This window comes from Pseudomonas sp. D3-10, assembly GCF_051132175.1.
Taxonomy (GTDB): Bacteria; Pseudomonadota; Gammaproteobacteria; order Pseudomonadales; family Pseudomonadaceae; genus Aquipseudomonas.
This window is the reverse complement of the sequence record NZ_CP071668.1, coordinates 2,442,807-2,904,179: the sequence shown is the minus strand read 5'-3', so window position 1 is coordinate 2,904,179 and position 461,373 is coordinate 2,442,807. Positions and strand designations below refer to the sequence as shown.

General features: G+C 62.0%; 362 protein-coding genes and 7 pseudogenes (2 of these 369 running past the window's edge). 167 read left to right on the top strand and 202 right to left on the bottom strand.

The genetic code is table 11. The features are described 5' to 3' along the window. The 7 genes from J3P90_RS13125 to pssA all read right to left on the bottom strand — a co-directional run. Positions 1–596: the 5' portion of an enoyl-CoA hydratase gene (locus J3P90_RS13125; RefSeq protein WP_434674825.1), read on the bottom strand. It extends 178 nt beyond the left edge of the window; the window shows 596 of its 774 coding nt (coding positions 1–596); the start codon lies at positions 594–596; its stop codon lies off the left edge, out of view. Positions 597–610: 14 nt separating this feature from the next. Then, entirely contained in the window at positions 611–1,738 is a 1,128-nt protein-coding gene (locus tag J3P90_RS13120; RefSeq protein ID WP_420763944.1) for an acyl-CoA dehydrogenase, read from the bottom strand. 9 nt (positions 1,739–1,747) lie between these two features. After that, a complete protein-coding gene (locus tag J3P90_RS13115) occupies positions 1,748–2,935 on the bottom strand; it encodes an acetyl-CoA C-acyltransferase (protein ID WP_434611457.1) in 1,188 nt (395 codons plus the stop codon). Positions 2,936–2,946: 11 nt separating this feature from the next. Next, positions 2,947–3,708 carry an SDR family NAD(P)-dependent oxidoreductase gene (locus J3P90_RS13110; RefSeq protein WP_434564055.1) on the bottom strand — a complete coding sequence of 254 codons (762 nt, stop codon included), beginning with the start codon at positions 3,706–3,708 and terminating at the stop codon, positions 2,947–2,949. Positions 3,709–3,724: 16 nt separating this feature from the next. Continuing rightward, positions 3,725–5,389 (bottom strand): AMP-binding protein, encoded by a 1,665-nt coding sequence (locus J3P90_RS13105; protein WP_434674824.1) that lies wholly within the window; start codon positions 5,387–5,389, stop codon positions 3,725–3,727. A 153-nt stretch (positions 5,390–5,542) separates the two neighbouring features. Further along, entirely contained in the window at positions 5,543–6,559 is a 1,017-nt protein-coding gene (locus tag J3P90_RS13100; RefSeq protein ID WP_434674823.1) for an AraC family transcriptional regulator, read from the bottom strand. 11 nt (positions 6,560–6,570) lie between these two features. Next, positions 6,571–7,914, bottom strand: a complete 1,344-nt coding sequence (gene pssA, locus J3P90_RS13095) for a CDP-diacylglycerol--serine O-phosphatidyltransferase (protein WP_420763939.1) — start codon at positions 7,912–7,914, stop codon at positions 6,571–6,573. A 124-nt stretch (positions 7,915–8,038) separates the two neighbouring features. On the opposite strand from pssA, the gene J3P90_RS13090 reads away from it, so the two are divergent. Together J3P90_RS13090 and J3P90_RS13085 are read left to right on the top strand one after the other, a co-directional pair. Beyond that, positions 8,039–8,605, top strand: a complete 567-nt coding sequence (locus J3P90_RS13090; RefSeq protein ID WP_434674822.1) for a TetR/AcrR family transcriptional regulator — start codon at positions 8,039–8,041, stop codon at positions 8,603–8,605. Positions 8,606–8,692: 87 nt separating this feature from the next. Next, positions 8,693–9,172 carry a DUF1348 family protein gene (locus J3P90_RS13085; RefSeq protein WP_434611466.1) on the top strand — a complete coding sequence of 160 codons (480 nt, stop codon included), beginning with the start codon at positions 8,693–8,695 and terminating at the stop codon, positions 9,170–9,172. A 113-nt stretch (positions 9,173–9,285) separates the two neighbouring features. On the opposite strand, the gene J3P90_RS13080 is transcribed toward J3P90_RS13085, so the two are convergent. After that, complete coding sequence (locus J3P90_RS13080; RefSeq protein ID WP_434674821.1) at positions 9,286–10,356, bottom strand: M28 family peptidase; 1,071 nt, start codon at positions 10,354–10,356, stop codon at positions 9,286–9,288. 245 nt (positions 10,357–10,601) lie between these two features. Between J3P90_RS13080 and J3P90_RS13075 the strand changes: the two genes are divergently transcribed. Beyond that, positions 10,602–11,003, top strand: coding sequence for a hypothetical protein (locus J3P90_RS13075; protein WP_420763936.1), 402 nt, complete (start codon positions 10,602–10,604; stop codon positions 11,001–11,003). A 266-nt stretch (positions 11,004–11,269) separates the two neighbouring features. Here J3P90_RS13075 and J3P90_RS13070 read toward each other — a convergent pair whose 3' ends face one another. Then, positions 11,270–11,791, bottom strand: coding sequence for an SgcJ/EcaC family oxidoreductase (locus J3P90_RS13070; RefSeq protein ID WP_420763935.1), 522 nt, complete (start codon positions 11,789–11,791; stop codon positions 11,270–11,272). Positions 11,792–11,965: 174 nt separating this feature from the next. Between J3P90_RS13070 and J3P90_RS13065 the strand changes: the two genes are divergently transcribed. The 5 genes and pseudogenes from J3P90_RS13065 to J3P90_RS13045 all read left to right on the top strand — a co-directional run bounded on the left by J3P90_RS13065 (position 11,966) and on the right by J3P90_RS13045 (position 16,602). Continuing rightward, positions 11,966–13,150, top strand: a complete 1,185-nt coding sequence (locus tag J3P90_RS13065; protein ID WP_434674820.1) for a sensor histidine kinase — start codon at positions 11,966–11,968, stop codon at positions 13,148–13,150. Continuing rightward, positions 13,147–13,815, top strand: a complete 669-nt coding sequence (locus J3P90_RS13060) for a response regulator (RefSeq protein WP_434564062.1) — start codon at positions 13,147–13,149, stop codon at positions 13,813–13,815. Before J3P90_RS13065 ends, J3P90_RS13060 begins: the two co-directional genes overlap by 4 nt. Next, positions 13,806–14,138 (top strand): annotated as a pseudogene (locus tag J3P90_RS13055) (CHASE3 domain-containing protein); the annotation flags it as partial. The gene J3P90_RS13060 and the pseudogene J3P90_RS13055, both read left to right, overlap by 10 nt. A 164-nt stretch (positions 14,139–14,302) precedes the next feature. Next, complete coding sequence (locus J3P90_RS13050; RefSeq protein WP_434674819.1) at positions 14,303–16,123, top strand: ATP-binding protein; 1,821 nt, start codon at positions 14,303–14,305, stop codon at positions 16,121–16,123. Next, complete coding sequence (locus J3P90_RS13045; RefSeq protein WP_434674818.1) at positions 16,120–16,602, top strand: response regulator; 483 nt, start codon at positions 16,120–16,122, stop codon at positions 16,600–16,602. Before J3P90_RS13050 ends, J3P90_RS13045 begins: the two co-directional genes overlap by 4 nt. A 41-nt stretch (positions 16,603–16,643) precedes the next feature. Here J3P90_RS13045 and J3P90_RS13040 read toward each other — a convergent pair whose 3' ends face one another. The 3 genes from J3P90_RS13040 to nirB form a co-directional block, all read right to left on the bottom strand. Beyond that, positions 16,644–17,084: a CBS domain-containing protein gene (locus J3P90_RS13040; RefSeq protein ID WP_434647400.1), complete on the bottom strand. Its 441-nt coding sequence runs from the start codon at positions 17,082–17,084 to the stop codon at positions 16,644–16,646. A 144-nt stretch (positions 17,085–17,228) separates the two neighbouring features. Then, positions 17,229–17,600 carry a nitrite reductase small subunit NirD gene (nirD, locus tag J3P90_RS13035; RefSeq protein ID WP_420763929.1) on the bottom strand — a complete coding sequence of 124 codons (372 nt, stop codon included), beginning with the start codon at positions 17,598–17,600 and terminating at the stop codon, positions 17,229–17,231. Further along, entirely contained in the window at positions 17,600–20,161 is a 2,562-nt protein-coding gene (nirB, locus tag J3P90_RS13030) for a nitrite reductase large subunit NirB (protein ID WP_434564067.1), read from the bottom strand. The genes nirD and nirB overlap by 1 nt, the downstream gene beginning before the upstream one ends. A gap of 501 nt (positions 20,162–20,662) precedes the next feature. On the opposite strand from nirB, the gene J3P90_RS13025 reads away from it, so the two are divergent. Then, entirely contained in the window at positions 20,663–21,646 is a 984-nt protein-coding gene (locus J3P90_RS13025; RefSeq protein WP_434674817.1) for an SDR family oxidoreductase, read from the top strand. On the opposite strand, the gene J3P90_RS13020 is transcribed toward J3P90_RS13025, so the two are convergent. The 3 genes from J3P90_RS13020 to J3P90_RS13010 form a co-directional block, all read right to left on the bottom strand. Beyond that, entirely contained in the window at positions 21,635–23,242 is a 1,608-nt protein-coding gene (locus J3P90_RS13020) for an alpha-amylase family protein (RefSeq protein ID WP_434676528.1), read from the bottom strand. The two genes, J3P90_RS13025 and J3P90_RS13020, sit on opposite strands and share 12 nt — an antisense overlap. Before the next feature lie 10 nt (positions 23,243–23,252). Next, positions 23,253–24,779 carry an alpha-amylase family glycosyl hydrolase gene (locus J3P90_RS13015; RefSeq protein ID WP_434676527.1) on the bottom strand — a complete coding sequence of 509 codons (1,527 nt, stop codon included), beginning with the start codon at positions 24,777–24,779 and terminating at the stop codon, positions 23,253–23,255. A 236-nt stretch (positions 24,780–25,015) separates the two neighbouring features. After that, the gene (locus J3P90_RS13010; protein ID WP_434676526.1) at positions 25,016–25,645 is read right to left on the bottom strand and encodes a TetR/AcrR family transcriptional regulator; all 630 of its coding nucleotides are present in this window, start codon (positions 25,643–25,645) and stop codon (positions 25,016–25,018) included. Between the two features lie 84 nt (positions 25,646–25,729). On the opposite strand from J3P90_RS13010, the gene J3P90_RS13005 reads away from it, so the two are divergent. Then, the gene (locus J3P90_RS13005; protein ID WP_434611488.1) at positions 25,730–26,362 is read left to right on the top strand and encodes an NAD(P)H-dependent oxidoreductase; all 633 of its coding nucleotides are present in this window, start codon (positions 25,730–25,732) and stop codon (positions 26,360–26,362) included. 11 nt (positions 26,363–26,373) lie between these two features. Here J3P90_RS13005 and J3P90_RS13000 read toward each other — a convergent pair whose 3' ends face one another. Then, positions 26,374–27,936 (bottom strand): L,D-transpeptidase family protein, encoded by a 1,563-nt coding sequence (locus tag J3P90_RS13000; protein ID WP_434676525.1) that lies wholly within the window; start codon positions 27,934–27,936, stop codon positions 26,374–26,376. A gap of 163 nt (positions 27,937–28,099) precedes the next feature. On the opposite strand from J3P90_RS13000, the gene J3P90_RS12995 reads away from it, so the two are divergent. Together J3P90_RS12995 and J3P90_RS12990 are read left to right on the top strand one after the other, a co-directional pair. Then, complete coding sequence (locus J3P90_RS12995; RefSeq protein ID WP_434564106.1) at positions 28,100–28,780, top strand: murein L,D-transpeptidase catalytic domain family protein; 681 nt, start codon at positions 28,100–28,102, stop codon at positions 28,778–28,780. Between the two features lie 123 nt (positions 28,781–28,903). After that, entirely contained in the window at positions 28,904–29,905 is a 1,002-nt protein-coding gene (locus tag J3P90_RS12990; RefSeq protein WP_434647419.1) for a class I SAM-dependent methyltransferase, read from the top strand. Here J3P90_RS12990 and J3P90_RS12985 read toward each other — a convergent pair. From J3P90_RS12985 to J3P90_RS12975, 3 genes are all read right to left on the bottom strand, one after another. Continuing rightward, positions 29,862–30,422 carry a hypothetical protein gene (locus J3P90_RS12985; RefSeq protein ID WP_434676524.1) on the bottom strand — a complete coding sequence of 187 codons (561 nt, stop codon included), beginning with the start codon at positions 30,420–30,422 and terminating at the stop codon, positions 29,862–29,864. The two genes, J3P90_RS12990 and J3P90_RS12985, sit on opposite strands and share 44 nt — an antisense overlap. Before the next feature lie 144 nt (positions 30,423–30,566). After that, entirely contained in the window at positions 30,567–34,967 is a 4,401-nt protein-coding gene (locus tag J3P90_RS12980; RefSeq protein ID WP_434676523.1) for a dermonecrotic toxin domain-containing protein, read from the bottom strand. Between the two features lie 225 nt (positions 34,968–35,192). Then, on the bottom strand, positions 35,193–35,795 hold the full coding sequence (locus J3P90_RS12975; RefSeq protein ID WP_434676522.1) for a LysE family translocator: 603 nt from the start codon (positions 35,793–35,795) through the stop codon (positions 35,193–35,195). A gap of 294 nt (positions 35,796–36,089) precedes the next feature. Between J3P90_RS12975 and J3P90_RS12970 the strand changes: the two genes are divergently transcribed. Next, entirely contained in the window at positions 36,090–37,625 is a 1,536-nt protein-coding gene (locus J3P90_RS12970) for a family 10 glycosylhydrolase (RefSeq protein WP_434676521.1), read from the top strand. Between the two features lie 6 nt (positions 37,626–37,631). Here the strand turns inward: J3P90_RS12970 and J3P90_RS12965 are convergent, their stop codons facing one another. The 7 genes from J3P90_RS12965 to J3P90_RS12935 all read right to left on the bottom strand — a co-directional run bounded on the left by J3P90_RS12965 (position 37,632) and on the right by J3P90_RS12935 (position 43,133). After that, positions 37,632–38,465 carry an AraC family transcriptional regulator gene (locus J3P90_RS12965; RefSeq protein ID WP_420763917.1) on the bottom strand — a complete coding sequence of 278 codons (834 nt, stop codon included), beginning with the start codon at positions 38,463–38,465 and terminating at the stop codon, positions 37,632–37,634. 91 nt (positions 38,466–38,556) lie between these two features. Then, positions 38,557–38,982, bottom strand: coding sequence for a GlcG/HbpS family heme-binding protein (locus tag J3P90_RS12960; protein WP_420763916.1), 426 nt, complete (start codon positions 38,980–38,982; stop codon positions 38,557–38,559). Positions 38,983–39,050: 68 nt separating this feature from the next. Next, a complete protein-coding gene (locus J3P90_RS12955; protein WP_420763915.1) occupies positions 39,051–39,833 on the bottom strand; it encodes an ABC transporter substrate-binding protein in 783 nt (260 codons plus the stop codon). Positions 39,834–39,976: 143 nt separating this feature from the next. Next, on the bottom strand, positions 39,977–40,327 hold the full coding sequence (locus tag J3P90_RS12950; RefSeq protein ID WP_434605750.1) for a RidA family protein: 351 nt from the start codon (positions 40,325–40,327) through the stop codon (positions 39,977–39,979). Then, the gene (locus J3P90_RS12945) at positions 40,324–41,697 is read right to left on the bottom strand and encodes an FAD-dependent oxidoreductase (protein WP_434605752.1); all 1,374 of its coding nucleotides are present in this window, start codon (positions 41,695–41,697) and stop codon (positions 40,324–40,326) included. The genes J3P90_RS12950 and J3P90_RS12945 overlap by 4 nt, the downstream gene beginning before the upstream one ends. Beyond that, complete coding sequence (locus tag J3P90_RS12940; protein WP_420763912.1) at positions 41,690–42,019, bottom strand: (2Fe-2S)-binding protein; 330 nt, start codon at positions 42,017–42,019, stop codon at positions 41,690–41,692. The genes J3P90_RS12945 and J3P90_RS12940 overlap by 8 nt, the downstream gene beginning before the upstream one ends. Continuing rightward, a complete protein-coding gene (locus J3P90_RS12935; RefSeq protein ID WP_420763911.1) occupies positions 42,009–43,133 on the bottom strand; it encodes an NAD(P)/FAD-dependent oxidoreductase in 1,125 nt (374 codons plus the stop codon). The genes J3P90_RS12940 and J3P90_RS12935 overlap by 11 nt, the downstream gene beginning before the upstream one ends. 155 nt (positions 43,134–43,288) lie before the next feature. On the opposite strand from J3P90_RS12935, the gene J3P90_RS12930 reads away from it, so the two are divergent. Then, positions 43,289–44,194 carry a LysR substrate-binding domain-containing protein gene (locus J3P90_RS12930; RefSeq protein ID WP_420763910.1) on the top strand — a complete coding sequence of 302 codons (906 nt, stop codon included), beginning with the start codon at positions 43,289–43,291 and terminating at the stop codon, positions 44,192–44,194. A gap of 243 nt (positions 44,195–44,437) precedes the next feature. Here the strand turns inward: J3P90_RS12930 and J3P90_RS12925 are convergent, their stop codons facing one another. The 3 genes from J3P90_RS12925 to J3P90_RS12915 form a co-directional block, all read right to left on the bottom strand. Further along, positions 44,438–45,073, bottom strand: a complete 636-nt coding sequence (locus tag J3P90_RS12925) for a hypothetical protein (protein WP_434676520.1) — start codon at positions 45,071–45,073, stop codon at positions 44,438–44,440. 11 nt (positions 45,074–45,084) lie between these two features. After that, positions 45,085–46,311 (bottom strand): RtcB family protein, encoded by a 1,227-nt coding sequence (locus J3P90_RS12920; RefSeq protein ID WP_434605758.1) that lies wholly within the window; start codon positions 46,309–46,311, stop codon positions 45,085–45,087. A 75-nt stretch (positions 46,312–46,386) separates the two neighbouring features. Then, positions 46,387–47,328: an AraC family transcriptional regulator gene (locus tag J3P90_RS12915; protein WP_434676519.1), complete on the bottom strand. Its 942-nt coding sequence runs from the start codon at positions 47,326–47,328 to the stop codon at positions 46,387–46,389. A 213-nt stretch (positions 47,329–47,541) separates the two neighbouring features. Between J3P90_RS12915 and J3P90_RS12910 the strand changes: the two genes are divergently transcribed. Continuing rightward, the gene (locus J3P90_RS12910) at positions 47,542–48,315 is read left to right on the top strand and encodes an L-iditol 2-dehydrogenase (RefSeq protein ID WP_434676518.1); all 774 of its coding nucleotides are present in this window, start codon (positions 47,542–47,544) and stop codon (positions 48,313–48,315) included. Between the two features lie 195 nt (positions 48,316–48,510). Continuing rightward, positions 48,511–49,362, top strand: coding sequence for a CAP domain-containing protein (locus J3P90_RS12905; RefSeq protein ID WP_420763905.1), 852 nt, complete (start codon positions 48,511–48,513; stop codon positions 49,360–49,362). A 104-nt stretch (positions 49,363–49,466) separates the two neighbouring features. Here J3P90_RS12905 and J3P90_RS12900 read toward each other — a convergent pair whose 3' ends face one another. Next, complete coding sequence (locus tag J3P90_RS12900; protein ID WP_434676517.1) at positions 49,467–50,333, bottom strand: LysR family transcriptional regulator; 867 nt, start codon at positions 50,331–50,333, stop codon at positions 49,467–49,469. Positions 50,334–50,434: 101 nt separating this feature from the next. Here J3P90_RS12900 and J3P90_RS12895 point away from each other — a divergent pair, with 101 nt between their 5' ends. Genes J3P90_RS12895 through J3P90_RS12885 form a run of 3 tightly spaced genes read left to right on the top strand, consistent with a single transcriptional unit; the run spans position 50,435 to position 53,466 of the window. Next, positions 50,435–51,781 carry an acyclic terpene utilization AtuA family protein gene (locus J3P90_RS12895; protein ID WP_434676516.1) on the top strand — a complete coding sequence of 449 codons (1,347 nt, stop codon included), beginning with the start codon at positions 50,435–50,437 and terminating at the stop codon, positions 51,779–51,781. Beyond that, entirely contained in the window at positions 51,781–52,104 is a 324-nt protein-coding gene (locus J3P90_RS12890) for an AtuA-related protein (protein WP_420763902.1), read from the top strand. Before J3P90_RS12895 ends, J3P90_RS12890 begins: the two co-directional genes overlap by 1 nt. A 54-nt stretch (positions 52,105–52,158) precedes the next feature. Further along, positions 52,159–53,466 carry a CitMHS family transporter gene (locus J3P90_RS12885; RefSeq protein WP_434647449.1) on the top strand — a complete coding sequence of 436 codons (1,308 nt, stop codon included), beginning with the start codon at positions 52,159–52,161 and terminating at the stop codon, positions 53,464–53,466. Positions 53,467–53,469: 3 nt separating this feature from the next. Here the strand turns inward: J3P90_RS12885 and J3P90_RS12880 are convergent, their stop codons facing one another. After that, positions 53,470–54,369 carry an NAD(P)/FAD-dependent oxidoreductase gene (locus J3P90_RS12880; protein ID WP_434676515.1) on the bottom strand — a complete coding sequence of 300 codons (900 nt, stop codon included), beginning with the start codon at positions 54,367–54,369 and terminating at the stop codon, positions 53,470–53,472. Between the two features lie 135 nt (positions 54,370–54,504). On the opposite strand from J3P90_RS12880, the gene J3P90_RS12875 reads away from it, so the two are divergent. After that, positions 54,505–54,954 (top strand): Rrf2 family transcriptional regulator, encoded by a 450-nt coding sequence (locus J3P90_RS12875; protein WP_434605773.1) that lies wholly within the window; start codon positions 54,505–54,507, stop codon positions 54,952–54,954. Positions 54,955–55,027: 73 nt separating this feature from the next. On the opposite strand, the gene mqo (J3P90_RS12870) is transcribed toward J3P90_RS12875, so the two are convergent. From mqo (J3P90_RS12870) to pedF, 11 genes are all read right to left on the bottom strand, one after another. Beyond that, a complete protein-coding gene (gene mqo / locus J3P90_RS12870) occupies positions 55,028–56,671 on the bottom strand; it encodes a malate dehydrogenase (quinone) (protein WP_434605775.1) in 1,644 nt (547 codons plus the stop codon). A 378-nt stretch (positions 56,672–57,049) separates the two neighbouring features. Continuing rightward, positions 57,050–58,255 (bottom strand): DUF1624 domain-containing protein, encoded by a 1,206-nt coding sequence (locus J3P90_RS12865; RefSeq protein ID WP_434558872.1) that lies wholly within the window; start codon positions 58,253–58,255, stop codon positions 57,050–57,052. Between the two features lie 186 nt (positions 58,256–58,441). After that, positions 58,442–59,812 (bottom strand): ATP-binding response regulator, encoded by a 1,371-nt coding sequence (locus J3P90_RS12860; protein ID WP_434676514.1) that lies wholly within the window; start codon positions 59,810–59,812, stop codon positions 58,442–58,444. Then, a complete protein-coding gene (gene ercA / locus J3P90_RS12855; protein WP_420764037.1) occupies positions 59,796–60,953 on the bottom strand; it encodes an alcohol dehydrogenase-like regulatory protein ErcA in 1,158 nt (385 codons plus the stop codon). The genes J3P90_RS12860 and ercA overlap by 17 nt, the downstream gene beginning before the upstream one ends. Before the next feature lie 130 nt (positions 60,954–61,083). Beyond that, positions 61,084–61,155, bottom strand: coding sequence for a pyrroloquinoline quinone precursor peptide PqqA (gene pqqA, locus J3P90_RS12850; protein WP_003243383.1), 72 nt, complete (start codon positions 61,153–61,155; stop codon positions 61,084–61,086). A gap of 280 nt (positions 61,156–61,435) precedes the next feature. Then, positions 61,436–62,956, bottom strand: coding sequence for an acetaldehyde dehydrogenase ExaC (gene exaC, locus J3P90_RS12845; RefSeq protein WP_434676513.1), 1,521 nt, complete (start codon positions 62,954–62,956; stop codon positions 61,436–61,438). A 270-nt stretch (positions 62,957–63,226) separates the two neighbouring features. Further along, a complete protein-coding gene (locus J3P90_RS12840; RefSeq protein WP_434647458.1) occupies positions 63,227–65,002 on the bottom strand; it encodes a PQQ-dependent methanol/ethanol family dehydrogenase in 1,776 nt (591 codons plus the stop codon). Between the two features lie 280 nt (positions 65,003–65,282). After that, complete coding sequence (locus J3P90_RS12835; RefSeq protein ID WP_434676512.1) at positions 65,283–66,218, bottom strand: quinoprotein relay system zinc metallohydrolase 1; 936 nt, start codon at positions 66,216–66,218, stop codon at positions 65,283–65,285. A gap of 16 nt (positions 66,219–66,234) precedes the next feature. Beyond that, entirely contained in the window at positions 66,235–66,990 is a 756-nt protein-coding gene (locus J3P90_RS12830; protein ID WP_434676511.1) for a quinoprotein dehydrogenase-associated SoxYZ-like carrier, read from the bottom strand. Between the two features lie 9 nt (positions 66,991–66,999). After that, on the bottom strand, positions 67,000–67,875 hold the full coding sequence (locus tag J3P90_RS12825) for a substrate-binding periplasmic protein (protein WP_434676510.1): 876 nt from the start codon (positions 67,873–67,875) through the stop codon (positions 67,000–67,002). 5 nt (positions 67,876–67,880) lie between these two features. Next, complete coding sequence (gene pedF / locus J3P90_RS12820) at positions 67,881–68,342, bottom strand: cytochrome c-550 PedF (RefSeq protein ID WP_420763890.1); 462 nt, start codon at positions 68,340–68,342, stop codon at positions 67,881–67,883. Between the two features lie 251 nt (positions 68,343–68,593). On the opposite strand from pedF, the gene exaA reads away from it, so the two are divergent. Both exaA and J3P90_RS12810 read left to right on the top strand, forming a co-directional pair. Further along, positions 68,594–70,450 (top strand): quinoprotein ethanol dehydrogenase, encoded by a 1,857-nt coding sequence (exaA, locus tag J3P90_RS12815; RefSeq protein WP_434676509.1) that lies wholly within the window; start codon positions 68,594–68,596, stop codon positions 70,448–70,450. A 146-nt stretch (positions 70,451–70,596) separates the two neighbouring features. Further along, entirely contained in the window at positions 70,597–71,241 is a 645-nt protein-coding gene (locus J3P90_RS12810; RefSeq protein ID WP_434676508.1) for a pentapeptide repeat-containing protein, read from the top strand. Between the two features lie 163 nt (positions 71,242–71,404). On the opposite strand, the gene J3P90_RS12805 is transcribed toward J3P90_RS12810, so the two are convergent. Together J3P90_RS12805 and J3P90_RS12800 are read right to left on the bottom strand one after the other, a co-directional pair. Continuing rightward, the gene (locus J3P90_RS12805) at positions 71,405–72,043 is read right to left on the bottom strand and encodes a response regulator (protein WP_434605787.1); all 639 of its coding nucleotides are present in this window, start codon (positions 72,041–72,043) and stop codon (positions 71,405–71,407) included. Further along, entirely contained in the window at positions 72,040–73,296 is a 1,257-nt protein-coding gene (locus J3P90_RS12800) for a histidine kinase (RefSeq protein ID WP_434605789.1), read from the bottom strand. The genes J3P90_RS12805 and J3P90_RS12800 overlap by 4 nt, the downstream gene beginning before the upstream one ends. Positions 73,297–73,659: 363 nt before the next feature. Here J3P90_RS12800 and J3P90_RS12795 point away from each other — a divergent pair, with 363 nt between their 5' ends. The 6 genes from J3P90_RS12795 (at position 73,660) to J3P90_RS12770 (ending at position 78,844) form a co-directional block, all read left to right on the top strand. Continuing rightward, positions 73,660–74,826, top strand: coding sequence for an ABC transporter substrate-binding protein (locus J3P90_RS12795; protein WP_434676507.1), 1,167 nt, complete (start codon positions 73,660–73,662; stop codon positions 74,824–74,826). 26 nt (positions 74,827–74,852) lie between these two features. Next, positions 74,853–75,842, top strand: coding sequence for a YVTN family beta-propeller repeat protein (locus J3P90_RS12790; protein ID WP_434676506.1), 990 nt, complete (start codon positions 74,853–74,855; stop codon positions 75,840–75,842). Continuing rightward, positions 75,839–76,570, top strand: coding sequence for an ABC transporter ATP-binding protein (locus tag J3P90_RS12785; protein WP_434676505.1), 732 nt, complete (start codon positions 75,839–75,841; stop codon positions 76,568–76,570). Before J3P90_RS12790 ends, J3P90_RS12785 begins: the two co-directional genes overlap by 4 nt. Then, the gene (locus J3P90_RS12780; RefSeq protein ID WP_434676504.1) at positions 76,567–77,358 is read left to right on the top strand and encodes an ABC transporter permease; all 792 of its coding nucleotides are present in this window, start codon (positions 76,567–76,569) and stop codon (positions 77,356–77,358) included. Before J3P90_RS12785 ends, J3P90_RS12780 begins: the two co-directional genes overlap by 4 nt. Before the next feature lie 233 nt (positions 77,359–77,591). Continuing rightward, complete coding sequence (locus J3P90_RS12775) at positions 77,592–78,125, top strand: PQQ-dependent catabolism-associated CXXCW motif protein (RefSeq protein WP_434605800.1); 534 nt, start codon at positions 77,592–77,594, stop codon at positions 78,123–78,125. A gap of 53 nt (positions 78,126–78,178) precedes the next feature. Next, a complete protein-coding gene (locus J3P90_RS12770) occupies positions 78,179–78,844 on the top strand; it encodes a response regulator transcription factor (protein ID WP_039588789.1) in 666 nt (221 codons plus the stop codon). A gap of 160 nt (positions 78,845–79,004) precedes the next feature. Here J3P90_RS12770 and nahK read toward each other — a convergent pair whose 3' ends face one another. From nahK to J3P90_RS12750, 4 genes are all read right to left on the bottom strand, one after another. Further along, on the bottom strand, positions 79,005–81,647 hold the full coding sequence (nahK, locus tag J3P90_RS12765; protein ID WP_434676503.1) for a hybrid sensor histidine kinase/response regulator NahK/ErcS': 2,643 nt from the start codon (positions 81,645–81,647) through the stop codon (positions 79,005–79,007). After that, on the bottom strand, positions 81,577–82,740 hold the full coding sequence (gene nosP, locus J3P90_RS12760) for a nitric oxide-sensing protein NosP (protein ID WP_420763879.1): 1,164 nt from the start codon (positions 82,738–82,740) through the stop codon (positions 81,577–81,579). The genes nahK and nosP overlap by 71 nt, the downstream gene beginning before the upstream one ends. A 216-nt stretch (positions 82,741–82,956) precedes the next feature. Further along, positions 82,957–84,141: a porin gene (locus tag J3P90_RS12755; RefSeq protein WP_434676502.1), complete on the bottom strand. Its 1,185-nt coding sequence runs from the start codon at positions 84,139–84,141 to the stop codon at positions 82,957–82,959. Between the two features lie 362 nt (positions 84,142–84,503). Then, positions 84,504–85,778, bottom strand: coding sequence for a glucarate dehydratase family protein (locus J3P90_RS12750; RefSeq protein ID WP_434558906.1), 1,275 nt, complete (start codon positions 85,776–85,778; stop codon positions 84,504–84,506). 96 nt (positions 85,779–85,874) lie between these two features. On the opposite strand from J3P90_RS12750, the gene J3P90_RS12745 reads away from it, so the two are divergent. Together J3P90_RS12745 and J3P90_RS12740 are read left to right on the top strand one after the other, a co-directional pair. Then, complete coding sequence (locus J3P90_RS12745) at positions 85,875–86,771, top strand: LysR substrate-binding domain-containing protein (RefSeq protein ID WP_420763876.1); 897 nt, start codon at positions 85,875–85,877, stop codon at positions 86,769–86,771. Between the two features lie 150 nt (positions 86,772–86,921). Next, positions 86,922–87,350 (top strand): nuclear transport factor 2 family protein, encoded by a 429-nt coding sequence (locus J3P90_RS12740; protein WP_420763875.1) that lies wholly within the window; start codon positions 86,922–86,924, stop codon positions 87,348–87,350. A 203-nt stretch (positions 87,351–87,553) separates the two neighbouring features. On the opposite strand, the gene J3P90_RS12735 is transcribed toward J3P90_RS12740, so the two are convergent. Further along, positions 87,554–88,477 carry a LysR substrate-binding domain-containing protein gene (locus tag J3P90_RS12735; protein WP_434647479.1) on the bottom strand — a complete coding sequence of 308 codons (924 nt, stop codon included), beginning with the start codon at positions 88,475–88,477 and terminating at the stop codon, positions 87,554–87,556. A 127-nt stretch (positions 88,478–88,604) separates the two neighbouring features. Here J3P90_RS12735 and J3P90_RS12730 point away from each other — a divergent pair, with 127 nt between their 5' ends. Together J3P90_RS12730 and J3P90_RS12725 are read left to right on the top strand one after the other, a co-directional pair. Further along, positions 88,605–88,811, top strand: a complete 207-nt coding sequence (locus tag J3P90_RS12730) for a tautomerase family protein (RefSeq protein WP_030140737.1) — start codon at positions 88,605–88,607, stop codon at positions 88,809–88,811. A gap of 309 nt (positions 88,812–89,120) precedes the next feature. Next, complete coding sequence (locus J3P90_RS12725; RefSeq protein ID WP_420763873.1) at positions 89,121–89,855, top strand: SDR family NAD(P)-dependent oxidoreductase; 735 nt, start codon at positions 89,121–89,123, stop codon at positions 89,853–89,855. 52 nt (positions 89,856–89,907) lie between these two features. Here J3P90_RS12725 and J3P90_RS12720 read toward each other — a convergent pair whose 3' ends face one another. Both J3P90_RS12720 and J3P90_RS12715 read right to left on the bottom strand, forming a co-directional pair. Beyond that, the gene (locus J3P90_RS12720) at positions 89,908–92,049 is read right to left on the bottom strand and encodes a TonB-dependent siderophore receptor (RefSeq protein ID WP_434676501.1); all 2,142 of its coding nucleotides are present in this window, start codon (positions 92,047–92,049) and stop codon (positions 89,908–89,910) included. Between the two features lie 69 nt (positions 92,050–92,118). Then, positions 92,119–93,540: a PLP-dependent aminotransferase family protein gene (locus J3P90_RS12715; protein ID WP_434676500.1), complete on the bottom strand. Its 1,422-nt coding sequence runs from the start codon at positions 93,538–93,540 to the stop codon at positions 92,119–92,121. 133 nt (positions 93,541–93,673) lie between these two features. Here J3P90_RS12715 and J3P90_RS12710 point away from each other — a divergent pair, with 133 nt between their 5' ends. From J3P90_RS12710 to J3P90_RS12625, 18 genes are all read left to right on the top strand, one after another. Continuing rightward, the gene (locus J3P90_RS12710) at positions 93,674–94,840 is read left to right on the top strand and encodes an MFS transporter (RefSeq protein WP_434676499.1); all 1,167 of its coding nucleotides are present in this window, start codon (positions 93,674–93,676) and stop codon (positions 94,838–94,840) included. Positions 94,841–94,931: 91 nt separating this feature from the next. Beyond that, a complete protein-coding gene (locus J3P90_RS12705) occupies positions 94,932–95,603 on the top strand; it encodes a GntR family transcriptional regulator (RefSeq protein WP_420763869.1) in 672 nt (223 codons plus the stop codon). 118 nt (positions 95,604–95,721) lie between these two features. Further along, positions 95,722–96,732, top strand: coding sequence for a hypothetical protein (locus tag J3P90_RS12700; protein ID WP_434676498.1), 1,011 nt, complete (start codon positions 95,722–95,724; stop codon positions 96,730–96,732). Between the two features lie 124 nt (positions 96,733–96,856). Further along, complete coding sequence (locus J3P90_RS12695; RefSeq protein ID WP_434676497.1) at positions 96,857–97,789, top strand: 4-hydroxyproline epimerase; 933 nt, start codon at positions 96,857–96,859, stop codon at positions 97,787–97,789. Continuing rightward, on the top strand, positions 97,786–98,901 hold the full coding sequence (locus J3P90_RS12690) for an NAD(P)/FAD-dependent oxidoreductase (RefSeq protein ID WP_434676496.1): 1,116 nt from the start codon (positions 97,786–97,788) through the stop codon (positions 98,899–98,901). The genes J3P90_RS12695 and J3P90_RS12690 overlap by 4 nt, the downstream gene beginning before the upstream one ends. Beyond that, complete coding sequence (locus J3P90_RS12685; RefSeq protein WP_420763865.1) at positions 98,894–99,130, top strand: 2Fe-2S iron-sulfur cluster-binding protein; 237 nt, start codon at positions 98,894–98,896, stop codon at positions 99,128–99,130. Before J3P90_RS12690 ends, J3P90_RS12685 begins: the two co-directional genes overlap by 8 nt. After that, complete coding sequence (locus J3P90_RS12680) at positions 99,127–100,374, top strand: FAD-dependent oxidoreductase (protein ID WP_434676495.1); 1,248 nt, start codon at positions 99,127–99,129, stop codon at positions 100,372–100,374. The genes J3P90_RS12685 and J3P90_RS12680 overlap by 4 nt, the downstream gene beginning before the upstream one ends. 72 nt (positions 100,375–100,446) lie before the next feature. Next, complete coding sequence (locus J3P90_RS12675) at positions 100,447–101,196, top strand: helix-turn-helix domain-containing protein (RefSeq protein WP_434605824.1); 750 nt, start codon at positions 100,447–100,449, stop codon at positions 101,194–101,196. Between the two features lie 231 nt (positions 101,197–101,427). After that, the gene (locus J3P90_RS12670) at positions 101,428–102,246 is read left to right on the top strand and encodes an ABC transporter substrate-binding protein (RefSeq protein WP_420763862.1); all 819 of its coding nucleotides are present in this window, start codon (positions 101,428–101,430) and stop codon (positions 102,244–102,246) included. A 10-nt stretch (positions 102,247–102,256) separates the two neighbouring features. Next, positions 102,257–104,035 (top strand): cis-3-hydroxy-L-proline dehydratase, encoded by a 1,779-nt coding sequence (gene lhpI / locus J3P90_RS12665; RefSeq protein WP_434676494.1) that lies wholly within the window; start codon positions 102,257–102,259, stop codon positions 104,033–104,035. Next, positions 104,028–104,693: an amino acid ABC transporter permease gene (locus J3P90_RS12660; protein WP_434558928.1), complete on the top strand. Its 666-nt coding sequence runs from the start codon at positions 104,028–104,030 to the stop codon at positions 104,691–104,693. Before lhpI ends, J3P90_RS12660 begins: the two co-directional genes overlap by 8 nt. 9 nt (positions 104,694–104,702) lie before the next feature. Beyond that, positions 104,703–105,353, top strand: coding sequence for an amino acid ABC transporter permease (locus tag J3P90_RS12655; protein ID WP_420763859.1), 651 nt, complete (start codon positions 104,703–104,705; stop codon positions 105,351–105,353). Then, positions 105,346–106,068, top strand: coding sequence for an amino acid ABC transporter ATP-binding protein (locus tag J3P90_RS12650; RefSeq protein WP_434647500.1), 723 nt, complete (start codon positions 105,346–105,348; stop codon positions 106,066–106,068). The genes J3P90_RS12655 and J3P90_RS12650 overlap by 8 nt, the downstream gene beginning before the upstream one ends. A gap of 151 nt (positions 106,069–106,219) precedes the next feature. Beyond that, the gene (locus tag J3P90_RS12645) at positions 106,220–107,248 is read left to right on the top strand and encodes a trans-3-hydroxy-L-proline dehydratase (protein ID WP_434676493.1); all 1,029 of its coding nucleotides are present in this window, start codon (positions 106,220–106,222) and stop codon (positions 107,246–107,248) included. Between the two features lie 77 nt (positions 107,249–107,325). Next, positions 107,326–108,243, top strand: a complete 918-nt coding sequence (locus J3P90_RS12640) for a dihydrodipicolinate synthase family protein (RefSeq protein WP_434676492.1) — start codon at positions 107,326–107,328, stop codon at positions 108,241–108,243. Between the two features lie 226 nt (positions 108,244–108,469). Continuing rightward, complete coding sequence (locus J3P90_RS12635) at positions 108,470–109,024, top strand: DinB family protein (RefSeq protein WP_434605830.1); 555 nt, start codon at positions 108,470–108,472, stop codon at positions 109,022–109,024. Between the two features lie 24 nt (positions 109,025–109,048). Next, entirely contained in the window at positions 109,049–109,399 is a 351-nt protein-coding gene (locus J3P90_RS12630) for a DUF6152 family protein (protein WP_434647504.1), read from the top strand. Beyond that, the gene (locus tag J3P90_RS12625) at positions 109,399–109,899 is read left to right on the top strand and encodes a DUF6644 family protein (RefSeq protein ID WP_420763853.1); all 501 of its coding nucleotides are present in this window, start codon (positions 109,399–109,401) and stop codon (positions 109,897–109,899) included. Before J3P90_RS12630 ends, J3P90_RS12625 begins: the two co-directional genes overlap by 1 nt. Positions 109,900–109,964: 65 nt before the next feature. Here J3P90_RS12625 and J3P90_RS12620 read toward each other — a convergent pair whose 3' ends face one another. The 5 genes from J3P90_RS12620 to J3P90_RS12600 all read right to left on the bottom strand — a co-directional run bounded on the left by J3P90_RS12620 (position 109,965) and on the right by J3P90_RS12600 (position 115,329). After that, a complete protein-coding gene (locus J3P90_RS12620) occupies positions 109,965–111,029 on the bottom strand; it encodes a 2,3-butanediol dehydrogenase (RefSeq protein ID WP_434564108.1) in 1,065 nt (354 codons plus the stop codon). Between the two features lie 84 nt (positions 111,030–111,113). Next, positions 111,114–112,226 (bottom strand): acetoin dehydrogenase dihydrolipoyllysine-residue acetyltransferase subunit, encoded by a 1,113-nt coding sequence (locus tag J3P90_RS12615; protein ID WP_434605834.1) that lies wholly within the window; start codon positions 112,224–112,226, stop codon positions 111,114–111,116. Beyond that, a complete protein-coding gene (locus tag J3P90_RS12610; protein ID WP_434558936.1) occupies positions 112,226–113,242 on the bottom strand; it encodes an alpha-ketoacid dehydrogenase subunit beta in 1,017 nt (338 codons plus the stop codon). Before J3P90_RS12610 ends, J3P90_RS12615 begins: the two co-directional genes overlap by 1 nt. A 33-nt stretch (positions 113,243–113,275) precedes the next feature. Beyond that, the gene (locus J3P90_RS12605; protein ID WP_434647506.1) at positions 113,276–114,253 is read right to left on the bottom strand and encodes a thiamine pyrophosphate-dependent dehydrogenase E1 component subunit alpha; all 978 of its coding nucleotides are present in this window, start codon (positions 114,251–114,253) and stop codon (positions 113,276–113,278) included. Between the two features lie 2 nt (positions 114,254–114,255). Further along, on the bottom strand, positions 114,256–115,329 hold the full coding sequence (locus tag J3P90_RS12600) for an ATP-NAD kinase family protein (RefSeq protein WP_434676491.1): 1,074 nt from the start codon (positions 115,327–115,329) through the stop codon (positions 114,256–114,258). Between the two features lie 341 nt (positions 115,330–115,670). Here J3P90_RS12600 and J3P90_RS12595 point away from each other — a divergent pair, with 341 nt between their 5' ends. Next, positions 115,671–117,545: a sigma-54-dependent Fis family transcriptional regulator gene (locus J3P90_RS12595; RefSeq protein WP_434605840.1), complete on the top strand. Its 1,875-nt coding sequence runs from the start codon at positions 115,671–115,673 to the stop codon at positions 117,543–117,545. 202 nt (positions 117,546–117,747) lie between these two features. On the opposite strand, the gene J3P90_RS12590 is transcribed toward J3P90_RS12595, so the two are convergent. The 3 genes from J3P90_RS12590 to J3P90_RS12580 form a co-directional block, all read right to left on the bottom strand. Continuing rightward, positions 117,748–118,041 (bottom strand): hypothetical protein, encoded by a 294-nt coding sequence (locus J3P90_RS12590; protein ID WP_420764035.1) that lies wholly within the window; start codon positions 118,039–118,041, stop codon positions 117,748–117,750. Positions 118,042–118,225: 184 nt separating this feature from the next. Then, positions 118,226–119,434, bottom strand: coding sequence for a cytochrome c biogenesis protein DipZ (locus J3P90_RS12585; RefSeq protein WP_434605842.1), 1,209 nt, complete (start codon positions 119,432–119,434; stop codon positions 118,226–118,228). Between the two features lie 31 nt (positions 119,435–119,465). Continuing rightward, complete coding sequence (locus tag J3P90_RS12580; RefSeq protein ID WP_434676490.1) at positions 119,466–119,729, bottom strand: DUF2790 domain-containing protein; 264 nt, start codon at positions 119,727–119,729, stop codon at positions 119,466–119,468. Between the two features lie 225 nt (positions 119,730–119,954). On the opposite strand from J3P90_RS12580, the gene J3P90_RS12575 reads away from it, so the two are divergent. The 6 genes from J3P90_RS12575 (at position 119,955) to J3P90_RS12550 (ending at position 128,158) form a co-directional block, all read left to right on the top strand. Further along, entirely contained in the window at positions 119,955–120,695 is a 741-nt protein-coding gene (locus J3P90_RS12575; protein ID WP_123344949.1) for a response regulator, read from the top strand. Next, positions 120,692–122,008, top strand: a complete 1,317-nt coding sequence (locus tag J3P90_RS12570; protein WP_420763844.1) for an ATP-binding protein — start codon at positions 120,692–120,694, stop codon at positions 122,006–122,008. Before J3P90_RS12575 ends, J3P90_RS12570 begins: the two co-directional genes overlap by 4 nt. A 290-nt stretch (positions 122,009–122,298) precedes the next feature. Then, positions 122,299–122,937, top strand: coding sequence for a ferric reductase-like transmembrane domain-containing protein (locus J3P90_RS12565; protein WP_434676489.1), 639 nt, complete (start codon positions 122,299–122,301; stop codon positions 122,935–122,937). Between the two features lie 16 nt (positions 122,938–122,953). Continuing rightward, positions 122,954–123,472, top strand: coding sequence for an HvfX family Cu-binding RiPP maturation protein (locus tag J3P90_RS12560; protein ID WP_434676488.1), 519 nt, complete (start codon positions 122,954–122,956; stop codon positions 123,470–123,472). A gap of 99 nt (positions 123,473–123,571) precedes the next feature. Further along, positions 123,572–125,371: a thiamine pyrophosphate-requiring protein gene (locus tag J3P90_RS12555; RefSeq protein ID WP_434676487.1), complete on the top strand. Its 1,800-nt coding sequence runs from the start codon at positions 123,572–123,574 to the stop codon at positions 125,369–125,371. A gap of 213 nt (positions 125,372–125,584) precedes the next feature. Beyond that, positions 125,585–128,158, top strand: coding sequence for a bifunctional diguanylate cyclase/phosphodiesterase (locus J3P90_RS12550; RefSeq protein WP_434676486.1), 2,574 nt, complete (start codon positions 125,585–125,587; stop codon positions 128,156–128,158). 72 nt (positions 128,159–128,230) lie between these two features. Here J3P90_RS12550 and J3P90_RS12545 read toward each other — a convergent pair whose 3' ends face one another. Next, entirely contained in the window at positions 128,231–128,671 is a 441-nt protein-coding gene (locus tag J3P90_RS12545) for a carboxymuconolactone decarboxylase family protein (protein ID WP_420763839.1), read from the bottom strand. A 165-nt stretch (positions 128,672–128,836) separates the two neighbouring features. Between J3P90_RS12545 and J3P90_RS12540 the strand changes: the two genes are divergently transcribed. The 4 genes from J3P90_RS12540 to J3P90_RS12525 all read left to right on the top strand — a co-directional run bounded on the left by J3P90_RS12540 (position 128,837) and on the right by J3P90_RS12525 (position 132,361). Then, the gene (locus tag J3P90_RS12540) at positions 128,837–130,270 is read left to right on the top strand and encodes a PLP-dependent aminotransferase family protein (protein ID WP_434676485.1); all 1,434 of its coding nucleotides are present in this window, start codon (positions 128,837–128,839) and stop codon (positions 130,268–130,270) included. Between the two features lie 112 nt (positions 130,271–130,382). Then, complete coding sequence (locus tag J3P90_RS12535) at positions 130,383–130,676, top strand: putative quinol monooxygenase (RefSeq protein WP_420763837.1); 294 nt, start codon at positions 130,383–130,385, stop codon at positions 130,674–130,676. Positions 130,677–130,820: 144 nt separating this feature from the next. Next, a complete protein-coding gene (locus tag J3P90_RS12530) occupies positions 130,821–131,225 on the top strand; it encodes a cupin domain-containing protein (RefSeq protein WP_420763836.1) in 405 nt (134 codons plus the stop codon). A gap of 116 nt (positions 131,226–131,341) precedes the next feature. After that, complete coding sequence (locus J3P90_RS12525; protein ID WP_420763835.1) at positions 131,342–132,361, top strand: GlxA family transcriptional regulator; 1,020 nt, start codon at positions 131,342–131,344, stop codon at positions 132,359–132,361. A gap of 19 nt (positions 132,362–132,380) precedes the next feature. Here the strand turns inward: J3P90_RS12525 and J3P90_RS12520 are convergent, their stop codons facing one another. Then, positions 132,381–133,322 carry a LysR family transcriptional regulator gene (locus J3P90_RS12520; protein ID WP_434676484.1) on the bottom strand — a complete coding sequence of 314 codons (942 nt, stop codon included), beginning with the start codon at positions 133,320–133,322 and terminating at the stop codon, positions 132,381–132,383. A 389-nt stretch (positions 133,323–133,711) separates the two neighbouring features. Here J3P90_RS12520 and J3P90_RS12515 point away from each other — a divergent pair, with 389 nt between their 5' ends. From J3P90_RS12515 to J3P90_RS12495, 5 genes are all read left to right on the top strand, one after another. After that, positions 133,712–134,887 carry a sensor histidine kinase gene (locus J3P90_RS12515; RefSeq protein WP_434676575.1) on the top strand — a complete coding sequence of 392 codons (1,176 nt, stop codon included), beginning with the start codon at positions 133,712–133,714 and terminating at the stop codon, positions 134,885–134,887. After that, positions 134,847–135,497: a response regulator transcription factor gene (locus tag J3P90_RS12510; protein ID WP_434676483.1), complete on the top strand. Its 651-nt coding sequence runs from the start codon at positions 134,847–134,849 to the stop codon at positions 135,495–135,497. Before J3P90_RS12515 ends, J3P90_RS12510 begins: the two co-directional genes overlap by 41 nt. A gap of 100 nt (positions 135,498–135,597) precedes the next feature. Beyond that, positions 135,598–135,972, top strand: coding sequence for a response regulator transcription factor (locus tag J3P90_RS12505; RefSeq protein ID WP_434676482.1), 375 nt, complete (start codon positions 135,598–135,600; stop codon positions 135,970–135,972). A gap of 324 nt (positions 135,973–136,296) precedes the next feature. After that, on the top strand, positions 136,297–137,499 hold the full coding sequence (locus J3P90_RS12500; protein WP_434676481.1) for an NAD(P)/FAD-dependent oxidoreductase: 1,203 nt from the start codon (positions 136,297–136,299) through the stop codon (positions 137,497–137,499). Between the two features lie 220 nt (positions 137,500–137,719). Beyond that, positions 137,720–138,631, top strand: a complete 912-nt coding sequence (locus J3P90_RS12495) for a LysR family transcriptional regulator (RefSeq protein WP_420763830.1) — start codon at positions 137,720–137,722, stop codon at positions 138,629–138,631. Positions 138,632–138,824: 193 nt separating this feature from the next. Here J3P90_RS12495 and J3P90_RS12490 read toward each other — a convergent pair whose 3' ends face one another. The 9 genes and pseudogenes from J3P90_RS12490 to J3P90_RS12450 form a co-directional block, all read right to left on the bottom strand. Further along, positions 138,825–139,841: an ABC transporter substrate-binding protein gene (locus tag J3P90_RS12490; RefSeq protein ID WP_434564110.1), complete on the bottom strand. Its 1,017-nt coding sequence runs from the start codon at positions 139,839–139,841 to the stop codon at positions 138,825–138,827. Between the two features lie 74 nt (positions 139,842–139,915). Next, complete coding sequence (locus J3P90_RS12485) at positions 139,916–141,298, bottom strand: aspartate aminotransferase family protein (RefSeq protein WP_434558970.1); 1,383 nt, start codon at positions 141,296–141,298, stop codon at positions 139,916–139,918. Beyond that, positions 141,298–142,740 (bottom strand): APC family permease, encoded by a 1,443-nt coding sequence (locus J3P90_RS12480; protein ID WP_434676480.1) that lies wholly within the window; start codon positions 142,738–142,740, stop codon positions 141,298–141,300. The genes J3P90_RS12485 and J3P90_RS12480 overlap by 1 nt, the downstream gene beginning before the upstream one ends. 64 nt (positions 142,741–142,804) lie before the next feature. Next, positions 142,805–144,298: an aldehyde dehydrogenase gene (locus J3P90_RS12475; RefSeq protein ID WP_434676479.1), complete on the bottom strand. Its 1,494-nt coding sequence runs from the start codon at positions 144,296–144,298 to the stop codon at positions 142,805–142,807. Positions 144,299–144,313: 15 nt separating this feature from the next. Further along, a complete protein-coding gene (gene argE / locus J3P90_RS12470; protein WP_434605870.1) occupies positions 144,314–145,483 on the bottom strand; it encodes an acetylornithine deacetylase in 1,170 nt (389 codons plus the stop codon). After that, the gene (locus J3P90_RS12465; RefSeq protein ID WP_434676478.1) at positions 145,476–146,150 is read right to left on the bottom strand and encodes a DUF1028 domain-containing protein; all 675 of its coding nucleotides are present in this window, start codon (positions 146,148–146,150) and stop codon (positions 145,476–145,478) included. The genes argE and J3P90_RS12465 overlap by 8 nt, the downstream gene beginning before the upstream one ends. A 10-nt stretch (positions 146,151–146,160) precedes the next feature. After that, entirely contained in the window at positions 146,161–146,571 is a 411-nt protein-coding gene (locus J3P90_RS12460) for a RidA family protein (RefSeq protein ID WP_003201555.1), read from the bottom strand. Further along, the gene (locus J3P90_RS12455) at positions 146,571–147,875 is read right to left on the bottom strand and encodes a flavin-containing monooxygenase (protein ID WP_434676574.1); all 1,305 of its coding nucleotides are present in this window, start codon (positions 147,873–147,875) and stop codon (positions 146,571–146,573) included. The genes J3P90_RS12460 and J3P90_RS12455 overlap by 1 nt, the downstream gene beginning before the upstream one ends. A 228-nt stretch (positions 147,876–148,103) precedes the next feature. Then, positions 148,104–148,339 (bottom strand): annotated as a pseudogene (locus J3P90_RS12450) (LysR substrate-binding domain-containing protein); the annotation flags it as partial. On the opposite strand from J3P90_RS12450, the pseudogene J3P90_RS12445 reads away from it, so the two are divergent. After that, positions 148,284–148,397, top strand: a pseudogene (locus tag J3P90_RS12445) (hypothetical protein); the annotation flags it as partial. The pseudogenes J3P90_RS12450 and J3P90_RS12445 sit on opposite strands and share 56 nt — an antisense overlap. 97 nt (positions 148,398–148,494) lie before the next feature. Continuing rightward, a complete protein-coding gene (locus J3P90_RS12440; protein WP_434611699.1) occupies positions 148,495–148,836 on the top strand; it encodes a hypothetical protein in 342 nt (113 codons plus the stop codon). Between the two features lie 29 nt (positions 148,837–148,865). Here J3P90_RS12440 and J3P90_RS12435 read toward each other — a convergent pair whose 3' ends face one another. Both J3P90_RS12435 and J3P90_RS12430 read right to left on the bottom strand, forming a co-directional pair. Then, positions 148,866–149,798 carry a hypothetical protein gene (locus tag J3P90_RS12435; RefSeq protein ID WP_434605873.1) on the bottom strand — a complete coding sequence of 311 codons (933 nt, stop codon included), beginning with the start codon at positions 149,796–149,798 and terminating at the stop codon, positions 148,866–148,868. A gap of 143 nt (positions 149,799–149,941) precedes the next feature. Further along, positions 149,942–150,997, bottom strand: coding sequence for a LacI family DNA-binding transcriptional regulator (locus J3P90_RS12430; RefSeq protein WP_434676477.1), 1,056 nt, complete (start codon positions 150,995–150,997; stop codon positions 149,942–149,944). Between the two features lie 128 nt (positions 150,998–151,125). Between J3P90_RS12430 and J3P90_RS12425 the strand changes: the two genes are divergently transcribed. From J3P90_RS12425 to J3P90_RS12415, 3 genes are read left to right on the top strand one after another with little or no spacing between them, the layout of a single operon-like run. Next, entirely contained in the window at positions 151,126–152,049 is a 924-nt protein-coding gene (locus tag J3P90_RS12425) for a TIM barrel protein (RefSeq protein WP_434676476.1), read from the top strand. A 19-nt stretch (positions 152,050–152,068) separates the two neighbouring features. Further along, entirely contained in the window at positions 152,069–153,238 is a 1,170-nt protein-coding gene (locus J3P90_RS12420) for a Gfo/Idh/MocA family protein (protein WP_434676475.1), read from the top strand. Between the two features lie 43 nt (positions 153,239–153,281). Next, on the top strand, positions 153,282–154,184 hold the full coding sequence (locus J3P90_RS12415) for a sugar phosphate isomerase/epimerase family protein (protein WP_434558988.1): 903 nt from the start codon (positions 153,282–153,284) through the stop codon (positions 154,182–154,184). A 10-nt stretch (positions 154,185–154,194) separates the two neighbouring features. Here J3P90_RS12415 and J3P90_RS12410 read toward each other — a convergent pair whose 3' ends face one another. Further along, on the bottom strand, positions 154,195–154,653 hold the full coding sequence (locus J3P90_RS12410) for a metallophosphoesterase family protein (RefSeq protein WP_434647547.1): 459 nt from the start codon (positions 154,651–154,653) through the stop codon (positions 154,195–154,197). 128 nt (positions 154,654–154,781) lie between these two features. On the opposite strand from J3P90_RS12410, the gene J3P90_RS12405 reads away from it, so the two are divergent. The 5 genes from J3P90_RS12405 to J3P90_RS12385 all read left to right on the top strand — a co-directional run bounded on the left by J3P90_RS12405 (position 154,782) and on the right by J3P90_RS12385 (position 169,013). Further along, positions 154,782–156,347, top strand: a complete 1,566-nt coding sequence (locus tag J3P90_RS12405; protein ID WP_434676474.1) for a sensor domain-containing diguanylate cyclase — start codon at positions 154,782–154,784, stop codon at positions 156,345–156,347. 105 nt (positions 156,348–156,452) lie between these two features. Continuing rightward, a complete protein-coding gene (locus J3P90_RS12400; RefSeq protein WP_434676473.1) occupies positions 156,453–158,456 on the top strand; it encodes a peptidase U32 family protein in 2,004 nt (667 codons plus the stop codon). A 194-nt stretch (positions 158,457–158,650) separates the two neighbouring features. Next, positions 158,651–160,390 (top strand): dipeptidase, encoded by a 1,740-nt coding sequence (locus J3P90_RS12395; protein WP_434676472.1) that lies wholly within the window; start codon positions 158,651–158,653, stop codon positions 160,388–160,390. A 52-nt stretch (positions 160,391–160,442) separates the two neighbouring features. After that, on the top strand, positions 160,443–163,079 hold the full coding sequence (locus J3P90_RS12390) for an excinuclease ABC subunit A (protein ID WP_434605890.1): 2,637 nt from the start codon (positions 160,443–160,445) through the stop codon (positions 163,077–163,079). Positions 163,080–163,400: 321 nt separating this feature from the next. Beyond that, positions 163,401–169,013, top strand: coding sequence for a putative Ig domain-containing protein (locus J3P90_RS12385; protein WP_434676471.1), 5,613 nt, complete (start codon positions 163,401–163,403; stop codon positions 169,011–169,013). 193 nt (positions 169,014–169,206) lie between these two features. Here J3P90_RS12385 and J3P90_RS12380 read toward each other — a convergent pair whose 3' ends face one another. The 6 genes from J3P90_RS12380 to J3P90_RS12355 all read right to left on the bottom strand — a co-directional run bounded on the left by J3P90_RS12380 (position 169,207) and on the right by J3P90_RS12355 (position 180,898). Then, on the bottom strand, positions 169,207–170,556 hold the full coding sequence (locus J3P90_RS12380) for a TolC family outer membrane protein (protein WP_420763813.1): 1,350 nt from the start codon (positions 170,554–170,556) through the stop codon (positions 169,207–169,209). A 2-nt stretch (positions 170,557–170,558) separates the two neighbouring features. Beyond that, positions 170,559–171,929 (bottom strand): HlyD family type I secretion periplasmic adaptor subunit, encoded by a 1,371-nt coding sequence (locus J3P90_RS12375; protein ID WP_434676470.1) that lies wholly within the window; start codon positions 171,927–171,929, stop codon positions 170,559–170,561. Continuing rightward, positions 171,922–173,643 (bottom strand): type I secretion system permease/ATPase, encoded by a 1,722-nt coding sequence (locus J3P90_RS12370; RefSeq protein ID WP_420763811.1) that lies wholly within the window; start codon positions 173,641–173,643, stop codon positions 171,922–171,924. The genes J3P90_RS12375 and J3P90_RS12370 overlap by 8 nt, the downstream gene beginning before the upstream one ends. A 332-nt stretch (positions 173,644–173,975) precedes the next feature. Continuing rightward, positions 173,976–174,623, bottom strand: coding sequence for a response regulator transcription factor (locus tag J3P90_RS12365; protein ID WP_434559002.1), 648 nt, complete (start codon positions 174,621–174,623; stop codon positions 173,976–173,978). A gap of 87 nt (positions 174,624–174,710) precedes the next feature. Further along, positions 174,711–175,310, bottom strand: a complete 600-nt coding sequence (locus tag J3P90_RS12360; protein WP_434559004.1) for a lecithin retinol acyltransferase family protein — start codon at positions 175,308–175,310, stop codon at positions 174,711–174,713. A gap of 113 nt (positions 175,311–175,423) precedes the next feature. Beyond that, positions 175,424–180,898 carry a trifunctional serine/threonine-protein kinase/ATP-binding protein/sensor histidine kinase gene (locus tag J3P90_RS12355; RefSeq protein WP_434676469.1) on the bottom strand — a complete coding sequence of 1,825 codons (5,475 nt, stop codon included), beginning with the start codon at positions 180,896–180,898 and terminating at the stop codon, positions 175,424–175,426. Between the two features lie 463 nt (positions 180,899–181,361). Between J3P90_RS12355 and J3P90_RS12350 the strand changes: the two genes are divergently transcribed. The 4 genes from J3P90_RS12350 (at position 181,362) to J3P90_RS12335 (ending at position 185,983) form a co-directional block, all read left to right on the top strand. Further along, the gene (locus J3P90_RS12350; protein WP_434559008.1) at positions 181,362–181,736 is read left to right on the top strand and encodes a response regulator transcription factor; all 375 of its coding nucleotides are present in this window, start codon (positions 181,362–181,364) and stop codon (positions 181,734–181,736) included. Between the two features lie 177 nt (positions 181,737–181,913). Continuing rightward, a complete protein-coding gene (locus tag J3P90_RS12345) occupies positions 181,914–183,383 on the top strand; it encodes an efflux transporter outer membrane subunit (protein ID WP_434676468.1) in 1,470 nt (489 codons plus the stop codon). Continuing rightward, entirely contained in the window at positions 183,380–184,945 is a 1,566-nt protein-coding gene (locus J3P90_RS12340; RefSeq protein WP_434676467.1) for an MFS transporter, read from the top strand. The genes J3P90_RS12345 and J3P90_RS12340 overlap by 4 nt, the downstream gene beginning before the upstream one ends. Positions 184,946–184,951: 6 nt before the next feature. Next, positions 184,952–185,983, top strand: a complete 1,032-nt coding sequence (locus J3P90_RS12335; RefSeq protein WP_434676466.1) for an HlyD family secretion protein — start codon at positions 184,952–184,954, stop codon at positions 185,981–185,983. A gap of 16 nt (positions 185,984–185,999) precedes the next feature. Here the strand turns inward: J3P90_RS12335 and tspO are convergent, their stop codons facing one another. Further along, entirely contained in the window at positions 186,000–186,440 is a 441-nt protein-coding gene (gene tspO, locus J3P90_RS12330) for a tryptophan-rich sensory protein TspO (RefSeq protein WP_434605905.1), read from the bottom strand. A gap of 146 nt (positions 186,441–186,586) precedes the next feature. Here tspO and J3P90_RS12325 point away from each other — a divergent pair, with 146 nt between their 5' ends. Next, positions 186,587–187,726 (top strand): epoxide hydrolase family protein, encoded by a 1,140-nt coding sequence (locus J3P90_RS12325; protein WP_434676465.1) that lies wholly within the window; start codon positions 186,587–186,589, stop codon positions 187,724–187,726. Between the two features lie 907 nt (positions 187,727–188,633). On the opposite strand, the gene J3P90_RS12320 is transcribed toward J3P90_RS12325, so the two are convergent. Genes J3P90_RS12320 through J3P90_RS12305 form a run of 4 tightly spaced genes read right to left on the bottom strand, consistent with a single transcriptional unit; the run spans position 188,634 to position 193,760 of the window. After that, complete coding sequence (locus tag J3P90_RS12320) at positions 188,634–188,855, bottom strand: formate dehydrogenase subunit delta (RefSeq protein ID WP_434676464.1); 222 nt, start codon at positions 188,853–188,855, stop codon at positions 188,634–188,636. Continuing rightward, positions 188,852–191,728, bottom strand: a complete 2,877-nt coding sequence (fdhF, locus tag J3P90_RS12315; protein ID WP_434676463.1) for a formate dehydrogenase subunit alpha — start codon at positions 191,726–191,728, stop codon at positions 188,852–188,854. The genes J3P90_RS12320 and fdhF overlap by 4 nt, the downstream gene beginning before the upstream one ends. Further along, positions 191,725–193,284: a formate dehydrogenase beta subunit gene (locus J3P90_RS12310; RefSeq protein WP_434676462.1), complete on the bottom strand. Its 1,560-nt coding sequence runs from the start codon at positions 193,282–193,284 to the stop codon at positions 191,725–191,727. The genes fdhF and J3P90_RS12310 overlap by 4 nt, the downstream gene beginning before the upstream one ends. After that, positions 193,278–193,760 carry a formate dehydrogenase subunit gamma gene (locus J3P90_RS12305; protein ID WP_420763805.1) on the bottom strand — a complete coding sequence of 161 codons (483 nt, stop codon included), beginning with the start codon at positions 193,758–193,760 and terminating at the stop codon, positions 193,278–193,280. The genes J3P90_RS12310 and J3P90_RS12305 overlap by 7 nt, the downstream gene beginning before the upstream one ends. 303 nt (positions 193,761–194,063) lie before the next feature. Here J3P90_RS12305 and J3P90_RS12300 point away from each other — a divergent pair, with 303 nt between their 5' ends. Then, on the top strand, positions 194,064–195,953 hold the full coding sequence (locus J3P90_RS12300; protein ID WP_434676461.1) for an RHS repeat domain-containing protein: 1,890 nt from the start codon (positions 194,064–194,066) through the stop codon (positions 195,951–195,953). Next, positions 195,940–196,470: a hypothetical protein gene (locus tag J3P90_RS12295; RefSeq protein WP_434605916.1), complete on the top strand. Its 531-nt coding sequence runs from the start codon at positions 195,940–195,942 to the stop codon at positions 196,468–196,470. Before J3P90_RS12300 ends, J3P90_RS12295 begins: the two co-directional genes overlap by 14 nt. A 247-nt stretch (positions 196,471–196,717) precedes the next feature. Here J3P90_RS12295 and J3P90_RS12290 read toward each other — a convergent pair whose 3' ends face one another. After that, on the bottom strand, positions 196,718–197,608 hold the full coding sequence (locus J3P90_RS12290) for a LysR family transcriptional regulator (RefSeq protein WP_434605918.1): 891 nt from the start codon (positions 197,606–197,608) through the stop codon (positions 196,718–196,720). A gap of 230 nt (positions 197,609–197,838) precedes the next feature. Here J3P90_RS12290 and J3P90_RS12285 point away from each other — a divergent pair, with 230 nt between their 5' ends. The 4 genes from J3P90_RS12285 (at position 197,839) to J3P90_RS12270 (ending at position 200,565) form a co-directional block, all read left to right on the top strand. Continuing rightward, positions 197,839–198,180, top strand: coding sequence for a cyclophilin-like fold protein (locus tag J3P90_RS12285; RefSeq protein WP_434676460.1), 342 nt, complete (start codon positions 197,839–197,841; stop codon positions 198,178–198,180). A gap of 24 nt (positions 198,181–198,204) precedes the next feature. Beyond that, entirely contained in the window at positions 198,205–199,233 is a 1,029-nt protein-coding gene (locus J3P90_RS12280; RefSeq protein WP_434647607.1) for an alpha/beta hydrolase, read from the top strand. Between the two features lie 28 nt (positions 199,234–199,261). Then, positions 199,262–199,555 carry a hypothetical protein gene (locus J3P90_RS12275; RefSeq protein WP_434605924.1) on the top strand — a complete coding sequence of 98 codons (294 nt, stop codon included), beginning with the start codon at positions 199,262–199,264 and terminating at the stop codon, positions 199,553–199,555. Between the two features lie 140 nt (positions 199,556–199,695). Further along, entirely contained in the window at positions 199,696–200,565 is an 870-nt protein-coding gene (locus tag J3P90_RS12270) for an AraC family transcriptional regulator (RefSeq protein ID WP_434676459.1), read from the top strand. A gap of 19 nt (positions 200,566–200,584) precedes the next feature. Here J3P90_RS12270 and J3P90_RS12265 read toward each other — a convergent pair whose 3' ends face one another. The 6 genes from J3P90_RS12265 to J3P90_RS12240 form a co-directional block, all read right to left on the bottom strand. After that, positions 200,585–201,028: an HIT family protein gene (locus J3P90_RS12265; RefSeq protein WP_434605928.1), complete on the bottom strand. Its 444-nt coding sequence runs from the start codon at positions 201,026–201,028 to the stop codon at positions 200,585–200,587. After that, positions 201,025–201,354, bottom strand: coding sequence for a response regulator (locus J3P90_RS12260; RefSeq protein WP_434605930.1), 330 nt, complete (start codon positions 201,352–201,354; stop codon positions 201,025–201,027). The genes J3P90_RS12265 and J3P90_RS12260 overlap by 4 nt, the downstream gene beginning before the upstream one ends. A gap of 53 nt (positions 201,355–201,407) precedes the next feature. After that, positions 201,408–203,591, bottom strand: a complete 2,184-nt coding sequence (locus tag J3P90_RS12255; RefSeq protein WP_434605932.1) for a PAS domain-containing sensor histidine kinase — start codon at positions 203,589–203,591, stop codon at positions 201,408–201,410. Between the two features lie 190 nt (positions 203,592–203,781). Next, positions 203,782–204,612 (bottom strand): amidohydrolase family protein, encoded by an 831-nt coding sequence (locus J3P90_RS12250; protein ID WP_434676458.1) that lies wholly within the window; start codon positions 204,610–204,612, stop codon positions 203,782–203,784. Positions 204,613–204,642: 30 nt separating this feature from the next. Then, on the bottom strand, positions 204,643–205,932 hold the full coding sequence (locus J3P90_RS12245; protein WP_434605936.1) for an MFS transporter: 1,290 nt from the start codon (positions 205,930–205,932) through the stop codon (positions 204,643–204,645). 130 nt (positions 205,933–206,062) lie between these two features. Further along, positions 206,063–206,794 carry a GntR family transcriptional regulator gene (locus J3P90_RS12240; protein WP_420763790.1) on the bottom strand — a complete coding sequence of 244 codons (732 nt, stop codon included), beginning with the start codon at positions 206,792–206,794 and terminating at the stop codon, positions 206,063–206,065. Positions 206,795–207,074: 280 nt separating this feature from the next. Here J3P90_RS12240 and J3P90_RS12235 point away from each other — a divergent pair, with 280 nt between their 5' ends. Beyond that, positions 207,075–208,775, top strand: a complete 1,701-nt coding sequence (locus J3P90_RS12235; protein ID WP_434676457.1) for an amidase — start codon at positions 207,075–207,077, stop codon at positions 208,773–208,775. A 74-nt stretch (positions 208,776–208,849) separates the two neighbouring features. On the opposite strand, the gene J3P90_RS12230 is transcribed toward J3P90_RS12235, so the two are convergent. Then, complete coding sequence (locus J3P90_RS12230; protein ID WP_434605940.1) at positions 208,850–209,629, bottom strand: EAL domain-containing protein; 780 nt, start codon at positions 209,627–209,629, stop codon at positions 208,850–208,852. Positions 209,630–209,917: 288 nt separating this feature from the next. Between J3P90_RS12230 and J3P90_RS12225 the strand changes: the two genes are divergently transcribed. After that, positions 209,918–210,340 (top strand): AraC family transcriptional regulator, encoded by a 423-nt coding sequence (locus tag J3P90_RS12225; RefSeq protein ID WP_434676456.1) that lies wholly within the window; start codon positions 209,918–209,920, stop codon positions 210,338–210,340. 32 nt (positions 210,341–210,372) lie between these two features. Beyond that, positions 210,373–211,713 (top strand): OprD family porin, encoded by a 1,341-nt coding sequence (locus J3P90_RS12220; protein WP_434676455.1) that lies wholly within the window; start codon positions 210,373–210,375, stop codon positions 211,711–211,713. 85 nt (positions 211,714–211,798) lie between these two features. On the opposite strand, the gene J3P90_RS12215 is transcribed toward J3P90_RS12220, so the two are convergent. From J3P90_RS12215 to J3P90_RS12200, 4 genes are all read right to left on the bottom strand, one after another. Continuing rightward, on the bottom strand, positions 211,799–213,091 hold the full coding sequence (locus J3P90_RS12215) for a PQQ-dependent sugar dehydrogenase (protein WP_434676454.1): 1,293 nt from the start codon (positions 213,089–213,091) through the stop codon (positions 211,799–211,801). After that, a complete protein-coding gene (locus J3P90_RS12210; RefSeq protein WP_420763786.1) occupies positions 213,088–213,516 on the bottom strand; it encodes a DUF2231 domain-containing protein in 429 nt (142 codons plus the stop codon). Before J3P90_RS12210 ends, J3P90_RS12215 begins: the two co-directional genes overlap by 4 nt. A 92-nt stretch (positions 213,517–213,608) precedes the next feature. Beyond that, positions 213,609–215,609, bottom strand: a complete 2,001-nt coding sequence (locus J3P90_RS12205; protein ID WP_420763785.1) for a M10 family metallopeptidase C-terminal domain-containing protein — start codon at positions 215,607–215,609, stop codon at positions 213,609–213,611. Positions 215,610–215,733: 124 nt separating this feature from the next. After that, on the bottom strand, positions 215,734–216,657 hold the full coding sequence (locus J3P90_RS12200; RefSeq protein WP_434605948.1) for a LysR family transcriptional regulator: 924 nt from the start codon (positions 216,655–216,657) through the stop codon (positions 215,734–215,736). A gap of 114 nt (positions 216,658–216,771) precedes the next feature. On the opposite strand from J3P90_RS12200, the gene J3P90_RS12195 reads away from it, so the two are divergent. The 3 genes from J3P90_RS12195 (at position 216,772) to J3P90_RS12185 (ending at position 221,712) form a co-directional block, all read left to right on the top strand. Continuing rightward, positions 216,772–217,767, top strand: a complete 996-nt coding sequence (locus J3P90_RS12195) for an aldo/keto reductase (RefSeq protein WP_434676453.1) — start codon at positions 216,772–216,774, stop codon at positions 217,765–217,767. 235 nt (positions 217,768–218,002) lie between these two features. After that, positions 218,003–219,412, top strand: a complete 1,410-nt coding sequence (potE, locus tag J3P90_RS12190; RefSeq protein ID WP_434676452.1) for a putrescine-ornithine antiporter — start codon at positions 218,003–218,005, stop codon at positions 219,410–219,412. Continuing rightward, positions 219,409–221,712, top strand: coding sequence for an Orn/Lys/Arg decarboxylase N-terminal domain-containing protein (locus tag J3P90_RS12185; protein WP_434559075.1), 2,304 nt, complete (start codon positions 219,409–219,411; stop codon positions 221,710–221,712). The genes potE and J3P90_RS12185 overlap by 4 nt, the downstream gene beginning before the upstream one ends. A gap of 37 nt (positions 221,713–221,749) precedes the next feature. Here the strand turns inward: J3P90_RS12185 and J3P90_RS12180 are convergent, their stop codons facing one another. After that, positions 221,750–222,445, bottom strand: coding sequence for a tRNA (adenine(22)-N(1))-methyltransferase (locus tag J3P90_RS12180; protein ID WP_434676451.1), 696 nt, complete (start codon positions 222,443–222,445; stop codon positions 221,750–221,752). A 217-nt stretch (positions 222,446–222,662) separates the two neighbouring features. Between J3P90_RS12180 and J3P90_RS12175 the strand changes: the two genes are divergently transcribed. After that, on the top strand, positions 222,663–223,409 hold the full coding sequence (locus J3P90_RS12175) for a substrate-binding periplasmic protein (RefSeq protein WP_434605956.1): 747 nt from the start codon (positions 222,663–222,665) through the stop codon (positions 223,407–223,409). Between the two features lie 15 nt (positions 223,410–223,424). On the opposite strand, the gene J3P90_RS12170 is transcribed toward J3P90_RS12175, so the two are convergent. Next, positions 223,425–223,883 carry a winged helix-turn-helix transcriptional regulator gene (locus J3P90_RS12170; RefSeq protein ID WP_420763778.1) on the bottom strand — a complete coding sequence of 153 codons (459 nt, stop codon included), beginning with the start codon at positions 223,881–223,883 and terminating at the stop codon, positions 223,425–223,427. A gap of 116 nt (positions 223,884–223,999) precedes the next feature. Here J3P90_RS12170 and J3P90_RS12165 point away from each other — a divergent pair, with 116 nt between their 5' ends. Both J3P90_RS12165 and J3P90_RS12160 read left to right on the top strand, forming a co-directional pair. Continuing rightward, complete coding sequence (locus J3P90_RS12165; protein ID WP_434676450.1) at positions 224,000–225,208, top strand: MFS transporter; 1,209 nt, start codon at positions 224,000–224,002, stop codon at positions 225,206–225,208. Next, the gene (locus J3P90_RS12160) at positions 225,205–225,582 is read left to right on the top strand and encodes a YceK/YidQ family lipoprotein (RefSeq protein WP_434605960.1); all 378 of its coding nucleotides are present in this window, start codon (positions 225,205–225,207) and stop codon (positions 225,580–225,582) included. The genes J3P90_RS12165 and J3P90_RS12160 overlap by 4 nt, the downstream gene beginning before the upstream one ends. 19 nt (positions 225,583–225,601) lie before the next feature. On the opposite strand, the gene J3P90_RS12155 is transcribed toward J3P90_RS12160, so the two are convergent. Next, positions 225,602–226,456: a LysR family transcriptional regulator gene (locus J3P90_RS12155; protein WP_434559087.1), complete on the bottom strand. Its 855-nt coding sequence runs from the start codon at positions 226,454–226,456 to the stop codon at positions 225,602–225,604. 74 nt (positions 226,457–226,530) lie between these two features. On the opposite strand from J3P90_RS12155, the gene J3P90_RS12150 reads away from it, so the two are divergent. Continuing rightward, positions 226,531–227,502, top strand: coding sequence for a DMT family transporter (locus J3P90_RS12150; protein WP_434559089.1), 972 nt, complete (start codon positions 226,531–226,533; stop codon positions 227,500–227,502). Here the strand turns inward: J3P90_RS12150 and J3P90_RS12145 are convergent. Together J3P90_RS12145 and J3P90_RS12140 are read right to left on the bottom strand one after the other, a co-directional pair. After that, on the bottom strand, positions 227,466–228,020 hold the full coding sequence (locus J3P90_RS12145; protein WP_434559091.1) for a DUF488 domain-containing protein: 555 nt from the start codon (positions 228,018–228,020) through the stop codon (positions 227,466–227,468). The two genes, J3P90_RS12150 and J3P90_RS12145, sit on opposite strands and share 37 nt — an antisense overlap. Before the next feature lie 122 nt (positions 228,021–228,142). Further along, entirely contained in the window at positions 228,143–228,490 is a 348-nt protein-coding gene (locus J3P90_RS12140; RefSeq protein WP_030140590.1) for a carboxymuconolactone decarboxylase family protein, read from the bottom strand. Positions 228,491–228,600: 110 nt separating this feature from the next. Between J3P90_RS12140 and J3P90_RS12135 the strand changes: the two genes are divergently transcribed. Next, entirely contained in the window at positions 228,601–229,506 is a 906-nt protein-coding gene (locus J3P90_RS12135) for an AraC family transcriptional regulator (RefSeq protein WP_434676449.1), read from the top strand. 19 nt (positions 229,507–229,525) lie between these two features. Here the strand turns inward: J3P90_RS12135 and J3P90_RS12130 are convergent, their stop codons facing one another. Beyond that, on the bottom strand, positions 229,526–231,580 hold the full coding sequence (locus J3P90_RS12130; RefSeq protein ID WP_434676448.1) for a 2Fe-2S iron-sulfur cluster-binding protein: 2,055 nt from the start codon (positions 231,578–231,580) through the stop codon (positions 229,526–229,528). Positions 231,581–231,912: 332 nt separating this feature from the next. Here J3P90_RS12130 and yghU point away from each other — a divergent pair, with 332 nt between their 5' ends. Then, entirely contained in the window at positions 231,913–232,752 is an 840-nt protein-coding gene (yghU, locus tag J3P90_RS12125) for a glutathione-dependent disulfide-bond oxidoreductase (protein ID WP_434605972.1), read from the top strand. 71 nt (positions 232,753–232,823) lie between these two features. Here yghU and J3P90_RS12120 read toward each other — a convergent pair whose 3' ends face one another. Beyond that, the gene (locus J3P90_RS12120; RefSeq protein ID WP_434605974.1) at positions 232,824–233,750 is read right to left on the bottom strand and encodes a Gfo/Idh/MocA family protein; all 927 of its coding nucleotides are present in this window, start codon (positions 233,748–233,750) and stop codon (positions 232,824–232,826) included. Between the two features lie 91 nt (positions 233,751–233,841). Further along, the gene (locus J3P90_RS12115) at positions 233,842–234,627 is read right to left on the bottom strand and encodes a DeoR/GlpR family DNA-binding transcription regulator (protein WP_420763770.1); all 786 of its coding nucleotides are present in this window, start codon (positions 234,625–234,627) and stop codon (positions 233,842–233,844) included. A gap of 220 nt (positions 234,628–234,847) precedes the next feature. Here J3P90_RS12115 and mqo (J3P90_RS12110) point away from each other — a divergent pair, with 220 nt between their 5' ends. Further along, on the top strand, positions 234,848–236,497 hold the full coding sequence (gene mqo, locus J3P90_RS12110; protein WP_420763769.1) for a malate dehydrogenase (quinone): 1,650 nt from the start codon (positions 234,848–234,850) through the stop codon (positions 236,495–236,497). Positions 236,498–236,518: 21 nt separating this feature from the next. Here mqo (J3P90_RS12110) and J3P90_RS12105 read toward each other — a convergent pair whose 3' ends face one another. From J3P90_RS12105 to gspG, 19 genes are all read right to left on the bottom strand, one after another. Continuing rightward, positions 236,519–237,478: a LysR substrate-binding domain-containing protein gene (locus tag J3P90_RS12105; RefSeq protein WP_434605979.1), complete on the bottom strand. Its 960-nt coding sequence runs from the start codon at positions 237,476–237,478 to the stop codon at positions 236,519–236,521. 41 nt (positions 237,479–237,519) lie between these two features. Beyond that, positions 237,520–238,485 carry a peptidylprolyl isomerase gene (locus J3P90_RS12100; RefSeq protein WP_434676447.1) on the bottom strand — a complete coding sequence of 322 codons (966 nt, stop codon included), beginning with the start codon at positions 238,483–238,485 and terminating at the stop codon, positions 237,520–237,522. A gap of 5 nt (positions 238,486–238,490) precedes the next feature. Beyond that, positions 238,491–238,973, bottom strand: a complete 483-nt coding sequence (locus tag J3P90_RS12095) for a YbjN domain-containing protein (protein WP_434676446.1) — start codon at positions 238,971–238,973, stop codon at positions 238,491–238,493. Positions 238,974–239,007: 34 nt separating this feature from the next. Beyond that, positions 239,008–239,655 (bottom strand): DNA repair protein, encoded by a 648-nt coding sequence (locus J3P90_RS12090; RefSeq protein ID WP_434559109.1) that lies wholly within the window; start codon positions 239,653–239,655, stop codon positions 239,008–239,010. A 16-nt stretch (positions 239,656–239,671) separates the two neighbouring features. Next, positions 239,672–241,363, bottom strand: a complete 1,692-nt coding sequence (locus J3P90_RS12085) for a putative porin (RefSeq protein ID WP_434605985.1) — start codon at positions 241,361–241,363, stop codon at positions 239,672–239,674. A 35-nt stretch (positions 241,364–241,398) separates the two neighbouring features. Further along, entirely contained in the window at positions 241,399–242,121 is a 723-nt protein-coding gene (locus J3P90_RS12080; protein ID WP_434605987.1) for an energy transducer TonB family protein, read from the bottom strand. A gap of 3 nt (positions 242,122–242,124) precedes the next feature. Next, on the bottom strand, positions 242,125–242,550 hold the full coding sequence (locus J3P90_RS12075) for an ExbD/TolR family protein (RefSeq protein WP_434559115.1): 426 nt from the start codon (positions 242,548–242,550) through the stop codon (positions 242,125–242,127). 10 nt (positions 242,551–242,560) lie between these two features. After that, complete coding sequence (locus J3P90_RS12070; protein WP_434676445.1) at positions 242,561–244,393, bottom strand: DUF2341 domain-containing protein; 1,833 nt, start codon at positions 244,391–244,393, stop codon at positions 242,561–242,563. Between the two features lie 31 nt (positions 244,394–244,424). Further along, positions 244,425–246,014, bottom strand: coding sequence for a ShlB/FhaC/HecB family hemolysin secretion/activation protein (locus J3P90_RS12065; protein WP_434676444.1), 1,590 nt, complete (start codon positions 246,012–246,014; stop codon positions 244,425–244,427). 146 nt (positions 246,015–246,160) lie between these two features. Beyond that, positions 246,161–246,760, bottom strand: coding sequence for a transposase (locus J3P90_RS12060; protein ID WP_420763758.1), 600 nt, complete (start codon positions 246,758–246,760; stop codon positions 246,161–246,163). 253 nt (positions 246,761–247,013) lie between these two features. Then, positions 247,014–259,526 (bottom strand): filamentous haemagglutinin family protein, encoded by a 12,513-nt coding sequence (locus tag J3P90_RS12055; protein ID WP_434676443.1) that lies wholly within the window; start codon positions 259,524–259,526, stop codon positions 247,014–247,016. 203 nt (positions 259,527–259,729) lie between these two features. Continuing rightward, a complete protein-coding gene (locus J3P90_RS12050) occupies positions 259,730–260,962 on the bottom strand; it encodes a substrate-binding domain-containing protein (RefSeq protein ID WP_434676442.1) in 1,233 nt (410 codons plus the stop codon). A gap of 339 nt (positions 260,963–261,301) precedes the next feature. Further along, positions 261,302–262,513, bottom strand: coding sequence for a type II secretion system inner membrane protein GspF (gene gspF / locus J3P90_RS12045; protein WP_434676441.1), 1,212 nt, complete (start codon positions 262,511–262,513; stop codon positions 261,302–261,304). Next, complete coding sequence (gene gspE / locus J3P90_RS12040) at positions 262,513–263,955, bottom strand: type II secretion system ATPase GspE (protein ID WP_434605997.1); 1,443 nt, start codon at positions 263,953–263,955, stop codon at positions 262,513–262,515. Before gspE ends, gspF begins: the two co-directional genes overlap by 1 nt. Continuing rightward, entirely contained in the window at positions 263,952–266,324 is a 2,373-nt protein-coding gene (gene gspD / locus J3P90_RS12035; RefSeq protein ID WP_434676440.1) for a type II secretion system secretin GspD, read from the bottom strand. Before gspD ends, gspE begins: the two co-directional genes overlap by 4 nt. Beyond that, complete coding sequence (gene gspM / locus J3P90_RS12030; protein ID WP_434606001.1) at positions 266,321–266,875, bottom strand: type II secretion system protein GspM; 555 nt, start codon at positions 266,873–266,875, stop codon at positions 266,321–266,323. The genes gspD and gspM overlap by 4 nt, the downstream gene beginning before the upstream one ends. Further along, positions 266,868–268,031: a type II secretion system protein GspL gene (gene gspL / locus J3P90_RS12025; RefSeq protein WP_434676439.1), complete on the bottom strand. Its 1,164-nt coding sequence runs from the start codon at positions 268,029–268,031 to the stop codon at positions 266,868–266,870. The genes gspM and gspL overlap by 8 nt, the downstream gene beginning before the upstream one ends. After that, complete coding sequence (gene gspK, locus J3P90_RS12020; protein WP_434611588.1) at positions 268,028–269,011, bottom strand: type II secretion system minor pseudopilin GspK; 984 nt, start codon at positions 269,009–269,011, stop codon at positions 268,028–268,030. The genes gspL and gspK overlap by 4 nt, the downstream gene beginning before the upstream one ends. Then, a complete protein-coding gene (gene gspG / locus J3P90_RS12015) occupies positions 268,999–269,448 on the bottom strand; it encodes a type II secretion system major pseudopilin GspG (protein WP_434606005.1) in 450 nt (149 codons plus the stop codon). Before gspG ends, gspK begins: the two co-directional genes overlap by 13 nt. A 173-nt stretch (positions 269,449–269,621) precedes the next feature. Between gspG and gspI the strand changes: the two genes are divergently transcribed. After that, positions 269,622–270,002 (top strand): type II secretion system minor pseudopilin GspI, encoded by a 381-nt coding sequence (gspI, locus tag J3P90_RS12010; protein WP_420763749.1) that lies wholly within the window; start codon positions 269,622–269,624, stop codon positions 270,000–270,002. Between the two features lies 1 nt (position 270,003). On the opposite strand, the gene J3P90_RS12005 is transcribed toward gspI, so the two are convergent. Beyond that, the gene (locus tag J3P90_RS12005; RefSeq protein WP_420763748.1) at positions 270,004–270,432 is read right to left on the bottom strand and encodes a type II secretion system protein N; all 429 of its coding nucleotides are present in this window, start codon (positions 270,430–270,432) and stop codon (positions 270,004–270,006) included. Between the two features lie 92 nt (positions 270,433–270,524). Between J3P90_RS12005 and gspH the strand changes: the two genes are divergently transcribed. Together gspH and J3P90_RS11995 are read left to right on the top strand one after the other, a co-directional pair. After that, positions 270,525–270,983 carry a type II secretion system minor pseudopilin GspH gene (gene gspH / locus J3P90_RS12000; protein WP_434606007.1) on the top strand — a complete coding sequence of 153 codons (459 nt, stop codon included), beginning with the start codon at positions 270,525–270,527 and terminating at the stop codon, positions 270,981–270,983. Then, entirely contained in the window at positions 270,983–271,594 is a 612-nt protein-coding gene (locus J3P90_RS11995; RefSeq protein WP_434606009.1) for a prepilin-type N-terminal cleavage/methylation domain-containing protein, read from the top strand. Before gspH ends, J3P90_RS11995 begins: the two co-directional genes overlap by 1 nt. A gap of 22 nt (positions 271,595–271,616) precedes the next feature. Here J3P90_RS11995 and J3P90_RS11990 read toward each other — a convergent pair whose 3' ends face one another. From J3P90_RS11990 to J3P90_RS11980, 3 genes are read right to left on the bottom strand one after another with little or no spacing between them, the layout of a single operon-like run. Beyond that, entirely contained in the window at positions 271,617–272,573 is a 957-nt protein-coding gene (locus J3P90_RS11990; RefSeq protein ID WP_434606011.1) for a FecR family protein, read from the bottom strand. A 54-nt stretch (positions 272,574–272,627) separates the two neighbouring features. Continuing rightward, positions 272,628–273,173, bottom strand: a complete 546-nt coding sequence (locus J3P90_RS11985; protein WP_420763744.1) for an RNA polymerase sigma factor — start codon at positions 273,171–273,173, stop codon at positions 272,628–272,630. After that, positions 273,170–273,898, bottom strand: a complete 729-nt coding sequence (locus tag J3P90_RS11980) for an STN domain-containing protein (protein ID WP_434606015.1) — start codon at positions 273,896–273,898, stop codon at positions 273,170–273,172. Before J3P90_RS11980 ends, J3P90_RS11985 begins: the two co-directional genes overlap by 4 nt. A gap of 160 nt (positions 273,899–274,058) precedes the next feature. Here J3P90_RS11980 and J3P90_RS11975 point away from each other — a divergent pair, with 160 nt between their 5' ends. Then, entirely contained in the window at positions 274,059–274,367 is a 309-nt protein-coding gene (locus J3P90_RS11975; protein WP_434676438.1) for a hypothetical protein, read from the top strand. Between the two features lie 9 nt (positions 274,368–274,376). Here the strand turns inward: J3P90_RS11975 and J3P90_RS11970 are convergent. Continuing rightward, positions 274,377–275,301, bottom strand: a pseudogene (locus tag J3P90_RS11970) (transcriptional regulator GcvA). A 114-nt stretch (positions 275,302–275,415) separates the two neighbouring features. Between J3P90_RS11970 and gstA the strand changes: the two are divergent. Continuing rightward, on the top strand, positions 275,416–276,027 hold the full coding sequence (gene gstA / locus J3P90_RS11965) for a glutathione transferase GstA (protein ID WP_434676437.1): 612 nt from the start codon (positions 275,416–275,418) through the stop codon (positions 276,025–276,027). Here the strand turns inward: gstA and J3P90_RS11960 are convergent, their stop codons facing one another. The 3 genes from J3P90_RS11960 to J3P90_RS11950 form a co-directional block, all read right to left on the bottom strand. Then, a complete protein-coding gene (locus J3P90_RS11960) occupies positions 276,028–276,405 on the bottom strand; it encodes a hypothetical protein (RefSeq protein WP_434676436.1) in 378 nt (125 codons plus the stop codon). Between the two features lie 165 nt (positions 276,406–276,570). Beyond that, positions 276,571–276,912, bottom strand: coding sequence for a hypothetical protein (locus J3P90_RS11955; protein WP_434606017.1), 342 nt, complete (start codon positions 276,910–276,912; stop codon positions 276,571–276,573). 218 nt (positions 276,913–277,130) lie between these two features. Further along, positions 277,131–278,318, bottom strand: coding sequence for a XylR family transcriptional regulator (locus J3P90_RS11950; RefSeq protein WP_420763739.1), 1,188 nt, complete (start codon positions 278,316–278,318; stop codon positions 277,131–277,133). Positions 278,319–278,472: 154 nt separating this feature from the next. Between J3P90_RS11950 and xylA the strand changes: the two genes are divergently transcribed. The 6 genes from xylA to leuD all read left to right on the top strand — a co-directional run bounded on the left by xylA (position 278,473) and on the right by leuD (position 285,980). Next, positions 278,473–279,789 (top strand): xylose isomerase, encoded by a 1,317-nt coding sequence (gene xylA / locus J3P90_RS11945; protein WP_434647708.1) that lies wholly within the window; start codon positions 278,473–278,475, stop codon positions 279,787–279,789. Positions 279,790–279,936: 147 nt separating this feature from the next. Beyond that, positions 279,937–280,938 (top strand): D-xylose ABC transporter substrate-binding protein, encoded by a 1,002-nt coding sequence (xylF, locus tag J3P90_RS11940; protein WP_305494967.1) that lies wholly within the window; start codon positions 279,937–279,939, stop codon positions 280,936–280,938. Positions 280,939–281,101: 163 nt separating this feature from the next. Next, positions 281,102–282,658, top strand: coding sequence for a D-xylose ABC transporter ATP-binding protein (gene xylG, locus J3P90_RS11935; RefSeq protein ID WP_420763737.1), 1,557 nt, complete (start codon positions 281,102–281,104; stop codon positions 282,656–282,658). Next, complete coding sequence (locus J3P90_RS11930) at positions 282,659–283,795, top strand: sugar ABC transporter permease (RefSeq protein WP_420763736.1); 1,137 nt, start codon at positions 282,659–282,661, stop codon at positions 283,793–283,795. Positions 283,796–283,949: 154 nt separating this feature from the next. Next, on the top strand, positions 283,950–285,371 hold the full coding sequence (gene leuC, locus J3P90_RS11925; RefSeq protein WP_434676435.1) for a 3-isopropylmalate dehydratase large subunit: 1,422 nt from the start codon (positions 283,950–283,952) through the stop codon (positions 285,369–285,371). A gap of 3 nt (positions 285,372–285,374) precedes the next feature. Beyond that, complete coding sequence (gene leuD, locus J3P90_RS11920; RefSeq protein ID WP_434676434.1) at positions 285,375–285,980, top strand: 3-isopropylmalate dehydratase small subunit; 606 nt, start codon at positions 285,375–285,377, stop codon at positions 285,978–285,980. A gap of 65 nt (positions 285,981–286,045) precedes the next feature. Here the strand turns inward: leuD and J3P90_RS11915 are convergent, their stop codons facing one another. After that, complete coding sequence (locus tag J3P90_RS11915; RefSeq protein ID WP_434606026.1) at positions 286,046–286,963, bottom strand: LysR substrate-binding domain-containing protein; 918 nt, start codon at positions 286,961–286,963, stop codon at positions 286,046–286,048. Between the two features lie 61 nt (positions 286,964–287,024). Beyond that, positions 287,025–288,629, bottom strand: coding sequence for an alpha,alpha-trehalase TreA (gene treA, locus J3P90_RS11910; RefSeq protein WP_434676433.1), 1,605 nt, complete (start codon positions 288,627–288,629; stop codon positions 287,025–287,027). Positions 288,630–288,776: 147 nt separating this feature from the next. Here treA and J3P90_RS11905 point away from each other — a divergent pair, with 147 nt between their 5' ends. Continuing rightward, positions 288,777–290,078, top strand: coding sequence for an SDR family oxidoreductase (locus J3P90_RS11905; protein WP_434647723.1), 1,302 nt, complete (start codon positions 288,777–288,779; stop codon positions 290,076–290,078). Between the two features lie 20 nt (positions 290,079–290,098). Here J3P90_RS11905 and J3P90_RS11900 read toward each other — a convergent pair whose 3' ends face one another. Then, positions 290,099–292,099: a sigma-54 interaction domain-containing protein gene (locus J3P90_RS11900; RefSeq protein ID WP_434606032.1), complete on the bottom strand. Its 2,001-nt coding sequence runs from the start codon at positions 292,097–292,099 to the stop codon at positions 290,099–290,101. A 179-nt stretch (positions 292,100–292,278) separates the two neighbouring features. Between J3P90_RS11900 and J3P90_RS11895 the strand changes: the two genes are divergently transcribed. From J3P90_RS11895 to J3P90_RS11885, 3 genes are read left to right on the top strand one after another with little or no spacing between them, the layout of a single operon-like run. Further along, positions 292,279–293,301 carry a Gfo/Idh/MocA family oxidoreductase gene (locus J3P90_RS11895; RefSeq protein ID WP_434606034.1) on the top strand — a complete coding sequence of 341 codons (1,023 nt, stop codon included), beginning with the start codon at positions 292,279–292,281 and terminating at the stop codon, positions 293,299–293,301. Further along, on the top strand, positions 293,298–294,089 hold the full coding sequence (locus tag J3P90_RS11890; RefSeq protein ID WP_420763728.1) for a TIM barrel protein: 792 nt from the start codon (positions 293,298–293,300) through the stop codon (positions 294,087–294,089). The genes J3P90_RS11895 and J3P90_RS11890 overlap by 4 nt, the downstream gene beginning before the upstream one ends. 59 nt (positions 294,090–294,148) lie before the next feature. After that, on the top strand, positions 294,149–295,075 hold the full coding sequence (locus J3P90_RS11885) for a sugar ABC transporter substrate-binding protein (RefSeq protein WP_420763727.1): 927 nt from the start codon (positions 294,149–294,151) through the stop codon (positions 295,073–295,075). Between the two features lie 154 nt (positions 295,076–295,229). On the opposite strand, the gene J3P90_RS11880 is transcribed toward J3P90_RS11885, so the two are convergent. Both J3P90_RS11880 and J3P90_RS11875 read right to left on the bottom strand, forming a co-directional pair. Then, a complete protein-coding gene (locus J3P90_RS11880; RefSeq protein WP_420763726.1) occupies positions 295,230–296,660 on the bottom strand; it encodes a diaminobutyrate--2-oxoglutarate transaminase in 1,431 nt (476 codons plus the stop codon). 48 nt (positions 296,661–296,708) lie between these two features. Next, positions 296,709–296,912, bottom strand: a complete 204-nt coding sequence (locus tag J3P90_RS11875) for an MbtH family protein (protein ID WP_420763725.1) — start codon at positions 296,910–296,912, stop codon at positions 296,709–296,711. Between the two features lie 199 nt (positions 296,913–297,111). Here J3P90_RS11875 and fhuF point away from each other — a divergent pair, with 199 nt between their 5' ends. Beyond that, positions 297,112–297,840 carry a siderophore-iron reductase FhuF gene (fhuF, locus tag J3P90_RS11870; RefSeq protein WP_434676432.1) on the top strand — a complete coding sequence of 243 codons (729 nt, stop codon included), beginning with the start codon at positions 297,112–297,114 and terminating at the stop codon, positions 297,838–297,840. An 18-nt stretch (positions 297,841–297,858) separates the two neighbouring features. On the opposite strand, the gene J3P90_RS11865 is transcribed toward fhuF, so the two are convergent. From J3P90_RS11865 to J3P90_RS11820, 10 genes are all read right to left on the bottom strand, one after another. Next, on the bottom strand, positions 297,859–299,502 hold the full coding sequence (locus J3P90_RS11865; RefSeq protein ID WP_420763723.1) for a cyclic peptide export ABC transporter: 1,644 nt from the start codon (positions 299,500–299,502) through the stop codon (positions 297,859–297,861). After that, the gene (locus tag J3P90_RS11860) at positions 299,499–303,281 is read right to left on the bottom strand and encodes a non-ribosomal peptide synthetase (RefSeq protein WP_434676431.1); all 3,783 of its coding nucleotides are present in this window, start codon (positions 303,279–303,281) and stop codon (positions 299,499–299,501) included. Before J3P90_RS11860 ends, J3P90_RS11865 begins: the two co-directional genes overlap by 4 nt. Next, on the bottom strand, positions 303,278–312,295 hold the full coding sequence (locus tag J3P90_RS11855; protein WP_434676430.1) for an amino acid adenylation domain-containing protein: 9,018 nt from the start codon (positions 312,293–312,295) through the stop codon (positions 303,278–303,280). The genes J3P90_RS11860 and J3P90_RS11855 overlap by 4 nt, the downstream gene beginning before the upstream one ends. Positions 312,296–312,306: 11 nt before the next feature. Continuing rightward, positions 312,307–321,771, bottom strand: a complete 9,465-nt coding sequence (locus J3P90_RS11850; RefSeq protein WP_434676429.1) for an amino acid adenylation domain-containing protein — start codon at positions 321,769–321,771, stop codon at positions 312,307–312,309. 41 nt (positions 321,772–321,812) lie between these two features. Further along, positions 321,813–326,627, bottom strand: coding sequence for an amino acid adenylation domain-containing protein (locus J3P90_RS11845; RefSeq protein WP_434676428.1), 4,815 nt, complete (start codon positions 326,625–326,627; stop codon positions 321,813–321,815). A gap of 70 nt (positions 326,628–326,697) precedes the next feature. After that, the gene (locus J3P90_RS11840; RefSeq protein ID WP_434564112.1) at positions 326,698–327,651 is read right to left on the bottom strand and encodes a TauD/TfdA family dioxygenase; all 954 of its coding nucleotides are present in this window, start codon (positions 327,649–327,651) and stop codon (positions 326,698–326,700) included. Between the two features lie 157 nt (positions 327,652–327,808). After that, positions 327,809–328,738 (bottom strand): iron-siderophore ABC transporter substrate-binding protein, encoded by a 930-nt coding sequence (locus tag J3P90_RS11835; protein WP_434559177.1) that lies wholly within the window; start codon positions 328,736–328,738, stop codon positions 327,809–327,811. Between the two features lie 63 nt (positions 328,739–328,801). Continuing rightward, complete coding sequence (locus J3P90_RS11830; RefSeq protein WP_434676427.1) at positions 328,802–329,851, bottom strand: FecCD family ABC transporter permease; 1,050 nt, start codon at positions 329,849–329,851, stop codon at positions 328,802–328,804. Then, positions 329,848–330,831: a FecCD family ABC transporter permease gene (locus tag J3P90_RS11825; protein ID WP_420763716.1), complete on the bottom strand. Its 984-nt coding sequence runs from the start codon at positions 330,829–330,831 to the stop codon at positions 329,848–329,850. The genes J3P90_RS11830 and J3P90_RS11825 overlap by 4 nt, the downstream gene beginning before the upstream one ends. Then, complete coding sequence (locus J3P90_RS11820; RefSeq protein ID WP_420763715.1) at positions 330,828–331,631, bottom strand: ABC transporter ATP-binding protein; 804 nt, start codon at positions 331,629–331,631, stop codon at positions 330,828–330,830. The genes J3P90_RS11825 and J3P90_RS11820 overlap by 4 nt, the downstream gene beginning before the upstream one ends. A 289-nt stretch (positions 331,632–331,920) precedes the next feature. Between J3P90_RS11820 and J3P90_RS11815 the strand changes: the two genes are divergently transcribed. Together J3P90_RS11815 and J3P90_RS11810 are read left to right on the top strand one after the other, a co-directional pair. After that, positions 331,921–334,146 (top strand): TonB-dependent siderophore receptor, encoded by a 2,226-nt coding sequence (locus J3P90_RS11815; protein ID WP_434676426.1) that lies wholly within the window; start codon positions 331,921–331,923, stop codon positions 334,144–334,146. Positions 334,147–334,342: 196 nt separating this feature from the next. Continuing rightward, on the top strand, positions 334,343–335,557 hold the full coding sequence (locus J3P90_RS11810; RefSeq protein WP_434676425.1) for a multidrug effflux MFS transporter: 1,215 nt from the start codon (positions 334,343–334,345) through the stop codon (positions 335,555–335,557). Between the two features lie 7 nt (positions 335,558–335,564). Here J3P90_RS11810 and fabF read toward each other — a convergent pair whose 3' ends face one another. From fabF to J3P90_RS11795, 3 genes are read right to left on the bottom strand one after another with little or no spacing between them, the layout of a single operon-like run. Continuing rightward, a complete protein-coding gene (gene fabF, locus J3P90_RS11805) occupies positions 335,565–336,863 on the bottom strand; it encodes a beta-ketoacyl-ACP synthase II (protein ID WP_434606059.1) in 1,299 nt (432 codons plus the stop codon). Continuing rightward, entirely contained in the window at positions 336,860–339,922 is a 3,063-nt protein-coding gene (locus J3P90_RS11800; RefSeq protein WP_434676424.1) for an efflux RND transporter permease subunit, read from the bottom strand. The genes fabF and J3P90_RS11800 overlap by 4 nt, the downstream gene beginning before the upstream one ends. Then, positions 339,919–341,028 (bottom strand): efflux RND transporter periplasmic adaptor subunit, encoded by a 1,110-nt coding sequence (locus J3P90_RS11795; protein WP_434676423.1) that lies wholly within the window; start codon positions 341,026–341,028, stop codon positions 339,919–339,921. Before J3P90_RS11795 ends, J3P90_RS11800 begins: the two co-directional genes overlap by 4 nt. A gap of 211 nt (positions 341,029–341,239) precedes the next feature. Here J3P90_RS11795 and J3P90_RS11790 point away from each other — a divergent pair, with 211 nt between their 5' ends. Next, on the top strand, positions 341,240–342,700 hold the full coding sequence (locus tag J3P90_RS11790) for an efflux transporter outer membrane subunit (RefSeq protein WP_434676422.1): 1,461 nt from the start codon (positions 341,240–341,242) through the stop codon (positions 342,698–342,700). Between the two features lie 53 nt (positions 342,701–342,753). Here the strand turns inward: J3P90_RS11790 and J3P90_RS11785 are convergent, their stop codons facing one another. Further along, positions 342,754–343,374 (bottom strand): TetR/AcrR family transcriptional regulator, encoded by a 621-nt coding sequence (locus tag J3P90_RS11785; RefSeq protein WP_420763708.1) that lies wholly within the window; start codon positions 343,372–343,374, stop codon positions 342,754–342,756. A gap of 88 nt (positions 343,375–343,462) precedes the next feature. Next, positions 343,463–344,419, bottom strand: coding sequence for a threonine dehydratase (locus J3P90_RS11780; protein ID WP_434676421.1), 957 nt, complete (start codon positions 344,417–344,419; stop codon positions 343,463–343,465). A gap of 103 nt (positions 344,420–344,522) precedes the next feature. Here J3P90_RS11780 and J3P90_RS11775 point away from each other — a divergent pair, with 103 nt between their 5' ends. From J3P90_RS11775 to J3P90_RS11765, 3 genes are all read left to right on the top strand, one after another. After that, complete coding sequence (locus tag J3P90_RS11775; RefSeq protein ID WP_434627440.1) at positions 344,523–345,335, top strand: helix-turn-helix transcriptional regulator; 813 nt, start codon at positions 344,523–344,525, stop codon at positions 345,333–345,335. A 168-nt stretch (positions 345,336–345,503) separates the two neighbouring features. Then, positions 345,504–346,463 carry a response regulator gene (locus tag J3P90_RS11770; protein ID WP_434676573.1) on the top strand — a complete coding sequence of 320 codons (960 nt, stop codon included), beginning with the start codon at positions 345,504–345,506 and terminating at the stop codon, positions 346,461–346,463. A 3-nt stretch (positions 346,464–346,466) separates the two neighbouring features. Next, complete coding sequence (locus J3P90_RS11765) at positions 346,467–347,420, top strand: diguanylate cyclase (protein WP_434676420.1); 954 nt, start codon at positions 346,467–346,469, stop codon at positions 347,418–347,420. Positions 347,421–347,543: 123 nt separating this feature from the next. Here the strand turns inward: J3P90_RS11765 and J3P90_RS11760 are convergent, their stop codons facing one another. After that, complete coding sequence (locus J3P90_RS11760; protein WP_434606075.1) at positions 347,544–347,969, bottom strand: VOC family protein; 426 nt, start codon at positions 347,967–347,969, stop codon at positions 347,544–347,546. A gap of 116 nt (positions 347,970–348,085) precedes the next feature. Here J3P90_RS11760 and J3P90_RS11755 point away from each other — a divergent pair, with 116 nt between their 5' ends. Beyond that, positions 348,086–349,012, top strand: a complete 927-nt coding sequence (locus J3P90_RS11755; RefSeq protein WP_434647772.1) for a LysR substrate-binding domain-containing protein — start codon at positions 348,086–348,088, stop codon at positions 349,010–349,012. 12 nt (positions 349,013–349,024) lie between these two features. Here J3P90_RS11755 and J3P90_RS11750 read toward each other — a convergent pair whose 3' ends face one another. The 4 genes from J3P90_RS11750 to J3P90_RS11735 all read right to left on the bottom strand — a co-directional run bounded on the left by J3P90_RS11750 (position 349,025) and on the right by J3P90_RS11735 (position 353,201). Then, on the bottom strand, positions 349,025–349,873 hold the full coding sequence (locus J3P90_RS11750; protein WP_434676419.1) for an ureidoglycolate lyase: 849 nt from the start codon (positions 349,871–349,873) through the stop codon (positions 349,025–349,027). Between the two features lie 25 nt (positions 349,874–349,898). Continuing rightward, positions 349,899–350,639, bottom strand: a complete 741-nt coding sequence (locus tag J3P90_RS11745; RefSeq protein WP_420763700.1) for an SDR family oxidoreductase — start codon at positions 350,637–350,639, stop codon at positions 349,899–349,901. Next, a complete protein-coding gene (locus J3P90_RS11740) occupies positions 350,636–352,018 on the bottom strand; it encodes an MFS transporter (protein ID WP_434676418.1) in 1,383 nt (460 codons plus the stop codon). The genes J3P90_RS11745 and J3P90_RS11740 overlap by 4 nt, the downstream gene beginning before the upstream one ends. A gap of 244 nt (positions 352,019–352,262) precedes the next feature. Continuing rightward, the gene (locus tag J3P90_RS11735) at positions 352,263–353,201 is read right to left on the bottom strand and encodes a LysR family transcriptional regulator (RefSeq protein WP_434559205.1); all 939 of its coding nucleotides are present in this window, start codon (positions 353,199–353,201) and stop codon (positions 352,263–352,265) included. 114 nt (positions 353,202–353,315) lie between these two features. Here J3P90_RS11735 and J3P90_RS11730 point away from each other — a divergent pair, with 114 nt between their 5' ends. Together J3P90_RS11730 and J3P90_RS11725 are read left to right on the top strand one after the other, a co-directional pair. Then, complete coding sequence (locus J3P90_RS11730) at positions 353,316–354,497, top strand: fumarylacetoacetate hydrolase family protein (protein WP_434559207.1); 1,182 nt, start codon at positions 353,316–353,318, stop codon at positions 354,495–354,497. Positions 354,498–354,543: 46 nt separating this feature from the next. Further along, complete coding sequence (locus J3P90_RS11725; protein ID WP_434676417.1) at positions 354,544–356,328, top strand: IlvD/Edd family dehydratase; 1,785 nt, start codon at positions 354,544–354,546, stop codon at positions 356,326–356,328. A gap of 57 nt (positions 356,329–356,385) precedes the next feature. Here the strand turns inward: J3P90_RS11725 and J3P90_RS11720 are convergent, their stop codons facing one another. Then, positions 356,386–358,122: an OPT family oligopeptide transporter gene (locus tag J3P90_RS11720; protein WP_434606085.1), complete on the bottom strand. Its 1,737-nt coding sequence runs from the start codon at positions 358,120–358,122 to the stop codon at positions 356,386–356,388. Positions 358,123–358,351: 229 nt separating this feature from the next. Here J3P90_RS11720 and J3P90_RS11715 point away from each other — a divergent pair, with 229 nt between their 5' ends. The 4 genes from J3P90_RS11715 (at position 358,352) to J3P90_RS11700 (ending at position 361,839) form a co-directional block, all read left to right on the top strand. Beyond that, positions 358,352–359,122 carry a substrate-binding periplasmic protein gene (locus J3P90_RS11715; RefSeq protein ID WP_434606088.1) on the top strand — a complete coding sequence of 257 codons (771 nt, stop codon included), beginning with the start codon at positions 358,352–358,354 and terminating at the stop codon, positions 359,120–359,122. 1 nt (position 359,123) lies between these two features. Next, on the top strand, positions 359,124–360,467 hold the full coding sequence (locus J3P90_RS11710; RefSeq protein WP_434676572.1) for a GGDEF domain-containing protein: 1,344 nt from the start codon (positions 359,124–359,126) through the stop codon (positions 360,465–360,467). 23 nt (positions 360,468–360,490) lie between these two features. Continuing rightward, positions 360,491–361,225, top strand: coding sequence for a substrate-binding periplasmic protein (locus J3P90_RS11705; RefSeq protein WP_434647786.1), 735 nt, complete (start codon positions 360,491–360,493; stop codon positions 361,223–361,225). 83 nt (positions 361,226–361,308) lie between these two features. Further along, positions 361,309–361,839, top strand: coding sequence for a cupin domain-containing protein (locus tag J3P90_RS11700; protein WP_434676416.1), 531 nt, complete (start codon positions 361,309–361,311; stop codon positions 361,837–361,839). A 23-nt stretch (positions 361,840–361,862) separates the two neighbouring features. On the opposite strand, the gene J3P90_RS11695 is transcribed toward J3P90_RS11700, so the two are convergent. The 8 genes from J3P90_RS11695 to J3P90_RS11660 all read right to left on the bottom strand — a co-directional run bounded on the left by J3P90_RS11695 (position 361,863) and on the right by J3P90_RS11660 (position 371,889). Further along, positions 361,863–362,771, bottom strand: coding sequence for a hypothetical protein (locus J3P90_RS11695; protein WP_434627443.1), 909 nt, complete (start codon positions 362,769–362,771; stop codon positions 361,863–361,865). After that, positions 362,768–363,463 carry a hypothetical protein gene (locus J3P90_RS11690; protein WP_420763689.1) on the bottom strand — a complete coding sequence of 232 codons (696 nt, stop codon included), beginning with the start codon at positions 363,461–363,463 and terminating at the stop codon, positions 362,768–362,770. The genes J3P90_RS11695 and J3P90_RS11690 overlap by 4 nt, the downstream gene beginning before the upstream one ends. Positions 363,464–363,583: 120 nt before the next feature. Beyond that, on the bottom strand, positions 363,584–365,650 hold the full coding sequence (treS, locus tag J3P90_RS11685) for a maltose alpha-D-glucosyltransferase (protein WP_434676415.1): 2,067 nt from the start codon (positions 365,648–365,650) through the stop codon (positions 363,584–363,586). A 179-nt stretch (positions 365,651–365,829) separates the two neighbouring features. Next, the gene (locus tag J3P90_RS11680) at positions 365,830–367,083 is read right to left on the bottom strand and encodes a lipase family protein (protein WP_434676414.1); all 1,254 of its coding nucleotides are present in this window, start codon (positions 367,081–367,083) and stop codon (positions 365,830–365,832) included. Continuing rightward, positions 367,080–368,063, bottom strand: a complete 984-nt coding sequence (locus J3P90_RS11675) for an alpha/beta hydrolase (protein WP_434676413.1) — start codon at positions 368,061–368,063, stop codon at positions 367,080–367,082. The genes J3P90_RS11680 and J3P90_RS11675 overlap by 4 nt, the downstream gene beginning before the upstream one ends. After that, the gene (locus J3P90_RS11670; RefSeq protein WP_434676412.1) at positions 368,060–369,088 is read right to left on the bottom strand and encodes a phosphoglycerate dehydrogenase; all 1,029 of its coding nucleotides are present in this window, start codon (positions 369,086–369,088) and stop codon (positions 368,060–368,062) included. Before J3P90_RS11670 ends, J3P90_RS11675 begins: the two co-directional genes overlap by 4 nt. 30 nt (positions 369,089–369,118) lie before the next feature. After that, positions 369,119–370,516 (bottom strand): OprD family outer membrane porin, encoded by a 1,398-nt coding sequence (locus tag J3P90_RS11665; protein ID WP_434647807.1) that lies wholly within the window; start codon positions 370,514–370,516, stop codon positions 369,119–369,121. An 83-nt stretch (positions 370,517–370,599) separates the two neighbouring features. After that, positions 370,600–371,889 (bottom strand): CitMHS family transporter, encoded by a 1,290-nt coding sequence (locus J3P90_RS11660; RefSeq protein ID WP_420763683.1) that lies wholly within the window; start codon positions 371,887–371,889, stop codon positions 370,600–370,602. A 259-nt stretch (positions 371,890–372,148) separates the two neighbouring features. On the opposite strand from J3P90_RS11660, the gene J3P90_RS11655 reads away from it, so the two are divergent. Beyond that, positions 372,149–373,354 (top strand): citrate synthase, encoded by a 1,206-nt coding sequence (locus J3P90_RS11655; protein ID WP_434676411.1) that lies wholly within the window; start codon positions 372,149–372,151, stop codon positions 373,352–373,354. A 41-nt stretch (positions 373,355–373,395) separates the two neighbouring features. Here J3P90_RS11655 and J3P90_RS11650 read toward each other — a convergent pair whose 3' ends face one another. From J3P90_RS11650 to J3P90_RS11640, 3 genes are all read right to left on the bottom strand, one after another. Beyond that, a complete protein-coding gene (locus J3P90_RS11650) occupies positions 373,396–374,769 on the bottom strand; it encodes an MmgE/PrpD family protein (protein WP_434606110.1) in 1,374 nt (457 codons plus the stop codon). 75 nt (positions 374,770–374,844) lie between these two features. After that, positions 374,845–375,153: a DUF4387 domain-containing protein gene (locus J3P90_RS11645; protein ID WP_420763680.1), complete on the bottom strand. Its 309-nt coding sequence runs from the start codon at positions 375,151–375,153 to the stop codon at positions 374,845–374,847. After that, positions 375,150–376,565, bottom strand: a complete 1,416-nt coding sequence (locus J3P90_RS11640; protein WP_434676410.1) for an acyclic terpene utilization AtuA family protein — start codon at positions 376,563–376,565, stop codon at positions 375,150–375,152. The genes J3P90_RS11645 and J3P90_RS11640 overlap by 4 nt, the downstream gene beginning before the upstream one ends. A gap of 405 nt (positions 376,566–376,970) precedes the next feature. Here J3P90_RS11640 and J3P90_RS11635 point away from each other — a divergent pair, with 405 nt between their 5' ends. After that, a complete protein-coding gene (locus J3P90_RS11635) occupies positions 376,971–377,324 on the top strand; it encodes a hypothetical protein (protein WP_434676409.1) in 354 nt (117 codons plus the stop codon). A 19-nt stretch (positions 377,325–377,343) separates the two neighbouring features. Here J3P90_RS11635 and J3P90_RS11630 read toward each other — a convergent pair whose 3' ends face one another. Next, the gene (locus J3P90_RS11630; protein ID WP_434606115.1) at positions 377,344–378,219 is read right to left on the bottom strand and encodes a LysR family transcriptional regulator; all 876 of its coding nucleotides are present in this window, start codon (positions 378,217–378,219) and stop codon (positions 377,344–377,346) included. Between the two features lie 117 nt (positions 378,220–378,336). On the opposite strand from J3P90_RS11630, the gene J3P90_RS11625 reads away from it, so the two are divergent. From J3P90_RS11625 to J3P90_RS11615, 3 genes are all read left to right on the top strand, one after another. Next, positions 378,337–379,206: an NmrA/HSCARG family protein gene (locus tag J3P90_RS11625; RefSeq protein ID WP_434559239.1), complete on the top strand. Its 870-nt coding sequence runs from the start codon at positions 378,337–378,339 to the stop codon at positions 379,204–379,206. Between the two features lie 113 nt (positions 379,207–379,319). Further along, on the top strand, positions 379,320–380,681 hold the full coding sequence (gene chrA / locus J3P90_RS11620; RefSeq protein WP_434676408.1) for a chromate efflux transporter: 1,362 nt from the start codon (positions 379,320–379,322) through the stop codon (positions 380,679–380,681). Between the two features lie 271 nt (positions 380,682–380,952). Next, a complete protein-coding gene (locus J3P90_RS11615) occupies positions 380,953–382,509 on the top strand; it encodes a TerC family protein (RefSeq protein ID WP_420763674.1) in 1,557 nt (518 codons plus the stop codon). Positions 382,510–382,589: 80 nt separating this feature from the next. Here the strand turns inward: J3P90_RS11615 and J3P90_RS11610 are convergent, their stop codons facing one another. Continuing rightward, the gene (locus J3P90_RS11610) at positions 382,590–383,492 is read right to left on the bottom strand and encodes a LysR family transcriptional regulator (protein ID WP_420764030.1); all 903 of its coding nucleotides are present in this window, start codon (positions 383,490–383,492) and stop codon (positions 382,590–382,592) included. Between the two features lie 27 nt (positions 383,493–383,519). Beyond that, entirely contained in the window at positions 383,520–384,092 is a 573-nt protein-coding gene (locus J3P90_RS11605) for a TetR/AcrR family transcriptional regulator (RefSeq protein ID WP_434559245.1), read from the bottom strand. A gap of 116 nt (positions 384,093–384,208) precedes the next feature. Between J3P90_RS11605 and J3P90_RS11600 the strand changes: the two genes are divergently transcribed. Beyond that, positions 384,209–385,645 (top strand): amidase, encoded by a 1,437-nt coding sequence (locus tag J3P90_RS11600; RefSeq protein ID WP_434676407.1) that lies wholly within the window; start codon positions 384,209–384,211, stop codon positions 385,643–385,645. Positions 385,646–385,746: 101 nt separating this feature from the next. Here the strand turns inward: J3P90_RS11600 and J3P90_RS11595 are convergent, their stop codons facing one another. Together J3P90_RS11595 and J3P90_RS11590 are read right to left on the bottom strand one after the other, a co-directional pair. Then, a complete protein-coding gene (locus tag J3P90_RS11595; RefSeq protein ID WP_434676406.1) occupies positions 385,747–386,154 on the bottom strand; it encodes a VOC family protein in 408 nt (135 codons plus the stop codon). 23 nt (positions 386,155–386,177) lie between these two features. Then, the gene (locus J3P90_RS11590; protein ID WP_434559249.1) at positions 386,178–386,603 is read right to left on the bottom strand and encodes a YciI family protein; all 426 of its coding nucleotides are present in this window, start codon (positions 386,601–386,603) and stop codon (positions 386,178–386,180) included. 52 nt (positions 386,604–386,655) lie between these two features. On the opposite strand from J3P90_RS11590, the gene J3P90_RS11585 reads away from it, so the two are divergent. From J3P90_RS11585 to J3P90_RS11575, 3 genes are all read left to right on the top strand, one after another. Continuing rightward, the gene (locus J3P90_RS11585) at positions 386,656–387,225 is read left to right on the top strand and encodes a hypothetical protein (RefSeq protein WP_434676405.1); all 570 of its coding nucleotides are present in this window, start codon (positions 386,656–386,658) and stop codon (positions 387,223–387,225) included. Positions 387,226–387,297: 72 nt separating this feature from the next. Continuing rightward, positions 387,298–388,245 (top strand): glycosyltransferase family 2 protein, encoded by a 948-nt coding sequence (locus J3P90_RS11580; RefSeq protein WP_434676404.1) that lies wholly within the window; start codon positions 387,298–387,300, stop codon positions 388,243–388,245. Positions 388,246–388,309: 64 nt separating this feature from the next. Next, entirely contained in the window at positions 388,310–389,107 is a 798-nt protein-coding gene (locus J3P90_RS11575; protein WP_434676403.1) for an NAD-dependent epimerase/dehydratase family protein, read from the top strand. On the opposite strand, the gene J3P90_RS11570 is transcribed toward J3P90_RS11575, so the two are convergent. The 4 genes and pseudogenes from J3P90_RS11570 to J3P90_RS11555 form a co-directional block, all read right to left on the bottom strand. Continuing rightward, on the bottom strand, positions 389,074–391,233 hold the full coding sequence (locus J3P90_RS11570) for a glycosyltransferase (RefSeq protein ID WP_434676402.1): 2,160 nt from the start codon (positions 391,231–391,233) through the stop codon (positions 389,074–389,076). The two genes, J3P90_RS11575 and J3P90_RS11570, sit on opposite strands and share 34 nt — an antisense overlap. After that, positions 391,226–391,912, bottom strand: coding sequence for a 2OG-Fe(II) oxygenase (locus J3P90_RS11565; protein ID WP_434647836.1), 687 nt, complete (start codon positions 391,910–391,912; stop codon positions 391,226–391,228). Before J3P90_RS11565 ends, J3P90_RS11570 begins: the two co-directional genes overlap by 8 nt. Then, positions 391,906–393,219 (bottom strand): annotated as a pseudogene (locus tag J3P90_RS11560) (polysaccharide pyruvyl transferase family protein); the annotation flags it as partial. The gene J3P90_RS11565 and the pseudogene J3P90_RS11560, both read right to left, overlap by 7 nt. Positions 393,220–393,372: 153 nt before the next feature. After that, a pseudogene (locus tag J3P90_RS11555) lies at positions 393,373–394,629 on the bottom strand (ABC transporter ATP-binding protein); the annotation flags it as partial. 181 nt (positions 394,630–394,810) lie between these two features. On the opposite strand from J3P90_RS11555, the gene J3P90_RS11550 reads away from it, so the two are divergent. From J3P90_RS11550 to J3P90_RS11505, 10 genes are all read left to right on the top strand, one after another. Continuing rightward, positions 394,811–395,629: an ABC transporter permease gene (locus J3P90_RS11550; RefSeq protein ID WP_434676401.1), complete on the top strand. Its 819-nt coding sequence runs from the start codon at positions 394,811–394,813 to the stop codon at positions 395,627–395,629. A 122-nt stretch (positions 395,630–395,751) separates the two neighbouring features. Beyond that, positions 395,752–398,226: a glycosyltransferase gene (locus J3P90_RS11545; RefSeq protein ID WP_434676400.1), complete on the top strand. Its 2,475-nt coding sequence runs from the start codon at positions 395,752–395,754 to the stop codon at positions 398,224–398,226. A 287-nt stretch (positions 398,227–398,513) separates the two neighbouring features. After that, positions 398,514–400,823 (top strand): phospholipid carrier-dependent glycosyltransferase, encoded by a 2,310-nt coding sequence (locus J3P90_RS11540; protein WP_434676399.1) that lies wholly within the window; start codon positions 398,514–398,516, stop codon positions 400,821–400,823. Between the two features lie 12 nt (positions 400,824–400,835). Next, on the top strand, positions 400,836–401,858 hold the full coding sequence (locus J3P90_RS11535; RefSeq protein ID WP_434676398.1) for a glycosyltransferase family 2 protein: 1,023 nt from the start codon (positions 400,836–400,838) through the stop codon (positions 401,856–401,858). A gap of 92 nt (positions 401,859–401,950) precedes the next feature. Then, positions 401,951–402,637, top strand: a complete 687-nt coding sequence (locus J3P90_RS11530; RefSeq protein WP_434676397.1) for a class I SAM-dependent methyltransferase — start codon at positions 401,951–401,953, stop codon at positions 402,635–402,637. Continuing rightward, positions 402,634–403,035 carry a GtrA family protein gene (locus J3P90_RS11525; RefSeq protein WP_420763660.1) on the top strand — a complete coding sequence of 134 codons (402 nt, stop codon included), beginning with the start codon at positions 402,634–402,636 and terminating at the stop codon, positions 403,033–403,035. Before J3P90_RS11530 ends, J3P90_RS11525 begins: the two co-directional genes overlap by 4 nt. A 3-nt stretch (positions 403,036–403,038) precedes the next feature. Further along, a complete protein-coding gene (locus J3P90_RS11520; protein WP_434676396.1) occupies positions 403,039–404,313 on the top strand; it encodes an NAD-dependent epimerase/dehydratase family protein in 1,275 nt (424 codons plus the stop codon). Further along, positions 404,303–405,889, top strand: coding sequence for an FAD-dependent oxidoreductase (locus tag J3P90_RS11515; protein ID WP_434676395.1), 1,587 nt, complete (start codon positions 404,303–404,305; stop codon positions 405,887–405,889). Before J3P90_RS11520 ends, J3P90_RS11515 begins: the two co-directional genes overlap by 11 nt. Further along, entirely contained in the window at positions 405,886–406,995 is a 1,110-nt protein-coding gene (gene wecB, locus J3P90_RS11510; protein ID WP_434676394.1) for a non-hydrolyzing UDP-N-acetylglucosamine 2-epimerase, read from the top strand. The genes J3P90_RS11515 and wecB overlap by 4 nt, the downstream gene beginning before the upstream one ends. Next, positions 406,986–408,113 (top strand): glycosyl transferase, encoded by a 1,128-nt coding sequence (locus J3P90_RS11505; protein WP_434676393.1) that lies wholly within the window; start codon positions 406,986–406,988, stop codon positions 408,111–408,113. Before wecB ends, J3P90_RS11505 begins: the two co-directional genes overlap by 10 nt. 66 nt (positions 408,114–408,179) lie before the next feature. Here the strand turns inward: J3P90_RS11505 and J3P90_RS11500 are convergent, their stop codons facing one another. Continuing rightward, positions 408,180–409,097: a LysR substrate-binding domain-containing protein gene (locus tag J3P90_RS11500; protein ID WP_434676392.1), complete on the bottom strand. Its 918-nt coding sequence runs from the start codon at positions 409,095–409,097 to the stop codon at positions 408,180–408,182. A 195-nt stretch (positions 409,098–409,292) separates the two neighbouring features. On the opposite strand from J3P90_RS11500, the gene J3P90_RS11495 reads away from it, so the two are divergent. The 6 genes from J3P90_RS11495 to J3P90_RS11470 all read left to right on the top strand — a co-directional run bounded on the left by J3P90_RS11495 (position 409,293) and on the right by J3P90_RS11470 (position 416,413). Then, entirely contained in the window at positions 409,293–410,042 is a 750-nt protein-coding gene (locus tag J3P90_RS11495) for an SDR family NAD(P)-dependent oxidoreductase (protein WP_420763654.1), read from the top strand. A gap of 99 nt (positions 410,043–410,141) precedes the next feature. Then, the gene (locus tag J3P90_RS11490; protein WP_420763653.1) at positions 410,142–411,440 is read left to right on the top strand and encodes an MFS transporter; all 1,299 of its coding nucleotides are present in this window, start codon (positions 410,142–410,144) and stop codon (positions 411,438–411,440) included. A gap of 17 nt (positions 411,441–411,457) precedes the next feature. After that, a complete protein-coding gene (locus tag J3P90_RS11485; protein ID WP_434647861.1) occupies positions 411,458–412,306 on the top strand; it encodes a transketolase in 849 nt (282 codons plus the stop codon). Continuing rightward, positions 412,303–413,325 (top strand): transketolase family protein, encoded by a 1,023-nt coding sequence (locus J3P90_RS11480; protein WP_434647864.1) that lies wholly within the window; start codon positions 412,303–412,305, stop codon positions 413,323–413,325. The genes J3P90_RS11485 and J3P90_RS11480 overlap by 4 nt, the downstream gene beginning before the upstream one ends. Positions 413,326–413,389: 64 nt before the next feature. After that, complete coding sequence (locus tag J3P90_RS11475) at positions 413,390–414,331, top strand: alpha/beta hydrolase (RefSeq protein ID WP_434676391.1); 942 nt, start codon at positions 413,390–413,392, stop codon at positions 414,329–414,331. A 138-nt stretch (positions 414,332–414,469) separates the two neighbouring features. After that, positions 414,470–416,413 (top strand): sigma-54-dependent Fis family transcriptional regulator, encoded by a 1,944-nt coding sequence (locus J3P90_RS11470; RefSeq protein ID WP_434676390.1) that lies wholly within the window; start codon positions 414,470–414,472, stop codon positions 416,411–416,413. A gap of 55 nt (positions 416,414–416,468) precedes the next feature. Here J3P90_RS11470 and aldA read toward each other — a convergent pair whose 3' ends face one another. Both aldA and J3P90_RS11460 read right to left on the bottom strand, forming a co-directional pair. After that, positions 416,469–417,905, bottom strand: a complete 1,437-nt coding sequence (gene aldA, locus J3P90_RS11465) for an aldehyde dehydrogenase (RefSeq protein ID WP_434559261.1) — start codon at positions 417,903–417,905, stop codon at positions 416,469–416,471. A 41-nt stretch (positions 417,906–417,946) separates the two neighbouring features. Then, positions 417,947–420,124: a PQQ-dependent dehydrogenase, methanol/ethanol family gene (locus J3P90_RS11460; protein WP_434676389.1), complete on the bottom strand. Its 2,178-nt coding sequence runs from the start codon at positions 420,122–420,124 to the stop codon at positions 417,947–417,949. A 290-nt stretch (positions 420,125–420,414) separates the two neighbouring features. Between J3P90_RS11460 and J3P90_RS11455 the strand changes: the two genes are divergently transcribed. Both J3P90_RS11455 and J3P90_RS11450 read left to right on the top strand, forming a co-directional pair. Then, complete coding sequence (locus tag J3P90_RS11455; RefSeq protein ID WP_434676388.1) at positions 420,415–421,311, top strand: alpha/beta fold hydrolase; 897 nt, start codon at positions 420,415–420,417, stop codon at positions 421,309–421,311. Between the two features lie 67 nt (positions 421,312–421,378). Then, a pseudogene (locus J3P90_RS11450) lies at positions 421,379–421,495 on the top strand (ACT domain-containing protein); the annotation flags it as partial. Positions 421,496–421,552: 57 nt separating this feature from the next. Here the strand turns inward: J3P90_RS11450 and glcC are convergent. Then, on the bottom strand, positions 421,553–422,320 hold the full coding sequence (gene glcC, locus J3P90_RS11445) for a transcriptional regulator GlcC (protein WP_434676387.1): 768 nt from the start codon (positions 422,318–422,320) through the stop codon (positions 421,553–421,555). Positions 422,321–422,552: 232 nt separating this feature from the next. Between glcC and glcD the strand changes: the two genes are divergently transcribed. The 3 genes from glcD to glcF are packed head-to-tail and all read left to right on the top strand — an operon-like array spanning position 422,553 to position 426,337. Beyond that, positions 422,553–424,052 (top strand): glycolate oxidase subunit GlcD, encoded by a 1,500-nt coding sequence (glcD, locus tag J3P90_RS11440; protein WP_434647880.1) that lies wholly within the window; start codon positions 422,553–422,555, stop codon positions 424,050–424,052. After that, on the top strand, positions 424,052–425,116 hold the full coding sequence (gene glcE, locus J3P90_RS11435; RefSeq protein ID WP_434559271.1) for a glycolate oxidase subunit GlcE: 1,065 nt from the start codon (positions 424,052–424,054) through the stop codon (positions 425,114–425,116). Before glcD ends, glcE begins: the two co-directional genes overlap by 1 nt. 3 nt (positions 425,117–425,119) lie before the next feature. Further along, positions 425,120–426,337 carry a glycolate oxidase subunit GlcF gene (gene glcF / locus J3P90_RS11430; RefSeq protein WP_434676386.1) on the top strand — a complete coding sequence of 406 codons (1,218 nt, stop codon included), beginning with the start codon at positions 425,120–425,122 and terminating at the stop codon, positions 426,335–426,337. Positions 426,338–426,389: 52 nt separating this feature from the next. On the opposite strand, the gene J3P90_RS11425 is transcribed toward glcF, so the two are convergent. Further along, complete coding sequence (locus J3P90_RS11425; protein ID WP_434676385.1) at positions 426,390–427,556, bottom strand: MFS transporter; 1,167 nt, start codon at positions 427,554–427,556, stop codon at positions 426,390–426,392. A 94-nt stretch (positions 427,557–427,650) separates the two neighbouring features. Here J3P90_RS11425 and J3P90_RS11420 point away from each other — a divergent pair, with 94 nt between their 5' ends. Further along, positions 427,651–428,544 (top strand): LysR family transcriptional regulator, encoded by an 894-nt coding sequence (locus J3P90_RS11420; protein WP_420763640.1) that lies wholly within the window; start codon positions 427,651–427,653, stop codon positions 428,542–428,544. Between the two features lie 25 nt (positions 428,545–428,569). Here the strand turns inward: J3P90_RS11420 and J3P90_RS11415 are convergent, their stop codons facing one another. The 3 genes from J3P90_RS11415 to J3P90_RS11405 form a co-directional block, all read right to left on the bottom strand. Next, positions 428,570–429,115 carry a cytochrome b gene (locus J3P90_RS11415; RefSeq protein WP_420763639.1) on the bottom strand — a complete coding sequence of 182 codons (546 nt, stop codon included), beginning with the start codon at positions 429,113–429,115 and terminating at the stop codon, positions 428,570–428,572. A 130-nt stretch (positions 429,116–429,245) separates the two neighbouring features. After that, on the bottom strand, positions 429,246–430,568 hold the full coding sequence (locus J3P90_RS11410; RefSeq protein ID WP_434647887.1) for an APC family permease: 1,323 nt from the start codon (positions 430,566–430,568) through the stop codon (positions 429,246–429,248). Between the two features lie 161 nt (positions 430,569–430,729). After that, positions 430,730–431,548 carry a DMT family transporter gene (locus tag J3P90_RS11405; protein WP_434676384.1) on the bottom strand — a complete coding sequence of 273 codons (819 nt, stop codon included), beginning with the start codon at positions 431,546–431,548 and terminating at the stop codon, positions 430,730–430,732. Positions 431,549–431,746: 198 nt separating this feature from the next. Here J3P90_RS11405 and J3P90_RS11400 point away from each other — a divergent pair, with 198 nt between their 5' ends. The 3 genes from J3P90_RS11400 to J3P90_RS11390 all read left to right on the top strand — a co-directional run bounded on the left by J3P90_RS11400 (position 431,747) and on the right by J3P90_RS11390 (position 435,139). Continuing rightward, positions 431,747–432,454, top strand: coding sequence for a TetR/AcrR family transcriptional regulator (locus tag J3P90_RS11400; protein ID WP_434676383.1), 708 nt, complete (start codon positions 431,747–431,749; stop codon positions 432,452–432,454). A 73-nt stretch (positions 432,455–432,527) separates the two neighbouring features. After that, positions 432,528–432,917 carry a DUF2946 family protein gene (locus tag J3P90_RS11395; RefSeq protein WP_434606155.1) on the top strand — a complete coding sequence of 130 codons (390 nt, stop codon included), beginning with the start codon at positions 432,528–432,530 and terminating at the stop codon, positions 432,915–432,917. Positions 432,918–432,988: 71 nt separating this feature from the next. Then, the gene (locus J3P90_RS11390) at positions 432,989–435,139 is read left to right on the top strand and encodes a TonB-dependent receptor (protein WP_434676382.1); all 2,151 of its coding nucleotides are present in this window, start codon (positions 432,989–432,991) and stop codon (positions 435,137–435,139) included. 111 nt (positions 435,140–435,250) lie between these two features. Here J3P90_RS11390 and J3P90_RS11385 read toward each other — a convergent pair whose 3' ends face one another. From J3P90_RS11385 to peaA, 9 genes are all read right to left on the bottom strand, one after another. After that, positions 435,251–436,177, bottom strand: a complete 927-nt coding sequence (locus tag J3P90_RS11385; protein WP_434676381.1) for an AEC family transporter — start codon at positions 436,175–436,177, stop codon at positions 435,251–435,253. A gap of 188 nt (positions 436,178–436,365) precedes the next feature. Continuing rightward, positions 436,366–437,244, bottom strand: coding sequence for a LysR substrate-binding domain-containing protein (locus J3P90_RS11380; protein ID WP_434559287.1), 879 nt, complete (start codon positions 437,242–437,244; stop codon positions 436,366–436,368). Between the two features lie 45 nt (positions 437,245–437,289). Beyond that, positions 437,290–437,658 carry a RidA family protein gene (locus tag J3P90_RS11375; RefSeq protein ID WP_434651133.1) on the bottom strand — a complete coding sequence of 123 codons (369 nt, stop codon included), beginning with the start codon at positions 437,656–437,658 and terminating at the stop codon, positions 437,290–437,292. A gap of 164 nt (positions 437,659–437,822) precedes the next feature. Next, the gene (locus J3P90_RS11370; protein WP_434676380.1) at positions 437,823–439,808 is read right to left on the bottom strand and encodes a M10 family metallopeptidase C-terminal domain-containing protein; all 1,986 of its coding nucleotides are present in this window, start codon (positions 439,806–439,808) and stop codon (positions 437,823–437,825) included. A gap of 73 nt (positions 439,809–439,881) precedes the next feature. Further along, entirely contained in the window at positions 439,882–441,582 is a 1,701-nt protein-coding gene (locus J3P90_RS11365) for an AMP-binding protein (protein ID WP_434676379.1), read from the bottom strand. Between the two features lie 80 nt (positions 441,583–441,662). Continuing rightward, the gene (gene peaD / locus J3P90_RS11360) at positions 441,663–442,781 is read right to left on the bottom strand and encodes a quinohemoprotein amine dehydrogenase subunit beta (protein WP_434676378.1); all 1,119 of its coding nucleotides are present in this window, start codon (positions 442,779–442,781) and stop codon (positions 441,663–441,665) included. Between the two features lie 24 nt (positions 442,782–442,805). Further along, positions 442,806–443,129: a quinohemoprotein amine dehydrogenase subunit gamma gene (gene qhpC, locus J3P90_RS11355; RefSeq protein ID WP_007933151.1), complete on the bottom strand. Its 324-nt coding sequence runs from the start codon at positions 443,127–443,129 to the stop codon at positions 442,806–442,808. A gap of 1 nt (position 443,130) precedes the next feature. Further along, positions 443,131–444,561 carry a quinohemoprotein amine dehydrogenase maturation protein gene (peaB, locus tag J3P90_RS11350; protein ID WP_434606170.1) on the bottom strand — a complete coding sequence of 477 codons (1,431 nt, stop codon included), beginning with the start codon at positions 444,559–444,561 and terminating at the stop codon, positions 443,131–443,133. Positions 444,562–444,642: 81 nt separating this feature from the next. Then, the gene (peaA, locus tag J3P90_RS11345; protein ID WP_420763627.1) at positions 444,643–446,223 is read right to left on the bottom strand and encodes a quinohemoprotein amine dehydrogenase subunit alpha; all 1,581 of its coding nucleotides are present in this window, start codon (positions 446,221–446,223) and stop codon (positions 444,643–444,645) included. Between the two features lie 476 nt (positions 446,224–446,699). Between peaA and J3P90_RS11340 the strand changes: the two genes are divergently transcribed. Further along, on the top strand, positions 446,700–448,190 hold the full coding sequence (locus J3P90_RS11340; RefSeq protein WP_420763626.1) for an aldehyde dehydrogenase family protein: 1,491 nt from the start codon (positions 446,700–446,702) through the stop codon (positions 448,188–448,190). Positions 448,191–448,311: 121 nt separating this feature from the next. Here J3P90_RS11340 and qhpG read toward each other — a convergent pair whose 3' ends face one another. From qhpG to J3P90_RS11320, 4 genes are read right to left on the bottom strand one after another with little or no spacing between them, the layout of a single operon-like run. Then, entirely contained in the window at positions 448,312–449,607 is a 1,296-nt protein-coding gene (qhpG, locus tag J3P90_RS11335) for a flavin-dependent monooxygenase QhpG (RefSeq protein WP_434676377.1), read from the bottom strand. Further along, positions 449,604–450,281 carry a subtilisin-like serine protease QhpE gene (gene qhpE, locus J3P90_RS11330; RefSeq protein ID WP_434647920.1) on the bottom strand — a complete coding sequence of 226 codons (678 nt, stop codon included), beginning with the start codon at positions 450,279–450,281 and terminating at the stop codon, positions 449,604–449,606. Before qhpE ends, qhpG begins: the two co-directional genes overlap by 4 nt. After that, positions 450,271–451,989 (bottom strand): ABC transporter ATP-binding protein, encoded by a 1,719-nt coding sequence (locus J3P90_RS11325; RefSeq protein WP_434606178.1) that lies wholly within the window; start codon positions 451,987–451,989, stop codon positions 450,271–450,273. The genes qhpE and J3P90_RS11325 overlap by 11 nt, the downstream gene beginning before the upstream one ends. Continuing rightward, entirely contained in the window at positions 451,989–453,893 is a 1,905-nt protein-coding gene (locus tag J3P90_RS11320; RefSeq protein ID WP_434676571.1) for a sigma-54-dependent Fis family transcriptional regulator, read from the bottom strand. Before J3P90_RS11320 ends, J3P90_RS11325 begins: the two co-directional genes overlap by 1 nt. A 367-nt stretch (positions 453,894–454,260) precedes the next feature. On the opposite strand from J3P90_RS11320, the gene J3P90_RS11315 reads away from it, so the two are divergent. Next, positions 454,261–455,256 carry a lipase family protein gene (locus tag J3P90_RS11315; RefSeq protein ID WP_434647926.1) on the top strand — a complete coding sequence of 332 codons (996 nt, stop codon included), beginning with the start codon at positions 454,261–454,263 and terminating at the stop codon, positions 455,254–455,256. A 143-nt stretch (positions 455,257–455,399) separates the two neighbouring features. On the opposite strand, the gene J3P90_RS11310 is transcribed toward J3P90_RS11315, so the two are convergent. Both J3P90_RS11310 and J3P90_RS11305 read right to left on the bottom strand, forming a co-directional pair. Then, positions 455,400–456,644 (bottom strand): cation:proton antiporter, encoded by a 1,245-nt coding sequence (locus J3P90_RS11310; protein ID WP_434606181.1) that lies wholly within the window; start codon positions 456,642–456,644, stop codon positions 455,400–455,402. A 28-nt stretch (positions 456,645–456,672) separates the two neighbouring features. Beyond that, a complete protein-coding gene (locus tag J3P90_RS11305; protein ID WP_434606183.1) occupies positions 456,673–457,485 on the bottom strand; it encodes a DUF1206 domain-containing protein in 813 nt (270 codons plus the stop codon). 188 nt (positions 457,486–457,673) lie between these two features. Here J3P90_RS11305 and J3P90_RS11300 point away from each other — a divergent pair, with 188 nt between their 5' ends. Further along, positions 457,674–458,186, top strand: a complete 513-nt coding sequence (locus J3P90_RS11300) for a MarR family winged helix-turn-helix transcriptional regulator (protein WP_434606185.1) — start codon at positions 457,674–457,676, stop codon at positions 458,184–458,186. Positions 458,187–458,346: 160 nt separating this feature from the next. Here J3P90_RS11300 and J3P90_RS11295 read toward each other — a convergent pair whose 3' ends face one another. Continuing rightward, positions 458,347–458,850 (bottom strand): YkgB family protein, encoded by a 504-nt coding sequence (locus J3P90_RS11295; RefSeq protein WP_434676376.1) that lies wholly within the window; start codon positions 458,848–458,850, stop codon positions 458,347–458,349. Positions 458,851–459,085: 235 nt separating this feature from the next. Here J3P90_RS11295 and J3P90_RS11290 point away from each other — a divergent pair, with 235 nt between their 5' ends. Next, complete coding sequence (locus J3P90_RS11290; RefSeq protein ID WP_434676375.1) at positions 459,086–460,081, top strand: MBL fold metallo-hydrolase; 996 nt, start codon at positions 459,086–459,088, stop codon at positions 460,079–460,081. Positions 460,082–460,186: 105 nt separating this feature from the next. On the opposite strand, the gene J3P90_RS11285 is transcribed toward J3P90_RS11290, so the two are convergent. Beyond that, positions 460,187–461,373, bottom strand: partial view of a serine hydrolase domain-containing protein gene (locus J3P90_RS11285; RefSeq protein WP_434676374.1) — the 3' portion only. 64 nt of this gene lie beyond the right edge of the window; 1,187 of the gene's 1,251 nt are visible here — the last part of the coding sequence; its start codon lies off the right edge, out of view; the stop codon is at positions 460,187–460,189.

Sequence of the window (461,373 nt, the reverse complement as noted above, 5' to 3'; positions counted from 1 at the left end):
TTGGAGGCGATCAGTGCCGCCGTCTTCATTGCATCGTCCAGCAGCTCATCAGCCGGCACGATCCGCGCAACGATGCCGCAACGCTCGGCCTCGACCGCATCGATAAAACGCCCGGTGAGGCACATTTCCATAGCCTTGGCCTTGCCCACGGCGCGGGTCAGACGCTGGGTGCCGCCCATGCCCGGCAGCACGCCGAGGTTGATTTCCGGCTGGCCGAACTTGGCGTTGTCACCCGCCAGGATGAAGTCGCACATCAACGCCAATTCACACCCGCCGCCCAAGGCAAAACCGTTCACCGCCGCAATGATCGGCTTTCGGCGATTGGCAACGCGGTCGCTGTCGCTGAACAGATCGTCCAAATAGATTTGCGGGTAGGTCAGCTCGGCCATCTCTTTGATGTCGGCGCCGGCAGCGAAGGCTTTTTTCGAGCCGGTCAGCACGATGCAACCGATCTGCGGGTCCGCCTCCAGGCTGTCCAGCGCCTGGTTTAGCTCGCTGACAATCCGCGCGTTGAGCGCATTCAGCGCCTGAGGACGGTTTAGCGTGATCAGGCCGACGCGGTCCTTGATCTCCAACAAAATCGTTTCGTAATTCATGCAGGATTCCTTGTTCAAAGATTGCGCGAAATGACCATGCGTTGGATATCGCTGGTGCCTTCGTAAATCTGGCAGACCCGCACGTCGCGGTAGATGCGCTCCAGCGGGAAATCGTTGAGGTAACCGTAGCCGCCCAGGGTTTGCAGCGCCATGGAGCAGACCTTCTCGGCCATTTCCGAGGCGAACAGTTTGGCCATGGATGCTTCCACCAGCGCCGGCTGGCCGCCATCGCGCAGGGCTGCGGCATGATGAACCATCTGCCGTGCCACGGCGATCTGAGTCGCCATGTCGGCCAGGCGGAACGCCACGGCCTGATGTTCGATAATCGGTTTGCCGAAACTCTGGCGCTCACGGGCATAGTCGCGCGCCGCTTCGAATGCCGCGCGGGCCATGCCCACCGACTGCGCGGCAATGCCAACCCGCCCGCCTTCCAGGTTCGCCAGGGCGATCTTGTAGCCCTCGCCCTCTTCTCCCAGGCGATTGGCGACGGGCACCTTCAGGTCCTCGAAGAGGATCTGGCAAGTGTCGGAGGCGTGCTGGCCGAGTTTGTCTTCGACCCGCGCAACGCTGTAGCCCGGCGAGTCGGTGGGCACGATGAAAGCACTGATACCGCGCTTGCCGGCGCTCGGATCGGTGACCGCAAACACGATGACCACCCCAGCGTTCTGCCCGGACGTGATGAACTGCTTGCTGCCGTTGAGCACGTAATGGTCGCCCTCCAACCGCGCCCGGGTCTTCAAGCTGCTGGCGTCGGAGCCGGCCTGAGGCTCGGTCAGGGCAAAGGCGCCGAGCATCGTGCCGCTGGCCAGGGGTGTGAGGAACCTGGCTTTCTGCTCGTCAGTGCCGAACTTCAGGATCGGCACGCAACCCACCGAGTTGTGCACACTCATGATGGTCGAGCACGCGCCGTCGCCGGCGGCGATTTCTTCCAGCGTCATCGCGTAGGCCAGGTAACCGGTGTCGCAGCCGCCCCACTGTTCCGGCACCAACATGCCGAAAAAGCCCAGCTCGGCCATTTCACCAATGGCCTCCTTGGGAAAACGATGCTCGCGGTCCCATTCAGCCGAGAACGGTTTCAAACGCTCCTGGGCGAATTGCCGAGCCATGTCGCGGATTTGTGTCTGTTCTTCAGTCGGGAGCATGGGAGTTCCTTAGTACAGGCATTCAACGGCCATGGCCGTGGCTTCGCCGCCGCCGATGCAGATGGCCGCGACGCCGCGCTTGAGGCCCTTCTGGCGCAGGGCCGACAACAAGGTCACCAGGATCCGTGCGCCGGATGCACCGATCGGATGGCCCAGGGCGCAGGCGCCCCCATGGACGTTGACCTTGTCATGGGGGATTTCCAGCTTGTCCATCGTTACCACGCCCACCACGGCAAAAGCTTCGTTGACTTCGAACAGATCAACCTCGTCCAGCGACCAGCCAGTCTTGCCCATCAGCTTCTTGACCGCGCCAATCGGCGCCGTGGGAAACAGGCCCGGGGCGTCGGCAAAGGCCGCATGGCCATGGATGACCGCCAGCGGTTTGAGGCCGCGCTGTTGCGCCTGGCTCTGGCGCATCATCACCAGGGCTGCGGCGCCATCGGAAATCGAGCTGGAGTTGGCCGCCGTCACGCTACCGCCTTCGCGGAACGCCGGTTTGAGCGTGGGGATCTTGTCGATGCGTGCCTTGGGCGGTTGCTCGTCGTGGCGAACGGTGACCTGTTCCTTGCCGACCATGACCTGCAACGGCACGATTTCGGCATCGAAACTGCCATCCTCGATTGCCTGTTGCGCGCGGGTGGTGGACGCGATGGCGAAGGCATCCTGGGCCTCACGGCTGTAGCCGTTGGCCTCGGCGCAGTCTTCGGCAAAGGTGCCCATCAGGCGCCCCTTGTCGTAGGCATCTTCGAGGCCGTCGAGGAACATGTGGTCCAGCACCTTGCCGTGGCCCATGCGCAAGCCGGCGCGAGCACGGTCCAGCAGGTACGGGGCGTTGGACATGCTTTCCATGCCGCCCGCCACCACGACGTCGGCGCTGCCGGCGACGAGCATGTCATGGGCGAGGATCGCTGCTTCCATGCCCGAACCGCACATCTTGTTGAGTGTGGTGCAACGGGTCGATTTGTCGAGCCCGGCGCCGAGGGCTGCCTGCCGTGCCGGCGCCTGGCCTTGGCCTGCGGCGAGCACACACCCGAACAACACTTCTTCGACCGCGTCCGGTGCGATGCCGGCACGCTCCACGGCAGCCTTGATGGCGGCGGAACCCAGCTGCGGCGCGGTCAGACTTTTGAGTTCGCCCTGGAAGCCGCCCATCGGGGTGCGGACAGCGCTGACGATGACAATTGGATCATGGGACATGACAAATCCTCCTATTTGGCGGCCATGCGCAAGGCGCCGTCGAGACGGATCACCTCGCCGTTGAGCATGCTGTTTTCAATGATATGCCGGACCAGCGCCGCGTACTCGGCGGGTTTGCCCAGGCGCGGCGGGAACGGCACGCCGGCGGCCAGGGAGTCGCGCACTTCCGGGGTCATGCCGGCCATCATCGGGGTTTCGAAAATGCCCGGCGCGATGGTCATCACACGGATGCCGAAGCGTGCCAGCTCACGGGCGGCCGGCAGGGTCAGGCTGGCGATCGCGCCCTTGGATGCGGCATAGGCTGCCTGGCCGATCTGGCCGTCGAAGGCCGCCACCGACGCGGTATTGATGATCACACCGCGCTCGCCGTCGGCGTTGGCTTCGGTTTCGGCAATGGCCGCAGCGGCCAGGCGCAACAGGTTGAAACTGCCGATCAGGTTGACGTTGATCACCTGGCTGAAACTGGCGAGGGCGTGAGGACCGTTCTTGCCGAGGATCTTCTCGCCGCGCACGATCCCTGCACAGTTGACCAAGCCGTTGAGGCCACCAAACGCATCGACCGTGGCCTTGACCGCCGCTTCGGCGGCTGCTTCGTTGCTGATGTCCGCGACCACGCTCTGGCAGCCAAGCTTTTGCGCCTGGGCGGCCACGGCGTCGGCGTTGAGGTCCAGCAGCATCACCTTGGCGCCGGCCTTGACCAGCATTTCACCGGTGGCCGCGCCGAGGCCGGAAGCGCCACCGCTGACGAGGAATATCTTGTTGTCGATCTGCATCATGGTTTCCTTGGATTCAAGCTGAAACGTTCTTCGCCGCAGCCTCTTGAGCTTTGGCGATTTCCTGGTTGCGCAAGATAAAGCGCTGCAATTTGCCGCTTGGGGTTTTCGGCAAGTCGCTGACAAATTCGATCTCTCGCGGATACGCATGGGCAGCGAGGCGCTTGCGCACGTGCAGCCGCAGTTCTTCGGCCAGCTCTGGCGCGGCGCGGTACTGGGCGCTGAGCACCACAAAGGCTTTGACCAGCTCGGTACGTTCCGGATCGGGCTTGCCGACCACGGCAGCTTCGACCACAGCCGGATGCTCGATCAACGCGCTTTCCACATCGAACGGGCCAACGCGATAGCCGGACGTGGTGATCACGTCATCGCTGCGCCCGACGAAGCTGATGCTGCCGTCCGGATTGAACTCGACGGTGTCGCCACTCAGGTAATAATCGCCGACGAAGGCCTTGGTCGGCCCGCCCTGGTAGCCGGCGAACCAACACATGGGTGACTGGCTACGGTCGACCGCAAGAATGCCCGGTTGGCCGACGCCCAACTCCTGATGGCTTTCATCCAGCACCACGATGCGATGGCCCGGCGAGGCAAAACCCGCGGCGCCCTGGTGCACCGGATGCTTGAGGCCGTGGTGATTGCACAGCACCATGCCCAGTTCAGTCTGGCCGTAATGGTCGTGGATCACCACATCCAGGTTGTCGGCGAACCAGCGGATCACTTCCGGATTCAGCGGCTCGCCGGCGCTGCTGACGATGCGCAGCTTGCCTTTGATTGAGCGGGCGAACTGCTCGCCGCCAGCGATCAGCAGGCGATAGGCCGTTGGCGAGCCCGCGAGGTTGGTGATCCCGTATTTATTGATGACCCGGCAGGTGCTGTCCAGGGTGAACGGGCCGTCGTAGAACGTGATCGGATGCCCCATCGCCAAAGGCCCGGTCACGCCAAAATAGATGCCGTAGGCCCAGCCGGGATCGGCAACGTTCCAGAACGCGTCTTCGGGGCGCAGGTCCACGGCGTCGCGCATGTAGCTCTGGAACGCCACGATCGCCTTGAGCGGCACCGACAACGCCTTGGCCGGGCCGGTGGTGCCGGAGGTGAACATCAGCAGGAACGGGTCTTCGCCAGTCAGCATCAGGGGTTCGCACTGGTTGGGCTGATTGGCGACTTCGGCCCAGAAGCTGAAATCGCCACGAACGATGCCCTCGCCCTTTTTCCCGCCGACCGTGACGACGATGGGGCAATCGGCAACCTCAATGAGTTTTGGACGGTTGACGGCGTCAGTGACCACAACCCGTGCCCCGGAGCTGCCGAGGCGGTGTTCGATGGCTTTTGGGCCGAACGCGGTGAACAGCGGCTGGTATACCGCGCCGATGCGCCAGGTGGCGAGTACCACGATCAGTAATTCGGCAGTGCGCGGCAACAGGCCGGCCACCCTGTCACCCTTGCCGACGCCCTGGGCGCGCAGGAAATTGGCGAAGCGCGCCGCGTTGTCCTGCAGGTCACGGTAAGTCCAGGTCGCGTCACTGCCGTCACGGCCCTCCCAAAACAAGGCGATGCGCCCCGGCAAGGTGTGCCTGTCGCAGCATTCGACGCAGGCATTGAGCGCTTCGAGCGAGCCGTGCAACGAGGCATTGACGGTGTTCAGGTAATCGAACTGCGACGTGGCGGACGAATAATCGCGCATGACCAGAATCCCTCTGTACTTTTTATTGGTGGGGGGAACCGTGAATAGCAGGGAAATACTCGCGCCGAAGAGGCGGCGCGGCAATGGTCAAAGCCTTCAAGTTGCTTGACTGGTTTGGCCATGGACCAAAGTAGGCGTTGGCTGTGCGGGCCGTCAGCCCGCCTCGTTGAGAATCAAGCTGCGATAGTGCCCAGGATTGGACCCGGACCACTTGCGAAACGCCTTGTAGAACGAACTGGCGTCGGCGAACCCCAGGCGCGAGGCGATTTCCACGAAACTGATGGAAGGTTCGGCCAGCCAGGCAATGGCCAGCTCCTTGCGGACGCCGTCCTTGAGGCCCTGGTAGGTTTGCCCCTCCTCTGCCAGGCGTCGGCGCAGGGTCGAGGCGGAAACGCATAACCGCTGGGCCAGGGCCTCGGTTTCCGGCCACTGCTCGGCGGGCAGCTGGCGCAGGTCATGGCGGATGCGGCTGGAGAGGCTTTGCGGGTCGCGGTACTTGACCAGGATATTCGCCGGTGCCTGGGCCAGGAAGCGCTTGAGCTCCTCGGGACTGCGGCGGATGGGCAGGTCCAGGCAGTCGGCGGAAAAGATCATCCGCGTACGGGGCCGGTCGAAGCGCAGGTTCTGGGAGAACATGACGCGGTAATCATCACAGAAGTCAGGCTGCGGGCACCGCAACTCGATGGACAGGATCGGAATGCGTCGCCCGGCCAGCCAGCAGGCCACGCCATGGACGATCATCCAATAGGTGAAATACGTGAAGGCCCGGCGCGGTGTCTGGTCTTCTTCGAGCAGGACAATTTCCGCCAGGCTTTGTTGGCGAGCCCATTGCGCCGGCAGGTGTTCGAGCATCAGCGAAAGGAACCCCAGCCCCGCCGTCAGCCCGGACGCCAATGTCGGCTGGGCCATGGCGCAGCGGCACAGAAAGGCCAGGCTGCCGGACTTGAGCTTGCGCGGGTCCATGCCGAAAAATTCATCATCCAGGCGCCTCGCCAGCAGGCGCCAAAGCTGCGCATAGGCATGGGCCGGGACCCGCGCCAGGGCATCGCCGAGCAACGCCGGGTCGATGCCGACTTTGCGCAGCACCTCGTCGGTCGCAGCGCCAGGGGCACAGCTTTGCAGCAGTGCTTCGCGCACCAACTGGACCGAGATGGTGTCTTTTTCCGACATGGCCTGGGTTTTCACAGGATCCGGTAAAGCAGACGCTCTATTCGCACCCGGCTGACGCGCTTTAGGAACTTGCCCACCGCTGCGGGGTAATCCGGCAGGGTTTCCAGGTCCAGGTAGCGTTCGATTCGCTGGGTGTGCCGATAGATCCGCTCGAGCTCGGCCTGGCGCGGTCCCGACAACTCGCCCTTGGGATCGTCCAGCAACAGGGCATTTTCCAGGTCCAGGCGAAACGCCCGTGGGTTGAGGTTGTTGCCGGTGAGCAAGGTATAGCGCTCGTCCACCCACATGCCCTTGAGGTGGTAGGTATTGTCGCCGTCTCGCCACAGGTGCAGGTTCAACTGGCCGCTGTCGATGTAGCGCTGGTGCCGCTTGGCAAAGCGACGCAGGCTGATTTCGTACAGGTAGGGCAACGCAGCGATGATCTTGAACGGCTCGCTCGCAGGAATATAAAAATCGTTGGCGGTCTTGTCGCCAACGATGATGTCGATTCGCACGCCGCGAGCCAGGGCACGGTTGATTTCCCGCGTCACAGCCAATGGCAGGTTGAAATACGGCGTGCAGATGGTCAGTTGCTTGCGGCTGCCGGCGATCAGTTCACCGATCACCCTGCTCAGCGGGTTGTTCTTGCCGACGCCCAGCAACGGGCTCACCGACAGGCCATTCTTGTCGAGGCTGCCCGCCGTGGTGTCGTAGGCCGCGTACTTGAGGCGGCTGCGCAGGTCGCCGATGTCCTTGCGCAAACTGCGGGTGCTGGGCAGGTCCGGCAGGTCAAGGCGATGCACGGCCCTGGAGGCGATCAGGCCATGTTGCACCAGATGATGCATCGAATCGGCCAGCGGGGCGTTCTGCAGCAGGTGATAACGGTCGTAGCGGTACTTGTCGAACTTGTGCAGGTAGACGTTGTTGAGGCTCGCACCGCTGTAGAGCACACAGTCGTCGATCACGAAGCCTTTGAGGTGCAGTACCCCGAACAGCTCGCGGGTCTGCACCGGCACGCCGTAGATCGGCACTTCGCTGGCATGGGCGCGGGTCTGTTTTTGATACCACGCCGAGTTGCCCGGCTGTTTTTTGGCCCCGATCAGCCCACGTTGCGCCCGCAACCAGTCCACCACCACCGCAATGTCCAGTTCGGGACGTGCGGTTTTGGCGGCATGCAAGGCATCGAGGATTTCCTGGCCGGCCTCGTCCTCTTGCAGGTAGAGGGCGACGATGTAGATGCGCTGGGTGGCCTGGGCGATTTTCTCAAGCAGGCAACGGCGAAACTCGGCGGCACCGTCGAGGATCGTCACGGCGTCGGCGGTGAGTGGAAAGCTGCGCAGCTTGGGCAGCAAGGAACGTTTGAAAAGCGACGGCATAGGGCTCGCAAAAAGTCGATTCCGAAGAACCGATGAGCTTACACCATGACGCGTGGCTTGGGGTCTCCCCGTCGAGATGAAAAAATATTTGACCAAGGAGAATGACCGTTCTACTTTAAGTCGCATGAACGAAATCACTGGCACTGAAACACGAGACATCATCCTTGATGTCGCCGAAAAGTTGATCTACAGAAGTGGCATCGCGGCCACCGGCATGGATCTTCTGGTAAAAACCGCCGGCGTCTCCAGGAAGAGTATCTACCGCTACTTCGCCAACAAGGAGGAGCTCGTCGTCGCGGCGCTCAAGCGCCGTGATGAACGCTGGATGCAGTGGTTCAGCAGCGAAGTGGGCAAGGCGCCGACGCCCCTCGCACGTTTGCTCAGCCTGTTTCCCGTGCTCAAGGGCTGGTTCCAGAGCGAAGGCTTCCGTGGTTGTGCATTCATCAACACAAGCGGCGAAACCGGCGACCCTCAGGATCCGGTCCGCCAGGTTGCGAAAATGCACAAACAGGCATTGCTCGACTATGTGACCCGCTTGTGTACCGAACAGGGTATTGAGCAGCCGCACGTGCTTGCCCGACGCCTGCTCATCCTGATTGATGGCGCCATTACCCTCGCGCTCGTCATGGGCGATCACGATGCTGCCGATCAGGCCCAAGACGTCCTGAAGATGTTGTTGGCGATTGAATAAGCAACACGTGTAAACCGCAGGACCGCTCGTAAAGACCCTCGCTGTAAAGCAATCGTGCAACCCACGTTCATTATCTGGAGATTGGCCATGTCGTCCTCTGCCGAAGTTCGCCCACCGCTGCCACCTTTCACCCGTGAAACTGCTATCGAAAAAGTTCGCCTGGCCGAAGACGGCTGGAACGGTCGTGACCCGCAGAAAGTATCGCTGGCCTACACTCTCGATACTCAATGGCGTAACCGCGCTGAATTCGCCCATAACCGGGAAGAAGCGAAGGCCTTTTTGACCCGCAAGTGGGCCAAGGAACTCGACTACCGGCTTATCAAGGAGCTCTGGGCCTTTACTGGCAACCGTATTGCCGTGCGCTACGCCTATGAATGGCACGACGACTCGGGCAACTGGTTCCGCTCCTACGGCAATGAAAACTGGGAATTCGATGAGAACGGCCTGATGGCCAACCGCTACGCCTGCATCAATGACATGCCGATCAAGGAAAGCGAACGTAAATTCCATTGGCCGCTGGGCCGTCGGCCGGACGATCACCCAGGCCTTTCTGAGCTGGGGCTGTAACCAAACCCTTGTGGGAGCGAGCCTGCTCGTGAATGCGGTGTATCAGCCAATGCAATATTGGATGGGCCGCCGCCTTCGCGAGCAGGTTCGTTCCCACATTGATCCCCGTGGCGTCAGGCACCACATCGATTCAACAAGAATTCCAGCAATGTCACCGCGCAAGCCTCGATACTGCCTTCGACGATCAGCTCATAGCCGTGGGTATTTTCGGTCGGGATTGCGATACAACCGCCTTGGGCGGACGCCCCGCTGCTCATGATCGCACTGGCGTCGCTGGCGAAATCCGCCAACAAGGCAAATTGTGGTGTCAGCCCGCTGCGTTTACCGGCCTGGTACAGCTGGTCGACGAGCCCACGGTGGTAACAGCCATTCTTGTCACCCGTGTTGATGATCGGATCGACGCCCAATCGGGTGGCATATTCCGCGACCACGGGGCCGACCTCGACCGCCACCGTGGCGTCCCCGGGCAAATGGCTGGCGGCATAAAGGGCGCCGGCATTGGACTCTTCTTCCTGGGTGGTAAAAACAAAATAAACGTCGTGCGGCAGCTCTTTACGGCGCTCGGCCAAGAGGGTGGCGGCCTGGAGCGCAGCCACCATGGGCGCACGGTCGTCCAGGAAATGCGCGGCGATGGCGTCGCCGACCCGGAACGGTCGTCGCCAGTGCTGGCTCAACACCACCCGCGTGCCGGGGCGTACCCCATGGGCCTGCAATTGCTCGCTCGTGCGACGGGTAATCACATGGACGTCACCCCAATTCACGTTTCCCGACAACACGTCCGCGCCCTGGTGGGTTTCACCGGTGCTGTGCATCGACCCGAACGACAACACGCCAGGAATGAAATCCTGGTCGCCAAGAATGTCCACTGGGCAGACCCCGAAGTTGATCGGATTGGCACCGCCCAGGGCCACCACTCGCAACGTGCCGTCAGACTCGATGCGCTTGACCAGCATGGCGATCTCGTCCAGGTGCGCCATGATCCGGATCGACTGATGCGGCTTCGTGTCCGGCCGGGCGCCCTTGATCAGCCCGATGACATTGCCTGCCGGGTCGACCCAGGTTTCGTCGCAATGCGGTTTCAGCTCCCGAAGGCAGATGTCGCGCACTTCATGCTCCTGCCCGCCGGGCCCACGGGCCATCAGTAGCTCCTCCAGCAGCGGCAAGGTAGACGGATTGGGTTGCATCAAATGGGTTCTCCTTTTTTCCAGGCGCGGCCCGCTGACGAAGCGGGCCGCGACGTGTCTGTCTTCTTGAACACGCCTGGCCTTGGAAAATTTGATCGGATCCTGGCGAAACTGACGAGCGGCCCCCATGGAGTGCGGACAGGCGGCCTTCCCGAAGGGTTGACCGACACGCCGTCAGGCATCACATTGCCTGGATCGTCCCTACGCCGAAGGCGGTTTGTCGTGTTGCAGAGCTTGTGGAGCCCATGACCGCGTCGATGCCCATCCGTCCCCCCTGCCCGCCTGGTGTCTGTGATTGCGGGCGTGATGCGTTGCTGCAAACGCCGGGCAGCGATCTGCGCATCCTTTGCCTGAATCGCCAGGAAGAGAAACGCCTGCTTGAGCGACTGGAAAATATCCAGAGCCTGGACGAGCTTGAACGGTTGCAGCAGCGGCTGTTCGAGAACCTGGGTGTGCGGGTAACCATCGAGCCCGGCTATAACGAGGTTCGGACGATGCGCGGTATTGCCATCGAATTCCAGGAGCAGCCGGGGCTGTGCCGCAAGATTCGCCAGTCGATCCCGGCTGCGATTCGCCGGGGGCTGGAGAAGCGGCCTGAAATTGCCTGGCGGTTGCTGGACTCGCGGGATCTGTTTCGGGGTGGTTGAGGCTGCTCTTGGCCGGTTTGTATATCCGTCATCCTGGTAACGGATATGCCTCCACTTCAGAGAACCACATTCAAAAATCCACGGTCGCCGAAACCGAATAAGTCCGAGGCGTCGCAGCGTCAACCCCGGCTCACTGTCATCCGAACCCCCGCCGAACTTCAATACCGTTTATCCGCGACGTTCTCGACATTGGCGCGCATACCTTGGCGCAGAGTGGGATGTGCCGACGGTGCCGGGGCTGACATATGACAAAGGCACCGGCGGTCTCAATGGCTGGCGTGGAGGGTCTTGGGCACTTCAGGCATGGCCGATGAGTGATGGTTGATGATTTTCCACTGCCCGTCGAGTCGTTCATAGAGGAAGGTGTACCGCGCCTGGACCTCTCGCTTGGAACCGTCGGCCTGGGTCAGCGTGAACGTGTAGACCCCGCTGTCCATCGCAGCGTCGGCGCCCAGGTGACGGATCTCCCGGTAGTTGATTACCCCGACCGGCTTGGCCGCCAGGAAGTGCACGAAGTAATCCTGGATCTGGTCCGGTGTGCTGCGCACCTTGTTGGAAACAGTCGGTTGCAATACCGCATCCGGCGCGTAGAGGGCGGTCACCGCGCTGGCGCTGCCGGTTTGCAGTGCTGCGTTCCAGCGGTCGAAAAGCCCCGCTATTTCCCGGTCGGTTTGCTTTTGCGGTTGCTCGACGACGGTGCGATAGACGAACGGCGCGGTCTCCGCAGCCTGGACAAAGGGAGCAGCCAGCACGAAAAAAGCGGCGATGGCACAGGTTTTCATTTTCATCGTTGTGGTCCTTTGGGTTTCAATGGCCCCACTTTGCCGATCCCCGCAGCGCTCGCCATCGGCCAACCGGTGTTGATCGCCTATGCCATTCGGCAGATAGGCCAGGTGCCGATCCCAAGGTCTAATGTCGCCATCGCGAACCAGGCCGGTTCACGTCCACGCTGGAGTTCCCCCATGCAAAGCCCACCCCACGACCCTGGCAGCGCCCTGGCGATCCGCAGCCAATACCGCCAGTCGCAAAGCCGCGCGGCACGTTTGGGCCTTCTGTTGGGCACCGGGCACGAATTGACCCGCCTGCCCTTGGCGCAAATGCGCGAGCGCGCGGTGCAGCGAGCGTGCGCATTCGTCGCCATGGACCATGGCTTGCTGCTGGAGTGGACGCCGCAAGCCACGTTGCAAACCGTTGCCAGTCACGGCAGCGGCGATGGGCTCGATTTGCTTGCCCAGCTCGCGCAGCCGTCGGCGCCCGAACCGCAGTGGTTGGACTGTCCGGGGAAAACCCTGGCGCAGGTTCTGCGCGTGCCGCTGCGAGGCGCGGACGGCATCGTGTTCGGTGCCCTGCTGCTGGGTAACAGCGTGCCCCTCGGGGCCCCCGACAACGAGGACATCGAGTCGCTGCAATTGCTTGCGACGCTGCTGGCGGCGCACCTGGAAAACAGCCGGCTGCTCCAGGCGCTGCAAGCCCGTGAGCGGACCATGTCCGAGCTGGTCCATCGGCTATTCAGCGCCCAGGAAGACGAACGCAAGCGCGTGGCCTATGACCTTCACGATGGCCTTGCGCAGAACCTCGCGGGGCTGCATCAGCGCCTGCAAGGTTTCGCCGGCCGCTGCCCGCCGCTGTCGTCGACGCTGGACAGCGAACACCAGGCCATCCTCGACCTGGCCCAGCGTTGCGTCGGCGAGAGCCGGCAGTTGATCGGCGGCCTTCGCCCCCATGTACTGGACGATTTTGGCTTGTACACCGCCATCGACAAGGAAGCCGATCGCCTGCGTGACGCCGGGCTGACGGTGGACTGGGTCGAGCACAGCGCTGCGCGGCTGTCGGGAAACGCCGAGATTGCCCTGTTCCGCATCGCCCAGGAAGGCATCAACAATATCCTCAAGCATGCCCAGGCCAGGCATGTTTGCCTTGGCTTGGTGGTGCGTGACGGACGGGCAACGTTGCGGGTCGAGGACGATGGCCGCGGGTTTGCCCTCGAACCGCCCATCGAAAGCCATGGCTCCAGCCACCTGGGCCTGGCGGCCATGCAGGAACGTGCCAGCCTCCTGGGAGGCCATCTGGACTGTCGCAGCGAACGCAACGGTGGTACTCGCCTGTTGGCCAGCGTGCCCCTGCCAACCCATGGAGGCCAATCATGAACCGTCCTCTGCGCGTGCTGTTGGCCGATGATCACGAAGTGACCCGTACCGGTTTCATTTCAATGCTTTGCGGTATCGAGGGCTTCGAGGTGGTCGGCCAGGCCAGAGACGGCCAGGAGGCACTCGATTTGTGCCAGCAGCTGCAACCGGACATCGCGATCCTGGATATTCGCATGCCGGTGCTCAATGGCCTCGGCGCGGCGCGCATCCTGAAACAACGCCAGCCGCAGCTCAAGGTCATGATTTTCACCATGGACGACAGCCCCGACCACCTGGAAGCGGCCATCGGCGCGGGCGCCGTCGGTTATCTGCTCAAGGATGCCAGTCGCGCCGAGTTGATCGACGCGCTCAGAAGGGTCGCCCAGGGAGAGGAAGCCTTGAACAGCTCGGTCAGCGCCCGCCTCTTGCGGCGCATGGCCGAGCGCGGCGCCGGAGGTACGGCTCAGGTCCAGGCCCTGACCGCCCGTGAGCGGCAGGTGCTCGGCCTGGTCGCCAGTGGTTTCAGCAATCGTGAAATCGGCGAAAAACTCGGCATCGCCCCCGGCACCGCAAAGGCCCATGTCGAGCGGGTCATCGGCAAGCTTGGCGCCGCCGACCGCACCCAGGCCGCGGTGCGCGGTGTCGCCCTGGGGTTGGTCGCGCAACCGTCGGGGCAATGGCCATGAAGATCCTCGCGGCCCGTCGCTGGGCCGACCTGCCCTTGCGGGGCAAGGCATTGGTGGTGATTTCCCTGCCGCTGGTTGTCCTGTTGCTGTCACTGGTGCTGATCTACATCACCGAGCGCCAGACCGCACGCGCCGAAGAGGATGTGCGCCGGGTGCTGCTGGTACAGGGCGACATCCAGGCGGTGCACACCCTACTGGCCGAAGCAGCCGCCAGCGTGCGCGGTTACCTGCTGACCCGCCGCGAAGATTTCCTGCCCGGCTACGAACAGGCCACCCCAAAGATCCAGGCCGCCCTGCAACGCCTGGATCATAATATCCGCGACGCCAGGATGCGCGAGCACCTCAAGACCATCACGCCGCTGATCACTGAAAAGCTCAACGGACTGGTCTCCCTGCGCACCGGCAAAGGCGACGACACCGCGACCATCACCGCCATCCTGATCGAAACAAACAAGTGCTGGACGTGCTGCGCGAGCAGATCAGCGCCATGCGTATCCGTGAGGACGCCCTGCTCACCGACCGCAGCGCCGCCGCTTCCGCTACGCGCATGCGCCTGTTGTTCGCGACTCTGCTGGCGGCGCTGTGCGGACTGTTCGGCGCCATCGTTGCAGTGCTGTTCCTGTCCAAGGGCATCGTCGCCCGGGTCCAGAAGGTGCAAGGCAACGCCCAGCGTCTGGCGCTGGGCCAACCGCTGTTGCCACAACCACCGGAGCGCGATGAGATCGGCCAGTTGGGCACGCGCCTGGTGGAGGCTGGGCAATTATTGGCCGAGCGGGAACGAGCCTTGCGCGACAACGAAGAACGCCTGCGGCTGATCATCGATGGGGTGAAGGACTACGGGATCTTCGCCCTGGACGCCCAAGGCCACGTGATCACTTGGAACGTCGGCGCCGAACGGATCAAGGGCTATACCGAACAGGAAGTGCTCGGCCGGCATTTCTCGTTGTTCTACCTGGCCGAAGAATGCCCGGCGCATCCGGACATGGCCTTGCTCGCGGCCACCCGCGAAGGTCATTACATGGAAGAAGGCTGGCGATGCCGCAAGGACGGCAGTCGTTTCTGGGCCAGCGTGGTGATTACCGCCCAATACGACAGCACCGGCGCCCTGCGAGGCTTCTCCAAGATCACCCGGGACATCACCGACCGACGGGCCGCCGAGATAGCCCTGCGCACGGCCCGTGAAGAAGCCGAAAGCGCCAGTCGCGCCAAGAGTGAGTTCTTGTCGCGCATGAGTCATGAACTGCGCACGCCGTTGAATTCAATCCTGGGCTTCGCGCAACTGCTGGACATGGATTCCATTGCCGGCCAGCGCCCGCAAGTCAGCCACATCCTGCGAGCCGGTCAGCACTTGTTGGCGTTGATCAACGAGGTACTCGACATCGCCCGAATCGAAGCCGGCCGCCTGCCCCTGAACATCGAACCGATCGGATTGCCGGCGGTGCTGCACGAAGCGTTGACGCTGGTGTCGCCGATGGCGGCCGACGCCGGGATCCATCTGGCCGAGCTTGCATCGCTGCCCGAGGGCAGCGGCGTGCTTGCCGATCGCCAGCGCCTGGTGCAGGTATTGCTGAACCTGCTGTCCAATGCCATCAAATACAACCAGCCGGGTGGCGAAGTACGCATTGAGGTCACGGCTGAAGCTCCCAATGTCAGTATCGCCATCAGCGACACCGGGCGTGGCATCGCCCCCGAGCTGTTGGATCAGCTGTTCAAGCCATTCGAGCGCCTCGGCGCGGATCCCCAGGTCGAAGGCACCGGGCTCGGCCTTTCGCTGAGCAAGAGCCTGCTGGAGATGATGCAAGGCAGCCTGCAAGTACGCAGCGATCCGGGACAAGGCTGTTGCTTCACCTTGCGACTGCCCGGCGCCCGGGTATCCGGCGCTCACCTGCCGCCCATGGTTGCGCTGGAAGTGGCACGCCCACGCACCGAATTCGACGGCAAGGTGCTGTGCATCGAGGACAACCTGTCTAGCCTCGCCCTGATCGAGACCCTGATGCAACGCCGTCCAGGCATTCAGTTGCTGTCCAGCATGCAAGGCCAGATGGGCCTCGACCTGGCTCGCCAGCACGCGCCGCAATTGATCCTGCTGGACGTGACATTGCCCGATCTGGATGGCCTTGAAGTTCTTCGCCGCCTGCGCCAATCCCCGACCACGGCCTACACGCCGGTGTTGATGATCACCGCCGATGCCAGCGACCTGTCCCACCGCGCCCTGCTTGACGCCGGCGCCACGGCGATCCTCACCAAACCCATTCATATCCAGGCCTTTCTTGGCCACCTTGAGCGTTATCTACCGGAGTCCGCATGAATCGCGACCTGCGCATCCTGATCATCGACGATCAGCGCCCCAACCTGGATCTGATGGAGCAATTGCTCGCCCGCGAAGGGCTGCACAATGTACTGAGCAGCACCGAACCGCTGCGCACCCTTGACCTGTTCAACAGTTTCGAGCCGGACCTGGTCATCCTGGACCTGCACATGCCTGCGTTCGATGGCTTCGCAGTGCTGGAGCAGCTCGACCGGCGGATCCCGGCCAATGATTACCTGCCGATCCTGGTCCTGACGGCCGACGCGACCCGCGACACCCGCCTGCGTGCCCTGGCGCTGGGCGCGCGCGACTTCATCAGCAAACCCCTCGATGCGCTGGAAACCATGTTGCGCGTGTGGAACCTGTTGGAAACCCGCGCCCTCTATAAATCCTTGCGCACCTTGATTCCCGCCCAACAAATCGAATTGTTGCGCCAGCACCGGCCAAGCGCTGATGCGGCCCAGCACGGAAGCGATTGAATGGCTTTCAGGCTCTCTTGCCACAAGGGCACAGCAGGTGCTCAATGCCCGCGAATGTAATGCTCCAACTGCCGGATCAGGTCCGCTTGTTCGACGATCGCTTCCTTGACCAGGTCGCCAATGGACAACAGCCCGATCAGCTCGCCGTTTTCCAGCACCGGCAAATGCCGCAGGTGGCTGTCGGTCATGACCGCCATGCAGCGGTCGATGCTCTGCTGGCTGTCGGCGGTGATCACCGGCGTGCTCATGATGGTGCGCACCGCAGTGCCCACGGATGAACGGCCCTTGAGGACCATCTTGCGCGCATAGTCCCGCTCGCTGAACACCCCCACCACCTGCCCGCCTTCGATCACCGGCAGCGCACCGACATTTTTCTCGGCCATGATCTGCAACGCTTCGAGCACGGTCTGATCCGGTGCGATGCTGTGGACCTGCTGGTTCTGTACGCTCTTGAGTCTTACCAGTTGCGCGGCGGTCTTCATTACTAATCCCCAATCTCAAACAAAGTGGCCGCTGTCGTGGCGAGGGAGCTTGCTCCCGCTGGGCTGCGCAGCGGCCCAAAAAATCTTACGGTCGCTACGCAACCGAGCGGGGATAAATCCCCTCGCCACAATCAGGCAAGCTAATCAGCCCTCGCCTATTTCCACCACATCGCCATTCAAACGCACCGGCCAGACGCGCAAGCGCTGCTCCGGGTACTCCAGGCAAAGGCCGTCTTCCAGGCGGAAATGCTGTTTGTACATCGGCGAGGCAATGACCAGTTCGCCCTTGATATTGCCCAACAGGCCGCGGCCGATGACGTTGGCGCCGGACTTCGGATCGCGATTATCGACGGCGTACAGTGGCTTGTCCGCATGCTCTGGGAGATAGAGCAGCGCCACTTGGCTGCCGTCGTGCCAGGCGACCACGCCGGAGTTGGGCACCAGGTCCTCGCGGCTGCACAGGGCACGCCATTGCACGGATTCTTGGGCGATACGAACGACGTTTGGCTGGCTCATCAGAGCACCTCCTCGGTGACGGGAATCAGGTGAAGTTCGCCGGCATGCACCGGCCGGCGCTGGCCGCGTTCGCGGACGAAATGAACGTCTGGATCGCCGCGCTTGTCGTTGACGAAGGTGCGGAAGCGCTTGAGCTTTTCCGGGTCCTTCAGGGCGTTGGCCCATTCGCATTCGTAGCGATCGACCACCAGTTGCATCTGCGCTTCGAGCTCGGCGCCCAGGCCCAGGCTGTCGTGAATGATCACGTCCTTGAGATAGTCCAGGCCACCTTCCAGGCTCTCGCGCCACACCGAGGTGCGTTGCAGCTTGTCGGCGGTGCGGATGTAGAACATCAGGAAGCGGTCGATGTAACGGATCAGCGTCGCATCGTCCAGGTCGGTGGCGAACAGTTCGGCGTGACGCGGACGCATACCGCCATTTCCGGCCACATAGAGGTTCCAGCCCTTTTCAGTGGCGATCACGCCGACGTCCTTGCTCTGGGCTTCGGCGCACTCACGGGTGCAGCCAGACACCGCGAACTTGAGCTTGTGGGGCGAGCGCAGGCCTTTGTAGCGATCCTCGATGGTCAGGGCCATTTGCACGCTGTCCTGCACGCCGTAGCGGCACCAGGTGCTGCCCACGCAGGATTTTACCGTGCGCGTGGATTTGCCGTAGGCGTGGCCGGTTTCGAACCCGGCTTCGATCAATTCCGCCCAGATGTCCGGCAACTGGTGCAGCTGCGCGCCGAACAGGTCGATGCGCTGGCCGCCAGTGATCTTGGTGTAAAGGTCGTATTTCTTGGCAACCACGCCGATGGCGATCAGTTTGTCGGCGGTGATTTCTCCACCGGCGATGCGCGGCACCACCGAATAGGTGCCGTTCTTCTGCATGTTCGCCATGAAGGTGTCGTTGGTGTCCTGCAACGGCACCAGGTGCGGGTCCATGATCGGCTGGTTCCAGCACGACGCCAGGATCGAGCCCACGGCCGGTTTGCACAGGTCGCAACCGGTGTGGCCACGACCGTGTTTGGCGAGCAATTCTTCGAAACTGATGATGCCTTCCACGCGCACCAGGGCATACAGTTCCTGGCGGGTATAGGCGAAGTGTTCGCACAGGCTCTTGTCGACGCTGACGCCGCGGGCGATCAGTTCGTGCTCGAAGACTTGCTTGACCAGCGCCGCGCAGCCGCCGCAACCGGTGCCGGCCTTGGTGTCGCACTTGAGCTGGCCGAGATCGGTGCAGCCGCCGTCGATGGCCGAGCAGACCGCCCCCTTGGTGACGTTGTGGCACGAGCAGAGGGTGGCGGTTTCGGGTAAAGCCGCCGGGCCCAGTGTCGGGGCGCCTTCGGACGATGGCAGGATCAGGCTGGCGGCGTCCTTGGGCAACGCGATGCCGTTCTGCATGTACTGCAGCAAGGTGTCGTAGTAGCTGTTGTCGCCTACCAGCACCGCGCCGATCACGCGCTTGCCGTCAGCGTCGATTACCAGGCGACGGTAGCTGGCGCTGGTTTCGTCGATGAACTGGAAGCTGCGCGAACCCGGCGTGTTGCCGTGTGCGTCGCCGATGGAGCCGACGTCCACGCCCAGCAGTTTGAGCTTGGTGGACATGTCCGCGCCGGTAAACGCCTCGCCGGCTTCGCCGCACAGGCGCGACGCGACGTTGCGGGCCATCTGGTAGCCCGGCGCGACCAGGCCAAAAATGCTGCCGTTCCACGCCGCACATTCGCCGATGGCGTAAATGTCCGGGTCGCTGCTCTGGCAATGGTCGTCGATTACCACGCCACCGCGGGGGCCGATCGGCAATTGGCATTGACGGGCCAACGCATCCTGGGCGCGAATACCGGCGGAAAACACGATCAAGTCGGTTTCGAGGAAATCGTCGTTGCCGAAGTTCATCCGATAACGGTACTGCTCGCCCGCGCTGATCGATTGGGTGCCCTTGGACAAATGCACGCCAACGCCCAGTTTCTCGATGCGCGCCTTGAGTGCCAGGCCGCCTTGCTCGTCCAATTGCACGGGCATCAACCGGGGGGCAAATTCCACGACGTGAGCTTCCAGGCCGAGGCTCTTCAAGGCATTGGCCGCTTCCAGGCCCAACAATCCGCCACCGACCACCACGCCACGACGGGCGTTGCTGGCGGCGGCGCGGATCGCATCGAGGTCTTCGAGGGTGCGGTAGACCAGGCAAGAATCACCCTCGGCGCCCTGGATCGGCGGCACGAACGGATAGGAACCGGTGGCGAGCACCAGCTTGTCATAGCCGAGGCGTTCAGTGGCGGTGACCACCTCACGCGCCTGGCGGTCGATTTCCAATACCGGCACGCCCAGGTGCAACGTCACACCCGGCGTCTGGTACAACGTCGCTTCGCCAAGGGCCAGGGATTCGGCGTCTCGCCCAGAAAAATATTCGGACAGATGCACGCGGTCGTAGGCCCGCATCGGCTCTTCGCTGAAGACATGCACGCGGTAATGGTTGAGGGCACCGCGCTCGATCAGTTGCTCGACGCAGTGATGGCCGACCATGCCATTGCCGATCACGATCAGCGTTTGCAGTTTGTTCAGGGAAGCAACGTTGGAATTCATAAAAGCACCCGACAAAAGCCCATCACGGTTTTTTGAAAGCAAAAAAAAGACGCCTGAAACCTTGCGGTTCCAGGCGTCTTTGCCTGTTCTGTGCGGTATCGACCCGGCGGCTGCGCCCTGATCTACCGTTATCCCCCGGCCTGCTGGCGCTCGATCTTCGTTGACCGACGGGGCTGCCCACTCGATTGTGTTCACGGTGGGCCTGGACAAGGTCTTGCAGCGAGCGTGCCAAACCTCATCAACAATCGCATATTCGCCGCCAGCCCCTTGTGGGAGCGGGCTAGCTCGCGAAGGGGTCAGCTCGGCTACCCGAAACCCGTGGGCGACATCCGCCTGTTCCTTTGCCTTGCGATGGTGCGATCGGGCACCGACGGCTTCATATAAGTGCAACCCTGAGAGCCCGACCGCAAAAAATCCTGAACCTACGCCAGCCGGGATTTTCACAATAATTGGAAACCAACAGCGCCAGAGGGCGCAGGCTATTGATCGGATGTGAACGCAATGGATGAGCGAAACCCACCTGTCGTTGTCATCAGTGGATCCACCGCCGGCGTCGGTCGTGCGACCGCCCACCGGTTTGCCGCGGCGGGCTACCGCGTCGGGTTGCTGGCCCGGGGCGAACAAGCCTTGGCGGCTACCGCAGAAGAACTGAACCAATTGGGTACGACGTGCCTGGCGATCAGCGTCGATGTCGCCGACGCCGATGCAGTCTTCGAAGCGGCCCAGCGGATGGAGCGCGAACTGGGACCTGTCGATGTGTGGATCAACTGCGCAATGGTCACGGTGTTTTCGCCGATCCGTCAGTTGAGCGCCGAAGAAATCCACCGAGTCACGAAGGTGACTTACCTGGGCACCGTCCACGGCACCCTCGCAGCGCTGGACCTGATGGGACGACGTAATCGCGGGGTGATCATCCAGGTCGGCTCGGCGCTGTCCTACCGCGCGATTCCCCTGCAAGCCGCTTATTGCGGGGCCAAGTTCGCGGTGCGTGGCTTTACCGATTCATTGCGCTGCGAACTGCTTCATGAGCACAGCAAAATCAAGGTCTGCATGGTGCAACTGCCGGCGATCAACACGCCGCAGTTCGATTGGGCCCGGAACAAGCTGGGCAAGCGCCCGCAACCGGTGCCACCGATTCATGATCCGGACGTGGCCGCCCGGGCGATATTGAGCGTGGTCAAGCGCACGCCCAGGGAATTGTGGCTGGGTGCGGCGTCGCTCAAAGCCATTGTCGGCACGTGTCTGATGCCTGGGCTGCTCGATCGCCTGTTGGCCCGCAACGCCTGGTCGGGGCAAATGACCAACGAGGATGACGACAATCAGCGCCCGGACAATCTGTTCGAGCCACAGGAGTCCATGCATCGTACCCGCGGCCGCTTCAACGGCCGCTCCCGGGACTCTGCGCTGGCCCTGAGCTCGACACAGGTGTCGGCCCTGCTGTTGGCCTGTGGCGGGTTGTTGGCGCTCGTGCTGCTACTGTTCTGAGCCACTGCGCCGGAACCAGCGATACCCGTATCCGTTCAGCGCCAGCTTCGATTGCGCCGGGGCCGGGTACGGGCTGTCCGAGAGCACTTCCTCGAAACCCTCCAGGTCCAGCTCGCGCAACTGCACGGTGACCGCGTCGGTGCCGAGATTCGCCAGCATCACCGAGGTGGCTCTGCATTCATGCGCGATGGCGAACACCGCTGGATGATCGACCGTCAACAGGCGCGCCTTGCCGTCGCCCACTTCACCCAACCGCCTGCGCGCCAACAGCAATCGACGGGCGCGAGCCAGCAGCGAATCGGGGTCATCCAGCTGCGCTTCCACGTTCAGTCGCGTATAGGCGAACGGCCCTTCGTCGATCAGCGGCGCGGCCAGGCGCTGGGCCGATGAGAACCCGGCATTGGCCTCGTCGCTCCATTGCATGGGCGTGCGCACCGAAAGGCGCTCGGGACGGGACAAGTCCTCGCCCATGCCGATTTCTTCGCCGTAGCGCACGATCGGCGTCCCGGGCAGTGACAACAACAATGCCTGGGCCAAGGCCTGGCGCTGGACATCGCCGCCGAGCATCGGCGCCAGGCGCCGGCGGATGCCTCGGCCGTACAGGCGCATGTCCGGTTCCGGGGCGAACGCCTGCATCACTTCCTCGCGTTCCTGCTCACTCAAGCGCTCCAGATCGAGTTCGTCATGGTTGCGCAGCCAGACCGCGTAATTCGCACCATCCGGTGGCGCCGGACGCCGGATGATGGCCCGCTGCAAAGGCTCGGCCTCGCCACGGGCCAGTGCCAGGAATAGATGATTGTTGACCCAGAAATCCAAGACCAGGCCCAAGCGTTCCCCAGTACCGAAATAGTGGCTGAAGCGCTCCGGCTCGACATCCACTTCGCCCATCAGCACGCCTTCGGGGTTGATGCGGGTCATGCATTTGTAGAATCGGTCGAGCACCCAGACGCCCTGCTCTTCATCGCCGCCGCCAGCCTGCTCCACCAGGTGTGAAGCGGCATCGAGACGAAAGCCGGCGATGCCCAGCTCGAGCCAATGGACCATGATGCGCTCGATCTCCTCGACCACGCGAGGGTTCGCCAGGTTGAGGTCCGGCTCATGGCGGTAGAACAGGTGTCGATAGTACTGTCCGGCCTGTTCGTCCCAGCGCCAGATACTGTCCTCCACCGATGGGAAGATTGGCTGGTTGCCATCGTCCACCGGCGTGTCGGACCACAGATAATAATCTCGATAGACGCTGTCCTTGTCCCGCCGCGCGCGAAGGAACCAGGGGTGCTGATCGCTGGTGTGCTGCACCACCAATTCAAGGATCACTCGAATGCCGCGCTCACCGGCCTGGACGATCAACTGGCGCAAGTCTTCTTCGCTGCCAAAGCGCGGGTCCAGTGCCATGAAATCGCTGACGTCATAACCGGCGTCCTTGAACGGTGACCGATACAGCGGCATCAGCCAGAGCGCACCGACGCCCAACGCCTGAAGGTAGTCGAGCTGGCGAATGATGCCCTTAAGGTCGCCCCGGCCATCGCCGTTGCTGTCGTAGAACAAGGATGGATCGATCTGATAGATCAAAGTGTTTCGGTGCCAATTGGCTTTCATTGATCACTCCTTATCGACACAGGATCACGGCCTGCTCGGCAGCCAGAAGACCGCTGAACGGCTGGCCTTCGTCCGCCCCATCACTGGCGACTTCCACCCGCCAGGGATCGGCCAAAGGAAAGGTGTGTTCGTTGTCGGCAAAGTTGATGCAGACCAGGCGCTCGTCGCCTTCACAATGGCGACGATAGGCCAGCACTTGTGGATGGGACGGCAGTTCTTCCCAGCCGCCCAGGCGCAGCGCCAGGCTATTGCGACGGCAGGCGAGCAAACGGCGATAAAGGGCCAACACCGAATCGGCGGCACGTTCCTGCGACTCCACCGACAACGCGCCGGCGTCTGCTGCAAATGGCAACCACGGCGCCTGCCCCGACCAACCGTGCGGCGCCTGGGACGTCCACGGCAACGGTGCCCGGCTGCCGTCCCGCCCGCCAGGATCGACGCGGGTCTGGGCGGTTACTTGGGTGTCTTCCAGCCCCAATTCCTCGCCCTGGTAGATGAAGGGTGTGCCCCGCAGCGTCAGCAGCATCACTGCCGCGGCCCTCGCCCGGCGCAACGAGCCACCATAGCGACTGCGGTGACGGCTGTTGTCGTGGTTGGACAGTACCCACGTGGGCCAGGCCTGCAAGGGGCCGAGGTCGTTTTCCACCTCGCGGATGCACATGCGAAACACCACCGGGTCCCAGGGGGCGTCCAGGGGTGGAAAATTGAATGACATGTGCAATTCGTCACTGGCGCCGTAATAGGCCGCCACCTGCGCCGTGGAGCGAATGTTCACCTCACCGATCAGCACCCGCTCGCCGGGGTAGCTGTCAACGAGGCGTCGCAACCCTCGCAACACTTCATGGCTATAGGGCTGGTCGTTGATCTTGACCATCGTTTCACCGGCCATGCAGCGCGGGTCGTCGGCGAAACTCGGGTCCTTGCCGACGCAATGCACCACGTCGACGCGAAACCCGTCCACGCCGCGCTCGAGCCAGAAGTGCAGGACTTGGTGCATGGCGGCCACGGCTTCGGGATTGTGCCAATTGAGATCCGGTTGTTGCGGCAAAAAGAAGTGCAAGTAGTACTGCTGGCTGGTCTCGTCCCAGGTCCATGCGCTGCCGCCATCGATCGAGGCCCGCCAGTTGTTGGGCTGGTCGCGCCAGATGTACCAGTCGCGCTTGGGGTTGTCGCGGCTGGAACGTGATTCGAGGAACCAGGGATGCTGGTCGGACGTATGGTTGGGCACGAAGTCGAGTAGGACCTTCAAGCCTCGTTCGTGGGCCTGGGCAATCAATGCGTCGAGGTCGGCCAGGTTGCCGAAGAGCGGATCGACATCGGTGTAGTCGCAGATGTCGTAGCCTGCGTCACACATCGGCGAGCGGTACACCGGCGACAGCCACAATGCATCGACGCCCAGACGTTGCAGATGGTCCAGACGTGCCGTCAAACCGGGAAGATCGCCAATGCCATCGCCGTTGGCATCGGCAAAAGAGCGAGGATAAACCTGGTAGATCACAGCGTTCTTCCACCAGGGCGAATGGAAGGAGTTGGGCATGTCGCCTCCTTTGATCGCAGTGTTTGGTGGGCAAGACCGCGGCCCCGCCTGATGTCCCTGTTATCAAGGGACATCAGTTAAGAACCGAAAAAGGAGCCTGGGGTTCGTTTTTTCTTGGTGGAGAATCCTTGGAGAGAGGTTGAATATGTTGCCGCCATCGCGAGCGGGCTCGCTCCCACATGGGGTTGTTCCGTTCACAAGACTTTGAAAGCGAGCCTGCTCGCGATAGCGGTTGATCAGTTTGAGGCATTTCCGGCAGCCCGCTCGACCATCGCAACGATGGTCAGGAACAACTCCCGCTTGGCCTCCTCCGCGCTGACCTCTGCATTGGCCGCCGCATCGGACAACGCTTCCGCCGCCCCCAGCATCGCCCGCAGGCTCGCTTGGGAAAGGCGTCCGGTTCCGGCGAAGGGTTCGAGGACCGATCGGCATTTTTCCAGGAAGCTTCGTTCACATTCCCTTTTTATGGACTCAAGTTCAGGCGTGCCGCTCAGCGCCGCGCTGACGCCCGGTATGTCCCTTCCCTGAAGCAGCACGCAATCCACAAAGGAGCCAGCAATCACCTGCGCGCGGCTTTCCAGATCCGGCTCGCTGGCGTCGATCGCGGCACCTATCAACGCGGTCTGACGGACATCGAAATCCTGATAAAGCGCGGCCAGTAGCCCTGATCGCGTGATGAAGTGGTTGTAGACGATGGGTTTGGTCACGCCAGCCTGTTCCGCCAGGCGGCCCAGGGTCAGCGCCTCGCTGCCTTCTTCGCGCACCATGCGCCAGGCGACTTCCAACAGCTGCCGTTGCCTGTCGGCGCGCGATAGCCGCCGCCGGGGTGCACCGCCGGGGGGCCCATTTTCTTCGTGGGTTGACATGTTAACTATACCAACGGTAACTTACGTTCAGTAACTTAGCTGATCATACGCGCTTGTTAATGCGCGATACCAGAGGAAATCCATATGCATGCCGTTATCGTTGTTGCTCACCATAACCCGGGTTCTTTGACCCATGCCCTCGCCCAAGCCATTGGCAACGGGATCAATCAAGCCAATCCGACGGATACGTTCGAGATAGCCGATTTGGCGGCCGAAGGATTCGACCCACGCTTTGATTACGCCGACGGTGCGGTTCATCGCCGCGTTGCAGCACCGCCCGCCGATGTTCTGGCCGAGCAGGCCCGGATCGACCGTGCCGACGCATTGGTCGTGGTGTACCCGATCTACTGGTGGTCGATGCCGGCATTGCTCAAGGGATGGATCGATCGGGTATTTTCCAACGGCTGGGCGTTCGATTACATCCCCGGTCAACCATTTGTCCAGAAACTCCAGCGGCTGCGGGTTCATTTGGTGGGCGTAGGCGGCGCAGATGCCGGCAGTTTCGAACGCCACGGCTACGACAAGGCGATGGTCACGCAAATCGAACACGGCATCTTCGACTACTGCGGCGCCCACGTCGTGAGCTCCGACAGATTGCTCGAATCGGAAAGCCTCGATCCGAAGCTACATCTGCAAACGGCAGAGGCCCTTGGCCAACGGCTCTTTTCGACAACTGACGAGACAGCCCATGTAACGGGCGAAGCGGCCTGCGCCTGAGCCCCCTGTGCTCAGAGCGCACGGCGGTCAGCGGCAGACAGGGCGATATCGCGTTGGTAGATATCCGGGATATACACCGCCCGGCCCTGGCTGTCCGCTTGCACTGTCCAATAGCCCAGCAGGATCGGCACGGGCTTGGCCAGCCTGAATTCATGGGTCAGCTCGCTTGCCAGCAGCGTGTCGGTCCGCTTGCGTTCGGCCGGGGTTACGAGCAAGTCCCGCATGTGCATGACCTGCTCGATGCGCACACAGCCAGAGCTGAAGGCCCGCGGGCCTTTGCTAAACAAAGCCTGGCTGGGCGTGTCGTGCAGGTACACGGAAAACGGGTTGGGAAAGCGCACGACCAGTTTGCCCAAGGGATTCTTCGAGCCGGCATCCTGGCGCAGCATGAGATCGCCGGGGTGCTCCCAGTCGATACTCTCCGCTGCCACCGGCAAGCCGTCCCGATCGAGCACACGGAGATTGTGCCGAGTGAGAAATTCCGGGTCGCGACGGATTTCGGGCAGTTTGTCCTCGCGCATGATGGTCGGCGGGATCGTCCAGGTGGGGTTCAGCGTCAGGCGGGTGATACGCGATTTGATCAGCGGCGTCTGGCGTTCGGCACGCCCCACCTGGGTGCGGGTTTGCCACACTGGAGCGCCGCCCTGGTAAACCGTCAGTTGCGCCGCCGCCACGTTGACCAGCACGCTGTCCGGCTCCAGGTCCTGGGCCAACCAACGCATGCGCTCCAGGTTGATGCGCAACTGCTCGCGACGCATGGCCGGGCTGATGTTGAGCTCGGAGACGGTCCAGGGGCCCACTACCCCATCCGCTTGTAGCGAATGGTCAAGTTGGAAATTCTTCATCGCGTCCACGAGGCTCGGGCTGTAATGCTCATCGGCATCGAGTGGCGGCACGCTCAGGTAGCCTTCGTTGAACAAGCGCCGGGCGAGTGCCGGGACGCGGGCGTCGCGCTTGTCTGGCTGCAAAAGCGGACCACCGGGCACCGATTGCCAGTCCGCCAGGGGTTGCTGCCGCTGCCGGACGTAAAGCTCGCGCAGGTTGCGATAGAGCGTCAGGCTCGGCCGAGCCAGTTCGAAAGCCTCTGCCGGATTGTGCAGGCCCGCGATGGCGAAGTGCAGCACCATGGATCGACGATCCGGCGCTTGCGGATTGGCTTTCCAGATCGGCTCCAGGCGGTTCTGTGGCAGATAACCGAAGCGCAAATCATGCAGGGCTTGCAGGTAGCGTTGGCTGATGGCGATGTCGGTACACGCCGCATTCGAATAGGCGCCCTGGCCCGGTAGGCTGTAGCGGGCCGGATCCATTCCATCATCCGCCAGTTGTTGCAATTGGATTTGTAGCGCCTGTAACCGCTCATCGTCCATCCAGATCGCCTGGCCTGCGTTTTGCTGGTACAGGGACTGCAAGCTCATGACTGTCGGAAAATCAACGCTTGCAGCCAACTCAGGGCAGTTGACCGACAGCTGCGCCAGCGTGGTTTGCGCCTGCCCCGGATCGCCGTCATCGGCCGTAGCGACCAATGGCGCAACGAGCAATAAAAGGCTCAGGTAACATGCGGGCTTTTTAAACAACTGCTTTACTCCAATCCATGGCCGTCTCGTTGACGGTGAATTTTTGCGACAGGTACGACCCGCCATCATGCAGACAAACGAAACCGGACGGGATGCCGCAAACGAACGCCACCATAAGCTGTTTTCGCCTGTATCGGCCTACTTGCGCCGACTTTGCCTGGTCATGACCAGCCTGGGCGTCGTGTGCAGCCCCGCGCTGGCCGAAAAACCCAAGACCCAGCCTCTTTACAACAGCCTCGCCCACGCCGCGCCGGAACTCAATCCCCAGGCGCTGAAAAGTGCCCTGAGTGCGATGCAGTGCGCAGTTGCCAACGGCGCTGGACAGGCCCGCCACCTGGCGGTGATCGACTATTCGCAACCGTCCACGGCCCGCCGGCTATGGATTTTCGACCTGCGCCAGAAAAAGCTGGTGCTGCGCGACCTGGTGGCCCACGGGCAGAAATCCGGGGAAAACTTCGCCACGCAGTTCTCTAATCGCCTGGGCAGTTATCAGTCCAGCCTCGGGTTGTTCCGTACCCAGGAAAGCTACCAGGGCGCCCATGGCTACTCCCTGCGCATGGACGGCCTCGAACCCGGTTTCAACGACTTGGCCCGGGACCGGGCGATCGTGATCCACGCCGCCGATTATGTGAATCCGCTGTGGAGCGCGCGCCAGGGTCGCATCGGCCGCAGCCTCGGCTGCCCCGCCGTACGCCCGCAAGTGGCGCGCCAGGTGATCGACAAGCTCAAGGGTGGGCAATTCATGTTTTCCTGGTACCCCGACCCGGCGTGGCTCAAGCGTTCGGCCTATCTCAATTGCCAGCCGCAACAGGTGGCGAGCATCCTGGCGACCAGCGGCGGCTAGCAGCAGCCCCAATCGTGTGAGCGTTTCGCACTCAAGCGCGAGCAAGCTTGCTCGCCATAGGGATTGCACCCGGTTCGCCGGTGGTTAAAATGCCGGCCTTTCGAGTCGCTGGCGTTTTTCCTGATGAATCCTCAAGCCCTTCAAACATTGCAGAGCCACTTGTCGACGGCGCTGGGATCGGTGCCCGACGAAACCCGTCGCCTATTCCACGGCCGCGGGCGCTGCTGGCCAGGGCTGGAGCAAATCACTGTCGACTGGCTGCAAGGCGTGGTGCTGGTTTCGCTGTTCAAGGAGCCCGATCCAACGCAACTGGATGACTTGTTCACCATGCTGCGCGCCCTCGCCGCCTCGCCCGCCTGGCAACACAGCGGCGCCCATACCCTCGCCGTGCAGTATCGATACCTGCCCGACAGTCTCACCCAGTGGCTGATAGGCGAACCGATCGATGAATGGACCCTGACCGAAGGCGGCCTGCGCTACCGAATCGATCTGGGAAGGAAGCAGAACAACGGCCTGTTCCTCGACATGCGCTACGGGCGCGACTGGGTGCGGGCCAATGCCTCTGGCATGCGGGTGCTGAACCTCTTCGCCTACACCTGCGGTTTTTCGGTAGCGGCCATTGCCGGCGGTGCGCACCACGTGGTCAACCTGGATATGTCCCGCGCGGCCTTGAGCCGTGGACGCGACAATCACCGGTTGAATGGCCATGACCTGGGCCAGGTCAGTTTCCTCGGCCACGACTTGTTCAAGTCCTGGGGCAAGGTCATCAACAACGGGCCGTACGACCTTGTCATCATCGATCCACCCACTTTCCAGAAAGGCAGCTTTCTGCTGACCAAGGACTATCAGCGTGTACTGCGCCGCCTGCCGGAACTGTTGACGCCTGCCGGAACCGTCCTGGCTTGCAGCAACGATCCGGCCACCGGCCCGGACTTCCTCATCGACGGTGTCATGCGCGAAGCGCCGGGGCTGTTATTTGCAGAGCGGCTGGCCAATCCCCCGGAGTTTCCAGACGCTGACCCGGCCTGTGGCCTCAAGGCCCTGGTATTCAGGCGACAGGCCTCAGGCAAGGGTATGGACGCTATTGAGGCCGCAACGGCCACCATGGATCGACCAGATCGGTAGTCACGCGACGAACCAGGGCGTCGATCTCCCGAGTCCTCACCGAGCGGTAGATCGCCATGGTGCGCCGGAACTGATCATCATTGAGTGCCACCGGCTGGCCAGCAGTCCAGTCCACATCGTTCACGGCCTCCAGGTTCGCTCGGCGCCAAACCATCTGGCCATCCACCGGAGCGTGCTCCCAGGCACTCGGTAGATCGGCGGCTGGATGCCTGAGGTTGTCCAGCAGCGCTTGCGGCCAGCCGGCCGCGTCCACCGGTTCGCTGAAGGCATCCGACAGCTTCTCGTCCACGCTTTCCCAAATGGTCGCTCCTTCAGTCCAGTCCCGGGACATCAGGCCAAGGTACGGCCGCCAAGTGGTTTCCCCTACGCAAGCGACTTGATCAGCATCGTTGAAAATGTCCTGGGCCGTGCAAAGCCAGTCGATGAACGCCTCCCGGCTCATCAGTGCGGCACGCTCGGCAACAGTGAGCGGCCTGAGCGATAGCGAGTAATTCCAGAAGTCGTATTGAATTCTCATGAAACTGGCAAAAGGCACTGGCTCATTCAAAAGGCGGGCGCGCTGTACCGTAATGAACATGGATATGTGTACTTCAAGCTCTGACAAATCAGGCGATACCCTGTCCAGGATGCGCGCCTGCAACCGGCTGCGCAGCGCTGCCAGTTATGGATCAAAGTCTGTCAGTCGGCTCGGTAGCTCGGCATAGATGTCCTCGAAATTCGTGTAATGCTGAAGCACGGCGGCTCCCCTGGAACGAGCATTGGACGGCAGCCCCGGGTCGGCACTGTTGATATCGCTGGTCATCCGGACTGAAAACCAGTCAATGAACCGCCTGTTCCCGGGCTCATCGCGCGCCGCCTCCAGGGAGCCTCGAAAAGAGTCAAAGCCCTCCAACCAATCATCGGCCGTGTAGCGAAAGGCCTCCGGTCGCAAGACGCGAAGCGCTTGGATCTGGGCGCTCGGCAACGGATTGTTCTGAAGGAGTATTGCCAGCACCTCAGGTGTTGGCTCACCGCCCAATAGAGGCAGCAGGTCATCCTGGATATTGCTGATCCGATTATTCATGAGGTCAAGGGTGATATGCGCGGCGGATGGATTGGACAGCATCGCCAGGGCCGCCGGGGGCACCGTATCGAGCCCGGTATTGGCCAGTCCCAGGTCCCGCAACAGTCTGAGCTCGGGCAGGCTTGGCAGATGGGTGCAATTGTTGCCGTTCAAGGCGAGCTCCTCCAGCCCGGTCGCCGTGCGCAGGAATGCGCTGCCTTCCTCATCGAGCCTCAGGCCACAGCGCGACAGGTTCAAGATGCGCAGCTCCGGCAAGGCGGCGATGGCTCGCAGCTGCTCGGGAGTGAAATGCAGATTATCAGCCCATACCAGGTCCTGCAGCGAAGGCAGCTCGGCGAGGCGACCGATGGCCTCGACCGTGGCGGCACTCATCGACGGCCCTACCCCACTGCTGACTCCCGACAGGTTCAGGATATGCAGGTTGCTCGCCGAATCGCCGCCAAGCAGAGGTACGAAGACATCGGCGGTCATCAACAAGGGATTGTCTTTCATTGACAACTCCAGCAGCCCGCGCAACTCGCCGGCAGCCACGGGTATCGTATTCAGCTGGTTGCCCCGCAGGTGCAAGGTATCGATGTTGGGAAACAACCGGAGGAAATCAGATGGGTCCTCATCCAGGCTCAGATTCGTCAACATCAACTCTTCGATGTGCTCGAAATTTGCGCTGATGGTCGGTAATCGGCCGAGGTAGTGCCCCGACAGCTTCAACCGCACCTCGCTCCCCTCCTGGCCCGGAACCGGGGTGCGTCGCCAGGCACGGCGGATTTCCCCGCCGACGATCCTGCGCTGCTCGGCACGCGCCTGCGGGTCGAGCAGGTTCTCGGCGGGGTGATGCACGTCTCCATGGGATTCCCAGTGATGCAGCTCTTGGTCAAGTGCCGTCCACTGGGCTTGCAGCCGGTCGACCAACACCTCCAGCGTCGTGCCCGCCCGCCTCGCCTGCTGGCTCAGATCCAGCCGAAGCTGGACCATGGCATCACCGGCATGACCGGGATAAAGCTGTTCGATCCGATGGTCCAGGCCGTTGCGCCACGCCGATAGAGGAAGGCGTCCACGCCCGCTGAGCGGGTAACCCATGCGGCCGTTGAGCGATTGCAGGCCGGGCCCGTCATCACCGATGCGCTTCATCTGTAGGAAACCACGGAGTGCCTGCCGATCATCCAAGGCCTGGTCGAGCAAACGGGTGCGCAGCTTCGTCGCTTCCCATATATCCAGGCCGAGCACCTTGCGCGCGTCATCGGGCATGGCCCTGAGCAGCGCTTCCTCCAACGGGAGAGGGCCCGCCAGTTCTTCACCTTGTTCATCGAAAGGCTGGTATCGCTCACCTTCCTGGCGGATGGTCTTCATCGGCCCTTCTCCTTCCAGCTCAAGCGGAGTCCGGAGTTCCCGCGACCACAGGCGAAGATGCAAACGCCCCTTGGCCAGCGGCGACTGGTCGAGCAGGCCCATGACCAGGCGATCCCGGTCGCCGGTGCTTTCACCGCGTTCCAATGCGCCCAGCGCGCGGGTCAGGCGCAACTCACGCAACGCTTCGGCGCATTGGTCACCCAAGTCCCCGGCCACACGCCCTTGGACCAAGCGCAACCGTTCGACCCCCGTCGTTTGACGGGCAAGCTCGTTGGCGATGGACTCCGGCATACCGGGAAAAGCACGCTTGATCGGCGCGGCCAACGGATCCAGCTCGACACCGCGACGCATGCCATCGGTCACCCGTGCCGCGTTGCGCTCCAACAGGTCGGCCCAGCGGTCCGCCAACAGCCGACTACGCTCTGCTGGGCGCAGGCCGATGCTGCGTTGCCCGAGTATCTCGGTCTGTTCTTCCCTGCCCAAATTCGAGAGCACATAGTTGGCCCAGGCATCGCTCTGCAAATCTGTGCTGGTCAATCGGATAAACCGCACGTCGCCCGCACGCCCAATGGGGTAGACCCTGACGCCATCGTCGTAGCGCAGCGTGGCGCCTCTCGGCCAGCCTGGAAGATCGACAAGGGTCTGGACGATCCGAAAGTGCGCGCCCCCCATCGACTCATTGCGGCGCAGTCGTGCGACGGCCTGTTTCAGGTCCTGCCAGTTCCTCGCGTCATCCAGACTGTCGGCGAGTATTGCCGGCAATGGCTGGCCCTCGACCTGCAAATAGCGTAGATGTTCCTCGTTGATACCTGTCTGGCGCTGCAATGAGAGGATTGTCTGGTCATCCAGCTCGGAGGGTGTTTCGGCGAAGGATCGCAGCAGCTCCAGGTTGCCCTGCCGCATCGGATCGCGATGGGCCCACTGCCAACCACGGGCACGGTTCCACTTCAGGGGCGGTCGGATACCACGATGGTCGGCAGGCAAGCGCAGGTCGAGCGCGTCGCCGGCTCCCTGGACTTCGAAGTAGTCATCGTCGATTCGAACCCAGGCCTGCTCCGGTGTGCGCCAGACGCCCCACGCGTCCTGTTCGGCTTCTGCCGGCGGCACGCCTTGCGCCCGGAAACTACGCACATCGCCGTTCCACAAGCGCGTGCTACCGTCATGGGCGGACATCGGCTCGAGGGTCCCGCCCACGAATCCCAGATAGGCACCTTGGGCGATCCCGAACAAGACATTGAAGATATGGTCGATGCCCTCCTGGGCCTGGCCTTCGTTGAACGCCTGGATGCCTTCAAAAATCTCATACACCATCTGCGCGCCCCCGACCGCCGCCGCGGTCATGCCAACCGGTGCGTAGAAGGGGAACAGCATGGCCGTGACCATCAACGCACGCTCGGCAAGGCTTTCCCAGTAGGCAAACCGCGCCATCCGCGCCTGCCAGTCCTTCTCCTCGGTGGGAACCATCAGCGTAGCCGCGTTGGCCAATACATGGCCGCGCCACTCGCGATAGCAAGCGGGCCAGGGCTGCTCGCGCAGATCACCCAGGCCCCAGGCAACCTTTGGCATCGGCACCCGGATGCGTTCCCGCGTCCCGTCCTCGCCCCGCTCACCCTCGCGCCAGCCGGTGATGCGGCCGTAGATCTCCTGCATCACGTTAGGGTGGGCATCCACCCGCCATTCCACCTGATCGTGCAACGCGGTCCCCAACGAGGCCTGCAAGCGCAACGGGAAGTAATGCATCAGGCTCTGGCGATAACTGCGTTTACGTACCCGTTCGATCAGCTCGGCAGACATGGCTTGCAGGCTTTTGAATTGCTTGAGGGGCGCCACCGCATCATGGGGCATGTGCAGGACGACTGGCCGAACGCCTTCGGCGTTGCCTTGCACGCCCCAGTAAACCCGTGCACCGAACAACGGCACCGACAGCAGCTCAAGGGACTTGACCTCGCAAGCCAGCGGCACGGCAGGTCGCTCTTCCAGGTGCACACCGACGTGGGCCAGCATCCGCTCGCCGGTTTCATCCAGGCGCCCGTCCAGCTTCGCTTCATAGGCATCGTAGGCGAGACGGCTGCGTGCATAGCTCATGTAGACATGCGCAATGGCGAGGACTTCGGCGCCGAGGTGCGGCAACCTGCTTTCGAGCACCTGGCGGTAAGCCCCGCCTGCGTTGATCCGGCGACAAAGACGCGCAAATTCGGCGGGTGACATGGGCAATGCCGCGGTATCCGATCGTTCTTCGGCGCCCAGGAACTCCAGGCTGCGACCTTGAATGTAGAGCACGCCGTCCCTATCGAAGTCGCTGCCTGTCACAGCATCGGCGGGCGGGAAATTTTGCATCGCGGCTTTCACCACCGTCAGGGCGGGGTCACGGATGTAGTGGGTGCGACTCACCCTTGCCCTGCTCACCGCATCGACAGCCGTGCCAAAGCCGTTTACCGCAATCCAGCGTTGTATCTGTGGCTCGGCTTGCAGCAGGTTGGTTGCGAAAACCGCTGGTTTCGGCAGGTCGGCAACCAACGCGTTGAGTGCGTCGCTGTCGCTCTGTAACTGCTTCATGAGGGCTTTCAAGCGCGTCTGATGAGGGCGCGCGGCTCGCTTCAACCAGCCGGGCAGCTTGGCCTCGATGATGGCGACATGAGTTTGAATGGACATGATGGACCTCCTTCCTTGGGGTCGTTCGAGCGTTCGAAGTGGTGAGCACGCTCAGCTCAGGGTTGGGCGATGCTGTCGAAATCGGACGCTTTTTGAAACCGGCGAAGCGTTGCAAGGGGTTGCGAGACTGGGGCACAGGCTCGCGGCTAATCGCACCCGGCGCCTGGGTGCGTGCAGCGAACCCGTTGCCCCTTCGCGTCAGGCCGCCATCTAAGCGGCTCTCGACTAGACAACCAACGTCAACCACGCCGAGACCAGCAGCAACACCGCCATGGCCCGATTGAAGCGGCCCATCGCAACGGCGGAACGGCAAAACCTCGCCGCGCCACGCCCCAAGCAGGCCCAGGCAGTCATGCAGGGGATCGAAATCGCGAAGAATGCGAGGGACAGCCACAGCACCCGCGCCGTACGGTCGGACTCGGACCCGGCGAACACGCTGACCACCGCCAACGCCATCATCCAGGTCTTGGGATTCACCAGCTGCAACCCGGCGGCGCCCGCCAGGCCGAGTCGGGGCCCGTCCACAGGTCGGTCCGGGTCGATGGCTTCAGCCGGTGCGCTGTAGATCTGCCAAGCCATCCAGCTGAGCCAGGCGATGCCGGCCCATGACAGCGCCGTTTGAACCGTGCCATGCCGGGCCAGCACGTCCCCCAGCCCGGTGCCCACCAATAGCACCAACATGGCGGCGGCTGCGCAAGCGCCGAGGATTATCGGCCAAGTGGTCGCCAGGCCGTAGCGTGAGCTGTGGCTCAGTACGAGGATATTGGTCGGGCCCGGCGTGATGGAGGCGACGAAGGCAAACAAGGCAAACGGCAGTAATTGGTCCATGGAGCGACTTCTCATTGGTGATCGTAGAGCTGATCATCCCGATGCCGCCGTATTGAGTCTGGAACAATTGAGCAGCGCTTGCGCTAGTCCACCGGGCTCAGTGCATTACTGTAAAAACCGACCCTTGAAGCTACTCGAGAACCCTGTTACCGGACGCATATGGCAATGCCAAGTTACACACTTTGATCATGCAATATCTCGCCGCAAAATTGACAGCACGCTGAACAACCAACCCTGACTACTTCATTTATATTCCTGTCCGCACACATCATATTTTCTGCGGGGAGTAATACTTTGACTAACATCAAGCGCCATCTTCGAGGCACGTGGATCTCGACAGTAATCAATCTCGACTGGCCGTCAAAAAACTCCCTCTCGCTTGTTGATCCTCAGGCACGCATCAACCAACAAAAGAACGAACTCAAAAACCTGCTGGACGAGGCAGTCAAGCTGCGGCTCAATGCGGTGTTCTTTCAGGTCAAACCGGCTTGCGATGCCTTCTACCGTTCGCAAGTACTGCCTTGGTCGGCCTATCTTACTGGCACTTTGGGCCAGGATCCCGGTTACGATCCATTGCAGTTCGCCATCGAGCAGGCACACCTGCGCAACTTGGAGCTGCACGCATGGTTCAACCCATACAGAGTCTCCATGAATACAAGACAAAGCACTGTCGACGCGTTGAGTAACGTGCCCCCCGCCTCGCCCGTCAGTGTTTACTCGTCGAATCATGACTGGGTCCGCATCGCCGCGCAGCGATTCGTGCTGGACCCAGGGGTTCCAGAGGCAAGGGATTGGGTTATTCAAGGCATCATGGAAGTGGTCGACAACTACGACCTCGATGGCGTTCATCTCGATGATTATTTCTATTACGAAACGCCAGACTCGCCACTTGATGATGCGGACACTTTTGCGAAGTATGGTAATGCCTTTCAAGACAAGGGCGATTGGCGCCGAAATAACATCACCGAGATGATAGCCCTGCTTTCCAGGCGAATACGAGCCTCGAAATCACATGTCAAGTTCGGTGTCAGTCCCGCAGGAGTATGGCGCAACCAAAGAGACGATATAGAGGGGTCGGATACCACGGCCGGCAGTCCCACCTACGATAAGCAGTTCGCTGATACGAGACAGTGGGTATTGGATGAACTGCTCGACTATATCGCGCCTCAAGTGTATTGGCCGCTGACGCGCAGAATAGTGCAGTACGACATTATTTCGAACTGGTGGGCAAGTGTCGTTCGCGGCAAAAGTGTGCATCTATATATCGGCATGGCACTCTATAAAGTAGGAGTCGCCAGCAGTGCGGAACCACAGTGGCTCGTGGAAAATGGCACGACTGAAATCGGTAACCAACTCCTGTGGAACCTCACATCGGAGGGCGTTCACGGAAGTGTTCTTTTTCGAGCGTCATTCTTCCATGCCCCGGCGGTGCTGCCCGCGACAGGTGTGATCAAGCAAAGTATATGGCCAACCCTGGCGCTCGTTCCTTCCATGCCGTGGAAAGGCACAAAGCCCCCCGCCCCACCCATAGAGCCGGAATGCCGCACGGCGTCGCAAGGGGTTGAACTTCGATGGGTGGATGGAAATGACGAGGGGACCGTGTACTACGCGATTTACAGATTCGCGTGCAATCAGTCAGTCATGATCGACAATCCTGAAAATCTGATCGCTACGGTGCGTAGGGCGGGAACACAACAGTGTTGGGTGGATACGTCACCGTCGAGTTCCGAGGGGATGATGTATGCCGTGACAGCACTTGATCGCAACCACAATGAAAGCGCCATGGCGCTCGCCCGTTGGAGCGCCCTTGTACCGCAACAAAGCGAATGAACCGGTTCATTGGTTCCGGAGTGCTCGCTTGCGATAGTCCGCCGGGCTCATGCGATAGGCACGCTGGAACCAACGGCCGAGGTGGCTCTGGTCGGCAAAACCGAGCATCGCAGCCACCGCCACGGCGCTTTCGCCACGAGCCAGCAGACGTCGCGCCCGAGCCAGGCGCAGCTGGATCAGGTAAGCATGGGGCGCCAGGCCGAAAGCGGTTTTGAACGCGCGGCTCAGGCGAAAGCGATCCACACCGGTGGCCCGCGCGAGGTCGTCGAGGCCGATGTCCTCGCTCAAATGACTATGCAGGTAGTCGCGGGCCTGCTGCGCCACCAGCGGCAAGCGCGGGTCGGGATTGATCCGCGCGCGCCAGTGCAGGTGTTGGGTGAGGTTGGACAGCAGCATGTCGAGGGCGGTTTGGCGCACGATCAAGATGTCCTGTTCATGCAAGCTCTGGAAAGCCGTGGCGGTGGCGCGCGCCAGTTGTGCGTCGTCGTTGAGGGTTGCGGCGAAGCCCAGGCGGGCGTTGTCCGGCGCTTCTTCGAACAGCGAGCGCAGTTCGCGCTCCAGCCATTGCGGTTCGAGATACAACGTGCGGTAGGTGAAACCGTGTTCGTGAGGGGCGTTACCGTCATGCAGTTCGCCGGGCTCGAGCAGGAACACTTTGCCCGGCGTGCTGGTGTGTTGTTGTCGGCGACAATGGAACTGCTGCACGCCCTGCTCCGTCACGCCCACCAGGTAGGCGTCGTGCCAATGCGGATCGTAGGCATGCCCCTCGAAATGCGCGCGCACGGTCTCGATGCCGGACGTGGCGTCCTGCTTGAGATCGATCCAGTTGCGCGCTGTCATGTTTCTTTCCGTCTAGTCGATGTGCTCCGGCAGATTAACGGCTGCTCGGGCCTCTGTCTGGAAGATTTGTGCAGACCGAGGGGAAATAGCATCACGCATCGGGCGTGATTACCGGCAGCACCGTCTCCACCGCCAACCGCGCCAGCTCCGCATCTTCCTCGGCCTTCACACCGGAAACTCCGATGGCGCCGATGCATTGGCCGTCATGGCGGATCGTCACGCCGCCCTCGAGCATGCCCTGCAAGTGCGGCGCGCTCAAGAAGGCCAGGCGGCCGCCGTTGATCATGTCCTCGAAGGCCTTGCTGTCACGCCGTCCCATGGCGGCGGTGCGGGCTTTTTCGGTGGCGATGTAGGTCGACAAGGGCGACGCGCCGTCCAGGCGCAGCAGCCCGAGGGGATGCCCGCCATCGTCCACCACACACACCGACACCGCCCATTGGCGCTGGTGAGCAAGCTCCTTGGCCGCCACCAGTAGTTGTGCAACGTCCTGTTCCGTGAGTACCGCTTTGGTTTTCATGAATCACCCCGAGTTATGGAACATGAGGCCTGCCGGCCAGCGCCTACAGGCCGTGGGCAATGCGCTGATTATTCACCGTAGATATCGAAATCGAAATATTTTTGGCGAATCCGATCGTACGTGCCATTGGCGCGAATGGTTGCCAGGGCCCGGTTGAAGCGGCTCGCCAGCGGATCGTTTTTGCGCACCGCGATACCGATGCCCGTGCCGAAGTATTGTTCTTCGACGAAATTGGGTCCGACAAATTCAAAATCCTTGCCTTCCGGCCGCTTGAGCAAGCTTTCGTCGATGACGACCGAACTGGCCATCGTCGCGTCCAGACGGCCGCCCAGCAGGTCGAGGAAGATCTCGTTCTGCGAACCGTAGCGGATGACTTCGGCGCCGGCCGGGGCAAGCTTGTCGGTGACGTAGCGATCGAAGTTGGTCGCCCGTTGCACGCCGATTCGCTTGCCCTTGAGCTGCGCGGGAATCGCGTTGATGCCGCTGCCCTTGCGAAACACCAGGCGAGCCGGGATTCGGTAGTAACGGTCGGTAAAGTCGACCGATTTCATCCGCTCCGGCGTGATCGACATGGAGGAAATCACCGCGTCGACTTTCTTCACTTTGAGCGCCGGGATCAAGCCATCGAACTCCTGCTCTTTCCATTCACAACGGACCTTCATCTCGGCGCACAAGGCCTGGCCGATATCGTAGTCGAAACCCACGATGGCGTTGTCCGGGGTTTTAGAGGCGAACGGTGGATAGGCCGCTTCGATGCCGATGCGCAACGAAGTCTGCGCGGCCTGCAGGTTGGCGCCGAACGCCAGCAACGAGACGATGCCCAGGTTAAGTGCAATGCGTTTGATGTTCATTCATTAGCTCCGGATGCGATGTTATTGATTTCGGACGCTCCGGGGGGAAGCCGTCCGTTATGGCAGCAGCAACGTGAACAAGCGCGGGCGACGGCTCTGGTGGTCGTCTTGCCCGGGGACGGCAGCACAGCGGTCCGGCGGTGCTACACCGCCGCGGTGACGATCAGTTCCAGCAGGATCTGCGGGTCATCGAACGCCACCTGTGCGGTGGCCCGCGCCGGGGTATGCGCGGCCTCGACCCAATCACTCCACAGCGCATTCATCGCGGCGAAATCGCGCCCCATGTCTTTCATCCAGATTTGCACGCTGAGCAGCCGACGTTTATCGCTACCCGACGCGGCGAGCAGTTCATCGACCCGTTGCAGCACCTGGCGGGTCTGGCCCTCGATGTCCTGGCTACAATCGGCGGCGACGATGCCGCTGAGCCAGGCCACGCCGTTGTGCACGACGCTACGGCTCAGGCGCGGGTTGCTTTCGATACGTTGGATGGTCATGACAGTTGCTCCAATGAGTGGCTTTCGCCGGCCAGTTGGGCCAGCGTGATGGGTTTGAGGGGCGCACGGATGCGGTAGTCGCCGACCTCGGCGGGTGAAACCCGGCGATGGGCGGCGATGATCTGCGTGACAGTCAAGCCACACTGGCGGCCCTGGCACGGGCCCATGCCGCAGCGGCCGAAGGCCTTGGTCTGGTTGGGCCCCAGGCAGCCGAGGTCGACATGACGGCGGATATCACCGGCGCTGACTTCTTCGCAGCGGCACACCGTGACGTCATCGGCGGGAACGCAGCTCTGCGTCGATGGGCGATAAAGGGCATCGATCAATGGCCGCGCCGCACGGGCGCGGCGTAATGCCTTCTGGACGCGACGCGCGGGCTCCTGACATCCGGCCACGGCCAGCGCCGCCAACCGCCCTTCGAGTCGCGCCACCTGGGCGCCGCCGATGCCACCGCCGTCACCGGCAATGAAGATGCCAGGAGCACTGGTTTCGCCAAAGCCATTGCGGCGCGGGACCCAGCACAGCTGCGACTCGCTCCAGTCATGTTCCAGGCGCAGCGACCGGCTGACCTGCGTATGAGGGACCACGCCCTGGTGCAACAAAATCAGCTCGGCACCTACCTGGTGATGCCGCCCGCCACTGTCGAAACTCAACGCCCTGGCACGATCCTCGCCCTCGATGCGCAAATGAGCGGCACCGCGAAAATGGCGGATACCGGCACGCTTCAATTCAGCCAGTAACCCCGCCCCCTTGAGCAAGTCACGCCAACCACGGAGCGCCCCGGGTATCTCACGCCAGGCCTTGATGAGATCGCGCCGATGGCTGGTATCGACCAGCGCGTCGATGACGATCCCGGCCCGCAGGTACTGCACTGCCAGCAGGTACAACAGCGGACCACAACCTGCCAGGACCACGGGCCCGGCCGGAACCATCGCCGCGCTCTTGAGCAAGATCTGCCCCGCGCCGGCGGTCATCACCCCGGGCAAGGTCCAGCCGGGAATCGGCATCGGCCGTTCGAGGGCGCCGGTGGCAATCAGCAGATGGCGCCCCTGCAAGACTCGCGCACGGCCGTCGATCAGGTAATGAACCGCGCGCTGCGGTGTGACTTGCCAGATTGCCGCGTTGGGCAAATAGCGGGCTCCACACTGCATGAATTCCGCCGCCAATCCAGCGCCCACGCGGTAATCCTCACCCAGGACCGCGCGGCTGCAGGCATCGGCGTGAAGGACCTGGCGATAGATCTGCCCGCCGGGGCTGGCCTGTTCGTCCAGTACCACCACTGACAATCCACGGGACCGGGCTTCGAGCGCCGCGCTCATGCCGGCAGGTCCGGCGCCGATGATGACCAGATCGATCGCGACGTTACTCATCGCTTTGCTCCCGGCCCGTTACCAGGCTGGCGGCGCCACATTGACGGCGCACGCGCATGCCGGCGCGCACGGCCACCAGGCAGGATTGGACGTTGGCCTGGTCATCCACCTGCACCAGGCATTCGAAGCACACGCCCATCATGCAATACGGCGCCCCGGGCCTGCCGTTGATGGCGCTTTCGCGGGTATGGCGGACGCCGCTGGCGAGCAAGGCGGCCGCCAGCGAGACATTCCCCGGCACGCTCAACGGTTGGCCTTCGAATTCGATCAACACATTGTGCTGCGCAGCGGCCAAAGGTCTGAAAAGGCTGTCAGCCAGCATGGCGTACCTCCACGGATGAGCTAAAGCGGTGCAAGCCGAATGGCTTCACGGCCGGGTCATCGAATTCACCGGCAATCCACGGGGCCAGGCGCAGGGCATGAGCGGCGGCCAACGTCACACCACTGTGGCAACTGACGACCGACAGCCCGGGGCAGCCCTGGTACATTTCGTAGATGGGGAACCCGTCCGCGCTCATCACCCGCAACGCGCCCCAGGCACGCACCAGCCGCACGTCACCCAACAGCGGGAAACACTGCACCGCGCGCCTCGCGATAGCAGCCATGACTTGGCTACCGGTGCCATCGTCGAAACCTGCCGATTCATGGGAATCGCCCAATTGCACGGTGCCCTCGTCGGTCTGACGCACGTAAGTGGTGGGGTAATCGAGAAAGGGCTTGAGGCGCTCGGTCACCAGGATCTGCCCTCGGTTCGGTTGCACGGGCACATCCAGACCAACCATTTCACCCAAGCTCCGATTGCCCAGGCCAGCGGCCAGGACAACCTGCCGGGCCGACCAGTGCTGGTCGCCGGCACGTAGCCGAAAACCACTGGCATCGGGTTCGATTGCATCGACGTGATGACCATTGATCAACGTTACGCCCCGGGCCTGGCATGCGGCGTAGAGCGAACGCAACAGTTTCAACGGATTCACATGACCGTCCATGGGCGAGAAGCAACCGCCCACCACGTCTGGCCCGATGCCGGGCAGACGGCTGCGCAGTTGTGCCGGTGCCAGCAGTTCGTAGGGGTAATCGCCGTCAAGGGCTTCGCGCAGCCAGCCAAGGCGCGCGGCCTCCTCGGCCATTTCCGCGTCGCTCAGGCACAGTTGGAAACCGCCCTGCTGGCGCAGGTGGATATCGATGCCGGTATCGGCCTGCAACGCAGCGGCGAAGCGTGGCCACAGCGCCACGGACTCACGGGTCCATTGCGCATAAGGACTCATCCCAAAACCCTTGCCCTGGACCCAGAGCAAACCGAAGTTGCCCCGGGCGGCGCGTATGGCATCGTCGCCCTCGTCGAGCACACTCACCTGGCGTCCGAGCAGGGCCAGGCCATAAGCGATGGACATACCTACCAACCCACCGCCGACGATGATGACATCAGTTTTTTGCATGGCAGCTCTTTACCGTGGAGGTGCTTCTCGCAGGGGGCACAGGCCTTTATTTCGGACACATGCTTTGATGGACAAGATGCTAGGGCGCTGCCGCGCTCGTGAAAAATGCTTTATTTTGTCCAGTTCATGTCTTTTTGTTATGGATAGGTAAGCCCATGAACCTTCGTCAGCTCGAAGCCTTTCGCGCGGTGATCCTGGGGCAGACGGTGACCCGCGCCGCCGAGATGCTGCACATTTCCCAGCCCGCCGCGACCCGGCTGATCGCCAGCCTGGAAGAAGACATCGGCTTCAGCCTGTTCGACCGGATCAAGGGGCGGCTGCAACCCACCGCCGAAGCCATGACGCTTTATCAGGAGGTGCAGCGGTCGCTGCTGGGCGTGGAACGCATCGCGCGGACCGCACAGGACATCCGCAACCTCAAGCGCGGATCGCTGCACATCGCCTGCGCGCCGGCCATGGGCTTGTCGTTCCTGCCACGGGCCATCGCCGCGTTCATGGCCGAGCATGACCAGGTGCAGGTTTCCCTGGTGGTGCAATCCTCGCGGGAAGTCGTGGACCTGGTGGTGGGCCAGCGTTGCGACCTGGGCTTGATCGTCCTGCCCAACACCTACCCGAGTCCCCGCGCTGAAAAACTGCTGGCGACACGGATGCTCTGCGCCCTTCCCGCTGGCCATCGTCTGACGGATCGCCGGATGATCGTGCCGCAAGACCTGCACGGTGAGCGGTTCATCTCCTATCCGCAGTCCATTGGTTCTCGCCAGCACATCGACGCGATCTTCGCCGCACACGGCGTGGAACGTGAATTGCGCCTGGAGACGCAGCTTTCCCAGCCCATGTGCACGTTCGTCGAGCAAGGCCTGGGCGTTGCGTTGGTGGACGCCATCAGCGCGGTCGAATACCGGGGCAACGGCATCGTCTTCCGCGCCTTCGAGCCGGCGATTGAAATGGACTTCAGCATGTTGCTGCCGATTCAGGGACCCTTGTCGAAATTGCAGGCGTGCTTTCTGGAACACATGCAGCGATTCATCGAGGCGCAGGTGCCGGCGGCGTATCGGTTTTAGCTGGTTCAACGGATCCATTGGGCAAATCAGTGAAGACTTGATGGATCACTTGACCAAAACTGAACTGCCGCAAAACCCGTGGCGAGGGAGCTTGCTGCCGATGGCCTGCGAAGCAAGCCCCTTAATGGAATCAAGGTAAAGCTCACTCGCCGTTTTGTGGCTGCTATGTAGCCGAGTGGGAGCAAGCTCCCTCGCCACGGGTTTTGTATAGGCTCGACTATCGGGACGTGTCTCTCCTGGGCCTCAATCCGTCGTGCTCGCCGCCAGCACCCCCAGCGTGCAACGCTCGGGGTTCCAGATACTCAGGCACCAAACGCCCCACCATTCCATGCCATCGTCGAAATAATCACTCCAGGGGTCCCGGGCCGGGTCGGGCTCGTCGCTGGCCAACCCGTTGAAGTTGAAATTATCGACCCAGTCCACCACCACCACGCGGGCATCCGGTGCAAGCCCCAACAGGTCAAGCCATTCCTTGAACAGCGCCTGGGGCGTGTCGTCAACGAAGCGAGTGCCATAGGGTGGCTCGCAGAACGCGTCGTACAAAGCGAAGGATTCCGGGTTTCGCCCGGTCTTTTCAACACGCACCAGTTGAAGGATCTCATCGCGCCCTAGCGCTCTGGGCCGGGCTTTGGCCAAGTCCCAGTTCATGTTTGGAGGCGGGACGTCGGCAACGGACGGATCCACGACCAACTGACGGTGCTGTTCGAGCCATTGAGCCTTGATGTACTGGAACAGCCGGTCTACCGCCTGGCCATGCAGCGCTTGGTCGACGGTATCAACCGCCTCGGGCGCGAAGACCAGGAAATCAAACGCGCAACCGGCTTTCTCCATCCGCTGGCGCAACGCATCACTGGTCGACTGTTCAACGATCCTCAACATGACGAGCTCCGCTAACCCTTGACGCACACCACTTGACGCAGTGTATGCAGCACTTCGACGAGTTCACGTTGTGCATGCATTACCTTTTCTATGTCTTTGTAAGCCATGGGGATTTCATCTATCACGGCGACGTCCTTGCGGCACTCCACATGGGCGGTGGCGCGCACTTGGTCGTCGACGGTGAAACGCTTTTTCGCTTCGGTGCGGCTCATGACCCGACCGGCCCCGTGGCTGCACGAACAGAACGATTGCTCGTTGCCCAGGCCCCGGACGATGAAACTTTTGGCGCCCATCGAGCCGGGAATGATGCCCAGTTCGCCTTTTTGCGCCGATACCGCGCCTTTGCGGGTCACCAGCACCTCGCGTCCGAAGTGTCGCTCCCTCTGCACATAGTTGTGATGGCAGTTCACCGCTTCCAAAGCCACTTCGAACGGTTTGCTGATCACCTGTCGCGTGGCCTGTATCACGGCGTCCATCATCAACGCCCGGTTCTGCCGGGCGAAATCCTGAGCCCAGCCCACCGCTTCGACGTAGTCATCGAAATGCCGGCTGCCTTCTTCAAAATAGGCCAGGTCTCGATCCGGCAGATTGGCGAGGTGTTGGCGCATATCGGCCTGGGCCAGCTGGATGAACAGGTTGCCGATGGCGTTGCCCACGCCCCGGGAGCCACTGTGCAACATGAGCCAGACCCGATTGGCCTCATCCAGGCACACCTCGATGAAATGATTACCGCTGCCCAGGGTCCCGAGGTGCTGGCGATTGTTGGTGCGGGCCAGCTTCGGGTATTTGTCGGTAATCGCCTTGAACCGCGCGGCCAGCGCGGACCACGCCTGGTCCGCGTGCCGTGGGACGTTGCTCCAGGCGCCTTTGTCGCGCCCGCCATGGCTGAGGCTGCGGCCATGGGGCACGGCTTTTTCAATGGCGCTACGCAGGGCGTGGAGGTTGTCGGGCAGATCGGCGGCATCCAGTGAAGTACGGGCCGCAATCATGCCGCAACCGATGTCCACCCCCACCGCAGCGGGAATGATTGCCCCCACGGTCGGGATCACGCTGCCTATGGTCGAGCCCTTGCCGAGGTGGACATCGGGCATCACCGCCAAGTGCTTGAAGATAAACGGCATCTTCGCGGTGTTCATCAATTGCTGTCGGGCCTCGGGCTCCACCGGGACGCTCTGGGTCCAGAGCTTGATGGGCTTGCCGTTGGCGACTTCCAGCAGGTCGTAGGTGTTTTCTTGCATGACCGGAGCACTGTCTATAGGCGAACCGGCTTGATTGCCGGCTCATGATTTTCGACACCGGCCATGAACGCAGATTCAGGTGCGGTCTGTCGAATGCGATTGCATGACGGGATGTGGCGAGCCTGCCTCGAGGCTGTGCCGATACTCGCTGGGCGTCTGGTTCATCTCGACGCGAAAGTGCCGATTGAAGTTGGACAGGTTGTTGTAACCGACTTCAAAACAGATATCGGTCACCGCCATTTCGCTCTGCGACAGCAACCGACAGGCGCGCTGGACCCGGAGCTTGCGCGTCAGGTCGATGAACCCGTGCCCGGTGATGCGCTTGAAGAACCGAGAGAACCCGGGCTCGCTCATGCCCAGTTGCTGGGCGATCTCTGACACTCTCAGGTCGCCTGTGAGTTCGGCTTGCAGGTATTCGAACGCTTTTTGGATGCGCTCCGAGCTGCGCGCGTCAAGGACCGGCGCATAGCAAGGACTGGCCAGGCATGAGGCCTCGCCGTCGCCGGCATGGCCAAGGGTGTCGAGCAGTTCGAGAAACAGCGCCAGTCGCGCCAGCCCCCTGGCCGGGCCGATCGCTTCGAGCAGTTGCGCGGCACGGCGCGCAGTGCCGCCGCTAAAGGCCAGGCCACGTCTGGCCCGCTCGAACAATCGCTGCAGATCCCCCAGTTCAGGTAAGGTCCGGCGCAACGACAACAGCGTGGCACCGTCGAACTGCAACACCACGTCGCGCCCGACCAACTGCTCCCCGGGTGCGACATCGCCGATCCAGTCGTGAGGCAAATCCGGCCCGATCATCGCCACATGGCCTGGCCCGAAAGGGCCCATGTAGTCACCGACCAGCAATCTGCCGCTGCCCTGGCGGATCAGGTGGATTTCAAACTCCGGATGATGGTTCCAGCGTGCCAGCGGATAGGGATAGTCGTGCTCGTACCAGCGAAAACTGTGCTCGGGCTCGGTCAGGATGACTTCCAGCTCGGCAGGCCGGTGATCGTACAGCAGCGTTCGGTGGTCAGGCATGTCGCGCCTCTTTCTCGTTATTGCGGGCACCTTACGCCGAGTGCCTAGGGCCTCGCCAGCCTCGTCGCGACCGCGTACCGATACTTTTTTAACACGGGCGCTGGGGTAGTCGATCGCGTTAAAAAAGTATCAGCTTTCAGCCCCACTGGCGTTTGTCGGCTTCCGCCCGCGCTGCTGTAATCGGTCTGCCCCTAACAATGACAGGACTTCCCCATGAAACGACTGGAAGGAAAAAGCGCCCTGGTGACCGGCGCCGCCCGCGGCATCGGACGCACGTTTGCCCAGGCCTATATCAACGAAGGCGCGACGGTGGCGATTGCCGATATCGACCTCAAGCGTGCCAAAGCCACCGCCACTGAACTGGGCGACAGCGCCTTTGCGGTCAAGATGGACGTGACTGACCAGGCGTCAATCGATGGCGCCATCGACGCAGTCGTGGCCCGTGCGGGCAAGCTGGATATCCTGATCAACAACGCGGCCCTGTTCGACCTCGCGCCCGTCGTCGAAATCACGCGCCAGAGCTACGAACGGCTGTTTTCCATCAATGTCGCCGGCACCTTGTTCACCTTGCAGGCCGCCGCTCGGCAGATGATCAGCCAGGGCCACGGCGGCAAGATTATCAACATGGCAAGCCAGGCCGGCCGGCGCGGCGAGGCCCTGGTGGCGGTCTATTGTGCCTCCAAGGCTGCCGTAATCAGCCTGACCCAGTCCGCCGGGCTGGACTTGATCAAGCACCGGATCAACGTCAACGCCATCGCCCCTGGCGTGGTGGACGGCGACCATTGGGACGGCGTCGACGCGCTGTTCGCGCGCCATGAGAACCTGCCGTTGGGAGAAAAGAAGCGGCTGGTCGGGCAACAGGTCCCGTATGGCCGGATGGGCACGGCCCAGGACCTGGTCGGCATGGCGATTTTCCTGGCGTCGGCGGAAAGCGAATACGTGGTGGCACAGACCTATAACGTCGACGGAGGCAACTGGATGAGCTGACGCGCTGGAAGTTTTATGGCCTTGAGACGACGAAAATGGACCTAATCGCCTGAAAATTGATCCGACTACTTGAGGATCGTCCCAAACGGTACCAAACGGTGCCGTTGAAAGGGATTTGAAGAGAGCGTGAATACCGTTGCCCCAGCGGGGCAAAAATTGCGCATCATAGGCGCCGTCCGCTCAAGGGAGATTTACATGCGTGCCATTTTTTCCGTCATGCGTCTTGCCGCGCTGTCGCTGGGACTGGCGTTTGCCACCAGCGCCGCAGCCACCGAGGAGACGCAACTGGTCGAGTCCATCAACCTCTACCGCAGCCAGTCCCAAAGCTGCGCGGGCCAGGCGTCCCTGGAATTGCCACCGCTGGCGATGGATTCGCGGTTGATCCTGTCGGCCAATGGCATTGGCGATCTGCAACAGGCGTTGGCGCGGGCGGCCTATCCGATGGTCAACGTGCAGGCCATCAGCCTGTCCGGGCCGCGCGACGCCCAAGCGGCAATGAAGGCTGTACAGGAAAGCTTCTGCCAAGTTGTGCTGGACCCACAATTTGTCGATATCGGCGTCAGTCGCCTGGACCGTGAGTGGCGCATCGTGCTCGCCCGCCCGCTGTTATCGGCGCGCCTGGGTGATTGGCAAGCCGAAGGGCAGAAATTGCTCAAACTGATCAACAGCGCCCGCGCACAGCCACGCCGCTGCGGCACCGATGCGTTCAGCGCCACGACGCCGCTGGCCTGGAACGCCACGCTGGCCCTGGCCGCTGTCAATCACACCCGGGCCATGGCGAACAACAATTTCTTCGATCACAAGGACCGTGACGGACGCATGCCGGGCGATCGCGCTGAATTGGCGGGTTACCTGGGCCAGGCCATCGGCGAAAACATCGCCGCCGGCCAGGACACCGCGCTGAAGGTAGTGGACGGCTGGCTGGCAAGTCCGGGGCACTGCGCCAACCTGATGAATCCGCAATATCGCGAACTGGGCGCCGGGTATGCGGTGGACCCGAAGAGCGATGCGGGGATCTATTGGACGGCGATGTTTGGCACTCAGTAATTGTATTGATCGACCTTGCGCCTTCGCGAGCAGGCTCGCTCCCACATGGATTGCGGTTTTCCCGTGTGGAAGCGAGCCTGCTCGCGAAGGCCGCGCATCGGCCCTCATTGCAGCCGCAATACCTGCCGCACATGCCCCATGAACTGGCTCAACGACGGTGACGGGGCTACTGGCTTGCGCTGCAGCAGGCCAATCGAACGTTTTGCCGGTTGATCGATGGCGGTGACGGCGCATTGCTCGCCGATGTTGAATACCGCCGTGCAACTGGCCGGCAACAGCGAAAATCCCAGCCCTTCCCGCACCAAGGCCGTGGCGGTGCTCATATGCGCCACTTCCCAGGCGGGCAACGGATCGACATTCAGGTAACGCAACGCAGCGTCAGCCAACGGCCGGATGCTGGTGTCCGGCGTCAGGGCGATATAAGGCTGCTGCGTCCAATCGCGTTGATGATCCTTGTGGCTCAGCAGCACAAGGTTGTCATCCAACAGGCGCTCGAAGCTCAAGCCAGACAGGTCGTCCGGCAGTGAACTGATGCCGGCATCCACCTCGCCACGCTGCACCCAGCCCATGATTTCCCCCGCTCGGCCATCCAGCAGATGCACGTTCACGCCCGGATGCTCACGCTGGAAAGAAGCGATGACCACCGGCAGGAACGACGCGGCAGCGGTCGGCAACGCTGCGAGCCTGAGCGTGCCCCGGCTCAAGCTGAGGGTGTCGCGGGCGTCGCGCACGGCATCGTCCATGTCCCGAAGCATGCGCCGGGCCTGGGGCAGGAAATGCTCGCCGGCCGGGGTCAGCTCGACGCTGCGGGTGTTTCGCGCGAGCAATTGCAGGCCCATGCTTTCTTCGAGTTTGCGGATGCTGTAGCTCAGCGCCGGCTGGGACAGGTGCAGCTGTTCGGCGGTGCGGGTAAAGCTGGACGTTTCAGCGATCAGGATAAACGCACGCAGTTGGCGGAAGGATACGTTCATGGCCCGCTCATAAAATTATTGGATCAATTGATTCTACCTTTAAAATTCACAGAACAATCCAGCCTCTCCACTATAGGGCCACCCTTCAGTGGAAAACGGACATGACAAAAACAATTCTCGTCGGGTGTGGCGCCGGTTTCGCCAATGACCGGCCAGACGCGGCCCTGCGACTGGCCCAGGACCTGGCACAACGCAGCGGCCAGCGGTACATCATGCTTGAGCTGCTGGCGGAGCGGACCCTGGCCGAAGCGCAACTGCGCAAGCGCCTCGATCCACAGGCCGGTTATTCCGCCCGGTTGTTCGATTTTCTCGAGCCCATGCTGGACCTTTGCATCGAAGCCGGGATCCCGATCATCACCAACGGCGGCGCCGCCAACCCGAGGGCGGCCGCCCAGCGACTGCGCGGTGCATTGGCCGGTCGTTTCCCTGGGCTGAAAATTGCCTGCGTGCTCGGCGACGACCTGCTTGAAGAAACACCGCCGCGCTATGAGCGATGGCTGTCGTCCGATACTCAACAGCCTGTCTCCGTGAACGTCTACACCGGCGCCGACGGTATCGTCCAGGCGTTGACCGACGGTGCCGGCATCGTTCTTTGTGGCCGTGTCGCCGACCCTTCGCTGGCGGTAGGCGCGATCCGTCATGGGTTGGGTTGGAGCGCCGACGATTGGCAGAAAATCGCCGTCGCCACGGCGGCCGGCCATCTGTTGGAGTGCTGCACCCAGGTCACCGGCGGTTATTTTGCGCATCCCGGGATGAAAGACATTCCAGACCCGGTCAATCTCGGTTGTCCGATCGCCGAAATCCACGAGGACGGCCGCTTGATCCTGGGCAAGACCCGCCACAGCGGCGGCCGGGTCAGCGAGCAGACCGTGAAGGAGCAGCTTCTTTACGAAGTCCACGACCCTCGCCGCTACCTGACGCCGGATGTTGTACTGGATCTGGGCGAAGCACGCGTGCAGGACCTGGGCGACGACCGTGTGGAGATCAGCGGCCTGCTCGGCCATCCGCGTCCTGACACGCTCAAAGGATTGGCGGGCGTGCGTGGCCTCTGGTTCGGCGAGGCGGAAATATCCTATGCCGGCCCCGGCGCCGTGGCGCGTGCGGCATTGGCGCGAGAAATCCTGCTAGAGCGTTTCGACCGGTTGGCGCCAGGCGTACAGCCCTGGATCGATCTTTCCGGCGTCGCCAGCCTGTTCAACGACCAGGGCGGTCGCTATCTGCAAAAGCAACTCGCCCAGGCACCAGCCCTCGAAGATGTGCGCGTGCGCATCGGCCTGACCCACACCGACCGGTCGTTGCTCGAAGTGCTGTTGGCCGAGGTGGAATCGCTCTACACCAACGGGCCAGCCGGCGGCGGTGGCGTTCGGCGACACCTCGTCGAGGCCGTCACCACTCGCAGTTTCCTGCTGCCGTGCGGTGAAATCCATACAACCCTGGAGTGGTACTGATGAACCTCGTCACGCTCGCCGATTTTGCCCACGCCCGTGCCGGCGACAAAGGCAACATTCTCAGCATCGCGGTGTTTCCCCATGACGCGGCCCACTACGCCTGGTTGCTGCGGGAGCTGACCTGCGAACGGGTGGCCGAGCAATTCGCCACGCGGCGGCCTTCCATGGTGCATCGCTATGAACTGCCGAACCTCAATGCACTGAATTTTGTCCTTGAAGACGCCCTGGAGGGCGGCGTGAACCGCAGTTGCGGCCTGGACCGCCACGGCAAGAGCTTGAGCTATCTGCTGTTGGCCCTGCACCTGCCAGGCCCGGGAGACTGATCGATCCTTCGCCCGCCCGAACCATCCGACAAGAATAAAAAGAGAGGCTGCAACATGATTACAACCCTGGGTTTTTTGATGATGCTTGCCATCATCGGACTGATATTGCTGCGCAGGATCAGCCCGGTGGTGGCGTTCACCACCCTCCCCGTGATCGTTTGTCTGCTCGCGGGGTTCAACCTCGGGCAGATCGGCGAATTCATCAAGGCGGGCCTGATCACGGTTGCGCCGACTGCCGCGCTCTTCCTGTTTGCCATCCTGTTCTTTGGCATCATGCGTGACCGGGGGTTGTTCGATCCTCTGGTCAACCTGCTGATCCGCAGCACGGGCGGCAAACCCCTGGCTGTGGCGTTGGTGACCGTATTGGTGACGTCGGTGGTGCACCTGGATGGCGTGGGCGCCGCCACGTTCCTACTGACCATCCCGGCGCTACTGCCGTTGTACAAACGCTTGAACATGAGCCCGGCGATGTTGCTGTGTCTGGTGGGCACCACGGCGGGCGTCATCAATATGGTGCCTTGGGGCGGCACGACCGCCCGCGCCGCCGCGGTGTCGGGCCTGGACGCCACCGAGCTGTGGCTGGGCTTGCTGCCGGTGCAGATGGTGGGCCTGGTGTGCATGCTTGGGGTGGCGACGATATTGGGTATGCGCGCGCAGCGTCGCCAACCGATGTCGCTGGGGGCGGCCGCAACGTGTGATGTAGATGGTCTGCAAACCCAGGATCGCGAATTCAGTCTTTCTCCCCGGGAGCCGCGCTACTGGCTGAACGTGGCCCTGACCGGTGGCATTCTGGTGTGCCTGTTCACCGGTATTTTCCCTTTGTATGCGTGTTTCATGGTGGGACTGGGCATCGCCCTGCCGCTGAATTTCCCATCCCTGGACGCCCAGGCCGAACGCCTCAAGGCTCATGCATCCGATGCACTGCAGATGGTCCTGGTGATGATGGCTGCCGCCGTCCTGCTGGGCGTGCTCTCCGGCGCGAAGATGTCCGACGGCATGGCCTTGGCGCTGATCGATATCCTGCCTGCGGGTTCTGCCCAATACCTGCACGTGATCGTCGGCTTCTTCGGCGTGCCCCTGGGCATGATTTTTTCGCCGGACGCCTATTATTTCGCCCTGCTACCGGTGATCAGGGACGTGGCCGCCGCGGCCGGCGTTCCCCTCGAAGCGGTCGCCCGGGCCATGTTGATCGGCGAGAACACCGGGTTCTCCATCAGCCCGGTGGTGCCCAGCGTCTACCTGGCGCTTGCGTTGTCCGGCGTCGAACTGCGCAAGCACATGGCCTATACGTTTTTCTGGGCCTGGGGCGTCAGCCTGGTGATGCTCGCTTTCGCCGTGGCAACCGGCGCGGTACAGGTCTGAGTTTCAAGGGTGGGTCTGGAAGATCAACGACCGATGCACCCCGGAGCCCGCCCTCACCCCATCACCAACGGCCAGCGCGACCGAGCCGAACGGCATCGCCGCGTCGCCACAAGCAAACACCCCGGGAATGCTGGTTTCCCGGGTCATCGGGTCGGCCTGGATGAACGCCCCGAGCGGGCCTTCTTCAAAGTTGCAACCCAGGGATCTGGCGAGGGAACTGGCAACGCGGGTATGCGGCAAGACAAACAGGCCTTCAATGGCGATCACTCGCCCGCCCGCCAACACCACATTGGCCCGATCGCCTTCAATACGTTCGACACGTTCCGGCACCAAGGTCACACCGCGTTGCGCCAGGCTGTCCTGTTGCTCACGGTCAGGCTCGAACACACCATTGGTGAAAAACGTCGTCGGGCCCCAGTCGGGCAGCATCAAGGCATGGTGCAGCGACATCGGCGACGTCGCCAGCACACCAATCGGCCCTTGCTCCAATTCATAGCCATGACAGTACGGGCAATGGAAAACGTTTTTTCCCCAACGCTCCCTCAATCCTGGCACATCGGGCAACTCATCGATCACGCCGGTGGCGAGCAACAGGCGTTTGGCACTGTAGCGTTGTCCCCGGGCCGTTTCGACGACGAAGCCGTCCGCGTCGCGGGTGGCGTGGATCGCGCTATCCGACAGCCATTCCACGGTCGGGTAAGCCATGAGTTGGGCACGGGCGTCACTGGCAATGTCACCCGGCGCGCGGCCGTCCTGTCCGAGGAAACCATGGGAAGTCGCTGCAAACCGGTTGCGACGCTGGTCGGCGTCGATTACCAGCACCTTTTGACGGGCGCGGGCCAATTGGAGGCCAGCGGACAGGCCGGCGTAGCTGCCGCCAGCGATGATGATGTCGTGTTCCATGGGGCGATCTCCGTTTTCCGAAGGCATGGGATTTTCTCGAAACATCGTATGTTTCTTGAAAAGCGCCTGTCAATGGTCTCGTAACTTTTGCGATTACAGGCGATACTCCGCGCAGATTTACCTTCGGACCCGCCCATGAGAAACGACACCCGCCTATCACGCATGCTGCACGTCTTGATTCATATGGATCGCCACCAGCAATCGGCGACCTCCGACACCCTCGCCCAGATGCTGGGTACCAACCCGGTCGTGGTGCGCCGAACCATGGCGTTGCTCAAGGAACGGGGTTACGTCACTTCGGAGAAAGGCCATCGCGGTGGATGGAGCCTGGCTAAACCGTTGGCGGAGATGACGCTGCTGGACATTCATCAGGCGTTGGGCAGCACGTCGATTTTCGCCATCGGCCTGTCCACTGATCATCCGCAATGCCTGGTTGAACAAGCGGTGAATGCGGCGCTGACGGATGCGTTCGATGAGGCCCAGGCGTTGTTGCTTGAGCGTCTGGGCAGTATCACGTTGGCCCAGTTGGCGGAGGATTTTGATACGCGGTTTCGGGACGAGCCCAAGGTCGAGCGTCACCTCTGATTCCTGGCGCACGCACATAAAAAAGCGCCGCTCAATGAGCGGCGTTTTTTTACCTGACCAGACAGCGTCCGGTTTACAGCGCCATGTCAGCCGCTGGATTGGATTGCCGAGCAGCAGCCGGCTGGGCCGGAGCTACAACGGTGCCAGCCTTGCCGATAGCCGGTGGCGGGTCCAGTTGCAGCACTTCGCTGGTGTAGGCCCATTCCTGCGCAACACGCTCAGGGCTTTCGTTCAGCTTGGTGCCGTAGCTCGGTACGATCTGGCGCAGTTTTTCCTGCCAGGCCGGGGTGGCGACTTTGTCCTTGAAGACTTTTTCAAGCACGGTCAGCATGATCGGCGCAGCGGTCGAGGCACCTGGCGAGGCGCCCAGCAGGCCGGCGATGCTGCTATCCTGGGAAGCGACGACTTCAGTGCCGAGTTTCAGCACGCCGCCCTTCTCTTCGTCACGCTTGATGATCTGCACGCGCTGGCCGGCTTGCCACAGGCGCCAGTCTTCCTGCTTGGCGTCCGGGAAATACTCTTTCAGAGCATTGAAGCGGTCTTCGTCCGACAGCATCAGCTGACCGGCGAGGTATTCCACCAGCGGGTACTGTTCGATACCGACCTTGGTCATCGGCCACACGTTGTGGGTCGTGGTGCTGGTCAGCAGGTCAAAGTACGAACCGTTCTTCAGGAACTTGGTGGAGAACGTCGCGAACGGGCCAAACAGGATCACGCGCTTGCCATCAAGCACGCGGGTGTCCAGGTGCGGCACCGACATCGGCGGCGCGCCAACCGAAGCCTTGCCGTAGGCCTTGGCCAGGTGCAGCTGAGCGATGGTCGGGTTTTCGGTCACAAGGAACGAACCACCCACCGGGAAACCGGCGTATTCACGGGCTTCTGGAATGTCAGCCTTCTGCAGCAGGTGCAGCGCGCCGCCACCGGCACCGATGAACACGAACTTGGCGTCGGTCTCGGTTTCGGTCCCGTCTTTGAGGTTCTTGTACGAAACGCGCCAGGTGCCGTCTTCGTTGCGGGTGATGTCTTCCACTTCGCTGGAAAGCTTGAGGGAGAAGTTCGGCTTGGATTGCAGGTGAGCTGCGAACTGACGGGTGATTTCGCCGAAGTTCACGTCGGTACCCAGCGGACTCCAGGTGGCCGCGACTTTCTGGCTCGGGTCACGCCCTTGCATCATCAGCGGAACCCATTTGCTGATCTGCGCCGGATCCTCGGAGTACTGCATGCCGGCGAACAGCGGGCTGGCCTGGAGCGCGTCGTAGCGCTTCTTCAGGAACGCGATGTTGTCATCACCCCAGACGAAGCTCATGTGCGGCGTGGAGTTGATGAACGAGCGCGGGTTCTTCAGCACACCGTTCTTGACCTGCCAGGACCAGAACTGACGGGAGATCTGGAACGCTTCGTTGATCTCGATGGCCTTGACGATCTCGACCTTACCGTTCTTGTCTTCCGGCGTGTAGTTCAGCTCGGCCAGCGCGGAGTGACCGGTACCGGCGTTGTTCCAGCCGTTGGAGCTTTCTTCGGCAACACCGTCCAGGCGCTCGATCATTTCCATGGTCCAGCCCGGCTCCAGCTCATTGAGCCAGACGCCGAGGGTCGAACTCATGATGCCGCCACCAATGAGCAAGACATCCACTTTTTTCGGCTCGGCGGCGTGCGTGGTCGCAAGACCCATCGCCATCGCCAGGCCCAATAGCGCCGTGTGTGTTTTCTTCAACATGTGTGTATCCCTAGGATGGAACGCCATTCCGTCCTCCGATTTCGTTCAAGCATCAACCACACCCCATTGCGGCAAGGCCGGCGGGCGGGTATCGAGTGGACTGGAGGATGGACCTACAGGGGCCGAGCATATCGGCCTCACATTTATGTCTCTCCGGCGCTGACTTCTTGTAGGTCTTGGCTTCAGCTGGGTGAGGGACACTGCAAAACGGTCTGGATCGGGCCCGGCGTGGCCGTGCCCGATTGTCGCAGCGGGGGGAGTTTACAGAATGAACCAAACAGACCGAAGCGTATTTTTACATTCCAGGCAAAAACGCCGACCAAATGGCGGCGTTTTAATGGCTCGGTTGCGTCCCGCAAATATCGCGGTTTCGCCAAATCAGAGGTACTTGAGGAGCGAGATATCGCGACGGCGTTGTTTCAAGGCGGCGAACCAACGTGTTGGAAAAAACAGCACGACGGCCAGCATAACGCTCCACAACCAGACCATTGGCAAGTGATCGAAGCCGAAATACGCGCCCTGGTTGGTTCCCCACAAGGCGACCGCAACCAGGTACATGGCCTTCAGCACGTAGAGGTGCAGCAAGTAGAAAAACATCGGCGCGCCGCCGTAGATCGCCAGTTTCGCGATGCTCCCCCGCTCCTGGGCTTTTTCGAACAGGGCCAGCAGGATCAAGCCCAGCCCCAGCGTCGGCATGAGAAACATCAACGACGGCGGATATTTCGTCGCACTCATGAAACTCATGAATGTGCGCAACCCATCACCGGTCTGGACCCAGGGTTTATCACCATAGACATTGACATAGCGGATCAACGCGAAGGCGATCAATAAGCCAAGGCCGACCATGAACAACCGCCGCAGGCGCACGGCGGGCTCCACGTCCTTGGCGAACCATGGCCCGATACCCCAACCCAGCAGGATCACGCCGATCCATGGCAGCACCGGATAGGTGGTGCGGGCCCGGGTGAACTCGGTGATGTCGATGAACGCCCGCTGGTGAAGAATCGACCACGGCACGAAAAACGGTGAATCCGGCCCGAGCACGATACCGTCCAGCAGGTTGTGCCCAGCGACGATGGCGACCCCAAGCACAATCAGCCAGCTGCGCTTGAAATGCAGCAGCGCCGCCAGGACGATCATGCAGATCCCGATGCACCAGATCACCTGCAACCACAGCGTCTTTGGCGGAAACTCGGCGTTCCACGCGAAACACACGAACGTCAGTTCCAGAAACACCAGGAACAGACCGCGCTTGAGCAGGAACACCGAGGTCTGGCCGGCGGTATGTTTCTGGCTGTAGAGCCATGCCGACAAACCGGTAAGGAAGATGAACACGGGCGCGCACAGCGTGCTGAGCAAACGGGTGAAAAACAGGTCCGGGGTCACGCTCAGGGCATCGATCGGATCAGTGACCTGACGATGCAGAAGAAACGTTTCGCGCACATGGTCCACCAGCATCAACAACATGACGAATCCCCTCAGGGCGTCGATGGCGAGCAAGCGTGTGGCGGCTGTTGCGGTGGTGGATGCAAGGGTCGGCGCGATGACAGCGGCTGGGCTTGTCGCGCTTGGGGATAGACTCATGGCGGTACTCGGGCGGTCGTGGTCCGGACAAGGCAGATGAGAACACCTGCCAAATGAAAGCGGATAACATAACACGAATACCTGCAAATGCCTCGTTCTTGTGGGAGCGAGCCTGCTCGCCAAAGCGGCTTGTCAGCCCCATCATTTCCGTTGACCCAGCGGCCACGGGGCTCTGTGTACGGCGGCCTATGCGAGCAACTGGCTCAACACCGCCCGCAACTTTCCAGGCTTGACCGGTTTGTTCAGCAGCGGCGCGTTCAGTTTGCGCAAGGTGCGGCGGCATTGGTCGCTGCGGTCGGCAGTGATGATCACGGCGGGAATCGCCCGCTGGAAATGCTCGCGCAGATGCCTGACCACCTCGCAGCCGACCACACCATGATCAAGGTGGAAATCCGCCAGGATCAGTTCCGGGGCACGGCCCCGCAGAACGTCGAGGGCAGCGGCTTGATCGGTGGCGGTCAGCACTTCACAACCCCACTGTTCCAGCAGCGCCGCCATGCTTTGCAGAATGCTCACTTCGTTATCGATGACCAACAGCCTTCGACCCGGCAGCGGATTGCCCGCCACTGGCTGGACCGGGACCTGGGACATGGGCAGCGGCCGCTCGGCCGACAGCGGCACGTCGATGCTGAACACCGAGCCGCGTCCCGGCCGCGAACGCACCTGCACCCGATAACCGAGGATATGGGCAATGCGTTCGACGATCGCCAGTCCCAGGCCCACGCCCTTGCGATCCGCCGCACGACCGACGTCCAGTTGGTTGAACTCCAGGAAGATCGACTCCAGGCAATCGGCGGCAATGCCTCGCCCCGTGTCCCAGACTTCCAGACGCAACCGCCCTCCCCGACGCCGAGCCGCCAGCAGGATGCCGCCCTGGTCGGTGTATCGGCAGGCGTTGCTGAGCAGGTTGCGCAGGATGCGAGTGATCAATCGCAGATCCGTCAGTACCGCGTCATCGGCAAACCGCACGCGCAATTCCAGGCCCGCGGCACCGGCCACCGATTGGAACTCGGACACCAGCGGCGCGAGTAGCTCATCCACTCGATAAGGCGCCAGGTCCGGCCTGACAGCAGCTTGATCCAGGCGGGAGATGTCCAGCAGGTCAGTGAGCAAATCCTCGGCGCCTTCGAGCGCCTGGTGGGTCCGCTCCACCAGTACGTGTTCCGGGGCGGGCAGTTGCCGCTCGCGCAACGTCGCAATCAGCAAGCGCGCGGCGTTGAGTGGTTGCAGCAGGTCATGGCTGGCGGCGGCCAGGTATTTGTCCTTGCTGCGGTTGGCCGCCTGGGCGGCGTCCCGGGCATCTCGCAGCTGTTGCTCGACCAGCTCGCGCTGGGCAATTTGCTGCTGCAGGTTGTGATTGGCCTCCAGCAACGCATCGGTGCGTTCGGCCACCCGTTGTTCCAGTTGATCATTGAGCTGTTGAAGGTGCCGTCGGGCCTGCTCCAGCTCATCGAGGCGCGCCGCCAGTTCAGGGTAGTGGCTTTTGCGTGTCGAGTGGTTGCCCAGCCCCAGCAAGCCTGCCAGGGCTTTTTGCTGCTCCTCAGAGGGCTTCGCCATAGACGACCTCGACATCCCGCTGGCTCGACTCTCGAGGGTTGGTGAGGATGCACGGATCGTCCATCGCATGTTGCGACAAGAATGGAATGTCCGACGTGCTGACGCCATGCAGTCCGAGGGTTTCATGGAAGCCGATGGTGTGCTTGAGGGCGATCAGGTGCTCCACCAACCGGGTGCGGATCTGCCGATGGTTGAGGCCCCGGCAATCGATGCCCAGGGTCTCGGCAATCACTTTGAAACGCTCCGGTGCCGAGGTATAGTTGAACGCCACCACATGTTCCACCAACACTGCGTTGCACAACCCATGGGGCAGATCGAGGAAGCCACCCAAGCTGTGGGACATCGCATGCACGGCGCCGAGGATCGCATTGGAAAATGCCAACCCGGCCTGCATGCTGCCGAGCATGATCTTCTCCCGCAGGGCGACGTCCGCCGGGTTGGCGATCATCTGCACCAGGTTGTTGTTGATCAGCCGCATTGCCTCCAGGGCATGGGGATCGGTCAGCGGCCCGTGGCCCGTGGAGACGAACGCCTCGATGGCGTGCACCAGGGCGTCGATACCGGTACAGGCGGACAGGAACGGGTCCATGCTCAGGGTGGTTTCCGGGTCGATCAGCGACACGTCCGGCACCGCCGCCTTGCTGACGATGGAAAATTTCATGCGTTCCTGCTGGTTGGAAATGATGACGAACTGCGAGACGTCGGCCGAGGTGCCGGCGGTGGTGGGAATCAGGATCAGCGGCGGGCTGGGCACGTGCAGCGTATCCACGCCTTCGAATTCAAGGATGCTGCGGCCATGGGCAACCACGATCCCGATCGCCTTGCCACAGTCCATGGGGCTGCCGCCACCGACCGCGACGATGACGTCGCAATGGTTCTCGCGGTACGTCTCGGCACCGAGCATCACTTCCTCGACCCGTGGGTTGGGCGAGACGTCGCTGTAGAGGCAGTAATCGATGCCCTGGGCTTGCAGGCTGGCTTCGACATCGCCGACCCAACCGGCGGCGATGACCCCGGGATCAGTCACCACCAACACCTTGCGCGCGCCGAAGGTCTTGGCGTAGTTGCCGACGTTGTGCCGACATCCTGCGCCGAACATGATTTCAGGGGAAACGAACTTGCGCAGCGGGCTGAGGCTCATTTTTTCAGGGGGGCTCATCGGTAAGCCTGTTGTTATTGTCATGGGATACGTTGAGCCTAAAGCATCCCGCCATGAATGCAATCCGACCAATGGGGAGCCCGGCCCGAACGCATCAGGCCGGGCCGGCGCCTCATCGGTTGGCGAAGTACATCGTCACTTCAAAGCCGATACGCAGGTCGGTGTACGCGGGTTTAGTCCACATGGGTCTTTCCTCTTCTTGTACCGGGCGATTCCGGCAGGTTCATTAATGCACGGGGCGACCAGGGCTCGAATGCTACTTTCGAAGCAGTGGGTGGGGTGCGTTGGTACTGGAGCAGCGAGCACTTGTGGCGAGGGAGCTTGCTCCCGCTGGGCTGCGCAGCAGCCCCAAAATAGCAGCCACACAATCAATATGTGCATCAAGGAAAGGGCCGCTTCGCGGCCCAGCGGGAGCAAGCTCCCTCGCCACAGGGTCACTGCAACTGCCTTGTTATCTCCCAGGGTCAGAAGAACCCCAGCGGATTGATGTCGTAGCTCACCAACAGATTCTTGGTCTGCTGGTAATGGTCGAGCATCATCTTGTGGGTTTCACGCCCGACGCCGGATTTCTTGTAGCCACCGAACGCCGCATGAGCCGGGTACAGGTGGTAGCAGTTGGTCCAGACGCGACCGGCCTTGATCGCCCGGCCCATGCGGTAGGCGCGGTTGATGTCGCGGGTCCAGAGGCCGGCACCGAGGCCGAACTCGGTGTCGTTGGCGATCGCCAGGGCTTCGGCTTCGTCCTTGAAAGTGGTCACGCCCACCACCGGCCCGAAGATCTCTTCCTGGAACACGCGCATCTTGTTGTGGCCCTTGAGCAGGGTCGGCTGGATGTAATAGCCGCTCGACAAGTCTCCTTCAAGGCGTTCGGCCGCGCCGCCGGTAAGCAGTTCGGCGCCCTCTTGCCGGGCGATGTCCAGGTACGAAAGGATTTTGTCGTATTGCTGCTGGGACGCTTGGGCACCGACCATGGTCTCGGTGTCCAGCGGGTTGCCGCGCTTGATCTTGGCGATTTTCTTCATGACCTCGGCCATGAACGGCGCATAGATCGATTCCTGCACCAAGGCACGGGATGGGCAGGTGCAGACTTCGCCCTGGTTGAAGAACGCCAGCACCAGGCCTTCCGCCGCTTTCTCAATGAACGCCGGCTCGGCTTGCATGATGTCTTCGAAGAAGATATTCGGCGACTTGCCGCCCAGTTCCACGGTGGACGGGATGATGTTCTCGGCTGCGCACTTCATGATGTGCGAACCCACCGGTGTGGAGCCGGTGAAAGCAATCTTGGCGATGCGCTTGCTGGTGGCCAAGGCCTCACCGGCCTCGCGGCCAAAACCATGGACGATGTTCAACACGCCGGCCGGCAGCAGATCGGCGATCAGCTCGACGAACACCGTGATCGACAGCGGCGTCTGCTCCGCCGGCTTGAGCACGATGCAGTTACCGGCGGCCAGGGCCGGGGCGAGTTTCCAGGCGGCCATCAGCAGCGGGAAATTCCACGGGATAATCTGCCCGACCACGCCCAGCGGCTCGTGGAAATGGTAGGCGGTGGTCAACTCGTTGATCTCGGCGGCCCCGCCCTCTTGCGCGCGAATGCAGCCGGCAAAGTAGCGAAAATGGTCGGCTGACAACGGTACGTCGGCGTTAAGGGTTTCGCGCACGGCCTTGCCGTTGTCCCAGGTCTCGCTGACCGCCAGGATTTCCAGGTGCTGTTCGATGCGGTCAGCGATTTTCAGCAGTATCAGGGAGCGGTCCTGGACCGACGTCTTGCCCCAGGCATCGGCGGCGGCATGGGCCGCGTCCAGGGCCTTGTCAATGTCGGCGGCGCTGGAGCGCGGAAACTCGCCGATGACTTCGCCATTGACCGGCGAAGTGTTGGTGAAATACTCGCCGTGGACCGGCGCGACGAACTCGCCGCCGATGAAATTGCCATAGCGCGGTTTGAAGGAAACGACGGCGCCTGGGGTTCCGGGTTGTGCGTAGATCATGATGGGCCTCTGCCTGGTCGATGCCTGTCGCGGGACAGGCGATAGGCCGATGGTAGAGAGCCCCGCGCGGTGGACGAATGCGTCATTGGCAGGGGGCTCTCTCGTTATTTGGTCGTAGGTTTGTAAGCGATAAGCGCAAGTTCAAGGCCGGCGCAGGCCCTTGTGGCGAGGGAGCTTGCTCCCGCTGGAGTGCGCAGCACTCCCCGCTTTTGGCGGCTGCTGCGCAGCCGAGCGGGAGCAAGCTCCCTCGCCACGGTTCTCGGCAAGGTTTTAGCGCTTGGCGACAAGTTCCTTCGGCAACTTGAAGGTCCAGAGCATGCCGCCCTGGTTGAAGTCCTTCACGCGCTTGGCCACTTCACCGCCCCACAGCGGCACCGCACCGCCCCAACCCGAGACCACGGAGACGTACTGTTCGCCGTCCATTTCCCAGGTGATCGGCGAGCCCAGCACGCCGGAGCCGGTCTGGAATTCCCAGACCTTTTCCCCAGTCTTGGCGTTGAACGCCTGCAAGAACCCTTCAGGCGTACCGGTGAACACCAGATTGCCCCTGGTGGTCAGCACCCCGCCCCACAGCGGCGCGAAGTTCTTGTGGCGCCACACTTCCTTGCCGGTTTTCGGGTCTATGGCCCGCAGCACGCCGATGTAATCCTCGTTCAGCGGCTTGATGGTGAACCCAGCGCCGAGAAACGCCGCGCCTTTCTTGTAGGCGATGCCTTCGTTCCAGATGTCCATGCCCCACTCGTTGGATGGCACGTAGAACAGACCGGTGTCCTGGTTGTAGGCCATCGGCATCCAGTTCTTCGCGCCGAGGAATGCCGGAGCGACGAACACTGAGCTGCCCTTGGCCTCGCTGCCCGGCGCACCCGGACGGCTGGCCTCGTTGTAAATCGGACGGCCATCCTTGTCCAGGCCAGTGGCCCAGGTGATCTTGTCGACGAATGGGAAGCCGCGGATGAACTTGCCGTTGGTGCGGTCGAGCACGTAGAAGAAGCCGTTACGGTCGGCGGTCGCCGCCGCCTTGATGTCTTTGCCGCCGTCCTTGTAGTTGAACGAGATCAGCTCGTTGACGCCGTCATAGTCCCAACCGTCATGGGGCGTGCTCTGGAAGTGCCATTTGATGGTGCCATCGTCCGGGTTCAGGGCCAGGCGCGACGACGAATAAAGGTTATCGCCAGGGCGCAGGTGGGAGTTCCACGGTGCCGGGTTGCCGGTGCCGAACAGCAGCAGGTTGGTCTCCGGGTCGTAGTAGCCGCCCAGCCAAGGCGCGGCGCCGCCGGTTTTCCAGAGATCGCCCGGCCAGGTCTTGCCCGCCTCGCCGCCGGAAATACCGTTCTCCACGGCCTTGCCGTCCTTGTAGACGTAGCCCATGTGGCCTTCAACGGTCGGCCGGGTCCACAGCAACGCGCCATTTTTCGGATCGAATGCGGTGATCTGGCCGACCACGCCGAATTCGCCCCCCGCCACGCCGGTGATGAGCTTGCCATTCACAACCATGGGCGCGGCGCTGATGGAATAGCCTTCCTTGTGGTCGGCGACCTTCTTGCTCCACACCACTTTGCCGGTGTCCTTGTTCAGGGCCACCAGCTTGGCGTCCAGCGTGCCGAAGAACACCAGGTCGCCATACAACGCCACGCCCCGGTTGATCACGTCGCAGCAAGGGCGGATGTCATCGGGCAAGCGCGCGTCGTATTGCCAGAGCTTCCTGCCGGTGCGCGCATCCACCGCAAACACCCGAGAGTAGGAGCCGGTGAGGTACATCACCCCGTCCTTGATCATGGGCTGGGCCTGTTGACCGCGCTGCTTTTCACCGCCGAAAGAGAACGCCCAGACCGGACGCAGGTCCTTGATGTTATCGACATTGAGGGCATCGAGCGGGCTGTAGCGCTGGCCCTGCACGCCCAGGCCGTTGGTCACGACCTGCTGCGGATTCTTCGGGTCCTGGAGAATTTCCTGGTCGGTCACGGCGGCCAAGGCCGAGCCGGACAGCAGCATGGCACTGAGCAGCAGGCTTACGGCGAAGGGCTGGCGACGTGCGGGATGAATCATGGCGGCTACCTCTGCGGTTATTGTTATACCCGGGAAATTTTCCCGGTCTGTCGCAGATTCTTGGGCCGGGGGCCGCCGCCAACAATTGCCCGCTGTGTTGAGTTTTCTAGTTCCTTGGTACACATAGAGGTAAGCAAATACCCCGTGGCGAGGGAGCTTGCTCCCGCTGGGCTGCGCAGCAGCCCTTCTGTTGTCCCCCTGGTTATCAATGTTGACTGGCTATCTTAGGGCCGCTGCGCGCCCCAGCGGGAGCAAGCTCCCTCGCCACGGGGATGTGTGATCAGTCAGGGTTTCGGGTATCCACCCGCGTCATCCCCGCCCGCTCATAACGCGGGTAAAGATGACTGACGCTGCGGATCAACTCATACCGGCTCAAGCTGATCCCGGCGAAGCGCTCGGGGATGGGGCTGCGGATCATTTCGGCCATGTCGTCGCCCCGGGCGGCGCCCTCGCGCATCAGTTGGTCGAGCCAGCCGAGGTAATCGTGCATCTGTGCGAAAGGCCGGGCGTCGATGGCCACCGGGCCGTGGCCGGGGACGATCTGCTTCCAGGGCAGCGCCTGCAGCGTGTTCAGATCGTTGAGCCAGATATCCACGCCGGGGCTGTTCGGGGTGGTCAGGGCCCGTTCATAAAACACCAAATCACCGGCAAACAGCACGCCGGTGGTTTCATCGAGGATCGCCAGGTCCGCCCCGGTGTGCCCGGCCAACGCAAGCAGGCGCAGCGAGTGATCGCCGACCTTCAGCGTACCGGGGCTCAGCGCCTGAGTCGGCAAAACCACTTCGGTGCCGCGCATCCAGTCGCCCACCAGCCGGTACATGTTTTCCGCCATCGCATCGCCCTGCTGTCGCAGCAGGTCCGCGGTGCCCGCCAGCGCACCAACAGGCACGCCGTTGAAGGCCTGGTTGCCCAGCACATGATCGGGGTGATGGTGGGTCAGCAGCACCTGGATCACCGGTTTGTCCGTCGTCGCCGCGATGGCCTGGCGCAGCGCCTCGCCGTAACGCTTGGACGGACCGGTGTCGATGACCACCACCCCGACGTCGGTGACGATGAACGCCGTGTTGACGATGTTGCCACCGTTGGCCTTGGCGAAATTATCCGTGCTGCCTTCCAGCAGCCAGGTGCCCTCGGCGATCTGCCGGGGCTTGAGGGAATAATCGGAGGACCACGCCGGCAGGCACAGTCCAAGACAGATCAGCAACAACCAGCGCATGGCGCGCTCCTTGTGGTCAGGGAATGGCCGCCTCGAATTCGTTGCCGCTGTTGTCTCGCAGCACCAGGCGGGTCTGTCCCGGGCCTTGGATGTCGAAGCCCAGGTTGGGGTTTTCACTGACCGCCGGGAACAGCTCCAGGCGCGCCAGCAGCTTGCCGTCAGCGTTCAACAGTTGCGCCTGGTTGAGGAAGAACTCAGGGATGCCGCTCACCAGGCCGTTGTCCATGGGATGGGCTATCTGCAAGCGCAGGCGATTCGAGTCCCCACGCGGGTAGCGCCCGCCCAGCACTTCGCCCAGGTGTTCTTCCCAACCCGGTTGGGTGCGCACCACGCTGGGCGCCGTGCAACCACCACCGGCCGCGTCGATCAAGGCCGAGCCGACGTGCCACAGGCCGTCGCGGGTCTGTACGGCGGCACGTAACGGCGTGGCCTGCTCGATACGAATGCGGATCGACAGCCACGGCAGCACCCGCTCCGAAGGTTGGAAGTCGACGATTTTCGGCAGTGGGTTGAGCTCGGCCCACGCCAGCACTCGTACGACATCGCCGGTGAACGCCCTGGCATCGATTTCCAGCGGCACCTGCCGCGCATCTTCGGCAAAAGGTGGCACCAGCAGCCGCACCCGGTCGTCGAAAACGAACGGTGCGTCCGCCAGCAATTGCTTGTGATAGAAGGCCCACATCACCGATGGCACCGGGTCCTTTCCCGGCTCGATTGCGCTCACCATCAATGGCAGCCAGCCCAACAGCAGCCCCAACACACGCCAGTTCATCCTGCGCTCCTATTGGTACATTTGCGGTACTTCGTAGCGCAGGCCATAGCGGGCATACACCGCCTTGAGGCTGCCGTCGCGAATCAAGCCTTCCAGCGCCTCCTCCACCGCATAGGCCAGCTGACGGTTGCTTTCATGCACCGCCATGCCGATCTCCCAGCGCTGCTTACCCATGTTCGGATAAGCGTTTTCAGCAAGGGCCAACTGCGGGTCGGCAGCCTGATGTACTTGCCAGTCGATCTCGCCGCGCATCGCCATGACCGCATCGACTTCGCCGGCCTGCATGGCCCCGAAGGCTTTGGCAACGCTGGGGTAATGGCGGGTCTTGGCACTGAGCATGCCGTTGAACACCGAGGTCAGGTAGAACGATGGCACGCTGTCGACTTCGACGCCGATGGGGTGCCGCTGGAACACCGCGACACTGCCCACCGACGCCAATCGACGGCGGTCATACGCCACCTGCCAGCACTCCTGCTGATATGGCCCGAACATCACGACCTGGGCGTTTTCCCGTTCGCCAATGTCGTTGCGCCGCTGCACATAGTCGTGATCGTACGGCACTCGCATCATCAGGTCGGCCAGTTGCCGGTCGTGCAGCGGACTGCTGCGCCAGATGTAGTCGCGCAGGTCATCGTCGAGCTTCTCGCCAGGCGGCGCCCACATCAGTTTCAGCCGCACGCCCATGGCCTTGGCCAAGGCCTGGGCCAATTCAACGTCGACGCCCCTGGGCTGGCCCTGGTCTTCGAAACTGTAGGGGGCAAAGTCCTTGTAGACCGCGACCTTCAATTCGCCGTCGGCGATCATCTGGTCATAGCCGCGGACCTGCGCCTGCACCGCCGAGCCCCACAGCAACAGGCTGCACATCACCCAGGCGAACAGGCGCATGGCGGTCACTCCTCGACGTGTACGCTGTCCAGATAGGTCCGCACCGCCCACAGCGCTTCCTGGCTCAGGTAGTCGGCCATCTTCGGCATATAGACCCGGCCGTCGCGCACCGCGCCATGGCGCACCCGTTCGACGAACCATTCGTCACCGGCTTCGGCGGCATCGAGCATGCGCAAGTCCGGGGCGATCCCGCCGGACTTGGCTTCCAGGCCATGGCAGGCCGCGCAGTTCTGGTTGTACGCCGATGCGCCGATTTCGACGGCTTTGTCCCGTTCGGGAGCATTGCGATAGGGGTTTTGCGAGGCCCAGCCATCGGCATCCAACGGCAGGTTGGTGTCTTTGATCGGGGTCAGTCCCTGGGTTTCCACTGCCTGGGGCACTACGTTGCCATGGGCCCATGCGGAGCCTGCGCCGGTCAGCCCCATCAGCAATGCGGTAGCGATGATGGCGTTGCGTTTTGTTGTCATTGTTATGCCCTCGAAATTGCACGCAAGACCTCTTCGCAGAGGCCGTGCCGTCATCTTAGGAACCGTCTGCCGCCAACCGAATGCTGCTTTGGTGGTCGCGGTCTAGTTCCTTGGTAGCAGGCCATCCGACGCTAGTCGCAAAGACAGGCGCCCTGGGAAGTTTTCCCGGCGAGGGCGGGATTTTTTCCGTATCGGACCAGGGGGGCGAGACCCGACCCTAGTCAGGCCAAAACCTCACTGGGAATCCCACCATGACAATAAAAACGCTCCCTGCCCTCTCGTCCCTGACCGTTGCCTTGCTGCTGGCCGGCAGCCTGTCCCTGGGCCCACAGGCCAACGCCGCCGTTACCTGGGAAGACATCGCCAACGATCACCTGACCACCAAGGACGTGTTGCAATACGGCATGGGCACCAACGCCCAGCGCTGGAGCCCGCTGGCCCAGGTCAACGACAAGAACGTCTTCAAGCTGACCCCGGCCTGGTCCTATTCCTTCGGCGACGAGAAGCAACGCGGCCAGGAATCCCAGGCCATCGTCAGCGACGGCGTGGTCTACGTCACCGGCTCGTACTCACGGGTGTTCGCACTCGACGCCAGGACCGGCAAGCGCCTGTGGACCTACAACCACCGCCTGCCGGACAACATCCGCCCATGCTGCGACGTAGTTAACCGGGGCGCGGCCATCTATGGCGACAAGATCTACTTCGGCACGCTGGACGCCCGGGTCGTCGCCTTGGACAAAAACACTGGCAAGGTGGTGTGGAACAAGAAGTTCGGCGATCACGCCGGCGGCTACACCATGACCGGCGCCCCGGTGCTGATCAAGGACAAGACCAGCGGCAAGGTTTTGCTGATCCATGGCAGCTCCGGCGACGAGTTCGGCGTGGTCGGGCAATTGTTTGCCCGCGATCCGGACACCGGTGAAGAAGTCTGGATGCGCCCCTTCGTCGAAGGCCACATGGGGCGGCTAAACGGCAAGGACAGCACCCCGACCGGCGACGTCAAGGCGCCGTCCTGGCCCGACGACAAGACCACCGAGACCGGCAAGGTCGAGGCCTGGAGCCACGGCGGCGGCGCGCCCTGGCAAAGCGCCAGTTTCGATCCCGAGACGAACACCATCATCGTCGGCGCGGGCAACCCCGGCCCGTGGAACACCTGGGCGCGCACGGCGAAGGACGGCAATCCCCACGATTACGACAGCCTCTACACCTCCGGGCAGGTAGGCGTCGACCCCAGCACCGGTGAAGTGAAATGGTTCTACCAGCACACGCCCAACGATGCCTGGGACTTTTCCGGCAACAACGAACTGGTGCTGTTCGACTACAAGGACAAGGACGGCAAAGTGGTCAAGGCCACCGCCCACGCCGACCGCAACGGCTTCTTCTACGTGGTGGACCGCAACAACGGCAAACTGCAGAACGCCTTTCCCTTTGTCGACAACATTACCTGGGCCAGCCACATCGACCTGAAGACTGGCCGCCCGGTGGAAAACCCTGGCCAGCGTCCGGCCAAGCCATTGCCCGGTGAAACCAAGGGCAAGCCGGTGGAAGTCTCACCGCCATTCCTCGGTGGCAAGAACTGGAACCCCATGGCCTACAGCCAGGACACCGGGCTGTTCTACGTACCGGGCAACCAGTGGAAAGAGGAGTACTGGACCGAGGAAGTCAGCTACAAGAAAGGCTCGGCTTACCTGGGCATGGGCTTTCGAATCAAGCGCATGTATGACGACCACGTCGGCAGCCTGCGAGCCATGAACCCCACCACCGGCAAGGTGGTGTGGGAGCACAAGGAGCCGCTGCCATTGTGGGCCGGTGTGCTGGCGACGAAGGGCAACCTGGTGTTCACCGGTACTGGCGATGGCTTCTTCAAGGCCTTCGACGCGAAAACCGGCAAAGAGCTGTGGAAGTTCCAGACCGGCAGCGGCATTGTCTCCCCGCCCGTCACTTGGGAGCAGGACGGCGAGCAATACATCGGCGTGACCGTTGGCTACGGCGGCGCCGTACCGTTGTGGGGCGGAGACATGGCCGAACTGACCAAGCCGGTGGCCCAGGGCGGTTCGTTCTGGGTGTTCAAGATTCCGAGTTGGGATAAGGCGACGGCGCAGAAATAACCTGAACCCAACTGGGTCCTGACCCACACCACCCCCTGTGGGAGCGAGCTTGCTCGCGATAGCGCAGTATCAGTCAACATCAATGCCGGCTGAACCACCGCCATCGCGAGCAAGCTCGCTCCCACAGTTAACATCGAGTTCCTGCCATGAAATTTTTGCCATTACTGCTTCTGTTCATCGGCGCCGTTGCCCATGCCGATGACCCCGACACCCCACTGACCCTAAACGGCTGCCTCATTGCCGAATCCAGCCAATGCCCCGGCGCTAACCTGCGGGGCGCCCACCTGGCCAACCAGGACCTGCGCAAGATGAACCTCGCCGGCGCGGATCTGCGCGACGCCGACCTGCGCCATGCCCGGCTGGACCTGGCGAATCTAGAGAAGGCCCAGCTACAGGGCGCCAACCTGAGTCGCGCGAGCCTGCAACAAAGCAACCTTCGCCTGGCGGACTTCAGCGGTGCCACGCTCAAGGCGATCCAGGGCTGGGGGCTGTTTGCCCAGGGCGCGCAGTTTCAGCGAGCCGACCTGACGGCCGCCTATCTCCAGTTCGCCCGCTTGTCCGGCGCCCGCCTGCACGACGCCAACCTGCAAGCCGCCGACCTGGAAATGGCCTGGCTGAGCAAAGCCGACCTCAAGGGCGCCGACTTGCGCGATGCCAACCTGCAAGAGGTCAAACTGGGCGAAAGCAACCTGGAACAGGCCAACCTGACGGGCTCGCGGCAGCATTACGGGAATTTCCAGGATGCGAATATGCAGGGGTGTGTCGGATGCCCAACGTCTTGGGAACAATGAAGCTCCCGTGGCGAGGGAGCTTGCTCCCGCTGGGGTGCGAAGCAGCCCCAATTTGTACGACTCAATTAACCTGACACACCGAGGCGCCGGCCTTGGGGGCGCTTCGCACCCCAGCGGGAGCAAGCTCCCTCGCCACAATTGGCCGGCATTTCAAGTCAGGGACTCACCCCGCCACCCGCACCACTCCCATATCGATCCCCAAATGCACCAACTCGGCATGGGAACTGACCTGCAACTTACTCTTGAGCAACGTCAGGTGGTTGGACACGGTCTTGGCGCTGATGCATAGCTGTTCGGCAATGGTGCGCGCGGGAGTGCCATTGGCGAGCATGACGAAGATCTCCAGCTCGCGCTGGGTCATCGATTGCAGGCGTGGATCGCTGTCGTGGCGGGTGGTGGCGCAGGCCAACTGAGTGGCCAGGGCCTGCTCGATGTAGGCATGGCCGGCCAGCACTCGCCGTACCGCCTCGATCAATACCTGCGGCGCCGAATTCTTGGTCAGGTAGCCCGCAGCGCCCGCGTCCAACGCCTGGCGAACCAACGGCAACTCGTCGTGCATGCTGAAGAACAGCACCCGCAGTTGCGGCAAGCGTTGACGCAGGCGCCGGGTGGTTTCCAGCCCGCTGATCCCCGGCAGGCCGAAGTCCATGATCACCAGGTTCGGCACTTGTTCCTGCACCTGGCTCAACGCCTCTTCGCCGCAGGCCGCTTCGCGCACCTGCAGCTGTGGCATCAAAGTCCGCAACAAGCTGGCGTAGCCCTGCCGAACCACGGCGTGGTCGTCCACCAACAAAATGTTCATGAGGCCTCCAAGGGAATATTCAAGGCCAGCGCCCAACCCGCCCCGGGCCGGCTGATGATGCGCAGCTCACCACCAAGGCTGCGCGCCCGTTCCGCCATCGAATGCAGGCCCACGCCGGCCCGGGAGGGCTGCTGGGCACCGCGTCCGTTATCGCGCACCCATAGCCGCAGGCGACCGGCGCGGTGCTGCATGCGGATCCGCACCTGGCTGGCGTCGGCATGCCGTGCGATGTTGGTCAGCGCTTCCTGCAACAGGCGGTACAACTGAGCCTTGTGCGATGCGGCCAATGGCGGCGGTGCTCCATCGACCCGTAACTGACAGGCGATGCCGTGGCTGTCCTGCCATTGCCGGGCCAACAATTCAATGGCCTCACCCAACGGCAGATGCTGGAGCACGACCGGATACAAGTCGTTGACCAAGGCGCGAAAGCCTTGCTGCAAATGATCGCAGTGTTCTTCCAATTCGTTGGCGGTCTGCTCCAGCACGGGCGGCTGATGAATCACCAGGCGCAACAAACAGGCCCTCGCGCGAATACCTGCCACGTACTGGCCCAAATCGTCGTGCAAGGTTTGCGCGAGGGACCTGCGCTCCTGCTCCTGGACGGCCAGCAACGCCTGGGTCAGCCGCGCATTGTCGGCCCGAGTCTGGCCCAGGGCGGCGGTCATGCGGTTGAAATGCGCCGCCAATTGCTGGGCTTCCGATAGGCCCTCGGGCCGCAGATGCACTTGCAGGTCGCCGCTGGACACCTGGTGCAACGCCTGTAGCAACTCGTCCAGCAGGCGCATACCCCGGCGCACCGCCCAGCGGATCGCCAGCAGGCTGAGCAGCAACGCCATCGCGCAAACGCCAAGCAACTGCACCAGGGAATCGAAGATTTCATCGACTTCGTCACCGGGGTCGACGGCAATCCAGGCCCGACGACCGTCCTGCAACTCGACGATCTGGGCGGCAGGCCCTTGGGCCAGGAGTCGACGCCCCAACCAGGCGTTCAAGCCAGGCTCCTGTGCCGGCGCGTTTTCGCCGGGCGCCAACCAGCGCACCCGAACGTGACGCAGGCTGCCGGTGAGCCGCGACTGGAGGCTGGCCGGGTCGCGCTGGGCAGTCTCGCGCAGGTAATGCACCACCGACTCGGCCGATTGCAGTTCGCGTCGCACATCCACCGTGGCCTGGTGCAACAGCAGCGTTGCGCAGGCCAGGGTGACCAGGGCGAAGAACGCCGTGACCCAGAGATTGATGCGCCAGAGGGCAGACATGGTCAGTGCTCCAATCTGCGAATCACACCGGCCCCCTGTGGGAGCGAGCCTGCTCGCGAAAGCGAAGGCACATCCAACATCAACGTCGGCTGGACCAACGCTTTCGCGAGCAGGCTCGCTCCCACAAAGGACACTTTAGGTCGATCCACGCCTATCAAACTCAGGATCAGCAACAACGGCAACAGCAGCGTCTTGAACATTCGCACGGTCTGTCCGCTCCCTGATGAATGACAATTGAAAGCATCCTAAAACCCCGGCGCCTGGGGCGAGCTACTACCTTGGTACTGCCCCAGCGGTACTTTCTGCATATTTCCCCGGCATCACGGCCTTCCTATGCTGGCGCTACCTGCAATGGAGGACGTCATGCGCTGGCTTGTCAGTTACGCCCTGATCTACCTGTTGGCCGCATCGACCGCTCAGGCCAGCGATGCCGCGCCGTTGCAGGTGCGCATCGGCTACCTGGGTTACCGTCCCGACCCCGGCCCGCTGCTGTCCAACGTCATCGCTGAACCCAACGATGCCGGATTGCGCGGCGCCGAACTGGCGATCATCGACAGCAACAGCACCGGGCGATTTCTCGAGCACGACTACCGTCTAGAAAGCGCTAACGTCGACAATTCCCAAGCACTGCTGGAGGCCGCCCGTGCCCAGCATGAACAGGGCCTGCGTTTGTTCGTGGTGAATGCGCCAGGCGAAAGCCTACGCCAGCTCAGCGCCGCCCTGCCCGACAGCCTGCTCTTCAACGCCGGCAGCCCCGACGACAGCCTGCGCACCAGCGGCTGCCTGAGCAACGTGCTACACACCCTGCCCGACCGCGCGACACTGGCCGACGCTTTGATCCAGTTCAGCGTCGTGCGCAAATGGCAGCGGGCCTTGCTGATCGTCGGCCAGACACCCGAAGACCAGGCCTACGCCGCTGCATTGCGCCGGGCCGTGAAACGCTTCGGCATGAAGATCGTCGTCGAGAAACCTTGGCAGTTCGATAACGACCAGCGCCGCAGCGCCCAGGCCGATATACCGCTGTTCACCCAGGCCGCCGAGTACGACGTGGTGCTGGTAGCCGATGAGCGCGGCGACTTCGGCGAATACGTGCCCTATCAGACCTGGCTCCCGCGCCCGGTCGCAGGGACCCAGGGACTGACGCCCACCGGTTGGCACAAGACCGTCGAGACATACGGCGCGGCGCAGTTGCAAAAGCGCTTCGAAGCCTTGGCCGGCCGCTGGATGAACGACCGCGACTTCGCCGCCTGGATCGCCGTGCGCAGTATCGCCGCCGCCGTGAGCAAGCTGCGCCAGGACGAGCCATTCGCCATTCGCCAACTGGCCCTCGGCGACGAGCTACCGCTGGATGGATTCAAGGGCCGCAAGCTCAGCTACCGGCCCTGGAATGGTCAACTGCGCCAACCGATTCCCCTGGTTCAGCCTCGGGCCTTGGTCAGCACGTCGCCCCAGGACGGTTTTCTCCACCCGTCCAACGAAATGGACAGCCTGGGCTTCGACCGGCCCGAAGTGAGCTGTCGCTACCCCTGATCGATCACAACAATAAGGAAAACGCCATGCGCCGCCCCCTGCTCAACCCGGCTCTGCTTTGCCAAGCCCTCGCCCTGGGCGCCTCGCTGCTCCTTGCCGGTCCCGCTGCCGCCAGTATCGCCTGGGTCTCCAACGAAAAAGACAACAGCCTCAGCCTGATCGACCTGCAGAGCCTGGAAGTTGTCGATACCTTGCCGGTAGGCCAGCGCCCGCGAGGCTTGTTGTTGTCCCATGACAACCGCCTGCTGTACATCTGCGCCAGCGATTCGGACCGCGTCCAGGTGATGGACGTCGCCACTCGCAAGATCATCAAGGAGCTGCCTTCCGGCAAGGACCCGGAGCAATTCGCCCTGCACCCCAACGACCGCTGGCTCTACGTTTCCAACGAGGACGATGCGCTGGTCACAGTGATCGACACCCATACCTCCGAAGTGCTGGGCCAGATCGGCGTCGGCGTCGAGCCCGAAGGCATGGCCGTCAGCCCCGACGGCAAGTGGGCGGTCAACACCAGCGAAACCACCAACATGCTGCACTGGATCGACACCAGCACCCAGACCCTGGCCGACAACACCTTGGTGGACCAACGGCCGCGTTTCGTCGAGTTCAGTCGCGACGGCACGCAACTCTGGGCCTCGGCGGAGATCGGCGGGACGCTGACCATCCTCGACGTTGCCTCGCGCCAGGTGCTCAAGACTCTGACCTTCCAGATCAAGGGCGTGCACCCGGACAAAGTGCAGCCAGTGGGCATCAAGCTCAGCGCCGACGGCAAGCTGGCATTCGTCGCCCTGGGCCCGGCTAACCATGTGGCAGTGATCGATGCCAAGACTTTCGAAGTGCTGGATTACCTGCTGGTGGGCCGACGCGTCTGGCAGCTGGCGTTCACCCCGGACCAGAAGCAACTGCTGGCAACCAATGGAGTCAGCGGCGACGTCTCGGTGATCGACGTGCAGAGCCGCAAGGTGCTCAAGTCGGTGAAAGTCGGCCGCTATCCCTGGGGCGTGGTGGTGACGCCATGAACGCCTTGGAGGTCAGCGACCTGAGTTTCGCCTATGGTGCGCGGCAAGCCCTGCGTCAGATCAGCTTCAGCGTACCGGCCGGACGCTTCGCCGCCCTCCTCGGACCGAACGGCGCTGGGAAGTCGACGCTGATTGCGCTGCTGACGCGCCTGTACGATGTTCAGCGCGGCGAGATCCGCGTCGGCGGTCATTCATTGCGCACGTCACCGCACCAGGCGTTGCGCCAGTTGGGCGTGGTGTTCCAGCAAAGCACGCTCGACCTGGACCTGAGCATCGAGCAGAACCTGCGTTATCACCTCGCGCTGCATGGCTTTTGCCGGCGCCAGGCCGATGCCCGAATTGAAGCCGAACTGGCCCGCCAGCAGTTGACCGAACGACGTCACGAGCGGGTGCGCCACCTCAATGGCGGACACCGGCGCCGGGTGGAAATCGCCCGGGCCCTGCTCCACGAACCGCGCTTGCTGCTGCTGGACGAGCCGAGCGTCGGGCTCGATCCGGCCAGCCGCCAGGCTTTGGGGCAACACATTCGCCAACTGTGTCGCGAACAGGACATCAGTGTGCTCTGGGCCACGCACCTGCTGGACGAAGTGCAGCCCAGTGATGACCTGCTGATCGTGCATCAGGGCCGGCTGGTCGCCAGCGGACGGGCCGAGGACGTGAGCGAGGAACACGGCGGCAGTCTCGGCTCGGCCTTTCATCGATTGACCGCCTCGGGAGTTGCCGCATGAACGCGTATTGGCAATGTTTCCTTGGCGTCGTGATGCGCGAATGGCTGCGCTTCGTCTTGCAACGCACGCGATTGCTCAGCGCACTGGTGCGACCGTTGTTGTGGCTGCTGGTGTTCGCCGCCGGCTTCCGGGCGGCGCTGGGCATCGCCATCATCGCGCCCTACGACACTTACATCCCCTATGAGGTGTACATCGTGCCGGGGCTGGCCTGCATGATCCTGTTGTTCAATGGCATGCAAGGCTCGCTGTCGATGGTCTATGACCGCGAAATGGGCAGCATGCGCGTCCTGCTGACCAGCCCCCTGCCCCGGGCCTTTTTGCTGGCGAGCAAATTGCTCGCAACCTCGCTGATCTCGCTCTTGCAGGTCTACGCCTTCCTCGCCATCGCCTGGCTCTACGGTGTCCAGCCGCCAGCCATCGGCGTTCTGCTGGCATTGCCGGCCTTGCTTTTGGTGGCGCTGATGCTCAGTGCCCTGGGCCTGTTGTTGTCCAACGTGATCCGCCAGCTGGAGAACTTCGCCGGGGTGATGAACTTCGTCATCTTCCCGATGTTTTTCCTGTCTTCGGCGCTGTACCCGTTGTGGAAAATGCTCGAAGCCAGCCCCTGGTTGTACTGGCTGTGCGCGGTGAACCCCTTCACCCATGGCGTGGAGCTGGTGCGGTTCGCGTTGTATGGGCAATTCAATGTGCTGGCGATGGTTGTGTGCGTGGGGCTGACGCTGCTGTTCGCGCTGCTGGCGGTGTGGACGTTCAATCCGCAGCATGCGGCGTTGCGCAAGGCCAATTGACCTACCTGATACACACAGCCCCTTGTGGGAGCGAGCCTGCTCGCGAATGCGGTAGACCAGACACATCTATGCTGCCTGACCCACCGCTTTCGCGAGCAGGCTCGCTCCCACAGGGGATTTGTGTGATCCGTGATGAAAATTACTACTTTAGTACCGTTTTTCCTGTCTATGGTCGCATTCACAAGACCTCGACCCTGGCATGTAATGGGCGCATAACAAAAAGGATAAATCCCATGCCCCGTTTGCTGGCCATCGTCTTGCTGGGCCTGGCGCTGAATGTCGCCCAGGCCGACACTGCGTTGTTTTCGGCGCAGGGCTATCGCATTACCCAATACCGCAGCCCCACGCCCGCCTCCGCCCAGGGCGCGCAAACCGTCGACACCGAAGGCTTGCAGCGCCTGCTTGGGCAAACGCCCGCCCCGGTGTTGATCGACGTGTACCGTCGTCCATGGGTCCAGGGGCGCTTCATCGACACCGAGCCCCACGCCAACCTCCCCGGCAGCCTATGGCTGGCCAATACGGGCGATGGTGAGCTGGAGGCGAACTGGCAGGATTACTTCACCTCCCACCTGCGCAAGGCCACCGACGGGCGCCTGGACCAACCCTTGGTCTTTTACTGCCGCTCCGATTGCTGGTTGAGCTGGAACGCGGTAAAACGCGCCGCGTCCATGGGCTATAAACATTTGTATTGGTACCGCGACGGCCTCGACGCCTGGGAGGCGGCCAACCTGCCCTTGCAAGCGGCCCGCCCCGAACCTTTTCCCTGATGCAGCGCCCTGCGTGCAATTGCCCCAACACGACAATAACGAGGTGAATGGCCATGTATAAAATCCTGATAGCCGACGATCACCCACTGTTTCGCGAAGCCATCCACAACGTCATCAGCGACGGGTTCGCCGGTAGCGAGGTGATGGAAACCGCCGACCTGGACAGCGCCCTGGCGCTGACCCGCGAACACGACGACCTGGATTTGATCCTGCTGGACTTGAACATGCCCGGCATGCACGGCCTCAACGGCCTGATCAACCTGCGCAACGAAGCGCCGACCATCCCCGTGGTGATCGTGTCCGCCGAACAGGACAAGCAAATCGTTCTGCAGGCCATCACCTATGGCGCGGTGGGTTTCATCACCAAGTCTTCACCTCGCTCGCAAATGACCGACGCCATCGAGCAGATCCTCAACGGCAACGTGTACTTGCCGCCGGACATCATCCGCACCCAGAAGAGCCCCACGGGCCGCCGCTTGAACGAAACCCCGGCGTTCCCGCCCGAACTGCTCCAGGCCCTGACGCGCAAGCAACTGCTGGTACTCGAACGCATGACCAAGGGCGAGTCGAACAAGCAGATCGCCTACACGCTGGACATCGCCGAAACCACGGTCAAGGCTCACGTCTCGGCGATCCTGCGCAAGCTCAACGTGCATAACCGGGTGCAGGCGATTCTCAGCGCGGGGGATATTGATTTCGGGGCTTATTTGCGGCGTTGAACGGCTGAACACTAACGGGACACTGTGGCGAGGGAGCTTGCTCCCGCTGGGGCGCGAAGCGGCCCCAAACCCAGGCACCTCGGTGTGTCAGGCTTGTTCAGGATGGGGCTGCTTCGCAGCCCAGCGGGAGCAAGCTCCCTCGCCACAAAAGCGGTTCGACTCATCGGCTGGTTGTTTGGCCCAGCAAGTGACTCATCGCAATCTTCAGTTTCATCGGCCGCACCGGCTTGTGCATCAGTGTGTGCCCAAGCTCGCGGATCTGCTGTTTGAGTTCATTGCTGTAATTGGCGGTGATCATCATGGCCGGGATCGGTGAGGCACGGCAGGCGTTGATCCGGGCCACGGCGTCCACGCCGTTCTGGTCGTGATCCAGGTGGTAATCGGCGATCAGCAGGTCGGCTTCGGCACGGTAGCCGTCCACTTGCCGCGCCAGGTCCTGTTCCGACAGCGCAGTCACCACGAGGCAGCCCCAACCTTCGAGCAAGGTACGCATGCCGGCGCAGATCGCTCCATCATTATCCAGCACCCAGACCCGCGCCCCGCGCAGGCGTTCAAGCATGGGCTCGCTCATGTCCAGGCACGGCAGCGGCTTGGGCGCGGTGGCGCTGAGGGGCACCTCAATGGCGAATACCGAGCCTTTGCCCGGCCATGAGCGCACCCGGATCCGGTGCCCAAGTATCCTGGCGATCTTCTCGACAATCGCCAGCCCCAGGCCCAAGCCTCGATCCTGGTTCGGTCGCTGGACATCACCGCGCTTGAACTCCTGGAAAATCTCCTCCAGGCGATCCTGGGCGATGCCTATGCCAGAATCCCAGACCTCGATCGAAACACGATTGCCAAGACGCCGGCATCCCAGCAGAACCCGCCCGTTCGGGGTGTAGCGCAGCGCATTGCTCAGCAGGTTCCGCAGGATCCGCGCCAACAGTTGGATGTCACTGCGCACCAGCACCGAACAAGGTACGAAACACAATTCAAGACCCTCGCTGCGCGCCACTTGGCGATATTCGGCCGCCAGGTTGTCGAGCAATTCACTCAAGGCGAACGGCGCCACGTCGGCCTTGATCACGCCGGCGTCGAGCTTGGAGATATCCACCAGGGTGCCCAACAGGTTTTCCACGTCCTGCAGCGAATTGCTCACGTTGCGCACGAGGTGCGCGTTCGCCACCGGCTCGCGGCGCTCCAGCAAGGCGCTGGTGAACAGCCGCGCGGCGTTCAACGGTTGCAGCAGGTCATGGCTGACCGCCGCGAGGAATTTGGTTTTTGACAGGTTGGCCCGCTCGGCCTCGCGCTTGGCTTCGCGCAAGCGCAGTTCCACCCGGCTGCGCTCATCGATCTCGCGCAGCAACTGGTCGTTGAGGCTGGTCAGTTCAGCGGTGCGCTCCTGCACGCGCTGCTCCAGGTTTTGATAGGCCTGGTGCAACGCCTCGGCGGTGCGACGGCGCTCGGTGATGTCGCGGATCAGCACGAAGATCCCCACCACCTCGCCGTTGGCCAGCACGTTGGGCACATAGGAGCGCAGCATGTAGCGCTCCTGGTTGTTGATGTTGGTCTCGGCGAATTCGAACGTCACGCTCTCGCCCGCCAGCGCCCGGGCCACGTAGGCTTCCAAGCGCTGATAGTGCTGCTCGCTGTGGGCTTCTCGCAGGCTCTGGCCGAGCATCACGCCACGGGGCCAGCAATACCATTGCTCGTAGACCTTGTTGGTGAACTCATAGACCAGATCGGCGTTGAGATAGGCGATCAGCGCCGGAACGTGGTCGGTGATCAGGCGGATCCAGCGCTCGCTCTCGCTCAACGCCTCGGCGTGCTGGTAGCGCTCGGTGATGTCGGTGAAGGTGTTGACGTAGCCACCGGTGGGCAGTGGATGGGTGCGGATCTCCAGGACTCGGCCATCGGACAGCCGTTGCTCACACTCCTGGATCAGCCGGCCATTGCCATCGCGACTGGTCGGTGTAAGCAGTTGCAGCTCGCTGTCGGCGATGACCTCGTTGAACGGCCGATGGGCCGCTACCGGTGCCAGGCCACTGAGCTCCAGGAAGCGCCGGTTCCACAGTTCCAGCACGCCTTGAGCGTTGACCATCGCCACGCCCTGGGACAGGTTGTCCACGGCGCGCTGCAACAGATGGGATTTCTGCGCGATGGCCTGTTCCCGGCGCACGGTTTCACTGAGTTTGACGTCGGTGATATCGGTGAAGAGAATCACCCGGCCGCCTTCCTGGGTCGGCCGCTCACTGACTTGCAGCCAGCGCCCGTTCTGCAATCGGTACAGCACCGGTTCGTCGGGCTGGCCGCGGGTTTCTTCGCTGAACAAGCCGTTGGCGGTCATCAAACGCTTGACCTCGGCAAGGCGCATCCCCGCGATGATCCGCACCCGGCTGTGGGCCCAGAACGCCTTGAAACGGCTGTTGAACAGGACGATGCGCTGTTGCGCGTCGAACAGCACGAAGGCATCGGAAATACTCTCGATCGCGTCGATCAAATGCCGATGGGCCGTTTCCGCCCGCAACCGCGCTTCGCCGAGCAAATGGTTGCCGGCCTTCAACTCGGCCATGGCTTGGTTCAAGGCGTCGGTACGCTCACGCACCTGTTCGGCCAGCACCACCGAATGCTGGAAGGCTGCGTATGGGTCGCTGCCGCGCGTCACGCCGGATTCCACCCGCTCGATCAGCGCTTCATTGATGCGCCGCAGCTTGCGGTTCTCATGCTCCAGAGCGGCGAGCTGCGCCTGCAGTTCAGCGATGGTCGGGGACGCGATGGCGGGCAATGGCAACTCCGGTGAACGTCTGGTTGATGTGCATGCCATTGAATTGCTCTCCATAGGTGTTGAACCCCATCACCCGATGTTCACGCAGGAACTGGCCGATCTGTTCCAGGCCGTCGCGATCTTCCAGCTCCAGGCGTCGAAGGAAACAGTCGCAGCCCAGGGTCAGCAGCAAGTCCCCGAGGCGCGCCTGCAAACCATCGAACAGATCTTGCAGGTTGTGCAGCAACGGCCCCGGGCTCATGGCGGTGAGGACGATGCCGTTCTCCACCGCGCAATAGAAACTCAGGCTCAGGTCCGAATGGACCTGCTGGATCGCTCGCACGTAGTACTGGTCGTTGATGCGCACGGCCAATGGATGGGCAGCGAAGACCCGGTAATCCAGCGCGTTTACCGGCACGCCAATGTGCCGTGCGTATTCTTCGGCCGCAGGCTCGGCGTTTAGCTCGTAGACCCTGCGCGTGGCGCTGTCGGCGCCGGTCACCACCAGTTTTTCCTGCCGGGGCAGGATGTGGTGGGTGGTAAACACTTCGAACTCCAGCCAAGTATTGATCAACACCACCACGGCCGCGCCGCTGTGGAATTGACCTTCAAAGTAGACGTGGGTGTGGGTCAGGTAATTGTCATCCCCGGCCGAGCCGCCGAAATGCGGGATGTCCCCCAGGGCGGCGCTCAAGGCTGCCAGCACCATCTCCTCGCGGCTGGACAAACCGTCGAGCAAGGTCAAGGCGAAGCTGTGGCCCTTGATCGGCGCCAAGGCGTTGCTGCGGCAACCACTGGCAAGGCGCTCGACCATCTGCTGGGCATCGATCAGGCTGAAGTGCTCCATTTCGCCGATCAGTTCGGCAGCGATGGAAAAATGCCGGTGGTCGAAACCCACCGCCGTCACGCAGTTGCGGCCGTAACCTTGTGGCGTGATTTCCCCCGCGCTGGTGCATCCCACCAGCCGGATCCCGCCAAAGCTGCGCGAAAGCGCGTGGCCTAGGGCCGGCAGATTGTATTCGGCGGAACAGAAAAACAGCACGAACCCCAGGTACGGGTGCAACAACTGTCGCGCCAGCTCCTGGGCCACTTGCTCGACGTCCGTTGCCTGGGACATGGCGCTGACCACGCCCTCGCTCTGGGCCTGCTGCATCTGCGCCTCCGACGGTGCGTGATAGAGCCTTGAGTGTACGAATCGACGCCCGGCCCACGAATGCTACTTGGGTAGCGGATGGACGCTTCCATGGGATGAGAACCGTGGCGGCCCCAGCCGCGATGCGCACGGTTGGGGCCGCCAAGAAAACCTTGTTCACGTGGATCGCTTCCGTGGCGAGGGAGCTTGCTCCCTCGCCACAGGGTTGAGTAGTCCTTACCAGGTCAACACCGCCCCCACCGCGAAGGTATCGGTGTCTTCGTTCTGCGCGCTGGTGTCATGGCCGTTGATTTCGAACTGGTTGTATTCGGCGACGAGCTTGAGGTTATCGTTGATGTCGTGGAACAGCGCGACACCGCGAGTCTCATAGTCGGCGCCGCTGCCGACCACGCCGTTTCCGTCGTCCTCGGTCTTGCCATAGGACAGCGCCAGGCGGTTCTTGCCCAGCTTGTAGGAGCCCTGCAAGAGGTAGCCCTTGCTGTCGACATTGCGCAACGTGGCCTCGCCGGCATTGTTTGTGAAGAACGGGTTGATACCCTTGGCCTGAAACCCCGAGCCGGTGAGCGACAGCCCACCCATCTTCGCCTGCACCCCATAACCCAAACCTTTGGACGTGACCGACTCGACGCTGGAGTCGGTGTTGTCGGAAGTCTGGTAGCTGCCGTTCAGCCAGCTGTAGATCTTCGCTGCGCCCAGGTCGAACTGATAAGTAACCTCGCTCTCTGTGCGAGGGTTCTCCTGGTAGGCCTTGCCGGTGGCGCTGCTGTCGTTGGTGTCCACCGGGTCCATGATGCCCACCGCCACGCGCAACCCGTCCATCACGGGGGTGCGATAGGTGATTTGCGACGTAGGGAACGGGTACGGATAACCGCTGCCGATATTGCCGAACGAGACGCCGCCGCCGTCCACCAGCCCCAAGGCGTCGCTGACCTGGCCATAACCGGCCAGCAGCTCATCGAGCAGGATGTTGGAACGGGCGAACAGGCCGAAGTCCTTGCCGATCAGCACTTCGCCCCACTCCGGGTTGGCGACGGTGCCGTAGAACTGGCGCACGTCGATGGCAGTGTCGGTGCCGTTGGTTTCGCTGTCGTTGATGGTCACCCAGAACGACGCCCGGGCGCCGAGCTTGAGGTCATCGACCTGCTTGCCCATGTTGAAGCCCAGGTAGTTGGGCAAGAAGCCCATCTTGACCCGCGACTGGCGGCGGTCGAACTGTTCGCCGGCACGGTCCACGTCGCTGTTGACGTAGAAAGCGTTGATGTAGCCGTCGGTGGAAAAGGTCGTCTGGTCCTTGTCGTACAGCATGATTTCGGCGTGGGCCCAAGGCATCGGGGCGAGAGTCGAGAGGCCTGCGATGACCGCAGGCAAAAAACGCAGGCAGGTATTTTTATTGTTGTGCATGGCGCGCTCCGCAACAGGGGACGGGATGTCGGAGGCGATTATCGAAAGGCACCCGGGCGCGTCATACGCTGCCTTGGAAGTGATTGGCGGCTGCTTTGGCAGCGCAGGCCCGGCGCGGCAGTTTGTGTGTAAGACCCGGATGCCGCCGGGCGCGGTACTTTGGGTGTGGGCCGGTGGGTGGGTAGGATCAACTCGTTGTGCAGTGGTACCGAGTCGTCTGGTTTGGGGCTGCTGCGCAGCCCAGCGGGAGCAAGCTCCCTCGCCACAAAGCCGAGTACGACTTCGTTCCCGAATACAAGGTGATCCCGTGGCGAGGGAGCTTGCTCCCGCTGGCTTGCGCAGCAGGCCCCCTCGCCTTCAGCTCAGAACCTCGGCTTGACCGTCTTCCAATCCGGCCGATAGCGCCGCATCTGCCGCACGTCATCGCGCTGGCGAATGCCGCAGCTCAGGAACTGCTCGTGCAGCTTGCCCAGTTGATCGCGGTCCAGCTCCAACCCCAGGCCCGGCGCCCGGGTGATCTTCACGCAGCCGTCGACAAACGGAAGCTTGCCACCCTTGATCACTTCTTCATCCGGTTCCTGCCATGGGTAATGCGTGTCGCAGGCGTAATCCAGGTTCGGCACCGAAGCCGCCACGTGGGCCATGGCCATGAGGCTGATGCCCAAGTGCGAATTGGAATGCATGGAAACCCCCAGGCCAAAGGTGTCGCACATTTTCGCCAGTACCTGGGTATCCCGCAGCCCGCCCCAATAATGGTGGTCGGCCAGGACGATCTGCACGCTGTCCTGGGCCACGCTTCGGCGGAACTCGTCAAAATCGGTGACCACCATGTTGGTCGCCAGCGGCAGGCCAGTGCGCTTGTGCAGCTCGGCCATGCCCTCCAGGCCCGGCGTCGGGTCTTCGTAATACTGAAGGTCGTCCCCGAGCAGCTCAGCCATGCGGATCGAGGTTTCCAGCGACCAGTTGCCGTTGGGATCGATGCGCAGCGGAAAGCCGGGAAACGCTTTTTTCAACGCCTTGATGCAGGCCACTTCATGCTCCGGCTCCAGGGCGCCGGCCTTGAGCTTGATGCTTTTGAACCCGTATTCCTCGATCATGCGCCGTGCCTGGGCGACGATCTGCTGCTCGTTCAGCGCTTCGCCCCAGTTGTCCGCAGGATATGGCGAGTCGATGTGCTCGGCATATTTGAAAAACAGGTATGCGCTGAACGGCACTTCATCGCGAATCGCACCGCCCAACAGGTCCACCAGCGGCACGTTCAGGTAATGCGCCTGCAAGTCCAGGCAGGCCACCTCGAAGGCCGAATAGGCATTGCTCACCGCTTTGCTCGCATGGGAGCCCGGCGCCAGTTCCGCCCCGGCAACGCTGGCCGGCTTGTGGGCCGCCACGGTGGCCTGGACGATGGCCCGCAACTGGTTGAGGTTGAACGGGTCCATGCCGACCAGTTGGTCCTGGACCTGTTGCTGGATCGCCAGGGCCGGCGCATCGCCGTAGCTCTCGCCGAGGCCGATGTAGCCGTTGTCGCTTTCGATCTCGATGATCGAGCGCAGCGCAAAGGGCTCATGGATGCCGCTGGCGTTAAGCAGCGGTGGGTCGCGGAAAGCGATGGGGGTGACGGTGACGCGTTTGATTTTCATGCAGCGGCTCCGGAAGGTGTGCGCGTCGATGATGGACGCCGCTGATTGTTCCCGTCTAATCTAACCTGGCACTTGATTGATACCAGGATTGAATCAATGTTTGAGCTGGCCCAACTGCGCTGCTTCACCACCGTGGCGACCGAACTCAACTTCCGTCGCGCCGCCGAACGCCTGAACATGACCCAACCACCCTTGAGCCGGCAGATCCAATTGCTGGAGCATCACCTGGGCGTCGAACTGTTCACCCGCAGCACTCGCAGCGTCGCCCTCACCGCCGCCGGCCGGGCGTTCTTCATCGAGGCGCAGAACCTGTTGCAACAGGCGCAGCAGGCAGCAGTGGCCGCCAAGCGCTTTGCCCAGGGCCATATCGGTTCGGTCACCATCAGCTTCGTCGGCAGCGCGGTGTATGAATTCCTGCCAAAGGTGATCGCCGAAGCGCGGCTCAAGCAACCGCAGGTGAAGATCGTCCTGTCGGAGATGAACACCTACCAACAACACGAAGCCCTGCGCGCCCGGCGCATCGACCTGGGCATCGTCCGCTCGCCGCTGCTGGAAACCGGCTACGCCACTGAGTGCCTGGTGCGCGAGCCGTTTGTCCTGGCCGTGCCTGCGGGCCACCCGCTGGCCAACGCCGAGTCTGTCAGCGTGCAGGACCTGGATGGACAGCCGTTCCTGATGTACGCCCACTCCGCCTACCCGCCCTTCAACGAACTGCTCACCGGCATGCTGCGCTCGGCCCGTGTCGCCCCGCAGTTCGTGCAATGGCTGGGGTCTTCGCTGACCATCCTGGCGCTGGTCAACGCCGGCATGGGCCTGGCACTGGTGCCGCGTTGCGCGACCAGCGTGGCGTTCAGGCAAGTGGTGTTTCGCGAGATCGATCTGGGTGAAGGGGTGCAGAGTGAGCTGCATCTGGTTTGGCGGGAGGATAACGACAATCCGGCGTTTACGATGTTGCTGGAGGGGATTCGGGGGGCCGTTCGGGAGGGACTGTAGGCAAAATACCGTTTGCCCTTGTGGCGAGGACGCTTGCTCCCTCCCCACGTTGACCGTGCCCTATTCCAGTCTACCCTGACAAGTTGTACGATGACCGACGAGCACTAGACGCTCGAATTCCCGATACTTACAAAAACAAGGAAAAAACCCATGAAAAAAGCATCATTGCTGATCGGTTTCGTTTGCCTCTTCAGCGGCTACGTCGCAGCCGCCGCACCGGCCGAAAAAGAGGTGGCCGAAGCTGTAGACCACCTGACCCAGGCCATGCTTCACAAAGACATCCCCCAACTCCAGGCCCTTGCCGCCGAGAACCTGACCTACGGCCACTCCAGCGGCAATATCCAGGACAAAAAAGCCTTCATCGCCGACATCGAAACCGGCAAGAGCGCATTCAAGACCCTGGAAATGAAAAATCAGAAAATCACCCTCTCGGGCGACGTGGCCCTGGTACGCAACCACTTCTCCGCCCAGGCGCTCAAGGGCACCGAAGTGGTCCCGACCGAAATCGAAAACTTCCAGATCTGGCAAAAACAGAACGGCAAATGGCTGCTGATTGGTCGTCAGGCATTCCGGTTCTGATAAGGGGCTGGGCCGGGAATCTCTGCGGCAAACGCATCATTTGAGCTTATGGTGATCCATTGTAGCGAGGGGATTTATCCCCGCTGGGCTGCGCAGCAGCCCCAACAGCGGCGGGTGTTCAATCTGGCACACCGAGCAGTCTGAGCGAGGACTGCTTCACAGCCCAGCGGGGATAAATCCCCTCGCCACAGATCACAATCACCTCAAGTCGCGGCCCACTGCTCCCGGTACTGCAACAGAAAATCCACAAACGCCCGCACCCGCTGCGGCACGTATCGGCCATGGGGATACAGCAACGTGAACGGGCGCGAACGCCCCGCGAACGGTGTCAGCACTTCCACCAATTGCCCGTCCGCCAACTCTGTTTCAACGATGAATCGATAGGTCTGGAACAGCCCGGCGCCATGCTTGGCCAGCGTCACCCCGCCCAACACGTCGTCGGAACAGCAATACCCACCCTGCCCGAACACTTCCTTCTCCTTGCCCTCGACGTTGAACAACCAAGAGATACGACGACCACTGCTGGGCAGCTCGAATTGGATGCACTCGTGCAATTCCAGGTCTTCCAGCGTTTGCGGCGTGCCTACCCTGCGCAAGTAATCCGGGGACGCGACCACCGCCAGTTTCGCGTCTTCTAGCAACCGGGCGATCATCGAGGAGTCCGGCTGGGCCCGAACACGGATGGCGAGGTCATAACCTTCGGCGACAAAATCGATGTTGCGGTTGCTCAAGTGGACATCAACGGTGACTTGCGGGTATTGCGCGCGAAACGCCGGCAGCAGTGGCAGGATGCGGTGATGGCCGTAAGTCGTCGGCACGCTGATGCGCAGTTGCCCGGATGGCACGGATTGCGCCCCCATGACTTCCTGTTGCGCCTCGACCAATTGCGTCAATGCCTGACGGCATTGCTCGAAAAAAGTCCTGCCGGCGTCGGTCAGGCGGATGCTGCGGGTGGTGCGCACAAACAGGCGCGAACCCAGACGCTCTTCCAACCGAAAAATCGAGCGGCTCACCGCCGCTGGGGTCACGCCCGCCACCTGCGCCGCCGCCGTGAAACTGCCCGCCTCCGCCGCCAGACAGAAAAGCTCGATGCTGCCCAACTGCAAGTCTTCGAAGTGCCGCTTCATGATTCATTACACCGCGTATCAACTGAAGATTCCCGATGCCTGTTTATCAGGCCGTGGCGTATAAATACAGTGGTCCCTCGATTGCGCTGGATCTTCCCGCGCCTATTCTCGTCAACTGGAGTGCAGCATGCCTTTCGTCAATGTACGTATCACCCGCGACGGCGTTACCCGCGAACAGAAAGCCCAGGTGATTAGCGAAATCACCGAAACCCTGCAGCGTGTGTTGGGCAAGGACCCGCACCTGACCCATATCGTGATCGAGGAAGTCGACACCGATAACTGGGGTTATGCCGGCATGACGACGACGGAGTATCGAAGTAAACCCAAGGAGTAAGGCTTCGCCCTACCGAGCCCGGTCCGAATGACCGGGCTTTTTTCTGCCTGCCGAGTCACTATCCCTGTGGGAGCGAGCTTGCTCGCGATAGCGGCGGGTCAGCCAGCCCACATGTGATTGATCTAATGCCATCGCGAGCAAGCTCGCTCCCACAGGGTGTAGCGTAGGTTCGATTGATTGATTACACCAAGTATCAACTCAAGTACCAGAACCCCCATTTATCAAACCCAAGCGCATCAATACCCTGATCACAACCAACGCCCAGACAGGCGCAGCGGTTCCTACTCAACGTGATCAGGAGTCAACATCATGAGCAATCAGAAAACCGTCATCATCACCGGCGCGTCCAGCGGCATTGGCCTTGGCTTGGTCAAGGCGTTCCTGGCTCGCGGCTATAACGTAGTGGGCAATGCCCGTTCCCAGTCGGGCCTGGACGATGCGGCCGGCCAGTTGGGCCATCCAGCGAGCTTCATCGGCGTGGCCGGAGACATTGCCGATCCGGCGACCTCTACCGCCCTGGTCGGCAAAGCCATCGCGGCGTTTGGCGCGGTTGATGGGCTGGTCAACAACGCCGGTTTTTTCCTGCCCAAACCCTTTGTCGAATACAGCCCGCAGGACCTGGAATCGCTGCTGGACACCAATCTCAAAGGGCTCGTCTACGCCAGCCAGGCCGCAGCCGCGCACATGATCGGTCGCCAGCAGGGTTTCATCATCAATATTTCCGCCTCGGTGGCCTTGCAACCGAACATCCAGGTGCCGGCAGCACTGCCAGTGTTGATCAAGGGCGGCGTCAACCAGATGACCCGCGCCCTGGCCCTGGAGTTGTCGCCTTTCAACATCAAGGTCAACGCCGTGGCGCCCGGTATCATCGACACGCCGATGCATGACCCGGCGCACCGCGACTTCCTCAACAACCTGGCGCCGGCCGGTCGGGTGGGCACCATCGAAGAGATCGCCGAAGCCGTGTTGTACCTGGCGGGTGCCGACTTCACGACTGGCGCGGTCCTGCCGGTGGACGGCGGCATGAGCACCGGCAAATGGTGAAAAACAAAAACCCCGAAGGCAGAAACCTTCGGGGTTTTTCTTTAGCTCGAACCTACAGCGTGTAGGAGATGCCCGCCTGCACCGTCCGCGGTGCGCCCGGATAGGCGTAGACGCCACCAAACGCGCCCTCTTCGTAATCGGCGTCGAACAGGTTCTTCAGGTCCAGGTTGAGGCGAATGCGCTCGTTGACCTTGTAGTAGCCGAGCAGGTCGACCACCGTGTAGTCGTCCATGGTGAAGGTGGTGGCGGCGGTGTTGCCGGCCCGCTCATCCACATACCTGGCGCCCAGGCCCAGGCCTAGCCCCTTCAAGCCACCGTCCTGGAATTCATAGACGTTCAACAGGCTGACGGTGTTTTTCGGTACGTTGAGCAGCCGAGTACCGGTGGGGATGTTCTCGTCCTTGGTCACTTCGGCGTCCACATAGGCGTAGCCGCCGATGACGCGCCACTCCGGTGTCAGGTTGCCCGCCACGTTCAAGTCGAAACCACGGCTGCGCACTTCGCCAGCGGCGACGTTGAAGGTCGAATCCAACGGATCGGGCGTCAGCACGTTGCGTTTTTCGATCTGATAGACCGCCGCATCGACGCTCAACTGGCGATCCAGCGCTTCCCACTTAACGCCCATTTCATAGGACTTACCCTCTTCCGGCTTGAACCCGCCACCCTCGCGGCTCGCGCCGTTGTTGGGTTTGAACGAGCGCGCGGTGTTGGCATAGACCGCCACCGTGTCGGTCAGGTCATAGATCACGCCTAGGCGTGGGGTGACCGCATTGTCGGTAACCTCCCAGTTGCGGCTGCCGGGGCGTGCTTGGGGCACAAAGCTTTCATACTCATGCTCAAACCGCTCGAAACGCGCCCCCGCCAGCACCTTCAGCCGCTCGGTCAGCGCCACCTGGTCCTGGACAAACACGCCGAAGGTCTTGAGATTTTCCTGGTCGTCGGTTGGGGTGCGGGTCAAGGCCGGGCGCGGCTGGCCATAGACCGGATCGAAGATGTCGATCGGGTAGGCGCCAAGGCCATTGGCGGAACGCTGGATGATAGATTCGTAGCTGTAGTCTTCGTATTCAACACCCGTCAGCAGCGTATGTTCGAACCCTCCCGTGGAGAAGTGCCCGGTGAGGTTGAGCTGGGTATCGCGGTCGGTCCATTCCAGCTTGCGGTAGTTGAAGTTGCGCCCCAGGGTGCGCCCATCGGCGGCGATGCCGTTGCCTTCGACAGCGTTGCCCTGCAACGTGCCGTCGAGCCACTGGGTGCCACCGGCCAGGGTCCAGTCGTCGTTGAGCATGTGCTCGAAACGCACCTGCAGCATGTTGTTGTCGTTGTGCAACTTGCCGACGTCTTTTTCGCCGAAGAAGGTATCGCGGGACGCGGTGCCACGCTGGCCTGCGTAATGCGTCAGGCCACGGTCCAGCGGCGCATTGTTGCGCATGAAGTCGCCTTCGAAGGTCAGGCGCGTGGTGTCGTTGACCTGCCAAGTGACCACAGGGGCGATGCCATAACGTTCGGTCTCGACATGATCGCGGAACGTATCGCCGCCCTCGCCCACCACATTCAAGCGATAAGCCAGGCGGCCTTCGTCATCCAACGGGCCGGACGCATCCAAAGTGCCGCGACGCATTCCCTGATCGCTGATCTGACTGCCCAGGGTCACCGTGCGCTCGGCCAATGGTTGCTTGGACACTACGTTGAAGGTGCCGCCGGGATCGCCACGCCCATACAGCATGGACGCCGGCCCACGCAGCACTTCCAGACGCTCGATGGTGTTGGCATCGGGCATGTTCGGGTAACCCCGATTGATCGGGAAGCCGTTGCGGTAGAACTCGCCCGTGGTAAAACCACGCACGGTAAACGTGGTCAGGCCCTGGCCGCCGAAATTGTTCCCCCTGCCGACGCCGCCAGCGTAATCGAGGGCATCTTGCAGGCGCGTGGCGCTGAGGTCTTCGACCACATCGCGGGACACGACAGAAATCGACTGCGGGGTTTCGTGGATGGCGGTGTCGGTACGCGTGGCGCTGGCGGAACGGGTGGCGTGGTAGCCCTTTATCGGGCCTTGTGCAGTCTCGAAGTCCGAGGTGCCGACAATGTCGGTGGCTTGCAACTCCAGCGGCGCCTTGTCCGTGGAAACGGGCTCTTCTGCCCAGGAGGAGATGGAATAAGCTTGGAGCACACACAGTGAAACGAGTATCCGACGCATCGACACACAATCCTAATGAAAGACGCCGCCTCAAGGGCGACAAGAATGTGTTGCGAAAGATACAGCAACTCATTCCTGTTTGACATCTATTCCCATTAGCGCCCCCGTTCCAGCCGTGGACGCTTGCCCAATTTGCTTGAAAAACGCCTGGGCACGGGCATCCTGGGTGAACGCAACGTTCAGCCGCAACCAGTCGCAGGCACCCCCCTCTGGCAGGAACGACGACCCTTGGGACAACTGGACCTGCAGCTGCTTGGCGATCTGTCGCACCCGCTCGGCCGGCACAAGACGAGGCCGCGCCCACACGAACAGCCCGCCACTTGGCTCGGCAAACACTTCCCAGTGCGTCGCGTCAAGCTGACGCAACGTGCTCGCCATCTGCTTGTTCAGGCGCCCGCGAAGGCGCTGGATCAGCTTGCGATACGCCCCGTTCGCCAACAGCGTCGCCACGACGTTTTCCGTCAGCAATGAACAACCAATACCGGTCACCATCTTGACCTGCGCCAGGCGCTGGATGATTTCAGGCTGGGCGACGACGTAGCCGATGCGCAACGAGCTGGACAACGTCTTGGAAAAACTCGCCAGGTAGATCACCCGGTCCAGGGCATCGAGGGAGGCCAGGCGCGACGTCGGGCCGTTCTGGAAATCGGCGTAGATATCATCCTCGATGAGGCGAAAGTCGTGCAGCGTCGCCAGTTGCAACAGGCGATAGGCCACGCTCGGCGCCAGGCTGGTGCCGGTGGGGTTCTGGTACATGCTGTTGATGAAGAAATACGTGGGCTTGTGCGCTTTGAGCAACTGCTCCAGCCGGGCGATATCCGGACCATGGGCGGTTCTCGGCACCGCCAGGGTCCTGACTCCATGCAGCTTCAGCAGGTTGAACAGGTTGTAATAGCCAGGGCTCTCCACCAACACCAGGTCACCGGGCTTGAGCAGCGTGCGCACCAACAGGTCCAAGCCATGGCTAGCGCCTTGGGTGGTGATGATCTGGCGAGGATCGACGTGAATGTCGATCAGGCCCAGGCGCTTCTGGATTTGCAGGCGCAGATCAGCCGAGCCCAACGGCGTGCTGTAATTGAACAGCGCCTTATTGTCACCGCGCACCACCTGCCGGATCGCCTGGCCCAGGTCGGTGTCATCGCGCCACGCGTCCGGCAGCCAGCCGCAACCCAGCTTGAGCTGGGTCGATTCGTTGTCGAACAGCGGCCAGGATATCGCCTCATCCTCGATCTGCGCCGCCAGCGCCTGGGGTAACTGCTGGGCCACGAAAAAACCCGAACCATGCCGCGATTCCAATACGCCGCTGGCGACCAGTTGGTCATATGCCTTGATCACGCTCGACAGGCTCAAGCCGTTTTCCGTCGCCAACTGGCGGATCGAAGGCATTCGCGCACCGGGGCGGATGCCATGGGTATCGATCCACGCGGCTAGGCTGGCAACCAGTTGCCGGACCACGCTTCCCCTGGCGTTGCGATCGATGTTCAGGTCCATGGCGCGGCGTCTCGGCTAAGTGTTCTTGAATTTCGAGCAAACAGTTAAACATAAAAGCCCCCCGTCTGTTCCTTGTTTGCCTGCTGTCCGGCGGTGATAGTCCGCCCAGGCTCACACTTTTGCAGGATCTCTCTTGGACGCACAGCAACGACATTCATGGGGCCTGGCCTTTGGTCTGTGCCTGATCACCCTGGCGGTCAACCTGCAGGCGCCGCTGTACACCACCTATGCGCAGCTTTCCGGTTACGGCGCAGGCGCCACGGCGGTGGCGTTTTCCGGTTATGTGCTCGGCGTGTTGCCCGTGCTGCTGGCGTTCGGCGGACTGGCCGACCGGATGGGCCGCAAACCGTTGATCCTGGTGGCGCTTGGCCTGTCGATGCTGGCAACGGTCATCACCTCGATCTGGCCCAACCTGATAGCGCTGGGCGTGGCGCGCCTGATGATGGGCGTCGGCACCGGGTTGGCCTCGGCGACTTCCACGGCCTACATGGTGGAATTGATGCCGACCGGCGATGCCCGGTCGCCGGCAAACCGGGTCACCGCCAGCACCTCCCTGGGTTTTGGATTGGGCGCGGCGTTGACCAGCCTTTTCCTGTTCGTCCATCACAGCGTTACGCCAGGCAGTTTCTGGGTGCAGTTGGCGTTGGCCGCCCTGGCGATCGTCGTGGTCGCGCGACTGCCAGACCCAGCCCCGAAAATCAGGCACGCGCCGCTGTTGCGCCTGCCGTTGTTCCCTGCTGGCAGCCTGCCCTACAGCTTCTCCATGCTGCTGGCCTGGGCGACTTCCGGGCTGGTGATCGCCATCCTGCCTTCGGTGCTCGCGGCCCATGACTTGCAGCGATGGTCCGGCCTGTCGACCTTCACCGTGATCAGTTGCGGGCTGATCTTCCAGCCTTGGGTGAAACGCATGCAGCCGGCCAGGGCCACCGGATTGGGGCTGCTCGTCTTGCCTTTGAGCTATGCGCTGCTCGCCTGGGGCGCGAGCCAGGGTTCGCTGGCCGCCGTGCTGCTCGGCGCACTGGGGGCCAGCAGTGCGTGCTATGGCTTTCTTTACCTCGGCGGACTGTCGGCGATCACGGCCATGGCCGGTACGCAAAAAGCCCGAGTCAGCGCCGGTTTCTTCCTCTTCGCCTATGTCGGGTTCAGCATTCCGGTCGTGGTGACGGGTTGGATGGCTGACCATTTCGGCGCTGATGTCGCGTTGACGGTGTTTGGCCTGGCGTTGCTGGCAGGCGCAACGATCACCGGGTTGCGCATCGTCCGGACGCAGGCTTTCATCGCCCAGGCCTCCCACGGCTGAATAAACCCTTCGCCACAATGGCCAACGTCGCTCGACATCACGGCAGGCAGGTCGTATACCATATCCCCACCTCAGCCAAACGACCGTCGCCGTGACTTTATCCAAATTCAACCTGCCCGACCTGGGCAACGCCCCGTCCACTTCGGAAATCATTACCCGCCACTTGCGCGACGCTATCGTGGCCGGGCTTTTCGCCGAGGACGAGCCGATTCGCCAGGACGACATCGCCCGGCAATTCAACGTCAGCAAGATCCCCGTGCGCGAAGCGCTCAAGCGCCTGGAGGCCGAGGGCCTGGTGATGTTCCAGCGCAATCGCGGGGCGATGGTCACGCGGATCTCCGAGGCGGAACTGGCGCAGATGTTCGAGGTGCGGATGTTGCTGGAGGACAAGGTGCTGCGCCTGGCGATTCCCAACATGACCGACGCGACCTTCGCCCGTGCCGAAAGCATCTGCCGGGAGTTCATCGGCGAGGACGACGTCGGCCGCTGGGCCGAGCTGAACTGGCAGTTGCACGCCTGCCTCTATGAACCGGCGCAACGGCCCTTCATGGTGAGCCTGATCCGCTCGGTCCACGACAAACTCGAACGTTACCTGCGCATGCAGATGAGCCTGTCGGCCGGCAAGGATCGCGCCGACCATGAGCACCGCGAAATCCTCGACGCCTGCCGCGCCGGTGACGTGGAGCGCGCGGTGAAACTGCTGGACGAACATATCGCCGGGGTCTGCAGGACGCTGTTCGAGTTCTTGCCTTCCGGTCACTGATCACGATTGCCTTATTTCCCGCATTGGCCTATTCCAAAAACATAGAAACAAAGCGCCCGTTGCAACTTGCGCCTGATTTGTTAGGCTCTCGCGCACCTACTTTTGCCAGGGACGGCATATGTCTAATCAGCACCGGTTGAGCATGAGCTCATTCAATCAAAGCGACGCAGCTTCGTCCGTCGCAGCGTCAAACATCACCCCAGATACAATCGTCTCAGCGTTCAATCAGCCCATCATCGACACGCTGACTGTCACGGCGCAGATAAAGAATACTTACTACGCGGGAACCGACGACACACTATTGATATCAATGGGACCGTACAACGAGTTACAGACTTACATCGAAGCCCCGAGAGTCGGTCAGACGATTCACATTTCGATTGATATCCAAAGGATGTTTGGCAGGTCGAGCATTTCGCTATCGGACATTCGCGGCCTGACGTTCTATCAAGCGCCTGTGCCGCACCCGATCATCTCGGATGCCTGGGAACTCGAGTCACTACTGATTACCGCCAACGATATCTACACCAACGCAATGAATAAAATAGATACGTGGATTTTTAACAAATCACCGCATCTTCGCCCGGTATGGTCAGGCATCGTGGATTTCTCCAACTGGACGAACTCCGATCGTCGCCCCTTAGATCTGAGCGCTCAGACGTATCCAATACGCTGGATGCCGTATATCAGTGACTTGACCCGCTGGCGCTGTTACAACCCGGCACAACTAGAAGGGGTGGGTCAACTGCTCGGCGTCTGGAACGGCAAGTTGATCGGTAATCAACTGAAAGGTCAAACAAGCGAACTCCTTGCCCCAAACAGCGAATCCAACAGCTATACATGGGTATATACGCCTGAGGGATCGATTATTTATAAGCGCTGGGAACATGCCAAACCATCGGAGTATTTAAGACACAGTCAACTTGGAAGCGGCAGACCGGTCATTTGCGCGGGAGAGTTCAGGGTCAAGGAACACCGTATGCAAAATGTCCTAGCGATGGTCAACGATGCCTCCGGACACTACAAACCCGACGGAGGAGCCTGCTTGCGCTATGTGGCGGAGAAGTTCGAGTCTATCAATATCGATACAAGCCATACCGAATGGCGATGGACAAACGCACGCAGTTGATGACGGTTCGGCCTCGTCTCGCACACTATGCCGATTTCGTCATCACCGACAACTAAAACCATCAAGCCGCCACCCCCCGGCGCGCGCCACGCTTGTGTCCACTCATCTGAACGGACGTGGCGCCATGAAACGCATCACCGTGATCGACTCCCACACCGGCGGCGAACCGACCCGACTGGTGACCGATGGCTTCCCCGACCTGGGCCAGGGCAGCATGGCCGAACGCAGGCAGCGCCTGGCCGAGCAGCACGACGCCTGGCGCACCGCGTGCGTCCTGGAACCGCGCGGCAGCGATGTGCTGGTGGGCGCGTTGCTGTGCGAACCGGTGGACCCGAACGCCTGTGCCGGGGTGATCTTTTTCAATAACAGCGGCTACCTGGGCATGTGCGGCCACGGCACCATCGGCCTGGTGGCGTCATTGGCTCATCTGGGCCGGATCGGCCCGGGCGTGCACAGCATCGAGACACCGGTGGGCACAGTGCAGGCGACGTTGCACGAGGATCGCTCGGTTAGCGTGCGCAACGTGCCGACCTACCGTTACCGCCAAGGGCTGCGCCTGGAGGTGCCGGGCATCGGGCCGGTGTCTGGCGATGTGGCGTGGGGCGGGAATTGGTTTTTCCTGATCGCCGACCACGGGCAACGCGTGGCGGGCGACAACCTGGAAGCACTGACCGCCTACACCTTCGCCGTGCAACAAGCCCTGAAGCAACAGGGGTTCCGCGGCGAGGACGGCGGGCTGATCGATCATATCGAGCTGTTCGCCGACGATCCCCAGGCCGACAGCCGCAATTTCGTGCTGTGCCCCGGCAAAGCCTATGACCGCTCTCCCTGCGGCACCGGCACCAGCGCCAAACTGGCGTGCCTGGCGGCCGACGGCAAACTGCAACCCGGGCAGATCTGGCGCCAGGCCAGCGTCATCGGCAGTGAATTCGAAGGGTCGTATGAACGTTCAGGCGATCGCATCGTGCCGACCATTCGCGGCCGGGCCTATATCAGTGCTGAAAGCACCTTGCTCCTCGAGCCGGACGATCCGTTCGCTTGGGGCATTCGTCCGTGAGCCAAGGCCATGTCGCAGACGTGATCATCGTCGGCGCCGGCATCATTGGCGCCGCCTGCGCGCAAGCCTTGGCCCAGCGTGGTTTGAAGGTGCTGGTGCTGGACGCCGGTTGGCACGGCGCCACGGCGGCCGGCATGGGCCACTTGCTGGTACTCGATGACAACCCGGCGGAGCTGGCTCTGAGCCAATACTCCCTGCGACGCTGGCGCCAGATGGCCCCCGATCTTCCAGAACGCTGCGCCTGGCGCAACAACGGCACGTTGTGGCTGGCGGCCAACGCCGAAGAGATGGCCGTGGCCCACAGCAAATACATGAACCTGATGGCCCATGACGAAGCCTGTGAACTGATCGGCCGAGCCGCACTGCTCCAGCGCGAACCGGAACTGCGGCCCGGCCTCGAAGGCGGGCTGCTGATCGAGGGCGACGGCATTCTCTACGCACCCGCGGCCGCCCGCTGGATGCTCGATCACGCCAACATTCGCCATCAACGGGCGCAAGTCAGCGAAGTGGACGGTCACCGCGTGCGCCTCGCAGGGGGCGGTTGGCTCAGCGCCGACGCAGTCGTGCTCGCCAACGGCATCCAGGCCACCGAGCTGTGCCCGGAGCTGCCGATCGAACCCAAGAAGGGACACCTGTTGATCACCGACCGCTACCCCGCCACTGTCACCCATACCTTGGTTGAGCTGGGTTACGTCACCAGCGCTCACAACGCCAGCGGACCGTCGGTGGCGTGCAACATCCAACCGCGCCCGACGGGACAACTGTTCATCGGCGCTTCGCGGCAGTTCGGCAATGTCGACCCAGAGGTGGAAGGCTGGATGCTGGCGAAAATGCTCAAGCGTGCCGTGGACTACATGCCTGGCCTGGCGCACCTCAACGGTATCCGCGCCTGGACAGGCTTTCGCGCGGCGACCCCCGACGGCTTGCCACTGGTGGGCCAACATCCGCAGCGCAAGGACCTATGGCTGGCGGTGGGTCATGAAGGGCTCGGCGTTACGACCGCACCGGCGACGGCTGATTTGCTGGTCGCCCAGCTATTCAACGAAACCTCGCCGCTGGCCGCGCAACCTTACCTGCCGCAACGTTTCCTGGGAGAAGCGGTCCATGCCTGAGTTATTCCTCGATGGCCGCCCGCTCTCGGTGGCCGATGGCACCAGCGTCGCGGCGGCATTGGCGTTGGGTGCTGACGGTTGCAGTCGCACTTCGGTCAGCGGCCAACGCCGGGCCCCCTTGTGTGGCATGGGCATCTGCCAGGAATGCCGGGTGATGATCGACGGCCGCCGGCGCCTGGCGTGCCAGACGCTGTGCCGCGACGGCATGCGCGTGGACACCCGACCATGACCGAACTCGCCGACATCCTCATCATCGGCGCCGGCCCCGCCGGCATGGCCGCTGCGCTGGCCGCGGCACGCAGCGGGGCGCGCATCGTGCTGCTGGACGACAACCCGAGCCCTGGCGGACAGATCTGGCGCGACGGTCCCCAGGCCAGCCTGCCTGCCCAGGCGGGTCGGATGCGTGATCGTCTGAACGCCTGCACTAATGTGTACTGCCACGCCGGCACCCGGGTCATTGCCTGCGCGGGCGAGAAGACGCTGTTGGTGGAAAACGCCGAGCAGGGATGGCTGATCCGCTACGAGCGGCTGATTCTTTGCACGGGCGCGCGGGAACTGCTGCTGCCCTTCCCCGGCTGGACACTGCCCGGCGTCACCGGCGCTGGCGGCTTGCAGGCACTGATCAAGGGCGGCCTGCCGGTGCGCGGCGAACGCCTGGTGATTACCGGCAGCGGCCCGTTGTTGTTGGCCAGCGCGGCGACGGCCAGGCATCACGGGGCGCAAATATTGCGCATCGCCGAACAAGCCAGCGGTGCCGCCGTTACAGGTTTTGCCATGCAGTTGCCGCGCTGGCCGGGCAAGTTGACGCAGGCGTTCAGCCTGTTCGATTCCCACTACCGCGTCGGCACGCATGTGCTGGAAGCCCTGGGACGGGACAAGCTCGAAGGCGTGCGCCTGCAACAGCGGGGCAAGACTGTGGAACTGGCGTGCGACCGGTTGGCCTGCGGATTCGGCCTGATTCCCAACACCCAGCTGGGTCAGGCGTTGGGCTGCGAGCTGGCTGGACAAACCCTGGCGGTCGACGCCTGGCAGGCCACCACGCGCCGTGATCATTACGCCGCTGGTGAGTGCACCGGTTTCGGTGGCAGCGAACTGGCCCTGGTGGAAGGCGCCATCGCCGGTCACGTCGCCGCCGACGACACCTCGGCAGCCGAACGCCTCTGGCCTCGCCGGGCGCGATGGCAGGGCTTTGCCCTGGCGTTGAACAAGGCTTTCGCCCTCGATGCTCGTTTGAAAGGCCTGGCCCGGGGCGACACCTTGGTGTGTCGCTGCGAAGACGTGGCCTATGCAGAACTGAGCAGCCATGCCGACTGGCGCGAAGCAAAACTTGCCAGCCGCTGCGGGATGGGCGCCTGCCAGGGTAGGGTTTGCGGCGCGGCGCTGGAGCATCTGTTTGGCTGGGCGCCGCCGGCTCCTCGTCCACCGTTCAGTCCGGCACGGGTTGAGACGTTGCTTAATCTGGCAGATGAGTGAGCCACGCGTACGGCGTGACAAGCACCTCATTTCGATCAAAACTCCACGTCTGACAAAACGACGAAGCCGCCCATGTACCCCTCGCTGACGACCTTCACTCCCTGCGACTTCGACACCCTGCTGCGCAGTCTGCTGCCCATCGCGCCGTTGCTCGATACCCTCTCGGACACGGTGTTTTTCATCAAGGACACCCAAGCCCGCTACGCATTCGTCAACCAGACCCTGGCCCGGCGTTGCGGCTTCAAGCAATGCAACGACCTGCTCGGTCTGACTGCCGAGCAAGTGTTCCCGGAGCGCTTCGGCCCGCTGTACACCGAACAGGATCGACGGGTGCTGGCCAGCGGACGGGAGCTGGCCGACCAGCTCGAATTGCACCTCTATTACGGCAACCAACCGGTGTGGTGCCTGACCCACAAGCTTGCCTTGCGCGAACCTGAGGGCGGGATCGTCGGCCTGGCCGGGATTTCCCGTGACTTGCAGTCGCCGCAATCGAGCCATCCGGCGTACCAACAACTGGCGGCCGTGGACGCGCATATCAAGCAGCACTTCGCCCGCCCCATCAGCCTGGCGGAACTCACTGCCATCGCCGGGTCGTCGGTGGCGCAGCTGGAACGACACTGCAAGCGCATCTTCCAGCTCACGCCTCGGCAGATGATTCACAAGGCGCGCCTGGGAGAGGCCTCGCGATTGTTACTGGAACACGATCTGCCCATTACCGAGATCGCCCTGCGCTGTGGTTATACCGATCACAGTGCCTTCAGCCGCCAGTTCCGCGCGCTGACGAGCCTTTCACCCAGCCAGTACCGGGACAACCAGCGTTGAGCCTGTTCCTTTAGGGGGCGTAAACCCACCCCGCTGCTCCCATCTGTAACACTTCACTTTCACCTGCGCGCCCGGTGCCTGGCCGCCGGACCACCATAATCTGTTGGTTATCAAAGCATTACTAGAAACACAGGAATAAGACCCGATCAGGCACGTCGATTGCTTATCTAATATCGTATACGAAATCCTCAATACGATATTTCTCCGCATTTATTCGACAGCGAGGCATTTATGAAAAACCCTGCATTGGCCGTAGCCCTTGGCGTTGTCCTCTTTCCCCTGCTTGCCCTACCCGCCCATGCCGACAAGCTCGACGACATCATCGGCTCGGGCAAGCTGCGTTGCGCGGTGACACTGGACTTCCCACCCATGGGTTTTCGCGATGAAAGTAACAAACCGGCGGGCTTCGACGTGGATTACTGCCACGACCTGGCGAAGGTCCTCGGCGTCGACGCCGAAGTGGTGGAAACGCCATTCTCCGACCGCATCCCCGCGCTGCTTTCGGGCCGCGCCGATGTCATTGTCGCTTCCACTTCCGACACCCTGGAGCGGGCCAAGACCGTTGGCCTGACCGTGCCCTACTTTGCCTTCCAGATGGTGGTGCTGACCCGCGACGACACCGGTATCAACAGCTACGCCGACCTCAAGGGCAAGAAACTCGGAAACACCAGCAGCACTTACGAAGCCATCGCCCTGGAGAAAGATCAGAAGAGTTGGGGCAGCGGCAGTTTCCGCGCCTACCAGTCGCAGAACGACACATTGCTGGCGGTCGCCCAGGGGCACATCGACGCCACCGTCGTGACCAACACCGTGGCCGCCGCGACCATCAAGTCGGGCAAGTACAAGGGCCTGAAGATCGCTGGCGATGCTCCCTATGTCATCGACTACGTGTCCCTCGGCGCCAAGCGCAGCGAGTACGGCTTGCTCAACTACCTCAACCTGTTCGTCAACCAGCAAGTGCGCACGGGCCGCTACAAGGAGCTGTTCGTCAAATGGGTCGGTACCGAGATCCCGCCGGCCAACCTGACCGTGCCCCAGGTGTACTACTGAGGATCGCGGCATGCCAAGCACGCCTATCCGCTTGCACGGCCGCAGCCTGGTGGAGGGTGCCGCCCAGGGCACCCTGTTGTTCGCCGACGTTGGCCTGAGCTTCTGGGGCGGGGTCGATCCCATTACGGGCGAAATCATCGACCGGCATCATCCTCTGAGTGGCGAACGCCTGGGCGGCCGCGTGCTGGCAATTCCCAGCGGGCGGGGTTCCTGCACCGGCAGCAGCGTGTTGATGGAGCTCATCAGCAACGGCCATGCACCGGCCGCCCTGGTACTGGCCGAAGTCGACGAGATCCTGGCCCTTGGAGTACTCGTGGCCGAGGTGATTTTCCAGCGCTCGCTGCCGGTGTTGTGCATCGGCCACGAGGCGTTCGCTGGCTTGCGCGGCCAAGGATTCGTGCGCGTCGAGGGCAACCGCCTGACGTTGTCCGGCCGACGGCCCAACGATCAATGGCATGGGACGGATACGACCCCGCAGCCGTCCATGCCGTTCACCGTCCGGTTGAACGAGCGGGATCGGGCAATGCTCGACGGCGCGCACGGCAAGGCAGCCCAAGTAGCGATGCAAATCGTCCTGCGGATGGCCGAGATCCAGGGCGCCGACCAACTGCTGGACATCACCCAGGCGCACATCGACGGCTGTATCTATACCGGCCCGGCCAGCCTGCGCTTTGCCGAACAACTGGTGCGGTGGGGGGCGAAAGTGAGTGTGCCCACGACCCTCAATTCGATCTCCGTGGACCAGCGCCGCTGGCGGGAACTGGGCGTCGACGCTGCGCTGGGCGAACCGGCCAGCGCCTTGGGTGATGCTTACATGGCCATGGGCGCGCAATTGAGCTTCACCTGTGCGCCCTACTTGCTGGACACCGCGCCCGTGGCCGGCGAACAGATTGTCTGGGCCGAGTCCAACGCGGTGGTCTACGCCAACAGCGTGCTCGGCGCCCGCACGCAGAAGTACCCGGACTTTCTCGACATCTGCATCGCCCTGTGCGGTCGCGCGCCGCTGGCCGGATGTCATCTCGATGGGCCGCGAAAGGCCGGGCTGATCGTCGAAGTGACAAGGCCCGACCCGATGGACGACAGTTTTTATCCGCTGCTGGGCTATCACATCGGCGGCCTGACGGGACGACGTGTCCCGCTGATACGGGGCCTGGAAGACGCCGCGCCCACCCGGGATGATTTGAAGGCTTTTGGCGCCGCGTTCGCGACCACCAGCGCCGCGCCACTGTTCCACATCGCCGGGGTGACGCCCGAGGCCTTGGACCCGGCCAATGTGCTGGACTGCGACGCTGTGTTACCGGTGGAAACCGTCAACCCTGCCGGGCTGCTTGTCAGTTGGCGCGAGCTCAACAGTGCCCGGCATCGCCACGTGGATGTGATTTCCCTGGGCAACCCACATTTCTCCCTCAGCGAATTCGCCGCCCTGGCACACCTGTGTTCGGGCCGGAACAAACACCCCGGCGTGGTGCTGGCGATCACCTGTGGCCGTGCCGTACTGGAACAGGCCCGCCAGGCAGGTTACCTGGACGCGATCCGGGCCTTCGGGGCGACGCTGGTCACTGACACCTGTTGGTGCATGTTGGGCGAGCCGGTGATCCCGCCGACCGCCACCACCCTGATGACCAATTCCGGAAAATACGCGCACTACGCGCCGGGCCTGGTGGGGCGCGGCGTGCATTTTGCCGGTCTGGCCGATTGCATCGAGGCGGCCTGCACCGCCACCGCCAGCGATCAGCCGCCACAGTGGTTGCAACCTTCCGCACCCAAGGGGACTCCGAGCCATGTTTGACTACAGCTTCCAGTGGCGCCCCGCCTTGCGCGCCCTGCCCGATATGCTTGCCGGCGCCTGGGTGACCTTCGAAACCGCCGCGTTGTCGATGATTTTCGGCGTGCTGATCGCCCTCGTCCTGACGGTGATGCGCCAGGCACGCCATCCGCTGTTGCGCGGTGTCGGCAATGGTTGGGTGTCGATCGCCCGCAACACACCCTCCTTGTTCCAGATCTACATCCTCTACTTTGGCCTCGGCTCCCTCGGGCTGCACGTCAGTTCGTGGTTTGCGTTGCTGGCGGGTATCACCTTCAACAACGCCGGCTACCTGGCGGAAAATTTTCGCGGCGGCCTCAAGGCCGTACCGGGCACGCAGATGCGCGCCGCCCGTTCCCTGGGCATGAGCGCGTTCCAGGCCTACCGGATGATCATCGTCCCGCAACTGTTGCGCATCGTTTTTTACCCGCTGACCAATCAAATGGTCTGGGCGGTGTTGATGACGTCCCTGGGTGTGGTGGTCGGTTTGAATAACGACCTCACGGGGGTGACCCAGGAATACAACGTCAAGACGTTCCGCACCTTCGAATATTTCGCCCTCGCGGCGGTGCTCTATTACCTGATCGCCAAGTTGATCGTCGGGTTAGCCCGGCTGTTGTCCTGGCGCCTGTTTCGTTATTGAGGGCGGGACATGTTCTCTACAAGCCTTACCGTCAACGACGTGTTGTATCTGCTCGAAGGTGCCTGGGTCACGGTGCAATTGACCGTCTGGTCGATACTGCTGGGCACCGTGGCCGGGTTGTTGTTCGGCCTGTTGCGGGCGCTGTTGCCCAGGGTCAGCCTGCCATTGGCCTGGGTACTCGATGCGTTTCGCAGCGTGCCGCTGCTGATCCAGTTCGTGCTGTTCAATTCCCTCAAGAGCATCGTCGGCCTGGACCTCAGCGCCTTCGCCGTCGGTTGCATCGTGCTGGGGGTCTACGCCGCCGCGTACTTCACCGAGATTGTCCGCGGTGGCGTGCTGGCGGTGCCGACGAGCACCCGGCGGGCCAGCCGATCCCTGGGGCTCACGTACTGGCAGGACCTGCGCTTCATCGTCCTGCCGATTGCCACGCGGGTGGCGTTTCCCGGCTGGTTGAACCTGGTGCTGGGGGTGATGAAAGACACCGCGCTGGTGATGTGGATCGGCATCGTCGAACTGCTGCGGGCTTCGCAAACCATCGTCACGCGTATTCAGGAACCCCTGCTGGTGCTGTGCATCGCGGGCCTCATTTATTACCTCATGAGCCTGGTGGTCGCCCGCCTCGGCGCTCGCCTGGAAAGAAGGTGGCAAGAAAATGATTGAGATCGAAAACGTGCATAAATCCTTCGGCAACCTGGAAGTCGTCAAGGGTGTCAGCCTGACGGTGGACAAGGGCGAAGTCGTGTCGATCATCGGTGGCTCCGGTTCCGGTAAATCGACCCTGCTGATGTGCATCAACGGCCTGGAGCCGATCCAGAAAGGCAGCATCCGGGTGGACGGCGTCTCGGTACACGACAGCGCCACCGACCTCAACCGCCTCCGGCAGAAGATCGGCATCGTTTTCCAGCAGTGGAACGCCTTTCCCCACCTGACCGTGCTGGAAAACGTGATGCTCGCACCGCGCAAGGTGCTGGGCAAGAGCAAGCAGGACGCCGAGGCGCTGGCGGTCAAACAGCTTGAGCACGTGGGCCTGGGGGACAAGCTCAAGGCCTTTCCCGGAAAGCTCTCCGGCGGCCAGCAGCAGCGCATGGCAATCGCCCGTGCCTTGGCGATGTCGCCGGACTACATGCTGTTCGACGAAGCCACCTCGGCCCTCGACCCGCAACTGGTCGGTGAGGTGCTGGACACCATGCGCATGCTGGCCGAAGACGGCATGACCATGGTGCTGGTGACCCACGAGATCCGCTTCGCCCGGGACGTATCCGACCGCGTGGCGTTCTTCTGCAATGGGCGAGTCCATGAGATCGGCCCGCCGGAGCAGGTGATCGGCAATCCGGTGCAGCCGGAGACGGCGGCATTCCTCAAGTCGGTGAAATAGCGGATGGCCTATCGCAAGCAGGCTCGCTCCCACACGGGTTTTGTGTAGGCCGCAATGACCTGCTAACCACCACAGAACACTGTGGGAGCGAGCTTGCGCCGGGCGGCGATCCGACGATGAGGCCCGACCAGACAACACAAGGATCTGACCCATGCGCTCATCCAGAATCATCCACATAGTCAGCTGCCACGCCGAAGGCGAAGTCGGCGATGTGATCGTCGGCGGTGTCGCGCCGCCACCCGGCGCCACGGTCTGGGAACAATCACGCTGGATCGCCCAGGACCAGACCCTGCGCAACTTCGTCCTCAACGAGCCTCGTGGCGGGGTGTTCCGCCACGTCAACCTGCTCGTGCCGGCCAGGGACCCGCGGGCGCAGATGGCCTGGATCATCATGGAACCGGCCGACACCCCACCCATGTCCGGCTCCAATTCGTTGTGCGTCGCCACCGTGCTGCTGGACAGCGGCATCCTGCCGATGACCGAACCCCAGACGCGCTTGGTCCTGGAGGCACCGGGCGGCTTGATCGAGGCCGTGGCCGACTGCCGCGACGGCAAGGTGCAACGGGTCGAGATCAAGAACGTGCCCTCCTTCGCTGACCGCCTCGATGCCTGGATCGAAGTCGAGGGCCTGGGAACATTGCAGGTGGACACCGCCTATGGCGGCGACAGCTTCGTCATCGTCGACGCCCAGCGCCTGGGCTTCGACATTCGCCCCGACGAGGCCGCCGATCTCGTGACCGTGGGGCTGAAGATCACCCGGGCCGCCAACGAGCAGTTGGGCTTCGTACACCCCTTGAATCCCGATTGGTCGCACATTTCGTTCTGCCAGGTCGCCGCGCCCGTCGTCATGGAAAACGGCATCGCCACCGGCGCCAACGCCGTCGTCATCCAGCCCGGCAAGATCGACCGCTCGCCCACCGGCACCGGTTGCTCGGCCCGCATGGCGGTGCTGCACGCCAAAGGCCTGATGCAGGTGGGTGAACGGTTTATCGGCCGCTCGATCATCGGCTCCGAATTCCATTGCCGCATCGACTCACTGACCGACGTTGCCGGTCGCCCGGCGATCTACCCGTGCATCGCCGGGCGGGCGTGGATCACCGGAACCCACCAATTGCTGCTGGACCCGGCCGATCCGTGGCCGCAGGGCTACCGGCTCTCAGACACCTGGCCCGGCGCATGACTTTCATACCCACCCATAACCCTTGTGGCGAGGGAGCTTGCTCCCTCGCCACAGAGACACACCAAAAGGAGACACCCATGAGCCAACGCATCAACTGGAGCGGCGTATTCCCCGCCGTTACCACCCAATTCAACGATGACTTTTCCATCAACCTGGAAAAAACCCATCAGGTCATTTCCAACGTCATTCGCGATGGCGTATCCGGCCTCGTGGTCTGCGGGTCGGTGGGGGAAAACACTTCCCTGAGCGCGGAGGAAAAGATTGCCGTGACCGAAGTGGCGGTGGACGCTTCCGGGGGCCGAGTGCCGGTGATCTGCGGCGTGGCCGAGTTCACCAGCGTGCAGGCCGCCAAAGTCGCCAATGCGGTGCGCAAGGTCGGTGTCGACGGGGTGATGCTGATGCCCGCGTTGGTCTACGGCTCCAAGCCGTTCGAAACCGCCGAACATTTCCGCTATGTCGCCCGGCATGCCGACGTGCCGCTGATGGTCTACAACAACCCGCCTATCTACAAGAACGACGTCACCCCGGACATCCTGATTTCCCTGGCCGATTGCGACAACGTGGTGTGTTTCAAGGACTCCTCCGGCGACACCCGGCGTTTCATCGACGTGCGCAATGAAGTGGGTGATCGCTTCGTGCTGTTCGCCGGTCTCGATGATGTGGTGCTCGAAAGCCTCGCCGTAGGCGCAGAAGGTTGGGTCTCGGGCATGTCCAACGTGTTCCCCAAGGAAGGTGAAACGATCTTCCGGCTGGCCCGCGCCGGACGGTTCTCCGAAGCCATGCCGATCTACGAATGGCTGATGCCGATCCTGCACCTCGACGCCCGCGCCGACCTGGTCCAGTGCATCAAGCTCTGCGAAGCCATTGCCGGCCGAGGCAGCGCTCTCACCCGCCCACCGCGCCTGGCCCTGCCGGAAGCAGACCGGGTGTACGTGGAGCAGATCATGGCCACGGCCCTGGCCAATCGGCCGGTGTTGCCTGAGGTGGGGCTTTAAGCCGGGGCGCAGGCTCAGGCATGTGAGAAACCTGTGGGAGCGAGCTTGCTCGCGATAGCGGTTGTCCAGCTTGCATCTCTATTGGATGTGCCGACGCTATCGCGAGCAAGCTCGCTCCCACAGGGGGTCGTGGTGCAAACACGGGACCAACCGACCAGCAACACGGCGTTATCGCCAGTCTTTGCTACGCTTTTTCCCCGGCGCAATGACGCACGGGAGGCGTCCCATGAATTATTTCCTGGCCCAGGCCCTGAACAACCAATGGGCCAATCACAGGCTGCTGGACGCCTGCGCACAGCTGAACACCGTGGAATACGAGGCCTACCGCACCAGTTTCTTCCCCTCCATCCAAGCCACGCTGTGCCACATACTGGAAGTAGATCGCTATTACCTCACCGCCCTCAAAGGCGATGTCCTGGGCCAGGAGCGGGATTTTTCCGAGATGCTGGCGTTCAACCAGCTCAGGGAAAGCCAGGACCGGACCGACCGGCAACTGGCGGCATTGTGCAGCAACCTTAAACGCACAGACCTGTCTCGCACCGTCGACCTGGTGCGTGCCGACGGCAACGCTTTCGAACGGATCGACCGCTTACTGCTGCACCTGTTCGAGCACCAGATCCATCACCGCGGCCAGGTCCACACCATGCTCAGCGCCACCCACGTCGAACCGCCGCAGCTCGACGAGTTTTTCCTCGATTGCGACCGCCGCTTCCGCGAAGAGGAGGAACAGTTGCTGCAACTCGACGAGCAGCGGGTCTGGCGAGAGTACCAGCCCGATTGAATCGATAACCCAGGAGACCTTGCCATGAACCTGATCTTTCGTTGCATCGGCTTGTCCACGATGCTGGTCGCCACCGCCGCCCTTGCCCACCATGGCTGGAGCGAATACGACGCCAGCAAGCCACTGACGCTCGAAGGTACGATCAAGGAGTCCGGTTACTCCCACCCCCACGGGACCATGCGCCTGCAAACCACGGAAAAGACGTGGTTCGTCGTGCTCGCGCCGCCTTCTCGCATGGAAAATCGGGGGCTGACCAAAGACATGCTCAAAGCCGGTAACCGGGCCACCGTGGTCGGCTACGCCAATAAAAACAAGCCTGACGAGCTTCGCGCCGAACGCATCACCATCGACGACAGAACCACCGAGCTGCGCTGATGCAGGTCACTGGCCCGGTCGCGCAAGGCTGGATGGACCGATTGGGCGACTCGCCCCTGGCCTCGGCCATGCGCAGCGAGCTATGGCTCTATCCGCTGGTGGAAGTGCTACACATCATCGGGTTCTCGATACTGGTGGGCGCGGTGGTGATGTTCGACCTGCGCGTCCTCGGGCTGTCCAGGGACATCGCCGTGACCGCACTGGCTCGCCATCTGCTGCGATGGGCCGTCGGGGCCCTGCTGTTGATCGTGCCTGCCGGCTTGATGATGTTCAGTGCGCACCCTCATGATTTCGCCAGCAACAACGTGTTCATTCTCAAGCTGTGCCTGATCGCGGCGGCAGGCGTCAATGCCCTGCTGTTCCATCTGGTGCCCTACCGCTCCGTCCAGCAATGGAATACCCACGTCACGGCGCCGAGCCTGGCCAAGCTCCAGGCGTTGCTGTCCGTGGCGTTGTGGATCGCGGTGATCGGCTGCGGGCGCTTGCTGGCCTACACCTGAACGAGCATTGAAAAAAAGGCGATGGCCGCTTCCGGCCATCGCCAAATCGCCCACTTCAGGCGCCGTCAGATCCGTGCGGGTGACACGATGATTTTCACGTTGTGTTCCTTGTTGTTTACCAACTCCTCGAAGCCCTGGCCGACGATTTCTTCCAACTGGATGCGCCCGGTCACCAGCGGCGAGATGTCCAGGCGTCCGTCGGCGATGAAGGCAATCACGTCGGCGAACTCACCGTTGTAGGCCAATGCGCCCAGCACCTGCTTCTCGGTTGAAACCAGTTCGAAGAAGTTGAACTCGCTCGGTTCTTCGAAAATCCCCACCAACACGCATTTGCCCGCCTTGCGGATCAGGTCGATGGCGAACTTGGCGGTGTGCTTGTTGCCGATGCACTCGAAGCTGACATCGGCGCCCAGGCCGCCGGTCAGGCGCCGAACTTCGGCCAGGGCGTCGCACTCATTGGGATCGATCACATGGCTGGCCCCGACTTCCAGGGCCTTGGCCTTGCGCGCGCCGGACATTTCCAGTGCGATGACCTGGGCCGCGCCGGCCGCCTTGGCGCACATGATCGTGCACAGGCCGATGGTCCCGGCGCCGACCACCACGACGTTCTGGCCAAGCAAACTGCCAGCCTTCTTCACTGCGTGCATGCCCACCGCCAGCGGTTCGATCAACGCGCCAGCCTCGGCAGGAAAGTTGGCCGGGAGTTTGTACAGCAGGTTGGCCGGGACATTGACCAACTCCGCAAACGCACCGTTATTCATCAGCCCGGTAAAAGCCAGGTTCTCGCAGATGTTGTAGAGCCCATGGGTGCAGTAATAGCAAGTGCCGCAATGCTGGCAGGCATCGGCGGCCACTGGTTCGCCGACGTTGAAACCTTCGACGCCCTCGCCCAGCTCGACGATCTCGCCGCAGAACTCATGGCCGAGGATGCACTGGCCCTTGATCCCGGTCAGGGGGTGTGGCGCGTCCACCGGGATGAACACCGGCCCCGCCACGTACTCGTGCAGGTCCGAACCGCAGATGCCGCACCACTGCACGCGGATCTGCACCCAACCGGCGGGCGGTGAAACCGGCAGCGGCACGTCTTCGACGCGGATGTCATTACGGCCATGCCAAACGGCGGCGCGCATGCTGCGGGTCGGCTTGATTGAAACGTTCATAGCGTTACCTCCAGGATTTTTCATAGGGCGACGACTCAACCGCCGCCCGCTGGTTCAGTGCTGTCCGATGAACTCGATAATCAATCGATTGACCTGCTCGGCCGCCTCCATCTGCACCATGTGGCCCTGGCCCGGCAGCACTTCGACCTGGGCACTCAACCCTTCGGCGTGGACCGCCGGGATGATGGCGTCATCACTGCCCCAGATCACCAGGGTCGGGACATGGCCGGCCTGCACCACCTCGCGTAGCTCCACTTGCTGGCGGCCGTCCTTGAACAAGTTCGCTGCCAATTGGCGCAGGGCCACGTCCACACCTTCCAGGCGCTTGTACTTGAGCATGTCGTCGAGCATCTGCCGGTTGACCAGCTCGGCATTGGAGAACAGTTGCACCAGCTGTGGCTTGAGGGCGTTGCGGTTGGCGGCGTCGACGAAGCCTTGCAAGTAACTGCCGTTGATCTGGGCCCCCAGGCCGGCGCTGCCGATCAGGGTCAGTGAGCGCAAGCGCTGCGGCATCAAGCGCGCGGCATTCAGCGAAACGGCCCCGCCCATGGAATGCCCGACCAGATGGGCCGCGTTGATGTCCAGATGATCGAGCAAGGCCAGCACCACACCGCTCAGCTCGTCGAGGTCACCGCGCTCCAGGGTTTTCGCCGATTCGCCATGCCCTGGCAGGTCCAGGGCAATCACCCGGCGCCCAGCGGCCAAGGCTTCATGGTTGAACAGCCAGTTGTTGAGGTCACCACCAAAACCGTGCACCAGCACCAGCGGCGTACCGCCCTCGCCGCGCTCGAAATAGCGGATCAGCCGACCGTCCACCTCGACTTTCTGCGGTTTCGGGCCGCTGTCCTCGTCAGCCGCGTCGCCAGGCACGAAATTGGATTGAAACTGCTCGATGACCGCGTCGATGTCGGCGTCGCTGGCTTCGCCTTCGACGACGATGCCGAGCAAGGCGCCGACCGGCAGGGTTTCATCCTGGCGCGCCACCTGGCGGCGCAATACGCCGGAAAATGGCGCCTCGACGCTGCTGGAGATCTTGTCGGTCTCGACGTCCATCACTTCATCGCCTTTGGTGATGGCCTGGCCTTCTTCCTTGAGCCAGGCATCGACTCGGCCCTCGGTCATCGACAGGCCCCACTTGGGCATGGTCAGGGTAAAAATCTGGCTCATCAGTGCTTGCTCCACTCGATCACGTTGAGCACGGCTTGCTCGATTTTTGCCGCGTCGGGGATGTACAGGTCTTCCAGGGAGTCGGAAAACGGCACCGGCGTGTGCGGCGCGGTGACCATCTCGATCGGTGCCTTGAGCGCGCCAAAAGCCTTTTGCGCCACCAGCGCCGAGATGTCGGTGGCCATGGAGCAGCGCGGGTTGGCCTCGTCGATCACCACCAGGCGTCCGGTTTTCTCGACGCTTTCAAGGATGCTGTCCTCGTCCAGCGGGCTGGTGGTGCGCAGGTCGATGACTTCGCAGTCGATGCCACGTCCGGCCAGGTTGCGTGCCGCATCCATCGCGGTGTTGACCAACCGCCCGTAGGACACCAGAGTCACGTCCTTGCCGTCGCGCAGGAAGTTGGCCTCGCCGAACGGCACGGTGTAGAGCTCTTCCGGCACCTCGCCCTGCATGCTGTAGAGCAACTTGTGCTCGCAGAAGATCACCGGGTCATTATCGCGAATGGCCTGGATCAGCAGACCCTTGGCGTCATAGGGCGATGACGGACACACCACTTTCAGTCCCGGGATGTGTGTCCACAACGAAGTGAGCATCTGCGAATGCTGGGCCGCGGCGCGCAGGCCGGCGCCGACCATGGTGCGAATGACCAGGGGCGTGGACGCCTTGCCGCCGAACATGTAGCGGAATTTCGCCGCCTGGTTGAGGATCTGGTCCAGGCAGCACCCGGCAAAATCGACGAACATCAGTTCGCACACCGGGCGCACGCCGCAGGTGGCGGCGCCGACCGCCGCGCCGACATAGCCGATTTCCGACAGCGGCGTGTCCAGCACCCGCCCGGGGAATTGGTCGTAAAGCCCCTTGGTGACGCCGAGCACGCCGCCCCAGGCATCGTTTTCACCGGGTGCGCCAGCGCCGCCGGCCACGTCTTCACCCATGATGAACACGCTGGAGTCGCGACGCATTTCCTGGGCCAGGGCTTCGTTGATTGCCTGCTGATAGCTGATTTTTCTCGCCATGATGGGATTCTCTCTTGTTGTTTTCAGGGGCGTTCAGGGGTAGCTGACGTAGACGTCGGTCAGCAGGTCGGACGCCGCCGGCTTGGGATCGGACTTGGCCTTGTACACGGCATTTTCGATCAGCATTTGCACCTCTTTGTCGATCTGGTCCAACTGCTCGACGGTGAGCAGCCCGGCCCGGGTGGTGCGCTCGCGGAACTGCATCAGGCAGTCCTGGTTTTCGCGGAAATGCTTGACCTCGTCGGGTGCGCGATACGTCTGGGCGTCGCCTTCGAAGTGGCCGTAGTAGCGGGTCAGCTTGACCTCGATCAGCGACGGCCCTTCCCCGGCACGGGCGCGCTCGACGGCGGCCCCGGCGGCTTCATGGACGGCGAAGAAGTCGAAGCCATCGACGGTCACGCCGGGCATGCCGAAGCCGGCGGCGCGGTCGGCGATGTGGTCGCAGGCCACTGACCAATTGGACGCGGTGGCTTCGGCGTAGCCATTGTTTTCCGCGATGAACAGGCATGGCAGGTTCCACACCGAGGCCATGTTCATGGCTTCGAACACTGCGCCTTCGTTGGAACCGCCGTCGCCGAAAAACACCACGGCGACGCTGTCGGTGCCCTTGAGCCGAGCCGCCAGGGCAGCGCCGACGACCAGTGGCGCACCGGCGCCGACGATGCCGTTGGCGCCGAGCATGCCTTTTTCGAAATCGGCGATGTGCATCGAGCCGCCCTTGCCTTGGCAGACGCCGGTTTTCTTGCCGTAGATCTCGGCCATCATCCCGTACACATCCACGCCCTTGGCGATGCAATGGCCGTGACCACGGTGGTTCGAGGCAATGCAATCGTCGTCCCCGAGATGGGCCATGACGCCCGCGGCCGAGGCTTCTTCGCCGGCATACAAGTGGACGAACCCGGGGATCTCCCCCGTGGCGAATTCCACGTGCAGGCGCTCTTCGAAGGCGCGGATGGTGCGCATGACCTGATAGGCGTGCAGTAATTGATCATGGTTGAGCGATGTCGACATTTTTATTCTCCAGGCGTGTCTTCTTGAAGGTTCGAGGGGTGTTGCGGGTGCTCGCGACCAATGGCCAACAAGCGCTGTTGCGCGGCGTAGGTGAGCACCGCGTTAACGTCGATGCTCAGCGGGCCGCCGGCATCGAGGGTGACCGTGGGCCGGTCATGGACGTTGAATTCGATTTCCCGCTCGCCATCCAGGGCCAAGGTGCCGGCGGACAGCGACAAGCCATGGGCGACGCCGGGCTCCAGAGGCCCGGCGGCCAGCACGCCGCAACCTTGCAGCAAGCCCGGCGCGAGCGGCACCAGCAGCGCTTCAGGGGATTGCGGGTCCAGGCGCATCCAGGCACCGCCCGGCGCCTGGCGAGACACCGGAAACCACAACCCGCACAGCGCCGACAGGCCGATGGATTGCGGTTCGGCGAAGGTCACGAACACTTCGGCCAGGTCTTGCGCGCGGCTGATCGCCCTCGCGCCGACAAAGCGCAGCGGCGATACGGCAACGTCCACCAGAGCGACTTCCCGCAAACCACGCCCGGCGTCGCAAACCAGCAAGCGCTTGTTGCGGCGCAAACCGATCGCGTCTGGGATCCGACCGCTGGCGTACAACCCACCTGCCAGCCCGGCACTGGTGGCCTCGCGCAGTTCGGGGAAGGCATTGTTGGTGCCGGTGGATAGGGTCAACAGAGGAATGTCGCCCACTTCGGCGGCGACAGCCTTGTGGGTGCCGTCGCCGCCGAGCACGGCGATCAGCGCCACCTCGCGCTCGGCCATCAGGCGTGCGGCGCGGCGGGTGTCTTCGACGGTCTGGCGCAGGGTCAGGTCGAGAAACTCCAGGGCCGGCCAATGGCTACTGCGGGCCTGGCGGCTGTGGCTGTTCTTCAGCACGGCGGCGGCCATGCCGATCATGTCGGTGGGCATCAACACCTGCTCGATGCCGGTGGCGCCAAACGCCGCCAGCAAGCGCTGGATCACCGAGACCTTGTCGGTGCTGGAGAACAATCCGGCGTTGGCGGTCAACCGCTGCACGTCACGGCCCGATGCGGGGTTGGCGATGATGCCGACGGTGAGCGGACGGCGGCTCATGGCGCCACCGTGGCGGGAACAGTCAACGGGCTTGGCGTGCAAGTCATAGGCACCTCTTTTTATTATTGGAAGCCCAACGGGTGGGTCCAAGGCCTAGAGCAAGGGCGGTGCCAATAGCCGGAAACTGGACGCAAAACCCCGATCCAGAGCGCTTGCGGCGCTCCGCTGCAAGCATTGGCCATAGGCCCGGTGAGACGCCACATGCCAGCCTGCACGACCTAACCGCGAGACGTTGAGACGTGGCGTCTCACCGGGTTGCCTGCGCTCCGTCGGGCTTGTCTGCGCCCGGCGATCAGCGCTTAATGTGCCGACAATGACAAGAAGCTGAACCGGAGGCCCCTATGCTTTCCGCTCACTCCAGGGCGCACGTGGATTGCATCAGCCGCGTGCTGAAGAACGCCGCCCAACTGCCGCAACTGCCCGTGCCGGACCTGATCCTCGACTCCTGGCGCCGCTCCATGGAGCAACATCACCTGGACCCCGGCTCGCTCCAGGGCCCACGGATCCTGTCCCACGACGTGCTCAAGCAATGCCGCGAGCGCTCGGAGCTGTTCCTCAATATCGCCAGCGACGAAGTGGCGCGCCTGCACGGCCGGGTGCGCGATGCCGACTATTGCGTGCTGCTGACCGATGCCCAGGGCCAGACCATCGATTACCGGGTGGAAACCACCCTTCGCAACGACTGCCGCAAGGCCGGGCTCTACCTGGGTACGTGCTGGTCGGAAGGCGAAGAAGGCACGTGCGGCGTGGCGGCGGTGCTCACGGCCAAGACTGCGGTGACGGTGCACAAGCGTGATCACTTTCGCGCGGCGTTCATTGGCCTGACCTGCTCCGCCGCGCCGGTCTTCGATCCGCAAGGCGAGCTGCTCGGCGTGCTGGACGTCTCGGCGGTGCGCTCGCCGGATGATCGACGTTCCCAGCACCTGATCCGGCAAATGGTGGTGCAGAGCGCCCGGGAGATCGAACAGGCGTTTTTCATGAGCAGCGTCCAGGGTTATTGGGTGTTGCGGGCCCATCGCAACGCGGGGTACGTCGACAGCCAGCCGGATCTGCTGCTTGCCTGGGACGACGATGGCTGCCTGCAAGCCCTGAACCCGGCGGCGCGCCAATACTTGATGCAACGCTACGGCCAGTTGCCTCGCCACATCAGCCAGGTTTTCGACCCGCAATTGCTGCACCGGGCCCGGGATGAAAGCCTCTACCCACTCGATGTCGATTTGCATGGCCGCCTGAGCGCGCCACGGCGCCGGGCCAAGCCTCGCCAGCGCGTCGCGATGACTCCCACCGAACTCGATCCACGCCTGGCCGACAGCCTGAACCTGGCGGTGCGGGTCAAGGATCGCAACCTGCCGGTGCTGATCCAGGGCGAAACCGGTTCCGGCAAGGAGGTCTTCGCCCGCCAGTTGCACCAGGCCAGCCAGCGTCGCGATCGGCCCTTCGTGGCCTTGAACTGCGCGGCCATACCGGAAAGCCTGATCGAGAGTGAGCTGTTCGGCTACGTCGCCGGTGCCTTCACCGGGGCCTCGGCCAAGGGCATGCAGGGTCTGTTGCAGCAGGCCGATGGCGGCACGCTGTTCCTCGATGAGATCGGGGACATGCCGCTCGCCTTGCAAACCCGCCTGTTGCGGGTGCTGGCCGAAGGCGAAGTGGCGCCACTGGGGGCTTCAAGGCGCAAGGCCGTGGACATCCAGGTGATCTGCGCCACCCACCGCGACCTGGAGGCGCTGGTGGCGGCTGGCGAGTTTCGCGAGGATCTGTATTTCCGTCTCGGCGGCGCCCGCTTCCAGCTGCCGCCGCTGCGCGAACGCACCGACCGGCTGGCGTTGATCAATCGAATCCTTGAAGAAGAGTCGGCGCTGTGCGGCGGTGCGGTGCAACTGAGCGGCGCCGCGCTGGAATGCCTGCTGGGTTATCACTGGCCGGGCAATGTCCGCCAGTTGCGGCATGTGCTGCGCTATGCCTGCGCGGTCTGCGAGGCGAGCGTGATCCAGCTTAGCCACCTGCCTGAGTCATTGCACATCACGGACGCCGCCGATCATGGGCCGGAGCCCAGCGCCAGCCCTGAACGCCAGGCGTTGCTGGACGCCCTGGTGCGTCATCGCTGGAAACCCACCCCGACGGCCCGGGCGCTGGGCATTTCCCGGGCGACCCTGTATCGACGGGTGCATCAGCACGGGATCGAGATGCCCGGCAGGCGTCCTGACGCTGTTCACTAAAGGTCGCCAGACAGCTGTGGCGAGGGAGCTTGCTCCCGCTCGGCTGCGAAGCAGTCGTAAAACCGAAGAATGCGATGTATCTGAAGCTCTGCATTCGGCAGGTATGGGGCCGCTTAGCGGCCCAGCGGGAGCAAGCTCCCTCGCCACGGGATCGTCTTTTTCTCAAGTGAACGGTATTACGGCAGTAGCCAGGGCTGATGGCTTATCGTCGCGCCAGCTCATGGCGCACGCATTGTTCGTAGTAGGTCTGCTTGACCGCGGCAGGTTTGAGCCGCGAGGTGCTGTTGTAGGTCTGTTCGGTGATGCCCAGGGCGGTCATGCGCATCCAGGGCCGGGGAAACTTGCGCACCTGCAGTTTCTTGCGCGCCCCATACAGGCTCACTCCGGACAGCTTGGACGCCTGCGCTCCAGCGGCAATGTCCGAACCCCAGCGACACACCGATTGCTGGTTTGCCGTCAGCGCCCTGGCTTGGGCTTCATGCGAAACGGCGGCCATGAGCATGGCCGCCGCGATCCAGATAGAAACACGCATAGGTTTGTCGTCCAACTTTCTGAAATGAAAGGAGTTTGACCTCAACTTATGGAGCAAGGGGCCAGCATTGGCGGGCCGTTCTCAAGCCTATGTCTATCCGTACAAACAACTTTATATAGAAACTATAACCCCTTGATAAATAGTATTTTTATCCAGACTTCGCCTCTTGTAGCAATCGCTGGATCACCTGTTCCTGTTCGCCATACCGCCCTTCGCCGAAGTGGCTATAGCGCACCTGCCCCTTGGCATCGATGAAGTAATGGGCCGGCCAGTACTGGTTGTTGAAGGCACGCCAGATCGCATAGCGGTTATCGATGGCCACCGGGTACTGGATGTCCAGCTTGCGCACCTGTGCGCGTACGTTGTCGATGATCTTTTCGTAGCCGTATTCCGGGGTATGAACGCCGATAACCACCAGCCCGTCCTTTTCGTATTTCTTCGCCCACTCGTTCACATACGGCAGCGTGTGCTGGCAGTTGATGCAGTCGTAGGTCCAGAAATCCACCAGCACCACTTTGCCCCGCAACGACTCGCTGCTCAGCGGCGGCGAGTTGAGCCATTGCACCGCGCCGTCCAGCGAAGGCATGGCGCCTTGGGCTTCGAGGTCCGGCATGGCGCTCGCGCTGGCCTTGCTCACCACATAGTCGATGGCTTTGGGCACGCTCTCCAACAGGCTTTTTTCCAAGCTGGCCGACTGTTGCGACGACGTCGCGGCCAATAACCGGTCATCCGCCCCAGTGCCGATCGCCACGGCGGCCAGCAACACCAGTGCCCCGGTGGCGCGGCGCAGCCAGGCGGTGATCGGCAGCGAGAGTTTCAACCGACCGATCAGGCCTCGACCGGCGAGGATCAGGGTACCCAGCGACAGGGCGCTGCCCAGGCCGTAGGCGAGCAGCAACAGGCTGGTCTGGGCGCTGGCGCCTTGCAGCATGGCCCCGGTCAGGATCACGCCGAGGATCGGCCCGGCACACGGCGCCCAGAGCAACCCGGTGGCGACACCGACCGACACTGACGCCAGAGGCCCGCCCATCCGCCCGGCACCGGTGTCAAGACGGTTGCCCAGGCTGACCAGCGGCCGCGCCAGCCAAGTGCCCACCCGGCTGAACATCAGCGACAGCGCAAACAGCACCATCACCACCAAGGCGACCTGCCGGCCGACGCTACTGGCGCGTATCACCCATTCGCTGCTGGCCACCGCCAGGCTGGACACCAAGGCAAAGGTCAGCACCATGCCGGCGAGCGTCAGCAACACCGAACGGCGCGATTGATTGGCCCGGGCGAACAGGAACGGCACCACCGGGAGGATACAAGGGCTGAGGATCGTCAGGATCCCGCCGAGAAATGCGATCAGAAGCATGGCAACACCTCAATATAAAGGCTGGCGAAGGTCAGTTCTGGTTGGTGCAGTTATCGGAGAGCTTGCGGTAATCCAGCGCCTGCTCATGGCCCGCCGAGTCCAGGTAGGTCATGTGGGCGTTGACCACGCCACAGGCTGGCTGCGGATCTTCGCTCAGGGACAGCACTTTGCGTACATCCAGGTGTGTGCCGTAGGTGTAGGTGTGCGCCGGCGCGGTGCTTTCGGCCCGGGCCAACAGGGTGCAGATGTTCAGCGCGGCGAACAGGCAGGCGGCGTAGATGGCTTTGGTGTTCATGGTGCGGTCCTCGATTCAATGGGTGTTTGTCGCAGAGGCCGGTTGTGTCGCCTCGATGGATGCCATTGAATGCTCCCCACGTATCGCGCCTGTATCGAGCAGGTGGCTTTTTGCATCGCTGTGTATCCGCCACGCGCCAGATACACTGCAATACAAACCGTCGCGAGCCAGGCCGGCTGCTGGCTGTAGACTGACCCACACCAAAACGCCAAGGGGCAGAACACCATGGATCATGTCGATCATGTGCTGATCGTGGACGACGATCGCGAGATCAGGGAGCTGGTAGGCAACTACCTGAAAAAGAACGGTTTGCGCACCACCGTGGTCGCGGATGGCCGGCAAATGCGCGCCTTTCTGGAGACCACTCCGGTGGACCTGATCGTGCTGGATATCATGATGCCCGGCGACGATGGCCTGGTGTTGTGCCGGGAGCTGCGGGCCGGCAAGCACAAGGCCACGCCTGTCCTGATGCTCACCGCTCGAAACGACGAGACCGACCGCATCATCGGCCTGGAAATGGGCGCGGACGATTACCTGGTCAAGCCTTTCGCCGCCCGGGAGCTGTTGGCGCGGATCAACGCCGTGCTGCGCCGCACGCGCATGTTGCCGCCTAACCTGGTGGTCACCGAGAGCGGGCGCCTGCTGGCGTTTGGCCGTTGGCGGCTGGATACCACCGCTCGCCACCTGCTGGACAGCGACGGCACCATGGTGGCCCTGAGCGGCGCCGAATACCGCTTGCTCCGGGTATTCCTCGACCATCCACAGCGGGTACTCAACCGCGACCAGTTGTTGAACCTGACCCAGGGCCGTGACGCGGACCTGTTCGACCGCTCCATCGATTTGTTGGTCAGTCGCCTGCGCCAACGCCTGTTGGACGACGCCCGCGAGCCGGCGTACATCAAGACGGTACGCAGTGAAGGTTACGTGTTCTCGCTGCCGGTGGAGATCCTCGAGGCCTCGGTATGACCCTGTCTCTGCGGTGGCCGCGTACCCTCGCCTCGCGCTTGTCGTTGATTTTCCTGATCGGTCTGGTCCTGGCCCAGGGTTTGTCGTTCGGCGTCCAATACTACGAACGCTACGAGAGCGCCAAGAACACCATGCTCGGCAACCTGGAGACTGACGTCTCGACGTCCGTGGCGATCCTCGATCGCCTGCCTGCCGCCGAACGCCCCGCGTGGCTGCCAAAGCTTGCGCGACGCAACTACGGCTATGTGCTTGATGAGGGCCAGCCTGGCATGCCAATGCTCCCGGACAACGCGCCGATATCGGTCAGCTCGATCCAGGAAGCCTTGGGCGAAGCCTATGCCCTGACCTACAACCAGATCCCGGGACCGAAGATGCACTATCAGGCGCACCTGCGCCTCAAGGACGGCAATCCGCTGACCATCGACGTACGTCCGGCGATGGCACCGCTTTCGCCCTGGCTGCCGGTGGTCTTGCTGGGGCAACTGGCGCTGCTGATCGGCTGCACGTGGCTTGCCGTGCGCATCGCCATCAGCCCCCTCACCCGGCTGGCCCAGGCCGTCGAAACCCTGGACCCCAACGCCCACGGCGTGCGCCTGGACGAAAAAGGCCCGACCGAGGTGGTACATGCGGCCAAGGCCTTCAATGCCATGCAGGACCGCATCGCCGCCTATCTGAAGGAGCGCATGCATCTGTTGGCTGCGATCTCCCATGATCTGCAGACCCCCATCACCCGCATGAAGCTGCGGGCCGAATTCATGGATGACGGCATCGAAAAAGACAAACTTTACAGCGACCTGGGGGAAATGGAGCACCTGGTGCGTGAAGGCGTGGCCTACGCCCGCAGCATCCATGGCGCCACCGAGGCCAGTTGCCGGATCAGCCTGGACGCGTTTCTCGACAGCCTGGTGTTCGACTACCAGGACACCGGGCAGGACGTGCAGCTGTCCGGCAAGAACGCCGCGATCATCGATACCCGTCCCCACGCATTGCGCCGGGTGCTGGTCAACCTCGTGGATAATGCGTTGAAGTTCGGCGGCGCGGCGCAGATCCAGGTCCAGCCCGCCGCCAACGGGCAGCTGGCGATCCGGGTTTTGGACCGTGGCCCCGGCATCAGCGAGCAGGAACTGGCCGAAGTGCTCAAGCCGTTCTACCGGGTGGAAAGCTCGCGCAACCGGGAAACCGGTGGCACCGGCCTGGGTTTGGCCATAGCCCAGCAACTGGCGAATGCCATGGGCGGTTCGCTGACCTTGAGCAACCGCGAGGGCGGTGGGCTGTGCGCTGAGCTGCGGTTGGGTTGCGATACCCAGGTCTGAAGACTACTGAATCCCTTGTGGATATCCCTTGTGGGAGCGAGCCTGCTCGCGAAGACGGCGGCACATCCAACGCCGATGTAGCTGACACACCGCTTTCGCGAGCAGGCTCGCTCCCACAAGGTCATGTGCAAGGTTCGGTATCGGGGTTTGTATATCAGTGTGTCAACCACCACGCCGCATACACAAACTTGCACACCGGCCCCCTTCCCGACACACCCCGCTTACACCCACTTGAAAGACTCCTTCTATTCCCGGCCACCACGATGCCGGGCCATCCAAGGAGCTTCCCCATGCCTACCGCCACCGCAACGCCGCCTGCTTTCCGTTACCAGGGCTGGTCGCTGTTCAGCCTGCTTGCCGCCCTGGTATTGCTGATGACCGTGCTGGTCCTGATCATCAATCCAGACCTCACAGAAGGCGTGCGCAGTGCCATTCGCGCGACCGCCCGTTCGTCCTTCGTCCTGTTCCTGCTGGCCTTTACAGCGTCGGCGTTCGCCGTGCTGGTGCCCTCGCCCCTGAGCAAATCCCTGGTGCGCGAACGGCGCTTCATCGGGCTGGCCTTTGCCTTTTCCCATTTAGTCCACGCCGCATTGATCTACTGGTACGGCCAGCTCAACACCGAGTTCTGGCCCGGCCGGACCACCCTTGGCAACGTGCCCGGCACCGTGGGCTACGTGTTTATCCTGCTGCTGGCCCTGACTTCGTTCAAAAGCACCACGCGGCTGATCGGCGCCACCGCCTGGAAGCGCCTGCATACCACCGGCATGTGGGTACTGGCGGCGATCTTTGCCTATTCCAATTTCAAGCGCATTCCGATGAGCGCCTGGTACGTGCTGCCCTTCGGCCTGATATGCGCCGCCACGGCGGTCCGCCTGGTGGGCAAGCTGGCCCAGGCCAACAAGCGTCAACCCCTGCAACGTGCGGCCTGAGCCGAGGAGATCAACCATGTACGCCTCTTTCTCGAAAGCCCTGAACGGCCTGCACCTGAACCTCGATCACGCCGGTTCGTGGCTCGCACCGCTGGGGCTGCGCCTGTTCCTGGCCTGGGAGTTCTTTGAATCCGGCCTGGAAAAATGGAACGGCCAGAACTGGTTCGCCGAGATCCAGTCGGCTTTTCCGTTCCCGTTCAACCATGTGCCGGCCAGTTGGAACTGGGAATTGTCGATGGGGGCGGAGCTGATCTGCGCCGTCGCCCTGTTGATCGGCCTGGGCACACGCGCCTCGGCGCTGGTGCTGATGATCGTCACCGTGGTCGCTACCGCCGCCGTGCACTGGCCGGCGGATTGGTCGAGCCTGGGCGAGCTGGCCCAAGGGTACGCGATCACCAACAAGGGCTACGGTAACTTCAAACTGCCATTGATTTACCTGGTCGCATTGCTGCCGCTGCTGTTGCAGGGCGCCGGGCGGTTGAGCGTCGATGCGCTATTGAAGTCGTTGCTCCGGTCAAAAAAATCGAAACCTTGAAGGGCTTGAGTCGGTCCAGTCCTGTAAGAGCCATGGCGCTGCGTACCGCTGCCCAGCGGGCGCAACGCTCAAGACAGCCCATCAGGACGAGGAACAGACATGAGCATGACCGTCGGCGATTTTCTGGTTGAACGCCTTTATGAATGGGGCGTTCGGCGCATCTACGGCTATCCTGGCGATGGCATCAACGGTGTGTTCGGGGCTCTGAACCGGGCCAAGGGCAAGATCCGATTCATCCAGGCGCGGCACGAGGAAATGGCGGCCTTCATGGCCTGCGCCCATGCCAAGTTCACTGGCGAGCTGGGCGTTTGCATCGCAACCTCCGGCCCTGGGGCGTCGCATCTCATTACCGGCCTGTATGACGCGCGCATGGACCATATGCCGGTCCTGGCGATCTGCGGCCAGCAGGCCCGAAACGCCCTCGGCGGCCATTATCAGCAAGAACTGGACCTGCCCAGCCTGTTCAAGGACGTTGCAGGCGCGTTCGTCCAGCAAGCCAGCGCCCCGGCACAGGTCCGCCACCTGCTCGACCGCGCGGTACGCACGGCGGTGGGTGAGCGTCGGGTCACCGCGCTGATCCTGCCCAACGACCTCCAAGACCTGGAATACACACCGCCGCCCCACAAGCACGGCACGCTGCATTCCGGCGTCGGCTACCGCAAACCTAAGGTCGTGCCCTACGAGGAAGACCTGCGCCAAGCGGCAGAGGTGCTCAATGCCGGCAAGAAAGTTGCCATCCTGGTGGGCGCCGGCGCCCTGCATGCAACGGACGAAGTGATCGCCATCGCCAACAAACTCGGCGCCGGCGTCGCCAAGGCCCTGCTCGGCAAAGCCGTGGTGCCCGATGAACTGCCATGGGTCACCGGCTCCATCGGGCTGCTGGGCACCGAGCCCAGCGACAACCTCATGGCCGGTTGCGACACCCTGCTGATGATCGGGTCCGGCTTTCCCTATGCCGAATTCCTGCCTGGCGAGGGCCAGGCGCGTGGCGTGCAGATCGACCTTAAGCCAGACATGCTCAGCCTGCGCTACCCCATGGAAGTCAACTTGCAAGGTGACAGCGCCGACACCCTGCGGGCCCTGTTGCCGCTGATCGAAGAAAAGACCGACCGCACCTGGCGCGAAAAAATCGAGAAATGGCGAGCGGACTGGGACAAGACCCTGGAAAAACGCGCCCTGGTCTCGGCCAAACCGATCAACCCGCAGCGCGTCACGTTCGAACTCTCGCCACGGCTGCCGGATCGCGCCGTCATCACCTGCGACTCCGGCTCCTGCGCCAACTGGTATGCGCGGGATGTCCAGATCCGTCGCGGCATGATGTGTTCACTCTCCGGCGGCCTCGCCTCCATGGGCGCCGCCGTGCCCTACGCCATCGCCGCCAAGTTCTGCCACCCGGACCGTCCGGTGATCGCGTTGGTCGGTGATGGCGCGATGCAGATGAACAACATGGCCGAATTGATCACCGTCGCCAAATACTGGCGCACCTGGACCAACACCACCTGGATCTGCGCGGTGTTCAACAACCAGGACCTGAATCAGGTGACCTGGGAACAACGGGTGATGGAAGGCGATCCGAAATTCGAGGCGTCCCAGGATATTCCCGACGTTCCCTATCATCTGTTCGCCGAGTCGATCGGCCTCAAGGGCATCCTCGTCGACCAGGAAAGCGACGTGGCGAGCGCCTGGGACCAGGCGTTCGCCGCCGAACGCCCGGTGGTGATCGAGTTCCGCACCGACCCCGACGTGCCTCCGCTGCCGCCGCACATCAAGCTGGAACAGGCGAAGAAGTTCGCCTCGACCCTGCTCCAGGGCGATCCGAACGAGCACGGCATCGTGGTCGAGACCGCCAAGCAGGTGCTCGGCGCGTTGCTGCCCGGTCATCGCAAGGACAAAGAATAAGCATGCAGACTCGAGCGAGCCGATATGAGCTGATCGGATCAATCGGCGGCGCCTATATGGCGGCGATACCGCCAAGGCGTAGCACCTGAGGGCAGCTGCCGTTAAAAATGGTGCAACTGGTCAGCTATTTTCCACTTTCATTAAGTTAATCAGGCGGTCAGCCGATACAAAACTAGTGCGGGATGTCTCGCGTTCAGCTGATGGCTTGTTTTTATGAATGAAGATGCTGGCAATGGCTCCACGGTGATTTCCGGCGAGCGGCCTACCCGAAGTTTCACTCGCCGCACCTTTCCGGCCATCATGCTGTTGCTGTTCATCATGTCCGCGCTGGCCATCGCGGTATTGCTCAACATCACCCAGACCCAGGACGAACAGGCCCGTTCCCAGAGTCTGTTCTTTGCCCAACGGGCCGTCGACGGGATTCGTACCGGCATCGGCCGCGACCTGAGCGATTATTCCAAGTGGAGCGACGCCTACCGCCACCTGCACGTCGAAGTCGACAAAGACTGGGCCTACGACCAGGAAAATGTCGGCAGCAGCGTGTTCTCGCTGTATGGCTACCAGGCTGTGTTCGTGATTTCCCCGACCGGCAAGACGGTTTATTCGGTCATCGATGGTGAAATGAGCGAAGTGCACGCCAACACATGGCTGACTGGCAACCTGCGGGCACTCGCCAGAAAGGCCAGCGCTGCGGAGAATCGCGATGAAGTGATCGTCGAATTGCTCCATCACGAAGACGCGCCTGCCTTCGTCGCCGTCTCGGCCATCACCACTGGCACCGACAACAGCGTGGCTGAGATTCCTGGCCCGCCGAGCCTGCTTTTATTCGTCAAAGTCCTCGATACGGACGCGTTGCAGGACCTGGCACGAGACTTTGCCCTGCCGGACGCCCATATCGCCCATACCCCAGGCCCGAAAGACACCGCCCAGGTGCTGCTCAATGACCTGACCCGCGAAGCCCTGGCCTGGCGCCCCGCTACCCCTGGCAAGGATCTGCGTAAAGCCCTGTTGCCGTTGTTGGCGCTGGCGTTGCTGTTCCTGGGCGTCATGGCCCTCTTGGTATTGCGCCACGCCTTGGTCATGCTTCGCGCCCAGGAACAGCAGTACGTCAGCCTCCTGGCCCATCGCAAGGCATTGGAGCGCAGCGAGGAACGCTTTCGCGACATTGCCGAAGTGTCGTCAGACTGGCTGTGGGAAGTCGACTCGGCCGCAAACCTGACCTATCTGTCGGAGCGCTTTGAACAGGTGACGGGCTTCAGCCCCACGCAATGGATCGGCAAACCGTTGCACCGGTTGCTGGAACCCCACAGCGGGTCGATCTCCATTGCCCATTGGCTGCTCGGCGGCGCCAACAGTGCCTCGTCTGCCCCGCTGCTGTGCGAGTACATTGCGCGTAACCAACGCATACGCACCTGCAAGCTTTCGGTACGGGCTATCGACGCCGGTAGCCAGGGCTTTCGTGGCACCGCCACCGACATCACCGATGAATTGCGCGCCCTGGCACAAATCAAGCACCTGTCCCAGCACGACCCGCTGACCGGGCTGGCCAATCGCAACCGTCTGTTCGATTGCCTCAGCGAACACCTGGACCACGCGCAGAGCACACCACTGGCGCTACTGAACCTGGACATGGATCGATTCAAGCCGGTCAACGACTCCCTGGGCCATGCCGTGGGCGACAAAGTGCTCAAGGAAGTGGCTCATATCCTCCAGCAAAACGTTCGCAACAGCGATCTTGTGGCGCGACTGGGGGGCGACGAATTCGTCATCGTCATGCCCAACCCAGGCAGCGCAAGAGACCTCGATCAGCTCTGCGAGCGCTTGATCGACTGCATGCAGCGCCCTATGCACCTGGACGGCAATACGCTGTACCTGGGCGTGAGTATCGGCGTGGCGTGGTCGCACCCCCGTGACCCACGTGCCGAGGAGCTGCTGCGCCAGGCTGACATTGCCTTGTATGCGGCCAAGGCCGCCGGCCGCAACACTTGGCGCATCTATGAAGAGGCCATGGGCAACGTCGCCCGTGACCGGCGCCGCTATGAACAGCAATTGCGCGACGCGATGCAGGAAGGCCAGCTCGAACTGCGTTACCTGCCACGCTTCGACGTGAATGCCGAGCAGTTGCACGGCTTTGAAGCCCAGGCGTTCTGGCACCATCCCGAACGCGGCGAACTGGGCGGCATCGACTTCATCCCGGTCGCCGAAGCGTCCGGGCAGTTGGAAGAGCTGGGCAGCTGGATGCTGATCAACGCGTGCGAGGAAGCGACGAGCTGGCCCAACGCACTCAACGTTTCCCTGGCCGTTTCGCCTCGGTGGTTCAGCAGCAGTTTCCTGTTCAACCAGGTACACAAAGCCCTGGAGACCAGCGGTCTTCCCGCCCAACGCCTGACCCTGGAAGTGGCCGAAGGCGTACTGCTCACCGACCACAAGACCCTCGCCAATACCTTGCATGCCTTGAAGGCGCTGGGCGTACGGATCAACATCGACAAGTTCGGCACCAACATCGCTTCCCTTAGGGAAGTCCTCGACCAGCCATTCGACGGCATCCGCTTCGATCGCAATATCCTCACGCAATTGGGCCTGGAGCATGATCAGGAAGGCGTGCTGGCGATGATCCGGCTGAGCCGCAGCGTCGGGCTGATGGTCACCGCCGAGGGCATCGAGAATGCCCGGCAGTTCAGCCAATTGCGCAGCGTGGCGTGTGACCAGGTACAAGGGCCTTACTTCGGCGCGGCATTGGCTCGCTCGGAAATGGCCTCGTTCTTTACAACGCCGCGGTGGCTCTAGGCTTCATGGCTTTTGTTGGACTGACCCCAGAATGTTGGACGGTCAGTTTTCAGCACGCCGCATAGGCACTGCCTAGCCTCCCGGACTCTGGCGAAAACTCACCGCCAATCGGTTCCAGCTGTTGATGGTGCTGATCGCCAGCGTCAGGTCCACCAGTTCCTCTTCGCTGAAGCTGGCGCGGGCCACGGCATAGACGTCATCGGGCACCTGGCTTTCAGCCAACAGGGTGACCGCTTCGGTCCAGGCCAGGGCCGCCCTTTCGCGTTCGCTGAAGAATCCGCTGTCGCGCCATACCGCTACGGCATACAGACGCCGCTCCGTCTCGCCCTGGCGGCGCGCATCCACCGAATGCATGTCGGTGCAGAAGGCGCAGCCATTGAGTTGCGAGGCGCGGATCTTGATCAGATGCTGCAGCGCCGGCTCGATGCTCAGGCGGCTGGTCAGCGCTTCCAGGCCAATCATTGCCCTCATCGCCCCGGGGGATGCGCTGTAGTAATCAAGACGCGGGCTCATGGCGGCCTCCGTGGTGGTTGATGATTTCACGGTAGGACGTCGACGCCGCCCGTGACAGGTCCAATCTGACGATAAACGCCCACGCAACTTCTCCGCGCCGGCGCATTGCGGGTAATCTTGCGTCCGCGGCCCTTGCCGCCATCGATTATCCGGGAGCCCGCAGGTATGGAACTTCACGTCGTCATCAACGGCCGCAAGGACCTGGCGGGCCAGTTGTACCGACAATTGCGCAGCGCCATCGAGAGCGGTCGGCTGGCGGCCGGCACGCAACTGCCACCCAGCCGGCTGCTGGCCGAGCAGTTGGGCGTCTCGCGCAAGACCGTCTCCGACACCTACGCGCAACTGACCTACGAAAATCTCCTCACCGGCGTCATCGGCAAGGGCACCTATGTCAACGCGCGCCCGGCCAGCGTCGTGCGCAAGCAGAGTCACCGTGAGCTGGCCGGGGCGGACGTGGTCGAGACCTGGCGCAACATGCCGGACCTGCTGCGCCATCCGCTGCCCGAAAGCGCGCTACGCTATGACTTCATCGGCGGCGCCACCGGCAAGGGCCAGTTTCCCCTGGATGACTGGCGTCGCTGCACCGCCCACGCCCTTCGCCAGATCGCCACCGCCAAGGGTTTCTACAGCCAACCCGAGGGATTGCCGGCGCTGCGCAATGCCATCGCCCGGCACATCGCGTTTTCCCGAGGGGTCAACTGCCAGGACGACGACGTGGTGGTGTGCAACGGCGCGCAACAGGCCCTCGATCTGATTTCCCGGGTACTGACCCGCCCCGGCAGCCTGGTGGCGATGGAAGATCCCGGCTACCCGCCGGCACGTCTGCTGTTCGGATCCCACGGCGCGACGGTGGCCGGGGTGCCGGTGGATGAGCAAGGCATGCGCGTGGATATGATTCCCGACGGCACGCGGTTGATCTACGTGACGCCGTCCCACCAGTTTCCCCTGGGCATGCCCATGAGCCAGCCCCGGCGCGAGGCGCTGCTGGCACGGGCGTATGAGCTGGGCGCGATCATCATCGAAGACGACTACGACAGTGAGTTCCGCTATGAAGGCCGGCCCACCGACTCCCTGCAAAGCATGGACGAGCGCGGGATCGTGGCGTACGTCGGGACCTTCTCCAAGACCTTGCTGCCGGAGCTGCGGCTCGGCTACGCCGTCCTGCCGCCGGCGATTCTCGAGGCGGTGATCCTCGCCAAGCGCCTTACCGACCAGCACACCTCCACGCTGCCCCAATGGGCACTGGCCAAGTTCATCGCCGAAGGCTGCCTGCTCAAGCACATCCGGCGCTGCCACGCGCTGTATGCCGGCCGGCGCGAGCGGATCCTGGCGCGCTTGGCCGATGACCTGTCACCGTGGTTCGAGGCCGTGCCCACCACAGCGGGCTTCCATATGGCGGTGCTGTGCAAGGTGCCGATCGACCTGCCGTTGGTGATCGAATTGGCTAAGAAAGCCGAGGTTGGGCTCTATAGCCTCGACGGATTCTTTACCGCGGCACCGGTGCGTCCAGGCTTGATACTGGGCTTTGGCGCCATCGAACTGCTCGACATCGATATCGCCTTCGATCGCCTGCGGGACATCCTGCAGCAGGTCGCCTGACCGATTGGACTGGGCATTTATCCGCCCATTGGCTGTTTTAGCCTTGTCTTGCCGGGCCTATCCTGCCTGGGTGTCATCAGATTCCGTTCGACTTGATTCAGGAGCCAGGACAATGTCTCGCCAAGTGATCAATACCGTTCAGGTGCAGGCCGCCGCCGGGCGCTCGGAAGAACTGGGCCGGCAGTTGCAGCAAATCGTCGAAACCCTGCGGGCCTCGCCAGGCTGCGACGCCTATATGGTCGACCGTTGCCCGCAAGACAACGACCGCTGGAACGTCAGCGCCCGCTGGCAATCGGAAGCAGCGATGCAGGCGCATTTCAACTGCCCCGAAGTCCAGGGCTTCATCAGCCTGATCGAAAGCCGCCTGGCTCGCAGCGTGGATTTCAACAGTTTCCCGGTGGTGTGAATGGGCTCATCTCTGGCGTGGCGAGGGAGCTTGCTCCCTCGCCACCGTGGTCTACTCGTCTTTCAATAAATTGGACGTTTGTCCCCGACACCTTGGGGCTTAGGGTGAACGCGAACTCACTCGATACCACAAAGGACCCGCCCCATGAAAACGCTTTATTTGATCGCCGCCCTGAGCCTGCTTCCCGTTGCCGCGCTGTACGCCCACGAAACCGCGCCGTCGGAGAACGTTCAGGTGCTTCAGGAAAAACTGCTCAAAAACCTGCCCGGCAAGAAAGCCATGATGTTGACCGTCGACTATGCACCGGGCCAGTCGTCCATCGCCCACAAGCATGACGGCACCGCCATGGCCTATGTGCTCGAAGGCGCAGTCACGTCCCAGGTCAAGGGCGAGCCGGCCATCACCTACAAGGCTGGCGAGTACTGGTACGAAGCCGCCGGTTCCGAGCATCTGGTATCCAGGAACGCCAGCGCCACCCAACCGGCAAAGCTTTTGGTGTTCATGGTGATGGGTGAGAACGAAGCGGTGCTGATTCCGCTCAAGCAATGACCCATGGCCTCGCTCCCACAGTCGCTTTCCGGTGGTAGCGAGCCTGCTCGCGAAAGCGGGGGGGGGCAGGCCGAAACCTTTATCCTCAAAATGCGCCCTACCGAGCCGACGCGACCATGAACGAGATGACCCATGACATTCACATCGCCGCCGAGTCGATGTCCCAACCGCGTGCGTTGGTGTTCCTCGCCTATCCGCAAATGGGCCTTCTGGACCTGACCGGCGCCCAGACCGTGTTCTGGGCCGCCACCAAAGCCATGGCCGAACGCGGCCGGCCGGGCTATCGGATGCACACCGCAAGCCTGGCCGGCGGGCTGATGCAGACCGCTGAAGGCCTGGTCGTCGAGACGGCGTCCCTGCATCAGTTCGACGACGTCATCATCGACACGCTGATCGTGCCCGGTGCCCCGAACATTCGTCAGGCGATGATTGACTGTGTCGAGCTCGTGGACTGGCTGCGCGCGGCCTCCACCAGGGCCCGGCGCACGGCGTCGGTGTGCAGCGGGACCTTCCTCATGGCCCAGGCCGGCTTGCTCGATGGCCGCCGTGCCGCCACGCATTGGGCCATGTGCGAGATGCTCAAGAGCGGCTTCCCATTGATCGAAGTGGACCTGGACGCCATCTTCATCCAACAGGACAAGGTCTGGACCTCCGCGGGGGTAAGCGCCGGCATCGACATGGCCCTGGCGCTGGTGGAGGCCGACTGCGGTCGCGACGTGGCCCTGCAAGTGGCCCGGGAACTGGTGGTGTTTCTCAAGCGGCCCGGTGGACAGGCACAGTTCAGCCAATTGTTGCTGTCCCAGACCCAGGACAGCGCCGGGTTCGATGAATTGCACGCCTGGCTCGCCGAGCACCTGAACGAGGCCGACCTGACCATCGAACGTCTGGCCCGGCAGGCGCGGATGAGCCCGCGCAATTTTGCCCGGGTCTACAAGCGCCAGACCGGACGAACGCCGGCCAAGGCCGTCGAAATGTTCCGCCTCGAAGCCGCGCGAAGGTTGTTGGAGGACTCCGAGCGCAACATCGACCAGATCGCCCGCTCGTGCGGCTTCGGCGACGAGGAACGGATGCGCCATACGTTCCAGCGGCATCTGTCGATCTCACCGCGCGAATATCGCAGCCGGTTTTCCCTTTGAGAAGGCTTGCGCGATCGCGTCAGGCCACGCGCCGGGCTTGCGGCGCCGACTGGGCCTGCTCGGCGATGAACGCGCAGCAACGAGAACGCAGCCAGCGCTCGCCTGGATCATCATGGGAGGCACCTCGCCAGACCATCGACAGCTCATGCTCAGGCAATTGGACCGGCGCCGGCTCCGCCCGCAAGCCTGCGACTGCCGCCATGGCCCGGGCCACATAGTCGGGCACGATGGCGATCATGTCGCTGCGATCCAACAACACGGGCAATGCGCTGAATTGCGGCACCGTCAGCACCACCCGCCGCTGCCGGCCTACCAGGCTCAACGCGCGGTCCGAATCATCGATGACGTGGCCCATGGATGAAACCACCGCGTGGGGTCGGCGGCAAAAGTCGTCCAGGGTCAACTCGCCGGGACGCGAATCGGCCCGCAGCAGCATCGGCCGGATCGGGCGCAGCGCCTTGCGCCGGGCGTTGGCCGGCAGTTCCAGGGTATGGCTGATACCGAGGGAAATTTCCCCACTGACCAATAACTGGCACATCTGCCATTGATCGGTGCGACGCACCACCAACGTCGTGCCCGGCGCCTCGACCCGCAGGCGGCGCAGCAAATCCGGCAGCAGCGCGTACTCGACATCGTCGCAAAGGCCTATATGAAACGTTGCCTCGCTGGTGCCAGGGTCGAACGCCTGGCAGCGACTCAAGGCGGCGGCGATGCCGTCCAAAGCGGGTGAAAGGTTGGAAAAAATCTCCCGGGCCCGAGACGTCGGCTCCATCAACCGCCCGGTCCTGACGAACAGCGGGTCGTCGAACATCAAGCGCAAACGCGCCAGGGCCGCACTGATGGTCGGTTGCCCGAGAAACAGCTTCTCGCTCACACCTGTGACATTTCGCTCATGCATCATGGTTTCGAAGACAACCAGCAGATTGATGTCAGCACGACGCAGGTCATTTCTGTTCATCATGGTAGCCATTCCAGGCACAGGGCCAATGAGTCAGCAAAGAAACGTCGTGCCTCGGGCCGTTTGCACGGTTGGACAACGACGACGTACCAGGAAGGTTATGCCAGAGCCTCTCCGGTGTCTGTTGTACTGGGGGACACCGGACTCACGCTTTGGGTAGATTCATTGATACGTGGGTATGCATCGACAACCGGCCGGGGTTGGCAGTAATTCAGGGATTTATGTCCTACCCGATGCCAGGGGCAACTTCTAAGATCCCAAATCAATGCCCCGTCTCCTCGGGCTGCACCGCAAAACAGAAGGTCTGCGCCGTGCCCACACCCGCCACGATGTTCAAGAGTGTCTATGACAGCTTCCGGTACATCCCATGCCCGATGGGCGGGGAGCCATCGATGGGCATCAGCGCCCACCCACTGGTCAACGCCTTGGGCTGGGCCGTGGGCCTGGTGGTGGCCTGCGGGATCGTCATCATCAATTCCGAAACCCATTCCGACCTGGCGCCGACGCTGCTGTACATTACGTTGCTGCTGATGGCGGCGAACCTGTTTTCCATCAACCTGGTGATCACCGTAGCGCTGATGTGCATGTTTTTGCTGACGGCGATGTTTGCGTACAACGGTGGCTATCACCGCTGGGAGTCAATCACTGGGTTCTTTCGTTGCCTGACGGCCCTGTCCGCCATTGCGTTTCTCGCGTTGCGCAGCAAGCAGGCCGCGGACCGCCTGCGCCACAACCAGGCCTACCTGATCAACGCCCTGATCGCCAGCAAACACGCCGAGCAAGCGTTGTCCCGCGCCCACGCCCAGTTGGCCCACGTCACGCGCCTGACGTCCCTGGGAGAGATGGCCGCCTCGATTGCCCATGAAGTCAACCAGCCGCTGACCGCCATCACCAGCAGCGGCGAGGCCTGTCGTCGCTGGCTCGATCGCCCGGTTCCGGACCTTAAGGAAGCCCTCGACGCGCTGGACCGGATCGTCACCAATGCCTGTCGCGCCAGCGAAGTCATCAATCGTACACGAGCGATGGCGCGCAAATGCGACCCTCTGCGTCAGCCTGAGCTACTGGACGACATCGTCAACGAGTCGCTGAACCTGGTGCGCCAGCAGTTGGCTCATCACAAGATCAGCCTGAAGGCGAACCTCGCGGCAAAGGCGTGCCAGGTCAACGCCGACCGGGTGCAACTGCAGCAAGTGATCATCAACCTGATCATCAATGCGTGCCAGGCGATGGAAACGATTGACTCGCCCGATCGGATCCTGCGCATACGCACCTGGACGCAGGAGCACGAGGTGCTATTGGAGGTGGCGGACCGCGGGATCGGAATCTCCGACGAGATCCTGCCTTCTTTGTTTACCCCCTTCTTCACCACCAAGGAAAACGGCCTGGGCATCGGGCTTTCCATTTGCCGCTCCATCATCGACTTCCATGACGGCAGGATCTGGGCCGCCAGCCCGGCTGGCCAAGGCACCTCGTTCACGTTTTCGTTGCCATTGCTAACCCCTGCCCGCCCCGCCAAGGACGCCGCCCATGAACCCAAGCCACACCCCGAACCCTGCCTTCACCGCTGAGTCAATCGTTTACGTGGTCGATGACGATGCGTCGTTACGCCAAGCACTCCGCAGTCTGCTACGGTCCATCGACCTGCGGGTCGAGCTGTTCGACTCGGTGGCAGACTTCATGCGCCATCCACGCGCCGACGGGCCCAGTTGCCTGCTACTGGATGTGCGCCTTCGCGGCACCAGCGGCCTCGACTTCCAGCAACAGCTGGCGAGCGCCGACGTTCACCTGCCCATCGTGTTCATGACCGGCCATGGCGATATCGCCATGACGGTACGGGCCATGAAAGCCGGCGCAGTGGACTTCCTGACCAAGCCGTTTCGTGAACAGGACCTGATCGATGCGGTGTCCACCGCCCACCAGCGCGACCGCCTGCGTCGCGAGGCCGAGCACAGCCAAAAGGCGCTCCAGGACCGCCACGCCAGCCTCACCGCCCGGGAACGCCAAGTGATGCTCCTGGCTGCGTCGGGGTTGATGAACAAACAGATTGCCGGGCAGATCGGCTTGAGCGAAATCACCGTCAAGATTCATCGCGGCCAGGCCATGCGCAAGATGGGCGCGCGCTCGTTTGCCGAGCTGGTGCGCATGGCCCAGGCATTGGACCCGGGGCGCGGTCAGTGAAAGTTCATACCCACGTATACTAGGCGCGGCTTTTGTACCGCGTATCTTGCAGTGATAGGGACGCCTTTATGGCGTCCTGACATTACTGCCAGGTTTCGAAATGTCCGACACCGCAATTATTTCAATTATCGATGACGATGAATCGGTTCGAGTTGCATTGGATGGTTTACTGCGCTCCCACGGTTATCGCGTCAAGACTTACCCCAGTGCTCTCGATTTCTTGTCTTCAGCTGGCTATGTGAATACAGCCTGCTTGCTGTCGGACATTCAAATGCCGGGGATGACCGGGATTCAACTGTGCGATGAGCTTCGTGCCCGTGGCATCGAGATTCCGCTTATTTTCATAACGGGCCTGCCTGCCGTACCGCCGCGAACCCGCTCGGACGGGATGAGCCCGGTGGCGGTTTTTCCCAAGCCGTTTGATTGTGGTGAGTTGATTGCCTGCATTGAATCGGTGATGGGTGGCGAGGGGTAAACGCGGTTGCGGTGGCCTCTTCGCGAGCAGGCTCGCTCCCACAAGCGTAATGGGGTGCGCATCGTTCTGCGGCTGCTGAAAATCCACAACCCAACGATTTTAATACCTTCGTATAGCCCTCCTAACACCCACGCATGCCGCCACTGACCCTATGTAGAAGTGCCGCGGCTCCCGCCGACGAATACCATTTCCAATAGCGAACCGAAGCTGAATGCGCCTAATGATTCACCCCATCAGGCCAAGCACTTCCGGGCGTTTCGCAACACGGTCACGCTGAAACATCAAACAAATTCAACGTATCGACTCAGTCTTCGGGAGCACCTCATGAAACAGCAAATCTTGATCGTCGGCGCCGGTTTTGGCGGTGTATGGAGCGCACTCAGCGCGGCTCGCCTGCTCGACCAGCATGATCGCAATGACGTACAGATCAGCGTCCTGGCGCCCCAGGCGGAGTTGCGCATCCGCCCGCGTTTCTACGAACCCGACGTCCACACCATGATGGCGCCGTTGGCCGGGTTGTTCGACGCGGCCGGGGTAAATTTCGTCCAAGGCTTTGCCGAGAGCATCGACGTCAACCGCAAGCAGGTCGGCTATCGCGACGTGTTTGGCGGCCAAGGCACGCTGGGCTATGACCGGCTGGTACTGGCAGCGGGCAGCAAGCTGGTTCGCCCCGACCTTGAGGGCATGCTGGAGCATGCGTTCGACGTCGATGAGATCGAACAGGCGACGCGCCTCGAAGCCCACCTGAAATCCCTCGCCACCCTGCCCGACAGCCCCGCTCGCAACACCGTGGTGGTGGCCGGCGGCGGGTTTACCGGGATCGAAACCGCCACTGAGATGCCCGCCCGCCTGCGCGCCGTCCTGGGCAGCGACGCCAATATCCGCGTGATCGTGGTCGACCGGGGGCCGACAATCGGTGCGGCGCTGGGCGAAGGAATCAGCCCTTCGATCATCGAAGCGTCCGACCACCTTGGCATCGAGTGGATGCTCAATGCCTCGGTCGAATCGGTGGATGCCGGCGGCGTCACGCTGTCGGACGGCCAGCGCATCGAATCCAGGACCGTCATCTGGACCGTCGGTTTCCGCGCCAGCCCGCTGACCGAACAAGTGCCCGGCACCCACGATCGCCAGGGCCGGCTGCATGTCGACGGGAACCTGAAGGTGCTCGGGCAGAGCGATATCTTCGCCACCGGCGACGTGGCCTACGCCGCCACCGACGACCTGGGAAATTACGCGGCGATGTCCTGCCAGCACGCCATCGCCCTGGGCCGCTACGCGGGCAACAACGTGGCAGCCGATCTGCTGGGCGTCGCGCCGATGACCTACAGCCAACCCAAGTACGTGACGTGCCTGGACCTTGGCGCCTGGGGCGCGGTGTACACCGAAGGTTGGGATCGCCAGGTCAAGTTGGTCGGACAAGAAGCGAAGGACCTCAAGACCCAGATCAACTCTGTGTGGATCTACCCACCCGCCGCCGACCGCGCCACCGCACTGGCTGCCGCGGATCCATTGATCCCTGTCGCCTGATCCCAATGCCCTGAAACTCACGCGCCAACCGGCCAGTCCCTCCTTCTGTGCCGGACTTTCCCAAACGCCTGCCAAGGTTTTTTCGGCGGGCGTTTTTTATGCCCGTCCGACAAGCCAGCCTGGATATCGCCACTGCCTAGCAAAATCCGTTGCAACGCCCGTCGCGCTGCGCAAGCGGCTCACGGTAAGGTAGGCAAAATCATCCGGACCGAGGTGTGCCGTGGCGTCCTACTCCCTGCGTCAGTTGAAGTACTTCGTCACCACCGTGGAGTGTGGCAGCGTCGCCGAAGCCTCCCGCAAGCTGTATATCGCCCAACCGTCGATTGCCACGGCGGTCAAGGGCCTGGAAGACAGTTTCGGCGTGCAGTTGTTGATCCGTCATCACGCCCAGGGCGTCTCGCTGACGCCGGCCGGTGCGCGTTTCTATCGAAAGGCCCAGGAGCTGCTGCGCATGGCCCGGGAATTCGAACAGAACGCGTTGGCCGACAATGACGTCGTCAGCGGGCAGATCGACATCGGCTGCTTCGAGACCGTCGCCCCGCTCTACCTGCCACGGCTGATCGCCGGTTTTCGCGAGCGTTTTCCTGGCGTGGAGATCCGCGTGCAGGACGGCGAACAGCAGGAGTTGGTTCAAGGCCTGACCGGTGGACGTTTCGACCTGGCGATTTTTTATGAGCACGATCTCGACAGCACGATCGAAACCGAAGCGCTCACGGCACCGCAACGGCCGTACGCACTGCTGCCGGCCGGACACCGCTTTGCCAATCAATCCCAGGTATCGCTTCGCGACCTGGCGCTTGAGCCGATGATCCTCTTGGATGTGCAGCCCAGCCGCACCTATTTCGTCAGTATTTTCGAGGAGCTGGGCCTGACGCCAAACATCGTCTTCAGCTCGCCCTCCATCGAAATGGTGCGCGGCATGGTCGGCCAGGGATTTGGTTTCGCCGTGTTGGTGACCCGCCCGCAATCGAGCTGCACCTACGACGGACAGGACGTGGTGTGCGTCAGCATCGCCGAGGACGTAACCGGTTCGGCCCTGGTGGCCGGCTGGCTCAAGCGCGCGCACCTGACCAAGCCGGCGCAGTTGTTCGTGGATTACTGCAAGGAGCAGTTCGGGGAATGGCTGGCGTAGACCGGCGAGTCTCATACCTCCTTGGCGAGGGAGCTTGCTCCCGCTGGGCCGGTCCGACGCCTCGGGCGCAGCAGCCCCAAAAGCCTGACGCGGTCCACCTGCTACACCGCGATCACAGGGTAAAGGGGGTGCTTCGCACCCCAGCGGGAGCAAGCTCCCTCGCCACAAGAGCGGTTCGATATTAGGTTGGATACTAGCGAGCCGCCCAGGCGTTGAAGCGCTGTTCCAGCTCTTCGCCATGGTCGACCCAGAACTCCGCGTCCACCGCTTGCGCCTGTGCCAGGTTGGCCTCGGCGGTGGGCAGTTGCTCGCGGACTTCAGCGGGCAGCAGGCCCAGTGTCTGGCGATGCACCGGTCCGTAGGGGATGTTCTCCGAGAAGACTTTCTGGGTCTGCGGCTGGCTGGCGAAGGCAATGAATTTCTCCGCCAAGGCCTTGTTTGGCGTGCCTTTCACCACCGCCCAATATTCCGGGTCATACAGGCTTTGCGGCCAGACGATGCTCAGTTTCATGCCCTCTTTCTGCGCCGAGGCGATGCGACCGTTGTAGGCTGCGCTCATCGCCACATCCCCGGCCACCAGCCATTGCGCCGGCTGGGCGCCCGCCTCCCACCACTGGATATTCGGCTTGATCTGGTCCAGCTTGGCAAATGCCCGCGCCACGCCTTCCGGCGTATTCAAGACCTTGTACACATCTTCTGTCTTGACGCCGTCCGCCAGCAAGGCGATTTCCAGGGTGTACTTGGCCCCCTTGCGCAACCCACGCTTGCCCGGGTATTCGGTCACGTTCCAGAAATCGGCCCAGGAGGTGGGTGCCTTGGCGAGCTTGCTCTGGTCATAGGCCAGGACCATCGACCAGACGTACGTGGCCACGCCGCACTCAGTGAGCGCTCCCGGAACGAAATCCGCAGGCTTCCCTATGGCCGCCGGGTCGAGTCTTTCGAACAAGCCTTCCTCGCAACCACGCAGCAGTTCGGGGCTCTCCACTTCGACCACATCCCAACTGGTATGCCCGGCCGCGACCATCGCCTTGATCTTCGACAGCTCGCCGTTGTACTCGCCGGCCACGATGTTTCCCGCACCGCTGGCGTTGAAGGGTTGGAAGTAGGCCTTGTCCTGGGCCAACTTGGTGGCGCCGCCGAATGAAATCACGGTCAGGCTTTGTGGCGCGGCCAGGACGCTGGTACTCAGCAACGCCAGGGCACACGCCATGTTGTAACGCAAGGATCTGGACATGAATCGGTTCCTCGAAAATGCCGGCTCGCCCGCACGAGCCGGCGACGGACTCAGAGGCGACCGTAAGCGCGGGCGGTGCGGTCTACAGCAATACGGGTCTTGTCGACCAGTTCATCGATATCGGCATGGCTGGCCACGAGCGCCGGGGCCATGATCATCCGGCCCAAGGTGGAGCGAATGATCAGGCCCTCCTCGAAGCCGAAGGTGCGGCATTGCCAGGCCATTTCGTTTTCGTTGGCAAAGCGCTTGCGGCTGTTCCTGTCTTCGGCCAGTTGCAGGGCCGCGACCATGCCGGCGCCCTGGATCTCGCCGATCAGCGGGTGCCCGTCGAACGTTTCCCGCAGGCACCGTTGCAAATACGGCCCCGTGTCGTCCTTGACCCGTGTCACGATGCCCTCGTCGCGCAGGGCCTTTAGGTTGGCAATCGCCACCGCGGCCGCCACCGGGTGCCCGGAATACGTCAGGCCGTGGGCGAACACGCCGCCCTGCTCCACCAACACTTCGGCCATGCGTTTGGACAGGACTAGGCCACCCATGGGGATGTAGCCGCTGGTCAGGCCCTTGGCGATGGACAATGTGTCGGGCTCGAAGCCGAAATACTCATGGGCGAACCATTCGCCGGTGCGACCGAAGCCACCGATGACTTCGTCGGCGCACAGCAATACGTCGTACTGCCGGCAAATGCGTTGGATTTCCGGCCAGTAGCTCTCTGGCGGAAAAATCATGCCGCCGGCCCCCTGGAAGGGTTCGGCCACGAACGCCGCGACATTCTCGGCGCCCAGTTCGAGGATTTTCTCTTCCAACTGCCGGGCCGCCCGCAGGCCAAACTCGGCTGGGGTCAGGTCACCTTCGTGGGCGAACCAGTACGGCTCGTCGATGTGCGCGACATCCGGGATCACCCCGCCCATTTCGTGCATGAACTTCATGCCGCCCAGCGCCGACGCGCCCAGGGTCGAGCCGTGATAGCCGTTCCAGCGACCGATCATGATTTTCTTCTGCGCCTTGCCGAGGATCTGCCAATAGCGGCGCACGGTACGAATCAGCACCTCGTTGGCCTCGGAGCCGGAGTTGGTGTAGATGGCGTGGCTGTAATGATCCGGCAGCAGGCTGAACAGCAGCTCGGACAGCTCCACCACGGCCGGATGGGTGGTGTGGAAGAACATGTTGTAGTACGGCAATTGCTCCAACTGACGGCTGGCCGCTGCCGCCAGGTCCTGGCGCCCGTAGCCCAGGTTGGTGCACCAAAGGCCCGACATGCCGTCCAGATAACGCTTGCCATCGTTGTCCCAGAGCGCCAGCCCTTCGCCACGGACGATGACCCGTGGCCCTTCGGCATTGAGGGCTTTCTGGTCGAGAAACGCATGGATGTGGTGCGCCGCATCCAGCGCCTGATATTCGCGGGTGCTGCGGTTCGGGTTCAATGGCGCGTTCATTAAAGGTCTCCTTTGTTGATCTTGTCGGTTTCGGTGCCCTGGACAGACGCCAGCGGCTCGGGCTTGAACAGCGGTTTGCCCATCACGCACTTGACCCACACCAGCGCGATCAGCGAAACGATGCCCAGCACCGCGCCAGCGCTGGCGAAGATCGGAACAGTCATTTCAGGGCTGGGGGACACGTGCCAGATGGCAAAGAGCATGCCGGCGATGCCGAACAGCTGCGGCACCGGGTAGAACGGCGTGCGAAACGGCCGGTGGACATGGGGATAGCGGCGCCGCAGGGCAATCACGTTGATGTGAGTGATGACATAGGCCAGCAGCCAGGCCAGGGCCGCCGCCAGAAGCAAAAGGTTGATGGCGTCGGGCGTGTCGTGCATCAGCAGCAGCGGCAAGCCGGTAACCAGCGCCACGAACAGCACCGCCACCCAAGGAGCACCGCTGCGCCTGCCCTGGCGCTTGAAGATGCCGAACGCCTGGCCGCTACGGGCCATGCCCAGCAACATGCGCGGTATGGCAGCGAGGGAACTGTTCAGCGTACTGCACGTTGCGGTGATGGCGGCGGTCACCAGGAATACCTGCCCGGCCTCGCCGAACACCGAAGTCGCGAACAGATAGTGCGGCAAGCCATTGCTGGCGAGCTCAGCCTGGGGAACGGTGAGCAAAGCGCCCAGGCAATACAGGCAGATAATGACGAAGATCACCGTCAGGCCAATCATCATCGAGGCCGGGATGTTGCGTTCCGGACGGCGGGTTTCCTCGACCAGTGGGCAGACGAATTCGGCCCCGACAAATCCCCACACCGCCATCGCGGTCAGGGCAATGACACCGAGCCCCATGGGGTTCCAGCCCGTAGCCGCCACCAACGTCGATACGCTGCCTGCCCCATCGCTCGCCAAGGCGCCGAGGCCCATGACCAACAGCATCACCGTCATGACCAGGGCCAACACCGTTTGAAGCCGAGAGAAAATGTCGATGTTGAACAGGTTGAGCACAGTGAACAGGCACAGCACGCCAACCGCGACACTCAACGGCGGCATCGAGTGCGGGTAGACCTTGTCGATGATGAACTCCATCAGCAGCAACTCCGCCGACAGGGCGAACATCGCCACCACCACGTAACCGGAAAACGTCGCCAGGATCGCCGGGAACTGGCCGATGGCGACTTCGGTGTAACTGCTCAGGCTGCCTGCGCGGGGAATCATCAAGGCCAGTTCGGAAAACGAACAGGCGTAGCTCAGGGCCAACAGCCAGGCCAGGGCCAACGGAATCACGAAGCCCAGTCCGGCGATCCCGGCCCCTTGCAGCATCAGCACCATGACGCCCTGGGAAACCACCAGGCCCACGGCGACGGCCAACAAGGCGCTCAGGCCCAGCCGTTTGCGGGGGCCGACCTGCGATGGCGTAACGGTTTGTAGCGGCACGCTTGAGGAACTGTCCATCGGTTGCTCCGTTTTCTTTTTTTAGGGAGAACAAATCGATTGCGAACGACGACCTGGACCGCGGTCAGCTGCGCAGCTGGATCCAGGTGGTCTTCAGTTGTGTGTATTTGTCGAAGGCGTGCAGCGACAGATCGCGTCCGAAGCCCGATTGCTTGCCGCCGCCAAAGGGCACGGTGACGTCGAGGGCGTCCACGGTATTGACCGACACCGTGCCCGCGTTCAAACGCCGCGCCACACGGTGGGCCCGGTTCAGGTCGTCGGTCCACACGGAGGCCGCCAGGCCGTAGATGTGTTCGTTGGCCATGGCGATGGCCTGCTCTTCGTCATCGAACGCGCTGATTGCCAGCACCGGCCCGAACACCTCTTCATGGGCCAATTGCATGGTTGGGCGCACGTCGGTGAAGATCGTCGGTTCGATGAAATTGCTCGACCCATTAATGTTCAGTTGGCGTCCCCCACACACCAGGCGTGCGCCTTCAGCCTTGGCCTGCTGGATGTATTGCATGACCCTCGCGGTCTGACGCGCATCGACGATAGCGCCGGCAGGGCTCGCAGGGTCCAACGGATCGCCGGGTTGCCACAGGCGAGCCTGTTCCACCAGGCGTTCTACGAACGCGTCGTGAATCGACCGTTGGACCAACAACCGCGAGTTAGCCGAGCACACTTCGCCTTGGTTGAAGAAGATTCCGAACGCGGCTTTGCGCGCCGCCAGGTCGAGGTCCTGACAATCGGCAAACACCAGGTTCGGGCTCTTGCCACCGCACTCCAGCCAGACCTGCTTGAGGTTCGATCGGGCCGAGTACTGCATGAAATATTTACCGACCTCGGTCGATCCGGTGAACACCAGCGAATCGACGTCCGGGTGCAAGCCGAGCGCCCGCCCGGCCTGCTCGCCCAGGCCCGGCACGACGTTGAGCACACCCGGTGGCACGCCTGCCTCGAGGGCCAGTTCAGCCAGGCGCAGGGCCGAAAACGGCGATTGCTCCGCCGGCTTGAGCACGACACTGTTGCCCGCCGCCAACGCTGGCGCGACTTTCCAGGCCGCCATGTCCAACGGAAAATTCCACGGCACCACCGCCGCAATCACGCCGAGCGGAACGCGGGTAATCGTGGCGAGGACGTTCGCCGCCGAGGGCGCGACCTGGTCGTAGAGTTTGTCGAGGCTTTCGCCATACCAGGCAAAAACATGGGCGGCACCCGGCACGTCGATGTTCCAGGCATCCATGACCGGTTTGCCCATGCTCAAGCAATCCAGCAGCGCCAGTTCCTCGCGATGAGCCAGCATCAACTGAGACAAACGCAACAACACGGCCTTGCGCTCGCTGGGCGCCATGCGCGCCCAAGGGCCCTGCTCGAATGCCATGCGTGCGCTTTTCACGGCAAGGTCCACTTCCGGTTCAGCGCAGGCCACGACATTGGCGAGCAACACGCCGTTGGCGGGGTTGATCACTTCGAATCGGGCGCCATCGAGGGCTTCGTGGGGCTCGCCGTCGATCAGGGCGCTGTCGCGCAGGCGCACTTGAGCGGCACGCGCCTTCCAATCATTGAATTCGTTCACGGGTATTTCCTTGGATCAAACGTCATTGGGTTCGCTGAGGTAAACCGCCAGGCGGTCCATCAAGCGATCGCAGGCAGCCATTTGCTCGACGCTCACGTATTCGTCGGGTTTGTGGCCTTGGTCCATGCTGCCGGGGCCGCACACCACCGTTGGGATGCCGGCCTGGTGGAACAGCCCGCCCTCGGTGCCGAACGCCACGGTGCCGAAACCGTCGTTGCCGCACAGCCGGGCCACCAGGCGCGCGGCCGCGCTGTGCGGCGAGGTCGCCAGGCCCGGGTAAGCGGACAAGGGTTCGAAACGAATGGCGGTGTCGGCGTTTATTGCCTTCATCCTGGGCAGCAGCGTCTGTTCGGCGTAATCGCGCAACTGCTCGACCACTGCCTGCGGGGCGAAGTCCGGCAAGGCGCGCACCTCGAAATCGAAGCGGCAATCGGCCGGGACAATGTTCAATGCCGTGCCGCCCTGGATCACGCCGACCTGTACGGTCGAATACGCCGGGTCGAAACGCGGATCGTGTCGTGAGGGCTCGGCCAGCTCCGCACCGATCTCACCCAGATGGCCGATCAAGCGCGCCGCCTGTTCGATGGCATTGACCCCGTAAGGCGCATAGGCGGAATGGCAAGGCGCGCCCTTGACGTGGCAACGCATCGCCAACTTGCCCTTGTGGCCCAACACCGGTCGCAGCTCGGTGGGCTCGCCGATCAGGCACAAGGCCGGTTGCGGGACGCGTTGCGGCAGGACTTCCAGCAGGCCGCGCACGCCCAGGCAACCGATTTCTTCGTCATAAGAGAACGCCAGGTGTACAGGACGCTTCAACGGGCTGGACAGGAATGTCGGCACCGCAGCCAGCACCGAGGCCAGGTAGCCTTTCATGTCCGCCGTACCGCGTCCGAACAAATTGCCGTCCCGCTCGCTAAGGCGGAACGGCTCCGCGGTCCAGGCTTGCCCGTCCACCGGCACTACATCAGTGTGCCCGGACAACACCACGCCGCCCGGCACCGACGGGCCGATGCTCGCCAGCAGGTTGGCCTTGGTCCGTTCCGTGTTGTAGATCAGCTCGCTGGTCACGCCCAGGCCGTGCAGGTAATCGCGAACGAACTCGATCAACGCCAGGTTCGAATCGCGGCTGACCGTGGCAAAGCCCACCAGCTCGGCGAGTAATGCACGGCTGCGCAACTCACTCATCGCCCGGCACCCCGTAGCTGGGCGCCTGGGTTGGATCGAGGGCGCGAGTGAGGTAGTCCTGCAACTGCGGCTGATAGGCGAGCCAGAGTTTTTCCAGTTCGCCGATGGGATTTTCATCCGCCCAATCGACCCGTAGATCGACGATTGGCCAGGTCAGGTCATCCACCACCGACAACGCCGCCGAATGCACCGCCCCGGCTTCTCCGCCTGCGGCCTGGCCCGCCTGCAACGCGCTCAACAGGCGGGACGCGAGGCTGCCCTCACCCTGTTCGAATGCCGTGACCATTGCGGCAATGACCCCGTCGCCCGCCAGCAGGTTGCCGGCCGCCACACACTGTTCGCCGACCCCGGCGCCATGGACGCCCAACGCGTGGCGACCGCTGAAAACCGCCGTGCGCCCCTGGGCATCCACCACGGCCACCTGGCGATACTCGCTGTAGCCGTTGCGTGCCAGGGCACGGTCCAGCGCCTCTTGGGCCACCGAACCGGCGGCCAATTCGTCGAGGATCTGCGGGCCCAGCGCCGGCAATGTGATGTTCTGGCTCGACACCGCGCCAACCCCTGCCCGCAGCCAGGGGCAACGGGCGCCGACGGCAATGCTCGACGAGCTGATGGCGATGCCCAACTGGCCGGTTTCGGCGCAGCGTCCGACGATGGAAAACGTCATGTCGTGCTCCTTATTCGGGGATGACCGCGATCACATCGATTTCCATCAGCCACTGCGGCTGGCCGAGGGCACTGACCACCAGCCCGGTGGAAATCGGGAACACGCCCTTGAGCCATTTGCCGACCTCCTGGTACACCGGCTCGCGGTAGCGCGGGTCGATCAGGTAGGTGGTGGTCTTGACGATGTGGCTCAGGTCACTGCCGGCTTCTTCCAGCAGTTGCTTGACGTTGCGCATGGCCTGTTCGGCCTGGGCCCGCGGATCGCCGAGGCCCACCAGCTGGCCGTTGAAATCGGTGCCGACCTGCCCACGGACGTAAACGGTATTGCCCGCGCGCACGGCCTGGCACAGGTCGTTGTCCAGGGTCTGGTTGGGATAGGTGTCCTTGGTGTTGAACATGCGGATGCGAGTGTGAGTAGGCATCAACGAACTCCCGTCAGGCTGGTTTTCAAAGGTTGCGAAATGCGCTGGGATGCATCGCGGTAGTCGAGATACGTGCGCTGTTTGACGATGTGGTCGGTGATATGCCGGGCGTCGTGCCACACGCCCCAGATGAACGCCGACCCCCGGCGCGACAGCCAAGGCAGGCCGACAAAATAGAGGCCAGGTTCGCTGCAGACCCCACGCTGATGCCGAGGCTTGCCATCGGCTTTGAACGCATCGACGTTCAGCCAGCTGTAATCCACCGAGTACCCGGTGGCCCAGATGATGGTGCTGACACCCGCCTCGACCAGGTCCAGCTCAAGGATCGGATGGGTCATGCATTCAGGATCGGGCAATAGCCGGCGCGCCTCGGGCTCGGGCGGCAGGTCCAGGCCATTGCGCTCGATGTAGGCATCGGCGGCGTCGAGCAACGCCAGGTAGTTTTCATCGCCACGGGCGACGTTTTCGGCAAGGTTGGATTCGAAACTCACTACGTGGCCGTTGAACGCTCGGGTCAGGCCCACCAGCGTGATGCCCTCGTGGGCCAGCCGGCGGAAATCCACGGTGTGGCCGCCCCGGGCGCCACTCACAGCGATGGTCACATGCTCCTTGCCCGGCTTGACCGCCTCGGCATCCCACTCGCCCAGCACCCCGAGCCACCAGCAGAAATCCCGATTGCGATAGGCGCGTGGCGGACGATCATGGGCACCGACAGAGAGGTAGACCTGCTTGCCGGCACGCTGCAATTCATCGGCGATCTGCACCCCCGACGACCCCGCCCCCACCACGAGCACGGCGCCTTCGGCCAACTGCCCGGGGCTGCGGTATTGCGCCGAGTGAATCTGGGTGACCGCAGGCATCTGCGGCGCGATGGGCGGGATGACGGGACGTTGGAAGGGCCCGGTGGCGACCACCACGTTAGTGGCTTCGATCACACCGTCGGAGGTATCAATAGTAAAACCTGGGCGACCGACAGTGCGCTCGACCTTGCGCACTTCCACACCCGTGCGGATCGGCGCGTTGAACTTGCGGGCGTAGGCTTCGAAGTACTCGGCAACCTGGTCCTTGGAGGCGAACGCATCGGGATCCAGGCCGTCGAATTCCAGCCCAGGAAAGCGGTCATGCCAGGCCGGGCCGTTGGCGACCAGCGAGTCCCAGCGCGCCGTGCGCCAGGCCTCGGCGATGCGGTCGCGCTCCACCACCAGATGCGGCACGCCTTGGCGGCTCAAATGTTCACTCATGGCGACGCCGGCCTGGCCGGCGCCTATTACAAGCGTATCGATGCGTAGGGTTTCAACGGGCATGTCTTGGCACTTCCGGCAGAGGGTTTGGCTCAAGTCGGCGTGTCGCCGCCTCGGGTTCCGGTTTCTTGTTGTTCTGCGATTGCAGCTATCGAAACAAGCTGTCGAGGCGATTGTGTTGGCAGGCGGGAATTTACGAAACGAGGGTTTTTGTTGTGGCTGGGAAGGAAAAAACTGGTTGGAACAAAATCGCGCCAGGCAGGGGCGGTTCACCCGGCATTGGGCCTGTGGAAGCGCCCGAGGCAATTGTCGCCGACTTGGATAGAGCACGTTCAAACCAAAACCACTGCGTTGGTATTGCGGCAATACACGCACCAACCGGCCAGTTTCCAGGCTGCTCAGGGCTGACGGCAGCACGGCGATGCCCAGCCCCGCCACCGGGCCTGGCGCAAGGCTTGCGCGGTATCGGCGTTGAAGCGGCTGGGTATCTGCACTTCTCCTTCATTGCCATCGGGGCCAACCAGGCGCACCGATGCCTACGGCGGCTCGATCGAGCATCGCGCACGCTTCCTCAAAGAGGAGGTCAAGTCGGTGATCGAGGACTTTAGCGCCGGCCGCGTTGGCGTTCGCCTGTCGCCGATCTTCAATTACTTCTCAGGCGACTTTCGACCACACGGCCCGGATGCTCAGCCGTTATGGCTTGGCGTACCTGCACATCGTGGGGCGGCGAAGGACCGTTCGATTTCCTCGAACTCAGCGCCGCTTCGGCGGGCCCTATATCGCCAACGGCGGCTACAGCGTCGAACGCGCTGGCACGGCCATCAGTGAGGGCACCGCCGACGTGGTGTCATTTGGAACACCGTTCCTGGCACACCTGGATCTGGTGGAGCGCTTCCGATTGGGTGAGGCGTTGAACGCGGCCGATCCGGCCACGTTCTATCAGGGCGAGGCGCAGGGTTATACGGATTTATCCGACACTGACCGGGCATCAAGGGCAACAGTAAGAACCAAAGGTCATGGCTGAACCCTCGTGGTGTCACGAAGGTTTTGTTTTCAGGCAGTCGCATCTTCCGGTTCGATTACCGCAACAATCTCCGGAACGTAAGCAAAACCCGCTGCCTCCCAATCCCGCCAGCCTGGTGTTTCGTCCGGCAACCACGGCGACGCAATCGGTGCGATCCGCACGGCCGTCCATTTGCCTTGCACTTGAACCTCCTCATACCACCCCGCTTCGACATAGCCAGCCATTTCAACGGCCAACGGCATGAAGTTTCCTGCGCGGGCGAGGGGTTCAAGCTTCCAGTCCGGCAGCAGTTTTTTCCGGACCCGGGCGAGACGTTTTGATTGCAATTCAGATAACACAACGGGCAGTTCATCATATTGACAGGTACGCTGGTTGGGCACCTCGCCTACGAACTTGGTGAACCCCAGCGATTGATACTTGGCGGCGAGCGTATCCATCTCTTCTCCCGTACGCACATGGAATTTGATTGAACCCAAATCCAGTGCGCTGTCGGTGAAATTCACCTGGGAGTCCATTTGCGCCAGGATATAGAACTGAGCGGGAAAGACCGCTTCCTTGAGATTCTTGTCTTCAATAATGTTCCAGCGGCAGGTCTTGTTCAGCCTCCAGGTATCCGGTGATGCGGTGCTCTTGATTTCCAGTGTCACGCCCCAGCTCAACTGCAAATCAAATACATCACCATGAGGTTGCACTTGGTAGAACTGCTCGATGCTTCGGGTCAGGTCACCTTTGCGAGGCGTGTAGGTAGTTAACGTCCTGACCGTATCTCCGACGATGTCATCGTTGTTGGCGATCAGCTTTCTGGCCACCAGATATTCGATCAGCACACCTCGCAGAACCGGTACGTTCATGTTGGAAAAAGCCCATTGCCAAAAGTCGTTGGCCGTATGAGGCGTAGCTGATTCACCAAAGGAAAAGGTGGTTCCCGCGTCGAGAAAGCGCCTTAGATTTTCGATTTGCATTGCGTCCCTGCCATCCCACCAAAATAGAGGCAAAATGATGGCACACCCAGTGACCGATAGCTATAACGACGTTCACTCATTGCACAGGCCTGTTTAAAAGCTCGTGCAGAAACAGCGGCAGCATCAAGCGAAAGAAGTAACCGCTAGGTGCTTTCAGGCACATCGATCTGCAACGCCACCACCCGCCTCGCCACCGGCCCCACCGACGTGGCCGTCGCGGCTTCGACCAGAGCATCCACGGCTTCTTCGGCCAGGGTGGTCACCGGGTGGGAGAGCACCGCCTGGACCAATCCGGTTTTCAACGCCTCCCGGGTCAGCGGCGTCAGGTCATGGCACACCACGACGGGCAGGCGCAGCTGTTGCTGCTGGAGGCTGCGCAGGGCCCGCAATACCCCGGCGATGCCGCCGCCGGCCACGTAAAGCCCCGCCAGGTCGGGTTCTGCCGTGAGCAGGTCGACGGTGTTGCCATAAGCAAACTCGTCGTCCTCCAGGGTCAGGCGCGAGGCGAGCAGCTCCCATTCGCCGGTTTGCTCCGCCAAGTAGCTGCGAAAGCTCAATTCGCACAATTCCTGGCATTGGAAACGCTGGCTGCTGAGCATGACCGCCGCTGGCCCGGGCTGCCTGGCGAGGCGGCTGATGAACCAACCGGCGGTGCGTCCCGTGAGGCGATTGTCGAGGCCGGCGTAACCAGTGCCGGCGCCGCTGGACAGTTCCGAGAGCAGCGCCACGACCGATATGCCTGTCGCGCGCAATTGGGCCACCGCCTCACGCACCTTGGGGTGATCGACCGCCACCACGCCAAGGCCGTCCACCTGGTCACGCAAGGCGAGGATGTGTTGGGCCACGTTGACCGGATCAAGGTCGTCCAGGTAACCAATGACCACGCGAATCCGCGCTCGCGTGCAGGTGGCGGCGGCGTTTGACAGGGCGTGGGCCAGCCCCTGATAGAACGGCACCCCGCTTTTCTGCAACAGGAACCCCAGACGCAGGGTGGGACGGTCGTTGAGCACACGCTGCTCGATCACCCCCTTGGCATGGAAGCCCAAGCGCCCCGCCGCTGCCGCGATGCGCTGGGCGGTGTCGGCACGCACGTCGGCGCGCAGGTTCAGCACCCGGTCCACCGTCGACAGGCTCACACCGGCTTCCCGGGCGACATCGGCCATGGTGGGGCGCAATTTTCGGCGTGGTTGCTTTGACATGTCTTGACACCTCTTTTCGCCATCATGAGGGGTTCTGACACATTAAGCCATCTCCCCATGGCCCGCTCCACAACGAGGCAATAGCATCAGCCCAAGACAAAAACAACAACACAGCCGGAGTGCTTCAAATGGCGATCCACATCTGCACGGCGCCTTGCTGCTGGGGCGTCGATGACATCAAGAACGCGTTTCTGCCACCGTGGCGACGGGTGCTGCGCGAAGCCGCCGATGCGGGCTATCGCGGCATCGAGCTGGGGCCCTATGGTTATCTGCCGCTGGAGGCGGAAATCCTCAATCCAGCACTGTCGGAGCACGGCCTGCACATCGTCGCGGGAACGATTTTCGATGACTTGGTAAACCCAGCCAATCTGCCCGAACTGCTGCGCCAGACCCACTCCATCTGCGGCTCACTCAAACAACTGCCGCCCTTGAAACCCCAGCCCGGCCAGCGCTTCGGCGGGCCCTACCTGGTGATCATCGACTGGGGCCACGACGAACGCGATTACGCGGCCGGCCATTCGGACCGCGCGCCACGCCTGGACGACGCGCACTGGAACGCGATGATGGCGCATATCCGCGCCATCGCCGCCCTCGCCTGGGACACCTATGGCATCCGCGCCGTCATCCATCCTCACGCCGGCGGCTACATCGAATTCGCCGATGAGCTGGCGCGGCTGGTGGATGACATCCCCCACGACATTGCCGGGTTGTGCCTGGACACCGGGCACCTCTACTACGCCGGCATGGACCCGCTCGCATCGCTGCGCACCTACGCCCATCGCTTGGACTACCTGCACTTCAAAGACATAGACCCGGCGGTCTTCGACCAGGTGCTGAACGAGCGCATCCGCTTCTTCGCCGCCTGTGCCCGGGGCGTGATGTGCCCGATAGGACGCGGTGCCATCGACTACCCGGCCCTGCATGGCCTGCTGCGTGAGCTCGGCTACCAAGGCGCGATTACCGTCGAACAGGAACGCGACCCGCGCAACGCCGCCACCAGCCTGGACGACGTGGCGGCCAGCCGCGCCTATTTGGCCGGCATCGGCTTCTGACCAAAGGAGGACCACACTCATGATCAATGGCAGCAAAACCCTTGGCCGGCCCCTGCGCTGGGCCATGATCGGCGGCGGCGAGCACAGCCAGATCGGTTACATCCACCGCTCGGCCGCCCTGCGCGATCGCAACTTCGAACTGGTCGCCGGCGCGCTGGACATCGATCCGGGCCGTGGCCAGGCCTTCGGCGAAGCGTTGGGGATCGACCCGGCGCGCTGTTATCCGGACTACCTGAGCTTGTTCGAGCTGGAAGCACAGCGGCCCGACGGCATCGAGGCGGTGTCGATCGCCACCCCCAACGGCACGCACTACGCCATCACCCGCGCCGCCCTGGAAGCCGGCTTGCATGTGGTTTGCGAGAAACCGCTGTGCTTCACCCTCGACGAAGCCGAGGCGTTGCGGACCCTGGCCAGGTCCCGGGGCCGTATCGTCGGCCTGACCTACGGCTACGCCGGGCACCAGTTGATCGAACAGGCGCGGGCAATGATTGCAGCCAAGGAGCTGGGGGAGATCCGCATGGTGCATATGCAGTTCGCCCACGGTTTTCACAGCGCGCCGGTAGAGGCTCAGAGCCAGGCGACGCAATGGCGCGTCGACCCGCGCCAGGCCGGGCCCAGTTATGTGCTGGGGGATGTCGGTACGCATCCGTTGTATCTGTCCAAGGTGATGCTGCCCGAGCTCAAGATCAAGCGCTTGATGTGCAGCCGGCAGAGCTTCGTCGCCAGCCGCGCGCCGCTGGAGGACAACGCCTACACCTTGATGGAGTACGAAAGCGGCGCGATGGGCATGGTCTGGTCCAGCGCGGTGAATGCCGGTTCCATGCACGGCCAGAAAATCCGCGTGATCGGGTCCCGGGCGAGCCTGGAATGGTGGGATGAGCGCCCCAACCAGCTCAGTTTCGAGATCCAGGGCCAGCCCGCGCAAACCCTGGAGCGCGGCATGGGCTATCTGCACGACGACGCCTTGCTGGACGACCGCATCGGTGGCGGTCATCCCGAAGGGCTGTTCGAGGCCTGGTCCAATCTCTATCGCCGCTTCGCCGTCGCCATGGACGCCGCCAACCGTGGCGACGTCCAAATGCTGGCCGCGCTGCGCTATCCCGACATCGACGCCGGCGTGGACGGCGTGCGCTGGGTGGAGCGCTGCGTGGAATCGGCCAACAACGATTCAACCTGGATCGCCTATTAACCTGCTGCCACAGGTAACCAATGTTGATCAACGGAGAACAACAATGAAAATCGCCCTCGATCCCTACATGCACCGCCACCTGAGCCTGCCGGACCTGTGCCGCAAGACCGCCGAGCTCGGCTACCAATACCTGGAACTGTCGCCGCGTGAAGATTTCCTGCCGTGGTGGGTTCGCCCTCGCGCCCACAAGGAACGCATCACCGAATTCAAGAAAGCCCTGCGCGACCATGACCTGCAACTGGCGTCGCTGCTGCCGATGTACCGCTGGGCCAGCCCCCACGAGGACGAACGCCGGGCGGCGGTGAACTACTGGAAGGAAGCGATCCAGGTTGCCGTGGAGATGGGGTGTACGACGATGAACTCGGAGTTCGGTCGCGGGCCGTCGCCCGATCGCGGGCACAAGGTCAGCTGCTGTGGCGGCATGCACAGCCATGAGTCGAGCGAAGCGGCCTGGTGGCGCTCGATGGAAGAGCTGGTGCCGATCCTCGAATCCGAAGGCGTTACCCTCAACGTCGAGCCGCATCCGGAGGACTGGTGCGAAACCCTTCAGCCGGCCCTGGACATGCTCAAGACCGTCGGTTCAGACAACGTGAAGTTTTTGTACTGTGCCCCCCACACGTTCTACTTCGGCGATGACATGCAAGCCATGATCGCTGAAGCCGGGTCGATGATCACCCATGTCCACATTGCCGACACCTACAACCACAAGGCCTCGTCCGGCCTGCGCTATATCGTCAACCCACCCGGAGCCAAGGTGACGGTGCATCAGCACATGGACATGCACCAGGGCGAGATCGACTGGGACCTGTTCTTTGGCGAACTGGCGAAGACCGGCTTCGACGGCATCGTCACGGCATGTGTGTTCGGCTGGGAGGAACGGGCCGATGAATCCGGGCGTTTCATGCGCCAGGAGATCCAGTCCTACGTCGACAAATACTTCAGGTAACTCAGGCCTGTCACGGTAGCAACGGCACGATCCGCGGCTCGATCCCCTGCTCGCTGACCTCCAGCAACGCCAGCGTCACCGGCAACTTGAACCGCCGCCGGCCGGCGCTGCCGGGGTTGAGGTAGAGCCGCTCGCCACGCCAGTCGATCAGCGGCTTGTGGGAATGGCCGGTGATCACCACCCTTACAGCTGGATCGAGCGTCGCCGGCACATCGGCGATGTCATGGACCAACAGCACCTGCCACCCGCCCAGGTCGAATTGCAACTGATCGGCGATCTGTCCCGCCCAGTCGGCCTCCAGGTCGTTGTTCCCACGTACCACGTACAGCTCGCCGATGGATGCCAGGGCTTCCAGGATCTGGTGGCTGCCGATATCACCGGCATGAATGATCCTCTCGCAGCCTTGCAGCGCGTCCAACGCCTCGGGGCGCAGCAAGCCGTGGGTGTCGGATATGACGCCAACTTTCATGAACCTTCCCCTTGTGCCGTGTGTCGTCGGCTGTATAGGCCTCGTCGCAGTTAGCTAACGTGCTGAAATGGAATAGGATAGGCTGCGCGCTGCAAGCGCACAGACCCGTCGTGTAGAAGGATAAGCCAATGCTCGGAAGCAAACAGCCAGAGCCCAGGATTGAAAGCCCCGATCAAGCGTTCCCGCAGGCTATGCGAGCCGGGGCGGCGTTTCGGCTGACGGTCAGTTTCATGCTCGTGGTCGTCATGGCCTTCCTGGCCGTCGAGGGCTGGCGCACATGGCGCGATTATCGCGCGGCCTTCGCTTCCGCCCGCGACTCGGTCACCAACCTGGCGAGGGCAACCGCCCAACACGCCGAAGACGCCATCCGCCAAGTGGACGTGCTCACCGCCGCCCTTGCCGAACGAGTGGAAGGCGACGGGCTGCAAAACATGGACATTGCGCGTATCCACAAGCTGCTCATCCAGCAAGCCGCGATCATGCCGCAACTGCACGGCTTGTTTATCTACGGCCCGGACGGTCAATGGCTGGCGACAGACAAGGACGTGATACCGGAAATGGCGAACAACGCCGATCGAGACTACTTCCAGTACCACCGCACACACCAGGACCGTGGCGTGCGTATCGGCGAAGTGATCAAGAGTCGTTCCACCGACGACTTGATCATTCCTGTCTCGCGCCGCTTGAACAACCCCGACGGCTCTTTCGCCGGCGTGATGCTCGGGACCGTCAAGGTCAGCTATTTCGTCGACTATTACGGTGACTTCAAGATCGACGACAAAGGCGCGCTGGTGCTCGCATTGCGCAGTGGCACGATCCTGGTACGACGGCCCTTCGTCGCCTCGGTGATCGGCAAGAGCCTGGTCAACAGCGTGATCTTCCGTGAGCACCTGCCAACCTCCAACCAGGGCGTGGCCGAAGCCCGGGCGGTCGTCGACGACACCGAACGCTTGTACGGCTACCGGGCCCTGACCACCTACCCGCTGGTGGTGGAAGCCGGTTTGTCCCGCGAATCGATCGTCGCCCCGTGGCGCCGGGACTTGTTCAAGACCAGCCTGGTGCTGATATTCCTGATCGCCATCCTGGTGGGTTTCGGGCTCATCGTGTTGAGCCAGCTGCGCTACCGCATGACCATGGAAAAGCAGATCCGCAGCGCCCACCAAGCCATGCGGGACATGGCCCTGACCGACAGCCTGACCGGCCTGGGCAACCGTCGGCGGCTAGACAGCGCCCTGGCCGATGAGCTGCGCCTGGCCAAGCGCCAGGGTTCGTCCTTGGCCCTGATCATGCTCGACGTCGACTACTTCAAACGCTTCAACGACAAGTACGGCCATGCCGCCGGCGACGACTGCCTGCGGGCGATTGCCGGCGCGATCGGGCAGACGATCAAGCGGCCCGGGGATCTGGCGGTCCGCTACGGCGGCGAGGAATTCACGGTGTTGCTGCCCAACACCGACAGCACTGGCGCCGCCCAGGTCGCGCAACAAATCCTCGAAGCCGTCAGGGCCCTGAACATCGAGCATGGCGATCATCCCCTGGGCATCGTCACCATCAGCGCGGGCATCAACACCTGCCAGCCGAGCAGCGAGGACGTGAGCCCCGCCATGTTGATCAAGGCCGCCGACGCGTTCCTGTACCTGGCGAAGAACACCGGGCGCAACCGCTGGTGCAGCATCGGCGCCGCCCAGGGCTGACCGCGTATCGGCTCATTTCCCCCGACACAGGCTTGCACAGGTGCCGATCCGGCGCCTGGCGGCTACAATGCGCGCTTCGACCGTGACCAGCCTGACTAAAAAAACATGTCCTTGCCTAAACATCATCTGGAATTGCTCAGCCCCGCCCGCGACGTGACCATCGCCCGCGAGGCCATCCTGCATGGCGCCGACGCCGTGTACATCGGTGGCCCGAGTTTCGGTGCGCGTCACAACGCCTGCAACGAGGTGAGCGATATCGCCGGGCTGGTGGAGTTCGCCCATCGCTACCATGCCCGGGTGTTCACCACGATCAACACGATCTTGCATGACAACGAGCTGGAGCCGGCCCGCCAGTTGATCCATCAGCTCTACGATGCCGGCGTCGATGCCCTGATCGTCCAGGACCTGGGCGTGATGGAACTGGACATTCCGCCGATCGAGCTGCACGCCAGCACCCAGACCGACATTCGCACCCTCGCCCGGGCGAAATTCCTCGACCAGGCCGGTTTCTCGCAGCTGGTGTTGGCCCGCGAGCTGAACCTGCAGGAAATCCGCACCATCGCCGACGAAACCGACGCGGCCATCGAGTTCTTCATTCACGGCGCGTTGTGCGTGGCGTTTTCCGGCCAGTGCAACATCTCCCACGCGCAAAACGGCCGCAGCGCCAACCGTGGCGATTGCTCCCAGGCCTGCCGCCTGCCCTACACCCTCAAGGATGATCAAGGCCGGGTGGTCGCCTACGAAAAGCACCTGTTGTCGATGAAAGATAACAACCAGAGCGCCAACATCCGCGCCCTGGTTGAAGCTGGCGTGCGCTCGTTCAAGATCGAAGGCCGCTACAAGGATGCGGCCTATGTGAAGAACATCACCGCCTACTATCGCCAGCGCCTGGACGATGTCCTCGAAGACCGCCCGGACCTGGCCCGCGCTTCCAGTGGCCGCATCGCGCACTTCTTCGTGCCGGACCCGGACAAGACCTTCCACCGTGGCAGCACCGACTACTTCGTCAGCGAGCGCAAGATCGATATCGGCGCCTTCGACTCCCCCACGTTCACCGGCGTACCGGTGGGCGTGGTGGAGAAAGTCGGCAAGCGCGACCTGCACGTGGTGACGTCTGATCCGTTGTCCAACGGCGACGGCCTCAACGTGCTGGTCAAGCGCGAAGTGGTGGGTTTCCGGGCCAACATCGCCGAGCCCAAGGGCGAGTTCCTCGATGACGAAGGCCAGAAGCGCTACCGCTACCGCGTCGAGCCCAACGAGATGCCCGCCGGCATGTACCAGTTGCGGCCCAACCATCCGCTGAGCCGCAATCTGGACCACAACTGGCAGCAAGCCTTGCTCAAGACCTCCGCCGAGCGTCGCGTGGGCCTGGCCTGGGTCGCGCAGTTGCGCGAAGAGCGCCTGGAGCTGACCGCCACCAGCGAAGAAGGCATCAGCGCCAGCGTTGCCCTCGACGGTCCTTTCGGCCTGGCGAACAAGCCAGAACAAGCCCTGGAGCAGTTGCAGGACCTGCTCGGCCAACTGGGCACCACCGAGTACCACGCCACGTCGATCAAGCTGGACGCGCCCCAGGCGTTTTTCATTCCCAACTCCCAGCTCAAGGCACTGCGCCGCGAGGTGATCGAAGCCCTGACCACGGCGCGCGTCGCGGCGCATCCACGGGGCGGGCGCAAGGCCGAAACCACGCCGCCACCGGTGTACCCGGAGTCGCACCTGTCGTTTCTGGCCAACGTCTACAACCAGAAGGCCCGGGACTTCTACCACCGCCACGGCGTCAAGCTGATCGACGCGGCGTTCGAGGCCCACGAGGAAACCGGCGAAGTACCGGTGATGATCACCAAGCATTGCCTGCGTTTTTCGTTCAACCTCTGCCCCAAGCAAGCCAAGGGCGTCACCGGGGTGCGCACCAAGGTCGCGCCGATGCAGCTGATTCACGGCGATGAAGTGCTGACCTTGAAGTTCGACTGCAAGCCCTGCGAAATGCATGTGGTCGGCAAGATCAAAGGGCACATCCTCGACCTGCCATTGCCGGGCAGCACGGCTCAGCCGGTGGTGGGGCATATCAGCCCGGAAGATCTGCTCAAGACCATTCCGCGCGGGACGCATTGACTCCAGTCACCACCGAACCCTGTGGGAGCGGGCTTGCTCGCTCCCACAGGGGATTTTTCATTTCTGCGCCGTATGCGCTTTTTCCGGCGACATATTCCGTTCTTAGGGCTCCCCCAACCGGCGCTCATGGTGCTAGGTTGTAAGTGATTGTTTCACCAAACGACACTTTTCCCTGCAATGGATTGCCCCTCACCATGAACTTCCCGTTCAAGCGCCTGGCTATTGCCACCCTCGTCCTGTCCACCCTCTCGTCCTACTCGATATCCGCCAACGCCAACATCACCGCCCAACAGAGCGCGGACTTCGTCAAGACCTACGCCGATACCTCGGTCAGCGATTTCCGCCAGTTCCTGGCGAGCGTCGCCAAGAGTGAGCTGGCCAAATCCGCGAATCTCGGCCCGGCCATCGATGCCTTCCAAGGCAACAAAACCCTGTCGGCGGAACAACAGAACGAAATCCATCGGCTGCTCGGTATCTACGCCCGGGTGAAGTATGGCAAGGCCGCCACCGAGACCTTGCGCCAGTTGGTGGAAATCCCGACCTTTCGCAAGGACGGCGTGGCCCAGCATGAAAACCCCGAGTTTCTCAAGATCGCCGACAAGATCAAAAGCCTGGCCAACGACTTCAACCTGAACTTCCGCAACATCGACAACCGCGTCTATGAGATTTCACTCGAAGGCAGCGGTGACGAAGTCGTGGGCATTCACGCCCATGCCGACGTGGTGCCGGTGACGCCGGAAAACTGGGTGCTCAAGGACGGCACCAGGCTCGATCCGTTCAAGGTCACGCTGGTGGGCGATCGCATGTACGGTCGAGGCACCGAGGATGACAAGAACGCCATCGTCGTGGTGCTCTACGCCATGAAGATCATCAAGGACGAAAAACTGCCGCTGGCGCGCCACTTCAAGCTGCTGGTGGACACGACCGAAGAAACCACCGGCGACGCCATCCCCTACTATTTCGAGCGCAACCCGACGCCCAATTACAACCTGGCGCTCGATGGCAGCTACCCAGTGGTGATCGCCGAGAAAGGCTACGGCACGGTCATGGCGAACTTCCCTCGCCGGGCGGGCCAAGGCAAAGGGGCTGAAGTCGTTGCAATGACCGGCGGCATGGCGACCAACCAGATCCCGTCGACTTCAGTCGCGACGTTCAGCACCGACAAACCCGCCGAGCTGGCCGCCAGCCTGCTCAAGGCCGGCACCGACTACGCCAAAGCCAATGGCGGCGACTTTGAAGTAAGAAGCGAGGTGGCCGATAAAACCGTCAAGCTGACCTTTACCGGCGTATCCGCCCATTCCTCCGAGCCCGAGTCAGGCGTCAACCCGGTCGCCAGGATGCTGGCCTTCATCAATGGCCTGGATGGCAAGGTCGCGCTCAAGCACAACCACATCACCGACGCTGCGCGTTACGCCACCGACAACTGGGGCCTGGATTACCTGGGCAACAAACTGGGCATCGGCTTTTCCGACGCGTTCATGGGCCCGCTGACCGCCTCGCTGACCTACGTCGGGATGGACGACAAGAGCTTCAAGCTCGCCGTGAACCTGCGAGTGCCCGTGGGCAAGCCAACGGACACGCTGAAGGCTGAGATCAACGACAAGCTCTCCGCGTGGGCCAAGAAGTCCGAGGTTGCCGTGACATTCGACAACACTATCGACGAACCCATGTACCGTAACCCCGAAGGCGAATGGGTCAAGGCACTGCTGGCCGTCGCCACCGAGAACCTGGGCATGGAGCACAAGTTCGGCACGTCCGCCGGGGCCACGTCGGTCCATGACTTGCCCAACGGCGTGCAGTTCGGCCTGGCCATGCCCGACGTCAAGTACACCGGCCACAACGACAACGAGTTCAAGACCGTGGAGCAGTTCCTGCTGGACCTGCAGGTCGTGACCGAGATGATGGGGCGGATCGGGCAGTTGCCGAAGCTCTAAGTAACGGCGTGCTCCCCATCGCCGCAACCACCGACGTCCACAAGGAATCCCGATGCCCCCACGCTCAGCCCCTGCTTTAACCGCTGGCACCGGTTTCGTCCGGGTGCGTGGCGCCCGCGAACACAATCTCAAGAACGTTGACGTGGACATTCCTCGCGATGCCCTGGTGGTGTTCACCGGCGTGTCGGGTTCCGGCAAATCCTCGCTGGCCTTCTCCACGCTTTACGCCGAAGCCCAGCGTCGTTATTTCGAGTCCGTCGCACCTTATGCCAGGCGCCTGATCGACCAGGTCGGCGTGCCGGACGTAGGCAGCATCGAAGGCCTGCCGCCGGCTGTCGCCTTGCAACAACAGCGCGGCACGCCCAGCGCGCGCTCCTCGGTGGGCAGCGTCACCACCTTGTCGAGCCTGATCCGCATGCTTTACTCCCGCGCCGGCAGCTACCCGGCCGACCAACCGATGCTCTATGCCGAGGACTTTTCGCCCAACACGCCCCAGGGCGCGTGTCCGCAATGCCACGGCCTGGGCCGGGTTTACGAAGTGACCGAAGCCACCATGGTCCCCGACCCTTCGCTGACCATCCGCGAACGCGCGGTAGCCGCCTGGCCCATGGCATGGCAAGGGCAGAACCTGCGGGACATCCTCGTGACACTCGGCTATGACGTCGACATTCCCTGGCGCGACCTGCCGAAGAAGCAACGCGACTGGATCCTCTTCACGGAAGAGACCCCCACCGTCCCGGTGTACGCCGGGCTCACCCCGGCCCAGACCCGCGACGCCCTCAAGCGCAAACTCGAACCTAGCTACCAGGGCACGTTCAGCGGGGCCCGGCGCTACCTGTTGCACACCTTCATGCATTCGCAAAGCGCGCAGATGCGCAAGCGGGTGGCGCAATATATGCGCGCCAGCCCCTGCCCGGTCTGCGAAGGCAAGCGCCTCAAGCGCGAGGCGCTGACCGTTACCTTTGCCGGGCTGGACATCGCCGAGCTGTCCAACCTGTCATTGCTGGAATTGGCCGAGGTGCTCAAGGCCGTGGCGGCGCCGGATTATCTGGAGCAGCCCGAAGAATCGGGCGATGTTCTCACCCATCGCCAGACGCGCGAGGCTCGTGAGCAGCGCGCCGCCAGGGGCGACAACCCGCACGCTGGCGGGCCGGACGCGCGCCACACGCCCAATCTGTCCCTGGAAAAGCGCTTGGCCGCCCAGCGCATTGCCGCCGAACTGCTGGAGCGCATCGTCACGCTGATCGACCTGGGCCTCGGCTATCTGGCCCTGGAGCGCAGCACGCCGACGCTTTCCTCCGGCGAACTGCAACGCCTGCGCCTGGCGACCCAGCTCAACTCCCAATTGTTCGGGGTGATCTATGTGCTGGACGAACCTTCCGCCGGCCTGCACCCGGCCGACAGTGAAGCGCTTTTTGGCGCCTTGCAACGGTTGAAAGCAGCAGGAAACTCGGTGTTTGTGGTCGAGCACGACCTGGACACCATGCGCCGCGCCGACTGGCTGATCGACGTGGGCCCCGACGCGGGCGAGCAAGGCGGCAGGGTCCTTTACAGTGGCCCGCCCGAAGGCCTTGGGCAAGTGCCCGAATCCCGCACCCGCGCCTACTTGTTCGCCGAAGAACGGGCCATTGCGCGCCATCCGCGCCCACCCAAGGACTGGCTGCGGCTGGACGGCATCACCCGCAACAATCTCGACAACCTGAGCGTGGGTTTTCCCCTGGGCTGCTTCACGGCTGTCACCGGCATTTCCGGTTCGGGCAAATCCAGCCTGGTCAGCCAGGCCCTGCTGGATCTGGTCGGCGCCCACCTGGGCCAGCCCGGCGCCAACGCCGATGGCGAAGAGCAAAGCCTGGAAGACGAACCGGTGCTGGCCAGCGGCGGCCAGGTCACCGCCGGGCTCGAGGGGGTCAAGCGACTGGTTCAGGTCGACCAGAAACCCATCGGCCGCACGCCACGCTCCAACCTCGCCACCTATACCGGGCTGTTCGACCATGTGCGCAAGCTCTTCGCCGCGACGGAGCAGGCACAAGCGCTCGGTTTCGATGCCGGACGGTTCTCCTTCAACGTCGCCAAGGGCCGTTGCGAAACCTGTGAGGGGGAAGGTTTCGTCAGCGTGGAATTATTATTCATGCCCAGCGTGTACGCCCCCTGTCCGACCTGCCATGGCGCCCGCTACAACCCACAGACCCTGGAAGTGACCTGGCAAGGCCTGGACATCTCCCAAGTGCTGCAATTGACGGTGAACCAGGCCCTGGAGGTCTTCGCCGAGCAACCGCCAGCCAGGCGTTCGCTCCAGGTACTCAAAGACATCGGCCTGGGCTATCTGCGCCTGGGCCAACCGGCCACCGAACTGTCCGGCGGCGAGGCCCAGCGGATCAAGCTGGCGACGGAACTGCAACGCAAGGCCCGAGGCGCGACGCTTTACGTGCTGGATGAACCGACCAACGGCCTGCACCCCCAGGACGTGGACCGCTTGCTGGTGCAGCTCAATCGACTGGTGGATGAAGGGCATACGGTGGTCGTGGTGGAACATGACATGCGCGTGGTAGCGCAAAGCGACTGGGTCATCGACATCGGGCCAGGGGCCGGGACCCAGGGAGGCAACGTCGTGGTGTGCGGCGCGCCGCAGGTGGTGGCGAACTGCGGGGAGAGCCGCACGGCGCCGTTTCTCAAGAAGGTCTTGGAGTGAATGTTCACCTTGGGCCAAGGCACTGCAAGCCGCACCACCCTTTCATTGTGGGAGCGAGCTTGCTCGCGATGGCGTCGGATCAGTTGCATCAAAGGTAACGGGTACACCGCTATCGCGATCGAACTCCCACAGCTCTGATACGGCGCTCAAAAGCGTCAATTAAATGTTACACATCAAACCAACCCACAACCGTTTATCAGTTTTTTGACACTCCGCCGATATGCGGACGCAACTTTTTCACTTACTCCGGTCATAACTCCGTGGTCGCTGATGGAATATTGGCAGATACCGAGGTTCTTAACCTGATACGGAGATAAATCCATGATTTTCAACGTACAAAATTTTGGCGCCAAAGGAGATGGCGTCACTGACGACACGGCGGCCATTCAAAGTGCAATTGATGCGGCAGCTGCCGCGGGCGGGGGCCAGGTGTACATGCCGACGGGCACTTACATCGTGTCAGGGGGCGAGGAACCCTCCGACGGCTGCCTGATGCTCAAGAGCAACGTTTACCTGTACGGCGACGGCATGGGCGACACCACGGTGAAATTGGTCGATGGCTCCGATGCCAAGATCACCGGCATCATCCGCTCAGCCTATGGCGAAGAAACCCATGATTTCGGGGTCAGCAACCTCACCATCGACGGCAACCGCGACGCCACCACCGGCAAGGTGGACGGCTGGTTCAACGGGTATATCCCCGGCGAAGAAGGCTACGACTCCAACGTCACCCTCGACAGCGTCGAGATCAAGGACTGCTCCGGGTATGGCTTCGACCCCCACGAGCAAACCGTCAACATGGTTATCAAGAACAGCGTGTCCCACGGCAACGGCCTGGACGGATTCGTCGCCGACTTCCTCAGCGACAGCACCTTCGAAAACAACGTTGCCTACGACAACGACCGCCACGGTTTCAACGTTGTCACCAGTACCCACGATTTCACCATGACCAACAACGTCGCTTACAACAACGGCGGCAACGGCATCGTGGTGCAGCGCGGCAGTGAAGACATCCCCTCCCCCAGCAACATCACCATCACCGGTGGCGAGATGTACGGCAACGGCGCTGAAGGCGTGCTGATCAAGCTGTCCAGCGACGTAACCGTGACCGGGGTCGACATCCATGACAACAACGGCGCCGGTGTCCGCATCTATGGCAGCAACCATGTCGAGGTACTGGACAACACGTTGAACAACAACGCGCTGGGCAGCGCGGTGCCGGAAGTGATCATCCAGTCCTACGACGATACGCTCGGGGTGTCCGGCAAGTACTTCAACGGCAGCGACAACCTGATCCAGGGCAACATCATCAGCGGCAGCAACCTGTCCACCTACGGTGTCGCCGAGCGCAACGAAGACGGCACCGATCGCAACGCCATCATCGCCAACACCATCAGCCACACCAGCAAGGGCGCCACGCTGGTCTATGGCGATGGCAGCTACGTCAGCGCCACGGTGCCGATGACCACCGTGCAGGGTACGGCCGGCAACGACACACTCACCGGCACCAGCGCCAGCGAGATCTTCTTTGGGGCGGCGGGCAACGACACCATCAACGGCGCGGCCGGAAGCGACATTCTGGTGGGCGGCGCGGGCGTCGACAAACTCACCGGCGGCACGGGCGCCGATACGTTCCGTTTCACCAGCCAGTCCGACAGCTACCGCAACGCAACGGCGAGCTTCGACGACACCATCACCGACTTCGACGTGACCCAGGACAAGATCGACCTCGCCGATCTCGGCTTCACCGGCCTGGGCAATGGCCGTGGCGGCACCCTGCAGGTCAGCTACAACGCCAGCACCAACCGCACCTACATCAAGGACTACGACGCCGATGCCAGCGGCAATCGCTTCGAGCTGATTCTCTCAGGCAACCTGGCGAGTACCTTGACGGCAGATAACTTCATCTTCAACCGGGTGATCACCGGCACCACCGGCAGCGACTCGTTGCAGGGCAGCGATGCGGCGGACACCCTGCTCGGCCTGGCGGGCAACGACAGCCTCAGTGGTGGCGCGGGCGCCGACAAGCTCGACGGCGGCGCAGGCATGGACACCCTCACCGGCGGCGCCGGGGCAGACACCTTTGTGTTCGCCAACCGACTCGACAGCTACCGCAACTACAACACCGGCGGCGCGAATCTGGGTGACCTGATCACCGACTTCGACATCGCCGCCGACAAGATCGACCTTTCGGCCATGGGCTTCACCGGCCTTGGCGACGGCAAGAACAACACCGTCTACCTGGTGCTCAACAGCGCCGGCACCAAGACCTACATCAAGTCCTTGGAGGCAGACGCTAACGGCAATCGGTTCGAGGTAGCGCTGGACGGCAATTACCTCAATAAGCTGACCAATGCCAATTTCGTCTTCGCCACGTCCTCGCCCACCAACCAGGCGCCGGTGGTAGCCACGCCATTGCTGGATCAGAACGCAACCGAAAAGACACCTTTCAATTATGTGGTCCCGGCCACCAGCTTCAACGATCCGGACAATGACAGCCTCAGCTACACCGCCAAGCTGGCCGACGGCAGCGCCCTGCCCAGCTGGCTGACGTTCGATGCCGCCACGCGCACCTTCAGCGGCACGCCTCCCGACACGGCGTCGGGCACTTACTCGATCCAGGTCACCGCAACCGATGGCAGCAACGCCACCGTCAGCGACAGCTTTACCCTGGCCGTGCAAGACGTGCCCTCGTCCGTGGTGATCAACGGCACGCCGAACAACGACACCTTGACCGGCACCGTCGCCAACGAGCAGATTTTCGGCGGTGCGGGCAACGACACCCTCAATGGCGCCGCCGGCAACGATGTCCTGGTGGGCGGCACCGGCGTGGACAAACTGACCGGTGGTACAGGCGCCGACGTATTCCGCTATACGTCCAAGCTCGACAGCTACCGCACCAGTTCCACCAGCGCCAGTGACCAGATCCTCGATTTCGACGTGGCCGCCGACAAGATCGACGTCGCGGCTCTCGGTTATACGGGCCTGGGCAACGGGCTCAATGGCACGCTGCAAGTCACTTACAGTGCATCGACCAACCGCACCTACCTCAAGGACCTCACGGTCGATGCCAACGGCAACCGCTTCGAAATCTCGATGGCCGGCAACCTGGTCAGCAGCCTGACCGCCAATCATTTTGTCTTTGCCGACCAGAACACTCCGACGAACGTCGCGCCGGTGGTGGTCATCCCACTTCTGGACCAGAACGCCAGCGAAAGCACGCCGTTCAAATACACCGTGGCCAGCAACAGCTTCAGCGACGCCAACCAGGATGTGCTGACCTACACCGCGACCCTCGCCAACGGCAACGCCCTGCCTTCGTGGCTGACGTTCAACGCCGCCAACCTGACGTTCAGCGGCACGCCCACCACCGCCGCCGCTGGTAACTACGACGTGCTGGTCAAGGCCACCGACCCCTCGGGCGCCTCGGTCAGCGACAACTTCGCCCTGGTGGTCGCCGATGCGCCGGCCAACACCATCACCGGTACCGCCAACGCCGAAAGCCTCAACGGCACGGTAGGCGCCGACCTGATCCTCGGCCTCGGCGGCAACGACACCATAAAGGCCGGCACCGGCGCGGACATCATCGACGGCGGCGCCGGACGCGACTCGTTGTATGGCGGCGACGGCGCCGACACGTTCCGCTACAACAACCTGGCCGACAGCTACCGGGATTACGACACCGGCGGCGTGACCGCCACGGACACGATCTACGACTTCACCGTGGGCGTGGACAAGATCGACGTCTCCGGGCTGGGCTTCCTTGGCCTGGGCGACGGCAACAACGGCACGCTCTACATGACCCTGAACGCGGCGGGCGACAAGACCTATGTCAAATCCAGCCAGGCCGACGCCGATGGCAATCGCTTCGAAATCGCCCTGAACGGCAACTACCTCAACACCCTCACCGCCGACGATTTCGTCTTTGGCGAACGCGCTCAGCAAGACATCCTCTACCTGCCGACTCTTGGCCAATCCAACGCGCGCCTGCTGCGCATGAGCGAAGACGACGATCAATCCGGCACCTCGATGCTGGTCAACGATCTGAGCAAGTACACCACCTACGACGTACGCAGCCAGTTCGACGATGCCGATGGCAACGGCATCGACATCGCCGTCGGCGGCAGCACGGTCAACGGCTTGTCGACGCTGGGCGCCGAGGAGCTGAAGTTGTGCTGGTGGCTGACCGATACCAATCAACCGGGGCCGGCGCTGTTGCGCGCCGTGACGTTGCTGCGTGACCAGCTCACCGAACTGAAGTCCATCGATAACGTGACCATGGGCATCATCTGGGGCCAAGGCGAAGAAGCCGCCCAGGAAATCGCCCGCTCCACGGACAAGGCGGCAGCAGCGGCAGCCTACAAAGCGGCGACATTGAAGGTATTCGATTACCTGCACAGCCAATTCGGCAACTTCAACGTGTACATCATGGAGACCGGGCACTACGAGCAGGACGCCGCGCGCGCCCGTGGTTACCCGGAGGATAAGATCGCCGACATTGTCGAGGGTGTGGGCTACGTTCGCGCCGTCCAGGAAGCCATCGCCGCCGAGCGTGCCGATGTGAAACTGGCGGTGGACCCCAACGACCTGCCCTTGCGTTATGAAGTGGACCCGCTGGTTTATCCCGACGACGTCTGGCACCTGCACGAGGAATCAGCGGAAATCGTTGGCCAGCGCCTGGCCGACTACATCGCCGATGACCTCGGTTTCCAGGGCAACCCCAACGACAACAACAGCGTGCAGGACATTTTCGACGGCGCGCAGAATGAGGGCGGGATGATTTCCGGCACCGACCAGGACGATACGCTGGTGGGCAGCTCGGGCAACGATACCCTGAACGGCGACCTGGGCGCCGACACGTTGACCGGTGGCGATGGCAACGATATCTACGTCGTCGACAACGCGTTCGACAGCGTCGTGGAAACCAACACCTCGACCGCGCAGATCGATACGGTACAGGCTTCGGTCAGTTGGACACTGGGCGCCAACCTGGAAAACCTGGTGCTGACCGGCGTTTCGGACATCGACGGCACCGGTAACGATCGGCGAAATTTCATCACCGGTAACGTCGCCAACAACGTGCTCAATGGCGCTGCGGGAGCCGACAGCATGAGCGGTGGCGACGGCGACGATACCTACTACGTCGACAATGCCAGCGATACCGTCATCGAGAAAAGCAGCAATCCGGTGACCGGCGGCATCGACAGCGTCCACAGTAGCCTCGCCGCCTACACCTTGGGCGCCAACGTGGAGAACCTCTACGTCGACAGCCCCGGCGTCGCCAACGGGACGGGTAACGCGCTGGCCAACACCTTGTTCGCCGGTGCCGGCGACAACATCCTCGACGGGCGTGATGGTAACGACACCGTGTCCTACGACCGAGCCCTGGCCGGGGTCACCGTGAACCTCTCGACCTCTGCCCAGCAAAACACCGTGGGCTCCGGGCTGGACACCTTGAAGTTCATCGAAAACCTGACCGGTAGCGCCTACGCCGACACATTGTCGGGCAACAGCGCTGGAAACATCCTCGACGGCGGTGCCGGCAACGACACCCTGGTGGGCGGCTCGGGCGATGATCGGCTGATCGGCGGTGCGGGCACCGATAACCTCACCGGCGGCACCGGCGCGGACACCTATGCGTTTGGCGCGCTGTCTGACATGGGCGTCGGGGCGGCACGGGACGTGATCAACGGCTTCAAGAGCACGGAGATGGACAAGCTGGACTTCACCGGCCTGGACGCCAACCCGCTGACCGCCAACCTCGATGCGTTCACCTTCATTGGCAGCAACGCCTTTGACACCACCAACGCCACCGGCCAATTGCGCTTTGTCGACGGCATCCTCTACGGCAGCGTCGACTCCGACGCCACAGCCGAGTTCGAACTCTCTCTGGTGGGCGTCAAGGAGCTGCATGCCAGCGACTTCACTGCCTGATTGAGCTTATAGGGGCTGCTTTGCAGCCCTTGTACTCTCCTGCCTTTGTGGCGAGGGAGCTTGCTCCCGCTGGGCCGCGTAGCGGCCCTAAAAAGGCAAGACGGAATTTGCCTGACACACCGCAGTAATTTGCTTTGGGACCGCTTCGCGGCCCAGCGGGAGCAAGCTCCCTCGCCACCACAGCGCCAGGACTTCAGAACAGACTTTGCACCTGCTCCAGCACCGCACGGTTCATCTGGCCGGTGTGGGTGTGCAGGCTTACGTAGCTTTGGAGCATGTCGAGCTTGGTGTCGAGCAGGTCCCGGCGCGCCTGGAACAGCCGTTGCTGGGCGTCGAGGATGTCGACCGTCGAGCGCACGCCGCCCTGGAAGCCTTTTTCCGTCGACGTCAGCGCGCGCTGATTGGACTCCACCGCCCGTAGCATGGCCCTGCTCTTGGCGAACCCCGCCACCACGCCCAGGTAATCGGTCTCGATGGACTCAGCCAGCTCCTGACGCTGCACGTCATAGTCGGACTGGGCTCCGGCCAGTTGTGCCTCGGCCTTGGCCACCGAAGCGCGCACCGCGCCGCCGCGATACAAGGGGATGTCCAGCTGCACACCGACGTAATAGGTGTCCTGGCGCGGGTCGAGCTCTTGGTACTGGCGGGTTTCCCGGCGCGTCAACTGCGTGGTCAACGACAACGTCGGGTAATGCCCGGCGCGCTGGCTGTCGGCCTGGGCCTCGGCGACTTTCACCGCCGCCAGCCGCGCGGCCAGTTCGGGGCTGGCCTCGCGGGCGATTGCCGTCCAGTACGGCAAATCCTGCTCCGGCGGGATGGGGCTGCCGGCAGGCAATTCTTCGCGCATCGGCTGGATGTCCTCGATGGGCACGCTTGCCCGTCCCGACAGTGCCCGCAGCGCGGCCACGCGACGGGCCTGGGCTTCGGTTTCCTGGGCCTCCACCAGATCGAGCCGGGCCTGGGCCTCGTCGATGTCGGTGATTGCCCCCTGGCCGCCTTCATAGAGCTTTTTGCTTTGGATGACCAAGCCACGAATGGCGGTCTTCTGCTGGGCGATCAACTTCAATTCATTCTCGGCCCGGGCCACATCGAAATAGCCCTTGGCGACCCGGTCGAACAAGGCTTGGCCGGCCACGTCGAATTGTTGGCTACCGAGCACGCCGCGGGCCTTGCCTTCCTGATAAGCCGCCCAGCGCCCCTTGTCATACAGCGGCTGTTGCGCCGCCAGCGTCACGCTGTTCGCCTGGTAGTCGTTGCTGTTCACATAACTGCTGTCGTCGCCGCCATCGGTACGCCCGCCATACCCATACCGCGAGGACAGCGAGACCTGCGGATAAAGCCCGCCACGCCCAATCGCTTCTTCCTGCCGGGACGCGTCGTAGGCGTGGGTCGCGGTCTGCAAGGTCGGGTCATTGAGCCGCGAGGCATCGTAGGCGGCAGTCAGGCTCAGCCCGCCCTCCGCCGCCCAGGCGGGGCCGATCACCGCCCAACTGGTGTACAGGCTCAACAGCACACGGACGCCGTAACGGCAACGGTCGGTCATGCTCATTCCTCTTTGAAGGCAGCCAGCAAGCGTTCGCGCAATGGTTTCATCAGGTAGTTCATCAAGGTGCGCTCACCGGTCACGACGGTGACGTCGGCGAGCATGCCGGGACGCACCAGCAAACCGGCGCCTTGCAGCGCGACGACTGTCTCGGCGGGAATTTCTACCTTGGCGGAGAAGTACGGCTGGTGGGTCTGCTGGTCGATCAGTTGGTCCGCCGACACGGTGGTGACCGTGCCGGTCACAGTCGGCGTATCCACCCGCTGCAGGGCGGTGAAATGCACATGCACCGGCAATCCGGGGGTGAGCTTGTTGGCCATCAACGGATCGAACCGCGCGGTGATCGCCATCGGCGCGTCCAACGGCACCACCTGCATCAGCGTCTGCCCGGCCTGGGCGACGCCGCCCACGGTGTGGATCGACATGTCCATGACCTGGCCCGCCACCGGCGCGCGGATGGCACCGTTATCGACTTCGAACTGCAAGGCGCGGATCTGATCGGCATAGGCCGCGGCTTCGGCCGAAACCTCGCTGAGTTGGGTTTCGGCATCGCGGCGAAACTCCTGCTGCGCCTGCAAGGCCTTGAGGCGACTTTCGTTGATCGCCTGGCGCGTGCGCCCGACGTCGCCGATGCCCGAAGCGATCTGTCCGGCCAGTTGCGCCGCGTTTCGCTCAGCCTCGAAAAGTTTGTTGCGCGGCACGTAGCCTTCCCGGGCCAACTCGCGCAAGCCCTCGAGTTCCTGTTGCTGGAAGCGCATTTGCGCATCGTAGTTGCGCTTGACCCCTTCGTAGCCCTGCAGTTGTTGCTGCAAGGCGCCGATTTCATGCTCGATGATCTTCAGGCGGCTGCCCAGTTCGGCACGCCGGGTCATGAACAGCTGACTCTGCAGGGCCATGGCCGCCTTGACACGTGGCTCATCGGCGCGCTCCAGCAATTGTTGCGGCCATTGGATTTCATCGGCGCCCAGGCGCTCGGCCATCAACCGCGCCTCGATGCTGCGGTCGTTGAGCAGCTTGCCCAGGGTCACGTCCAACTGCGATTGCGCCTGCACCGTGTTGAGCTGCACCAGCAACTGCCCCTGGCTGACACGATCGCCATCACTGACCAACAGTTTTTCCACCACGCCCCCCACCAGTGACTGCACCGCTTTGCGCTCCCCCGCCACTACCACGGTGCCGCTGCCCACCACGCCCTGGTCGAGTGGCGCCAGGCAGGCCCAAAGCAGAAAGCCGCCAAGGGTCAGGGCCAGGAAAACCACGCCGTAGCGCGCCGCGCCGCCCGCATCGGTGCTCGCGGTGGGCAATGTGTCGCTGCTGAGCACGCTCAGGCCATGCTCACCGTGGACCGGTGTGGCCGATTTCAAATCACGCATCCTTGCCTGCCTCCCGCACAGCGGCCGGCCGCGGCCCCGGCATCAGCGCCTTGAGCACCCGGTCCCGAGGGCCGAACGCTTGTTGAGTGCCGTCCTTCAACACGAGGATGTGATCGACCACCGCCAGCACGTTGGGCCGATGGGTGATCAACACCACGGTGCTGCCGGCGGCCTTGAGCACGCCGATGGCCTGCACCAGCGCCAGTTCACCGGCTTCATCGAGGTTGGAGTTGGGCTCGTCGAGCACGATCACGGACGGGCTGCCATACAGCGCGCGCGCCAGGCCCAGGCGTTGCTTCTGACCGCCAGACAGGCCAAGCCCGCCAGGGCCCAACGGTGTGTCGTAGCCCTTGGGAAACCTGAGAATCATTTCGTGAATGCCCGCTTGACGGCTGGCGGCGATGATTTTGTCGGCGTCCTGCTCGCCGAAACGGGCGATGTTGTCGGCGACGCTGCCATCGAACAGTTCGATGTCCTGGGGCAGATAGCCCAGGTATGGCCCCAGCGCGTCATGGGACCACTGGCTGATCTCGGCATCGTCCAGGCGCACCGATCCGCCCATGGCCGGCCACACGCCAACCAACGCGCGAGCCAGAGTCGATTTGCCGCTGGCACTGGGACCAACCACCGCGAGCACTTCGCCCTTGCCGAGGCTGAAATTGATGCCCCGCAGAATCGGCTGTGATGCCCCGGGCGGTCCGACGTACAACTGCTCCAGGCGCAGCGCGCCGGTGGGCGGTGGCAGCGGCATGCGCAAGCGATCGCGCGGATGTTGCGCGAGCAGTTGGCTCAGGCGCTGGTAACTCTGGCGGCCGCTGTTGAATTGCTTCCACGAGCCGATGGCGATTTCCACCGGAGCCAGGGCACGTCCCAGCAGCAGCGACATAGCGATCATCATCCCCGCCGAGAGCTGCCCCTCCAGCACCAGCAGCGCGCCCAATCCCAAAGCGAGGGACTGACCGGAAATCCGCACGAATCGCGTCGCCGAGGTGATGCGCGCCCCGCGGTCGCTGGCGTGGGCCTGCGCGGCGATGATCCGTTGTTGCAGCAGGCTCCAGCGCTGGCGCAGGGGCCCGAGCATGCCCAGGGCCTGGATGACCTCGGCGTTGTGCAATGTGCTGTTGACGTAGACCGAGGACTGCACGCCCAGTCGATTGGCCTCTCCCAGGCGGGAACGGGTCGCCAACTCGCCCCACAGCGCCAAGCCGATCAGCAATACGGCGAGCACCAGCGTCAATACGCCGAACCAAGGGTGAAAGATGAACGCCACCAGCAGGAAGATCGGCAGCCACGGCGCATCGAGCAAGGCGATCAGGCCCTGGCCGGTAATCAGCTGTCGCAAGGTGGCAAGATCGGTGAGCACTTGTGCCGGGTTGGCGTTGTGCTCGCGCAGGCTGCGGGCAAACGCCGCATCGAAAATCCGCTCGCCCAAGGCGTCGTCCAGCCCGGCGCTCATGCGGATCATCACCTCGCCGCGCACCCACTCGATCAACGCACTGAACATGAACAGCCCAAGGGCGATCAAGGTGAGCATGACCAGGGTGGTTTCGTTGCGACTGGTCAGGACCCGGTCGTAGACCTGCATCATGTAGAGCGACGGCACCAGCACCAGCAGATTGATCACGCCGCTGAACAAGGCCAGGGACCAGAATACACGGCGATAACTTAACAAAGCGGCATCAATGTCATGCCGTGGATCGAGAAAAAAACCCATAGAGTGTCAACCCGCAAAAGGAAATAACGGTCCCCGCGAAATCCATGCGAGTCTTTGCCCCGAAGGCGTCAAAAAAAGGGCGTCATGTAGCTGACATTGTCGCTATATGAGCCGAACGTCGGCCCTACGGCGGCCAAGTACTGACAACGTAGTCGCAGGTTAGTGCCAGAGGGGAAGCGGGATTTTTTGCGAGGGATAGAGCAAAACGGCGGCGGTTCGGGATCGGGCTTTGCTGTGGCAGCGAGCTTGCTCGCGATGTTGGCGGACCAGTCGCATCGATTTGACTGCCTTACGGCCATCGCGAGCAAGCTCGCTCCCACAGGTTTGGCGCGTTAGGCAGGTTCTGCGCCGAGGGTTTCAGCCATCCGCACCAGGTCGGCGAACGACTTGGCGTGCATTTTCTTCATGGCATGGGCGCGATGGATTTTCACGGTAATCTCGCTCAGGTTCATCTGTCCGGCGATCTGTTTGTTCATCAGTCCCTTGGCGGCCAGGGCCATGACCTCCTTCTCGCGCGCCGTCAACGTCTGGTAACGCGTATGCAAGCCGCAAAGCTGCTGCTCGATTTCCCGCCGTTTGACGTCCGCCTCAAGCGCAGCTGACACGGCGTCCAGCAAATCCTGTTCGCGAAACGGTTTAGCCAAAAAGTCCATGGCGCCGGCCTTCATCGCCTTGACGGACATTTCAATGTCGCCGTGACCGGTAATGAAGATGATGGGAATCCTGATATTCGACGCCGCCAACTGGCGCTGGAAATCCAGCCCGCTACTGCCCTGCAACCGGACATCGAGTACCAGGCAACTGGCGCAATCGGGTTTGGGCCGCTGGAGAAACTCGGCGGTGGACGCGAATGTCTCGACGCGCATGCCGACAGAGCGCAGGAGATTGCTCAATGCACAACGTATGGACGCATCGTCGTCCAGCACGAACACAACAGGACCTTCGCTGCCCGGCTCATTGTTTTTGATATTGCCGTTCATGCACGATTCTCTCGCAGGGTGGATTGAAAAAGCCTAGCACAGCGCCTTCGACGCCGAAGTGGGCCTGACGAGGCGCAATCGGTAGCGTCACGCAACGAAAAGAGCCTTCAGTGCGGTAATCGTTGCCAGGAACTCGCGCGGCCGGTGCCAATACGCGCCGACCTGGGCACTGTAGCCCTTCCCGGTAAGGCACCAGGTGCAGAAATGTTCGCAGTTGTTGGCCAGGAGACTGTAGCGGTTTTCGCCCAACCTGGAGCGGGCCCGACGGGCCACTTCGTTGGCCGGATAGCGGGCGGGTTGTTGGATGATCCACACCGGCCTGCCACTGGCGAAATGCTCCAGATCGGTCACTTCGATGGGCCCCGCTTCCAGCGCGCCACTGAACCCCGAATAATGGGCAACGCTTCCGGCGCCCAGGTAAATCCCGTGATGGATATAGAAACGGCGCGGACTGATCAGATGCGCCCCGATGGGCACCTCGCCCAAGGCGCTGATATCGACCAACCTCAGCGAATCGATCGCCAGCCCTCCGGGCCTTTTGGTGCCGTGGCGGGGTTCCAGAGTCACGCCTGCCGGCACCGGCACAACCAAACGGTAGGAGACGTTGGCCGCTACCAACGCCAGGCAGATAAGCACTATTGAACGAAGTGACGAAAATTCATCCGCCGCGATGCCTGTCAGTTTCATTGCCAGATCCTCCGCAACCCATGGCAATCACTGTATCGCTCGGGTTGGCGGGGATCATTTGTACGTGGGATTGGTTCACTGATCGATTGATATGCAGCGTGTAAACCTTGGTATTAGCGAGCAACGGGCAGCGAGAACTCGAGGACAGCCCCACGGGGCTGGTTGGCGTGCGCCTGCAAACAGCCGCCGTGGGCTTCGATGATCGATCGACAGATGGATAATCCCAGCCCAAGGCCCGAAGCCTTGGTGGTGTAGAACGATGCGAACACCCGTTCCGCGCATCCCAAGGCAAAGCCCGGCCCCGAATCGCAGACCTTCACCCACACGCAACCGGCATCGTCCAGCCCGGAACTGATCGACAAGTGCCGCTCGCTTTCACCGATGGCGCTCATGGCCTCCAATGCGTTCATGATCAGGTTGAGCAGCACCTGTTGCAGCTCCACGCGATCCCCGTCGATAGCAGGCAGCGCGTCGGCCAGGTGTGTTTGGATCGAGGCGCCACTCTTGATGATCTGGCTGCGGCTGAACTCGACCATTTCCTCGATGGCTGCGTTGATGTCCAGCGGCCCTTTCTGCGGTGGAGCCTTGCGAATGTGCTCGCGGATTCGCCCCAGCACATCGGCGGCTCGATTGGCATCGAAGACCAGATGCCCGAGAATCTGCCGGACTTCCTCGATTTCCGGCGGCTGGGCGTTGAGCCAACGCAGGGCGGCGTCGGCATTGAGGATGGTCGCGGCGATCGGCTGGTTGACCTCATGGGCGATCGAGGCGACCAACTGGCCCATCGTCGCGACTCGGTTTGCATGGGCCAGTTCGGCCTGCACTTCGCGATAGCGACGCTCGCTTTCGCGAATCTTCTCCTCGGCCTGTCGGCGCTCGGTCAGATCCAGCACAAAGGCCACGCCTTCCCGGCTGCTGGCTTCGAACATGGCCAGGCCAACGATCACCGGCAGACGGCTGCCGTCTTTCCTGAAGTACTCCTTCTCGTACGGGCAGGCTTGCCCGGTGCGCAGGGCCTGGGCCAAAGAACGCTCGCTCAGCTCGCGATGCTCCGGCACCGTCAGGTCCCGCCAACGCAGCCGGCCGGAGGCAAGGTCTTCGCGCTCATAGCCCACCATGCGCAGGAATGCGTCGTTGGCTTCGATGATGTCGCCCTCGGCATTCCAGACCAGAATCCCGATGATGTTGGCATCGACGAGACGACGGATCTTTGCCTCCCGTTCGGCCACCTCTCGGTACAGACGAGCGTTTTCCAGGGAGATGGCCGCGCGAGACGCCACCAGATTCAGGATGGTGAGCCGGTTCGGACTGAATACATGGGCGGCAAGGCTGTTTTCCAGATACAGCACGCCCACCAGCGCGGCCTGGTTGATCAACGGCAGGCACAGGATCGACCGCACCGGACGTTGGCGAAAGTAGGGATCGGCGGCAAACGTCGCGGCAGCCGGGCCCATGGCGTCGTCGAGAAACACGCTCTCCTGGGTCCGCAGCACATGGTAAAAAATCGACTCCGGCAACAGCGCCGTACTGACCGGCTCGTCACGCAGTTGCGTCGTGGTCCCGCCGGTCGTCGCTTGCGCCGCGATCCGGTGCCCCTCGCCAGTGGACAGGATCAGCAGGCCGCGCTCAGCGCCGGCTTGCTCGATGGCCGTGGCCATCACCCGATCGATCAGCTTCTCCAGGACGATTTCTCCTGACACTGCCTGAGAGACTTTGAGCACGGTGGCGATGTCCAGGTGTTCCACCGGAGTCGCCATCGTAGTCGCCGGGCCGGGCGCGGGTTCTGTTTCGCGCAGCCACGGATACCGGGCTTCGAGCTGTCGAACCTTGCCGTCGGCTCCCCAACGCAGATAGCCGTAGCAGGCGTCCTGCATATACATGCGAGCGATTTTCCCAAGGCCACGGGCGGCGTAGAAACGTGAGGCTAGTTCGTTGGCAAGCGCCTCGACATGGACGAAGCCGCTTTGCCGGGCGAGGTTCATGGCGTGTTCGTAAAGCAGCTCGGCATCGATTGGCCGCCCTTCGACACGGGCAATCTCCGCGCCCACCAGTGCGGCGCGGCTGGCAAAGTTGTCCGGGCACTGCTGCGCCCAGGCCTGAAGCTGTCCATGGCCCTCCTTCATTGCGTCCAGATGCGCCCCTCGCTGATCCGCAGGGGCTTTGTCATAAACGGCAGCATGGGCCAGGGCACCGAAAAAGTGATATTCGGCTTCCTCGAAAAAGGACTGGCAAACCCAGAGCAACCGGCGCGCTTTTTCGGCAGCGGCCAAGGCCGCTTCTGGCTCGTCGGCCATACAGCGGGCCTGTAGCTTGCGAACCCAGTACAAGCATTCAGCCAGGACCAGGTCCGGATTGCTGGACAAATGGGATTCGGTGGTCACCTCGTCCAGTTCGTCGTCATCCAGGCGCCCGAAGATCGACGTCTGGCCGCGAAGCATCCGGATCAGCAGCAATTGCGTGACGATGAAATCCGTCACCAGCCCGAAACGCACCTTCCTCGCATAGTCCAGGCCACGCTCGGCTTCATCTTGTACCTTGGGCAGCGGTTCCCCGGCGAAGAGCAGATCCGCAGTGAGGTTGTTGCCCGCGTAAGCACCGTACGGCAGGTCCCCGATCCGGTTCGCAGCCGCAAACGAACGACGCAAGAGGTCGCGGCATTGTCCGACCGGTCTCATCCAGCGCATGGCAAAGCAAGAGAAGCACAGATAGGTGCTGGCTTCGAATCGAGTCATGCCACGGTGCTCGACAAGGCCGCAGCCCAGCTGCCCGAAACGGAACCCCACCTCGTGGTCGCCGAACCGCCGGCCCGCGACCCTGAACAGATTGGCATAGAGCACACAGGACGCGTCGCAATTGCCGCGTTCCAGGCTCAAGGTGATGGCCTTGCAAATCAACAGGTCCGCCAGGTTCGCGTCACTTTGCAGTGCCGGGGCGAAGAGCTTGCTCAGCGCATTGACGGTCTCCAACGCGGTCGCGTCTTCCATCAAGGGCAGATCGATCAAATCCTCGATGGCCCGATCGCCGAGCAATGTGGCGATGCGGTCGTATTCCTGGCGCACGGCCTCGTCACTTGGCTGCGCGGCCCAGTGAATGCCGACATGCCGCAAATACGCGAGACACACCGACACCGCGCCGTCGCTGCGATCCATCAGCAAGTACACATCCATCAACAGGCAGGCGACGCTGGCCCGTTCGCTCACCGTCATGGCGCGATTGGCCAGCGCCGTCAGCCGCTCGTCGGCAATGGCGAGCTGGCCGGTGAGGAACTCGCATTCGGCCCTGTTCAGCTCAAGGGCGAAATTCAAGCCGTGCCGATGCGTCCAACTGTCATCGCCCAGCAGCTGGGCACCATGGGCCAGGTAATTGAGCGCCGACGCATAGGCCGTCGACGCCTTGGCCCGTTGGCCGGCGAGCAAGTTGAGCGCGGCCAGCTCCTCTCGCTCGGCCTGATCGACGAGCAACCCGGCGCCGAGGTTGAGCTGGCCCACGATGTCGAATATCGCCTCGTCCCGGCCCTCGGGAGCGGTCTGCCGGGCCAGCAGCCGGCCGATTTTCAAATGGGCCGAGGCGCGTGACTTTGGGGGGATCATCAAGTAGGCCGCTTCATGGATACGGTCGTGGACAAAACCGTAAGCACCGTCGCGGCGCTCTACCAGTTCCTGGCGGACCGCCTCCCAGAGGACCGTGCGGATTTGCGCTCTGGGGACCTCAAGGATAATTGCCAGTGCGTTCAGCCCGCAGACGTTCCCCATGCAAGCAAGCTGCTGCAAGGCCTGCTGCGTCTGGGCCGGCAGGCGCGCCAGCTTGCCGCTCATCAAGTCGACGATGTTGTCGGTGTACCCCTTGGCGTGAATCCGATCCGGGTCCCACCACCACTGTCGGCTGCCATGATCGAACGCCAGCAAGTGCTCATCGGCGAGCGCCTGCAAGAACTGGATCACGAAGAACGGATTGCCCGCGGTCTTGTCCAGCACCAACTGCGCCAACGGCTCGATGCGAGCAGGCTCGTCATGCAGCGCCTCGGCGATCAATTGCTCGATATGCCCCTTGGCGAGCGGTGAGAGCATGATTTCGCTGACCTTGCCGCCGACGCTGCGCAGCGTCTTGAGTTTGCCTGACAGCGGGTGCGTCGCATCCACTTCGTTGCTGCGGTACGCACCGACCAGCAGCAGATATTGCACGTCGTCGCTGCTCAGCAGGTCTTCCAGCAGGTCGAGCGTCGCCGCGTCAAGCCATTGCAAGTCGTCGAGAAACAGCGCCAGGGGATGCTCGCGGCGGGCGAACACACCGATAAAACGGCGCAACACCAGCAGGAAACGCCGTTGCTCCTGCTGGGGATCGAGTGCCAGCACCGCAGGCGGCTCCCCGACGATCAGCCTCAGTTCAGGGATCAGGTCCGTCATCAGCCGTGCGTTGGGGTCCAGGGCCTGGCGCAATGCATCGCGCCAACCGGCCAACTCGGCATCGCTCTTGCCCAACAGCGTACGCACCAGGCTCTGAAACGCCTGGATCAGCGTCGAATAGGGAATATCGCGCCGGTACTGATCGAACTTGCCACGGGCGAACAACCCCCTTGGCGGCACGAGTACCTTGTGCAGCTCGTTGACCACGGAAGATTTACCAATCCCGGAATACCCCGTGACCAGTACGAGTTCCGGCGCGCCACGTTCAACCACCCGGTTGAACGCGCTTACCAACGCTTGGACCTCGGGCTCGCGTCCATAGAGTTTCTCGGGAATCAAAAGGCGGTCTGAGCCGCCTTGCTCGCCCAATGCAAAATCTTCGATGCGACGCCACTGCCGCCAATGCGCCAGGCACTGACGCAGGTCGTGCTCTACGCTCGCGGCCGTCTGGTAGCGTTCCTCGGCGGTCTTGGCGAGCAGCTTCATGACGATCCGCGACAGCATGTCGGGAATGGTTTGGATCCGCTCGTTGGGCGCCAGCGGCCTCTTGGCGATATGGCAATGCACCCATTCGATCGGGTCTGATGCCGTGAACGGCAGCGAGCCGGTCAACATCTGGTAGAGCGTGACGCCGAAAGAATAGAGATCACTGCGCGAGTCGATCGAGCGATTCATCCTGCCGGTCTGTTCGGGCGCCATGTAGGCCAGCGTCCCGGCAAGCGTCTCGGGAGCCTGCCGCTCGCGGGGCAAGCGTGACGTCATGCCGAACCCGGTGAGCCGGGCCTGGCCGTCGTCGCAATCCACCAGGATATGGCTGGGCTTGATGTCCTTATGGATCAGGCCACGCTCGTGAAGCTTGCCCAATGCGACGGCAATGCTCACCGCGAGCTGCAAGAACCGGGTCGTCTCCAAGGGCGAGGTGAGCAATTGCAACAGCGGCAAACCACCCGGGTCGCTGGCGACCAGTTGCACTTGAGGACCTTCACTGATCCATTCCAGGGGCTGTACGCACCACGAAGCATCCAACTGGTCCCTCAGGCCGAATTCATGAGCAAGACGCTCAAGGCAATCGGGCCGCGGCTGGCGGGTGGCGGGCCGAACCACCAGGACAGGTTTATCGCCGTCGGCACCTGGGCGTCGTTCCCGGCAGAAGATACGCTCGCCATCGTCCCATTGTGTTTGCATGCGGGTTTCCATCGGCACTGGAGCAAGAGGGGTTCAGTTGCATTTACCGTCGAGCTGCCATCCAGTGTCGTGCCGCAATTGCCAAGGCCAGGGTTCGGCTTCCATGGCTGCGCCGGCGACTCGACGAAAAGCGTTCATGTCGGGTTCCGGGACGGATCGTATTGCCGTCGTTTAGATTAGCGCCTCGCCTGTGCCCTTCCCATATTTTTTTCAACGGCGATGACGGGCCTCGGACACAGCGGATACGGCAGTTGAATGACCACGCAGGCCGACGATGCGGCGCCAGTCTATGTGAAATTCCCCGCCAGTCATTCCTGCCCGCGTATGACTTGGGCATCCGTTGGTTGCATGCCGCCAGGGGCGCGCGCACCTTAGGTCTTAGCCGGATATACATAGGTATACTTTTGCGCCTGGACGGACCGCGTATGGTGAATTGAAAACCGGCGCTGTTACGAGCGATCCCATGGAAGACACCCCCGTGTGCAACAAGACGATCGCAGTCATCGATGACGATGAATCCGTACGCACGGCGCTCAATAGCCTGTTGCGGTCCAGCGGCCATCAGGTCCGTACGTATCGCAGCGCCAGGGAATTCCTCGATTCAGAAGCGCCCGCGCAAACCGGCTGCCTGGTTTGCGACATACAGATGCCGGGCATGAGCGGCATCGAGTTGCATCGGCACCTGCTGAAAAACAAGGTGCGTATCCCTACCCTGTTCATTACGGCGTACCCGGAACTGGCCGCCAACACGTCGGGGCTGGTGGATTGCCTGCCCAAGCCCTGCGATGCCAGAAGGTTGCTGGACTGCATCGCAAAAGCCCTCGGTCAGCCCCACTGATCAACGGGATCGGTTCCTGCTCATACTTGCGTATATCCCCGCCTATCCCACGTATGGTTTCGCTGAACCGAGGTAGAAGTGTGCCTGGGGCAACCCGTCGATAACATGGAGTCACGAATCTATCGACCCCATGGCGGAGGCTCTTCGGCTGACGCCGCACATTGCGGGGATCTGGCTATGTCAGGCTTCGACGAATTACCCCAGTACCTACGCACTCGCTTCCCCGCCATCACCGCGGCGCTTGGCGCTGCTTGCCTGGCGGGCTGCATGGTGGGCCCGGATTTCATCAGGCCTGAAAACGGATTGGACGCCGCGCAACTGACGCCCCGCCAGGAACACCACGGCGAGCCTCGCTCCTCCACTGCGGCCGTGCCCATGCAATGGTGGCGGCTGTTCAATGACGCCCTGCTCACCCAGTTGCTGGCGCGCACGCTGGAGGGAAACCTTGACTTGCAAATGGCCGCCGAACGCATCGAGCAAAGCCGCGCACGGCTGGGCATCGTCGCGTCGCAGCTGTTGCCCATTGTCGGCGCCAACGCCAGCTACGCCCGCGAGGGGCTAAGCGAGCATGGCAAATTCGCCGCCCTGGGGGCTCCCACCGATCCCAGCAATTTCTGGCAGCTGGGTTTCGATGCGAACTGGGAAATCGACCTCTGGGGCCGGGCCCGACGTTCGCGCGAAGGTGCCGAGGCGACAGTCCAGGCCTCGCTGTACGATCGCGAAGCCGTAAGGGTGGCGCTGGCCGCCGAAGTGGCGCGCACGTATCTGCAGTTACGCGGGACCCAGGCACAACTGGACATTGCCCGGCAGAACCAAGTGGTTGCCGAACGCACCCTGGCCCTGGCCGAAAGCCGCGAACGCAACGGCGTGGCGACACGCTTCGAAACCTCATCGGCCCGCGCGCAGTTGGCGACGGTCAAAGCCCTGCTTCCCGAGCTGGCCCAGCGTCGTAACGCCCAGATGAACGCCCTTGCCCTGCTCATGGGTGAACAACCGCGAGCCCTCGATGCGCAACTGCGCCAGGCCATGCCCCTGCCGTCGCTGCCTGCACGCATTCCGCTGGGCGTGCCGTCGGAACTGGCCCACCGGCGCGCGGATATCCTGCGCGCCGAGGCGCAACTCCACGCTGCCACGGCGGCTATCGGCGTGGCCAAGGCTGATTTCTATCCGCGTATCGGCTTGAAAGGCCGCATCGGCGTGGAGGCTTTCGACAGCGGCGACCTCACCAGTTGGGACTCGCGGATGTTTTCGGTCGGGCCGACCGTCTACCTGCCCATCTTCGAGGGTGGCCGCCTGATGCAGCGCTTGGCCCTGAACGAATCGCGGCAAAAAACCGCCGCCCTCGCCTATCGCCAGACCGTGCTGCAAGCCTGGCACGAGGTAGACAATGCCTTGGACGCCTGGGCTGCTCAACGGCGCCAGCACGACGAGCTGCAGGTTTCGTACGAACAGAACAGGGAGGCACTGGACGCGGCGGAGCGTGGCTATCAACAAGGCGCCGCCGACTATCTGAGCGTCCTCACGGCGCAACTCAACTTGTTGGCCAGCCAGACCCACCTCAACACCAGCGCGACCAACGCCACCCTCACCGTGGTCAATCTGTACAAATCCCTGGGCGGCGGCTGGGATCCGGAGCAGGTTCGATGAACAGCATGGCCTTGCCGACGGCCGCCGTCGCTGTCAGCGAAGCGCCCCACGGCGGGGCCTCGAAGCGGCCGTTGGTCGGCCTGCTGGGCATCTTCCTGGCGGCAATGATGGCGGGACTGAACATCCGCGTCGGTGCATTGGCCCTGGCGGACGTGAGGGGCGCGTTGGGCTTCGGCCTGGACGACGCCTCCTGGCTCACCACGGCGTATAGCGCCGGTGAACTGATCGCCATGCCGTTTGCGGCCTGGTTTGCCATGACGCTTTCGGTCCGCCGACTCGAACTGTGGGTGTTGGGCACTTGTACCGCGCTGGCGGCGATATTGCCCTTCATCCGGGACCTGGACCTGCTGCTGGCGTTGCGCTTTGTTCAAGGCCTCGCCAGTGGCATGACGATCCCCTTGCTGATGATGGCTGCGCTGAAATTCTTGCCGCCATCGATACGGCTGTATGGGTTGGCGCTGTATGCCATGACCGCCACCTTCGCGCCCAACCTGTCCATCTGGCTGGCCGGCCATTGGACGGATGGCCTGCAGGACTGGCGCTGGGTGTACTGGCAGATCATTCCGCTGGCCTGTATCGCTGCGGCATTGATTGGCTGGGGATTGCCCAAAGAACCCATCCAACCCCAGCGTTTCGGGCATGCCAACTGGCTGGGCATGGCATTCGCGGTGCCGGCCTTCGGCCTGATCACGGTGGCACTGGACCAAGGCACGCGCCTGGACTGGTTCAATTCGCCGCTGGTCACCTCCTCGCTGCTGGCCGGCCTGGCATTGCTGGTGATCTACTTGTTGACCGAGTGGTATCACCCCTCGCCCTTCATCAAATTGCGAGTCCTGGGGCGGCGCAACCTGGGGCTGGGCTGCACCTTGTTTCTCTGCTTGCTGGTGGTGCTGATGTCCAGCTCGCTGTTGCCCGCCAGCTATCTGGCCACGCTCCAGGATTATCGGCCCTTCCAGATGGCCTCCATTGGCCTGATCGTGGCGCTGCCGCAGTTGATCCTGGGCCCCCTGGTGGCGCTGCTGCTCTACCAGAAGTGGGTCGATGCGCGCCTGGTCTTCGCCGCGGGGTTGTGCCTGATTGCCCTGGCGTGCCTGTGTGGCGCGCAATTGACCAGCGACTGGAACCGCGAACAATTCGTCATGGCGCAAACGCTGCAATCGCTGGGGCAACCCATGGCCGTGGTGTCGATGCTGTTTCTGATCACCAGCGTGGTGCAGCCTGCCGAGGGGCCTTTTTTCTCCGGCACCATCAATACAGTGCGCGCCTTCGGGTCCCTGGCCGGCGCTGCGCTGGTCGGGCAGTTGATGGTATTGCGCGCACGTTTCCACTCGGAAATGCTGCTGGACCACACGGCCATGGTGGGCGGCGCCTTGCCGTCCATGCCCGATCCACAGCAACTGATGATGCTCATCGGCGGGCAGGCGCTGGTGCTGTCTATCGCCGACGCCTACCGCGTCCTGGGCGCACTGGCCGTGCTGCTGATTCCGCTGGTGCTGCGCCTGAGCTTCATCCCTGCCCCGGTCATACGGACCGCCTCGCCCCCTTCTTCCTCCCATCGGTGACCCATCATGGCATTACCCAAGAAAGCCAAGCTCATCATTGCATTGCTGCTCACCGTGGCGATCAGCGGGGCCGCCTACCTCAACCGACCCGAGTCGGCTGCCGCCATCCAGTCGACCGACGATGCTTATGTCCACGCCGACTTCACCACGGTAGCGCCGCAAGTGTCGGGCACGGTGGCTTCGGTATGGGTCGAACACGACCAACCGGTGGCCAAGGGCGACTTGCTGGCGACCATCGACGACCGTGATTTCGTGGCGGCGCTGAGCGCGGCGACAGCCCAGGTCGCCAGTGCCCGGGCCGGTATCGCCAGCTTGCAGGCACACCTGGCCCGGCAGGCCACCGCCATTCGCCAGGCCCAGGCTGCGCTGGCGGCAGACGAGGCCGCGGTCAAGTTGGCGACTGCCAACCAGACGCGGTATCGCAACCTGGCCAATGACGGCTCGGGCACCGTGCAGGCACGGCAACAGGCCGAAGCGCAACTGAGCATCCAGCAGGCACGCCGGGACAAGAGCGAGGCGGGTCTGCAAGCTGCCCGGCAACAAGTGGATATCCTCAAGGCCGACCTGGAAAAAGCCGTGGCGACCCTCGCCCATGCCGAGGCCACGCAATCCATCGCGCAACTGCAGCTGTCCTACACCCGGATCACGGCACCGATCAGCGGCATGATCGGGCAGAAATCGGTACGGGTCGGTGCCTTCGTCAATGCGGGCAAACCGTTGCTGGCCATCGTCCCGCTCGACGCCGTCTACATCACCGCGAACTTTCGCGAGACGCAACTGGCGCGGGTTGAGACCGGACAGGTGGTGGACATCGAAGTGGACGCATTGCCGGGCGAAGCGTTGCAAGGCACGGTGCAAAGCCTGGGGCCGGCCAGTGGCGTGAGTTATTCGGCCGTTGCGCCACACAACGCGACCGGGAACTTCACCAAGATCGTCCAGCGCCTGCCGGTACGAATCCACATTGCCCCCGACCAGCCCGCTGCCAGGAAGCTGCGGGTGGGGATGTCCGTCACGCCGCATATTCGTGTGGGGGACTAGCGTTTCAACAAGCTCGTCAACGGTTGTTGCGCAGGATGGAGAAGTTCAGCGCAGCAGCCACGCATAGCCACGCCAGGTAGGGAAACAGGATCAGCCCGGTGATCACGTCCAAACGCAGTGCCAACACCACCATCGCCGCCACCACGAGCCAGAGCAACGCGATGATCACCATGCCGGCGAGAATCTGATGCGCCCCGAAAAACACCGGCGTCCATAACGTGTTGAGCGCAATTTGCGCCGCCCATAAAGCCAACACCAACTGGCTTCCCGGTATCAGGCTCAAGCGGTACCCTGCCCAGGCAAGCAGCAGGTAAATAATCGACCAGGCCACCGGGAACATCCAGTTGGGCGGTGTGAAGCTGGGTTTGACGAGGGATTCGTACCATTGGCCCGGTTTGAAAATGACGCCGGTACTCGCAGCAGCACAGCAGGCGATGAGAAAAATAAAGAAGGTCATTGTCCGTCCTTAGCTGGTGTCAGCTGTCTGAGGTAATGGAATACGTCGGCAGGCAGCGACTGGTCGCCGATCCGTTGCGGTGTCCATTTTTCAAAGACTCGACGGCGGTCTGATAAATTCAATAAACCACCCGTCTGGAGCAAAACATGTTCGTCCGACCTTTCTCCATCGCCGTCCCTGACAGCGCGCTTGACGACCTGCATGATCGCCTGCGTCGCACCCGGTTGCCAGAGCCCTTGGCCGGCGTGGGCTGGAGCGAAGGCATGGACGTGGACGTGCTGCGCGATCTGCTCGCCCAATGGTCCACAAACTTCGACTGGCGGGCCCAGGAAGCGGCGCTCAATCGCCTGCCGCACTTCGTCGCCACGTTGGGCGAGCAAGAGATTCACTTCGTCCACCAGCGCGGCATCGGGCCCAATCCGATGCCGCTGGTGCTTACCCACGGCTGGCCCGGCTCGTTCATCGAGATGCAGCGCGTCATCGAGCTGCTGACGGACCCCGCCAGCCATGGCGGCGACCCGGCCGATGCTTTTGATGTGGTGGTACCGTCCTTGCCGGGCTACACCTTTTCGGCGCCGTTCATGCAAACCGGGTGCGGGCCTTATGAAGTGGCCGGATTATGGAGCGAGCTGATGACCGGGCTGGGTTACGAGCGGTTCGGTGCCCAGGGCGGCGATGTCGGCGCGGCTGTCACCAGTTGGTTGGGCGTGCGCTTTGCCGAGCGTCTGACCGGCATCCACCTCAACTACATTCCCGGCGCGTACCGCCCGCCGCTGGGCGAAACCGACCCGCCTCTGAGCGAAGAGGAAACCGCATTCCTGCAACGCGCCGCGGCGTTCAGCGAAGCCGAAGGTGCCTATGCGCATATCCAGCGAACCAAGCCGCAAAGCCTGGCCGTGGGCTTGAACGACTCACCTGCGGGACTGCTCGCCTGGATGGGCGAGAAGATTTTGTCGTGGTGCGATCCGAGCGCCCCCATCGACCGCGAATGGTTGCTGACCAATGTGACGCTCTACTGGCTGACCAACTGCATTGGCTCGTCGTTTCGCCCCTACGTTGAAGGCAGCCGCCGACCTCTGGTGCTTGCCAGCGGTGAGCGAATAAAGCCGCCGTTGGGGGTCGCGCTGTTTCCCAAGGAGCTGCCGCTGCCGCCACGCAGTTGGGTGGAGCGTGGCTACAACGTCCAGCACTGGACGCAGATGCCCCGGGGCGGTCATTTTGCGGCGTTGGAGCAGCCTGAGTTGTTGGCGGAGGATATTCGGGGGGTTTTCCGGGACTTGCGATGAGCCGAGGCGGTCCGAAAATCTCGTAGGAAATGACGACCCGTGGCGAGGGAGCTTGCTCCCGCTGGGCTGCGAAGCGGCCCCACATTAGCGACTCCATTTCTCCAGACACACCGCAGCGCCCGGTTTTGCGGCGGCTGCGCCACCGAGCGGGAGCAAGCTCCCTCGCCACGGGGATTGGGGCGTTCTACAGGTCGGTTGTAAGGGCTGAGGGCGATGGACGTATTCGGCGTTATCGAACGACGCGATCTCGAAGCAAACAGCACTGTGGGAGCGAGCTTGCTCGCGATGGCGCCGTGTCAGCCAGTGAAAATATTGATTGATCGAATGTCATCGCGAGCAAGCTCGCTCCCACAGGTTTCGCGTCGGGCCTGTGACCAAGCAGCGTTGCACCCCGTGGCGAGGGAGCTTGCTCCCGCTGGGCTGCGAAGCGGCCCCACATCAGCGACTCCATTTCTCCAGACACACCGCATCGCCCGGTTTTGCGGCGGCTGCGCCACCGAGCGGGAGCAAGCTCCCTCGCCACGGGGATTGGGGCGTTCTACAGGTCGGTTGTAAGGGCTGAGGGCGATGGACGTATTCGGCGTTATCGAACGACGCGATCTCGAAGCAAACAGCACTGTGGGAGCGAGCTTGCTCGCGATGGCGCCGTGTCAGCCAGTGGAAATATTGATTGATCGAATGTCATCGCGAGCAAGCTCGCTCCCACAGGTTTCGCGTCGGGCCTGTGACCAAGCAGCGTTGCACCCGTGGCGAGGGAGCTTGCTCCCGCTGGGCTGCGAAGCGGCCCCACATCAGCGGCTCCATTTCTCCAGACACACCGCAGCGCCCGGTTTTGCGGCGGCTGCGCCACCGAGCGGGAGCAAGCTCCCTCGCCACGGGGATTGCTTGCTCCCGTCGGGGTTGTGCGTCAGGCCGCCTCCTCCGGCTCTTTCAACGCCGCCAACACCAATGGATGTAGCACCGCATCCGGATGTTTTTCCTGCCATGCCCCCAAGTCCCGGCGCATGCCTGGTGTCCAGAAGTTCTTGATGTGCTGCCGAACGCCATTCACCGCCAGCGCCTGGTCAGGCTCGGTGGCGAAATACCGGGCGATCTCGTTGGCCATTTTGATCAGGTTCTGAGCGCTCATCGACGCACCTCGGCCTTTTCCCCTTGACGGCGCTCCTTGAGCAAGCGGCGTTGTTCGTCGCTGAAGGCCTGATACCGCTTCTGCCATTCCGAAGGCTGGCTGACCCGCACGATTTCCACCGCCGTCACCTTGTATTCCGGGCAGTTGGTGGCCCAGTCGGAGTTGTCGGTGGTGATCACGTTGGCGCCGGATTCGGGGAAGTGGAACGTGGTGTAGACCACGCCCGGCGCCACCCGCTCGGTGACCTTGGCCCGCAGCACGGTCTGCCCGGCGCGGCTGCTGATGCCGACCCAATCGTCTTCGGCGATACCGCGGTTCTCGGCGTCGGTCGGGTGGATTTCCAGGCGATCTTCCTCGTGCCAGGCGACGTTGTCGGTGCGCCGGGTCTGGGCGCCGACGTTGTACTGGCTGAGGATGCGCCCGGTGGTCAGCAATAGCGGATAACGACCGTTGACCTTCTCGTCGGTGGGCACGTAGCCGGTGAGCATGAAACGCCCTTTGCCCCGCACGAATGCCTCCATGTGCATGGTCGGCGTGCCGTCCGGCGCGGCGTCGTTGCACGGCCATTGCAGGCTGCCATGACGCTCCAGTTCGGCGTAGCTGACGCGGCTGAAGGTCGGCGTCAAACGGGCGATTTCATCCATGATTTCCGAGGGATGGCGGTAGTCCATTTTGTAGCCCAGGGCATCGGCCAGGGCGACGGTGGCTTCCCAATCGGCCTTGCCGGCCAACGGGTCCATGACCTTGCGCACGCGGGAGATGCGGCGCTCGGCATTGGTGAAGGTGCCGTCCTTTTCCAGAAACGAGCTGCCCGGCAGGAACACGTGGGCGAACTTGGCCGTTTCGTTGAGGAAGATGTCCTGGACGATCACGCATTCAAGGGCGGTCAGGGCCGCGGTGACGTGCTGGGTATTGGGGTCGCTCTGGGCGATGTCTTCGCCTTGGCAATAAAGCGCCTTGAAGGTCCCGTCCAGCGCCGCCTCGAACATGTTCGGGATGCGCAGGCCCGGATCGGGTTGCAGGGTCACGTTCCAAGCCTGTTCGAACTGGGCGCGCACCGTTTCGTTGGAGATGTGCCGGTAGCCGGGCAGTTCGTGGGGAAAGGAGCCCATGTCGCAAGAGCCCTGGACGTTGTTCTGCCCACGCAACGGGTTCACCCCGACGCCTTCGCGACCGATATTGCCGGTGGCCATGGCCAGGTTGGCAATGCCCATCACCGACGTGCTGCCCTGGCTGTGTTCGGTGACGCCGAGGCCATAATAGATGGCTGCGTTGCCGCCCGTGGCGTAGACCCTTGCGGCGGCGCGGATCTGCTCGGCAGGCACGCCGCAGACAGGGCCGAGGACTTCGGGGGCATTTTCCGGCAGGCTGACGAAATCGCGCCAGCGAGCGAAATCCGTCGCCTCGCAACGGGCCTCGACAAAGGGTTGGTCAATCAAACCCTCGGTGGCGATCACATGGGCCAACGCGTTGAGCATCGCCACGTTGGTGCCTGGACGCAGTTGCAAATGCAGCTCGGCGCGGGCGTGGGGTGAATCCACCAGGTCGATGCGCCGTGGGTCGATGACAATCAGACGTGCGCCCTGGCGCAAGCGACGCTTGAGCTGGGAGCCGAACACCGGGTGTGCATCGGTAGGGTTGGCGCCCATCACCAGGATGACGTCGGCCTTCATCACCGAGTCGAAATTCTGCGTGCCGGCGGACTCGCCCAAGGTTTGCTTAAGGCCATAGCCGGTCGGCGAATGGCAGACCCGCGCGCAGGTGTCGACGTTGTTGTTGCCGAACGCGGTGCGCACCAGTTTCTGCACCAGGTAGGTTTCTTCGTTGGTGCAACGGCTGGAGGTGATGCCGCCGATGGAATCGCGCCCGTACTTGAGCTGGATGCGCCGCAGTTCGCTGGCGGCGTAGGTGACCGCCTCATCCCAGCTGACTTCCTGCCACGGGTCGCTGATGTGCTTGCGGATCATCGGCTTGGTGATGCGGTCCGGGTGCGTGGCGTAGCCCCAGGCGAAGCGGCCCTTGACGCAGGAGTGGCCGTGGTTGGCCTGGCCGTTCTTGTCCGGGACCATGCGCACCAGTTGTTCGCCTTTCATCTCGGCGCGGAACGAACAACCCACGCCGCAATAGGCGCAGGTGGTGACAACGCTGCGTTCCGGCTGGCCGATCTCCACGACGCTTTTGTCGATCAGTGTGGCCGTCGGGCAGGCCTGGACGCAGGCGCCGCAGGACACGCATTCGGAATCGAGGAAGTTCTCGCCGCCAGCCGCTTCTACTCGGGAGTCGAAGCCGCGCCCGCTGATGGTCAGGGCGAAGGTGCCCTGGATTTCCTCGCAGGCGCGCACGCAGCGACTGCAGACGATGCACTTGCTCGGGTCGTAATCGAAATACGGGTTGGACACATCCTTGGCTTCGGCCAGGTGATTGGCCCCTTCGTAGCCGTAGCGCACCTCACGCAAACCCACCTGCCCCGCCACAGTCTGCAGTTCGCAGTTGCCGTTGGCCGGGCATGTCAGGCAGTCCAGCGGGTGATCGGAAATGTACAGTTCCATCACATTGCGGCGCAGCGTGGCGAGCTTGGACGTCTGCGTGCGGACCACCATGCCGTCGGTCACCGGCGTCGTGCACGAGGCCGGATAGCCGCGCATGCCATCGATTTCCACCAGGCACATGCGGCAGGAGCCGAAGGCTTCCATGCTGTCGGTGGCGCACAGTTTGGGGATGGTGGTGCCGACCAGGGCCGCCGCGCGCATCACCGAGGTACCGGACGGAACCCTGATTTCGCGCCCGTCGATGGTCAGGCTGACCTGCACGTCGCTCTCGCGGGCCGGGGTGCCCAGGTCGATGTCGCTGGCTGGATCGAAAATGGTGATCATTGGTCGGCCTCCGAGGTCGCCAGACCGAAGTCGGCGGGGAAATGCTTGAGGGCGCTGGCGACGGGGTAGGACGTCATCCCACCGAGGGCACAAAGCGAGCCGTATTGCAGCGTGTCGCACAGGTCTTGCAGCAACAGCGCCTGGTCCTGACGGGCATGGGCATCGGTGCTGGCGAGCAGGCGATCCACCACCTCGACGCCACGGGTCGAGCCGATGCGGCACGGCGTGCATTTGCCGCAGGATTCCTCCGCGCAGAACTGCAAGGCAAACCGGGCCATCCTGGCCATGTCCAGGCTGTCATCGGCGACCACCACGCCACCGTGGCCGAGCATTGCGCCCATGGCGGCGAACGCCTCGTAGTCCAATGGCGTGTCGAACTGCGCTGGCGGCACCCAGGCGCCCAACGGCCCGCCGACTTGCGCGGCCTTCAGCGGACGACCGCTAGCGGTGCCGCCGCCATATTCTTCCACCAATTCGCGCAGGCTCAGGCCGAACGCTCTCTCAACCAGGCCGCCACGGCGAACGTTGCCGGCCAATTGAAACGGCATGGTTCCCAGGGAACGACCCATGCCGAAATCGCGATAGAACTGCGCGCCCTTCTCCAGGATCACCGGCACCGAGGCCAGCGTCACCACGTTGTGCACCAGCGTCGGCAAGCCAAACAGGCCCTGCAACGCCGGCAGCGGCGGCTTGGCGCGCACCGTGCCGCGCTTGCCTTCGAGGGATTCGAGCAGCGCCGTTTCCTCACCACAGATATAGGCGCCGGCGCCAACCCGGACTTCAAGCTCGAAGGCGCGGCCGCTGCCGGCCACATCGGTTCCCAGGTAACCGGCCTCGCGGGCGATGCGCAGTGCTTCGTTCAAGGTGCTGACGGCGTCGGGGTATTCCGAGCGCACGTAGATGTAACCCATAGTCGCGCCGACGGCGATGCCGGCGATGATCATGCCTTCGATCAGCAGGAACGGGTCGCCTTCCATCAGCATGCGGTCGGCAAAGGTGCCGGAGTCGCCTTCGTCCGCATTGCATACCACGTACTTCTGCGGCCCCGGAGCGTCGCGCACGGTGCGCCACTTGATGCCCGCCGGGAAAGCCGCCCCACCCCGGCCACGCAGGCCAGAGTCGAGCACCTGGGCGACCACCTCGGCGCCATCCGTCTGGATCGCCCGGGCCAGGCCAAGGAACCCGCCCCGGGCGCGGTAGTCATCGAGGGACAAAGGTTGAGTGATGCCGGCACGGGCAAATAACAGGCGTTGCTGGCTCTTGAGGTAGGGAATGTGCTCAACCAATCCCAATGCCGATGGATGGCTACCAGGATCACCCGCCAGCGCGTCGAGCAGGCCCGGTACGTCCTGGGCCGTGACTGGGCCAAAACCCAAGCGTCCTTCTGGCGTGTCCAGCTCCACCAACGGTTCCAGCCAATAAAGCCCACGGGAACTGGTGCGCAACACCTGCAATGGCAATTGACGCCGCTCGGCCTCGCGGACCAGCGCATCGGCCACCTTGTCCGCACCGACGGCGCGGGCCACTGAATCACGGGGAATGCAGAGGGTCAGCATGGGCCATCCTCCAGGCAGCCATTCACCAATTGGCGCAGGCGCTCCGGGGTCAGCCGCGCATGCAGTTCCCCGTCCAGCTCCAGGGCCGGCGAACAGACGCAGGCGCCCAGGCAATAGACGGGTCGCAGGCTGATCGCTCCATCGGCGCTGGTGCCGTGGTCATCCAGCGAAAGCTGTTCGCGCAACTGCGCAGCCAGCCCCTCGGCCCCCATGCTCTGGCACGACTCCGCCCGGCACAGGCGCAGGGTGTGGCGCGCCGGTGGCGTGGTGCGAAAGTCATGGTAGAAGCTGATCACCCCGCGCACTTCAGCCTGGCTGAGGTTGAGGGCATGGGCGATTTCAGGGACGGCGGTGTCGGGAACGTACCCGCACCCTTCCTGGATGGCATGGAGGATGGGCAACAAGGCACCGGGGGTGTCCTTCTTGCGCGCCAGCACGTCGTGAATCAGAGGCAGGTGAAGCGTCTCATCAGGCATAAACGTACCTCGGCATCTCGAACGACAGCGCCGCGTGGCGGTGGCCGTTCGGAGTCTTGGCTGCGGCGTGCGGCCCACGTCACGGTTACGTGGCAAATCCGATCGCCATTCTTGCTCGCCGGCCAAGTGTCTTTGGCGCACTGGGTCCGGGGCATCTTCACAGCTTGCCACTCCCGGGGGGTGGCGATTGCACATGGACGACTAAACGTGTTCTGAAAGCGACCAGGCGTGAAAAGTTGTCCTGCGCCCACAGGAGGTCAAATGCACAAATGATTGTAGGCGACGCACAGCGATCGGTGGCTATTGGCCGTTTTCCTGACTGTCAGCGACGGCCTGGGAAACCTGACGCGGGTGAACAGCCCTGACAGCGGCGCCACTCACTACCAGCACGATGCCGCAGGCAACGTGACGCAACAGGTGGACGCGCGTGGTGTGGTCACGACTTTTACCTACGATGCGCTCAATCGCCTGACCGCCCGCCGCTATTCGACGAACCCGGCATTGGACGTTCAGTTCCACTACGATTCGATTGCCGCCGGTAACAAAGGCATCGGCCGACTGACAGCCGTGGAGGATGTCAACGGGGTGCTGAATTACACCTACGACGCCCAAGGCAACGTTACAGCCCAGCGGCAAACAGCGCCTGCAAACACAGCCACTCAGCCAGAACAAATCGGCTATGGATACGATGTCGCCAATCGATTGAGCAGCATCGACTATCCGGCGGATTTTGGCATCGTCTACTCACGCAACACCGCAGGACAAATCAGCCAAGTGCAGATCCGGCGCGGCACAGGGCAGCCAACCGCATTTGCCAGTCACATCACGTATCAACCTTTCGGTCCGCTTAAAAACCTGACCTGGGCCAACGGGGCTACGCTTCAACGTACCTACGATCTGGACTACCGGCTGACCGCTCAAACCGTTGCCGGCCAGAGCAAGACCTATACTTACGACGGCCAGGGAAACATGACTCAATTGCAACGCGACTCAGTCGACAACCATGGCTACAGCTATGACTCACTGGATCGCCTGATAGGGGAATCTACTGCTTTCAACCGGATGACTTACGTTTATGATCCGGCGGGGAACCGCACCCGAAAAGCGCTCAGCACTTTGATTGACGGCGAGTTACGTATCACCGCTGGCACGTCTTATCGGTATGGGGCGAGCAACAATCGGTTGACGCAGGCAGGCACCCACTCGGTAGACTTCGACGCGGCAGGCAACCTGACCGCAGACCGCGCTAATCGTCAGTTTTCCTACGACGAGCAGAATCGCCTGAGCAAAGTGAAAATCAAGGGGGTTATCAAGGCTCGGTTCCGCTACAACGCTCTCGGCCAACGCAGCCAGAAAATCATCCCTCAAGGCACGACAACGTTCATCTACGGATTAAATGGCGAACTCCTTGGCGAGCATTTATTCGATAAGCATGGCAAGAAGCTGAAAAGTCAGTTTTATATCTGGCTCGAAGGGGTGCCCTTGGGCGGGATCAGTATGAGCTACGGCGCAACAGGCGCGCCAGCAAACAGCACCCCGTTCTACCTCCATAGCGATCACCTCAACACACCTCGAATCGCAACGAACGCAGCGCGGACCAAGGTATGGGAATGGGTTTCCGATGCATTTGGTACAAAGGAAGCCAGCGGACAACTGGAGATCAATCTGCGCTTTCCCGGTCAGTACTACGATGTCGAGACTGGACTCCACTATAACTATTTTCGTGATTACGACCCTAAAACTGGACGCTATGTGCAGAGTGATCCGATTGGGTTGGCGGGTGGACTGAACACCTACAGCTATGTAAATGGCAATCCGCTAAAACAGGTTGACCCATTAGGCTTGGAATCTATTTTTGAGTGGTCCACAAAAGCTGAAACCGAAGCGCAAAATAGTAAATTACCTGGCATGCACAATGGGCCTCAAGATGCGTATAGACATTGTGTTGCATCCTGCATGATCGCCTCATCGAACTGGGGAGAAACAGTAAGCCAGTTCGCAGGCTGGGCAAATGAAATATCCAATTTTGGACAAAATCCCAGCGAAAGAGCCATGGATGATTTTAACAACCAAGCAGGTATATGCGCAGCCAAGGGCAACAACCCCCCAGAAAACTGCCCCCAAAGCTGCATGACATTTCTTAACAATGGAATTTTAAGGACAGAGGCAAGCTCTGAAGGTGCATACTATTAACATCATTCTTAAAATATCGAAAAGAACAGCAGTATTGGTTGCTCTAGCGGTTGTATTTTTTGCTGCCTTTCAACTCAGATACAAAGAACCCGTAAACATTGAACTTGCCTGCGAGGGCACTCCACCTCTGCTAACAAACAACTTAAATAGCTGCGGCTTTGTTGATCAGACATTGAGTTTTCTTGAGGCGGAAGGCTACAAGCCAGTAATCCTAGAAAGCTCAGAAAAGAACAGCGGCCTTCTACGAAAAAAATTTTCTTTAAAAATATTTGAAGTATCCAACTATAAAATAGACAACGATACTGGATCTGCGCAATTCAGCTTTATAAATGGACGATTATTTGCCATTTCCTACTTCCCAAAAGCTTCAGATACGGTATTTGAAAGGTATCCAGCAAGTAAATCCGAGGCGCTGACTATAAAACACCTGACCAACCACCAAGGGTTGAAATACATATCATGGTCAAACAATCACCTCGAAGCCTATATCACTTGGTGGATATCGAGATTCTCATAAGAACTAGTATATGAGTCACTAACGTTACGGCTTTCTCCAAGCCGTAACGTTTCTTTAGAGGTATTGGAGCGCCCGGTTTCAGTGCAACAGCAGTTCTTATCAGCCCACAGATCTCCACGAAAAAGGACTCCCGTCTCGCCACAAGAGCAACACATCCTGACCAAAACACTCGCGCCGAAATGACCTATCGATCTAGCCCGCTTGAGACGATGCATAGGTTCCGGCTGACTGGCGTAGCGTTTTACTCTCAGACGTTGCGCAATGCATTGGCAACCAGGGTGAAGGCAGGCGAAGGCTGCCGTCGGCTGGGATAGTACAGATAGTAGCCTGGAAATGGTGGGCACCAATCCTCCAGTACGCGCACCAGCCGGCCCGCCTCCAGGTGCGGTTCGAATTCCTCTTCCGGCAGGTACGCAATGCCCAGTCCGGCCAACGCGGCGTCAACGATGTGGGTCGAGGTATTGAAGATGAGCTGGCCGTCTACTCGGACGTTGACCTGCTTGCCGCGCCGCTCGAAATCCCAGACATAAAGCCCGCCAGAAGTCGGCATGCGCTGGTTGATACAGCGATGGCCGAGCAGGTCGCGGGGGCTCTTGGGAATGGCGCGGGTGTCGAAGTAACCAGGTGAAGCCACGGCAGCCATTCGCAATTCAGGACCTATCGGCACTGCCACCATGTCCTTGTCGATGGTGTCGCCCAAGCGTACCCCGGCATCGAAACGGTCCGCGACGATGTCACGGAAGCCGTAACTGACGTCAAATTCAACGTTGATGTCCGGATAGTCATGCAGCAACCCAGTCAGTTTCGGCAGCAAAGTGGTGCGCAAGACGTGGTCGCCGCAGGTGATGCGAACAATGCCTGCGGGCTTGTCACGCATTTCCGTGAGCATAGCCAGCTCGGCTTCGATCTCATCGAAACGATTGCCGATGGCCTGCAGCAGGCGCTCCCCCGCGATGGTCGGCGACACGCTGCGGGTGGTGCGCGTGAGCAGGCGGATCTGCAGGCGTGCCTCCAGACCACTGATCGCCTGGCTCAGCGCCGATTGGGTGACGCCCAATGCGCCGGCAGCCCGGGTGAAACTGCCCTCCCTCGCCACGGTGACGAAAGACAGCAGATCGTTGAGATTTCTTTTGACCATGGCGAAAGCACTTCAAGCAGTTTGATTAGCTTTGCTTATAGCCTTATTAAGCATTCATTAGCTAGTCGCTTTACTGTGCGCAGGTCACCATGGCCCCTATGAAAAAGAACCCCTGCACAACGGCGATAAGGTCGGGCCGGCTTGTGTTGCCGCTGGCCATGCTCGTACTTGGCAACCACGCAACGCTCAACGGTGCTGCGTTGGCATCTTCCCTCACGGAGCAAACGGCAATGTGGATGACCGTCGGTGCACAGCGTTTCGCCATTACCGTGGCTGACAACGCCGCTGCCCAGAGGTTTGTCGCGCTATCGCCATTGGCACTGGAGATGAGCGATCTCAATCGCAACGAGAAATACGCCACCCTCCCCCAAACGCTGCCCGCCACGGCGAGCAGGCCGGGAACCATCCGCAACGGCGACCTGATGCTGTACGGCAAGGACACCCTGGTCGTGTTCTACAAGGATTTCGACTCGACCTACGCCTATACGCACCTCGGTCACGTGAACGACACCTCGGGACTCGCTCAGGCATTGGGCCCAGGCACCGTGCGAGTGACGTTCTCCCACGATTGATAACCCGCATCGACAGGTCCACCCATGAAAAAGATCCTCGTCCTATTAACGCTTTTCGTCATGTCTCTTTCAGCGATAGGAGCCGATATGTCCAACGGCGCAGACAATTTCTACACCAGCGACGAAGTGACCGTGAAAAAGGTCAGCTTCAGGAACCAGTACCAGATGAAGGTGGCAGGCAACCTGTTCATCCCGAAAAAACTCAACGGCAAGACAAGCAATCCGGCAATTGTCGTGGGCCATCCAATGGGCGCGGTGAAGGAACAGAGCGCGAATCTATATGCGACGAAGATGGCGGAAAAAGGCTTCGTGACCCTCTCTCTCGACCTGTCGTTCTGGGGCGAAAGCGAGGGTCGGCCACGCAACGCGGTCTCGCCGGATATCTACGCCGAGGACTTCAGCGCGGCGGTGGACTATCTCAGTGCCCAACCTTTCGTCGACAAGGAACGGATTGGCGCCCTCGGTATCTGCGGCAGCGGCAGCTTCGTGATCAGTGCCGCCAAGATCGACCCGCGCATGAAGGCCATCGCCACCGTGAGCATGTATGACATGGGCGGCGTCAATCGCAACGGGTTGAAGCATTCCCAGACGCTCGATCAACGCCGAGCCATCATCGCTCAGGCAACGCAGCAGCGTAACGTCGAGTTCGCCGGCGGTGAAACGCTGTACACCAGCGGTACGGTGCACAAGCTGGATGAAAACACCCACCCTATCCAACGCGAATTCTTCGACTTCTACCGCACCCCACGCGGCGAGTTCACGCCATCCGGCTCGTCCAGGGACTTGACTACGCACCCCACGCTCACCAGCAACATCAAGTTCATGAACTTCTACCCGCTCAATGACATCGAGACCATTTCACCTCACCCGATGCTCTTCATTGCCGGCGCCGATGCCCACTCCAGGGAGTTCAGCGAAGAGGCCTATAAACTTGCCGGCCAGCCCAAGGAACTGGTGATCATCCCTGGGGCCGGGCATGTGGATCTTTATGATCGGGTCGATCTGATTCCGTTTGACAAGTTGATGAGTTTCTTTCAGAACAGCCTGAAGTGATATATCGGCAACCAGGTTCGAAAAACCCATGGACGAACGCCTAGCAATTATCAAGAAGCTGATCCGAGCCGTTGTGACCACGAGCCATTCTGATGAAATCACCTATCAATCAGAGTGGCTCGGCTACATGCCCTTTCCCGTCGATCACTGGGTTGAACATCAAGGCAAGACGTTCTCCGGCGACTTCCCGTTTGACTGGACGCTAGAGGACTTGGCCGGTCTTGAGCCCATAGGCTTCCTGGAAAAGCTGGAAGCCTATGAAAATCCGGAAGACCGATTCGATCGACATATCCGGTACCGCGTGCATATCGGACCCGCGTAACACGCGGTGATAATGGCGGGCGGGGTAATTTCAGCCGTCCGCGTTCGTAGTCCCCGCCAGTTCTTTTAGCAAAAGCGGCTAGGCGGGCTCGCGGCGTATAGTCGACTCTAGGCCCGACCCGTTTCCAAGAGCCCTGATCCGTGCCCGACTTGCCAAAGACCTCCACCTATAAAAGACGCTTCGACGCCGTCCTCGCCTACATCGACGCCAATCTCGAAGGTGATCTCTCGGTGAAAACGTTGAGTGATGTGGCGAACTTCTCGGTGTTTCACTTCCATCGACAATTCACGGCGTTCATGGGCGTGCCCGTTTCACGTTATGTGCAGCTGATGCGGCTACGACGCGCGGCACATCAATTGGTTGCCTTTGCTGGGTACTCGGTACTGGATGCCGCATTGGATGCGGGCTTTAAAAGCCCCGAGGCGTTCTGTCGAGCGTTTGGCCGAGCGTTCGGCATGGCGCCAAGCGCGTTCAGGAAGAAACCCAACTGGCAGGTCTGGAGTACGGTGTTTGCCATCCCCCATTTCTCACGGGGTATCTTTATGCAAGTTCGAATCATCGAGTTCCCTGAAGTCAGGATTGCGGCGCTTGAACATCGCGGCCCGGCCGGGCTCGTCAGCGAAAGCGTGGACCGGTTCATCGAATGGCGTATGCGTAGCGGGCAGTCGCCCGTGGCATCAAGCCGTACGTTTGGCATTCCCTACGGCAACCCCGACACCACACCGCCACACGACTTCCGCTTCGCGATCTGCGGCGAGATTGATGAGGAAGTGGCGCCGAACGCGTTCGGTGTTCAGCCGATGGTCATCCCCGGCGGTCGCTACGCAGTGGTCCGCCACGCCGGATCGCCTGATCATATCGGCGAAACGATCTATCCGATCTACCGTGAATGGCTACCCGCAAGCGGCGAGGAACTTCGTGACCAGCCGCTGTTTTTCCACTACCTGAGCGCCTATCCCGAGACACCACGAGACCAATGGCAAACCGATGTGTACGTTCCGCTGCGGTGAGGACAAGCGCTACGCCCCATCAAGCCCCCGAGCGAATCCGCTCCACCAACCGCGCCTGCAACGCCTCAAGCTCCTGCGGATCGGCTTTCCCTTGCCCATGTAGGCCAGGCGCCTGTCCTTCCCAGCGCGGAACGATGTGCACATGGATGTGAAAGACCGTCTGCCCCGCCGGCGCGCCGTTGAATTGGGCGATTTGCACGCCGTCGGGTTGCAACTCGTCGACGATGATGCGGGTCAGGCGTTGTACCGCTGCCATCATCTTGCCAAGGATTGCCGGGTCGACGTCGAGGATGTTGCGCGCCTGGGCCCCCTTTGGAATGACTAGCACATGGCCCCGGGACTGGGGAAAGATGTCGAGGAAGGCCAGCACATCGTCATCTTCGTAGATCTTGTAGGCAGGTGCTTCACCCCGAAGGATCATCGCGAAAATGTTCTGGGAATCGTATTGGCCGTGCAGACTCATGGTCGCTCCTTGGACATGCTTTGGTTTTCCAGCGTCAACGCTATCTTCAATTGCAACTCGTTTTCCGAAAACGGCTTGTGCAACACCGGGCACTGGGCAAACTCGGCGGGCAGGCCGCTGGCGCCGTATCCGGTGCTGAATAAAAAAGGAATTTTACGATCACGAAGGATTTCAGCCACCGGAAAAACCCGTTCTCCGGCCAGGTTGACGTCCAGGATCGCCAGATCGACCTCAACCGTGCCCGCCGCCTCCCGGGCCATGGCAAGCCGCGGGATGGAGGCCACCACCTCGCACCCCTGCTCTTCGAGCATTTCCTCGATCAGCATGGCGACTGTGCCTTCATCCTCGACGAGCAACACCTTGATCCCGGCAAATATCGTCATGCGTGGTGCTCGGGAACCATGAAGGAGAACCGGCAGAGCACGCCTTCAGGCGCGAAGGTCAGCACAAATATTCCACCCAGGTCGCGTTCGATGCAGCGCTTCATCAATCGCGAACCCAAACCCTCGCGTTCCGGTTGCGACACTGGCGGTCCGTCTTGCTCGCGCCAGTCCACGGTCAGCAACACGCCGTTTGATTGCGGCTGGACATTCCAGCTCACTGAAAGGCGGCCCGTCTCGACGGACATCGAACCGTATTTGAGGGCGTTGATCGCCAATTCGTTGAGCGTCATCGTGAGGCCGAGCGCGACCCGGGTATCGACGTCAATGGGATCACCCTCGATCGTGATACGGTCAGAATCAGTGCCGAAAATGGGCATGAGCACCTCCTGGGCCAGGGACCCCAGGGCCGTATGGCCCCAATGCCGCCTCGTCAGCAGGTCATGGGCGCGGGACAACGCGAGCAGCCGCGCTTCGAACCGGTTGTAACCGTCCTTGGCGCTTTCTGCGTTGCGTGCCGTCTGGGCCGCCAGGGATTGCACCGTGGCCAAGGTGTTCTTGACCCGATGGTTGAGCTCGTCGATCAGGGTTTTTTGCCGGTCTTCCGCCTGTTTTCGCTCGGAGATATCCACCAGCATGTTGATGGCGCCCACCAGGTTGCCCTCGGCATCGTGCAGCGGCGTAGGGTACGGGGCGAACGGCACCCGTGTGCCGTCGGGCCGCTCCGCGACGGCTTCGACCCCGCGTATCGGCCGGTTTTCCTTCAGGGCGACTGCCATCGGGCACTGGTCGTGGGGCAGGAAGGTCCCGTCGGTGGTGAACAATTTCCAGGTCACGCACCAAAGGTCGCCCAACTGTGGTGTTTGTCCCGACAACTCCACTGCTGCCCGATTGAAAAAGGTGATACGGCCTTGAGCATCGGTGGTGTAGACAGCCGCCGGCAGGGCCTCGAGCAGATTGCGCATATGCCGCTCGCTGTCGCGGATCTGATTTTCCATGCGACGCGCCAGCGTGACGTCCTGCAGTATCCGGACCCCATACCGAAACGCGCCGTTGGCGTCGCGCACGGACGAGCTGTGGATGTCCAGGTAGACGGTCTCGCCATCGGGCTTGAAGGCGCGCTTGCGCAGCACGTAATTGTCCAGTTCACCCGCCACCTGGCGTGCATAAAGGGCTGCATCCTCGTCGGTACTGTCCCTGTGCGTGTAGTCCAGGAATGTCATTTCCAATAGCTCTTCGCGCGTGCGGCCCAGCATGTTGCAGAGGGCGTCATTGACGCGCAGCAGCCGGCCATCCGCGCCGGACTCGGCAATGCCGATCGTCGCCGCTTGGTAAGTCGCCAGGAGTCTGTCGTCGCTCTCCTGGCGCGCCGTCTCGGCCACGTGGACACTGGTCATATCCACCGTAAAGCACCGCGTATTGAACAGTTTTCCCTCTTCGAACCGGCCGTTGGACGTGATGGTGACATGCTTGATCGAGCCGTCCTTGGCCTTCAGGCGCGCCGGGTAATCCTGCAGGCATTGACCGCTGCCGAGCTTGTTCAGGATGTCGCTGATGACCGGCTCGTCGGCATGGAAATCGGTGATGCTACGGCCGATGTATTCCTCCGGCGAATAACCCAGCAAGGCCAGTTCGGCCTTGTTGGCGCGCAGGATGATGCCTTCACCACTGACGATGTGGAGGCCCACGGCGCTGTTCTCGAAGAAATCTTCAAGGTCCTCATTCTTGCGTCGTAGCTCTTCGGCCAAGGCATGCTGCGCCGAAATGTCCTGGAAGCAGTTGATCGCCCCTTGGATGATGCCTTGGGAGTCTTTCAACGGCCTGATATTCACCAGGGCAATGAATCGCGACCCATCCGGACGCTCGATGAACACTTCCTGGTTGCGCGTTGCCTCACCCGTGACGAGGGCTGTGGCCATCGGGCAGTCTTCGAAGGCAAGCGGAGTGCCGTCGGGCAGGAACAAACGGTAGGAACCGCAGAAACGATCACCGCCCTCCCCCAGAATCGGCGTCCGCCCCCACATGGCGGCCGCCTCGCTGTTGTGCCGCACCAGCCAGCCGTTGTGATCGCACAGGTACACCGCGCCAGGAATCGCATCAAGTGCGCTGGCGCCCGTTGCCACAAGGCTTTCATACTCGCTCGGCGTGCGCGTCCCCGTGGGAAACGCTTCTATATTCGACATGGTTGATCCTCAATCCGCCTGGCTGAATGCCTGCTACACAACGACTCAGGCTTCAACCTGAGTCGTGATCCCGGCCCGGATAACTCCTTATAAATATGCCGGCGCGGATTTTTTCATGCAGCTGCAATAGATACTAGATGTTTATTCAGCCTACGAGTTCAGGAAAGTTCGCCATACCGGCGGGCGCGTCTTAAAACTTGAATAATGTGCGGGGGGTTTCCACCATGAGCGCGCGCAAGAGCGGCGCCGGGCATTGCAAAGCCCGCAACTGCCGAACCACGGTGTCGAAGCCCACGACGCCTTCATGTTGTGTATGTGGCCAATCGCTGCCCCACACCATCCGATGAGGGCCCAGGCTCTGCTCCAGCATCGCCAACGCGGAGCGGGCGAAGTCGAGATTTTCTCGATCCGTCCCCGCCAATCGGTAGATGCCCGAGACCTTCATCCAGACTTGCCCGCCGAGCCCCAACTCAAGCAGCTCGGCGAAACCCGGTTGGTCGAGGCCCAGACGGGCATCCGGACGACCGAAATGGTCGACCACCAGGCGGATGCCAAAAGGGATCAGTTGGCTGATCAACCCGGCCAGTTGGTCGATCGGCGCATGCAGTTCCACGTGCCAGTCCAACTCGGCAAGATGCGCCAGGAAGCCTTTCCACCTTGTCTCGCAAAAATCAGGCACGGCCTTGCCCATCAGGTTCAAGCGAACGCCGACCACCCCCAGCCGTGCCATTTCATTCAGCACGGTCCGGCTGATCTCGGGTTCCACCACCACAACGCCGCGCAGTTGCCCCGGTGCCTGCCGGAGGGCGGCCAGCAGGTAACGGTTATCGGTGCCGAGAAAGCTCGGCTGGACCAATACCCCATGGCTCAGGCCGTGGGAACGCAGGTGATCCAGGTATTGCGCAAGCGTGGCGTCATAATCCGGTGTGTAGCGCCGCACCGCAGCCAGCTCCAGTTCACGGCTGAACACATGGGCATGGCTGTCGATGCCGGTGATCGGCGTAGTGCAGGTATCAACCATTGGTCTTCATCTTTCAAAAATAAGCAGTGATCAGGCCCGGGCGCTCTCGGTGCCAGGCGCTCCGTCCGGTGCAGGCGGCGCCGTGGCCTCAAGGCTGCGGCCTCGGGTTTCCGGCAGGCAAAGCGCCGCAAGCACCGCTACGCCGTAGGCAATGCCGGCGTCGATACCGATGGCCGACCCCAGGGACATGGAGTCGCTCATATGACCAACCAGGAACGGAAACAGCGCCGAGAGGACCCGGCCGAAGTTGTAGCAAAAGCCGACACCGGCGCCGCGCACATCCGCCGGGTACAACTCGTTGAAAAACGCCCCGAGACTGGCCGGAATGCCGGCCGCGAAAAAGCCGAGGGGGAAACCCAGGAACAACATCTGGGTATTGGTCAGCGGCAGGAACACGTAGCACTGCACCGTCACGACGCAGCACAGCGCAAACAGCAGGATGTTCTTGCGCCGGCCGATGCGATCGATCAGCAGCCCGCTGACCACACAGCCACACCAGAAGGCGAAGATGATCACCGCCAGGTAGCCGCCGGAGTTGAGCACCGACAGGTTGCGTTCGGTCTTGAGGAACGTCGGCAGCCACGTCATCACCGCGTGGTAACCGCCGTGTGCCCCCAGCCCCAGCAAGCCACCGAACAATGTCACGCGAATCAACTCAGGGCGAAAGATACCGCCCAGGGACTTGAAAAAACTCTGGGGAATGGCCTGTTCCTTTTGCAGCCGTTGGAAGCTGTCCGGCTCCTCGACGTTGCGACGCACCCAGATGATCAGGAACGACGGCAGCAGGCCGACGATGAACATCACCCGCCAGGCCATGTCCTGCGGCACCAGGGAATAGATCAGCGTAAAGACGCCCACCGCCAACCCCCAGCCCACCGCCCAGGCACTCTGCACCGTGCCCATGACTTTGCCGCGGTATTTCGGATTGATCGTCTCGGCCATCAGCACCGCGCCGGCGGCCCATTCGCCACCGATCCCGAAGCCTTGCAGGGCCTTGACGATCAACAATTGATGGAAGCCTGTGACGAACGCCGACAGGAAGGTGAAGAACGAAAACCACAGGATCATCCACTGCAGCGTGCGCACCCGCCCGTAGCGATCCGACAGCGTCCCGCCCACCCAGCCACCCAGGGCCGAGGTCACCAGCGTGACCCCGCTGATCAGCCCCGCATCACCTTTGGACAAGGCGAACGCGGCGATCAGCGCCGGGATCGCCAGGCCGAACATCTGGACTTCCAGCGCGTCGAGGGACCATCCGCCGAAACAGGCCCAGAACGTCTTACGCTCCCGGGAGGTGATTTGCCGATACCAACTGAACATGATTTTTATCCTTGTAGGTGGAACGAAAGGCAGCCGAGCGCGAACCGTGCCGCTGCAAGGCCAGTCAGGAAAAACAAAAACGGCAAGGGCAGCGGTATTTGCTGCCGGACGATCCGCTAACCCGGTGAGGTCAACGAATCTCTACGCTGTAGCGGAAATGCTCGGCATGCCCGCGCGAACGTCGCCACTCCAGCGGGTTGCCCGCGTAATCACGGGCCAGGCGCTCGATTACCACCACCGGGCTATTGACCGGCACTTGCAACAAGCGGGCATGCACGTCGTTGACTGACTCGGCGGTGAGGGTTTCCTGCGCATAAGCGACAACCTGCCCGCAGGTCTCTTCATAGATGGGATAAAGCAACGGGCCTTTGTGGTTCAGGTCGATTTCCAGCAATGGCTGGAATCGGCTGCGAGGCAGCCAGATCTCTTCGGCGAGCACGGGCTCGACGTCCAGCAGACGCACCCGCACGATACGAATCACCGCCGCCTCCACTGGCAGCCCCAACGCCTGGGCCACGGCTGACGGCGCCGCCACCGGCTCTACCGACAAGATGCGGCTCTCTGGAACCCGGCGCTCCCCGGACGCGGACTGAAAACGGAAGAAACGAAACAACGACGACTGGAACTGGGGGCGACGAATGAAGGTGCCTCGGCCCTGCTGACGCTCCAGGACGCCTTCGCTGACCAACGCATCGATCGCCTTGCGCACCGTCCCGGTGGACAGTTGGTATTCGGCTGAAAGCGCCGCCTCGGTGGGAATCGCCTCCCCCGGACGCCAGCGATTGTTGGCAATCTGCTCGGCCAATTGGTCGCGCAAACGTTGATAGAGCGGCAAGCGGGCATCGCTGGGGAGTGGGTTCATCAGACGTTATCTACCTTGTTATCTAGTCATCTATATGAATTTAGGCGGAATTATTCGCGCCCACGAGTCTGTTGTCAAGAACGCTCGATTACCGCACGTCCCCTCGGACGGTCAGTGACAACGGCTGCCACGCCACGGGACATTCCTCGTGAATGGCTGGCGCTCTCGTAGTAAAGTCTGCAACCGATATCAGAACCCATTTTGAAAGACGTGAAGCCACCCGAACTTCGTTCGAACCAAGCCTCGCATCACGTCATTCGCCAGCCGCAGCGGTCATCGCATGATTGAAATCACCGAAGTCTCCATCGCCCAACTCCGGGCTGCGCTCGAATCCGGCCAGACCACGGCGGTCGAACTGGTCCAGGCCTACCTTGCCCGAATCGACGCCTACGACGGCCCCGAAACGCCCACGGCCCTCAACGCCGTGGTGGTTCGCAACCCCGACGCGCTGCAAGAGGCGAAGGCGTCGGATACCCGTCGGGCCAAGGGCCAGACACTGGGCCCGCTCGACGGCATTCCTTACACGGCCAAGGACAGTTACCTGGTGAAGGGCCTGACCGCTGCCTCTGGCAGCCCGGCCTTCAAGGACCTGGTTGCCTATCGCGACGCCTTCACTGTCGAGCGGCTGCGCGCCGCCGGGGCCATTTGCCTGGGCAAGACCAACATGCCGCCGATGGCGAACGGCGGCATGCAACGCGGCGTGTATGGCCGCGCCGAAAGCCCGTACAACGGTGACTACCTCACCGCGCCCTTTGCCTCCGGCTCGTCCAACGGTGCGGGCACCGCCACCGCCGCCAGCTTTGCCGCCTTTGGCCTCGCCGAAGAAACCTGGTCCAGCGGACGCGGCCCCGCGTCCAACAACGGGCTGTGCGCCTACACGCCTTCGCGGGGAGTGATCTCGGTGCGCGGCAATTGGCCGTTGACGCCGACCATGGACGTTGTCGTGCCCTTCGCCAGGACCATGGCCGACCTGCTCGAAGTGCTTGACGTGGTGGTGGCCAATGACCCCGACACCCGCGGAGACCTGTGGCGCCTGCAACCCTGGGTGCCGATTCCCTCCGTCGATTCCGTTCGTCCCGCGTCCTACCAAAGCCTTGCCGCCAAACCGCAGGTGCTGGCCGGCGTGCGCTTTGGGGTCCCGCGCATGTACATCAACGCCGACCCCGAGGCGGGCACGGCCGAAAAGCCAGGGATCGGTGGCCCGACCGGCCAGCGCATCATCACGCGCCCGTCGGTGATCGCTCTTTGGGAAGAAGCGCGCAAGGCTCTGCAAGCCCAGGGCGCCGAGGTGATCGAGGTGGATTTCCCGTTGGTATCCAACTGCGAGGGTGATCGCCCTGGCGCGCCGACCGTGTTCACCCGCGGCCTGGTGTCCAAGGAGTTCCTGCACCACGAATTGTGGGATCTATCGGCCTGGGCATTCGATGATTTCCTGCGGGCCAACGGTGATCCGAAACTCAATCGCCTGGCCGACGTCGACGGACCGCTGATTTTCCCCCACGACCCTGGCACCCTGCCCAACCGCGAGGATGACCTTGCCGCCGGCATGGACGAGTACGTGAAGATGGCCCTGCGCGGAATCACGCCGTGGGACCAGATTCCTACCTTGCCTGATGGCTTGCGAGGTCTCGAAGAGACGCGCCGGATCGACTTGGAAGATTGGATGGCGCGCCTGGGCCTCGATGCGGTGATCTTCCCCACGGTGGCCGACATCGGCCCAGCGGACGCGGACGTCAATCCAGCCTCGGCCGACATCGCCTGGAGCAATGGGGTCTGGGTCGCCAACGGCAACCTCGCCATCCGCCACCTGGGCGTGCCCACCGTCACCGTGCCGATGGGCGTCATGGCAGACATCGGCATGCCTGTCGGCCTGACGTTCGCCGGCCGAGCCTATGACGATTCAAAGCTGTTGCAGCTGGCTTCGGCGTTCGAGTCGCTGGGATCGAAACGGATGATCCCGCCGCGGACTCCGCCGTTGTAACCACAACAGCACCGCCCTGGTAAAAGCAGGCCCACCCCGGTGAGGCCTGCGTCACCATTGCTTTAAGCTATCGGTTAATCAAAGCTTCCGACCGCCAGCCGGCCGATTTCGGGCCGCGCATAAAGAAATCCTTGCATCAACTCGATGCCCATCGCCAGCAGCGTAGCGCTCTCTTCGCGCGTCTCGACGCCCTCGGCAATGATGGTAATCCCCAGCCGGTTGGCGACCAGGATGATCCCCTCGACGATGGCACGCTTGACCGGATCGTGATCGATGCCTCGGGTCAGCGCCATGTCGATTTTCAGCACCTGGGGTTGGAACAGCGCCAACAGGTTGAGCCCTGAGTAGCCAGACCCGAAATCATCGATGGCTGTGGTGAAGCCCTGGCGCTCGTATTCCATGAAAATCGATTTCAAGTGATCCGGGTCGTCGACACGCTCGCCTTCCGTCACTTCGAACATCAGCCTGTCTGGCGGAAAGCCGGTCTGACGCGCAGCCTCCAGGGTTGCGCGAATGCAGGTTTCGGCCCGGTAAACGGCGTTGGGCAGGAAGTTGATGCTGAGCAGGCAACCGGGAATCTCCAGGATACCCAGCCGAGCGGCTTCTTCGATGGCCTTCACGCGACAGGCCTGGTCGAATCGGTAGCGGTTGCTGTCGTTCACCAGCCCCAGGATATGGCCGGCCGACTCACCCTTCAGGCCTCGGACCAACGCCTCGTACGCAAACGCCTGGCGCGTGCGGACATTGAAGATGGGTTGGAACGCCATGGTGAATTCGAACCCCAGCGCCTCGTGGTCACGACACTCGGCGCAGCCAAGGGACTTGAAGTTGGGATGGGAAGAAGATTGGGTCATGATCTGTGTTCCGTCGCGTCAGCGGGCGTCCTTGTGAAGCAGAAACTATAGGCAATACCCTTGAGTCGGCACGGGCGCGGCTTTCTGGAGTGCTGTCGGGTCCGTTATCGTATGACCGGTGGGTCAAATCAGGCGTTCATTCGATTGTCTGAACGTAATTAACAACGATTAACTCGCACCCGCGCGCGGCGTCACCAAAAATGGAGGCTCTCTGCAGACCTTCTAAAGCGGGACGCGCGCCAGAGCGCTGCACATCGACGTGCTTCCCGCTGGCACGGAATTCATGTCATGGCTCATCCATCGCTCAGCGCCGTCAGGACGCCCCTTACGCCGTTGCAAAAATCCAACCACGGCGGCCTTTCGCCCTGGCGTGAAAGCCTGGTCAAGAAAATGATCTTCGACGGCCTCGGTGAACCATTGGCAATAGCCCGGCTGGCCGAGGCGTGCGCCCTTTCCCGTAGTCACTTTTCCCGAGCGTTCAAGGCCAGCACCGGTCAGTCCCCTCAAGCCTGGATCAGGGGCCAGCGCATCATGCGCGCCAAGCGCCTGATGCAGACCACCGACCTGACCCTCACGCAAATCAGCCAGGAATGCGGCTTTTGCGACCAGGCGCACTTCTGCCACATCTTCACCCATAGCGAAGGCATCAGTCCGTTCGCCTGGCGATCCCGCATGCTGCGCACGTTACTGCACGCGGGGGAGCCTGGGTGATCGCGCGAGCCTCTGTTATCTGGAAATCATCCATGTCGCCTGTCATGAAAAACCTGATCGCCCCCGGGCAAGCGACGTTTACGCTGCAGCCGCTCTGGTTCCTCGCCCTGCTGACAGCAAACGCCCCAGCACTGGCGGCGCCCGGCCTCTTGGAAGGGGCGTCGCTGGAGGTACTGAGCCGCAACTTTTACCTCAACAGTGACTACCGGTCCCCTACCCCGGCGGGCCAAAGCTACAAGAAGGAATGGGCGCAAGGATTCATCGCCACGTTCGAGTCTGGCTTCACCCCCGGCATCCTCGGCGTAGGCATCGACGCCCACGGGTTCCTGGGCTTGAAACTGGACGGCGGCAAGGGCCACGCCGGAACGGGATTGCTGCCGCTGGACAGCGACGGCCGTAGCGAGGATCAATATTCCAGCGCCGGCGGCACGCTGAAATTCAACCTGTCGCGGACCACCCTGGCACTGGGCGAAATGACCGTGGCGACGCCGGTATTCGACACTGCGGACAAACGCCTGCAACCGGAATACGCCAGCGGCGCACTCCTCACCAGTCGGGAAATCGACGGGGTCGATCTCCAGGCCGGTCATTTCAGCGCGTTCAAGAATCAGGATGCGTCCACCGCCAAGGGAGATTTTTCTGGCTACGGGGCAACCACCCGACACGCCAGCATCGATTTCATCGGTGCCGATCTTTTCAGCGGCCAGCGAGTGGGCGGCGCGCTCTACGCCTCCGAACTGAGCGACACCTGGCGCCAGTACTACGGCAATCTGCACGCAACCGCTGGCGACCTGTTCCTTGATGGCAACCTGTATTACACCCGCGACCACGGCAAAGCCAGTGCCGGGGCCATCGACAACAGGGCATTCAGCCTCGCGGGTAAATACCGACGCGAGGCCCAGGCATTCACCCTGGCCTATCAGAAAGTCCGCGGCGACACGCCTTTCGACTTCGTCGGCGGCGACTCCATCTACTTGGCCAATTCGATCAAATATGCCGACTTCAATGGCCCGGGCGAACGCTCCTGGCAGGCACGCTACGACCTTGACCTGGGCGCCATGGGCGTTCCCGGCCTGAGCTTCATGGCCCGCTACGTGACGGGGCGCGGGATAGATGGCAGCCATGCTCCCCGGGGCGGCGCCTACAACCCGTACGACGGCAACATCGGCAACTACGTCCCGCAGCAGGGAGACGGCGGCCGACATTGGGAACGCGACATCGACCTGCGCTATCTCGTGCCGTCAGGCCCGGCCAAGGACTTGTCGTTGCAGCTGTCCCACGTCACCCATCGCGCCAACAGCGCCCAGGCCGGCGATGACATCGACAGGCTGTACATCGTCATCCAGTACCCACTCAAACTGGGCCCGTTCTGAAGGCGCAAAAAACCGGTCGAACAGTGTTTCCGCTTAGTCAGTCATGGAGGTTGCCCGGGACGACCATCCGCCCCGGGCTTGGGGATCATGGCTTGCGGGTTACACGCCAGACCGTGTTCGCCAGGTCGTCGGCGATGATCAAGGCACCCCGAGGATCGACCGTCACACCCACTGGCCGCCCCCGGGTCTTGCCATCGGACCCGCGAAAGCCAGTCGCGAAATCCACCGGCTCACCGGCGGGCCGCCCGTTGCTGAACGGCACGAAGATCACCTTGTAGCCCACAGGCTGGTCACGGTTCCAACTGCCGTGCTCACCCACGAACGCCCCTTCGGCGAACTGTTCGCCCATGGCCGGAATGGAAAAATCGACACCCAGGGCGGCGACGTGGGACCCCAGGCTGTAGTCGGGCTTGACCGCAGCGGCGACTTTTTGCGGATCCTGCGGCTGCGCCCGTGAATCGACGTTCTGCCCCCAATAGCTATAGGGCCACCCGTAGAACGCGCCTTCGCGCACGGAAGTCAGGTAATCCGGCACCAGGTCCGGCCCTAACTCGTCCCGCTCGTTGACCACCGCCCACAACTGCCCGGAACCAGGTTCGACCTTCAACGCCGTCGGGTTGCGCAGGCCGGTCGCATAAGGCTTGTGGGCGCCCGTCTCGGCGTCGATCTGCCAGACCATCGCTCGGTCGATCTCGACTTCCATGCCGCGCTCGGTGACGTTGCTGTTGGAACCGATACCGACATACAGCGAGCGCCCGTCGGGGCTGATGGCCAACGCCTTGGTCCAGTGATGGTTGATCGCCGACGGTAGATCAGTGACCTTGACAGGCGCCCCGCTGGCCTTGGTCTGGCCCTCCTGGTAGTCGAAGCGGACCAGCGCATCCTGGTTCGCCACGTACAGCTTGCCGTCGGCAAACGCCAGCCCATAGGGCGCGTTGAGGTTTTCGGCGAAGACAGTCTTGAGCTCGTAAGTGCCATCGCCATCGGCGTCGCGCAACAGGGTCAGGCGGTTACCGCCCTTGACCTGCGTGTTGCCCTTCGCCTTGATGACGCTGGCGATCACATCCTTGGGCTTCAACTTCGGTGCATTTCCGCCTCTGCCTTCGGCCACCAGGATATCGCCGTTGGGCAAGACGAGGGTCTGGCGCGGTATTTTCAGGTCGGTGGCGATGGCGGTGATGTCGTAGCCTTGCGGCACCGTAGGCTTCTGGTCACCCCAAGCCACCGGCTCGGCGATTTTCATGCTGGGCAGGAGGCTACGCTGGGGCTCCGGCAACTTCGGGTCCGGACCGCGCGCTTGCGTGGCGTCCCCTTCGCCTCCGCAACCGCTCAACAGCAGGGCCATGCTCAAGGCCGTCAATGGGATGCGAGGGTTCATTGCTCACCTCCCGAACGCAGGTTGGTCAGCCCGACCCATGCCGCCACGCAGGCCAGCAAGGTCACGACGACGGACAATGCCAGGCCCTGGGGCATCGCGGCCCAGGCGTCCTTGGCGTGCTCGAAGGCGTTGATCAGCCCCAGCACCCAGGTGACGAGCAACAACAGGAAATAGCCTACCGGACGACCGGCCTTGTGGTCCGCGCGAATCAGATTGACCAGCGCGAACACCAACGCCAGCCCACAAAACAGCAACCCACCGGCAATCAACCAGGAGGCGAAATTGCTCCATTGGATCTGGTAGGTCTTGTAGTAAGCGATGTCGCTGAGCAGGCCCCCGAGAAACAGTGGAACCGTGCCGGCAAGCAGGACCGCATGGAGCGGTCCCGGCGTGCTTCGGTAGATAGGATGGGCGGTAACGGTCATGACAACTCCTTTTCGGTCGCGGTGATACGCCTTGGAAAAGGATCGTGTCGGGAGCGCGTTAGTTCCGACATTTTTACTCGCAGGCAGACCGTCTACCCGAACTGTTCCGGGGCCGCGACGCCCAAGAGTTGCAGTTGCGCAAAGGGCTCGTCACCTGAAGCGAAGATAAAGTTCTTGTCGCTCAGTTGCGCTGCCACATTCCCCTCCAGGGTGACCTCGAATCGGCGCCCCTCGTCATCGGCCTCATAGCTTTTCAGGTAGGTCCGCTGGCCGTCTTCACTGACGACCGCTTGCAGCGTTTTGTTATAGCCGCTCCAGAACTCGGTGAAGCCCAACGCCGACACGTCGATCTTGTCCGTGAGCGGATCGAAGTCGATGATCCGATCCTGGAAATTGCCGTCGGCCGTGCGAAAGCTGTCATCGAGAGCATCGAAGCGGAAAACATCCCAACCCTCGCCGCCGCTGAGCACGTCGCGTCCCAGCCCGCCGTCGATGACATCGTGCCCATTGCCGCCCGAAACGACATCGTTACCGGCGCCGGCGACAATCTGGTCACCGACCACCGAACCCATCAGTCGGTCGGCTGACTCGGTCCCCTGGATCAGGTGCGGCGCGAATACCACGTTGGTTTCATCGAGGGCCTGAGCCACGTCGCCATCCAGGACCAATTCGAAACGATGCCCCCGCCCGTCCGCGTCGAAGCTTTTCAGATAGGTTCGCGTTCCGGCCTCGTTGACGTGCACCGCCAGGGTTCCATCCAATCCGTTGCCGAACCCGCTGAACCCCAGCGACGTCAAATCGATCCGATCCAGATCGGCGTCGAAGTCGACGATTCGATCGCTGACGGCCTGGTTGTCGGTGCGGTAACTGTCGCCGATCGTACTGACCCGGAAGACATCGGCACCGGCTCCGCCCTCCAGCACGTCCCGTTGCCCAGCGCCATCAAGCAAGTCGGCACCGTCATGGCCGCTGAGTCGTTCCGGGACATAGGTGCCTGACAGGACGTCATCGCCCCGCCCTCCATCGATGCCCGGCAACACACCGTCAAGTGCGCCGAAGGTGGTATCGAGCGTACCATCAGGGTTGAGCCGGATAAGGCTGAAATCAGCGTTGCCGAAATAGGTGCTCTGCCCCGCCACCAGGATTTTCCCGTCCGCCAGAACGGTAATGTCCCGAGCCATGTCCCGATCACCGGTCAGGTCGATCACCGCGACGCCAGCGTTGCCGAAACTTGTGTCCAGAGTGCCGTCCTGGTTCAGCCTGATGATCTTGAAATCAAAACCGCTGCCATTTTGTTCGCCGCCACCGGCCAACAGGATCTTGCCATCGGCCTGGACGGTGACCGAGGCTGCAAGGCCCGCCACCTGCGTATCGACCAGGCCGTCCGTGCCGAAACTGCTGTCCAGGCTGCCGTCTGCATTCAAGCGCGCGACCACCATCTCGCCGTTGTAACCCGGCACCAGCAATTTGCCATCCGCTTGCAGGGTGAATCCGTACCCTTCCAGCGCGCCCATGTTCGGGATATTGAATTGGATGGCGTTGCCGCCATTGAAGGTCGAGTCAAGCGTTCCGTCGGCATTGAGGCGACTGACCGAAAACAGACTCTCGTAGCTGTCCTGATTCGACACCAGGATCTTGCCGTCAGGCTGTACCGTGGCACTGGCATAATCGCCCCAGGACCCCGGCACGATGGCCTTACCGTTGACACCAAACCCCTGGTCCACCGTGCCGTCGGTATTGAGCCGGATCATGGCGATGCCGGACGTGAATTGTGGGTAGACGAGCAGATACTTCCCGTCTGGCTGCACGGCCGCACTGTAGCCTTCCCCTGGGAAAATATCGTGAGGGAGCTGCGTCTTGCCGTCGTCGCTGAAGGTCGTATCGAGGGTGCCGTCGGCATTGAAGCGCATCAGGGAGGTCCGGTAGCCTTCGTACTCCCAATCCTTTTCTACCTTTGTCATGCCCGCCAGCCATATCGTGCCGTCCGGGGCCACCGCGATTTTCTTGGTGTCGTTGTAGCCGTCAAGGTCGACGAAGGTCTTCCCGGTGCCTGCTCGTGGGGCCAATCCTGCATTGCTGTGTGCGTTGTCCATGCTGAACCTCATGTGTCGATGAGACACTCCAGAAAATTTTCGCACCTTACAAAATAGCCATTCATGGCGGCTTCGCCAGTCTTGGATCCCATCAGCGCAACGCAGCGCCGTGCTTTTCCAAGCCTTACACCTTCATCATCAACTCGCCTTGGGCATCCGCTTCGCCATGGAGCAACTCGATCACCCAGTCGATAAACACCCGCACCCGGGGCGACAGTTGCCGATGGGGCGGATAGACCACCGAAATCGGCCATGACGGCACTGGATGTTCCGTCAACACTTGCACCAAGCGCCCTTCTGCCAACTGCCGCTGCACGTGATAACGCGGCGCCTGAATCAAGCCGAGTCCCGCTTCGCAGGCCGTCACGTAGGCGTCGGCATTGTTGACGGTCAGTTCCGAAGGCATGTTCAGCTCTCGCACCTGCCCCGCTGCCTCGAACTCGAACGGAAAAAAACGTCCATTGCCGGACGCGAAGCCAACGGCGCGGTGCCCGGACAATTCTTCAGGTCGCCGTGGCGTGCCCTCGCGAGCCAGGTACTGCGGGCTGGCGCAGGTCACTTGATGCAGCCGCACGATCGGCCGCGCCACCAGCGCCTGGTCGACGATATTGCCGGCCCGGATGGCGCAATCGACCCCCTCGCGTTGCAGATGTACTTGCCGATCATGGAAACCAAGGTCCAGTTGCAACTGCGGATAGCGTCGATAGAAGTCCGCCAGGTTCGGCACGATCCAAGTGCAGCCGAAGGCGATCGGCATGTCCACGCGCAAGGTGCCCCGGGGTTGGCTCCGTTGCGTGGAGAGCGAGTTTTCCAGGTCGTCCAGTTCTTCCAACAAGTGGCCGCAGCGCTGGTAATAAGCTTCGCCGTCGAGGGTGGCACGCACTTGCCGGGTGGTGCGCTGCAACAACTGCACGCCCAAGTGGCTTTCCAATTGCTGGATCAACAAGCTGACGGTGGCCCTGGGCAGCCCCAGGTCATCGGCCGCCCTGCCAAAACCGCCCAGCTCGACGATGCGTCGGAACACTTGCATTGCCTGTAATCGGTCCATTATTCGGCTCACTGTTTAGAAATCACGAATAGTTAAACCAAAATCACCAGCTTTATCCATAAAACCAATTTAAGGAGACTGATCCGGTCATCTCAACCCAAAAGGAACACTCTTATGATCACCCGCCAACTTGGCCATCAAGGCCCACACGTCAGCGCCATCGGCCTGGGCTGCATGGGCATGTCGGATTTCTACACCACCGGCGCGGATGAGCGAGAGGCAATCGCCACGCTCCACCGCGCCGTCGAACTGGGCGTAACACACTTCGACACTGCGGACATGTACGGGCCGCACACCAACGAGCAATTGGTGGGACAGGCGTTGCGCGGCAAGCGCGATGGGATTTTTCTGGCGAGCAAGTTCGGCCTGGTTCGCAGCGACGATCCACATGCCCGGGGCGTCGATGGTCGCCCGGAGTACGTCCGGCAATCGATCGACGGCAGCCTCAAGCGGCTCGGAACCGATTACCTGGATCTTTACTATCAACACCGAATCGACCCTCAGGTGCCGGTGGAAGAAACGATTGGCGCCATGGCCGAATTGGTCAAGGCCGGCAAGGTTCGCCACATCGGCATTTCGGAAGCCAGCGCCGAGACAATCGAGCGGGCCCATGCCGTGCATCCCCTGGCGGCGGTGCAAAGCGAATATTCGTTGTGGTCCAGGGAGCCGGAACACAACGGCGTGCTCGAAACCTGCCGACGCCTGGGAATCGCTTTTGTCGCCTACAGCCCGTTGGGGCGTGGTTTCCTGACGGGCGAGTTGAAGACGCCGGAGGACTTTGCCGCCGACGACTATCGGCGCTTCAATCCGCGTTTCGAGGCCGACAACTTCTATCGCAACCTCGCCCTGGTCGAACGAGTCCGGGCCATGGCCGAGGACAAGCACATCAGCGCCGCGCAACTGGCCTTGGGCTGGGTACTGGCCCAGGGAAGCAATGTCACCGCGATCCCGGGCACCAAGCAACGTCGATACCTGGAAAGCAACGTCGCCGCCGCCAGCGTTTTCCTGAGCAGCGATGACTTGAATCATCTGGACGCCATTTTCGCCCCCGAAGGCGCCGTGGCCGGCGAGCGCTACAGTGCCGAGGTGATGACCTTGCTCGACGGCTGATCCTCACACCCACCGTGGCGAGGGAGCTTGCTCCCGCTCGGCTGCGCAGCAGTCGCAAACAGCCGACGCGGTCTGCCCGAAGACTGCCGGGGACGGCTTCGCCGGCCAGCGGGAGCAAGCTCCCTCGCCACGGGTTATTCGATAGATAGGGTGATCGCGATGCGAGCGATTCTTGCTTACTGGAGATCCTCTGCTATGACTTAACCCCGTCACTTTCAGTATGTGAGGCAAGGGAATGTCAGCCGCCAAGAAAATGAGCGTGGGGCAGCTCACCATGCTGACCGCCGTCAACATGCTGGGATCCGGCATTGTCCTGTTACCCACCAAGCTCGCCGAAGTCGGCGGCATCTCCATCCTCTCCTGGTTGATCACCGCCACGGGCTCCCTGGCGCTGGCCTACGCGTTCGCCCGCTGCGGCATGCTCAGTCGAAAGACCGGCGGCATGGGCGGATACGCCGAATACACCTTTGGCAAATCCGGCAACTACATCACCAACTACACCTATGGCCTATCGCTGCTGATTGCCAACGTGGCGATCAGCATCACGGCCGTCGGCTATATCCAGACGCTTTTCAGCATCCAGCTCGACTCGCTGCAAGTCGGCCTGGCAACCATCGCCTTGTTGTGGCTGACCACCTTCGCCAATTTCGGCGGCGCAAGCGTTACCGGCAAGATCGGTGCCGTGACCGTATGGGGCGTCATTGCCCCGGTGGTGCTGGTGTCGACTATTGGTTGGTTCTGGTTCGACAGCAATGTCTATGCGGCCGGTTGGAACCCTCACGATAAACCCTGGTACGAAGCGGCTGGCGCATCGGTGGCAATCACGCTCTGGGCTTTCCTGGGCCTGGAGTCGGCGTGCGCCAACGGTGACGCGGTGGAGAACCCCGAGAAGAACGTGCCGATCGCCGTTCTCGGCGGGACGCTCGGCGCCGCTGTGATCTACATCGTCTCGACCAACGTCATCGCCGGTATCGTCGACAACGCCGAGCTGGTGTCCTCCATCGCGCCGTTCGGCCTGGTGTTCGCCAAGATGTTCACGCCCCTGGTGGGCAACATCGTCATGGGGCTGATGGTGCTGGCGTGCGTCGGCTCCCTGCTCGGTTGGCAGTTCACCGTCGCCCAGGTGTTCAAGAGTTCGGCGGACACGGGTTACTTCTTGCCGATCTTCGCCAAGGCCAACAAGCATGGCGTGCCGATCATCAGCATGTTGATCCTGCTGGCGATGCAGACGGCGATGGCGCTGCTGACCATCAGTCCCGACCTCGCCAAGCAGTTCGATACGCTGGTGAACCTCGCCGTGGTGACCAACCTGGTGCCGTACATTCTCTCCATGGCGACGCTGGTGACCCTGCAGAAGGTTTCCAATGTCCCGGCGAACAAGGCTCTGGTCACCAATATCGTCGCAGGCATCGCCGCGGCCTACAGTTACCTGGCGCTCTACAGCTCGGGCGAACAAGCGCTGATGCTCGGCGGCGTGGCGGTCATCGTCGGCTACACGCTGTTCGGTTACGTCAATACCCGCCTGATCCGCCTGGAGGCCATGAACAACAGCGTACCGACCCAGACCGTCGCGGCGCAGCACATCGTTGGCGAGCCCATTCCCGTCAACCACTTGAAGCCGGCTAACCTGGAGGCATTGCCATGACGGAACATCGAAATCTATTGGGGATGCTGGCCCTGCTCGTCTCCAACGCACCCGACAAGCGCAGCGTATTCGGCCGGGCCCTGATCCAGCTGATCAGTGACGTAGAGGATCGCGCCGTCAGTGTGCTGACTTCCGAGACCCTGAGCGATGCCAAGTCGATCCTCAGTTCCGACCCGGCCATCCAGTGCGTGCTGCTCAGCTGGGAAATAGACACCAGCGAAGACCATCGCGAATGCATCGACCTGCTGACCGCCCTGCGCGAGCGCAACACCCGCGTGCCGGTGTTCCTGATCAGTGATCGCAGCACCGCGTCCAACGTGCCGTTGATCGTCATGCAACACGCCGACGACTTCATCTGGCTGCCCGAGGACACCAGCCGGTTCCTGAGCGGGCGGATCCTGGCGGCGATCGAACGTTATCGCCAGGCAGTGTTGCCACCGATGTTCGGCGCCCTGCTGAAATTTGCCCGCAGCTACGAATATTCATGGCACACGCCGGGCCACGCCGGCGGCACGGCCTTTCTGAAAAGCACGGCGGGCCGGGCATTCTATGAATTCTTCGGGGAAAACCTGCTGCGCTCGGACCTGTCCATCTCCGTCGGCGAGCTGGGTTCGCTGCTCGACCACAGCGGCCCCATCGGGCAAGGCGAGCGTTATGCCGCCAAGGTCTTCGGCGCCCATCGCACCTACTACGTCACCAACGGGTCATCGATGTCCAACCGCGTGATCCTGATGGCCAGCGTGACGCGGGACCAGATCGCCTTGTGCGACCGCAACTGTCACAAATCCGCCGAGCATGCGATGACGCTGTCCGGGGCAATTCCGACCTACCTGGTGCCGACTCGCAACCGCTTCGGCATCATCGGCCCGATCCTGCCGCAGACCCTCAGCGCCGAGGGCGTGAAGGCCGCCATAGCCAGCAATCCGTTGGTCAAGAGCGACATCGACCCGACACCCGTGCACGCGATTATCACCAATTCCACCTACGACGGCCTGACCTACAACGTCACCCGCGTCGAGGAACTGTTGGGGCAAAGCGTCGATCGCTTGCACTTCGACGAAGCCTGGTATGGCTACGCGCGCTTCAACCCGCTGTACAAGGACCGCTTTGCGATGCACGGCAGCCCGGACGACCACGACCCGTCGAAACCGACCGTGTTCGCCACCCAGTCCACTCACAAGCTGCTGGCTGCGCTGTCCCAGGCGTCGATGATCCACGTGCGCAATGGCCGTAATCCGATTCCCCACGGGCGCTTCAACGAGTCGTACATGATGCACGCCTCGACCTCGCCCAACTACGCGATCATGGCCTCGTGCGATGTCAGCTCGGCGATGATGGAGGCGCCCAGCGGGCAGATCCTCACCAGCGAGGCGATCGAAGAAGCTGTCGCCTTCCGGCAGGTCATTTCCCATATGCAGAGCGAGATGTTCAGTCACGACGATTGGTTCTTCTCGTGCTGGCAGCCGCCGATGGTGCAAGTGGACGGGCAGTCGATCGCCTTCCATGAGGTCGATCCAGCGCGGCTCAAGGCCGATCCTGGTTGCTGGGTGCTGCACCCCAATGAGGTCTGGCACGGCTTCGGCGACATTGAAGACGGCTACTGCATGCTCGATCCGATCAAGGTCTCGATCCTGAGCCCTGGCATGGGCGACGACGGGAATCTGCTGGACTTTGGCATCCCGGCCTGTGTACTCAGCGCCTACCTGGGCACGCAAGGCATCGTGGTGGAAAAAACCACCGACTTCACCATCCTGTTCCTGTTTTCCATCGGCATCACCAAAGGCAAATGGGGCACCCTGGTGAACGCCCTGCTCGACTTCAAGCGTGACTACGACGCCAACCTCGAACTGGAGCTGTGCCTGCCCGACCTGTTGAGCGCCAACCAACAGCGCTATGCCGGCATGGGGCTCAAGGACCTGGCCGAAGAGATCTTCGCCGCCATGAAAAAAACCAAGACCACCGCAGCCATGGCCAAGGCTTTCGGCACGCTGCCGCAAGCGCAGTTCAGCCCCGTGGAGGCCTACGAAAAACTGGTCAGAAACGAAATCGAGCAGGTGACGCTGGACGAGGCCGCCGGTCGGATCGCGGCAACGGGGATCGTGCCGTATCCACCGGGCATCCCCCTGTTGATGCCAGGGGAAAATGCTGGCCCATCAGACGGACCCTTGCTGGCTTACCTGAAGGCTCTGGAGAGTTTTGACCGGTCATTCCCTGGCTTCACCCATGACACCCATGGGATCGAAAATGACGGCGGCGTCTATCGGTTGCTGGTGTTGAAACAGGACGCGGCGGACCGTTAGCCGATTGGATCGGGGACGTCATCGAGATTCGCTGGGCTCACGCCAGCAGCTCGTTGATCCACCGCACCTGCCGCGCGAGCTCTTGTACTTTTTCTTCAGCCAGGGCCTGCTGCGCCTGGGCGAAATTGGCCAGGGTCTTGTGCTTGAGGCGCAGCATGCGTTGCCACTTGGCCAGGAATACCGGGCTGCGGGCCTGCATTTGCAGCGGGCCGAAGTACAGCTCCTCGGCGCTGTACATCACCGGCCCGTCACGCTCGGCGACGATGATTTCGTAGTAGAAGCGGTTTTCCCGCAATACGTCTTCGCACAGGATGCGGTAGTCGTTGTCCATCAGCCATTGGCGCAAGGGCTGCTCGCCGCCATTGGGCTGGAGGATCAGGCGTTCCCGACCGCTCAGGCGACACTTGCCGCTGTCAAGAATGTCGCGAATCGTCTCGCCGCCCATGCCGCACAGACTGATCGCCGTGATGCCGTCCGCCGGTTCGATCGCCGCCAGGCCGTCGGCCAGGCGCACGCTGATCCATTCGTCCAGGCCGCTTTCACGCACGGTGCGCTCAGCCGCGCGGAACGGCGTCAACGCCACCTCTACCGCCACCGCCGCCGCGATCACCCCACGCTTGATCAACGCCACCGGGAGATAGCCATGGTCCGAGCCGATATCGGCCAGGCGCGCCCCTGTCGGCACGAGCCCCGCCACGCGTTCAAGGCGCATGGACAATGTCTGTTCGTTCAAGCGTTCAATCCTGTTTTGCGTTGCTTATGCTGCCGCTGTCTTGGCGGGGCGCCCACTTTATCAGCGATGGAATGTAAAAGTTGCTACCGGCCACGCTTGCGACAATGAACTGAGGCATTGCTCGCATAACGAAGCAGCCGCCGATGCCCGGCACGTGTTTGGGTCTATGCTTGTCTTGGGTTCGCCAGCAACAGCGAACCGTTGATCAGGAGAACACGTGAAGTATTCGATGCCTGCCGCAGTGCTGCTCAGCCTGTTGCTCGGCCCGGCGACCGCACACGGGCAATATCAGGTCGTCACCGAGGAATGGGCACCCTACAACTATGTGGAGAACCATCGGCTCACCGGCATGACCACGGAAATCGTCCGGGCCATCATGGCGCTGACTGGCGATCATTTCGAGATGTCGGTGCAACCCAGCATGCGCGCCACGCAGATCCTGAAGAACCGGCCCAAGACCATCATGTATTCGCTGTTCCGCACACCGGAGCGTGAGCCATTGTATAAATGGGTCGGCCCGATCGTTGAGGAATCCATCCACGCCTACCAACTGGCCGGCTCGCCGCCGATCAACTCTCTCGAACAACTGCTGCGCGCTCCGCAGATCACCACGCGGCACGCGGGCCTGGTGCCGCAGACGTTGCAATCGCTGGGTTTCAATAACCTGGACAAAAGTGCGACCGAAAGCAGGCTGCTGTACCGCATGCTGCTTGCCGGACGAACCAGCATCATCGTCGGCGACACCGCGGCCGGAGTGGCGTATTACAGCCGCCAATTGGACATCGCGCCGGGCACCCTGCGCAAGATTCCCATCGAGCTTTACCGCTCGTCGCTGTACATCGCCTTCAGCACCGACAGTGACGACGAACTGATCACCGCTTGGAGCAACGCGCTGGAGCAACTGCGCCGGTCCGGCGAATTGGCGCGTATCCAGCAACGCTATGAGCAGCCTCCCCAGCCCTGAAGCAACGCGCCTGAGTCACGGCTCGCCGGCGATGCGTCTCACCCTGTGGCAATCCCCCGGTTGCAATTTCTGGCCGCTCAATGCGCGGACCTCGATGGGCATCAACGGCTCGCCAGAGGCGTTGTCCAACAGCACCGACCGCGTCTCGTGCTCGGCGAACAAAAAACGTTCGCCCCACTGCCGCAGGCTGATCACGATTGGAAAGATTTCCTGGCCTTTTTCCGTCAGGACATATTCCTTGTAGGCGCTTGCGTCCGATGCGGGCTGCACGCGCAATACACCGACTTGAACCAGGCCTTTGAGGCGCGATGCGAGGATGTTCTTGGCAACGCCCAGGCTCTTCTGGAATTCGCTGAAGCGGCGAATGCCGTCGAAGGCATCGCGGATGATCATGAGCGACCAGCGGTCACCGATGATTTCCAGTGTTCGGGCTACCGGGCATTCGCTGTTGGGCGATGGGGTGTTTTCTGACATTGGGTTTCCTGTTTGCTGACGCTGGGGGGTAGCTCCACCAAACTAGTTGCAAATTAAAACCCATTCAAGCAAAAATCCAATCCGGTTTTTAATTGCAACCAGATTGGAAGGCGCACATGACCGCACCCATCTTCCCAAGCCAAGGCCTGTCCCCAGCCCTCACATCCCTGTTATCCATCACCTGCGCACTGGCCGTCGCCAACGTCTACTTCGCCCAACCCCTCCTAGCCTCGATGGCCGAGAGCCTGGGTGTCGCTCCCGCCTCGATCGGCATCGTGGTCACGGCCACCCAGCTTGGATACGCATTGGGCTTGCTCTTTATCGTCCCGCTGGGCGACAGGGTCGACGGCAAACGGCTGATCCTGACCCTGGTGACGTTGTCCGTGATTGCATTGGCGGCCGTCGGCGCATCCCAGCATTGGCTCATCCTCCTGGGCGCCATGATCACCACGGGCCTGCTCGCGGTCGTCGTCCAAGTGCTGGTGGCCTATGCAGCCGTGCTATCGGCACCGTCCCGACGAGGCCAGACCGTCGGCACCCTCACCAGCGCAGTCGTGATGGGCATACTTCTGGCGCGATTCATCTCGGGGTTCATCGCCGACCTCGCCGGCTGGCGTGCGGTTTATTTTGTGTCGTCGGGACTGATGCTGATCATCGCGACGGTGTTCTGGAAAGTGGCACCCACCACGGCGTCACCGGGAAATCGGCAGCCCTATCCAGCCCTGATCCGCTCGCTGCTCCAACTGTTCATGACCGAACCGCTGTTACGAATCAGGGGGCTGTTCGCGCTGCTGATCTTCGCCGCGTTTTCCGTCCTCTGGACCGCCATGGTCCTGCCGTTGAGTGCCCCGCCATTGTCGCTTTCCCACACCGCCATCGGCCTGTTTGGCCTGGCCGGGGTTGCCGGCGCGCTGGCGGCTCGCAGAGCCGGTCGCTGGGCCGATCGAGGACTGGGGCAACGCGTGACGGGTCTTTCGCTGGGTCTGCTGGTGCTCTCATGGTTGCCCATCTCCTTCGCCGAAAGCTCCCTGATCGCCCTGGTCTTCGGCGTGGTCCTGCTCGACTTTGCCGTACAAGCCGTGCATGTCACCAACCAGAGCCTCATCCTCGCCGCACGTCCCGACGCGCAAAGCCGCATGGTCGGCGCCTACATGTGTTTCTATTCGATCGGCAGCGCACTGGGTGCCGCCGCCGCGACCCAGGTCTATGCGCTATGGGGCTGGGCCGCGGTCAGTTGGCTGGGTGGGTCGATCAGTGTTGTAGCGTTGGGTTTGTGGGGCGTTTCGATTCATCGGGGCGGGTGCGCTGAACAGAAATCGGCGTGATCGATAACTTGTGCGCGGCGAGCTGCGAGGCGCTTTCGATCAAGGCACCGACTCACCCGTCACAAATGCTACAGTCGCGCTCCAATATTCGAGGGAACGCCATGCGCATCATCGGAGCGGCTCTAACCATCGCACTGCTGACCGGCTGCGCAACGGCCAACGAAACCTTTGGCCCCGGGTCGCTCTGCGGTGTGCAGCCTTATTGCGGTACGTATTTCGATTATCAGGTGCTCAAGGAAGCGGCGACGGAGGATAACGCGACGTACGCCAGTGCGTTTGCGCCGCTCGCGGCCATCGATCTGCCCCTCAGTTTTGTCGCCGATACGCTTATCCTGCCCTACACCCTCTTTCACATAAGGCCGGCGGAAGAATAGCCGTCGCCTCCTCCTGTTCTTACAGTCGAAAGCGCTGCTGGATCGCTTTGCCCAACAGGTCTACCGCTTCATCGGCGTGTGAGGCCTGGGAGCGCACGAACACCACTTCATGATCGGGCACCACCGGTAAACCCTCGAGGATGCGCATGTTCTCCGTCACCCGGGCGCGGTCGATCAGGCTGATTCCCAGTCCGGCTTCCACGCATGCCTTGATGGCCTGGTTCGAGGGGCTCTCCAGGACGATTCGCACCTTGCGCCCGCTTTGCCGCAGCGCCTGCAGCATGACTTGGCGGTAAGGGCATTGCGCCGCATGCACGGCCAGCGGGAGCGGGTCCGTCGCGCTCGGCGCCCCATGGGTCGCGCCTACCCAAACCGGCGTGGTGGTGACCAGGATCTGGCCCGCCGCCTCAGGCTGGTCCATTGGCTGGGTGAGTACGGCGGCCTGCAGTTTTGCACGTTGGACATACTCGCGCAGCGCATAGCTGGGTGCGGTCTTCAGTTCGAGGACCACGTTTGGCCAGGCTGCGGTGAATGTCGGCAGAATGTCGCGAATGACATGATCGGCGTATTCGTCCGGCACGCCCAGGGTGACGCGCCCCGCCAGCCGTGTCCCGTGTAGGTCGGCGAGCACGCGGTCATGGGTCGCGAGCAGCTCCGTGGTGGACACGAGCAGGCGCTTGCCCAGGGCGGTCAGGGAAACCGACTGATTGTCACGGTCCAGCAAACGGCCCCCGGCGACTGCTTCCAATCGTTGGATGTGCACGCTCACCGCTGCCGGGCTCTTGTGGAGCTGCTGCGCCGCGCCGCTGAACTTGCCCAGGCGCGCGACTGCATGAAACGTCCGGATCAGTTCGATATCCAGTATGGCTGTCATGATTCAACCTTTTTAAACCAGTGCTGCACGATATTTTGATTTATTAGATTAGTCGGCTTTCGTAGCCTGTGACCATGAACCCGACCAAATCGATCACCCGCTCGTTGCCGCCCAGTGCGTATTGGCTGATTCCGTTGCCCTTGCTCGAAGCGGCATTACTCGTGGCCTGGAGCTCCGGCTTCGTCGGCGCGCGATTCTCCATCGATTACGCCCCGCCGCTGCTTGTGGTGTTCTGGCGTTGCGTGCTGGTCACGCTCCTGCTGTTTCCTTTCGTCGTCCGGCAACTGAGGCGTACCGCCCTCGTCACCCTCCTGAAAAACGCCGGTATCGGACTGCTGGCGATGGCGGGTTACCTGGCTGGTATTACCCAGGGCATTGCCTGGGGTGTGCCCGCTGGCCTGGCCGCCTTGTTCGCCGACTTGTTGCCGATGGGCCTGGCGCTGATGGCCGCGGGTATCCTGGGGCAGCGCATGGCGCCGCGGGTCTGGGCAGGTTTGTTCATAGGCCTGACGGGCGTTGCCCTGGGCACCCATGGCGCGCTCGGGTGGGGCAGCGCGCCGTTGTGGGTCTACGGGCTGCCACTGCTGGGCATGTTGTCGCTCGCTGCGGCGACGCTCTGGCAAAAACACCTTCCAGCCTCGCAATCCATGGGCCTGCTACCGAACCTCTGGTTGCAATGTTGTGTCTCGGGCCTGGCCTTTGCCCTGATCGAAGGCGTGCAAGGCAGTCTGGCGCCGATCCCCAGTACCGGGTTCGCCCTGAGCGTCATATGGACGGCCGGATTGTCGACGATGGGCGGCTATGGACTCTACTGGCTATGCCTGCGCCGGGCCTCGGCGACCCGGGTCGCCAGCGTTCTTTACCTGAGCCCGCCCATCACGATGGTATGGGCCTGGGCGATGTTCGACGAACCGCTGTCATGGCAAATGGCGCTGGGGATGGCGGTGTCTGCTGTCGGGATCGGATTGGTTGTGCGAGGGGAAGCGCGTGAGGCGCGAGGCAAACAACCTCACGGAACGGCTGCCGAATCGGAAACCGCCGGGTAGGTCAGCTTCAGTTCGGAGCGTCGTGCCGCCGGATTCAACGCCGCCCGGGTCGCCTTGTCCTTGTCCATGATATGGAAGACGTCGACACCGCGAATCAACAGGTAATCGGTGATGATGCGGCGATGACAACGCCACCAGACCGCTTCCGCACACATGATGGCGCATCGGCGTGCCTGGTTGAGCGCAAGGAGGCGGTCCAGGCCCGTCTCGAATTCGTCCGACAGCGCGTAATCCGCATAATTGTGGAAACTGCGGTTTTCCCAGAATCCGTTGACCTCATCGGCTACCGTCCTGGATTTTTTTCGCAGGCCGCCCAGCTCCCGTATCTGCTCATGCTTCAACCCGTGCGGCTCCAACAGCCCCGCAAGCGTATCGAGGTTGTATTGAGGATTCGTCCGCGATCTCGGAACAGTCCTGACGTCTACGATCATCTCGACATCGAAGCTTTTTACGATGTCCACGAATTGCTCGAGGGTGCGGGTCGAATGACCGATCGTGTAGAGGCTGGGTTCTTCCATGACGGATCCGGATTCAGCTGAGCGTTTTTATAGGAACAACTGCGCCGCACGTTAGTTTCCCAACACGCCCGTCACAAAAGCCCGGGCACGACAACATGCCCGGGGCTTTGCAGAGCGCGCAATCAAGCCGGTTGCTTGAGCGTGTCGTACGCCTCCAGCGACCGCAGCGAGTAGATATAAGCTGCGCCAGCATTCAACGAAATGGCGGTTGCCAGGGCGGCGGCGACTTCTTCGCGGCTGGCGCCGGCCTTGATCGCGGCATCGGTATGCACGCCGATGCAACCGTCGCAGTGAGTGGTGATCGCCACAGCGAGGGAGATCAACTCTCGAGTCTTGGCGTCGAGTACGTTGTTTTCGCTGGCGGCTTCGCCAAGGGCCATATAGGCCTTGACCATTTTCGGGTTGCTGCGGCCCAGGGCACCAAAGGCTTTCTGGATGGTAGGCAACAATTCGGACCAATTATTGAACATGGCATTAACTCCTGAGTGGGTTGGGTGTACTGTTTCAACGCCCTCAGTTTTCCACTTGGGTGCGGGTCGGGTTTGTTCGATCCGCTCAGCTTTTGTCGCGAAACGCTCAAATGAATGCCGTCGATAAACTCATCAGCCTGGCGAACGTGCGCGGCAGCCTGGATCTGCGTTGCCAGTTCCAGGGTGACTGGGCCCTGCATCGCGAACAGCAAGCCCTCGGCAATGCGCCCTACCACATCGTGCTGGCGGGTGAATGCCGGGTGGAGTTCCCCGACGGCCAGCGCTTGCCCATGCGCGCCGGCGACATCCTGCTATTACCCCGGGGCGCCCGACACGTCATGCACAGCCCCGGAAAAACCGTGGCGCCGACCTCGCCGAAAATCATCAACGGAGGCACGCTGCCGGTGCACCGTATCGGTGGCGCCAGCGCGGAACTGGACATGATCTGTGGCGGATTCCACTTCAATCGTGCCTCGCTGCTGTTCGCATCGCTGCCTGAGTACCTGGTGATTCCCAGCGGCGCGCTGCCCGCCAATGGTCCGTTGCAGGGGCTGGTGGAGGTGATTCGCGCCGAAGCGGACGACAACAAGGTAGGCGCGCGATTTTTGCTGGATGCGTTGTCCCAGGCTCTGTTCACCTTGATCCTGCGGGCGCACCTGGCCAATCACGGCCAGGACAGCGGCTCGCTTGCATTGTTGACTGACAAGCGCCTTGGCCGCGCCTGGCAGGCGATGCTGGATGACCCCGCCCATGACTGGACCATTCAGGGCCTGGCAGAACTGGCGAGCATGTCCCGGGCCAACTTCATGCGCGCGTTTGTCAAAGTGGCCGGCGTCTCGCCGTGGGTGCTGTTGACCCAGGTGCGCATGGAACTGGCGTTCAGCCTGCTGAGCCATTCGCATCTGGGCTTGAGCGATATCGCCGCACAGGTCGGCTATCAATCCCAGGCGGCGTTCAGCAAGAAATTCAAAGAGGTCTATGGCGAGGCGCCGGGACGTGTAAGGCGGACGATCTAGTCAGCTTGCATCGCCGGCTTCAAACCTCCAATACCAAAGGCTCGCTGCCCTGGGCCGGTACCGCGCAACAGATCAGCACTTCGCCGTCGGCCACGGGTTCGGCGGGTTGGGTCAGGTAGTGCACCTGACCTTGGGTCATGCGGGTTTTGCAGGTACCGCAGGAACCGCCACGGCAACTGAATTCCGGATTCAGGCCGCGGGCCTCGGCGAGCTCGAGCAGCGTCCCGCTGCCGGGTTCCCAGCGGGCTTCCTTGGCCGAACCGGAGAACAGCACTTTCACCGCCTCAGTCGCCGCCGGCACCTGTTCGGCGGCCGGTACGCGGACCTCGATATCGCGCACCAGCGTAGACGGACCAAAGGTTTCAGCGTGAATGCGATCATCCGGGATACGCAGCTTGCGCAGGCCGTCGTAGAGCGCCTGGGTAAACGTGCCCGGACCGCACAGGTAGTAATCGTAGTCGTCCAGCGGCAGCAGTTGCTTGAGCAGCGCCACATCGATTCGTCCGGCCACGTCATAACCCTGCCCGGGTTTGCCGTCGGTGGGCGGTTGGCTGACCAGGCGCAGCACTTTCACTTTGTCACCGGCACGCGCCACCAGCTCATCGATTTCCTCGCCAAAGGCCAGGTCGGCCACGTGCCGGGCACTTTGCACCAGCCAGACCGGACGCATGCGGCTAATGCGTTTTCCTTGATAGACCACCTCGCGCAGCATCGACAACAGTGGCGTGATGCCAACGCCCGCCGCCAGCAGCACCAACGGCCGGCGCTCGGTGGCGTCCACCGTGAAATGACCTTGTGGCGCCCGGGCTTCGATATCGTGGCTCGCCTGGATCTGCTCATGCAGATGCGAAGAGACCGCGCCGTCACGCTTGACGCTGATGCGCAGGAAATCATCCGAGGGCGCGCTGGACACGCTGTACGTCCGGATCGAAGGCACGCCCTGCCCCTCCAACAACACCCGCACGGGCAGATGCTGCCCGGCCTCGAACCGGGGCAAGCCGGCACCGTCGGTGGTTTGCAGATAGAACGAGCGGATGTTGTGGCTTTCGTCCACCACTCGCGTGACTTGCAGCGCACGCCAATGGGTACGCAGGACCTCGGCCTGCAAGCGTTCGGCAGTCTGTTCCCAGTTGCCGGTCATCAGTGAATTGGGCGAGTCGCCTTCAGCCTGATCCTTCCAGCGCAACGGTATTGCCGTCGAACGGTAGACCACGCGCTGCGGGGTGAACCGCAATAACCGTTCGGCGCCCTGGAACGCGGCGATCTGCGGGTCTTCCAACACCACCTGCGCTGAACCACTCATCTGCAGCAGGTCGCCGGTCTGGAAATCGACGAACACCAAGCCTGCGCGGGGGTTCAGCAGGATGTTGCCGAGCGTGTTGAAGAACAGGTTTCCAGAAAAATCCGGGATGGTCAGCGTCCCGTCCTCGTCCATGCGTACGAAACCGGGCTTGCCGCCGCGATGGGAGGCGTCGACCTGCCGTTCACCGTCGCGTACCACGTAAGTGGCGATGTAGAACGAGTCTGACGCGGTGACCAGACGACGAACCAAAGGATCGGCTACTTCCAGCTCACGTGAGGCAGCAGGCTGCTCATCGACGAAGCGGTATTGGCGCAGATTGATGTAGCGCGGGCAGTTGCCATAGGCCTGGGTCACCGAAATCTCCAGGCCCTGGTCAAGCTCGCGGCGCACCACGCCGTTCATGCGATTACGCCGACGGGTGTGCAATTCGATACCCAGCATGCCGATGGCGTCGCCCTCGCCCAGCCCTTCTTGTGCCGGGTCTTCAGGCTGCGGATCGAAATGGATATGCAACGTTTCAGGATCAGGTGAATTCATGAAGCCGGGCTGCCCGGTGCGCAGAGTCGCCCAGACATCGCCCTGACGATCCACTGCCCCAAGCACCACAAACGGCAATTGCCCGTAGAACTCCCGGTGCTGGTCCGGCATCCAGGTACGCGCCAGTTGTCGCTGACCGACGCCGGCCATCATCTCAACCGCCCCGACGGAGCGCTGCAAGGTCAACTCCCCTTCATGCCAGGGCGAAGATTGTGCTTTGGTGGCTTCGTTCATCAGCTACTCCTCGCGCCCTCCGTTTTACAACGGGGTTGAATGCGCATTGGTCAGGGAGGGTCCATCACACCGATGGCGAACGGTGCATGAGGGTGGAGCCATCTTCTGCCCAAAGCGGTGGCGCAGGAATACGCATGGATTGAAATCCACTGTTTCATTAAATGGAATGACCCTTCAAAGCGCTGCGCCGTCGACTCGACTTATCTTGTCGGTGGCCCTTGTCTGCCTGACAGAGCGCCCATAGATTAGAGTCCACGTCTCGACGCCAGCCATAGCGCAAACGTGTCGTGGCTTCGTCCCGGAACAAGTGCACTCAACGATAAGGTACGTTCATGAGCCAAGCGTCTTACGTTCCACCCAAAGTCTGGAAACACGAGGCCCCCTCGGGTGGCCACTTCGCGAGCATCAACCGGCCTGTCGCCGGGCCGACCCACGAAAAAGACTTGCCGATCGGCGAGCATCCTTTGCAGCTCTATTCGCTGGCAACGCCCAATGGCGTGAAAGTCACGATCATGCTCGAAGAGCTGTTGGCCCTCGGGCACACCGGCGCGGAATACGACGCCTGGCTGATTCGCATCGGCGAAGGCGACCAGTTCTCCAGCGGCTTTGTCGAAGTCAATCCGAACTCAAAGATCCCGGCCCTGCTGGACCGCAGCGTCGAGCCGCCGACCCGTGTGTTCGAGTCCGGTTCGATCCTGCTGTACCTGGCGGAGAAATTCAGCGCTTTGCTGCCCAGCGATCTGGCCGGCCGCACTGAAACCCTGAACTGGTTGTTCTGGCAGATGGGCTCGGCCCCTTACCTGGGCGGTGGTTTCGGCCATTTCTACGCCTACGCGCCGGACAAACTGGAATACCCCATCAATCGCTTCACCATGGAAGCCAAGCGCCAACTGGATGTCCTGGACCGTCGCCTGGCTGAAAACCGCTACCTGGCCGGCGAGGCGTACACCATCGCCGACATCGCGGTCTGGCCTTGGTATGGCCAACTGGTGCGGAACAACGTGTACTCGGCGGCCGAATTTCTTAGCGCCCATGAGTACACCCATGTGCAGCGCTGGGCGGAGGAAATCGCCCAGCGGCCCGCAGTCATGCGCGGACAGCGTGTCAACCGGACCTGGGGCGATGAGGCGAGCCAGGTGCCGGAGCGGCATCGGGCGCAGGATTTGGGCTAGGCAAGGCACCATGGCGAGGGAGCAAGCTCGCTCGCCATGGAAGCTCTGCTATACCCCCGGCATGGGGTATTTCAGTCGTAGAACGGCTCGACCAAGGTACGGCTGCCGACGAAAAAGCTGTCCGCCACCAGGCGCAGCGGTTGCAGGTCCATGTCGCACGCCTTGTCATTGATCAGTTGCTGGAAGTGCCGGTACACCGCCGCGTACTCACCCTCCTGCGACACGACCTGGCGCACGCCGTCGATGCTCAGCAGCGCACCGCCGTTGTCCAAGCGCAAAGTGCCTTCGGCGCAACGAATCTCGATGCTCCAGAGCTCATCATGACCATGGTCGAAATCGAACTCCGCGCGGATATCGAGACCGCGCGCGTCCGACATCTTGATGCTCGCGGCGATGGGTGACTGGCAGTTGTCGGGAACCCGCAGTTCGGCCGACTCGACGAACAATGACAGCGGCAACAGGTGGGTGGCGATGGACAAGGCGTTGATGCCCGGATCAAACACGCCCAGGCCGCCGGGTTGCCAGATCCATGCCTGGCCGGGGTGCCATTTGCGCACGTCTTCCTTCCAATCGATCTGGACGCTTTGCAGCGTGCGGCTGGCAAGCCAGTCGCGGGCCGCCTCGATGCCGGGCGCATAACGCGAATGCCAGGCGAACAGCCCGCTGACGCCTGCCGCATGCGCCTGGTCCACCAACGCCATGGCCTCGCCCAATGTGGCGCACGGCGGCTTTTCCACCAGGACGTGTTTACCCGCCTCCAGCGCCTGCCGCACCAGCTCGAACCGGCCCTGGGGCGGCGTGCAAAACGCGACCGCATCGACGCGCGGACCTTTGTCCAGCAGCTCCCCCAGGGACTGGAAGTTCTCCACTCCAGCGCAAGGCTGCCCTTGGGTCGCGACCGCCACCAACTCGAACGCAGGGTTGGCGCGGATAGCGGGCACGTGTTGGTCCTGGGCAATTTTACCGTAGCCCACCAGACCGAGACGGATCGGTTGCATCGATGACTCCTGACTTTTGTACTTATGATGGGGCAGCAAACTAGACGTAAAACGCTTGTCGGACAATGGGCTCGTGGCCCGTTGCAGCATCTTATGTCTTGGCGGGGGCTTTGATGACCTTGGCGATGCGCTCCAGGAAGGGGTCGAGCCGCTCATGGGGTGCATCGTGTTCCACCACCAGCGCGGTGACTTCTTCACACGTCGCCACTTGGTAATGAGCAACGCTGGACAGCTTCTGGTTGGTAACCGCCACCACCACCTGACCGCTCGCCGCGACCACCGCACGCTTGAATTCGGCGTCATCCAGGCCAAACGCCGTCACGCCATTGTCCGGGTCGATGGCGCAGGCACCGACAAAACACAGGTCGAAATTGAACTGGCGCAATTGCTGGACGGCCGCCAGCCCGATCGCACCGCCGGCGACAGGGTTCAGACGGCCACCGAGCAGGATGACCTCGGCGTTGGGCAGCTTCATCAACTCCACCGCGATCAAGGGCGAGTTGGTGCTGATGGTCAAGCGCAGCGCTGGATCGATGGCACGGGCAATCGCCAGGTTGGTCGACCCGGCATCGAGAAAGACGTGCTGACCGGCGCTGAGCAACGACGCCGCCGTCCGGGCAAGGTCGTCCTTGCGCGCCGGATCCTGATGGATCCGAACGTCTATGGGCGCTTCGGCCGCCGGCAGGCGAATCGCGCCGCCATAGACGCGCTTGCACAAGCCTGCCGCCGCCAATGCCCCGAGGTCCCTGCGGATCGAGTGTTCGGATACATTGAATTCGCTGGCCAGGTCCGCCGCGATGACCCGGCCATAAACGGCGAGTCGCTCACTGATCAAGCGTTGGCGCTCGCCGGGAAATACTTCGTGAGTGGCGCTCATGACATCACAACCTGCATAAACGAGCATGAATAAACATAAACGAGCACAATATGCCGGGTCTTGTTCGGGTCGTCAAACCCCCGCCGCAGCCCAGGCTGAATCACCTTTCGTCACCCTCTCCCGCCGGGTCGCTGAACAGCGCCCCGTGACGCCAGTCAACACAAGGTCGGTTGCGTCATTTCGTTAACGAGCGACTTCCTCGGTCGCCGAGGATGGAACTATGAACACTGCAATCATTGCGACCCTGCTGACCGTCGCTCTCTCATTGAGCGTCAACGGTGCCCAGGCCGCGGAAACGAAAAAAGTCGATGTGCTGCTGGTGGGCGGCGGCATCATGAGTTCAACCTTGGGCATATGGCTCAACGAGCTAGAACCGGGCTGGTCGATGGAAATGGTCGAACGCCTGGATGCCGTGGCCGAAGAAAGCTCCAACGGCTGGAATAACGCCGGCACCGGCCATTCGGCGCTGGCCGAGCTGAACTACACGCCGATGGACGACCAAGGCAACGTCAACATTACCAAGGCCATCGAGATCAACGAGGCCTTCCAGATCACCCGGCAGTTCCTGGCGTGGCAGGTCAAGAGCGGCGTCTTGAAAAACCCCCGTTCGTTTATCAACTCCACCCCGCACATGAGCTTTGTATGGGGTGACGACAACATCAAGTTCCTGCGCAAACGCTACGAAGCGCTGCAGGCGAGCCCCTTGTTCCGCCCAATGCAATATTCGGAAGACCCGGAGCAGATCAAGAAGTGGGTGCCCTTGATGATGGAAGGCCGCGATCCGAATCAAAAGCTCGCGGCCACTTGGGCGCCGATCGGCACCGATGTGAACTTTGGTGAAATCACCCGCCAGTACGTCAGCTATCTGCAAAGCAAACCCAACTTCAGCCTGAAGCTGTCCAGCGAAGTGCGCGACATCACCCGCAATGACGACGGTACCTGGCACGTTGAATACAAGAACCTCAAGGACGGCGAAACGAGCGCCACCGACGCCAAGTTCCTGTTTATCGGCGCAGGCGGCGGCGCCCTGCATCTGTTGCAGAAGTCAGGCATTCCAGAGGCTGACGAATACGCGGGCTTCCCGGTCGGCGGCTCGTTCCTGGTCGCCGAGAACCCCAGCGTTGCCGAACGACACATGGCAAAGGCCTACGGGATTGCGTCCACCGGCGCGCCGCCGATGTCGGTGCCTCATTTGGATACGCGGGTACTGGACGGCAAGCGCGTCGTCCTGTTCGGGCCATTTGCGACCTTCTCCACCAAGTTTCTCAAGGAAGGTTCCTACTTCGACCTGTTCACCAGCATGACCACACACAATGTCTGGCCCATGACCAAGGTCGGCATCGAGCAATACCCCTTGGTCGAATACCTGGCCGGCCAGCTCATGCTGTCGGATGATGATCGTTTCAAGGCCTTGCAGGAGTATTTCCCCCAGGCCAAGCAGGAAGACTGGCGCCTCTGGCAAGCCGGCCAACGGGTGCAGGTCATCAAGCGCGATGAGGAAAAAGGCGGCGTGCTGAAGTTGGGCACCGAAGTGGTGGCCTCCCAGGACGGCAGCATCGCCGGCCTGCTTGGCGCGTCCCCTGGCGCATCGACGGCGGCCCCGATCATGCTTGAAGTGATGCAACGGGTCTTCAAGGACAAGGTCGCCTCCCCGGCCTGGCAGCAAAAGCTGCACCAGATCGTGCCCAGCTACGGGACACGCCTCAACGACGATCCTGACCGTGTCTACGAGGAATGGAAATACACCAGCGACGTGTTACAACTGACACCGCCACCGGATATTCGTGGCAACAGTGAGCCGAAGGCTCCGACCAACAGCGATCCGGTGGGCCAGAAGCACAGCGACTCCGACCCGGACCTGGCGTTGTGAAGGAGGGCTGGCCGGCACGGGCTAGAACCATTCCCGGTGTTCCTCAAACGCCGCGCGGACCAGCGCCGCCAGCCGGGCGACTTCTTCCCGGTGTGCTTCGTCGCCGTGCACGGCCATCCAGACCTGCATCGTCATGTCCCGGCCGAACAACTCGGGTAGCGGCTGCAGGTTTTTTTCGAGCGCGCCTACGTAATGCGGCAGCAGGCCCACGCAAGCGCTCCACTGGATCATCTGGCGCATCAATTCATAGGAATTCACGTGGGTGACGCCAGAACGACGCGCCTCGACTGCTCTATTCCAAGGCTGCAGGGAAGCAATGTCCGCGTGGCTGTGCAGGCTCACCAACATGTAGTCCTGCAGTTCGACCAGGCTGCGCGGGCGGCTCGCTTCCCGTGAATAACGCTTGGCGATGTGCGGAATGTATTCCAGTTCGGCGAGACAACTGAGCTCGGCCACCGGAAACGACAGCCTCGGAGCCACGACTTGCGAGTCGGCGAGCCAGACGATGACATCCGCCTCGACCGGTTCGCTGTCGAGGCGCAGCAGGTTCAGGCGTACGTTGGCGTGCTGGCGCAGGAAGCCGAGCAGGTCGCGATTAAGGATGTCATGCAACAAGGGCTCCGCCACGGCCACACGAACCAGCGCCGGGTCCTCGTCGGACGTGCCGGGCAATGCCAGCAACGCACGGTGGGCCAGCAACTGGCTGCGCAGATGACGACCGTCCTGGCTGAGCACCAGCGCATTGCCTCGGTGCTCGAACAAAGGACGCCCGTAATGGCTCGATAGCCGCGAAAGTTTTTTGCGCAACAACGAAGCTTTGACGTTGAGGCTCCGCGCCGCCTGCATAAAACAGCTGCAACGGGCCGCCACCAGGAAGAACTCCAATGCCTGGAGATCCTTGAAGCCGTTCAAGACATCGGTACCTACCGAGGTGGCCTGCCGCGCACACTCGTGAATGAGATCAACCTCCTCCAACGCCATACGCCCTCCTCCCTAAGGTGACCCTCGAATTGCCGGACCGCTTAACGTACAGACTCCAATGCCTGATTCAGTTGCGCGCCATCGATGCTCAGCGTTGCCTTGCTCACCAGCCCTTCCATATAGGCCGTGGCCACTTGTTCCTGGCGCTGATTGCGCAGCGCCTCGCGCAGTTGTTCACGAACTTCATCCAGGCTGGCGGCGCGTGCCGGCTGCATGTCGGTCAGTTTGAGGATGTGAAAACCCGCCTGGCTACGCAACGCGTCGGAGACGCTGCCGACCCGTTGTCGGCTCAAGACTTGGCGCATCTCCGGCACATATTGCTGCAACGGTTGCAAGCCGCTGTCACCGCCGCGTTGGGCCGTCGCCTGGTCCTCGGAAAACTGCCGGGCGAGGTCGGCGAAATCCGCGTTGGGGGCCTGGGCACGACGAGCCAGCTCGGTGGCTTTCTTGCGCAGCGGTTCTTCGTTGGCTCCCGGCTCAACCGCGATGAAAATCTGGCTGACTCGGTACAGCGCCGGGCTTTGCAGCTTGTCCTTGGCGCTCTCGTAAGCCTGTTGCAGGGCTTGGTCATCCGGATAGTCGGCGGGGACCTGGCTGACGGATTGCAAGTAAGTGCGCAGCAAAATCTGTTCGGTGGCCGCGCGGGTCATCTGTTGGATGTCCGGACGCTCCTGCCAACCTTGGGCGTCGGCCTGCTGCAACAGGGCTTTCTCTGCCAGGCGCGCTCGGACCCACCCCTCCAGCGCACCACGATTGCCGCGCAGCTGCTCGCGCACCTGCGGTGTGAGCGCGCTCAACACAGCGTTGAGCTCGGCGCTGCTCAGTTGCAGTTCGCCCAGACTGGCCACGGCCGGTGCAGCCTCGGCCGGGGCTCTGGCGGGTTTCGGTTGTGCCGCAGGCACCGAGGCTTGGGATACGCCGTCAGGGTTGGAGATCACCGTCAGCACAATGCCGCCGAGCATCAGGACAGCCGCACTGATGCCAGCCAGTCTACTAAACCTGTTCATCGTAATCAGACCTCTTCGACCGCAGCTTCCTGCGTTACATCCGCACCGTCTTTGTGCTGCTCGCGTGCGTGCTGGCTGTAGTCGCGCAGGTACACCACGAACTCTTGCAACAGGCGGTCCCAGAGTTCCAGCACGCCACGCACGTGGTCTTCACTGACACCGGCGGCAACAATGGCATCCATTTCCATCACCAGGAAATCGCCCTGGCGACTCAGGCGGGCAAAGCGGCGGCTGGCATTCCATACCTGGACCAGACCGTCAGGCAATTGGCCCTCGATGCGCAACGCGCAACTGAACGTGAAATCGACAAAGCTGCCCTCGGTGGCGGCCGGATTGCCGAAACGCACGGCAAAACCAATGCCCTGGCTGGCGCTCAACAACTGAACCACGGCGCCTTGTTCGGTACGATTGACACGATAACCGGCGGCTTGCAGTAATTCGCCCAGTTGCTCGGGAGTGATGCTATGGATCAGTGTCTGTGCGGTCATGACAGGATGTTCCTTATGGTCATTTGATCAATGGTTAGTTGCCGGCAGTGGTCTTGGCGGCATCGAACTGGGTCTGGTACAGCGCATCGCCGTAGCGCTGCGCCAATTCTTCGAACTTCACCCGTGCCCCACTGGCGAAGGGTTGGCGGATCTTCAATACGTCGCTGACCTCGATGTTTTCGTAGGCAGTGAGGATCTCCTTGGCGATGCCGTACATCTCTTGGTTTTTCGCCACGCACTGCTGCACTTCACTGTCCCGACTGGTCAGGCTGGCTTGCAGCGTGGCGCGCGCCGCCTCTATACCCCGTGCGCGGCCCAGCAGCTCTTCATAAGCTTGTTTGAACTTGCCGACCTGCTCGGTACTGGCCGCGATCTGCGCCTGGGCGCTGCTGCGTACGGCGTCCTGTTGCGCGCCCAGTTGTTCGCTCTGGCTGCGGGCCTTGGCGAGTTCGGCGGTCAGTTGCTTGATTTGCGCTTGTGCCGCGCTCAGCTCGGTTTGTGCTGCCTGGCGCGCGGCGGCGCCTTGCGCCTGTTCGCTCTGCAAGGTTTGCAGCTGTTGAGTGGTACTGCGCAACTGGGCACGCAGGCGTTCTTCCAAGGTTTGCGCCGATGCGCCCAGGGCTGCACCGAGCCCCAACAGCAGCACCACGGCGTGGATCGCGGGATGAAATGACTTTTTCATGCTGTCTCTCCCGGCGCTAGAAGCGCGTGTTGAGCTCAAGTTGCAGAACGTCGATATCGAACGGCGCGCCGTAGACTTCTTCGCTGCTCAACCAGCGCGCGGTCGCGAAGACGTTGTCTTCGATGCCGTAGTTGCCGCCGAGGAAATAACCCTTGGCGTTGGTGCCGCCGAGGTGGAACGAGGAGTCGTTGAAGCCGTCCGGCAAGGCGTCCGGCTCGATGTATTTGTAGCCGGCGAACAGGTTCCAATCGCCGCGCTTCTTCAGGTCCAGGGAACTGCCCAGGGTGAACTGCAGCATCCAGGCGGTATCGCCGCTTTCGATGTCACCGTTTTCGTCCACGTTGTTGACCAGCGCACCGGCCGAGCGCTTGCGCATCTTGCCTTCGTCGTAACCAAGGTTGACCAGGTAGTTGCCCTGGCTGCGCAGCTTGAGATCGTCGAACAGCAAGGTGTCCCACACCAGATTCAAGTCAAGCACGTTGAACTCCGAGGCCAGGCCCACGAATTGTGGTTGCGGCGAGGTGGTCGGCGCGGAAGGGTCAGGCACCAGGTTGCGCAGTTCCATCAGGGTGTTGCCCTTTTGCATGAACGCCGGACGCGTTTCGTCACTGTCACAGGCCGGCGCGCCGTCGTAGATAGCGCAAGGGTTGGAGCGCCGCCCTTCGATGTCGTCAAACTGGTAGTAAGCCAGTGCCCCTTTGATGCTGTTGTCCGGCGCAAACGCCCAGGTTGCGCCAAGCTGGGCGCCGTAGAGCCACTTGTTCTCGCTGTCTTCCTTGTTGAAACCATCGCTCGACGCGCTGTCGGAGCTGTACTCCACCGGGAACGCACCGAGGGTGCCGAACATTGCCAGGTCGCGGCTCAACGGGTGATTGAACGAGCCGGCCAAGCCGTCGAAATTGAGGTCGTTGGAATACAGCAGATCGGTGGACATGAACGGGTTGGGCATGCGCCCGCCGGTGAAGCTCAGTTCCTTGGTGGGGCGATAGTTGAGGTAGCCCTGATCGAGCCACAGGTCCTTTTTGTCAAAGCCGCCGCCGAGGGTCTGGGTGGTGGAGACAGGACTGCTGTCCGATCCCGTGCCCAGGCGGATAGCCGCTGTCCATTGCGGGGAAAGCGCGGCGCGCATCCCCATGCGAGCCCGCAGGCGCAGCATGTTCTCGCGGTCTTCGCGGGTATTGAGCAACGGCGGAAGTTGCGAGCCGCTGTTGGGGTTGACGTCATAAGGCCCGCTGTTGTTGAGCTCGGCGAAGTCGACGATCTCGTTGCTGTTGCTGCCCGAGTAGAAGCGCGACTCGTTGCGCAAGCGCACGTCGCCTTCAAAGGTGATGCGTGAGACCCAGTCGGGGAAGGTGTTGGGCTGGGCCCAGTTTTCCTGTTTGGCCTGGGCGATCACTTCGGCTTTCACCTGGTCGCGAATCTGTTCCCGAACGATGGCCGGCACGTATTGCACCCGCACCTCCCCCGGCGCGCCGGGCGCTGGCACCGGCGCGGCAGTCGCGGCGGCCTGCCGGGCTTGCACGGCCTCGGCTTCGGCCTGATTGATCAGCGCTTGCGCCTGGTCCTGCTTGAGCACGCCTTGTTGCACCAACAGGCGAATCAGATTGACCGTCGCGTTCTGCGAGGGTGTCTGCGCCAACGCGCTGCCCGCCAGGCTGGCGATCACCAGGCCGACGCCCAGCGCCAATCGATTGATTTTGCAGATCATGAACACAACTCCTAATGGTCTCTTGTCGACCCGGCTCAGCCCGGTCGGCGTCCTTGTAGGCGGATACGCACCGGCACCTGCAACGAGGCGGGTGGACGTTCCAGATGGGGTGAAGCGCGCAAGGTCGCCAGAACCTTGGCGTCGAGTTCGGCATCGCCACTGCTGCGTCCCAGCTCCACGCGCGTCACGCGACCGGCCTCGTCCAGCCAGACGTCGGCCTCCAGGCGGAACGCCAGGTTGCGCAGCTCGGGCGACTCGCGCAGCAAGCGCTGGAAGCTGTAGGCAAGGAACTGGCTGTAGGTGCCGTTGCCGAGGCGTCCGCCACCGGCGCCAGCCATCCCGCCGCCCTTGCCCGCGCCGATATTGAAAGCGTCGGAGCCAGCCTGGGCGTCGCTGTCCATTTGCATCGGGTCGGCCAGGTCCTCAGCGGGTGAAGGCGGTGCTTCTTCCTCCGGCTTGACTTCCTCCGGTTCGGGCGTGGGTTCGGGCTCGACGATTTTTTCTTCCACCGGCTTTTCCGGCTCCGGCGGTTTTTCCGGGGGCGGAGGCGGCGGTGGCGGCAACGGAATGATCGCGGGAATCTTCGGCGCCTCGCGACGGATGCCGCTCATGTCGTTGGCCCATGACCACAGCAGCCAGGCCAGGCCCGCGCCCACCAGCAAACCGACGGTCCACTGCAATACGCGGCGCACCCTGCCGGTGCCGTCCCGCTGTCGTTCCAGGCGTTCGTTTTGCGGCTGTTCAGGAAAAGACGTCATGACTCAGCCCTGGCTCGGTTTGCCGGTGACCAGGCCCACCTGGGACAACTCCAGGCGGCGCAACAGGTCCAGCACTTCAACGACTTTCTGGTACTGCACGGCCGAGTCACCGCGCACGATGATCGGAAAATCCGGGCTCTGGGCTTTCTCGATGCGCAAGCGATCTTCCAGTTCGTTAAGGGTGACCGGGTAAGCATCGAGGAACACCTGGCCGCCATCATTGATGGAAATCGCCTTGGTCTTGGGCTGCGAAAGCGAAATGGTCGAGCTGGCCTTCGGCAGGTTGATCTGGATCCCGGAGACCTGGGCGGTGGCGGTGAGAATAAACATCACCAGCACCACCATGAGCACATCCACCAGTGGCGTGATGTTGATGGTATCGACGGCGGCATCTTCGTCGTCGTCCGAGGCGCTATTGAGGTTGGCCATGGTCGCTCCCTTACACCGTCAACGACGGGCTGGCGACGTGGTTGCCCCGTCGATGCGCCGCTTCACTGGACTGGCTTTCGCCGTGGACTTCGGCCAGGCGGGTGATGAACTCGTCGACGAATACCCGCATGTCGGCGCTGACTTCCTTGTTTCGCGTGGTCAGGCGGTTGTAGCCAAATAGCGCCGGAATCGCGACGAACAACCCCATGGCGGTGGCCAGCAACGCAGCCGCCATGCCGGGGGCGATGGCGTTGATGTTCACATCACCGGCCATGGCGGTGCCGAGGAACACCACCATGATCCCCAGCACCGTCCCCAGCAGGCCGATGTAAGGGCCGCCGGCGATGGCGTTGGACAACGTCGACAACTTGGAACTGAGCTGTTGGTTTTCTCGGGTCCGTACACCGTCCATGGAACAGCGGATGGCTTCGATGGTGGCGGCGGAGATCGACGAGGTGTCGGCGCCCTGGTCGCGGCGCGTGCGGATCTCGGCGACCGCCACCCCATAGAGGCGCCACAGCGACGAATCGCCCAGGCGCTGCGCCAGGTCGCGGTCATCTGCAAGCAGTTCCAGCCGTGTCCCGACCTTGGCGAAATGACTGCGGAAGACTTCGTTGGCATGGCTGACTCGGCTGACATTGCGGCTCTTGCGCACCATGATCACCCACGACTGCAGCATCATCAGCACCAGGACGGCGATGATCACCCAGGCGTCCAGCGGCACCGCATTGAGCAGGAAACCCAGGCTGCCGAAACCAAATCCAGACTGTTCTTCGTCCACCCCATAGGCCACCAGGCGCGACTCGGCGCCCTGGGCGGTGGCATCGGCCAGGATCTGCTCAGGCGAACGGGCGACGCGGGACAAGCGCAGTTCATCGAGGGCGCCGGTGAAGGCTTGATACGTAGCGGCCGGAGCCACCACGCCGGCATCGACGGCGGCCGGTGAGTCGGCGCCGATGGCAATCGCACCCTGCAAGGCCGGCAACGGTTGCGCCAGGCTCGCCGCCGGCTTTCCATTCACATACAAACGCAACCCGCTGGCGTCAGCCGTCAACGCCAAGTGTTGCCATTGCCCCAGTGCCACGGCCTGGTTGGCCACGGCGCGCTGGCCGTTCACTTCCACAAAGGGCACGCCTTGGTTCACGCCCACCAGCAGCGCATTGCCGGCATCACGACGGGCCAGCAGCAGTTGCTCGCCTGCGCCCTGCTCCATTCGCAACCAGGTGCTGAAGGTCAACGCACCACCCGCGCTCACGCCCAGGGATGGACTGGCCGGCAGCAACAGCGGCTGACCGTTGAGCTGTGCCGAGCGCCCGATGACACCGTCAATGATGTTTGCCGGGGCGTTCTGCGCGTGGTTGGCAAAGGCGCTGGCATCACGCGGTGGTGCGCCAACGGCACCATCGAAGTGATAGACCAGGCTGTAATCGGCATCGAACGCCAACTGGGGATTGCTGGTGCCCGGTGCTTTCGGGTTACCGTAGTACATCCAGATGTCCGAGCGCTTGCCCCCCTCCACCATGGGCACGTCCACCCAGATCAAGGCCATGCCCATCAGCGGATCGAAGCTCTCAATCTGGTGGTTGAGCACGGTGTGGTCGTCGGCGGCGACAAAGCGAATGTCCGAGCCGTTTTCGTTGACACCGTCAAAGGTGAAATTGCCGGTGTGCAAACGCACCAGCAGCGAGGTGCGCCCCACCGCCTGGCTGATCGCCGCGCCCTGGGGCGTGGTGTCGATGCTGATCTGTTTGCGGTAGTGCCAATCGTCCTGCCACCAAGCGCTGGCCGTTGCCGGCAGCACGAGGCCCAGGCAAGCGAGAAGAATGAAAATCAAGCGATGCATAACGGAGTGCTCCAAGGTCTGTGCCTACCGGTCAAAAGGTCGCCTGCACATTGAAGTGCACGCGTGAATCGTGTTTGCGGGTGTTCGGGCCGTCCTTGAGCGGCAGGCCCCAGTCGAGGCTGCCCGACAGCCATTCGCGCAACGTGGCGCGGGTGCCGAAGCCGATACTCGCCAGGCTGTAGTCGGCCTCCTGGTCGGGCAGCGCGTCTTGCAGGGCCAACTGCGCGCCTTCGGCAAAGATGTATAAACGCCAGTTGTCGACGTAGCTGCCGATGCCTTTGCCCAGGTGCTTGCTCAACGACGGTGTGCGCAGTTCCTGGGAAAACAGCACGCCATCATCGCCAGTGCGTTCCGCAGCGAGATAACCGCGCACACTGGTGGCGCCACCGGCGGAAAACTGTTCGTTGGAGACCAGCGGCCCGGAGGCCAATTGGAAGCTCAGCTTGCTTGCCGCTTGCCAGTCCCCGGAAAAATTCCGGGTGAAGGTGCTGTCGCCCTTGAACACGGCGAAGCTGGGATTGGCCTCGTAGCGCTTGGCCCGAAATTCATCGGCGTCGCTGCCATAACCGAAGAAGCTGCGGGTGCCGGCAACGATGCTCAGGCCCAGGCCGAACTGTGAGGTTTCGGTGTAGCGAAAGCCGTTGTAGGCAAGGGTGATGGGCGCGTACTTGATCGGCACTTCATCGCTCGAACCGCCGAACTGCAGGGCTTCATCGAAATCCTTGAAATCCACGCCCACCGACAGCGAGTTCGCCCAGACGCCTTGCGCAGGCACGTTGTAGATCAACGACACGCCGTAGGAATGGCCCTTGCCCAGCACATTGCTGCCGCCGATGGTTGCGACGTTGCTGTCGGATTGATAGCCAGCGAACTGCAGGTTCCAGCGCTCACTCAAGGGAGCGTTATAGGAACCCGACCAGACCTGCGCGTTGTCCCGGTCCTCGGGGGCGGTGAAATAGGTCAGCGAAGCCGTATGGCCGCGTTGCCAGAGGTTGTTGTGGCCGAGCGTGACCACCGAACGCAGCTTTTCGGTGTCGGCGCTGTAGTCGTTGTTCAAGCCGACGCTCGCCTGCCAGGGATTTTTATCCTCGACTTGCAGGTCGACATCCATCGTTCCCGGGCGCTGCCCTTCGCGCACGACCGGCACCACTTGGCGTCCGGGGTTACGGTTGGCAACCGCCAGCTGGGTTTGCACCGCCGCGAAATCGGCCACCTTGCCTTCTGTCAGCGCCGGTACTTCTTCGCGCACATTGACGGGAGAGTAGTGCTCGGCGCCGACCACGCGTACCCGGCCGATCCTGGTTTCGCTGACCTGCAGGTACACCACGCCGCCTTCGACCTGCTGCTCCGGCAGTTCGACGAACACCGACTGGTAACCCTTGGCCTGGTAGCGCTGTTGCAGGGCATCGCGTGCGCCTTCGATATCGGTGAGCTTGCGTTGCGGCCCCAGGAACGCATACACCGCCTCTTCGATTTCCCGGGCATCGAGCACGGTGTTGCCGCGCACCACGTACTCATTCACGTCCACCAGGCGCGCAGGCGTTCCGGCCTCGGCCGCTGTATCGGCTTCCTCGGCCCACAGCGTTGGCGCCTCGGCGACGAGCATCAGCGCGAGCGCCATGGGCAGGTATGGCCTGCACCGGCCGATGTTGAAGTCCCAATGATCCACACATCCCCCTCGATTCAATTGCGCCACGCGCGCAGCGCCTGCTACAAAGCCGCGCGCCGCATGACGCGCCGCTTTGCATCGTGTTGTTGCCTGACGGTTTATTTGCGTTTGGAATGGCCTGCGTGCCTGGAAAGCCAGGTGTGCAACAAGGCGAAGTTCAGCGAAAACTCCGGCATGTGCATCAGGTCGCCGCAGAACACTTCACTGACGATGCGCTCGAGCAATTTCGCCGCGTGCGGGCTGTCCAGCAGCTCGCCGATATCGCGCACAAAGACCGAGAACGCCCAGACCCGCTGGTTCAGCTCAAGGCCCACAAACCAGCGGAACAACAGGTTGTAATTGAGCTGCTCGTACAACTGTTTTTCACTGGGCAGCGAGTACAGCAGTTGCAAAAGCAACGCGAGCATCAAGGCCGGTACCGGCACCTGGATGTGGTGTTCCCGGGCCCATTGCTGCAAGGGCTCGGACGCGGCCTCCAGCAGCTCCTCGATTTGCGGGCGCAACATCACCAGGGAATGACCTGGCGGCACGTAGCTGGACAGTTCCTTCAAGGCACTCTGCCAATCGTCCTGGGACACAATCCACACCCAAGGCGCGCCGTAGCGGTACACCGAGACCGGTTTTTTGCGCGCGGCTTCAACAATTTTCGACAGGCGCTGGTCCAGCTCCTGCATGCCCACTTTCGAGTAACTTTCCATAGACCCCAATGCCCCTGTCACACCTGGCATCCAGCGCGAAATAGCGCCAGAAAAAAGTTGTCCGGCTTCCCTGCATAAGGCCTTTTCGTCCACGGCGTTCCTGCGCCGTTGCCGTTTCACACAACCTTGACCCCGGCCACCTGCCACTACCGAACTTTTGTCATCGAATCTTCATGAACGGTTACCGACAGCGACCGAGCGCCCACAAAAAAGGGCGACAGTTGCCTGTCGCCCGGGGTTTTTTTGATGTTTCTTAGAGCGTCAGGTTGCGCTGTTCCTCCGGGGTCAACTGATTACGCGCCTGGTCGTCCAACCGTCCGGCGCCCAATACCCGCACGCTGTTGTTCGGTTCAGGGTCCGGTGCCCGGCTGGCGCCTTCCTGGGACGGCGCCAGACGTTCGTTGCCGAAGCCCAGGACCTGCACGCTGAACACCGATGGCATACGGTTGCGCGACGCGGCTTGTTGCTCGCGCGCGACGCCTTCCGCGGCATCGCTCGCGGACGCTGCGGCGGAGCTGGCGTTGGTCAGTGCGCCAGTGTTGACCACCGCGCTGACCGGCACGCCGTTGGACTTGCCTTGCACCTGGATGTTGGCGGCGTTCACTACATGCAACGCGGCAATGTTGATGTTACCCGAGACCCGGATGCCCGCCTCTCCCGCGTCGATGGTGCCGAGCGGCGCGAGCAGGTCGATGTCGCCCGGCGCGACCTCGGCGATGGGGTTGAGGGTGGCAATGCCGGCGCCAGTGCTCGGCACCGACGGCGACAGGGTGACGTTGCCCCAGTCGTCGTAGACGCGCTTGGGCGGCGTGTACACCAGGGTGGTTTTCGAGCCGCGACCGGCGTTGATATCCCCGGTCGCCGACCAGGCGAGAATGTCGCCGCCGAAGGTGGTCATGATCCGGCTTTGTCCCAGCAACACGCTGCCGTTGCTGAACAACTGGATGTCACCGGTGCCTTGGGTGATGACCCCGGCACTGGACGGCGGGGCCTCGCCTTCGATACCAAACACCTGCTGCCCGCCGGGCGTCAGCAGCTGGATATCGCCGCCGAAGTTGGTGTGCACCCCGGCGCCGCCGAACATCGTGATGTCGCCCTGGTAAGCCAAGGCATTGCCGGCCACGTCGTGGGTGGGGAACAACGCGGCGATGGCGTTGCGACCGCGCAGGTAGCTGCCGGAACGCGGGCTGCTGGCATCGTTGTACTCGCGGCCACCGGCACGTAGTTCGGCGAAATACACCTGGCGGGCAAACACCCGCTGTTGTTCGGACGGCAATGCCGCGAAGTAGGCCTGTGCCTGCTCGGTATCGCCGTCGAAGCCGTACCGCAATGCCAGCCACGCCGCCAGCTCGACCTCATAAGTCTTCGCCACCTTGCCCGGCTGTTGGGCCAGGCCGGCACCGGCGTCCGCCAGGTTGGCCGGGTCCAGGTATTGCCGCACGAAGCCCAGGTAATCCGGCCCGGCGGCGCCTACACCGGCTTGCATCACGATGCTTGCGCCGGGGCGATTGTCACCGGCTTTCACCGGACCGAGGCTGGTCACGGCGGCCTGGTCTTCCATCAGGATATTGCGCCCGGCGCTGATTTCCAGCGTACCGGGGCCGGCAACGTTGAAGGTGCTGTAGAGGATGTCGCGGCCGGCGGAGACAATGGAGATGTCCGTGGGGTCATCGTGGACGAACAGGTTGCCGGTGCTGGTGGGCCGGGTTTCGAACTGCGTCAGTAAAGTGCCCGCGATGTCACCACTGTTGACGATATCCCGCCCCGCCATGATCCATGCGGGACTGGCGGCCTCGTACCACGTCTCGCCAGCTCTTGGGCCGGAACTGAAGGCAATCATTTCGCCCGTGCGCAAACCCACGATATCGCCCTTGACCGCATAAAAGCGCACTGGCTGATCGCCCCCTCGGTAATCTCCGTCTGCACCGGTACCGCCAAACGCGAACAAGCCCATTCCGATACTGCTGGGTAGCGAGAGGTTCACACTCGCCCCTTCCAGATCGCCATACAGCCGGCCCGACTCGTCCCTGTAATAGAACGCAGGATTGTCTGGGGTCGTCAGGCTGCTTTCCGGAGCACGGGTGGGTGATATTGCGTAGCCTCCCGCATAAATCGAATCCCCAGCGAGAAACTCCAGCTGCGCCTGGTTTCCAGGCGCCAGGATCAAGGAATAGGGGGTCACAAAGCCCCCTACCCCACGTGATGAGGGCCCGTAATACAGGCTGCCTGAGGGCGCGGCTACCCGCAAAATCGACGGATAGACGAAACGCCCGTCGGTCGGTGAATAGTCCATACCGCCACGAGGCGTGGCGATATTGACGCCAGTTGAAAGCTCTGCGCCTTGGGTCGAAGGCGTAAGGTTCCCTCCAGCGGCAAACAGATCGATAGACGTATGGTCAGTCCACAGGCTGAACCAGGAATATCCGGGGCCTCTGGTCCCGCCGCCCAGGTCCACCGACTGGACGGCTCGTGTCGGCGCACGGCCCGGGTCCACTGCGGCGCCAAGCACGAGATCGCCACGGGCATCCAGACTGGCGGTGGCATCGCCGGGTACCAGCAACAGTCCACCGGTCGCGCTGGCCATCGTTGCATCGTATGGGTTGTAGGCACGGATCTCTCGGGGGTCCTGCGAAACCTTGTCCGGACCGTTGATCAATTCCATGCCGCCGAACGAACCGGCACTGGCCCTCAGCGAACCCCGCAAGTTCGTCAGGCTGCCATTCATGTCATGGCGCGAATCAACCGGCTGGCCGGCTAAGTCGAGAAACGCCCTAGCCTCCAGTGAAGGGTTGAGCGCGCCGCCTATTGCCAGCGACAGGTCACCGCCACCCGTGAACTTCAATTGACCGTCCACCATGCGCCCGGTCGAGCCGACCGCCAGGACTATCCCCTGACTGCGACTGGCGCCCTGCTCGCCTCGCTCCCCACGGGGCGCCAACATGCCCGCATCTCCCGCGACTCGCACATCCACGTTGCCGCCGCCCAAGGTACCGATACCGGTGAAACCGTTCAGTACCGGATCGGTGCCATGGGGCACATAGGTGCCGAAATTGATCCACCAGGCCGTAGGCGTACCGTCACCATCGCCTTGGCGCCACAACCAATTCCCAACCCCCGAGCTCTCCATCTGCGGTGCATCTTCGGTCACGAGAGTACTTTGTTTTCTGCCGACTATGTCACCTGCCAAATCGCCGCCCACCGACAGCAGCAGGTTACCGCCATGGTCTGGATACCATGCGCGATATCGGCTGTCTGCGCCGCCATCCACCAAGCGTTCATAAGGGCTGTCACCGTTCCCCAGGATCGAGTCAGTCGGCAGGCCGGCGTTATTCAGCGAGACGCCTCGCGCAAGGTTGTACGCCGCCGAGTCGGCCAGGCTCAAGGACGACGTGCCCGCGGTATAAATGCCAAACAGCGATTGCATGCTGAAATCACCTGCGCTGACCAGGTCCAGATCGCCGGTACCGGTACGAAGCACACTGAAGCTGCTGGTGCCCACCACGTAGGTGTAAACGCTCCCACCGACGCATAACCCCGGCGCCTGGGCACAGAATTCGTCCTCCGACATACCGTACAGGTCCGCCAACTCCGCCACGGGCCGACCGGCATAGGTCAGGTCACCGAAATAGTCGAGCGAGGCTTGCTCGGTCAACGTCCGCCCCGCAGCGACACAGAGCCCTGCCCCCTGCCCGCAGAACTCGTCGACGCTTATGCCGTAGAGGTCAGCCAACTCGGCGACAGGCCGCCCGGAGTAGCTCAAGTCACCGTAATAGTCGAGCGAGGCTTGATCGGTCAACACCAAGCCACCCGCCTTAGCCAGCATTCCATAGTGAGTGTCGGCCACCGTGAAGCGTCCATGCTCGGCATAAGGATTGGCCAGGCGGGTATCAGCGGCCTGCAAATCGGCGCCCGCCACGGCACGCAACGACCAGGACTGCGAGCCCTCGGCCAACATCGGGGCTATCGCCCAGTTACGGCCCTTGCCATCGCCGCCGCGCAGATTGATTTTTTCCACGCCTGCGGCCAGCTTCACGTCGGTACCCGCGGGTATCAGCGCGCCCAAAGGCAAGAGCAGCGCGCCCGCCTGAACCACGGTGCTTGGGCTATGAACTGTCACCGAACTTGCCGGACGGCTGGGCAGGGCCACACCTTTTGGCCAGACCAATCCGGTCAAGGCGGTATCGCCGATCAACACCGAACCACCTCCAAGGACCATTCCTTGAGCCACGGTCAGATCGGCCGTCAGGCGTGTACCGGCGGCATAGGCCACACGGCCATCGCTATAACGGATATCTGCCGCCAAAACAGTGCCGGCAGGCAATGAAATCGCTTCGGCCAACTCGCCGTCCACGGGCAGGCGGGTTCCCGCGGCCAGGGTAATGGCTTGCAGTGGCAGGTCGTAGTTGAGGGTCGCGCCGGACAGGAACGTGGTGCCGTCCTGCAATTCAATGCCCGCTCGCGGCACGATCACATCGCCGTTGAACATTTGCTTGCCGGGGGTCAACACCCAACCATCGTCGTCCGGTGTTTCTGGCGGCGGCGCGAAACCATCGTTGATGCTGCCAAGCACGGTCAGGTCGCCCCCGGCACGCAGTACCAGGCTGCCGACTTCGCCGGAACCGTATACAGACGTTTGGGGTGTCAGCGGATTGAGGCTGGCGTAGCGATAGCCGGACAGGTCCAGGTCGCCCTGCACCACCAGGTCACCGTCGGCGGTGGCACTGACGATTTCGACGCCGGGGCGCAGGTGGAACGCGTTGCGATAGGCGGCATTGTTGAGGCCCGCCAGCTTGCCATCGCGTAAGGCATTGTTGTTCAAGGCATTGTCGATAAAGTCGCGGTTGTCGTCATGGATACCGTTGAGGTAGTCCTGATTGATGACTTGGTACGGCCGGCCACTGGCCGCCGGGTCGGTGCCGTAGGCGGCATCGTCGTAGCGTTGCACGCCATTGAGCGCGATCAGCTTGGCGCCCTGGATGTTCAGGTTGCCGCTGGCGTCGATGGCGATGTCGCCGGCCGTGGCCCCGCCCAGGCGTGGCGCATTCAGCTCCAGGGTGCCACGGGCCTTGCCGTCGTGGCCGACCGTGGTGGCGGTGCCATGGCGCAAATCGATGCGCGCGCCACCGGCCAGCGTCAGCAGGCCATCTCCGGAACTGAGCTCGACCATGGCGCGGTTCGGCGAATCGATGATCTGGCCGTAACTGTCTACCCGGAGCACGCTGCCGTGGGCGTCGAGCACCGCGTTGCCGCCCACGGTCAAGCCTTGCTTGCCCGCCAGGCGAATGGACCCCACGCGCTCGCCACTGGCGTCCACGGTGCCGTTGACCGTCAGCTTGCCGCCGTCCACCGACACGCTGATCACGCCGGCCTTGAGCCCATCGCCGATCACCAGGTCACCCTGCTTGAGCTGGAAGCTGCGGCCGCCGAAGACCTGGCCCTGGTTCAGGCGTTGGTTGAGGGCGGCGAAATCCTCGCTCAGGCTTGCGTCACCCAGGCGTTGGGCGCGGATGTCCACGCTGCCGGCCTTGTAGGGCACAGCAGTGCCACCCGCATCGTAGTAGCCGCTGCTGCTGCCGAGAACAGTGCCCGCCAGGTCGACCTTGCCTGCAGCCGCCGCCAACGCGGTGGCCTTGAGGGTCCCGGCCTGGTTGTTCACGGCGGAGAGATCGATCACCGAGCCGGCGGCCTGGAGGATATTGCCGTTGCGGCTTTCGAGGATCAGGTCACCGCCCCAGCTGTACTTGTTGACATCGTTGAAGGTGACTTTGCGTCCGGCCAGGTCGAGGCGCGCGGCATCGGTGAGGGTCAATTCATCCTCGGCGCTGAGGGTCAGCTTGCCGCTGGGCAGCACCACGTTGCCTTCGACCCGCACATTCTTGCCGTTCAACGCCAGCTCGGCGCCCAAGCTGTCGGCGCTGGCCACCGGCAGGCGACTGCCCGCCGGCGCGCTGACGCGGATATTGCCGCCTGCGGTGATCCGGTTGACCGACCCGGCCTCGCCGGTCATCAACGGCGTGAGGATGTTCAGGTTGCCGCCGCTGTACTGGAAGCCCTTGCCTGTGATGTATTCACCCTGACGCTGGTAAACCAGCAGGCCACCCTTATGGTTGGCGGTGATGCGTTCGCTGGCGTTGAGATTGACGTTGGCAAATCCCAGTGCAAGCCGGTCATAGGCCTTGGCCGCCTTGGACTCGGTGGCTGGGGCATAACCAAACTCGATGCGTTGGGCATCGATCTGCAGGTTGCCCGTGCCGGTGCCCGCGCCGCCGGCCACGATGCTGCCAGCCTCGTTTTGCACCCCATTCCAGATCAGGTTACCGGTGCGAATCAGCGCCGTTTCATTGGCATTGCCTTTGCCATAGATCGCTGGAGTGCCAAGCACCAATTCCTTGAGCCGCGACTTGCCGGTCACAGCGTCAAAGGTATCGAGGCTGGCGTTGCCATAGAAATTCAGTGAATCGCGCGCGCCCAGCACCAGGGTTTCGAGCGCCGGCGCGCCAGCGCTGGTATCGCCCTGCAACAGGCGGTCGAGCACCTGCTGGTTGAGTGTCAGCCCGCTGGGCAACAGATTGCGTGACGCCAGGTCGGCCAGGGTCTCGGCGCTGCCAACGTTGATGCCGCCAACCGCCAGGGTCAGGTTACGGGTACCGAAGCGTACGGCATCCGTCAGCTCGAAGCGATTGTCCGTGGCCGAAGCGATGGTGCCTTCGGAGTACAAACGGGTTGTACCGCTGCAAACACCATCGCATACACCGATGCGGATAATGCCAGGTGCGCTGTCCGGCGTCATCGGGTTGGGCGCCGCAGGCGCCAGCATGTTCACGTAGCCATTGGAGACGGCGAGCACGCTGTTGCGGCCGGGGTTGTAGAGATAGCCATCACGCGAGTCACGGGCCACGGCGCCCATGCCCAGCGTATTGATCGACGCGCCCTGCTCCACGGTGATGCCGCCATTCGGGCTGGACGTCACCAGGAACACTTCAGGTGCCCGCAAGGTCGCGCCGCTGCGCAAGGTGATATTTTGGGTCCTGGCGACGGAGCCATTACCATCTCCGAACTCAAGGAAGTTACCGCCCTGGCCATAGCGGGCCAAGGCATAACCGCCGATGAACAGGCTGCTGGCGCCGATGGCATTCACCGCATCGTCGGTCAGGGTTACACCGTTCAATCCGGCGTTGGCTACCTGTCCAGCCTTGATGATTTCCAGGTCCCCGGCCCTGACCAACGTGAGTGAGGTGGTGCTGCCGCGACCCTCTTTGGCTGCTTTGCTCAGCAGTTTGCCGGCAAAACTGAAGCTCGGTTGGTCACTCTGGTTGCGCTCGAACGTGACGTTGAACGCCTTGGCATCCCGGGGCAGCAGGACGGCGGGCACGCCCAGGCGCGCCGCGTCCGCCAGGGCGAACTGACTGAAGCTGGTCTCGTTGTACTGCGAATAGCGGCGCAGCGTATCGGCCGCGGTGACGATCACCTGGCTCGCCAGACTGTCGCGTACGCCGGTGCCGGCAATGCCGAGGGTACCGGCCGTTGCCCAGGAGCCGTTACGCATGGCCTGGGTCGGCACCACCCCGCCCTGCCCGGCCAGGCCGTTGACCTCGATGCGAAACGCACCCGGCAGCAGCGCGTAGGTCGAGGGCAGCAAGGTATAGGTGCCGGCCGGCAAGCCGGGGACGCCGGCACCGAGGGTAATCTGTTGGCCGGCCAAGGGGGCGACGGCGCCGGCTTCACCGCCCACGGGCGCATAGCCGGTCTGTACGCCAGGAACGATGGCGTAGACCGGGTTGCTGCTCAGTGCCGGTAACAGGAAACCGTCCGAACCGAACTGCACCAAGGGGTTGAAGCGCGCGTCAGTGGAGCCGCCACGCCCCGAGATGAACCCGGCGCCGGTCAATTCACCCCCACCGGACACGTCCACCACGGCTCCCGCCGCGACGTCGATGGTCTCGCCCACCAGATCTATCTTTCCCGGCACGCCATTGAGGGCGGGCCGCAGCAGGCTCTTGTCGAGCGTCACGCCATCGAACACGTAGGACTTGCCATCCGCTGTTCCGCCATAGGGCATGACGAGCCCCGCGCCGCTGACGGAGGTCAGGCTGCCTGACAGCAGGTTCACGTCACTGCCAGGTCGCCCCTCCGTTTCCAGCGCCGTCTGGCCGATGATCAGGTTGCCCAATGGCGCTCGCAGAATGCCGCCCTGGTTGATGACATCCGCTTCAAGCCGCAACTCGCCGAACGCGGAATAAGGCACCGAGGGAATCGCCGAGCCGTTGCGGCCTATGTCCATGCGCTTGGCGGTCAGCGTCCCTTGCACGCCGGTGCCGGGATAGATCTGCGCGGCGGTGAGGCCCAGGACGCCGGGCGTTCGAAGTAACATTTTATGATCGGCCTGGCTGCTCGCCATCCGAATGTCACCCTGGCTGTTCAATTGCAAATCCGCAAAACCACGACGATCGACGTTTCGAACTTCGCCCTGGGCCATCGTCAGCGTTCCGCTGCCACCGATCCTCACCGCGTCGCGAACCTCAAGCAACCCGGTCGCTGACACCAACAACTGCCCTGCGGCAGGTCGTGCCGAAGGCGCCAGCCCTATGCCGGTGCTGCTGTTGTCAGCCCCGGCGGTCGTATTATCTTGCGCGCCGGCCAAGCGCACATAGTTACCGCGCAGTTTGACCACCGAGTCCGCCGCCGCTGTCTCCGCCATGCCGTACGCACCCGCGTAGAGCTGAAGCGCATTGGCCATCGTCAGGTTGACATTGCCATCGAAGGTCAGCAGACCGGTACTGAAAAGGGACAACGTATCAAAGCCGCCGGCCTCGACCTGATCCACCGCAAGCCGTGCATAGCCGTGCTCCAGCAGGGAGGCGCCCTGCTCTGGCGCGCTCCCGGCCGTGATACCCGTCGCGGAATGGTGCTGCTCGATAATCAGTTCGCGAGTCTTGCGCTGGTTGTCCGGCAAATCCGAGCTGTTCAAATAAACCGTCGCCCCGAGCCCGACCGACAAGCTCCCGCCCGCCGCTCCGGCACCGCCGGCGGCAGCCTTGAACTGACCGTCCAGGTAAAGCCCACTGGTCGAGCCAAAACTGATGTCGCCGCCGTGGCTGGCAACCACTCGGCGTTGCCCCGCGTCATCCAGCACCGCCTGGGCACCCGAAGCATCGAGCAACGCGCCTTCGCGCACCACGATGAATTTTCCGATACCGCCGCCGTCGCCCGTCGCATGGTCGATTTCACCACCGATGACGATACTTCCGCCGTTACGCACGAACCCGTATTGGGTCCCCCTGGTACCCGTGGCGGTGGCGGCGCGAGCGGCTACGTCCAGGACCGCGTTCTCGCCGATCCAGATCGACTTGAAGTTGTCACCGGGCGGTATGACCGCCGCTTGCGGCCCAGGCGCGGAGCCGACAGTGATCGAGCCGCCCCAGGCATTCAAGGTGCCGTCCACGGTGATTTGGCCAATGCCCGTCAAGCGGATCGCTTGTCCGGGGTCGACATTCAACACCGCCGACTTGCCCACCAGCAGGTCAGCCGTGGCGACATTCGCCGCGCCGGTTTGCTGGCTGCCGGCTTGCAAGGACAGGCTGGCACCCTGGCGCTGGGTCAGCACGCCCTTGCTGGCGTCTTCGAGGTACAGCGGCGGCGTCCAGGTTTCCAGCGCGCTGCCCGATGCACCACCGGTGGCGACCCCAGGCGCGCCAGCACCTTGGCGATAAACCGGCATGGTGACATCGACCCGGGTGCCCTCGGCAACCTCAAGGCCGTCGTTGCCGATGATGTCGTAGGCGGAAAAGCCTTTTTTGAAGAAGTCGCCATGGAGCAGCAAGGTACCTTCCGCCGCCGACGTCGCGGTGTCACTGATCAGCACTTTACCGGCCTGCATTTGAAGGGTGCCGCCGCCCTTTACACCCTGGCCCCGCAATTCGCCGCCCAGGCTCAATTCGCCCGTGAGAGTGCTCAAGGTGACATCGCCGCCCTTGCCGCCCTGGAACTTGCCTGAGTTGAGCAGTGCCGCTCCGGAAGAAACGTCCAGCACGCTGCCGGCACCCAGCACGATGGCGCCGCCGGCTTTCAGGGCGATGCTGCCGCCGTTCTGGTAAGGCAAGGCGCTGATATCGCCAGGGTCCAGTTGTAGATTGCTCCACAGCCCGCTGGCATCCAGACGCACCCGGTCAGCCACCCTGACCGAGGACGCGCCGGCAACTGGCATCGTGCCGTCGACCTGGACGAAATCCCTGCCTACCTGAATGGCACCAGCGTGGGCAGTAAGATTGGCATTCACGGCCACCTTCGGGCCAAACAGGCTGATGGAACCGGCCGGAGCCACCTGCAACGCACCGTTGACTGTGATGCCTTCGCTCGCAGCGACCTTGACGGCACCGAGCTTGAAGCCGTTGAGCTGGTTGCTGTCCAGGTACAACGTGCCCTGGCGATCCGTCGGCAAGGCACCGTCCAGACCGACGCTACCGGCAACGCCCGCCGCGTCTTGGCCGAAGATCACGTTCTTCAAGGTATTGGCCGTGGCGCCAAGGGCATATTCCACAGTGCCGCTTTCCTTCACGTAGAACGGCACGTACGAGCCGACCACCAACTGCCCGCCACGGGCCACCGCTTTCTGCGATTGCTGGTAGCCATCCAGGCCGGCCTGGGCGGCGCGGGTCTGACGGTCACCCTGGAAGGTATCGCTGGCGAGCGTGCCTTCGAGCACCGCGTTTTTAGTCCCGATCACCAGGGTGCCGGCGTCGCGGCCGACCGTGTAGCCGGTCTCCTGGCGCGAACGTGGAGCAATCAAGGGATTGTAGTAATACTTCGTTTGTCCCCAGCGCTGGGTGTGGTCTTCGTATCCCTTGTAGATCCCGGTGTAGAGCATGTCCCCAGGCGCACTGTTGAGTTCATACAAGCGGCCATCGGCGCCCTTGAGCCAGGTCTGCTTGACGGTGCCGCTCTGCACATCCAGCGTGCCGCCGGACAGATTGACCTGCGAGCCGGCCTGGGTCACCACATCATTACCGGTAAAACTCACGGTGCCGCCCTGGGCCATCCATTCGGCGGCGCTGTGGCCCTGAGTACCGAGGTAGCCGCTGACTTCCAGCAGACCACCGGCGGTGTACCAGCGATCAGTGGCGTAGCCGTTGGTGCCGGCGGGTACGAATACCAACTCTCGGGCATCCACCCAAACATCATTGTTGTTCAACGCACCTTCATCCCGGTTGCCGGCGGCATCGCGCTGCTCGTTTCCCTGGATGTTGACCTTGATGCTGTTGGCTTCCATCGCCACCTTGACGCCGGTGGCGCCGGAGACGTCGATCACCGCACCGTCGCGCACCAGGCTGCGGGTGCCGGCGTTCACCGCCACCTGACCGCCCGTGGCGAGGGTGATCGATCCCTTCTGGAAATCGACGCTGCCGGCGCTGTCGATCTGCACCAGGGACAGGTCGCGGCGATAGGTGTCCGCTGGAATGACTTTGCCGTCCTGGCTGACGATCGGTTTCAAGGCACTGTCGCGTTGGCTGTCCAGAGCCTTCGCGCTGGCATCCACTAGAATCGCCGTGGTGCTGCCCTCGCCCAGGGCCACGCTGGCATCGCTGCCTCGCGCCGTGAGGTGCAGCGTGCCACGGGTGTCCGCCGAAGTGCTGGCCACGGCTACGCCGTTCTGCCGCACTTGATTGCCGGTCAGCGTCACATCACCGCTGGCCGCCATCAATAATCCTGTGTTGCTCACCCGGCCGGCGCCCGTGCCGCCATCCTGGTGGGCGATGACTTCATTGCCGCGCGTGGTCGACGTCGAGTTACCATCGCTGGCGAAGCCCTTCTTGATGGTAAAGCTGCCGCCCGCCGCCAGCACGGTCTGTCCACGCGGGGTACTGATGGTGCCTGCGTTGTCGACGTTTTTGCCCAGCAACAACACATAGCCGCCACCGGCGGTCGATTTGCTCGGGGCGGCCGTGGAAATCTGCGCGCCCTTCTCCACCCGGATCCCGCCCTGGGCGTTGGTAAAGCTCGCCGCGTTGGCGTTGTAGAGGCCACCGGTCTTGAACTGTTCGTCGCTGAAATCCGTGGCGGCCGCCACCAGGTTACGCACGTTGACCTGGCTGCTGCCGCTGAACACCACGCCGTTGCTGTTGAGAATCATCACCGTGCCGTCGGCCTTGATCTGGCCCTGGATCTGGCTCGGCGCGGTGCTGTTGTTGACCTTGTTCAACGCCGCCCAACTGGCGTCCTGTTGAAACGCCAGGGTGGTGTCACGGCCGATATTGAACGTGTCCCAGTTGAGGATGGCCTTGTCGGCGGTCTGCTTGACGGTCACCACGACCTTGCCATTGGCATCGGTCTGTACCGGGCCATTGGCGTTGACGAACAGCGGCTTGCCGTCCGGACCAATCACCGCGTTCAGGCCATTGCCACCCAAACCGTTATGGATGGTTTGCGGTGCGCCAAAGGTAGCCGCACGTCCTGCCGCCTGGGCAGCTTGGCTGGCCGCAATGGCCGCCACCGTGCTGTTCATGTTCGCCAGCGAACGGCCCAACTGCTGCTGCACCCGTTGCTGCTGCGCCAGCGGTGGAGGCGTTCCAGGGCGAGGCGCGCTGGGGCTGGCCGGGCCCGCCGCCGGAGCCGCGCCCTTGGCCGCGAACCAGGCCGAACTGAAACTGGTCGCTGCGTAGGCGGGGTTGGCCAGCAACAGCAAGGCGATGGCTTGGGCCAAGGGCTTGAGGCACGGCACAGCGGCGGAATCAGCATTACGGCGAGTGGCTTTCTGGGGGCGGCAACGCATCACTACGGATCCTTTTTACGCAGGGCGAATTCGATAGCGACCTCTGGGACGAGGCGCACAAATGACTAATTCCAAGGCAGGTTGAAGCCGTCGCGACCGAACTTTTGTCACGCAATGTTCATCTGCCGGGCGGTTGCCTGAAACGAAAAACCGGCAACAGCGCGAAGCTGTTGCCGGTTCATGGAGCGAACCCTAATCAGGGCTTATTGCGGACGACCAATGCCGTTGCAGGCGGTGGCGTTACCCACCGACAGCGAGTTGCTGGCGGTCCAGAAGGTGCTGCGAATGGCAGTTTTCCAGGTGTCGGTGATCGGGATCAGCTTGGCGGCGATGATTTCATCGTCGTTGTTGTTGGCATCGGACAGGGTGTAGTGGCGACCGATGAAGTCACGTACAGCCGCGGTATCGGTGCTGTCTTTGTAGCACTGGTTGAACACCAGGAAGGTGTAGCCAACGATGCTGTAGCCCGTCGCCGGGTTAGGCAGGACCTTGGCCCAGTTTTCCGGCAGGCCACGATCAGCAGCGGCTGGCGGAGCGATGGTGCTCAGGGCGGTAGTCACGTTGCCGACGGTGGGCAGGTTGCCGTTGACGCGAGCGACCACGGCGTTGCTGCTGGCGTTGACGTCTTCCGGACCGACGTAGCCGATGGCGCCTTCGGTGGACAAGACGGTGCTGGCCATCGCGGCGCTGCCAGTCACGGCAGTGGCGTTCGCCGGAACGGTGCCGACCGCCGTGGTGAAGGTACCGTTGGTGGTGAACTTGGTCGGGCACTGACTGTTCAGGTGACGGGTGAAGATCTCGCTGGTGCCGCTGCTGCCAGCACGGTAGTAGACCTTGATCGGGGTGGTCGGGTAGGTGCTGTTGACCTGGTTCCAGGTGGTGACGGTGCCCGAGAAAATGTCGCACAGTTGGGCGCTGGTCAGGTTCAGGTTGTTGACCGCAGTGCCGTTGGCCAGCGTCAACTTGTACGGAACGGTGACCGAAGTAGCTTCGGCAGGAATCTGGATGATCGGACCCCAGTTGGCAGCGTTGCCGGTTGGCACGGCTGGCGACTGGTGGGCGGCGCGATAGGTGGTCAGTTCGGCAGTGGACAGAATCGAATCACTGCCGGCGTAGTCAACGGTCACGGCCGGAACGTAGACCTTTTCCAGGGCGGTGGCCGAGTTGCCGTCGAGATTCCAGACCAGCACGTCCGAGTTGTTGGTCAGGAAAGCAGTCTTGCCGCCACCGCTGCCCACGCCCACGTAGTTGTCGAAGGCCGGTTGTGGCGCTGGACCGTTGAGGATGCCGACGGGGGCCGCGACACCACCGGTCGGAGGCACGCCGTACAGGTTTTGCGGCAGGGTGGCACCGCCACCGACGACAGCGGCCATGGCCTGGGCAGAGCAAAGGCCGGCGACGGCCATGGAAACGGCGAGAACGTTGCGCTTGAACATGAAGAATCTCCTTTCATCGTGTCTGGACGTTGGTAGTTCGCTTGTGCTTCTCATCGCGACCGCTGCCCCGAGCGGACTTCCGGCGCTCGTTCGAAGGGGTGGCCACGGCGTAGAAACTCTCAATTTCCGGTGACAGAGAAAGGAAAAAATCTCGGGTGTTCGGCCTTGTTTTTCCTAAATATTCTCGGGAGTTACCGACACCTTCCTGACATTTTGCTCAGCTTTCGCAGCATGAGCGTAAGTCCGTGGCAAGCCCTCCCCCGTGCGCCGTAGCCTGGCGCAGCGTAGATGTCGAACGGATGAACCCGAGTGGCGCTCAGGAGTGGGATCGCGCAGGTGTTATTGCACCAGCTGATTGATCTCGATGATCGGCAGCAACACGGCCATGACGATGGTCAGCACCACCCCACCCATGATCACGATCATCAGCGGCTCCAGGAGCGCCGTCATGCCCATGGCCCGGCGCTCAATGTCGCGCGACAAGGTTTGCGCAGCGCGTTCGAGCATGGGCGGCAAGGCCCCGGTTTTTTCACCGCTGGCGATCAGGTGAATCAGGATGGGCGGGAACACCTTGCCGACCCGCAGTGCATTGGCGAGGCCCACGCCTTCGCGCACCCGCAAGGTGGCGTCGGCCACGCAATGGGCCAGGCGATCATTGGCCAGGGTCTGCCCGGCCGCATCCAGGGCGCGCAACAGCGGCACGCCAGCGCTGCCAAGAATCGCCAGGGTCGAGGCGAAACGCGCGGTATTGACCCCCAGCACGAAGCGGCCGACCAGCGGCAGCCGCAGCACCCGGCTATGCCAGGCCAGGCGTGCGTCGGCGTTACGCAAATAGCGCCGCCATCCCCACCAGCATCCGGCAAGCCCGGCAAAGCAGGCCCAACCCCAGGCCCGCACAAAGTCGCTGGCCTGCAGCATCACCCGGGTCAGGGTGGGCAGATCCTGGCGCGCCTGGGAAAACGCGCTGACCACCTGCGGCACCACGAAACCCAGCAGGAAAATGACGATGACGATGGACACCACGCCCACCACCGCTGGGTAGATGAAGGCCGTGAGGATCTTGCCCCGCAGGTTGTTGCGCTCTTCGATGTAGTCGGCCAGGCGCTCCATCACCTGGGCGAGATCGCCAGACTCCTCCCCCGCTGCGATCATCGCCCGGTAGATCTCGGGAAAATCCCGTGGTCGCGCGGCCAGCGCATCGGCCAGGCGCATGCCGTTGCGCACATCGCCGCGCACCGCGCCGAGGGTGTCGGCGATGTGGCGTTTCTCGGCCTGGTCGACGGTGGCCGACAGGGCCGCTTCCAGGGGCAGACTGGCGCCCAACAGGCTCGCCAATTGACGGGTAGCCCAGGCCAGGTCGCTGTCCGACAATTTCGGGCTGAACAGGCCCGAGGCACCAGAGCTGCCGACTTGCAACTGCTCGTCGATGCGCAACGGCGTCAGCCCACGGCCACGCAGTTCAGCCATCGCACCGCGCTGGCTGTCGGCCTCCAGCACGCCTTGCTCGATGTTCCCCGAGGCATCGGCGGCCTCGAAACGGTAGCGGTTCATCAAGCGTCCCGGGTCACGCGCAGGATTTCCTCGCGGGCGGTGGAGCCACTGCTCACCCACCGTTCGCCGTCCTCGCGCATGCTTAACATGCCGGCCTGTCGCGCACAGGTGCGCAACGCCTGCTCGCCTTCACCCTGATGGATCAACCGCCGCACCTCGTCGTCCACCACGAAGAGTTCGTGGATGCCAGTACGGCCGCTGTAACCGGTGTGGTTGCAGCGCGGGCAGCCATGGGGACGCCATTGGCCCGGCGCGGCTTCGTCAGGTTGCTTGCACTCCGGACACAGGCGACGCACCAGGCGTTGCGCCAGGACGCCGAGCAATGACGACGCCAACAGGAACGGCTCGACCCCGATGTCGGTCAGCCGCGTCACCGCCGACACCGCGTCGTTGGTATGCAGGGTCGCCAGCACCAGGTGTCCGGTCAGCGAAGCCTGGACCGCGATCTGCGCAGTCTCCTGGTCGCGGATTTCACCGATCATGATGACGTCCGGATCCTGGCGCAGGATCGCGCGCAAGGCCAGGCCGAAGCTCATGTCGATCCGGGTATTGACCTGGATCTGGCTGATGCCCGGCAGGTCATATTCCACAGGGTCCTCAACGGTGAGGATATTGCTGGTGCTGGCATCCAGACGGGCCAAGGCGGCATAAAGCGTGGTGGTCTTGCCGCTGCCGGTGGGGCCGGTGACCAGCACGATGCCGTGGGGTTGGCGGATCAATTGATCCAGTTGGCTCAGCACCGCGGGCGCCATGCCCAGGGTTTCCAATTGCAGGCGCCCGGCCTGTTTGTCCAGCAGGCGCATCACCACCCGCTCGCCGTGGCCGGTGGGCACGGTGGACACCCGCACATCAATGGGCCGTCCGGCAACACGCAGGGCGATGCGGCCGTCCTGGGGCAAGCGCTTTTCGGCGATGTCCAACTGCGCCATGATCTTGATCCGCGACACCAGCGCCGCGTGCAGGGCCTTGCGCGGCGCGACCACATCGCGCAGGGCTCCGTCGACGCGATAACGCACCACGGAATGGCTTTCAAACGGTTCGATATGAATATCGCTGGCCTCATCCCGCGCGGCCTGGGTCAGCAATGCGTTGATCATGCGGATGACTGGCGCGCCACCCTCACTGTCCAGCAAGTCGGTGATCTCCGGGATGTCCTGCATCAGGCGATCAAGGTCGACTTCGTTTTCCGCCGCGCCAACGATCGCCGCGGCGCTGCCGGTGTCGGCATAAGCGCTGGTCAACAGCGCTTCGAGCTCTTCGTCGCGTATCCGTTGCAACGCAGTGGGACCATAACGCCGGCGTACCTCGTTGATGGCCCAGCCCGGCGTCGCGGCACTGACCAGCAACACGTTGCCCTCCTCACCGGCCTTGAGGAGGAGCCGCTGCGCCTTGGCCCACGCATAGGGCAACGCGCCCGCACCGGTTTGCAGGGAGGGGCTCATGGCTGCCCACCTGGTTCCAGCGGCACGGCGCGCATCGCTCGGGGTGGCTGATTGAGCGGTATCGGCTGACGGGGTGACGGATTGAGCGGCATCGCCTGGGCGGCCGGCGGCAACTGCGGCGCCTGCATATCCGTGAGCGGCCATTTGTGCGCTGGCTGCAGATTGCCTTGGGCACGACGGATAAAATCGTAGCGATTGAGGGTAATGCTGCGGCCGACGTTACTGTCGCGAATGATGTAGGGGCGCAGGAAGACCATCAGGTTGGTCTTGGTCCGCGAACGACTGTCGCTGCGAAACAGCGCGCCAATGCCCGGGATGCTGCCCAGCCCCGGAATCGCGTCGGTGCTTTCGGTAAAACCGTCCTGCAGCAGGCCGCCCAACACCATGATCTGTCCGTCGTCGAGCAGGATGCTGGTGTCGATGGCGCGCTTGTTGGTCACCGTGCCGGCGTCGCTGGAGGCGCGCGGGTCCACGCTGCTGACTTCCTGGTAGATGTCCAGCTTGACCGTGCCACCCTCGGAAATCTGCGGGCGTACATTCAGGCGCAGCCCCACTTCCTCCCGCTCGATTGTCTGGAACGGGTTGTTGCTGTTGCCGCCGCCGTTGGTCACGTAGTTGCCGGTGACGAAGGGGATGGTCTGGCCCACGAAAATGCTCGCCGCTTCGTTGTCCAGCGTCAGCAGGTTGGGCGTGGACAACACATTGGTTCCGCCCTTGCTTTTCAGGGCGCGGGCCAACACTTTCAGATCCAGCACCTGGCCGATGCCGGGAATATTCACCGTGCCCGAGACCTTGCCAATGCTCAAGCCACCGGGCAACGCATCAATGCTGTTCTTGGCCGAGGTATTGATGCCGGCACCGCCCAGGTTGGCGCCACCGATCCAGCCGTTGCCCGCCAGGTTGCCGGCTTGCCACTGAATGCCGAACGCACTCGCATCGTCTTCGCTGACCTCGACGATCAGGCTTTCGATCACCACCTGAGCGCGGCGCTGGTCGAGCAGATCGATGACTTCACGCAGGTTTCGATACAGCGGGTCGGGCGCGGAAATCAGCAACGTGTTGGTGGTGGTATCGGCCTGCACAGTGACGCCGTTGGCGGAAAACGCCACTGCGCCTTCGCCTGCCTGATGGCTGCCCTGGCCGCTCGACATTTGCAGGCCTGCGTTCTGCCCATTGTTGGTTTGCGAACTGCTGCCGGTAGTACTCGACGAATGACTGCCGTTGCTGGTCGTACTGCTGCCCGCCGGGCCACCCAGGCCACCGCCGTTCAACAGGCTCCGTGCGCTGTCGGTGGACGCACCGGCCATTTCCCCTTCACCCGTGAGCAAGCCGCGCAAAGCTTGCGCCAGCTTATTGGCCTGGGCGTTGCGCAGGTACACCACGTGGAGATTGCTCGGGTTGTTCTGGGCATTGTCGAGCTTGTAGATCAGTTGCCTGGCCAGCTCGGTGCGTTCGGGGCTGCCGGTGCGCAGGATGATGCTGTTGGATCGAGGGTCGCCAATCACCGACACCTTTTGCGTCGCATCGGCGCCCTGCACGTCGAGCAACTCCGACACCATCGTCGCAATGTCGACGGCAATGCCGTTCTGCACGGGGACTACATCCGTGTCGATGGCGCCGGGTATGTCGACGTTGGCGATGATCTGCGCCACCCGATCGAGGTTTTCCGCATAGTCGGTGACCACCACCGTGTTATTGCCAGGGTAGGCATTGATGGGATTGTTGGCCGATATGATGGGCCGCAGTGCCGGAATCAGGTTGACGGCGTTTTCGTATTGCAAGCGAAAGGTCCGGGTGATCATGCCGTTGCCTGCCGCACGATCGGCGTCCCCCACCGGTCCGCCCAACAACTTGGCGTCGGCTTCCGGTACCACCTGGCTGACGCCTTGCACTTCGACCACGGCAAAACCCTGCATGCGCAGGGCCGCGAGCAGCATGTCATAGGCCGTGCGGGCCGGCACTTCGCCTTCGGACACCAGGGTCAGTTGGCCTTTGACACGTGGGTCCACCAGGAACTGGCGACCGGTGGCGCGTGACAGCGCACGCACCACCGCGGGTATATCCGCCTCGACGAAATTCAGCTGCACCGGTTGGTTGCCCAGTCCGTTGCCGGTCGGGCCGGCATTGTCGGCGGGCGGCCGAAGGCTTGAGCGCGATGGGGCCTTGCGCGTGACCTGGCGTCGCTGCTCTGCCTGTGCCTGCACGCGCTGGCGCTCCGCCAACGCGTCACCGCTGCCGGTCTGTGCCAGCGGCTGGCCCAGCTCACTTTGAGCGGGAATGGGCTGCGCCTGCTCGCTGCCCAATTGACTACAGGCACTGAGCAACAGCGCCAAGGGAATTGTTGACGCATACAGACCAAACCGCTTCATGAGGATTCCTTAGCGCCGGGCGCCTGTTCCATGCCAACGACCCCGGAAATCCGCGCGGCCGTCTCAGTGCTTTGCGAGGTTGCCCGTTGCAAATGAGCGTCGCGCACCTGCAGGCCGAGCCTGGGTGCGTCGTCCAGTAACCAGTTCAACAAGGCATCGGCGGGCGCGTCGTCGAGGGTCAGCCGCCAGGTCACGGCGCCGGCCTCGACGCGGTGCTCCAGGTCGTAGGCGCCGGCCAGACCGATGTCATCCAAACGCGCTTTCACAAGCTGTGGCGTGACCGCGCCGGACACCACGCCGGCATCCTGAACCTCGGCCAGCACTCCTTCCAGGGCCGCCGCCTGGGAGCGCAGGCGCGGCAGTTCGGCTTGCCAATGGTCGATGCGTTGGAGTGGCGGCTGGATCAGGCCGTACCACAGCAGCACCACGGGCAACACCAGCGCGGCGACCCGCAGGATGCGTTTATCCCGGGCACTGCTGCGTTGCCAGAACTGCTGAGCGCTGGCTCGCTGCGCCTGCCAGCGGGCGCGGTAACGGGCAAGGCTATTCATCCGCGCCTCCCGCAACGGGCGTTGCCGCGGCGTGCGCTGGCAAACGCTTCAGCGTCCATCGCCCATTGGCGAGATCGGCCACGATGCCCGCTTGCGCCAGGCTGGTTTGCCAGTTGCTGTCGGCGGGTGGCTTGCGGGCAGGCGTGCGGGGGGTCAGGTGCAATTCGCTGCCATCGAAGTCGAGTTTGTCGACCGCGCCCGCCATGAACGGCAACTGCCCAGCCGCCTGCTGCACCAGGGCAGCGAAGCTGACCGGACCCTCCGCCAGCGCGCCATTGCGCCGGGCATCGCGTTGCTGGCGAGCCTGCTGCAAGGGATTGAGAATCACCGGCAGTTCAGGAAAAGCCTGCTGGACCCGGCTGCTCATCTGCCCCTTGATTGCCTGGCCCTCGCCGGCCAACCGCATCGCGTACAGGTTGAGGCCCAGGGTCCAGATCAACGCCGCCATCGCGCAACAGCCGACCGCGCGGCCCCAGCGCTGATTGCCCCGGACGCTTTGTTCGATCCCGCTCAGTAAGTTCCACGCCGGGACGGGACCGATCCAGCGTTGCTCGTCCGGCCATGGATCGACGGATTGCGCACCCTCGCCGATCCAACGCACCGTCCTTTCGCGCAACTGTTCGGCGCCTTCTTGCATCATCGGATGCACCCATGCGCGTTGGCGATCCTCACGGACCAGCAAATGACCTTCCACGCTTGCCGCCGTGCACGTGCCCGGCTCAGCCAGCGGCAGAAAACAAGGCGCCGCGTACACGCCACGCGGTTGCAACCTGAGCCCCTGCAACAGTTGCGAAAGACGCGAAAGCGCCGCGCGCTCGAACCAGGCCAGTTGAACCTGGCCGCCCGCATCACGAGGCCCGTGCACCAGGTGCACGGTATCGTCGCAGCCCAGCAGAAGGTTGTCTGCCGCACAGCGCACGGCATCGCCAAGGCGCGCCGGTGGCAGTGGCGGCAACTCGACGCAGGCGAGCAACGTGTCTTGAGGATGCAAGCAGAGCTCCAGGGCTTTGCCTTGGGCCGCGCCGCTCAGCTCCCGCAGGGGTCGCCGCCCCTGCTCGACCAGCGCACCCTTGCGATCGAGCCAGGCGAAGTCCAACGGGCTGTCGGCGGTCAACTGTGCCAACGGCGCCAGCGCTATGCGCAGCAAGGTGCTCATGCGCCCACCCGCGACCAGACCACCTGGGGCCTGCGCTGCTCGCTGCGATAAAACAACGCTTCGACACCGAAGCGGCGTTGTTCGACCGTGGCCCGTCCCCGCAATAGAAACCACTCGCTGGTAATGCCCAGGCGCAGCTGCTCGGTGCTCATCTGCGGCACGCGCAAGCGGTTGAGGAAATCCCCGCTGTTGATGAACCACTGGCCACGGTCACGCTCGGCAATCACCGCCTGTGCCTGGGCCACGCTCATACCGGGCACTCGTGCGGCCAAGACCTGGGCCGTGGTGGTATTGCCGTTCACCCAAGTGAGCGCCGGCAGCACCGTGACATAGGGGCGCAGGCGCTCAAGGGCAGCGAGGTCGATCCCGGGCAGGCCGGCTAGGTCATCGAGACCGCGCAACATCGGCCGGGTGGCGGGCAGCGGCTGGCTTTCGGCGTCCGGCGATGTCAGGCGACCGCTATCGAACCCGGGTGCCGCGCTGGAGACTGGCGGCGGTGGACGCAGGCGCTTGGGGTAGGCCTCTACCACGCGTTGGACGATACGGTTGCCCTGGGCCACGGGCACGCCCAGCTCGGCGCACAGGCGTTCGAATACGGCGACTTCCAGTGTGTCGAGTTGGCCGTCGAGGATCAGGTTGCGCAGGTTGAACTTGCTTTGCTCATCGCTGATATGGCCGTCGAACACCCCGCTTTCAGTGCCCAGGCGCACCCCACGCAAGGGCTGCGCCCACGCCTGGTCCAAACGCGTCATGGGCTCGCGCAGGCGTTGCTGCCAGAGCGCCTGGCGGGTCCATTCCAATACGCCATTGGACAGCCAGGCGCCCCGCACCCGCTGGCTTTCGCTTTCCACGCCGCGAGTCACCTGGACCTGTCGGGCGATCATGCCGGCGGCGATCACCGCGACCACGGTCGCCACCAGCAAGGCGCTGATCACCGCCATGCCACGCTGTGCTGAGCGATTCACGACTAGAGCTGCCAGGAGCCGATATCAGCGTTGACACCTTCGCCGTCGGGCTGCCCATCGGCGCCGAGGGAAAACACATCGACCTCACCGTTGGTGCCCGGGTTGAGGTAGTTGTAGGCGCGGCCCCAAGGGTCCTTGGGCAGCCGTTCCAGATACGCGCGCCAATTGCCGCTGGTGGCGTTGGCGGGTTTTTCCGCCAGGGCCTTTAGCCCTTCATTCATGGTCGGGTAGCGACCCTGGTCGAGACGGAACAGCTTGAGTGCCTGCATCAGGCCCGCAACATCCTGGCGGGCCGCCGTGGCCCTGGCCTGGTCGGGGCGGTCAAGCACCTTCGGCACGACCATGGCGGCAAGAATGCCGAGAATGACCACCACGACCATGATCTCGATCAGGGTAAAACCTCGCTGCCGGCGAGGGCCATGTGGGGGACGGCCAGACGATGCGACACCCATCTCGACACTCCTTGGCTGGCGCCGCATTCTGGCGCTGGTTGAGGTTTCCATTCGCTGCGGATTGTTCCAGCGGCATATGTCACTGGTATAAAAAAACCTCAGGAGCTTTGGTCAGCAATCCGTCAAACGCGGCCATTAGGCTGAAGCACATTTCCCCGACGATGCTCATTGCCATGACCCGACAGGTACCCCGGCAACGCGGCTTTACCCTGATCGAAGTATTGGTGGCGCTGCTGATCGTGGCGGTGGCGATGTCAGCGGCCGTTCGCGCCAGTGCACAGATGAGCCAGAGCAACGCGCTGTTGCGGGATCGCTCGATGGCGCTGTTGGCGGCCCAGAACAGCCTGGCAGAAGTGCGTCTGCGCGGGACCACAGATAAGGGCAGCGCCATGCAACGCTGTGATCAAGGACGCTTGAAACTCAGCTGCGAGCAGCAGGTAACCCGCAGTGGCGACCTGCTGAGAGTGAAAGTGCTGGTGCATGAACGTGAACATGACGGACCGCCGCTGGCGCGCCTGGAAACGCTGCTCAGCCGCCCTGTCACCCCGCCATGAATCAGCGCAACGACGGCAGCGCCACCGGCACCGGCAAACGAGCCATCGACAGGCGAGACTCAACGCCGGCCCGCTCGATGACCACGGCATCAGCCTCGATTCCTCTCAGGCGCACGCCTTCGCCCAATGGCTCACCCGCACGAAAAGCCCGCGGCGGCGAGTCCTCGATGCTGAGAATCGCCACCGCGCCATGGGGTCCGGCCAGTAGGCCGCTGAGCTTGATCTCCAGGTTGTGCGGGGAACTGGCGAACCATTGCGCCGCGGCTTGGCCAGTGGCTGCCAAGGGCGGCAAGGGTTCGCTATTGGCCTGGGCTTGCACGGGCGCCGAATCGTTGAGCAAGAAGCCCCAGGTGACAAGCCCCGCCACGCTGGCCAACACGGCGACAGCCTGGACCAGCGTGGCCGGATCAAGGCGATGGAAATGGCGCATGAGCGAATCCTCCGTGACGTCCAGTGCTTCAGGCTACCAGCGCTTTCTCACGGTTTTATTGCAAATTCACCCCAGCGAAAGGCGTAGAGACCATGAATGAATGGCGACACCGACAACGCGGCTTCACGCTGATCGAATTGATGGTCGTGCTGGTGATCATCGGCATCGCCAGCGCCGCCATCAGCTTGAATATCCACGCCGACGCTGCCAGTGGCCTGCGCGAAGATGCCAAGCGCCTGGCCTTGCTGCTGGAAACCGCCCAGGCCGAAGCGCGCAGCGACGGTCGTCGCATCGCCTGGGTCGCGGACAGCCAGGGCTACCGTTTCGTGCGGCTGGACGCTGTCGGCGTGCAGGACCGGGAGTTCATCAACGACCCGCAACTGCGCCCCAGGCACTGGAGCGCGGGACCGGTGCAGGTGCGCATCCACCCAGGCAAAACACTGGTGCTCGATGCCGAATGGATTGCCGCGCCCCTGCACGTCATTCTGTCCAGCGACCAGACCAGCGTATCGGTGAGGCGCACCGCGGCTGGCCGCATCGAGGTGCATTGATGGTCCGGCAAAACGGCTTCACGCTGATTGAAGTGATGGTCGCCATCCTGCTGATGACAATTGTCAGCCTGATCGCCTGGCGCGGGCTCGACGGTGTGACCCGCGCCGACGCCCACTTGCAGGACAGCGCCGAACAGCACGCGCAACTGATGCGCGCACTCAACCAACTGCAGCGTGACTTCGCCCTGCGCGCCACCACTGAACTGGCCGAACCGCCTCCACCCGACGAACCCTCGGCCAGCCGCCCCCCGGTGCCCGCTGCGATCAGTATTCGCAGCAGCGACAGCGACCCTTTGCAGTTGGAATTGATACGTGCCGCGGCGGACCAGGACGGCAAGATGCAACGGGTGAGGTGGTGGATTGAAAGCGGCACGCTTTTCCGTGCCTCGGGCGTCGCGCGGTCACGCTATCCCCTACCGGCGCCCAAGGAGCGTGTCGCGGTGTTGAGTGAGCTTGAGCGCGTTGATGTGCGGGTATGGCGCACCGACCGGGGCTGGAGCCATCTGACTGGCAGCAAGGAGGAAAATCCGGCGGGTGTGGAAATCAGCTTCAGCCGCCGCACGGCATACGGCACCGAGCGCTACCGCCAGGTGCTGGCACCGCTTCAATAGCAGCCCACTGAAATGAAAACGCCTAGCTGACCAGCACGACACCGCCCGGTAGCTCGGTAATGGTCGCGCCGTAGGCATCGCGAATCAGTACGGCGACATTCGCCAGTTGCGCCAGGCTGAAGCGCGCCTGAACCTTGCGCCGCCCGAGCTCAGCGTTCATCAGTACGATCATGCCGGGACGGTAGCGGTTGATCTCATCGATCACGCTCGCCAAGGGGGCATCGTTGAACACCAGCAACTGTTGACGCCAAGCCATGACTTGCTGGGTATCGAAGGGGGTGGGTTGGCCTTGTCGCTGCGCGGTATAGGTCAATTGTCGGCCCTGCTCCAAGCTCACGCGCCGCCCCTGATGCTTCAGTTGCAAGCGGCCCTCCAGGCACGTTACGCACACGCTACCCTCGGTGGCCCGCACATTGAACCGCGCCCCATCGGCGAACAACTCGCCATTGCCGGCAAGCACACGCAACGCCGTGCTGGCCTGGATTTCCAGTTCACCGCTCAGTACTTCGATGGCGGCGTCACCAGGGGCCTCGCTGCGCTGGCTGATGCGCGTCTGGGTATTGAGCTCAAGCACCACGCCCTGGGTCAGGTCGACGCGGCGTTGCTCGCCGACACCTGTATGAAAATCCGCGCCCACGGGCCAGCCGTCCAGCAGCGACGGGCGCGCGACCAGCACCGCAACCGACGCGGCAATCGCGCCGCCGAGAAACGCTCGGCGCCCGAAACGCCGCGGGTGGTTGACGACCTTTGCCGCCTGCTCCTGCTGGAGCTTTTGCTCGGCGGGCGCCATGGCCTGCCACAACTGGCGGGCCAGGAAAAAGGCCCGGGCGTGCTCGGAACTTTGCGCACTCCAGCGCCGAAAAGCCTCGGCGTCGGCGTGGGTGGCGTGCCCTGAAGTCAAGCGCACCAGCCAATGGAACGCTTCTTCCCGGAGCTGGTTAGCCGTGGCAGTGGCCGATTCAGATGCGCTTATAGACATGTTTTTCAAACGTGAAATGACTCAAGAAGGTATGCGCGACAAGCGCCTTATCACCTAAGACTGTTTTCCCGCGCCGGGACCGAACCGCTGAATCACTTTTCTTTCCAGGCGATCGGCACAGTATTGCAGCGCAGCCTTGAGTTCCTTCTCAACCATCCGGGTGGAGATGCCGAATCGCTGGGCGATCTCCTGATGCGGTGTTTGCTCCATGCGCGACGCCATCAATATTTGCCGGCGCCGGGGCGCAAGCTCGGTCAGCGCCTGCATCAGCGCGCGAATTTCAATCTGGCCACCGACGATCACCGCCGGGTCCTGATGTTCGTCGGCGGTTTGCATCAGTTCCTCGATTTCAGTGCCGGTGAGCAAGCGTGCATCCTGCGCACGACGGTCAGCCGCGATGTTCAGGGCCATGCGGAACAGGTAGGCGCCAGGCTTCTGCACGTCCACCGGCTGTTCCATGCGGTCTACCCGAAGATAGGTTTCGTGCAGTACGTCGTTGGCCAGGTCATCGGAGCCCAGACGCCGACGCAAGCGTGCGCGAAACACATCATAGGAAGCCAGGAACACCTTGAGCATGGTGCTCTGCTCCTTTTCCTTCATGGCTCTACCGCTCCTTCCCATGGGTTGCATTCCGTGCCTGCCGAAGCGGCGCCTGGCACCACCAGCACCGTCACCGGCTGCGGCAACGAGGACGGCGGAACCCGGCCGATGTCCAATGTGCCCAGCCCCTCGATAATCGCCGCATCGCGCCGGGCGTCACCGGTGGAGGCCAGCAAGCGACTGCGCCGCACCTCGCCCGATGCCCCCACCCACAGCTGTAACGCTGCTCGATAATGGCCCGGGCGAGTCACCATTGACCGGCAAAGCGCCTGCTCCAACGCGACCTGCAATGCACGGGCAAAATTGTCCTCGCGCACTGTAGGACCACCGTTGCGCGAAGACGCATCGGCGCGGAGGGTCAGCTTTGCCTCTTTCACGGTGAAAGCGTCTGCGCCGGTGTAGAGCGCCGCCAAGCCGCTACCGGCCAGCAGTTGCTCCAACGCCTGGCGGGCATTCAAGCGTCCGTGCACCGCGGTCGACCGTCGCCCATGTGCCAGTTGACGGTCCACCAGGATCGCCATCCCGCTGGCCCTGCTGTACAGCTCCAGGGCAACGGTCATTTCCTGGGCGGGTATCGCAAACTCGACAAAACGCGCCAGCCGATCGTCCACCTCGACAGGCGCAGGCGTGGCAGACCACGCGTCGCGTTGCGGCATCAATGCATGGAGCAACAAGAACAGTACCGTGGGCGCGAGGCAGCACCTGCTCAGCGCTTCTCTTGACATAGACATCTTCCGGCCCGAACGGCGTGTCGACGCCCTGCGTTGGCGCATCATGAGACGTGTACATGTCGTTTGTGTGACGAGCGCTGCAAAAAAAACATCGTCATACCTCGCTCCAATACGAGGTAGATTCAGGCTTCTACCGTTAGAAAGGAGCTCCGCCATGGACTGTCGTGTATTCGCGCTGCTGCTTGCTGCCCTTCCCTTGTGGGCCCAAGCCGCCGAGCCGGCGAATGAGGGATGCATCAATGTCGAGGTGAACGGGTACAAGGCGCTGTCCTACGAATGCCTGAGCGAACAGATGGCCAACCCGAAGGGTACGCCGGCAGCGCGCAAGAACCAGGAAGCGTTGTACGTGCCGATAGAGCAGCGAGCGCCGAACAGGCTGGGTCTGTACAACCAGTCGGCCACGCGGATTCGCATGGGCAATACCTTCGGCCACTCGGCGTTGCCGCAACGCCCACCGCAGTGACCTGGACGCTTAATCCAACGACCGCATACCCGGTGTGTTTGCCTCCCTGGTCGAATCGATCAACCAGGCCCCTGAACGCCTCGACCTTTTTCGAGTGGGCTGTCTCGACGGGTGTCACCAGATAGAAACCGAGATCGGACTTCAACCTCAGGGCAAATGGCGCGACCAGTCGACCTGCCTTCAGATCGTCGTCGACGTAGGTCGAGCGGCCGATGCAAATACCCAAGCCGTCGATGGCTGCCTGCACGGCCATCATCGCCAGGTCGAAGGTCAACCGTGAGCCTTCGGCCAGGGCGCTCGGTTGCCCGGCGGCCCCCAGCCAGAGGCTCCAATCGTCCCGCGTCATACCACTGACCTGCAACAGGGTGTGATGGGTCAGATCGCCGGGTGCCTTCAGGGCATTGGGCCCCGCCAGCAATTTCGGACTGCACACCGGAAAAACCTCATCGGACATCAGCCAGTCAGCGCGCAAGCCCTTCCAATCGCCGGTGCCGTAACGAATGGCCGCGTCGGTGCCACCCTTGCGAAAATCCACCATATCGGTGGAGGCCGAGACACGTACATCGATGTTGGGATAGGCCTCCTGGAACGAGGCCAAGCGAGGCAGCAGCCATTTGGATGCGAATGACACCAGGGTACTCACCGTCAGCGCACTGTTATGGACCGAATCCAACAAGGTTTCCGTGCTATGACGCAACTCATGGAATGCCGAACGAACGCCTGGAAAATAGGCACGACCTTCATCGGTCAACGCCAGGCCGTCCTTGAGCCGCAAGAACAGGCGCACCCCCAATTCCCCCTCCAGCCGCCGGATCTGATGACTGATCGCCGTTTGGGTGACATTCAACTCAAGGGCGGCCTGGGTAAAGCTCATGTGACGGGCAGCCGATTCGAATGCCTTCAGGCCATTGAGAGACGGGATTCTGGCAGCCATGACGGTCAACGGCACTCATGAGGTTTTGTCATACCCTAGCACCCGATATGTCCTTTGAAAATCTTCCCGTTGGCGCCGATCCTCAGCGGCACTCAACGCCATCAGGAAAATCCCATGAAATTGTATTTCGCGCCCATGACCTGTTCATTGTCCCCGCACATTGTGCTGCGAGAGCTGGACATTGCCTTCGAGCTGGTACGCGTCGACAACAAGACCAAGCGAACCGCCGACGGGCGGGATTTCCTCGCCATCAATTCCAAGGGTTACGTCGCGGCGTTGATGCTGGATAACGGCGAAGTGCTCACCGAAGGCCCCGCCATCGTCCAGTACCTCGTCGATCAGGTTCCGGGCAATCACTTGACGCCGGCCAATGGCACCTGGGGACGGGTGCGGTTGCAGGAATGGCTCAATTTCATCAGCTCTGAAATCCATGGCGGCTGTGCCCCGCTGTTCAACGCCGAGATTCCGGAAACCACCAAGGCCATCTTCAAGCAAAAGCTGTTCAAGCGTCTCCATCACTTGGCCGGTGCCCTTGAACACCGCAACTATTTGCAGGGGGATTTCGGCCTCGCCGATGCGTATCTGTTCTCGGTGCTCAAATGGCTGCCGTTTTTCGCCATCGGTATCAATGATTGGCCGGCGCTGGCGTCGTATATGGCTCGGATCGAGACGCGACCCAGCGTCATGGCCGCGATCGAAGCCGAGGCGAACGCCGGCCGAGGCTGATCATTGGGCCACGAACGGATAATGCTCGATCCGACAAGGATGCTCGTTGCCGTCGCCCTTGCAGATGCCGTCCAGGTAACGGTATCTGATCCGAATCGCCTGGCCTTTTGCGGGCCATTTTCGCAGCGCAAGCGTTGACTGATAGTCAGCGGTTTCCGGGATGAAGCTGATCACTGCGCCGACTTCTGGGCATTCCACCTTGGGCGAGGCCGGGCTGGTTTTCAGAACCTGAGCCCGGAGACCAGGGAACGGCTGCTTGACCACTTCAGTGACCCGCAATTGCATATCGCAGATCTGCCACGTCGCGGCGTGCACCGGGACGCACAAGGCTGAGAGCATCAGGATGAATGGCACGGCATGGGCAGGGGGCAGGTTCATTTCGATCCTTTGTAGGCGGCGACGTCGCGTACGGCATCCTCTCACACCCACGTACGCAAGGCTCTCCAAACAAAAAAAGCCCCGCGACCGAATACGGTGCGGGGCAAAGGGAATTGGTTGGTTGCGGCCAACCAAAGGAGCACGGGTAAAACGTCTACGGGCCGGTCAGATGCATTCCTGGGCGGCGCGTTCAAAATTCGAAGGCAAGAGATTGGAGGCCAGCAGATGCCGGTCGTAAATGAACACCTTCCCACCGTTGCCAGCCTTGTAGGCTTCGAGCACGTTGTCCGCCGCAATTTTGCTCGGCACGACGATGCGGTAGCTGCGCTGGGTCTGCGAGACCGTCGGGTTCAGGGCGCTGCCCTGCAGCTTCGGTACGACGCATTCGGCGTATTCAGCCGGTGTCTTGCTGGTCTGCAAGGTCAGGGTCGGATCGTTCGGAGCCGAAGCGCAACCTGCTAGCAACAAGGGGGGAAACGCCAGGGCAAGGAAAGATAAAGGGCGCATGATTGAAGTCCTGCAGTGGTGGGCTGCGTGTTCGATGGCGCTGATTTTCCAATGATTGCCGACAAAGCAGAACTTGCATTTCGTAATGGTCACTATTACTGATGGCAATAGTTGAAAGCCCCAGAAGGACCTCGCATAAGCGCTCGGCCAAGATGAAACCGACGGACCTCCCCCGACGCAGCTGACCGTCGATTAACGCCTCACCACAGGAGCCCGGCCTACTCGCTCACCACGCTCGCGCCCTGCTGATACTCCCGAGGCGTACAACCGAACTCGCGACGAAACACCGTGTGCAGGTATTGCGCCGACTTGAAGCCGCAATTGCGGGCGATGTCGGCGATCGCCGAGTCGGTGTTTTCCAAGCCGTTGGCCGCCGCGGCCAATTTGAAGCGCAGGATTTCGTCATGAACGCTGCAACCTCGCTCCTTGCGAAAATGCGCTTCCAGGGATGAGCGCGAGACACCGACATACGCCGCCACTTGCGCGGTCTTGATGCCCTGGCATGCGTACTGGCGGATGAACAACAGCGCTTGCATCACATAAGGATTGCCCAGCGGCTGGTGCAAACTGGATGTCTGCACATTGATCGCATCCGGCGGGATCAGCACCTGCGTGCCTGTGGACGGCATGCCATGCAGCATCTGGTGGAGCAGCCGCGCGGCGGTCCGACCCATCGTTTCGGTGCCCTGCACCACGGAGCTCAGCGGCACCCGAGTCAGGCTGCGGGTCAGTGGATCGTTGTCGATGCCGATTAACGCCACCTGCTCCGGAACAGCAATGCCGGCGGTCAGGCAAGCCTGCAACAGCTGGCGGGCTCGCGCATCGCTGACGGCGATGATGCCGATGGGTTTGGGCAGGCTTTGCAGCCAGGCGATCTGCTGTTCGACGGCGCTGTCCCAGAGCGGCGCGCTGGTGCCCATGCCGCGATAGACCTCGGCGTGCAGACCATCGCGCAGCATCAACCGGCGAAAGGCTTTCTCCCGTTCCTGGGCCCAGCGATTGGCTTGGGACTCCGGCAGGCTGAAACAGGCGAATCGCGTCAGTCCGGCTTCGATCAGATGTTCGTAAGCCAATTTGATCAGCCCATGGTTATCCGTGGCGACATAGGGAATGCCCTTGGGATAGGCGCGCTCGTCCTGGTACGAGCCGCCCACCGCCACCACGGGCATCTTGATCCCGGCCAGCGCCTCGCCGATCAGCGGGTCGTCGAAGTCGGCGATGATCCCGTCGCCCTGCCAACGCTCGATCCCTTTCAACCTGCATAGGAAATCTTCCTCGAGAAACAGATCCCAGGACGCGCGGGTACTGCTCAGGTAGTTACCGATGCCGCTGATGATGCCTCGGTCGTAGATCTTGCTGCCGTTGAACAAAAGGGCGATGCGGTGGACGGGCGGGACGATTTTCATTGTAAGAACCCTAGGCCGGTGGACAGAGACTAGGCGCGCGGACGGCGAATCTCAATACTCAAAATCGAACTGTCCTTTGATGATTTTCATAATCAGCGGCGCCAGGGGCGGCGTTAGTATCAGGTCACCGCCAAGAATAAAAAGGAAACCGTCCATGTCGTACTTCCCCGATGTTCAGCCGATCCGCTATGAGGGCCCGGGCAGCGACTCGCCGCTCGCTTTCCGGCACTACGATGCCGACAAACTGATCCTCGGCAAACCCATGCGCGAGCACCTGCGCATGGCGGTCTGCTATTGGCACACCTTTGTCTGGCCGGGGTCCGATGTGTTCGGTGCGGGAACCTTCAAACGCCCATGGCAGCACGCAGGGGACCCGATGGAAGTAGCCATCGGCAAGGCCGAGGCGGCGTTCGAGTTTTTCTCCAAGCTGGGCATCGACTACTACTGCTTCCACGACACCGATGTCGCGCCGGAAGGCCAATCGTTGAAGGAATACCGCAACCACTTCGCGCAAATGGTCGATCACCTCGAGCGTCACCAGGAACAGACCGGCATCAAGCTGCTCTGGGGCACCGCCAACTGCTTCAGCAACCCGCGTTTTGCCGCCGGCGCCGCCAGCAACCCTGACCCGCAAGTCTTCGCCTGCGCCGCCGCCCAGGTGTTCAGCGCCATGAATGCCACCCAGCGCCTCAAGGGCTCCAACTACGTGTTGTGGGGCGGCCGCGAAGGTTACGAAACCCTGCTCAATACCGACCTGGCCCGCGAACGCGAGCAACTGGGCCGGTTCATGCGCATGGTGGTCGAGCATAAATACAAGATCGGCTTCAAGGGCGACCTGCTGATCGAGCCCAAGCCCCAGGAGCCGACCAAGCACCAGTACGATTACGACAGCGCCACGGTGTTCGGCTTTCTGCAGCAGTTCGGCCTGGAAAAAGAGATCAAGGTCAACATCGAGGCCAACCATGCGACCCTGGCCGGGCACAGTTTCCATCATGAAATCGCCACGGCGGTCTCCCTGGGGATCTTCGGCAGCATCGACGCCAACCGGGGCGATCCGCAGAACGGCTGGGACACCGATCAGTTCCCCAACAGTGTCGAAGAAATGACCCTGGCCACCTACGAGATCCTGAAGGCCGGAGGCTTCGGCAACGGCGGTTTCAACTTCGATTCCAAGGTACGCCGCCAGAGCTTGGACGACGTCGACTTGTTCCACGGCCATGTCGCGGCCATGGACGTGCTCGCCCTTTCGTTGGAACGCGCAGCCGCCATGGTGCAGGACGATCAGTTGCAGAAATTCAAGGACCAGCGCTACGCCGGCTGGCAGCAGCCGTTCGGCAAGGCGCTGCTCGCGGGGGACTACAGCCTCGAATCCCTGGCCGAGCATGCATTCACCAACGAGCTGAATCCGCAGGCGGTCAGCGGTCGGCAGGAAATGCTCGAAAACGTCGTCAACCGGTTCATCTACTCCTGACGGCGGGCGACTTTGCGGGCGCGGGGAGGCTGTTACATTCGCGCGACAAATCTGTGCCCGCAACGCCGCGCAACGCTCTACAGTTCTACCGGTATCACGTTCTCGTCAGGCAGTGTCTTTCAAAAAACAATAAAAGGACGCACCACCATGAAAACATTCAAACGTACCCTGCTCGCCGGCGCCCTCGCCCTGCTATCGCTCCCGGCCATGGCCGACGCCACCCACCCCAAGATCGGTTTCTCCATCGATGACCTGCGTCTGGAACGCTGGTCCCGCGATAGAGACTACTTCGTCGCGGCGGCAGAAAAACTCGACGCCAAGGTTTATGTCCAGTCCGCCGATGCCAACGAGCAGAAGCAAATTTCCCAGATCGAAAACCTGATTTCCCGTGGCGTCGACGTCATCGTGATCGTGCCGTTCAACGCCACTGTGCTGACCAACGCCGTCGCCGAAGCCAAGAAGGCCGGGATCAAGGTGGTGTCCTATGACCGGCTGATCCTCAACGCCGATATCGACGCTTACATTTCCTTCGATAACGAAAAGGTCGGCGAGATGCAGGCCGGCGGCGTGTTGAAGGCAGCGCCCAAGGGCAACTACTTCCTACTCGGCGGCGCGCCTACCGACAACAACGCCAAAATCCTGCGTGAAGGCCAGATGAAGGTGCTGCAACCGGCCATCGACAAGGGCGACATCAAGATTGTCGGCCAGCAATGGGTGAAGGAATGGAACCCCACCGAAGCCCTGAGCATCGTCGAAAACGCCCTGACCCGGAACAACAACAAAATCGACGGCATCGTCGCCTCCAACGACGCCACCGCCGGCGGCGCCATCCAGGCCCTGGCCGCGCAAAAGCTGGCTGGCAAGGTGCCGATCTCCGGCCAGGACGCCGACCTGGCGGCGGTCAAGCGAGTGATCGACGGCACCCAGACCATGACGGTCTACAAGCCCTTAAAGCTGATCGCCTCCGAAGCCGCCAAGCTTTCGGTACAACTGGCGCGCAACGAAAAACCCACCTACAGCTCGCAGTACGACAATGGCAACAAGAAAGTCGACACCATCCTGCTCACGCCTACCGCGCTGACCAAGGACAACATCGACCTGCTGGAAAAGGACGGGTTCTACACCAAGGCGCAGATCGCGGGGCAGTGACCCGGGAGCAGCTCTTTGGATAGCAAAAATCCTTGTGGGAGCGAGCCTGCTCGCGATGGCGGCGGCACAGTGAATGCAGATGCAAGCTGACCTACCGCTTCGCGAGCAGGCTCGCTCCCACAGGTTTTATGTTGTGTGAGCCCCTTTCTTACGAGCCCTCGCCATGTCTGAATACCTGCTGCAAATGAACGGCATCGTCAAGACCTTCGGCGGTGTCAAGGCGCTGAACGGCATCGACATCAAGGTCAGGCCGGGTGAATGCGTCGGCCTGTGCGGCGAGAACGGCGCCGGCAAATCCACCTTGATGAAAGTCCTATCGGCGGTCTATCCCTACGGCACCTGGGAGGGTGAGATCCTCTGGGACGGCCAGCCGCTGAAGGCGCAATCGATCAGCGAAACCGAAGCTGCCGGCATCGTCATCATTCACCAGGAACTGACCCTGGTGCCCGACCTGTCGGTGGCCGAAAACATCTTCATGGGCCACGAGCTGACCTTGCCCGGCGGACGCATGAATTACCCCGCGATGATCCACCGCGCCGAAGCCCTGATGCGTGAACTCAAGGTGCCGGACATGAACGTCTCGCTGCCGGTTTCGCAGTACGGCGGTGGCTACCAGCAATTGGTCGAGATCGCCAAGGCCCTGAACAAACAGGCGCGCCTGCTGATCCTCGACGAGCCTTCCTCGGCCCTGACCCGCTCGGAAATCGAAGTGCTGCTGGACATCATCCGCGACCTCAAGGCCAAGGGCGTGGCGTGCGTCTACATCTCCCACAAGCTCGATGAAGTGGCCGCCGTGTGCGACACCATCGCGGTGATACGCGATGGCAAACACATCGCCACCACTGCCATGGCCGACATGGATATTCCCAAGATCATCACGCAAATGGTCGGGCGGGAGATGAGTAACCTCTACCCCACCGAACCCCACGCTATCGGCGAGGTGATTTTCGAGGCACGCCATGTGACCTGCTACGACGTCGACAACCCCAGGCGCAAACGCGTCGACGACATTTCGTTCGTGCTCAAGCGCGGCGAAATCCTTGGCATCGCCGGGTTGGTGGGTGCGGGTCGCACGGAGCTGGTGTCGGCGTTGTTCGGCGCTTACCCCGGTCGTCACGAAGGCGAAGTCTGGCTGGACGGCCAGCGCATTGACAGCAGCACGCCCCTCAAGTCGATCCGGGCGGGCCTGTGCATGGTCCCTGAAGATCGCAAGCGCCAGGGCATCATCCCGGACCTGGGCGTCGGCCAGAACATCACCCTGGCGGTCCTGGAAAACTTCTCGAAGATGACCCGCATCGACGCCGAGGCCGAGCTGGGCAGCATCGACCGGGAAATCTCGCGCATGCACCTCAAGACCGCGAGCCCGTTCCTGCCGATCACCAGCCTTTCCGGTGGCAACCAGCAGAAAGCTGTGCTGGCGAAGATGCTCCTGACCAAGCCTCGGGTATTGATTCTCGACGAACCCACCCGGGGCGTGGACGTCGGCGCCAAGTACGAGATCTACAAGCTGATGGGCGCGCTGGCGGCCGAAGGCGTGTCGATCATCATGGTGTCCTCGGAACTGGCCGAAGTGCTGGGTGTGTCGGACCGCGTGCTGGTGATCGGCGAGGGGCAACTGCGCGGCGATTTCATCAACCAGCAATTGACCCAGGAACAGGTGCTTGCCGCCGCGCTCAGCCATCCCGAAAGCAATAACAACAATGATCGGAAGTCCGCGTAGATGAACCAAGTCAAACAAGTGTTCACCCGCTACAAAATGCTCGCCCTGGTGATTGCCGTGGCGGTCATCTGGTTGTTCTTCAGCTGGCAGACCGAGGGCGGGTTCCTGACTCCGCGCAACCTCTCCAACCTGCTGCGGCAGATGTCCATCACCGGCATCCTGGCTTGCGGCATGGTGCTGGTGATCATCAGTGGCGAGATCGATTTGTCGGTGGGCTCGTTGCTCGGTTTATTGGGAGGTCTGGCGGCGATACTCGATGTGGTCTATCACATCCCGCTGCTGGCGAACCTGAGCCTGGTCGCCCTGTGTGGGCTGATGATCGGCCTGGCCAACGGCTACATGACCGCCTACCTGCGCATCCCCTCCTTCATCGTCGGCCTGGGTGGCATGCTGGCGTTTCGCGGAATCCTGCTGGGCATCACTGGCGGCACCACCATCGCGCCGGTATCGCCGGAGCTGGTTTACGTCGGCCAGGGTTACCTGCCCCACGCAGTCGGCACGGGCCTGGGCGTGTTGTTGTTCGCGCTGACGCTTTTCCTGACCTGGAAACAGCGCCGCAACCGCGCGCTGCATGGCCTCGCGGCCCATTCCCTGACGCGGGACGTGGCGCGGGTGGTGTTGATCGGCGCGGTGTTGGCCGGGTTCGTCTATACGCTCAACAGCTACGACGGGATCCCGGTTCCGGTGCTGCTCCTGTTGGTTCTGCTGGGGGTGTTCAGCTACGTGACCAGCCAAACCGTATTCGGCAGGCGCGTCTACTCGGTGGGCAGCAACATGGAGGCCACGCGCCTGTCCGGCATCAATGTACAGGCAGTGAAGCTCTGGATCTTCGGCATCATGGGCGTGATGTGCGCCCTCGCCGGCATGGTCAACACCGCGCGCCTGGCCGCCGGCTCGCCCTCGGCGGGCAACATGGGCGAACTGGACGCTATCGCCGCCTGCTTTATCGGCGGCACGTCCATGCGCGGTGGCTCGGGCACGGTCTACGGCGCGCTGCTGGGCGCGCTGGTCATCACCAGCCTGGACAACGGCATGTCCATGCTCGATGTCGACAGCTATTGGCAGATGATCGTCAAGGGCAGCATTTTGGTCCTAGCCGTGTGGGTGGATGTCAGCACCCGCACCGCCCGACGCTGACCCATACCGATTCGGGGCAACCATGGATGGCCGCCCCACTCCCCGTCGTGATTGATCACAATCCGTGTGCAACGCCTTCACCGCTGGGCTCTTGATGCGACGCCGGCAGTCAATATGCTGTGGGCAGACCCGCCAAAAATGAAGAAGCGCCTGCATGAACAGCCCCCGAACGCTCTATCAAAAGCACATCGACAGCCATACCGTTTGCCCGTTGGACGATCAGGGCCACGTGCTGTTGTACATCGACCGCCAGGTCGCCAACGAATACACCAGCCCGCAAGCCTTCAGCGGCCTTCGTGAAAACGGCCGCAGCGTCTGGCGGCCGAGCGCGACGCTGGCGGTGGTCGATCACGTCAACCCGACGGCGCCCCAGCGCATCGCAGCCATGCCGGATGCCGGCGGCGCCCGACAGGTCTCGTACTTCGCAGAAAACTGCCGGGACTTTGGCATCGAACTGTTCGACGTGCTGGACAAACGCCAGGGCATCGAGCACGTCGTCGCCCCCGAGCAAGGCTTCATCCTGCCGGGCATGGTGGTGGCCGCGGGCGACAGCCACACCACGACATACGGTGCGTTGGGGGCCTTTGGTTTTGGCATCGGCACGTCTGAAATCGAGCACCTGCTGGCTACACAGACGTTGGTCTACAAGCGCCTGAAAACCTTGCGCGTCACGGTCAACGGCACGCTTGGGGCAGGCGTCACCGCCAAGGACATCATCATGGCGCTGATCGAAAGGATCGGCGCCTCGGGCGCCACCGGTTATGCGATCGAATTCACCGGCCCGGCAATCACCGCCCTTAGCGTCGAAGCCCGCATGACCATCTGCAACATGGCCGTGGAAGCCGGCGCCCGGGGCGCGTTCATGGCGCCGGATGACAAGGTTTTTGCCTATCTGCAAAGCAAGCCCCGCGCTCCCAGGGGCGAGCTGTGGGAACGGGCCGTGACCAAATGGCGAGCCCTGCACAGCGATGAAGGCGCGGTGTTCGACCGGGAAGTGACGCTCGATGTCGACGCATTGGAACCCATGGTCACCTGGGGCACCAGCCCTGACCAGGCTGCACCGATCGGAAGCCAGGTACCCGACCCTGCGACAGAACCCGACCTGATCCTGCGCCAAGGCCTGCAGCGTGCCCTCACCTACATGGGCCTGACGCCAGGCATGCCGCTCGCCGACGTGGTCATCAACCATGCTTTCATCGGCTCATGCACCAACGCGCGAATCGAGGACCTGCGCGATGCGGCGCGTGTCGTACAGGGCAAGCACGTTGCCGCCCATGTGCGCGCGATGATCGTGCCCGGCTCGACCATGGTGCGCGAACAGGCCGAAGAAGAAGGCCTGGCGGAAATATTTCGCAAAGCCGGTTTCGAATGGCGCCAATCCGGCTGTTCGATGTGCCTGGCGATGAACGATGACGTGCTCGCCCCTGGGGATCGCTGCGCCTCCAGTACCAATCGCAACTTCGAAGGACGCCAGGGCGCCGGCGCGCGCACCCACTTGATGAGCCCGGCCATGGTGGCCGCCGCCGCGATTGCTGGTCATTTGACCGATGTTCGTTCACTGCTGCCGGAGGCCTGAAGCATGCAACCCTTCAATACTGTAAGTGGCACCGCCGCCCCGCTGCTGGCCGCCAACATCGACACCGATGTGATCATGCCCAAGCAGTTCCTCAAGGGCATCGACCGCAACGGGCTGGACCGTGGCCTGTTCTTCGACTTGAAGTGGCTGGGCAACGGCGATCCCAATCCTGAATTCGTGCTCAACAAACCGGGCTGGCGCGGCGCAACGTTCCTGGTGGTGGGGGAGAACTTCGGATGTGGCTCAAGCCGCGAACATGCGGTGTGGGGTTTGAAGCAAGTGGGCATCCGGGCGTTGATCGGCAGCAGCTTCGCCGGGATCTTCTATGACAATTGCCAGCGTAACGGGGTGTTGGTCATTCAATTGCCCGAAGCGCAACTCAAGAGACTCGCGCAGACGATCAGCCGCGCCGAAACCGCCAGCATCAGCGTTAACCTGCCGGCGCAACAGATCAGATTGGCGGACGGTGAGGTAATTTCTTTCGAGATCGACGAGCTGCGCAAGCAATCCTTGCTGCTCGGCCTGGATGCCATTGGCACGACCCTTCAACGTGCAGACCAGATACGCCGCTTCGAAAGCCGGCACCTCGCGGAAAATCCCTGGCTGTAGCGTAACGTCCAACCACTGAGGAAGACTGTGGGAGCGAGCCGGCTCGCGAAAGCGGTGCTGCTCTTCTACCCAGCCGACAAGTCCCGAAAACATGTCTCAAGAAATTCAACGCAAACCCGCAGCTTCGCCGACTGACTGAGCCGGGTCGGGTACACCGCCCAGACGTTGGCGCTTTGCGAATACGCCGGCAGCACCTGAACCAACCGCCCCTGTTCAAGCAGGGGCCCGGCGTCCCACATCGAGCGCAGCAGGATCCCGCCGCCGCTCAACGCCCACTCCAGGACAATCTCGCCGCTGTTGGATGACAACGGGCCGCCGATGCGCACAGTCTCCTGCACCCCATCCTTGCTCAAGGTCCAGATGCCGAAGGCGTTGTCGCGCTCCTTGAGCACCAGGCAATCATGGTCCTTGAGGTCATCGAGCGAACGCGGTGTGCCCCGTCGTTCCAGATACCCGGGGGCTGCGCAGAGCACGCGTCGATTGCTCACCAGCTTGCGGCCCAGGTGCTGCCCTGGCAGGTCATCACCGACGCGGATCTCAAGGTCGAACCCCTCGCCAACGATATCGACGACGCGGTCGAACACATCCAGCCGGATGTCGAGGCCAGGATACGTCTGCGACAGCTTGCCGATTGCCGGCGCGACATGGTTGCGGCCGAAACCAAAGCTGCTGCAGATATGCAACGAGCCGGTGGGCTGATGGCGAGCCCGGGCGATCTCACCGACGAACTCATCGAAATCCCCCAGCAGCTTTTCGGCCCACACCCGCACGCGCTCGCCGTCGTCGGTCAATGCGATGCGCCGGGTCGTGCGATGCAGCAGTCGGGTAGCGAGCGTCGACTCCAATACCGAGATGCGCTTGCTGATATAGGCCGGTGAATAGCCCAATGCCTCGGCCGCGCTGGCAAAGCCATTCTTTCGGACGACAGTCAGAAAGACCTTCAGGTCCTCCGGCAAGGGGAATTGATCACGGGTTGTGTTCATCGGCTCTACCGCAGCGCTATTCTTCGCAATTTCGCGAAGAATAGCACTGAAGCGGCCCGGCTCAACCGCCGTATTTGCCCAGCAATTTAAGCGTCACGCCGTTCGTCCAGCCAAAGCCATCCTGCAATTCATACTCGCCCCCGCCCCCACCGTCGCCTTGGCCGGACAAGTCGTACTTCTCGACCAGTTTGTCTTCCTTGCGGTAGAGATCCTGGACCTGTTGCAGAAAACGGCTGCCAACCTCCCTGGCCAGGTCGGTTTGGCCGTAGCGCTCCAACCCCTCGACCGCCACCCATTGCAGGGGCGCCCAGCCATTGGGTTCATCCCACTGCTGGCCGTTATTGACCTGGGTGGTGGCGATGCCGCCGGGACGCAGCAAGCCCTTGCGCACGGCGTCGGCAGTGCGGTTGGCGCGTTCGCTGGAAGCCAGGCCGGTATAGAGCGGGAACAGCGTCGCGGCAGTGAGTGCCGGGCGCTGCCGGTTCTGCTGCCAATCGTAGTCCACGTAATAGCCGCCTTCGGCGTTCCACAGGTACGTCTCGATGGCGCGCTGGCGTTGCTCGGCCCGTTGCCCATAGGCTTGGGTACACGGCGTGTTCCGCACCGTTTCACAGGCCTTGGCGATGGTGCGCTCCAAGTGATACATCAGGCTGTTCAGGTCCACGGGTGCGATGGAGGTCGTGCGAATGGTCGCCAGGTTTTTACCGTCTCCCAGCCAGCGGGAACTGAAATCCCAGCCGCTTTCAGCGCCTGCGCGCAAGTCGCGCCAGACTTCTTGCTTGGGCCTGTCGGCTGCCTGTTCAGCGGTCTTGACGTCCTGCAGCCACGACTCCTGACGAGGCGTGGGGCTGGCGTCCCAATAGCGGTTGAGCACGCTGCCATCGGCAAGCTTGACGACGTGTCGCCCAGCCTCACCCGGCTTGAGGGTCTGCGCCCCTTCCATCCAGTAGGCATATTCTTTTTGCAGTTGCCCAAGGTAACGCCCGTAGGCCTGCTCGCCCTCGATATGCGCCTGCAATTCCACCATATAGGCAAAGAATGGCGGCTGCGATCGGCTCAGGTAGTAGGTGCGATTGCCGTTGGGAATGTGGCCGTAGGTGTCGATCATGTAGGCAAAGTTGTCGGCCATCTGGCGAACCTGCGTCTGGTCACCGCTTTGCTCCAACCCCAGCATGGTGAAATACGAATCCCAGTAATACATTTCTCGGAAACGCCCGCCTGGCACGACATAGGGCTGCGGCAACGGCAATAGACTGCTGTATTGCGGAACCTCGGTGTAGGTTCGGCTGAGCACCGGCCAGAGATTGTGGATGTGTTCCTTGATCGGCGCGCCGGGTTTTGGGGTAGGGCTCTCAGCCTGGCCTGACTCGACGAAGTTGTCCTTCACGAACCCGTTGAGATCGAAATCGGCACTGTCGCGGCGGGCCAGGTAATCGGCGCGAATCTGCGAGGGGTCGCGCTTGGGCAGCGCATCGACGAAGTGTTTTTGGTCAGTGAACAACTGTTTGCCTTGCACCGCCTCAAACAATTCGGGATAGGCCTGGTCGGGCGGCACGGGGGTGCGCCTTCGCGCGTCCTCGTAGCTCCATGTCGCAGGCGATTGGCTTGAGCATGCTGCGCACAACAACGCGGTGAAGGACAGGCTGGCGAGATAAACAGAACGCATCTGAGGCTCCTTGATGTGATCACTTCCTACAGCAATGACTGAAGAAAATGAGCCTCGGTTCACTCGAACTTCCTTTCCTCATTTCAATGGAACCCCCGTTTCACCCTCGCTCTCTATCGCAGAACCAACAGAGCGGAGGTGTTGATCATGATTTCCCCGGCAACCGGAATGAGGACGGGCGAACGCTATGCCGTCGAAAGCGTCGAGCGAGCGCCACATTTCCCCGGCTTTTTCCTTGATGGAAAGTATTACCTGGGCCCAGAACTGAACACCGCGGTGGGCTGGCTGGAGGGCGAAAAGTTTGTCTATGACCAACTCGACCCCGAGGGCGAGCCGGTGTACCCGGACAGGGTCGCCGGCACCGTCCAGGACCTGACGCTGATCATGGCGGACGGGGTGCGCCTGAAGCTTTCGCCCATGCAGCCCGAGATCCATCAGTCGACAGGCGAAACCGCCCCGAGCCGTAAGACGACGTCGTATCCCTTGTCGGAGAAACTGGTGGTCATCACCGGCGCTTCGAGCGGGATCGGCCGCGCCACCGCCCAGGCGTTTGCCAGGCAGCGCGCACGCCTGGTCCTGGCGGCACGCGACCGTGCGGCGCTCGATGAGGTCGTTGCACAATGCCAGGCCCAGGGAGCCGACGCGTTGGCGGTGTGCACAGACGTCACCAGCAGTGAGCAAATGCAGGCGCTTGCCGCCGAAGCCGCAACGTTCGGTGACGGTCGCATTGACATCTGGATCAACAATGCCGGCGTGGGTGCGGTAGGCAGCTTCGAGCAGACGCCGCTCGATGTGCATGAGCAGGTCCTGCAAACCGATTTACTTGGCTACCTGCGCGGCGCCTACGTGGCCTGGCCGTATTTCAAGAAGCAACAACGCGGCATCCTGATCAATACCCTGTCGTTAGGCAGTTGGGTCGCCCAGCCTTACGCCGCCGCCTATTCCGCCAGCAAGTACGGACTGCGCGGGTTGTCCGAAGCCTTGCGCGGTGAGTTGGGGGAATACCGGGACATCCACGTCTGCGACATCTATCCCGCGGTCATCGATACGCCGGGTTTTCGCGATGGCGCCAACTTCACCGGCCACGCGCTGAAGCCACCACCACCGGTCTACGACCCCCATCGCGTCGCCGAGGCGATGGTCAGTTGCGCACTCAACCCCAAGCCCACCACCACCGTGGGCAGCGCCGCGACACTGGCAAGGATGGCGCATTTTCTTGTGCCCGGGTTTGCGCAACTCTCCGGCTGGCTGACACGCCGGGGCTTGGATCGCAGCCCGGCAATGGCTTCATCCTCCGGAAACCTGTTCTCCCCGCCCAGCGGCCAGCGACGTGTCGAAGGCGGTTGGCGCAAGCCGACGCGGCGATCCGCGCCCCTGCTGGTGGCGGGCGCCGCATTGTTGATTGGTGGGTGCCTGGTGGCGCTGGGTCGGGAACGAAGTCGTCGCTGAAGCGGCGTCTGGGTATTGGCTCAGGCCAATCCCGAACGGAACGCTTCCACCTTGAGCCCGAATCGGTTCATCTTGTTGTACAAACCGCCACGGGAAACGTTCAACTGCCGGGCGGCCAGGCGGATATTGCCCCGCGTGTCCCTGAGGGCCGCGATGATCGCATTCATTTCATGGGTACCTAGATCCACGGCTGCCCGCGGCTCGGGGGCAAAATGCCGGGCCGCTGGCTGTCCTCCCTGCCTGATCTCCAACGCAAGATCACTCGCTTGGATCAGCTCGGTACCAGCCAGGTTGGTCGCGCGCTCAATGACGTTTTCCAGCTCACGGACGTTGCCCGGCCAGTGGTAGGCGCCCAAGAGCTCCAGCGCCTCTGGGGACAGGTCGCGCATGGGTTTTCGCAGCGACCGGGCGCAACGCGCAAGAAAATGCCGTGCCAGCATCGGCACGTCTTCGCGGCGCATGCGCAAGGGCGGCACCGTCAGGCCCAGCACGTTGAGGCGGTAATAAAGATCTTCGCGAAAAGCCCCTTCGGCCACGGCCTGGCTCAGGTTGCGATGGGTCGCAGCGATGATGCGCACGTTCACCCGCAACGATTTTTTCGCCCCCACCCGAGTGACTTCGCCTTCCTGCAGGACACGCAGCAAGCTGACTTGAGCATCGAATGACATGTCGCCGATTTCGTCGAGAAAGATCGTCCCGCCGTCAGCCAATTCGAACTTGCCCGCCGAACCGCCACGCACCGATCCGGTGAACGCGCCTTCGACATGGCCGAACAGTTCACTCTGGACCAGGTCGCGAGGAATGGCCCCGCAATTGACCGCAACGAAAGGTCCGCCGCAACGCTCGCTGCCATTGTGGATGGCCTGGGCAAACAGTTCCTTGCCGGTGCCGCTCTCCCCGAGAATCAGCGTGGTCGAATCGCTGCGGCTGGCGATTCGAGCCAGGTGCAATGCGTCCTGGATGGCGCGTGAATGGCCCTGGATGGTTTCGAAGGTATAGCTGGCCTGGGTACCCATGATGCGCCGGGTAATCTCGCGGATGCGCCGGTTCTCGCGCAATGAAACAATGCGACCGCCCTGCGCCAGGGGACAGACCGACACCAGGCAGGCCAGGTGGCTGCGATCGTGCAGCTCAAACGTACAGTCCAGGTCCCGTACTCCTTCCCCGGCCCTGCGCAGGATTTCATCGCTCAGTTCGGTCTGGCCCAGGCTCTGGAACGGCTTGCCCAGCCAGGCAGGGTCGACACGAAACAATTGCCGGGCGTAATGGTTGAGGGCCTTGATATCGTTTTTTTCGTCCAATACGACCAAGCCCTCGTTGAGCACTTCCAAAACCGTTTGTTGTTCTTCCAGCAACGCTTGCAGCGCCATTTGCCTGGAAACAGCTTCGGCTGCAGCCTGGACGGTGCCCAAGGTGTGGAAGTGAAACCAGCCGGGCTCGGCCGTTAGGGTCAACATGGCCAGGGTCCGGCCATGGGCATCGCGGATGGGCGCGGCGGCACAATGCATCTGCCGCTGGCGCAGGCCGGCGCCGAAATTCTCGCCAGACAGCACGTATACCAAGCGGTCTTCAACCAGCGCCAGACCGGTGCAATTGGTGCCCTGTACCGATTCAAGCAAGCGACTGCCGATGGGTGTGAGGTCCAAGCCACAGAAGTACAAGGTGGTGCCCTGGGCATCCGTGAGGTTGATATGCCCGTTGGGATTGTAGGCAAGCAGGCCGCGCATGACCTGCGCCGCCGCGGCGATCAACAGTCGATTCGCCGCCAGTGTGGCGGTCAGCTCGGCAGGCGAGACAAAACGGTACTCGCCGTCTGCCGAGTCGAGGCCGGCATCGACGCTACGCTGCCAGGAACTCCAGATAACCTGCCGGACACCTTCAGGGCGCTCGGTGACGCCGCTCAAGCAGGCTCGCCAGGCTTCATCCAGCGCCGGGCTTGATCCGCCATTCAATGACGCAGGCCCCAGGGCAGTCAGGTAATCACGGTCTTCAACGCTCAACGTCATCGGCTGTGTGTTCATGGCGGTCTCTATGTACATGCTTTTGACATGTCAGTATAGGCATGTCTTCTAAATGGACACATGCAACCACAAAGCACCAATAAAACCCTTTACTTTCAGTCTGTTAACAATTGGCACAGCCCTTGCTCCCGGCAATGCACCGACGACGAGTCGCGAACAACAATAAAAGGGAGTCTCTTATGGGTACGTCAAAAACCGTCCGCCTGGGTCTTATCGGTGCGGGTCGCATGGGCAGCTTTCACGGCCTGACCGCCGCTCGCCACATCCCCGGCGCATACCTTGCCGCCATTGCCGATCCTACCCCCGGCCAGGCCGAGCGCCTGGCGGCAGAACTGGGCGTAGGGAAGGTTCATACCGATCCACAACAGTTGCTGAATGACCCGGATATCGACGCGGTGCTGATCGCCGCGCCAGCTCGCAGCCACGCCGAACTGGTGATCAGCGCGGCGCAGGCGGGCAAAAGCGTTTTCTGCGAAAAACCCATGGCCGTCACGCTGGAGGAAGCCGATCGGGCCATTGCCGCCGCTGCCGATGCGAGGGTGACGCTGCAAGTCGGCTTCAACCGGCGCTTCGCCAAGAGCTTCCGCACCGCGCACCTGGACGTGGTCGCCGGCCGAATCGGCACGCCACAGCTTCTGCGTTCGCTGACCCGCGACCCGGCGCTGAACAATCCCGCCGCCTCGCCGCAATGGGTCATTTTCCTGGAGACGCTGATCCACGACTTCGACACCCTGCGCTACCTCAATCCGGGTGCCGAAGCGGTCGAGGTGTTCGTCATGGCCGACGCGTTGATCGCGCCGGACTTCAAACACAAAGGGTTCCTCGACACGGCGGTGGTCACGATCCGATTCGACAACGGCGCCATCGCCACGGCCGAGGCCAACTTCCAGGCGGTCTACGGCTATGACGTCCGCGGCGAAGTGTTCGGCAGCGCCGGCATGCTGACCATGGGCAGCGTCAACGACAGCGACTTGCTGCGCTACCTGGCAAGTGGCGTCCAGGCCGATACCCAGCGCATGGACACCGACTTGCTGCGTGACGCCTACGTGACCGAGCTCAATCACTTCGTCAATTGCGTACGCAGCGGTGAAAAGCCCCTAGCCAGCGGTGAGGACGCCCGGGCCGCGCTGGCGATTGCCCGTGCCTGTATCGAGTCTTTCCAGCAAGGCAAAGCGGTGCGTGTCCAAGGAGCGCAGTCATGAGTCTCGTACCGTTCAAGCTGGCGGTCAGCGCGGAGATGGTGTTCCTCGACCTGCCCTTTATCGAACGCGTCAAACGCATCCATGCGCTGGGCTTCAGCGTCGAGATATGGAACTGGACGACCAAGGACATCCCTGCCCTCGCCGCGACGGGCGCTGACTTTACCTCGATGACCGGCTACATCACGGGCAACCTCACCGACCCCGAGGACATCCGGCAACTGCTGGACAGTGCCCAGGAGTCCTTGGGTGTCGCCGCGCAATTGAATTGCCCGAGCCTGAACCTGCACGGCACCGGCCTGGGGGACCAGGGTCTGCCGGTCAAACCCGTGGCCCAGGCCACCGGCCGCATGTGGTTGAGCGCCTGCAAGACCCTGGAAAAAATCGCCCGCCTGGGGGAAGACGCCGGCCGTGTGTTCCTGCTGGAAAACCTGAACACCGAAGTCGACCATCCGGGCACGCCTTTCGCTCGCGCCGACGACACCCTGGCGCTGATCGAAGCCGTAGGCAGCCCGCATCTGAAAATGAACCTGGACCTCTATCACGCGCAGATCGGCGAAGGAAACCTGACCGAACTGATCCAGCGCGCCGGCGGCGCCATCGGTGAAATCCAAGTCGCCGATGTGCCTGGCCGCATGGAGCCCGGCACTGGCGAAATCAATTATCCGGCGATTGCCAGGGCGTTGTCCGGCATGGGATACAGCGGTGTAGTCGGCCTCGAAGGTTGGGCCAGCGGAGACAGCGAGCGGGCGCTTGAGCGATTCAGGCGGGCCTTCACGCTGGATGGGTAAGGCCCGTGCAGAACATTTATTGATGACGTTCACTCCATAACAACAAAAGGAAAACCATCATGCGTCGTTGCACACTGCTGTTCGCCACGCTGCTCCTGCTCTTCAGCCAATGGGCCGCCGCCGACTATCGCATCGGCGTCAGCATCGCCAGGGTCGACGATAACTTCATGACCTATGTGCGTAACGGCCTGGACGAGGCCGCCAAGAAGGACAACGTCCAGATCCAGTTCGAGGACGCCCAGGGCGATGTGGTTCGCCAGCTCAACCAGGTCCAGGGCTTCATCAACCAGAAAGTGGACGCGGTCATCGTCCTGCCGGTCGACACCTCCGCCACCGCCAATATCACCCGTGCCGCAGTCGAGGCGAAGACGCCACTGGTCTACGTCAATCGGCACCCGGACGAGCGTACGCTGCCCAAAGGGGTGGTCACGGTGGCGTCCAATGACATCGAGGCTGGCCAATTGCAGATGCGTTACCTCGCCGAAAAGCTCGGCGGCAAAGGCAACCTGGCGATCATCATGGGTGACCTCGCGCAAAACGCTACCCACGACCGCACCGAAGGGGTCAAGCAAGTGCTCAAGGACTTTCCCGGCATCAAGATCGTCGAGCAGCAGAGTGCCGAGTGGCAACGCAACAAGAGCATGGACCTGACCAGCAACTGGTTGCTCGCCGGCAGCCGGTTCGATGCCATCGTCGCCAACAATGACGAGATGGCCATCGGTGCGGCCATGGCCTTGCAACAATCCGGCAAGGCCAAGGGCGAGGTTGCGATTGTCGGAATTGACGGCTTGCCCGACGGCCTGGCGGCGATCAAGCGCGGGATGCTAGTCGCCTCGGTATTCCAGGACCCTAAGGCCCAGGCGACCAGCGCGGTGCAGGCAGCCATCAAGATGATCAAGGGCGAGCCGGTCGAGACAGAAGTCTGGGTGCCCTTCCAGTTGATCAAGCCTGAACAACTGGCGGTGTTCGAGCAGCGTTACAAGTAGCAGTAATCACCTGAGAAAAATGATGGCTCCGTGGCGAGGGAGCTTGCTCCCGCTCGGTTGCGTAGCAGCCGCAAGATTTTGGGGCCGCTGCGCCCGAAGCGTCGGACCGACCCAGCGGGAGCAAGCTCCCTCGCCACGAGTGAACAGCGCTGGATCAAGCGATGTGCAACGCTCGGCCCTTGGTCTCGGCGAGGGCGTTGTTCAATGCAACACGGAACAGTTCGACCAGCACATCAATCTCGTCGGCCTGGATGATCAGCGGCGGCAGGAATCGCACCACGGCGCCGTGACGCCCGCCCAGTTCCAGGATGACACCCAGGCGCAGGCATTGGCGCTGGATGGCCTGGGCCAATGCGGTGTCCGCCGGAGGAACACGGCTGTCGCTCGGGGTGTCGCTGACGACTTCCACGCCCACCATCAACCCCCGACCGCGCACCTGGCCCAGGCAAGGGTAGTCGCCCTGCAACTGGCGCAGTTGCTCCATCAGGCGCTGCCCCATGGCATCGGCATGTTCTGGCAGGTTTTCGCTGATGATATGGCGCAATGTCGCGGCACCTGCAGCCATCGCCATCTGGTTGCCACGGAACGTGCCGGCATGGGAACCGGGCTTCCAGGTGTCCAGCTCTTCGCGATAGACCATCACCGCCAGTGGCAGGCCGCCACCGATGGCTTTGGACAGCACCAGAATGTCTGGCTCGATATCGGCATGCTGGAAAGCGAACAGCTTGCCGGTACGACCCAGGCCGGTCTGCACTTCGTCGATGATCAGGGCCACGCCGTACTTGCGAGTCAATTGGCGCAAGCCCTGCAGCCAGCGTACCGGTGCCGGGATCACCCCGCCCTCGCCCTGCACCACCTCCACGACCACTGCCGCCGGCGGCAACACGCCCGATTCCGGGTCGCTCAGCAGTTGTTCGATGAAGTGCAGCCCGGCATCGATGCCAGCTTCACCACCGATGCCGAACGGACAACGGTAGTCGTAAGGGTACGGCAGGAATTGCACGTCGGCCATCAGCGAGCCCAGCGCCTGTTTCGGCCCCAGGTTGCCCATCAGGCTCAATGTCCCCAGGGTCATGCCATGATAGCCGCCGGAGAACGTCAGGATCGGCTTACGCCCGGTGGCGATTCTCGCCAGTTTCAGGGCCGCCTCGATGCCATCTGCACCCGTCGGCCCGCAAAACTGTATGCGCGCGTGACGCGCGAAGTTTTCCGGCATGGCATTGAAAAGGTCCTCGACAAAGCGATCCTTGACCGGCGTCGTCAGGTCCAGGGTGTGCAAGGGCAAGCCGGAATCGAGCGTCTGGCGCATCGCCGCAATGGCCACCGGGTGGTTATGGCCCAGCGCCAAGGTTCCCGCGCCGGCGAGACAGTCCATGAACAATTGCCCCTGCGTGTCGCGAACATAAAGGCCGTGAGCCTCTTGCAGGGCCAGCGGGATGCGTCGCGGGTATGAACGCGCATTCGATTCCCGGGCCGCCTGGCGTTGCAGGTACGGATTGGTATTCAGTTCGCGAGGCGCCTGTTGGCGGAACTGCTCCAGCGTGAAGGTGGCGCTGGATGATGAGCGGGGCTGGACACTTTCCATTTTGACTCCCTGAGATGAGAACGCTGTCGTGGGCGATCAGCCCTGTCCTTATGCCTGCATTGCCTGGCGCAGGCTCAGTGGGCGCATGTCGGTCCAGACTTTCTCGATGTAGGCCAGGCACTCTTCCTTGCTGCCCTGCATGTCTACGGTGCGCCAGCCATCGGGCACACTGCGGTAGTCCGGCCAGATCGAGTACTGCTCCTCTTCGTTGACGACAACCAGAAACCGCGTATCCGGGCTATCCAAACTCATTGCTTGCTCCTTGACTGGCATGACGGGAAAGATCGCTACGATACAATACTAATAGTATCGATTCTCATTAATATTTTATAAATCTTACATGGCTTGCCTGCTTCAACACCCACGAGAAGTCGCAAGACGGTGGTGCGCTGTTTATACTTCGCCCCTTCTGGACGATAACGTCTCTCAATTCGCGGTCACGGATGAGTCAATGATTCCCAGCCTTGCTCCGCTGTTCACCGGGCCGCTCGCGGCCTTCGAAGAAAAACTGCAACTGCGCAGCCACTCGCCCACCGTTCTGTCGGTGGAACTGTTCTTCCAGCGCGAGACGTTCAGTCAGTTCGTCGACGAGCTGCTGGCGCGCTACAAGACCGATGAACGCCTGGCCCTGGTGTCGCTGTGGTCCAAGTGGTATTTCAGTACCTTCCTCGCGCCGGTGATGGGCGCCAACCTGTTGCTGCAACGGGACCTGCCAGTCGCTCTGAACGATGTTGGGTTGAAACTCGGCGACGACGCCAGGCCACAGGCCTTACATGTTCGCGACGCCGGGCAACCACTCCTCGAATGCACAGCCTTTGGACGGTTCCATACGCTGGTCGAACAACACCTGGAACCGGTCATCGACACGCTGGCCAGTGTCAGCCGCGCATCGCCCCGCTTGTTCTGGAGCAATGCCGGCAACACCTTCGAATTCGTCACCACGCGGATCGACCTGCATCCGCTGGCCAATCCCGAGAGCACCCTGCCCGCCCGGCAAATCCTCACTGCCCGCCTGCGCCCCGATGGTCGGCGCAACCCGCTGTTCGCCCCCGTGCGTTACCACGATATCGGCGAGGACGAGCCGCAGCGCCTGCGGCGAATCTGCTGCATTCGGTATCGCCTTCCCAGCGTCGGCTATTGCAGCAGTTGCCCCCTCGATGAATGCAAGCGGCAGCATTGAAACGTCTGATCGCGCCGATCATTTTGCCAATTGAAAGGGATTCTCCGTCGCCCGGTCGTAATCGACGAGGTGGCCGTAGTCGAGACGATAGACCCGGTCCGCCACGTCGAAATAACGGTCGTCATGAGTGATCGCGATGACCGTCTTGCCGGCCGCTTTGAGCTCGGGCAGCAATTCGTTGTAGAACACATGGCGGAACACCGGGTCCTGGTCGGCCGCCCACTCGTCCAGCAGGAACACTTCACGGCCTTCCATCATCAGCAACAGTAAGGCCAGGCGCTTGCGCTGGCCCTGGGACAACGCGGTGGTGGACAGGCGTCCAGCGGCGAATTCAACCTTGTGGGCCAGCCCCAGGCGCTCCAGATAATGGTCCACCCGAGCCTCCAGCCCTTCATGGTCGCCCGCCTCGCCCAACACATCGGCGAACAGATAGAAGTCGGCAAAGATCGCGGCGAAGTGCTCGCGATGCCATTCGCTGGTGCTGGCATCGAGCACCACGCCGTTGAGTGAAACTTCCCCGCAAGCGGGCACATAGAGCCCGGTCAGCAGCTTGGCCAGGGTCGACTTGCCACTGCCGTTGCCCCCCACAATGAAGATCAACTCGCCGCGCCGGATCGTCAGGTCGATCGGTCCCAATTCAAAGGCAAATTCCTCGTTCTTGCCGGCATACCGGTAATGCACGTTCGACAGACGCAGATCACGAAACGGCTGCGCTGCTTGCGCGGACGCCTTGAACTCTACCGTCTCGCCCAGTGCCAGGGCATCAATGGCCTGTAAAGCGACATGACCACGAATGACAGCGGGAATAGCGTCGAGGATCATCGAGATCGGCGTGCGCAGGAACATGATCGCCAAGACGTAGCCCACCACCACCTGCTGGCTCAGCAATCCCAGCCCCTGGCCGAGGAAAAACAGCGTGCCGATCAGCACGAACACCAGCAACGTCGTCCAGTTCAGGTTGACGGCCCATAAGGTGTCAGCGCGTACCGATGCGTCCAGCGACGCCCGGGCGATGGGTTCGAGCTTGCGTTGATAGAGCAAATGCCGACGCTCCCGGCTCAGGCCCAGTTCGCAACGCCCCTGGATGGCGGCTTCGAACTGCTCGGTGAGTTGGTCGTCCTGCTGCCGGACCGCCTGCATCAAGGTCTTGACCTTGCGCCCGAGCAGCACGTCGAGGCCGACGCCAGCGGCGATTACTGCCAGCGTCAGGCCGAAGAACGGCAGGCTCAACCACGCCATATAGGCCAGCCCCGCCAACAGCAGCAAGCCGTTGTACAAGGAAATCGGCAATTGCTTGAAGGCCGTGGCGACGGTGGTCACGTCCTTGGTCAGGGCGTTGTAGATGCGTGGGCTGCCCAACCGTTCGATGCGTTCCAGCGCGGTGCCCAGCACCTTGCCCACCAGCCGCAAGCGCAGCTGGTACACCAGCCGATGGCCGATCTGCACCAGCAGCCATTGCGCGGTGACCCCGCTGATGAACAACAGCACCAGCAGGCCACCGAACAGCAGCAAGCCCTGGCCGAGGTCATTGAGACCTTGTTCCAGGCAGCGGTTGATGTAGCCGATCAGGCCGATACTGGTGGCCGCGCTCAGGGCACTGCTCAGCACCGCTAGGAAAATGCGCCATCGCGCGTTGTGCAGCAGTTCTCTCAATAACATCATGGGACCGACACCACCTTGGCAGAGGTTTGCAACAGTAAAGGCAGCAGGTTTTCGACCAGTCGCGGCTCGCCGAGCATCTCATGATGCCCCACGTCCAGCGTCCACTGGCTAACCGGTTGGCGCGCGTGGACTTGCCATTGTGCGCGCAAGTCGCCGTGGGCATTGCCGCGCCACAACCAGACTGGCACGTCAACGGTTGGCAAGGCCTGCTCGTACAAACGGGTCTTGATCGCGCGATATCGCGCCATCAGCGCCAGCAGTTCACCATCCGCCGCTTTCCATTGCAGGTGCCCGCGCACCTGTTCATCGTCGAGCAGCCGGGCGACACCCTCGGCATAGTCGAGGCCGGCCAACAGGCCCGTCAACCGTTCCCGTAGCGACTCGCCGATCGGCTGGCCGTGGCTGCGGCAATAAAACGCGAAATCGGCAATCAACTGGCCCGCTTCGTCGCCCTCGCCGGCCAGGCTGCGCTGAGCATCGTGATCGAGCAACACCAGGCCTTCGACGCTGAAGCCGCTGGCTTGCAGATGCGGCACCAGCAACAAGGCCAGGCGCGCGGCCAGGCTCCAGCCCAACAACACCATCGGTCGCTGTTTGAGCTGGACCGGGATACTCGCCACGTATTGCTGCAACAGCGCATCCATATCGCCGTGGGCCCAGTCATTTTCAAGGGCGGCCAGGCCAAAGACGGCCACTTCGCCGCGCAGGTTTTCCACTAGCGGCTGGTAAGCCTGCAGGTGCCCTTGCGCACCATGCACCGCCAGCAAGGCCGGTGCGTGCGGATCGGCGTCGCTCAAGATCTTAAAGGGGCCGCTGCCGATATCGTCCAGGTCCTGCACCAGATCACGCACCGTATGCCGCTCGAACAACAGATTGGTCGGCAGGTTGAGGCCCAACCGTTCACGGATCAGCGACACCACTTTGATCGCCGCCAGCGAATGCCCGCCAACGTTGAAGAAATTGTCCGTTACGCCGAGGTCATCGACCCCCAGCACGTCACACCAGATCGCAAGGACCACCGTCTCCAGCTCCCCCTCCGGCTTCACCCGCGTATTCTGCAATCGCTGCCGGGCCCGTTCGAGCAGGTGCTTACGATCGAGCTTGCCGTTGCTGTTCAGAGGCATGGCCTTCAACGCAAAGATTCCGCTGGGCAGCATGTAATCCGGCAATTGACGAGCCAAGCTGGCGCGCAACGGATCCGTCCCCTGGAACTGAACATCGTCCGTGACTACAAATGCCAGCAACCGCCCGAGATCGCCTTCGCCATCCAGCAGCACAGCGGCTTGCAAGACGCCCGGCTGGGCGAGCATCGCCTGCTCGACCTCCGCCAGCTCAAGGCGAAACCCACGAATTTTCACCTGATGGTCATTGCGCCCCAGAATGCGCAGGGCCCCATCGGCCTGGCGTAAGACCAAGTCACCGGTACGGTACAGGCGATCGCCGCTGGCAGGATCTACACCGAAGGCCTCGCCACCGACATTGCCGACGTATCCCCTGCCGACACTGGCGCCACTGATGTACAACTCGCCAGCCTGGCCGGGCGGCACTGGCCGTTGCTGCTCGTCAAGCAGATGAATACGGTTGGCACCCAACACTTGATTCAACGCACAACCAGTCACGCCCTGCGCAAGATCAATGGCTCGCCACAACACCCCGACGGTGGTTTCGGTCGGGCCATAGTGGTTATACAGTCGGCAGGCCGGCTCGGCCTGGGCCAAGCGTGTCAGCAACGCCTCGCCAATCGGTTCCCCGCCCAATACCAGCACCTGGCGAGGCAGTACGCCGACGGCTTGCTCGCCCATCAAGGCTTCGAGGTGCGATGGGACGATTTTCAGCACGTCGAGGGGATAACGCCTTAGCTCCTCGGCAAAGGCCTGGGCGTCGGTCACCGTTGACTGCGCCAGCACATGCACACAACCGCCCTGCAGCCACGCCGGGAACAACACGGTATTGCCCAGGTCCGCGAGCAGCGAGGACACCAACCCATAATGCCCGCCCTCGGGCAGTTGCAGTGCACGGGTTACTTGGGTGACGTAATGGCGCAATTGCCCTTGTTCGATCTGCACCCCTTTTGGCTTGCCGCTGGTGCCCGAGGTGTAGAGCACGTAGGCCAGGTCTTGCGCGGTGCCGGAGTGCGATGTAGCTGACACAGGCCCGTTGCTTGCCTGGGACCAGCACAGCGTCCGGGCCGACGTGTCAGGCAAGAGGCCCTCCAAGTGCAGGAGTAACGCAGGTTGGGCGTCATCGAGTACCGCAGCCAGCCGCAGCGGCGGCTGTTGGGGATCCAAAGGCAGATACGCGGCACCGACCTTGAAACAAGCGAGCATCGCAACCAGCATCTGCGCGCCGCGTGGCAGATACAGCCCCACCACGTCGCCGCGGCCCACGCCCGCCTGATCCAGGCTGCCGGCGACGCGGTCACTCAAGGCATCGAGTTCAGCGTATGAGAGAAATTGGTCGGCATACCGCAGCGCCGGGCGATCCGGGTGTGCCTGGGCGTGCCGGCGCAGGGCAACGATGATGTCAAGGTCCGCTCCGAGGTCAGGACGCGGCGAGGACACCAGCGACTCCTCGGGCAGACACGCATCCATGCCATCGATAAGCTCATTGGGCGACTGCATCAGTTGGCCGAGCCAATGCTTGACACGCTTGAGCAGCGCCTGCATCTGCTCCTCGCGATACACCCCGCAATCATACGCCAACGCCAGCTCGCCATTGCCCTGGGTGTGGAGGGTCAACTGAAGTTGCAGCTCGATCGGCGTGTCAAACGAGAGCCACTGCAACGCGTCCGGTTGCGGCACTTGCAGAACCTGCAATCCTGCCTGGAAACTGGCTCGCCACTCTGGCAACAACTGCGCCTGGCCGACGTATTCCTGCCAGTCGACGGCACTCTCCAGTTGCCGGGCCATTTGCCGGGCCAGGTTGACCAGGGTGCTGTGCTCGGACATTTGCATCACCATCGGCAACGTCTGTTCGAACACACCAAACGCGCCGGTCAGTTCCTCGTAGTTATCTCGAGGGTCATGCTGCAAACCCAGTTGGCCCTGCCGTTGGCCATTGAGCCTGCCGAGCAATGATCCCCAGGCCGCCAAGACCAACTGCTCCTCAGCGATACCTTCCTGCTCGGCCAGGGCGGTCAGCCCCGTCACCTCGCTTTGCGCCAACTCCTGACGGACGACGGCATGACGGCCACTGGCGATGCCATAACGTTCGACCAGGCGCATGCCCGGGATGTCCTGCAAGGCCAGGTTGCGCCAGAACTGTGCGCCCTGCTCAGCGTCTTCATCCAGTTGCAGGCCGTTGATCCACTCGACGTAGTCCACGTACTGCATGGGCTCGTCATCCAGCGGCGCGGCGCGGCCCAGCAAATGCTCGCGCAACTGGACCAGGCTGCGCGCGTCCAGCGAGTAGGCCGGGACCGCCAGCAACAATTGATCATCGAGCAGCCAAGCCAGCACGTCGGGCTGTTCGGCCTGGCAGCGACGCCGCGCCTCTTCCAGCCAATCCTGCTCATCGTGACCGTCGGTTGCGCGCCCCTGGCGCCAGTCAAGGCGCAATGCCTGAGGTTCGATCACCCTTTGGCGCAGCCCGGTGGCGCCCAGTGGCCGCTCATAGCGCAAGCGCAGCGCTTGATGCTGCGCCAGGCTGTCGCGCAAGCGTTGCTCGACGATGCCTTCGGGAACGCCTGTCAGCACCATGCGCACCCAGCGCCAGGCGTGTGGGTTGGCCTGGGCCAGTTGTTTCTGCTGGGGTGAAAGCGTGAGTCCAAGGTCCATCATGGGGTCAACTCTTCAAGTGTCTCTTCGGTCTGCGCCGGCGCGGCCATGACTTGGTGGCGGGCATAGATTTCCCCCATGGCGACGACGATTTTGCGCTCGCCCTCGAACGGATCCCGAGCATGGGCCGCTAGCATGTTATCGAGCATCACCACGTCGCCCTGTTGCCAGTCGAAGCGCACGGCACAACGGTCGTAGGCGGCATTGATGGCATCGATAGCCGCTGGTTCGAGCTCCGAGCCGTCCCCATAAAACACTTGCCTGGGCATTGCCGATTCGCCGTCGCGCAGGAATTGCTCGCGAACATCCTCATCGAGCAATGCCGGGTGGTACAGCTGGATCTGGTTGAAGAAGCTTTCTTCGCCCGTCAACGGGTGCAGGATCACCGCCGGGCACACCTGCCGGGTGTGCAGGTCATTGGCGCCGCGCCACTGGAACTCGATGTTGCTCTCACGACAGATCCGCTCGACGTCGGCTCGGTCCTCGGTCTGGAAGAAGTGCTGCCAACTAACGTCCAGGCTGGTGCTGAAATTGCGCACGTACATTAGTTGTTTGCTTCGTAGGTTCGCCTGCAACCACGTCGGCAATTCGCGGTAGACCTGGCGACTGTCAACGATTGGCGTCGCGCCCCCGGACGTCGCGGGCGTCTCGCAGTAGAACCACTGCCGACGTGGCCAGCGGTGCTGATGCGCGCTTTCGTTATGGAACAGGATCATCCGGTCCTTGGGGTATGGAGTGGACTTGTAGATGTTCTTGCCGCCTTCCTCTTTCGGCAGATCACCGTATTGCCCGTACAGCTGTGGGCACAGCGCCTGGCAGAACGCCTCGAAATCCGCCGGGGTCGGCAGGTCGAAGCCACGGAACAGGATGCCGCCATGCTCGCGTAACCAGTGCTCGACCTTGTCGCGGTTGGCTTGCGCCCAGATGGCCGGGGCCAGTTCGCGGTCACGCAACGAAACCAGCAACGGGAATGCCGAGTCCGCTCGTAGCGGCCGGGCCTCGATGGGCTCACGGGTAGCCGCCGATCCGCCCTGGCGCATCTTGCCCAATTTGCTCATTTTGCGTTGCAGCGGGTTGTCCGTGGACATTGCAGCAGCTCCCTTCACAGTCGGCATCAAGGTATCGATAGGGGTTTGCGGCGCGGCGAGCGCGCGCTCCAGCAGTAACTCGAAGGCATCGCGCAAGCGTTCGATGGTGGCCGGACGGAACAGGCTGGTGCGGTACACCCAGCGCAGGCTGAGCGCGTCGCGGTCTTCGCTGGCGAACAGCGCCATGTCGAACTTGGAGTGGTGCTGCTCGCCCGTCAACGGCTCGACCTGCAGATCGCCCAGTTGGCGCTGCTGACGCGGCGTGTTGTCGAGCACGAAGAGTGTCTGCAACAGTGGATGCACATTGGCCACCCGCGGCAATTCCAGGCACTCGACCACGCGTTCGAACGGCGTGTCCTGCCAGGCGAACGCTTGCAGGCATAACTCGCGGACTTGCATGGCCTGCTCATGGAAGCTCAGTTCCGGTTGCACGCGGATGCGCAAGGCCAGCAGGTTGACGAAGAAGCCGATCAGCGATTCGGTGGCCGGATGGAAGCGGTTCGCCACGTCCGTGCCAATCACCAGGTCGCGGCCTTGTGTCTCACGTTGCAGCACGGCTGCATAACACGTCAGCAGCACCATGAAAGGCGACGTGCCGCTGTCCTGGGCAAAGGTTTTCAACCGGCCCACCGTGGCGGGCGACAATTGGAAATCCACCGCCGCCCCGGCACCGCTATCTCGCTCCGGACGCGGGAAATCGAATGGCAATGGCACCTGCGCGGGAATCCCCGCCAGGGTCCTTCGCCAGAACTCCAAGCCTTCCCTTTGACGCAACTGGACCGCCGCCGAACCTTGCCAAACGGCGTAGTCGACGTATTGGATCGGCAGCGCTTCCTGGGTTGGCAGCACGCCGGTGCTGTAGGCCTCGTAACCTTCGATCAGCTCATCGACCAACACCGCGCCGGACCAACCGTCGGAGGCAATGTGGTGCATGACCATTTGCAGTACATGCTCCTGTTCGCCGAGGCGATACAGGACCACCCGAAGCGGCGCTTCGCTGCCGAGGTCGAACGGTCGCAGCGCCATGTCCCGGGCATCGATTGACCACTTCGATTCGCTCGACGCCAGGCGTTGCAAAGCCACCGCCAATTGCGGGTGGATTCGCTGGCGCAACTCGCCGCCGCACTGGTGATAGGTGGTGCGCAGGATGGCATGTCGATTCACCAACCGTTGCAACGAACGCTCCAGGGCTTGGTTATCCAGTTCCCCACGCAAGCGCACGTTGCTACTCATGTTGAAGCTGCTGTCGACCTCATCCAGTTGTTGCATCAACCAGACCCGTTGCTGCGCCGAGGACAAGGGTTGATCGATGCCTTGGTCAACCACCGGAATCGTCACCGACGCCAGATCCTGCTCAGCGGCGAGGCCCTCGATTCGCTCGGCCAGTCGCGCCAGCACCGGTGTTTCGAACAGCCAGCGCAATGGCACCTCGAAGCCCTGTTCCCGCAGGCGCCCGCGTACCTGGGCCGCCATCAGGGAATGCCCGCCCAATTGGAAGAAATGTCCGTCGGGTGGGACGTCCTGCACGTTCAGCACCGAGGCCCAGATCTGCGCCAGCATCCCCTCGCCGGCCGACAGCGGGCGCCCGGTTGCTGGCGCGCTGCCGACAACCGATTGCAAGCGCGGCAGTTGTCTGCGATCGACCTTGCCATTGCTGTTGAGCGGCAGTTGCTCAAGCGCCTGCAGGTGCGTCGGCACCATGTAGACCGGCAAGCGCGCCTGCAAATAGTCTCGAACAGCTGCCTCACCAGGTGCATCGTCAGGATTCGCCACCCAGAATCCGGCCAACTGCTCGCCTTGCACGGCCACCACCGTTTGCAGCACTTGAGGATGGCTGAGCAGGACGGCTTCGATTTCCCCCAGTTCGATGCGATAGCCACGCAACTTGATCTGGTCGTCGGTGCGTCCGAGGTAGTACAGCTGGCCGTCGGGCTGCCAGCGCGCCAGATCGCCGGTGCGGTACAAGCGACCACCGTTACCGAACGGGTCGGCAATGAAGCGCTCTGCGGTCAGCCCCGGCTGCCCGGCATAACCCCGGGCCAGTCCGTCACCGGCGATATAGAGTTCACCGACGCAGCCTGGCGGCATTTCACACAGGTATTCATCGAGAACATGGCAGCGGGTGTTGAGCAACGGCCGGCCTATCGGGGCGACGGGCAATTGAAGTGTGTCGATCGGCGTCTGGGTCGACCACACCGTGGTCTCGGTCGGGCCGTAGACATTGATCAAGCGCGCCACGTGCTGCTTCAGCTCGCTGGCCAGCTCCTTCGGCACCGCCTCGCCGCCGGCCAGGGCCACTCGCCCTTCCAACACCCGGCGATCGCCTTGCAACAACATCGCCCAGGTGGCGGGCGTGGCCTGGATCAGGTCAACGGACCGTTCGTTAATCAAGCGTGCAAGCAGCAGCGGATCCTGGCGCTCGTCCTCGTCCGCCAGGACCACCGAGCCGCCACGCACCAGCGGCAGGCAGAGCTCCAGGCCACAAATGTCGAAAGTGACAGTGGTCAAGGCCAGGTAACGCTGCACGTTATCCAAGGGCAGCGCCTGCTCCATGGCGAGCAGGAAATTGGCAAAGTTACCGCGGCTGATCTGCACGCCCTTGGGTTGCCCGGTCGACCCCGAGGTGTAGAGGGTGTAGGCCAGTTGCCCGAGGTGCGTCGCCAATCCAGGCGCCTGGGCGGGAAATTGCGCCAATGGCAGATCTGCCCACAGGCAAACACGTAGGTCGGCAGGCCAATCCCCTGTCGTCGAATCGCAAAGCAGCATATGTGGCTGCGCCCGGTTGAGCACTTGCGCCTGGCGGGCCGGTGGATGGGCGCGGTCGAGTGGCAAATAGGCGGCACCGGCCTTCTGGATGCCCAACATGCACACCAACAGGCGTTCATCCCGAGGCAGGCAGAAGGCAACCAACGATTCAGGCCCGACGCCCTGGGCCAGCAACCAATGAGCCAAGCGGTTAGCCTGGGCCTCCAGCGCGGCATAGCTCAATTGGCGGTCGGCGCAATAGACGGCGATGCACTCGGGATGCACAGCGGCTTGCACTTCGAAACGCGTCACCCAATCCGCTTCGCCGTGCAAGGGCAACGACTTCCCGGCAGTCGCCAACGTCGCAACCGAACGCAGCGGGATTTCCAGCAGGCGCGCATCAAGATCCTGGCCCGACAGGCTGGCGAGCAATGCCTGGTAATCCTCTACCAACCGGCGAGTGATGTCGGGCCGCAACAATGCGGTCGCGTATTCGACGATCAAACCGGTGCTGGCCTCGGCACCGCGACCCTGGGTGAACAGGTTGAACGTCAGGTCGAATTTGGCGCTCACCACGCCACCCGGCAGCGCCAAAGCCTGGGCACTGATGCCGGGCAGGTTCAGGCTGCGGGAATCCTGATGGTCGACCTGATAGTTGAACATCGTCTGGAACAGCGGCGTGCGATCCAGGCTGCGCTCTACATCCAGCACTTCCAATAACTGCTCGAACGGCAGCGATTGATGGGCCAGGTCCTCATTCAGCGTGCTGTCCAGTGCCTGGACGAATGCTTGCAGGCTCTGGCGGCCGTCGATCTGGACACGGTGGGCCAGGGTGTTGACGAACAACCCGACTAACGCCTGGCTCTGGACTGACTCACGCCCCGCCACCGGCAAGCCGATGGCGAAATCACTGCGCCCGCCGTGGCGCCAGAGCAGCAACTGATAGGCCGCGAAATACAGCACGAACGGCGTGACGCCTAGCACCCTCGCCCGCGCCTCGACCGCAGTGCTCAGCGAACCGGGCAGCACATATTCGTCTCGCGCTCCACCGAACGCCTGCACCGCCGGCCGCGTGGATTGCTCAGGCAGCTCCAGCGGCTCGTTGCCCAGGCCTTCCAGGCGTTGTTGCCAATAGGCCAACGAATCCTTGCCATACGCGCCATCCAAGCGCTCTCGATGCGCCTTGATCAACGGCAGCAAAGCGCTTGCCGCCGGTAGGGTCTGATCTTGATAAAGCGCTGCCAGATCCTGGACGAGCAAGCCCATCGACCAACCGTCCACGGCAATGTGGTGCACGTTGAACAGCAGGCGATAGTCGCCAGGCGCCACACAAAACACATCGATGGCCAGCAGCGGACCTCGCGTGAGATCGAACACCCGCTTGGCGGCACTGGCAATGGCCGCGTCCTGTTCCGAGTCACTCAGGGCGCCGATGTCATGGACGTTGAAGATCGGTGCAGCCGTATCGTCCAGCCGCTGCCAGACTTGCCCGTGCTCTTCGAAAAAACGGCAGCGCAATGCGTCATGCCGGGTCACCAGCGCCTGACAGGCGCGTTGCAGGCGGGGCACATCCAGGTCGCCGCGCAAGGCCAACAGTTGGGTAACGTTGTAGGCGGTTTCAGCCGGGTCGAATTGCTGCATGAACCACACCCGTTGCTGGGCATGGGACAGAGCCTGCGGTTGCGCCGCGTCCTCGCACGGCGCCACGGCATCAGCGACCGGTGCGACGATCGGTGCGAGCACCTTGGCCAGTTGCCGAGGGGTCGGGTTTTCCAGCAATTGCCGGGGCATCAGGCGCAAGTCGGCCTGACGCAAGCGCGCGATCAACTGCAAGCTGAGGATCGAGTCGCCGCCCATGGCAAAGAAATCGGCGTCCGGCCCCAGGCCAGGTTGTCCCAGCAACTCGCGAAAAGCCGTCAGAACCGCAAGCAATGCCGGCTCGGCGCGGCAGTCGATGCACAGGGCCATGGCCGCCAGGGTCGGATGCTGCAGCACGTCCCGCGGTTCCAGCTTGAGCCCTTCCCGGGATGCCAGGCCGATCAATTGCAGGCTGAGAATCGAATCCCCGCCCAGAGCGAAAAAATCGTCCGCGCGGCCAACTGGCGCGCAGCCGAGGATCTGGCACCACAGTTGCGCCAATCGTTGTTCGGTCGCTCCGCTGGGCTGCTCGGTGGCTTCGGCGGCCGGCTCACCGATCGTCGGCTCAGGCAATGCACGTCGGTCCAGCTTGCCATTGGCAGTCAGCGGCAAAGCGTCCAGCGCCAACCAATGGGCCGGCACCATGTGTTCCGGAAGTTGCCGCTTGGCCTCGGCTTGCAGCGCCGCCAGCGCTTGGGTTGTCATCGAGGGGCTGACATACGCCACCAGTTGCGTCCGCCCTTTTACTTCACAAGCCAGCACGGCGCCTTCGCGAACCTGAGGCTGGGCGTTGAGCCAGGCGCTGACTTCGCCCGGTTCGACGCGGAACCCGCGGATCTTAGCTTGATCGTCCTGACGTCCGAGAAACACCAGGCGCCCGTCGCGATCCAGGCGAACCCGGTCGCCGCTGCGATAAAAGCGTTGGCCCTGGGCCGTGACGCCGAACGCACGTGCTGTCAACTCAGGCTGGCCGAGATAGCCTTGGGCAACCTGGGGACCACCAATCAGCAGCTCACCGGCGACACCCAGCGGTACGCACCGATTTTGACCATCGACGATGCGCAACTCACAGCCGGACAGCGGCTGGCCCAGCGGCAGATACTGACCCGCTACGAACGCCTCGGAGTCCAGAATTTCACCGCAGACCACGCCGACAGTCGTTTCCGACGGGCCATAGTGATTGAAGATACGGAGTTGCGGCGCCAGTTCACGCACCTTGGCGAATAACGCCTGGTCGAACCCCTCGCCACCAAGAATCAACAGCACCTTGGGCAACACGCGACGGGCGTCGTCCAACGCCAGCAAACCGCGCAGGTGCGAAGGGGCGATCTTGAGGCAATCCGCCGGATATTGGTCGAGAAAATCGGCCCAGCCGGGCGGGTCGAAGGCCAACGACGCCGGTGGCAATACCAGCGTGTCGCCTGCGTTGAGCGCGGCGAAAACAGAGGTCAAGCCGAGGTCGGCGGCGACCGTTGCCAAGGTCGCCCAGCGGCTACCCGATTTGGCTTGCAAGCGTTCACCGACGGCATTGGCGTAATGGGCGAGGTTGGCATGCGTGACCTGAACGCCTTTCGGCTGGCCGGTCGAGCCCGACGTGTAGATCAGGTAGGCAGGCAACTGAGGCTGGCTGAGGCTTTCGTACTGGTGGATGTTCGCGTTGAGAGACCAATCGTCGGCGCTCAGCACCAGGCATGGGATGCCCACGCCGGTCTCGGGTGCTTGCGCCAATGTCAGCCACAGGCTCGCGCCGCTGTCGTGCAACAGTTGTGCGAGTCGCCGGGCTGGTTGCGCCGGGTCGAGAAACAGACAGGTGGCGCCACGCTGCCAGCACGCCAGGGTCGCCAGCACTTGTTCGGCACAGCGCGGCATGCACAGCGCGACCACCTGACCCGGCCCAACGCCCTGCGCGGCCAGCCGTGCGGCCATCGAGCGACTGGCCGCGCCGAGCGTGGCGTAATCGATGCTCTGCCCCACACTGCACAACGCCACGGCATTCGGCGTGTGCGTGGCCCAATGCAGCACCTGCTGGTCCAACGGCAACGTGATCGCGCCCAGGACCGGGCCGCGCACTTCACTCGGCGTGGAAACCAGTTGCAGGTCCGACAACCGCCGCTGCGGATGAGCCGAGACCTCGTGGAAGATCGCCAGCAAGTCGTCGAGCATTTGCTCGACCGTGGCCGTGTCGAACAATTCGTCGCTGTATTCCAGTTCGCAACGCAGCCGCGCGTCGGCGGTACGGACCATGCGCAACGTCAAGTCGAAACGCGCGTGGCGTTGCGGCGGGTCGAGTACCTCCACCGCCACGCCGGGCAAGGCCAGGGTGCGGCTTTCGGGCAGATCGACCTGGACGAACATGACCTGGAACAACGGGCTCGAACGTGGACGTTCAAGGTTTTCGAGGACGTTTTCGAAGGGCAACTGCTGATGGTCGAACGCCGCCGCAACGGTGTCGCGGGTGCGCTGCAACGCGCTGCTGAAGTCCGGATTGCCTTGAAGGCGCTGGCGAATCACCAGGGTATTGAGTAACGGCCCGATCAACGATGCCAGTTCCGGACGGTCACGTTGGGCAATCGAGGTGCCCAGGCACAGATCAGTCTCGCCGCTATAGCGCGACAGCAGGCAGGTGAATGCCGTCAGGCCATAAATATACAACGTCACGCCATGATTGCGGATCGCGGTTTCGACTGCCGTGGTCAGTTGCGGCGGGAGCTCCCGGGTCAGGACCGCGCCACTGTGGCGACGTTGTGTGGGCGTGGGGCGCGGACGGTCCAGTGGCAACGCCATCGGCGCCGGTGCATCGGCCAGTTGGTCGCGCCAGAAATCGATATGCTGCCGGCAGCTATCGCTGTCCAGCCACTCACGTTCCCATGCGGCGTAATCGGCGTACTGGATACTCAGTTCAGCTAACGCGGCAGGCTCGTTCGAAGCGAGTGCCCGGTAAGCCTCGGCCAGTTCCAGGGTCAGTTGTTGGGCCGACCAGGCGTCATAGGCGACGTGGTGAATGGTGAAAAAAAGCCAGGTGCAATGCTCCTGGGCATCGCTGAATGCCTTCCAGCGCCAAGGCATCGACTGCGCCAGGTCGAAGGGCTCGGCGAGTTGGCGGGCATATTCATCGGCACACCATTGCTCGTGCTCGGATGCGGCGATGGTCAACCGTTCGACGCCCGGCAAGTGCACCTGTTGTGGCTCGCAATGGGGCTGCAGCTGTCCGCTGGTGTCAGGGCTGTAGCGCGTGCGCAGGATCTGGTGGCGGTCGACCACCTGCTGCATCGCCTGTTGCAAACGCGCGCCATCCAGGCGCCCATCGAAGCGCAGCACCGAGCACAGGTTATAAAGGGCCCGGCTGCTCAGGGCTTCAGCCGACAGGAAGCGCCGCTGCGCCTGCGCCAGCGGCCTGTGTTCGCCTTCGCCGAGCAGAGCGGGGACGATCGGCAGGCGCCAGCTGTCGATGCCCTTCTCGGACAGGCGTTGGCGAAAGACCTTTTTCTTCTCCGCGGGCAAGGATGCCAGCCGCTGCGCAATCTCCAGGAAAGCTTGTTGCGTCATCGTACTCATCCTTACATTTCCATCTCGGCCAACAGGCGCTGCATTTCGTCCAGGGCTTCGTCGGTCGAAGGCCCCTGGGGTTTTTCAATCTGCTCGGCGAGCGCGGCGATTGTGGGGTTCTGGAACAGGCTGCGCAGTTCGAGCTTGACGCCAAAACGGCTCTCGACCTGAGTCATCAAACGCATGGCCAACAACGAATGTCCGCCCAGCTCGAAGAAGCTGCTGAACACGCCAACCTGCGGCAACGCCAGCAGGTCCTGCCAGATGCCCGCCAACTGCCGCTCCAGCTCGCTGCGCGGCGCCACTCCCTGGATCGCCACAGGCTGTGGTGCCGGCAAGGCCTTGCGGTCGATCTTTCCATTGGCGTTGAGGGCCAGACGTGGCTGCTCGATGAAGCCAGCCGGGATCATGTAGCCCGGGAGCACGCCTTCCAGATACCGACGCAACGCCGCCTGATCGACCGGGCTCGGTGTCTGTAGCCAGGCAAACAGGCTCTGGCTGCACGGATCGATCATCACCACCGCTTCTTCCACGCCTGGGTAACGGCGCAGCAGCGATTCGATTTCACCGGGCTCGATACGGAAACCGCGCACCTTGACCTGAAAATCGCCGCGACCTACATAGGCCAGCCGCCCGTCGTTGCGGCGGCGTACCAAGTCGCCGGTGCGGTACATGCGGCTACCGGGTTCGCCTGCATAGGGATCCGGCAAATACGCCGCCGCCGTGGTGGCCGGCGCATGCTGATACCCTCGCGTGACGCCGGAGCCGGCGATATACAGCTCACCCGTCGCGCCGAGCGGCACCGGGCGGAGCATGTCGTCGAGCACGTAGCAGAGCGTGTTGAGCAACGGCGCGCCGATGTCGGCGACGCCGGACGGCACCTCCTGCAACGCCTGGGTGGTCGACCAGACGGTGGTTTCCGTCGGGCCGTAGGCGTTGATCAGCGCCACGCCACGACCGCGCAGTTCGTTCACCAGCTCACCGGGCACCGCCTCGCCACCGATCAGGCCACGCAGCGGCGGCCAATCGGCCTGGCCGGTTTCCAGCAGGATCTGCCATCCAGCGGGGGTAGCCTGGAATACCGTCGCCCGGCGCAGCAGCGCGAACAGTTGATGCCCGTCGATCACCTGCTCGCGGCGCGCCAGCAGGATGGCCGCGCCGTTGACCAGCGGCAGGAACAGCTCCGGCTTGCACATATCGAACGCGTACGTGGTGCTGGCGAGCCAAACATCCTCGGCGCCAAGCGGCAGCAAGCGATCGAGGCCTGCCAGCAGATTGCTCAGGTTACCGCGGCTGACCTGCACGCCTTTCGGTGTGCCGGTGGAGCCCGAGGTATAGATCACGTAGGCGCGCTGCTGTGGATCGATCGGCAATGCAAGGTTGGCGTCGCTGCAATTGTCCAGCGCCAACCCGTCGAGCAGGAAGTGGTTGACGCCGCCCAAGGCCCCGGCGCAAAGGCTTTCAGTAAGCACCATGGCCGCACGCGCATGCCGGATGATTAAGCCCAGGCGCTCGCCCGGCTGCTGCGGATCCAGTGGCAGGTACGCCGCACCGGCCTTGTGGACCGCCAACAGGGTTGGCAGCAGCCATGGACCGCGAGTCAGACAGACCGCAACCAGGTCATCCGTGCCGACACCTTGCGCGCGCAGCCACTGGGCCAGGCGATTGCTGATGGCGTTGAGTTGCGCATAGGTCAGTTGCTGGTCCTGGCAATCCACCGCCAGCGCTTCAGGTGTCAGGACGACCTGCTGTTCGAAACGGGCGATGACGTCCACCACTGGCGTCGAGGATTGCGCCGGACGGTTCCAAGGACGCTGGGCCAAGGCATGGTCGGCATTGGCCAGGTCGATGTCCCAGAGGCGCACTTCGGGTTGTTCCAACATGCCTTCGAGCAGGTAGCGGAACTCATCGGCATAACGTTGCGCGGTGTGCGCCAGGAACAGGTCGGTGTTGTATTCCAGCACGCATTGCCACTCCTCGCCCTGCTGCTCGATGTGCAGACCGATGTCCACCAGGGCACTGTCGCTTTCAACGTTGAGTCGCTGTACGGGCAAGCCGGCGAAGTGCTGCTCGGTCGTTGCGGTGGGATCGCGTTGGATCAGGTTGAACAACGCCTGGAACAGCGGCGTGTGGCTGAGATCGCGGCGTACTTGCAGGGCTTCCACCAGGCGCTCGAAAGGCACGTCGGCGTGCTGTTGCGCCGCCAGGTGCGTGGTTTGTAACTGCTGCCAGAACTGTTCGACCGATTGTTGCGGATCGAGATGGCTGCGCAGGACCTGGGTGGTGGCGAAATAGCCGATCAGGTTGTCGGTATGAGCCTGATGGCGATGGGCGACCGGCAAGCCAATCCAGATTTCACGTTGGCCCGAGTGCCTGGCCAGCAAGGTTTTCCAGGCGGCCAGCAACGGTGCAAAAGCGGTCAGGCCATGGCGTTGCGCCGTCTCGCGCAGGTGCTTGACCAGCCTAGCCGACAGGTTGAAGCGCAGACGCTGGCCCTTGTAGCCCTGCTCGGCGGGCCGAGGCATGTCGGTCGGCAGGTTCAGCACCGGCGGCTCGCCCGCCAGGGTACGGCGCCAATAGTCAAGTTGCGACTCGATCTGCGCCTGCCCCGCCGGGCTCTGCCAACTGGCCGCGATGTCGGAAAACTGCAACGGCAACGCTGGCAGACAAGCGTCACGCCTTTCCAGCAAAGCCTGGTAGATCACTTGCAGTTCATTGAAGAGAATCTCCAGCGAACGCGCGTCAGCGATGATGTGATGCAAGGTCACCTGCAGAACGCTGCGATCCTGGCCCTGGTACACACGCACCCGCCACAGCGGCGGCGCTGTGAGATCGAATGAATGCTGCGCCTCCTGGCTGAGCTTCTGGGCGAAGCCGCTCGAATGCTCATCGACTTCCAGCGGTTCGAAGCTCAGCGGCACCGCCACAAGGTCTTCGATATGCTGGCGTGCGCCGTCGGCGGTGTCGCTGAACACCGTCCGCAGACTGTGTTGGCGAGCCTCCAGTTGCGCCAGCGCCTGCTCCAGCAAATCGGGTTGTAGGATGCCATCCAGGCGCAGCGCCAAGGACAGATGGTAGGCCTGGGTATCGCCCTGTAAACGGTCAAGGAACCACAAGCGTTGCTGAGTGAAATGCAACGGCGCCAAGGGTTCTGCGAACGGGCGCAGGATGCGATCAGCCTCGGTGCTTGCCTGGGCCAAAATGGCGGCCAAGTCCCGTAGCACCGGTTGTTCGAACACGCTGCGCAATGGCAGGCGGCGGCCATGCTGTTCGGCGATTCGCGCCACCAGCCGCGCCGCCAACAGCGAGTGTCCGCCGAGGGCAAAGAAGTTGTCGTCGGCGCCAATGTCGGTGCATTCCAGCAGCTCTTCCCAGAGGCCGGCCAGGGTTTGTTCCCAGTCGCTCGACAGCGCGCCCTGCTGGCCGTCACGCTGTTGCGGCGCCGGCAAGGCCTTGCGGTCGACTTTGCCGCTGGGGCTCAACGGCAAGGTGTCGAGGCGAACGAACTGGCCGGGCAACATGTAGTCCGGCAATTGGGCGCCGAGGCTGGCGCGCAGAGTCGTTTCGTCCAGCGCATCGCCAGCGTAGTAGCCCACCAGCCGCGCCGCGTCACCGCTGCCCAGCAGCACCACGGCCGCCTCGCGGACCCCGGGGACGCGGGACAACAGCGCTTCGATTTCCCCCAATTCGATACGGAAACCCCGCAGCTTGACCTGGAAATCCAGGCGCCCGAGGTAATCCAGGCTGCCGTTGCCATTGCGTCGGACCCGGTCGCCGGTGCGGTACATGCGCGCGCCAGCCACGAAAGGGTCCGGCAGGAACGCGGCGGCGGTCAGGCGCGCGGCAGCGAAATAGCCGCGACCCAAGTTGGCCCCCGCGAGGTACAGCTCACCTGGCACGCCGGCAGCCACCGGTTGCAAGTCAGCGTCGAGCACGTATGCGGCGGTGTTCGCCACCGGTTGCCCGATCGGCACCTCGACCGCGCTTTCTTCGCCACCGCGCACTTCGAAGGTGCTGTAGACGGTCGCTTCAGTCGGCCCGTAGCCGTTGATGACCTTGGCACCCCTGCCCTCGATGGCTTCGGCCAACGCGCACGGCAAGGCTTCGCCACCGGAGATGGCACGCACGCCCCGCCAGCTGCGGGAGGTATGCGTCACGAGCATTCGCCAGGTGGCCGGCGTGGCCTGCATGACGGTGGGTTGTCCGCCTATCAGCAACTGATCGATCGCTTGCGGGTCCCGCGCCTGCTCTCGATCGGCCAGCAGGATGCTGGCGCCATGGGCCAAGGGCAGGAGCAACTCGACAATGGCAATGTCAAAGGTCGCGGTGGTCAAGGCCAGGACCCGGTCCCGGGCCGTCATTGGCAGGACCTGCTCGACGGCCAGCATCAGGTTCATCAGGTTGCCACGGCTGATCGCCACCCCTTTGGGCTGGCCGGTGGAACCCGAGGTGTACAGCACGTAGGCGAGTTGACCGGGGTTGCAGTCCACAGGCTTGCGCGTACCGGTCGCCCCACTGGCGTCGATGTCCAGCAGCGGCAGGCCGGGGTTCCACTGCGCCAACACGCCGAGGCTCGCGGCGGTGCCCAGGCACAACGTGGGCTGCGCCGCCTGGAGAATGTAGCGGCCGCGCTCCGGCGGCGTGTCCTCGGCCAACGGCACATACGCCGCCCCGGCCTTGAGGACCGCCAGCATGGCCATGGGCAGGCGAGCGTCGCGCGGCAGGCTCAACGCTACGCGGTCTTCGACACCGACACCCTGGACCTGCAACCTCGTTGCGAGTGCCTCGGCGGCTTGGTCCAATTCGGCGTAGGTCATTTGTTGATTGCCTGCCACGACGGCAATCGCCTCGGGCTGGCGCGCAACCTGAAGCGCGAAGGCGTCAAGGATGTCTTGCTGACCGGCCAGGGCGCGGCCATCGATCCGCGCCAGGGCCCGTTCAGCGGGCTGCCATGTCAACTCACCCAGCGGCCGCCCGGCCTGTTGGATCACCGCATCGAGCAAGGCCAGGTACTGCTCGGCCATGCCTCGCACGGTCTGCTCGCGGAACAGGTCGCTGCTGTATTGCAAACTCAGGTTAATCCCGTGTTCGCTGTCGCGCACGTCCAGGTGCAGATCGCACAAGGCGCTCTCCGGGCGGTTGTCCAGCGGCTCGGCGATGACGTCAGTGAGTTCGAAACGCTCCAGAGCGTTGCCCGGGAAGTAATTGAACATGACCTGGAACAGCGGGTTGTAGCTCACCTGCCGGACCACTCCCAACTGTTCGATCAAGTAATCGAACGGCAAGTCCTGGTGGGACTGGACCGAAACCGACAATGCCTGCAATTCGCTCATCAGTTGCAGCGGGCTGCGCTCGCCGGAGATTTTCTTGCGGTACACCAATGTGTTGACGAAGCAACCCACCAGCGGCTGCAACGCCGCATGGTGCCGGTTGGCCGCCGGTACACCGACCAGGATGTCGTTTTCTCCGCTGCGACTGCGCAACAGCAGTTGGAAAGCGGTCAGCATCGGGATGAAGTTGCTCCAGCCATGGCGAGCGCTGAAGGTCCTGAGCCGCGCCGCCAGGTCGTCGGGCAAGCGACGCTCGACACGTCCACCGGCCTGGCTCGCCTGGGCGGGACGAGGGAAATCGGCCGCCAGGTCGAGCACCGGCAGCTCGCCGGCCAGTTGCTCGCGCCAGTAGGCCAGCTCTTGCTCGCACGCCTTGCTGCCCATCCACTGGCGTTGCCACACGGCGTAGTCGGCGTATTGCATTGCCGGGGCGGGCCGTGGGGTCGCGACGCCCTTGCGACGATTGCGGTACTGCTCGCAGAGGCCGTCGATGATCAGTTGCAAGGACCAGCCATCGGCAATGATGTGGTGGCAATTCAACGACAGGACAAACGCCTCCGGCGCCAGGCGATACAGCCTGGCGCGCAACAGCGGCGCCGCGTCGAGGGCGAACGGTGTCATGGCGTCCAGGCGTAGCCGTTCGTGCAGCGCGTCTTCGCTCGCCACATCGATGACTGGCAACTCAATTTCGCTGTGCGCCAGGACAACCTGGCTCGGCCCTTGGGCCGCGCCGATGAACCCGGTGCGCAGCACCTCGTGCTGGTCGAGGACCGCTTGCAACGCCGCGTGCAGGTCAGCGACGTACAGCTCGCCAGTCAGGCGCACGGCGCCGGCCAGGTTGTACGCCGGGCTGTCGGGGTCGAGTTGTTGCAGGAACCACAACCGTTGCTGGGCAAACGAGAGCGGCAGCGTTTCCGGGCGCGGCAGCAAGGTCGGCGACGGCTTTACCGCGCCGGCCTGGTTCTCCAGCCAATCCGCCATGGCGGTAATGGTCGGACGCTCGAAGACCACGCGCAACGGCAAATCCTTGCCGCTGAGCTTACCGATCAGGCCGATCAACTGGGTCGCCAGCAGCGAATGGCCGCCCAGCTCGAAGAAGTTGTCCTCGACACCCACCTGGTCCAGGCCGAGCACGCTTTGCCAGGCTTGCACCAACTGGCCTTGCAACTCGCTGCTCGGCGCCACATAGCGGGCCTGGCTTTGCGCGGCAAAATCCGGGGAGGGCAACGACTTGCGGTCGATCTTGCCGTTGCCGTTGAGCGGGAAACGCTCCAGGAATACGAATGCGCTCGGGATCATGTAGGCCGGGAGATTGCCCAGTACATGCTCGCGCAACATCTCGATGCTGCAGGCGTCATTGGCCACGACGTAAGCCACCAGTACCTTGGCGCGTTGCTGGTCGTCACGGGCCACGACCACGGCTTCGCGCACGCCGGGGTAATGGGTCAGGCATGCCTCGATCTCGTCCAGCTCGATGCGGTGGCCGCGAATCTTGACTTGATGGTCGGTGCGTCCGACGTATTCCAGGTCGCCGTTGGGCAGGAAGCGCGCCAGGTCACCGGTGCGGTACAGGCGTGAACCGTCGTTGGCGATCGGGTCCGGCAGGAACACCGCCGCCGTACGCGCAGGGTCGGCCATGTAACCGCGCCCGACGCCGACACCGGCAACGAAGATCTCCCCGACCGCGCCGACCGGTATCGGCTGCAGATCGGCGTTGAGCAGGTACAAGCGATTGTTCAGCGTGGCGCGGCCGATCGGTACGTTGATGCGCTGTTCCGGCAGGCGCTCGAGCAGCGGATGAAAGGCCACGTCATCGGAGCACTCAGCCGGCCCGTAGGCATTCATCAGCGGGATCGCCGGGTAGCGCTCGAACCAGCGACACGCCAAGGCCGGCGGCAAGGCCTCGCCCGTGGCAAGCACCCAGCGCAGGGGGGACGTTTGCAATCCAGCGTCCAGCAGGCTTTGCATCAAGGACGGCACCGCTTCGAGGATGCTGATGCCGTGCCGCCCGATGGCCGAGGCCAATGCCTCGGGGTCCTGCACCACGCAGTCGCCGAGGATCACGGTGCGGGCTCCGAGCACCAGGCCGGCGAGGGTCTGCCAGACTGAGATGTCAAAGCACTGCGGCGCGGTCTGGGCAATCACATCGTTCGCATCGAGCCCCAGCCCCGGCAATTTACCGAGAATATTATTGAGCATGCCCGCCTGCGCCACCATCGCGCCCTTCGGCGTGCCAGTGGAGCCAGAAGTGAAGATGCAGTATGCCAATGATGTGCCGTGCACCGTGATGTCGAGGTTATCGTCGCTATAGCTGCCCAGCACCGAAGGGTCGTAGCGAACGGCCTTGGGTCGGTGCATGAGCAGGTCGAGGGCCTGCATCGCCAGCTCGCCCTGCCCTGCGCTATGGATCAGCAACGGCGTGCGGCTCTGGCGCAGCACTTGGGCCAGGCGCTGCGCCGGGTTGCGCGGATCGAGCGGCAGCCAACCGGCACCGGCCTTCAGCGTGGCGACAATCATCACCACCAGATCCAGGCCCCGCTCGTCGAACACCGCGATCAGGTCGTCGCTGCCCACACCCTGGGCGCGCAAGTGCCGAGCCAGTCGGTTAGCGGCGCGGTTCAGCTGATCGAACGTCAGGCTTTGCTCGCCATGGACAACGGCGACACGCTCTGGCGTCTGGCGCACCTGTTGCTGGAATCGCTCAATGTATAAGGGTTGCAGCAGTTGCTCGTCCGCCGCCAGGCCACCGCCGGCCCAAACCTCGTGCTGGTGAGTGACTTCGCTTTCATCCAGCATCGCCAAATGATGCAAGGGCGTGCCGGCGTCTGCGCCGAGGGCATCGCCCATGTTCAACAGCAAGGTGCGGAAATGCCGCAGCATCTGCTCGATTTCTTCGCGCAGGAACCAGTCGGTTTGATAGGTCAACTGCAGGTGCAGGCGCTCGCCCGGCACGATTACCACAGTGACCGGGTAGTTGGTGTGGGTGCGGTTGGCCATGTCGCTGATCAGGTAATCCAACTGGCCCTGGCGCAAGTCGGCGGCAATGGGCGCGTTCTCGAACACGAACAGGCTCTGGAACAAGTCCTGTCGCTGAACGTCGCTCCAGCGCTGGATGTCGGCCAGGGAAACACTTTCGTGTTCGCGCAGGCTCAGGTTTTCGGTCTGCAAGGCTTTCAGCCACGGGCCGAGCTTATCCTCCGGACCACAGCTCCAGCGCAGCGGCAAGCTATTGATGAACAGGCCGACGATGCTTTCCATGCCTTGCAGGTGCACCGGGCGGCCAGCGACGGTGATGCCCATTACCAAGTCGCGATCACCACTGTAGCGCCCGAGCAATAGCGCCCAGGCGCCTTGCACCAGGGTGTTGAGGGTCAGGCCGTGCTGCGCCGCGACGTTCTGCAACGCCTGGGTCTGCCCGGGCTCCAGGAGTTCGACACAGTCTTCGACCGGTTCGGCAGCACCTTGGATGCGACCGACATGACCAAAGCCAAACTCGTTGGGCGTATCGAAGCCCGCCAGTCGCTGTTGCCAGAAGGCTTGGTGATCTTCCGGTTTCTGGGTTTCCAGCCACCGGATAAAGTCGCGATACGGGCGCGGTGTCGGCAGGCTCAGTCGGCGCCCTTCCCGGGCGGCGCGGTAGCCGTTGAGGAAGTCCATCATGATGATCGAGAAGCACCAGGCATCCATGAGGATGTGGTGGTAGCTGCGCACGAACTGGTAGGTGTCGGGCGCCAGTTTGTACAGCCTGACCCGCATCAGTGGCGCCTTGGTGAAGTCCAGGCCTTCGGCACGCTCCGCGCTGAGCAATTGCTCGAGGCGGTCCTGCTGCTCGCCTTCGCTCAGATGCGACCAATCTTCATAGGTGATCGGTAATTCGACCTGCTTGTGCACCACCTGCATCGGGCGTTTCTGCTGCTTCCAGACGAACGATGTGCGCAGCAGTTCATGGCGCTCCACCACCTGCGCCCAGGCCTGGCGGAAGGCCGCGAGGTCCAGGTCCGGCATGACCATGACATGGCGATATTGGAGCAGATACATGCCCTTGCCAGGGTGCATCAGGCTGTGAAACAGCAGTCCTTGCTGCATGGGAGCCAGCGGGTAAATAGCTTCGATATTGCGCGAAACAGCTTTGACCTTGTCGTTCATGCTGACGGTATCCGAACCTGTAATTGGGGGGCGCAGGGGGTTCATTGCTCAAGTTGTTCGAGCAACCCCAAAAATTCATCGTCGGACAGGCCCGAGTCGGCGAAATCCGAAGCCGTGGCGCGGCCCGCCGCAGGGGCCTGACAGTGATCCAGCAAGGTGCTGAGTCGCTGCTGGAATTGCCGCGCCAGTTCGTTCACCAACACCTGATCGTGGACCTGCGGCGCATAACGCCATTCGACGTGTAGCTGGCCTTCATTGACGAGCGCCGTCACGTCCAGCCAATGGGTGCGGCAGGTGCTGTCGGCGCGCATGCCGGGGCACATCGGCCGCGCCAGGCGCCAGAGGCTCGATGCGCCGATCCACTGATCGACACGCCCCAGGTAGTTGAACGTCAGCAGCGTGACGGCACCCAGGCCGTGGGCCGGATCCTGGCGCAGCAGGCCGTAGCCGATGCCTTGTTCGGGGACGCGGCGCAGGGCTTCCTTGGCCGCGATGATCGAGGATTCCAAATCCCAGGAAGTATCGATGGCCAGCGGATATCGGCTGGTGTGCCAACCGATGGAGCGCGACAGCTCGGGGCCTTGCTCCCAGCCACTACGACCGTGGCTTTCCAGCTCCAGGGTGACGCGCTCGCGCCCCTGCCATTGGCCGATGACACCGGCCAACGCGGCCACCAGCAGATCCTGGACCTGAGTGCTGTAGGCCGAGTGACAATCGCCCAACAGCAATTGTGTTTGCTCGACCGACAGTTGCATGTCCAGTGTCCGGCTTTCGCCGTATGTATTGGGCTGTTGAGGAGCGCTATGTTCGGCGGCTACCTGCTCATGCCAGTAGCCAACCTGGGCCAGGACGGCGGGCTCGCGGCGATGCTGCTGCAAGGCCTCGCTCCATGCGTGGAAACCCGCCGACACGGCAGGCAACGCCGCGTTCGGTTGCAAGTAGAGGCTTTCCAATTCCTCCAGCAGCACTTGCCAGGACACGGCATCGACCAGCAAGTGATGCGCCGTGCATAGCAGCTCACGGCTATGGGAGAAATACACCCAGCGGATCAAAGGCGCCTTGCCCAAATCAAAGCCTTGTTGCCAGCGCTGCAACAGCGCTTCGTCCAAGGGTTGGTCTTCGATGTGGAACAACCCGTCGAGCTGGCCCGAGGAAAACGCCTGGTAGCGTTGTTGCCAACCCTGCTCCGACGTTTCAAATATCAGGCGCAAGCTGGCATGACGTTGTAACAGTGCGCCAACAGCCTGGATGAACCGCGCCTGTTCCAATGGTGCGTTCAATGCCAGAAGCAAGGATTGGTTCCAATGCTCGGGCTCGGTTTGCTCCTGGGCGAAAAACCATTGCTGGATCGGCGTCAGGGCGAACGCTGTGACAGGTTCGAGCACGGCCGGCGTAGCGCCCGTCTCCACCGCGCCAAGATCAACCACCTGCTCGGCCCAACCACGCACGGTTGGGAACTCGAAAATCTGCTTGGGCTTGAGCTGCAGCCCGTGCTGCTTGGCCCGGGCGATGATCTGCAAGCTCAGGATCGAGTCTCCCCCGACACTGAAGAAATTGTCATCGACCCTCAGGTCGGGGTTATTGAGAATCTCACGAGCGATATTGAGCAGACGCTGTTCGAGGTTGCGCTGTGGCGTCTGCACCACTCGGGCCAAGGCGCGTACGCTCTGTTCGGCAAACAACTGCTTGGGCGTCATCAGGATATGTTGCTGGCGGGCCAAGGCAATGATCTGCAGGCCGAGGATCGAATCGCCGCCCAAGGCGAAGAAGTTGTCATCGGGGCCGAGGTCGGGGTTGCCGAGCAGCCCGCGCCAGATATCCAGCAACGCGCTTTCAACCGCATTCAGAGGTTCCTCGATGGGAGACGTCGTCTGCGCGGTGGCCGGCGCTTGCCCGGCCAAATGCTGCAATGCCTTGCGATCGACTTTTCCGTTGGGCAACAAGGCAAACCCATCGAGGCAATGCCACTGGGACGGTTGCATATAGTCCGGCAGTTGCGCTTGCAGGGCGGCCTGAATATCAGGCAACGCGGCCAATGGTGCGACCAGGAACGCCACCAAGCGGTTGCCCGTCAGGGGCGATGGGTTGTTCAGCACCTGTACGTCGCCGACCTGCGGCATCGCCCGCAGCCGTGCCGCAACCTCTGCCGGCTCGACCCGATACCCGCGGATCTTGACCTGCTCATCGAGCCGACCGAGAAACTCCATCTGCCCCCGATGATTGAGCCGCACCCGGTCACCGGTGCGATAGCCATGGGCACCGAAGCGGGCGTGGTCTGAATCGTTGGCGCTGAGGTAACCCAGCGCAACCGTTTTGCCCTGCACGCAAAGTTCGCCGCTGACACCGATCGGCAACAGACGGCCCTCGGGCGAACGCACGCTGACCTGGACATTGGGCAGCGGTCGTCCCAGCGGTGCCGCGCCATCGATATCGACCTCATGAGTCAACACCCCGACGGTGGTTTCACTGGGGCCGTAGTGGTTGACGATACGCAGGTCCGGCATCAATGCCCGCAAGCGCGAAACCAGCTCATGGCCCAGGGCTTCGCCACCGGTGACCAGGCATCGGCGCGGCAATAGGCGCTGGGGATCGTTGGCGACCAGCAAGGCGTTGAGGTGTGAAGGCACAATTTTAAGCAGGTCCACGGGATCGCGCTCAAGCACGGCCGCCAGCTCCTCGGCGTCGAATGACAGTTCCTCAGCCAATAGCCGCAGGCGACGGCCGCTGAGCAACGCACCGAACAAGGCCGTGTGCCCCAAGTCGGTGGCGCAGCTGGCGAGACTTGCCAGACTGGCATCGGCGGACAGATCCAGGCGTTCCAGGCACCCGACCACGTAATGGATCAGGTTGCCCTGGCTGACCATCACCCCCTTCGGCCGTCCCGTGGAGCCGGAGGTGTAGACGACGTAGGCCGACCTTTCAGCGGGCAAGGACGCGCGCAACGGCGATTCACCCGACAACGCCTCAGTTGGCAACGACAGCCACCGCACCGTTTCAGGCAGCCACTCGGGACGCTGGCCCTCGCCGACCCAGACCTTGGGCGTGCCATCCTGGCAGATGTCCTGCAAACGCGACTGCGGCCACTGCGGATCGAGGGCCAGGTAGGTGGCGCCGCACTGCCAGGCGGCGAGCATGTGCATCACCAGCTCGCGGCTGCGGGGCAAGCATAAGGCGATGCGTGCGCCCTCCAGATTCGCGCCTGCTTGCAAGCGCTCGCCACGGGCGACCACTGCACGGCCCAATTCGGCATAGCTGAGCGTGCCCTGTTCGTCTTGCAGGGCAATTGACTCGGGCTTTCGAACGCACTGCTGGACGAACGCCTGCCAGGCGTTGCTGACCGGGACCGGCAGGTCCTCGCCACAGAGCAAGGATTGCTGCGCCGGTGCCAGCCAGTCGAGCTGGGCAAACGGTACGTCCGGCTGTTCGATGACCGCGTGGACCAACGCAACGAACTGTTCGCAAAAACGTTGGACTGTTTCGTGGCGGTACAAGGCCTTGCTGTAACGCCACCGGCACAGGAAGCCGTCTTCCTCGTCGATCATGACCATGTTCAGCTCATGGGCCGCGCCACGCTGCTCCGACAGCAGACGGTCGACGTACTGCTCGAACGGCGCGATGCGCTCCTTGTTGAGGGTGAACATGTGCTGAAACAGCGGCGCCCTGCCCATCTGCCGGGGCAGATCCAACTGTTTGACGAGGCGCGAGAACGGATAATGACGGTGCTGCAAGGTTTGTTTGACGTTGGCGTCCACCTGCCTGGCCCAATCGCCGCCGGACAGCTCGCGCTGCAAACGACAGCGGACCGGCAACGGGTTGACCAGGTAGCCCGGCAGATTGACGTGCTCGCGGCGCAGGCGCCAACCGCTGGGAGTGCCCAGCACAAAGTCATCCTGGCCGGACAGCACGCCGAGAAACTGCTGGAACAAAGAGAACCAACAGATATAAGGCGTCACGCCCCATTGACGGGCCACGGCACGAATTCTGGCCGTGGTGGCCCGGTCGAAACGAAACGACAGCTCCCCGCCTTGGAATGCCTGATTGCTGCCGTAGTGAAAATCGGTCGGTAGCTCCAGTGCCGGGGCGCCTTCCAATTGCGCCTGCCACCAGGCCAGCTCCATCGGTTCGGCAGCTTCGCTGCGTATGTGCAATTCGCTGCAATAGTCGCGATAGGCATCTGGATTCACAGCGGGCAATGCTTGCTCGTTGATCAGCGCGAACAGTTCATTGAGCACGATGTAGAACGTGGCCAGGTCAGCGGCGATGTGATGAATTACCAGCAGCACGGTGTGCTCGACTTCATCGGCGTGAACGTTGCTCAACAGGACGACCCGACTGACGTCGCCGGCTTCCAAGTCGAAAGGCTTATCGGCCCACTCGGTGACGCGCTGCTGCAACGCCTGCCTGTCGGCCGCCTGCAGCGCGATGCGCTCCAGCGGCCGGACTCGCTCGCGGTCGCTCCACTGCAACAGGTCGCCATTGCGCTCGGCATAGGCGGTGCACAGCATGGGATAGCGTCGCTGCACCGTTTCCCAGGCGCCTTGCAGGCGTCGGGGCAAGTCGTCGGTGACGAACTGCGCCTTGATGCGCCCTGCGTAAGCGATGTTATAGGCGCAGCTGTCCGGCTCGAGTCGTTGCAAGAACCAGAGCGCCTGCTCGTTATCCGTCAGCGGGCGCGCTTCAAAATAATCGGGGTGCCGGGCCAGCCATTGCAGCACGTCGGCGCCGTGCGCCGTCAGTTCGCTTGCCAGTTCATCGTCCAACGCCCTAGGTGATCCGGGGGTGATGACCAATTGGCCTTCGACTTTCGATAGGCGAATCCCACGCAGCCAGCAGCGATGCATCAAGCGATCGAGCATTTGATGTCCTTCATTTTGCTTGTTCTGAATGAGCCGCCCCATGTGACGGCTGTCTGCAAGAGCGTCTAGCTCAGTTCGCGGAAGCAGGCTCGGCCATGGCGACCACGACCTTTCGCGCGCCCTGGAATGTCGAACGGCCATGGGCCACCAGCATGTTGTCGAGCATCAGCACGTCACCGGCTTGCCAGGGAAAGCTCACCTGGCAGCGCTGCAATACGGCACGGACATGCTCCAGGGCATCAAGCTCGATAGGCGAGCCATCACCGTAGAAAACGTTACGTGGCACGCCCTCTTCGCCGACGATGGAAATCAGCGTCTCGCGCACGGGTGCGGCGAGATTGGAGATATGGAACAGATGCGCCTGGTTGAACCACACCCACTCCCCAGTCACCGGGTGCTGGGCCACGGCCTGGCAGATCTGGCGGGTGGACAGCTCGCCGTCCTCTTTCCACTGGAACTGGATCTGGTTGGCGCGGCAGAAATGTTCGACTTGTGAACGGTCTTCCGTGCTGAACGCCTGTTGCCAGGGCAAGTCGAGGCCGTTGCCATAGTTGCGCACGTACATCAGGCGCTTCTCGGCGAAACGCTGACGTATGGCGGGGTCGAGTTGCTGGTAGACCTTGCGGCTGTCGGCAATGGGGGTTTCACCGCCCACCGCAGAGGCCTGCATGCAGTGGAACCAGATTTTCATTGGCCAGTTAAGCGAGTAGGACTGCTCGTTGTGTAGAGGGATCACTTGGTGGGCCGGGTACTCGGTCGACGTGTAGACCCGGTTGTTGAGCTTGGTGCGCGGCGTTGAGGCGTAGTCGTAGGTCAGCAGTTCATGACCGAAACCGCGGGCAAATGCTTCAAAGTCCGCTTCGCCATTGAACACAAAGCCACGAAACAGGATGCCGCCCGCTCGCGGTAACTGCGCCTCGACTGCTTGCAGGATCTGCGCCCGGCTGTCCTGCCACGCAGCCCCCGCGCCTGGCGCGTGGAAGATAAATGGCAAGGTCTGTTCGTCGCCCGGTACGCCTTCCATGGGTTGAACCTGTGCACGCGCCAAACCAGTTTCCATTTGTGATCCCTCGCCATTCCGATGAGCGTGTTTTTTCGAGAGCACAAACTATTACAAACGAGTAACAACTGCAATAGAGAATCATTGTCATTAATGACGTTTGTATGACAATCGACACAAATCATTTGGCCTGAAGCATGCTCTCCCGCTCAGCGATATGGGACATCAACAGGTAGGCGGAACCCAGCAAGCCCTGCATCGTATCGGCATAGCGGCTGCGGTTCAGGTACAGAAACTGGCGGTTCTTCACCGCAAACAGGTTCTGCCATTGCGGCGACTGGCGAAACGCAGCCGTGCTCGCTTCCGAATCGAGCAGTTCTTCGTATGTGTCGATAATGAAATCACTGTCGAAGTCGCCGATTCGCTCCAGGCTGTAGGGCACGTTCTGGCGCGCTTCGCGATAGGCGGCGACACGGCCCAGGCCGAAATCCTTGATGACGTCATCCATCCCGCCACGGCCGATCAACTGGAAACCATCGGTATAGACCTCGAGCGTCGTGACCGTGATCCGCGAAGGGTCCTTGACCCGCTTCTTGAACTCGCTGACGACCCATTCGTATTCATGGAGCATTTCTTCGTAACGCTGCTGCTTGCCGACCAGCTCGGCGAGCTGCCTGGCGTAGGTCTTGATGTCGCTTTCCCGGGAGGGCAGCAGCACGACCGGTGCGATTTTGCTGAGCTTTTCCTTTAGGTCCGCGTGATAAGACAGGCCGACAATCAGGTCAGGCTTCAGGGCGGCGATGGCTTCCAGGTCAGGAGATTGGTGCGAGCCGATGTATTGAATGCCCGTCACGTCGAAGCGCTCTTGGGCACCGCGAAACAGCACGTCCGAAAACAGCTTCTTCCTGCCTGTCGATCCGCAGGGCTTGATACCCAATTCGAGCAACTGATCGGTCAGGCTGAAATCGTGCAGGGAGACAATGCAGTGGGGTGAAACAGGCACCTCGACACGACCGAAACTGTTCTCGAACACTTTGGTTTCGGCCGCGCCAGCGTGCATCGACATCAATGCAAACGGCACGCAAAGCATGCCAAACAACCTCTTGAACACTTCTCTCATCCCTACCCGCACGCGTTTGCCTCCGATAATTTCAAGATAAGCGCCGCTGTGTTTTCAGCGACTGCGTTGACGCGCCAACAATATGATCAGATAAGGTGCGCCGATAATTGCAACCACCAGCCCCGCCGGTAATTGCAGCGGTGGGAACAGCCCCCTGCCCAGTGTATCCCCCGCCAGTACCAGCAATGCCCCCATCAACGCCGACAAAGGCATCAGCGCACCGTGGCGATCGCCTGCCAGTTGGCGCGCCAGGTGCGGCGCCACCAGCCCGACGAAAGTCATGGTGCCGACGTTCGCCACGGCGGCCGCTGTCAGCATGACACTGCACAGCAATAGGAAAGCCATGACACCCGTGACGTTCAGGCCCCGGCTGAGCGCGACTTTTTCGCCCAACTGCAACAGGTTTAATTGACGGTGAAAAAACAGCAAGGGAACCCCCGCGAGCAACAGCCAGGTGCCGAGGCTGTGAACCTGCGGCCAACCGGCCCGGTGCAAGCTGCCGCCCAGCCACATCAGGGCCGACTCGACCTGGTCGATGTTGCCGTAGGTGATCAGTAAATCGGCTACTGCACTGAGCATCGCGGTGACCCCAACGCCGACGAGGATCAACCGCAGCGGCGAAATCCCCTGGCGCCACGACAGCAGCGCGACGAAGAATGCCACGGCCAACCCGCCCGCCAGTGCCGCCAATGGATAGAGCTCAAGGGGCAACAGCGTGGGCCAGAGCACAATGATCAGCAGCATCGTCACACTGGCTCCCGACTCCACGCCCACCAGCCCCGGCGCCGCCAGCGGATTGCGCGTCAACGACTGCATCAACAGGCCGGCCAGCGACATGGCCATGCCGGCGAGGATCGCCAGGGCCACACGTGGCAGTCGCAATTCCCAAAGCAGATTGCGCGTCGTCGAGTCGACCTGTTCAGGCGCCCACAGCGCTTGCCAGGCCTGGACAACCCCCAACGAATAACTGCCGACAGTCAACGCGTACAACGATAAGGCAACCAATGCGAACATCAGGGCCAGCACCGAAATCACGTCGATGGGCCGGGCCACCCAAGGCAGTAATAGAAGTGCCCTGGGCAAGATCAGCCCAACGCGCGTCATTTGACTTTCCTCAACACCAACGCGACGAAAATCGGCCCGCCGATCAGTGCCGTGACAATCCCGGTGTTCAGCTCAAAGGGCCGCACAACGGTTCGTGCGGCAATGTCCGCCAGGATCAGCAGCAACGCGCCGAGCAGCGGCGCGGCCAGCAATAGCCGTCGATAATCATCGCCAAACAACAGCCGCGCCGCATGGGGCACCACCAACCCGACAAAACCGATCGGTCCCGCCAGCGCCACGGCGCATCCTGACAGCAGCACCACGGAAGCCAGCCCGAACAGGCGCATTTTCAACAAGTTGACGCCCATGCCGGCCGCGGCCTGCGGACCGAGCCGATGGGCGTTCAAGGCCCGGACATTGACCAGGCACAAGACCATGCCCAACACCACATAAGGCCAGACCCATGCCTGCATCGAGCCTCCGGTCACGCCGATCGACCCGGTGAGCCAGCGGCGAAGGCTGTCGAGCCCCTGCTGGTCGAGCAACAGCAGGATTGACGTGATGGCGCTGAACAACGCCGCGATCATCGCGCCGGACAAGGTCAGTCGAATCGGGTTATGGCCCCTGCCCGCCAGCAGCAGCACACCAATGGCTGCCACCAGGGCACCGCTGAAAGCAAACAATGGGATCATCGACAGGTCGTGGCCGGGCAGCACCAGCAAGCCGAACACCACGAACAATGCCGCGCCGCTGTTGATGCCGAGAATGCCGGGGTCGGCCAGGGGGTTGTCACCTACCGCCTGCATGATCACTCCCGCCAGGCCAAGGCTGGCGCCCACCAGCATGGCAACCAGCAAGCGTGGCAGGCGGCTGCCACGGATGACGCTCTGATCGGCGTTGTCCGGTGCATAAGCCACCAGTGCCTGCCAGGCCTCGTTCCAAGGGATGCTCTTGGCGCCAACCGCCAGGTGCAGCAGCGCGGCCAAGGCGATGGCGACCAGCAGGCCCAGCCACACCGGTATTCGCAAACCGTGACTCACATCGCCTCCCGCACAGCCGATGGCTGGCTACGGGTGGTTTGCGGAACACACAGTGGGTCGCCCGAATAAGGGTCGGTGATGATGTGCGCGTCCAGGTCGAAGACCGCCTTGAGATTCTCACGGGTAAAGACTTCAGCGGGCGCGCCCTGGGCCAGCAAGCGGCCTTCACGCATCATCACCAGGTGATCGGCATAACGCGCGGCCTGGTTGAGATCGTGAAGCACGGCGACGACGGTCTTGCCTTGCTCGCGCAGGTCCACCAGCAGTTCGAGCAAGGTGATCTGATGAGCGATATCGAGAAACGTCGTGGGCTCGTCCAACAGGATCACTGGGGTGTCCTGGGCCAAGGTCATGGCAATCCAGCAGCGCTGCAGTTGTCCACCCGACAGGGTGGCCAACGAGCGATCGAGCAACGGTGCGATGCCCGCCAGTTCGATGGCACGGTCGATTGCCTGCTGATCCTGTTCGGACCATTGCCGCCACCAGCTCTGCCAGGGGAAACGTCCCTGCATCACAAGCTCTCGCACGCTCATGCCGGCCGGTGACGTAGTGCGCTGGGGCAACAACGCCATGCGCTGCGCCAGCGCCCGGCGCGAATACTGCCCCAGAGCCTTGCCGGACAGGTGCACCTCACCCGCGCTTGGGCGCAGCATATGTGCCAGCACATTCAAGAGTGTGGTCTTGCCACAGCCGTTGGCCCCGATCAACGCCGTGAAGCAGCCTTCGGGAATGTCCAGGCTGACACCGTTGAGAATCTGTTGCTCGCCATAGCTCAGCCGCACGTTGCTGGCTTTCAGCATGACCGTCCCTCCGCCGCCCAAGAGGGCCTGATCGAATCGTCCATCGTACAGATCCCGCGCATTCGTTTCCCGGTAACAACGCCGGAAAACCCACCGCAGGCTAAAAAGTGCGGCACAGAATATGTCGAAACTAAAATAAATTCCCTACAAGCCTGACAATATTAATGCAAACCCTTATCATTCACAGTCAGATTATGGCCAGTAGACACTAACTTCGCTCGCCTGCCCTGCCGCCGGACCGGGACGATAGGCTTGCGAAGATCAATAACAATCCTCAAGGACTTCCTCGATGCTCGTAAGAAAAACAACAGTTGGCACCGAAAAACGTTACGTCTCGCGTCATCCAGCGTTTCACTTGAGCACTCTGGCCCTGGCTTTGGGGAGCATCTTTTCAGCACAGGCGTTCGCCGCACAAGAAGAGGCTGCAGCCAACGCTCCTCTTCAACTCGGCGAAATCAACATCAATGCCGCCGCCGTGGAAAACCCCACGGCGCCGCTGGCCGGCAAAGTCGCCCTGCGCAACGGCAGTGCCACCAAGTCCAACGCGGCCATCACTGAAACGCCGCAATCGGTGTCCGTGGTCACCGCCGATGAAATGCGCGATCGCAAGTCCGACACCATGGCGGACGCCCTCAGCTACACCCCGGGCTTCACCAGCCAACCGAGTAGCTTCAACCGCACGGCAGATCGGTTCCGCATGCGCGGCTTCGACGTCGAATCCGCCACGGGTGGCTCCCTGCGCGACGGCATGCGTTTGCAGTACAACTCCTACGATGGCGTCCAGGAACCCTATGGCCTGGAACGCGTGGAAGTCGTCCGTGGCGCGGCTTCGGTGCTCTACGGCCAACTGTCGCCTGGCGGCTTCGTCAACGGTGTCAGCAAGCGTCCGACCGAAACCCCATTGCATGAGTTGGGGCTGCAATATGGCAACCATGATCGCAAGCAACTGACCGCCGACTTCAGCGGCCCGCTCGGTGACAGCGAGGTCCTCAGCTACCGCCTGACCATGCTCAAGCGCGACAGCGACACCCAGCAGGATTACGTCAACGACGACAAGCTCTACATCGCCCCGGCCCTGACCTGGCGCCCTGATGAAGACACGTCCCTGACCCTGCTCTCGTTCTATCAGAAGAGCGACACGCGCTTCTCCGCTCCGCTGCCCTATCAATTGGTCAAAGGCGTAGGCAACGGCCCCTTCACCATCGGCCGCCACGATTTCATCGGCGAACCCGACTACGACGACATGAACGGCGAGATGTCCGCCATCGGTTATGAGTTCGAACACCGGTTTGATGAACACACCCGTATCAGCAACAAGTTGCGTTACTACGAAGCGGATGTGAAGTGGAAATACATGCAGATTCGGACAGGGAATCCAGTCAATACAGCAGCCGCCACGGGCGTTTTGGGTCGTCAGTACAGTGATCGGCGGGAGCGCTCCCGGGCGTTGGCCAGCGACACCAACATCGAGACGCGTTGGAACATTGGCGGGATTGAAAACACCTTCCTGGTGGGTGCCGATACCTACGATGCCTCATATGATTCGCATAACTTCCGAGACAGGCCCCCGTTCCTGGGAAGCCCGTCTATTGATATTGGCGACTACAACTACGGACAGCCGGTGATAGTGGACAAGAGCCGGAGCCGCGACCGTGGTTCGCAGATCGATACCTTCCAGACAGGTATCTACCTGCAAGACCAGATCAAGTTCGACGATCATTGGCTATTGCTGCTCGGTGGTCGCCACGATTGGGCAGATCAGGATCAGGAAGGCTTCGCCACCGGCGAGAAGCTGAGCCAGGACGACGAATCCACCACTTGGCGCGCGGGCCTGGTGTACCAGGCCGATAACGGCCTGGCTCCTTATATCAGCTACAGCGAATCGTTCTTCCCGGTCGCAGTGGCTGAAGCAACGGACCAGACCTTCGATCCTACCGAAGGCAAGCAGTACGAAGTCGGCATCCGCTACCAACCCCCTGGCAGCAATATATTGCTCAGCGCAGCGGTCTATGAGCTAACACAGCAAAATGTCGTGAAACGCGACCAGGCTGGCGGCAATCCCCAGCAGATTGGCGAACAGCGTTCTCGAGGTTTGGAATTGGAAGCCAAGGCAGACGTCACACCTCAACTGACGGTTATCGCGTCGTACGCCTACACCGATGCGCGTATCACCAAAAGCCAGATTCAAAGCGAAGTAGGCCAACGCAGCGAGGACACGCCTTACCATCAGGCCGCCTTGTGGGCTGATTACAACTTCGCCCTCTTCGGCGTCCCACAGCTGAAAGTCGGCGGCGGCGCGCGCTACAAGGGAACCACCCAGGCGTCCGGCATCGATTCGCAAATGCCGGCCTACACGCTGTTCGATGCCATGGCGAGCTACCAGATCGACAAGAACTGGGACATATCCCTTAACGCCAACAACGTGACGAATAAAAAATACGTCTATTGTGAAGCGTCCACTTGCCGCTACGGCGACGAGCGTGAATTGGTGACCTCCGTCAACTTCCGCTGGTAAAACCTCTGGCTCGGTCGGCGCCGACAGGCGTCGACCGGACTCATTTCACACCGTACAAACACCTCTCTGCGCCCGTTCGAATTCCCTTCATCGCCCCCATCCTTCTGAATCCTCTTTTGACCTTGACGCATCGGATGACGATCGTCATATTACGATCATCATAAGCCAGACAAAAACCGGCCAAGGGGATTGATTCATGGAAACTGGGAATGCATCAGCGATTGCAGACGCGCAGCCACTCGCATCGAGCCCAGCCCTGACCGGCCGAATCGTCGCACTGCTCGCCGGCCTCGCGGCCATCGGCATGCTCTCCACCAATATCATCCTCCCTGCGTTCCCGGTGATCGGTGATGACCTCGGCGTGACCGCCCGCGAACTGGGCCTGACGCTCTCCAGTTACTTCGTCACTTTTGCCCTGGGCCAATTGGTGGTCGGGCCGTTGGCTGACCGTTATGGACGGCAGAAACTGGTGCTGGGCGGACTGTCGGTGTTCATAGTCGGCACCGTCATTGGCGGCCTCGCCACCACCCTTGAGGTACTGATTGCCGGCCGCGTCGTTCAGGCGTTGGGCGTGTGCGCGGCCTCGGTGCTGTCGCGGGCCATCGCACGGGATCTGTTCGAAGGCGAGACACTGGCCCGCGCCCTGTCATTGACGATGGTCGCCACGGCCGCTGCGCCAGGTTTCTCACCCTTGGCGGGCAGCGTGCTGTCCATCACGCTCGGATGGCGCGCCATCTTTATCCTGGTGGGATTGGCCGCCGTGGTGCTGGCGTTCTTCTATGTACGCGATCTTGGCGAAACCCATCCCGCCGACCGCCGGGCGCCGCACTCTACCGGCAGTGTGGTGCGCGCTTACGCCAGGCTGATGGTGGACAAGCGTTTCATCCTCCCTGCCCTGTCGATGAGCCTGTTGCTCAGCGGTCTGTTCGCGTCATTCGCCGCTGCCCCGGCCATTCTCATGAAAGGCATCGGCCTGACGTCCCTGCAGGCCGGCCTGTATTTCGCATCAACGGTGTTTGTGGTGTTCGCCGCCGGCCTGGCCGCTCCTCGCCTGGCCCGACGTTTTGGCCCAGGTAACACCGCCCTGCTGGGCATTGCCTGCGCCATGGTCGGCGGTGGTTTGCTCATCGTGGGGCCGGCCAGCCCGGGGCTTGGCTGGTATGCGGTGTCGATGGTGACGTTCCTTTGGGGCATGGGCCTGGCGAACCCCTTGGGCACGGCGATCACCATGGGACCTTTCGGCAAAGAGGCCGGGATGGCCTCGGCGCTGCTGGGTTTTCTCTCCATGGGTGCGGCAGCGTTGACCACCTGGCTCGCCGCCGTGCTGAGCTTTTCACCCATCGCCACACTGGGCGCGATCCAGGCGTCGACCTGCCTGATCGCGCTGGTGCTGTTCCGCTTGCGCCGCTGACGCGGCGTCAATCGTCCCAACGACGGAATAACACGCTGGCATTGACGCCACCAAAACCGAACCCATTCGACAGTGCATGGGTGATCGGCATTTTCCGGGCCTTCAGGCCAACCAGATCGAGGCCGTTGGCTGCCTCGTCGGGATGCATCAGGTTCAGCGTCGGCGGCACGATCTGATCACGCAGCGCCAAAACCGTGAAGATCGCTTCGATGCCGCCGGCCGCGCCCAACAAGTGGCCAGTGGCTGATTTGGTAGAAGTGATCGCCACGCCTGCGCCCGCGCCGCCGTTCGTGCCAAAAACCGCGCGGATCGCCGCCAGCTCACCGGCATCACCCACCTGGGTGGACGTCGCGTGGGCATTGATGTGCTGCACTTCGCTGGGGTTGAGACCTGCCTGGCGCAACGCCTGCTCCATGGCGCGGCGGGCGCCGTTGCCATCCTCCGGGCCCGCGGTCAGGTGGTAGGCATCGGCGCTGGTGCCATACCCCACCAACTCCGCCAGGGGCTTGGCACCCCGGGCCAGGGCGTGTTCCAGCGACTCGATCACCAGCAACCCGGCGCCTTCGGCCATGACGAAGCCGTCGCGCTCCCGATCGAACGGCCGCGAGGCCTCTTGTGGACGCTCGGCAAATCCCGTGGACAACGCCCGCGCCGCCGCGAAGCAGCCCAACGTCACGCGATCGATCGCCGCCTCGGTGCCACCGCAAATGGCAATGTCCGCCTCGCCACTTTTGATCAGCCGGGCGGCGTCGCCAATGGCCTGCACGCCAGCGGCGCAGGCCGTGACCGGCGCACCTAGCGGCCCTTTGAAACCATGCCGGATGGACACCTGCCCGGCCGCCATGTTGGCCAGGAAAGCCGGCGCGGTGAACGGCGACAGTCGACGTGGACCGCGAGCATCGGTGGTGCGCACCGCATCGGCAATCGTGGCGAAACCACCCACGCCCGAAGAAATGATCGTGGCAGTCCGCTCCTGATGGACGGGATCAACAGGATGCCAGCCCGCCTGCTCCAAGGCTTCGTGAGCCGCCACCAGGGCGAACTCGATGAAGCGGTCCATCTTCTTGCGATCCTTGGGCGCGATGAGGCGCTCCGGGTCGTAACCGGCGATACCGTCCTCTTCCAAGGTCGGCACTTGCCCCCCCACGGCGACGCCGGTCCCGTCGGTGACGTCGGCGGACAGGTTGCGAATGCCGGATTGCCCGGCCAGCAAGCGCTGCCAGACCTCTTCCACCCCGCAGCCCAGCGGGCCGACGATGCCTACGCCAGTGATGACGATGCGTTTTTGACCTTCGCGATTTTTCATGAAGCCCTCTTCGTATCAGGACGGATCTTGAACCAGATGGAATACATCGCCGGCAGGAACACCAGCGTCATGATGGTGCCGACGAACGTGCCGCCGATCAGGGTGTAGGCCAGCGTGCCCCAGAACACCGAATGTGTCAGGGGGATGAATGCCAGGATTGCCGCCAATGCCGTGAGCAACACCGGCCGTGCACGCTGCACCGTGGCCTCGATCACCGCATGGAACGGATCCAGCCCTTCGTTGGCGTTGTGATGGATTTGCCCGATCAGGATCAGCGTATTGCGCATGAGAATGCCCGACAGGGCGATCAGGCCGACCAATGCATTGATACCAAATGGCTGATTGAAGATCAGCAATGTCGGCACGACGCCGATCAGCCCCAGTGGCGCCGTCAAGAACACCATGATCATCGCCGAGATCGAGCGCACTTGCAGGATGATGATCAGCAACGTCAAGGCGACCATGATCGGCACCAGCGGCACGATGGCCTTGCCGGCCTTGCCCGACTCCTCGATGGCGCCCGCCTGCTCGATCCGGTAGCCGGCGGGCAACCTGTCGATGACCGGTTGCAGTTGCTTGATAATCGCGCTGGAGACGTCCGGCGGCTGCAGGCCTTCGGCAATATCGCCGCGCACCGTCATGGTCGGCGTGCGATCACGACGGCGCAGGATCGGATCTTCCATGCGCACATCCACCTCGCCGACCTGGGACAGCGGAATGCGCTGGCCTGTCGCGCCCACTAGGGTGAAACCTTCGATCCGCGCGGGGTCGAGGCGGATGTCACCGGCGGCGCGGCCGATCACCTGCACCGAACGGATGTCCTCGCGCACTGCCGTGATCGGCACGCCGCTGAGCAGAAATTGCAATTGCTGGGCGACCGCATTGGACGTCAGCCCCACCGCTTGCAAGCGGTCCTGGTCGAGATTGAAATGCAGCGTCGGCACCAAGGGTCCCCAGTCGGTGTTGACGGTCCTCATCATCGGGCTCGCCTGCATGATGCTCTGGACCTGACTGGCGATCTCGCGCAGCTTCGTCGAATCAGGGCCCATCACACGATACGCCACGGGGAACGGTGAATACGGGCCGAACACCAATTGAGTGACCCGCACCCGCGCCTCGGGAGCCAGCCCCTCGGCGATCGCTTCGCGGAGACGGAACTTGAGGGCTTCGCGTGCTTGCTGGCTGTCCGTCAGCACGACAATCTTGGCAAATGACGGATCGGGAAGTTCCGGTGCCATCGCCAGGTAGAAACGCGGCGCGCCTTGGCCGATGTAGGCGGTGACGATCCGGGCCTCTTCCTGTTGTTGCAGCCAGGCCTCGACCCTGGCGGTGGTGGCGCTGGTTTGCTCGATGGAGGTGCCGTACGGCATCTGCACTTCCACCAGCACCTCGGGCCGATCCGAGGTCGGAAAGAACTGTTTTTTCACCAGGCCCATGCCGAGGATCGCCACCACGAATGTCGCGATCACCGTACCGGCCACCCACCATTTGCGCGCGATGACTCGCGTCAGCACTCGGCGGAAACGGTTGTAGTGCCGCGTGTTGTAGATGGCCGCGTGCCCGCCTTCGACCTGCTTGATGTCGGGCAACAATTTCACGCCCAGGTACGGTGTGAATGCCACCGCGACCACCCAGGAAGCAATCAGCGCGATGCCGACGATCCAGAACATGTTGCTGGTGTATTCGCCAGCGGTCGATTGCGCGAAGCCGTTGGGCATGAAGCCGATGGCGGTCACCAGCGTGCCGGACAACATCGGTGCGGCCGTGTGGCTCCAGGCATACGCGCTGGCCTTGATCCGGTCGTAGCCCTCCTCCATTTTCACCACCATCATTTCAATGGCGATGATCGCGTCGTCCACCAGCAAACCGAGCGCGAGGATCAGCGAGCCGAGGGTGATTCGGTCGAAATTCTTGCCGGTGGCGGCCATGACCACGAACACCACGGCCAACGTCAACGGCACGGCCGCCGCGACCACGACACCCACGCGCCAGCCCATGCTGAGGAAACAGACAATCATCACCACCAGCAGCGCGACGAAGAACTTGACCATGAACTCGCCGACCGCCGAGTCGATATTGACCGATTGATCGGTAACCTTGGTCAGCGCCATGCCCAGCGGCATGTCTTGGTTGATCTTGCTGATCTGCGTATCCAAGGCCTTGCCCAGGTCCAGGCCATTCCAGCCCTCGCGCATGATCACGCCCAATAACAACGCCTCTTCGCCACCGTTGCGCACCAGGAACGTGGCGGGGTCTTCATAGCCACGCTCGACAGTCGCCACGTCCGACAGCTTCAGCGAGCGCCCCTGTACCACGACCGGCGTGTCGCGAATCTTCTGCAGCTTGTCGAAAGCGCCATCCAGGCGCAGGAACACCTGCGGCCCGACGGTTTCGATGGAGCCGGCGGGCGTGAGCATGTTCTGGCTGTTGAGGGCGGTAAAAATATCCTGGGGCGACACACCCAGGGTCGCCAAGCGATCGTGGGAAAAGGACACGAAGATCCGTTCGGCCTGCTCGCCGATGATATTGATCTTCTTCACGCCTGGCACATGCAGCAGTTGTTGGCGCAGCGCTTCGGCATCACGCACCAGCCGTCGTTGCGGCTCGCCTTTGGCTTTCAGGGCGAACAAGGCGAAGGTCACGTCGGAAAATTCATCATTGACCATCGGCCCTATAACCCCGGGCGGCAGTTTGATCGCCTCGTCAGCCAGCTTCTTGCGCGCCTGGTAGAACTCTTCCTGCACTTGCGACGGCGGCGTCCGATCGACCAGCGACACCATCGTGAACGCAAGGCCGGGACGGGTATAGGTTTCCGTGCGGTCGTACCACTTCAATTCTTGCAGCCGTTTTTCCAGCGGTTCGGCGACCTGGTCTTGCATTTCCTGGGCTGTCGCGCCTGGCCAGGCGGTGATGACCGTCAGTTGCTTTACCGTGAAGGGTGGGTCTTCCGCGCGGCCGAGCTGGAAAAAAGCGAGGACACCCGCAACGGCGATCAGCAACAGCAGGAATACCGTGATGGAACGCTCGCGGACGGCGAGCGCGGAGAGGTTGAAGCTCATGGGCGATTCCCCGCAACCTTCACGTCTTGCGGTTGCGCAAGACGCACCGCCTCGCCCTCGTGCAGCAGATGGGCGCCGAGCGCAACGATCTGCTCGCCCATTTTCAGCTCGCCCAAGACCTGCGCGGCGTCGTCGCTCAAGCCGACGACCTTCACCGGACGCCAGGCGACTGTCGCCGGTTCGCCCGTGATGACCCAGACACCACTGCCTTTGCCCGAGTCGAAAATGGCAGCGATCGGAACTTGCAGTGCCTGTTCCGTCCGAGGCCCCGCGGCGACCCGGAGCGTGACCGTGGAACCCAGCGGTGCGCTGGCCAGCGCGCCCTCCAACACGTAACGCGCCTCGAAGGTGCGCGTTACAGGGTCGGCGGAATCCGACAGCAACCTCAGCTTCGCATTGACCGCCTCGCTGGCATTGCCGTACAGCGTCGCCTGGGCGACTGACCCCGACGTCGGCCGCAGGGTTTCAGGCAGTTGCACTACGGCTTCGCGCTGGCCTGCCCGGGCCAGTCGAACCACGATTTGTCCAAGAGCGACAACTTGCCCGGGCTCGGCGAGCGTTTCCATCACAACGCCATCGGCGTCGGCGAGCAGCACGGCATAACCAGAAGCGTTGCGGGCAACGTCAGCCTGGGCCTGGGCCGCGCTGAGTTGCGCCCTTGCGGTATCGGCGGCGGCCTTGATCTGGTCGTAGCCCGAGGCGGAAATGGCGCCGGCAGCGACAAGGTCTCGGTAACGAGCCTCGTCATCGGCGGTCTGCTTCGCCCTCGCCCGAGCGGCGGCGACGGCCTCCTGTTGTGCTCGCGCTTGCAGCCCCAGGTCGACAGGATCCAGGCGCATCAGTGGCTGGCCGCGCTTGACCGTCTGGCCGGTGTCGACCAGCCGCTCGAGGACCTTGCCCGACACGCGAAAGCCCAGGTCGCTCTGGACCCTGGCCGTGACCACGCCGGTAAACGAACGTGACCGGTCGGGCGAACCCAAAACTTGCGCGACCCTCACGATGGGCGCAAGCGTGCGTGGATCTTTCTCGGTGGATGACTTGCCACACGCCGTCAGGACGAGAGGCAGCAAGCAAGCGGCAAGGGTGACAGGTCGGCGCCGGAGCATAAGGTCCCTTTTCATGAGCGGACAGGATGGAAGGCGCATTCTCATTCGAGTGACCATATCTGTCAATCGTCACGACCCATGCACTATGACCGTCAGCCTTCAAGCCGTGTTGCGCTTAACAATTGTCCGTTAGCCCTGCCTGGAAGCCAATTGACAGCTTGTGACCATTTTATGATATGGTCACAATCCGCATCGACTCGAGGAATTTTCCATGCCACCCTTGCGCCCCCTGGCTTTTTTTCTGAGCACCGGCTTGTTGACAGGTTGCGCGGTCGGCCCGGACTACCATCGTCCCGCAGTCCCACTTTCGAGTCGTTACGTAGGCCAGCCTCTGGTCGAACAGCGGTCCGCGAGCGTTCGGGCCGACTCGATTGTCTGGTGGGAAGCGTTTGGTGATCCAAACCTCACGGTGTTTGTCACCAAGGCCCTTGAACAAAACCTGGACTTGGCGCAGGCATCGGCGCGCGTGATGCAGGCACGGGCCGGACTGGGCGCAGCGAACGCCGCTTTGCTGCCCTCGGGAAATATCAGTGGCCAGGCCGCGCGCGCCTACCAGTCGGTGGAGACCCCGCTCGGCCAGGTGCTCGATTCAACGCCTGGCTATGATCGATACGGAAGTTCCTACGAACTCAACCTCGGCGCCAGTTGGGAGATAGATGCCTTCGGCGGCCTGCGGCGTGGACGCGAAGCAGCGCTGGCGGACTACCAGGCGTCCGAGGCCGCTGCGGTCGCCACGCGCTTGGCGGTCGCCGCGCAGGTCGCCGACACCTACATCACCGTTCGTGGACTGCAGGCCCGGCTGGACATTGCAAACCGACAGGTCAGGACGCAGCAAGACCTGCTGGAAAAAGTCCAATTGCTGTACAACAAAGGCCTCGGCGCCAGCTATCAGGTTCGCCAGACCGAGGGGCAACTGGCACAAGTCCAGGCAACGTTACCGGTCCTGCAGACCGGCCTGGATGCCGCGATGAACGCCTTGGATGTCATGCTCGGCACTCCGCCCGGCACCCATCGGCCGCTATTGGCCGAGCGCCGCGACATTCCCCTCGCCCCACAAATAACCACAACCGGAACGCCGGCGGACCTGCTGCGTCGCCGGCCAGACCTGATCGTCGCCGAGCGCCACCTTGCGGCCTCCGATGCGCGCATCGGCGAGGCCGTCGCCGAGTACTATCCAAAGTTCTCCCTCAGCGCCTTGCTCGGCAGCGCCACGGCGGTGTCCGGCGGTAACTTGTTCAGTGGCGGCGCCAGCCAATCGGCGGGCGTACTGGGGCTGCGCTGGAGGCTCTTCGATTTTGGCCGCATCAACGCCCGGATCGACGAGGCCAAGGGCGAGGAAGCCGAAGCGTTGGCTGCTTATCGCCAGTCCGTGCTGCGCGCCACTGAAGACGTCGAAAACGCCTTTAGCGCGCTGGTCAATCGCGAAACCCAGGCGACCACCCTCACCCAAGGCGAAACGTCTTTGAACCAGGCCCGTCAATCGGCCTTCGTCGCCTACCAGAAAGGCACCGCCAGCCTGATCGACGTGCTCAACGCCGACGAGACGTTGCTGCAGGCATCCGATGCCCGAGCGCAGGCTCGAACGGAATCAGCACGGGCAGCGGTCGCGGCATTCCGTTCGCTTGGCGGTGGTTGGCAAGCTCCCGAGGAAGGAGCTGTGGCGACAAGGTGAACATTTTTAGAAATGGTCACTAAATAGCGGCAAGAGTGGCCATCAGCCAAAGCTCAGGGCATCAGGCTACGCAGGATGAGATTGGTCGTGAGCGTGGGGGCTTCCTCGACGAAGTCGAGGTTGTATTGCAGCAGCAAGGGGTTGACGAACGGCCGCAAGGCCAGGTGGATGGCCTCCACCGTTTCGTCCAGAGGCGTGCGTCGTTCAAACTCGCCGAGCTCACGCCCTTGGCGGATGATCTCCAGCACGAAGCTCTTGATCCGTTCGTTATACGCCTGGGAACTGGGCCAGCGCTCCGAAGCCGAGAAAGCCGCGATATCGTAGAGCTTGCGGTCGTTGAAAAACAGGTTCACGCCCGTGACCACTAATGTTTTGACCAGCCTGCGCAAGCGCTCCGTTGCCGTCAGCCCGTCTACGTTGATCGCCTCTTCCACCGCCTCGACGATCGTCGACAGGCAGTTGGCGCAGATGGCTTCGCCGATCGCCTGCTTGGAATCGAAGAACTTGTAGATGTACGCCTTGGAGAAGCCGATAGCCTTGGCCAGGTCGGAAACCGTGGTCTTGCCAAAGCCGTACTGGCTGAAATGTTCATGGGCGGCCGCGATGATCTGGTCACGAATGTCGTGATCGGCGGGTCCACGGGCGCTGGGTGGTGCAATGGATGGCTGGTTCATCGGGGCAGCTTACGCATCCCGACGACCGTTGACAACTTATGACCAAACCTGGATTTGGTCACAATCCCATCGCCCTGTCGTCTCTTGACTACCCGATTACGCGGGCATACACCGATCGATCGATATTACCGCCCGACAAAATCACCCCGACCTTCTTCCCTTCCATCTTCCCGCGCTCCTGGATAAGCGCCGCCAACGTCGCCGCGCCGGCACCTTCGGCCAGGTTGTGGGTGTCGGTGTAATAGACGCGCATGGCCTCGGCAATTTCCTGGTCGCTGACCGCTACGATGCGCGCCGCGCCAGCGCTGTAGATGGCGAAGGCCTGCGCAATCGGCTTGCGCACGGCGAGGCCGTCGGCAAAGGTATCGGCCGAGGCGGTTTCGCGGATTTCACCCGCTTCAAATGACAGCTTCGCCGCCGTCGCCTCGGTGGACACCACGCCCACGACCTGGGTTTGCAAGCCCAGGGCATCACGGGCAGCGATGACCGCGCAGATCCCGGAGCCGCAGCCAATGGGCACGTAGACGGTGTCCAGGTCAGGCACGGCCTTGAACAGCTCGAGCGCGTAGGTAGCGACGCCTCTGACCAGCTCGGTATGAAACGGCGGTACGAGATAGAGTCCCTGGGTCTGCGCCAGGCGTGCCGCTTCTTCACGAGCCTCATCGAAATCGCGGCCGTATTCAATCACTTCGCCACCGAAGCCGCGCATGGCGTCGTTCTTCTCGACCGAGTTCCCCTCCGGCACCACGATCAATGCCCGCAGCCCCGCCGCGCTGGCCGCCAGCGCCTGGCTCTGGCCATGGTTGCCACGGGTCGTGGTGACAATGCCTTTCGTTCGCGGATGCTCACGCTTGAGCCAATCCATGAATGTGATGCCGCCGCGGACCTTGAACGCGCCCGTGGGGGTATGATTTTCGTGCTTGACCCACACCGTGCAACCGAGGCGTTGCGCCAGCAAGGGCCAGGCGTACTGGGCCGTGGCGGGCATGACCTGGTAGACCTGGCGAGCCGCTTGTTCGATATCGTCGAGAGTCAGTGCGTACATGATGGGTCTCCTTGGGTTTCGGCCAGTCTAGCCAGGGACGCCGAAGCCGGGCTTTCAAAAAACTGACCTGACTTTTGTCCCCTCGCTTCACTACTATGGGTAGATGAGCCATCGAAACCGCCCACAGCCACCGCGCCCGACTGAATCGACCCGTCGCGTCGAGGCCGGCCCGTGGCTCATCGAACTGCTCCCCGGTAGCGCCTATTCGGCTCGATACGTTGCAACCCAGCCGGTCATCGGCTTTGCCTTCGACAGCCAGCGAGGCCTGCATGCCATTGGCAGCGACCGGGTGCAGCCGTTCTACGCCAAGCCCAACGGCCTGGCGTTCGTGCCAGCCCAGTGCGACGTGTATTCGGAGTCACCCGTTGGCGGCGAATACCTGCGTCTGGTGCGCACTGACGGCGTCGTGCTGCCTGGAGATCATGCGTTCAACAATCGCGTCGACCCACGCGCCAGCGCCCTCGCGCAACGCATGCGCAAGGCGTTGCTGCACGCTTCGGTCGAAGATGATTGGCAAGCCTGGGCGGTGGCGCTGGCCGAGCGCGTGACGCCGGGCGAACATTCTTGCGCAACGCTCCAGGGCTCCATGACCGACAGCCGGATGCGCCTGCTCGACGAGTTCATCGATGCCGGCCTCGATCAACCGCTGGGCGTCTCGGCAATGGCGCAGTTGCTGGGATTGTCCGAAGGTTATTTCATGCGCGCCTTCAAGTTCGCGACGGGCAAAAGCCCCCACGCTTACCTGATCGACCGCCGCCTCGCCAAAGCCCGGGCGTTGATACGCGACTCATCGGCGACGTTGGCGCAAATCGCCCACGCCTGCGGTTTCAGCTCCCAGGCGCACATGACAACAACGTTCAAGCAGCGCCTAGGGGTGAGTCCGGCGCAGTTGCGCCAGATGACGAGTGGCGTTTGACGCCCTTGACTTAATGGTCCAGTTTTTAAAAGAAGCCAAGACAGCATCCCGTTCATTGATCAGAGGGCCACTGCCGCCTATGAATGAGGCACGAAGGAACTCCCCCGCTATTCGTCGTTGGACACCCCAGTGCCGTTGATCCCTCTGGTTGTGTGCGATGACTCCACCATGGCGCGCAAGCAAGTGTTGCGTGCGCTGCCGCAAGACTGGCCGGTTTCAGTCACCGAGGCGGTCAATGGCCGCCAGGCCATGGATGCCATACGTCAGGGCCTCGGCCATGTGGTGCTGCTCGACCTGACCATGCCGGAAATGGATGGATACCAGGTCCTGAGCGCGTTGCGCGCCGAAGGCCTCAAGGCGCAGGTCATCGTGATTTCCGGTGACATTCAGGATGAGGCCGTGCGCCGCGTCCTTGAGCTGGGCGCGTTGGCCTTCCTGAAAAAACCGTTCGATGAAAACGAACTGCGCCAGACCCTCAACCGCGTGGGGCTGTTGAGCCAGCCCGGTCAGGCGCCGCCACAGAACCGAGCGACACCGAACACGGCCATCAGCTTCCAGGACGCGTTCCGCGAAACGGTCAACGTTGCCATCGGCCAGGCCGCCGCCCTGATTGCCAAGGTGCTGGGGGTTTTCGTGCAACTGCCGGTGCCGAACGTCAACGTGCTCGAAGTCGGCGAATTGCACATGGCCTTGAACGACGTCGGCGGTTCCCAGCAACTCACGGCCATCTGTCAGGGTTTTATCGGCAGCGGCATTGCCGGCGAAGCCCTGCTGATTTTCCATGATTCGGAAATCGCCGATATCGCCCAATTGATGCAGCGCGAAAGCGCCGACTATTCAGACCTGGAGATGCTGGTGGACCTTTCGAGCATCCTGATCGGTGCGTGCCTGAGCAGCATCGCCGAGCAGATCGATGTGGTGTTCTCCCAAGGTCATCCGCAGGTCCTCGGCCAGCATGCGGCCATCGAGGAATTGATCCGGGCAAACCGCGTCCATTGGAAAAAAACCCTCGCGGTGGAGATCAGCTACGGCCTTGAAGGCCAGGATATCCGCTTCGACCTGTTACTGCTGTTCACGGAGGATTCCATCGAGCGGCTGACCCACAAACTCGCCTACCTGATGAGCTGAGCCATGACCGATTCCATCGATCTGAACGAATTCCACTGGTTGCTGGCCATCGTTCAGAGCATCGACGTCGGCGTGGTGGTGCTCGACCGTGAGTACCGCGTTCAGGTCTGGAACACCTTCATGGAGAACCGCTCCGGCGTCCAACCCAAGGACGCCCAGAACCGGAATTTCTTCAGCCTGTTCCCGGAAATCGACCGCCAATGGTTCAGCCGCAAGGTGGAAAGCGTCGCGACCCTGGGCACCCCCGCCTTCACGGTCTGGGAGCAGCGCCCGTACCTGATGCGCTTCAAGAGCTACCAACCGATCACCGGCCAGGAAGAGTTCATGTACCAGAACACCACCTTGCTGCCGCTGCGCTCGCCTGACAACCGAATCAACCATATCTGCCTGGTGATCTATGACGTCACCGACGTCGCGACCAATCGCCATCAGATCCAGGCCGCCAATGCACAACTGCAATTGCTCTCCAGCACCGATCGCCTGACCGGCCTCTATAACCGCGGTCATTGGGAAGGCGCCCTGAAAGCCGCCTACGCCCGCCATCAGCGCTATGGCAACGCCCTGAGCCTGGTGATGCTGGACATCGATCATTTCAAGCAGGTCAACGACACCTACGGCCACCAGGCCGGCGACAAGGTGATCGAACAGGTTGCCGCGCTATTGCACGAGCACGTACGCGAGTCCGACGTGGCCGGGCGCTACGGGGGCGAAGAGTTCGGCGTGGTGCTGTCGGACACCGAACAGGCCGGCGCACGGATTTTCGCAGAGCGCCTGCGCAAGGCTGTTGAACAATTGTTGGTGCAGTACAACGGCCAGGAGATTCGGTTCACCATCAGCCTGGGCGTGGCCGACCTGAGCACGCCGGCGAACGACCATGCCGAGCTGATCGCCCGGGCCGACCAGGCGTTGTATACATCGAAGAAGACAGGGCGCAATCGCGTGACGGTGCATGGCTAAGGACGGCACCGAACCCTGTGGGAGCGAGCCTGCTCGCGAAGGCGTCGGCACATCCAACATCGCTGCAAACTGATCCAACGCTTTCGCGAGCAAGCTCGCTCCCACAGGGTCATGCGCATGCCGTTATTTGGCGAACAACTGACTCATGTCCTTGAACGCCTTGAACTCCAGCGCATTGCCGCAAGGGTCGAACAGGAACATCGTCGCCTGTTCGCCCACCTGCCCCTTGAAACGCACGTAGGGCTCGATCACAAATTGAGTGCCGAAGGATTTCAGTCGCTCGGCCAGCGCTTCCCATTCAGCCCACCCCAATACCACACCAAAATGAGGCACCGGCACATCGTGCCCATCCACGGCGTTGCTGTGCACGCTTTCCTGGGACGCGGTCTTGGGGTGCTCGTGGATCACCAACTGGTGACCGTAGAAATTGAAATCGACCCACTGTTCACTGGAGCGGCCCTCCTCCAACCCAAACACTTGGCTGTAAAAAGTACGGGCTGCCGCAAGGTCATAGACCGGAATTGCTAAATGGAAAGGCGAGACGCTCATCGGGACTCCAAAGATTCAATCATGGGATACGCAACCGCGCGTTTGCCCATCGTAGGCGCGGGAACCGAACAATAAAATCAATATAAATTTCTTAGAAAGACCATTAATCTTTATCAATGATCAAAGAACTCAAGACCCTCATTGCCGTCGCGCGCGAAGGCACCTTCGCCGCAGCCGGGCACAAGATCGGCCTCACCCAGGCGGCGGTCAGTGCGCAGATCCAGCGCCTGGAAGCCGAGCTGGGCTTCGAGCTATTCGACCGCAAGGGGCGCACGGCCCACCTCAACAAGCGGGGCCACCAGGTTCTCCTGCAAGCCCAGGAACTGCTTCGCCTTTACGAGAGTCTCGGCTCCGCCACCCCCGGGCTTCCCGCCAGCGTGCTGGTGAACATCGGCGCGATCGCCTCGGTCCAGCGCTCGTACCTGCCGGACGCTCTCGCCAGGTTTCACCAGCAATGCCCGCAGTGCCGCACACGCATCGTGCCGGGCCTGTCGGTGGAATTGATCAATCTGGTGGACGCCGGTGAAATCGACATGGCCGTGATGATCCGCCCGCCGTTCTCGCTGCAAAGTGATCTGCGCTGGACCACCCTGGCATTGGAGCCTTATCGGCTGATCATTCCCCGTGCAATGCCCGGCGAGGATTGGGCGGCGCTGCTGTCCAGCCAACCCTTCATCCGTTATGACCGGTCCTCGTTCGGCGGCAGGCAGGTCGATCGTTTCCTGCGGCAGATGCATTTCACCCTGCGGGAAGTGTGCGAACTGGATGAACTGGACGCGATCATCAAACTGGTGGAAAAAGGCGTCGGTGTCGCCCTGGTGCCGCAGACGTCAGCCCATCAGCCGTGGCCCAAAGGCGTGCGGGCCCTAGACCTGGGGCCACACACGTTTCATCGGGACATCGGCCTGATCCATCGGTCGCGACAGAGCCTGGCCGACCCCGTTGCGATTCTTGCCGAGCTGGTCATCGAGCAGGCAGGCACGCCCGCAAGCGCGTCAGGTGTCGCAGACCCGAATAGGATTGGCGGCACTACTTACCCTTGAACGCTTCCCGGATCAATCCGCCTGCACGGTCACCTGACGCTGCTCACCCAATCCTGCAATCCCGAGGCGCATGGTCTGGCCCGGCCGCAGGAACACCGGGTTGGGCTTGATGCCCAGCCCGACACCCGGCGGCGTGCCGGTCGAAATGACGTCGCCCGGTTGCAGGCTCATGCACTGGCTGAGGTAGGCGATCAGTTGCGGCACGCTGAAGATCAGCGTCCGGGTATTGCCGTTCTGATAGCGATGCCCGTCGACTTCCAACCACAGGTCCAGCGTATGCGGGTCTGGGATCTCATCCTTGGTCACCAGCCACGGCCCGAGAGGGCCGAAGGTGTCGAAGCCTTTGCCTTTGTCCCAGGTGCCGCCACGTTCGAGCTGCCATTCGCGCTCCGACACGTCGTTGATGACGCAATATCCGGCGACGTGCTCCAGGGCATTCGCTTCGTCGATGTATCGCCCGCCTTTGCCGATGACCACGCCCAGCTCGACTTCCCAGTCGGTCTTGAGCGAGCCGCGGGGGATCTGGATATCGTCATTCGGCCCGCAAATGGCACTGGTCCATTTGTTGAAGATGATCGGCTCTTTCGGCACCTCCATGTTCGATTCGGCGGCATGGTCGGCGTAGTTCAAACCGATGCAGATGAACTTGCCGACCTGCCCGACGCACGGGCCGATCCGAGGCTGGCCGGTCACCACCGGCAAGCTGTGCGGGTCGATGGCCGCGAGTCTGGCCAGGCCTTCCGGCTCCAGGACGTTGCCGGCGATGTCCGGCACATGGCCCGACAGGTCGCGGACCTGATGGTCGTCATCCAGCAGCCCGGGCTTTTCCGAACCTTTTTCGCCGTATCGCAACAGTTTCATGAAGTGCTCCTGTTCAAGTGAAAACTCAAAGGCTCATGCCGCCATCGATCACGTGCACCGCTCCCGTGGTGTAGGCGGACGCGTCACTGCCCAGGTACAGCGCCAGTTGCGCGATTTCCTGAGTGTTGCCAATGCGCCCCATGGGCTGACGGTCAAGAAACTGCCGGTAGACCTGTTGCACATCGACACCCTGCTGCGCGGCCTGGTCGGCAATGCGCTGGCGCAGCGATGGTGAATCCACGGTGCCGGGGCAGATCGCGTTGCAGCGGATCCCCTGGCTGACGAAGTCGATGGCGACAGATTTGGTCAGCCCCACCACCGCTGCCTTGCTGGCAGCGTAGGCGAAACGATTGGGCACGCCTTTGACACTGGACGCCACCGACGACATGTTGATGATCGACCCGCCACCCCGCGCCAGCATGCCTGGCAGGAACGCACGGATCATCCGGTACATGGCCGTGACGTTGAGGTCCATCGAACGCACCCAGGCCGCTTCGTCGCAGTCCAGGATGTTGCCGCTGTGCACGTAACCGGCGCAGTTGAAGAGCACGTCCAGGCCGCCGATCCAGTCGCGGACAGCCTCGATGGCGCTGGCCGAGGTGACATCCAGGGTGACCGCCGTCACCCCTTCGATGCCCGCCAATGCGCGCGTATCGATGTCACTGGCAAACACCTCGGCCCCGGCCTGGGCGAAGGCCACCGCGCTGGCGAGGCCGATACCCTGCCCGGCCGCCGTCACCAGCACCCGTTTGTTCTGCAGGCTCATGCGGTCTCCAGTTGCGTTGCCGGGACTGCGCTTTTTGGTGCCCTGGCGAGCATCGAGGCCGGAATGGCCAGGATCAGCCCGCCACTGACCAACAGGCACAGGGCCAGGACATACGTACCATTGTTGATATTACCGGTAAGCGTCTCGGCCACGGCGGTGATCATCGATCCGGTGAAGCCCGACAGGTTGCCGATGGCGTTGATCATGCCGATCCCGGCAGCGGCAGCGACGCCCGACAACACGGTGCCCGGCAGGGTCCAGAAGATCGGCATAAGGCTGAGGATCCCCGAAGCGGAGACGCTGAGGAACAGCACCGACAGCACCAGGTTATCGGCGAAGAACGCACTGAGGATCAGCCCGGCGCCACCGATAAAGGCTGGAATCGCCGCGTGAAGGCGCCGCTCACCGGTGCGGTTGGAGTGCCGGGCGTTGAGCAGCATCGCCACGACGGCCACCGAATAAGGGATGGCGGTGAGCAAACCGATGTGCAGGCTGTTGGTGATGCCGGTGCTCTTGATGATCGAAGGCATCCAGAATGCCAGGCCATAGAAGCCGGTGTTGAAGGTCAGCAAAATCAACACCAGCAACCACACCCGAGGGTTGAAAAACACCTCGCTCAAGCGCGACGCCTTGCCCTGGTTGTCGGTTTGCAGGTTGGCCTTGAGCATGGCTTTTTCTGCTGCCGACAGCCACTTGGCCTTGTCGATGTTGTCGGCCAGGCAGACGATTACCACGAAAGCCATGATGATCGAAGGGATGCCCTCGATGATCAGCATCCATTGCCAGCCGGACAGGCCTCGCACGCCCTGCATGCTATTCATCAGCCAGCCGGACAAGATCCCGCCGAGGGTCAGGCTGACCGGCAAGGCCAACAGGAACCCGGACATCACCCGGCTCTGCCGGTGGGTCGGAAACCAGTAATTGAGGTAAAGGATCACGCCCGGGAAAAAGCCCGCTTCACAGATACCCAGCAGGAAACGCAGCACATAGAACATAGTGCTCGATTCGATATGGAAGAACGCCGCCAGCGGCACAGTGTAGGCCACCGCCATGGAGATCACCGCCCAGCTGAGCATGATCCGGGCGATCCAGAACCGCGCGCCAAAGCGATGCAGCAACAGGTTGCTGGGGACTTCGAACAGGAAATAGCCCCAGAAAAACATACTGGCGCCCAAGGCATAGACCGTGTTGCTGAATTGCAGCTCGTTGAGCATGTCGAGCTTGGCGAAACCGATGTTCACCCGGTCGAGGTAGGCCGCCATGTAGCACAACAGCAGGACAGGCAGGATTCGCCAGATGACCTTGCGGTAGGTCCGGTCCTCGAAATCGAGTCCGCCGGCGGAAGCCTGGGCGGGCGAATGCTCGGAGATGGTTTGCATGAGGTAACCCCTGATTGTTTTTATTGGGTCACGTCGAATGAGCGAGTCATCCGGCGATTGAACGAGGACTCTACTGTCGGGAAACGATTCTTTCCCAATGGCATTTTTGGATTAGTTGATAACCCAGTGTTATCAGAAATCGTAGGGGGCTACTGCGTAGCCCAGCGGGAGCAAGCTCCCTCGCCACGGGTTCAGCGCAAGCAGGCTGTGTGGTAGCGAGCTTGCTCGCGATGGGGCGGCACGTTCAACCACTCAAGCGGGCGTTGTCCTTGAGGATCTCGGCGAACTCCAGGGCCGCGCCCACCAGCGGCTCGTCCTTGCGGGTGAGAATGCCGTAGTCTTGGGGCACCAGGTGCAGCGGCGTGTCAAGGGTCTTGAGCTGGCCGCTTTCGAGCAACGGGTCGACCATCGCGTTGGGCAACATGCCGATCATGGGGCCACGTTGCAGGACCTGGAGGAAAGTCTGCATCGAAATCGTGTCGATGGTGTTGCGCGGCATCCCCACACCAGCTTCGGCAAAGGCCAGCTCCATGCGGGCGCGAATCGGCGTGCCGACCGGATAGAGAATCCACGGCAGGTCCACCAGTTGCTGCAAGGATGTCGGCCCAGCGTTGGCCAGCGGATGGCGATCGTTGACCACGATGCAGAACGGTTCGGGGGCCAGGGGCTGGAAGTCGTAGCGCTGCTGCTGGCTTTGATCGGTGAAACGCGCCACGGCCAGGTCGAGCTTCTTTTCTTCGAGCATCTTCATCAGATGATTACTGGTTTGCTCCACCACTTCGATGGACAGCAAGGGCCAGCGCTGCTTGATCTGCAGGATCGCCTCGGGCAACGCCACCGCCGTCGCGGCAAAAATACCGCCGACCTTCAAGTAACCGTGGCCACCTTCTCGCAGGCTGCTGATCTGTTCGACGAACGAACGGGCGTCATTCAGGGCTATTTGCGCGTAGCGCAGCACGTGCTCGCCCAGGGCGGTGGGCGGCATGCTGCGCGGTCGACGCTCGAACAGGGCGAAGCCGAGCAGGCTCTCGATTTCCTTGAGCATTTTGCTCACGGCCGGCTGGCTGAGGTTCATCTGCTCGGCCGCCAAATGCATGTTGCAGGTGCGTCCCAACGTGTCGATCAGCAGCAGATGACGAAATTTGAGCCAGCCGCAAAAGCTGGAAAAGGACAGATCGGACATGGGTATTCCTCGGCGGCGCAATAACCAGGCGTTATCGGATACTGAATATATCTCATTGGAGTTCATCGACAACGGGCCCTAGCGTGAAGGCTTTACGAACCAGGAAGCCTGTCCATGTCGCTATTGCTTACTCCCGAGAACACTCTGCCGGTCGATGGCGTGGCCGGCACGTTGATTGGTCGCGCCTGGGTCCCGGGGCGGATCGCCGGGCCTTCGCCCATCGTGCTGCGCAGCGACGGGGTGTTCGACCTCTCGGATCGGTTCGCGACACTTAGCGACCTACTGGAAACACCCTCGCCCCTGGCGACGGTAAGAGAGACGCCTGGCACCTTCATCGCCACCCTCGAAGCACTCTTGGCCAACACCGGCCCCCACGCCGACCCGGCCAAGCCGTTCCTGTTGCCTCCGCTGGACTTACAAGTGATCAAGGCGGCCGGCGTGACGTTCGCGGCGAGCATGATCGAGCGGGTCATCGAGGAACAGGCCGGCGGCGACGCGGCCCGCGCCGAAGCCGTGCGCGCCACGGTCCACGGCGTGATCGGCGACAACCTGCGCTCGATCGTGCCAGGCTCCGAGCAAGCGATGCGCCTCAAGGCGTACCTCATCGAACAAGGTATGTGGTCGCAGTATTTGGAAGTGGGCATCGGCCCGGACGCGGAAATTTTCACGAAGGCGCCGGTGCTGGCCGCCGTGGGCAGCGGCAGCCAGATCGGCATTCACCCGGCCTCGCAATGGAACAACCCGGAACCGGAAGTGGTGCTGGCGGTGAACAGCCGTGGCCAGATCCACGGCGCCACCCTGGGCAACGACGTCAACCTGCGGGACATCGAAGGCCGCAGTGCGCTGTTGTTGAGCAAGGCCAAGGACAACAATGCATCGTGCGCCATTGGGCCGTTCATTCGCCTGTTCGACGAGCAGTTCAGCCTGGACGATGTGCGCGCCTGCGAAGTCGATCTGCACGTACAAGGCGAAGACGGTTACCGGCTGCACGGTTGCAGCTCCATGAGCCAGATCAGCCGCGATCCGCAGGACCTGGCCGGCCAGACACTCAACGCCAACCATCAATACCCCGATGGCTTCCTGCTGTTTCTCGGTACGCTGTTCGCCCCCACCGAGGACCGTGATCATGCCGGCAGCGGTTTCACCCACAAACTCGGCGACCGCGTCAGTATCAGCAGCCCGCTACTGGGCAGCCTGCATAATCAGGTGACCCATAGCTGCGACGCCGCGCCGTGGACCTTCGGCGTCGGCGCGCTGCTGCGTAACCTCGCCGCGCGGGGGCTGCTCGATCGCTGAGCCCGACTGATCGTCGATTCACCCAATTACAAGAGAGAAATGAATCATGAGTGACACGCCAAAACGCTGCCTGCGCAGCGAGCAATGGTTCAACGACCCGGCCCACGCGGACATGACCGCGCTGTATGTCGAACGCTACATGAACTACGGGATGACCCGGGAAGAGTTGCAATCGGGCCGGCCGATCATTGGCATCGCCCAGACCGGCAGCGACCTGACGCCCTGCAACCGCCATCACTTGGAACTGGCGCAACGGGTCAAGGCCGGGATCCGCGACGCCGGTGGCATTCCGATGGAATTCCCGGTGCACCCCATCGCCGAACAGTCGCGTCGCCCCACGGCGGCCCTGGACCGAAACCTGGCGTATCTGGGCCTGGTGGAAATCCTCCACGGCTATCCCCTGGACGGCGTTGTGCTCACCACCGGTTGCGACAAGACCACCCCCGCCTGCCTGATGGCGGCAGCCACCACCGACCTGCCGTCCATCGTGCTGTCCGGCGGGCCGATGCTCGACGGTCGTCACAAGGGCGAGCTGATCGGCTCCGGCACAGTGCTGTGGCACGCTCGCAATTTGATGGCCGCTGGCGAGATCAACTACGAAGGTTTCATGGAAATGACCACGGCGGCCTCGCCCTCCGTGGGCCACTGCAACACCATGGGCACCGCCCTGTCAATGAACGCGCTGGCCGAAGCCCTGGGCATGTCGTTACCCGGTTGCGCAAGCATTCCGGCGCCGTACCGCGAGCGCGGGCAGATGGCCTACGCCACTGGCAAGCGCATCTGTGAACTGGTGCGCCAGGACGTGCGCCCTTCCCAGATCATGACGCGTGAAGCCTTCGAAAACGCCATCGCCGTCGCCTCGGCACTCGGCGCATCGAGCAACTGCCCGCCGCACCTGATCGCCATCGCCCGGCACATGGGCGTCGAGTTGAGCCTGGACGACTGGCAAAAAATCGGCGAGGACGTGCCGCTGTTGGTCAACTGCATGCCCGCTGGCAAATACCTGGGCGAAGGCTTCCACCGCGCGGGCGGCGTGCCGGCCGTCATGCACGAATTGCAAAAGGCCGGCCGCCTGCATGAGAACTGCGCCACGGTCAGCGGCAAGACCATCGGCGAGATCGTCAGCGGCAGCCTGACCTGCGACGCCGACGTCATCCACCCCTTCGACACCCCACTCAAGCACCGCGCCGGTTTCATCGTGCTCAGCGGCAACTTTTTCGACAGCGCGATCATGAAGATGTCGGTGGTGGGCGAAGCGTTCCGCAAGACTTACCTGTCCGAACCCGGCGCCGAGAACAGCTTCGAAGCGCGGGCCATCGTATTTGAGGGGCCGGAGGACTACCACGCACGCATCGACGACCCGGCGCTGGACATCGACGAGCGCTGCATCCTGGTCATCCGCGGCGCTGGCACCGTGGGCTATCCCGGCAGCGCCGAGGTGGTGAACATGGCTCCGCCCGCCGCGCTGATCAAGCGCGGCATTGACTCCCTGCCGTGCCTGGGCGATGGTCGCCAGAGCGGCACCTCGGCGAGCCCGTCGATCCTCAACATGTCCCCGGAAGCGGCCGTTGGCGGCGGCCTGGCGCTGCTACAGACCAATGACCGGCTGAAAGTCGACCTGAACACCCGCACCGTGAACCTGCTGGTGGACGACGCCGAGATGGAGCGGCGCCGCCGCGCCTGGACGCCAAACTTCCCGCCGTCGCAAACGCCTTGGCAGGAACTGTACCGGCAACTGGTCGGCCAGCTTTCCACGGGCGGTTGCCTGGAGCCGGCCACGTTGCACCTGAGGGTGATCGCCCGCAGTGGTGAGCCGCGACATTCACACTGACTCGGCGCCACCCACCGCTTCCAGTGGCGAGCGAGCTTGCTTCCTCGCCACGGGGGCTCACAGATTACCGAGCATCTCCCACAACGAAGCCCCCACCCCGGTAATGCTCTCCCCGGCAATCAACCCCGCCGCCGCCGTGATGGCGAAGCGTTCGGTGAGGCTCGGCCAGCGGCAGCTCACCAGCCAGGTCAGCACGGCGCCAAGGGCCATCATCAGCGACACCGAGGCCGGCAGGACAAACGCCAGGCCCAGGGCAGCCGTGCTGGGCAGGTAGCGGGCGCGATGGGCCGGCAGCAGGCTGTCGAGGATGCCCAGCAGCAAACCGACGGCGCCGCCGATGAAGATCGCCCAGCGGATGCTCACCGACAACGAGTCCAGGCCATGGGTCAGGGTTTGCGCCACGGCCTTCCAGGTGGCGACGGCCGGGGCCGGCCATTCTTCGGTGAGCAGCATGGTTTGCGGGTCGGGGATCAACGCCAGGTAAGCGAGCACGCCGACGATGCTGCCGATGAAAATCCCCAGCGTCTGGGCCAGCAGTTGCTTGCGCGGCGTCGCGCCGATCGCCCGGCCGACCTTGAAATCATTCATCAGGTCCGTGCATTGCCCCGCCGAACCGCCGGCGGTGTTGGCGCTCATCAAGTTGATCGGCACCTGCCCCGGTGCAACGATGCCGAAGCTCAGCTGGGACAGTTGCCCAATGGCGCCAATGGGCGGAATTCCGGTGGCGCCGACCACCCGGGCTGCCACCGCCGCCAGGCAAATGGCCAAGGGAATGGTCAGCAGCGCCATCCAGGGATTGATGCCGAACAACATGGCTTGCAGGCTGACCACCAAGACGATTGCCAGCAAAAACCCAACGGCGGGCCCGGCCTTGGGCACCGCCCAGGACGCCGCGCCACTGGCCTTGGTTGAGCGGTGCAGCGACCACAAGCGGATCGCCAGGGAAGCCAGGGTCGCGCAAACCATCAGGCTCACGCCCGGCCACAGCAGCCATTCCACTAGCACGGCGAATTGCGGGCCGCTGCTGCCGGGCGGCAAGTGCACGAGGCCATTTTCCAACAGCCACGGCGCCAACCCACCCCACGCCAACAGCGCGCCGAGCAACAGGGTCAGGCCGACACGGATGCCGATGATGCCGCCAAATCCCACCAGCAATAGCGACGGATCCGCGGTAAATGTCAGCCGCTCCAGTTGGGCGCTCGGCGACCAGCGCGGGATGGCCCAGACGAAGGTATCGACCCACTTGGCGAACCCGGACAGCACGGCTGCGCCGAGCAGCACCTTAAGGCGCGTCGCGGCTTCGTGGCCGTGATTGTAGATATGCAACAAGGTCTCCAGGGTCGCCATGCCCTCGGGAAACCTCAGCGCCTTGTCGTTGAGCAACGAGGGCCGCAGGTACCAGGCAATCCAGATACCCAGGAAACTCACCGAAAATACCCACGCGACCATGGGCAACGCGTCGAGTTGCTGGCCGGTCAGCAAGGTGTACGCCGGGATCGGCGCCACCAGCCCGCCGGAAATGATCGATGCCGCGGCCGACGCCACGGTCTGGTTGATGTTGCTCTCGTGGAGCGTCCAGGGCAGCCGGCCGGACGATCGCTTGGCCAGGCCCTGCCAGATGCCGTAGCCCACCAGCAAGGCGATGATCGACATGTTGAACGACCAGCCGATCTTCAATCCCGCATAGACATTGGAGGGCGTCAACAAAATACCCAGCACGATCCCGGTGATTACCGCGCGTGGGCTGAACTCGCGCTCTACGGGGCGCACGTGGGAGGTCGAGGTTGGATCCATGCGAATTCCTTATCGGCAGAAAACAGCGCGTTCACCCGGGGCGACGACCTAACAAGTGAGCGTTGTATTGACGGAAGGTTCACCGGCGCGTCCTGGCGTCCGCGTGATAGAGCGGTCGCCCGGAAGATGCGTAGCTGCGCTCAAGCAACACCCTCACCCAGCCGATAACCTGGATGACGAAGGCCCTCAGGCCTCGCCAGGCTCTGCTGGCTGCATAGGGTGATGATCAATGGCTTCGCTGCTTAACCGCTTACTGATGTGTGGCGCCCTGATGCTCCTGGTTGCAGGTGGATCGGCGTTGGCCATCGCGGCTGAGCCGCCACTGCGCATCGTCACCGAGGAGTTGCCGCCCTACAACATGACGCAGGACGGCCGGGTGACCGGCATGAGCACCGAAGTGGTCGAGGCTGTGCTCAAGGAGATCGGCGTCGAAGCGTCGATCCAGCCCATGCCTTGGGCGCGGGCCTATGAACTGGCGCTCAATGAAAGCAATGTGTTGATCTATTCCATCGTGCGCACCCCGGCACGCGAATCGCTGTTCCAGTGGATCGGCGCCATCGCCCCGACCCAGTGGTATATCTATTCACTGGCCGAGCGGCCGGTGAAACTCGACTCCCTGGCCGATGCCCATGGGCACCAGATCGCTACCGTCAATCAGGATGTGGGCGAGCAGTTTCTCGTCTCGAAGGGCTTCCGCATCGGCGAAGAACTTCAGTCCAGCACCAAATATGAACACAATTACCGCAAGCTCAAGGTCGACCACGTGGAGCTGTGGATTTCCAACGAGCTCAATGCGCTGTACCTGACCCGTCAGAACGGCGAAGACCCGGACAAAGTATTGATCAAGTCGCTGGCGCTGCCCGAACTGAGCAGTGCCGACGGCCTGAGTATGGCGTTCAGCCGCAACACGCCGCCGCAGACCGTCGAAAAATTCCGCGCAGGCCTGCAAGCCATACGTCGCAACGGCGTCTACGATGCCATCGCGCGCAAGTGGTTATGAGATGGACAGCCATCTCACACCCCCACCCTCTCAACGGGCACAGGCCAAGACCCTCAGCTCCCTGGGTCGGCGCCTGGTCCTGGCGACCCTGCTGTTCTGCCTGTTTTTCACAGTGGCGATGGTCACCTGGCGCACCTGGCTGGCCTGGGAAAGCAACCTGACGGACATGAATGCCGAGCTGGGGCTGATCGACCAGGTTTTCCGCGACACCTTGGCTCATGCGATCTGGGAGATGGACCGCGACTCCCTGGACAAACAGCTTGCCAGCGTCGCCAAGGCCGCGCCGGTCGGACGCGTGGCGCTGAATGTCCTGCGGCCCGGCCGGTCGCCGGAAATCATCGAGCTCAATCGCTACACCACCGGTAACGAAGGGGTAGCACCGGTATTGCACCGCGAGCTCATCGCGCAGCCTTATCTCGGCGCCCACGAAAAAGTCGGCGAGCTCATCATCGAAGGCGATAACCAACTGCTGTGGCAGCGCCTGTGGGGCGAAGCGCGCAGCATCGTCATCACCCAGATCATCCAATCCATGCTGCTGGCGGGCCTGGTCATGACCATGTTCAACCGCCTGGTGACGGTCCACGTGGTGCATATCGCCCGGCACCTGGGCGAGCTCGAGCCACAAACACTCAAGCACCACCTCAAGCTGCAGCGTTCGGTGGATCGCCAGGACGAGTTGAGCTTGCTCGAATCCCAGGTCAATGAACTCCAGGACAATCTCCACGCCCACCTGGAGCGCCAGCGTTCGGACGAGCTGGCGATCGCCGCCAGCCGCGACCAACTGGTCGAGCTGGTCGAGGCGCGCACCGCTGAGCTCAAGGCCGCCAACCAGGCCCTCGAAGCCTTGTCCCGTCACGACGCCTTGACGGGCCTGGCCAACCGTCGCCATTTCGACGAGCTGAAGGAAGTCGAGTTTCGCCGCGCCATGCGCCACAAGACGCCGCTTGCGGTGCTGATGTGCGACGTCGATTTCTTCAAGATCTACAACGATACCTATGGCCATATGAACGGCGACCAATGCCTGCAACAGATCGCTGAAACCCTGCGCGAGGTCTTCGGCCGCTCTGGCGAGCTGACCGCACGGGTCGGTGGCGAGGAATTTGTCGTCCTGCTGCCCAATATCGACGCAGGGCAGGCCTGGGAGGCGGCCCAACGCTTGCGTGGCGCCCTGGCCGAACGCCAACTGCCCCACAGCGGCTCATCGATCTCCCCATTCGTCACCCTGAGCATCGGCGTCGCCGAGCTGGACCCCGAGGCCATGGATCATTTCGACCAATTGATGCAACGCGCCGACCAGGCGCTGTACCGGGCCAAGCACCAGGGCCGCAACTGCGCGTCCCTCTAATCATCGCCAAAACCGAGGTCTGTATGCGCCACTCATTGATGCTCTGTTCATGGGTATTCCTGGCCTTGAACAGCCTTCAAAGCCAGGCCGAAACCATCGAGGTCGTGACCGAGGACTCGTTGTATGCCTATCTGCGCGACGAGAAATTGGTCGGCCCCGGTATCCATATCGCCGCCGATACCTTGAAGCAGGCCGACCTCGACGATTTCCACATGGCCCTCTACCCCTGGGCGCGGGCCTATGAAATGGCGCTGCGCGAGCCCAACGTGCTGATCTTCCCGCTGGATCGCACCCCGGCCCGTGAACAGCTGTTCAAGTGGGTCGGTGAAATCCATCGCTCCACCAGCCGGCTCTACAAGCTGCGCGACACGGCCTCCATCGCCATTGGCACCCTGGAAGAGGCCAAGCAGTACAGCATCGGCGTGGTACGAAATGACGCCAAGCAGGTTTATCTGCAAGGTCGTGGCTTCAGCCGACTGGTCGTTTCAGCGAATAACCACGATAACTTCCAGAAACTGTTGAACCGTCAGGTCCAGCTGGTGCCGATGCCGGAGAACACCGCGCGCCTGATGAGCCAGGATGCCCGGATTGACTTCAATCTGCTGGAGGAGGTCTACGCGCTGGATGAGCAGCCCCATCGGGTTTACCTGGCGTTCAGCCTGAGCACACCCGACGAGACGGTCGCCAAGGCACAACGCGCTTTTGAACAGCTCAAGGCTTCGGGTGAAGTGGAGCGGATCATGAAGGAGAAGCGCTGACGGGCGGCACCGGTCAGCGACGTTGAACTCTCCCCTCGAACGCATCGTCTAGGCCATAAAGGCACAGATGTGGAGCTTCTTCGATGAGCACGCTCAACGCACTCCCGGATTCAATCCAGACCTTGTTGCTGGAACGCAACGATTGGGTCCCCAACAACCCCCGCCTGCCGGTGATCGTTTACCGTGATGCGGTCGCGACCCATACCGACGATCTGGCCGCCCGCCTGGAGCAGACTTTCCGCGCCAACGGCTGGCCACCGCAATGGCGTTACGGGATCTACGACTTTCACCACTATCACACTGAAGGCCACGAAGTGCTCGGTGTTGCCAGCGGCAAGGCTCGCTTGATGATCGGAGGCCCCAACGGCCAAGTCATCGACGTCAAGGCCGGTGATGCGCTGCTTCTCCCCGCCGGCACCGGGCATTGCAACCTGGACTCCAGCGAGGACTTCCTGGTGGTCGGCGCGTATCCACCCGGCCAGCAGGCCGACATCTGCCGCGAAGCGCCGAGCGAGGCGCAACTGGCAAACATCGAAGGGTTGCCGTTTCCGGATCGGGATCCGGTGCAGGGTGCCAACGGCGGCGTCAGCCGGTTTTGGACGGACCAACGCTGACATCTGGCCGAACATGTGAGCGGTCAGCGGCCGTATACCTGGCGCAACTGCTCCTGAGTCAACGCGTCTTCGAACGGCACCGGCACTGATTTCACCGCGCCGTAGAGGTTGCGGTAGCGCCAGTAATTCCCATTGTTGGCCAACTGATAACCGCGCTCGACTACACGCTGCCCATCAAGCACATAGCGCAGGGTTTCCTGGGCCGCTTCCGGCGGCGCCGGCAACATCAGGTCGGCAGCCAGCACACGCATCGACTCATCGATACATTCGTCGAGCGCCGTCGTCACTTGCGCCAGGTCCAGCGAGCCGTCGTCGACACAACGCTTGCCGCAACGCCGGATCGGCTGGCTGGAGACTTCAATGCGCATGCGATACAACGCCGAACCGGCGATGTCCTGGACCTGCACCTGATTGATCAATACGAAGCTGCCACGATCAGGCGTCAGCATCAGCTTGGGCTCGATCACCAGGCGGGCACTGATATCTCCCGCGCCCTGCTTGAGACCCGCTGCCAGCGAAGCCTGCTGGAAACGCTGTTGCAGGCGCTCCTGCAACGGCACGCCGGCAAGCAGGTCCGCCAACGGCCTGGACTCCTTCGCGGCGGTTTGTTCGGCATCGCGTTGCAAGCTACCGCTGCCCATCTGGGTATTGATCAGGCTGGCAACCAGCAAACCGGCAAGCCCAGCAGCGTTGCCGGAACTGGCGACCAGGTTATGACTCGACGAAGCAGCCTTCTGTGCGGCCTCGGCGTCCACCACGGTACTGGCGCCGACAAACGCCTGGGGCAGTTGCAGGTCAACCTTCACCCCGTGGGTCTGGACATAGGACACCGCGTCCAGCGTTTTGAAACCGGCCGGCGGGGCTGGCTTCTGCGCGCAACCCGCCACTATCAGCAAGGCCACCGAGCCGAGCGCTATCAATCCGCGCTTCATTGCTCGAACGGTGTGATCATTTGCTGGCGACTCGTGTCCATCGCCTGGTAAAAGGCGTTGGTCAGATTGGTGTAGTTCGGTTCGTCCCACTCGCCCTGGGCTGCCTGCACAACGGAGAAAGGCTTGAACCACAGGAGCCGGTTGTCGGCCAGATCGACCACCATGCCCTGCCCGCCCACCTGCGCCATCGGGACGCTGGTCGGCACGATGCTGTAATAGCTGCGGGTAGCGCCCGTTCCCATCACGTTCACCAGCAGCAGGCGATCGACACCGTAGGTGGCCTTGATCGGCGTCAGGTCACGGGTGGTGTAGCCTTCGCGGAAACTGACTTCCTTGTATTTAGTCAGGTCCACCGGCTCGTTGATGCGCTTGGCCTTGTAACCCTTGGCCTGCAATTTGGCCACGATGGCGTCCGGCAAGGTGTTGAGGTCGCGTACTTGCCATTTTTCAACGTTATCGCTGAGCTTGCTGTTGACGCCTTTATTGATGGCCAGGTCCAGCAACCCCTGATTGCCGGTCAGCGCCAGCACCGGCTCCGGCACCACGTTGATCGCCACGCCAATGGTCGGCTCCTTGGCGTCCCAGAATTGATGGTCCAGCGGTACCGGCGGTTGAACGTGGGCGCAACCGGTGAGGGTCAGGCAGGCAAGAACGGTCAGTGTCGCGAGGGTGCGAAGCGTACGAAAAGACATGTATCAAGTCCCTATGATTAAAATCGATGCTGCTCATATCGGCAGCTGCGGCATTAACAATAGTGGCATATTGATATTTATCTTTTCAATCTTCCTCACAGATCAAAGACTTCGACTGCCTCAGATCATCGGCGAACTGCTCACCACCCGCAACGCCAGCCCCTCGAACGCGTCCAAGGTAATGGTGAACTCGCCTTCCGACGTGAGATCCCCTTCGACTCGCTCATTGATGATGTCCACCACCGGTCCCGGCGCGATATCTGGCAGATGGAGGGTTTCAGTGATGGGCGTCGAGCCGAAATTCAGCGCGGTGATCTGCGTGCCTTTGCCGGCCGGCAGTTCATGGACCATGATCAGCAACCCTGGATGCTCAACGTCCGGAATCAATATCTGGCGACTCGCGGCGATGTCGTAGGCCCGGCGCGCGGCCAGGATTCTGCGCAGTTGCGAGGCGAACGAATCCGGATCCTTCAATTGGCTCGGCAGGCTGCCATACAACGTCCTGGCGCGGGGCATTTGCCCGGCAGACATCGGCGCTTGCGGGTTGAGGTCTACAAGGTCGTAGGCGCCGCGATGGATCCAGCGCGTGTCGCCGTCGCGCATCAAATGCTCGACCTGCTCCGCCGGCAACGGCAATGCCCCCACCAGATCCCAGCCTGACAAGGCGAACACGCCCGGCTGCATGGCGTTGAACATCACCAGCAGTAGATGCACCTGGCGAATCTGCTGGATATCGGCGGCGGTGATGGCATCGAGGTCGCGGATGCCCAGCGCGGCGGTGATGATGCTGGCCGTGGTGCAGGACACGCCGTTGGTCACGAACCTCAAGTTGTAAGGCGCATGTTCACCGGACAGGCGCTCATACATCTGCTCGCGAATGTGCTCGCGCAAGATGTTGCCGGGAAACGTCTGGCCTTGGTAGAGGTAGGTGTCATGGGCGTGCAGCGTCCAGAAGTGCACCAACTCAAGGGTCAATTCGTCGTGGTTTTGCAGCGCGTGGATCAGCGACCCCGGATCGATGCCAAAGGCGTGCATCTGGCGCAGCATCAAGCGCAGGAATTCGGTATCGCCCATCAGCAAGGCATGCTGGTAGGCCGGTCGCGTGATGAAGTCATAGGACAGGTCCGCCCCGCCGTGGGACATGGCGGCGATGTCATCCAACGTCAGGTTCAATTCCTGGAAACTGAAACCCCCTGCCTTGCGAATCGCACCGCCGAGCAGCTGGTTACCGGTGATCGACAGCGGGTGGCTCTCGGACCATGCAGTGCCATCGAGCTTGCGCTCGACGCCCAGGAAACCGTTGGCGTCCAGGCGCAGGATCTTCGCCCCCATGCAATCGATGGCGTGCAGCGCATCGCCAATGATCATCTGTTGCGCGGCAAAGCTTGGATCAAGCCAGTTCAGCGACGGCTGCCCTTCCTTGAAGTAATGCAGGTAGACCCAACGCCGCGGCTTGCCATCCACACCCATGACGACGGGGGTTGCGCTCCAGTCGGTTTCCTTGACGCCGGGTTCGAAGAAGATCACCCGCTGCAACTGGCCGACGATGTAGTGCTTGTCGCGCAGGGCGTCCACCTGCTGCGCGGTGAGATTCTGCGCGTCGCGCCCCTCCTCGACTTCAGGCAACAGCGGCCAGTCTTCCTCGCGGATCTCCACCATGTGGTAGAGGCCTGGATAGTCGTCGTAGGCCATCTCCGCCAGGCGGAAATCCGCGCCCTTGCCGGTGTGGGACGGGATGACGTCGTCGATGACCACGGCATTGTGGGCAGCGGCCATGCGTGTCAATGCCTGCAACTGGGCCTCGGTGCCCAGTTCCGGGTCGATGTCGAAGCTGATGCGGTCGAAGTTGCCGTCGATCGTCGGCGTAAATTCAGTGCCGTGCAGGCCTCCGGACCTTTTCAAGGGGCCGTTGTGGATGCCCTGGATGCCGATCTTCGACAGTGCATGCCACAAGGTTTCATCCCCCAGCGCGTCGAGCACCGTGCCATCTTCCCGGGTGACGATGGAGGCCGGGTACGCGGTGAACCAAACGGAGGATAGCGCGCAGGCGTCACGGGGCCGGGTGTGTGCGAAGGGCTGTTGCCACAGGCGCCCTTGTCCCGAGTAAAGCTTGGCCCGCTGCCTCGCCGCCTTGAGCATCGATTGCTCCACCAGCCAGTCGACATGGTTTTTCTCAGCCATCGTCATGAAAACAATCACCCGTCATAAGGAAAATCGGCCCGGCGCCTGGTATCCAGGGCGCCGCTTATGACTCATATGAGGCCGTGGCCTGGCAATCGTTGCATTGGGACGGTTCGCGAGATGGCAAACCCGCCAAAACCGTGGAGAGGGAGCAACTTCCCTCGCCACATAGGTCTATTCAGCACTCAGTCGTCGTTGAACAGCGCTCCTTCGTCTCTCTCCCCCGGCGGACCAGGTCTTTGCAAGGTGGCGCAATTCGAACCATCGCCCTGCCCATCGAGTCGGGCCCTGACGAATGCGAAGGCATCTTCCAGCGAACCGTGCAACACCCCGTCATGCCCCAGGCCTTTATAGGTGCGCCAAGTGACGGGGTTGCCGGCGGCGCACAACGCCGCCGCGACCGCGTACTGCCGCTCTGGCGTGATCGTCTGATCTGCCTGGCCGGTGGCGATGAACAACGCAAACGCAATCGAAGCCTGCGGCATGTCGGTGGACGGGATGCGCGCTGCGTTCAATGCCTCGGGGGTGATTGTCAACAGCTCTGCAAACGAACCGATCCGCAACGCCTTGGATTTGAGCGCAATGTCACGGGTACAGCCCTGCCGGGCGACGTCCAGCAATTGGAGGCCCTTGGCGGTCAGGATGGTTTCGATTGGCGGTCCGTCTTCGCGCAGGCCACCGGACGCCAGGACCAGGAACACGGTGTTGGATTGGCGTGGCGGCAGCGCAATGGGGCCTTGGGGAAACGTGCTGTTCGGCGCCGTGAGTATCGCCCCCAGGATAGGCAGTTCGGGTGCGTAGGTTGTTGCAAGTATCGCCGCGCCCAACGCCGCCCCGCCGCCCTGGGATTGCCCGGCGAGGAACGTGCGAGGGGCGATCAGCCCTGGTCTGATGGCGCGGGCAGCGCGAATCGAGTCGAGAACGGAACGTCCCTCGGCTTGCCAGAATGTATAGGGATGCGGCCCCGGCCCGCCCAGTCCTTGGTAGTCAGTCACGACCACCGCGAACCCTCGCGCCAGCCAACGATTGATGTACGCCGCGTCACGGTCGCGCAGCCCGGTCCAGGAGGGCGCGCACGCATCGGCGATCCCCAGCGTACCGTGGGCCCAGGCCAGCAGCGGCCAGCCTTCGGCGGGGGGATTGCCCGCCGGCAGGTATAACGCGCCGCTGACCGGAACGAGGCCGGAATGCCAGCGTTCGTCAACCGAACTGTAGAGCAGGCGTATCGCCTGCGCGGCGGCAGGCATTAGTGCCTGCACTGGCATGCGCTCGTTTCGCAGCAGCGTACCCGGCGATTCGGGCATTGCCTCAGGCCAGCGATAAAACGCCGACAACTGCACATCCCCGGCAACGGGCCCGACAGGCAGCATACCGACGGCCATGCCAACGGATGCCGCGACGCAGGGCCATGCAAAGGCCGCGATTCGGAAAACATTCATGGAAGGTTCGCCTGATTGGAAAGCGCCTTGCGCAACGCGTTGCCCTGAGCAGCGAGTACGTTGCGCGCGATGGGCGCCACTTCGTTGAAACGGATAAAACCGTGGGTCATGTTCGCCAGGACTTGCAGGCTCGCCGTCACGCCTGCGTTTTTCAGCCGCTGTGCCAACGCTCGGTTCTCATCCAGCAGCGGGTCCAGCTCGCCAACGACCAATCGCGTCGGCGGCAGGTCCGTCAGGTCAGCCGTGATTGGCTGCACCCGCCAGTCGTCCTCATCATCGGCCAGATAGCTGGCCCAATAGGCGCTCATGGTTTCGACCGACAGATTCTGCCCTGCGTATCCGCCCAACCGTTGCCACGAGTTGGAGGTCATGTCCCGCGAGTAGCTGCCGTAGAACAGCAACAGCTGGCGCAGCGCATCGATCCCCGCGTCACGCAGCGCAATGGCCGCGCCCAGGGCCAGGTTCGCGCCCGCCGAATCGCCGCCCAGGGCATAGCCGCGCACTGGGCAGTCGGTGATTGCCCCGAGCTTGATGACACGGCTGACGATCGCTACCACCTCGTTGAACGCCACGGGAAAGCGATGCTCCGGCGACAACGCGTAGTCGATGGAGAGCACCGCCAGGCCACTGTCGCGAACCAACTGACGCAGCGGCGCGTCCCAGCCGGCCAGCGAACCATGGCGAAATCCGCCGCCATGGCAGTAGAACATCAAGCAAGGCGTCTCATCGCCCTCCGGCCAATAAAGCTTACAGGGAACCGTTCGACCGTTGACGCAAAAGCCCAGCGTGCGCTCGTAGCTCAGGGGCACGCTGCGGTGCGCCGCCCACGCATTGATCCGCTCCAACTGGCCCCGGACGCTCTGCACATCGCCCTGGACAATCGGAAGCAGGCCCTGTTGGCGCAGCGACGTCGCCACCGCGAGCAAGTCGGGATGAACCGGCGGGCGTGACTCCGGCGACGGGTTTTCGCTACGACTCATGGCCACACCTGCGTGCCGGCGGGTCGTCGTCCGTCCGCGATGACGCAATGGCTGGGCGGGCTGCGCCCTTGCAGGACGGCCACCGCGCACTGGGCGGCAATCAGGTTGGTGCGATTGAGCCCCTCGACCGTGGAGGCCCCGACGTGGGGCGTCACGACCACGTTCGGCAGTTGGATCAATCGTTCGGTCACAGGTAAAAGCGTGGGGTCAGACTCGCTTTCGAAGACATCGAGCCCCGCCCCTGCCAACCGGTTCTCCCGCAGCGCGCAGAGCAGATCCGCATCGCGCACCAACCCGCCCCTCGCGGTGTTGATCAATACCGAGGACCCCTTCATCAGTCTCAATGCGTGCTCGTCGATCAACCCTTGGGTTTGAGGATTGAGAGGCGCATGAAGGGTGACGAAATCGCTTTCCTCGAGCAGCGTTTCCAGACCAACGAATTTACCGTAGGCGATACCGTCGAGCTGTGTTTTGTGAGGATCAGGGGTAAAAATCAACGGTGTAACTTCAAACCCGGACAAGCGCTGCAGAACGCCCCGGCCGATCCGCCCCATCCCGACGACGCCCACCTTCTTGCGGTACAAATCGCCGCCCAGGGGGATCGACCAATCCCCTGCGGACAATCCCGATTGGCAGCGTTTGAGTTGGCGGCACACAGCGAGCATCAATGCCACGGTGTGGTCGGCGACGCTTGCGTCGTTGCCGCCGATCGCTATGGTCGCGACCTTCCCCGCCGCTACCACCGCCGCCGTATCAACCCGTTCGTAACCCACACCGCGACGGGCGATGACCTGCAAGCGCGGGAGCGAGCCCAACAGGCTGGACGTGATAGTCGCGTGCCCGACGATCCAGCCATCAGCGTCCTTCAAGATGTCGGTCAGTTGCTGTTCACTCAGGTCGCCGTCCGCTTGCCCGGGCGCCAGGTCGGCGACGACTACATCACAGCCGCGGCTCTTCAGGAAGTCGGTCGCCATGGCATCGAAGAATCGCTGTGTGACCACTATTTTATGACGAGGTGTAGACATCTCGAGCCTCTCGATAGAGCGGTTGAACTTCTAAAATGCGTAGTCCAGATAGACCCGCGCTTCCGAACCGCTCACCACGTTATCGGGTTGAGCGGAAACCAGTGCGACGAAGTCCTGGTTAATCCGGTAGTTGATATAAATCAGCCCCACGGAAAGTCCTGCGTATTCTTTTTCGTCAAAGCGATAGTAGAGGCGATATTCATTTTGTCGCTCGGTCACGTCGGTGCGTCGACCGCTGAACGGGTCGGTCGCATCAAACTCACCTTGTTTATAAATAGTCATGACCTTGAAACCATCCAGCGAAGCGCCCAATAAAGAATGCCCGCTCAAGTCATATTCGGCGCCAATCTGCCAGGTTCGCTCACCGTCGTTATTGAAATCATTGCCGGAGCGTGTCCAGGCATCCATCCGGCCGTCAACATTATCGCCGTGGTCGAAGTAGGCATAACCCAGTTGCCCGTTGCTCAACTTTGCCTGGGTCTCGGAAAAAGAAAGACCCAGGCGAAGTTTATCGAGCAATAAACCCAGGTTGATATTCAACCATGTCGCGTCATCATCGTAAGCCGCCTCACCCGCCTCCCAGTCACGCTCCCAGATTCGCCCAGCTTTCTGGAACTCATAATATTGGGTGTCCAATACCACACCGGCTTTGTCGCCCAGCGGCGCTTTTAATGTCAGCCCATAACGGGTGTTTTCATTGAAGTCCCGCGCCACCCCGTGGGCGTAACCCAGCTCGACAGCTTTCAAGTCGTAATTGATGCCGTAGGTATACAGATCCTTGATTTCCTCGCCCGTCTGGCTCAGCAGGTGCTCGAAGTCTTCCCTGTCCCGAGGCGAGGTGCGGTTGATGTAGGCGGTTTCGAACCCCAACGTGCCAGGAAGCGGACCGATCCCCATCTCGGTGAAGTTCAAATGGGCGCGGCCTCCCTGGTAGGAGCCGGGCACGATCCGAGTGTCCAGCGTGACCAACGTTCCGGCGTCGAACCGCCCCCGACCTACTTGGGAATCGGCATTCCAGCCGTTGCCCTCGTAACGCAACTTGAAATAACTCTGTCCAACTTTGGCAAATCCACCGTTGGTGCCGTCAGTATCGTCGAACAGGTCCCGGCCATTGTCTTTTGAATCGATCATTGCCACGCCATACAAAGAGGCATCAATCCCTACAACCCCGGCCCAATAACTGGAGTTGTAATCCAGGATCGCACCGACGCCTGTGCCACCCAGCTCGGCACCGTCCGGAAAACCGCCAAAGCGATCTTCGATCAAATCGTTGGCGATACGCGTATTGATATAGACCGAACGAAGATAAGCATTCAACTTCCCTTCATGCTGGAACCTGTCAGGATCACTGATGGTTGCCGAAAGGCAAACTTCAGACATTAACAATGTCGACAGGAACGTCATAGCGACGGCGTTAATCGATTTCATCGACCACCTCTCTATTATTTTTATTTTGACGTGAGCAGACGCGAACTGGCGTCCTTTGAACTTCGGCGCAGCGAACTAATTAATTAATAAATCGCCCGGGTAATAACTGCCGTTACAATCAGGACAACGCTGCTGCCGATCGCCCAGAGCAGGCAATAGCGTTGCATGTCGCCCATGTCGCGCTTGATGATTCCACTGATGAGATAGACCGCTGCAACCAATGGGCTCAATGCATGCACCGGCTGCCCCAGCACCGACGCGCGAGCGATATGCATCGGGTCGATGCCATATTCGGCAGCCGCGGCCCCCAGCACCGGTAAGATGCCGAAGAAAAACGCGTCATTGGACAGCAGGAAATTGAGCGGCAAGGCCACCAGCGCAGTAATGATGCTGAAGTATTGGCCACCGCCGTCGGGAATCAGCTGGACGATCTTCCCTGACATGGCATCAACCATCCCGGTGCCGGACAAGATGCCGGTGAACGCACCTGAGGCAAATATCAGCGCGATGACCATCAGCACACTTTCCGAGTGAGCCGCGACTCTAGCCTTCTGCTCCGCCAAGCGTGGATAGTTGATCAGCAGCGCCAGGGAAAAACCCACCATCATCAGCAACGGCAAGGGTGCCAGCCCTGTGGCCATGGAGTACATGAGCCCCGCGGTAAGCACCAGGTTGACCCAGAAGAGTTTCGGCCGATGGGTTTCGGCGTGTACGGTCGGCAAAGCGACCTCCTGCGGTGCTGCGTCCTGGGTGCCGGGCGTCCATCCCAAGCGGCGCCGCTCCTTGCGGCCTATCCAGAACGCCACGGCAAACGCATAGGCAAGCCCCACCAGCATCGCCGGCACCAGCCCCAGGAACATTTCTGCCACATCAAGGTGAAGGGCGCTGGCGGCGCGGGCGATCGGTCCTCCCCAAGGGATGAGATTGACCACGGTGTTCGTCAGCAAAAGCATCAATGCCAGGATCAGCGGGTTCATCCCCAGCCGCAGGTAAAGCGGCAGGAACGCCGTCGTGACGATCAGCACAGTCGTTGCGCCATCGCCGTCGAAGGAGATGACGGTGGCCAGCAATGCAGTGCCCAGTACGACTTTAAGAGGATCATTTCCTACATGGCGCAGGATTTTCCTCACGGCAGGTTCGAAGAGCCCGGCGTCGAACATGATCGCGAAATACAGGATTGCAAACATCAGCATCAACGCGGTGGGCGCAACTTGCTTGACGCCGTTCATCACCATCGCGCCCAGTTCCGGTCCTGCCCCACTGGCCAGCCCGAAGGCAACCGGAATAAGGATGAGTGCCGTCACAGCAGAAAGTCGTTTGCTTATGATCAAGGCCATAAACGTGACGACCATTGCGAAACCTAACCAAGCCATGCGTTTCACCTTTTCGTTTTTATTGTTATCGATGCATCGAAAAATCAATGTGAACAACTCTTGCGCAGCCGAAATCTACATAGGGGCTGAAACGCTGTAAATCTTGATTTTTTTCGTCAACATCCCGGCTTAATCGGGCCTATCCCGCCATCGGTCGTCTAAAAAACACGTGTTGAAATTTATCCACCAATACACATTGACGACCTGACTGCATATCTAATAAACATGTACGACTTCCAATCACCCGAGTGGGCCCGTCATGCCAGAACAAGAAGGCCTTTACCTCTCGGCAGACGAGGCAGCCGCCCTGCTCCGGATCAGCCTGCCGACGTTGTACGCCTACGTCAGTCGCAAGAATATCCGCTCCATCAAAATCGCCGGGACGCCCAAGCGTCGCTATTGGGCCGAGGATATTCAGCGGCTGGTGAAGGTCCCGGCGGCGGAGAAACCCGTGGCGAAGCGCTCATCGCCCTCGGACAGTGCGATTACGCTGATTACCGATGATGGGCTGTTTTATCGTGGCCATGACGTCGTCGAGCTCGCGGACCGGGCCACCGTCGAAGAGGTGGCCGAGTTGATCTGGCAGGTGCCTTCGGCGTTCGGCGATTCGCTGCCTCGCACCCCGAAGGACAGCGCCAAGCTGTTGCAGATTTACGAGCACATGTCTGCCCAGGAAAAAGCCATCGCGCTTTTCCCCTTGGTCCAGCGAGAGAATCCCAAAGCGTTCGACCTTTCCCCGGACAGCTACGCCCGTACAGGCGCCGATGTCGTGAGGTGGTTTGCCGCGTTGGTCGTGGGGGCGACCGAACCGAGTACGCAACCCCTGCATGAGTTCATCACCCAGTCGTGCGGCGCCCCGCCGGCCCACGCCGATCTGATCCGGCGCCTGTTGATCCTCAGTATCGACCATGAGCTGGATCACACCACCCACAGCGTCCGCGTCGCCGCCACCACCGGCGCCACTCCGTACTACGCGGTCATCGCTGCACTCGCCGCCGCACGGGGCCATAAAATCGCCTATGGCAGGAATGAAGCCGCCAGTCGGATGATCGAAGAGATTTGTACCGCCGTGGACCCTACGCGACCGATCTTGCAGCGCTACAACCAGGACGGACACATTGTTGGGTTCGGTCCCAATGTCCACTCGATCAACGACCCGCGTGCCAGCAATCTTTTGGCGGCGCTCACGGCTGCCTTTGATGGCGACAGTGAGTTCATCAAGCTGCAAAAAGCCTTCTCGGTGGCCTCGGAGCTCGTGTCGTACCCACCGGAATTCATTCTCATGGTGAGCTTCATCGGCAGGAAACTGGGATTGCGCGGGCAGGAAATTTCATTGGGAGGCGTAGGTCGATCCATCGGCTGGATCGCCCACGCCAGCGAGCAATACAACCAACACCACGAGGGCCGCCCTCGCGCTCGCTACACCGGGACGCTGCCAACGGCGACCGATACCGGACGCCGCTGATTGGGGCATTCGTTGGCGATGCCATTGGGGCGCTGGCGACCCTAGGAGGCAACCATCGCCGCAAACAATGTCTCGAACTCGGTTTGATGCTCGAGCCCCGCCACGAATCCAAGCACCGCAGCCTGTGCCGATGCATCGAGATGCGGCATCGCCATGCGCCGGAACTTGCGCTCGAAGTCGCTATCGGTCATTGGCGTTTCGACCGAACCGGGACCGGTGATCATCTCGCTCACGACCAGCTCGCCGCATTTCAGGGTTACGCAAACACGGTTGGCAAGGTGCCGCGGAAACAGCGCGGTGAGCGCCGGATCTTCGACGACGCTGACTTTCTTCATCAAGGCAATCACTGCGGGGTCGGCGATCTTTTCTGCGGCGTACGAGCCGACCGTGATATCGCCATCGAGCAAGGCCCGGGCGACGTTGTAAGGCAGGCTGTGGTCAGCCGTTTCGCGGGTTTTCGGCAGCCATTTCTCTGGGGTATCGGCGAGGACCCGACGGTTGAATTCAGACGTTTCGATTGAAATGGCGGCAATGTCCTGCACACCGTCAATCCGCTTGCGGATATCCAGCGCGGCCCAGACGGCCGTGTGCAATTCGCCATTGGTGGGAAACGTCTTGGTCAGCGAGCGCCGTATCGCGTAGTCGCCGTTGCCGGGCGTGCCGAAACGACTGATGTCCAGGTCGAACGGTCCGCTAATCTGTTTGAAGAAGCCCATCTCGCCTTCGAAGATCGGCGACGGCCCGGTCATGCCATGGCGCGCCAGTTGCGCTGCGAAAATCGCGTTGCGAGCGGCATTGGCCGCGGAACAGCCCTTCCAGTCGGACAACGACCCGCTGCGCACTTGCCGCATCGCCAAATGCCCGCTCAGGGCGATGTTGATCGCTTGCTCGGTCTGCGCCACGTCCAGCTTCATCAAGTTGGAAGCCGCCGCCGCCATCGCGACGTTGATGTAGTTCACGTGGTCCCAGCCACGCTTGTTCAGGCTCGCCACATCCTGCAAGCGCATTTGGATCTCATATGCCAGGACGATGGCCGAGACCAACTCAGCCCCGGATGCGTTTTCGGCTTGCGCCACCGCCAGGCAGGCCGGGATGTTATCGCTCGGATGGCCGGGCTCCAGGCCCATGTAGCCATCGTTGTAGTCCAGGAAACGAACCATCAAGCCGTTGGCGAAAGCTGCGATTTCCGTCGTTGTTCTGAGGTTGGTGCCGAATACGCTGGATGATTGCGCCGTGTTTGCAGCGGCGTAACAGAGGGCAGCCTTGACCGGGTCACTCCCGTAGGCGCCCAGTATGCACGCCAGGCTGTCGATGAAACGCTGGCGTACCAGTTTGATGATGTCTTCGGGCAGGCGTTGGCTACGAAATTCATGGGCATATCGCGCAAGGCGCATCGCAACGGTCGGGTCCGTCATAGTTACCTCGGGTAAACAGGGGGTCGGTCCTCGTCCATGAGGCACACAAATCAAGGCTCGAGCGGGCGCCCGGCCTCAGTCGACGATCACGTCAAGCAGACGGACGTATTGCTGGCCGGCGTGCATGTCGCGCTCGACCATTCCGCCCTGGGGCGTCGCACGGGGATAGGAGATCTTGACCATTTCCAGATCCGGCACCGGGATCCGCTTGACCCGTTCCGGGTCGGTGCCGTAGAGCGTTGCGAATTGAGCCGGCGAGAGTGCCGCGCAATTGGAATAACGTTCGAAATTCTCGCGTCCGTTGAAAAAGATATCGAACGTAACCCAGAACGGCCCCGCTTGTTTGGATCGGACGTGCCGGCATACATCACGCAACTTAGTCATTGTGCAAGTTCCTTCACAGCTATTGTGGTGTCCGACAGATCAATCCACTTCAAACGAACCAATTCGAGGGGATTCTCAAGTTGCACCACGTGATTCAACTTGAACTCGAATATTTGCCCGCGAGGTATATCGGCCGGTGTAAAGGCAAACCCATAGGAAGGCAACTCCTTACCCATCACGCTTGGATAATGGAAGAAGTACGGATTACACGCCTGGGCAATGGTATTGGCCATTTCCTGCGTTGCAGCCGTGGCGACAAACAACATCCCTATTTCCGGTGGCGGTAACGTTCCGGCTGTGGGTTTGACACCGGTCACGCCATTCCACCCGTACATGCGCAGGGAAATATGAAACTCGCCCAACTCTTCAGCGGGAATCGACTGACGTGTTCTCTTATATAGCGCGTCCAGCAAACGGTCATGAAAACCATCGATGTCCTTTAGCACATCGGGGTCCTGGATGCCCACCAGCATGATGGTTTGGTACAAACCGGCGGCAGCGCCTTCCAACTTCATGGTGTAAGGCATCGGCTCCCATTGCGAGCCTTCTACCCGAACAGCGCGCCCATTCAAATCGGTGTAGCGCGCCTGGGCCACGTTCAAGATTCCGCCGGGCTCCAACAACCGGAACGGGTCACTGTTTTCGTAGAGCATATGGGCCGATACGCTATGGGGCGTGCACTGGTTGTCCAGGCTCAACGGCTCGACTTCGAAGCCGTTCGCGTCAACACTGAGCAGGATCCCCGACCCTAGCGTCGGGTTGACGGCGCATTGCACGCCGCATTCACCTGTCTTGCCGGCATGCCAGGACGGCCCCCATGGCGCGCCTTTCCAAATGGGATAGCAGCCTATGACGGCTGTGTCGGTCGAACGGCCGGCCAATATGATATCGGCGCCCGCATCCAGCGCGGCGAGGAAGGGTTCAACCCCTAGGGCAGCGACAATGTGCTCACAGGCGTCCACTGTCGCGTCGTCCAACTCGGCGTGGGGCGGCAATGGTTTGATACGACCTTCAGCGTTCAGCTTTTTAATGGTTTGCTTGTCTTGCTCACAATAAATGAGCGCAATCTTTGGTGACACACCCAACTCCCCGGCAATTTCCAAGGCAATATCACGCGTCCAATCAAGATTCAGATCGCCGCCCGCCTGCCCCGAAGTCCCGACAATAATCGGCACGCCGGATTGCGCCTGGGCCTTCATCAGAATAGTCAGGTCGCGCTTGACCGCGCCTCGGTTATTCTTCGATTTGCCAAGGGCAAGATAAGCCGCGCCGCTGTCGGTTGAACCCGCGTCCGTGGCAATTACTTGCGCCCCCGCCGCCAGCCCATAAGCAATTTCTTCTTCTCGTACACCCGCTCCCAATGAACCACAGGGGACAATCACTTTTACACAACCTTCAAATAACTGCTTCATGACACCCTCTTCTTGGCGACTCAGTGCGCCAATAATAGGGGCTGCAATTACGTTGACAAGTGGACAGATTTTGTCCATATAGCCCTGCGAATTAATGCTCTCGGAAGGCTACCGCAAGATAACTTTTGATGATTAATCGTGTTTATCCTGCATAACTAACGAAGAAAAAAATCAAGTACAAATATCTGTTCGAAGGCGCTCGAAGCGCACATGGCAACACGTTCAAAACGGCCGTTTGTCCCGCCCGTGGCTCTTCCCAGCCATCGCTTCAAGGGACGGGAAAAAGCGCGACATGACGCCCTCCGTGACGTCAACAATCCGTCACCAAAAACCTCCCTATAAAAACTTTTATATGAAGCGCCATTTTTCCGACAGATGGCACTGATGTCCCATTGCTGAAGATTTGTGAGCGGGCTCATCATCCGCCTCATGATCGCTGTGCGTTCAGGCGCTAAAACCGCGCTGACACAGGACGTAACCAACCGCATCGCTCGCTGGAGCAACATTAGGATGATGACTGTCTATTTTCTTGTCATGAGGATCTGTAGTGGCATGGAAGGCTGTGTGGAAGAGCGAAACCCCGGGCCGACCTATGCATCCAGACAGATGTGTATTGAAAGCGCGCAAGTCATGGCACCGCGCAAAGGCGTGAAATACAAATGCCGCAGCGAGCGGTTATGGGTCTCCGACGAAGTGCAGAGCCCGGGCGGTTACGACGCGGTCGTTTCAACCAAGGTCAAGGAACAGCCCTTACCTTGAGTGGGCGCAAACCGCTCCGTTATCCTTCCAGTGTCAGTGACATATCCGGGTAACGGGCGCACAGGAAGTCCACAAACGCGCGAACCTTCGGCGCCGCCAGGCGCCTGGAGGTGTGCAGGACCCACAACTGTCGTTCGGCGCTTGCGACCATCCCCCACTGGACCAACTCGCCGCGGGCCAATTGATTCCAGGCAATCGATTTCGGAAGCAGCGCGGCGCCCCCACCGGCGACCGCGGCGTCGCGAATCATCAGGTAGGAAGAGAACCACAGCTTGGGGATGGGCTCCAGGATCAAGCGCCCATCATCGAGATTCCAGTGGGTCGGCTGGAAATTGGAAGGCACGATACTGGGGACAGGCCTGACCGCTCCGGGTTCAGGCTTGGCCACGCCAGGCGCGGCCACGACCACCAACCGGTCCTTGGCGAAGCAACGTCCGACGAGATTGCTGTCCGGGCTTGGGTTGACTCGGATGGCGACGTCGAATTGTTCCTCGACGAGATCCACCAGGCGGTCCTCCGCCCGCACATCGATCGTCACCTGCGGATAGGCCGCGCAGAAATCCGCGCCAATGCGCCCCATCGTCAATTGGGAAAACAGGACCGGCGCCGCCACCCGCAAGCGTCCGTTAGGCGTCGACACGCCTTCCTGGGTCGCCGTCATGGCTTCGATCACCTCCCCCAGCGGCCCTTCGGTCCGGGCAATCAGCATTTCGCCGGCTTCGGTAAGCTTGAGGCCACGGGCGCTACGCTCGATCAGCCTGACGCCCAGCTGTTCCTCCAATTCGGCGATGCGCCGCGACAAGGTGGCTTTCGACCGGCCGCTCGCGCGGCTTGCCTTGCCCAATCCTTCGTTGGTGGCGACCAGCGCGAAATCAATGAGCGCATTCAGGTTCATGTTGTTCCATTTTTGAAACGAGGTGTTTGCATTCTGGCTCCTTCGTTTTATCCCCGCAACGCCCTATCGTCTGGTCACTGCAATGCCATTCCTTGATATCAGCGACAGGAGATTCACATGAGCATCTTGATCACCGGCGCCACGGGCACCATCGGTTCTCTCATCACCACACGACTTGCCGAGAAAGGCGCCGAAGCGAAGGCCCTGGTGCGTCAGCCCGGCAAGCGCGACTTCCCGGTTGGCGTGACGGAAGTCGTTGGCGACCTGACCGACGTAGCCTCGATGCGCGCCGCGCTCGCGTCAGTACGCACGTTGTTTCTACTCAACGCCGTCACGCCGGACGAAGTGACACAGGCCTTGATCACACTCAACCTGGCGCGTGAAGCCGGTATCGAGCGCATCGTCTACCTGTCGGTGATACATGCCGACAGGTTCACCAATGTCCCGCATTTCACCGGCAAGCATACGGTGGAGCGCATGCTCGAAAGCCTCGACATGCCGGCGACCATCCTGCGTCCGGCGTATTTCATGCAGAACGAGCTCATGGTCCGGCAGACCATCCAGGACTATGGCGTATACCCGATGCCGATCGGCTCGGCCGGGGTCTCGATGATCGATGCGCGAGACATCGCCGACATCGCCGTCGCCGAATTGCTGCGACGCGACCGGGCTCCCGCTGCCCTCGAACGGCTCACGCTGGAACTGGTCGGCCCCCGGGCCCTGACTGGCGCAGCCGTGGCGCAAACCTGGGGTTCGGCGTTGGGCCGGGAGGTGGTTTATGGCGGTGACGACGTGGCCGCCTTCGAAACCCAGATGGCGTCGTTCGGCCCTGGCTGGCTGGCCTACGACATGCGCCTGATGATGGCCGGTATCCAGGCGTTCGGCATGCAAGCCGAGGCAGGAACGGTGGAGCGACTCCAAGCCATTCTGGGCCGTCCGTTGCGCAGCTATGAAGACTTCGTTCGCGAGGCCGTCGGCGGCGCTTGAATGACCGCTGCCGGTGGGAGGCGATGACCTTTCACCGGCTTGCGACAAATAGCTTTCAATTTCATATGCAGCCGATACTGTAGCGGCATCCTCATTTTTCCAAGCTATCGCCCATGAACCCCAAGCTTGCCGAATCTGCCCTTGAAAATGATCCTGCGAGACCTGAACCGATCAGCTTGCGCGTCGCCTTCTGGTTCTGGCTGAAGCTGGGCTTCATCAGCTTCGGCGGCCCAGCGGGACAGATTTCGATCATGCATCAGGAGTTGGTCGAGCGACGGCGCTGGATCTCCGAGCGACGCTTTCTTCATGCCCTCAACTATTGCATGTTGCTTCCCGGGCCGGAGGCCCAGCAGTTGGCGACCTACATCGGCTGGCTATTGCATCGGTCCTGGGGCGGCGTAATCGCCGGCGCCCTGTTTGTATTGCCCTCTCTTTTCATCCTGATCGTCTTGTCCTGGGTGTACATCGCCTTTGGTGAAGTTCCGGTAGTGGCCGGCCTGTTCTACGGGATCAAGCCAGCAGTGACCGCGATCGTCGTGCAGGCGGCGCATCGAATCGGCTCCAGGGCGTTGAAGAATAATTGGCTTTGGGCCATCGCCGCCGCCTCGTTCACGGCGATCTTCGCTTTCAATGTTCCGTTCCCGCTGATTGTGCTGGGTGCGGCGCTGATCGGTTACATCGTTGGCCGCCTGGCACCAGGAAAATTCCAGGTTGGTGGGCACAGCGCCGCCGACAAGTCATTCGGCCCGGCCCTGATCGATGACGAGACACCCACGCCCGAGCATGCCCGGTTCAGTTGGCCAAGGCTGGCATTGCTGGGATTGATTGGCGCCGTGCTGTGGGCCTTGCCAATGGCCGCCCTGACCGCGCTGTTTGGTTGGGAAGGCACGCTGACCCAGATGAGTTGGTTCTTTACCAAGGCCGCGCTGCTGACCTTCGGTGGTGCGTATGCGGTGCTTCCCTATGTTTACCAAGGCGCGGTCAGCCATTACGGCTGGTTGACTCCGACTCAAATGATCGACGGCCTTGCGCTCGGCGAAACCACCCCCGGGCCGCTGATCATGGTCGTGGCTTTCGTAGGTTTCATCGGGGCGTATGTCTCGCAAGTGTTTGGCGCCGATCAAGTGTTCCTGGCCGGTGCCGTTGCGGCAGCGTTGGTGACGTGGTTCACCTTCCTGCCCTCCTTCCTGTTCATTCTCGCGGGCGGGCCGTTGGTGGAATCGACTCACAACGCGCTCAAGTTCACCGCGCCGCTGACCGCCATCACCGCGGCGGTGGTCGGGGTCATCCTCAACCTGGCGTGTTTCTTTGGTTACCACGTGCTCTGGCCAACCGGGTTCAGCGGCAGCCTCGACTGGCCTTCGGCGTTGATAGCGATCGGGGCGGCGATTGCGTTGTTTCGCTTCAAGCGTGGCGTGATCCAGGTATTGCTCGGCTGTGGGCTTGTTGGCTTGGCCGTGCACTTATTTCGCTAGTTTGACGTTGGCCCGACCCGCCATGAAAACCACACGGTTTGCTGCGCTTCGCCGTTGCTTCGTCAGATCCTGTAATAAATCGTCTCGTGGGAAACGCTGGAAACCATTGTAGGATTTCTTCCCCATTTAACCTCAGGTCTGTATGAAAACCCTTCAGGAACCCCCCAGTCGCCGTTCAACGAACAACCGCCTCTCCCCCGTCGCCGCGCCCTGGGCAGGCTCGTCGCAGCCTCTTGCCCTCGCACTGACCGGTCGAGGGAGCAAATAAACCATGGAATGGATCGTTGATCCCACGGCCTGGCTGGGCCTACTGACGTTGATCGTGCTGGAGCTGGTGCTCGGCATCGATAACCTTGTCTTCATCGCCATCCTGGCCGATAAACTTCCCCCCGAACAACGCGACCGTGCCCGTGTCATCGGCTTGTCCCTGGCATTGCTGATGCGCCTGGGCCTGCTGGCGAGCATTTCGTGGATGGTGACCCTGACCAACCCGCTGTTCGAAATCTTCGGCAAGACGTTCTCGGGCCGAGACTTGATCATGCTGTTCGGCGGTGTGTTCCTGTTGTTCAAGGCAACCATGGAACTGCATGAGCGCCTCGAAGGCCACGTGGCGCAACGCTCCGGCAATGCTGCCTATGCGTTGTTCTGGCCCATCGTCGCGCAGATCGTGGTGCTGGACGCGGTTTTTTCCCTGGATGCGGTGATTACCGCCGTGGGCATGGTGGAGCACCTGTCGGTCATGATGATCGCGGTGATTTTCTCCATCGGCTTGATGATGATCGCGAGCAAGCCGCTGACCCACTTCGTCAACAGTCATCCGACCGTCATCATGCTCTGCCTGGGCTTCCTGATGATGATTGGCTTCAGCCTCACCGCCGAAGGATTGGGCTTCCACATTCCGAAGGGCTATCTGTACGCCGCGATTGGCTTCTCGATCCTGATCGAATTGTTCAACCAGTTGGCACGCTCGCGGCGCAAGAAAAGCCTGCAGGGTCTGCGGCCGATGCGCGAGCGTACCGCCCACGCGGTGATGCGCTTGCTGGGCGGCCAGAAGCTCGGCCCCGACGAGGTCGGCGAGGAAATAGCCGACATGTTGGCCGGCGAAGAACCCGAACAGGTTTTCCATCGACGGGAACGGGTGATGATCAGTGGCGTGCTGCAATTGGCGGAGCGCCCGATACGCAGCGTGATGACTCATCGCGCGCAGATCGATCACCTTGACCTGGCGAACACTGCGCAAGAAATACGTACGACACTGATGCATTCGTCGTATTCACGCTTGCCGTTGATCCGCGAAGGTCGCGTGGACGAACCCCTGGGCTTCGTCCACAAGAAAGAGCTGCTTAAGGAAATGCTGGCGGGCAACCCGCCGAATCTGGAAACCATGGCGCGCAAGGCCATCAACCTGCTGGACAGTTTCACGATCCTCAACGCACTGGAACAAATGCGTAAGGAGTCAACCCACATCGCCTTCGTGGTGAACGAGTTCGGTGATTTCGTCGGCCTGTTGACCATGACTGACATTCTCGAGTCCATCGCCGGGGAACTGCCCGATGCCAGTGAAATCGAGGGTCCGAACATCGTTGCCCAGGAGGGAGGTTTTTTGGTCAGCGGCGCCCTGAATCTCAGCCAGGTCCGCGAACATATCGGCTTCCAGGCGAAAGCGACGGAGGACTACCAAACGCTCGCCGGCTTGGTGATGAGCTTGCTGGACCGTCTGCCCATCATCGGCGATAGCCTGCGTTGGGAGCAATGGAGCATGACGGTCGTCGAGGTGGAAGAGCGGCGGGTGACCCGGGTGTTGTTACGCGTCGAGGACCAGGGCTGACCTGATTGTCCGGGGCCGGCGGCCGCGAAGCGCATACCATGGCCGTTCGGTAGCCAGGGCATGCGCTGCAGCGCGGTCGCTCACCCGCTGATGTAACGCTCTAAACGCGCCACCAGGAACGCCCTCAACACCTGGACCGCCGGCGTCAGCGAGGTCCGGTGGGCGCACACCAGTTGCAGCGGCGCGGGCTGGCCATAGTCCGGCGGGAAGATTTCCACCAGGCGCCCGCTGCGGATATCGTCCATCACATCGAGCTTGGATTTGTAGACGACGCCAAGTCCCGACACCCCCCAACGCCTGACGATGTCAGCGTCATCGCTGATGCGGTTGCCCAGCACCTGGACGGTTTCCACCCCCTGCGGCGTCTGGAAACTCCAGCGTTCGAAGGTCTGCTCGCCCATCACATAACGAAGGCAATTATGCCTGCTCAGCTCGCCGGGTGTTTCTGGGCGGCCATGACGTGCAATGTAGTCGGGCGAGGCACACACCGTCCGTCTGTTGGACGGCGCGAGCGCCAGGGACACGAGACTTGAATCAGCCAACTGGCCATAACGAATGCTCGCATCCAGGTGTTCGGTAAACAGATCAGCCACCTGGTCGCTGACGCGCAACTGCAACAGGACCTTGGGATGCAACTGCTGGAACTCATCCAGCCATGGCAGAAGCAGGTTGCGGCCGATGTCCGAGGGCATGGACAAGCGCAGCGTCCCGGAAATTTCATCGCGCCCCTGGGCCAGGGCAAGCTCCCCATTTTCCAAGGCCTCCAGCGCCTGCCGCGCGTGGCTCAGGTACCGCTCGCCGTCATCCGACAAACGCAGCCGCCTGGTGGACCGCACGAACAACCTCACCCCCAGGCTGGCCTCGAGTCGTTGCACCGCGACGCTGGCCAATGCCGGAGAGATGTCCAGCAACCGTGCTGCCGCTGAAAAGCTTCCGGCATCCGTCGTGGTCACGAATACTTGGAGATCATCGACTCGAATGATTCTTTTCACGCTGTCATGTCTCTCGGTTTATCCAGCAATTTTTTTCCGAACCATCGTCATGAGGTTTGCGCCGACGTCCTCGATGCTTTTGTTCTGCGCAACGACCTGGGCCCCTTCCATCAGGTACGTGAGCTCCATTGCCACTTCGTCCGGCTCGGGCAGGCCAGCCTCTTCACAGAGCGCGACCAATCGCAAGAACTGACGCTTTTTATGTTCCTCGATCAGAACGCGGGCGGGATTGGCCGGCTCGGGTATTTCCGCCAGCGAATTGGTGAATGGACAGCCCCTGTATGACGACGCCGAAAGGTCGTGGGCGATGAACTCGGCAAACCCGAGAATCTGCGCCTTGGGATCGTCGATGTGTTGCGCCGACAGCGCCTCGAAGACCTCGGCATATTTCTCGACGAGCAAACGTAGCCATTCAAGCACCAGCGCGTCTTTCGAATCGAAATGCCGGTACACCGTCATCTTGGTCGACTTGGCCTTCGCCGCGATGGCATCCACCGTCACCCGACTGATGCCCTCGCTGAAAAACAGCGCCTCGGCAGCATCGAGAATCCTTTCTTTGGGGGCTAACTGGGGAATACGTTCGGGCCGCATGATGCTCTCCGCTTGACATCGATACTCGACGGTATCTTACTATACCAATCAGTATCACTCGATACCGACGAGTAAATCATAACGCTTTTGCCAGGCAATTGGCTCGGAGAAATGTGATGAAAAGCGCTGAATACGCCGAATACGATGCACTGGGCCTGGCTGAGCTGATCGCCAACGGTCACGTCACCCAAGATGAAGTCCGGGCCGCGGCCTTGTCCGCTATCGAACAGCTCAACCCGAAAATCAATGGGCTGGTAGAGGTTTGGGAAACTGAACCCGAGGCTCCGTCCGGGCCGTTCAAGGGCGTGCCGTTCCTGGTCAAGGACCTCGGACTGACCGCCAAAGGGCGTCTGAATGAGCTGGGCAGTCGCTTGGCCGCCGGATGCATCGCCGACGAAGACTCCACCCTGATGACGCGCTTGCGCCAAGCGGGACTGGTGACCCTCGGCAGGACCAACACGCCGGAACTGGCGGCCAGCACCACCACCGAAGCCGTATTTCCAGGGCCGACACGCAACCCGTGGGATCTGAGTCGCAGCGCAGGCGGGTCAAGCGGTGGTTCGGCCGCCGCTGTAGCCGCCGGCCTCGTACCGGCGGCGCACGCCACCGATGGCGGCGGCTCTATCCGCGTACCCGCCGCCGCCACCGGACTATTCGGGCTCAAGCCCAGCCGGGGCAGGATTGCGATGGGCCCGGCGGTGGACGAAGTATGGGCCGGGCTTGCGGTGCACGGTGTCATCAGTCGAACCGTGCGTGACAGCGCTGCTTTACTGGATGCCATCGAGGGCGCCGCCCTGGGTGATCCCTTTGAGATCGCCAGGCCGCAGCAGCCCTATCTATCCGAATTGAATCGCGCCCCCGGGTCACTGCGCATCGGCCTGCTCCCGCATCCGCTGAACGGCACTCGCTGCGCCGAGCCGGTCGCGACAGCCACTCGCCAGGTTGCCGCCCAGCTCGAAGGCCTGGGGCACCGTGTGGAAGAGATCCGCCTGGACATCGGCCTGAGCTGGGACGCCTTCGTTGAAATGAATGCCCGCTTCTGGTCAGCCAACACCGCAGCCTGGATCAATGCCATCGCAGCGGCAACCGGCCGGCCCGTCGATGACAGCACACTGGAGCCCGCCACGCTTTCGCTGCATCGAATGGGCAGTGAACTCACTGCCATCGATCTGCTTGGGGCCATGCATTCAAGGAACCTCGTCACTCGCAGCATGGGCAGCTTTTTCTGCAACTTCGACATCTTGATGAGCCCGACACTGCCAGCGCTGCCTCCTGCCATTGGCCACTATAACGAAGGCCAGGAGTTCCTAGATGGCAGGGGCTGGATGGATCGGGTCTTCAGCCATTCGCCGTTCACCGCATTGGCAAACGTGACAGGGTCCCCTGCCATGTCCATGCCACTGGCGTTCGATCCGCATACCGGCCTGCCAATCGGCATGCAGTTCTCGGCGGGTTTTGGTCGGGAAGACAGGTTGCTGCGTCTGGCGGGACAGCTGGAGGGTGTGTTGCCTTGGGCTGGACGCAAACCCGAGGTTTGGGCTGGGAAGCTTTGACGCGGGGGGCTTACACCACGACGGCTTCAACTTGAAAACATAAAGTCCGCACAGCAAAAACCACTCAGTCGAGTGGTTTTTTTGGCTGCACGCGACCCGGTTTATTTCCGCCCTTCGAAATTGACCATCCAGGCCACTCCGAAACGGTCTTCGAACATCGCAAAACGTTCAGCCCAGAATGTCTGCGCCAATGGCATTTGTACCTGGCCGCCCTCGCTCAAGCCTTTGAAGAGTCGCTCAGCCTCCTGCGCGCTGTCGACGTTGAGGGAAACCGACACGCCCTGCGGCTTGCTGAACGGCTGGCAAGGCGAGCAGTCGGAAGCCATCAGGCTGAAATCGCCGACCGTCAGGCAGGCGTGCATGATCAGGTTTGGGTCCTTGGGCATGCCCACGTCCTCTGGCGCGTCGGCGAAGGACATGGAAAACAGTTCGCCGCCAAGCACCTCCTTGTACAACGCAAAGGCTTCCTTGCAGCGGCCGTCGAAGGTCAGGTACGGAATGATTTTCATGGTGCTTTTCTCCTGTCACCGTTTCATTGTTGACCAGACATCTGAGCCCGCAAGCGATCTTCCTGCTCGCGCAACTCGGGGGTAAAGGACTCGCCAAATTCCTCGGCTTCGAAGATCTGGCGAATCTCGATTTCACTATCGCTGACCATCGGGTTCGGGCAACGCTTGACCCAGTCGATGGCCTCCTGCAATGAACTGACCTGGAAGATCCAGAAACCGGCGATCAGCTCCCTGGTTTCAGCGAAGGGGCCCTTGACGACGCTCCGGTCCTTACCAGAAAAGCGCACGCGCACGCCCTGGGCACTGGGATGCAGGCCTTCACCGGCGAGCATCACCCCGGCCTTGACCAACTCTTCGTTGTAAGCGCCCATGGCGGCCAGCAGTTGCGCGCTGGGCATTTCCCCGGCTTCCGATTCCGGACTGGCCTTGACGATAACCATAAATCGCATGCTCGAATCTCCTTAGAGTAGAGGACTGTTGAGCCGTCCGTGAGAGGGCTCCATGACTAATCGAATGGGGGCAGGCGAAATCGACAAGGTCGCTCGATTATTTTTCAGATGGCTTATGCAGACCGCTGGAGCATCTTCGCCAAGCGCGACGCTCGAACCTGGCAAGGCCCCGGGCCTGGGCCCGGAATTCCCATATGTGCGGCGTATCGCAGCAGATCGTTACTTCTTGATCGCTATCAGCAGGTCGAAAAGCAACTGCGCGACGGGCGACAATGTTCGCCCGCGACGTGATATCAATCCCAAGGTCCGGCTGATCGCCGGATCCATCAGCGGGCGCGTGCTTGACTTCACAGAACGACCGGGGCCGGACATCGCGATTGGCCAGGGCCTGGTCGATCAGAAAGCGGTTGCCGCTGCCTTGCGCCAGGCTGATGTAGTCCACCTCGGTCAGGTCATCCCACGTCAGCGATTCACGTTCGGTCAATCGAGACCTCGGCGACTTCCAGAAAAGCACGATCAAGTGGGCGGTGCTGCTTTCGCTTCTGATGACGGGCTTGTCGTTGCTTACCGGGGCGATAAGCCTGTTTACCTGACGGCCCAAGACGAAACTGGTCGAAGTTAATGGAACTGCTATCGTCAATAAAGACCTGAGTAGTTGCGATCTATTTCGTATCCAGGTCTTCATGGAGTGATGATGTCGGAAGCAGTGGAACTGCTCGCTATAGATGAATGGGCCAAGCCATCGCCACACAGCGAGTGTGACGTGATTATCGTCAACTACAATGCCGGCGACCTTTTGCTGGCGAGTGTCAGGTCGGCGTTTGCGGCCGGTGCCTCCAAGGTGATCGTGGTGGACAACGACTCCCGCGATGACAGCTTGATGCTGCTTGCGCGAATCGACGCTGCGACCGGCTCGCTTCAGATTGTCCGTAATGCCACCAACCTCGGCTTCGCTGCGGCGTGCAACCAAGGTGCCCGCCTGTCGGAGGCGTCCAATCTGCTTTTCCTGAACCCGGACACCGAGCTCGCCGCCGATGCCATAGACCGCATGCTGCAGGCACTGCGCAGCTCACCGGGGATCGGCATGGTCGGCGGCTTCCTGTGCAATCCGGACGGCAGCGAGCAAGCGGGTGGGCGCAGGGTGTTTCCAACGCCCAGGCGAGCTTTCATGCGGGCCTTCGGCCTTTCGCGGCTCTCGGCTCTTTTCCCATCGGTGCTGTCCGATTTTTTACTGCACAAGGATCCGCTGCCCCGCGTTCCGGTTGCCGTCGAGGCCATTTCCGGGGCTTGCATGCTGGTCAAGCGCGAAGCGATCGAAAGCGTCGGGCTTTGGGATGAGGATTATTTTCTTCATTGCGAGGACTTGGATTGGTGCATGCGGTTCCATCAGGCCGGCTGGCGCGTTCTGTTCGTGCCGGATGCCCGGGTAATGCACGTCTTCGGCGGCTGCAGCCGTCACCGTCCCTATTTCGTCGAGTGGCACAAACACCTGGGGTTCCTGCGTTTCTATCGCAAGTTTTTCCGTCGCAAGTACCCAACCGTCCTATGGGTCAGCGTGATCATCGGGGTCTGGCTTCGATTCGGCCTGGTGGTGCTTCGCCACGCGACTAACCGGCTTGGACAAACCTGGAATCCACGGTAAGAGAGCTCAAGTGCGGATAGGACTATTGGGCGGCTCCAGCTTCCTGGGCGAGCGCGCATTGCCATTGCTGACACAGGCCGGCCACTCGACGACATCATTCACCCGAAGCCCGCCAAAGCCGCCCTGCCCCGGTGTGACGTGGCGAAAAACCGGCGACTGGCACGGACTGACGCTGGACACTTTCCTATCCTTTGCTCCTCTTTGGGTGTTGCCCGATTATCTAGAGCGTCTTGCCAGCACCGGCGTCAAACGTGTTGTGGCCCTGTCCTCCACGAGCCGCTTTGCCAAGCAAGCATCGCCTGACGTTCGGGAGAAGGACGTCGCGCAACGCTTGATAAACGCAGAAGAACAGTTGGAACAGTGGGCGACCGAACGGCGGATCGAATGGGTGGTCCTGCGACCGACCCTGATCTATGGCTTTGGCGCCGACAAGAATATTTCAGAGATAGCGCGCTTCATCCAACGCTTTGGATTTTTCCCGCTCATTGGCGGCGCGACTGGGTTGCGCCAACCGGTGCATGGTGCGGACGTAATCCAGGCGTGCCTGGGCGCCTTGAGCGTGCCGGGGCTGTCCAGTGGCGCCTACAACCTTTCGGGAGGAGAAACGCTGCCTTACCACACGATGGTGGGCCGGATATTCCAGGCCATGGGACGCCCGGCGCGAACATTGCCTCTTCCCGCCGGAGCGGTGAGCCTGGGCGTTTCGATCCTGCGCTGCCTGCCCCGCTACCGACACCTTTCAAGCGCATTGGTGGCGCGGATGAATCAGGACCTGGTGTTTGACCACTCGAATGCCCGTGATCGGCTTGGCTTTGCTCCCAGGGCATTTCATTTGATGGATGAGGACTTGCCTGGGCGATGAACATGGGCCTGCCAAGCGCCCCATTTGCTTTCGTAGTACGCCTGGTTCTTATCCCAAAGGGCTTGGTACTCACCACTGGCGATCAGCTTCCTGAAGGACGCCTGCCCGTAGTGATGAACGAACGCATCTTCGGCACAGACGGTGCGATAGCCCGCCGCCTGCACGCGACGGCTGTAGTCATCGTCTTCGAACATTCCGATACCGAATGCTTCATCCAGATACCCCACCTCGTCGAGGATGCCTCGGCGAAATGCCACACAGAACATTGCGAGCATCGGGATATCGAACGACTGTCCGGTGTGAGCTTGGGTGTGACGGTCTGCAAACGCCTGCATGTGTTGAATATCGCTGTAGGAAATTTCAATTTTCGCTTCGTTTCCGACCGTGTTCGTGACCGGCCCGACCAAGCCGATGCTCGAATCCCTCAAATGCATGACCAACGGATCCAGCCAGCCGTCAGGCACTACCGTGTCGTTATTGAGCAGCAGCAACACGTCACCATCGGCTTCGCGCAAGCCCTGATTGTTGGCCGCGGCAAAGCCCCGATTGTCAGGATTGAGGATAACTTTTGTCGTCGGCACCTCTCGACTCAGACGCTCCAGATACTCCCTCGTGCCGTCCTCCGAGCCGTTGTCGACGACGATGAGCTGGTAGTTGGGCCAGGCGGTATTGCGCAAAATACTGTTTACGCATTGAACCGTCAGGTTGAGGTTGTTGTACGTCACCACGACGATGGAGACTTTTTCGTACAGCCCGACAATAGCCTGTTGCATGCTGTTGTAGCGGTCCTTCCAATCGTTGGCCCGGGCGAGTTCCACACGTCGCTTGAACAGGGCCAGGTCGCGCTCGGCCAAGGCCCGTTCGATCTGCTCGATGAACTCATCGACACCGGTTGCGAAGTACAGCAGGTCTTCATAAAGGCTCATCTCCGCCAGTGGCGTGGAGATCACCGGTTTGCCTGCGCTGATGTACTCATAGAATTTCACCGGATCAACCGCATGCGTCACGTTATAGAGCCTGAAGGGAATCAGGCAGGCATCGAAATGATCCAGGTAAAGCGGCATTTGCGAGTAAGGCTTGCGGCCCAGCAATTGCACATTGGGCTTGTGCTCCAGGCCCGCCATGTCCTCGACGAAAACATCTCCCACCAGAATGAAATTCCACCCTGGGCGCCTGTCCGCCAACGCCGCCAGCAATGGGTAATCGAGCCATTGCGCCAGGGCGCCGTAGTACCCGATAACCGGGCCGCAAAGCCCGCTCAGCACATCGTTGCTAAAACAGTGCTGGCGAAAAAAAGCGAAATCCACGGCATTTCGCACCAGCACGCAACGAGGGTTATGGGCGGACCATTTCTGGTGTAGCAGCGCGGCGGAAACAGTGACGACGTCCGCCTGGGCGATCAAGGTCTTTTCCTCGTCCAGCAGCTGTTCGCCGATGTTCGGGAAACCATCCCAGTCATCCATGCAATCGTAGAGGACGCGCCAGCCACGTTCGGCACGCAGGCTGAGCACCACGGGACTCCAGTAGGCTATATGCACCACTGTGAGCGCGGTCCTGATGCGCATATCGGCAATCAGCGCAGCCAAGGCACCTGATAACGCCTGATGATTTTCAGGTGTCACTGTTTTTTCGTAATACGCCTCTTGCGCCCCTCGTTGCAGTGCAACTTCAAAGACATTGGGCGCCACTGACGTCAACCGATAGGGCTCTCCCTGCTCCGGCACACTGGAGGGGACGATGTAGAAAACCCGATGACCATGGTTCGCAAACTGACTCATCAACTGCTGGGGTCGCTGGAAGCGTGCGGCCCAATCGATGTTGGCGAAGCAGAGAATATCCAGGCGCCCTTGAGTGGCGAAATCCGGTTGCGCCTCAACGTTCGGCAACGGCTCCGGTGCCGCCGGGTAGACAAGTGCGGCGGCGGGTTCGGGAAGTTCCTGCGTTGCTGCGCCAAAACCATAACGCATCACACGGAAAAGCGAGCGCAGTGGCCGGGTGAAACGCCACGAACGGGTGTTTTGCAGGAACTCGACTTTTGCCAAGGCAGTGTCGCGCTCATTGATGGCCGCGTCTCTTTGGGCCAACGCGGCGTCGCGGTCGATCAAGGTTCGGTCGAGCTCAAGCACGTGGGTACCCATGCAGCGGTGTGTTGTCGCCGGGCGGCCACATGGAACTGACTGACCCTGGTCGATAGAACGTAGCCGTCAGGCTACGGCGGGAAGCATGGCAACCGCTCACCACGGGAGTGACCGCATGCCAGGAATTATCCGAGCGCACCAGAACCGCCGAATTGCCCACCAGCGGTTCAATCTCGGCCGCCACGGCAGTGGGATCGTTGCGATGCAGGATGTTCAGGCAACCGCCGTCGTTGCGGTCCCAGGACTCGTTGAAATACAGGATATGGGTGACCAGTTTATCCGGCAGGTCCGGATGGGCCCCGAGGCTCGCACCGGGACCGTAATGAAAAACGTTGACCTCCATGGGCACGGTACGCAGATCGATCCCGGTCATTTCCGACATGGCTTCTCGATAGCCGGCCGAGCCAAGATCCCGCGCCAGCCGCAACCACGCTTCGCTCAGCTCCTGCGGGAAGGCAATCGCGTTGGTGCCCATGCCCACCAGGGCGCGGGCCTCGTAGTCATAGTTTTTTTCGCCACCATATCCGCTCACGGTCTTGAAATGATCGTGGGGAAAGGATGCCGCCAACGCCGTTGCATCCTCGGCCGAATACAGGCCGTCAATTTGCGCCCATGAGTACGGGTGAGCTTTGAGCGCCGCACGCGTGAGACGAGAGATATCTAGCATTGTCTGTTCCTGTTCGCTGTCAGGTTTCTGATACCACGGGCGATGGAACGCAGTGGCGCGGTCATTCGGAACGAATTGGAATTCTGCAGCTCAAGCATCCTGGCGTCACTGAGGGCCAACTGCTGGCTGAGCTGGACTATCCGATGTTGCTGGGCCAGGTCCTGCGCAGCGAGGTCTGGCGCCGGCTCGATGATGCCCGGCTCCGGTACGATGTGGCTTGCCGTCGACTCAACCGCCAACGGTTCATGTCCCTGGACGGCGGCTTCGAGCAGATTGGGCAGGTGCTGCATAAACGCGCCCAATGCAGGTTGGGATGAGGTTTTACCCTGGCGAATGATCGTCGCGACCCGATCCCAGTGCTCGACCAACCGATCCGCCGCCTCGAGCGCCGCCGGCGATGGACGGGTCTTGCCGACGCGCGAAACGAACCATTGCGGGTCGATCGTCCCAGCCTCCGGCAAGGCATGAAGCGAGTCGAACCCCGCCAGTGCCGTGTACTTGCCCGTGGTCAGGTCCGCCGAGCAAAACACCGGGACGCCAAACGCCAGGGCGGTGATCGCCAAGTGGTAGCTATGGCCGATCACCGCTTGCGCCTGGCTGATAATCTCTGCCATCAGCAACGGTTCTGGCCAGACCGCCAAGGTAATGGCCCCGGGCAGGCGCGCGGCAATGACGGACGGATCGTCACCCAACACCGGACCTATCGGCACCACCAGGAACTGATAATCCTGGAACGCCTCGGGGTGGTCTTCGAACAGTTTTACGAAGGACTCCACCACGTGGATGGCGTGGATCACGATATAGGGCCCCGTCAGCCCAGCGCTCTCGCGCAGGCGAATGAACTCAGCGCAGGGCTGCTGCTCGTCGATCAAGCGGGGCAAGCCGAACGCGGTATCGGGCAGCACCTCGATCTCGGCGCGCTGGGTGAGCGCGCCAAGGGTGTCGCGCGTCAGTGCATCACGAACCCTCACGTACTGGCTTTGCTCCAGGGCCATCGTCAACAATGGCCTGGCCCAATCGGGGACACCGTTGCAGTGCATCCCGGGGGCGTTCCAGATCACCGGAATCGCGTGCTGCAGCGCGATCAGCGCAGGCGTCAGCCAATAGCCGGTCGGGTGATGAATATCGGGCGTTGTCGGACCATAGCCGTGGGCAACGACTTTATCGAATCGAATCAGGAAACCGCCGCCGATCAAGACGCCATCCAGGCGGGCCGCGACATGGGGAAGCTCCGTCAGCGACGTTACCGCGTAGGGCCACTCAGGTGGTTTTTTTTCATGGTAGGAAAACCGATGCAGCTCGACTCGACCCAAGCGCCGGGCCAACTCCGCCTCGGCAATGATCGGAAACAGCAGGTCGCCGTAATTCTCGACATCAAAAGTGCCACATATCGCAACCTGCCATGTGTGCTCGTCCGGGTGTTCCGTCATCGTTTCCTCTCCTTGAGTCCGACAAGCCTCGGCAAGCGTCTCAACCGCTCGCGAGCCGACCCGCTGCAATCCCAGGTCGACCATGCCCAGAAAATTCCTGTGGTTTGGCAACATATCGAACGCTAATGGCGCGACCTGTTTCTCGATCAACTGCGAGGTCTCTTCCGTGGCGCCGTGCAACAGCTTTAGGGTGACATGATAGCGTCCCTCGGCGAGGTTGGCCGGGAAGCGCACCGTGATCGCCGACCGCCGCCAGCCGTTTTCGGCCGGGCCCGGTGACAGCGCGAAGTTGCCGCCGCCAATCACCAGCAGCCTTGCCTCCTGCACAGTGAAACTGATGTTGGGTTGCGTGATCGATTCATGCAGCACCACCTCGACGCGGATCTCGATGTCATCGCCATACAGGTAACTGGAGCAAGGCTGTTGGGTATTGGTGAAGCAGGCAGCGCTGATGTGCCCCTCTTCGGTCCCGAAGGCGATCCCCTCCTGGCCACCCATGAACGGCTTGCGCGTCACCTGTGTGGCACCGCCACTGGCCCAGCGCCGTTGCTCATCACGCATGTCGAGCAAGTGCAACTCGGCCATTTCATCGGGCGATCCGCTGGCGACGACCCGCCCGCCGCGCAGATAGATCACCCGGTGGCAGAAGCGCTTGACCATGCTCATGTCATGGGAGACGAACAGCAGCGTCGTGCCTTTGGCCGCCAGCTCTTCGAGCCGATTCAGGCATTTGAATTGAAAGGATGTATCGCCGACGGAAAGAGCCTCATCGACGATCAGGATCTCCGGCTCCACACAAACCGAAACGGCGAAAGCGAGCCTCACCAGCATCCCGCTGGAGTAGATCTTGGTGGGCTGGTCGATAAAGTCGCCGATGTTGGCGAAGGCGATGATGTCTTCGAACCGAGCGTCGATCTCCGCGCGACTCAAGCCCAGCACCGCCGCATTCACATAGACGTTTTCGCGGCCGGTGAACTCCGGGTTGAAACCGGACCCCAGCTCAAGCAACGCCGCAATCCGGCCATGCCCGCGGACGCTTCCCCGGGTCGGCGTCAACGTTCCGCAGATCAGTTGCAACAGGGTGGATTTGCCACTGCCGTTACGGCCGATGATGCCGACGGTCTCCCCCTTGGCGATGGTCAGGGAAACATCGTCCAGGGCCCAGAACTCGCGGTAGAAACGCTTCCTGCCGCGCACCAGCATCTGCAACAGACGGTCCTTGGGCGCCTCGTAAATCTGATAACACTTGCTCAGGTTCTCGGCACTGATGGCCACTTCAAACGACATCGGCAAAACCCTTCCATGAATCACGACCCTATTGCGGCGCTACTGAATCCGTCCTTCGCTGGGTGCTACGAATGAGTTAAGCACAGATGGAATAAAAAACTTTGAATGAAGCCGATTTGGTCTAACCTTCATGAGACCCAACCCAAGGAGCAATTGATATTGTCTTGAGGACCAAGCACCCATGCAGTCGTTCAGTATTTCTCCTGCTGCCATGATCAAGAGCGTCTTGATCAATCGGATCCTGATCTACGTGTTGATCCGCCGGGAAGTGACCGGTCGTTACAAAGGTTCGATGCTCGGTATCCTTTGGTCGTTCTTCACGCCGGTTTTCATGCTCGTGGTCTATACCTTCGTGTTCAGTGTCGTCTTCAAGGCTCGGTGGTCCGGCGGCGGCGAATCCAAAAGTGAATTTGCCCTGGTGCTGTTCGCCGGCCTGCTGGTTTTCAACCTGTTCTCCGAATGCCTGACCCGCGCGCCGGGCCTGGTGCTGGCCAATACCAATTACGTCAAGAAGATCGTGTTCCCATTGGAAACCCTGCCCCTCGTATCGCTCGGCGCAGCGCTGTTCCACATGGCTATCAGCGTGCTGGCATGGCTGCTTTTTTATGTGCTTCTGTTCGGCCTTCCCCCGATAACCGCGCTGCTGCTGCCATTGGTGCTGTTGCCGCTGATATTGCTGACGCTGGGTATCTCCTGGTTTCTCGCCTCGATAAACGTTTACCTGCGCGATATCGGCCAGTTCATCGGCATCGTCGTCACCGCGATGCTGTTCCTGTCGCCGATCTTCTACCCTCGCTCGACGCTTCCGCAAAACTACCAGGTCGCCTTGCAGGCAAACCCGCTGACGCTGCCGGTGGAGATGGTTCGCGACGTGTTGTTCTGGGGCAGGCCGCCGCAATGGGAACAATGGGCCACTTACTCGGTAGTCGCCGTGCTGATTGCCTGCGTCGGGTTTGCGTGGTTCCAGAGGACACGCAAAGGCTTCGCCGATGTCATTTGAGCGGGTTGGCGTGGCGCGCTGCCCAGCAACCGCTATGATGATTCGTGGCGCGACTGGAGACTGGGCGCGGCTGGTAATTGAAGTCGACGACGATCCTGAAACACTTGGGGTGCGTTGCCGTAATGACCAAAGGACTCGAAAAACGCATGGACCAGATCAACCGTCTTGTTGATTGCATTAACCAACTGTCTCGCTCAACACAATCCAGATCCATTGAAGCCCAGCAGTTGGTCAAGGAAATCGAGAACCGAGATCGGCTTATCAGACAACTGCGTCTTGGTTCACAAGCGCTTCGCACTCGCCTGGCGCTCCAGGAAGGCAAGACCGGGCGCTTGCGTGAGCAACTGCGAGTGGCCGAGCAGCGCCTCAAAGAAACCGAGGCACTGCTGCGGACAAAACACAGCGAGGCGGTCGCGCTTTCCGATTGGGCGGTGGACCTGCGCGCCCAGTTGGCGGCGAAACAGGCTGAGCTGTTCAAGCTTTCGGACTGGGGCAACGCCATCGAACGCGCCCCCCTGCGTTACTCCATACGCAAGCAGCTTTATCGGATATCCCGCCGGGTCTATGCCTGGTTGCCCCTCACCGCGCACCAGAAAAGCAAGCTGGCGCATCGGCTTCGAAGCTGGTTGAAACGCCCCAAGGCGACGCCGGGCGAGCCCGCGACAGCCACCAGCCTGATCCCGCTGCAATCGCTGCCACCGCCCGTAGACCTAGCCGTACCGTCGAGCCACGGCCAGCCCACGATTTTGATGTTCGGGGTGATCGACTGGCACTTTCGCATCCAGCGTCCGCAAAACCTGGCCAAGGAGCTGGCCAGGGCCGGACAGACCACTTTTTATATTTCCAACAACTTCATCGACGATGATGCCCCGGGCTTCGAAGCAGAACCCTTGGCAGGCTCCGACCGGCTGTTCCAGATCCGTTTCAAGGTGCGCGGCGCGCCGCCCATCTATCACGCCCCACCGTCCGCCGCCGCGATCCACCAGTTGTGCCAAGGCCTGGCGATGCTGCTGGAATCGGCGAATGTCAGCGCCGTGGATTGCATCGTCCAGCACGCCTACTGGTTCCCCATGGCGAGGCGTGTCCCCAACGCCACGCTGGTCTATGACTGCATGGACCACCACGAAGGCTTCGGCAATGTCGCCCAGGAATTGCTCGACCTTGAGATCGCCTTGATGCGCAGGGCGGACCTGTTGGTGGCGACCTCCGACTGGATCGAACAACACGGCAAACGGGAAAACGGCAACGTCAAGGTGATCCGCAACGCCTGCGAGTTCAGCTTCTTCAGGCAGCGTCCCGACAAGGTCTATCAGGACACCGAGAACAGGAAGATCATCGGCTATTACGGCGTCATCGCCGAATGGTTCGATCTGGACCTGGTCAAGCAAGTCGCCCGGACGTTTGCGCAACACTTGATCCTGTTGATCGGCAGCGACACCGTCCAGGCAAGGAAATACTTCAAATCCTGCCCGAACGTGGTCTTTGAAGGCGAAGTCCCCTATGCCTCCCTGCCCTACTACCTGCACGCCATGGACGTGTGCCTGCTTCCGTTCAAGGTCATGCCGCTGACCCTCGCCACCAACCCGGTCAAGGTCTATGAGTACCTGAGTGCGGGCAAACCGGTGGTGTCGGTAAAACTGCCGGAGTTGAGTCAGTTCGGCGAACTGGTCTGGACGGTTGAACAGCCAACGCAGTTCATCTCGGCCGTCCGCAACGTCCTGGATGCGCTGCCAGAGGCCGGCGCCACGCGACAGGCGCGCCAATCCTTCGCCCAGGGCCAGACCTGGCAGCATCGAGCCGCCAGCCTGCGCCAGGCCATCGCGACGTTGCCATTGCCCAAGGTCAGCGTCGTGGTGTTGACCTACAACAACCTCGAACTGACCAAGGCCTGCCTCGACAGCCTGCTGACCCAAAGCCAATACCCGAACCTTGAGATCATCGTCGTCGACAATCACTCCAGCGACCAGACCCCGAGCTACCTCACGGCCTGGGCCGACGGCCATCCTGACCGGATCGTCATCCTGAACTCCGAGAACAAGGGGTTCGCCGCCGGCAACAACCTGGGCCTCGCGGCGGCCACTGGCGACTATCTGGTCATTCTGAACAACGACACAGTCGTCACCGCCGGCTGGGTCAGGGGCTTGATCCGCCATCTGCGCGACAACAAGGAAATCGGCATCATCGGCCCGATCACCAACAACATCGGCAATGAAGCCAAGGTCGGCACCCACTATGAGCGAATAGAGGACATGCCCGCCGAAGCCGCGCAAATGACCCGCGCCCGCATGGGCGAGTGGTTCGAAATCAACACCCTGGCGTTTTTCTGCGTGATGCTTCCACGCTCGACCTACGAGCAGATAGGCGGTCTCTGCGAAGAATATGGCCTGGGGTTCTTCGAGGATGACGATTACTGCCGCCGCGTGCAGCGCCGTGGCATGCGCGCGGCCTGTGCCGAAGACGTCTTTGTCCACCATCACCTGTCCGCCTCGTTCAACGCCTTGGGTGCCAGTAAAAAACAGGCACTTTTCGAGAAGAACCGGGCGATCTACGAGAGCAAGTGGGGCACCTGGGTCCCCCACAGGTACCGAGATGCATAGCAGACGTTGGCTCGTAATTGCTTACTCAAGAAGTCAGAGGAATCTATGGCGAGGGAGCTTGCTCCCGCTGGGCTGTGCGGCAGTCCCTTTTCATGAGTGCTTCGCACTCAAGCGAGAGCAAGCTCCCTCGCCACGGATTTTGGGCAGCCCTGAATGAGTAACGTTGTCCCTTCAGCCGAGACGATATTTTGCCGAGATACAGCCTGAAATACGCAATGGTGTTGGTGGTTCTGTTGGCCAGTGCGGCGGTAGGCGCGTACGGTTTTTCGACGCTTGAGCTGGCGCCCATGAACAGCGCCACCCGGACGATATTGCTGTCGGTGGCAAGCCTGGCCGCCCTCAGCGTCTTCACTCGCAAGTCACCGTTTATCCTCTGCCTGGGTTTGCTGGCGTGCTTGTCCGTCATTTGTGGGCAGGCAGGGCCGGTGATCGTCGTCGCGGTCTTCGGTTTGTCTGCTGCTGTGCTCGGCAGGTGGATGCTCAGCCGGCACCTTGCGACCGATTGGAGCGTCCACCTGCTGGTGGGAGCGGGTACGCTCGGGACGTTCACGGGCTTGGCGGCCTATTGGCCGATCAATTACCCCGGACTGTATGGCGCGCTGCTGTCATTGCCGCTTTTACTGGGGCACAAACATGCCATGTCGATAGGTCGCGAACTGCTGGGGCACATCCAGGCCTTCCGCACGGCACAAACCTCTATCCAAACGGCGCTCGACGTACTGATCTGCGGCTTCGCCTGCCTCTACGTCTTGGTGGCCTTCATGCCGGAGGTCGGTCACGACGCATTGGCCATGCACCTCTTCGTTCCATCACAACTGGCGCAGCGGCATCAATGGTCGTTCGACGCGAGCACCTATGTCTGGGCGGTCATGCCGATGCTGGCCGACTGGATCTACAGCATTGTCTATCTGCTCGCCGGCGAAACGGCGTCACGCTTGAGCAACTGTGCATTCACCCTATTGGTGACCTGGCAGATCCACAACATGACGCTCTGGGCCGGAGGCTCTGCCTCCAGTGCTCGCTGGGCAAGCCTGATTTTTCTCTCGACGCCTCTCGCCTTTGCCGAGAGCAGCAGCCTGCACATCGAGTCGGCATGGACCGCCTTCCTGCTGGCCGGGACCCTGGCGATCCTGAAGGTCTCAAGCTTCACACCCAAGCCTGGGGAGCGCTTGTCGCAATTGCTCCTGGCCGGCCTCCTGCTGGGCTTCGCCATGGCGGCCAAGGCCGTGACCCTGAGCGTCCTGCCGGTCCTGCTGGTGGTTCTCTTGTGGCAGTACAAGGCCTGGGCGATCCAAGGCATCGTCAAAACGCTGCTGCTGGGCAGCGCTGGCCTGATACTGGCCGGTGCGACCCCTTACGTCTCGGCCGGGTATTTGACTGGCAATCCGGTGTTTCCGTTTTTCAATGCCATCTTCCATTCGCCGCTCTGGCCGAACATCAACTTCGAGCCGCCAGCCACTTTCGGCACTGGGATGACCTGGGACACCCTCTATCGAATGGTCTTTGACTCGCCCGAGTTCATTGAGGGGCGAGTCGGAGCGGCAGGCTTCCAGTGGCTGTTGCTGCCCACGGCCGCCCTCGCCGTGCTGTTGAGCGGCAGCCGCAAAGCCCTGTGCATTCTCCTGGTGGGTGCTGGCGCGATGTTCATGACGTTTCAATCGACGGCTTATCTGCGTTACGTGTTCCCCTCTTTCGCGCTGTTCTCGGTGATCCTCGCGCTGCCGTTTTCCCACGACAAGACCTTCCCACGCAGCCTCGCCATCGGGGCCGGTGTCTTGTTGATCCTGACCAATACCCGTTTCATCCAGGCCGCGACTTACTACGGCGAAATCAAACCCTCTGCATTGTTGAGCCAGGCAGGTCGAGAGAGGTATCTGCAGGAACGCTTGCCCATCCGGAAAATGGTCGACACCGTCAACGCCTTGAACACCAGCTATCAGCCCGTGGCGGTCTTTGCGGCTCCGTTGATGGCGGGCCTGCGCAGCGATGCCCTTTACGCGTCTTGGTACAACCTGAAGTGGAAAGGTGAGTTCGAGACAGCGACGTCTCCATCGGAACTTGCACGGCGCTTGCGCCAGCGCCAGGTCAACTGGTTGATCATCGACCTCAAGTCAGTTCCCCAGGCGCGACTCGATCTTCTGCGCAATGTGTCCACGTCATACGCCCGACTGGGTGACCTGGACCTGCGCAAACTCAACGTCTCGCACGTCGAGCACCTGCTCAACCCGGCGCTGTCCAGCCTCGAGGGATGGAACCTGACGTCGCCTTCGAGCTATGACCCGTCGCGCAAGATCCTCACGGTCGACGTGAAGACGCCTGCAACACAGCGGGTCGAAGTGACACCAGGGCTGACGTACATCAACGGCGTGTCTGCGCGCTGCGCAACGACAGCCACCACGGGAAGAATCCAGGCCAATTGGATGGATGCCAAAGGTGACTTCATTGCCGCCAGCATCGAGACGTTTGAATGCACCGAGCAATGGGAGACCCATGAGATGAATGTCGTTGCCCCCGCGAATGCCACGTCCGTGATCATTTATGCGTCCGGCCATACAGACACTCCCCTGGAGTTCAAGTCACTATCATTCAGGCAATAACGGGCGATATCGATGAATTCAAAAACAGCGCTTTTCACGGACGAACAACGCGTCGCCGTCGTCATCCCCAGCTATCGGGTCACCGCGCACATCCTCGACGTCATAGACGCCATAGGGCCGGAGGTGTGGCGCATCTATGTCATCGACGATGCCTGCCCGGACGATTCAGGCGCGCACGTACTGGCGTCCTGTAACGACCCTCGGGTCAAGGTGCTGCCCCACCACGTCAACAAAGGCGTGGGTGGCGCGGTCATGACCGGCTACCGGGCCGCCCTCGCCGACGGTGCGAGCATCATCGTCAAAGTCGACGGCGACGGCCAGATGGACCCGGCCCTGATACCGCTGTTCATCGAGCCGATCCTCGCCGGTGAAGCCGACTACACCAAGGGCAACCGGTTTTTCAATCTGGAGGAAGTCCAGTCGATGCCGCGGCTTCGCCTGTTTGGCAACGCCATATTGTCGCTGATGGCCAAACTGTCGACGGGTTACTGGGATCTGTTCGACCCCACCAACGGCTACACGGCGATTCACCGCGACGTCGCCAGGCTGTTGCCCCTGGACAAGGTCAGCGAGCGCTATTTCTTCGAGACGGACATCCTGTTCCGCCTGAACACCGTGCGCGCCGTGGTGGTGGATATTCCAATGGAGGCCCGATATGGCGACGAAGTCAGCCACCTCAAGATCTCGAAAATCATTGGCGAGTTCCTGTTCAAACATCTGCGCAACTTCACCAAGCGCGTGCTCTATAACTACTACTTGCGCGACATGTCCCTGGCTTCGATCGAGTTGCCGATCGGGATCCTGATGTTCTTGTTCGGCATCCTCTTCGGCAGTTACCACTGGTTCGATTCGGCGCAGAACGGCGTTGCGACACCCGCCGGAACCGTGATGCTCAGCGCATTGCCTATGCTCATGGGGTTGCAATTGATCATGGCGTTCCTCGGTTACGACATCGCCTCGGTGCCTAGCAGGCCACGACATTCCAGGCGTAGTAAAGCCACATCACTGCGGGAAGAAAACTCATTAAAGCGCTAAGGGATTTTTTATCGGACCCGTCGCTCAAGGCACTGGATGTCGACGGCATCGAGCGCCTTGATCTTCACGGCAAAGTACTGGCGCGCAAGCGGATGCTGCGCGAAGTGTTCGTGGAGTTCCACCACACGTTTCATCGCCTGGCAGCGCGCTACTTCAAAGTCGAGGGCCTTGAAGTGGAATTGGGCGCCGGCATCGCGCCCATGCGTGACTCATACCCCGAGGTACTGGCCACCGACGTTGTCTGCACCGAACAACTGGACATGGCACTCAATGCCGAGGCCATGAGCCTGGACGATCATTCGGTCAGGGCCTTTTACGGCCAAAACTGTTTTCACCATTTTCCTCATCCCGATCGGTTTTTCACCGAGTTGCAAAGGACCCTCAAGATTGGCGGCGGCGTCATTTTGATCGAGCCCTTCCACGGTCCCTTTGCCGCGTTTCTCTACAAGCGCCTGTTCAAGTCGGAAGGGTTCGACCGGCACTTCCCGTCCTGGGAAACGCCGTCGACCGGCCCCATGAACGGCGCCAACCAGGCCCTGAGCTACATCATCTTCGTACGCGACAGGCAAGCATTCGAACGCAAGTACCCTGGCCTCGAAATCGTCCATCAGGAGATATGCGGCAATTACCTGCGCTATTTGATTTCCGGAGGCCTGAACTTCCGCCAGTTATTGCCTGACGCACTGATCCCCGCGCTCAAAGTCATGGAGAAACTACTGCATCCGTTGCGACGGCTACTGGCGCTGCATCACATTGTGGTGCTCAGGAGATCGTCTTGACCTTTATCAAGTACGGCGCCATCCAACTCATCGCCTATGCCTTGGACATGGGCGCTTTCGTGCTGTTGGTCGCGCTATTCGAAGACCACCCCATCCTGGCCAACATCGCTGGCAAAGGCATCGCCGGCGTGTTCGCGTTTTTCTTGCATCGGCACTTCACGTTCCAGTCGTCCCATGGCAGCGCCAAGGCCCAAGCGGTGCGTTATTTCTCTTTGCTGGCGATCAATATCCCGGTCGCTTCGGCGCTGTTCAGCGTGGGGCTGTATTTCGTCGACAGCCCGGCCCCGGTGAAATTTGTCTGCGACGTGGTCTGCGTGGCCTTGACCTATTGGATCAGCAAACTGTTCGTTTTTCATTCCAATACGCGCACGCCCGCTGACCGAGCCGAGGGCATTTGAGGCATGAAACTGGTGATCACCGGCGCGACCGGCTACATCGGACAACGTTTGTCAGCCCTTGCGGCGGCAAGCGGGCACGAGGTCATTTGCGCCACCCGCCGGCCGTGCGCCGCCGCTCATGCCTGGCTTCCCTATGACCTGCGGGGCCCAGCCCCCGAATGCCCTGCCGGCACCCAGGCGCTGATCCACCTGGCTGCGGACACTGCCCACACCGACCCGGACGAAGAACTCAGAGCGGCCCAGGCGCTGATTCGTTGTGCCCGAAAAGGCTCGGCCAAGTTTGTTTTCATTTCCAGTCAAACCGCCGAGGCCGCGGCTCCCAGCGTTTATGGCCGGACGAAATGGCGCATTGAACAAGACGTGCTCGCCGCCGGCGGCACCGTGGTCCGCCCCGGCCAAGTCTATGGCGGGCCCGAACGTGGGCTCTTCGGCCTGTTGTGCGGGCTGGTTCGCCGAAGCCCGTTCATACCGGTCCTCCTGCCGGCGCCTCGGGTGCAACCCATTCATGTCGACGACCTCGCGGCCTCCATTCTGGCCGTTGTCGAGCGGGACGACATTCGTGCCGAAATCCTTAACCTGGGCGCCGCGCGACCGATTACCTTTGGCCACTTCCTGATGTCGATCGCGACGCACCGGGTCCGTGCCATGCGCCTGCCCATCCCCGTACCGGTGGCATTGCTCAGGCTGTTGCGCCGGTCACTGGGGCAATCCTTGAGTACGAAACTGGGCCTGACGCGGATTTTCTCCCTGGTCCAGCTGCCACCCATGGACAGCGAGCGCTCCCTGCAAGAAATAGGCATCCGGTTGCGTCCCCTTGCCCATGGCATGCACCGCTCCGGCCATGGACAACGTCGGGGCCTTCTTCGGGAAGCCGGGGTGCTCTTGAGCTATCTGCTCAAACGGCCCCCGCCAACAAGCTTGGTCATTCGCTACGCCAGGGCACTGGAGCACGCTGGCAAAACCCGACCCGTCGTCCACTCCCGCTTGTTGATGCGCTGGCCGATTCTACTGGCCCTGCTGGACGACCCTGGCCCCCAGCAGTCATCCGATGGCCAGGAGCTGGCCTGGCGCCTGCAGGTGGCACTGGGTATCGCCGAAGCCAGCCCCCGGGGCGCGCAGGTGTTTCTCGGCGCCCAGCCACCGGGCCGACTGGTCGGGACGCTGGTTGCGCTGGGCGTGGCCGTGCTCAAGGCCCTGGCGTGGAAACTGGCGGCGCTGGCGTGCCGTCCCCTGGCCCGCCAACTGCTGCGTGAAAGTGAAGCCCACCGTGACGCCTGAATTCGATGTGATCATCGTCGGCAGCGGCCCGGCCGGGACTTCGGCTGCCTACCCGTTGGTCAAGGCGGGCCTGAAGGTCCTCATGGTCGATGCCCAGGCCGACATCGGCTCACCGGTACTACCGAGTCGCCCATTCCTCGACGCACGGGCAAACGACGAGCATCAATGGAAATGGATGATCGGCGAAAACTTCCACGCCCTGAACCAACAGGAGGCTGTGTCGCCCAAGCTGAAGACACCGACCCACGCCCATGTCTTCGATGGATTCAGCGCCGGCAACCGCATCGAGACCGACCACTTCATCGGCGTCGGCTCACTGGCAACGGGTGGCCTGTCCAATGCCTGGGGCTGCGGCGTGGCGACGCTTGGCGCCAGCGACTTTGCCGGGCTGCCCATCGATTATTCCGAGATGCAGGCGTCCTACGAAACGGTCGCGCGCCGGATCGGTATCAGTGGCCGAATCGACGATGACCTGTCGAACTACTTCGGCCTCGATGAGTGGTCGCAACCGCCCCTGCCGCTGGACGCTTTGCACCAACGCCTGCTCGATCGATACGCGCGGCGCCGACCGGCGTTTCCTGAACTGGGGTTTCGCCTTGGCCGCTCCAGGGTCGCCGTGCTGAGCCAGCCCCTGGACGAGCGCAGGGCCTGCGACTTGTCTGGAAACTGTTTGTGGGGCTGTCACAACCAGGCCCTGTACAGCGCCTCGCAAGAGTTGGGAAAGCTCAAGCAGTACCCCGGCTTCCAGCATGTCCAGGGCTTTCTGGTGGACGACCTGCTGGGGCAGGACGGTTCATGGGTGATCAGTGATCGTCGTTCCGCCCGGCGTTTCTGCGCAACACGCGTGCTGCTTGCGGCCGGCACCCTGGCCTCGACCCGGCTCGCCCTCAAGCGCCTGAACCATTTGGCCCCGATACCATTGCTCTCATCGCCAACGGCGGCCTTTGTGCTATGGCTGCCCAGAATGCTCGGCACTCCAAGGGGGCCGACCTTTGGCCTGGGGCAGCTTTCGTTCGCCCTTGAGCTATCGGCCAATGCCACGGCCTTTGGCTCGACGTTCAGCACCACAGGCTTGCCGATGGGCGAGTTCGTCAGCCGGATACCCCTGGACAAACGCCACAGCATCGAACTGCTGAAGAACCTGCTCAGCGCCTGCCTGGTGGGGAACCTTTTCCTGCCGGGGCACTTGTCCCACAACACAGCGCGCTTGCGCCCCGATGGTTCGTTGAGCGTCACCGGCCAAATCCACCCTGAGCTGCCCCGGCTCATGAAGGCTGCCGAAGCAAAGCTGCGGCGGATCTACTGGAAAATGGGCGCGCTGTTGATGCCCATGAGCTTCACCCCCGGCGGGCCCGGAGCCGATATTCATTACGCGGGAACCCTGCCCATGCACTCGGTGCCCAAGATCGGACAGACCGATAACCTGGGCGAAGTCGCGGGCCTTGGCGGCGTGCATATTGTCGACGGGGCCTGCCTGCCCAGCCTGACGGAAAAATCCCACACGCTGACGCTCATGGCCAACGCGGACCGGATAGCCCGCTCACTTGCCACAACGATAGGAAATCAGAAGGCATGACTCGTAAGGTACTTTGCATCGTCGGTACGCGCCCGGAAGCGATCAAGATGGCTCCCGTGATCAAGGCGCTGCAAGCCGAAAGGAATATCGTTTGCCGGGTGCTCGCCACCGCCCAGCACAGAGCCCTGTTGGACCAGGTACTGGAGGGCTTCGCAATCACAGCCGACCTGGACCTGGACATCATGCGGCCCGATCAGTCATTGGCAACATTGACCTCACGCTTGCTGCTTGAGCTCGACGGCGTGCTGCAGTCGGAAAAGCCGGATGTCGTGCTGGCGCAAGGCGACACGACCACGGTCATGTCCGCCGCACTGGCGTGCTTCTACTTGCGCATTCCCTTTGGCCATGTCGAAGCGGGCCTGCGGACCGGGGACATCTTCAATCCGTTCCCCGAAGAAGCCAACCGGGTGATCGCCGGCAAACTGACCCGCTGGCATTTCGCGCCAACCCAGCGCGCCGTCGACAATCTGCTATGCGAAGGCGTCGACGCCAGCGCCGTCACCCTAACGGGCAACACCGTGATCGATGCCTTGCTGATGACCGCGGCACAGGACTGCGACTTGGACGTCCCAGTGGACCCCGGCAAACGCCTGGTACTGGTCACCTCCCATCGCCGGGAGAACTTCGGCGAGCCGTTCCAGGATATCTGCCAGGCCCTCAAGCGCCTGGCCGAACGCAATCCAGGCATTCAAATACTCTATCCCGTCCACCCCAATCCAAACGTCAAGGATGTCGCGCACCGCCTGCTCGGCCAGACCCCGAACATCCTCCTCTGCGCACCTTTGGACTACGCGCCGTTCATCGCGGCGATGAAGCGCTCGTACTTGATCATCAGTGATTCGGGGGGCGTGCAGGAAGAGGCCCCGGCCTTGGGCAAACCGGTGCTGGTGCTGCGAGAGGAAACCGAGCGCCCGGAGGCGGTCGACCTCGGTGTGGTCAAGCTGGTGGGCGCCAACCGGACCACCATCGTCGAACAGGCACAGCGCCTGCTCGATGATCCCCAGGCCTATCAGAGCATGGCGCGCGGGGTTTCTCCCTATGGCGACGGCAAGGCCGCAGCCCGCATCGTCGAAGTCCTGAGGCAGCACTTGCACTCATGCGGATGATCTACCTGTCGCCGGTGCCATGGGCCAGCTTCAGCCAGCGCCCCCATCACTTCGTCGACTGGTATCACCACCGGACCGGGGCAACGGTGCTTTGGATCGATCCGTATCCGACGCGCTTGCCAACACTCGATGATTTCAGGCGCAAGCCACCTGTTGCCAACCCGCAAAACACCAACGCCCCTGCCTGGTTGCGGGTCTGCAAACCCCACAGTCTTCCCATCGAACCCCTTCCCGGCTCGGCGCTGGTGCTCAAGCGGCTGTGGCGCAACCTGTTCAGGGAGGTCATGGCATTTTCCGCAGAAAAGCCCTGCATGATGTGTATTGCAAAGCCTTCGGAACTGGCCTTGCAACTGTTGGCGCGCATACCCGCAAGCCGTGCCGTCTACGATGCCATGGACGATTTTCCGGCCTTCTACCAGGGCCTGTCACGCAGGTCGATGGCACGTCGCCAGACGCAGCTCATCCAACGGGTGGATAAAGTGCTGGCATCGTCCAGCCCCCTTCGCGACAAGCTCCTGGGCATGACCGACCAGATAGAACTGGCCCTCAACGCCTGCGACATGCAGCGACTGGCACCGGTCGAAAGCCTCGACCTGGGCCCCAAACAACAAGTGATCGGCTACGTCGGCACGCTGGGTCGTTGGTTCGATTGGGATCTGGTGATCGCGCTGGCCCAGGCCAACCCTGGAAACCGGATCAAACTGATCGGCCCCCTGTTCACTCCACCGCGTCGCGTCTTGCCCGCCAACATCGAACTACTCCCCGAGTGTTCCCATGCCGGTGCGATCGCCGCCATGGCCACGTTTTCGGTGGGTTTGATCCCGTTCAAGCTCAACCGCCTGACCGCTTCGGTCGACCCGATCAAATACTACGAGTACCGCGCCCTCGGCCTGCCCGTCCTCACCACCCGCTTCGGTGAAATGGCCTTGCGAGACAAGGAACCGGGGGTCTGGATCTTGGATGAAGACACGGACCTGCAAAAAGCCGCCACTGAAGCGCTTGCCAGTCGAAGCGACCGATCAGCCATTCAACAGTTTCGTGAGGCGCATCGTTGGGCGGTTCGTTTTTCTTCGATAAACCTCACCGGTTGCGCATTGGAAACGCCGCAAGCACCCTAAATGATCCGACTGTTACTGCCCTAAAGCCGTCGACCGCCACCGCCCAGGGGCAGTCTCCCTGACCCGTTAATACGCGAAGCCCTGCCCCAGCTCACTTTCCATCCACTCCAGGAAACGCCGGACGCGGGGGAAGCTCGAATGGGCTTTCGGGAATACCAGGTGGTGGGCAGCCACAGGCGCGCTGAGCGCCTCGGGCGCCACCTCGACCAGGCTGCCGGTCGCCAGGTATTTTTTCGCCAGCAATGTGCTTTCCAAGGCGAAGCCCAATCCATGACTGGCGGCCTCCAGCGACATGTACGACCGATCGAAACTCAAGGCGTAAGGCTTCTCCGGGCGCGCCAGGCCATGTTGCGCAAACCATTGCGGCCATTTGAGCAAAGTGGCTTCGGACAGCACCAGGTCGCAATTCAATAAATCGGACGCGCTGCGGATCGGACATTGTGCGAGCAGTTTCGGCGAAGCCAATACCGCAAAGGTTTCGTTCTGGACGGTGCGCACTTCATAACTGGGCCAGTTTGCAGTGCCGTGGCGGATGTCCACGTCAATCTTGTCCCGACTGAAATGCAGCGATTCGTAAGAGCACGAAAGGTTGATCTGGATGTCAGGGTTGCAGGCGCGGAACGCTTCCAGCCTCGGCATCAACCACAACAACCCGAAGCTGGGCGCCGAGTGCAGACGCAAACAGTCCAGGCTCACGTCGCTGGCCGGGCGCTCGGTGGCGACGGCCAGGCTGTGGAGGATCCCTGAAACCTCTTTCAGGTATTGCTCTCCCACGGGCGTGAGCGTTACGCCTCGCGCGGCACGCACAAACAACTGCCGGCCAATCATCGCTTCAAGTTTCGCCAATTGATGGCTGACCGCGGAGGGCGTCAGGTCCAGCACTTCCGCGGCCCTGGCGACGTTGCTGAACCGGGCCGCCTGCTCAAAAGCCTGAATGGCTTTCAGGGGTGGGAGAATCAAGGGTGCATCGGCGTCGGTACGCATGGCAGATCACTCGACAATAGCTCTAATGATTGTTGAGCTTCGCCGTGAAACCTTCCAACCGCAAGCAAACGAGCGCTGAATTTTTTTCAGCACTGAATGACTTTTAGGCCATTGCTCAGCCAGGGGACCAAGACGAAGCTAAGTCATCGGTTTTTCCGAATCGACCCAATAAAAACAAATACGAGGTATCTCCCCATGCTTCTCCAAGGCAAAGTCGCGATCATTACTGGCGCCGCATCCGCCCGTGGCATTGGCCGCGCCACCGCTACGACGTTCGCGCAGCACGGCGCCCGCGTCGTGATTCTGGACCTGGACGAATCCGCCGCACGCGATGCCGCCAATGCCCTGGGCGAAGGCCATCTCGGCCTTGCGGCCAACGTCGCCGATGAAGCGCAGGTCCAACGGGCCGTCTCACGGGCCATCGAACATTTCGGCCGCATCGACATTCTCGTCAACAACGCTGGCATCACCCAACCCCTCAAAACCCTCGACATTCGCGGGTCGGACTACGACAAGGTATTGGACGTCAGCCTGCGCGGCACCCTGCTCATGTCGCAGGCGGTGATCCCGCTGATGCGCGAGCAGCAAGGCGGCAGCATCGTCTGCATGTCTTCGGTGTCTGCCCAACGTGGTGGCGGCATCTTTGGTGGGCCGCACTACAGCGCCGCCAAGGCCGGTGTGCTGGGCCTGGCCAAGGCAATGGCCCGGGAATTGGGTCCGGACAAGGTGCGGGTCAATTCCATCGCCCCGGGCCTGATCCACACCGACATCACCGGCGGCCTCATGCAGGATGAGCGTCGCCACGCCATCATCGACGGCATTCCGTTGGGTCGCCTGGGCGAGGCCCAGGACGTCGCGAACGCGGCCCTGTTCCTGGCCAGCGATTTATCCTCGTACCTGACTGGCATCACGTTGGATGTGAACGGCGGAATGCTGATTCACTGATGTATCTGGGCGGGCCAGTGCGGCCCGTGCGGTTCTGGATCGAAGACCCCTGCCGGGCTGTTTGCCTGGCGGTCAATAAAAACAAGAGATCAGGCCATCATGACTACTTTGTCGCTCGAAGCGGTTTCGACCGTGCGCTCCAATGCCTACCGGAAAACGGCCTGGCGGCTGATGCCCTTCCTGATGCTGTGCTATTTGTGCGCCTATCTGGATCGGGTCAACGTCGGCTTTGCCAAGCTGCAAATGATGAACGACCTGGCGCTCAGCGAAACCGTCTACGGACTGGGCGCGGGGATGTTTTTCATCGGCTATTTCCTCTGCGAAGTACCCAGTAACGTCATCCTGCACAAGGTCGGCGCTCGCGTCTGGATCGCGCGAATCATGATCACCTGGGGCATCATTTCCGCGCTGTTCGCCTTCGTTGAGACCGCTTGGCAGTTCTATGCCTTGCGCTTTCTGCTCGGGGTCGCCGAAGCAGGGCTGGCACCGGGTTTGCTGCTGTACCTCACCTACTGGTTCCCGTCCTACCGGCGTGCGCGCATGACCGTGCTCTGGTTTATCGCCATCCCGTTGTCGGGCATGGTGGGCGGCCCGCTGTCGGGCTGGATCATGAACCATTTCGCCGGCGTGCACGGCTGGGCCGGTTGGCAGTGGATGTTCGTGCTCGAGGCCATTCCCACCGTCGTTGTCGGGTTGCTGGTGCTGAGTTACCTCAAGGATGGCGTGCATCAGGCCCATTGGCTGGACGACGAAGAGAAAGCGCTGGTCAGCCGTGAGCTGGCCGAGGACAACCAGCAGAAGGTCACCCATGCCTCGGTGGGCGAGTTCGTCCGGGACCGCCGCCTGTGGCTGTTGGCCGGTATTTACTTCTGCGTGGTCATGGGCCAATACGCCATTACTTTCTGGCTGCCGACGCTGGTGCGCAACGCCGGGGTTTCCAATCCGCTGCACATTGGTTTCCTGACCAGCCTGCCCTACCTTTGCGCGATTGCGGCCATGTTGTTGATCGGCCGCAGCGGCGACAAACACCGCGAGCGGCGCTGGCACCTGATTGCGCCAATGATTGCCGGTGCCATCGGCCTGACGCTCGCCGCGCTGCTGGGAGGCAACATCTTGTTGTCCATCCTCAGCCTGTGCCTGGCGGCGTCCGGCATCCTGTCCGCCTCCTCGATGTTCTGGATGCTGCCCACGACCCTGCTCGGCGGGGTGTCCGCCGCCGCAGGCATCGCGGCGGTCAACAGCTTCGCCAACCTCGCCGGCTTCTGCTCGCCCTACCTGATTGGCTGGATCACCACGCAAACCGGCTCCAGCGCCATCGGCATGTACCTGATCACCGGCGTACTGCTGGGCGGCGCCTCGTTGGTGCTGCGCATTCCTGCCGCCCTGGTCAATCGTTAAGTCACAGGAGTTCCACCATGACTCGCTCGCTTTCACCTGCTTCACCCCTGTCCCTGGCCGACCGCGCCCACAACATCCGTCATCACGCGCTGCGAATGGGGCAGGTGCAAGGCCAAGGCTATGTCGGCCAGGCCCTGGGCGCCGCCGACCTGCTGGCGGTCGCGTACTTCCACGCCATGAGCTTTCGACCCCATGACCCTGAATGGGAGCAACGTGACCGCTTCTATCTCTCCATCGGCCACTACGCGATTGCGTTGTACGCGGCATTGATCGAGGCCCAGATCGTTCCGCTCGATGAGTTGGAAACCTACGGCGCGGACGACAGCCGGCTGCCCATGTCGGGCATGGCGGCGTACACGCCGGGCATGGAAATAACCGGAGGCTCCCTCGGCCAAGGGCTGGGCATCGCGGTAGGCGCCTGCCTGGGCCTCAAGCGCAAAGGCTCGTCGGCTTTCGTCTACAACCTGCTATCGGACGGTGAATTGAACGAAGGTTCAACCTGGGAAGCGGTTATGTCCGCTTCGCACTGGAAGCTCGACAACCTGATCGCAATCGTCGACGTCAACAACCAGCAGGCCGATGGATACTCCAGCGAGATCCTCTCGTTCGAGCCGATCGTTGACCGCTGGCAAGCGTTTGGCTGGTTCACCCAGCGCGTCGACGGCAACGACCTGGACGCCTTGGTGACGGCCTTCGATGCCGCGCGCAACCACTCCTCCAGCGTGCCTCGGGTGATCATCTGCGATACACGCATGGGCAAGGGTGTGCCGTTCCTGGAGAACCGCGAAAAGACCCATTTCATCCGCGTCGAAGAACACGAGTGGGACCTGGCGCTGAACAACCTCGAAGAAGGAAGACACTCATGAGCAACGCCGCCAATACATCGAACGCGAAAATCGAGCCGGGCAAAAAACGCCTGACCACTTCGGCGATGATTGCCTCGATCGCGGCCGAGGGCCAAGCGACGAAACCTGCGCCATTCGGCCATGCACTGGCCGCATTGGCGGACCAGCGCCAGGACATCGTCGGGCTGTCCGCCGACCTGTCCAAATACACCGACCTGCACATCTTCGCCAAGGCCCATCCGGACCGTTTCTACCAGATGGGCATGGCTGAGCAATTGCTGATGAGCGCTGCGGCGGGTATGGCCCGGGAAGGTTTCGTGCCGTTTGCCACGACCTATGCGGTGTTCGCTTCCCGTCGGGCCTACGATTTCATCTGCATGGCAATTGCCGAGGAAAACCTCAACGTCAAGATCGTCTGTGGCTTGCCGGGTCTTACCACCGGTTATGGTCCGAGCCACCAGGCCACCGACGACCTGGCGATATTTCGCGCCATGCCCAACCTGATGATTGTCGATCCCTGTGACGCGCTGGAAATCGAACAGGCCGTGCCCGCCATCGCCGCCCACCAAGGCCCGGTCTACATGCGTTTGTTGCGCGGTAACGTACCCTTGGTGCTGGACGAATACGGCTACACGTTCGAGATCGGCAAGGCCAAGACCCTGCGTACCGGCAACGACGTGCTGATCATTTCCACTGGGTTGATGACGATGCGTGCCTTGGAAGCAGCCAAGCAACTGCAGGCAGACGGCGTCGATGTCGCGGTATTGCACATGCCGACCATCAAGCCGCTGGATGAACATACCCTGCTTGCCGAGGCCAGAAAGCCGGGACGATTGGTGGTGACCGCAGAAAACAGCTCCATCATCGGCGGGCTGGGCGAAGCGGTTGCCGGGGTCCTGCTGCGCAACGGGGTGACGCCGACGTTCAGACAAATTGCATTGCCAGACGCCTTCCTCGACGCAGGCGCGCTGCCGACACTGCATGATCGCTACGGCATTTCCACCCAGGCCGTTTGCGCGCAAATCAAAGCCTGGCTTTAACAGCAAACCGCCGGGTATCGGCGACGGGTACCCGGCGGCTCCAAGCAAAGGGGAGCGAAACCTGATGTCTGATGAATGGCTCGATCCCATATTCCGCGGTCTTGTGGCCTCGGGTGCGGAACAATGGTCGGTGGGCACGCTACCGGCCATCCGCGCCCGAGTACATTCGACCTTCAGACCCGAGCACCGCGCGCGATGCGAAGTGCGGTGGATTCCAGGCACCGATGACGAACGCCTGCGCCTGTGCGTCTACCGGCCGGAAGGCCTCGAGCCTGATGCTAACCTGCCGGCGATCCTGTCTATCCATGGCGGTGGCTTCGTACTCGGAAGCCCCGAAATGACCGATGACTTTCTGGCCGACCTGGCCGACGAGTCAGGTGCGTACATCGTTGCAGTGGATTATCGACTGGCGCCCGAATATCCCTTTCCAGCGCCCCTTGACGACTGTTACAGCGCCCTCGCCTGGCTGTTCGAAAACAGCCAGGACCTGGGCCTGGATCCCCGGCGCATTGCGGTCATGGGTCATAGCGCCGGTGGCGGGCTGGCCGCCGCATTGGCCATCATGGCTCGCGACAAAGCGCGGTATCCGATCGTCGGCCAGGTGCTCGTCTATCCGATGCTCGATCACCGCACAGGCTCGACGCAATCACCCTACCCGAGCCGCGACACAGACACATTCAGTTGGCTGCCGGAGCCCAATCAGTTCTGCTGGCAGTGCCTTCGCGGGGGCGCCCCCCTGGACGACGATCGTGTGGGTCTGTTCTCACCGGCGCTGCAACCAGACCTGCGTAACCTGCCACCGACGTTCATTTCGGTCGGTTCTCAAGATTTGTTCCTCGAGGAGGACATCGATTTTGCAATGAGGCTGATTCGCGCAGGCGTTGCCACCGAACTTCATGTCTATCCCGGCGCGCCCCATATGTTCGACCAGGTGCCAGGGCGCATCGCGGATCAAGCGTCCCGCGACATCGTCCGGGCGTTGGGCGTTTTTCTGAGGAGGGGGTGAAATCGAATCGGGACCTTCAATCCAACGATGAAAACTTACGCGCCAGCGTCTATGGTAGATACTTGTAATGGCGGCCATCGTCCAATAACAAGATCGCCGTGAAGCCCCTTCGCGGATTCACGCCTGATGGAGCATTTCATGACCCTGCATAGCGCGCAGCCTATCCCGAGCGAACTGGCAGCCTTCGTCAACGACCATTTTTCCGGACGCGGCCTGAAGCCCGATGGCCTCATCGCCCAGTCCTGGTACCGCAGCGTCGTGGAGCACCGGCTCGACCCTGGCGCGGCGAGCCGCAAGAACATCCTCAGCGCCGAGGACATCCGCCGTCATCAGGAACAGCACCAGCAGTATCTTTCCATCGCCAGCCAAGGCGTCAGCGGTCTGGCCCGGCGCGTGGTGCCCGCCGGTTTTGCCGTGCTGCTGAGCGACGAGCGCGGCATTACCCTGGATTCCCGACTGCCCGACCAGCACGACATCTATACGCAGTCCGGGCTGGTGGTGGGTGCGCAGTGGGAGGAATCGGTGGTGGGGACCAATGGCATCGGCACCACGCTAGCAGCCGCGCAGCCGTTGATCATTCATCGGGAGGAGCATTTCCTGGCGTCCAATTTCAGCCTGAGCTGTTCGGTGGCGCCCATTTTCGATGCCCAGGGCCTGTTGCGCGGTTGCCTCAATGCGACCTGCATGAACAGCGCAGGCCCCCGGGAAAGCCAATACCTGACGCTGCAACTGGTGATCATGTATGCGCGTCTGATCGAGAACGCACATTTTCGCCAGAGCTACCGCGACCGCTTGACCTTGTCCCTCAAGCCCCTGGATGAAATCGCCGACCTGGCCAACGAGCAATTGCTGGCACTCGATGAAAACGGCCGCGTCATCGGGGCCAACCGTGCGGCATTTGTCGCCCTGGAGCTGGCTCAGGGGCCGCGGTTGCTGGGCACGCCCATCGATCGCCTGCTTCCCACCACAATGGACGAATTGCTGAAGCTCACCAATGGCGGCGCCCAGGGCGTGCGTTTGCGTGGTCTTCGCGATGAAGCGCTGCTGGAGGTCGGCCTGCGGATTCCATCCCAACAGCACCGCCCGCGTCCCATCGCCCGCCCTGCCCTTGACGCTCACCCGGAGCTGCAACAACTTGCCGGCCTCGACCCTCAACTGCAACAGAGCGTGCGGCGGGTGCGCAAGGTGATCGACAAAGGCATCCCTATTTTGATTACCGGCGAAACCGGCACCGGCAAGGAAGCCTTCGCTCGAGCCATCCACCAGGCCAGCCATCGTCGCTCAGGCCCGTTCGTTGCGCTCAATTGCGCGGCCATCCCGGAGACGCTCATCGAGAGCGAGCTGTTCGGCTATCGCGCCGGCAGTTTTACCGGCGCCAACCGAAAAGGCATGAAGGGCAAGCTGGAGCTGGCGAACGGCGGCACGCTGTTTCTCGATGAGATTGGCGACATGCCCGCCCATTTGCAAACCCGCTTGCTGAGGGTACTGGCGGAGCGGGAAATCGCGCCGCTGGGAGCGGAAGTGCCGGTGACGCTGGACGTCCAGGTCATCTCGGCGACTCACCAGGACCTGCCTACGATGATCGGCGAGAAGCGCTTTCGCGAAGATTTGTTCTATCGCCTCGCCGGCATGAACCTGGCGCTGCCCGCCTTGCGCGAACGCAGTGATCGCGCCGCGCTGATCGATCAATTGCTCGCGGCTCAGGACCAAACTCGCGGGCTACGGCTGAAAGCGGACGCCCGCCAATGCCTGCTCGACTATCAGTGGCCTGGCAATATCCGCCAACTACTCAACGCCCTGCGTTACGCGGTAGCCCTGGCCGAAGACGGGGTCATCGACTTGGACTGCTTGCCCAGCGAAGTGCTGGCGCCACGGTGGCTGTCATTGCTCGACAACACCACACCGTTGTCCGGCAAGCTGGGCGAACAGTTGGGCGACGAAGAGGCCCGCCGCTTGCTGGCGACCTTGCGTCAGCATCGTTGGAACATCAGCGCCGCCGCTACCGAACTGGGCATCTCTCGCTCCACGCTGTACCGCAAGATGAAAAAGCACGGCGTCGTCGCGCCCAACGACCAGTTCTGATACGCCCATGAAAATGCCGGCGCCCTTGCGGGTGCCGGCATTTTTTGTCGTCCGATCAGACCTGGATGTAAACCACATGGGTATGGGTGTATTCATACAAGCCGTGCTTGCCGTCCGCGCCGCCAATACCAGACTTGCGCGCCCCCGCATGGAAGCCCTGCATCGCTTCGAAGTTTTCTCGATTGATGTAGGTCTCACCGAAATCGAGCTCATTGCTGGCGCGCATGGCCGCGCTCAGGCTGCGGGTGTAGATCGATGAAGTCAGGCCGTATTCGCTGTCATTGGCCAGGGCAATGGCTTCGTCCAGGTCGTCGACAATCTGGATCGGCAGTACCGGGCCGAAGATCTCCTGGCGCATGATCGCCATCTCGCCGCCGCACCCGGCCAGCACCGTCGGCTGATAGTGAAAACCCTGGCCCTTGTCGGCCACCGCGCCGCCCGTGACCACTTCGGCCCCCTCTCCCTTCGCGACCGTGACCATTCGCGCAACCTTGTCCAGGGCCGCCTGGTTGATCAGCGGCCCCATGTCCAGATTGTCCTCGGCCAGCGGGTCGCCGTAGCGGGTCGCGGCCATCGAGGCGGCAATCTGCTCGATGAACCGATCGGCGACCTTGCGCTCGACGTACACCCGTTCGGCGCAATTGCAGACTTGCCCTGTGTTGATCACCCGCGAAGCCGTGATGGCCTTGACCGCGAGGTCCAGGTCGGCGTCCGCCAGCACGATGGCCGGCGCCTTGCCACCGAGCTCCAGGTTGAGTTTGGTGATGTTTGGCGCTGCCGCCGCCATGATTCGCGAGCCGGTGCCGACGCTGCCGGTGAAGCTGATCAAGTCGATGCCGGCATGACGGGTCAAGTCATGCCCCACGGTCGCCCCCGTGCCGCTGACAACGTTGAACACACCGGCCGGCAGGTCGGTCTCAGCCACCAGGCGAGCAAACTCGAAGCAATTGATGGGGGTTTCTTCGCTGGGCTTGATCACGATGGTATTGCCGGTCACCAGCGCCGGGGCCATTTTGCGAGCAATCAGGAAGAACGGGAAATTCCACGGCAGAATCCCGGCCACTACGCCCAGGGGCTTGCGCAGCAGGAAGATGCTTTCGCCGGCACGGTCGCTGGTCAGCACCTCTCCCTCAAGGCGCCGCGCCCACTCGGCCATGTAGTCCAGGTAATCGGCGGTGAAGTTGACTTCCACCCGCGCCAATCCCAGCACTTTGCCCTGCTCGGCGGTGATGATATGGGCGAGGCGTTCGGCGTTGTCGCGCACTTTCGTGGCGATTTTTCGCAAGTAACCGGCGCGCTCGATGGCCGGACGGGCAGCCCAGCTTTTTTGCGCCTTGCGCGCTGCGGCAATGGCCGCTTCGACTTGCTCGCCACTGGCTTCGGGGACCCGTGCGAGCAAACGGCCGTTGGCCGGGTTGCGCACTTCGATGCTTGGGTCGCTGGGAACAAAAGCGTTGGCGATGAAGTTCTGGTAATCGGTGATCTCGGTCATGTGCTTGCTCTCGCGTCAGGGTCGAAATAATGCGGGGGCGCTCATTTGGCGGTGAAGGTCTTCCAGACCCCGCCTTCTTGCTGCAGGTCGTGGGCGCGCTTGATCAGGTATTGGTGGATCTGCTCCACCTGTTCCGGCGTGAAGGCGTCGGCAAAGGACGGCATGCCGTCCGGCACTCGGCCGCCGTAGAGAATGCCGAGGAACATCTGGTGCTTTTCCGCCGTCAGCTTGCGCAGGTCCGGCAGCACACCGCCGCTGACCGCGTGGATGCCGTGGCACTGAGAGCAGTAGCCGTCGTAGAGCTTGCCGCCGGCCTCCACTGCCGCCAGGTCGCCGGTCGGGGGTGGCGGTTTCGGGGTGTCGGCGAGCGGTGCCGGCTCGTTGAGTTTCGCGGTGCCGCCCAATTTATAGGTCAACACCTGGGAGAACGGCCGAACCCCGGCGCGTAGGGACAAGGCTCCGGCGAATGTCGAGAAGGCACCGCCCCAACCGGCCATGAACGTCACGTACTGTTCACCGTCCACGCTGTAGGTAATCGGCGCCGCCATCACACCGCTGGCCGCCGGCTGCTCCCAGAGTTTCTTGCCGCTGTCGGCAGCGTAGGCGATCACACGGCCGTCGGCGCTGCCCTCGAACACCAGGTTGCCGGCGGTACTCAAAGTGCCGCCGTTGAAGATCGTCACATAGGGCACTTCCCAGGCCGGTTGCTGCTTGACCGGGTCCCAGGCAATCAGTTTGCCTGACCAGCCCTTGGCCATTTCCAACAGCCCATCGGCGTCCTCCGGCATCATCCCGGTACGCAGGCCCAGTTGGTACATACTCTTGAACGGGTTGCGCTTCGGCGCCTCGGGGATGTGCTCGTAATAGGCGGACATGATGTGCGCGGGGATATACACAAGTCCGGTGTTCGGGTTGTAGGACATCGGCTGCCAGTCATGGGCGCCCCAGAACGCGGGCGTGACCAGTTTACGTTTGCCGTCCTTCCAGTACGCGGCATTCTCGTCATCGACGATGGGCCGGCCCGTCTTCATGTCCATGCCCTTGGTCCAGCTCTGGGGCACGATGCCCTTGGCGGACAGCAGCTCACCCGTGGCGCGGTCGATCACGTAGAAAAAACCGTTTTTCGGCGCTTGCATCAGCACCTTGCGCGGCTTTCCGTCGATCGGCAGCTCCGCAAGGATCATGTGCTGGGTAGCGGTGTAGTCCCAGGCGTCACCCGGCGTGGTCTGGTAGTGCCAGGCGTATTCCCCCGTATCGGCATTGACCGCGACGATGGACGACAGGAACAGATTGTCACCCTTGGCCTGGCTCCGCCATTTCGGGTCCCACAACGAACCATTGCCCACGCCGATGTACAGCAGGTTCAGATCCGGGTCGAACGCAAACGAGTCCCAGGCCGTGCCGCCACCGCCTTGGGCCACATAGGCGTCGCCGTGCCAGGTCTTGGCGGCGATTTCCATGGCCTTGTCTTCGGGCGGCAGCTTGGGGTCGCCCGGCACCGTGAAGAAGCGCCAGGCCTGCTTGCCGGTCTCGGCGTCATAGGCGGTGACATAACCGCGTACGCCGAACTCGGCGCCGCCATTGCCGATCACCACTTTGCCGTTGACCACGCGCGGCGCACCGGTGATGGTGTAGCTGCGCGAGTGATCGGCACGGGTGTCCACCGACCACGCCCGCTGGCCGGTCTTGGCGTCGATGGCCTCCAGGCGACCATCGAGCACGCCCACGTAAACCTTGCCCTTCCACACCGCGACGCCCCGGTTGACCGCATCGCAACAGGCCTCGCCGGCGCGGTTGCGGTCGGACTTGGGGTCGTACTTCCAGATCAACCTGCCGTCGCGGGCGTCCAGGGCGTAGACCACCGAGAACGGGCCGGTGGTGTACATCACGCCGTCGACCACGATAGGCGTGGCCTCGACACCGCGATCCAGGTCCAGCTTGTAGCTCCAGGCGAGCCCCAACTGGTCGACGTTCTGGTCGCTGATCTTGTTCAACGGGCTGTAGCGTTGTTCGTCGTAGGTGCGACCGGTGCTCATCCAGTTACCGGGGTCCTGGTCGGCGGCGATGATGCGCTTGCCGTCGACATTCGCCGGCATATCCTGGGCCCAGCTCGGAGCAGTATTGAGGGTAAGCGCCAGCACGACATATAGCGCCTTGAGGGGAGCGCGAAGGGGCGCGTTCCGAGAAGCAGTAGGCACGGCGAGGCCAATCTGTGTCATGGGAGGACTCCTGATTCTTATTAGTAGCGAAGCCATTGCGCTGCGCACTCAGGCAGGAGCAACCCCCATGCCACCGTCGGGAAATGCTCTGCAAGCCCCGTTCTACGGGGGCTGCGCTTGGTGTGGCGGGTTGCGAAGACGTGCGACAGTTGTCGCATTCACCGTGACAGCTGTGCCAGACGTGCGCCAGGTTGCACACGATTCGTGAAGAAAGCGGTCACACGCTGTGCCTTAGCACCTTGGCGCGAGGGGCCTAGAATAAAAGCCACCATCAGCAGGAGAGCCAAGCGATGTTCGCCTCATTTGAATCGGGCCGATGCCAAGTCAACGGCATTACCGTCAACTACCGCAAAGGTGGGAGCGGCCAAGGTCTGCTCTTGCTCCACGGGCATCCCCAGACCCACGTCATGTGGCACAAAGTCGCCGAACCCCTGGCGGAGCATTTCACCGTGATCGCGGCGGATCTTCGCGGCTACGGTGACAGCGACAAACCGGCAGGCGACGCAGAACACGTCGCCTACTCCAAGCGGCAAATGGCCCTGGACGGGCTCGAACTCATGCGCGCGCTGGGGTTCGTGAAGTTTGACGTATTGGCGCATGACCGAGGCGCACGCGTGGCCCATCGCATGGCGATGGATCACCCGGATGCAGTGAAGCGCTTGATCACGCTGGACATCGCTCCGACACTGGCGATGTACGAGCAAACCAACGAAGCGTTTGCCCGCGCCTATTGGCACTGGTTTTTCCTGATTCGCCCGGCTCCGTTTCCCGAAACGCTCATCGAGGCCGATCCGGAGCTCTATCTGCGCAGCGTCATGGGCACTCGCAGCGCTGGCATGGCGCCTTTCACTGATTCAGCATTGGCCGAATACCTGCGCTGCCTGTCACTCCCCGGCGCAGCTCATGGTGTTTGTGAAGACTACCGGGCAAGCGCCAGCATCGATCTGGAGCACGACAAGAGCGACCGACAAGCCGGCCGAAAAGTCTCAGTGCCATTGTTGGCCTTGTGGGGAGCGGACGGCGTCGTGGGCCGTTGCTTCGATCCGCTGAAGGAATGGCAAAAAGTCGCGACCGATGTGCGAGGGAAAGCGTTACCTTCGGGGCATTACATAGCGGAAGAAGCGCCGAAGCTTTTGCTGGACGAGGTGCTTGGATTTTTGCTCCCTTCGATCCCCCGAGGCCGGTAATTTACAGGCGGCAACCGTTCCTACAACGCCTGCCGGCAAATTCCTGGACACTGGGGCCCAATCCATCATCACCTCGACCGTGCATTCCGGCCTGGACGCCGTCGGCTTGACCACAGCCTTCGCAACGGCGTTGGGAAATGCGGGCATCAGTTGCATCGTCATCGCGGCTTACTACCACGACCACTTTCGTGGGGCGGGAAGATGAAAAGCCATCCATTCGCGCTCCCGCCAGCCACTGCCTCTACACCCACCCCTCAAGCCGCAACGTGGCGCGCACCAGGCGTTGTTCTTCGTTTTCGATTTCCTTGAGGTTTTCGCAAATGCTCTGGATGTGGGCGATGGCCGCCTTGCGTGCCTGCTCCGGCAGGCGTCCGGTCACGGCGTTGTAGAGCCGGGCGTGTTGCCGGTCGATCTGGCGCTTCTGTGGTTCACGGTGGTAGAGGTTGTTGACCGAGGCGAACACCGAGCTGAGCAGCAAGTCCGTCAATGAACGCAAGGTCTGCACCAGCACCGGGTTATGTGAGGCCTCGCAGATCGCCAAGTGAAACGCATGGTCGAGCCGGGCATGGGCGCTGGCCTCCAGGGGATGGCTATGGGCGTCGAGCATGGCCTCGTAGCTGCGGGTAATCAGTACGAAGTCAGCCTCGGTCCCGCGCAGGGCCGCCAAGCGCGCCGATTCGCCCTCAAGCAGGCTGCGCACTTCAAACAAGTCGTAGAGTGTGCGTGGCTGCGAGCTGAACAGGTGCATCAGCGGCGACGCCAAGCCATGCCCAGCCAGGTCGGCCACGAAGGACCCCTTGCCCTGCTCGGTCTTGATGATTCCGCGGGCGCGCAACAGCTTCAGGCCCTCGCGAAGCGCAGTCCGGGAGACGCCGAGTTTTTCTGTCAACCGGCGCTCCGAAGGCAACAATTGCCCGGTCTTGAGTACGCCATCGACAATCAGGCGTTCGATGCGCTCACAGACGACGTCGGCGACCTGCGGGTTGCGGCTCGTTTCCACGCTTTCCATCGAATCTCCCACTGGTATTACCAGATTCAGACCAATGTAATCGTCCGTTCGCACATGCTGATAAGCCATTGCCCTATAAGGCTTTTACCCTATAGCCCATGAGAACCGGCTCAAAGAACTGGTTCGACCAGCTGAACACCCCATAGACAGTAGAACGCGTCGGCCTAATGATGCAAGTCAGCCGTATCGGAACAGACCTCTAATAAAAACAACCGAGTGTCGCCTACGAACGATGAATATTCTCTACGACGAACGCGTCGACGGCGCCCTGCCTGACGTCGACAAAAACGCGCTGCTGCAAGCCTTGCAAACCCAATTGCCCGATTTGGAAATCCTGCATCAGCGCGAGGAGCTCAAGCCGTACGAATGCGACGGGCTCTCCGCTTACCGCACCACGCCCATGCTGGTGGTGCTGCCGCGCCACATCGAAGAGGTCCAGGGCGTGCTGCGGCTCTGTCATGAGCGCAAGGTCCCCGTCGTTGCCCGTGGCGCCGGCACTGGTTTGTCCGGCGGTGCGCTGCCGCTGGAAAAAGGCGTGTTGCTGGTAATGGCGCGCTTCAACAACATCCTGCACATCGACCCTGCCGCCCGCACCGCACGGGTCCAGCCGGGGGTGCGTAATCTGGCGATTTCCCAGGCGGCCGCGCCGTTCGGCTTGTACTACGCGCCGGACCCCTCCTCCCAGATCGCCTGCTCGATCGGTGGCAATGTCGCGGAGAACGCCGGTGGCGTGCATTGCCTCAAGTACGGGCTGACCGTCCACAACCTGTTGAAGGTGGACATTCTCACCGTCGACGGCGAACACCTGACGTTGGGGTCGCAGACCCTCGACTCACCCGGGTTCGATCTGCTGGCGTTGTTCACCGGTTCCGAAGGCATGCTCGGGGTGATCACCGAGGTCACAGTCAAACTGCTGCCCAAACCGCAAACGGCCAAAGTCCTGCTGGCGGCCTTCGACTCGGTTGAAAAGGCCGGCCGCGCCGTGGGTGACATCATTGCCGCCGGCATCATCCCGGGCGGCCTGGAAATGATGGACAACCTGGCCATCCGCGCCGCCGAGGACTTCATTCACGCCGGCTATCCGGTAGACGCCCAAGCCATCCTGTTGTGTGAGCTCGACGGCGTGGAGGCCGACGTCCACGACGACTGCGATCGCGTGCGCCAGGTATTGCAGCAGGCCGGCGCCACCGAAGTGCGCCAGGCTCGCGACGAGGCCGAGCGCGTGCGTTTCTGGGCTGGACGCAAGAATGCGTTTCCTGCGGTGGGACGCCTCTCGCCGGATTACTACTGCATGGACGGGACCATACCGCGCCGGGAACTGCCCGGAGTGCTTCGCGCCATCGCGGCGTTATCGGCCGAACATGGCCTGCGGGTGGCCAACGTTTTTCACGCGGGCGACGGCAACATGCATCCGCTGATCCTCTTCGATGCCAATCAACCGGGTGAGCTCGATCGCGCCGAAGCCCTGGGCGGCAAGATCCTCGAACTGTGCGTGAAAGTCGGTGGCAGCATCACCGGGGAACACGGCGTGGGCCGGGAAAAGATCAACCAGATGTGCGCGCAGTTCAACAGCGACGAGTTGACCGTGTTTCACGCCGTCAAAGCCGCATTCGATCCGAGCGGACTGCTCAACCCTGGCAAGAACATTCCCACGCTGCATCGCTGCGCCGAGTTTGGCGCCATGCACGTCCACATGGGTCAGGTGCCCTTCCCTGAACTGGAGCGTTTCTGATGGGCAGCGAACATGATTTCGACGACAGCGCAGCGCTGCTGCAGCAGGTCAACCAGGCGCTGGAAAGCGCCACCGCGCTGCGCATCCAAGGCTCCAACAGCAAAGCGTCACTTGGACGCAGCGTCGCCGGTGAGGTCCTCGACACGCGCTCGCACCGAGGCATCGTCAGCTACGATCCGACAGAACTGGTGATCACCGTTCGCTGCGGTACGCCACTGGCTCATCTTTGCGAGGTGCTGGACGCGGCGCAGCAAATGCTGCCTTGCGAACCGCCCTCCTTCGGCGAGAACGCCACCGTGGGCGGCATGATTGCCTGCGGGCTCTCAGGGCCCCGGCGCCCCTGGTCTGGGTCGGTGCGCGATTTCATTCTCGGCACACGGGTCATCACCGGTCACGGTAAACACCTGCGTTTCGGTGGCGAAGTCATGAAAAACGTCGCTGGCTACGATCTGTCGCGCTTGATGGCCGGCAGCTACGGCGCGCTGGGCGTGGTGACCGAAGTGTCCCTAAAGGTCCTGCCAAAACCGCGGCAAACGTTGAGCATCAGCCTGGAAATGGACGCCGCCCGGGCCTTGCTGCGCCTCGCGGAATGGGGCCAGCAACCCCTGCCCATCAGCGCGGCGTGCCACGATGGCGAGCGCCTGCACCTGCGGCTCGAAGGTGGCGAAGGCTCGGTCGCCGCGGCCCGCGACCGTCTGGGCGGCGAGTGGCTGGACTCTTCGTACTGGCAGGATCTGAATGAACACCGGTTGAGCTTCTTCGATGAGGACCGCCCCCTTTGGCGCCTCGCCGTGCCCAATGGCACGCCTCGACTGCCCTTGCCGGGCGTTCAGTTGATCGATTGGGGCGGCGCCCAGCGCTGGCTCAAATCCGCTGCCGAAGCGCCCTTTATCCGCTCGCTCGTCGAACAAGCCGGAGGGCATGCCACCTGCTACACCCCTGGCGTGACCGACACCCCCTTCCAGCCGCTGCCCGACGCGCTGATGCGCTACCACCGGAACTTGAAGCAACAACTCGACCCGCGTGGCATCTTCAACCCCGGTCGCCTGTATGCGGAGCTCTGAACCATGCAGACCAACTTGAGCGACAACGCCCGCCAACTGCCTCGCGCCGAAGAAGCCGAACGGATTCTGCGAAGTTGCGTGCACTGCGGCTTTTGCAATGCCACCTGCCCGACCTACCAATTGCTGGGCGATGAACTGGACGGCCCGAGGGGGCGCATCTACCTGATCAAGCAGGTGCTCGAAGGCAACGAAGTGACCCGCAAGACCCAGGAACACCTGGACCGTTGCCTGTCATGCCGCAACTGCGAAACCACCTGCCCCTCCGGCGTCGACTATCACAATTTGCTGGACATCGGTCGGGCGGTGGTGGATGCGGCAGTCCCACGCTCACCCGGCCAACGGCTGTTGCGCGAGGGATTGCGCGGCGTGCTGCCCAATCCAGGATTGTTCAAAGGGCTGGTGAGCAGTGGCCAGGTTTTCCGTGCCGTGCTGCCCAATGCGCTGCAAGCCAAACTGCCTCGCAACACTCATCGGGCAAAGCCACGACCGACCCTGCGCCATGATCGGCAAGTGCTCATGCTCGAAGGCTGCGTGCAACCGAGCCTGTCGCCCAATACCAATGCCGCCGCCGCCCGGGTACTGGACCGGCTGGGAATCAGTGTCACCCCGATTCGCGAGGCCGGCTGCTGCGGTGCGCTGGATTACCACCTGGATGCCCAGGCCGCCGGCCTCGATCGAGCCCGACGTAACATCGACGCGTGGTGGCCGGCCGTCGAAAGCGGTGCCGAGGCCATTGTGCAAACCGCCAGCGGCTGCGGCGCCCTCGTCAAGGATTACGGGCATCTGCTCAGCACCGACCCAGCGTATGCCGACAAGGCCGCAAGGATCAGTGCGTTGTCCAAGGACCTGGTCGAAGTACTGCGTGACGAGCCACTGGACAAGCTCGGCGTGCACAGCGATCAGCGCCTGGCCTTCCACTGCCCCTGCACCTTGCAGCACGCGCAAAAGCTTGGGGGAGCGGTTGAAGCCATCCTCGAGAAGCTCGGATTCAACCTCACGCCGGTGCCCGACAGTCACTTGTGCTGCGGCTCGGCGGGCACCTATTCGCTGACCCAACCTGCACTGTCCCGGCAACTGCGGGACAACAAGCTCAATGCGCTGGAAAGCGGACACCCCGAGATCATCGCCACCGCCAATATCGGCTGCCAGTCCCACCTCGACGGTGCTGGCCGAACCTCGGTCCGGCACTGGATAGAATTGGTCGAAGCCGCGATGCCTTGACCGAGCACTGGGATTCAACAGGCTTCGCGGCCCGCTTGTATTCAACCCCCGGTCACACTGCAGCAGCCGCAACCACCCTGGAACGCCAGGCAAAAGCCAGCACCATCAGCAACCCCAGGGCCGCCATCGCTGCTCCGGCCAGGGAGATCGCCGGATAACCCAACCCCGCGTTGATCACCGCGCCTCCCAGCGCCGCGCCAATCGCGTTGCCCAGGTTGAAGGCACCGATGTTTACCGCAGACGCCAGGTTAGGCGCGTCCTTGGCGGCTTCCATCACGCGCATCTGCAAAGGCGGCACCAAGGCAAAGCTGGCGATGCCCCAGATCAGGATGGCTACCGCGGCCGGCAGCGGCCAGCGCATCAGCACGGTAAACGTCAGCAGGACAACAATCAGTATGCTCAGCGATACGATCAGCGTGCGGTCTATCGAGCGATCGGCGGCCTTGCCGCCCCACATATTGCCCAGCGTCAGCCCGACACCGAACAACACCAACATCGCGGTGATGAAAGGGGTGCGAGCATGGGTCTCGCTGCTCAGGATCGGGGCGATATAGGTGAAGACGGTGAACATCGCACCTGAACCGACAACGGTCAGGGCCAATGCCCCCAACACCGGGCCACGGCCCAGCACCCGGATTTCCGCCAACACACCGATGCTTTGCGGCGTCGGCACGTTGGGCAGGGCGAACCACAGCGCGGCCATCGCCGCCACGCCCAGGCCAGTAATGCCCCAGAATGCCGTGCGCCAGCCGAACAGTTCGCCAAACCAGGCGGCCAGCGGCACACCGCCGATGGTTGCCAGGGTCAGGCCCATGAACATGGCCGCGACCGCTCCGGCACGTTTCTGCGGCGCGACCACGCTGGCAGCGACAATAGAGCCAACGCCAAAGAACGCTCCGTGATTCAGTGAGGTCACCACCCGGGCGATCATGAGGCTGTAGTAGTCGGTCGCCAGCGCTGACATCAGGTTTCCGAGGGTGAAAATCGCCATGAGCCCGATCAGCAGATAACGTCGGGGAATCCTGCCGGTGGTCAGGGTCATCAACGGCGCGCCGAGCAGTACGCCGAGGGCGTAAGCACTGACCAGCAGGCCGGCGGAGGGAATGGAAACGCCAAGATCCGCAGCGATGCCCGGCAACATGCCCATCGGCGCGAACTCGGTAACGCCGATGCCAAAGGCACCAATGGCGAGTGCAACAAGCGGTGGATTGATACGCATGGAAGTCTCCTCATCTATGTCGCAAATGCTACGATGCGGACTTTCAAGGCGGTAGATAGCCTTTCTGGCATACACCTTTGCGTGCGGAGCACAAATGGACTTCAACGGCAGATCAGGGGAAATGGCTGTGTTCGCCACGGTGGCGCAGGAAGGCAGCCTGTCGGCCGCCGCGCGCGTATTGGGGCTGACGCCCTCGGCGGTCAGCCGGACCATCGCGCGGACCGAACAGCGTCTGGGTACCCGCCTGCTGTTGCGCACCACGCGGGCGATCACCTTCACGGCCGAAGGCGAGGCTTACCTGCGCGGCGCTCGGCGGATCCTGGCCGACATGGCCGAGGTCGAAGAAGCCGTCGCCGACCAGGGCGTGCCCCGGGGCCGCTTGCGCGTCAGTGCCGCCCTTGGCCATGGGCGGCAAGCCATCGTTCCCTTGGTGGCGGCCTTCAGCGCCCGCTACCCGAACATCGTCGTCGACCTCACCCTCGGCGACGAAGTGGTCGACATCCTCGGCGGCCAGGCCGACGTCGCGGTGCGGTTTGGCCACTTGCCCGACAGCCCACTGACCGCGCGCCGGATCGGCGACACCGGCCAGGTGGTGGTGGCTTCGCCCGCCTATCTAGAGCGCCATGGCACACCCCAGGAACCGGAAGACCTGCTGCAACACAACTGCCTGCGCTTCAATTTCCGTCGCGCCGAACCCAACTGGCCGTTCATCCGCGACGGCGAAGAATTTTCCCTGAAAGTCACCGGCAACATCGAATGCAGCAGCGGCGAGGCGCTGGCACAACTCGCGCGTGTGGGCGCCGGCATCGCCCGTATCGGCGAGTTCACCGTGGCCGAGGATTTGCGACGCGGCGATCTGGTACCGCTACTAGGTGCCTGGAACCCCGGGGACCGGGAACCGATCCACGCAGTTTTTGTTGGCGGGACGGCAATGCCAGCGCGGGTGCGGGTATTCGTCGATTTTCTGCTGGAGCATCATCGACTGTGAGCGTAGCCCGGGGGGACCAGGCGGCCTAGCGTCCGAACATTCGCACCAGAACGTCGCCTTCCCCGCCACGCCGCCGATGGATCAGCACCATGGCGACGTGGCCGATGATCAGTAGCAGCAGCAACCAACCCAACCAGCTATGCAGGAGGTTCGCGGGCAACATCATCCATTCGACTTTTTCATCGAAACCCGGCATCAACGGAATGCCCAACGGTGAAAAAGCCCGCCCGGAGCCGTATTGCCGGACCAGTGCGATCAGCGGAATGATGATGACCAGGGCATACATCGCCAGGTGTCCCAGTGTCGCTGCGATGCTCAGGGACGCGGGCCTATGGCCGCGATTGTGCAAGGACCAGCACGCCCGCAGTATCACCAGAAGTATCAATACGAACCCGAGTGTCTTGTGGGTGCCCCACAAAAATTTCTCGACGGCCGTGTCCTCCAGTAGAAGATGGGAAAACGCCGTAGCAAATTGCCACGCAAGCAAGGCGGCCATTGACCAGTGCAGGAAACGACTGACTGTTCCGTAGCGAACATGGCTGTCGTGTAGTTGCCAGTTTGATGAAGTCATCGTGCAAGCCCAGTGAGTGATCAGCCCAATGATAGATCATGCTGTCGGGTGACGGGCCGTTCTACGGCCGTACCCTGCCGCAATCAAGCTGCTTGGCTGTAGCCTCGCGTTCCTGCCTGCACTGCCCCGGCTAGTTTGGCTTCGCAACGGTAGGCACGGTCATCCGAGCAAAGACATACAGCAGCATGCCCACCAGAATGAGTGCCCCGCCGCGCAGCCAAGTGCCCATGTCTTGCTGACTCAGCAATACGAGACAAGACAGGATGGCTAGCACGGGTACCCACGTAGGCGTCTGATAATGCTCTTGTGCGACCTTGTCCTTGCGTAACACCAGCACCGCTATGTTGGTGCTGAGGAAAACGAACAGTAAGAGCAGAACCACGGTTTGCGCCAGGGTAGCCAAGGTCCCCGTGAGCGTCAGTGCGATTGCTACGAGGGTCGTTGCGACAATGGCCGCCCACGGCGTGCGCCGGTGGGGCAGTACCTTTTCCAGGGAGTCTGGCAAGAGGCCTAGATTTGCCATCCCATACGTGAGACGACTGGCCATGATCATGGTCAGCAGCGCCCCGTTGGCCACTGCGATGAGCGCGATGAACGCGAACAGGCGAGGCGGAATATCTAGCCCGGACGCACGGACCACCTCAAGTAACGGCGCCGAGGTCGCGAGCAGTTTCTCCGTGGACAGTACTGACGAGGCTGCGACCCCAACGGCCATGTAAACGACGCCCGCGGTTATCAGCGCCGCAAACAAGGCGCGGGGGTATACCTTGCGGACGTCCTTGATCTCTTCCGCGAGGTTGGCGGAAGTCTCAAAACCCACGAACGAATAGAACGCGAGCAACGCAGCGCCCAGGACGGCGAGCATCGGGCTGACTCCAGGCTTGAATTCCAGCGACCTTGCGAGTTGCGCTTCGCCAGAACTGAAGAAACTCCCCGCCGCGACGATGACCAGGATCAGCCCCGACAGCTCGATCACGGTCATCACCATATTCGCCCCCAGGGATTCCTTGATTCCTCTGGCATTCAACAGCGCGATGACCAACAAGAAAATCAGGGCAGCGACGTGGGCGGGTACTTCAATGAACGCTGCAAGGTAGTCCCCCGCGAAAGCCAGCGAGAGACCGGCAGCGCTTGTCACCGCCGCGGCGAGCATGCAAAAACCGACCAGGAACGATATCAACGGTGATTTGAAAGCCTTTTCGGCAAACACTGACGCTGCGCCCGCGTGAGGGTATTTCGAGACCAGTTCGGCATACGAACCCGCCGTCAGCATTGCGAACAATAACGCGATCAACAACGGCACCCAGATCGCGCCGCCGACTTCCCCTGCGATGGTACCCGCCAGCGCATAAACGCCAGCGCCCAGCACATCGCCAAGTATGAACAGAAACAGCATCGGCCCCGTGACAGCGCGACGCAAAGAGGTCTTGGATTGGGACGTGTTTACTTTCATTGAAGGCTCTGTCACAGATGTGAATGCGCGAAGGTATTCAAGCGTCATGCCTGCGCACAACGTCTGCACCAGTGGAATGGATTCGTAGGGTAAAAGTTCACTAAATCACCCGTGACCTACTCAGCCCATAGCCAAACGAACGGTTATCCATCCAATGCCAACTAGCCGTGCCGTTTGCTACCCAGCACCAAAGCAACACCCCCCAGCACGGCGACGGATGCCAAGACCATCCTTACGCTCAGGCTTTCACCCAGAAATACGATACCCGCCAGCGAAGCCAGGATGGGCACGCTCAACTGCACCGTCGCGGCTTGAAACGCCGCAAGATGACGCACCGCGACATACCAGACCGCGTAGCCGACGCCCGACGCCAGCGCGCCGGAAAGAACCGCATAAAACACACCCAGCGCATCCCAACGCAGCGTTGAGAGAAACGGCAAGCTTGCCATCAGGACCAGGGGAATCGACCGCAGGAAATTGCCGGTTGTGGTCGCCAGCGGATCGGCGACAGTTTTGCCAAGCAGCGAGTAGATTCCCCATGCCAGCCCCGATAACAGCATCGTAAGCGCGCTAACGGGGTCGGGAGCGGCTGCGCCTGGCAGCAGCAGACTGACCAGGCCAGCCATCGCCAACACAAACCCAACGATTGCCCGCGTATGCATCCGTTCGCCTTTGAACAAGCCGAACAGAACCATGCTCAGTTGAACCGCGCCAAACAACAACAGCGCCCCCGTCCCGGTCTCCAAATGACGGTACGCGAAGGAAAAAGCAAAGACGTAAACGAACAAGGCTGCGGCGCCCTTCCAACTGCCTTTGGTTAGGGTTGAGGACCGCCTCATGAGGCACATCAGCCCTAACACCGAGGCCCCGCTGACCAGCCGGACAACGCTGAAGCTCGCGGCATCGATATCAGTGTGCTTAAGCGCCAGGCGGCACAGCAATGAGTTAGCGGCGAAGGCGAACAGGGCGAAACAGGTCATCGCTACCAATCTGGCCGATGCTGACGAGTTGGACGCCAGTGTGGGGTGTTTGCTTATTGTCATGGTCGATCCCAATGCCCAGGCAGGCTCTTAGAACGTTCGACGCCACCGCGCCCGTTGAAACACGTTCAACTACGCTGGGCTTATAGTCGTCTCTGTACCGATCGGTCAATACAACTATCTTCCTACGACCCTCGGATGAGCTACTCCCGTTTGTATCCTTCAACGCGCACGCATGGGTATGATTGCCGCTCAACCGGTTGGAAATGGCCCATGGGAAAAAAGAACGCCGTCGTCGCTGCCGAACCTGCTGAAACCAGCACCAAGGAGCGGATACTGAAAGTCGCTGCGCAATTGTTTTCGACGCGCGGGTTTCACGCGACCGGCATGGCTGAGTTGGAAAAAGCCACCGGCCTGGCTCGAGGCGCGCTGTATTACCACATCGGCAGCAAGGAAGAGCTCCTGTTCGAGATCACCAGCCGGTACTTGCGGGTGCTCATCGCTGAGGGCACGCCTCTGTGCGAGAGTGACCTGCCCGCGGAGGATAAATTTCGCCAGTTCTCGGCCATTGTGATGCGCACGATTGTCACTCACCTGGCCGAAATGACGGTATGTTTCCGGGAGGTGTATTCCGTCATTGGCGAGCGCCAGACCGAGTTGCTCGACCTGCACCGGCAGTATGAAAAGCTCTGGTCGCAAATCCTCAAGGCCGGCGTGAACGAGGGGACCTTCCGTACAGCTGACGCGTTGGCCGTCAAGGCTATCCTTGGCATACACCATTACAGCTACTTGTGGATCAAGCCCGGCGGCCCGCGCTCGCCGGAATCCATCGCGACGTTTTTCTGCGACACCCTCCTGCCCGGACTGAAGGTTGAGCAAGGCAGTCCCTGTAGGTCGGACTGTTGAAAAGCCCACTGACGGGTCAAAAAATGTAGAATCCGCTCGCCAAAAAACCGTTCCTTCTCAACGAGCTTTGCTGATGAAGCTGGCCAGCCGCAAAAAATCGATGATTGCCTGGGTGCTGTATTTCAGCGTCCTGTTCGCATCGTTGCTGTGCGCGATGGGCCACGGGCAAATGGCCGGCTTGCGATTGAGCGGTTTGGACGGCGGACTGCTTTGCTCCACAGGCGGCGGTGCAGTCTTCGAAAGCCTGCATGATGCGCCCGCCCCGTCACTGCCCGTCGAGGCTGATTGCGTCATTGCCAGCCTGTTCGGTGCGATCCTGCTCGCGGCGTTCTTCGGGCTGCTCGCCTTGCTTGCCGGCGAACCAGCCTGGCCCTTGCCCGCACAACCTACCCGTTGCTTACCCAGGCAGCGCTGGCCCCTGATCAATCCTCGCGCCTCCCCCGCCCTGCTTCCCTCGCCTTGACATCATCACCACTAGCCGCTGCCTGACGCGCGGTCGGTGTGTGCTCATCGAATTAAGCCAGGAAGCTATTCATGTTTCGCTTGACTACTTTGGCGCTGCTCGCGGGCAGCACCTGCGCGTGGGCGCAAGACACAACCCTGAATTTACCCACCAGCTATATCAACGCCTCGGCCGACCAGCCGAAACCGGCGACCAGCCTGGACCTGGACACCCCCATCGAAAGCGGCTCGCGTCTGAACCTCAGTGCCCGGGAAAACCCGGCCTCTGTGAGCGTGGCCGATCGCAAGACAATGGAACGCATCGGCGCGCGCAACTTTCAGGATGCGGCGAACGCTCTGCCAGGCGTAAACGCTTCTGCACCGCCCGGCTGGGGCGGCTATGTGTCGTATCGTGGTTTCAACGGTGCCCAGATCAGCCAGTTGTTCAACGGCATCAACCTGCAATACGGCGGCGCAGCGCGTCCGGTCGGCGCATGGATTTATGACCGGGTGGAATTGCTCGGCGGCCCCTCCTCGTTCCTCAACGGCAGCGGTGCCGTGGGTGGCAGCCTGAACGTGATCACTAAGCTCGCCAACCGCGAGGAAGATACCTTCGAGGGCCGGATGAGCTACGGTCGCTACGACACTTGGGAAACCGCAGTCGGCTTCAATAAGGCGCTCAACAGCGGTGACGGTCCACGTCACTATGCGCGGCTCGACTACAGCCGCACCAGCAGCAACGGCTACATCGATCGCCAGGAGAACGGTGCGGGCAACCTGGCCTTCTCCCTGCTCAGCGACATCAACGACCGACTCTCCCATACGCTGGCGATCGAATACCTGGAGGAGAAGGAAGACAGTCCCTACTGGGGCACGCCGGTATTGCAACCGCTGTCCGGCAAGTTGCACATCGACAAGCACAACCGCTTCAACAACTACAATGTCGAGGACGGTCGTTACGAGCAGCGCACCCGCTGGATACGTTCAATCACCGACTACCATCTGGACGACAACACCCAATTGCGCAACACCTTCTATCACTACGACGGCCAGCGCGATTACCGCAACCTTGAGGTCTACCGCTACAACAGCGACAACAGCGCCATCGCCCGCTCCGGCGGTTACCGCCAGCGGCACGACCAGGAGGTCAACGGTGACCGTATCGAGCTGACTCACCAGGCTCAGCTGTTCGGCCTGGCCAGCGATTGGGCCCTGGGCGTGGATTACAACACCAACCAGCAAACCAACTACCCACTGTCCAAAGGTGCCTTCGATACCATCGACCCAAATGGCTTTGAGCCGGGCCAGTTTTTGGACATTCCGGGGATGGACGCACCCCGCGCTAAAGGTCGCAGCACCTGGACCGATACCTCCTCGGCTTTCGTCGAGAACCGTACGCGCCTGACCGAACAACTGGCGCTGATCACCGCGCTGCGCTATGACCACATCGACTTCGAGGTCGTCGATCATGTGGCCCAGGCCAGGCTCGACAAGCGTTGGGATGCAGTCACGGGTCGCGTGGGCCTGGTGTACGACCTGACGTCCAATGTCAGCCTTTATACCCAATACAGTACGTCGGCCGAGCCGCCGGGAGGCACGCTGACCAGCGCCTCCATTGCCCAGGTGGGCGATTTTGACTTGAGCACCGGTCGCCAAGTCGAGGTGGGCAGCAAGTTCGATTTTCTTGACGGTCGCGGCTCGGCCACCGCCGCGGCCTACCGCATCGTGCGCAAGAACATCTCCGTCCCCTCCTCGACGGTGCCCAACACCACCGAACAAGCGGGTCAGCAAACCTCCACCGGCATTGAGCTGGCAGCGTCGTTCAAGGTCACGCCCAAGCTATTGGCGGCCGGCAACGTCACTTGGGTCAGGGCCGAGTACGACGAGTTCAATGAAACCATCGCAGGCGTCGTGCACTCACGCAAAGGCAATAATCCGGTGAACATTCCAGATCGGGTAGCCAATCTCTGGCTGACCTATGACGTGGCTCCTGGCTGGCAACTCGGGGCCGACGCGCGCTACGTGTCGTCGGTTTACGCCAACACCGCCAATACGATGTGGGTGCCTTCCTACACCCTGTACGGCCTGTCCATGACCCACGACCTGGACAAACACCTGCAACTCAGCGCGCGCCTGCGCAACCTGACCGACGAGGTCTATGCCCGTTTCATCCACCAGAGCAACACTCAATATTACGTGGGGGAACCCCGCAGTCTGGAAGTCGCCATGCAGTGGAAGTACTGACAAGCCTGAACGCACTGCAACAAGTCGTCTGACGGCCTGACGTGTCTGATTATGAGTCGGAGCGCAGGCCGTCCCGCGTTGACTAGCCTGGTAGCATGGCTGAGAGCGCGCTCAAATCCACTGGGTCATCACGAGGATGACAGCTGGAAGTGCCAGTCCCGCCAGCATGGTCTGGCAAGCAATGATCCCAGCCATAAGGGGGGCATCCCCTCCTAACTGCCTTGCCATGATGAAGGAGGACGAGGCCGTGGGCAGTGCTTGGAACAGAAGTGCTGCAACCGCGGCCTTTCCTTCAAGTCCGAATAGGTGGCACGCCCAAAGTGTCACCAGCGGCATGATTAAAAACTTGGTCAGCGACGAATAACCAACCGGACGCCACCATTGCCTGATGCTTGCGAACTCAAGCGCAGCACCCACGCAGAGCAATCCGAGCGGTAGTGACATTTGTCCCAAGGCTTTGAGCATCGGCTCAATGCCCACAGGTAATCCCAAGCCCGAGAATTGGATCAATCCGCCGGCGAAGCACGCAAGTATCAGCGGGTTCAGTGCCAACTGTTTGAGGACTTTGCCCAATGGCATCCTGCCGCCTGAGCCGTACTTTGCGAAGACCAATACACACAAAATGTTCACACTGGGCACGATGGCCGCGTTCGCGACCGCGGCCAGGGCTATACCCTGCACACCGAACAAGCCCGCAGCTGCCGACACACCCACGTAATTATTGAAACGTATCCCCCCCTGAAAAACCGAAGTGAACGCAGCATCGTCCGTGGTGATCAGCGATCTGGCGCTCAACAACATTAGCGATACCACAACAGTCGAGAATACGAGCACCGAAACCATGCTTTGAAACGGCACGCCATCAAGGTTGGCGGTCGCCAGTCCGTGAAAGAAAAGAGAAGGCAACAACACGTAATACGCCAAGCGTTCCGCCTGCGCCCAAAAAGTATCCGCCAGAAACTGACAATGCTTGAGCCACGCGCCCAGCACGATCAATAGCGCGATGGGCAACAAGGCAGTCAGCAAGGAGAGGGTCATGCGCGTGCCTTGATTTTCTGTGCCAACGGTTCGCATTCCACAATCCGTCGGCTCATCAGCGGCATGTCTACGGTAGGTCTACTGATCATGGTGCCCCCAAGAACTCAATGACTGAGGACCACGTTAAGAGGTCGAACTCCAAAATAAAAACGGTTTAAACTTCAGCGATCAACAAGTATTACTCATGGTTAATCGGGCAAGACATGGGCTTTCACCGCGTTCGCCAGCGCTGCCGCCAGTCGCGCAAGCGGACGATCTTCGCGCTCCAGCAATACCACACGCCTGGTTTTTTGAGGGATGCCGAACGGTTGAACGGCCAGTGTTTTCAAGCTTATGACTTGATGCCGGGAGAGCGGAACGATCGATACGCCCAACCCGCTTGAGACCATCTTGATAATCGCATCCTGGCTATCCAGCTCCATGCTGGTCTCCACACGCAGCCGCATAGCGCGAAGCTCTCGCTCAATGGTTCGACCTGCCCAGGCGCGACGATCGAATCGAATGAACGGCTGGCTTTTGAGTAGAAGCTTCAAGTCCTCATGCGCGTGTGATACCGGCGCGATGATCCAGAACCCTTCCTCGTAAAGGACTGTGCTTGCCAGGCCGTAAGGGTGTGGTTTTACCGGTTCGGTGGTGATCGCAACGTCAAGCTCGCCCGCCTCTACGCGCGTGGCCAATTCGGCGGACATTCCCGACGCAACAGTGATGCGCAGGTGAGGATGTTCGGCACGCAATGCCGACAGCGCGAGAGGCAACACGCTCGCCAGCGCTGTATGAATGGCACCGATTCTAAGCCTGCCGCGCAACTCAGTGTCGCCTCCAATCTCGGACGAGATGCCGTCGTATAAGGCTAGAATTTCTCGCGCGCGCTCAACGGCAATATGCCCAGCATCCGTCAGCACCGGCAACCGCCGTGAGCGATCAAACAGAAGTGTATTGAAATCTTCCTCCAAAGACCGGACGTGAAGGCTGATCGCTGACTGGGTCAAATGCACGGCGTCCGCGGCCCTAACAAAAGAACCGTATTGGGCAATGGCAAGCAGTGTTCGAAGTGCGCGTAGAGACATAGCCATTAATTCTGGAGATTGATGGCCGAGCTTGTCATAAAGGGATCAAGCATCAAGGGCAGGTTTCGCTGCTATTACCATGATCTCAACCAGCACCTCGGGTCGCGCCAGATTTGCCTGAACAGTGGCCCGTGCAGGAGCGCAGTCGGTTGGAAGCCAAGCATCCCACACTGAGTTCATCGCCGCGAAATCACGATCAATGTCTTTAAGCCAGATCTGTGCGCTCAAAAGCTGGTCCTTGTCGCTGCCCGCCAACGCCAACAAGGCTTCGATTTTGGCCAGCACCTGCTGCGTCTGCTCTTCGATGCCAGCCTGTAGATCAGTAGGTACCTGGCCGGAGAGATAAAGCAGATCGCCGTGACTAACCACACCGGACATCCGCGCGTTGCTCTGAAAACGTTCAATCGTTGCCATCGGTTTTAATCCATGAACTGGGAATATTAAGGTCGGGCCGTCAACCAGCCGAACCATACGCTGGGCACCACCAAATGCCAAGGTTATGCCCAGCGCAGCTGGATTGACATCCAAGCGGGCCTTTCATGCCAACGCCTTAGGCCCGGAACAGCCAGGTTTGCGTTTCACGCCAGCGAGTCAGCCACTCCGATCAGTTGAAAGACCTCCTCTTGCGGGGGCTCGGCGAAGATGATGTTCAAGTCACGGTAACCGGAGTGATCCCCGACCAGGCTCAACTCGAATCGAGCCCCTGATGCGTCGGCTTCGTAGCTCTTCAAGTAAGTCAGGTTCTTGGCTTCATTGACAACCACATCCAAGGTGCCGTTGTACCCATTGCCGAGTCGGGTAAAGCCCAAGGCGGACACATCGATCGTGTCTTCACCCGTGGTGTAGTCCATCAGGCGGTCAGTGTGGTTTTCGGTGGCGGTACGGTAGCTGTCGCTCAGCAGGTCGAAGCGGAACACGTCGTTGTTGCCGCCACCGACCAATTGGTCCCGGCCTTCTGCGCCAATCAATACGTCATTGCCTAACGCTCCATAGAGGCGATCATCGCCCGCGTGCCCTTCGATGATTTCGCCTCGGGCGTTGCCTTGTAAACGATCGTCCCCTTCGGTGCCCACCAACCTGGCTTGCTGGAACAGGACGTTGGTTTCATCCAGCGTTTGGCCCAAATTACCCTCGAAGACCACTTCGAAGCGTTCCCCATCCGCGTTGGCCTCGAAACTCTTGAGGTAGGTCCGCGTCCCGCTTTCATTGACGCGTATCGCCAGCGTTCCGTCATAGCCATTGCCTAGCCCGAGGAAGCCCAGGGATGAGAGATCGAGGGTATCGGTGCTGGGGTCGAAGTCGGTGATTCGGTCGCTATGGGCGGTGGTTGCGGTTCGGTAACTGTCTGCGACTGACTCGTAACGGAACGTATCGGCACCGGCCCCGCCCGTCAGCAGGTCACGACCTTCCTGGCCATCGAGCAGATCGTTACCGGCCCCGCCAGAGATCGCATCGTCGAATGACGCGGTACCGGGCAAGAAATCATCATCGCGGCCACCGTCGACGTGGTGATAGCCGTCGTCGGGATTGCCAAAGCTGTGGTCCAGGCTACCGTCGGGGTTCAACTGAACCAGGGAGGCCAGGTAGCCGTCCGCGCTTGTACCTTGGCTTGCGCCAATCAATACCTTGCCGTTGGCCAGCACAATCATGTCGGCGATCGCAAAAGGAGCGTTTTGCGAGCCCCAACTCACCTTACCCTGGTCACCGAAGCTGCTGTCGAGCGAGCCGTCGGCGTTGAGTCGGGTGACGGTCGCCACGCCCCCCGAGGCGCCCGCCAGCAGGATTTTGCCGTCATCCTGGATGACGAGGGCATCCGCATGGACATCCAGGGCCAGGCTGCCCCCGTTCGCGAAGCCGCTATCCAGGGTACCGTCCGGGTTGAGGCGGGTCAGGGTATCTTGCCCTGTGACCAATACTTTCCCGTCTTCCTGCAGCGAAACGTCGATCGTGCCGCCGGGGTGAATGCCGACGGAGGCTGGCAGGTGCAAGACCCCTGCCTCTGCGAAAGACGGGATCAAGGCCCCCGTCGCGTCGAAGCGGGCGATATAGATCTCCCCGGAGGGATACCCCGCGCTTGCGAAAAAGCTTCCGTCGCGTTGCACGGAGAACGACGCTTGCTGGCCTAAATTGTCATTCCAGTAAAAAGGCACGATCGCGGTGCCGCCATTCCCGAAACTCGTATCCAGGCTGCCGTCCGCCAAGGTGCGACTTATCCCCGATACCCAGGCGTCGCCGACTTGCACGTACTGCGCCACCAGGTAACCGCCTCCCGGCTGCACCGCGGCATTACCGCCGTCCTCGATATCGAGCGACACAGGAAGAAGCGATTTACCGTCTCCACTGAAGCTGCGGTCCAGGCTACCGTCGGCATTGAACCGGACCAGGCTACCGGTGAAGCCCGAGTCCTCTTCGCCTCCCAATCCCAGGCGACTGTAAGCGCCCAGCCAGATAGCACCGTCCGGATCGACCGTGATACCTGCGACAGTGTCCGAGCCCCATAAGGTGGTGGCAACCATGCCTGTGTTCCGCGCCGCTGCAGCGGCGGGCGAAATGTCCTGACTCATGTCCATGTCTCCTGTAGCTATTAGGCGCCAAAAACTATAGACATGGGTCAGTCAGGTTGCCACTTTTCATCCCTCAACCGCCTATCAAGGGCATCGGCGAACCGGGCGTTCCCAGTTCCTCTACGCTGATTTCACGCATGCGGAACTTCTGCACCTTACCGCTGACGGTCATCGGAAAGTTGTCAACGAACTTGAAGTGGCGTGGCGTCTTGAAATGAGCGATCCGGCCCTTGCAGTAATCGCGCAGCTCTTCAGCGCTTGCCTGGTGTCCCTCGTGCAGCCTGATCCAAGCAACGATCTCTTCCCCATAGACCTTGTCCGGAACACCGATGACCTGAACGTCTGCCACCGAAGGATGGCTGAAGAAGAACTCCTCTATTTCGCGCGGGTAGACGTTCTCGCCCCCTCGAATGATCATGTCCTTATTGCGCCCGATGATCTTCAGATAACCCTCGTCGTCCATGATTGCCAGGTCGCCGGTGTGCATCCAGCCCGCATCGTCGATGGCCTGCGCGGTCGCCTGCGGGTTGTTCCAGTAGCCCAGCATCACGCTGTAGCCGCGAGTACACAGTTCGCCAATCTGACCGCGAGGAACGACCCGGTTCTGTTCGTCGATAACCTTGCTTTCCAAGTGCGGCTGGGTGCGGCCGACACGGGTGACTCGGTGTTCGATATCGTCGTCCGGCCCGGTCTGGGTGGAGACCGGGCTGGTTTCGGTCATGCCGTAGGCGATCTGCATCTCCTTGAGGTGCAGGTCTTCGATCACCCGCTTCATGACTTCGATCGGGCAGGTGGAGCCGGCCATGATGCCCGTTCGCAGATGACTCAAATCCAATGACTGGCGCTGCGGGTGGTCGAGCATCGCGATGAACATGGTCGGCACGCCATACACGCCGGTCGCTTTCTCCTGTGCGGCGGCCCGCAAGGTCTCCAGAGGATCGAACGCCGCACTGGGGTAGATCATTGTCGTTCCGTGGGTGACACAACCCAGGTTACCCATGACCATGCCGAAGCAGTGATACAACGGCACCGGTATTACCAGCCGGTCTTGCTCGCTGAGCTTCAGGCTTTCACCGACCATAAAGCCGTTATTCAGGATGTTGTAATGGCTGAGGGTGGCGCCTTTAGGGAATCCGGTGGTCCCCGAGGTGTACTGGATGTTGACCGGATCGTCGAACTGCAATTGTTCGCCGCGTTCGCGCAATTGCTCCGGAGCCACTCGTTCCGTCAGGTCTCGCAACCCCTCCCATGACAACATACCGGCGGCTGGCGCATCGCCAAGGCTGATCACGCCCCGCAACTCAGGCAACCGGCCACTTTGCAGTTCGCCTACGGCGCAGCGTTGGAGTTCGGGCAGCAGATCATGAAGCATCGCGTGGTAGTTGGAGGTCTTGAACGAATCGGCACAAATCAGCCAGCGGCACCCCGACTGCTTGAGGGTGTATTCAAGCTCGGTCAGGCGGTAGGCCGGATTGATGTTCACCAACACCGCTCCCACCTTGGCGGTTGCGAATTGGGCAATGCACCATTGCGCGCAGTTCGGCGACCAGATGCCGACCCGTTCACCGGCCTTGAGGCCCAGCGCGAGCAATCCTCGTGCGCAACAGTCCACCTCCTCGGCCAACTGTGCCCAGGTGTAGCGCAGCCCTTGATGCCGTACGACCAACGCTTCGCGATCGCAGAACCGTTCCACCGCTCGGTCGAACGCCGCGCCAATGGTCATCGCCAGCAAGGGTGTGGTTTGCGGTCCACGGGTGTAACTGGGGACACTCATATCTGTTCTCTCTGTACGATCCAAATGTGGTCCGGGGTTTCAACCACGGCGCTTTGTTGAATGGCTTGCCCTCTTTGTTTTTAACGCGTGAATATCTGCGCCGTGGTAATCGCCATATCACCGCCGGGCAATTTGATGTTGCCGATCTGCTTCAAACTGTCGGCGTCGAACACCGCTACGTCGTTGAAGGTACCCGCCAGGTAAATTTTGCTGCCGGCCTTGTTGAACGAAATGCAGTAAAAGGAATGGTCCAGCGTGGCGGCCTGAAGCAGTTTTTTCTGCTTGATGTCGTACTTGGCCAGACGGTTGAGTACACCGAACATCAGGTTCGGGTCCTTGGGCGAACGCATGCCACTGAAATAGATCTCCGTCAGAGGGCCGAAGTCGGTGGTTTCGGTCTTGCCGGTTTTCAGGTCGATGCTGAACAACCCATAGAGGTATTCGGCAGTGGCCGGGTCCTGCTGCTTGTCCTTGAATTTCGCGGCGGTATAGAGCAGCGAAAAATCATGGCGGTACGTTTGCTGGTTCCACACATAAAGCACGTCCGGCGCGCTGTAGTTTTCACGCTTCCAATGACGACTGGGGATCAGCACGTCGAATTTGCCGGTGTTCACGTTGACCTTGTAGACATCCGCTCCCGCCACATACAGCGTGCCATCGTCACCGCTTTGCATGATGGTCAGCTGCCGCGGAGCCGGAAAACTGCGAACAGGTTTGGCGTTCATGCCGGCATCGGTGGCGTACACATCGAGCCGGGGTTGCTGTACTTCGTAACGGTCGTTGAGCATCAACGTCGGGTTGGCGATGGCAAAGAGTTCCTTGCCGTCGTGGCCAACAGTAAAAGCGAACATGGATTTCGCTTTCTCCCCCGGTTTCTGGGTGATGCTGGCGTGAAAGACCTGTTTGCAGCTGTCCAGCTCAACACCGTAAATATCCGCGTAATGGTTGTTCAACACGTAGGCCGTCTTGCGATCCGGCGACAGTTGCACGGTGCCGGGACCGAAGGCGTCCGGCATCTTGCAGGTCTTGAACAGACTGTCGGTGGCCAGGTCGATTACGTGCAGGTTGTTCGGATAATTGGTGGTCACCATGTACTCGTGACCGCTTTGCAGTGCGGTGTTTTCATCGGCCAGGACATCGAATGAGATAAGGCCCAGGACACCGAACGCGGCCAAGCCGCAGGCTTTGATGCATTGCATGCTGGAATCCTTCTTCATGACCGATCACTTGTCTTTAGGAAAAACGGTGCCGAGGTTGCGCCAGTTTTCGTTGGACGCCTGGGCATCCTTGTTCCAGTCCGGATAGGTGCTCATCATGTCCGGCACCTGGGCCGGCCACCAGCAGGGGTCGGAGCAACCATACAGGTCGGCTTCCATCGGCTGGCACAGCGACGACACGCCGCCGAACGCGTCGATTTCCCAACCAGGATCGGTGGTCGAGGCGCAGCCGGCGACGGAGCTCATCGCCACCACTTCTTCGATTCGGTTCTCGGCCGCGGCCTGATCGAGTTTCTGGGCTTTGTTGTTGATTGCCTTGAGATGTTTCATATCAGTGAGCCTTGCGCGGAGTGATGTAACTGCTGATGAACGCAGGGTTGTGAGCCATGATCCGGGTGTAGACCTCGATGCCGAAGTCGACCCAGTCACGCATCAGTTCGCAGTAGTGGTAGGTCGGATGAGTCGGGTCGCCGTATCGGGCGTAGCTCTCGTGGTAGCAGCCGCCGGAGCAGAGATTGCGGATCTGGCAGTCTTCACAGCCAGTATTGGTACGGTCGAGCCGCTGGGACAGGAAGTCATTCAACTCGACCTGTTTCACCCCGCTGTGAACGTTGCCGAACGTCGGCAGGCTCGAACCGGTAAAGCGGTGGCACAGGTTCAATTCGCCCTTGTGATCCACCGCCAGCATCTTCAGGCCCGCGCCGCACGGCAGGGCTTTCTTGTGGCCTTCATGGATGTCGGTGATCAACTGGTGCAGGTTGGAGAACCCGATGTTGCGGTGCTCCAGTGCCGCTTCCAGGTAACGACGACCGAGCTTTTTCATGTTGGCGAAGACCTCGATCAGTTCGTCGCTGGAAAGGTTGAAGCTGCTGATATCACCGGACGTCACCGGAGCAAAACCGACCTCGGCAAATCCCAGTTCGTTGAACAGGTGGTCCCAGATGGTCTCTACATCGGTAACGCCAGTGGTCAGGGTCACCCGCGCGCCCACTGGACGGCTGTTGTAACGCGACAACAGCATCTCGGCCTTGCGCCGCACCACGTCATACGTGCCCTGCCCACCCACCGTGATGCGATTGCGATCATGCACGGTCTTCGGCCCGTCGATACTCACCGAGAGCCCGAAGCGGTGGGCGTTGAGGTAGTCCACGGTGTCTTCGGTGAGCAGCGTGGCGTTGGTGGTCATGACGAACTCGACGAACTTGCCCGCCTCGGCAAACCGCTTTTCACAGTAGTCGACCATGTACTCGATCAGCTTGCGGTTGCTCAGCGGCTCTCCCCCGAAGAACACCACAGTGAAACGCTCTTCATCGGGGGATTCGCGCAGCAGCATTTCTACCGAAGCGACTGCCGTTTCGACGTCCATCTTCTTGCCCGCCGAGGGCTTGTCGAGGTCTTCTTTGTAGCAGTAGGTGCAGCTCAGATTGCAGCCCGTGTTGACGTTGAGCACCACGGTATTGATTGCGGTGCGCTCCACCCGTTTGGTACCGATGTCCGGCGACAGCGGTGAGCCGTCGCTGACCAGTTCCAGGGAAATCAGCTCACGCAGGGTTTCGGTGATTTCTTCGCCGTTGAAGCGTGCGGCCAAGCGCTGGATCAGGTCGTCCGATGAGCAGCCGGGGCCGCGCAAGGTATCGATGATGGTGCCCGTCAGCTCATCGCTGGCGAACAGCGAGCTGCTGGGAATGTGGAACAGCATGCGGTCGGCGTCGACATGCACTTCGTGCAGATTGCGTTCGACCAGATTCAAAATAGCGCCCATTGCAAACCTCCTGTGCGAGCCCCGATTCACGAGGCCTGCGGTCATTCCGAAAAGTGTCTGGAACCGCTACAAACAGCCAACTTATGGAATGGGTGGATTGTTCCAGCGTTGCACGGTGACGATCATGTGGCCTTCGCCGGTCAGGGATTTCCCTGCGTCGTCGACGGCGGCGATCACCTTGAGATTGCCGGCATTGTTGGTGGACATCTTGCGCTGCGGGTTCGGCCCGGCATCGCCTGGGGTGAACACACCGGTATCGGCCTGCATGGTGCCGGCAAACTTGACGTCTTCATCCTCTTTGGCACGGTCATCGAAAGCCTCGACCTTCCATTGCGCAGGGAATACGCCGATGCGATAGGGCTTGCCGTCAGCGCCCTTGCCCCAGGCTTCGGCATCGAAACGGCCCTGGACTTTTGGCGTCGAACCACCGCCCTCGCCGATCCGCGCCACTGAGAATTCGGGCACGACTTTGACTTCAGCGATCTTGCTATAGACCGACAGTGTCGGGCCTTTCAGCGTGCCGAGCGTGACGTTGCGCAAGCCCGGTTGCGCATTGGCAGCGGCCTTGATCTTGACTCGCAGGCGCTCCGGACTTTGCTCAAGCACCTGAACCACTTCCACACCTTTGCCAAAATCCGGTTTGCCGGTCAGGCCGCTGCCGATCAGGGTAACTTCGGTTTCGCTGCCCGCCTTCAGATACCCCGGCTGCACGGCCAGCAAACGGTTGGAGCCCTGTTTGGCGGCGACAAAGTCCAGGCCCCGCTCGTCGTGCTCGGCCTCGAACATCCGACCCTGCATGGCGTTGCCCTGGGCGGCGAACACCTGACGCATGACTACGCCATCGATGGTCACGTTGCCGCGCCATTCGTAACCGGTGTAGAGAATCGCACTGCCATCGCCGTTGAACGGGCTGCCGTCGGCATACTGACCTTTGACGTTGACCTTGAACGTGTCGCTGCCATCGGCAGTCACGCTCATGACGCCAGCCAGTTCGCCCTTACCCGGCAAGTGCCCGCTGAAGCTCCAGTCGCCGACCAGCGCCTCGGCTTTCGGCGCGCTACCCACCCATTTCTTCCAGGCCGGGTTGTCCAGCGAATAACGCTTGGCCAGCAGCGGCACCATCTCTTTGCGGGCCAGATCGAACCAATCGCGGTCGCGGGACAGGGCCTGGTATTCGAGGGAGGGCCATTGGCCAAGGTGGAAATTCACCAGGCGCTCCCATTCCTGGGCAGGTCGACGCTGCAGGGCAACCCGCGCACCGGAGTGACAGCGGCCACACATCTGGCTGGTCTGGTCGTCGAACTTCTCGACGGTATTGAGCCGTCGCTCCAAGGCATAACGCACACCATCGGTCTCACTGGGCGCCAGGCCTTGGGTGTCAGCCAGGTATTTGACGAGGGTCCGGCGATCGTCATCGCTGATCTGCACACCATGCATGACCTGCATCCGGGCAATACTCATCAGCCAGCCTTCCGGCGTTTTGCGCTGGTGGCTGATACGGCTCAGGGCGTTATCGGCTTCGGGGATGTGACAGCCCTGACAGGTTTCCCTGAGGATGGTCTGGGCGTCGCGAGCTGCCAGGCTGTAAGGCGAATGCAGCGCTACACAGGCCGCCACGGTCAACAGACTGGCGCTCAGGCCTGATCGGAGTTTTCTCTTCATCAACGTCGAACCTCCCACGGTGCTTTCTTATTTTTGTGGCTTATCGTTTTTATGGTTTCTGCCGTCGGCGACAAGCCGCTGACGGAGGCAAGAGAAACGTCTGCGATGAGCAATACACGGAGCGTGCCAGCTTAACGAACAGCATTTAAATCAATGAGTTATAGGAATATCTTGGCTTTTCTACGCATCAGAACGAGATGACCTGCGTCTTATATCGCGACAGCCGTTGCAGTCTGAGACAAGCATAGGTGCCCCCGGCTGGAATACTTCATGGCCAGCGGCAATGTTCAAGTACACACGCAATGGCTCGCCGTCTCACCGATGTCGCGATTTGCGACAAAACCACTGGGTGCCATTTTCTCCTTTTATCGCTCAACCCCCGCCAACAAGGGGCCTTGGCCCGTTCCCGGTACTTGGCACAGCCATTGCCAACCTTGGAGAGATCCACGCTCTCACGCACAACAAGAGGTCTCATCATGCCCCTGCCTAATCTGCTTCCCGCCACCTCGGCCTTCGTCCAACGCGCCCCACGCATGCTCATCGGCGGCGACTGGGTCGAGGCCGCGGACGGCCAGACCATGCCCCTGCACAACCCGGCCACGGGCGAAGTGTTATGCGTGGTGCCACGGGCCACGCCCGAGGATGTCGACCGTGCAGTGCTCGCCGCCCGTCAGGCGTTCGACGATTCGGCCTGGACCCGCACCCGCCCTCGGGAACGGCAGAACCTGCTGTGGAAACTCGCCGATCTGATGCAGCGCGACGCCGAACTGCTGGCGCAACTCGAATGCCTGAACAACGGTAAGAGCGCGGCGGTGGCGCAAGTGATGGACGTGCAGCTGTCTATCGATTTCCTGCGCTACATGGCCGGTTGGGCCACCAAGATCGAAGGTTCCAGCGTTGACGTGTCGCTGCCGCTGATGCCCAACGATCAATTTCACAGTTTCATTCGTCGCGAAGCGGTGGGCGTGGTCGGGGCCATCGTCGCCTGGAATTTCCCGCTGCTGCTGGCTTGCTGGAAACTCGGTCCGGCCCTGGCCACCGGTTGCACCGTCGTGCTCAAACCTGCCGACGAAACACCGTTGACCGCGCTGAAGCTCGCCGAACTGGTGCTGGAAGCCGGTTACCCCGAAGGCGTGTTCAATGTGGTCACCGGCACCGGTGTCACGGCGGGCTCCGCCCTGACTCATAACCCGTTGGTGGACAAGCTGACGTTCACCGGCTCCACCGCCGTGGGCAAGCAGATCGGCAAGATCGCCATGGAATCCATGACCCGGGTCACCTTGGAGCTGGGCGGCAAATCCCCAACCATTGTGATGGCCGACGCCGACCTGAAGACCGCCGCAGCGGGCGCCGCCAGCGCGATCTTCTTCAACCAGGGCCAGGTCTGCTGCGCCGGGTCCCGGCTGTATGTGCAACGCAAGCATTTCGACAATGTGGTGGCGGACATCGCCGACATCGCCAATGCGATGAAACTGGGCAATGGCCTGGACCCCAGTGTCGCAATGGGCCCGCTCATTTCCGCGCGTCAACAGGAGCGGGTTTATGGTTACATCGAAAAAGGTCGGGAAAGCGGCGCGACCATCGCTTGCGGCGGTGAGCAATTCGGGCCGGGCTTCTTCGTCAAGCCCACGGTGATTGTGGATGTCGATCAGCGGCATTCATTGGTACAAGAGGAAATCTTCGGCCCGGTGCTGGTGGCGATTCCGTTCGATGACGAAGCCGATGCGCTGCGCCTGGCCAATGACAGCCCTTATGGCCTTGGGGCGAGTATCTGGTCGAATGACTTGGCCGCGGTGCACCGGATGATTCCGCGGATCAAGTCGGGCTCGGTGTGGGTCAACTGCCACAGCGCCCTGGACCCGGCATTGCCGTTTGGCGGCTACAAGATGTCGGGGGTCGGGCGTGAAATGGGATATGCGGCGATCGAGCATTACACCGAGTTGAAGTCGGTGTTGATCAAGTTGTGATTGGCGGCGTTCTTTAGACCGCTATCGCGAGCAGGCTCGCTCCCACAGTGGATATTCGGTCGACGCAAAACCATTGTGGGAGCGAGCTTGCTCGCGATAGGCCAGCCCAGGCAGCCCAATGTCAGGGCTTGAACCCCTGCCCCGACAACCAGCTCCGAACCATCCTCCCCTGCTCCACCGTCAACCCCTCCAACACACGCTCGGCTGGCTCGCTGCGCAACCGTCGCACCAAGGGTGCCAACTCCACGCCTTGCAGATGCCAGATACCGAGCGGCTGATCCGCCGTGATCACCACCTCGGCCTCCTCCACGAAGCCATCGCGCAATACCGGTGCCCGCTCAACCCTCAACGTGGCGTAATCCCCCTCGGCGTGGGCGACTTCAGCATCCGGCCACTGACGCCGCGCCAGCCAGAACGGCTGGTCCGGCCAACGCTGCTCATCGGCATAAAAATCCCGGCCGATGCGCGCAAAACGCAAAAACAGCTGCTCGACCCGCCGCTGATGAAAACGCTGCGCCAGCAACGCCCGCTCAGGTTTGCGCAACAGCGTGTTGACCACCGCAGGCGCCTGCAACGCCGAAGACAACGACTGAAAAATGCCATTACCCGACAGTGGATCGACCGCCATGGCCGCGTCCCCTATCCGAATCCAGTTATCGCCACAGACGTGGGGACACAAAATCGCCGTGCTGCTGCGGGCATGCAGATGCAGTCCGGTTTCCGGTTCACTCCCGAAAAACTCCCGGGCCAATGGCGAATCCTGGCGGCGCTGACGGCAGTGATCGAGCAGCAGCGCCTTACCCGGCAACTCGGCACTGGCCACGTCCACCGTCCATTGCCAGTAACACTGGCCGTCAGCCCGACGCGCCATCCAGGCCCAGCCGTCCCCAAGGCTTTCCACGGCACTGGCGGTGATACCCGACGCGCCTCGCCAGCGATTGAGCAAACTGACCGTCTCCGGCCCCCGCAGGCCTTTGCCAAGGGCCGGTGCCTGACGTCCGCGAGCGTCCACCAGAAAATCCGCGAGCAGCGCTTCGCGCCCTTGCAGTTCGATTCGATGCCCCGAAGCGTGCGACTGCACCGTCAGCACTCGGCCGTCGATCAACTCGACGCCGGCCAGCCGCAAATCCTCGCGCAAGCCTCGATCGAAGCTCGGACGGTCCAGCAAAAACTCAATGTTCTGCGCATGCCGCTGACCGTTCCAGGACACCTGCCGTTGGGAAGGCTGCGCCGCGTCCGTCAACGCCTGATGCAGCCCCGCGCCCCGCAACGCATCCAGCACCCGTGCCGAAACCCCTTCCAGCGCCGCGAAGCGCCGCCACTCGCTGACCAGCGTTACGGGGTAGCCGAGCCGCCGCAGCCCCAGGGCCACCGCAGCCCCCGCAGGCCCCGCGCCGAGAATCACAATCGGCTTCATGGGCCGACGCGCCGTTCAGGGCCGTGATAACAGGCGTTTCTTTGCAGCCATTCGACAATTTGCGCGTCGCTCGCCTCGGGATTTTCAACGAGAAAACTCGCAATGTGTCCGCTCAATGCCGCACAGCCCAGGCTTGCACCCGACTGCCCCGGGTGGGTGCCGTGAACACACGCGGCGAAATCTGCCTGGGCGCTGTCGAGCCACGACCATTGCTGTTCGGTACAACGCGCATCGCCGGTCACCCGTAGCACTTGCGGATAATTCGCTGGGAACACCCCTTCGCCTTGGGCCGGGCTGGACGCACACAGCAAAACACCCCGCGCCACCGCCGCGGCACAGGCCTCACGCAACAGGCTGCGATCCTGCCGAAGACCGAGGCTCAGGTTGATCACCCGCACGTCCTGCGCCACCAGCCAATCGATAGCGGCAGCGATCTGCAAGGCGCTGGTGATGCCTCGCTGGTCGAACACCTGGGCGATGCAAAAAACCGCCGCCGGCGCTCGTCGGCCGATGGCCTCGATTACCGCGCTGCCATGACCCAGCGGATCGTCGCGTAAATCGCTTTCGGCCAGTCCATCCTCCAACAGCGAGAACCGTCGACCGGCAATCACCCGCACTCGTTGCGCGGCTGAATGACCGCTGTCCACCACCCCAATCCGCAGCTCAGGTTTCATGCTGCACCGATTTTGACGTGAGCACGCCGTCCAGCAGTTCAAAGCGCAGATCGGCATCGGCCAGGGTCGACGGACGATGGCTGATCAGAATCCGCGTGCGCCCCGCGAACAGCCGGTCGATGGCCTCGATCACTTCGCGCTCGGTGGCTTCGTCGACCGCCGACGTCGCTTCGTCCAGCACCAGGATCAACGGATCCTGCAACAGCGCCCTGGCGATGGCGATGCGCTGTTTCTGTCCGCCGGACAACTGTTGGCCACGCTCGCCCAAAGGGCTGTCGAGACCTTCGGGCAGTGACTCGATGAGGCTATCGAGCTGAGCCAGGCGCGCCACTTCGGCGATGGCCTGGCGGCTGGCGTCCGGGACGGCATAGGCCAGGTTGTCCGCAAGGCTGCCGCGAAACAGCACGATGTCCTGACTGACCACGGCAATGCGCCGACGCAGCTGGAACAGGTCCAGTTCCCGCAGATCGACCTCCCCCAGCAAAACCCGGCCGGATTGCGGATCATGGTGCCGTTGCAGCAGATCGATCAGGGTTGATTTACCGACACCGGAGCCGCCGCTCAAGGCGACTTTCAAACCGTAGGGAATTTGCGCTTCAACGCCACGCAGGGTCGTCGCGCGACCGGGATGGCTGAAGTGCACGTTATCGAAACGCAAATCGCCAGAAACCGGCATCGGTTGGGGTGTAACCGGAGTGAGGACGGTTGGCTCTTCACCGCGCAGTTCCATGACCCGCCCAAGGCTCACGGTCATCCGCTGAACCGCGACATAGAGCCCGAGCAGGCTCTGGACCGGGCCCACCGCCATTCCCAGATAGGTCGAAAACGCGATCAGCGCGCCCAACTGCCAAGTCCCTTGCACCACCCAGTAACCGCCAATCAAAAATACACAGGCCCGCGACAACGACGTCAGGGTGCCGGGCACCGCCTGTGTGAAGAACTCGGTCACTTGCAAGCGCAAGAGCTGGCTCATGTACCCCTGGCCCAACGTTTCCAGGCGCCGTGCTTCGCGCCGTTGCTGGCCGGCGGACTGGATGAATTTCATCACCGGCAAGGTCTCGACCATGAATGAGGACATGTCCGCCGAACGCTCGCGCAACTGCCGGACATCGCGCTCGACCTTACGGCGCATCCAGCGTAGCCAGAGCACGTCGATCGGAATCAATACCAGGGCCAGCAACGAGAGTTTCCACGACAAGGTCACCAGCATCGCCACGGCGACCACCAGACCGATCACGCTCGACACCGCGGAGAACAGCGAGTCCACGGCGAAACGCTGGATCTCCGCGACATCACCATCGAGGCGCGACATCAGATCGCCGATTCGCCGCTGGCCGTAGAAACCCGGCGAGAGCGTCTGCAAATGCCGATAAAGGTCATCGCGCAGGGCAAACAGAATCCGTCCGGACAATCGCGTGTGCAGATATCGATTCACGCCCGACAGTGCCGTGCCCAGCAACCCGGCGGCCATCATCAACCCGGCGATCAGCACCAGCATCGTAAAGTTGCGCGCCAACAGACCATCGTCGATCAGCAGCTTGGTCAGCCAAGGTTGCACCAATACCAACGCCGAGGCGCAGGCCGACAGCCCGAGCAGCCCGGCAATCGCCAGCCGGTGCGGACGCACGAAGCCGTAGAGCCAGCGCAACGCCGCTTGCTGGGCCGCAGGGTTTTGGCTGTCGATCAGCCGAACGATCAAACGCAGCATCACGAGCGCAGCTGTTTAAGCTTGCGATACAGGGTCGCGCGGCTGATGCCCAGGGCTTCGGCGGCGGCCGGGACATTACCTTGGTGCGTGTCCAGGGACTGACGAATCAATTCCAGTTCATGCTCTCGAATACTGCCACTTGGAGGGCGCTCGCCGGCGGTGAGCTCATCGAGCGTGCTGTCGGGCAAATGGTCGAGGGTTAACACAGTCTCCCCCGGTTCACGCATGGCCAGTGCGGTGCGCAGGACCATTTCCAGCTGGCGGATGTTGCCCGGCCAGTGATAGCCGCCGAGCAACCGGTTCAAATCGTCATGCAGGACTACCGTCGGCGCATCGAGCTTGGCCAGCAAACGGTCGACCAGGCCAGTGAAGTCGTCGCGCTCGCGCAGGGCCGGGAGCATCACGCTGATGCCGTTGATTCGGTAGAACAGATCCTCGCGAAAGTGTTTGTCTTCCACCAGACGCTTGAGGTCGCGATGCGTGGCGCAGATCAGCGCGATGTCGATGTCTTGCTCTTCGCCAGCGCCCAGCGGCGCAACTTTGCGGTCTTGCAATACCCTGAGTAAACGGGCCTGCAAGGCCAGCGGCATGTCGCCGATTTCATCCAGAAACAACGTGCCGCCATGGGCCTGCTGCAGGCGCCCGACCATGCCGCCCCGGCGCGACCCGGTAAAGGCACCCTCGCGATAGCCAAACAGCTCCGACTCGATCAGGCCTTCAGGGACTGCCGCGCAGTTCACCGCCACGAAAGGTTTGTCGCAGCGCGCTCCAGCCGTATGCAACGCTCGGGCGATGACTTCCTTACCGGTGCCCGTTTCACCCTGCAGCAACACCGGTAATTCATTGGCCAGACCCTGGCGAGCCATGCGCAGCGCCCGGGCATAACGGGCATTGTTGCCGGCCAGGGATTCTAGATCGGGTTGTGGTTTAGCGCTTTTAGCTGGGGTGCGCGATACCGTGCTGACGTTGATCGAGCGCTGCGGTGCGCGCAGGGCTTTGTAGAAGAATTCACCCTTGGCGGTTTGCAGGCTGCCGACGCCGCCCTGATGCAGACGCGATAACAGCTGCAGGCCATCGACACCCAGGAAATCTTCACAGCGCCGCCCCACGAGCGCCGAACGCTCGGCGTGAAGCAACTGACACGCCTGGGCGCTGACCGCGAGAATCTGCCCCCCGAGACTCACCGCGAGCAAGCCCTGCCAAGGGGATTCGAGGTACTGCCGACGGCTGTGGAAGGCGAGAACGATCTGGTCCGGGTAACAGGCATTGAACACGCGACTTTCGATCTGGCTGACGGCCATGGTCAGCAACGCGGTGCTGTCGTGAACACGGCCGAGCGGGCCTTCGCGGGTCAGGTCAAGGACGCCGAGGATGTCGCCCCGCGGGCAATGGATAGGCACCGAGGTGCAGGAAAAATCAGTCAGACGGTCAAGGTAATGTTCGCCGCAATCGATCATCGTCGGTCGGGCTTCCACCAGTGCGGTACCCAGGGCGTTGGTGCCGCGCACCGCTTCGCTCCAGCAAGCCCCCAGCGTGATGTCTTGCAGGCCACTGCCTTTGAAACGGTCGGCGTGCCCTTCGGCTGCAAGGATGGTGGCGTCGGAATTGGCGAGGATGATGAGCCCTTCCTTGCCCTGGCGTTCGGCCAGATAATCGATGGCCGGCATCGCCGCATCGATCAACAAGCGATTGCTCTCCAGCAGCACATCAAGGCTGGCGTTCGACTCCAACGCCAGTTCTTGCTTGGCATTGAAATGCACGCCATGGCTGAGGCTGCGCCGCCACGACGCATCGATTTCCGCACGCAATACGCCATCGGGGACGGTGCCTTCGAGGTGCAGCTTTTCCCGGGCCAGCCGTGCTTCGCGATGAAGTTTGGGATGAGTTGTTTTTATCAGCATCAGCAAGCGCTCCGGATCGGTCCGCCCTGCGCCCTTCTGAGTTCAGCGCTTTGTTGCCATCTTTACGTTAACGTCAGGGCATTGGCAAGTGCCTTACGGCGTTTGTGCTTGATCCTAGGCGGGGTGCTCGCTTCTCGGTCGCTCCTCCTCGCATTGAATACGCAGGGCACTGGTTCGGTGATATCAAGACCAGCTGCACCTCATCCTCGGTTCCGGATTTGCGGATCAAGGACCGTTCGAACTGCTAAGGCTGCGCATTAAGTTGTCGCTTCCAAAACTGCGACTACACTCGGTCTTGCTGGCCAAGAAGGATCGACGGCAGCGTGAGTTTTCGTTGGTCCCGTTGAATTATCTGAGACAAGGAGCAGTCATGACTTCGCTAGACTCAATTGAGCAAAGACAAATCAATCTTACCCACGCGTACGTGGTGAACAATGCGGCGTTGGCTTCGCCGGATTGGCAAAACATGAAGAAGCCTTCGCCGACCCAGGTCAAAGACAACATTCTTACGCGCCTTAACGGCTCCAAGTTTGGTGGCGGCTATGACGTAGCCTGGGGACCCGCCCTGGTCCCGGATGGCGAGCATGTGGCCCACATCACGGTGGTGTTGGTCGGCGGGCAGGACAAAAACGACATTGTGGTGGTGACGAGTGGAACCCTCGCCGATTCGGTCAAGGATCAGATAGATGATCTTGATATTTCTTCAATGGTGCCGCTGCAGAGCCTCATCAAGAACTGCCCGGTGCCGGCACACCTGGCGCAGGGAACTGCGGAAGGTGTAAAGGCGATATTGGGTCAGGAATCGACAATCGGTTTCCAGGGCACACTTTGCGATTTTCTGGCGGAACAGCGCAGTGGGGCAACGATCCGGTTGGTCGGGCATAGCCTCGGCGGTGCCTTGATGTCGGTTCTTGCGCTTTATTTGAAAGATAAATTCTCGAACTTTAATTTCCGTTGCGAAACAATTGCTGCACCAACGGCCGGCGACGGTGTTTTTGCAAGCTATTTCAATAAGCAAATGGCCGGCAATGCGCTACGCATCTACAACACGCTGGATGTCGTTCCGATGGCCTGGTGCGCAACCTCTCTCGACTTCTCCTTGACGCTTTATGAGCCGACCAATGTCATCGATGAAAAAATGAAGGGACTGGTTTGCTCCAATATCGATACCGTCACCCGTAATAACTCCAACTACACGCAATGGGGCATGGGCGGCGCAAACATGGAGCTGCGGCTCTGTGGAGAACTTCAATCCCCGTGCCCTAGCTATGAAGCGCAATCGGGCTACCAGCACATCTACGAATACATGACGCTGCTGGGGCTGCAGCTGGGTGATATTCCGATGCCGGCGCCGTCTGGCAGCTAGCGCGCAGCCTCGACGATCAGGTGTCGACTTGCAATTGTCGGCACCTGTTCGGCAAATCACAGAATTGCAATTCGCCTTTTTGTCGCCCGCTTTTTTTCAACCCGCAAACACTCACGAACCTAGGCGGACGGCACCCACTAACGTTACTGAGTGTCCGCGCATGGGATGACTCGTTTAACCACGCTTGCGATAGACATGCCTTGGATCAAAATTGAAAATATCACCACCATGTAGGTGAGTGAAACGACAATATCCCGCGCGCCTCCGGCTGGCAGTGACAGCGCCAAGGCTACCGATATGCCCCCTCGCAAACCTCCCCAGGTCAAAACGCGCCATGAACCGCTGGGTAAACGAAAGCGTCTTCCAAGCGCAGCAATAGGAACGCCTACCGTAAGCAATCGAGACAGCAAGGTAAGTGCTATTACCGCCAGCCCGGTGACGATCAGGGAGTTCGAGAACTGGATGAGAACCACCTCCAGGCCGATCAGTACGAACAAAACGGCGTTCAATATCTCGTCTATCAGCTCCCAGAACATGTCCACATGTTTTTCAGTCTGCTCGGACATTGCGTAGGATCGTCCCTGGTTTCCGACGATAAGCCCGATTACTACCATCGCCAGGGGGCCGGACACATGAAGATGGTTCGCCAGCGCGTACCCACCTAGCACCGCAGCCAATGTGATCAAGATTTCTTCCTGGTAGCTGTCGATGCTTTTCAGCATCAAATAGGCTAGATATCCAATGGCTGCGCCTAGAAGCACGCCGCCACCGGCCTCTGTCAGAAGCAACTTCGATGCGCCCAACGCCGACGGTGCTTCGCCACTGGCTATCATCGCCACAATGAGTGAAAACAGCACAACACTGACTCCGTCGTTGAACAGTGATTCGCCCGCTATCACCAGTTCGACGCTTTTGGGAGCCCCGGCGGACTTCAGGATACCCATGACCGCTATGGGATCCGTGGGAGAAATCAGGGCACCGAATACCAGGCAGTAGGCAAGGGGAAGTTCCAGAGACGTTAGTGACAGAAGTAGCCACAGCCCATAGCCAATCAACAATGTGGAGGCTGTTGTACCTACTAGTGCCAGAGAAGCCACCTGCCACCGGTAAGAACGCAGCTGCGAAAGATCGACGTGCAACGCTCCAGCGAACAGTAGTAAGGAAAGCATCCCCTGCATGAGCAGTTCGGAAAAATCGATCGATTCCACCAACGATTGCTCAAGCGTGTGGAGTGCATGAAAACCCATCGCATCCAACGCCATATTCAGCACAGAGAGGCCCAGCGCAATGCCCATGACACCAATCGCTGGCGGCAGCCCAACATAACGGCGATTGAGGAAGGCAAGAACCGCCGTGATACTCACAAAGACAGCAACGATATCCAGCATTCGATAATGGCCCTGTTGATGCGGTGCACTACGCTTTCGACAATCCGGGTACTTCCATATTTATCTTGCGCCAAAAGGCTTCAGAGAAGCTGTATGCCGAGAAAGCAATCAATCCGAAGGCCATCACCATCAAAACCAACCATCCAGCGGGCAAACCCTGAAGTGCGTCGAGGGCTTCCTTCATACCGGGTGGATCCATGGCTTGATAGGCCGAGCCGCTAAAGGCCAACAGCAATGCAATCTCTATAAAGACGACGCCACGTGCGATCAGGCCAAACCGAGACACCGGGCGGACGTACCGCATGACGTCTTCGTCAGCCTCGAAATACTTTTCAAACGATGCCTTCCATCCCTTGTAAATGTGAGCAATTCCAACGCCAAGCGGAATGAGAGCAAGCAGATACACCAATAGGTTGGAATGCTTCCAGGACAATAGATGCGCCAGCCAATCTGTGTTCTGTTCTCCTGAGTTGCCAGAGCTACCCACTCCGCTTACAAGTAGGCCTAACGCAAAAAATGCCAGAGCACCATTGACCAACCCCCCCGCAAAAAGACCGGTGCGAATTACCAGTCCCTTGAGATTTTTGCCGTGGTGGTCGACATCACGGGTAGCTTGCAGAACACGCCAAGCCGAAAATGCGAGCAAACCCGCCACGACGATCCCAACTAAAAAATAGCCAAACGGCTGGCCCAATAAGGCTTCCAGGCTTTTCTGGCTATCTTTCGGTTTTGTCGAATCTTGTGCCGCAAGCAATGCGAAGATACCGATGATGAGGTAAATCACACCTCGCGCGGCGTACCCTCCGCGTGCTAGGACAATAAGGCTTTGGTGCGCTGACATTGGCTGCTTTCCCGAAAGTAGTACAGGAACAGACTCGTCTGGCTGGAAGGGGTTCTATCGTTAAATTCAAAACCGCAGCCCTGACCTACGCAGCGTCATTCGCTAACCCCGGGGGCGACAGGTAGCTCCCTCATTGGCCCTCTTCTAAACACCTTGCATTCTATGCGCGATGCACACATATTTAGCCCATGAAAGACATGAAACTAGAAAACATAGTTGGGGCGCTGTCGCTGGCGATTTCTGACTCTATCCACCAAGGCACTCAAGACGAAGCTCCAGAAGTGGGTCCGGCGGCAGCGGCCATCGCCCTACTCGGTCACGAGCCAGGCCTGTCTATAGAACGTTTGAGGCGAGCCTTAGGGTTATCTCATCCTGGAGCTGTGCGCCTGGTTGATAGGCTTGTCACTCAGGGTGTAGTGGAACGCAGACAAGCAGAAGCTGATCGTCGCTCCGTTGCGCTCCACCTTACTGCCGCTGGAAGTACGAACTGTGCTGCGGTGCTAGCGGTCCGCCATGAACGTATAGCGCGTGCTTTGGAAGTTCTTGATCCCGATGAGCGTGAAGTGCTTGAACGGATAACCGAAAAACTACTTAACGGCTTGGTGCATGATCTCGATCAAGCCTATTCAGTTTGCCGACTGTGCGACCCCACGGCTTGCAAGAATTGCCCAGTCGCACATGCGCTGGATGAAGATCACTGAATTCAGTTTTCCAGCAGGTTGAACAACCTTTGTAGGCCCTTTTGCTGACTGCGCTACTCAAGAAAAAAGGCAGCAAATCATTTATCAGAACTTCGACAAGTCTTGCCGTCATCCATCTTCCTGCCGCCCTCTTCGCCTCAGTCCTTCAACTACTCCTGGCTTATCCCAAGTTTGGGCGCAGTCGCTGCAGGCCCTCGGTGAGGATCACCAGGCTCACGCCTAACAACGCAACGTCTTTTATCAGGAACGTGCCTAGGAAGTTCAGCCATGGAAAACCTCCCGATCCCGCCTCCCAGATTGGCAATACAAACAGCATGGAAATGGTCGTGAAGAAGATCAGCGAGGCTAACAAGCCACCCGCGATAGCTGTTCGAGCAGACCAGGGTGAAGCGATAAGCAGCAGTGCAGTCAATATCTCGACTACACCCAGTAAGTAAGAGGTACCGGCTTCGCCAAAAAATGGATAAAGCCAGGCTAGCCAAGGAGTGCCGCTGATAAGGGGTATGAGTGCCTGCACCTCAATCTGTGTGAACTTAAGCAGACCAATCATTAGCAGGGGAAGAACAACACCCGATAAGACAATCGCGCGGCTTACCTTCTGGAGTTTCGAAACACTGGAAATGGAAGCAGCCTGGCTGCTGGTGACGCTCGTGATGTGCTGCATGACATCCTCCGATTGCTGATATGTGCTCGAAGCATATATTATCGAATGGCGAATTGCATGCGCCGTGCATATAATATTTCGCTATGGACTCTGCACGTGTTGTAGGTCTTATTACGGCTACAAGCCGGTACGGACCATTGAACGGCCAAGGCGTACGCGGTGCCTCACACCGACCGCGCTTTATCTACCTTTATCCCAGCGATCACCAATGGTCGCACTCACAAAGGTACTCATCATGCATAACCACGCGCGGTTCCAACTCGCGGCCCTTCTGACAGCCGCCCTGGTCACGGGCGCAACCTACTCACTGTCGTCCACCGCAGCGCAAGCCTCACAGACATCGACCGCAACAACTGCCTCGACCCATAAGCCCGCACACGCAGGCGTCTATGCCTTCAACCTGGGCAAGTTCCGCATCACCGCACTGAGCGACGGGACGCTGCCCCTCGATCTACATCCGCTGCTTAGAGGCATCAGTCCAAAGCAGATCGACGCAATGCTGCAACGCGGATTTGCTCGCAACCCGCTGGAGACGTCTATCAATGCCTACCTTATCGACACTGGCTCACGTGTCGTACTGGTCGATACCGGTGCCGGTGAATTGTTCGCAAGCGTTGGCGGCAAGCTACCCGAAAGCCTGGCGGCTGCGGGTTACCAGCCGGCGCAGGTCAGCGATGTGCTGATTACCCACATCCACACCGATCACTCTGGCGGCCTGACACGCGGCGGCCAGATGATGTTTCCCAATGCGACCATCCACGTCGGCCAGGCCGACGTCGACTTTTTCCTGGACCGCGCCAATCTGGACAAGGGGTTAAAGCCGGCATATCTGGAGGAAGCGTTGAAGACCATTGGCCCGTATCAGCGCGCAGGTAAGCTGAAGCCATTCTCTGCCGAATCCGAAATCCTCCCGGGTATCACTGCCATACCCACGCCGGGACATACCCCGGGCCACAGCTTTTTCCGGGTCACAAGCCAAGGCGAGAGCATCGATTTCTGGGGCGACATCATGCATGTCGGCCTCATTCAATTCTCGAGGCCAGAAGTGACAATAACCTTCGACGTCAATCAGAACGCTGCTCGCGCCCAGCGGCTAGAACAATTCGAGACAGCCGCGAGTGAACGACGGTTGTCAGCAGTCGCTCACTTGCCATTTCCGGGTATCGGCCACATCAGGCGCGAAGCCGGCAGGTATGAGTGGGTACCCGTCCAATACCGCAATCGCGACTAATACCGTAGGCCTGGATCGCAATTGATCCAGAACGAAATACATGGCTCCCCGCTACGCGGGGCCATAGGCTCGCGACGACTAGGTTGACGTCATCAACGCGCGAATTTACTTCAACGCAGCTACCACGGCATCGAAGAACACCATCGGGTCGATCGGCTCTTTGTCAACCGGCTTGGGTTGGGCACCGAAGGTGACAATCACCACGTTATTGGCAGGGTTGAGGTAGATGTTCTGGCCCTGGATACCGACCGCCGCATAGGCGCCGTCTTTCACCGACGGCTCGGTCCACGCCGTCCACCACATGTAGCCGTAGTCCAGGGTCTTACCGCCTTTGAGGGTGGTCGGAAGCGTCGCCTCCTTGACCCAACCTTCGGGCAGAATCGAGGTGCCATTGATCTTGCCGCCGTTCATGAAAAATAGCCCGAAGCGTCCATAATCACGCAGCGTGGCGCTGATACCGCTGCCACCGATCTCCACGCCGTCAGGCGAATCGAGCCACCACCGGGCATCACTTTCCATACCGAACGGCTGCCAGATCTTCTGCGATAGATAATCGGCCAGTGGCATCTTCACAGCGCCACGGACGATCTCGCCGAGTACCTGCGTTTCGCCAGTGCTGTACGTGTTGGCCGTGCCGGGCTCGGCCGCTCGCGGCAAACTTGCCATCAAGGCCATGGCAGAACGCGGTTTCTGCGAAATCTGCGCTTTGAGTAGCGCGCGACGATCAGACGCCGGATCGGTGTAGGTTTCGTTCCACTTCACGCCCGAAGACATCATCAGCACGTCGCGCACGGTCACGCCTTCGTAGGCGCTGCCCTTGAGCTCGGGAACGTAATCCCCCACTTGCGCGTCAAGGCTCTTGATAAGGCCGTCTTTGATCGCTGCAGCCGCCAGCGTGGAGGTGATGGATTTGGCTATCGACATCGACATCCATCGGGTTTTCTCCGTGTTGCCACGCTGATAGGTCTCGAACACGATCTTGCCGTCCTTGAGCACGAGCATCGCCGTAATGCTGTCCAGTGCGACAAAGTCATACAGGTCGTACTTTTTGTCCCCGACAGTGAACCGAACGTTGGGCAACTGTTTGTCTGATTTGGGCAGTGCATACGGGTGATCGCCGGCCTTGATCCTGTGGGTGGGGAAAAGCCGGTCGATGTTGCGGTAGGTACTGACCGCCAGATCCGGGAGCATGGCGCCGTCATAGATCTGCTCCACCGTGCCAATCGGTTCCTTGGCGTGGGGATAATCCTCAGCCCATGCGCCCGAGGTGATACCCGCAGCGAGCAGACCCA

Bases quoted from the DNA above. Each gene is read 5' to 3' on its own strand.
- J3P90_RS13120 (WP_420763944.1), bottom strand. From the start codon at position 1,738: ATGCTCCCGACTGAAGAACAGACACAAATCCGCGACATGGCTCGGCAA.
- J3P90_RS13115 (WP_434611457.1), bottom strand. From the start codon at position 2,935: ATGTCCCATGATCCAATTGTCATCGTCAGCGCTGTCCGCACCCCGATG.
- J3P90_RS13110 (WP_434564055.1), bottom strand. From the start codon at position 3,708: ATGCAGATCGACAACAAGATATTCCTCGTCAGCGGTGGCGCTTCCGGC.
- J3P90_RS13105 (WP_434674824.1), bottom strand. From the start codon at position 5,389: ATGCGCGATTATTCGTCCGCCACGTCGCAGTTCGATTACCTGAACACC.
- J3P90_RS13100 (WP_434674823.1), bottom strand. From the start codon at position 6,559: ATGTCGGAAAAAGACACCATCTCGGTCCAGTTGGTGCGCGAAGCACTG.
- pssA (WP_420763939.1), bottom strand. From the start codon at position 7,914: ATGCCGTCGCTTTTCAAACGTTCCTTGCTGCCCAAGCTGCGCAGCTTT.
- J3P90_RS13090 (WP_434674822.1), top strand. From the start codon at position 8,039: ATGAACGAAATCACTGGCACTGAAACACGAGACATCATCCTTGATGTC.
- J3P90_RS13085 (WP_434611466.1), top strand. From the start codon at position 8,693: ATGTCGTCCTCTGCCGAAGTTCGCCCACCGCTGCCACCTTTCACCCGT.
- J3P90_RS13080 (WP_434674821.1), bottom strand. From the start codon at position 10,356: ATGCAACCCAATCCGTCTACCTTGCCGCTGCTGGAGGAGCTACTGATG.
- J3P90_RS13075 (WP_420763936.1), top strand. From the start codon at position 10,602: ATGACCGCGTCGATGCCCATCCGTCCCCCCTGCCCGCCTGGTGTCTGT.
- J3P90_RS13070 (WP_420763935.1), bottom strand. From the start codon at position 11,791: ATGAAAATGAAAACCTGTGCCATCGCCGCTTTTTTCGTGCTGGCTGCT.
- J3P90_RS13065 (WP_434674820.1), top strand. From the start codon at position 11,966: ATGCAAAGCCCACCCCACGACCCTGGCAGCGCCCTGGCGATCCGCAGC.
- J3P90_RS13060 (WP_434564062.1), top strand. From the start codon at position 13,147: ATGAACCGTCCTCTGCGCGTGCTGTTGGCCGATGATCACGAAGTGACC.
- J3P90_RS13050 (WP_434674819.1), top strand. From the start codon at position 14,303: ATGCGTATCCGTGAGGACGCCCTGCTCACCGACCGCAGCGCCGCCGCT.
- J3P90_RS13045 (WP_434674818.1), top strand. From the start codon at position 16,120: ATGAATCGCGACCTGCGCATCCTGATCATCGACGATCAGCGCCCCAAC.
- J3P90_RS13040 (WP_434647400.1), bottom strand. From the start codon at position 17,084: ATGAAGACCGCCGCGCAACTGGTAAGACTCAAGAGCGTACAGAACCAG.
- nirD (WP_420763929.1), bottom strand. From the start codon at position 17,600: ATGAGCCAGCCAAACGTCGTTCGTATCGCCCAAGAATCCGTGCAATGG.
- nirB (WP_434564067.1), bottom strand. From the start codon at position 20,161: ATGAATTCCAACGTTGCTTCCCTGAACAAACTGCAAACGCTGATCGTG.
- J3P90_RS13025 (WP_434674817.1), top strand. From the start codon at position 20,663: ATGGATGAGCGAAACCCACCTGTCGTTGTCATCAGTGGATCCACCGCC.
- J3P90_RS13020 (WP_434676528.1), bottom strand. From the start codon at position 23,242: ATGAAAGCCAATTGGCACCGAAACACTTTGATCTATCAGATCGATCCA.
- J3P90_RS13015 (WP_434676527.1), bottom strand. From the start codon at position 24,779: ATGCCCAACTCCTTCCATTCGCCCTGGTGGAAGAACGCTGTGATCTAC.
- J3P90_RS13010 (WP_434676526.1), bottom strand. From the start codon at position 25,645: ATGTCAACCCACGAAGAAAATGGGCCCCCCGGCGGTGCACCCCGGCGG.
- J3P90_RS13005 (WP_434611488.1), top strand. From the start codon at position 25,730: ATGCATGCCGTTATCGTTGTTGCTCACCATAACCCGGGTTCTTTGACC.
- J3P90_RS12995 (WP_434564106.1), top strand. From the start codon at position 28,100: ATGACCAGCCTGGGCGTCGTGTGCAGCCCCGCGCTGGCCGAAAAACCC.
- J3P90_RS12990 (WP_434647419.1), top strand. From the start codon at position 28,904: ATGAATCCTCAAGCCCTTCAAACATTGCAGAGCCACTTGTCGACGGCG.
- J3P90_RS12985 (WP_434676524.1), bottom strand. From the start codon at position 30,422: ATGAGAATTCAATACGACTTCTGGAATTACTCGCTATCGCTCAGGCCG.
- J3P90_RS12980 (WP_434676523.1), bottom strand. From the start codon at position 34,967: ATGTCCATTCAAACTCATGTCGCCATCATCGAGGCCAAGCTGCCCGGC.
- J3P90_RS12975 (WP_434676522.1), bottom strand. From the start codon at position 35,795: ATGGACCAATTACTGCCGTTTGCCTTGTTTGCCTTCGTCGCCTCCATC.
- J3P90_RS12965 (WP_420763917.1), bottom strand. From the start codon at position 38,465: ATGACAGCGCGCAACTGGATCGATCTCAAGCAGGACGCCACGTCCGGC.
- J3P90_RS12960 (WP_420763916.1), bottom strand. From the start codon at position 38,982: ATGAAAACCAAAGCGGTACTCACGGAACAGGACGTTGCACAACTACTG.
- J3P90_RS12955 (WP_420763915.1), bottom strand. From the start codon at position 39,833: ATGAACATCAAACGCATTGCACTTAACCTGGGCATCGTCTCGTTGCTG.
- J3P90_RS12950 (WP_434605750.1), bottom strand. From the start codon at position 40,327: ATGACCATCCAACGTATCGAAAGCAACCCGCGCCTGAGCCGTAGCGTC.
- J3P90_RS12945 (WP_434605752.1), bottom strand. From the start codon at position 41,697: ATGAGTAACGTCGCGATCGATCTGGTCATCATCGGCGCCGGACCTGCC.
- J3P90_RS12940 (WP_420763912.1), bottom strand. From the start codon at position 42,019: ATGCTGGCTGACAGCCTTTTCAGACCTTTGGCCGCTGCGCAGCACAAT.
- J3P90_RS12935 (WP_420763911.1), bottom strand. From the start codon at position 43,133: ATGCAAAAAACTGATGTCATCATCGTCGGCGGTGGGTTGGTAGGTATG.
- J3P90_RS12930 (WP_420763910.1), top strand. From the start codon at position 43,289: ATGAACCTTCGTCAGCTCGAAGCCTTTCGCGCGGTGATCCTGGGGCAG.
- J3P90_RS12925 (WP_434676520.1), bottom strand. From the start codon at position 45,073: ATGTTGAGGATCGTTGAACAGTCGACCAGTGATGCGTTGCGCCAGCGG.
- J3P90_RS12920 (WP_434605758.1), bottom strand. From the start codon at position 46,311: ATGCAAGAAAACACCTACGACCTGCTGGAAGTCGCCAACGGCAAGCCC.
- J3P90_RS12915 (WP_434676519.1), bottom strand. From the start codon at position 47,328: ATGCCTGACCACCGAACGCTGCTGTACGATCACCGGCCTGCCGAGCTG.
- J3P90_RS12910 (WP_434676518.1), top strand. From the start codon at position 47,542: ATGAAACGACTGGAAGGAAAAAGCGCCCTGGTGACCGGCGCCGCCCGC.
- J3P90_RS12905 (WP_420763905.1), top strand. From the start codon at position 48,511: ATGCGTGCCATTTTTTCCGTCATGCGTCTTGCCGCGCTGTCGCTGGGA.
- J3P90_RS12900 (WP_434676517.1), bottom strand. From the start codon at position 50,333: ATGAACGTATCCTTCCGCCAACTGCGTGCGTTTATCCTGATCGCTGAA.
- J3P90_RS12895 (WP_434676516.1), top strand. From the start codon at position 50,435: ATGACAAAAACAATTCTCGTCGGGTGTGGCGCCGGTTTCGCCAATGAC.
- J3P90_RS12890 (WP_420763902.1), top strand. From the start codon at position 51,781: ATGAACCTCGTCACGCTCGCCGATTTTGCCCACGCCCGTGCCGGCGAC.
- J3P90_RS12885 (WP_434647449.1), top strand. From the start codon at position 52,159: ATGATTACAACCCTGGGTTTTTTGATGATGCTTGCCATCATCGGACTG.
- J3P90_RS12880 (WP_434676515.1), bottom strand. From the start codon at position 54,369: ATGGAACACGACATCATCATCGCTGGCGGCAGCTACGCCGGCCTGTCC.
- J3P90_RS12875 (WP_434605773.1), top strand. From the start codon at position 54,505: ATGAGAAACGACACCCGCCTATCACGCATGCTGCACGTCTTGATTCAT.
- mqo (WP_434605775.1), bottom strand. From the start codon at position 56,671: ATGTTGAAGAAAACACACACGGCGCTATTGGGCCTGGCGATGGCGATG.
- J3P90_RS12865 (WP_434558872.1), bottom strand. From the start codon at position 58,255: ATGAGTCTATCCCCAAGCGCGACAAGCCCAGCCGCTGTCATCGCGCCG.
- J3P90_RS12860 (WP_434676514.1), bottom strand. From the start codon at position 59,812: ATGGCGAAGCCCTCTGAGGAGCAGCAAAAAGCCCTGGCAGGCTTGCTG.
- ercA (WP_420764037.1), bottom strand. From the start codon at position 60,953: ATGAGCCTCAGCCCGCTGCGCAAGTTCGTTTCCCCTGAAATCATGTTC.
- exaC (WP_434676513.1), bottom strand. From the start codon at position 62,956: ATGATCTACGCACAACCCGGAACCCCAGGCGCCGTCGTTTCCTTCAAA.
- J3P90_RS12840 (WP_434647458.1), bottom strand. From the start codon at position 65,002: ATGATTCATCCCGCACGTCGCCAGCCCTTCGCCGTAAGCCTGCTGCTC.
- J3P90_RS12835 (WP_434676512.1), bottom strand. From the start codon at position 66,218: ATGCGCTGGTTGTTGCTGATCTGTCTTGGACTGTGCCTGCCGGCGTGG.
- J3P90_RS12830 (WP_434676511.1), bottom strand. From the start codon at position 66,990: ATGAACTGGCGTGTGTTGGGGCTGCTGTTGGGCTGGCTGCCATTGATG.
- J3P90_RS12825 (WP_434676510.1), bottom strand. From the start codon at position 67,875: ATGCGCCTGTTCGCCTGGGTGATGTGCAGCCTGTTGCTGTGGGGCTCG.
- pedF (WP_420763890.1), bottom strand. From the start codon at position 68,342: ATGACAACAAAACGCAACGCCATCATCGCTACCGCATTGCTGATGGGG.
- exaA (WP_434676509.1), top strand. From the start codon at position 68,594: ATGACAATAAAAACGCTCCCTGCCCTCTCGTCCCTGACCGTTGCCTTG.
- J3P90_RS12810 (WP_434676508.1), top strand. From the start codon at position 70,597: ATGAAATTTTTGCCATTACTGCTTCTGTTCATCGGCGCCGTTGCCCAT.
- J3P90_RS12805 (WP_434605787.1), bottom strand. From the start codon at position 72,043: ATGAACATTTTGTTGGTGGACGACCACGCCGTGGTTCGGCAGGGCTAC.
- J3P90_RS12800 (WP_434605789.1), bottom strand. From the start codon at position 73,296: ATGTCTGCCCTCTGGCGCATCAATCTCTGGGTCACGGCGTTCTTCGCC.
- J3P90_RS12795 (WP_434676507.1), top strand. From the start codon at position 73,660: ATGCGCTGGCTTGTCAGTTACGCCCTGATCTACCTGTTGGCCGCATCG.
- J3P90_RS12790 (WP_434676506.1), top strand. From the start codon at position 74,853: ATGCGCCGCCCCCTGCTCAACCCGGCTCTGCTTTGCCAAGCCCTCGCC.
- J3P90_RS12785 (WP_434676505.1), top strand. From the start codon at position 75,839: ATGAACGCCTTGGAGGTCAGCGACCTGAGTTTCGCCTATGGTGCGCGG.
- J3P90_RS12780 (WP_434676504.1), top strand. From the start codon at position 76,567: ATGAACGCGTATTGGCAATGTTTCCTTGGCGTCGTGATGCGCGAATGG.
- J3P90_RS12775 (WP_434605800.1), top strand. From the start codon at position 77,592: ATGCCCCGTTTGCTGGCCATCGTCTTGCTGGGCCTGGCGCTGAATGTC.
- J3P90_RS12770 (WP_039588789.1), top strand. From the start codon at position 78,179: ATGTATAAAATCCTGATAGCCGACGATCACCCACTGTTTCGCGAAGCC.
- nahK (WP_434676503.1), bottom strand. From the start codon at position 81,647: ATGGCATGCACATCAACCAGACGTTCACCGGAGTTGCCATTGCCCGCC.
- nosP (WP_420763879.1), bottom strand. From the start codon at position 82,740: ATGCAGCAGGCCCAGAGCGAGGGCGTGGTCAGCGCCATGTCCCAGGCA.
- J3P90_RS12755 (WP_434676502.1), bottom strand. From the start codon at position 84,141: ATGCACAACAATAAAAATACCTGCCTGCGTTTTTTGCCTGCGGTCATC.
- J3P90_RS12750 (WP_434558906.1), bottom strand. From the start codon at position 85,778: ATGAAAATCAAACGCGTCACCGTCACCCCCATCGCTTTCCGCGACCCA.
- J3P90_RS12745 (WP_420763876.1), top strand. From the start codon at position 85,875: ATGTTTGAGCTGGCCCAACTGCGCTGCTTCACCACCGTGGCGACCGAA.
- J3P90_RS12740 (WP_420763875.1), top strand. From the start codon at position 86,922: ATGAAAAAAGCATCATTGCTGATCGGTTTCGTTTGCCTCTTCAGCGGC.
- J3P90_RS12735 (WP_434647479.1), bottom strand. From the start codon at position 88,477: ATGAAGCGGCACTTCGAAGACTTGCAGTTGGGCAGCATCGAGCTTTTC.
- J3P90_RS12730 (WP_030140737.1), top strand. From the start codon at position 88,605: ATGCCTTTCGTCAATGTACGTATCACCCGCGACGGCGTTACCCGCGAA.
- J3P90_RS12725 (WP_420763873.1), top strand. From the start codon at position 89,121: ATGAGCAATCAGAAAACCGTCATCATCACCGGCGCGTCCAGCGGCATT.
- J3P90_RS12720 (WP_434676501.1), bottom strand. From the start codon at position 92,049: ATGCGTCGGATACTCGTTTCACTGTGTGTGCTCCAAGCTTATTCCATC.
- J3P90_RS12715 (WP_434676500.1), bottom strand. From the start codon at position 93,540: ATGGACCTGAACATCGATCGCAACGCCAGGGGAAGCGTGGTCCGGCAA.
- J3P90_RS12700 (WP_434676498.1), top strand. From the start codon at position 95,722: ATGTCTAATCAGCACCGGTTGAGCATGAGCTCATTCAATCAAAGCGAC.
- J3P90_RS12695 (WP_434676497.1), top strand. From the start codon at position 96,857: ATGAAACGCATCACCGTGATCGACTCCCACACCGGCGGCGAACCGACC.
- J3P90_RS12685 (WP_420763865.1), top strand. From the start codon at position 98,894: ATGCCTGAGTTATTCCTCGATGGCCGCCCGCTCTCGGTGGCCGATGGC.
- J3P90_RS12680 (WP_434676495.1), top strand. From the start codon at position 99,127: ATGACCGAACTCGCCGACATCCTCATCATCGGCGCCGGCCCCGCCGGC.
- J3P90_RS12675 (WP_434605824.1), top strand. From the start codon at position 100,447: ATGTACCCCTCGCTGACGACCTTCACTCCCTGCGACTTCGACACCCTG.
- J3P90_RS12670 (WP_420763862.1), top strand. From the start codon at position 101,428: ATGAAAAACCCTGCATTGGCCGTAGCCCTTGGCGTTGTCCTCTTTCCC.
- lhpI (WP_434676494.1), top strand. From the start codon at position 102,257: ATGCCAAGCACGCCTATCCGCTTGCACGGCCGCAGCCTGGTGGAGGGT.
- J3P90_RS12660 (WP_434558928.1), top strand. From the start codon at position 104,028: ATGTTTGACTACAGCTTCCAGTGGCGCCCCGCCTTGCGCGCCCTGCCC.
- J3P90_RS12655 (WP_420763859.1), top strand. From the start codon at position 104,703: ATGTTCTCTACAAGCCTTACCGTCAACGACGTGTTGTATCTGCTCGAA.
- J3P90_RS12650 (WP_434647500.1), top strand. From the start codon at position 105,346: ATGATTGAGATCGAAAACGTGCATAAATCCTTCGGCAACCTGGAAGTC.
- J3P90_RS12645 (WP_434676493.1), top strand. From the start codon at position 106,220: ATGCGCTCATCCAGAATCATCCACATAGTCAGCTGCCACGCCGAAGGC.
- J3P90_RS12640 (WP_434676492.1), top strand. From the start codon at position 107,326: ATGAGCCAACGCATCAACTGGAGCGGCGTATTCCCCGCCGTTACCACC.
- J3P90_RS12635 (WP_434605830.1), top strand. From the start codon at position 108,470: ATGAATTATTTCCTGGCCCAGGCCCTGAACAACCAATGGGCCAATCAC.
- J3P90_RS12630 (WP_434647504.1), top strand. From the start codon at position 109,049: ATGAACCTGATCTTTCGTTGCATCGGCTTGTCCACGATGCTGGTCGCC.
- J3P90_RS12625 (WP_420763853.1), top strand. From the start codon at position 109,399: ATGCAGGTCACTGGCCCGGTCGCGCAAGGCTGGATGGACCGATTGGGC.
- J3P90_RS12620 (WP_434564108.1), bottom strand. From the start codon at position 111,029: ATGCGCGCCGCCGTTTGGCATGGCCGTAATGACATCCGCGTCGAAGAC.
- J3P90_RS12615 (WP_434605834.1), bottom strand. From the start codon at position 112,226: ATGAGCCAGATTTTTACCCTGACCATGCCCAAGTGGGGCCTGTCGATG.
- J3P90_RS12610 (WP_434558936.1), bottom strand. From the start codon at position 113,242: ATGGCGAGAAAAATCAGCTATCAGCAGGCAATCAACGAAGCCCTGGCC.
- J3P90_RS12605 (WP_434647506.1), bottom strand. From the start codon at position 114,253: ATGTCGACATCGCTCAACCATGATCAATTACTGCACGCCTATCAGGTC.
- J3P90_RS12600 (WP_434676491.1), bottom strand. From the start codon at position 115,329: ATGAGCCGCCGTCCGCTCACCGTCGGCATCATCGCCAACCCCGCATCG.
- J3P90_RS12595 (WP_434605840.1), top strand. From the start codon at position 115,671: ATGCTTTCCGCTCACTCCAGGGCGCACGTGGATTGCATCAGCCGCGTG.
- J3P90_RS12590 (WP_420764035.1), bottom strand. From the start codon at position 118,041: ATGGCCGCCGTTTCGCATGAAGCCCAAGCCAGGGCGCTGACGGCAAAC.
- J3P90_RS12585 (WP_434605842.1), bottom strand. From the start codon at position 119,434: ATGCTTCTGATCGCATTTCTCGGCGGGATCCTGACGATCCTCAGCCCT.
- J3P90_RS12580 (WP_434676490.1), bottom strand. From the start codon at position 119,729: ATGAACACCAAAGCCATCTACGCCGCCTGCCTGTTCGCCGCGCTGAAC.
- J3P90_RS12575 (WP_123344949.1), top strand. From the start codon at position 119,955: ATGGATCATGTCGATCATGTGCTGATCGTGGACGACGATCGCGAGATC.
- J3P90_RS12570 (WP_420763844.1), top strand. From the start codon at position 120,692: ATGACCCTGTCTCTGCGGTGGCCGCGTACCCTCGCCTCGCGCTTGTCG.
- J3P90_RS12565 (WP_434676489.1), top strand. From the start codon at position 122,299: ATGCCTACCGCCACCGCAACGCCGCCTGCTTTCCGTTACCAGGGCTGG.
- J3P90_RS12560 (WP_434676488.1), top strand. From the start codon at position 122,954: ATGTACGCCTCTTTCTCGAAAGCCCTGAACGGCCTGCACCTGAACCTC.
- J3P90_RS12555 (WP_434676487.1), top strand. From the start codon at position 123,572: ATGAGCATGACCGTCGGCGATTTTCTGGTTGAACGCCTTTATGAATGG.
- J3P90_RS12550 (WP_434676486.1), top strand. From the start codon at position 125,585: ATGAATGAAGATGCTGGCAATGGCTCCACGGTGATTTCCGGCGAGCGG.
- J3P90_RS12545 (WP_420763839.1), bottom strand. From the start codon at position 128,671: ATGAGCCCGCGTCTTGATTACTACAGCGCATCCCCCGGGGCGATGAGG.
- J3P90_RS12540 (WP_434676485.1), top strand. From the start codon at position 128,837: ATGGAACTTCACGTCGTCATCAACGGCCGCAAGGACCTGGCGGGCCAG.
- J3P90_RS12535 (WP_420763837.1), top strand. From the start codon at position 130,383: ATGTCTCGCCAAGTGATCAATACCGTTCAGGTGCAGGCCGCCGCCGGG.
- J3P90_RS12530 (WP_420763836.1), top strand. From the start codon at position 130,821: ATGAAAACGCTTTATTTGATCGCCGCCCTGAGCCTGCTTCCCGTTGCC.
- J3P90_RS12525 (WP_420763835.1), top strand. From the start codon at position 131,342: ATGAACGAGATGACCCATGACATTCACATCGCCGCCGAGTCGATGTCC.
- J3P90_RS12520 (WP_434676484.1), bottom strand. From the start codon at position 133,322: ATGATGAACAGAAATGACCTGCGTCGTGCTGACATCAATCTGCTGGTT.
- J3P90_RS12515 (WP_434676575.1), top strand. From the start codon at position 133,712: ATGGGCATCAGCGCCCACCCACTGGTCAACGCCTTGGGCTGGGCCGTG.
- J3P90_RS12510 (WP_434676483.1), top strand. From the start codon at position 134,847: ATGAACCCAAGCCACACCCCGAACCCTGCCTTCACCGCTGAGTCAATC.
- J3P90_RS12505 (WP_434676482.1), top strand. From the start codon at position 135,598: ATGTCCGACACCGCAATTATTTCAATTATCGATGACGATGAATCGGTT.
- J3P90_RS12500 (WP_434676481.1), top strand. From the start codon at position 136,297: ATGAAACAGCAAATCTTGATCGTCGGCGCCGGTTTTGGCGGTGTATGG.
- J3P90_RS12490 (WP_434564110.1), bottom strand. From the start codon at position 139,841: ATGGCGTGTGCCCTGGCGTTGCTGAGTACCAGCGTCCTGGCCGCGCCA.
- J3P90_RS12485 (WP_434558970.1), bottom strand. From the start codon at position 141,298: ATGAACGCGCCATTGAACCCGAACCGCAGCACCCGCGAATATCAGGCG.
- J3P90_RS12480 (WP_434676480.1), bottom strand. From the start codon at position 142,740: ATGGACAGTTCCTCAAGCGTGCCGCTACAAACCGTTACGCCATCGCAG.
- argE (WP_434605870.1), bottom strand. From the start codon at position 145,483: ATGAGTGAGTTGCGCAGCCGTGCATTACTCGCCGAGCTGGTGGGCTTT.
- J3P90_RS12465 (WP_434676478.1), bottom strand. From the start codon at position 146,150: ATGACGTTTTCCATCGTCGGACGCTGCGCCGAAACCGGCCAGTTGGGC.
- J3P90_RS12460 (WP_003201555.1), bottom strand. From the start codon at position 146,571: ATGCCTACTCACACTCGCATCCGCATGTTCAACACCAAGGACACCTAT.
- J3P90_RS12455 (WP_434676574.1), bottom strand. From the start codon at position 147,875: ATGCCCGTTGAAACCCTACGCATCGATACGCTTGTAATAGGCGCCGGC.
- J3P90_RS12440 (WP_434611699.1), top strand. From the start codon at position 148,495: ATGCTCAGCCGTTATGGCTTGGCGTACCTGCACATCGTGGGGCGGCGA.
- J3P90_RS12435 (WP_434605873.1), bottom strand. From the start codon at position 149,798: ATGCAAATCGAAAATCTAAGGCGCTTTCTCGACGCGGGAACCACCTTT.
- J3P90_RS12430 (WP_434676477.1), bottom strand. From the start codon at position 150,997: ATGTCAAAGCAACCACGCCGAAAATTGCGCCCCACCATGGCCGATGTC.
- J3P90_RS12425 (WP_434676476.1), top strand. From the start codon at position 151,126: ATGGCGATCCACATCTGCACGGCGCCTTGCTGCTGGGGCGTCGATGAC.
- J3P90_RS12420 (WP_434676475.1), top strand. From the start codon at position 152,069: ATGATCAATGGCAGCAAAACCCTTGGCCGGCCCCTGCGCTGGGCCATG.
- J3P90_RS12415 (WP_434558988.1), top strand. From the start codon at position 153,282: ATGAAAATCGCCCTCGATCCCTACATGCACCGCCACCTGAGCCTGCCG.
- J3P90_RS12410 (WP_434647547.1), bottom strand. From the start codon at position 154,653: ATGAAAGTTGGCGTCATATCCGACACCCACGGCTTGCTGCGCCCCGAG.
- J3P90_RS12405 (WP_434676474.1), top strand. From the start codon at position 154,782: ATGCTCGGAAGCAAACAGCCAGAGCCCAGGATTGAAAGCCCCGATCAA.
- J3P90_RS12400 (WP_434676473.1), top strand. From the start codon at position 156,453: ATGTCCTTGCCTAAACATCATCTGGAATTGCTCAGCCCCGCCCGCGAC.
- J3P90_RS12395 (WP_434676472.1), top strand. From the start codon at position 158,651: ATGAACTTCCCGTTCAAGCGCCTGGCTATTGCCACCCTCGTCCTGTCC.
- J3P90_RS12390 (WP_434605890.1), top strand. From the start codon at position 160,443: ATGCCCCCACGCTCAGCCCCTGCTTTAACCGCTGGCACCGGTTTCGTC.
- J3P90_RS12385 (WP_434676471.1), top strand. From the start codon at position 163,401: ATGATTTTCAACGTACAAAATTTTGGCGCCAAAGGAGATGGCGTCACT.
- J3P90_RS12380 (WP_420763813.1), bottom strand. From the start codon at position 170,556: ATGACCGACCGTTGCCGTTACGGCGTCCGTGTGCTGTTGAGCCTGTAC.
- J3P90_RS12375 (WP_434676470.1), bottom strand. From the start codon at position 171,929: ATGCGTGATTTGAAATCGGCCACACCGGTCCACGGTGAGCATGGCCTG.
- J3P90_RS12370 (WP_420763811.1), bottom strand. From the start codon at position 173,643: ATGGGTTTTTTTCTCGATCCACGGCATGACATTGATGCCGCTTTGTTA.
- J3P90_RS12365 (WP_434559002.1), bottom strand. From the start codon at position 174,623: ATGAACGGCAATATCAAAAACAATGAGCCGGGCAGCGAAGGTCCTGTT.
- J3P90_RS12360 (WP_434559004.1), bottom strand. From the start codon at position 175,310: ATGAAACTGACAGGCATCGCGGCGGATGAATTTTCGTCACTTCGTTCA.
- J3P90_RS12355 (WP_434676469.1), bottom strand. From the start codon at position 180,898: ATGCAAACACAATGGGACGATGGCGAGCGTATCTTCTGCCGGGAACGA.
- J3P90_RS12350 (WP_434559008.1), top strand. From the start codon at position 181,362: ATGGAAGACACCCCCGTGTGCAACAAGACGATCGCAGTCATCGATGAC.
- J3P90_RS12345 (WP_434676468.1), top strand. From the start codon at position 181,914: ATGTCAGGCTTCGACGAATTACCCCAGTACCTACGCACTCGCTTCCCC.
- J3P90_RS12340 (WP_434676467.1), top strand. From the start codon at position 183,380: ATGAACAGCATGGCCTTGCCGACGGCCGCCGTCGCTGTCAGCGAAGCG.
- J3P90_RS12335 (WP_434676466.1), top strand. From the start codon at position 184,952: ATGGCATTACCCAAGAAAGCCAAGCTCATCATTGCATTGCTGCTCACC.
- tspO (WP_434605905.1), bottom strand. From the start codon at position 186,440: ATGACCTTCTTTATTTTTCTCATCGCCTGCTGTGCTGCTGCGAGTACC.
- J3P90_RS12325 (WP_434676465.1), top strand. From the start codon at position 186,587: ATGTTCGTCCGACCTTTCTCCATCGCCGTCCCTGACAGCGCGCTTGAC.
- J3P90_RS12320 (WP_434676464.1), bottom strand. From the start codon at position 188,855: ATGAGCGCTCAGAACCTGATCAAAATGGCCAACGAGATCGCCCGGTAT.
- fdhF (WP_434676463.1), bottom strand. From the start codon at position 191,728: ATGATCACCATTTTCGATCCAGCCAGCGACATCGACCTGGGCACCCCG.
- J3P90_RS12310 (WP_434676462.1), bottom strand. From the start codon at position 193,284: ATGCTGACCCTCTGCATTCCCCGTGATTCAGTGGCCCGCGCCGTCGGT.
- J3P90_RS12305 (WP_420763805.1), bottom strand. From the start codon at position 193,760: ATGCCTGATGAGACGCTTCACCTGCCTCTGATTCACGACGTGCTGGCG.
- J3P90_RS12290 (WP_434605918.1), bottom strand. From the start codon at position 197,608: ATGGTCAAAAGAAATCTCAACGATCTGCTGTCTTTCGTCACCGTGGCG.
- J3P90_RS12285 (WP_434676460.1), top strand. From the start codon at position 197,839: ATGTGGATGACCGTCGGTGCACAGCGTTTCGCCATTACCGTGGCTGAC.
- J3P90_RS12280 (WP_434647607.1), top strand. From the start codon at position 198,205: ATGAAAAAGATCCTCGTCCTATTAACGCTTTTCGTCATGTCTCTTTCA.
- J3P90_RS12275 (WP_434605924.1), top strand. From the start codon at position 199,262: ATGGACGAACGCCTAGCAATTATCAAGAAGCTGATCCGAGCCGTTGTG.
- J3P90_RS12265 (WP_434605928.1), bottom strand. From the start codon at position 201,028: ATGAGTCTGCACGGCCAATACGATTCCCAGAACATTTTCGCGATGATC.
- J3P90_RS12260 (WP_434605930.1), bottom strand. From the start codon at position 201,354: ATGCTGATCGAGGAAATGCTCGAAGAGCAGGGGTGCGAGGTGGTGGCC.
- J3P90_RS12255 (WP_434605932.1), bottom strand. From the start codon at position 203,591: ATGTCGAATATAGAAGCGTTTCCCACGGGGACGCGCACGCCGAGCGAG.
- J3P90_RS12250 (WP_434676458.1), bottom strand. From the start codon at position 204,612: ATGGTTGATACCTGCACTACGCCGATCACCGGCATCGACAGCCATGCC.
- J3P90_RS12245 (WP_434605936.1), bottom strand. From the start codon at position 205,932: ATGTTCAGTTGGTATCGGCAAATCACCTCCCGGGAGCGTAAGACGTTC.
- J3P90_RS12240 (WP_420763790.1), bottom strand. From the start codon at position 206,794: ATGAACCCACTCCCCAGCGATGCCCGCTTGCCGCTCTATCAACGTTTG.
- J3P90_RS12235 (WP_434676457.1), top strand. From the start codon at position 207,075: ATGATTGAAATCACCGAAGTCTCCATCGCCCAACTCCGGGCTGCGCTC.
- J3P90_RS12230 (WP_434605940.1), bottom strand. From the start codon at position 209,629: ATGACCCAATCTTCTTCCCATCCCAACTTCAAGTCCCTTGGCTGCGCC.
- J3P90_RS12225 (WP_434676456.1), top strand. From the start codon at position 209,918: ATGGCTCATCCATCGCTCAGCGCCGTCAGGACGCCCCTTACGCCGTTG.
- J3P90_RS12220 (WP_434676455.1), top strand. From the start codon at position 210,373: ATGTCGCCTGTCATGAAAAACCTGATCGCCCCCGGGCAAGCGACGTTT.
- J3P90_RS12215 (WP_434676454.1), bottom strand. From the start codon at position 213,091: ATGAACCCTCGCATCCCATTGACGGCCTTGAGCATGGCCCTGCTGTTG.
- J3P90_RS12210 (WP_420763786.1), bottom strand. From the start codon at position 213,516: ATGACCGTTACCGCCCATCCTATCTACCGAAGCACGCCGGGACCGCTC.
- J3P90_RS12205 (WP_420763785.1), bottom strand. From the start codon at position 215,609: ATGGACAACGCACACAGCAATGCAGGATTGGCCCCACGAGCAGGCACC.
- J3P90_RS12200 (WP_434605948.1), bottom strand. From the start codon at position 216,657: ATGGACCGATTACAGGCAATGCAAGTGTTCCGACGCATCGTCGAGCTG.
- J3P90_RS12195 (WP_434676453.1), top strand. From the start codon at position 216,772: ATGATCACCCGCCAACTTGGCCATCAAGGCCCACACGTCAGCGCCATC.
- potE (WP_434676452.1), top strand. From the start codon at position 218,003: ATGTCAGCCGCCAAGAAAATGAGCGTGGGGCAGCTCACCATGCTGACC.
- J3P90_RS12185 (WP_434559075.1), top strand. From the start codon at position 219,409: ATGACGGAACATCGAAATCTATTGGGGATGCTGGCCCTGCTCGTCTCC.
- J3P90_RS12170 (WP_420763778.1), bottom strand. From the start codon at position 223,883: ATGTCAGAAAACACCCCATCGCCCAACAGCGAATGCCCGGTAGCCCGA.
- J3P90_RS12165 (WP_434676450.1), top strand. From the start codon at position 224,000: ATGACCGCACCCATCTTCCCAAGCCAAGGCCTGTCCCCAGCCCTCACA.
- J3P90_RS12155 (WP_434559087.1), bottom strand. From the start codon at position 226,456: ATGACAGCCATACTGGATATCGAACTGATCCGGACGTTTCATGCAGTC.
- J3P90_RS12150 (WP_434559089.1), top strand. From the start codon at position 226,531: ATGAACCCGACCAAATCGATCACCCGCTCGTTGCCGCCCAGTGCGTAT.
- J3P90_RS12145 (WP_434559091.1), bottom strand. From the start codon at position 228,020: ATGGAAGAACCCAGCCTCTACACGATCGGTCATTCGACCCGCACCCTC.
- J3P90_RS12140 (WP_030140590.1), bottom strand. From the start codon at position 228,490: ATGTTCAATAATTGGTCCGAATTGTTGCCTACCATCCAGAAAGCCTTT.
- J3P90_RS12135 (WP_434676449.1), top strand. From the start codon at position 228,601: ATGAATGCCGTCGATAAACTCATCAGCCTGGCGAACGTGCGCGGCAGC.
- J3P90_RS12130 (WP_434676448.1), bottom strand. From the start codon at position 231,580: ATGAACGAAGCCACCAAAGCACAATCTTCGCCCTGGCATGAAGGGGAG.
- yghU (WP_434605972.1), top strand. From the start codon at position 231,913: ATGAGCCAAGCGTCTTACGTTCCACCCAAAGTCTGGAAACACGAGGCC.
- J3P90_RS12120 (WP_434605974.1), bottom strand. From the start codon at position 233,750: ATGCAACCGATCCGTCTCGGTCTGGTGGGCTACGGTAAAATTGCCCAG.
- J3P90_RS12115 (WP_420763770.1), bottom strand. From the start codon at position 234,627: ATGAGCGCCACTCACGAAGTATTTCCCGGCGAGCGCCAACGCTTGATC.
- mqo (WP_420763769.1), top strand. From the start codon at position 234,848: ATGAACACTGCAATCATTGCGACCCTGCTGACCGTCGCTCTCTCATTG.
- J3P90_RS12105 (WP_434605979.1), bottom strand. From the start codon at position 237,478: ATGGCGTTGGAGGAGGTTGATCTCATTCACGAGTGTGCGCGGCAGGCC.
- J3P90_RS12100 (WP_434676447.1), bottom strand. From the start codon at position 238,485: ATGAACAGGTTTAGTAGACTGGCTGGCATCAGTGCGGCTGTCCTGATG.
- J3P90_RS12095 (WP_434676446.1), bottom strand. From the start codon at position 238,973: ATGACCGCACAGACACTGATCCATAGCATCACTCCCGAGCAACTGGGC.
- J3P90_RS12090 (WP_434559109.1), bottom strand. From the start codon at position 239,655: ATGAAAAAGTCATTTCATCCCGCGATCCACGCCGTGGTGCTGCTGTTG.
- J3P90_RS12085 (WP_434605985.1), bottom strand. From the start codon at position 241,363: ATGATCTGCAAAATCAATCGATTGGCGCTGGGCGTCGGCCTGGTGATC.
- J3P90_RS12080 (WP_434605987.1), bottom strand. From the start codon at position 242,121: ATGACGTCTTTTCCTGAACAGCCGCAAAACGAACGCCTGGAACGACAG.
- J3P90_RS12075 (WP_434559115.1), bottom strand. From the start codon at position 242,550: ATGGCCAACCTCAATAGCGCCTCGGACGACGACGAAGATGCCGCCGTC.
- J3P90_RS12070 (WP_434676445.1), bottom strand. From the start codon at position 244,393: ATGCATCGCTTGATTTTCATTCTTCTCGCTTGCCTGGGCCTCGTGCTG.
- J3P90_RS12065 (WP_434676444.1), bottom strand. From the start codon at position 246,014: ATGGCGCTCGCGCTGATGCTCGTCGCCGAGGCGCCAACGCTGTGGGCC.
- J3P90_RS12060 (WP_420763758.1), bottom strand. From the start codon at position 246,760: ATGGAAAGTTACTCGAAAGTGGGCATGCAGGAGCTGGACCAGCGCCTG.
- J3P90_RS12055 (WP_434676443.1), bottom strand. From the start codon at position 259,526: ATGCGTTGCCGCCCCCAGAAAGCCACTCGCCGTAATGCTGATTCCGCC.
- J3P90_RS12050 (WP_434676442.1), bottom strand. From the start codon at position 260,962: ATGTTCAAGCGCAACGTTCTCGCCGTTTCCATGGCCGTCGCCGGCCTT.
- gspF (WP_434676441.1), bottom strand. From the start codon at position 262,513: ATGAACCGCTACCGTTTCGAGGCCGCCGATGCCTCGGGGAACATCGAG.
- gspE (WP_434605997.1), bottom strand. From the start codon at position 263,955: ATGAGCCCCTCCCTGCAAACCGGTGCGGGCGCGTTGCCCTATGCGTGG.
- gspD (WP_434676440.1), bottom strand. From the start codon at position 266,324: ATGAAGCGGTTTGGTCTGTATGCGTCAACAATTCCCTTGGCGCTGTTG.
- gspM (WP_434606001.1), bottom strand. From the start codon at position 266,875: ATGAATAGCCTTGCCCGTTACCGCGCCCGCTGGCAGGCGCAGCGAGCC.
- gspL (WP_434676439.1), bottom strand. From the start codon at position 268,031: ATGAGCACCTTGCTGCGCATAGCGCTGGCGCCGTTGGCACAGTTGACC.
- gspG (WP_434606005.1), bottom strand. From the start codon at position 269,448: ATGGGTGTCGCATCGTCTGGCCGTCCCCCACATGGCCCTCGCCGGCAG.
- gspI (WP_420763749.1), top strand. From the start codon at position 269,622: ATGACCCGACAGGTACCCCGGCAACGCGGCTTTACCCTGATCGAAGTA.
- J3P90_RS12005 (WP_420763748.1), bottom strand. From the start codon at position 270,432: ATGCGCCATTTCCATCGCCTTGATCCGGCCACGCTGGTCCAGGCTGTC.
- gspH (WP_434606007.1), top strand. From the start codon at position 270,525: ATGAATGAATGGCGACACCGACAACGCGGCTTCACGCTGATCGAATTG.
- J3P90_RS11995 (WP_434606009.1), top strand. From the start codon at position 270,983: ATGGTCCGGCAAAACGGCTTCACGCTGATTGAAGTGATGGTCGCCATC.
- J3P90_RS11990 (WP_434606011.1), bottom strand. From the start codon at position 272,573: ATGTCTATAAGCGCATCTGAATCGGCCACTGCCACGGCTAACCAGCTC.
- J3P90_RS11985 (WP_420763744.1), bottom strand. From the start codon at position 273,173: ATGAAGGAAAAGGAGCAGAGCACCATGCTCAAGGTGTTCCTGGCTTCC.
- J3P90_RS11980 (WP_434606015.1), bottom strand. From the start codon at position 273,898: ATGTCAAGAGAAGCGCTGAGCAGGTGCTGCCTCGCGCCCACGGTACTG.
- J3P90_RS11975 (WP_434676438.1), top strand. From the start codon at position 274,059: ATGGACTGTCGTGTATTCGCGCTGCTGCTTGCTGCCCTTCCCTTGTGG.
- gstA (WP_434676437.1), top strand. From the start codon at position 275,416: ATGAAATTGTATTTCGCGCCCATGACCTGTTCATTGTCCCCGCACATT.
- J3P90_RS11960 (WP_434676436.1), bottom strand. From the start codon at position 276,405: ATGAACCTGCCCCCTGCCCATGCCGTGCCATTCATCCTGATGCTCTCA.
- J3P90_RS11955 (WP_434606017.1), bottom strand. From the start codon at position 276,912: ATGCGCCCTTTATCTTTCCTTGCCCTGGCGTTTCCCCCCTTGTTGCTA.
- J3P90_RS11950 (WP_420763739.1), bottom strand. From the start codon at position 278,318: ATGAAAATCGTCCCGCCCGTCCACCGCATCGCCCTTTTGTTCAACGGC.
- xylA (WP_434647708.1), top strand. From the start codon at position 278,473: ATGTCGTACTTCCCCGATGTTCAGCCGATCCGCTATGAGGGCCCGGGC.
- xylF (WP_305494967.1), top strand. From the start codon at position 279,937: ATGAAAACATTCAAACGTACCCTGCTCGCCGGCGCCCTCGCCCTGCTA.
- xylG (WP_420763737.1), top strand. From the start codon at position 281,102: ATGTCTGAATACCTGCTGCAAATGAACGGCATCGTCAAGACCTTCGGC.
- J3P90_RS11930 (WP_420763736.1), top strand. From the start codon at position 282,659: ATGAACCAAGTCAAACAAGTGTTCACCCGCTACAAAATGCTCGCCCTG.
- leuC (WP_434676435.1), top strand. From the start codon at position 283,950: ATGAACAGCCCCCGAACGCTCTATCAAAAGCACATCGACAGCCATACC.
- leuD (WP_434676434.1), top strand. From the start codon at position 285,375: ATGCAACCCTTCAATACTGTAAGTGGCACCGCCGCCCCGCTGCTGGCC.
- J3P90_RS11915 (WP_434606026.1), bottom strand. From the start codon at position 286,963: ATGAACACAACCCGTGATCAATTCCCCTTGCCGGAGGACCTGAAGGTC.
- treA (WP_434676433.1), bottom strand. From the start codon at position 288,629: ATGCGTTCTGTTTATCTCGCCAGCCTGTCCTTCACCGCGTTGTTGTGC.
- J3P90_RS11905 (WP_434647723.1), top strand. From the start codon at position 288,777: ATGATTTCCCCGGCAACCGGAATGAGGACGGGCGAACGCTATGCCGTC.
- J3P90_RS11900 (WP_434606032.1), bottom strand. From the start codon at position 292,099: ATGAACACACAGCCGATGACGTTGAGCGTTGAAGACCGTGATTACCTG.
- J3P90_RS11895 (WP_434606034.1), top strand. From the start codon at position 292,279: ATGGGTACGTCAAAAACCGTCCGCCTGGGTCTTATCGGTGCGGGTCGC.
- J3P90_RS11890 (WP_420763728.1), top strand. From the start codon at position 293,298: ATGAGTCTCGTACCGTTCAAGCTGGCGGTCAGCGCGGAGATGGTGTTC.
- J3P90_RS11885 (WP_420763727.1), top strand. From the start codon at position 294,149: ATGCGTCGTTGCACACTGCTGTTCGCCACGCTGCTCCTGCTCTTCAGC.
- J3P90_RS11880 (WP_420763726.1), bottom strand. From the start codon at position 296,660: ATGGAAAGTGTCCAGCCCCGCTCATCATCCAGCGCCACCTTCACGCTG.
- J3P90_RS11875 (WP_420763725.1), bottom strand. From the start codon at position 296,912: ATGAGTTTGGATAGCCCGGATACGCGGTTTCTGGTTGTCGTCAACGAA.
- fhuF (WP_434676432.1), top strand. From the start codon at position 297,112: ATGATTCCCAGCCTTGCTCCGCTGTTCACCGGGCCGCTCGCGGCCTTC.
- J3P90_RS11865 (WP_420763723.1), bottom strand. From the start codon at position 299,502: ATGATGTTATTGAGAGAACTGCTGCACAACGCGCGATGGCGCATTTTC.
- J3P90_RS11860 (WP_434676431.1), bottom strand. From the start codon at position 303,281: ATGATGGACCTTGGACTCACGCTTTCACCCCAGCAGAAACAACTGGCC.
- J3P90_RS11855 (WP_434676430.1), bottom strand. From the start codon at position 312,295: ATGACGCAACAAGCTTTCCTGGAGATTGCGCAGCGGCTGGCATCCTTG.
- J3P90_RS11850 (WP_434676429.1), bottom strand. From the start codon at position 321,771: ATGAACGACAAGGTCAAAGCTGTTTCGCGCAATATCGAAGCTATTTAC.
- J3P90_RS11845 (WP_434676428.1), bottom strand. From the start codon at position 326,627: ATGCTCGATCGCTTGATGCATCGCTGCTGGCTGCGTGGGATTCGCCTA.
- J3P90_RS11840 (WP_434564112.1), bottom strand. From the start codon at position 327,651: ATGGAAGGCGTACCGGGCGACGAACAGACCTTGCCATTTATCTTCCAC.
- J3P90_RS11830 (WP_434676427.1), bottom strand. From the start codon at position 329,851: ATGACGCGCGTTGGGCTGATCTTGCCCAGGGCACTTCTATTACTGCCT.
- J3P90_RS11820 (WP_420763715.1), bottom strand. From the start codon at position 331,631: ATGCTGAAAGCCAGCAACGTGCGGCTGAGCTATGGCGAGCAACAGATT.
- J3P90_RS11815 (WP_434676426.1), top strand. From the start codon at position 331,921: ATGCTCGTAAGAAAAACAACAGTTGGCACCGAAAAACGTTACGTCTCG.
- J3P90_RS11810 (WP_434676425.1), top strand. From the start codon at position 334,343: ATGGAAACTGGGAATGCATCAGCGATTGCAGACGCGCAGCCACTCGCA.
- fabF (WP_434606059.1), bottom strand. From the start codon at position 336,863: ATGAAAAATCGCGAAGGTCAAAAACGCATCGTCATCACTGGCGTAGGC.
- J3P90_RS11800 (WP_434676424.1), bottom strand. From the start codon at position 339,922: ATGAGCTTCAACCTCTCCGCGCTCGCCGTCCGCGAGCGTTCCATCACG.
- J3P90_RS11795 (WP_434676423.1), bottom strand. From the start codon at position 341,028: ATGCTCCGGCGCCGACCTGTCACCCTTGCCGCTTGCTTGCTGCCTCTC.
- J3P90_RS11790 (WP_434676422.1), top strand. From the start codon at position 341,240: ATGCCACCCTTGCGCCCCCTGGCTTTTTTTCTGAGCACCGGCTTGTTG.
- J3P90_RS11785 (WP_420763708.1), bottom strand. From the start codon at position 343,374: ATGAACCAGCCATCCATTGCACCACCCAGCGCCCGTGGACCCGCCGAT.
- J3P90_RS11780 (WP_434676421.1), bottom strand. From the start codon at position 344,419: ATGTACGCACTGACTCTCGACGATATCGAACAAGCGGCTCGCCAGGTC.
- J3P90_RS11775 (WP_434627440.1), top strand. From the start codon at position 344,523: ATGAGCCATCGAAACCGCCCACAGCCACCGCGCCCGACTGAATCGACC.
- J3P90_RS11770 (WP_434676573.1), top strand. From the start codon at position 345,504: ATGGCGCGCAAGCAAGTGTTGCGTGCGCTGCCGCAAGACTGGCCGGTT.
- J3P90_RS11765 (WP_434676420.1), top strand. From the start codon at position 346,467: ATGACCGATTCCATCGATCTGAACGAATTCCACTGGTTGCTGGCCATC.
- J3P90_RS11760 (WP_434606075.1), bottom strand. From the start codon at position 347,969: ATGAGCGTCTCGCCTTTCCATTTAGCAATTCCGGTCTATGACCTTGCG.
- J3P90_RS11755 (WP_434647772.1), top strand. From the start codon at position 348,086: ATGATCAAAGAACTCAAGACCCTCATTGCCGTCGCGCGCGAAGGCACC.
- J3P90_RS11750 (WP_434676419.1), bottom strand. From the start codon at position 349,873: ATGAAACTGTTGCGATACGGCGAAAAAGGTTCGGAAAAGCCCGGGCTG.
- J3P90_RS11745 (WP_420763700.1), bottom strand. From the start codon at position 350,639: ATGAGCCTGCAGAACAAACGGGTGCTGGTGACGGCGGCCGGGCAGGGT.
- J3P90_RS11740 (WP_434676418.1), bottom strand. From the start codon at position 352,018: ATGCAAACCATCTCCGAGCATTCGCCCGCCCAGGCTTCCGCCGGCGGA.
- J3P90_RS11735 (WP_434559205.1), bottom strand. From the start codon at position 353,201: ATGTCCGATCTGTCCTTTTCCAGCTTTTGCGGCTGGCTCAAATTTCGT.
- J3P90_RS11730 (WP_434559207.1), top strand. From the start codon at position 353,316: ATGTCGCTATTGCTTACTCCCGAGAACACTCTGCCGGTCGATGGCGTG.
- J3P90_RS11725 (WP_434676417.1), top strand. From the start codon at position 354,544: ATGAGTGACACGCCAAAACGCTGCCTGCGCAGCGAGCAATGGTTCAAC.
- J3P90_RS11720 (WP_434606085.1), bottom strand. From the start codon at position 358,122: ATGGATCCAACCTCGACCTCCCACGTGCGCCCCGTAGAGCGCGAGTTC.
- J3P90_RS11715 (WP_434606088.1), top strand. From the start codon at position 358,352: ATGGCTTCGCTGCTTAACCGCTTACTGATGTGTGGCGCCCTGATGCTC.
- J3P90_RS11710 (WP_434676572.1), top strand. From the start codon at position 359,124: ATGGACAGCCATCTCACACCCCCACCCTCTCAACGGGCACAGGCCAAG.
- J3P90_RS11705 (WP_434647786.1), top strand. From the start codon at position 360,491: ATGCGCCACTCATTGATGCTCTGTTCATGGGTATTCCTGGCCTTGAAC.
- J3P90_RS11700 (WP_434676416.1), top strand. From the start codon at position 361,309: ATGAGCACGCTCAACGCACTCCCGGATTCAATCCAGACCTTGTTGCTG.
- J3P90_RS11695 (WP_434627443.1), bottom strand. From the start codon at position 362,771: ATGAAGCGCGGATTGATAGCGCTCGGCTCGGTGGCCTTGCTGATAGTG.
- J3P90_RS11690 (WP_420763689.1), bottom strand. From the start codon at position 363,463: ATGTCTTTTCGTACGCTTCGCACCCTCGCGACACTGACCGTTCTTGCC.
- treS (WP_434676415.1), bottom strand. From the start codon at position 365,650: ATGACGATGGCTGAGAAAAACCATGTCGACTGGCTGGTGGAGCAATCG.
- J3P90_RS11680 (WP_434676414.1), bottom strand. From the start codon at position 367,083: ATGAATGTTTTCCGAATCGCGGCCTTTGCATGGCCCTGCGTCGCGGCA.
- J3P90_RS11675 (WP_434676413.1), bottom strand. From the start codon at position 368,063: ATGAGTCGTAGCGAAAACCCGTCGCCGGAGTCACGCCCGCCGGTTCAT.
- J3P90_RS11670 (WP_434676412.1), bottom strand. From the start codon at position 369,088: ATGTCTACACCTCGTCATAAAATAGTGGTCACACAGCGATTCTTCGAT.
- J3P90_RS11665 (WP_434647807.1), bottom strand. From the start codon at position 370,516: ATGAAATCGATTAACGCCGTCGCTATGACGTTCCTGTCGACATTGTTA.
- J3P90_RS11660 (WP_420763683.1), bottom strand. From the start codon at position 371,889: ATGGCTTGGTTAGGTTTCGCAATGGTCGTCACGTTTATGGCCTTGATC.
- J3P90_RS11655 (WP_434676411.1), top strand. From the start codon at position 372,149: ATGCCAGAACAAGAAGGCCTTTACCTCTCGGCAGACGAGGCAGCCGCC.
- J3P90_RS11650 (WP_434606110.1), bottom strand. From the start codon at position 374,769: ATGACGGACCCGACCGTTGCGATGCGCCTTGCGCGATATGCCCATGAA.
- J3P90_RS11645 (WP_420763680.1), bottom strand. From the start codon at position 375,153: ATGACTAAGTTGCGTGATGTATGCCGGCACGTCCGATCCAAACAAGCG.
- J3P90_RS11640 (WP_434676410.1), bottom strand. From the start codon at position 376,565: ATGAAGCAGTTATTTGAAGGTTGTGTAAAAGTGATTGTCCCCTGTGGT.
- J3P90_RS11630 (WP_434606115.1), bottom strand. From the start codon at position 378,219: ATGAACCTGAATGCGCTCATTGATTTCGCGCTGGTCGCCACCAACGAA.
- J3P90_RS11625 (WP_434559239.1), top strand. From the start codon at position 378,337: ATGAGCATCTTGATCACCGGCGCCACGGGCACCATCGGTTCTCTCATC.
- chrA (WP_434676408.1), top strand. From the start codon at position 379,320: ATGAACCCCAAGCTTGCCGAATCTGCCCTTGAAAATGATCCTGCGAGA.
- J3P90_RS11615 (WP_420763674.1), top strand. From the start codon at position 380,953: ATGGAATGGATCGTTGATCCCACGGCCTGGCTGGGCCTACTGACGTTG.
- J3P90_RS11605 (WP_434559245.1), bottom strand. From the start codon at position 384,092: ATGCGGCCCGAACGTATTCCCCAGTTAGCCCCCAAAGAAAGGATTCTC.
- J3P90_RS11600 (WP_434676407.1), top strand. From the start codon at position 384,209: ATGAAAAGCGCTGAATACGCCGAATACGATGCACTGGGCCTGGCTGAG.
- J3P90_RS11595 (WP_434676406.1), bottom strand. From the start codon at position 386,154: ATGAAAATCATTCCGTACCTGACCTTCGACGGCCGCTGCAAGGAAGCC.
- J3P90_RS11590 (WP_434559249.1), bottom strand. From the start codon at position 386,603: ATGCGATTTATGGTTATCGTCAAGGCCAGTCCGGAATCGGAAGCCGGG.
- J3P90_RS11585 (WP_434676405.1), top strand. From the start codon at position 386,656: ATGACTAATCGAATGGGGGCAGGCGAAATCGACAAGGTCGCTCGATTA.
- J3P90_RS11580 (WP_434676404.1), top strand. From the start codon at position 387,298: ATGTCGGAAGCAGTGGAACTGCTCGCTATAGATGAATGGGCCAAGCCA.
- J3P90_RS11565 (WP_434647836.1), bottom strand. From the start codon at position 391,912: ATGCTAGATATCTCTCGTCTCACGCGTGCGGCGCTCAAAGCTCACCCG.
- J3P90_RS11550 (WP_434676401.1), top strand. From the start codon at position 394,811: ATGCAGTCGTTCAGTATTTCTCCTGCTGCCATGATCAAGAGCGTCTTG.
- J3P90_RS11545 (WP_434676400.1), top strand. From the start codon at position 395,752: ATGACCAAAGGACTCGAAAAACGCATGGACCAGATCAACCGTCTTGTT.
- J3P90_RS11540 (WP_434676399.1), top strand. From the start codon at position 398,514: ATGAACAGCGCCACCCGGACGATATTGCTGTCGGTGGCAAGCCTGGCC.
- J3P90_RS11535 (WP_434676398.1), top strand. From the start codon at position 400,836: ATGAATTCAAAAACAGCGCTTTTCACGGACGAACAACGCGTCGCCGTC.
- J3P90_RS11530 (WP_434676397.1), top strand. From the start codon at position 401,951: ATGCTGCGCGAAGTGTTCGTGGAGTTCCACCACACGTTTCATCGCCTG.
- J3P90_RS11520 (WP_434676396.1), top strand. From the start codon at position 403,039: ATGAAACTGGTGATCACCGGCGCGACCGGCTACATCGGACAACGTTTG.
- wecB (WP_434676394.1), top strand. From the start codon at position 405,886: ATGACTCGTAAGGTACTTTGCATCGTCGGTACGCGCCCGGAAGCGATC.
- J3P90_RS11505 (WP_434676393.1), top strand. From the start codon at position 406,986: ATGCGGATGATCTACCTGTCGCCGGTGCCATGGGCCAGCTTCAGCCAG.
- J3P90_RS11500 (WP_434676392.1), bottom strand. From the start codon at position 409,097: ATGCGTACCGACGCCGATGCACCCTTGATTCTCCCACCCCTGAAAGCC.
- J3P90_RS11495 (WP_420763654.1), top strand. From the start codon at position 409,293: ATGCTTCTCCAAGGCAAAGTCGCGATCATTACTGGCGCCGCATCCGCC.
- J3P90_RS11490 (WP_420763653.1), top strand. From the start codon at position 410,142: ATGACTACTTTGTCGCTCGAAGCGGTTTCGACCGTGCGCTCCAATGCC.
- J3P90_RS11485 (WP_434647861.1), top strand. From the start codon at position 411,458: ATGACTCGCTCGCTTTCACCTGCTTCACCCCTGTCCCTGGCCGACCGC.
- J3P90_RS11480 (WP_434647864.1), top strand. From the start codon at position 412,303: ATGAGCAACGCCGCCAATACATCGAACGCGAAAATCGAGCCGGGCAAA.
- J3P90_RS11475 (WP_434676391.1), top strand. From the start codon at position 413,390: ATGTCTGATGAATGGCTCGATCCCATATTCCGCGGTCTTGTGGCCTCG.
- J3P90_RS11470 (WP_434676390.1), top strand. From the start codon at position 414,470: ATGACCCTGCATAGCGCGCAGCCTATCCCGAGCGAACTGGCAGCCTTC.
- aldA (WP_434559261.1), bottom strand. From the start codon at position 417,905: ATGACCGAGATCACCGATTACCAGAACTTCATCGCCAACGCTTTTGTT.
- J3P90_RS11460 (WP_434676389.1), bottom strand. From the start codon at position 420,124: ATGACACAGATTGGCCTCGCCGTGCCTACTGCTTCTCGGAACGCGCCC.
- J3P90_RS11455 (WP_434676388.1), top strand. From the start codon at position 420,415: ATGTTCGCCTCATTTGAATCGGGCCGATGCCAAGTCAACGGCATTACC.
- glcC (WP_434676387.1), bottom strand. From the start codon at position 422,320: ATGGAAAGCGTGGAAACGAGCCGCAACCCGCAGGTCGCCGACGTCGTC.
- glcD (WP_434647880.1), top strand. From the start codon at position 422,553: ATGAATATTCTCTACGACGAACGCGTCGACGGCGCCCTGCCTGACGTC.
- glcE (WP_434559271.1), top strand. From the start codon at position 424,052: ATGGGCAGCGAACATGATTTCGACGACAGCGCAGCGCTGCTGCAGCAG.
- glcF (WP_434676386.1), top strand. From the start codon at position 425,120: ATGCAGACCAACTTGAGCGACAACGCCCGCCAACTGCCTCGCGCCGAA.
- J3P90_RS11425 (WP_434676385.1), bottom strand. From the start codon at position 427,556: ATGCGTATCAATCCACCGCTTGTTGCACTCGCCATTGGTGCCTTTGGC.
- J3P90_RS11420 (WP_420763640.1), top strand. From the start codon at position 427,651: ATGGACTTCAACGGCAGATCAGGGGAAATGGCTGTGTTCGCCACGGTG.
- J3P90_RS11415 (WP_420763639.1), bottom strand. From the start codon at position 429,115: ATGACTTCATCAAACTGGCAACTACACGACAGCCATGTTCGCTACGGA.
- J3P90_RS11410 (WP_434647887.1), bottom strand. From the start codon at position 430,568: ATGAAAGTAAACACGTCCCAATCCAAGACCTCTTTGCGTCGCGCTGTC.
- J3P90_RS11405 (WP_434676384.1), bottom strand. From the start codon at position 431,548: ATGACCTGTTTCGCCCTGTTCGCCTTCGCCGCTAACTCATTGCTGTGC.
- J3P90_RS11400 (WP_434676383.1), top strand. From the start codon at position 431,747: ATGAGCTACTCCCGTTTGTATCCTTCAACGCGCACGCATGGGTATGAT.
- J3P90_RS11395 (WP_434606155.1), top strand. From the start codon at position 432,528: ATGAAGCTGGCCAGCCGCAAAAAATCGATGATTGCCTGGGTGCTGTAT.
- J3P90_RS11390 (WP_434676382.1), top strand. From the start codon at position 432,989: ATGTTTCGCTTGACTACTTTGGCGCTGCTCGCGGGCAGCACCTGCGCG.
- J3P90_RS11385 (WP_434676381.1), bottom strand. From the start codon at position 436,177: ATGACCCTCTCCTTGCTGACTGCCTTGTTGCCCATCGCGCTATTGATC.
- J3P90_RS11380 (WP_434559287.1), bottom strand. From the start codon at position 437,244: ATGTCTCTACGCGCACTTCGAACACTGCTTGCCATTGCCCAATACGGT.
- J3P90_RS11375 (WP_434651133.1), bottom strand. From the start codon at position 437,658: ATGGCAACGATTGAACGTTTTCAGAGCAACGCGCGGATGTCCGGTGTG.
- J3P90_RS11370 (WP_434676380.1), bottom strand. From the start codon at position 439,808: ATGAGTCAGGACATTTCGCCCGCCGCTGCAGCGGCGCGGAACACAGGC.
- J3P90_RS11365 (WP_434676379.1), bottom strand. From the start codon at position 441,582: ATGAGTGTCCCCAGTTACACCCGTGGACCGCAAACCACACCCTTGCTG.
- peaD (WP_434676378.1), bottom strand. From the start codon at position 442,781: ATGCAATGCATCAAAGCCTGCGGCTTGGCCGCGTTCGGTGTCCTGGGC.
- qhpC (WP_007933151.1), bottom strand. From the start codon at position 443,129: ATGAAACATCTCAAGGCAATCAACAACAAAGCCCAGAAACTCGATCAG.
- peaB (WP_434606170.1), bottom strand. From the start codon at position 444,561: ATGGGCGCTATTTTGAATCTGGTCGAACGCAATCTGCACGAAGTGCAT.
- peaA (WP_420763627.1), bottom strand. From the start codon at position 446,223: ATGAAGAGAAAACTCCGATCAGGCCTGAGCGCCAGTCTGTTGACCGTG.
- J3P90_RS11340 (WP_420763626.1), top strand. From the start codon at position 446,700: ATGCCCCTGCCTAATCTGCTTCCCGCCACCTCGGCCTTCGTCCAACGC.
- qhpG (WP_434676377.1), bottom strand. From the start codon at position 449,607: ATGAAGCCGATTGTGATTCTCGGCGCGGGGCCTGCGGGGGCTGCGGTG.
- qhpE (WP_434647920.1), bottom strand. From the start codon at position 450,281: ATGAAACCTGAGCTGCGGATTGGGGTGGTGGACAGCGGTCATTCAGCC.
- J3P90_RS11325 (WP_434606178.1), bottom strand. From the start codon at position 451,989: ATGCTGCGTTTGATCGTTCGGCTGATCGACAGCCAAAACCCTGCGGCC.
- J3P90_RS11315 (WP_434647926.1), top strand. From the start codon at position 454,261: ATGACTTCGCTAGACTCAATTGAGCAAAGACAAATCAATCTTACCCAC.
- J3P90_RS11310 (WP_434606181.1), bottom strand. From the start codon at position 456,644: ATGCTGGATATCGTTGCTGTCTTTGTGAGTATCACGGCGGTTCTTGCC.
- J3P90_RS11305 (WP_434606183.1), bottom strand. From the start codon at position 457,485: ATGTCAGCGCACCAAAGCCTTATTGTCCTAGCACGCGGAGGGTACGCC.
- J3P90_RS11300 (WP_434606185.1), top strand. From the start codon at position 457,674: ATGAAAGACATGAAACTAGAAAACATAGTTGGGGCGCTGTCGCTGGCG.
- J3P90_RS11295 (WP_434676376.1), bottom strand. From the start codon at position 458,850: ATGCAGCACATCACGAGCGTCACCAGCAGCCAGGCTGCTTCCATTTCC.
- J3P90_RS11290 (WP_434676375.1), top strand. From the start codon at position 459,086: ATGCATAACCACGCGCGGTTCCAACTCGCGGCCCTTCTGACAGCCGCC.